380 protein-coding genes, 7 tRNA genes, 3 pseudogenes and 5 riboswitches are annotated in these 383376 nt (G+C 66.6%); of the genes and pseudogenes, 217 read left to right on the forward strand and 173 right to left on the reverse strand.

Annotated elements, in window-relative coordinates; translation table 11 throughout:
* Positions 1-353, reverse strand: a pseudogene (locus tag AC4OR5_RS04345) (transposase); the annotation flags it as partial.
* 713 nt (positions 354-1066) lie between these two features.
* On the opposite strand from AC4OR5_RS04345, the gene AC4OR5_RS04350 reads away from it, so the two are divergent.
* Positions 1067-1771 (forward strand): abortive infection family protein, encoded by a 705-nt coding sequence (locus AC4OR5_RS04350; RefSeq protein ID WP_158147691.1) that lies wholly within the window; start codon positions 1067-1069, stop codon positions 1769-1771.
* A 681-nt stretch (positions 1772-2452) separates the two neighbouring features.
* On the opposite strand, the gene AC4OR5_RS04355 is transcribed toward AC4OR5_RS04350, so the two are convergent.
* The 4 genes from AC4OR5_RS04355 to AC4OR5_RS04370 all read right to left on the reverse strand — a co-directional run bounded on the left by AC4OR5_RS04355 (position 2453) and on the right by AC4OR5_RS04370 (position 6755).
* On the reverse strand, positions 2453-3766 hold the full coding sequence (locus tag AC4OR5_RS04355) for a relaxase/mobilization nuclease domain-containing protein (RefSeq protein WP_058160241.1): 1314 nt from the start codon (positions 3764-3766) through the stop codon (positions 2453-2455).
* Positions 3763-4215 (reverse strand): hypothetical protein, encoded by a 453-nt coding sequence (locus AC4OR5_RS04360; RefSeq protein WP_196740514.1) that lies wholly within the window; start codon positions 4213-4215, stop codon positions 3763-3765. The genes AC4OR5_RS04355 and AC4OR5_RS04360 overlap by 4 nt, the downstream gene beginning before the upstream one ends.
* A 387-nt stretch (positions 4216-4602) precedes the next feature.
* Complete coding sequence (locus AC4OR5_RS04365; RefSeq protein ID WP_003130614.1) at positions 4603-5640, reverse strand: AraC family transcriptional regulator; 1038 nt, start codon at positions 5638-5640, stop codon at positions 4603-4605.
* Positions 5637-6755, reverse strand: coding sequence for a carbon-nitrogen hydrolase family protein (locus AC4OR5_RS04370; protein ID WP_003110069.1), 1119 nt, complete (start codon positions 6753-6755; stop codon positions 5637-5639). Before AC4OR5_RS04370 ends, AC4OR5_RS04365 begins: the two co-directional genes overlap by 4 nt.
* A gap of 214 nt (positions 6756-6969) precedes the next feature.
* Here AC4OR5_RS04370 and AC4OR5_RS04375 point away from each other — a divergent pair, with 214 nt between their 5' ends.
* The 3 genes from AC4OR5_RS04375 (at position 6970) to AC4OR5_RS04385 (ending at position 11722) form a co-directional block, all read left to right on the forward strand.
* Positions 6970-9009, forward strand: coding sequence for an NADPH-dependent 2,4-dienoyl-CoA reductase (locus tag AC4OR5_RS04375; protein ID WP_003091351.1), 2040 nt, complete (start codon positions 6970-6972; stop codon positions 9007-9009).
* Between the two features lie 336 nt (positions 9010-9345).
* Positions 9346-10785: a hypothetical protein gene (locus AC4OR5_RS04380; RefSeq protein WP_023657158.1), complete on the forward strand. Its 1440-nt coding sequence runs from the start codon at positions 9346-9348 to the stop codon at positions 10783-10785.
* Between the two features lie 37 nt (positions 10786-10822).
* Positions 10823-11722 carry a 1-aminocyclopropane-1-carboxylate deaminase/D-cysteine desulfhydrase gene (locus AC4OR5_RS04385; protein WP_023094586.1) on the forward strand — a complete coding sequence of 300 codons (900 nt, stop codon included), beginning with the start codon at positions 10823-10825 and terminating at the stop codon, positions 11720-11722.
* On the opposite strand, the gene AC4OR5_RS04390 is transcribed toward AC4OR5_RS04385, so the two are convergent.
* Positions 11723-12688, reverse strand: coding sequence for a DUF1853 family protein (locus AC4OR5_RS04390; RefSeq protein ID WP_003091344.1), 966 nt, complete (start codon positions 12686-12688; stop codon positions 11723-11725).
* A gap of 124 nt (positions 12689-12812) precedes the next feature.
* Here AC4OR5_RS04390 and AC4OR5_RS04395 point away from each other — a divergent pair, with 124 nt between their 5' ends.
* The 10 genes from AC4OR5_RS04395 to AC4OR5_RS04440 all read left to right on the forward strand — a co-directional run bounded on the left by AC4OR5_RS04395 (position 12813) and on the right by AC4OR5_RS04440 (position 26900).
* Positions 12813-13700 (forward strand): NAD(+) kinase, encoded by an 888-nt coding sequence (locus tag AC4OR5_RS04395; protein WP_003091343.1) that lies wholly within the window; start codon positions 12813-12815, stop codon positions 13698-13700.
* Complete coding sequence (locus tag AC4OR5_RS04400) at positions 13700-14680, forward strand: metallophosphoesterase (protein WP_003091336.1); 981 nt, start codon at positions 13700-13702, stop codon at positions 14678-14680. The genes AC4OR5_RS04395 and AC4OR5_RS04400 overlap by 1 nt, the downstream gene beginning before the upstream one ends.
* The gene (locus AC4OR5_RS04405) at positions 14677-15537 is read left to right on the forward strand and encodes a rhomboid family intramembrane serine protease (RefSeq protein ID WP_003104987.1); all 861 of its coding nucleotides are present in this window, start codon (positions 14677-14679) and stop codon (positions 15535-15537) included. The genes AC4OR5_RS04400 and AC4OR5_RS04405 overlap by 4 nt, the downstream gene beginning before the upstream one ends.
* Before the next feature lie 83 nt (positions 15538-15620).
* Positions 15621-15884, forward strand: a complete 264-nt coding sequence (locus AC4OR5_RS04410) for a YeaC family protein (protein WP_012613886.1) — start codon at positions 15621-15623, stop codon at positions 15882-15884.
* A complete protein-coding gene (locus AC4OR5_RS04415; protein ID WP_003091329.1) occupies positions 15884-16717 on the forward strand; it encodes a DUF2797 domain-containing protein in 834 nt (277 codons plus the stop codon). The genes AC4OR5_RS04410 and AC4OR5_RS04415 overlap by 1 nt, the downstream gene beginning before the upstream one ends.
* A gap of 18 nt (positions 16718-16735) precedes the next feature.
* Positions 16736-19393 (forward strand): aminopeptidase N, encoded by a 2658-nt coding sequence (gene pepN / locus AC4OR5_RS04420; RefSeq protein WP_058160240.1) that lies wholly within the window; start codon positions 16736-16738, stop codon positions 19391-19393.
* A 446-nt stretch (positions 19394-19839) separates the two neighbouring features.
* Positions 19840-21804 carry a DUF1302 domain-containing protein gene (locus tag AC4OR5_RS04425; protein ID WP_003110074.1) on the forward strand — a complete coding sequence of 655 codons (1965 nt, stop codon included), beginning with the start codon at positions 19840-19842 and terminating at the stop codon, positions 21802-21804.
* Positions 21805-21862: 58 nt separating this feature from the next.
* Positions 21863-23230, forward strand: coding sequence for a DUF1329 domain-containing protein (locus tag AC4OR5_RS04430; RefSeq protein WP_003091320.1), 1368 nt, complete (start codon positions 21863-21865; stop codon positions 23228-23230).
* A 179-nt stretch (positions 23231-23409) separates the two neighbouring features.
* Positions 23410-24507 carry a WD40/YVTN/BNR-like repeat-containing protein gene (locus tag AC4OR5_RS04435; protein ID WP_003110477.1) on the forward strand — a complete coding sequence of 366 codons (1098 nt, stop codon included), beginning with the start codon at positions 23410-23412 and terminating at the stop codon, positions 24505-24507.
* Between the two features lie 11 nt (positions 24508-24518).
* Complete coding sequence (locus AC4OR5_RS04440; protein ID WP_003138533.1) at positions 24519-26900, forward strand: efflux RND transporter permease subunit; 2382 nt, start codon at positions 24519-24521, stop codon at positions 26898-26900.
* Between the two features lie 71 nt (positions 26901-26971).
* Here the strand turns inward: AC4OR5_RS04440 and cprS are convergent, their stop codons facing one another.
* The 9 genes from cprS to AC4OR5_RS04485 all read right to left on the reverse strand — a co-directional run bounded on the left by cprS (position 26972) and on the right by AC4OR5_RS04485 (position 36950).
* Positions 26972-28267, reverse strand: coding sequence for a cationic peptide sensor histidine kinase CprS (cprS, locus tag AC4OR5_RS04445; protein ID WP_058160239.1), 1296 nt, complete (start codon positions 28265-28267; stop codon positions 26972-26974).
* Positions 28264-28935 (reverse strand): cationic peptide response regulator transcription factor CprR, encoded by a 672-nt coding sequence (cprR, locus tag AC4OR5_RS04450; RefSeq protein ID WP_034065065.1) that lies wholly within the window; start codon positions 28933-28935, stop codon positions 28264-28266. Before cprR ends, cprS begins: the two co-directional genes overlap by 4 nt.
* A 61-nt stretch (positions 28936-28996) precedes the next feature.
* Entirely contained in the window at positions 28997-30076 is a 1080-nt protein-coding gene (locus tag AC4OR5_RS04455) for an alpha/beta hydrolase fold domain-containing protein (RefSeq protein ID WP_058160238.1), read from the reverse strand.
* 53 nt (positions 30077-30129) lie between these two features.
* Complete coding sequence (locus tag AC4OR5_RS04460) at positions 30130-31761, reverse strand: BatD family protein (protein WP_003113945.1); 1632 nt, start codon at positions 31759-31761, stop codon at positions 30130-30132.
* On the reverse strand, positions 31758-33518 hold the full coding sequence (locus AC4OR5_RS04465; protein ID WP_003138538.1) for a VWA domain-containing protein: 1761 nt from the start codon (positions 33516-33518) through the stop codon (positions 31758-31760). Before AC4OR5_RS04465 ends, AC4OR5_RS04460 begins: the two co-directional genes overlap by 4 nt.
* Positions 33515-34537, reverse strand: coding sequence for a vWA domain-containing protein (locus tag AC4OR5_RS04470; protein WP_003091297.1), 1023 nt, complete (start codon positions 34535-34537; stop codon positions 33515-33517). The genes AC4OR5_RS04465 and AC4OR5_RS04470 overlap by 4 nt, the downstream gene beginning before the upstream one ends.
* Complete coding sequence (locus AC4OR5_RS04475; RefSeq protein ID WP_003091296.1) at positions 34530-35024, reverse strand: DUF4381 domain-containing protein; 495 nt, start codon at positions 35022-35024, stop codon at positions 34530-34532. Before AC4OR5_RS04475 ends, AC4OR5_RS04470 begins: the two co-directional genes overlap by 8 nt.
* Positions 35021-35959, reverse strand: coding sequence for a DUF58 domain-containing protein (locus AC4OR5_RS04480; RefSeq protein ID WP_003091295.1), 939 nt, complete (start codon positions 35957-35959; stop codon positions 35021-35023). The genes AC4OR5_RS04475 and AC4OR5_RS04480 overlap by 4 nt, the downstream gene beginning before the upstream one ends.
* Positions 35960-35969: 10 nt before the next feature.
* On the reverse strand, positions 35970-36950 hold the full coding sequence (locus tag AC4OR5_RS04485; protein ID WP_003091294.1) for an AAA family ATPase: 981 nt from the start codon (positions 36948-36950) through the stop codon (positions 35970-35972).
* Between the two features lie 339 nt (positions 36951-37289).
* Here AC4OR5_RS04485 and AC4OR5_RS04490 point away from each other — a divergent pair, with 339 nt between their 5' ends.
* The 9 genes from AC4OR5_RS04490 (at position 37290) to pelG (ending at position 55952) form a co-directional block, all read left to right on the forward strand.
* A complete protein-coding gene (locus tag AC4OR5_RS04490) occupies positions 37290-38060 on the forward strand; it encodes a hypothetical protein (RefSeq protein ID WP_003116459.1) in 771 nt (256 codons plus the stop codon).
* Between the two features lie 272 nt (positions 38061-38332).
* Positions 38333-43195: an NAD-glutamate dehydrogenase GdhB gene (gene gdhB, locus AC4OR5_RS04495; RefSeq protein ID WP_023099396.1), complete on the forward strand. Its 4863-nt coding sequence runs from the start codon at positions 38333-38335 to the stop codon at positions 43193-43195.
* A gap of 561 nt (positions 43196-43756) precedes the next feature.
* Positions 43757-46603, forward strand: coding sequence for a bifunctional glycoside hydrolase/polysaccharide deacetylase family protein (locus AC4OR5_RS04500; protein WP_058160237.1), 2847 nt, complete (start codon positions 43757-43759; stop codon positions 46601-46603).
* Complete coding sequence (locus AC4OR5_RS04505) at positions 46581-50162, forward strand: tetratricopeptide repeat protein (RefSeq protein WP_058160236.1); 3582 nt, start codon at positions 46581-46583, stop codon at positions 50160-50162. The genes AC4OR5_RS04500 and AC4OR5_RS04505 overlap by 23 nt, the downstream gene beginning before the upstream one ends.
* Before the next feature lie 39 nt (positions 50163-50201).
* A complete protein-coding gene (locus AC4OR5_RS04510; RefSeq protein ID WP_003091288.1) occupies positions 50202-50720 on the forward strand; it encodes a pellicle/biofilm biosynthesis outer membrane protein PelC in 519 nt (172 codons plus the stop codon).
* Between the two features lie 5 nt (positions 50721-50725).
* Complete coding sequence (gene pelD, locus AC4OR5_RS04515) at positions 50726-52093, forward strand: pellicle/biofilm biosynthesis GGDEF protein PelD (protein WP_058160235.1); 1368 nt, start codon at positions 50726-50728, stop codon at positions 52091-52093.
* The gene (locus AC4OR5_RS04520) at positions 52071-53060 is read left to right on the forward strand and encodes a tetratricopeptide repeat protein (RefSeq protein WP_023125603.1); all 990 of its coding nucleotides are present in this window, start codon (positions 52071-52073) and stop codon (positions 53058-53060) included. Before pelD ends, AC4OR5_RS04520 begins: the two co-directional genes overlap by 23 nt.
* Entirely contained in the window at positions 53057-54580 is a 1524-nt protein-coding gene (pelF, locus tag AC4OR5_RS04525; protein ID WP_023125604.1) for a GT4 family glycosyltransferase PelF, read from the forward strand. Before AC4OR5_RS04520 ends, pelF begins: the two co-directional genes overlap by 4 nt.
* Before the next feature lies 1 nt (position 54581).
* Positions 54582-55952 carry an exopolysaccharide Pel transporter PelG gene (gene pelG / locus AC4OR5_RS04530; protein ID WP_003091283.1) on the forward strand — a complete coding sequence of 457 codons (1371 nt, stop codon included), beginning with the start codon at positions 54582-54584 and terminating at the stop codon, positions 55950-55952.
* Between the two features lie 40 nt (positions 55953-55992).
* On the opposite strand, the gene AC4OR5_RS04535 is transcribed toward pelG, so the two are convergent.
* Positions 55993-56223 carry a hypothetical protein gene (locus AC4OR5_RS04535; protein WP_003091282.1) on the reverse strand — a complete coding sequence of 77 codons (231 nt, stop codon included), beginning with the start codon at positions 56221-56223 and terminating at the stop codon, positions 55993-55995.
* Between the two features lie 125 nt (positions 56224-56348).
* On the opposite strand from AC4OR5_RS04535, the gene AC4OR5_RS04540 reads away from it, so the two are divergent.
* Positions 56349-56825 carry a helix-turn-helix domain-containing protein gene (locus AC4OR5_RS04540; RefSeq protein ID WP_023435267.1) on the forward strand — a complete coding sequence of 159 codons (477 nt, stop codon included), beginning with the start codon at positions 56349-56351 and terminating at the stop codon, positions 56823-56825.
* A 37-nt stretch (positions 56826-56862) separates the two neighbouring features.
* Positions 56863-57339 carry a helix-turn-helix domain-containing protein gene (locus tag AC4OR5_RS04545; protein WP_003130642.1) on the forward strand — a complete coding sequence of 159 codons (477 nt, stop codon included), beginning with the start codon at positions 56863-56865 and terminating at the stop codon, positions 57337-57339.
* Positions 57340-57455: 116 nt separating this feature from the next.
* On the opposite strand, the gene AC4OR5_RS04550 is transcribed toward AC4OR5_RS04545, so the two are convergent.
* The 3 genes from AC4OR5_RS04550 to AC4OR5_RS04560 all read right to left on the reverse strand — a co-directional run bounded on the left by AC4OR5_RS04550 (position 57456) and on the right by AC4OR5_RS04560 (position 61482).
* Positions 57456-59360, reverse strand: coding sequence for a M14 family metallopeptidase (locus AC4OR5_RS04550; protein WP_058160234.1), 1905 nt, complete (start codon positions 59358-59360; stop codon positions 57456-57458).
* 167 nt (positions 59361-59527) lie between these two features.
* A complete protein-coding gene (locus AC4OR5_RS04555; protein WP_009876773.1) occupies positions 59528-60529 on the reverse strand; it encodes an alpha/beta fold hydrolase in 1002 nt (333 codons plus the stop codon).
* Positions 60530-60600: 71 nt separating this feature from the next.
* Positions 60601-61482 carry a DUF6685 family protein gene (locus AC4OR5_RS04560; RefSeq protein WP_003091277.1) on the reverse strand — a complete coding sequence of 294 codons (882 nt, stop codon included), beginning with the start codon at positions 61480-61482 and terminating at the stop codon, positions 60601-60603.
* A 152-nt stretch (positions 61483-61634) separates the two neighbouring features.
* Here AC4OR5_RS04560 and AC4OR5_RS04565 point away from each other — a divergent pair, with 152 nt between their 5' ends.
* Together AC4OR5_RS04565 and AC4OR5_RS04570 are read left to right on the forward strand one after the other, a co-directional pair.
* Positions 61635-61856, forward strand: a complete 222-nt coding sequence (locus AC4OR5_RS04565; RefSeq protein ID WP_003103227.1) for a DUF2835 domain-containing protein — start codon at positions 61635-61637, stop codon at positions 61854-61856.
* Positions 61857-61912: 56 nt separating this feature from the next.
* Positions 61913-62941, forward strand: coding sequence for a quinone-dependent dihydroorotate dehydrogenase (locus AC4OR5_RS04570; RefSeq protein ID WP_003138558.1), 1029 nt, complete (start codon positions 61913-61915; stop codon positions 62939-62941).
* A gap of 87 nt (positions 62942-63028) precedes the next feature.
* On the opposite strand, the gene rmf is transcribed toward AC4OR5_RS04570, so the two are convergent.
* The gene (gene rmf / locus AC4OR5_RS04575) at positions 63029-63241 is read right to left on the reverse strand and encodes a ribosome modulation factor (RefSeq protein ID WP_003103238.1); all 213 of its coding nucleotides are present in this window, start codon (positions 63239-63241) and stop codon (positions 63029-63031) included.
* 460 nt (positions 63242-63701) lie between these two features.
* Here rmf and rlmKL point away from each other — a divergent pair, with 460 nt between their 5' ends.
* Positions 63702-65879, forward strand: a complete 2178-nt coding sequence (gene rlmKL, locus AC4OR5_RS04580; RefSeq protein ID WP_023085401.1) for a bifunctional 23S rRNA (guanine(2069)-N(7))-methyltransferase RlmK/23S rRNA (guanine(2445)-N(2))-methyltransferase RlmL — start codon at positions 63702-63704, stop codon at positions 65877-65879.
* Between the two features lie 66 nt (positions 65880-65945).
* Here rlmKL and dacB read toward each other — a convergent pair whose 3' ends face one another.
* Positions 65946-67376: a D-alanyl-D-alanine carboxypeptidase/D-alanyl-D-alanine endopeptidase gene (gene dacB / locus AC4OR5_RS04585; protein ID WP_003091272.1), complete on the reverse strand. Its 1431-nt coding sequence runs from the start codon at positions 67374-67376 to the stop codon at positions 65946-65948.
* A gap of 310 nt (positions 67377-67686) precedes the next feature.
* Between dacB and AC4OR5_RS04590 the strand changes: the two genes are divergently transcribed.
* The 3 genes from AC4OR5_RS04590 to AC4OR5_RS04600 all read left to right on the forward strand — a co-directional run bounded on the left by AC4OR5_RS04590 (position 67687) and on the right by AC4OR5_RS04600 (position 71320).
* Complete coding sequence (locus AC4OR5_RS04590; RefSeq protein ID WP_003091271.1) at positions 67687-68031, forward strand: YggL 50S ribosome-binding family protein; 345 nt, start codon at positions 67687-67689, stop codon at positions 68029-68031.
* A gap of 426 nt (positions 68032-68457) precedes the next feature.
* Complete coding sequence (locus AC4OR5_RS04595) at positions 68458-69081, forward strand: response regulator transcription factor (RefSeq protein WP_003091268.1); 624 nt, start codon at positions 68458-68460, stop codon at positions 69079-69081.
* A 13-nt stretch (positions 69082-69094) separates the two neighbouring features.
* Positions 69095-71320: an ATP-binding protein gene (locus AC4OR5_RS04600; protein WP_058160233.1), complete on the forward strand. Its 2226-nt coding sequence runs from the start codon at positions 69095-69097 to the stop codon at positions 71318-71320.
* Positions 71321-71330: 10 nt separating this feature from the next.
* Here AC4OR5_RS04600 and AC4OR5_RS04605 read toward each other — a convergent pair whose 3' ends face one another.
* The 4 genes from AC4OR5_RS04605 to AC4OR5_RS04620 form a co-directional block, all read right to left on the reverse strand.
* Positions 71331-72662, reverse strand: coding sequence for a deoxyguanosinetriphosphate triphosphohydrolase (locus AC4OR5_RS04605; protein ID WP_003091265.1), 1332 nt, complete (start codon positions 72660-72662; stop codon positions 71331-71333).
* A 116-nt stretch (positions 72663-72778) separates the two neighbouring features.
* Complete coding sequence (locus tag AC4OR5_RS04610) at positions 72779-73102, reverse strand: hypothetical protein (protein WP_003103249.1); 324 nt, start codon at positions 73100-73102, stop codon at positions 72779-72781.
* Between the two features lie 13 nt (positions 73103-73115).
* Complete coding sequence (locus AC4OR5_RS04615) at positions 73116-73496, reverse strand: phage holin family protein (protein ID WP_003091263.1); 381 nt, start codon at positions 73494-73496, stop codon at positions 73116-73118.
* A gap of 3 nt (positions 73497-73499) precedes the next feature.
* Positions 73500-73829: an ElaB/YgaM/YqjD family protein gene (locus AC4OR5_RS04620; RefSeq protein ID WP_003091262.1), complete on the reverse strand. Its 330-nt coding sequence runs from the start codon at positions 73827-73829 to the stop codon at positions 73500-73502.
* 469 nt (positions 73830-74298) lie between these two features.
* Between AC4OR5_RS04620 and AC4OR5_RS04625 the strand changes: the two genes are divergently transcribed.
* Positions 74299-75507: an ammonium transporter gene (locus tag AC4OR5_RS04625; protein ID WP_003091258.1), complete on the forward strand. Its 1209-nt coding sequence runs from the start codon at positions 74299-74301 to the stop codon at positions 75505-75507.
* A gap of 184 nt (positions 75508-75691) precedes the next feature.
* Here the strand turns inward: AC4OR5_RS04625 and opdQ are convergent, their stop codons facing one another.
* The 4 genes from opdQ to AC4OR5_RS04645 form a co-directional block, all read right to left on the reverse strand.
* The gene (gene opdQ, locus AC4OR5_RS04630; RefSeq protein ID WP_003091257.1) at positions 75692-76957 is read right to left on the reverse strand and encodes a porin OpdQ; all 1266 of its coding nucleotides are present in this window, start codon (positions 76955-76957) and stop codon (positions 75692-75694) included.
* 168 nt (positions 76958-77125) lie between these two features.
* Positions 77126-77992 carry an MBL fold metallo-hydrolase gene (locus AC4OR5_RS04635; protein WP_003109616.1) on the reverse strand — a complete coding sequence of 289 codons (867 nt, stop codon included), beginning with the start codon at positions 77990-77992 and terminating at the stop codon, positions 77126-77128.
* A complete protein-coding gene (locus AC4OR5_RS04640) occupies positions 77992-78924 on the reverse strand; it encodes a pyridoxamine 5'-phosphate oxidase family protein (protein WP_116271252.1) in 933 nt (310 codons plus the stop codon). The genes AC4OR5_RS04635 and AC4OR5_RS04640 overlap by 1 nt, the downstream gene beginning before the upstream one ends.
* A 16-nt stretch (positions 78925-78940) precedes the next feature.
* A complete protein-coding gene (locus AC4OR5_RS04645) occupies positions 78941-79537 on the reverse strand; it encodes a glutathione S-transferase family protein (protein WP_058160232.1) in 597 nt (198 codons plus the stop codon).
* A 165-nt stretch (positions 79538-79702) separates the two neighbouring features.
* Here AC4OR5_RS04645 and AC4OR5_RS04650 point away from each other — a divergent pair, with 165 nt between their 5' ends.
* The 3 genes from AC4OR5_RS04650 (at position 79703) to AC4OR5_RS04660 (ending at position 82315) form a co-directional block, all read left to right on the forward strand.
* Positions 79703-80260 carry a TetR/AcrR family transcriptional regulator gene (locus AC4OR5_RS04650; protein WP_003109619.1) on the forward strand — a complete coding sequence of 186 codons (558 nt, stop codon included), beginning with the start codon at positions 79703-79705 and terminating at the stop codon, positions 80258-80260.
* Between the two features lie 45 nt (positions 80261-80305).
* Positions 80306-80545, forward strand: coding sequence for a glutaredoxin family protein (locus AC4OR5_RS04655; protein ID WP_003109620.1), 240 nt, complete (start codon positions 80306-80308; stop codon positions 80543-80545).
* A 366-nt stretch (positions 80546-80911) separates the two neighbouring features.
* Positions 80912-82315, forward strand: a complete 1404-nt coding sequence (locus AC4OR5_RS04660; protein WP_023099405.1) for a cytochrome c Snr1 — start codon at positions 80912-80914, stop codon at positions 82313-82315.
* A 57-nt stretch (positions 82316-82372) separates the two neighbouring features.
* On the opposite strand, the gene AC4OR5_RS04665 is transcribed toward AC4OR5_RS04660, so the two are convergent.
* The 3 genes from AC4OR5_RS04665 to mobA form a co-directional block, all read right to left on the reverse strand.
* A tRNA-Pro gene (locus AC4OR5_RS04665) sits at positions 82373-82449 on the reverse strand.
* Between the two features lie 153 nt (positions 82450-82602).
* Positions 82603-82824, reverse strand: coding sequence for a YgdI/YgdR family lipoprotein (locus AC4OR5_RS04670; protein ID WP_003091247.1), 222 nt, complete (start codon positions 82822-82824; stop codon positions 82603-82605).
* A 131-nt stretch (positions 82825-82955) separates the two neighbouring features.
* Positions 82956-83552: a molybdenum cofactor guanylyltransferase MobA gene (gene mobA, locus AC4OR5_RS04675; protein ID WP_003109495.1), complete on the reverse strand. Its 597-nt coding sequence runs from the start codon at positions 83550-83552 to the stop codon at positions 82956-82958.
* A 66-nt stretch (positions 83553-83618) separates the two neighbouring features.
* On the opposite strand from mobA, the gene moaB reads away from it, so the two are divergent.
* Together moaB and AC4OR5_RS04685 are read left to right on the forward strand one after the other, a co-directional pair.
* Positions 83619-84158, forward strand: coding sequence for a molybdenum cofactor biosynthesis protein B (moaB, locus tag AC4OR5_RS04680; protein WP_003091240.1), 540 nt, complete (start codon positions 83619-83621; stop codon positions 84156-84158).
* On the forward strand, positions 84155-85372 hold the full coding sequence (locus tag AC4OR5_RS04685; RefSeq protein ID WP_079992416.1) for a molybdopterin molybdotransferase MoeA: 1218 nt from the start codon (positions 84155-84157) through the stop codon (positions 85370-85372). Before moaB ends, AC4OR5_RS04685 begins: the two co-directional genes overlap by 4 nt.
* Positions 85373-85400: 28 nt before the next feature.
* Here the strand turns inward: AC4OR5_RS04685 and gliR are convergent, their stop codons facing one another.
* Positions 85401-86432, reverse strand: coding sequence for an AraC family transcriptional regulator GliR (gene gliR / locus AC4OR5_RS04690; RefSeq protein ID WP_003091237.1), 1032 nt, complete (start codon positions 86430-86432; stop codon positions 85401-85403).
* A 176-nt stretch (positions 86433-86608) separates the two neighbouring features.
* Between gliR and AC4OR5_RS04695 the strand changes: the two genes are divergently transcribed.
* The 5 genes from AC4OR5_RS04695 (at position 86609) to AC4OR5_RS04715 (ending at position 93262) form a co-directional block, all read left to right on the forward strand.
* Positions 86609-88204: an FAD-binding oxidoreductase gene (locus tag AC4OR5_RS04695; protein WP_003119788.1), complete on the forward strand. Its 1596-nt coding sequence runs from the start codon at positions 86609-86611 to the stop codon at positions 88202-88204.
* A gap of 5 nt (positions 88205-88209) precedes the next feature.
* A complete protein-coding gene (locus AC4OR5_RS04700) occupies positions 88210-89790 on the forward strand; it encodes a glycerol-3-phosphate dehydrogenase/oxidase (protein WP_023108500.1) in 1581 nt (526 codons plus the stop codon).
* Between the two features lie 20 nt (positions 89791-89810).
* Positions 89811-91370: an FGGY-family carbohydrate kinase gene (locus tag AC4OR5_RS04705; RefSeq protein ID WP_003109491.1), complete on the forward strand. Its 1560-nt coding sequence runs from the start codon at positions 89811-89813 to the stop codon at positions 91368-91370.
* Positions 91371-91444: 74 nt separating this feature from the next.
* The gene (gene yegS, locus AC4OR5_RS04710) at positions 91445-92353 is read left to right on the forward strand and encodes a lipid kinase YegS (protein ID WP_023435285.1); all 909 of its coding nucleotides are present in this window, start codon (positions 91445-91447) and stop codon (positions 92351-92353) included.
* A gap of 102 nt (positions 92354-92455) precedes the next feature.
* Entirely contained in the window at positions 92456-93262 is an 807-nt protein-coding gene (locus tag AC4OR5_RS04715; protein WP_003122468.1) for an MOSC domain-containing protein, read from the forward strand.
* 43 nt (positions 93263-93305) lie between these two features.
* Here the strand turns inward: AC4OR5_RS04715 and AC4OR5_RS04720 are convergent, their stop codons facing one another.
* Positions 93306-93692, reverse strand: coding sequence for a lysozyme inhibitor LprI family protein (locus AC4OR5_RS04720; protein ID WP_003091225.1), 387 nt, complete (start codon positions 93690-93692; stop codon positions 93306-93308).
* A gap of 56 nt (positions 93693-93748) precedes the next feature.
* A complete protein-coding gene (slt, locus tag AC4OR5_RS04725; RefSeq protein WP_015649145.1) occupies positions 93749-95677 on the reverse strand; it encodes a lytic transglycosylase Slt in 1929 nt (642 codons plus the stop codon).
* A gap of 225 nt (positions 95678-95902) precedes the next feature.
* On the opposite strand from slt, the gene AC4OR5_RS04730 reads away from it, so the two are divergent.
* Complete coding sequence (locus AC4OR5_RS04730; RefSeq protein WP_019485507.1) at positions 95903-97825, forward strand: ATP-binding cassette domain-containing protein; 1923 nt, start codon at positions 95903-95905, stop codon at positions 97823-97825.
* A gap of 149 nt (positions 97826-97974) precedes the next feature.
* The gene (locus tag AC4OR5_RS04735; protein ID WP_003130673.1) at positions 97975-98661 is read left to right on the forward strand and encodes a DUF6901 family protein; all 687 of its coding nucleotides are present in this window, start codon (positions 97975-97977) and stop codon (positions 98659-98661) included.
* A 29-nt stretch (positions 98662-98690) separates the two neighbouring features.
* Here the strand turns inward: AC4OR5_RS04735 and AC4OR5_RS04740 are convergent, their stop codons facing one another.
* Entirely contained in the window at positions 98691-99128 is a 438-nt protein-coding gene (locus AC4OR5_RS04740) for a universal stress protein (RefSeq protein ID WP_003091210.1), read from the reverse strand.
* Between the two features lie 207 nt (positions 99129-99335).
* Here AC4OR5_RS04740 and AC4OR5_RS04745 point away from each other — a divergent pair, with 207 nt between their 5' ends.
* A complete protein-coding gene (locus tag AC4OR5_RS04745; protein ID WP_003109487.1) occupies positions 99336-99770 on the forward strand; it encodes a hypothetical protein in 435 nt (144 codons plus the stop codon).
* A 16-nt stretch (positions 99771-99786) separates the two neighbouring features.
* On the opposite strand, the gene AC4OR5_RS04750 is transcribed toward AC4OR5_RS04745, so the two are convergent.
* Positions 99787-100605 carry a F0F1-type ATP synthase subunit beta gene (locus AC4OR5_RS04750; RefSeq protein ID WP_058160231.1) on the reverse strand — a complete coding sequence of 273 codons (819 nt, stop codon included), beginning with the start codon at positions 100603-100605 and terminating at the stop codon, positions 99787-99789.
* 427 nt (positions 100606-101032) lie between these two features.
* On the opposite strand from AC4OR5_RS04750, the gene fadB reads away from it, so the two are divergent.
* The 6 genes from fadB to AC4OR5_RS04780 all read left to right on the forward strand — a co-directional run bounded on the left by fadB (position 101033) and on the right by AC4OR5_RS04780 (position 108604).
* Positions 101033-103180, forward strand: a complete 2148-nt coding sequence (gene fadB, locus AC4OR5_RS04755) for a fatty acid oxidation complex subunit alpha FadB (RefSeq protein ID WP_003091204.1) — start codon at positions 101033-101035, stop codon at positions 103178-103180.
* Positions 103181-103210: 30 nt separating this feature from the next.
* Complete coding sequence (gene fadA, locus AC4OR5_RS04760) at positions 103211-104386, forward strand: acetyl-CoA C-acyltransferase FadA (RefSeq protein WP_003091203.1); 1176 nt, start codon at positions 103211-103213, stop codon at positions 104384-104386.
* A gap of 193 nt (positions 104387-104579) precedes the next feature.
* Positions 104580-104843 carry a DUF1653 domain-containing protein gene (locus AC4OR5_RS04765; protein WP_058160230.1) on the forward strand — a complete coding sequence of 88 codons (264 nt, stop codon included), beginning with the start codon at positions 104580-104582 and terminating at the stop codon, positions 104841-104843.
* A gap of 90 nt (positions 104844-104933) precedes the next feature.
* Complete coding sequence (gene topA / locus AC4OR5_RS04770) at positions 104934-107540, forward strand: type I DNA topoisomerase (RefSeq protein WP_003091201.1); 2607 nt, start codon at positions 104934-104936, stop codon at positions 107538-107540.
* A 106-nt stretch (positions 107541-107646) separates the two neighbouring features.
* Positions 107647-108165, forward strand: a complete 519-nt coding sequence (locus AC4OR5_RS04775) for a DUF6586 family protein (protein WP_003091199.1) — start codon at positions 107647-107649, stop codon at positions 108163-108165.
* Between the two features lie 205 nt (positions 108166-108370).
* Positions 108371-108604, forward strand: a complete 234-nt coding sequence (locus AC4OR5_RS04780) for a hypothetical protein (RefSeq protein WP_003109483.1) — start codon at positions 108371-108373, stop codon at positions 108602-108604.
* 21 nt (positions 108605-108625) lie between these two features.
* On the opposite strand, the gene sulA is transcribed toward AC4OR5_RS04780, so the two are convergent.
* Positions 108626-109111 carry an SOS-induced cell division inhibitor SulA gene (gene sulA, locus AC4OR5_RS04785; protein WP_003091197.1) on the reverse strand — a complete coding sequence of 162 codons (486 nt, stop codon included), beginning with the start codon at positions 109109-109111 and terminating at the stop codon, positions 108626-108628.
* A gap of 11 nt (positions 109112-109122) precedes the next feature.
* Complete coding sequence (gene lexA, locus AC4OR5_RS04790; protein ID WP_003091196.1) at positions 109123-109737, reverse strand: transcriptional repressor LexA; 615 nt, start codon at positions 109735-109737, stop codon at positions 109123-109125.
* A 231-nt stretch (positions 109738-109968) separates the two neighbouring features.
* Between lexA and psrA the strand changes: the two genes are divergently transcribed.
* The 3 genes from psrA (at position 109969) to AC4OR5_RS04805 (ending at position 112619) form a co-directional block, all read left to right on the forward strand.
* Positions 109969-110670 carry a transcriptional regulator PsrA gene (gene psrA, locus AC4OR5_RS04795; protein ID WP_003091195.1) on the forward strand — a complete coding sequence of 234 codons (702 nt, stop codon included), beginning with the start codon at positions 109969-109971 and terminating at the stop codon, positions 110668-110670.
* A 201-nt stretch (positions 110671-110871) separates the two neighbouring features.
* Complete coding sequence (gene nagZ, locus AC4OR5_RS04800; RefSeq protein WP_058133803.1) at positions 110872-111870, forward strand: beta-N-acetylhexosaminidase; 999 nt, start codon at positions 110872-110874, stop codon at positions 111868-111870.
* 11 nt (positions 111871-111881) lie between these two features.
* A complete protein-coding gene (locus AC4OR5_RS04805) occupies positions 111882-112619 on the forward strand; it encodes an S-methyl-5'-thioinosine phosphorylase (RefSeq protein WP_023106217.1) in 738 nt (245 codons plus the stop codon).
* Between the two features lie 45 nt (positions 112620-112664).
* Here AC4OR5_RS04805 and AC4OR5_RS04810 read toward each other — a convergent pair whose 3' ends face one another.
* On the reverse strand, positions 112665-113294 hold the full coding sequence (locus AC4OR5_RS04810; RefSeq protein WP_003091190.1) for a CsiV family protein: 630 nt from the start codon (positions 113292-113294) through the stop codon (positions 112665-112667).
* A gap of 10 nt (positions 113295-113304) precedes the next feature.
* On the reverse strand, positions 113305-116751 hold the full coding sequence (mfd, locus tag AC4OR5_RS04815; RefSeq protein ID WP_058160229.1) for a transcription-repair coupling factor: 3447 nt from the start codon (positions 116749-116751) through the stop codon (positions 113305-113307).
* Between the two features lie 139 nt (positions 116752-116890).
* On the opposite strand from mfd, the gene AC4OR5_RS04820 reads away from it, so the two are divergent.
* From AC4OR5_RS04820 to sthA, 11 genes are all read left to right on the forward strand, one after another.
* Complete coding sequence (locus AC4OR5_RS04820) at positions 116891-118357, forward strand: glyceraldehyde-3-phosphate dehydrogenase (RefSeq protein ID WP_009313820.1); 1467 nt, start codon at positions 116891-116893, stop codon at positions 118355-118357.
* A 101-nt stretch (positions 118358-118458) separates the two neighbouring features.
* Entirely contained in the window at positions 118459-119868 is a 1410-nt protein-coding gene (locus AC4OR5_RS04825) for an amino acid permease (RefSeq protein ID WP_003091187.1), read from the forward strand.
* A gap of 258 nt (positions 119869-120126) precedes the next feature.
* Entirely contained in the window at positions 120127-121464 is a 1338-nt protein-coding gene (locus tag AC4OR5_RS04830) for a Na(+)-translocating NADH-quinone reductase subunit A (RefSeq protein ID WP_003109479.1), read from the forward strand.
* Between the two features lie 3 nt (positions 121465-121467).
* Positions 121468-122679: an NADH:ubiquinone reductase (Na(+)-transporting) subunit B gene (locus tag AC4OR5_RS04835; RefSeq protein WP_003109478.1), complete on the forward strand. Its 1212-nt coding sequence runs from the start codon at positions 121468-121470 to the stop codon at positions 122677-122679.
* Entirely contained in the window at positions 122672-123457 is a 786-nt protein-coding gene (locus AC4OR5_RS04840) for a Na(+)-translocating NADH-quinone reductase subunit C (RefSeq protein ID WP_003105182.1), read from the forward strand. Before AC4OR5_RS04835 ends, AC4OR5_RS04840 begins: the two co-directional genes overlap by 8 nt.
* Positions 123454-124128 carry an NADH:ubiquinone reductase (Na(+)-transporting) subunit D gene (gene nqrD, locus AC4OR5_RS04845; protein ID WP_003119802.1) on the forward strand — a complete coding sequence of 225 codons (675 nt, stop codon included), beginning with the start codon at positions 123454-123456 and terminating at the stop codon, positions 124126-124128. The genes AC4OR5_RS04840 and nqrD overlap by 4 nt, the downstream gene beginning before the upstream one ends.
* The gene (gene nqrE, locus AC4OR5_RS04850) at positions 124128-124736 is read left to right on the forward strand and encodes an NADH:ubiquinone reductase (Na(+)-transporting) subunit E (protein WP_003091182.1); all 609 of its coding nucleotides are present in this window, start codon (positions 124128-124130) and stop codon (positions 124734-124736) included. Before nqrD ends, nqrE begins: the two co-directional genes overlap by 1 nt.
* A 10-nt stretch (positions 124737-124746) precedes the next feature.
* Positions 124747-125970, forward strand: a complete 1224-nt coding sequence (gene nqrF / locus AC4OR5_RS04855) for an NADH:ubiquinone reductase (Na(+)-transporting) subunit F (protein WP_003091181.1) — start codon at positions 124747-124749, stop codon at positions 125968-125970.
* Positions 125963-126991 carry an FAD:protein FMN transferase gene (locus AC4OR5_RS04860; RefSeq protein WP_003143661.1) on the forward strand — a complete coding sequence of 343 codons (1029 nt, stop codon included), beginning with the start codon at positions 125963-125965 and terminating at the stop codon, positions 126989-126991. Before nqrF ends, AC4OR5_RS04860 begins: the two co-directional genes overlap by 8 nt.
* A complete protein-coding gene (nqrM, locus tag AC4OR5_RS04865) occupies positions 126988-127215 on the forward strand; it encodes a (Na+)-NQR maturation NqrM (protein ID WP_003091178.1) in 228 nt (75 codons plus the stop codon). Before AC4OR5_RS04860 ends, nqrM begins: the two co-directional genes overlap by 4 nt.
* Before the next feature lie 178 nt (positions 127216-127393).
* Positions 127394-128788: a Si-specific NAD(P)(+) transhydrogenase gene (gene sthA / locus AC4OR5_RS04870; RefSeq protein ID WP_003130681.1), complete on the forward strand. Its 1395-nt coding sequence runs from the start codon at positions 127394-127396 to the stop codon at positions 128786-128788.
* Between the two features lie 42 nt (positions 128789-128830).
* On the opposite strand, the gene AC4OR5_RS04875 is transcribed toward sthA, so the two are convergent.
* Genes AC4OR5_RS04875 through AC4OR5_RS04885 form a run of 3 tightly spaced genes read right to left on the reverse strand, consistent with a single transcriptional unit; the run spans position 128831 to position 130467 of the window.
* Entirely contained in the window at positions 128831-129553 is a 723-nt protein-coding gene (locus AC4OR5_RS04875) for a glycerophosphodiester phosphodiesterase (RefSeq protein WP_003091176.1), read from the reverse strand.
* Positions 129550-129858, reverse strand: coding sequence for a hypothetical protein (locus AC4OR5_RS04880; protein WP_003091175.1), 309 nt, complete (start codon positions 129856-129858; stop codon positions 129550-129552). The genes AC4OR5_RS04875 and AC4OR5_RS04880 overlap by 4 nt, the downstream gene beginning before the upstream one ends.
* Positions 129859-129867: 9 nt before the next feature.
* On the reverse strand, positions 129868-130467 hold the full coding sequence (locus AC4OR5_RS04885) for a PilZ domain-containing protein (protein ID WP_003105196.1): 600 nt from the start codon (positions 130465-130467) through the stop codon (positions 129868-129870).
* A 102-nt stretch (positions 130468-130569) separates the two neighbouring features.
* Between AC4OR5_RS04885 and AC4OR5_RS04890 the strand changes: the two genes are divergently transcribed.
* From AC4OR5_RS04890 to AC4OR5_RS04900, 3 genes are all read left to right on the forward strand, one after another.
* Positions 130570-131820: a lipoprotein-releasing ABC transporter permease subunit gene (locus AC4OR5_RS04890; RefSeq protein WP_058160227.1), complete on the forward strand. Its 1251-nt coding sequence runs from the start codon at positions 130570-130572 to the stop codon at positions 131818-131820.
* Entirely contained in the window at positions 131813-132496 is a 684-nt protein-coding gene (gene lolD / locus AC4OR5_RS04895) for a lipoprotein-releasing ABC transporter ATP-binding protein LolD (RefSeq protein WP_003091168.1), read from the forward strand. The genes AC4OR5_RS04890 and lolD overlap by 8 nt, the downstream gene beginning before the upstream one ends.
* A 69-nt stretch (positions 132497-132565) precedes the next feature.
* Positions 132566-133810 (forward strand): lipoprotein-releasing ABC transporter permease subunit, encoded by a 1245-nt coding sequence (locus AC4OR5_RS04900; RefSeq protein ID WP_003105198.1) that lies wholly within the window; start codon positions 132566-132568, stop codon positions 133808-133810.
* Positions 133811-133885: 75 nt separating this feature from the next.
* Here AC4OR5_RS04900 and AC4OR5_RS04905 read toward each other — a convergent pair whose 3' ends face one another.
* Positions 133886-134419 (reverse strand): DUF2062 domain-containing protein, encoded by a 534-nt coding sequence (locus AC4OR5_RS04905; RefSeq protein ID WP_003091165.1) that lies wholly within the window; start codon positions 134417-134419, stop codon positions 133886-133888.
* A 130-nt stretch (positions 134420-134549) separates the two neighbouring features.
* Here AC4OR5_RS04905 and AC4OR5_RS04910 point away from each other — a divergent pair, with 130 nt between their 5' ends.
* The 8 genes from AC4OR5_RS04910 (at position 134550) to murB (ending at position 141391) form a co-directional block, all read left to right on the forward strand.
* Positions 134550-136775, forward strand: coding sequence for a DNA internalization-related competence protein ComEC/Rec2 (locus tag AC4OR5_RS04910; RefSeq protein ID WP_058160226.1), 2226 nt, complete (start codon positions 134550-134552; stop codon positions 136773-136775).
* Positions 136776-136847: 72 nt separating this feature from the next.
* Positions 136848-137483, forward strand: a complete 636-nt coding sequence (locus tag AC4OR5_RS04915) for a MotA/TolQ/ExbB proton channel family protein (RefSeq protein WP_003091163.1) — start codon at positions 136848-136850, stop codon at positions 137481-137483.
* Complete coding sequence (locus AC4OR5_RS04920; RefSeq protein ID WP_003091161.1) at positions 137480-137920, forward strand: ExbD/TolR family protein; 441 nt, start codon at positions 137480-137482, stop codon at positions 137918-137920. Before AC4OR5_RS04915 ends, AC4OR5_RS04920 begins: the two co-directional genes overlap by 4 nt.
* Complete coding sequence (gene lpxK / locus AC4OR5_RS04925; protein WP_003130692.1) at positions 137920-138918, forward strand: tetraacyldisaccharide 4'-kinase; 999 nt, start codon at positions 137920-137922, stop codon at positions 138916-138918. Before AC4OR5_RS04920 ends, lpxK begins: the two co-directional genes overlap by 1 nt.
* 37 nt (positions 138919-138955) lie before the next feature.
* Complete coding sequence (locus tag AC4OR5_RS04930) at positions 138956-139141, forward strand: Trm112 family protein (RefSeq protein ID WP_003091157.1); 186 nt, start codon at positions 138956-138958, stop codon at positions 139139-139141.
* Entirely contained in the window at positions 139141-139905 is a 765-nt protein-coding gene (gene kdsB, locus AC4OR5_RS04935) for a 3-deoxy-manno-octulosonate cytidylyltransferase (protein ID WP_003091155.1), read from the forward strand. The genes AC4OR5_RS04930 and kdsB overlap by 1 nt, the downstream gene beginning before the upstream one ends.
* Positions 139905-140369, forward strand: a complete 465-nt coding sequence (locus tag AC4OR5_RS04940; protein WP_003106924.1) for a low molecular weight protein-tyrosine-phosphatase — start codon at positions 139905-139907, stop codon at positions 140367-140369. Before kdsB ends, AC4OR5_RS04940 begins: the two co-directional genes overlap by 1 nt.
* The gene (gene murB / locus AC4OR5_RS04945) at positions 140366-141391 is read left to right on the forward strand and encodes a UDP-N-acetylmuramate dehydrogenase (protein WP_058160225.1); all 1026 of its coding nucleotides are present in this window, start codon (positions 140366-140368) and stop codon (positions 141389-141391) included. Before AC4OR5_RS04940 ends, murB begins: the two co-directional genes overlap by 4 nt.
* Before the next feature lie 158 nt (positions 141392-141549).
* Here murB and rne read toward each other — a convergent pair whose 3' ends face one another.
* A complete protein-coding gene (rne, locus tag AC4OR5_RS04950) occupies positions 141550-144696 on the reverse strand; it encodes a ribonuclease E (RefSeq protein ID WP_058160224.1) in 3147 nt (1048 codons plus the stop codon).
* Between the two features lie 576 nt (positions 144697-145272).
* On the opposite strand from rne, the gene rluC reads away from it, so the two are divergent.
* From rluC to sppA, 3 genes are read left to right on the forward strand one after another with little or no spacing between them, the layout of a single operon-like run.
* The gene (gene rluC, locus AC4OR5_RS04955) at positions 145273-146229 is read left to right on the forward strand and encodes a 23S rRNA pseudouridine(955/2504/2580) synthase RluC (protein WP_031692636.1); all 957 of its coding nucleotides are present in this window, start codon (positions 145273-145275) and stop codon (positions 146227-146229) included.
* Positions 146222-146914, forward strand: coding sequence for an HAD-IA family hydrolase (locus AC4OR5_RS04960; RefSeq protein ID WP_003091148.1), 693 nt, complete (start codon positions 146222-146224; stop codon positions 146912-146914). Before rluC ends, AC4OR5_RS04960 begins: the two co-directional genes overlap by 8 nt.
* Positions 146907-147887 carry a signal peptide peptidase SppA gene (gene sppA, locus AC4OR5_RS04965; RefSeq protein ID WP_003091146.1) on the forward strand — a complete coding sequence of 327 codons (981 nt, stop codon included), beginning with the start codon at positions 146907-146909 and terminating at the stop codon, positions 147885-147887. Before AC4OR5_RS04960 ends, sppA begins: the two co-directional genes overlap by 8 nt.
* An 82-nt stretch (positions 147888-147969) precedes the next feature.
* Here the strand turns inward: sppA and AC4OR5_RS04970 are convergent, their stop codons facing one another.
* On the reverse strand, positions 147970-148548 hold the full coding sequence (locus AC4OR5_RS04970) for a Maf family protein (RefSeq protein WP_003110197.1): 579 nt from the start codon (positions 148546-148548) through the stop codon (positions 147970-147972).
* 109 nt (positions 148549-148657) lie between these two features.
* Between AC4OR5_RS04970 and AC4OR5_RS04975 the strand changes: the two genes are divergently transcribed.
* From AC4OR5_RS04975 to AC4OR5_RS05035, 13 genes are all read left to right on the forward strand, one after another.
* A complete protein-coding gene (locus AC4OR5_RS04975) occupies positions 148658-149194 on the forward strand; it encodes a YceD family protein (protein ID WP_003091144.1) in 537 nt (178 codons plus the stop codon).
* Positions 149195-149207: 13 nt separating this feature from the next.
* Positions 149208-149390, forward strand: a complete 183-nt coding sequence (rpmF, locus tag AC4OR5_RS04980) for a 50S ribosomal protein L32 (RefSeq protein ID WP_003091143.1) — start codon at positions 149208-149210, stop codon at positions 149388-149390.
* A gap of 3 nt (positions 149391-149393) precedes the next feature.
* Entirely contained in the window at positions 149394-150404 is a 1011-nt protein-coding gene (plsX, locus tag AC4OR5_RS04985; protein ID WP_071533934.1) for a phosphate acyltransferase PlsX, read from the forward strand.
* Positions 150405-150509: 105 nt separating this feature from the next.
* Entirely contained in the window at positions 150510-151448 is a 939-nt protein-coding gene (gene fabD / locus AC4OR5_RS04990; RefSeq protein WP_003091139.1) for an ACP S-malonyltransferase, read from the forward strand.
* Positions 151449-151472: 24 nt separating this feature from the next.
* The gene (gene fabG / locus AC4OR5_RS04995) at positions 151473-152216 is read left to right on the forward strand and encodes a 3-oxoacyl-ACP reductase FabG (RefSeq protein WP_003091137.1); all 744 of its coding nucleotides are present in this window, start codon (positions 151473-151475) and stop codon (positions 152214-152216) included.
* 195 nt (positions 152217-152411) lie between these two features.
* Positions 152412-152648, forward strand: a complete 237-nt coding sequence (gene acpP / locus AC4OR5_RS05000; protein WP_003091135.1) for an acyl carrier protein — start codon at positions 152412-152414, stop codon at positions 152646-152648.
* Between the two features lie 128 nt (positions 152649-152776).
* Positions 152777-154021 carry a beta-ketoacyl-ACP synthase II gene (fabF, locus tag AC4OR5_RS05005; RefSeq protein ID WP_003104132.1) on the forward strand — a complete coding sequence of 415 codons (1245 nt, stop codon included), beginning with the start codon at positions 152777-152779 and terminating at the stop codon, positions 154019-154021.
* A complete protein-coding gene (gene pabC, locus AC4OR5_RS05010; RefSeq protein WP_031639022.1) occupies positions 154021-154836 on the forward strand; it encodes an aminodeoxychorismate lyase in 816 nt (271 codons plus the stop codon). Before fabF ends, pabC begins: the two co-directional genes overlap by 1 nt.
* Positions 154837-154841: 5 nt before the next feature.
* The gene (gene mltG, locus AC4OR5_RS05015; RefSeq protein ID WP_058160242.1) at positions 154842-155891 is read left to right on the forward strand and encodes an endolytic transglycosylase MltG; all 1050 of its coding nucleotides are present in this window, start codon (positions 154842-154844) and stop codon (positions 155889-155891) included.
* Between the two features lie 28 nt (positions 155892-155919).
* Positions 155920-156552, forward strand: coding sequence for a dTMP kinase (gene tmk, locus AC4OR5_RS05020; protein WP_003122486.1), 633 nt, complete (start codon positions 155920-155922; stop codon positions 156550-156552).
* Positions 156545-157531 carry a DNA polymerase III subunit delta' gene (locus tag AC4OR5_RS05025; protein WP_058160223.1) on the forward strand — a complete coding sequence of 329 codons (987 nt, stop codon included), beginning with the start codon at positions 156545-156547 and terminating at the stop codon, positions 157529-157531. The genes tmk and AC4OR5_RS05025 overlap by 8 nt, the downstream gene beginning before the upstream one ends.
* Positions 157532-157564: 33 nt before the next feature.
* The gene (locus AC4OR5_RS05030; RefSeq protein ID WP_003091119.1) at positions 157565-157921 is read left to right on the forward strand and encodes a PilZ domain-containing protein; all 357 of its coding nucleotides are present in this window, start codon (positions 157565-157567) and stop codon (positions 157919-157921) included.
* 14 nt (positions 157922-157935) lie between these two features.
* Positions 157936-158712, forward strand: coding sequence for a TatD family hydrolase (locus tag AC4OR5_RS05035; protein ID WP_003091117.1), 777 nt, complete (start codon positions 157936-157938; stop codon positions 158710-158712).
* A gap of 225 nt (positions 158713-158937) precedes the next feature.
* On the opposite strand, the gene AC4OR5_RS05040 is transcribed toward AC4OR5_RS05035, so the two are convergent.
* Positions 158938-160071, reverse strand: a complete 1134-nt coding sequence (locus tag AC4OR5_RS05040; protein WP_023106226.1) for an aminotransferase class V-fold PLP-dependent enzyme — start codon at positions 160069-160071, stop codon at positions 158938-158940.
* Positions 160072-160156: 85 nt separating this feature from the next.
* On the opposite strand from AC4OR5_RS05040, the gene AC4OR5_RS05045 reads away from it, so the two are divergent.
* The 4 genes from AC4OR5_RS05045 to AC4OR5_RS05060 all read left to right on the forward strand — a co-directional run bounded on the left by AC4OR5_RS05045 (position 160157) and on the right by AC4OR5_RS05060 (position 163117).
* Positions 160157-160795, forward strand: a complete 639-nt coding sequence (locus AC4OR5_RS05045; protein WP_003091114.1) for a TetR/AcrR family transcriptional regulator — start codon at positions 160157-160159, stop codon at positions 160793-160795.
* A 166-nt stretch (positions 160796-160961) separates the two neighbouring features.
* Positions 160962-161858, forward strand: coding sequence for a radical SAM protein (locus AC4OR5_RS05050; protein ID WP_058160222.1), 897 nt, complete (start codon positions 160962-160964; stop codon positions 161856-161858).
* A gap of 64 nt (positions 161859-161922) precedes the next feature.
* Positions 161923-162555 carry a DUF4823 domain-containing protein gene (locus AC4OR5_RS05055; protein WP_003091112.1) on the forward strand — a complete coding sequence of 211 codons (633 nt, stop codon included), beginning with the start codon at positions 161923-161925 and terminating at the stop codon, positions 162553-162555.
* Positions 162548-163117 carry a DUF1285 domain-containing protein gene (locus AC4OR5_RS05060; protein WP_003091111.1) on the forward strand — a complete coding sequence of 190 codons (570 nt, stop codon included), beginning with the start codon at positions 162548-162550 and terminating at the stop codon, positions 163115-163117. Before AC4OR5_RS05055 ends, AC4OR5_RS05060 begins: the two co-directional genes overlap by 8 nt.
* A 48-nt stretch (positions 163118-163165) precedes the next feature.
* On the opposite strand, the gene AC4OR5_RS05065 is transcribed toward AC4OR5_RS05060, so the two are convergent.
* Positions 163166-164821, reverse strand: a complete 1656-nt coding sequence (locus AC4OR5_RS05065; RefSeq protein WP_003091109.1) for an electron transfer flavoprotein-ubiquinone oxidoreductase — start codon at positions 164819-164821, stop codon at positions 163166-163168.
* A 320-nt stretch (positions 164822-165141) separates the two neighbouring features.
* Between AC4OR5_RS05065 and AC4OR5_RS05070 the strand changes: the two genes are divergently transcribed.
* The 3 genes from AC4OR5_RS05070 (at position 165142) to fabV (ending at position 168201) form a co-directional block, all read left to right on the forward strand.
* Positions 165142-165891, forward strand: a complete 750-nt coding sequence (locus tag AC4OR5_RS05070) for an electron transfer flavoprotein subunit beta/FixA family protein (RefSeq protein WP_003091107.1) — start codon at positions 165142-165144, stop codon at positions 165889-165891.
* Positions 165891-166820, forward strand: a complete 930-nt coding sequence (locus AC4OR5_RS05075) for an electron transfer flavoprotein subunit alpha/FixB family protein (RefSeq protein ID WP_003091099.1) — start codon at positions 165891-165893, stop codon at positions 166818-166820. The genes AC4OR5_RS05070 and AC4OR5_RS05075 overlap by 1 nt, the downstream gene beginning before the upstream one ends.
* 184 nt (positions 166821-167004) lie before the next feature.
* On the forward strand, positions 167005-168201 hold the full coding sequence (gene fabV / locus AC4OR5_RS05080) for an enoyl-ACP reductase FabV (protein WP_003102929.1): 1197 nt from the start codon (positions 167005-167007) through the stop codon (positions 168199-168201).
* A 72-nt stretch (positions 168202-168273) separates the two neighbouring features.
* Here the strand turns inward: fabV and AC4OR5_RS05085 are convergent, their stop codons facing one another.
* The 5 genes from AC4OR5_RS05085 to AC4OR5_RS05105 form a co-directional block, all read right to left on the reverse strand.
* Positions 168274-169221 carry an alpha/beta fold hydrolase gene (locus tag AC4OR5_RS05085; RefSeq protein WP_003091085.1) on the reverse strand — a complete coding sequence of 316 codons (948 nt, stop codon included), beginning with the start codon at positions 169219-169221 and terminating at the stop codon, positions 168274-168276.
* 128 nt (positions 169222-169349) lie between these two features.
* Positions 169350-170102: a precorrin-4 C(11)-methyltransferase gene (cobM, locus tag AC4OR5_RS05090; RefSeq protein ID WP_023125626.1), complete on the reverse strand. Its 753-nt coding sequence runs from the start codon at positions 170100-170102 to the stop codon at positions 169350-169352.
* Complete coding sequence (locus AC4OR5_RS05095; RefSeq protein WP_023125627.1) at positions 170099-170527, reverse strand: cobalamin biosynthesis protein; 429 nt, start codon at positions 170525-170527, stop codon at positions 170099-170101. The genes cobM and AC4OR5_RS05095 overlap by 4 nt, the downstream gene beginning before the upstream one ends.
* Before the next feature lie 72 nt (positions 170528-170599).
* Positions 170600-171301 (reverse strand): CbtA family protein, encoded by a 702-nt coding sequence (locus tag AC4OR5_RS05100; RefSeq protein WP_058160221.1) that lies wholly within the window; start codon positions 171299-171301, stop codon positions 170600-170602.
* 17 nt (positions 171302-171318) lie between these two features.
* Complete coding sequence (locus tag AC4OR5_RS05105) at positions 171319-171501, reverse strand: CbtB domain-containing protein (RefSeq protein ID WP_003091059.1); 183 nt, start codon at positions 171499-171501, stop codon at positions 171319-171321.
* A gap of 102 nt (positions 171502-171603) precedes the next feature.
* A riboswitch (cobalamin riboswitch) is annotated at positions 171604-171753 on the reverse strand.
* A 58-nt stretch (positions 171754-171811) separates the two neighbouring features.
* A riboswitch (cobalamin riboswitch) is annotated at positions 171812-172002 on the forward strand.
* Between the two features lie 121 nt (positions 172003-172123).
* Here AC4OR5_RS05105 and cobW point away from each other — a divergent pair.
* Positions 172124-173176 (forward strand): cobalamin biosynthesis protein CobW, encoded by a 1053-nt coding sequence (gene cobW / locus AC4OR5_RS05110; protein ID WP_058160220.1) that lies wholly within the window; start codon positions 172124-172126, stop codon positions 173174-173176.
* A gap of 75 nt (positions 173177-173251) precedes the next feature.
* Positions 173252-176998 (forward strand): cobaltochelatase subunit CobN, encoded by a 3747-nt coding sequence (gene cobN, locus AC4OR5_RS05115; protein WP_058160219.1) that lies wholly within the window; start codon positions 173252-173254, stop codon positions 176996-176998.
* A gap of 28 nt (positions 176999-177026) precedes the next feature.
* On the opposite strand, the gene AC4OR5_RS05120 is transcribed toward cobN, so the two are convergent.
* Complete coding sequence (locus tag AC4OR5_RS05120) at positions 177027-178121, reverse strand: 3-deoxy-7-phosphoheptulonate synthase (RefSeq protein ID WP_058160218.1); 1095 nt, start codon at positions 178119-178121, stop codon at positions 177027-177029.
* Positions 178122-178691: 570 nt separating this feature from the next.
* Here AC4OR5_RS05120 and AC4OR5_RS05125 point away from each other — a divergent pair.
* The 3 genes from AC4OR5_RS05125 to AC4OR5_RS05135 all read left to right on the forward strand — a co-directional run bounded on the left by AC4OR5_RS05125 (position 178692) and on the right by AC4OR5_RS05135 (position 181634).
* Positions 178692-179708, forward strand: a complete 1017-nt coding sequence (locus AC4OR5_RS05125; protein ID WP_034014969.1) for a magnesium chelatase ATPase subunit I — start codon at positions 178692-178694, stop codon at positions 179706-179708.
* Between the two features lie 20 nt (positions 179709-179728).
* Positions 179729-180373, forward strand: coding sequence for a vWA domain-containing protein (locus AC4OR5_RS05130; RefSeq protein ID WP_023119381.1), 645 nt, complete (start codon positions 179729-179731; stop codon positions 180371-180373).
* Positions 180374-180494: 121 nt separating this feature from the next.
* Positions 180495-181634: a thiolase family protein gene (locus AC4OR5_RS05135; protein ID WP_023106233.1), complete on the forward strand. Its 1140-nt coding sequence runs from the start codon at positions 180495-180497 to the stop codon at positions 181632-181634.
* Positions 181635-181720: 86 nt separating this feature from the next.
* Here the strand turns inward: AC4OR5_RS05135 and paaP are convergent, their stop codons facing one another.
* Positions 181721-183331: an aminopeptidase PaaP gene (gene paaP, locus AC4OR5_RS05140; RefSeq protein ID WP_003101464.1), complete on the reverse strand. Its 1611-nt coding sequence runs from the start codon at positions 183329-183331 to the stop codon at positions 181721-181723.
* Between the two features lie 428 nt (positions 183332-183759).
* Here paaP and AC4OR5_RS05145 point away from each other — a divergent pair, with 428 nt between their 5' ends.
* Positions 183760-185289 (forward strand): nucleobase:cation symporter-2 family protein, encoded by a 1530-nt coding sequence (locus AC4OR5_RS05145; protein ID WP_009313844.1) that lies wholly within the window; start codon positions 183760-183762, stop codon positions 185287-185289.
* A gap of 55 nt (positions 185290-185344) precedes the next feature.
* Here the strand turns inward: AC4OR5_RS05145 and AC4OR5_RS05150 are convergent, their stop codons facing one another.
* The 3 genes from AC4OR5_RS05150 to AC4OR5_RS05160 all read right to left on the reverse strand — a co-directional run bounded on the left by AC4OR5_RS05150 (position 185345) and on the right by AC4OR5_RS05160 (position 186768).
* Positions 185345-185593, reverse strand: a complete 249-nt coding sequence (locus tag AC4OR5_RS05150; protein WP_003091048.1) for a hypothetical protein — start codon at positions 185591-185593, stop codon at positions 185345-185347.
* Positions 185594-185748: 155 nt separating this feature from the next.
* Positions 185749-186330 carry a cytochrome b gene (locus tag AC4OR5_RS05155; RefSeq protein ID WP_058160217.1) on the reverse strand — a complete coding sequence of 194 codons (582 nt, stop codon included), beginning with the start codon at positions 186328-186330 and terminating at the stop codon, positions 185749-185751.
* Positions 186331-186396: 66 nt separating this feature from the next.
* Positions 186397-186768, reverse strand: a complete 372-nt coding sequence (locus AC4OR5_RS05160) for a hypothetical protein (protein ID WP_023125633.1) — start codon at positions 186766-186768, stop codon at positions 186397-186399.
* Positions 186769-186787: 19 nt separating this feature from the next.
* Here AC4OR5_RS05160 and AC4OR5_RS05165 point away from each other — a divergent pair, with 19 nt between their 5' ends.
* Positions 186788-186919, forward strand: a complete 132-nt coding sequence (locus AC4OR5_RS05165; protein WP_023125634.1) for a hypothetical protein — start codon at positions 186788-186790, stop codon at positions 186917-186919.
* Positions 186920-186938: 19 nt separating this feature from the next.
* Here AC4OR5_RS05165 and cif read toward each other — a convergent pair whose 3' ends face one another.
* The 3 genes from cif to AC4OR5_RS05180 all read right to left on the reverse strand — a co-directional run bounded on the left by cif (position 186939) and on the right by AC4OR5_RS05180 (position 190273).
* Positions 186939-187898 (reverse strand): CFTR inhibitory factor Cif, encoded by a 960-nt coding sequence (cif, locus tag AC4OR5_RS05170; protein ID WP_023125635.1) that lies wholly within the window; start codon positions 187896-187898, stop codon positions 186939-186941.
* A gap of 21 nt (positions 187899-187919) precedes the next feature.
* Complete coding sequence (locus tag AC4OR5_RS05175; protein WP_003091044.1) at positions 187920-189098, reverse strand: MFS transporter; 1179 nt, start codon at positions 189096-189098, stop codon at positions 187920-187922.
* Positions 189099-189163: 65 nt separating this feature from the next.
* A complete protein-coding gene (locus AC4OR5_RS05180; protein WP_058160216.1) occupies positions 189164-190273 on the reverse strand; it encodes an alkene reductase in 1110 nt (369 codons plus the stop codon).
* Between the two features lie 125 nt (positions 190274-190398).
* Here AC4OR5_RS05180 and AC4OR5_RS05185 point away from each other — a divergent pair, with 125 nt between their 5' ends.
* Positions 190399-190989, forward strand: coding sequence for a TetR/AcrR family transcriptional regulator (locus tag AC4OR5_RS05185; protein WP_003119828.1), 591 nt, complete (start codon positions 190399-190401; stop codon positions 190987-190989).
* A 10-nt stretch (positions 190990-190999) separates the two neighbouring features.
* Here the strand turns inward: AC4OR5_RS05185 and AC4OR5_RS05190 are convergent, their stop codons facing one another.
* Positions 191000-191926 (reverse strand): LysR family transcriptional regulator, encoded by a 927-nt coding sequence (locus tag AC4OR5_RS05190; protein WP_058160215.1) that lies wholly within the window; start codon positions 191924-191926, stop codon positions 191000-191002.
* Positions 191927-191991: 65 nt separating this feature from the next.
* Between AC4OR5_RS05190 and AC4OR5_RS05195 the strand changes: the two genes are divergently transcribed.
* Both AC4OR5_RS05195 and AC4OR5_RS05200 read left to right on the forward strand, forming a co-directional pair.
* On the forward strand, positions 191992-192606 hold the full coding sequence (locus AC4OR5_RS05195; RefSeq protein WP_058160214.1) for a LysE family transporter: 615 nt from the start codon (positions 191992-191994) through the stop codon (positions 192604-192606).
* Positions 192607-192728: 122 nt separating this feature from the next.
* The gene (locus AC4OR5_RS05200) at positions 192729-194237 is read left to right on the forward strand and encodes a PA2928 family protein (protein WP_058160213.1); all 1509 of its coding nucleotides are present in this window, start codon (positions 192729-192731) and stop codon (positions 194235-194237) included.
* 50 nt (positions 194238-194287) lie between these two features.
* Here the strand turns inward: AC4OR5_RS05200 and AC4OR5_RS05205 are convergent, their stop codons facing one another.
* Positions 194288-195619 carry an esterase/lipase family protein gene (locus tag AC4OR5_RS05205; protein WP_058160212.1) on the reverse strand — a complete coding sequence of 444 codons (1332 nt, stop codon included), beginning with the start codon at positions 195617-195619 and terminating at the stop codon, positions 194288-194290.
* A gap of 99 nt (positions 195620-195718) precedes the next feature.
* Here AC4OR5_RS05205 and AC4OR5_RS05210 point away from each other — a divergent pair.
* Positions 195719-195931, forward strand: a pseudogene (locus AC4OR5_RS05210) (GNAT family N-acetyltransferase); the annotation flags it as partial.
* 9 nt (positions 195932-195940) lie between these two features.
* Here AC4OR5_RS05210 and AC4OR5_RS05215 read toward each other — a convergent pair.
* From AC4OR5_RS05215 to AC4OR5_RS05235, 5 genes are read right to left on the reverse strand one after another with little or no spacing between them, the layout of a single operon-like run.
* Positions 195941-196708, reverse strand: coding sequence for an ABC transporter ATP-binding protein (locus AC4OR5_RS05215; RefSeq protein ID WP_023125641.1), 768 nt, complete (start codon positions 196706-196708; stop codon positions 195941-195943).
* Between the two features lie 20 nt (positions 196709-196728).
* A complete protein-coding gene (locus AC4OR5_RS05220; protein ID WP_034014979.1) occupies positions 196729-197442 on the reverse strand; it encodes an ABC transporter permease in 714 nt (237 codons plus the stop codon).
* Complete coding sequence (locus AC4OR5_RS05225) at positions 197439-198128, reverse strand: ABC transporter permease (protein ID WP_003110298.1); 690 nt, start codon at positions 198126-198128, stop codon at positions 197439-197441. The genes AC4OR5_RS05220 and AC4OR5_RS05225 overlap by 4 nt, the downstream gene beginning before the upstream one ends.
* 55 nt (positions 198129-198183) lie before the next feature.
* A complete protein-coding gene (locus AC4OR5_RS05230) occupies positions 198184-198969 on the reverse strand; it encodes an ABC transporter substrate-binding protein (protein WP_003110299.1) in 786 nt (261 codons plus the stop codon).
* Positions 198970-199028: 59 nt separating this feature from the next.
* Positions 199029-200198 carry a M20 aminoacylase family protein gene (locus AC4OR5_RS05235; protein ID WP_003114014.1) on the reverse strand — a complete coding sequence of 390 codons (1170 nt, stop codon included), beginning with the start codon at positions 200196-200198 and terminating at the stop codon, positions 199029-199031.
* 100 nt (positions 200199-200298) lie between these two features.
* On the opposite strand from AC4OR5_RS05235, the gene AC4OR5_RS05240 reads away from it, so the two are divergent.
* Together AC4OR5_RS05240 and AC4OR5_RS05245 are read left to right on the forward strand one after the other, a co-directional pair.
* A complete protein-coding gene (locus AC4OR5_RS05240) occupies positions 200299-201288 on the forward strand; it encodes a LysR substrate-binding domain-containing protein (RefSeq protein WP_058160210.1) in 990 nt (329 codons plus the stop codon).
* Positions 201289-201372: 84 nt separating this feature from the next.
* Complete coding sequence (locus AC4OR5_RS05245; protein WP_003138651.1) at positions 201373-203010, forward strand: methyl-accepting chemotaxis protein; 1638 nt, start codon at positions 201373-201375, stop codon at positions 203008-203010.
* Positions 203011-203021: 11 nt separating this feature from the next.
* Here the strand turns inward: AC4OR5_RS05245 and AC4OR5_RS05250 are convergent, their stop codons facing one another.
* The gene (locus tag AC4OR5_RS05250) at positions 203022-203279 is read right to left on the reverse strand and encodes a hypothetical protein (protein WP_003091028.1); all 258 of its coding nucleotides are present in this window, start codon (positions 203277-203279) and stop codon (positions 203022-203024) included.
* Positions 203280-203332: 53 nt separating this feature from the next.
* Positions 203333-204106, reverse strand: coding sequence for an SDR family oxidoreductase (locus AC4OR5_RS05255; protein ID WP_003091027.1), 774 nt, complete (start codon positions 204104-204106; stop codon positions 203333-203335).
* Positions 204107-204316: 210 nt separating this feature from the next.
* On the opposite strand from AC4OR5_RS05255, the gene AC4OR5_RS05260 reads away from it, so the two are divergent.
* The 3 genes from AC4OR5_RS05260 to AC4OR5_RS05270 all read left to right on the forward strand — a co-directional run bounded on the left by AC4OR5_RS05260 (position 204317) and on the right by AC4OR5_RS05270 (position 206783).
* Positions 204317-205153 (forward strand): AraC family transcriptional regulator, encoded by an 837-nt coding sequence (locus AC4OR5_RS05260; protein ID WP_003091026.1) that lies wholly within the window; start codon positions 204317-204319, stop codon positions 205151-205153.
* A gap of 50 nt (positions 205154-205203) precedes the next feature.
* On the forward strand, positions 205204-205797 hold the full coding sequence (locus tag AC4OR5_RS05265; protein WP_014603924.1) for a LysE family translocator: 594 nt from the start codon (positions 205204-205206) through the stop codon (positions 205795-205797).
* A 119-nt stretch (positions 205798-205916) separates the two neighbouring features.
* Positions 205917-206783 carry an MBL fold metallo-hydrolase gene (locus AC4OR5_RS05270; RefSeq protein ID WP_023097420.1) on the forward strand — a complete coding sequence of 289 codons (867 nt, stop codon included), beginning with the start codon at positions 205917-205919 and terminating at the stop codon, positions 206781-206783.
* On the opposite strand, the gene AC4OR5_RS05275 is transcribed toward AC4OR5_RS05270, so the two are convergent.
* Genes AC4OR5_RS05275 through AC4OR5_RS05290 form a run of 4 tightly spaced genes read right to left on the reverse strand, consistent with a single transcriptional unit; the run spans position 206784 to position 211762 of the window.
* A complete protein-coding gene (locus tag AC4OR5_RS05275) occupies positions 206784-207815 on the reverse strand; it encodes a FecCD family ABC transporter permease (RefSeq protein WP_033984806.1) in 1032 nt (343 codons plus the stop codon).
* Complete coding sequence (locus AC4OR5_RS05280; protein WP_003101423.1) at positions 207812-208783, reverse strand: ABC transporter substrate-binding protein; 972 nt, start codon at positions 208781-208783, stop codon at positions 207812-207814. Before AC4OR5_RS05280 ends, AC4OR5_RS05275 begins: the two co-directional genes overlap by 4 nt.
* Positions 208780-209553 (reverse strand): ABC transporter ATP-binding protein, encoded by a 774-nt coding sequence (locus AC4OR5_RS05285; protein ID WP_003091019.1) that lies wholly within the window; start codon positions 209551-209553, stop codon positions 208780-208782. Before AC4OR5_RS05285 ends, AC4OR5_RS05280 begins: the two co-directional genes overlap by 4 nt.
* A 52-nt stretch (positions 209554-209605) precedes the next feature.
* The gene (locus AC4OR5_RS05290) at positions 209606-211762 is read right to left on the reverse strand and encodes a TonB-dependent receptor (protein WP_004363311.1); all 2157 of its coding nucleotides are present in this window, start codon (positions 211760-211762) and stop codon (positions 209606-209608) included.
* 99 nt (positions 211763-211861) lie between these two features.
* Positions 211862-212066, reverse strand: a riboswitch (cobalamin riboswitch).
* 157 nt (positions 212067-212223) lie between these two features.
* A riboswitch (yybP-ykoY riboswitch) is annotated at positions 212224-212390 on the forward strand.
* An 8-nt stretch (positions 212391-212398) separates the two neighbouring features.
* Between AC4OR5_RS05290 and mntP the strand changes: the two genes are divergently transcribed.
* Entirely contained in the window at positions 212399-212968 is a 570-nt protein-coding gene (gene mntP, locus AC4OR5_RS05295) for a manganese efflux pump MntP (protein WP_003091017.1), read from the forward strand.
* 53 nt (positions 212969-213021) lie between these two features.
* Here mntP and AC4OR5_RS05300 read toward each other — a convergent pair whose 3' ends face one another.
* The 3 genes from AC4OR5_RS05300 to AC4OR5_RS05310 are packed head-to-tail and all read right to left on the reverse strand — an operon-like array spanning position 213022 to position 216087.
* Positions 213022-213750 (reverse strand): cobalt-precorrin-6A reductase, encoded by a 729-nt coding sequence (locus AC4OR5_RS05300; protein ID WP_058160209.1) that lies wholly within the window; start codon positions 213748-213750, stop codon positions 213022-213024.
* Positions 213750-214847 carry a cobalt-precorrin-5B (C(1))-methyltransferase gene (locus AC4OR5_RS05305; protein WP_058160208.1) on the reverse strand — a complete coding sequence of 366 codons (1098 nt, stop codon included), beginning with the start codon at positions 214845-214847 and terminating at the stop codon, positions 213750-213752. The genes AC4OR5_RS05300 and AC4OR5_RS05305 overlap by 1 nt, the downstream gene beginning before the upstream one ends.
* Positions 214840-216087: a bifunctional cobalt-precorrin-7 (C(5))-methyltransferase/cobalt-precorrin-6B (C(15))-methyltransferase gene (locus AC4OR5_RS05310; protein WP_015502696.1), complete on the reverse strand. Its 1248-nt coding sequence runs from the start codon at positions 216085-216087 to the stop codon at positions 214840-214842. The genes AC4OR5_RS05305 and AC4OR5_RS05310 overlap by 8 nt, the downstream gene beginning before the upstream one ends.
* 85 nt (positions 216088-216172) lie before the next feature.
* Positions 216173-216423: riboswitch (cobalamin riboswitch) on the forward strand.
* Positions 216424-216513: 90 nt separating this feature from the next.
* Here AC4OR5_RS05310 and cobG point away from each other — a divergent pair.
* The 13 genes from cobG to AC4OR5_RS05375 all read left to right on the forward strand — a co-directional run bounded on the left by cobG (position 216514) and on the right by AC4OR5_RS05375 (position 228398).
* Complete coding sequence (gene cobG / locus AC4OR5_RS05315; RefSeq protein ID WP_058160207.1) at positions 216514-217884, forward strand: precorrin-3B synthase; 1371 nt, start codon at positions 216514-216516, stop codon at positions 217882-217884.
* Positions 217881-218507, forward strand: coding sequence for a precorrin-8X methylmutase (locus AC4OR5_RS05320; RefSeq protein ID WP_023120406.1), 627 nt, complete (start codon positions 217881-217883; stop codon positions 218505-218507). Before cobG ends, AC4OR5_RS05320 begins: the two co-directional genes overlap by 4 nt.
* On the forward strand, positions 218504-219256 hold the full coding sequence (locus tag AC4OR5_RS05325; RefSeq protein ID WP_023106248.1) for a precorrin-2 C(20)-methyltransferase: 753 nt from the start codon (positions 218504-218506) through the stop codon (positions 219254-219256). The genes AC4OR5_RS05320 and AC4OR5_RS05325 overlap by 4 nt, the downstream gene beginning before the upstream one ends.
* Positions 219249-220928 carry a precorrin-3B C(17)-methyltransferase gene (cobJ, locus tag AC4OR5_RS05330; protein ID WP_058160206.1) on the forward strand — a complete coding sequence of 560 codons (1680 nt, stop codon included), beginning with the start codon at positions 219249-219251 and terminating at the stop codon, positions 220926-220928. The genes AC4OR5_RS05325 and cobJ overlap by 8 nt, the downstream gene beginning before the upstream one ends.
* A 69-nt stretch (positions 220929-220997) precedes the next feature.
* Positions 220998-221846 carry a substrate-binding periplasmic protein gene (locus tag AC4OR5_RS05335; protein ID WP_003111857.1) on the forward strand — a complete coding sequence of 283 codons (849 nt, stop codon included), beginning with the start codon at positions 220998-221000 and terminating at the stop codon, positions 221844-221846.
* Entirely contained in the window at positions 221843-222202 is a 360-nt protein-coding gene (locus AC4OR5_RS05340; RefSeq protein WP_003091008.1) for a DUF4398 domain-containing protein, read from the forward strand. The genes AC4OR5_RS05335 and AC4OR5_RS05340 overlap by 4 nt, the downstream gene beginning before the upstream one ends.
* Complete coding sequence (locus AC4OR5_RS05345) at positions 222202-223011, forward strand: OmpA family protein (protein ID WP_003091007.1); 810 nt, start codon at positions 222202-222204, stop codon at positions 223009-223011. The genes AC4OR5_RS05340 and AC4OR5_RS05345 overlap by 1 nt, the downstream gene beginning before the upstream one ends.
* Before the next feature lie 193 nt (positions 223012-223204).
* Positions 223205-223843, forward strand: a complete 639-nt coding sequence (locus AC4OR5_RS05350) for a LuxR C-terminal-related transcriptional regulator (protein ID WP_003091005.1) — start codon at positions 223205-223207, stop codon at positions 223841-223843.
* Between the two features lie 85 nt (positions 223844-223928).
* Entirely contained in the window at positions 223929-224297 is a 369-nt protein-coding gene (locus AC4OR5_RS05355) for a hypothetical protein (protein ID WP_003091004.1), read from the forward strand.
* A 221-nt stretch (positions 224298-224518) separates the two neighbouring features.
* On the forward strand, positions 224519-225958 hold the full coding sequence (locus AC4OR5_RS05360) for an aminotransferase-like domain-containing protein (protein ID WP_003091003.1): 1440 nt from the start codon (positions 224519-224521) through the stop codon (positions 225956-225958).
* A 326-nt stretch (positions 225959-226284) separates the two neighbouring features.
* Positions 226285-226869, forward strand: a complete 585-nt coding sequence (sbrI, locus tag AC4OR5_RS05365) for an ECF family RNA polymerase sigma factor SbrI (RefSeq protein ID WP_003119848.1) — start codon at positions 226285-226287, stop codon at positions 226867-226869.
* A complete protein-coding gene (gene sbrR / locus AC4OR5_RS05370) occupies positions 226866-227630 on the forward strand; it encodes an anti-sigma factor SbrR (RefSeq protein ID WP_058160205.1) in 765 nt (254 codons plus the stop codon). Before sbrI ends, sbrR begins: the two co-directional genes overlap by 4 nt.
* Positions 227631-227975: 345 nt before the next feature.
* Positions 227976-228398, forward strand: coding sequence for a hypothetical protein (locus AC4OR5_RS05375; RefSeq protein WP_058160204.1), 423 nt, complete (start codon positions 227976-227978; stop codon positions 228396-228398).
* Between the two features lie 13 nt (positions 228399-228411).
* Here AC4OR5_RS05375 and AC4OR5_RS05380 read toward each other — a convergent pair whose 3' ends face one another.
* The 8 genes from AC4OR5_RS05380 to AC4OR5_RS05415 form a co-directional block, all read right to left on the reverse strand.
* Positions 228412-230238, reverse strand: coding sequence for a long-chain-acyl-CoA synthetase (locus AC4OR5_RS05380; RefSeq protein ID WP_023106252.1), 1827 nt, complete (start codon positions 230236-230238; stop codon positions 228412-228414).
* Between the two features lie 162 nt (positions 230239-230400).
* Positions 230401-231225, reverse strand: coding sequence for an SDR family oxidoreductase (locus tag AC4OR5_RS05385; protein WP_003101741.1), 825 nt, complete (start codon positions 231223-231225; stop codon positions 230401-230403).
* A 51-nt stretch (positions 231226-231276) separates the two neighbouring features.
* Positions 231277-233262: a geranyl-CoA carboxylase subunit apha gene (gene atuF / locus AC4OR5_RS05390; RefSeq protein WP_058160203.1), complete on the reverse strand. Its 1986-nt coding sequence runs from the start codon at positions 233260-233262 to the stop codon at positions 231277-231279.
* Between the two features lie 45 nt (positions 233263-233307).
* Positions 233308-234102 carry an isohexenylglutaconyl-CoA hydratase gene (atuE, locus tag AC4OR5_RS05395; protein ID WP_003090995.1) on the reverse strand — a complete coding sequence of 265 codons (795 nt, stop codon included), beginning with the start codon at positions 234100-234102 and terminating at the stop codon, positions 233308-233310.
* Positions 234103-234122: 20 nt separating this feature from the next.
* Positions 234123-235283 carry a citronellyl-CoA dehydrogenase gene (gene atuD, locus AC4OR5_RS05400; RefSeq protein ID WP_003101733.1) on the reverse strand — a complete coding sequence of 387 codons (1161 nt, stop codon included), beginning with the start codon at positions 235281-235283 and terminating at the stop codon, positions 234123-234125.
* Between the two features lie 116 nt (positions 235284-235399).
* Positions 235400-237016, reverse strand: a complete 1617-nt coding sequence (gene atuC / locus AC4OR5_RS05405; RefSeq protein ID WP_003090993.1) for a geranyl-CoA carboxylase subunit beta — start codon at positions 237014-237016, stop codon at positions 235400-235402.
* A 1-nt stretch (position 237017) separates the two neighbouring features.
* Positions 237018-237896: an SDR family oxidoreductase gene (locus AC4OR5_RS05410; RefSeq protein ID WP_009313867.1), complete on the reverse strand. Its 879-nt coding sequence runs from the start codon at positions 237894-237896 to the stop codon at positions 237018-237020.
* Positions 237897-237968: 72 nt separating this feature from the next.
* Positions 237969-239771 carry an acyclic terpene utilization AtuA family protein gene (locus AC4OR5_RS05415; protein ID WP_003090990.1) on the reverse strand — a complete coding sequence of 601 codons (1803 nt, stop codon included), beginning with the start codon at positions 239769-239771 and terminating at the stop codon, positions 237969-237971.
* A 253-nt stretch (positions 239772-240024) separates the two neighbouring features.
* On the opposite strand from AC4OR5_RS05415, the gene atuR reads away from it, so the two are divergent.
* A complete protein-coding gene (atuR, locus tag AC4OR5_RS05420; protein WP_003114740.1) occupies positions 240025-240648 on the forward strand; it encodes an atu genes transcriptional repressor AtuR in 624 nt (207 codons plus the stop codon).
* Here atuR and AC4OR5_RS05425 read toward each other — a convergent pair whose 3' ends face one another.
* Both AC4OR5_RS05425 and AC4OR5_RS05430 read right to left on the reverse strand, forming a co-directional pair.
* Entirely contained in the window at positions 240649-241413 is a 765-nt protein-coding gene (locus AC4OR5_RS05425) for a CPBP family intramembrane glutamic endopeptidase (protein ID WP_003090986.1), read from the reverse strand. It abuts the gene before it with no gap.
* Between the two features lie 232 nt (positions 241414-241645).
* Positions 241646-241813, reverse strand: a complete 168-nt coding sequence (locus tag AC4OR5_RS05430) for a DUF2897 family protein (protein ID WP_003090984.1) — start codon at positions 241811-241813, stop codon at positions 241646-241648.
* Positions 241814-242049: 236 nt separating this feature from the next.
* Here AC4OR5_RS05430 and AC4OR5_RS05435 point away from each other — a divergent pair, with 236 nt between their 5' ends.
* Positions 242050-243351, forward strand: coding sequence for a sensor histidine kinase (locus tag AC4OR5_RS05435; protein ID WP_003160587.1), 1302 nt, complete (start codon positions 242050-242052; stop codon positions 243349-243351).
* 1 nt (position 243352) lies between these two features.
* Complete coding sequence (locus tag AC4OR5_RS05440; protein ID WP_034028078.1) at positions 243353-244264, forward strand: response regulator; 912 nt, start codon at positions 243353-243355, stop codon at positions 244262-244264.
* Positions 244265-244272: 8 nt separating this feature from the next.
* Here AC4OR5_RS05440 and AC4OR5_RS05445 read toward each other — a convergent pair whose 3' ends face one another.
* Complete coding sequence (locus tag AC4OR5_RS05445) at positions 244273-244743, reverse strand: multidrug/biocide efflux PACE transporter (RefSeq protein ID WP_003110276.1); 471 nt, start codon at positions 244741-244743, stop codon at positions 244273-244275.
* A gap of 91 nt (positions 244744-244834) precedes the next feature.
* Between AC4OR5_RS05445 and AC4OR5_RS05450 the strand changes: the two genes are divergently transcribed.
* Positions 244835-245725 (forward strand): LysR family transcriptional regulator, encoded by an 891-nt coding sequence (locus AC4OR5_RS05450; RefSeq protein ID WP_003090978.1) that lies wholly within the window; start codon positions 244835-244837, stop codon positions 245723-245725.
* Positions 245726-245748: 23 nt separating this feature from the next.
* On the opposite strand, the gene AC4OR5_RS05455 is transcribed toward AC4OR5_RS05450, so the two are convergent.
* Positions 245749-246390 carry a DUF924 family protein gene (locus AC4OR5_RS05455; RefSeq protein WP_078451911.1) on the reverse strand — a complete coding sequence of 214 codons (642 nt, stop codon included), beginning with the start codon at positions 246388-246390 and terminating at the stop codon, positions 245749-245751.
* A gap of 45 nt (positions 246391-246435) precedes the next feature.
* Here AC4OR5_RS05455 and AC4OR5_RS05460 point away from each other — a divergent pair, with 45 nt between their 5' ends.
* The 7 genes from AC4OR5_RS05460 (at position 246436) to AC4OR5_RS05490 (ending at position 253890) form a co-directional block, all read left to right on the forward strand.
* Complete coding sequence (locus AC4OR5_RS05460; RefSeq protein ID WP_021264975.1) at positions 246436-247329, forward strand: LysR family transcriptional regulator; 894 nt, start codon at positions 246436-246438, stop codon at positions 247327-247329.
* 96 nt (positions 247330-247425) lie between these two features.
* Positions 247426-248124: an orotidine-5'-phosphate decarboxylase gene (gene pyrF / locus AC4OR5_RS05465; protein WP_003090975.1), complete on the forward strand. Its 699-nt coding sequence runs from the start codon at positions 247426-247428 to the stop codon at positions 248122-248124.
* Between the two features lie 247 nt (positions 248125-248371).
* A complete protein-coding gene (locus tag AC4OR5_RS05470; protein WP_003090974.1) occupies positions 248372-249289 on the forward strand; it encodes an AAA family ATPase in 918 nt (305 codons plus the stop codon).
* Positions 249289-250242 (forward strand): DUF58 domain-containing protein, encoded by a 954-nt coding sequence (locus AC4OR5_RS05475; RefSeq protein WP_058160202.1) that lies wholly within the window; start codon positions 249289-249291, stop codon positions 250240-250242. The genes AC4OR5_RS05470 and AC4OR5_RS05475 overlap by 1 nt, the downstream gene beginning before the upstream one ends.
* Complete coding sequence (gene tgpA, locus AC4OR5_RS05480; RefSeq protein WP_033962498.1) at positions 250239-252245, forward strand: protein-glutamine gamma-glutamyltransferase TgpA; 2007 nt, start codon at positions 250239-250241, stop codon at positions 252243-252245. Before AC4OR5_RS05475 ends, tgpA begins: the two co-directional genes overlap by 4 nt.
* Positions 252242-253012 carry a CHAD domain-containing protein gene (locus AC4OR5_RS05485; RefSeq protein WP_003114744.1) on the forward strand — a complete coding sequence of 257 codons (771 nt, stop codon included), beginning with the start codon at positions 252242-252244 and terminating at the stop codon, positions 253010-253012. The genes tgpA and AC4OR5_RS05485 overlap by 4 nt, the downstream gene beginning before the upstream one ends.
* An 80-nt stretch (positions 253013-253092) precedes the next feature.
* Positions 253093-253890: an acyl-CoA thioesterase gene (locus AC4OR5_RS05490; protein WP_003090970.1), complete on the forward strand. Its 798-nt coding sequence runs from the start codon at positions 253093-253095 to the stop codon at positions 253888-253890.
* A gap of 8 nt (positions 253891-253898) precedes the next feature.
* Here AC4OR5_RS05490 and AC4OR5_RS05495 read toward each other — a convergent pair whose 3' ends face one another.
* From AC4OR5_RS05495 to AC4OR5_RS05515, 5 genes are all read right to left on the reverse strand, one after another.
* Positions 253899-255476 carry a GGDEF domain-containing protein gene (locus tag AC4OR5_RS05495; protein ID WP_058160201.1) on the reverse strand — a complete coding sequence of 526 codons (1578 nt, stop codon included), beginning with the start codon at positions 255474-255476 and terminating at the stop codon, positions 253899-253901.
* A gap of 9 nt (positions 255477-255485) precedes the next feature.
* On the reverse strand, positions 255486-255974 hold the full coding sequence (locus AC4OR5_RS05500; protein WP_003130791.1) for a putative pterin-binding protein: 489 nt from the start codon (positions 255972-255974) through the stop codon (positions 255486-255488).
* Between the two features lie 86 nt (positions 255975-256060).
* Entirely contained in the window at positions 256061-256420 is a 360-nt protein-coding gene (locus AC4OR5_RS05505; protein WP_009313874.1) for an Mpo1-like protein, read from the reverse strand.
* Positions 256421-256545: 125 nt separating this feature from the next.
* Positions 256546-258018 carry a methyl-accepting chemotaxis protein gene (locus tag AC4OR5_RS05510; protein ID WP_058160200.1) on the reverse strand — a complete coding sequence of 491 codons (1473 nt, stop codon included), beginning with the start codon at positions 258016-258018 and terminating at the stop codon, positions 256546-256548.
* Between the two features lie 138 nt (positions 258019-258156).
* Complete coding sequence (locus AC4OR5_RS05515) at positions 258157-258960, reverse strand: TatD family hydrolase (protein WP_023091609.1); 804 nt, start codon at positions 258958-258960, stop codon at positions 258157-258159.
* A gap of 246 nt (positions 258961-259206) precedes the next feature.
* On the opposite strand from AC4OR5_RS05515, the gene AC4OR5_RS05520 reads away from it, so the two are divergent.
* Both AC4OR5_RS05520 and AC4OR5_RS05525 read left to right on the forward strand, forming a co-directional pair.
* Positions 259207-260637 carry an MltF family protein gene (locus AC4OR5_RS05520; RefSeq protein WP_003090959.1) on the forward strand — a complete coding sequence of 477 codons (1431 nt, stop codon included), beginning with the start codon at positions 259207-259209 and terminating at the stop codon, positions 260635-260637.
* A 98-nt stretch (positions 260638-260735) separates the two neighbouring features.
* Positions 260736-261170, forward strand: a complete 435-nt coding sequence (locus AC4OR5_RS05525) for a DoxX family protein (RefSeq protein ID WP_003090958.1) — start codon at positions 260736-260738, stop codon at positions 261168-261170.
* Between the two features lie 167 nt (positions 261171-261337).
* Here AC4OR5_RS05525 and AC4OR5_RS05530 read toward each other — a convergent pair whose 3' ends face one another.
* The 3 genes from AC4OR5_RS05530 to thpR all read right to left on the reverse strand — a co-directional run bounded on the left by AC4OR5_RS05530 (position 261338) and on the right by thpR (position 264089).
* Complete coding sequence (locus tag AC4OR5_RS05530) at positions 261338-262360, reverse strand: lipase secretion chaperone (protein WP_003110995.1); 1023 nt, start codon at positions 262358-262360, stop codon at positions 261338-261340.
* 49 nt (positions 262361-262409) lie between these two features.
* A complete protein-coding gene (gene lipA / locus AC4OR5_RS05535; RefSeq protein WP_003090955.1) occupies positions 262410-263345 on the reverse strand; it encodes a triacylglycerol lipase in 936 nt (311 codons plus the stop codon).
* 195 nt (positions 263346-263540) lie between these two features.
* Positions 263541-264089: an RNA 2',3'-cyclic phosphodiesterase gene (gene thpR, locus AC4OR5_RS05540; RefSeq protein WP_033990839.1), complete on the reverse strand. Its 549-nt coding sequence runs from the start codon at positions 264087-264089 to the stop codon at positions 263541-263543.
* A gap of 176 nt (positions 264090-264265) precedes the next feature.
* Here thpR and AC4OR5_RS05545 point away from each other — a divergent pair, with 176 nt between their 5' ends.
* Entirely contained in the window at positions 264266-264583 is a 318-nt protein-coding gene (locus tag AC4OR5_RS05545; RefSeq protein WP_003090952.1) for a hypothetical protein, read from the forward strand.
* Between the two features lie 12 nt (positions 264584-264595).
* Here AC4OR5_RS05545 and greB read toward each other — a convergent pair whose 3' ends face one another.
* From greB to AC4OR5_RS05560, 3 genes are read right to left on the reverse strand one after another with little or no spacing between them, the layout of a single operon-like run.
* Entirely contained in the window at positions 264596-265102 is a 507-nt protein-coding gene (gene greB / locus AC4OR5_RS05550) for a transcription elongation factor GreB (protein WP_058160198.1), read from the reverse strand.
* Positions 265103-265153: 51 nt separating this feature from the next.
* Entirely contained in the window at positions 265154-267646 is a 2493-nt protein-coding gene (locus AC4OR5_RS05555; RefSeq protein WP_079992418.1) for an ABC transporter permease, read from the reverse strand.
* An 8-nt stretch (positions 267647-267654) separates the two neighbouring features.
* Positions 267655-268338, reverse strand: coding sequence for an ABC transporter ATP-binding protein (locus AC4OR5_RS05560; RefSeq protein WP_003090949.1), 684 nt, complete (start codon positions 268336-268338; stop codon positions 267655-267657).
* Positions 268339-268348: 10 nt separating this feature from the next.
* Between AC4OR5_RS05560 and tesA the strand changes: the two genes are divergently transcribed.
* The 3 genes from tesA to AC4OR5_RS05575 all read left to right on the forward strand — a co-directional run bounded on the left by tesA (position 268349) and on the right by AC4OR5_RS05575 (position 270337).
* Positions 268349-268954 carry an esterase TesA gene (gene tesA / locus AC4OR5_RS05565; protein WP_003119867.1) on the forward strand — a complete coding sequence of 202 codons (606 nt, stop codon included), beginning with the start codon at positions 268349-268351 and terminating at the stop codon, positions 268952-268954.
* A gap of 55 nt (positions 268955-269009) precedes the next feature.
* Complete coding sequence (locus AC4OR5_RS05570) at positions 269010-269288, forward strand: hypothetical protein (protein ID WP_003090947.1); 279 nt, start codon at positions 269010-269012, stop codon at positions 269286-269288.
* A gap of 77 nt (positions 269289-269365) precedes the next feature.
* Positions 269366-270337, forward strand: coding sequence for a L,D-transpeptidase family protein (locus AC4OR5_RS05575; protein WP_003090946.1), 972 nt, complete (start codon positions 269366-269368; stop codon positions 270335-270337).
* Between the two features lie 123 nt (positions 270338-270460).
* Here AC4OR5_RS05575 and oprI read toward each other — a convergent pair whose 3' ends face one another.
* Both oprI and AC4OR5_RS05585 read right to left on the reverse strand, forming a co-directional pair.
* Positions 270461-270712, reverse strand: a complete 252-nt coding sequence (gene oprI, locus AC4OR5_RS05580) for an outer membrane lipoprotei OprI (RefSeq protein WP_003090944.1) — start codon at positions 270710-270712, stop codon at positions 270461-270463.
* 417 nt (positions 270713-271129) lie between these two features.
* Positions 271130-271219 (reverse strand) — tRNA-Ser (locus AC4OR5_RS05585).
* Between the two features lie 155 nt (positions 271220-271374).
* On the opposite strand from AC4OR5_RS05585, the gene earP reads away from it, so the two are divergent.
* Positions 271375-272505: an elongation factor P maturation arginine rhamnosyltransferase EarP gene (gene earP / locus AC4OR5_RS05590; RefSeq protein ID WP_058160196.1), complete on the forward strand. Its 1131-nt coding sequence runs from the start codon at positions 271375-271377 to the stop codon at positions 272503-272505.
* Between the two features lie 42 nt (positions 272506-272547).
* On the forward strand, positions 272548-273114 hold the full coding sequence (efp, locus tag AC4OR5_RS05595) for an elongation factor P (protein WP_003090942.1): 567 nt from the start codon (positions 272548-272550) through the stop codon (positions 273112-273114).
* Between the two features lie 87 nt (positions 273115-273201).
* Here efp and ohrR (AC4OR5_RS05600) read toward each other — a convergent pair whose 3' ends face one another.
* The 3 genes from ohrR (AC4OR5_RS05600) to AC4OR5_RS05610 all read right to left on the reverse strand — a co-directional run bounded on the left by ohrR (AC4OR5_RS05600) (position 273202) and on the right by AC4OR5_RS05610 (position 275272).
* Positions 273202-273630 (reverse strand): organic hydroperoxide resistance protein OhrR, encoded by a 429-nt coding sequence (gene ohrR, locus AC4OR5_RS05600; protein ID WP_004350710.1) that lies wholly within the window; start codon positions 273628-273630, stop codon positions 273202-273204.
* Between the two features lie 144 nt (positions 273631-273774).
* Positions 273775-274230, reverse strand: a complete 456-nt coding sequence (ohrR, locus tag AC4OR5_RS05605; RefSeq protein WP_003090940.1) for a hydroperoxide stress response transcriptional regulator OhrR — start codon at positions 274228-274230, stop codon at positions 273775-273777.
* A gap of 85 nt (positions 274231-274315) precedes the next feature.
* Positions 274316-275272, reverse strand: coding sequence for a LysR family transcriptional regulator (locus AC4OR5_RS05610; protein WP_033984855.1), 957 nt, complete (start codon positions 275270-275272; stop codon positions 274316-274318).
* Positions 275273-275372: 100 nt separating this feature from the next.
* Here AC4OR5_RS05610 and AC4OR5_RS05615 point away from each other — a divergent pair, with 100 nt between their 5' ends.
* Positions 275373-276122, forward strand: a complete 750-nt coding sequence (locus AC4OR5_RS05615; protein WP_003114755.1) for a sulfite exporter TauE/SafE family protein — start codon at positions 275373-275375, stop codon at positions 276120-276122.
* A 1-nt stretch (position 276123) separates the two neighbouring features.
* Here AC4OR5_RS05615 and AC4OR5_RS05620 read toward each other — a convergent pair whose 3' ends face one another.
* Complete coding sequence (locus AC4OR5_RS05620) at positions 276124-276978, reverse strand: LysR substrate-binding domain-containing protein (RefSeq protein ID WP_003114756.1); 855 nt, start codon at positions 276976-276978, stop codon at positions 276124-276126.
* A gap of 96 nt (positions 276979-277074) precedes the next feature.
* On the opposite strand from AC4OR5_RS05620, the gene AC4OR5_RS05625 reads away from it, so the two are divergent.
* Together AC4OR5_RS05625 and AC4OR5_RS05630 are read left to right on the forward strand one after the other, a co-directional pair.
* Positions 277075-277308, forward strand: a complete 234-nt coding sequence (locus tag AC4OR5_RS05625) for a DUF1127 domain-containing protein (RefSeq protein ID WP_003110987.1) — start codon at positions 277075-277077, stop codon at positions 277306-277308.
* Between the two features lie 82 nt (positions 277309-277390).
* Complete coding sequence (locus tag AC4OR5_RS05630; protein WP_033937979.1) at positions 277391-278599, forward strand: winged helix-turn-helix domain-containing protein; 1209 nt, start codon at positions 277391-277393, stop codon at positions 278597-278599.
* Between the two features lie 40 nt (positions 278600-278639).
* Here AC4OR5_RS05630 and AC4OR5_RS05635 read toward each other — a convergent pair whose 3' ends face one another.
* The gene (locus tag AC4OR5_RS05635; RefSeq protein WP_019485734.1) at positions 278640-279986 is read right to left on the reverse strand and encodes a class II 3-deoxy-7-phosphoheptulonate synthase; all 1347 of its coding nucleotides are present in this window, start codon (positions 279984-279986) and stop codon (positions 278640-278642) included.
* A gap of 175 nt (positions 279987-280161) precedes the next feature.
* Between AC4OR5_RS05635 and AC4OR5_RS05640 the strand changes: the two genes are divergently transcribed.
* Positions 280162-280911: a spermidine synthase gene (locus AC4OR5_RS05640; RefSeq protein WP_003130813.1), complete on the forward strand. Its 750-nt coding sequence runs from the start codon at positions 280162-280164 to the stop codon at positions 280909-280911.
* Positions 280912-280937: 26 nt separating this feature from the next.
* Here AC4OR5_RS05640 and AC4OR5_RS05645 read toward each other — a convergent pair whose 3' ends face one another.
* Positions 280938-281729 carry a crotonase/enoyl-CoA hydratase family protein gene (locus AC4OR5_RS05645; RefSeq protein ID WP_003090929.1) on the reverse strand — a complete coding sequence of 264 codons (792 nt, stop codon included), beginning with the start codon at positions 281727-281729 and terminating at the stop codon, positions 280938-280940.
* A 343-nt stretch (positions 281730-282072) separates the two neighbouring features.
* On the opposite strand from AC4OR5_RS05645, the gene AC4OR5_RS05650 reads away from it, so the two are divergent.
* Positions 282073-283743, forward strand: coding sequence for a DEAD/DEAH box helicase (locus AC4OR5_RS05650; protein ID WP_003114758.1), 1671 nt, complete (start codon positions 282073-282075; stop codon positions 283741-283743).
* Positions 283744-284109: 366 nt separating this feature from the next.
* Here AC4OR5_RS05650 and AC4OR5_RS05655 read toward each other — a convergent pair whose 3' ends face one another.
* From AC4OR5_RS05655 to AC4OR5_RS05680, 6 genes are all read right to left on the reverse strand, one after another.
* Entirely contained in the window at positions 284110-284880 is a 771-nt protein-coding gene (locus AC4OR5_RS05655; RefSeq protein WP_003109673.1) for a DODA-type extradiol aromatic ring-opening family dioxygenase, read from the reverse strand.
* A 90-nt stretch (positions 284881-284970) separates the two neighbouring features.
* Positions 284971-285942 (reverse strand): LysR family transcriptional regulator, encoded by a 972-nt coding sequence (locus AC4OR5_RS05660; RefSeq protein ID WP_003130817.1) that lies wholly within the window; start codon positions 285940-285942, stop codon positions 284971-284973.
* 36 nt (positions 285943-285978) lie between these two features.
* Entirely contained in the window at positions 285979-287418 is a 1440-nt protein-coding gene (locus AC4OR5_RS05665) for an efflux transporter outer membrane subunit (protein WP_058160195.1), read from the reverse strand.
* Positions 287415-288479: an HlyD family secretion protein gene (locus tag AC4OR5_RS05670; RefSeq protein ID WP_023125672.1), complete on the reverse strand. Its 1065-nt coding sequence runs from the start codon at positions 288477-288479 to the stop codon at positions 287415-287417. Before AC4OR5_RS05670 ends, AC4OR5_RS05665 begins: the two co-directional genes overlap by 4 nt.
* Before the next feature lie 11 nt (positions 288480-288490).
* Positions 288491-290092, reverse strand: a complete 1602-nt coding sequence (locus tag AC4OR5_RS05675; RefSeq protein ID WP_023125673.1) for an MFS transporter — start codon at positions 290090-290092, stop codon at positions 288491-288493.
* A gap of 137 nt (positions 290093-290229) precedes the next feature.
* The gene (locus AC4OR5_RS05680) at positions 290230-291162 is read right to left on the reverse strand and encodes a LysR family transcriptional regulator (RefSeq protein WP_003090919.1); all 933 of its coding nucleotides are present in this window, start codon (positions 291160-291162) and stop codon (positions 290230-290232) included.
* 156 nt (positions 291163-291318) lie between these two features.
* On the opposite strand from AC4OR5_RS05680, the gene AC4OR5_RS05685 reads away from it, so the two are divergent.
* Together AC4OR5_RS05685 and AC4OR5_RS05690 are read left to right on the forward strand one after the other, a co-directional pair.
* Positions 291319-291765: a universal stress protein gene (locus AC4OR5_RS05685; protein WP_023097433.1), complete on the forward strand. Its 447-nt coding sequence runs from the start codon at positions 291319-291321 to the stop codon at positions 291763-291765.
* Between the two features lie 55 nt (positions 291766-291820).
* Positions 291821-292477 (forward strand): thiopurine S-methyltransferase, encoded by a 657-nt coding sequence (locus AC4OR5_RS05690; RefSeq protein WP_058160194.1) that lies wholly within the window; start codon positions 291821-291823, stop codon positions 292475-292477.
* Between the two features lie 31 nt (positions 292478-292508).
* Here AC4OR5_RS05690 and AC4OR5_RS05695 read toward each other — a convergent pair whose 3' ends face one another.
* The 4 genes from AC4OR5_RS05695 to AC4OR5_RS05710 form a co-directional block, all read right to left on the reverse strand.
* Positions 292509-293636: a M14 family metallopeptidase gene (locus AC4OR5_RS05695; protein WP_023106278.1), complete on the reverse strand. Its 1128-nt coding sequence runs from the start codon at positions 293634-293636 to the stop codon at positions 292509-292511.
* Between the two features lie 140 nt (positions 293637-293776).
* A complete protein-coding gene (gene htpX, locus AC4OR5_RS05700) occupies positions 293777-294652 on the reverse strand; it encodes a protease HtpX (protein WP_003090915.1) in 876 nt (291 codons plus the stop codon).
* Positions 294653-294785: 133 nt separating this feature from the next.
* Positions 294786-295238: a hypothetical protein gene (locus AC4OR5_RS05705; RefSeq protein WP_033942456.1), complete on the reverse strand. Its 453-nt coding sequence runs from the start codon at positions 295236-295238 to the stop codon at positions 294786-294788.
* A 51-nt stretch (positions 295239-295289) separates the two neighbouring features.
* Complete coding sequence (locus tag AC4OR5_RS05710) at positions 295290-296501, reverse strand: pyridoxal phosphate-dependent aminotransferase (RefSeq protein WP_003090913.1); 1212 nt, start codon at positions 296499-296501, stop codon at positions 295290-295292.
* A gap of 184 nt (positions 296502-296685) precedes the next feature.
* Between AC4OR5_RS05710 and msrB the strand changes: the two genes are divergently transcribed.
* The 3 genes from msrB (at position 296686) to ospR (ending at position 298169) form a co-directional block, all read left to right on the forward strand.
* Positions 296686-297084, forward strand: a complete 399-nt coding sequence (msrB, locus tag AC4OR5_RS05715; protein ID WP_003090911.1) for a peptide-methionine (R)-S-oxide reductase MsrB — start codon at positions 296686-296688, stop codon at positions 297082-297084.
* Positions 297085-297195: 111 nt separating this feature from the next.
* Positions 297196-297681, forward strand: a complete 486-nt coding sequence (locus AC4OR5_RS05720; protein ID WP_058160193.1) for a glutathione peroxidase — start codon at positions 297196-297198, stop codon at positions 297679-297681.
* Entirely contained in the window at positions 297678-298169 is a 492-nt protein-coding gene (gene ospR / locus AC4OR5_RS05725; protein ID WP_003090908.1) for a hydroperoxide stress response transcriptional regulator OspR, read from the forward strand. The genes AC4OR5_RS05720 and ospR overlap by 4 nt, the downstream gene beginning before the upstream one ends.
* Before the next feature lie 18 nt (positions 298170-298187).
* Here the strand turns inward: ospR and sagS are convergent, their stop codons facing one another.
* Positions 298188-300548 (reverse strand): two-component system sensor histidine kinase/response regulator SagS, encoded by a 2361-nt coding sequence (gene sagS, locus AC4OR5_RS05730; protein WP_058160192.1) that lies wholly within the window; start codon positions 300546-300548, stop codon positions 298188-298190.
* A gap of 82 nt (positions 300549-300630) precedes the next feature.
* Between sagS and AC4OR5_RS05735 the strand changes: the two genes are divergently transcribed.
* A complete protein-coding gene (locus AC4OR5_RS05735; protein WP_023095428.1) occupies positions 300631-301521 on the forward strand; it encodes an ATP-binding protein in 891 nt (296 codons plus the stop codon).
* Positions 301518-302000, forward strand: a complete 483-nt coding sequence (locus AC4OR5_RS05740) for a GAF domain-containing protein (RefSeq protein WP_003090905.1) — start codon at positions 301518-301520, stop codon at positions 301998-302000. The genes AC4OR5_RS05735 and AC4OR5_RS05740 overlap by 4 nt, the downstream gene beginning before the upstream one ends.
* A gap of 9 nt (positions 302001-302009) precedes the next feature.
* Here the strand turns inward: AC4OR5_RS05740 and AC4OR5_RS05745 are convergent, their stop codons facing one another.
* Positions 302010-302672: a glutathione S-transferase family protein gene (locus tag AC4OR5_RS05745; protein WP_003098798.1), complete on the reverse strand. Its 663-nt coding sequence runs from the start codon at positions 302670-302672 to the stop codon at positions 302010-302012.
* Positions 302673-302733: 61 nt separating this feature from the next.
* Positions 302734-303507 carry a hypothetical protein gene (locus AC4OR5_RS05750; protein ID WP_003090903.1) on the reverse strand — a complete coding sequence of 258 codons (774 nt, stop codon included), beginning with the start codon at positions 303505-303507 and terminating at the stop codon, positions 302734-302736.
* Between the two features lie 217 nt (positions 303508-303724).
* Here AC4OR5_RS05750 and AC4OR5_RS05755 point away from each other — a divergent pair.
* The 3 genes from AC4OR5_RS05755 (at position 303725) to AC4OR5_RS05765 (ending at position 304038) form a co-directional block, all read left to right on the forward strand.
* A tRNA-Glu gene (locus tag AC4OR5_RS05755) sits at positions 303725-303800 on the forward strand.
* Between the two features lie 2 nt (positions 303801-303802).
* Positions 303803-303878: transfer RNA gene (locus AC4OR5_RS05760), tRNA-Gly, on the forward strand.
* Positions 303879-303962: 84 nt separating this feature from the next.
* A tRNA-Gly gene (locus AC4OR5_RS05765) sits at positions 303963-304038 on the forward strand.
* Between the two features lie 209 nt (positions 304039-304247).
* Here the strand turns inward: AC4OR5_RS05765 and AC4OR5_RS05770 are convergent.
* From AC4OR5_RS05770 to AC4OR5_RS05830, 13 genes are all read right to left on the reverse strand, one after another.
* Positions 304248-304568 (reverse strand): RebB family R body protein, encoded by a 321-nt coding sequence (locus AC4OR5_RS05770; RefSeq protein WP_003108983.1) that lies wholly within the window; start codon positions 304566-304568, stop codon positions 304248-304250.
* A gap of 62 nt (positions 304569-304630) precedes the next feature.
* Positions 304631-304951: a RebB family R body protein gene (locus AC4OR5_RS05775; RefSeq protein WP_003108980.1), complete on the reverse strand. Its 321-nt coding sequence runs from the start codon at positions 304949-304951 to the stop codon at positions 304631-304633.
* A gap of 150 nt (positions 304952-305101) precedes the next feature.
* A complete protein-coding gene (locus AC4OR5_RS05780) occupies positions 305102-305647 on the reverse strand; it encodes a hypothetical protein (RefSeq protein WP_003090901.1) in 546 nt (181 codons plus the stop codon).
* Between the two features lie 53 nt (positions 305648-305700).
* A complete protein-coding gene (locus tag AC4OR5_RS05785; protein WP_003116567.1) occupies positions 305701-305940 on the reverse strand; it encodes a hypothetical protein in 240 nt (79 codons plus the stop codon).
* A 23-nt stretch (positions 305941-305963) separates the two neighbouring features.
* Positions 305964-306158 (reverse strand): hypothetical protein, encoded by a 195-nt coding sequence (locus tag AC4OR5_RS05790; RefSeq protein WP_015502724.1) that lies wholly within the window; start codon positions 306156-306158, stop codon positions 305964-305966.
* 10 nt (positions 306159-306168) lie between these two features.
* Positions 306169-308310, reverse strand: a complete 2142-nt coding sequence (locus AC4OR5_RS05795) for a hypothetical protein (protein WP_058160081.1) — start codon at positions 308308-308310, stop codon at positions 306169-306171.
* A gap of 50 nt (positions 308311-308360) precedes the next feature.
* Entirely contained in the window at positions 308361-308993 is a 633-nt protein-coding gene (locus tag AC4OR5_RS05800; protein ID WP_003108962.1) for a hypothetical protein, read from the reverse strand.
* A gap of 30 nt (positions 308994-309023) precedes the next feature.
* On the reverse strand, positions 309024-309266 hold the full coding sequence (locus AC4OR5_RS05805; RefSeq protein WP_003090893.1) for a RebB family R body protein: 243 nt from the start codon (positions 309264-309266) through the stop codon (positions 309024-309026).
* Positions 309267-309335: 69 nt separating this feature from the next.
* The gene (locus tag AC4OR5_RS05810; protein WP_058160080.1) at positions 309336-309929 is read right to left on the reverse strand and encodes an RNA polymerase sigma factor; all 594 of its coding nucleotides are present in this window, start codon (positions 309927-309929) and stop codon (positions 309336-309338) included.
* Positions 309930-309994: 65 nt separating this feature from the next.
* Positions 309995-310720 (reverse strand): Crp/Fnr family transcriptional regulator, encoded by a 726-nt coding sequence (locus tag AC4OR5_RS05815; RefSeq protein WP_003108957.1) that lies wholly within the window; start codon positions 310718-310720, stop codon positions 309995-309997.
* Between the two features lie 264 nt (positions 310721-310984).
* Positions 310985-311395, reverse strand: a complete 411-nt coding sequence (locus AC4OR5_RS05820) for a PA2817 family protein (RefSeq protein WP_003090890.1) — start codon at positions 311393-311395, stop codon at positions 310985-310987.
* A 58-nt stretch (positions 311396-311453) separates the two neighbouring features.
* Positions 311454-311834, reverse strand: a complete 381-nt coding sequence (locus AC4OR5_RS05825; RefSeq protein WP_003119883.1) for a PA2816 family glutamine-rich protein — start codon at positions 311832-311834, stop codon at positions 311454-311456.
* A 128-nt stretch (positions 311835-311962) separates the two neighbouring features.
* A complete protein-coding gene (locus AC4OR5_RS05830) occupies positions 311963-314410 on the reverse strand; it encodes an acyl-CoA dehydrogenase (protein ID WP_033984780.1) in 2448 nt (815 codons plus the stop codon).
* A 152-nt stretch (positions 314411-314562) separates the two neighbouring features.
* Between AC4OR5_RS05830 and AC4OR5_RS05835 the strand changes: the two genes are divergently transcribed.
* From AC4OR5_RS05835 to AC4OR5_RS05850, 4 genes are all read left to right on the forward strand, one after another.
* Complete coding sequence (locus AC4OR5_RS05835; protein ID WP_003119884.1) at positions 314563-315234, forward strand: transglutaminase-like domain-containing protein; 672 nt, start codon at positions 314563-314565, stop codon at positions 315232-315234.
* A 114-nt stretch (positions 315235-315348) separates the two neighbouring features.
* A complete protein-coding gene (locus AC4OR5_RS05840) occupies positions 315349-315969 on the forward strand; it encodes a glutathione S-transferase family protein (RefSeq protein WP_003090886.1) in 621 nt (206 codons plus the stop codon).
* Between the two features lie 75 nt (positions 315970-316044).
* Positions 316045-316977, forward strand: coding sequence for an ABC transporter ATP-binding protein (locus AC4OR5_RS05845; protein WP_003090885.1), 933 nt, complete (start codon positions 316045-316047; stop codon positions 316975-316977).
* Positions 316974-317753 (forward strand): ABC transporter permease, encoded by a 780-nt coding sequence (locus tag AC4OR5_RS05850; protein WP_003122535.1) that lies wholly within the window; start codon positions 316974-316976, stop codon positions 317751-317753. Before AC4OR5_RS05845 ends, AC4OR5_RS05850 begins: the two co-directional genes overlap by 4 nt.
* Before the next feature lie 50 nt (positions 317754-317803).
* Here AC4OR5_RS05850 and AC4OR5_RS05855 read toward each other — a convergent pair whose 3' ends face one another.
* Together AC4OR5_RS05855 and AC4OR5_RS05860 are read right to left on the reverse strand one after the other, a co-directional pair.
* Complete coding sequence (locus AC4OR5_RS05855) at positions 317804-319135, reverse strand: sensor histidine kinase (protein ID WP_023125682.1); 1332 nt, start codon at positions 319133-319135, stop codon at positions 317804-317806.
* Positions 319132-319812: a heavy metal response regulator transcription factor gene (locus AC4OR5_RS05860; protein WP_003098784.1), complete on the reverse strand. Its 681-nt coding sequence runs from the start codon at positions 319810-319812 to the stop codon at positions 319132-319134. The genes AC4OR5_RS05855 and AC4OR5_RS05860 overlap by 4 nt, the downstream gene beginning before the upstream one ends.
* Before the next feature lie 125 nt (positions 319813-319937).
* On the opposite strand from AC4OR5_RS05860, the gene ptrA reads away from it, so the two are divergent.
* From ptrA to queF, 3 genes and pseudogenes are all read left to right on the forward strand, one after another.
* The gene (ptrA, locus tag AC4OR5_RS05865; protein ID WP_003090881.1) at positions 319938-320129 is read left to right on the forward strand and encodes a T3SS anti-activator PtrA; all 192 of its coding nucleotides are present in this window, start codon (positions 319938-319940) and stop codon (positions 320127-320129) included.
* 212 nt (positions 320130-320341) lie between these two features.
* Positions 320342-320921, forward strand: a pseudogene (gene copI / locus AC4OR5_RS05870) (copper-resistant cuproprotein CopI).
* Between the two features lie 117 nt (positions 320922-321038).
* A complete protein-coding gene (gene queF, locus AC4OR5_RS05875; protein ID WP_023436210.1) occupies positions 321039-321869 on the forward strand; it encodes an NADPH-dependent 7-cyano-7-deazaguanine reductase QueF in 831 nt (276 codons plus the stop codon).
* A gap of 66 nt (positions 321870-321935) precedes the next feature.
* Here the strand turns inward: queF and AC4OR5_RS05880 are convergent, their stop codons facing one another.
* From AC4OR5_RS05880 to pcrP, 3 genes are all read right to left on the reverse strand, one after another.
* Entirely contained in the window at positions 321936-322199 is a 264-nt protein-coding gene (locus tag AC4OR5_RS05880; protein ID WP_003090878.1) for a DUF4404 family protein, read from the reverse strand.
* Positions 322200-322272: 73 nt separating this feature from the next.
* Positions 322273-322854: a phosphonate degradation HD-domain oxygenase gene (locus tag AC4OR5_RS05885; protein ID WP_003090877.1), complete on the reverse strand. Its 582-nt coding sequence runs from the start codon at positions 322852-322854 to the stop codon at positions 322273-322275.
* Positions 322851-323594 (reverse strand): HAD superfamily inactivated hydrolase PcrP, encoded by a 744-nt coding sequence (pcrP, locus tag AC4OR5_RS05890; RefSeq protein WP_023125684.1) that lies wholly within the window; start codon positions 323592-323594, stop codon positions 322851-322853. The genes AC4OR5_RS05885 and pcrP overlap by 4 nt, the downstream gene beginning before the upstream one ends.
* A 133-nt stretch (positions 323595-323727) precedes the next feature.
* On the opposite strand from pcrP, the gene AC4OR5_RS05895 reads away from it, so the two are divergent.
* Entirely contained in the window at positions 323728-324447 is a 720-nt protein-coding gene (locus AC4OR5_RS05895) for a UTRA domain-containing protein (RefSeq protein WP_003104061.1), read from the forward strand.
* Between the two features lies 1 nt (position 324448).
* Here AC4OR5_RS05895 and AC4OR5_RS05900 read toward each other — a convergent pair whose 3' ends face one another.
* Entirely contained in the window at positions 324449-324853 is a 405-nt protein-coding gene (locus AC4OR5_RS05900; protein WP_058160078.1) for an acyl-CoA thioesterase, read from the reverse strand.
* Positions 324854-324955: 102 nt separating this feature from the next.
* Here AC4OR5_RS05900 and AC4OR5_RS05905 point away from each other — a divergent pair, with 102 nt between their 5' ends.
* On the forward strand, positions 324956-325660 hold the full coding sequence (locus AC4OR5_RS05905) for an MlaA family lipoprotein (RefSeq protein WP_003090872.1): 705 nt from the start codon (positions 324956-324958) through the stop codon (positions 325658-325660).
* Between the two features lie 57 nt (positions 325661-325717).
* On the opposite strand, the gene pilZ is transcribed toward AC4OR5_RS05905, so the two are convergent.
* On the reverse strand, positions 325718-326017 hold the full coding sequence (gene pilZ, locus AC4OR5_RS05910) for a cyclic di-GMP-binding protein PilZ (protein ID WP_003104055.1): 300 nt from the start codon (positions 326015-326017) through the stop codon (positions 325718-325720).
* Between the two features lie 245 nt (positions 326018-326262).
* Here pilZ and rssB point away from each other — a divergent pair, with 245 nt between their 5' ends.
* Both rssB and rssC read left to right on the forward strand, forming a co-directional pair.
* Positions 326263-327447 carry a two-component system response regulator RssB gene (gene rssB, locus AC4OR5_RS05915; protein ID WP_009313899.1) on the forward strand — a complete coding sequence of 395 codons (1185 nt, stop codon included), beginning with the start codon at positions 326263-326265 and terminating at the stop codon, positions 327445-327447.
* Positions 327444-327926 (forward strand): anti-sigma factor antagonist RssC, encoded by a 483-nt coding sequence (gene rssC / locus AC4OR5_RS05920; protein WP_003104052.1) that lies wholly within the window; start codon positions 327444-327446, stop codon positions 327924-327926. Before rssB ends, rssC begins: the two co-directional genes overlap by 4 nt.
* 87 nt (positions 327927-328013) lie before the next feature.
* On the opposite strand, the gene tal is transcribed toward rssC, so the two are convergent.
* Entirely contained in the window at positions 328014-328937 is a 924-nt protein-coding gene (gene tal, locus AC4OR5_RS05925) for a transaldolase (protein ID WP_003090868.1), read from the reverse strand.
* Between the two features lie 79 nt (positions 328938-329016).
* Positions 329017-330015: a tRNA dihydrouridine(20/20a) synthase DusA gene (gene dusA, locus AC4OR5_RS05930; RefSeq protein ID WP_058160077.1), complete on the reverse strand. Its 999-nt coding sequence runs from the start codon at positions 330013-330015 to the stop codon at positions 329017-329019.
* Positions 330016-330316: 301 nt separating this feature from the next.
* Here dusA and AC4OR5_RS05935 point away from each other — a divergent pair, with 301 nt between their 5' ends.
* The 4 genes from AC4OR5_RS05935 to AC4OR5_RS05950 all read left to right on the forward strand — a co-directional run bounded on the left by AC4OR5_RS05935 (position 330317) and on the right by AC4OR5_RS05950 (position 334174).
* Positions 330317-331633: a sialidase family protein gene (locus tag AC4OR5_RS05935; protein ID WP_023125712.1), complete on the forward strand. Its 1317-nt coding sequence runs from the start codon at positions 330317-330319 to the stop codon at positions 331631-331633.
* A gap of 443 nt (positions 331634-332076) precedes the next feature.
* Positions 332077-333111 (forward strand): hypothetical protein, encoded by a 1035-nt coding sequence (locus AC4OR5_RS05940; RefSeq protein ID WP_033991165.1) that lies wholly within the window; start codon positions 332077-332079, stop codon positions 333109-333111.
* A 79-nt stretch (positions 333112-333190) separates the two neighbouring features.
* Positions 333191-333787 carry a hypothetical protein gene (locus AC4OR5_RS05945; protein WP_023106373.1) on the forward strand — a complete coding sequence of 199 codons (597 nt, stop codon included), beginning with the start codon at positions 333191-333193 and terminating at the stop codon, positions 333785-333787.
* A 96-nt stretch (positions 333788-333883) separates the two neighbouring features.
* Complete coding sequence (locus AC4OR5_RS05950; RefSeq protein ID WP_058160076.1) at positions 333884-334174, forward strand: hypothetical protein; 291 nt, start codon at positions 333884-333886, stop codon at positions 334172-334174.
* A gap of 100 nt (positions 334175-334274) precedes the next feature.
* Here AC4OR5_RS05950 and AC4OR5_RS05955 read toward each other — a convergent pair whose 3' ends face one another.
* Complete coding sequence (locus AC4OR5_RS05955) at positions 334275-334760, reverse strand: hypothetical protein (RefSeq protein WP_074222628.1); 486 nt, start codon at positions 334758-334760, stop codon at positions 334275-334277.
* A 435-nt stretch (positions 334761-335195) separates the two neighbouring features.
* The gene (locus tag AC4OR5_RS05960; protein WP_058160074.1) at positions 335196-336275 is read right to left on the reverse strand and encodes a hypothetical protein; all 1080 of its coding nucleotides are present in this window, start codon (positions 336273-336275) and stop codon (positions 335196-335198) included.
* A 243-nt stretch (positions 336276-336518) separates the two neighbouring features.
* Here AC4OR5_RS05960 and mcpN point away from each other — a divergent pair, with 243 nt between their 5' ends.
* Positions 336519-338114, forward strand: coding sequence for a nitrate chemoreceptor McpN (gene mcpN, locus AC4OR5_RS05965; RefSeq protein WP_003090853.1), 1596 nt, complete (start codon positions 336519-336521; stop codon positions 338112-338114).
* A 21-nt stretch (positions 338115-338135) separates the two neighbouring features.
* Here mcpN and AC4OR5_RS05970 read toward each other — a convergent pair whose 3' ends face one another.
* The 8 genes from AC4OR5_RS05970 to AC4OR5_RS06005 form a co-directional block, all read right to left on the reverse strand.
* Positions 338136-339374: a M20/M25/M40 family metallo-hydrolase gene (locus AC4OR5_RS05970; RefSeq protein ID WP_058160073.1), complete on the reverse strand. Its 1239-nt coding sequence runs from the start codon at positions 339372-339374 to the stop codon at positions 338136-338138.
* Positions 339375-339440: 66 nt separating this feature from the next.
* Positions 339441-339908: a GAF domain-containing protein gene (locus AC4OR5_RS05975; RefSeq protein ID WP_003090851.1), complete on the reverse strand. Its 468-nt coding sequence runs from the start codon at positions 339906-339908 to the stop codon at positions 339441-339443.
* A 114-nt stretch (positions 339909-340022) separates the two neighbouring features.
* Positions 340023-340241 (reverse strand): helix-turn-helix domain-containing protein, encoded by a 219-nt coding sequence (locus AC4OR5_RS05980; protein WP_058151887.1) that lies wholly within the window; start codon positions 340239-340241, stop codon positions 340023-340025.
* 8 nt (positions 340242-340249) lie between these two features.
* On the reverse strand, positions 340250-340807 hold the full coding sequence (locus tag AC4OR5_RS05985; RefSeq protein ID WP_058160072.1) for a DUF2975 domain-containing protein: 558 nt from the start codon (positions 340805-340807) through the stop codon (positions 340250-340252).
* A gap of 171 nt (positions 340808-340978) precedes the next feature.
* On the reverse strand, positions 340979-342778 hold the full coding sequence (mep72, locus tag AC4OR5_RS05990) for a metalloendopeptidase Mep72 (protein WP_023106381.1): 1800 nt from the start codon (positions 342776-342778) through the stop codon (positions 340979-340981).
* Positions 342779-342855: 77 nt separating this feature from the next.
* On the reverse strand, positions 342856-343515 hold the full coding sequence (bamI, locus tag AC4OR5_RS05995) for a biofilm-associated metzincin protease inhibitor BamI (RefSeq protein ID WP_023106382.1): 660 nt from the start codon (positions 343513-343515) through the stop codon (positions 342856-342858).
* 477 nt (positions 343516-343992) lie between these two features.
* The gene (locus tag AC4OR5_RS06000) at positions 343993-344334 is read right to left on the reverse strand and encodes a PA2781 family protein (protein WP_023081420.1); all 342 of its coding nucleotides are present in this window, start codon (positions 344332-344334) and stop codon (positions 343993-343995) included.
* Positions 344331-344675 (reverse strand): helix-turn-helix domain-containing protein, encoded by a 345-nt coding sequence (locus tag AC4OR5_RS06005; RefSeq protein WP_003115217.1) that lies wholly within the window; start codon positions 344673-344675, stop codon positions 344331-344333. Before AC4OR5_RS06005 ends, AC4OR5_RS06000 begins: the two co-directional genes overlap by 4 nt.
* A gap of 407 nt (positions 344676-345082) precedes the next feature.
* Here AC4OR5_RS06005 and AC4OR5_RS06010 point away from each other — a divergent pair, with 407 nt between their 5' ends.
* The 3 genes from AC4OR5_RS06010 to AC4OR5_RS06020 all read left to right on the forward strand — a co-directional run bounded on the left by AC4OR5_RS06010 (position 345083) and on the right by AC4OR5_RS06020 (position 347478).
* Positions 345083-345478: a PA2779 family protein gene (locus tag AC4OR5_RS06010; RefSeq protein ID WP_023081419.1), complete on the forward strand. Its 396-nt coding sequence runs from the start codon at positions 345083-345085 to the stop codon at positions 345476-345478.
* Positions 345463-346440, forward strand: coding sequence for a PA2778 family cysteine peptidase (locus tag AC4OR5_RS06015; RefSeq protein ID WP_058160071.1), 978 nt, complete (start codon positions 345463-345465; stop codon positions 346438-346440). The genes AC4OR5_RS06010 and AC4OR5_RS06015 overlap by 16 nt, the downstream gene beginning before the upstream one ends.
* Before the next feature lie 81 nt (positions 346441-346521).
* Positions 346522-347478, forward strand: a complete 957-nt coding sequence (locus tag AC4OR5_RS06020) for a formate/nitrite transporter family protein (RefSeq protein WP_003090842.1) — start codon at positions 346522-346524, stop codon at positions 347476-347478.
* Between the two features lie 52 nt (positions 347479-347530).
* On the opposite strand, the gene AC4OR5_RS06025 is transcribed toward AC4OR5_RS06020, so the two are convergent.
* On the reverse strand, positions 347531-348814 hold the full coding sequence (locus AC4OR5_RS06025) for an NAD(P)/FAD-dependent oxidoreductase (protein ID WP_003114430.1): 1284 nt from the start codon (positions 348812-348814) through the stop codon (positions 347531-347533).
* Between the two features lie 183 nt (positions 348815-348997).
* Here AC4OR5_RS06025 and AC4OR5_RS06030 point away from each other — a divergent pair.
* The 4 genes from AC4OR5_RS06030 to AC4OR5_RS06045 all read left to right on the forward strand — a co-directional run bounded on the left by AC4OR5_RS06030 (position 348998) and on the right by AC4OR5_RS06045 (position 351084).
* Positions 348998-349074 (forward strand) — tRNA-Val (locus tag AC4OR5_RS06030).
* Between the two features lie 191 nt (positions 349075-349265).
* A complete protein-coding gene (gene tsi4, locus AC4OR5_RS06035) occupies positions 349266-349703 on the forward strand; it encodes a type VI secretion system immunity protein Tsi4 (protein WP_003099162.1) in 438 nt (145 codons plus the stop codon).
* 4 nt (positions 349704-349707) lie between these two features.
* Positions 349708-350295, forward strand: a complete 588-nt coding sequence (gene tse4 / locus AC4OR5_RS06040; protein ID WP_058160070.1) for a type IV secretion system toxin Tse4 — start codon at positions 349708-349710, stop codon at positions 350293-350295.
* Positions 350296-350562: 267 nt separating this feature from the next.
* Positions 350563-351084 carry a hypothetical protein gene (locus AC4OR5_RS06045; protein WP_003119901.1) on the forward strand — a complete coding sequence of 174 codons (522 nt, stop codon included), beginning with the start codon at positions 350563-350565 and terminating at the stop codon, positions 351082-351084.
* A 19-nt stretch (positions 351085-351103) separates the two neighbouring features.
* Here AC4OR5_RS06045 and AC4OR5_RS06050 read toward each other — a convergent pair whose 3' ends face one another.
* Positions 351104-351274 carry a hypothetical protein gene (locus tag AC4OR5_RS06050; RefSeq protein WP_003090834.1) on the reverse strand — a complete coding sequence of 57 codons (171 nt, stop codon included), beginning with the start codon at positions 351272-351274 and terminating at the stop codon, positions 351104-351106.
* Positions 351275-351434: 160 nt separating this feature from the next.
* Between AC4OR5_RS06050 and AC4OR5_RS06055 the strand changes: the two genes are divergently transcribed.
* Complete coding sequence (locus tag AC4OR5_RS06055) at positions 351435-351659, forward strand: hypothetical protein (RefSeq protein ID WP_003090833.1); 225 nt, start codon at positions 351435-351437, stop codon at positions 351657-351659.
* A 33-nt stretch (positions 351660-351692) separates the two neighbouring features.
* Here AC4OR5_RS06055 and AC4OR5_RS06060 read toward each other — a convergent pair whose 3' ends face one another.
* Positions 351693-352526, reverse strand: a complete 834-nt coding sequence (locus tag AC4OR5_RS06060) for a 5'-nucleotidase, lipoprotein e(P4) family (protein WP_046602230.1) — start codon at positions 352524-352526, stop codon at positions 351693-351695.
* 369 nt (positions 352527-352895) lie between these two features.
* Between AC4OR5_RS06060 and AC4OR5_RS06065 the strand changes: the two genes are divergently transcribed.
* The 3 genes from AC4OR5_RS06065 to AC4OR5_RS06075 all read left to right on the forward strand — a co-directional run bounded on the left by AC4OR5_RS06065 (position 352896) and on the right by AC4OR5_RS06075 (position 354448).
* Positions 352896-353135, forward strand: a complete 240-nt coding sequence (locus tag AC4OR5_RS06065; RefSeq protein WP_003099145.1) for a hypothetical protein — start codon at positions 352896-352898, stop codon at positions 353133-353135.
* A 101-nt stretch (positions 353136-353236) separates the two neighbouring features.
* Positions 353237-354016 carry a PhzF family phenazine biosynthesis protein gene (locus AC4OR5_RS06070; protein WP_003108892.1) on the forward strand — a complete coding sequence of 260 codons (780 nt, stop codon included), beginning with the start codon at positions 353237-353239 and terminating at the stop codon, positions 354014-354016.
* Positions 354017-354037: 21 nt separating this feature from the next.
* A complete protein-coding gene (locus tag AC4OR5_RS06075; RefSeq protein ID WP_058160069.1) occupies positions 354038-354448 on the forward strand; it encodes a nucleotide triphosphate diphosphatase NUDT15 in 411 nt (136 codons plus the stop codon).
* Between the two features lie 150 nt (positions 354449-354598).
* Here the strand turns inward: AC4OR5_RS06075 and AC4OR5_RS06080 are convergent, their stop codons facing one another.
* Together AC4OR5_RS06080 and AC4OR5_RS06085 are read right to left on the reverse strand one after the other, a co-directional pair.
* Complete coding sequence (locus AC4OR5_RS06080) at positions 354599-355081, reverse strand: DUF6632 domain-containing protein (protein ID WP_023106389.1); 483 nt, start codon at positions 355079-355081, stop codon at positions 354599-354601.
* Positions 355082-355086: 5 nt separating this feature from the next.
* Positions 355087-356055 carry an enoyl-CoA hydratase/isomerase family protein gene (locus AC4OR5_RS06085; RefSeq protein ID WP_003108887.1) on the reverse strand — a complete coding sequence of 323 codons (969 nt, stop codon included), beginning with the start codon at positions 356053-356055 and terminating at the stop codon, positions 355087-355089.
* A gap of 87 nt (positions 356056-356142) precedes the next feature.
* Here AC4OR5_RS06085 and AC4OR5_RS06090 point away from each other — a divergent pair, with 87 nt between their 5' ends.
* Both AC4OR5_RS06090 and AC4OR5_RS06095 read left to right on the forward strand, forming a co-directional pair.
* Positions 356143-356724, forward strand: coding sequence for a TetR/AcrR family transcriptional regulator (locus AC4OR5_RS06090; protein WP_058160068.1), 582 nt, complete (start codon positions 356143-356145; stop codon positions 356722-356724).
* A gap of 341 nt (positions 356725-357065) precedes the next feature.
* Positions 357066-357965, forward strand: a complete 900-nt coding sequence (locus AC4OR5_RS06095) for a Dyp-type peroxidase (protein ID WP_079390125.1) — start codon at positions 357066-357068, stop codon at positions 357963-357965.
* A gap of 47 nt (positions 357966-358012) precedes the next feature.
* On the opposite strand, the gene AC4OR5_RS06100 is transcribed toward AC4OR5_RS06095, so the two are convergent.
* Entirely contained in the window at positions 358013-358708 is a 696-nt protein-coding gene (locus tag AC4OR5_RS06100) for an alpha/beta hydrolase (RefSeq protein WP_003090823.1), read from the reverse strand.
* Between the two features lie 348 nt (positions 358709-359056).
* Between AC4OR5_RS06100 and AC4OR5_RS06105 the strand changes: the two genes are divergently transcribed.
* Positions 359057-359248, forward strand: coding sequence for a hypothetical protein (locus AC4OR5_RS06105; protein WP_003099127.1), 192 nt, complete (start codon positions 359057-359059; stop codon positions 359246-359248).
* 14 nt (positions 359249-359262) lie between these two features.
* Here AC4OR5_RS06105 and AC4OR5_RS06110 read toward each other — a convergent pair whose 3' ends face one another.
* The gene (locus AC4OR5_RS06110; protein WP_003090821.1) at positions 359263-359451 is read right to left on the reverse strand and encodes a hypothetical protein; all 189 of its coding nucleotides are present in this window, start codon (positions 359449-359451) and stop codon (positions 359263-359265) included.
* Between the two features lie 270 nt (positions 359452-359721).
* On the opposite strand from AC4OR5_RS06110, the gene AC4OR5_RS06115 reads away from it, so the two are divergent.
* Both AC4OR5_RS06115 and AC4OR5_RS06120 read left to right on the forward strand, forming a co-directional pair.
* Complete coding sequence (locus tag AC4OR5_RS06115) at positions 359722-359931, forward strand: hypothetical protein (RefSeq protein WP_003090820.1); 210 nt, start codon at positions 359722-359724, stop codon at positions 359929-359931.
* 111 nt (positions 359932-360042) lie between these two features.
* On the forward strand, positions 360043-360387 hold the full coding sequence (locus AC4OR5_RS06120) for a cupin domain-containing protein (RefSeq protein WP_003090818.1): 345 nt from the start codon (positions 360043-360045) through the stop codon (positions 360385-360387).
* A 42-nt stretch (positions 360388-360429) separates the two neighbouring features.
* Here AC4OR5_RS06120 and AC4OR5_RS06125 read toward each other — a convergent pair whose 3' ends face one another.
* Both AC4OR5_RS06125 and AC4OR5_RS06130 read right to left on the reverse strand, forming a co-directional pair.
* Positions 360430-360801 (reverse strand): hypothetical protein, encoded by a 372-nt coding sequence (locus tag AC4OR5_RS06125; protein WP_003116594.1) that lies wholly within the window; start codon positions 360799-360801, stop codon positions 360430-360432.
* A gap of 156 nt (positions 360802-360957) precedes the next feature.
* On the reverse strand, positions 360958-362235 hold the full coding sequence (locus AC4OR5_RS06130; protein ID WP_003099122.1) for an OprD family porin: 1278 nt from the start codon (positions 362233-362235) through the stop codon (positions 360958-360960).
* 364 nt (positions 362236-362599) lie between these two features.
* Between AC4OR5_RS06130 and AC4OR5_RS06135 the strand changes: the two genes are divergently transcribed.
* Positions 362600-362914, forward strand: a complete 315-nt coding sequence (locus AC4OR5_RS06135; protein ID WP_003143770.1) for a hypothetical protein — start codon at positions 362600-362602, stop codon at positions 362912-362914.
* A gap of 210 nt (positions 362915-363124) precedes the next feature.
* On the opposite strand, the gene AC4OR5_RS06140 is transcribed toward AC4OR5_RS06135, so the two are convergent.
* Positions 363125-364012, reverse strand: a complete 888-nt coding sequence (locus AC4OR5_RS06140) for a LysR family transcriptional regulator (protein ID WP_003099119.1) — start codon at positions 364010-364012, stop codon at positions 363125-363127.
* Between the two features lie 102 nt (positions 364013-364114).
* On the opposite strand from AC4OR5_RS06140, the gene AC4OR5_RS06145 reads away from it, so the two are divergent.
* Both AC4OR5_RS06145 and AC4OR5_RS06150 read left to right on the forward strand, forming a co-directional pair.
* Positions 364115-364558: a PACE efflux transporter gene (locus AC4OR5_RS06145; RefSeq protein ID WP_003090812.1), complete on the forward strand. Its 444-nt coding sequence runs from the start codon at positions 364115-364117 to the stop codon at positions 364556-364558.
* Between the two features lie 186 nt (positions 364559-364744).
* Positions 364745-365131: a hypothetical protein gene (locus AC4OR5_RS06150; RefSeq protein WP_003114417.1), complete on the forward strand. Its 387-nt coding sequence runs from the start codon at positions 364745-364747 to the stop codon at positions 365129-365131.
* Between the two features lie 52 nt (positions 365132-365183).
* Here AC4OR5_RS06150 and eco read toward each other — a convergent pair whose 3' ends face one another.
* Complete coding sequence (eco, locus tag AC4OR5_RS06155) at positions 365184-365654, reverse strand: serine protease inhibitor ecotin (protein ID WP_003090808.1); 471 nt, start codon at positions 365652-365654, stop codon at positions 365184-365186.
* A 348-nt stretch (positions 365655-366002) separates the two neighbouring features.
* Complete coding sequence (locus AC4OR5_RS06160; RefSeq protein WP_003090806.1) at positions 366003-366233, reverse strand: DUF2789 domain-containing protein; 231 nt, start codon at positions 366231-366233, stop codon at positions 366003-366005.
* 178 nt (positions 366234-366411) lie between these two features.
* Here AC4OR5_RS06160 and AC4OR5_RS06165 point away from each other — a divergent pair, with 178 nt between their 5' ends.
* Positions 366412-366609, forward strand: a complete 198-nt coding sequence (locus AC4OR5_RS06165; protein WP_003090804.1) for a hypothetical protein — start codon at positions 366412-366414, stop codon at positions 366607-366609.
* A 65-nt stretch (positions 366610-366674) separates the two neighbouring features.
* Here the strand turns inward: AC4OR5_RS06165 and AC4OR5_RS06170 are convergent, their stop codons facing one another.
* Both AC4OR5_RS06170 and AC4OR5_RS06175 read right to left on the reverse strand, forming a co-directional pair.
* Positions 366675-367004, reverse strand: coding sequence for an ElaB/YgaM/YqjD family protein (locus tag AC4OR5_RS06170; protein ID WP_003090802.1), 330 nt, complete (start codon positions 367002-367004; stop codon positions 366675-366677).
* A 110-nt stretch (positions 367005-367114) separates the two neighbouring features.
* Complete coding sequence (locus tag AC4OR5_RS06175; RefSeq protein WP_003090800.1) at positions 367115-367489, reverse strand: DUF5064 family protein; 375 nt, start codon at positions 367487-367489, stop codon at positions 367115-367117.
* A 134-nt stretch (positions 367490-367623) separates the two neighbouring features.
* Between AC4OR5_RS06175 and AC4OR5_RS06180 the strand changes: the two genes are divergently transcribed.
* Together AC4OR5_RS06180 and AC4OR5_RS06185 are read left to right on the forward strand one after the other, a co-directional pair.
* Positions 367624-368067: a YqaA family protein gene (locus tag AC4OR5_RS06180; RefSeq protein WP_074222322.1), complete on the forward strand. Its 444-nt coding sequence runs from the start codon at positions 367624-367626 to the stop codon at positions 368065-368067.
* Positions 368068-368222: 155 nt separating this feature from the next.
* Positions 368223-368540, forward strand: a complete 318-nt coding sequence (locus AC4OR5_RS06185) for a hypothetical protein (protein ID WP_003108875.1) — start codon at positions 368223-368225, stop codon at positions 368538-368540.
* Here the strand turns inward: AC4OR5_RS06185 and AC4OR5_RS06190 are convergent.
* Positions 368530-369429, reverse strand: a complete 900-nt coding sequence (locus tag AC4OR5_RS06190) for a YihY/virulence factor BrkB family protein (protein ID WP_003108873.1) — start codon at positions 369427-369429, stop codon at positions 368530-368532. The two genes, AC4OR5_RS06185 and AC4OR5_RS06190, sit on opposite strands and share 11 nt — an antisense overlap.
* Before the next feature lie 222 nt (positions 369430-369651).
* Between AC4OR5_RS06190 and AC4OR5_RS06195 the strand changes: the two genes are divergently transcribed.
* Positions 369652-369885 (forward strand): DUF3509 domain-containing protein, encoded by a 234-nt coding sequence (locus AC4OR5_RS06195; protein WP_003090796.1) that lies wholly within the window; start codon positions 369652-369654, stop codon positions 369883-369885.
* A gap of 65 nt (positions 369886-369950) precedes the next feature.
* Positions 369951-370181 carry a hypothetical protein gene (locus AC4OR5_RS06200; RefSeq protein WP_003090795.1) on the forward strand — a complete coding sequence of 77 codons (231 nt, stop codon included), beginning with the start codon at positions 369951-369953 and terminating at the stop codon, positions 370179-370181.
* Here AC4OR5_RS06200 and AC4OR5_RS06205 read toward each other — a convergent pair.
* Together AC4OR5_RS06205 and AC4OR5_RS06210 are read right to left on the reverse strand one after the other, a co-directional pair.
* Positions 370156-370674, reverse strand: a complete 519-nt coding sequence (locus AC4OR5_RS06205; RefSeq protein WP_009313948.1) for a thermonuclease family protein — start codon at positions 370672-370674, stop codon at positions 370156-370158. The genes AC4OR5_RS06200 and AC4OR5_RS06205 overlap by 26 nt on opposite strands.
* An 18-nt stretch (positions 370675-370692) precedes the next feature.
* Positions 370693-371406, reverse strand: coding sequence for an endonuclease (locus AC4OR5_RS06210; RefSeq protein WP_003099106.1), 714 nt, complete (start codon positions 371404-371406; stop codon positions 370693-370695).
* 157 nt (positions 371407-371563) lie between these two features.
* On the opposite strand from AC4OR5_RS06210, the gene AC4OR5_RS06215 reads away from it, so the two are divergent.
* The 4 genes from AC4OR5_RS06215 (at position 371564) to AC4OR5_RS06230 (ending at position 373337) form a co-directional block, all read left to right on the forward strand.
* The gene (locus AC4OR5_RS06215; RefSeq protein WP_003090688.1) at positions 371564-371785 is read left to right on the forward strand and encodes a ParD-like family protein; all 222 of its coding nucleotides are present in this window, start codon (positions 371564-371566) and stop codon (positions 371783-371785) included.
* Positions 371782-372564 (forward strand): type I methionyl aminopeptidase, encoded by a 783-nt coding sequence (map, locus tag AC4OR5_RS06220; RefSeq protein ID WP_003090687.1) that lies wholly within the window; start codon positions 371782-371784, stop codon positions 372562-372564. Before AC4OR5_RS06215 ends, map begins: the two co-directional genes overlap by 4 nt.
* A gap of 53 nt (positions 372565-372617) precedes the next feature.
* Positions 372618-372851, forward strand: coding sequence for a hypothetical protein (locus AC4OR5_RS06225; protein WP_003090686.1), 234 nt, complete (start codon positions 372618-372620; stop codon positions 372849-372851).
* Positions 372852-373049: 198 nt separating this feature from the next.
* Positions 373050-373337: a DUF3509 domain-containing protein gene (locus AC4OR5_RS06230; protein WP_003090684.1), complete on the forward strand. Its 288-nt coding sequence runs from the start codon at positions 373050-373052 to the stop codon at positions 373335-373337.
* 325 nt (positions 373338-373662) lie between these two features.
* On the opposite strand, the gene AC4OR5_RS06235 is transcribed toward AC4OR5_RS06230, so the two are convergent.
* A complete protein-coding gene (locus tag AC4OR5_RS06235) occupies positions 373663-373839 on the reverse strand; it encodes a hypothetical protein (protein WP_003099098.1) in 177 nt (58 codons plus the stop codon).
* 84 nt (positions 373840-373923) lie between these two features.
* Positions 373924-374250, reverse strand: coding sequence for a hypothetical protein (locus AC4OR5_RS06240; RefSeq protein WP_003090681.1), 327 nt, complete (start codon positions 374248-374250; stop codon positions 373924-373926).
* A gap of 191 nt (positions 374251-374441) precedes the next feature.
* On the opposite strand from AC4OR5_RS06240, the gene AC4OR5_RS06245 reads away from it, so the two are divergent.
* The 10 genes from AC4OR5_RS06245 to AC4OR5_RS06290 all read left to right on the forward strand — a co-directional run bounded on the left by AC4OR5_RS06245 (position 374442) and on the right by AC4OR5_RS06290 (position 383000).
* The gene (locus tag AC4OR5_RS06245; RefSeq protein WP_003122565.1) at positions 374442-375305 is read left to right on the forward strand and encodes an alpha/beta fold hydrolase; all 864 of its coding nucleotides are present in this window, start codon (positions 374442-374444) and stop codon (positions 375303-375305) included.
* 249 nt (positions 375306-375554) lie between these two features.
* Positions 375555-377477, forward strand: coding sequence for a threonine--tRNA ligase (gene thrS, locus AC4OR5_RS06250; RefSeq protein ID WP_003090677.1), 1923 nt, complete (start codon positions 375555-375557; stop codon positions 377475-377477).
* The gene (gene infC / locus AC4OR5_RS06255; protein ID WP_003119938.1) at positions 377477-378028 is read left to right on the forward strand and encodes a translation initiation factor IF-3; all 552 of its coding nucleotides are present in this window, start codon (positions 377477-377479) and stop codon (positions 378026-378028) included. The genes thrS and infC overlap by 1 nt, the downstream gene beginning before the upstream one ends.
* Positions 378029-378089: 61 nt before the next feature.
* Positions 378090-378284 (forward strand): 50S ribosomal protein L35, encoded by a 195-nt coding sequence (gene rpmI / locus AC4OR5_RS06260; RefSeq protein WP_003090673.1) that lies wholly within the window; start codon positions 378090-378092, stop codon positions 378282-378284.
* Between the two features lie 23 nt (positions 378285-378307).
* Positions 378308-378664, forward strand: a complete 357-nt coding sequence (gene rplT, locus AC4OR5_RS06265; RefSeq protein ID WP_003099086.1) for a 50S ribosomal protein L20 — start codon at positions 378308-378310, stop codon at positions 378662-378664.
* Positions 378665-378761: 97 nt separating this feature from the next.
* Positions 378762-379778 (forward strand): phenylalanine--tRNA ligase subunit alpha, encoded by a 1017-nt coding sequence (pheS, locus tag AC4OR5_RS06270; protein ID WP_003090666.1) that lies wholly within the window; start codon positions 378762-378764, stop codon positions 379776-379778.
* A 34-nt stretch (positions 379779-379812) separates the two neighbouring features.
* Positions 379813-382191, forward strand: coding sequence for a phenylalanine--tRNA ligase subunit beta (pheT, locus tag AC4OR5_RS06275; RefSeq protein ID WP_116271267.1), 2379 nt, complete (start codon positions 379813-379815; stop codon positions 382189-382191).
* A 3-nt stretch (positions 382192-382194) separates the two neighbouring features.
* Entirely contained in the window at positions 382195-382497 is a 303-nt protein-coding gene (gene ihfA, locus AC4OR5_RS06280) for an integration host factor subunit alpha (RefSeq protein ID WP_003090661.1), read from the forward strand.
* On the forward strand, positions 382478-382834 hold the full coding sequence (locus tag AC4OR5_RS06285) for a MerR family transcriptional regulator (protein ID WP_003090655.1): 357 nt from the start codon (positions 382478-382480) through the stop codon (positions 382832-382834). Before ihfA ends, AC4OR5_RS06285 begins: the two co-directional genes overlap by 20 nt.
* Before the next feature lie 89 nt (positions 382835-382923).
* A tRNA-Pro gene (locus AC4OR5_RS06290) sits at positions 382924-383000 on the forward strand.
* Positions 383001-383376 lie beyond the last annotated feature (376 nt).

A 383376-nucleotide genomic window follows, 5' to 3' on the forward strand; every position in this document is an offset into this window, starting at 1 on the left:
TGAACAGACCACTTCCACCGACTCCTGCTCACTCAACTGGTCTATCAGCGCGTACGATCGAGTTCGTCCGACATCAAGAGAGCGGTAGCCTTTTTTAATATCGCTTTCTCCCGCTCCAACCGGTTGATCCGGGCTTCCAGCTCCTGGATCTTTTGCTGCTCAGGCGTCAACGCCTTGCTCTTCGGGGTCACACCCTGGCGCTCCGCCTCGAGCTGCTTCACCCAACGGCGCAAGGCCGAATCCACCACCCCCAGCGAACGGCAGGCGTCGATATGGCTGTAGCCTTGGTCCAACACCAGGGCCGCGGCCTCTCGTTTGAACTCGGCGGAAAACGTACGTCGTTGCTTGCTCATCAGACACCTCTCTCACGGCGAGGATTCTCGCCTAAATCGGTGTCCGGGATCAGTAGACCACTACACTGTAACCATGCTGTTCAGGTTTACTCAAAAGGGGCGCTGTTCTACAGATCGGAGCGCCCCAACCTCATTGAGGCGTTCACCAGCGGTACGCATCTGATCTACGAACACCCAGATAACCCAATGGACAACCTCATCAGAAGCATTCCCGGCATTCCACCAAGAGACCGCTCATTGGACTTCCTGCGAGACCTCAGACGGGGAAAAGCCTCCCAGTGAACCTCTGTTGTACTACAGCGCTTTCCAGCCTTAACCCGTAACCGCAAGATGTGTGTTGTAGTACAACACCCTATCTTGCCAAAGGGGGCGTGCCGCCCCCTGTTGGATACCCCCTGCATACGGACGCATTCAGGCATGAATGCCATCTGCGTCCGTGCAACGTCTGGCCGTTGCATCACCAGTCAGGGTGCTTTCAGGCTCCCCGACACCCCATGACCAAGGTGGAGATGTCCGCACTCCCCTTGGAACCCCATCGTCCAACCCTGCGCGGATTGGATGCGCGCCAACCTCATCGCGGTTGGATTGCGACCGGGGAGACTGCGCTCTCCCCGGAGCCCCATCGCTTTACAAGCCAAGTGCTATAGTGGGAGTGTCTTTTTCTGTATTCATGACGTTTAAGTTCAGAATTATCGATGAGGAAGAAATTGAGCATGGACATGTTGCTGCATGAGATTTTGCGAGAGGTTAAGCGCGGCGTTACATCATTTGACCCTAGTAGCAGTGCTGATGGTGACATTCAGAGATTTCAAGCCATAGCAAAAACAGTAGTTCATGCCCATAACAAGGGGTATATCTTTAGAATCATGCCTCATATGGAGTCTATGAGCGGGCAGCGTTTTTATAGCTGTATATTGGTTGATGGCGGACTGACATTCCCGGGTGAGCAAGCCCTAATTGAGCTTTCAGGCCAGCCAACACCAGCCGATGAAGCGCTTGCTGATATTCTTAACCGTATTCCAAGCTACAGTATTCGAGAGAGATGGGAAAAAGCCCTTCATCGTCGTATAACAGACCCCAGCGGGGCAATTACTGCTGCCAGAAGCCTGCTTGAGGCCACGTTGAAATGGATCGTTGAACAACGAGGCGGAAACCCCTCTGAAAACAACAAAGAATTGTTTAATCAGGCAATTAATTTTCTTGGGATCGAGATCAAAGGAAAGCCGATTGAGAAAACCATTAATGGTCTCAACACAATCATTTGGGGCATAGGTGAGATGCGAAACAATCATGGCGACGCGCATGGAGCTGCATCAAACAGTATGCCGCCGACTGTCAGTGAGGCAGGGTTCTGTGTGAACCTGGCTGGGGCAGCGGCTTTGTTTCTATTGGAGGAATTTGAGAACGGGGAGACTTAATCTCCCCGAGATTTATTTTTCGTGAAACCACTGCCTGAAAGCATGCGAAAAGTAAATTTTTGTTGCATCTATGGTGGACTCCGTAGAGCAACTACCGTGGTTGGTCTTGACCTCGAACTTATACTCATTTCGGTCGATAAGCCCAGGAAATAGAACGTATATGTCACGATGAGAGTCGACGTAAAGGCTACGGTATTCGTCTGCAAGATATTTTTGCTCTTTACAGTTGGGGTCGCTCACTGGCCACCATGTGGCCTCCCGAACTTGTCGCCATTCGGTAATTCCAAAGGCACGGAGCAAGAAGAATCTTGATTCACATTTCCTGTATAGCGTCAGTGACCGAATTACCGTAGCAACCGAGCCCGGACTGAACAAGACAAGTTTGAGAAGCACGTTCTCATCCAATTGCTCACTTGCCACATAGTCCAGGACAACAATACTACTTCTGTATGTCTCTCTGGATAAAAAATAAGCCCTGAGCTGGGTCTTCCTATTTTTCAGATGGATTAACAATAGCGCCAGAGATATTACGAGGCTTGCCGAGCTCATCACCACATTCAAAACTTGATTATCGCCCATACACTATCCTGATATGGTTTCGGCTCTTGAGATTACAGGCCTGTTTGACTGGCTGTCACCGCGCCAAAGTCAAAAGCCACCTCAACTGAGGTGGCTTTTGTTTTATCGGCCCAATTCCATGCCCCGGTCTGGACGCTCTCGGCCATTATCGTTTACCGGGCTATGCCCACGCCCAAAATGCCCCTTCAAGTCCAGGGAGTGAGAGGCGGGACGTTCAAGGTAATCCGCAATGTCCCGGTGAAGCTCGGCAACCTGCTGGGTGTGCTCCTGCTTCATCTGACGGATTTCCGCGTGCAGTAGCCGCCGATCCTCAATTTGCTTGAAGATCAGGCGTTCCCGTTCGGCCCGATCCCGTTGCCAGTTGAGCAGGGCTTCTTGCTCATTCTGGCGGCGGATACGGGCGTGCTTGCCCGTCATCCAATCCCACACGCCCCGAGCCCCGGTGGAGAAACGCCGGGTGCGTTGCTGGGTCTCTTGCGCCTGGCGTGCCTTGTGCGCTTTCTCCAGTTCCGCCCGTTGTTCGCGCTGGCGCTGGACAGTCTCTTTGCGGCGTTGCTGGAGCGTGCTGGCTTGCCGTTTGTGGAGGGCTTCAAGCATCTGGATATGCTCGCGGAGCATAGCCGTCATCCGCTCCGCATGCGCCTGCTTGGCCTGATCCACCGACATCAGGTCGGCGACATCACCAAGGCGGGCTTTCACCTCCTTGGCCCGAACACCGACATACTTGGCGATGGCGTAAACCTCGCCCCGGAAGTCCACAGCCACATGCCCACGGCGGTCGCCACGGGCCAGCGTATAACCGCGCTCTTTCAGAGCCTTGGCGAACGCCTGACGGGAATCGGCAATAGCCCAGCATTCCTGAAACATCCGTTTCAGAGCTTTGGGGTCATGACCGCCACGCTTGGCCTGTTGCCATTCGTTCAGGGTGAAGTTCGCCGGGTCGCGCTCCCGGCTGTCCATGAAACCCCGTGGCATCTGCCAGCCGTTTTCAAGATAAAGCTGTTTGGATATATCCCGGAGCTTCAGCTTGTAGTGCGGAAGGTTAATGGCCTTCATCTGTTCGGTGTCGATCCGCGACCAGACGACATGCGCATGGCGACGGCCTTCTTTCTCGTGGAAGACCACCGCGCGGGGCTGGCCATTCAGCCCCAGCTTTTGTTCCACGGCCTCGATAGCCATCTCAAAGGTATGCGTGGGAACATTTTCCTGTAGTGGTGGATTCATGCTCAGCGAGAACAGGAATTGCCGGGCACGGGTGCCACGGCTAATCGCGTAGGCCTCCTGAAAGGCCGCCTCCAGGTCATCGGCCATGAATCCCCGGATGTCATGCACATGGACATGCTCATTCTCTGCGGTATTGAGCAGGTGGCGGGCGAGCTGTTTGGCTCCCCCGCGCTGGCTTCCCTTGAGGATCATGGCGCATCCTCCCCACGCAGGCCGAGGGCGCTCATAAGGTCGTTGCGTATTGCCCGGACGGCCTCACAGGCCTCCAGCAATTCTGCCTCTATTTCCTTGGCGACAGGCAATGACCCGGTATGGGCGGCCTTGGCCAGTTGATTCAGGTTGCTGGAGAGCCGGGAGCGTCCCAGCTCGCCCAGCACCTTGGCCAATGCCTGTTGATCCTTCAGAGGCCTGTTTTTCCGCCGCCGAGGGGGCGGGGATGAGCCGTTAAACAACCGCTCCCGGATATAGGCCCCAAGGGGCATACATCCGGCTTCCTCTTCCAGTTGCGCCCGTTCCTCCCAGCTCAGACGCAGGGAGAACGGAGGCGGCGTTTTACGCTTGCTCAGGGCCGGATCAGGCCCGACCGCATCCTTGAAAAGCCCGGAAATCGTGGGGGCCGACACATCATCAAAATGATTCATGGCGGCACCTATGGAGCAGGGCTATTGCGCTTCAAAAGCGCGTTCCATTCCTCCAAGGTATCGAAAAGGCGGTTCGACGTTTCTTCGTCGAGGTGCGCCATACATCTTCACCACGCCAAGGCGGGGTGAGCCACGAAGAAAGCGGCCAATGGCCGCTTTTTTCGTTTCCGTCGTCCCCTGCGTCTTCCGTTTTCTCCTTGTTTGCCGGGTTTCCTGCTCCGTCGGTCCGCGCGCGGTAATCCCGCTGTCATCTTCCTCGTCTACAGCTGAAAGACACAGACGAACGAAAGGTGATCCGCGATGGACGACTACCAGGAAGAACTGCTGGAGCAGCACGCCGCCGAATGCGACCTGCCGGAGCCGGCGGACGACGCCACCGAGATGTGATCAGGCGCTCTGTCGCTGGGCGCGGCGGAATTCGCCGGGCGTCTGCCCGCTCCAGCGCTTGAAGGCGCGCTGGAAGGCTTCCGCCGAGGCGAAGCCGAGCAGGTAGGCGATTTCGCCGAAAGCCAGGTCGGTCTCGCGGATGTAGACCATCGCCAGGTCGCGGCGGGTGTCGTTGAGGATGCTGCGGAACTGCGTGCCTTCCTCGGCCAGCTTGCGCCGCAGGGTCCAGGTCGGCAACTTGAGGCGCGCGGCGACTTCCTCGAGGTCCGGCTCGCGGCCATTGAGCATCGGCCCCAGCAGGCGGCTGACGCGCTCGCGCCAACTGCGGGTGCGGGTCAACTGCTCCAGTTCGCGGTTGCAGAGTTCCAGCATCTGGTTCCAGGTGCTCGGACAGTGCTCGGCATTCGCCAGGGCCAGGCTGGCCTGGCTCAGGCGCAACTGGTTGGTCGGCGCGCCGAATTCCACCGGGCAGCCGAAGAATGCCTCGTAGCGCTCGGCCCAAGGCGGCGCTGGATATTCGATCTCCACTCGTTCTGCTTTCAACGGCTGCCTTGCCAGGGCGCCGAGATGGCTGATCCAGCCCGCCAGCACCGAATCGACGACGAAGCGGTTGTAGGCGTTGTAGGGGCTGATCGAATAGAAGCGCAGCCAGGCGCCGCCGGCGTCTTCCACCAGGCTCGACTGGCCCCGGTAGTTCTGCGCGTAAAGCGGTTCCAGGTGGATCATCGCCCGCGCGGCGGCGCGCAGGTTGGGCGCCTGGGCGACGCTGACGCCGGCCAGGCCCATCTGTCCGAGACGGCTCAGGCGGCCCATCTGCAGGCCGAGGGCGGGATCGCCGCTGAGCTGGATGGCAGCGTGGCCGAGACGCATGTAGCGGGGGATCGACAGGCGCGCCCCGGGTTCGGCCAGGCGCCGCTGGTCGAGCCCGTACTGCTCGAGCAGTGGCGCGGGCTCGACGCCGGCGGCGAGCAGGGCGTCGGCCAGCGCCTGGACGAAGCCGACCGAGAGGTCGCCGAGGCGAACCCGGGGCGCGCTCATAGCCAGAGATTGACCAGTTGCGCACCGCCGCCGGGATTGGCCTGGCGCATGCCCTGCGGCGAGCCGAGCAGGCTCTGGCCGTCTTCGGTGACGTTCCACAGGCGGCTATGGGCGAAGGCCACGGCGCCGCCGCGTGCACCGCTGGCCAGCAGGCGCTCGCCGACCGCCAGGCGCTGCCAGGCCTCGGCGTTGCTCAGGCTGTTCGGCGCCAGGCGCACGTCGCCGGGAACCAGCTCGGCATCGAAGCCGGGCCAGGGCTGCTGCCAGCGACCGCTCTGGTTCAGGGCGGCGGGGATCGCCAGCAGTTCGACGCGCTGTTCGACCAGGGTGGCGTAGGTGTCCGGGTACCAGCTGTCGGTGCCGATCAGCACGCCCAGGCGTCCTGCCGGCGTATCCAGCACCTGCAGGCGCTCGCCGCGACCGTTGTTGAGGTAGCTCAGTTCGTGGCGGGTCGGGAATACCTTGCGTTGCGGCTGGCCGAGCGGCCGGCCGTCGGGACCGAAGGTCAGGCTGACGTTGTACAACTGGCCGGTGCCGGGACGCAGCTCGCCGTCCTCGACCTCGGGGTCGGGCAGGACGATGGAGCCGGCGACCACCGTCACCTTGAAATCATGGGCGAGCCCGCCGAACAGGGTCTGGTAGTCGTGGGCCATGTCCACCGCCTTCATCCGGAACAGGGTGTCGGTGAGACGCTGTTCGCCGCGCGCGGTGATCCAGCCGCGCGCCACCTTCAGCGGGTTGCTCGCGGCCATCCAGTCCATCGCCGTGGGCCAGTCGGCGGCGGCATAGACCTCGGGCTTCTCGCCGCTGGCCACCAGCCAGGTGCCGACATGCTCGGGGAACACCACCACCGTGCGCTCGTTGAGCAGGCCCTGGCGGCGGGCATTTTCCAGGTAGGCGTGGAATTTCAGCTGCAACCGTTCGGCGCTCTGGTAGTCCGGCGTGAACAGTTCCGGCTGGACCGCCAGCAGGTTGCCGCGCTCGCCGGGCTGGCCCTGGACCACGCTGACCTGGCTGCGCAGGTCGGACAGGTAGTGGCCTACCGGGCGGCGTTCGGCCCAGCCGGCGTAGGCGGCGAAGAGGGTGATGAGGATCAGGAAGATCAGCTTGCGCATGCGGGTCTCCAAGGCAGCCCACAGGGTAGGGGAGTGGCGTCGGCTTGCCAAGCATCCCTGTGCATTCCGATCAGTAACTTGTCATTTAGGATCATTGAGCGCTCCGGTGGCGCTCCTTAGAGTCGTCGCCATACCGACCGCTGCCCGTCCCGCGCATTGCGCCCGAGGCCGCGGCATATCCGTGAACGCGTTTCGCCCGATGTGGAGACCCCCGATGACCGCCGCCGTTCCCTATCCGCACCTGCTCGCCCCGCTGGACCTCGGCTTCACCACCCTGCGCAACCGCACCCTGATGGGGTCCATGCACACTGGCCTGGAAGAGAAGCCGCAGGGCTTCGAGCGCATGGCGGCGTATTTCGCCGAACGCGCCCGTGGCGGCGTCGGCCTGATGGTCACCGGCGGCATCGGCCCGAACGAAGAGGGCGGCGTGTATTCCGGCGCGGCCAAGCTGAGCACGCCGGAAGAGGCGGAGAAGCACAGGATCGTGACCCAGGCGGTGCATGAGGCGGGCGGCAAGATCTGCATGCAGATCCTGCATGCCGGCCGCTACGCCTACAGCCCGAAGCAGGTAGCGCCGAGCGCGATCCAGGCGCCGATCAATCCGTTCAAGCCCAAGGAACTCGACGAGGAAGGCATCGAGAAGCAGATCGCCGACTTCGTCAATTGCGCCAGCCTGGCCCAGGTCGCCGGCTACGATGGCGTCGAGATCATGGGGTCGGAAGGCTACTTCATCAACCAGTTCCTCGTGCAGCACACCAACCAGCGCACCGACCGCTGGGGCGGCAGCTACGAGAACCGCATGCGCCTGCCGGTGGAGATCGTCCGCCGGGTGCGCGAGGCGGTGGGGCCGAACTTCATCATCATCTATCGCCTGTCGATGCTCGACCTGGTCGAGGGCGGCAGCAGTTGGGACGAGATCGTGCTGCTGGCCAAGGCCGTCGAGAAGGCCGGCGCGACCCTGATCAACACCGGTATCGGCTGGCACGAGGCGCGCATCCCGACCATCGCCACCAAGGTGCCGCGCGCGGCCTTCACCAAGGTCACCGCCAAGCTGCGTGGCGAGGTCGGCATCCCGCTGATCACCACCAACCGCATCAACACTCCCGAGGTGGCGGAGAAGGTCCTGGCCGAGGGCGATGCCGACATGGTCTCCATGGCCCGGCCGTTCCTCGCCGACCCGGACTTCGTCAACAAGGCCGCCGCCGGCCACGCTGAACGGATCAACACCTGCATCGGCTGCAACCAGGCCTGCCTCGACCACACCTTCGGCGGCAAGCTGACCAGTTGCCTGGTCAACCCGCGCGCCTGCCACGAAACCGAGCTGAACTACATTCCCACCGCCAGGCCGAAGAAGATCGCCGTGGTCGGCGCCGGTCCGGCCGGCCTGGCCGCCGCCACCGTGGCCGCCGAGCGTGGGCACCGGGTCAGCCTGTTCGACGCCGCCGGCGAGATCGGCGGGCAGTTCAACGTGGCCAAGCGGGTTCCCGGCAAGGAAGAGTTCCACGAGACCCTGCGCTACTTCCGCAACAAGCTGGAGAGCACCGGCGTCGAGCTGCACCTGAACCGCCGGGTCGGCGTGGACGACCTGGTTGCGGGCGGTTATGACGAGATCGTCCTCGCCACCGGCATCGTTCCGCGCACGCCGGCGATCCCTGGCATCGAGCATCCGAAGGTGATCAGCTACCTGGATGCGATCCTCGAGCGCAAGCCGGTGGGCGGCAAGGTGGCGGTGATCGGCGCCGGCGGCATCGGCTTCGACGTCTCCGAATTCATCACCCATGCCGGTCCGTCCACCAGCCTGGAGCGCGAAGCGTTCTGGAAGCAGTGGGGGATCGATACCCGCCTGGAGGCCCGCGGCGGCATCGCCGGGGTCAAGGCCGAGGTGCATCCGGCAGCGCGCCAGGTGTTCCTCCTGCAACGCAAGAAGAGCAAGGTCGGCGACGGCCTCGGCAAGACCACCGGCTGGATCCATCGCGCCGGCCTGAAGAACAAGCAGGTGCAGATGGTGAATGCCGTGGAGTATCTCGGGATCGACGACGCCGGCCTGCATATCCGCGTTGCCGAGGGCGAGCCGCAGGTGCTGCCGGTGGATACCGTGATCGTCTGCGCCGGCCAGGACCCACTGCGCGAGTTGCAGGACGGCCTGCTGGCGGCCGGCCGGAGCGTGCACCTGATCGGCGGCGCCGATGTCGCCGCCGAGCTGGATGCCAAGCGCGCCATCAACCAGGGTTCGCGCCTGGCTGCCGAACTCTGAGAACCTGTCCGCGATCTGTTGCGTAGCGGAGAAACTGCGTTGAAAACGGCTTTTCTCCAGCTCGCACAGGTTCTGCGTATCGTCCCTGTCCGCGCTCGTCGGCGCGGCGGGGCGCTGCGCACCGGTTTGGTGAACGGTGGCGCTCTGCCACGGTGATCTCCGTCCGCTCAAAACCCGACCGCTTCACAATTTCCCCTACCGCTCGGCGGGCCGTCCGGCATCGCCCGGGTGTCTGCCAACCCAGTCACATTGCCCGCGACATTTTTTCCCCTAGACTTGCCCGAACAACGAGATAGCGCCTGTTTTTCAGGTGACATGCCAGATGGGAACTGCCGGATGCGGGCCGCCTCGCCAGGCGTTCGAGGGTTAGCGATGAGCATGCAGAAAAAGCCACAGATGGCGGAGGCCGTGCTGTTCTTCAACGACAGCGGCGTCTGCAAGGAAATGCTGTATCCCGAATTCGAGGCGCTGCTCGATGGCCTGGTGCGCATGCCGGAATACGCCGACCGGCAGATGCACCTGGCTTATGTGTTGATCAATCCGCGCCTGCAGGCGCGGGCGGCGGTGTTCTTCTATCTCGATTTCGACGAGCAGGGCGGCGCCGACACCGGCTGGAACCTGCCTCTGCGCAACCTCGCCGAACGCGCCGGACGCGGCCCCGACATGGGCGGCGGGCCGATCCGCCTGGCCTGTCGCAGCCAGTGCCCGGTGTCCTGGCACCAGATGCACCTGTGGGACCCGGAGAGCAGCGCCGGACGCAACCATTTCGTACTCATCCGCGACGCGCTCAGGCGCAACCAGCTCGGCCTGCTGGTGGACGAGGAGCCTGCCGCGGTGGAGCCGCAGCGGCTGCAGATGGCCGCCGAAGAACAATGGTACGCCGCCGGTCCCGCCGCCCCGAAGGCAGCGCCCGCGGAGCCTCCGCGCAAGCAGGAGGACGAGCAGGCGGCGCGCCTGGCGCAACTGGTCAAGCAGCAGCGGCAACAGCTCGCCGCCCTGGCCCGGCAGCAGGAGCAGCGCCTGGCCGGGCTCGCCCGGCAGCACGAAGAGGAACTGGCCAGGCGCGAACAGGACGCCCGCGGGCAACTGGACATCCTGCGCAGCGAAGTGCTCAGCCTGCAACAGGCCCTGGAGCGGCAAGCGCGGGAGAACGCCGAATTGCAGCAGCGTCTGCTGGAGCAGGGCGAGCAGTTCCAGCGCAACCGCGAGGAACTGACCCGGCAACTGCGTTTCATCGAGAACCAGGGGCGCAACGAGACCGACCTGCTGCGCTCGGAGTTCGCCGACGAACTGGAGGCTCGGGTGGCGGTGGCGGTGGCCGGCTACAAGGAGCAGGTCTCGATCCGCGACGTCGAACTGGCCTACCGCAACGAGCTGGACCAGCAACTGGAGCAGGAACTGGCCGAGCTGCGCGCCGAGCGCGACCGTCTGGCCGCCCTGGGGCCGGAGCAACTGCTGGAGCGTCTATCCGGCCAGGGCGTGGTATTCGTCGCCTACCATCCCGGCGCCGGGCACCTGACCATCCCCTTGCAGGACATCCCGCGTTACCAGGACAATCCGCTGGCCTACGCGGCGGCCAAGTGCTTCGTCTCCGAGAGCCAGTACCGCCAGTGGCTGGACCACTTCCAGCAGCCGCGCTGCGAGGCGCTGCTGCCCGGCGGCGAACGCTGCAACCTGCCGCTCGACCGGGTCGACAACCCGGCGCGCTTCGTCGCCGGCGACACCAACTGCTGCGCCCGGCACAAGACCACGGGGCGCCTGCGCACCGTGAGCTGACTCCTTGCCGTTTCCCCACTGGTCACCGCATACACCCTTGCAGCGTCTCGAACTCGACTGGCTGCAACGGGCCGGGGTAGAACTGGCGCTGCTGCGCCTGGACCAGGCCGATCCGTTGATCTCCGGCAACAAGGGGTTCAAGCTCGCGCCACACCTGGCGCTGGCCCGCGAGCAGGGGCTGGACGGCCTGATCAGCCTCGGCGGCGCCCACTCCAACCACCTGCACGCGCTGGCCGGCGCCGGCGCGCGTTTCGGTTTCCGTTGCGTCGGCCTGTTGCGCGGACACGAAGTCGATACGCCGACGGTGCGCGACCTGCGCAGTCTCGGCATGGAACTGCACTGGCTCGGCTACGGTGGCTATCGCCAGCGGCATGCCGCCGGCTTCTGGCTTCCCTGGCGGGAACGTTACCCAGGTTTGCTGCCGGTCGCCGAGGGCGGTGGCGGGCTGCTGGGCGCGCGCGGTTGCATCGGACTGGTGGAGCGCATAGCGACCCAGTTGCCGACGCTCGGCTGGGACGATTACGACGCGATCTGGGTGGCCGCCGGTACCGGTACGACACTGGCCGGCCTGGTGCTCGGCGAGGCCGGGCGGCATCCCGTGGTGGGCGCGCTGGCGGTGCCGGAGGACCATGGCGTCGCCGCCCAGGTCGCGGCGACCCTTGCCGAGGCGGGCTGGGCCGATGCCGGCTATCGCCTGCTGGACGCCAGCCGTGGTGGTTTCGCCCGCCTCGATGGGCGATTGGCGCGGTTCATCGTCGAGTTCGAGACGGCCAGCGGCGTCGCCCTCGAACCGCTGTACACCGGCAAGCTGCTGCTCGCCCTGCGCGAGGCCGTGGAGAGCGGCGCGGTGGCTCGCGGCAGCCGTTTGGTGGCGCTGCACAGCGGAGGCCTGCAGGGCCGCCGGGCATTGCAGGAGCGTTTGCTGGCGTTGCTCTGATCAGGCATCCGCGGCCTGGCGCGCGCTACCCCACAGGCTGAGCCCCGGGGGCCAGTCGTCGCTGGCCAGGAACAGGCGCTCGGCCTCTACCCAGTAGCCGTCGCGCGGCACCACCCTTACCAGCATTTGCGGACGTGCCTCGTCGGCGAAGGCGATGTTCCAGCAGGCGCCGTCGCGCGGTGGGTCGAGCGGGTCCTGCCGCCGCATGGCCGGCGCCAGCCAGTGCTCGCGCGACAGATGCAGCCAATGCTGCCCGGCCTGCGGTCCGGCCAGGCTGGCCAGGTACGCCGGCCAGTCGCGCTGGCGGAGCCAGCGGCCACGCAGATGCCGTGGCTCGATGTCGGCGGGCAGGCTGCCCGGCCCGGGCCAGGGATGGAACAGGTAGCCGCTCAGCCACAATGCGGAAACGGCCGATTCGGCGCCATGGGCGGCCAGCACCTGGCGACCCTCGCGGGTCGCCGCCAGCGGCAACTGGTGTCGGCAGAGGTGTTCCAGCTTGCGTGACAGGCGGTCCTGGCCGCCGGGCCCGAGCCAGTCGCCGGGGCCGGACTGGGGCCCCAGGTAGAGTTTGATCGCCAGTTCCAGGTGGTGGATGCCGTCGTCGTCCCGCAGCAGCAGGTCGAGTTCGCCAAGGGTATGCCCGCCGTCGCGCACCGGCAGGTTGGCGGCGATCAGGCGCACGTCCGGGGCTTGTTCCAGGGCGAATTGCCAGAGATGTTCGTAGTACAGGCCGAGACGCTGCCGTGGCCACTGCGCGAGCCAGGCGGCGAGATGCTGCGGCTGTCGCTCCTGTTCGCGCAACCAGGCGGCCAGGCGCTCCGGCTCCTGGCGCCAGCGGCTGGCGGCGAGCGGATGGCGCTGCGGCTCCGGGGTCCGGCGCAGCAACGGCGGGGCGAGCAGGGTCCAGGCCAGGTCGCGGACGGCCGGGTGGCGCAATTCGTCGAGCAATTCGGTCAGCAGCGTCATACCCAGAGGTTAGCCGGGTTGCGCCACTCGCGGCGATTTCCCGTACATGCGCGGGTTTGCCGCTGTCCGCGGCTTTCGCCCATAATCCGCTCTATCCCGCCCGCCAGCTTTTCGCAGGAACCGCATGGAACCCTTTCGCAATATCGGCATCATCGGCCGCCTCGGCAGCACCCAGGTGCTGGACACCATCCGCCGGCTGAAGAAATTCCTGATCGATCGCCACCTGCATGTGATCCTCGAGGACACCATCGCCGAAGTCCTGCCCGGACACGGCCTGCAGACCTGCTCGCGGAAGATCATGGGTGAGATCTGCGACCTGGTGGTGGTGGTCGGCGGCGATGGCAGCATGCTCGGCGCGGCCCGCGCGCTGGCCCGGCACAAGGTGCCGGTGCTGGGGATCAACCGCGGTAGCCTGGGCTTCCTCACCGACATCCGCCCGGATGAACTGGAGGCCAAGGTCGGCGAGGTGCTGGACGGCCAGTACATCGTCGAGAGCCGCTTCCTCCTCGATGCCCAGGTGCGTCGCGGTATCGACTCGATGGGGCAGGGCGATGCGCTCAACGACGTGGTCCTGCACCCGGGCAAGTCGACCCGGATGATCGAGTTCGAGCTGTATATCGACGGCCAGTTCGTCTGCAGCCAGAAGGCCGACGGCCTGATCGTCGCCACGCCCACCGGTTCCACCGCCTACGCGCTGTCCGCCGGCGGTCCGATCATGCATCCGAAGCTGGATGCCATCGTCATCGTGCCGATGTACCCGCACATGCTTTCCAGCCGCCCGATCGTGGTGGACGGCAACAGCGAGCTGAAGATCGTCGTGTCGCCGAACATGCAGATCTACCCGCAGGTCTCCTGCGACGGGCAGAACCATTTCACCTGCGCCCCCGGCGATACCGTGACGATCAGCAAGAAGCCGCAGAAGCTGCGCCTGATCCACCCCATCGACCACAACTACTACGAGATCTGCCGGACCAAGCTCGGCTGGGGCAGCCGCCTGGGCGGAGGCGACTGATGCAACTCGACCCCGGACGTGGCTACGACCTGATCGGCGATGTCCACGGCTGCGCGCATACCCTGGACCGCCTCCTCGACCTGCTCGGCTACCGCCTGCAGGGCGGCGTCTGGCGCCATCCGCGGCGCCAGGCGCTGTTCCTCGGCGACATCGTCGACCGCGGCCCGCGCATCCGCGAGGCCCTGCACCGGGTGCACGCGATGGTCGACGCCGGCGAGGCGCTGTGCATCATGGGCAACCACGAATTCAACGCGCTCGGCTGGAGCACCCCGGCGGCGCCCGGCAGCGGCCGCCAGTACGTCCGCGAGCATACGCCGCGGCATGCCCGGCTGATCAAGGAGACCCTCGAGCAGTTCGAGGGCCACGACGCCGACTGGCGCGACTTCCTCGGCTGGTTCCAGCAACTGCCGCTGTTCCTCGATGCCGGGCGCTTCCGCATGGTCCATGCCTGCTGGGACGGCGAACTGATCGCGACCCTGCGCCGGCAGTTCCCCGACGGGCGGATCAGCGAAGCCTTCCTGCAGGAGTCGGCGGAGCCCGGCAGCTTCGCCGACCTGGCCTGCAACCGCCTGCTGCGCGGTACCGACATGCGCCTGCCGCACGGTGCCACGCTGACCAGCAGCGATGGCTATACGCGCGCCTTCTTCCGCACCAAGTTCTGGGTCGAGGACGAGGCGCCGCGCACCTACGGCGATATCGTCTTCCAGCCCGACGCGTTGCCCGAAGCGATCGCCCGCGAGCCGCTCAGCGAGGAGCAGAAGTCCAGCCTGCTGACCTACGGCGCCGACGAACCGCTGTTGTTCGTCGGCCACTACTGGCGACGCGGCACGCCGGCGCCGATCCGGCCGAACCTGGCCTGCCTGGACTACAGCGCGGTGATGTACGGCAAGCTGGCGGCCTACCGCCTGGATGAGGAAACCCGCCTGGACCGGCACAAGTTCGTCTGGGTCGAAGTGAAGCGGCCGGAGGCTGACGAGTGAGCGCGGTGCAGGTCCTGAAGTTTCCCCTGTCGGTCGACCTGGCCGGCTTCGTCGGCCTGCTGCGGCGTCTGAACGTGCCGCACCGGGTCAGCGAGGAATCCGGCCAGCAGGTCCTCTGGGTGCCCGACGAGCGGCTCGCCGAGCAGGTCCGCGAGTTGTACCGGCGTTATCCCGAAGGCGATCCGCAGGCGACCCTGGAGGCCGCGCCGCGACCGGCGGGGCAGGGTTTCGTCCGGCAACTGCGGATGAGCCCGATGACCGCCGCGGTGTTGCTGCTGACCTTCGTCGTCGCCGCCGTCACCTACCTTGGCGACAACTTCGCGACGATGCGCTGGCTGACCTTCCAGGACTTCCGTATCCAGGGCCAGTACGCGCTGTTCACGCCGTTGGCCGAGAGCCTGGCGGCGGGTCAATGGTGGCGGCTGTTCACGCCGATGCTGATCCACTTCGGCTGGCTGCACCTGGCGATGAACGCCATGTGGTTCTGGGAGCTGGGCCGGCGCATCGAATTCCGCCAGGGCCGCCCGATGCTGCTCGGCCTGACCCTGCTGTTCGGCCTGGTGTCCAACGTGGTGCAGTACGCGGTGAGCGGCGCCAGCCTGTTCGGCGGGTTGTCCGGGGTGCTCTATGGCCTGCTCGGGCACTGCTGGATCTTCCAGTACCTGGCGCCGAACCAGGCCTATCGCCTGCCCAGGGGCGTCGTGGCGATGATGCTGATCTGGCTGCTGGTGTGCCTGTCCGGGGTGATCGACCTGCTCGGCTTCGGCTCCATCGCCAACGGCGCGCACGTTGGCGGGCTGCTGGTCGGTTGCCTCAGCGGTTTGCTGGGCGGCCTGCTGGCGCGGCGTCGCCGTTGAGCGAGGGGCTGCGGCAGCTTCGATGTGCGCCGCCGGCCCCGGCCCGGTAGAATGGCCGGTACGCCTTTTCACCGGAGCCGGCCATGTCGTCCTTCAATCAAGCGATCGAGAACATCACTCCAGAGATCTACCAGAACCTCAAGCTGGCCATCGAGATCGGCAAGTGGCCGGACGGCCGCAAGCTGACCCAGGAGCAGAAGGAACTCTGCCTGCAGGCGGTGATCGCCTGGGAGCTGCAGAACCTCCCCGAGGAGGAGCGCACCGGCTACATGGGCCCGCAGCACTGCTCCTCGCATTCCGACGAGGCGATCCCGAACATCCTGTTCAAGTCGGACTCCGTGCACTGATGGAAGAAATCGCCCGCGGCGCGCTGAGCAAGATGACGGCGCGCCTGGAAAGCAATGCTCCCGTGCAATACGCCTTCCGCCTCGACGACCGCGAAGTCGCGGTGAACCCGCTGATCGGCCGGCCGCTGCGCCTGGAGTACCTCGGCAGCATCTTCTGCACCCATTGCGGCCGCAAGACGAAGAAGAGTTTCAGCCAGGGCTATTGCTATCCCTGCTTCACCCGGCTGGCGCAGTGCGACAGTTGCATCGTCAGCCCGGAGAAGTGCCACTACGAGCAGGGCACCTGCCGCGAACCGGAGTGGGGCGAGCGGTTCTGCATGACCGATCACGTGGTGTACCTGGCCAACTCCTCCGGGGTGAAGGTCGGCATCACCCGCGCCAGCCAGATTCCCACCCGCTGGATCGACCAGGGCGCGCGCCAGGCGCTGCCGATCCTGCGCGTGGCCACCCGCCAGCAGTCCGGCCTGGTGGAAGACCTGCTGCGCAGCCAGGTCGCCGACCGCACCAATTGGCGGGCCATGCTCAAGGGCGAAGCCGAGCCGGTCGATCTGGCGGCAGTCCGCGAGCAGTTGTTCGACCAGTGCGCCGACGGCCTGCGCGAATTGCAGCAACGTTTCGGCCTGCAGGCGATCCAACCGGTTATCGACCTCGATCCGCTCGAGATCGCCTACCCGGTCGAGGCCTACCCGAGCAAGGTCGCCAGCCTCGACCTGGAAAAAACGCCTATCGTCGAAGGCACGCTTCGCGGTATCAAGGGCCAGTACCTGATCCTCGACACCGGGGTGATCAACATTCGCAAATACACGGCCTACCAGATCGCCGTGCATCACTGAGCAGAAGGGCCACAAGCCATGCGCACCGAGCAACCGAAAGTCATCCACCTCAAGGACTATCAGGCGCCGGACTACCTGATCGACGAGACCCACCTGAAGTTCGAACTGTTCGAAGACCACAGCCTGGTGCACGCCGAGTTGAAGCTGCGGCGCAACCCCGAGCGCGGCGCCGGCCTGCCGCCGCTGTTGCTGCATGGTCAGCAACTGGAGCTGCTGGCGCTCGAACTGGACGGCCAGGCGCTCGGCGCGGACGACTACCAACTGGACGACGAGCAGCTCGGGGTGCAACCGCGGCAGGCCGAGTTCGTCCTCAGGAGCACGGTGCGTATCCATCCGGAGAGCAACACCGCGCTGGAAGGCCTGTACAAGTCCGGCAAGATGTTCTGCACCCAGTGCGAGGCCGAGGGTTTCCGCAAGATCACCTATTACCTCGACCGTCCCGACGTGATGAGTCGCTTCACCACCACCGTCAGCGCCGAACAGCAGCGCTACCCGGTGCTGCTCTCCAACGGCAACCCGGTGGCCAGCGGTTCCGAAGGCAACGGCCGGCACTGGGCGACCTGGGAAGACCCGTTCAAGAAGCCGGCCTACCTGTTCGCCCTGGTCGCCGGCGACCTCTGGTGCGTCGAGGACAGCTTCCGCACCATGAGCCAGCGCGACGTGGCGCTGCGCATCTACGTCGAGCCGGAGAACATCGACAAGGTCCAGCACGCCATGGACAGCCTGAAGAAGTCGATGCGCTGGGACGAGGAGGTCTACGGCCGCGAGTACGACCTGGACATCTTCATGATCGTCGCGGTCAACGACTTCAACATGGGCGCGATGGAGAACAAGGGCCTCAACATCTTCAACTCCAGTTGCGTCCTGGCCCGCGCCGAAACCGCCACCGACGCCGCCCACCAGCGGGTCGAGGGCGTGGTGGCGCATGAGTATTTCCACAACTGGTCGGGCAACCGGGTGACCTGCCGCGACTGGTTCCAGCTGTCGCTCAAGGAAGGCTTCACCGTATTCCGCGACTCGGAATTCTCCGCCGACATGAACTCGCGCACGGTCAAGCGCGTCGAGGACGTCGCCTTCCTGCGCACCAACCAGTTCGCCGAGGACGCCGGGCCGATGGCGCATCCGGTGCGCCCCGACTCGTTCATCGAGATTTCCAACTTCTACACCCTGACCGTCTACGAGAAGGGCTCGGAAGTGGTGCGGATGATCCACACCCTGCTCGGCGCCGAAGGCTTCCGCAAGGGCTCGGACCTGTACTTCCAGCGCCACGACGGCCAGGCGGTGACCTGCGACGATTTCGTCAAGGCCATGGAAGACGCCAATGGCGTCGACCTGACCCAGTTCAAGCGCTGGTACAGCCAGTCCGGCACTCCGCGCCTGGCGGTGGAAGGCGAGTACGACGCCGCCGCCCGCCGCTACACCCTGACGGTGCGCCAGAGCTGCCCGCCGACTCCCGGCCAGCCGAGCAAGGACCCCTTCGTCATCCCGCTGGAGCTGGGCCTGCTCGACGGCCAGGGCCACGAACTCCCGCTGCGCCTGGAAGGCGAGGCCGCGGCCCAGGGCGGCAACCGCGTGCTGGCGGTGACCGAGGCCGAGCAGCGCTTCGTCTTCGTCGAGGTGCCGGAGCAGCCGCTGCCATCGCTGCTGCGCGGCTTCTCCGCGCCGGTGAAACTGAGCTTCCCCTACAGCCGCGACCAGTTGCTGTTCCTCATGCAGCACGACAGCGACGGCTTCAACCGCTGGGAGGCCGGCCAACAGCTTTCGGTGCAGGTCCTGCAGGAGCTGATCGGCCAGCACCAGCGCGGCGCGCAACTGGTACTCGACCCGCGCCTGATCGAGGCCTACCGCACCCTTCTGGCGGACGAGGCGCTGGACCAGGCGATGGTCGCCGAGATGCTCTCGCTGCCCAGCGAGGCCTATCTCACCGAGATCAGCGAAGTCGCCGATGTCGACGCGATCCATGCCGCCCGCGAATTCGCCCGCCAGCGTATCGGCGAAGCGCTGTTCGAGCCGCTGTGGCAGCGTTACCAGGCCAACCGCAAGATTTCCCGCGACACCGCCTACCTCGCCGAGGCCTCGCACATCGCCCGGCGCAGCCTGCAGAATATCGCGCTGTCCTACCTGTCGCTGTCGGGCCGGGAGGAAATCCTCGCCGCCTGCCTGGAGCAGTACGAAGGCTGCGACAACATGACCGAGCGCCTGACCGCCCTGGCGGTGCTGGTCAATTCCGGCTTCGAGGCGGAGAAGGGCAAGGCCCTGGCCATGTTCGCCGACTACTTCAAGGACGACCCGCTGGTGATGGACCAGTGGTTCAGCGTGCAGGCCGGCTCGCCGCTGCCGGGCGGGCTGGAGCGGGTCCAGGCGCTGATGCAGCACCCGGCCTTCACCCTGAAGAACCCGAACAAGGTGCGCGCGCTGATCGGCGCGTTCGCCAACCAGAACCTGGTCAACTTCCATCGTCCTGACGGCGCCGGCTATCGCTTCCTCGCCGACCAGGTGATCGTGCTCAACGCACTCAACCCGCAGATCGCCTCGCGCCTGCTGGTGCCGCTGACCCGCTGGCGCAAGTACGACGAGGCGCGGCAGGCGCTGATGCGCGGCGAGCTGGAACGCATCCTGGCCTCCGGCGAGCTGTCCAGCGACGTCTACGAAGTGGTGAGCAAGAGCCTGGCCTGATCCGCCAGCTTCTCCCGGAAGAGGGTGTTACTGGCCACTGGCTGGTAACGCCCTTTGTTACTTCTGGGAATCGCTTCACTGTTTTCCATTGATGGAGCCCGCTTAATCGTGTTTCGCGAACCACCCTGCGCAGGCTCTGCGAAGGGACTTTTCGCGCCATTGGCGGAATTCGCCTGGCGCGTTTTGTCGGACACTTCCTGTTTTCTGGTCAGTGAATGAACAGTCATCTGGCAGGAAGTCCTGTTTTTGTCGCAATCCATTGAATTCCCTGGAGGATTCCGCTGAATTGGCATCCCGGTTGCACTGCCTCGTCGCGCGGTTCCCTTTCGTCGACGCGAGGCCGGTGACGCCGCGACCACCCATAACAAGGCCGCAGAGAAACGGCCGAACGGCGAACCGCCCGCAGTGGCGGCGCCCAACGCATGACCACATGGAGTGAGTTCCCGATGTACATCCCCAACCGCCAGCCCCGGCTGCGCTCCGCGCCGGCCCGGGCCGGCTTCGCCTTCGCCGGGCTGCTGCCGCTGCTGGGCGGCCAGGCCCAGGCCGTCGAATTCAGCTTCCTCGACAACGAGGTGTCCGGTTCGCTCGATACCACCCTGTCCTACGGCACCCTGTGGCGGGTGCAGGGGCAGGACAAGAGCAACAACGACATCAACACCAACGACGGCAACCGCAACTTCGATACCGGCCTGGTTTCCGAGGTCTACAAGATCACCTCGGACCTGGAGGCGACCTGGCGCAACTATGGCGTGTTCATTCGCGGCACGGCGTTCTATGACACCCAGATCATGGACAAACGCAACGACTACTACAGCCACAACGATCCATCGCAGCCGAGCCAGAGCTATCCCCACGACGACCGTTTCACCAGCCAGACCCGCGACATCGCCGGGCACAAGGCGGAAATCCTCGACGCCTACGTCTACGGCAGCTGGGACATCGGCAACATGCCGCTGAGCGCGCGCTTCGGCCGCCAGGTGTTCAACTGGGGCGAGGGCATCTTCTACCGTGGCGGGGTCAACACCACCAACCCGGTGGACGCCGCCAAGTACCGCCTGCCCGGTTCCGAGCTCAAGGAAGTGCTGATGCCGGTGGAGGCGCTGAGCTTCAACATCGGCCTGACCGACAACCTGTCGATGGAAACCTTCTACCAGTGGAACTGGAAGGAAACCCGCCTCGACCCGGTCGGTACCTTCTTCTCCGAGACCGACCTGTTCGCCGACGGCGGCAACACCGGCTACAGCGACTTCACCGGCACCGCGCTGGACACCCCGGTGCCCGGCTTCGGCAACGTCATCGGCCTGTACCAGGCGCTGGGCAACAATCCGCTGCTCAGCGGCGCGCTGAAGAACACCGGCCTCTATGCCAACGGCGTGACCCCGGCCTACGGCAACGTAATGAAGGTGTCGTCCATCGGCAAGGACATCAACGCGCGCAACGACGGCCAGTTCGGCGTGGCCTTCCGCTACATCGCCGAGGAACTGAACAGCACCGAGTTCGGCTTCTACTTCGTCAACTACCACTCCAAGGAGCCGACCCTGTACGCCGACATCGGCGACTATGCCGGGGCCGACCTGGCGGCGCTGGCCAACACCCTGCGGCCGATCGCCGGTAACCTCGCCGAAGCCCTGGCCAACGGCCTGGTGACCGCCGACGTGATGGGCAACATCAATGCCCGCCGCGAGTTCGCCGAAGACATCCGCATGTACGGCTTCAGCTTCAACACCACGGTGGGCGACGCCTCGGTGTTCGGCGAGCTGGCCTACCGGCCGAACCTGCCGATCGGCATCGCCGCCACCAACGACCTGATCGGCGACCTCGCCCACGGTGCGGCGGAAGCCGCCAACGGCGGGCAGATCAACGTCGGCGGGCAGATGGTCGGCCTCGGCGGGCAGATCCACAACTACGAGCGGGTCGAGGCGTTCAACACCTCCCTCGGGACCATCTACAACTTCGGCCCGTCGCTGAGCTTCGACTCGTTGACCGGCGTCGCCGAGCTGGCCTCGGAACACCTGCGCGGCAGCAGCCTGAAGTACACCGCCTACGACGGCAGCACCCGCTACTACGCCGGGCGCGGCAACAGCTCGTACGTTTCCGGCGGCGACCGTGGCGACCAGGTGAACCGCAACGCCTACGGCTACACCCTGCTGCTCAGCGGCACCTGGAACGACGTGTTCGCCGGGGTCAACGTGTCGCCCTACGTGGTCTACAAGGACGACTTCGAAGGCAACTCCTACCAGACCGGCAACTTCATCGAAGGTCGCAAGGCCTACACCCTGGGGGTCAAGGCCACCTACCTGAACAGCCTGGAAGGCGAACTGCAGTACACCGAGTTCTACGGCGGCGGACAGAACAACAACATCCGCGACCGCGACAACATCGGCCTGACCGTCAAGTATTCCTTCTGACCGAACCGATAACGACACGGGCGCCGCGAGCGCCCGGCACCTCACACGGAGAACCCTCATGTTGAACAAGCACCTGCTGATCGGCGCTTCCCTGGCGCTGGCACTGGGCAGCGGCGGCGCGCTGGCCGGCGTTTCCGCCGGCGAGGCGGCGCAACTGAAGTCGAGCCTCACCCCGCTGGGCGCGGAGAAGGCCGGCAACGCCGCCGGCAGCATTCCCGCCTGGACCGGCGGCATCACCCAGGCGCCGGCCGGCTACAAGCCGGGCCAGCACCACCCGGACCCGTTCGCCGCGGACAAGCCGCTGTTCACCATCGACAAGGCCAACCTGGAGCAGTACAGGGAACACCTGACCCCGGGTCAGCTGGCGCTGTTCAAGACCTACCCGGACAGCTTCCGGATGCCGGTCTACCCCAGTCGCCGTTCCGGCTCGGCGCCGCAGTGGCTGTACGACAACACCTTCGCCAATGCCACCAGCGCCAGGCTGCTGGACGGCGGCAACGGGTTCGCCGACGCCTATGGCGGGGTGCCGTTCCCGATTCCGAAGAGCGGCGTGGAGGCGCTGTGGAACCATGTCGCCCGCTACCGCGGCACCTATGTCGTGCGCCGCGCCTCGGAAGTCGCGGTACAGCGCAACGGTAGCTACTCGCTGGTGACCTCGCAGCAGGAAGCGCTGTTCAAGTACTACCTCAAGGGCGGCAGCTTCGCCGACCTGAACAACCTGATGTTCTACTACCTGTCGTTCACCAAGAGCCCGGCGCGCCTGGCCGGCGGCGCGGTGCTGGTGCACGAGACCCTCGACCAGGTCAAGGAGCCGCGCCAGGCCTGGGGCTACAACGCCGGCCAGCGCCGTGTGCGGCGTGCGCCGAACCTTGCCTACGACACGCCGATCGCCGCCGCCGACGGCCTGCGCACCGCCGACGACACCGACATGTTCAACGGCGCGCCGGACCGCTATGACTGGAAGCTGCTGGGCAAGAAGGAAATCTACATTCCCTACAACAACTACAAGGTCAGCAGCCCCGAGGTGAAGTACGAGGAACTGCTCAAGCCGGGCCATCTCGATCCGCAATACACCCGCTACGAACTGCACCGCGTGTGGGTGGTGGAAGGCACCCTGAAGCCGGGCGCGCGGCATATCTACTCCAAGCGCACCCTGTACCTCGACGAGGACAGCTGGAGCGCGGCGGTGGTCGACCAGTACGACGGTCGCGGCGAACTGTGGCGGGTGTCCATGGCCTACCTGAAGAACTTCTACGACCTGCCGTACACCTGGAGCGCGCTGGACGTGTTCCACGACCTGCAGGCGCGTCGCTACCACGTGCAGAACCTGGACAACGAGGAGCCGGGTACCATCGACTTCACCCAGGCGATACCGGACGACTCCTACTTCAAGCCCTCGGCCCTGCGCCGCCGCGGCACCCGCTGATCGCTCCGCTCGCCGGCGCCGACCGCTTCCCTCCGGGGAGGAGGGCGGCGCCGATCCCCCGTTACAGACGGCTTACACGCTTAACAAAAGATAACGTGGCTTCAATTGTCTCCGTCGCCAAACGCTGGCTATATAACGCTCACCACGAACCACTAATAACAACAACGGGGACGGTATCCATGCGTGAGCCCATGACGTGGCGCACTTCGCCCGGCCAATCCGCGGACGCTTCGCGGCATCCGGCCATTCCTTCCAGATCGCCCCTGGCCAGCAGGGCCCTGTCGTTTCTCGGGGCGCTTTCTCTTCTGACCTTCGCCGCGACCCCGGTCCTGGCCGAGTCGACGCCAACCGCCGCGCCGCCGCAATTCGCCGTGGAATCGCCGAAGGCCGCCAGCAGCCTGCTGCTCAGCGTCGCCCATGCCGGCAAGCGGCTGGTCGCGGTCGGCGACCGTGGGCATATCCTGCTCTCCGACGACGACGGCAAGACCTGGACCCAGGCCAAGGTGCCGACCCGCCAGTTGCTCACCTCGGTGTTCTTCGTCAACGAGCGCAAGGGCTGGGCGGTCGGGCACGATGCGCAGATCCTCGTCAGCGACGACGCCGGCAGCACCTGGACCAGGCAGTTCGAGGACCTCGGCCGCGAAGCGCCGTTGCTGGACATCTGGTTCGCCGACGAACAGCACGGCCTGGCCGTCGGTGCCTATGGCGCGCTGCTGGAGACCCGCGACGGCGGCCAGCACTGGGAAGACGTCAGCGAGCGCCTGGACAACGAGGACCAGTTCCACCTCAACGCCATCGCCGCGGTCAAGGACAACGGCCTGCTGGTGGTCGGCGAAGCCGGCAGTCTGTTCCGCTCGAAGGACTGGGGCGCCACCTGGGAAAAACTCGAAGGCCCCTACGAGGGCTCGCTGTTCGGCGCCATCGGTACCGCCGATGCGGGCGGCGTGCTGGTCTACGGCCTGCGCGGCCACCTGTTCCGCTCCGCCGATTTCGGCGACAGCTGGGAAGAGATACCGCTGAAGGCGGCGTCCGGCGACCTGGAATTCGGTCTCTCCGACGGCGCGCTGCTGGCGGACGGGCGTATCGTCGTGGTCGGCCACGGCGGCAGTGTCCTCGAAAGCTCCGACGGCGGGCGCAGCTTCAGCGTGTTCAACCGTCCCGACCGGCTGTCCCTGGCCGGCGTCAGCGCCACCGGCGACGGCCACCTGATCCTGGTCGGCCAGGGCGGCGTGCACCTCGCTGCGGCGAACGGTGCCGCGCTCGAACAACCACAATAAGGCGGGGTCGCATGAGTGCCATGAACCAGCATCAGCAAAACAAGGCGAGCCTGCTCGAACGCCTGATCTTCAACAACCGGCCGGTGGTGATCTTCCTCTGCCTGCTGGTCAGCGTCTTCCTGTTCTACCAGGCCACCCAGGTGCGGCCGTCCACCAGCTTCGAGAAGATGATCCCGCTGGAGCACCCGTTCATCCAGAAAATGCTCGAGCACCGCAACGACCTGGCCAACCTCGGCAACACCGTGCGCATCTCGGTGGAGGCGGTGAACGGCGACATCTTCACCAAGGAGTACATGGAAACGCTCCGGCAGATCCATGACGAGGTGTTCTACATCCCCGGCGTCGACCGTTCCGGCCTGAAGTCGTTGTGGAGCCCCAGCGTGCGCTGGACCGAAGTGACCGAGGAAGGCTTCGCCGGCGGCGAGGTGATCCCGCAGACCTACGACGGTTCGCCGCGGGCGCTGGAGGAACTGCGCAACAACGTGCTCAAGTCCGGGCAGATCGGCCGCCTGGTAGCGAACAACTTCAAGTCGAGCATCGTCGACGTGCCGCTGCTGGAGATGTACCCGAATCCGAAGAACCAGAGCGAACTGATCAAGCTCGACTACCGCCAGTTCTCCCATGAGCTGGAAGAGAAGATCCGCGACAAGTACCAGTTGCAGAACCCCAACGTGAAGGTGCACATCGTCGGCTTCGCGAAGAAGGTCGGCGATCTGATCGACGGGCTGGTGATGGTGGTCGGCTTCTTCGGTATCTGCCTGCTGATCACCCTGGTCCTGCTGTACTGGTTCACCAAGTGCATCCGCAGCACCATCGCCGTGCTGATCACCACCCTGGTGGCGGTGCTCTGGCAGCTCGGCCTGCTCAACCTGGTCGGTTTCGGCCTCGATCCCTATTCGATGCTGGTGCCGTTCCTGATCTTCGCCATCGGTATTTCCCACGGCGTGCAGAAGATCAATGGCATCGCCTTGCAGTCCAGCGGCGCCGACAATGCGCTGATGGCGGCGCGGCTGACCTTCCGCCAACTGTTCCTGCCGGGGATGATCGCGATCCTCGCCGACGCCGTCGGCTTCATCACCCTGCTGGTGATCGACATCGGGGTGATCCGCGAGCTGGCCATCGGCGCCTCGATCGGCGTGGCGGTGATCGTCTTCACCAACCTGATCCTGCTGCCCGTGGCGATCTCCTACATCGGCATCAGCAAGAAGGCGGTACAGCGCAGCAAGGACGACGCGGTGCGCGAGCACCCGTTCTGGCGCCTGCTGTCGAACTTCGCCAGCCCGAAGGTGGCCCCGGTGTCCATCGCCATCGCCTTGCTGATGCTCGGCGGCGGCCTCTGGTATGGCAAGCACCTGAAGATCGGCGACCTCGACCAGGGCGCGCCGGAACTGCGTCCCGACTCGCGCTACAACCTCGACAACGACTTCATCATCCGCAACTACTCGACCAGTTCGGACGTGCTGGTGGTGATGGTCAAGACCACCCCGGAAGGCTGCTCCACCCACCAGGCCCTGGCGGCCATGGACGAGCTGGCCTGGAAGCTGGAGAACACCGAGGGCGTGCAGTCGGCGATCTCGATGGTCACCGTGTCCAAGCAGGTGATCAAGGGGATGAACGAAGGCAACCTGAAATGGGAGACCCTGTCGCGCAACCAGGACGTGCTGAACAACTCCATCGCCCGTGCCGACGGTCTCTACAACACCGACTGCTCGCTGGCGCCGCTGCTGGTCTTCCTCAACGACCACAAGGCCGAGACCCTCGACCGCGCGGTGGCGGCGGTGCAGGCCTTCGCCGCGGAGAATGACAAGGACGACCTGCAGTTCCAGCTGGCCGCCGGCAACGCCGGGATCGAGGCCGCCACCAACGAGGTGATCAAGCAGTCCGAACTGATCATCCTGGTGCTGGTGTACATCTGCGTGGCGGCCATGTGCATGATCACCTTCCGTTCCTTCGCCGCGACCCTCTGCATCGTCCTGCCGCTGATCCTCACCTCGGTGCTGGGCAACGCGCTGATGGCGGCGCTGGGCATCGGCGTGAAGGTCGCGACCCTGCCGGTGATCGCCCTCGGCGTCGGCATCGGGGTGGACTACGGGATCTACATCTACACCCGCCTGGAGTCTTTCCTGCGCATGGGCCTGCCGTTGCAGGAGGCCTACTACGAGACCCTCCGCTCCACCGGCAAGGCGGTGCTGTTCACCGGCCTGTGCCTGGCGATCGGCGTGGCCACCTGGATCTTCTCGGCGATCAAGTTCCAGGCCGACATGGGCCTGATGCTGACCTTCATGCTGCTCTGGAACATGTTCGGCGCCCTCTGGCTGCTGCCGGCCCTGGCGCGTTTCCTGATCAACCCGGCCAAGCTGCAGGCCAGGAAGGCCTCGCTGTTCGCTCACTGAGTCGCACCGAGCCTCGCCAAGACCGCGGCCCCGGCCGCGGTTTTTTTCGCGCGGAGGAAGGCCGCCGCGCTTCAGTCCGGTGTGGCGGGGAATAGCAGCTCGCAGCGGAAGCGCTGCTCGTCGCTGCTGTAATGCAGGCGCCAGCCGCTCTTCTGGCACAGGCGCTGGACCAGGTCGAGGCCCAGGCCATAACCGAACGCCATCGACTCGTCCGTGCCCTGGGCCGCGCCGATGGGGTTGCTGATCAGCAGGCTGCGGTCGCGCACGACGATTTCCACCACGCCCTCGTCGCTGTACTGCAGGGCGTTGCGCAGCAGGTTGCCGATGATGATCCGCGCGCGGGTCTGCGGCAGGCTGTGTGGCTCCACGTCGAGGTGGAAGGTCAGGCCGCGGCGCTGGCTCAGCGCCTGCTGTTCCTCGAGCAGCTCCTCCAGCAGGCGACCGACCTCGATGTGTCCGTCGTCGCGCAGTTCGCCGCTCTCGCGGCTGAGCCAGAGCAGGGTTTCGGTCATCTGCTGCATGCCCAGCGCCGAGCGGCGGATGCGTTGCAAGGCATGCGGGGAGGGCGCGCGGCCGGGTTGGTCGAGCAGCTCCAGGTTCATGCCGATCACCGCCAGCGGGGTGCGCAGCTCATGGCTGGCGTAGCGCAGGAAGCGCTCCTCGCGCTGGCTGAAGTCCTTGATCCGGGTCACGCTGTTCCACAGGGTATCCGCCAGCACGTTGAGTTCGCGGTAGTTGAAGCGCGGCCGCTGGCTGTCCGGGGCGAGGTCGTCGAGGGTCATCGACCAGCGCGTCAGCTTGCGCAACGGCGCGACGATGAACCAGACCAGCAGGCCGACGGCGGCCAGCGAAGGCAGGGTGACCGATAGGGTGACGATCCAGGTCTGCCTGACGCGGGCGTCGATGATGGCGTCGGACAGCGGCGTGTCGATGCTGCCGGCGGCGTCGTTGTCGTAGAGGTAGAGCGTCTTGCCGTCGGCCAGTGGCTGGCGGACCACCACGTAGGCATCGTCGCTGGGCGCGTCGTCATCCTCCTCTTCGTCATCGTCGTCCCAGTTGCCGAGCAGTTGCATGGCGCCGATGCTCTTGTAGGGCGGGGTGTCGAGCATCTCCCTGAGTTTCGGCGGCAGCCCCACGGTGCCGACGCTGCCCTTGAAGTAGTAGCTGTCCGGCGCCGGCGTAGCCGGGTCTTCCTGGTAGCGCTGGGCGAAGTACAGCCCTTCCTCTTCCATCATCATGCTGAGCAGGTAGAGGGCGCCGGTCTCGCCGTAGTCGCCGAGCATGCGCGTGTAGACCAGCAGCACCCCGGCGAGGATCAGGCTGACGCCGCCGCCGACGATGGGGATCAGGCTCAGGCCGCGTTTCATTTGCGCTCCAGCTGGAAGCCGACGCTGTGCAGGGTATGGATCAGAGGGGGGGCGAACCCCTTGTCGACGGTGCTGCGCAGGTGGTGCATGTGCACGTTGAGGGTGTTGCTTTCCGGCGGCTCGTCGCCCCAGACGCTGCGCCCCAGCTGCTCGCGGGTGACCAGCGCGGGGCTGGCGCGCATCAGGCACTCGAGGATCTTCCAGGCGGTGGGGGACAGCGCCAGGGGCGTGCCGCCGCGGCTGGCCTGGCGGCTGTCGAGGTCCATCACCAGGTCGTCGACTTGCAGGCGCTGGGCCTGGCCGCTGCGGCGCCGGCTGAGGGCTTGCAGGCGGACCAGCAGCTCCGGCAGTTCGAAGGGCTTGAGCAGGTAGTCGTCGGCGCCGGCGTCGAAGCCGTCGAGCTTGTCCTGCAGGGTATCCAGGGCGGTGAGCATGAGTACCGGGGTCTGCAGGCCGGCTTCGCGCAGCTGGCGACAGACCTGCCGGCCGTTGATGCGCGGCAGCATGATGTCCAGCAGGATCACGTCGTAGCGGTTGGCGCGCGCCAGGTTGAGGCCGGCCTGGCCGTCGCGGGCGTGATCGCAGACCACCCCGGCGGCCTCGAGGTAGTCGATGACGGTGCCGGCGAGATCGAAGTTGTCTTCGACGACGAGTACGTGGATATGCATGGTATCTGTTCGCATGACGGATGGGACGCTGTGCCTGGTTCGCCGCGGGCGTTGCCCGCGCCTACTTGAGCACCTTGATCGGCTTCACCGGGGTGCCGTCGCTCCACTGGCCCATGCCGGTCTGCTCCAGCGTAGCGCCCAGGGCGTACTGGCGGTTGCGGTTGTAGAACGCCGCGTCGGTGAGGCCATCGAACAGCTTCCAGGTGCCGTACCAGTCGAGGGCGTCGATCACCAGCGGGTCGTGGCCGGTATAGCGGCCTTCGGCCTGCTGGACTTCGAGGCGCTTCTCGACGCGGTCGAGCAACCAGTCGCTGTCTTCTTCCTTCGGATACTGCGGGCCGAATACCGGCGCGGTGGGCGCCGCGTGGTTGGCCAGCAGCGGCGGAGCGCCGTGGCGATCGCTGCGCAGCAGCAGGAGGTTCTTGTCGCTGGGCGGAATGTGCCGGCTCTGGCGGTAGATGCGCTTGGCGTCGGTGCAGGCCACGTGGCTGTCCTCGTCGCCGCAGACCGCCAGCAGCAGGGTGCCCTTGGCCAGCCCCGACAGGCGTTCCTGGGCCACGCCGTCCCAGCGCTTGCCCTGGCTCTTGCCGGGCTCGACCACCATCAGCGCCTTCGCCGCCGGCAGCTTCAGGCGTTCGCTGGCGGCCGCCAGGTTGGCGGCGAGCAGTCCGCCGGCGGAGTGGCCGAGGTAGGCGACCTGGTTCAGCCGCGGGCGCACCCCCAGCTCGCCGGCCTGCAGGCGCCTGAGGGCGTCGCCGAGGGCGCCGGCGGCATTGTCGAGGAAGTCTGCGTTGGGCGTCTTCAGGTCCGGCTGGTAGCGCGGGTAGACCACCACCATGCCGCGGCGGACGATATGGTCGATCCAGGCGCGGTAGAGGTCCGGCTGCATCACGCTCCAGCCGTGCAGGAAGATCACCAGCGGAGCGTTGCCGGGGACCGGTTGCTCGGGGGTGAAGACCCAGTATTCGCGAGCGCCTTCGCCGAAGTGCCACTGATGCACGCTGGCATGGCGATAGGCCGCGCCGCCCGGCCCTTCGGCCGGCTGCGTCGGCGGCGTGGGCGCGGTCGGCGGTTCGGCGGCCGTCGCGGCGTGGCCCAGGAGCAGGCCGCACAGGACGAGGTACAGGGTACGGAAGCGCATGCGGGCCCTCTTGCGGAATCGGAATGTCGTGCCAGTCCTAACCATAGCGCCGTTCAGCGCGGATAGAGCGGTGGCAGGCCGCCATTGTCGACCGCTCCCGCCGGCGCTTGTTCCGTGGTGGGCAGGGCGCGGATCGCCCGCCACAGGTCCTCGCCCTGCCAGGAATGGCCGCTCTCGCTGTACAGCGCGCCGTTGAGGCCATCCAGGGCGTCGGACAGCGGTACGAAGCGGGCCGCCATGTCGGCCAGGGTATCGGGTTGCTGACGAGCCCAGGCGTCTAGGGCCTGGCGGGTCGCCTGGGGATCGTTGGCCAGGCAGGCGCGGCGCAGCTCGTCGAGCAGGCTGCGGCTGCTCGGGCCGTTGGCTGCGGCGCGGATCACCGCCGGCAGCTGGCGGGCGCGCCACCAGAGGCCGAAGCCGAGCAGGGTGGTCAGGGCCAGCACGGCGGTAGCCAGTTGCCAGGGCCAGAGCGTCGGCTCCAGGCGTTCGCCGAGCGGCAGCGCCGCCGCCGGCGGCTCCGCCTCGGCCTGCGGCGCGGCGGCCACTTCCAGGGTGCGCGGTGGCAGGCTGGTGCGCTCCAGGCGGTCTTCGCGGGTGTTCCACCAGACCACTTCGAGCGCCGGCAACTCGATGCGCCCGGCCTGCTCGGGCACCAGCGCCTCGCGTTCCTCGCGACTGCCGATGAGGCCCTGGTCGGTGCTCTGGTCGGCCAACTGCGGTTGGTCCGGGTAGCGCCGCAGGCCTTGCACGTCGGGCAGCGGCAACGGCGGAAGCTGGGTGCCGGAAAGCCCCTCGACCTTCAGCAGCACATTGCGCGTCAGCGATTCGCCGACCTGCGCCTGCTCCGGCTGCGGGCTCCAGCTTTCGCTGATGCTCAGCGCGCGGGCCGGCATCCAGGGCGCGTCGGCCGGATAGTCGGCAGGCTTGGGCCGGACCTGCAGCGGGATGCTCGGCGAAGTCACCCGCATCTGCCGGCCGGGGCGCGGGCCGAAGGGGTTGTAGTCGTCGCTGCCACGGTCGACCAGGGTCGCGCTGAAGGCTTGCGCAGGAATCTCCAGGGTGCCGCTCTTCTGTGGGAAGATCGCGTAGCGCACCTCGATCACGCCGTGGCGGATGCCGTTGATCTCCTTCTCGTAGGTACGCGCCTCGCCGAGCTGTTCGACCTTCGCGTCGTTCATCGCCAGCGGGGTCAGGCTGCTGTCGTCGTATAGCGACACCGAGTGGTAGATGCGCAGGGTGAGGATCGCCTGGGCCTGCACGTAGACCGTCTCCTGGTCGACGCTGGCATCGATGAAGACCGGCGCCAGCTTGCTGCTCTTGGCGCGGTCGCGCGCCTCCAGTACGTGCAGCCTGATCGGCTGGGTGCTGCTGGCGCCGAGGCTGATCGGCGGGATCGCCACGTAGCCGCTCTGCTTCGGCAGGAGGGTGACGATCCAGCGGGTGGTGGCCTGGGCCCGGCCGTTCTGCGTGGCGAGACGGTTGACCTGGCGCGTGCCGAGGACCTCGAAGAGGGCGTCCAGCGGGCTCAGGTCGGGCTTGCCGAAGAGGGTCGGGTCGTCCGATTCCAGCGTCAGTTCGACGCTTTCCCCTTCGGTCAGGCGGGCGCGGTCGACGCTGGCGCTGAAGCTGGCGTGGGCGGAGACGCAGAGGAGCGCGAGAAGCAGGCTGCAGAACAGGCGGATCATGGCGTGGCTTCCTGGCGTTGCTGCTGTTGGTACCAGAACTTGCGCCGCAGCAACTCGGCGGGATCGTCGGGAATCTGTCGCAGCCATTGCTCGAGGGCCTGGCGACGTTCGTCGTCGAGTCCGTCGTCGGCTTCCTCGTCGCCCGTCCGCTCGTCCTCGGCGTCGGGCTGCGGCTGCGCTTGGCCGGGTGCTCCGGCGGTCTTCTCGCCTTCGTCTTCCGGCAGGCTGGTCGAGGGCGCCGCGGCCTGGGCCTTCTGCGCATCGACGGTCGCCGCGTCGCGCGGCGGCCGCTGGCTGCTTCCGGATGGCGGACTCTGCTGGCTCGCTTCCTGGCGCTGTTCCTTGTTCTCGCCGGCCTGCTGCTGCGCCGCCTGTTCCTGGCGCTGGCGCAGCAGTTCCTCGACCAGGGCCTTGTTGCGTTGCGCGGCGACCAGTTGCGGCTGGCGCTCCAGGGCTTGTTCGTAGGCGTCGACGGCGGCTTCCAGTTCGCCCTGGCGGGCCAGGGCGTTGCCACGGTTGTAGTGATCGTCGGCCTGGTCGCCCTGGGCGAAGGCCTGGGCAGCGGCGGCGTAGTCGCGGGCCTGGTAGAGCGACAGGCCTTTCCAGCGGAAGTCCTCGAAGCGCTTCGCCGCCTCGTCCGCCTGGCCCCGTTGCAACAGGCGCTGGCCTTGCTGGTCCGGACGCAGCCAGAGGTCTTCGAACTGGAAGGCCATGGCCGGTTGCGGCAGGCTCAGCATCAACAGCGGCAGGCAGAACAGCCAGCCGCGCCGTCCGGCACAGGCGGCCAGCAGGAGCAGCGGCAGGAGCAGCCAGTAACCCTGGTCGGCCCAGCGCTGCAGGCGCAGCAGGGCGTTCTCGCGGTCTTCCTCCAGCGTGCCGCCGCGGGCCAGCAGGCCGAGGCTGTCGAGGTCGCGGTCGTTCGGCCGCAGGCGCTGGTAGCCGGCGCCGATCTCCGCGGCGAAGCGGCGCAGCCCGCTTTCGTCGAGCCTGGGCAGGAGGATGCCGCCCTGGTCGTCCTTGAGGAAGCTGCCATCCTCCTGTTGCACCGGAGCGCCCTTCGGCGTGCCGACGCCGAGCACGGCGAGGCGCGCCGCCCGGTGCTCGAGGGCGCTGCGGATGCCCTGGCGCTCGGGTTCGCTCAGCCCGCTGGTCAGCAGCAGCAGGCGGCCGCGGCCCTGGGCGCCCTGTTCCAGCAGGTCGAGGGCCTGGCGCACGGCGAGGTCGGCGCGCTGGCCGGGCTCGGGCATGATCGAAGGTTTCAGGGCGTCGAGCAGGTTGCGCGCGGTGAGCTGGTCGTCCGACAGCGGCACCAGGGTATGCGCGCTGCCGGCGTAGACGACGATCGCGGTCTGCGCGTCGTTGCGCGTGCGAAGCAGGTCGAGCAGCTTGCGCCGGGCCTGTTCCAGGCGGGTTGGCGACAGGTCGCCGGCAAGCATCCCGGGAGTCAGCTGGAGGATCGCCACCAGCGGGTCGCTACGCTTCATCGAGGGCTGTTCCAGTTGCTGCCAACTGGGCCCGAGCAAGGCCAGCAGGGCCAGCAGCCAGGCGATGCCGAGGCAGATCCAGGGCATGCGGTTCTGCCGCCCGGCGCCGCCGACCAGCAGCCAGGGCTGGAAGGCCGTCGGCAGCAGCAGTTGCCAGCGTCCGGCACGACGCTGGCGATGCAGCAGCTTCCACAGCAACCAGCCAAGCAGCGGCGCCAGCAGCAGCCAGTAGGGGCGCAGCCAGTGTGGCCAGGCGTCCAGCAACAGGTTCATGGTTGCCTCCCGGAACGGCGGCGCGGCCAGGTCCGGTTTTCCCGTGGCCAGAGTTCCAGCGCCACCAGCAGCACGCTCAGGCCGAGGGCGGCGGCCAGCGGCCAACTGTACAGCGCCAGGGCCGGGCGCGCCCGGGTAGTCTGCTGGGCGACCGGTTCGAGGCGGTCGAGGGTCGCGGAAATGCTTTCCAGCTCGGCGCTGGATCGCGCGCGGAAGTATTCGCCGCCAGTGATCTCGGCGATACCGCGCAGGGTCGGCTCGTCGAGATCGAGCCCCGGGTTGAAGCCGAACAGGCCGGGCACGCCGCCCTGCTGCGGGTCGGCGCCGACGCCGATGGTGTAGATCTTCACCTGTTGCTCGGCGGCCAGTTGCGCGGCGATCTGCGGGGCTATCTGTCCGCCGGTGTTGGCGCCGTCGGTGATCAGCACCAGCACCCGGCTTTCCGCGGGCCGCTGGCGCAGGCGCTTGACCGCCAGGCCGATGGCGTCGCCGATCGCGGTGTTCTTGCCGGCGATGCCGATCTGCGCCTCGTCCAGCCAGACCCGCACGGTGTGCCGGTCGAAGGTCAGCGGCGCCTGCAGGTAGGCCTGGCTGCCGAACAGGATCAGGCCGACGCGGTCGCCACGACGGTCTTCGATGAAGTCGCCGAAGAGTTTCTTGATCAGTTCCAGGCGGCTGATCTCGTCGTCCTGCCAGCGCATGTCGCGGTAGTCCATGGAGCCGGAGACATCCACAGCGAGCAGCAGGTCACGGCCGCTGGCGGGTAGCGGCAGGGGTTCGCCGACCCACTGCGGGCGGGCCGCGGCGAGCAGCAGGAGGAACCAGAGCAGGGCGAAGCGCACCTGCTGCCGCCAGGCCGGCAGGCGTGCGCGGGCACGGCGTCCGGCGAGGCTTTCGAGTTCGTCGAGGAAGCTCACCTTGAGCGCCGCCTCGCCGCTGTCGGCGGCCGGCAGCACCAGGCGCAGCAGCCAGGGCAACGGGGCGAGGGCGAAGACCCAGGGCCAGGCGAACTCAAACATGCTTGCGAATCCAGGTGGCGACGGCGGCGTCGAGGCCGTCCACGGCCTTGTCGTCGAGGGTGCAGTCGGCACGGTAGCCGCCTTCCACCAGGATCATCCAGCGGGTCAGGCCGGCGGCCGGGCAACGGTTGTCGAGGAACGCCAGCCAGGCGCGGCCGCTGAGGGCGTGGCTGCCGCTATCTGGCCAGCGCGCCCTGCAGACCCGCTTGAGCAGGCCGTTGATGGCCTGCAGCCAGGGCCCGGCGGAAGCCCTGCCGTAGGGCTTGGCAAGCGCGGCCAGTTCGGCCAGGGCCGCTTCGCGCAGCGGATCCAGCGGCGCTTCGCCGCGGGTGGCGATGGTGCGCCGCGGCAGGTGCCGACGCAGTCGCCAGAGCCCCCAACCGAGCAACGGCAGCAGGGCGGCCAGCAGCCACCAGCCGGGCGCCGGCGGCCACCAGCCGATGGGCGGGGGGGCGATCAGCGGTTCCAGCCGGTCGAGCGGATTCATGCGCGATACCCCGGCTGGTGTTGTTCCAGCAGGTCCCGCAACTGCTCCACCAGGTCTTCCTGGGTCGACAGCGGCAGCAGCGGCACGCCCAGTCGCTGGGCCAGCCGCTGCCAGCGCGCGCGGCGCGCCTCGGCCAGCTCGCGATAGGCCTGGCGCAGCTCGTCGGCGTGGGTGTCCAGCTCGAGGTCGGCGGCGCCTTCGCGGAAGCGCAGCAGTCCGGCGGCGGGGAGGGCATGGTCGAGCGGGTCGGACAGCGGCAGCAGCACCAGGTCGGTATGGCGTGCGATCAGGCTGAGTTGCTGCTCGGCGACGTCATTGAGGGTGCGCTCGTCGCACAGCACCAGGATCAGGCTGCCCGGGCGCAGCACTTCGCGGGCGCGGCGCAGGGCCAGGCCGAACAGTTCGCCAGGTCGCTCGGCCGGCGTCTCGCGCAGCTCGCGATTGGCCCGCAATAGCTGGTTGAACAGTTGCAGCAGGCTGTGCTTGCTGCGTCGCGGCTTGATTTCGTGGCAGTCGCGGTCGCTGAATACCAGGCCGCCGATACGGTCGTTGTGGGCCAGCGCCGACCAGCCGATGAAGGCCGCCGCGCGTGCCGCCAGCACCGCCTTGAAGCACAGGCCGGAGCCGAAGAACAGGCGCTGGCTCTGTTCGACCAGGACGAACACCGGTCGCTCGCGTTCCTCGTGGAACAGCTTGGTGTGCGGCTCGCGGGTGCGCGCGGTGACGCGCCAGTCGATGGTCCGTACGTCGTCGCCGGGCTGGTAGATGCGCACCTGGTCGAAGTCCACGCCGCGTCCGCGCAGGCGCGAGTGATGCAGGCCGACCAGCGGGCTGCGGCGGTTCTGCGAGGAGAACAGGCGCGCTTCGTGGAGCCGGTGGCGCATTTCCAGAAGCTCGTCGAGGCCCAGTTCGACGCCAGGGGCGGCGCTCAGCATGGCGGCGGCCTCAGGCCACGGCGACCACGTCGAGGATGCGCTGCACGACCCGGTCCTGGTCGATGCCGGCGGCTTCCGCCTCGAAGGTCAGGATCAGGCGATGGCGCAGCACGTCGAACAGCACCGCCTGGATGTCCTCGGGGCTGACGAAGTCGCGTCCGCCCAGCCAGGCGTGGGCGCGCGCGCAGCGGTCGAGGGCGATGGAGCCGCGCGGGCTGGCGCCGTAGGAGATCCATTCGGCGAGTTCCGCGTCGTGCTTGGCCGGGGTGCGGGTGGCCATGATCAGTTGCACCAGGTATTCCTCCACCGCGTCGGCCATGTACAGGCCGAGGATTTCCTGGCGCGCGGCGAAGATGGTTTCCTGGGTCACCCGGCGCTCCGGCCGGGCCTCGCCGTTCAGTGCCTCGCCACGCGCCTGCTGGAGGATGCGGCGTTCCACCGAGGCCTCCGGGTAGCCGATCTTGACGTGCATGAGGAAGCGGTCGAGCTGGGCTTCCGGCAACGGGTAGGTGCCTTCCTGCTCGATCGGGTTCTGTGTCGCCATCACCAGGAACAGCTGTGGCAGGTCGTAGGTGCTGCGGCCGACCGAAACCTGGCGCTCGGCCATGGCTTCGAGCAGCGCCGACTGCACCTTGGCCGGGGCGCGGTTGATCTCGTCGGCCAGCACCAGGTGATGGAAGATCGGGCCTTGCTGGAACACGAAGGTGCCGGTCTCCGGACGGTAGATCTCGGTGCCGGTGATGTCGGCGGGGAGCAGGTCGGGAGTGAACTGGATACGGTGGAACTCGGCTTCGAGGCCTTCGGCGAGGTCCTTGATGGCCTTGGTCTTGGCCAGTCCCGGCGCGCCTTCCACCAGCAGGTGGCCGTCGGCTAGCAGCGCGATCAGCAGGCGGTCGACGAGTTTTTCCTGGCCGAGGATCTGGCTCGACAGGTAACCCTTCAGTCCCTGCAGGGCGCTCTTGTGCTGCGTGCTTTCTGGCTCGTTGCTCATTGTCTGGACTACCGGTTCCAAGGCCTGCTGGGGTGTCGCTCGGTGGCGCACGGCGAGGCCGGCGCGCGCGGGCGGGGAGAAGGCTCCGCTCTGCGGCGGATGACGCCCCCCGATCCCGCACATGTTAGCGCACGGCGACTGCCTAGCGTACTCTCCGACGCTCGTGCCGCGCCTATTCGTGAACCCGCGCGGGTATGCCGGTGAAAAGCCTCCGCCTCTCGCCGTGACCTGCCTCGCGAAGCGTGGCGGATCGACGCGCCCGGGGAACTTCGCCGGCTCAGGCGGGTCGGTTTCCGCGATGCGAACAGCGAATGGACAGAGCGTTTGTCAGGAGCGACATTGCCGGGGCTTGCCCGGCGCAAGGGGGAGGGCCGCGCCCGGCGTGGGTGGCGGCGCTGGGTCGGCGGGCTGCTGTTGCTGCTCGGCGCGCTCGCCAGCGGATGTTCGAACGCGCCGCGCAACGCCGCCGGCGAGGACACCAGCCAGGGTTCGATGCGCGCCGGCGAATTCCTCCAGACCGATGCCGATCGCATGGCCACCCTGGCCATGCGCGACAACCTGCAAAGCCTCTACCAGTTGCTCTGGAAACTGTACAAGCGCAATCCCGCCGAATGGAAGAAGACCGGCCTGCCGAGCCAGGCCGACGCCGAGCTGGCGATCCGCCGGGCCATCGAGCAGAACCGCGAACTCAGCGACCTGGGCGGCCGCCGCGACATCGCCGCGCTGTCCTATTCCCTCGATCCGGCGTTCAGGGGCGACCGCGTCGGCGCCTTCATCTATTCCCTGGCCAGCATGCTGATCACCGCCCATGGCGGGCGTACCGAGTTCTACGTCTACCAGGGGATCGACGCGCAGTACGTCTACAACGCCGCGCGCAACGTCGAGGTCGCCACCTGGATGCTGGCTACCCGCAAGGACGACAAGGGTGCCCCGTTGCTGCTTTCCAACGCCCTCACCGACGACGCCAGCAACCTCAGCTACGCCCGCGAGTTCGCCAAGATCGTCGCGCGCCTGGACCTGCTCGCCGAGGTGCTCGGCGAACGCTACCGGCGGATCAGCGTGAACTACGCCCAGGGACTGCTGTTCATGCATTTCCTGCCGGTGCAGTGAGCCGATGCTCCCGGGGTGAACGAATATGTCGCAGCACGGTAAGTGTTTTGCCTTGCCGGCTCGTTAAGCTCTGTCGGATATGACCGGCGGGTCGCTCGCCGAAAAGGGCGGTTCCCGGTCAGCCTTTGCTGTGCGCCTGCCTGCCTGGATTAATGCTCAGCTTCTGCTGAACTTCATGGACGCAGCGAGGGTCGGTCCGAAGGTGCGTTGCTCGCGACCTTTCCCGCGAACCGCTCGCCTCCATGAAATAACAAGCCAAGCGGAGTACAACCATGGCGTTCTTCACCGCGGCCAGCAAAGCCGATTTCCAGCATCAACTGCAGACGGCACTGGCGCAGCACCTCGGCGACAAGGCGTTACCACAAGTCACGCTGTTCGCCGAACAGTTCTTCAGCCTGATCTCCCTCGATGAACTGACCCAGCGTCGGCTTTCCGACCTGGTCGGTTGCACCCTTTCCGCCTGGCGCCTGCTGGAGCGCTTCGACCGCGACCAGCCCGAAGTCCGCGTATACAACCCCGACTACGAGAAGCACGGCTGGCAGTCCACCCACACCGCGGTGGAGGTGCTGCACCCGGACCTGCCGTTCCTGGTCGACTCGGTGCGCATGGAACTGAACCGCCGCGGCTACAGCATCCATACCCTGCAGACCAACGTCCTCAGCGTGCGCCGCTCGGCCAAGGGCGAGCTGAAGGAAATCCTGCCCAAGGGCACCCAGGGCAAGGACGTCAGCCAGGAATCGCTGATGTACCTGGAGATCGACCGCTGTGCCCACGCCGGCGAACTGCGGGCGCTGGAGAAGGCCCTCCTGGAGGTGCTCGGCGAAGTGCGCGTGACCGTCGCCGACTTCGAGCCGATGAAGGCTAAGGCCCTCGAACTGCTGGCCTGGCTCGGCAAGGCCAAGCTGAAGGTGCTGGCGGAGGAGCTGAAGGAAGTGCGCAGCTATCTCGAATGGCTGCTGGACAACCACTTCACCTTCCTCGGCTACGAGGAATTCACCGTCGCCGACGAGGCCGACGGCGGGCGCATGGTCTACGACGAGAAATCCTTCCTCGGCCTGACCCGTCTGCTGCGCGCCGGCCTGAGCAAGGATGACCTGCACATCGAGGACTATGCCGTCGCCTACCTGCGCGAACCGGTCCTGCTGTCCTTCGCCAAGGCCGCCCATCCGAGCCGTGTGCACCGCCCGGCCTACCCGGACTACGTGTCGATCCGCGAGCTGGACGGCAAGGGCCGGGTGATCCGCGAGTGCCGCTTCATGGGCCTGTTCACCTCCTCGGTGTACAACGAGAGCGTCAACGACATTCCCTTCATCCGCGGCAAGGTCGCCGAAGTGATGCGGCGCTCCGGTTTCGACACCAAGGCACACCTCGGCAAGGAACTCGCCCAGGTGCTGGAAGTGCTGCCGCGCGACGACCTGTTCCAGACCCCGGTGGACGAGCTGTTCAGCACCGCCCTGGCGATCGTCCGCATCCAGGAGCGCAACAAGATCCGCGTGTTCCTGCGCAAGGACCCCTACGGCCGCTTCTGCTACTGCCTGGCCTACGTGCCGCGCGACGTGTATTCCACCGAGACGCGCCTGAAGATCCAGCAGGTCCTGATGGAGCGCCTGCAAGCCAGCGACTGCGAGTTCTGGACCTTCTTCTCCGAGTCGGTGCTGGCCCGCGTGCAGTTCATCCTCCGCGTCGACCCGAAGTCGCGCATCGACATCGACCCGGCGCGCCTGGAGGAAGAAGTGATCCAGGCCTGCCGTTCCTGGCAGGACGACTACAGCAGCCTGGTGGTGGAAAACCTCGGCGAGGCCAAGGGCACCAACGTCCTGGCCGACTTCCCGAAAGGCTTCCCGGCCGGCTATCGCGAGCGCTTCGCCCCGCACTTCGCGGTGGTCGACCTGCAGCACCTGCTCAGCCTGTCCGAGCAGCGCCCGCTGGTGATGAGCTTCTACCAGCCGCTGGCGCAGGGCGAGCAGCAACTGCACTGCAAGCTGTACCACGCCGACACCCCGCTGGCTCTGTCCGACGTCCTGCCGATCCTGGAGAACCTCGGCCTGCGCGTGCTCGGCGAATTCCCCTACCGCCTGCGCCACCAGAACGGCCGCGAATACTGGATCCACGACTTCGCCTTCACCTACGCCGAAGGGCTGGACGTGGACATCCAGCAGCTCAACGAGATCCTCCAGGACGCCTTCGTCCACATCGTCAGCGGTGACGCCGAGAACGACGCCTTCAACCGCCTGGTGCTGACCGCCAACCTGCCGTGGCGCGACGTCGCCCTGCTGCGTGCCTACGCGCGTTACCTGAAGCAGATCCGCCTGGGCTTCGACCTCGGCTACATCGCCAGCGCGCTGAATGCCCACACCGACATCGCCCGCGAGCTGGTGCGGCTGTTCAAGACCCGCTTCTACCTGGCGCGCAAACTCACCGCGGAAGACCTGGAAGACAAGCAACAGAAGCTGGAGCAGGCGATCCTCGGCGCCCTCGACGAAGTCCAGGTGCTCAACGAGGACCGCATCCTGCGGCGCTACCTCGACCTGATCAAGGCGACCCTGCGGACCAACTTCTACCAGCCCGACGGCAACGGCCAGAACAAGAGCTACTTCAGCTTCAAGTTCAACCCGAAGGCCATCCCGGAGCTGCCCAGGCCGGTGCCCAAGTACGAGATCTTCGTCTATTCGCCGCGCGTCGAGGGCGTGCACCTGCGCGGCGGCAAGGTGGCACGCGGCGGCTTGCGCTGGTCGGACCGCGAGGAGGACTTCCGCACCGAGGTGCTCGGCCTGGTCAAGGCCCAGCAGGTGAAGAACGCGGTGATCGTGCCGGTCGGCGCCAAGGGCGGCTTCGTCCCGCGCCGCCTGCCGCTTGGCGGTAGCCGCGACGAGATCCAGGCCGAGGCGATCGCCTGCTACCGGATCTTCATTTCCGGCCTGCTCGATATCACCGACAACCTCAAGGAAGGCGAAGTGGTGCCGCCGGCCAACGTGGTCCGCCACGACGAGGACGATCCCTACCTGGTGGTCGCCGCGGACAAGGGCACAGCGACCTTCTCCGACATCGCCAACGGCATCGCCGCCGAGTACGGTTTCTGGCTCGGCGACGCCTTCGCCTCGGGCGGCTCCGCCGGCTACGACCACAAGGGCATGGGGATTACCGCCAAGGGCGCCTGGGTCAGCGTGCAGCGGCATTTCCGCGAGCGCGGCATCGACGTGCAGAAGGACAACATCAGCGTCATCGGCATCGGCGACATGGCCGGCGACGTGTTCGGCAACGGCCTGCTGATGTCGGACAAGCTGCAACTGGTGGCCGCCTTCAACCACATGCATATCTTCATCGACCCGAACCCGGACGCCGCCAGCAGCTTCGTCGAGCGCCAGCGCCTGTTCAACCTGCCGCGTTCGAGCTGGGCCGACTACGACGCCAAGCTGATCTCCGCCGGCGGCGGGATCTTCCTGCGCAGCGCCAAGAGCATCGCCATCACCCCGGAAATGCAGGCGCGCTTCGACATCCAGGCCGACAGGCTGGCGCCCACCGAGCTGATCCACGCGCTGCTCAAGGCGCCGGTCGACCTGCTCTGGAACGGCGGTATCGGCACCTACGTGAAGTCGAGCAAGGAAACCCACGCCGATGTCGGCGACAAGGCCAACGACGGTCTGCGCGTCGACGGCCGCGAGCTGCGCGCGAAGGTGGTGGGCGAGGGCGGCAACCTGGGCATGACCCAACTGGCGCGGGTCGAGTTCGGCCTGCACGGCGGTGCCAACAACACCGACTTCATCGACAACGCCGGTGGCGTGGACTGCTCCGACCATGAGGTCAACATCAAGATCCTGCTCAACGAAGTGGTGCAGGCCGGCGACATGACCGAGAAGCAGCGCAACGCGCTGCTGGTGAAGATGACCGACGCGGTCGGCGCCCTGGTGCTGGGCAACAACTACAAGCAGACCCAGGCGCTGTCCCTGGCGCAACGCCGCGCCCGCGAGCGGATCGCCGAGTACAAGCGGCTGATGGGCGACCTCGAGGCGCGTGGCAAGCTCGATCGCGCCCTGGAGTTCCTGCCTTCCGACGAGGAGCTGGCGGAACGCATCAGTGCCGGCCAGGGGCTGACCCGCGCCGAGCTGTCGGTGCTGATCTCCTACAGCAAGATCGACCTCAAGGAATCGCTGCTGAAATCGCTGGTGCCGGACGACGACTACCTGACCCGCGACATGGAGACCGCCTTCCCGGCATTGCTGGCGGAGAAGTTCGGCGACGCCATGCGCCGTCATCGCCTGAAGCGCGAGATCGTCAGCACGCAGATCGCCAACGACCTGGTCAACCACATGGGCATCACCTTCGTGCAGCGCCTGAAGGAGTCCACCGGCATGAGCGCGGCCAACGTCGCCGGGGCCTACGTGATCGTTCGCGACGTGTTCCACCTGCCGCACTGGTTCCGCCAGATCGAGAACCTCGACTACCAGGTGCCCGCTGATATCCAGCTGACCCTGATGGACGAACTGATGCGTCTCGGTCGCCGCGCCACCCGCTGGTTCCTCCGCAGCCGCCGCAACGAGCTGGACGCGGCGCGCGACGTGGCCCACTTCGGCCCGCGCATTGCCGCCCTCGGCCTGAAGCTCAACGAGCTGCTCGAAGGGCCGACCCGCGAGCTGTGGCAGGCGCGCTACCAGACCTACGTCGACGCCGGCGTGCCGGAACTGCTGGCACGCATGGTGGCCGGCACCAGCCACCTGTATACGCTGCTGCCGATCATCGAGGCGTCCGACGTGACCGGCCAGGACACCGCGGAAGTGGCCAAGGCCTATTTCGCCGTGGGCAGTGCGCTGGACCTGACGTGGTACCTGCAGCAGATCACCAACCTGCCGGTGGAGAACAACTGGCAGGCGCTGGCCCGCGAGGCGTTCCGCGACGACCTCGACTGGCAGCAGCGGGCGATCACCGTCTCGGTGTTGCAGATGCAGGACGGACCGAAGGAGGTCGAGGCGCGCGTCGGCCTGTGGCTGGAACAGCACCTGCCGCTGGTCGAGCGCTGGCGGGCGATGCTGGTCGAACTGCGTGCCGCGTCGGGTACCGACTACGCCATGTACGCCGTGGCCAACCGCGAGCTGATGGACCTGGCGCAGAGCAGCCAGCACGGTGTCTGCATCCCCTGATGCGAGCGGCCTGACGGCAAGCAAGAGCCCCGCCTGAGTGCGGGGCTCTTTCATTCTGGCGCGGCGAAAACCTGCGGTGTTTGCGGTGGCTGAGGCGCTGCGCGGCGACAAATGTCCGGCGCCCGGCGTTAGCCTGGAAAGGACAACCTGACTCACAGATTTAATAAATATTTAGTTATTAGAAACTCTATTAATAGGTTCATATGGATCTATGACTTCTCCGCTTCGTATGCCTTGGCCGGGATCCTGTCGATCGCATAAACCCCCGGCAGCCCGTACTTCCTTCCCCGCCCGGTGAGTTTTCCGATGACGTCGCGGCGGTCACGCGGGAGGCAAGAGCAGGCAAAAGGACACTATGTCGCCATGGGTGTGTCTAAAAATTGACAGTTTCCGCTTAAAAAATTAGCAATTAGCATATTTAGTCATTAGATTGACGTTAATCGCCTGCGGCTGCTTTGGCCGTGCCCGCACTGTCAGGGATTCGACGTTGCCATCGGAAACCGCATCCATGCTCCCGACCTGCCGCTTCGGTCGGTATCGACCCTGCCGCGTAGGCTGGGCATGCGGTTCAGCAAGAAAGGAATCGCCGTGCTGCGTCTGCCGTCCCGCCGTAACACCCTTCGACCCATCGAACGCCCGCTCGCCTGGCTTGCCGGCCTGGCGCTGGCGCTTTGTGCCGGCGCTGCCGCAGGGGCTGCCGGCGGGCCGTCCAGCGTGGCGTTCTGGTACGCCGAGCGGCCGCCGCTGGCCGAGCTTTCCCAGTTCGACTGGGTGGTGCTCGAAGCGGCGCACCTCAAGCCGGCCGATGTCGGGTATTTGAAAGAGCAGGGCAGCACGCCCTTCGCCTATCTGTCGGTCGGCGAGTTCGACGGCGACGCCGCCGCCATCGCCGACAGCGGCCTGGCCCGGGGCAAGAGCGCGGTCCGCAACGAAGCCTGGAACAGCCAGGTAATGGACCTCGCCGCGCCGAGCTGGCGGGCGCACCTGCTCAAGCGCGCCGCGGAGCTGCGCAAACAGGGCTACGCCGGCCTGTTCCTCGATACCCTGGACAGCTTCCAGCTACAGGCCGAGGAGCGCCGCGAGGGCCAGCGCCGGGCGCTGGCCAGTTTCCTCGCCCAGCTGCATCGCCAGGAGCCGGGCCTCAAGCTGTTTTTCAATCGCGGTTTCGAAGTGCTGCCGGAGTTGCCCGGCGTCGCGTCGGCGGTGGCCGTGGAGTCGATCCATGCCGGTTGGGACGCCGCTGCCGGGCAATACCGCGAGGTGCCCCAGGACGATCGCGATTGGCTGAAGGGCCACCTGGATGCCCTGCGCGCCCAGGGCATGCCCATCGTCGCCATCGACTACCTGCCGCCGGAGCGGCGCGACGAGGCGCGCGCGCTCGCTGCGCGCCTGCGTAGCGAAGGCTACGTGCCGTTCGTCAGCACCCCGGCGCTGGACTACCTGGGGGTGAGCGACGTCGAGGTGCAACCGCGGCGCATCGCGCTGCTCTACGATCCGCGCGAGGGCGACCTGACCCTGAGCCCCGGCCACGTCTACCTCGGCGGCCTGCTCGAATACCTCGGTTATCGGGTCGACTACCTGCCCACCGACCAGCCGCTGCCCGAACGTCCGCTGAGCGGTCTCTACGCCGGGGTAGTCACCTGGATGACCAGTGGACCGCCGCTGGCCAGCGACGCCTTCGACAACTGGATCGCTGCGCGTCTCGACGAAAAGGTGCCGGTGGCGTTCCTCGCCGGCCTGCCCACCGAGAACGACGGCCTGTTGCAGCGCCTGGGGATTCGCCGGCTGTCGCAGAAGCTCAAGGTCAAGCCGAGCACCGAGACCCACGACCAGGCGCTGCTGGGCGCCTTCGAGGCGCCGCTGGTGATCCGGATCCGCGACCTGCCGGCGCTCACCGTACTCGACCCGGCGCGGGTGGCCCCGGCGCTCAAGCTCAAGGGCGACGGCAAGGAGTACGTGCCGGTGGCGACCGCCGACTGGGGCGGCTTCGCCCTGGCTCCCTATGTGCTGGAGGAGGGTAGCGAGCACCGGCGCTGGATCCTCGATCCGTTCGCTTTCCTGCGCAAGGCCTTGCGCCTTGCGCCGCTGCCGAGTCCCGACGCGACCACCGAGAATGGCCGGCGCATCGCCACCGTGCACATCGATGGCGACGGCTTCGTCTCCCGTGCCGAGGTGCCCGGCAGTCCCTATGCCGGCCAGCAGGTGCTGGAGGACTTCATCAAGCCCTATCCGTTCCTCACCTCGGTCTCGGTGATCGAAGGCGAGGTCGGGCCGAAGGGCATGTACCCGCACCTGGCCAGGGAGCTGGAGCCGATCGCCCGGCGCATCTTCGCCGACGACAAGGTCGAGGTCGCCAGCCATACCTTCAGCCATCCGTTCTTCTGGCAGCCGCAACTGGCCGAGCAGGGCGAGAACTTCGAGGCCCAGTATGGCTACAAGATGGCCATCCCGGGCTACGACAAGGTCGACTTCGTACGCGAGGTGATCGGGGCCCGCGACTACATCGAGCAGCGCCTGACCACCCCGCGGAAGCCGGTGAAGATGATCTTCTGGTCCGGCGACGCGCTGCCCGACGCCGCCACCATCAAGCTCGCCTACGACGCCGGGCTGATGAACGTCAACGGCGGCAATACCGCGCTGACCCGGGCCTTTCCCTCGCTGACCGGACTCTACCCGCTGATCCGGCCCACCCGCGGCGGCGTGCAGTACTACGCGCCGATCATCAACGAGAACGTCTACACCAATCTCTGGCAGGGGCCGTACTACGGCTTCCGCGGCGTCATCGATACCTTCGCCCTGACCGACAGCCCGCGCCGCCTGCGCGGCCTGCACCTGTACTACCACTTCTATTCGGGGACCAAGCAGGCCTCGATCCGCACCATGCACCAGATCTACGCGGCGATGCAGGCGGAGCATCCGTTGTCGCTGTGGATGAGCGACTACATCCCGCGCCTGGAAGGCCTGCATCGCGCCAGCCTGGCCAAGCGTGCCGATGGCAGTTGGCAACTGCGTGGCTTCGCCGCCCTGCGCACCCTGCGCCTGGACCCGGCGCTGGGTTGGCCGGACCTCGCTCGCTCCACGGGAGTCGCGGGCGTGCGCGACCTGCCCCAGGGGCGCTATGTACACCTGAGTGCGGCGAATGCGCGCCTGGTCCTGCGCGACAGCCGCGATCCGCGGCCGGCGCTGGAGGAGGCCAACCTGCCGCTGAAGCACTGGCGCTACCGCGACGATGGCCGCGTCGAGTTCGCCTTCGCCGGGCACCTGCCGTTGCGCCTGGTGGTGCGCGCGGCGGGCGATTGCCGGCTGAGCGCGGCCGGCAAGGCCTTCCCGGGAAAGGCCGGCAACGGCCTGTGGACGTTCGAGTTGCCGATGGAGCAGGTGCGCGATGGCCAACTCGCCTGCCGCTGACAAGCATCCCAAGGCGCGCCTGCTGAATCCCTGGGCCCTGCTGCCGGTCGCTCTCGGGGTGGCGCTGGTGCTGTGGCTGACCTTCAACAGCGAAGAAGTATTCATGCCCAGCGGCGATGGCGAGCCCGACGCGGTCTCGGTGAACTACGCCGAACTGCTGTTGCAGGCGCACCCGGAGAACGACGCGCTGCGCCTGACCCTGATCGACCTGCTGGTCAAGCTCGGCGACTTCGAGCAGGCGCGTCATCACCTCGCCCGTCTGCGCGGCAAGGACCGCCTGGCAACGCCGTTCTACGAGGTGGAACTGGACATCCTTGGCGCCCTGGCCAGGCCCGAGGGCATGGATGAGGAGCAGACGCGCCGATTGCTGGAGCGCCTGCGCAAGATCGAGCATGTTTCGTTGAACGACGCCATGCTCGAACGACTTGCCCGTCATGCCCTGGCCCTGGACGCGCCGGACCTGGCGGCGCGGACCTTTGCCGAACTGGCCGGCCGCGACCCGCAGGGCCGGCAGCGCTGGCTGGACGAGGCGGCGCGCTGGTACCTGGCTTCCGGCGAGCCGCTGCCGGCGGCGGACATCCAGCGGCAACTGGCCGAAGCGCAAACCGAGCCGGCGAAGCGCCTGGCCTATCTGCGCCAGGCCTTCGCCAGCCTGCTCGCTGGCGAGCGCGGCGAGCAGGCGGCGTTGTTGCTGGACGAGCGGCTGGACGCCTTGCCGGAGGATGAATCGACCCTGGCCTGGCTCGCCGAGGGCGTACGCGCCGCCGAAGGCAGCCAGCGCTACGACCTGGCCGAACGCTTCATCCGGCGCTGGCGCGAATTGCGCCCCGAGGACCATGAGGCGCTGGCCGCCGACCTGCGCCTGAACATGGCCGCCGGGCGGATCGAGCGGGCCTGGGAGGTCGGCCAGGAGCTGCTGGCCCTGCGCCCGCAGGACAGGACGCTGCTGGCCGATCTCGCGCGCCTTGGCGAATGGACCGGCAACGGCCCGCAGGCCCTGGGTTTGTGGAAGCAACTGCTGGCCGGCGCCGATGACCCGGCCCTGCGCGAGCATGCCTGGCGCCTGTCGCTGCAGATGTTCGATTTCGACAGCGCCATCGAGCTGCTGGCGCCCATCGGCGCGCAGCGACAGATGACCGACGAGGAACTCGATGCGCTGGTCTACAGCCATGAAACCCGCGGCACGCCGGAAGAGGGCGAGGCATGGCTGCGCGGCTACGTGCAGGGTTATCCGAAACAGCGCCTGGCCTGGCAGCGCTTGCAACAGATCCTCGAACACACCCAGCAGTTGCAGGAAGAGACCGGGGTCTGGGCGCGGATGGCCCGGCATTTCCCGCTGAGCGTCAAGGAACGCATGCAGTGGGCGGAAACCCACTGGAACCTGTTCGATCCGCGCCAGGCCTGGAAGGTCCTCGCCGGCGTGGATACCCGCGCGATCCGCGAGCCGGAGTTCTGGCGCCTGCGCGCGGCGCTGGCCTGGGCCCTGGAGCAGGACGACGATGCCCGCGCCGCCTACGAGCGCATGCTGGCCCTGGACATCCGCCTGAACAGCAGCGACGAGGACCAGTTGATCGCCCTGTACCGGGACAGCAATCCGCAGCAGGCCTTGCAGGTGCTTATCGGCAGTTGGCAGCGCAGCCGCGATCCGCGGCGCCTGGCCAGCGCCCTGCAACTGGCGGAGAACCTCCACGACTGGCCGGCCCTGAAGAGCCTGCTGGCCGAGGCCGAAGGCCTGCCGGAAGCGCAGGGCAGCCCCTATTACTGGGTGGCCAGGGCGCGGTTGGCGGAACAGGAAGGCCATGGCGACGTCGCCGAGCGCCTGTACCGGGAAGCCCTGGTGCGTTTCCCCGGCGAGAACCTGGTGCGCGAACGCCTGCTCTGGTTTTACATCGACCGTGGCCGTCGCGACAGCCTGGCGCCCCTGTTGGCGCAGTGGCATGGCCTGGCGCTGCGGGACAGCACGCTGTGGCTGCCGTTCGCCAGCGCCAGCCTGCTGCTCGAGCGTAACGATCAGGCGCTGGCCTGGTTCCGCCTGTACCTCAAGTCCAATCCCAACGACTGGCTGGTGCAGGCCGCCTACGCCGACGCGCTGGATGCCAGCGGCTACCAGGACAAGGCCCTGCGCCTGCGCCGGCAACTGCTCCGGCGGCTCGACCGCGAGGCGGTCAGGGCCACCCCGGACAGCTTCGCCGCCTACCTGCGCCTGCTCGCCGTGGCCCAGGGGCCGCTGCTCGCCCAGGGCGAGGCGCGGCGGGCCTGGAATGGCGAGCCGGCGATGCTGCAGCTGTGGTTCGAGCAGTTCCTCGACCAGCTCGCCGCCACCAACCAGGAGCCGCTGAAGGATGACTGGCTGGCCTGGGCGCGCGGCCGGGGCCTGAAGATCGGGCGCAACGAAGAGATCCAGGCCGCCCTGCGCAGCCAGAATCGCGCCGCCCAGCAACGCCTGCTGGAGCGCGGCGAGCTGGATCCGGCGCAGCGGGTCGAGGCGCTGGTGCGTCTCGGCCATGGCGGCGAAGCGCTGGGCGAGGCCCTGGGCGCACTGGGCGATGGCCACTCGCGCGACAACCGCGAGCAGTTGCGGCGGCAGGCGGCGGAAATCCTCGAACGCACGCCCCAGGGCCTGCAACTGGGTTGGAACAAGCGCGACTTCGGCGGTCTCGACTTCAAGGGACCGACGCTGCGCGCGGCGCGCCACCTCGGCGACGACTGGTACGCCGATCTCGAACTGGGCAGTGGCCGCTATCACGGTGATGCGCTGGATAGTTCGCTCCTCGGTAGCGAACGCAACGCCAGGCTGACGTTGCGGCGCGAACTGGCCGATGGCTTCGCCGCGGCGACGCTCGATGGCAGTTGGCGCGACGACGAGGACCGCCACGGCCTGGGCCTGCTGCGCAACTGGCGGCTGAGTGCGCGCGACGAACTGGAAGCGGGCCTCGACTGGCACCGCGAGACCGACGAGACCGGCCTGATGCGCGCCCTCGGCATGCGCGACAGCGTGAAACTCGGCGGCCGCCACACCCTCAGCGGGCGCGACCAGTTGAGCTGGTCGCTGGCGCACAACCGCTTCTCCACCCGCCAGGGCGACGACCTCGGCAACGGCGAGGCGCTGTCCTTGGAGTGGGCCCACACACTGTTCTTCGATGGCCCGGCCTGGCAACTGCGCGGCGGCATCGACTACCAGCGCAATCGCCTGGAGAACCGCGTGCCGGACGACCTGCTGGCGGCCCATGGCGGTGCGCTGGCGCTCGATGGCGCGCGCAGCCAGGACCTGCTGCAGGACCGCTATGGCCAGGTCTACCTCGGCAGCACCTGGCGCCGTGGCTTCCCTGGCGCGCTGAACCGCAGCCGTCCGCAATACACCTGGATCGTCGACACCCTGGCCGGCTGGCAGTGGACAGAGAAGGAGTTCAACTACGGCATCGATCTCGGCATCGGCATGGAGCTGCTGGGCGATGACGAACTGGCGTTCACCTTCGGCTACCAGTCGGCTCCCCAGGGCGGCGGCGGCGATGCCGGCGGCACGCTCGGGGTGACCTACAGCACGCGCTTCGGCCGCTGAACGCGGCCCGGATACGGAATTCAACAGGAGGAACACAACATGCAATCCATCCGCTGCCTGGCTCTCGCGGCCGTCGCCCTGTTCATGGCGGGCTGTTCCAGCTTCACCAGCGAAAGCGCTACGCCGCTGGCGCGCGGCGCGCAGTGGGGCCTGGTGCCGCTGCTCAATTATTCCCAGGCGCCGCAGGCCGGCGAGCGTGCCGAGCAGATCCTGCTCAGCGTGCTGGCCGAGGAGGGCGTGCGGCCGCGCCTGTACCCGGCGCAGCCGCAAGGCGACCTGCAACTGGTCGACGACCGCGAGCGCCAGCAGCGCGCGCTGGACTGGGCACGCCAGCAGAAGCTGGCCTACGTGGTCACCGGCAGCGTCGAGGAGTGGCAGTACAAGAACGGCCTGGACGGCGAGCCGGCGGTGGGCGTCAGCCTGCAGGTGCTGGAGCCGGCCTCCGGGCGGGTGCTCTGGAGCACCAGCGGGGCGCGCGCCGGCTGGTCCCGGGAAAGCCTGGCGGGCGCCGCGCAGAAAGTCCTGCGCGAGCTGGTCGGCGACCTGCGGCTCGAGTGACGGCGATGTCCGCGCACAAGGATTTCACCCTCGCACCGCGCGCCAGCGGCAGTGTCTCCTGGGTCGAGACGCTGGTCATCAGCGCGCTCGCGCTGGGCCTGGGCTGGTGGTTCAGCCCGGACGACCCGCTGCAGGTCAACGCCACCTTTCCCTGGGTGATCCTCGCGCCCCTGTTGCTGGGCATGCGCTACGGCTTCGTCCGCGGCCTGGCCAGCGCGGCGCTGCTGGTGGCGGCGCTATTCGCGTTCCGCGCCCAGGGCGTAGAGGCCTATGCCCAGGTACCGGCGGCCTTCATCGTCGGCATGCTGCTCTGCGCCATGTTGGTGGGCGAGTTCCGCGACATCTGGGAACGCCGCCTGGAGCGCCTGGAGCTGGCGAACGAGTACCGCCAGTTGCGCCTCGACGAATTCACCCGCGCCCATCACATCCTGCGCATCTCCCACGATCGCCTGGAACAGCGGGTCGCCGGCAACGACCAGAGCCTGCGCAGTTCGCTGCTCGGTCTGCGACAACTGCTGCGCGAGCTGCCGGGCGATGAGGCACCGCTCGAGGCGCTGGCGGAAACCGTGCTGGCGCTGCTGGCCCAGTACGGTTCGCTGCGCATCGCCGGACTCTACCGGGTGCGCCACGACCGCACCCCGGAGCCGCAATCCTTGGCGTCGCTCGGCGAGATGCCGGCGCTGGACGCCGACGACCTGCTGGTGCGCACCTGCCTGGAGCGCGGCGAACTGGTCAGCGTGCGCCAGGAACTGCTGGAGCGCGGCGAGCAGCGTGCGCACAGCGCGCTGCAGGTGTGCGTGCCGCTGGTCGACACCGATGGGCGGATCCTCGCCCTGCTGGCGGTGGAGCAGATGCCGTTCTTCGTCTTCAACGAACGCACCTTCAGCCTGCTGGCGATCCTCGCCGGGCACGTCGCCGACTTGTTGCAGAGCGACCGTCGCGCGCTGCAACTGGCCGACATCGACGCCCAGCGCTTCTCCCAGTACCTCAAGCGCTCCCTGCTGGACGCCCGCGACCATGGGTTGCCGGCCTGCCTGTATGCCTTCGAGCTGACCGATGCGCGCTACGGCGAAGAGGTCCAGCGTCTGCTGGAAGGCAGCCAGCGTGGCCTCGACGTGCAGTTGCGACTGCGCAACGACGAGGGCCGGCGGGTCCTGCTGGTGTTGTTGCCGCTGACTTCCGCCGAAGGCTCCCAGGGGTATCTGCAGCGCCTGAAGATTCTCTTCGCCGAACGCTTCGGCCAGGCCCGCGAGCTGGAGTCGCTGGGCGTGCGCATCCGCCAGTACGAACTGGACGCCGGCAACGATCGGCAGGCGCTGGGACATTTCCTTTTCAACGAGTGCGGCCTGAATGATCAGCAAGTGGCTGTTTAGCGGCGCCTTCCTGTTCGAGCTGAGCAGTTGGGCGAGCGTCTTCGCCGACCTGCCGATCGGCCAGGCGCTGGCGCTCTACCTGTTCGCCCACGGCCTGGGCAGCGCCCTGCTGTGCGTCGGCGTATGGCTGCTGCTGCCGCGGCGCTACAAGTTCCCGCTGCCGTGGAGCCCGCTGTTCCTCTTCAGCCTGGCCTTCTTCGTGCCGCTGATCGGGGCGGTCGGCGTCGCCGCGGCGGTATTCCCGGCGCTGTACCTGCCGCGCCAGCGTGGCGAGCAGGCCTGGCAGGCGATGGGCGTCCCCGAGCTGCCGTTCCGGCCGAAGGAAAAGCGCCTCGACATGATGTTCAGCGACGGCGGCCTGCAGGACGTCCTGCGCCATGCGCCGGACCCGAACCAGCGGCTCACGGCGATCTTCGCCACCCGGCGGATGCCCGGCAAGGAGGCGATCCCGATCCTCAAGCTGGCCCTGCGCGACCCTGCCGACGACGTCCGCCTGCTGGCCTACTCGATGCTCGACCAGAAGGAAAGCCGGATCAACCAGCGCATCGAGGCCGCCCTCGGCCGCCTCGCCGGCGCCACGCCGGCGCGACGCGGCGCGCTGCACGGGACCCTGGCGCGCTGGTATTGGGAACTGGCCTACCTGGGGTTGGCCCAGGGCAGCGTACTGGAGCACATCCTCGAACAGGCGCGCGAACATACCGAGCAGGCGCTGCGCGGCGGACCCTCGGCCGAGCTGCATCTGCTGGCCGGGCGCATCGCCCTCGAACAAGGCCGCCTGGAGGATGCCGGGCACGCCCTCCAGGCCGCCGAGGAGGCGGGAATCGATAGCGCCCAGCTGGCGCCGTTCCGCGCCGAGGTGGCGTTCTTCCAGCGGCGCTACCGGGACATCCCCCGGCTTCTCGCCGGAATGCCCGACGACATGCTGCAACGGCCGCCCTTCGCGGCCCTGGCGAGATACTGGACATGACTGAACACACCGCTCCGACAGCGCCCATCGCCGATGTCTGCCTGCTGCTGGAGGGCACCTGGCCCTATGTCCGCGGCGGCGTCTCCAGCTGGGTCAACCAGTTGATCCTCGGTCTCCCCGACCTGACCTTCTCGGTGTTCTTCATCGGCGGCCAGAAGGATGCCTACGGCAAGCGCCACTACCCGATCCCGGACAATGTGCTGCACATCGAGGAACACTTCCTGGAAACCGCCTGGAGTTCGCCGAACCCGCAGACGCGACAGGGCAGTAGCGAGACCGAAAAGGCGTTGCGCGACCTGCACCGTTTCTTCCACTACCCGGAGACGCCGGACGTGGAGGAGGGCGACGCGCTGCTCGACCTGCTCGCCGAGGGCCGCATCGGCCGCGAGGACTTTCTCCACAGCAAGGCCAGTTGGGAGGCGATCACCGCAGGCTACGAGCGCTATTGCACCGATCCGTCCTTCGTCAATTACTTCTGGACCCTACGCTCGATGCAGGCGCCGGTGTTCATGCTCGCCGAGGCGGCCCGGCGGATGCCGCGGGCGCGCATGCTGCACTCGATCTCCACCGGCTACGCCGGCCTGCTGGGCTGCATCCTGCAACGTCGCTGGGGCTGCCGCTACCTGCTCAGCGAGCACGGCATCTACACCAAGGAGCGCAAGATCGACCTGGCCCAGGCCAGTTGGATCGCGGAGAACCCCGACGAGCAGTTGAGTACCGGACTGGATGCCGAGGTCAGCTACATCCGTCGCTTGTGGATCCGCTTCTTCGAGCGTGTCGGCCTGCTCACCTATCGCGCCGCCAATCCGATCGTCGCCCTCTACGAAGGCAACCGCCAGCGCCAGGTACTCGATGGCGCCGAGCCACGGCGCACCCGGGTGATCCCCAACGGCATCGACCTCGATGCCTGGGCCGGCGCCCTCGAACGGCGGCCGCCGGGGATTCCGCCGGTGGTCGGGCTGGTCGGCCGGGTAGTGCCGATCAAGGACGTGAAGACCTTCATCCGCGCCATGCGCGGGGTGGTCAGCGCGATGCCGGAGGCGGAGGGCTGGATCGTCGGTCCGGAGGAGGAAGACCCGGACTATGCCAGCGAATGCCGCAGCCTGGTGGCCAGCCTCGGCCTGCAGGACAAGGTGAAGTTCCTCGGTTTTCGTCGGATCGGCGAGGTCCTGCCGCAACTCGGCCTGATGGTCCTCACCTCGATCAGCGAAGCGCAGCCGCTGGTGATCCTCGAGGCCTGGGCTGCCGGCGCCCCGGTGGTGAGCAGCGACGTCGGCTCCTGCCGCGAACTGATCGAAGGCGCCGACGCCGAAGATCGCGCCCTGGGCCGCGCCGGGGAGGTGGTGGCGATCGCCGACCCGCAGGCCACTTCGCGGGCGATCCTCGCCCTGCTGCGCAATCCGCAGCGCTGGCAGGCGGCCCAGGCGGTCGGCCTGCAACGGGTCGAACGCTACTACACCGAGGCGCTGATGCTCGGACGTTACCGCGGGCTGTACCGCGAAGCCACGGAGATTGCATGACATGGCCGGCATCGGCTTCGAACTGCGGAAGATCCTTTCCCGCGATTCCTATACGGCGACCCTGCGCGCCTATCTCTACGCCGGGCTGATCAGCTCCGGTCCCTGGGTGCTGTCGATCGTCAGCGTGATGCTGATCGGCGTGCTGAGCCTCGGCGTGGTGGTGCCGGACGTGCTGGTCCGGCAGTTCCTGATCACGGTGACCTACCTGATGGCGCTGTCGCTGATCTTCACCGGGGGACTGCAACTGTTCTTCACCCGCTTCATTTCCGATCGCCTGTTCGAGCGCAAGCACGAGGCGATCCTGCCCAACCTGGTGGGCGTGCTGTTGCTGGTGACGTTGGCGGCGGGCCTGCTCTCGGCGATATTGCTGGCGACCCTGTTCGATGAGCCGTTCGCCTACCGCCTGCTGGTGATGGCCAACTTCGTGGTGCTCTGCAACCTGTGGCTGGTGATCATCTTCCTGTCGGGAATGAAGGCCTACAAACGCATCCTGCTGGTGATGTTCATCGGCTACGCGCTGATGGTCGCCTGTGCCTACCTGCTGCGCTTCATGCAGATGGACGGCCTGCTGCTGGCATTGCTGATCGGCCACGCCAGCCTGCTGTTCGTCTTCCTCTACGACATCCTCCGCGAGTACCCGGCCAGGCGCATGGTGGCCTTCGACTTCCTCGACCGCCGGCAGGTCTTCGTCAGCCTGCTGCTGACCGGCCTCTGCTACAACCTGGGGATCTGGATCGACAAGTTCATCTTCTGGTTCAACCCATCCACCTCGGACCTGGTGATCGGCCCGCTGCGCGCCTCGATCCTCTACGACCTGCCGATCTTCCTCGCCTACCTGTCGATCATTCCCGGCATGGCGGTGTTCCTGGTGCGCATCGAGACCGACTTCGCCGAGTGGTACGAGCGGGTCTACGAGGCGATCCGCGGCGGCGAGACCCTGCAGCACATCGGCCTGCTCAAGGAGCAGATGATCCTCGCCATCCGCCAGGGCCTGCTGGAAATCTGCAAGGTGCAGGGGCTGGCGGTGGTCCTGCTGTTCCTGCTGGCGCCGCAACTGCTCGGCTGGCTGGGAATTTCCCGCTACTACCTGCCGCTGTTCTACATCGACCTGATCGGGGTGAGCATCCAGGTAGTGTTCATGGCCTTGCTCAACGTCTTCTTCTACCTGGACAAGCGCCGCATCGTCCTCGAACTCTGCGTGCTGTTCGTGATCGTCAACGGCGCCCTGACCTTCGTCAGCCTGCTGCTCGGGCCGAGCTTCTTCGGCTACGGCTTCACCCTGTCGCTGCTGGTCTGCGTGCTGGTCGGGCTGTACCGCCTGACCACCGCGCTGGACGACCTGGAGTACGAGACCTTCATGCTCAATCGCTGAGGGGTTTCGCCGGCGGCAGGGTCTTTCAGAAAGGGCCGATTCACCCAGTTGAATCGGCTCCTTTTTTTGCTTCCTCGATGCGTTTTTGCAGCTTCTGCATATCCACCAGGCGTTGCGTACCGAAGGTTCGCATCGGCAGGTCGCCGCTCTCTATCCAGGCGTAGAGCAGGTCCGGCCGGTCGCTGAGGCCGGTCAGGAAGGCGAAACGCATCAGGGTTATATAGCGGGGGCACTCGGCGAAACCCTCTTGGGGGAGTTCTTCCACTTTCATCAGGCGTCCTGCACCATGGTCCGATGTTGGAGGGGAACCCTCGGTCTAGAGGGCTTGGATTCATATTGATCTACTAACAGTTAGTGAATCAATATGCATAGGGAACCATCAGACGCGGACTACACATGGTAAAGAATCGACGTTTGTTCACTGCTGGCAAGCGCTTGCGCGCCCTGCGCGAGCTGATGGGCTTGAGCCGTCCGCAGTTCGCCGAGTTGGTGGGAATGACGGCCAAGCGCCTGGAGAACATCGAGAACGAACTGCAGCGCATGCACGACGAGGACTTCGAGAAGGTCTGCGGAACCTTCCCGGAGTTCAGCGACTGGATCGCCTATGAAGGCAGCATCGAGCCGCAGTCGATCGCCTGGAAGGTCGCCGACTCGGCACAGGCGGCCGCGGTCTACCTGGTGGAGCGCAACCCGGTGCTGCTGGAGCGGCACGGCATCGACATGCAGGCCTGGCGCGAACGCCACCGTGAGATACGCGAGGCGCTGCTGGCGGCGGAACAGGCGCCGGAGGCGGAGCCGGCGCCCCTGGAAGAGCCGCTGGAACCCAGGCGCCAGCGGAAGAGGAAAACGCCCGCGAGCGGCAAGGGCGACTGAGGCGCATCGCGCCAGAAACGAAGGGAAGTATCTGTACATGGTCTATGTAGTGAGGAAGCGCTGCCTGTTTCGCGCCGGCGAGCGCCTGTTCGGGTTGCGCGGGCTGACGGGGTTGAACCGACCGCAGTTTTCCGAGGTGGTCGGCATGGATCCCAAACGCCTTGAGAACATCGAGAGTGGCCGGCAGCGCATGCACGACGAGGATTTCGAGAAGGTCTGCGGGACCTTTCCGGAGTTCAGCGACTGGATCGCCTATGAAGGCAGCATCGAACCGCAGTCGATCGCCTGGAAGATCGCCGAGGCCGCCCAGGAAGCGGCGGTCTATCTGGTGGAGCGCAACCCCGAGCTGCTCGAACTCCACGGCCTCGACGTGCCGGCCTGGCGCGAGAAGCATCGGGAAATCCTCAAGAAGCTGCGCAAGCGGGAACTGTCGCCGCCACCCGAAAAACCACTGAAACCCAGGCGCAAGCGCAAGCCGAGAAGCAACCTGCCCACACCCACCGACGGTACCTGAGACCGGCTCCCTCTCCCCAGCCCTCTCCCGCAAGCGGGAGAGGGAACGGGGCTCCCGAAGCCCAGCGGTAGGGCGGATAACGCGCAGCGTTGTCCGCCGTCAGCCCCAGGTGGGCCTCAGAACACCACTCCTACCGGATAGACGAAGGCGTTCACGTCGTAGAACGGCGTGCGCTGGTAGAACCATTGCAGGCGCGCCTGCGGATCGGCGGCGAAGGCCTTGTCCTCGCGCAGGCGTTTATCGAAGGCGGCCTTCAGCGCCGGGTCTTCCGCCAGCATCTTGCGCGCCATCGGCTCCATCACGTATTCCTCCGGCTCCTCGGCGGCCACCAGGGTGGAATTGAAGAAGCCCCAGGACCAGAAGGAATCCGGACTCTGCGGTTGCAGCAGGTCGATGGCCAGGACGCCCAGCGGCTGGGCGGTGTCGATCAACAGCGAGCCGGCCGGGAAGGTCTGCAAGCGCTGGAACGGCTTCGGCGTGCCGCTGACCAGCAGGCGACCTTCGTAGCCCGGAATCCGGTTGCCTTGCACGCGATCCGGTTCGAAGCCATCGGCGAGCTTGATGTCGTCCATGCGGTACAGGGTCACGGCGATTTCGGTCGGACGCTCCAGGGTGGTGTAGCGGATGCCGTGGGCCTTGATCCGGGCGATCACCTCGTGCCACTGCGCCGGGACGATGAAACGCTGGGGACGCGGCACCACCAGGTCGGGTACGCCGTTGTCGGTCACCGGCAGTTTCAGCGTCTTCGGCCGGTTGCTCCAGACGATGGTGCGGGCCCCGGTGACCGGCGATTGCTCGTAGCGGTAGTCGCCGACCACGAACGGCGTCTCGGCGGCCTCGCCCGGCTTCCAGGTGAGGATCACCTCCTTCTGCCGCAGCAGGCGCTCGCGGTCGCTGGCGATGGCCTGGCGCAGGCTGGCGGCCTGCTCGCCGATCACCTCGAACATCGCCTTGAGCATCACGTAGTTGCCCAGCACCTGGGTCTTGTACGGATGCAGGGCGTGTTGCTCGATGAGGATCGACGGCACGTTGCGGATGTCGCCGTACTGGTTGGAGAAGCGCGCCAGGTCGGTGCGGTAGGGGTAGTAGCCCTGGGTCGGATCCTGATTGTCGTTCAGGCTGAGGCATTCATGGACCATGTGCCCGAGGCTTTCCAGCGCCTGGTACACCGGCTTGCGCATGACCTGGTCCATCCAGGCGCTGCTCGCCGGTGACCAGCCGTTGCCGTTGTGGCAGTAGGAGCTGTCGTAGGGATACATGGCGCCGTCGGTGGAGTGGGTGTCGGCGAAGAAGCTCAGTTCGTAGTGGTTGAACACCCAGGCGACGTTGCGGATCTCCGCGCTGTCGAGCTTGGTGAAGTCGCGGTTGAGATTGAGATTGCGGCCGTTCACCCGCCAGCCGGTCTCCCGCGGGCCGTTCTGGTTGATCCGCCCGTAGGCGCTGCGGCGCAGGTCGCCGTCGACGTTGACCACCGGGATGAACAGCAGGTTGATCTTCTCCAGCAGCCCGGCGAGCGGGCGGTCGGCAGCGCTCATGTCGCGCAGCAGCATGAACATGGCGTCCTTGCCGTTGGCCTCGCCGGGATGGATCTCGGCTTCCACCAGCAAGGTCGGCTTGGCGGAGCGCTTCAGGCCGGCGGCGGACTTGTCGGCCTCGGTGGAGGCGGTCACCAGCAGCATCGGGTGGCCCTCGGCGCTGCGCTCGGGCAACTCGCGCAGGGCGATGCGGCCGGAGGAGGCAGCTACCAGTTTCTCCAGGTAGGCGCGGGTCTCGCGGTAGTCGCTGGTGCGCTGGAAGTCGCTGCTCTCGGCCTGGGTGATCAAGGGGTCGCCGGGCTTGGCGAGGTAGCGCAGGCTGCCCAGCTTCTGCTCGAACATCGGTGGCAGGATGCGCTGGCGGGCCGCGGCCGGGTAGGCGCTGTCATCGATGTAGGCGGGCGCGTGGGGCAGCTCCGCGTGAGCGGGCAGGGCGCTCGCCAGCAGGACGCCGGCGAGTAGCGAACGGGGTTGGCAAGGGAACACGATGAACCTCCATGTGGATGGGAACGGCCGCGGCGTGGGTGGGCTTGCGCGACGCGAGCCACGCGTCGTCGCGCAGCCAGTGCAGTGAAACGCCGGCGGCAGGCATCGGTGTTGACGCCGGGCAAGGCGCGGCGAAGCCGATGGCGAGAGCGCCGCCGGTGGATGGTTCAGGGCTGGGTTTGCAGACCCTTCAGCAGTGCCTGGTGGAAGCGTTCCGGAGCCTGTATCTGCGGGGTATGGCCAAGGTCGGGGAATTCCACCAGGGTCGCCTGGGGAATCCGTCGGGCGGCGTCCTTGCCCAGTTGCGCGTAGTTGCCCAGCCTGGCTTTCAGTTCTGCCGGCGCGGCGTCCTTGCCGATGGCGGTGTTGTCTTTCTCGCCGATCAGCAGCAGGGTCGGCATCTGCAACCGGTCCAGTTCGTAGACCACCGGCTGGGTGAAGATCATGTCGTAGGTCAGCGCCGAGTTCCAGGCCACCGACTCGCGCCCCTTGCCGCGATACATGCCGGCCTGCATCTGTACCCAGCGATCGAACTCGGGGCGCCATTCGCCGGCGTAGTAGGTGGCTTGCTGGTATTGGCGAATGCCTTCGGCGCTGGTCTGCAAGTCGCGCCTGTACCAGTCGTCGATACTGCGCCAGGGCACGCCCAGGGCCTTCCAGTCCTCCAGACCGATGGGGTTGACCAGCACCAGTCGTTCGACCTGCCGCGGGTAGAGCAGGGCGTAGCGGGTAGCGAGCATGCCGCCCATGGAATGGCCGATCACGCTGGCCCGGGCGACGCCGAGCCGTTCCAGCAGGGCGTGGGTGTTGGCTGCCAGTTGCTGGAAGCTGTACTGGTAATGGGCCGGCTTGCTCGACTTGCAGAAGCCGACCTGGTCGACGGCGATCACCCGGTAGCCGGCGTCGGCGAGCACGTCGATGGTGCGCTCCCAGGTCCCGGCGCAGAAATTCTTGCCGTGCATGAGCAGGATGGTGCGGCCGTTGGCTTTCTTCGGCGCGACGTCGAGGTAGGCCATGCTCAGCGGCTGGCCCTGGGAGGTGAAGTCCAGATAATGCACCGGATAGGCGTAGTCGAAGCCTTCCAGGCGTTCGCCGTAGACCGGCTCCTGGCTGGCCAGCGCCGGCCCGCAGGCGAGGGCGAGACAGAGACTGAGGCGGGGTAGGGACATGCGATCGCTCCTGTGTGGGTCTGCTGGAGGATGCACGTCAGGGCGCGAGCTGGCCAGTCCTGGCCGGTTGCCTACAGTTGCTTCAGATACTTCACCACGTCTGCCGCGCCAGCCGCCCGCAGACCTTCGCCGAGGGCATCGGCGCGTTCGTCGTTGCGGGGCAGCAACAGGCACTCCGGGGTTTCCGGGGTGAACAGGGCGAGTCGCGCATAGGGCAGGCCGGTATCCAGCAGCAGGCTCATGAAGGTCGGCTCGGACCAGGCCTGGGTCGGAATCCGCAGCATGTGGTAGCGCTGTTCCAGTTCGTCCAGCGCGCCGGGCTCCAGTTCGTAGCGTTCCAGGTGTGCCGGCAGCTTCAGTTCCAGTTCGCGGCGGCGGGCGTAGACGATCGCCGCGGCGAAGGCGCAGGCCTGACGTTCGCCCGCCCAGAACAGGCGCTCGCCGTGCCAGGCGGCCTGGCGCAGGCGGATGCTGTCGCCGTTGGTGAAACGCGGCAGGGCCAGGCTCAGGGCCTTGACGAAATCCTTGTAGCTGATGATCCGTACGCCCCGGCAGACCTCGGCCGTGGCCAGGTCTTCCAGGCGTGGGCAAGGTGCCTGGACGAGGATCTCGCGGCTGCATACGCCTTCGATGGTCTTCAGGTCGACCGACTCCAGGGTGGAGTGACTGACCCGCACCAGGCGCTTGAGGACCGCGTGGGCTTCCGCCTTGTCTTCCTGGACCGGGCCGGACAGCGCGCCGCGCGGCAGATCGACCAGGGTGTGCAGGGGCGGTCCGGCCTGCCACCAGACGCTCGGCTCCGGCCGTCGCAATGGCTGGAACGGCAGCTCGAGGGCGGCCGCCCGTTCGCGCAGCTCCCGGCCATCGCTTCGCGCGGCACCCAGGCGCAGGCGGTTGGCGAGTGCGGAAAGGCGACCGGTGAAGGTGCTGTTGCTACGCGAGTTGGAACTCATGATCGACGGAGGGCTCCTCGGGCTCGGCGACCGACGCGGAAAGGGGCGGGAGGGGACGGCGACGGTCCGTCCATTGAAGCACAGGTTCGGGCGTGACATTCAACCGCGTGGTTTGTGGCAAGCTGTCGTGGTTCATTCAAGCGGGGGGCTCCATGCCCAGTCTCATCATGGATATCGCCCTGTCCGGCGAACGCCTGCAGGCCATCTACGGCGGCAGGGCCAATCGGGTCCTGCTGCGCAGCCGCGACGGTCGCCGGGTGAACCTGCCGGCCCATCACCTGCGTCCGTTCATCGGCCACGATGGCGTGCATGGCACGTTCCGCCTCGATTTCAGCGAGGATGGCCGCCTGCTGGCGCTGCAACGCCTCGCCTGAGCGGGTGCTCGACGGCTATAATCGGCACCCTTCATTCTGCCGACCGATACCCGACCATGTACACCCTGGCCCGCCAGCTGCTGTTCAAACTGTCCCCGGAAACCTCCCACGAACTGTCCATCGACCTGATCGGGGCCGGCGGTCGCCTGGGCCTGAACCGCCTGCTGACGCCCGAGCCGGCCAGCCTGCCGGTCTCTGTGCTAGGCCTGGAGTTTCCCAATCCGGTGGGGCTGGCCGCGGGCCTGGACAAGAACGGCGACGCCATCGACGGGTTCGGCCAGCTCGGTTTCGGCTTCATCGAGATCGGCACCGTCACTCCGCGACCGCAGCCGGGCAATCCCAAGCCGCGCCTGTTCCGCCTGCCGCAAGCCAACGCGATCATCAATCGCATGGGCTTCAACAACCACGGCGTCGACCACCTGCTGGCACGGGTGCGCGCGGCGAAGTATCGCGGCGTACTGGGGATCAACATCGGCAAGAACTTCGATACCCCGGTGGAGCGCGCGGTCGACGACTACCTGATCTGCCTGGACAAGGTCTACGCCGACGCCAGCTACGTCACCGTCAACGTCAGCTCGCCGAACACGCCCGGCCTACGCAGCCTGCAGTTCGGCGATTCGCTCAAGCAACTGCTGGAGGCACTGCGCCAGCGCCAGGAAGCGCTGGCGCTGCGGCATGGCCGGCGGGTACCGCTGGCGATCAAGATCGCCCCGGACATGACCGACGAAGAGACCGCGCTGGTCGCCGCGGCGCTGGTCGAGGCGGGGATGGACGCGGTGATCGCGACCAATACCACTCTCGGCCGCGAAGGCGTGGAAGGCCTGCCGCATGGCGACGAGGCGGGTGGCCTGTCCGGCGCGCCGGTGCGGGAGAAGAGCACGCACACGGTGAAGGTGCTGGCCGGCGAACTGGGCGGACGGCTGCCGATCATCGCCGCCGGCGGTATCACCGAGGGCGCGCACGCGGCGGAGAAGATCGCCGCCGGGGCGAGCCTGGTGCAGATCTATTCGGGTTTCATCTACAAGGGACCGGCGTTGATCCGCGAAGCGGTGGACGCCATCGCCGCATTGCCGCGGCGGAATTGAAAAGGGCTCCTTGCGGAGCCCTTGGGCTTGCGCCCGCCGCCCGGATGGGGCGTGCCTTGGGGAAATCGGTGCTATCCGTGTTGTCGCTTACACGTGCTGGAGTTGATTGAGACGTTGTAAGCCGGCCGTGCCAGTGAGGCCGTCCCAGTTGTCGCCACGGCCCTCGCGCCAGCCGTTGAGCCAGGACTGCCGCGTCGTAGGATGGGTGAACGGACAAAGATCACGAGATTTACCGGTTATGCCGTTCTGATAACCACGCAAGAAGGCTCTTTCCAACGGATCACGCTTAAGTCTTCTCATAGGGTGTTGCCCTCACTTGTTGACTGTTATGTCCCGTTGGCCCCCAGGGGAGGCCTGGCGAAGCTTTCGCCGAAAGGGGTCGTTGCCGGCGTGACGACCCTCGCCCGACACCGTTGCGGTGGCGGATTAACTGGAGTTCTAACCAAAGCGTTCAGGCGTGTGAATGACCGATTTGTCATAAAGACTTAACGCTTTCGTCGATAGGGCCATATGTTGCAGGCTCATGACGCCTGGTTTCCGGCGCTAACGCCGCAGGGTCGCGGGGTTGCGCCTTATAACGATTTGCACCCCCACCAATTGAGATTTCCTCGCATTCCGACGAAGGGTCGCCCAGACTGCGACTCGGGGTCGCAGCGAGCAACGCCGGGAGCGTTCCGGCAATCGAACCACGGCACCTGGTGCCAAAGAAGTGCCCATGAGGGTGCTTCCACTGACAAGGGCTACGGCCCGGGAAGGCGATATGGCTGATGTTTACGAATTGTTTCTGACCTGCCCGAAAGGCCTGGAAAGCCTGCTCCTCGAAGAGGCGCAGGGGCTCGGCCTGGACGAGGCGCGCGCCCAGGTGTCGGCGGTGCGCGGGCAGGGCAGCCTGGAGGTGGCCTATCGCCTCTGCCTGTGGTCGCGCCTGGCCAACCGGGTCTTGCTGGTGCTGGCGCGATTCCCGGTGGAGAACGCCGAGTCCATGTACATGGCGGTCCACGCGGTGAACTGGGAAGACCACCTGGACGCCGGCGGCACGCTGGCGGTGGAGTTCAGCGGCAAGGGCTCGGGCATCGACAACACCCATTTCGGGGCGCTGAAGGTCAAGGATGCGATCGTCGACAACCTGCGCGAGCGCTCCGGCCGACGCCCGTCGGTGGACAAGGTCAATCCGGACGTGCGCGTCCACCTGCACCTCGACCGCGGCCAGGCGACCCTTTCCCTGGACCTCTCCGGGCATAGCCTGCACCAGCGCGGCTATCGTCTGCAGCAGGGCGCCGCGCCGCTGAAGGAGAACCTGGCGGCGGCGGTGTTGATCCGTGCCGGCTGGCCGAAGATCGCCGCCGAGGGCGGTGCCCTGGCCGACCCGATGTGTGGCGTCGGCACCTTCCTGGTCGAGGCGGCGCTGATGGCTGCCGATATCGCGCCGAACCTCAAGCGCGAGCGCTGGGGCTTCAGCAATTGGCTGGGGCACGTGCCGGCGCTGTGGCGCAAGCTCCACGAGGAAGCCCAGCAGCGCGCGGCGGCCGGCCTGGCCAGGCCGCCGTTGTGGATTCGCGGCTACGAGGCCGATCCGCGCCTGATCCAGCCGGCGCGCAACAATATCGAGCGTGCCGGAGTGGCCGACTGGGTGAAGATCTACCAGGGCGAACTGGCGACTTTCGAGCCGCGCCCGGACAAGGGCCAGACCGGCCTGGTGATCTGCAACCCGCCCTATGGCGAGCGCCTCGGCGACGAGGCCAGCCTGCTGTATCTCTACCAGAACCTCGGCGAGCGCCTGCGCCAGAGCTGCATCGGCTGGAGCGCCGGGGTGTTCACCGGGGCGCCGGAACTGGGCAAGCGCATGGGTATCCGCAGCCATAAGCAATACGCGTTCTGGAACGGCGCGCTGGCCTGCAAGCTGCTGATGATCCAGGTCGAGCCGCGCCAGTTCGTCACCGGCGAGCGTGGCGAACGCAACGACGAAGGCCTGGCGCGGGCGCCGAGCGAGCCGGCACGGCTGAGCGAGGGCGGGCAGATGTTCGCCAATCGCCTGCAGAAGAACCTCCGGCAACTGGGCAAATGGGCGCGCCGCGACAAGATCGAGTGCTATCGCCTGTATGACGCCGACATGCCGGAGTATGCCCTGGCGGTGGATATCTACGGCGATTGGGTTCACGTCCAGGAGTACGCCGCGCCCAAGTCGATCGATCCGGCAAAAGCCCAGGCGCGCCTGTTCGACGCCCTGGCGGCGATTCCGCAGACCCTGGGCGTTGCCCAGGAGCGGGTGGTGGTCAAGCGCCGCGAGCGCCAGGCCGGCAAGAAGCAGTACGAACGGCAGAGCAGCGAGGGCAAGTTCCTCGAGGTGGGCGAGGGCGATGTGCGCCTGCTGGTGAACCTGACCGATTACTTGGATACCGGGTTGTTCCTCGATCACCGGCCGATGCGCCTGCGCATCCAGAAGGAGGCGGCCGGCAAGCGCTTCCTCAACCTGTTCTGCTATACCGCCACGGCCACCGTGCATGCGGCCAGGGGCGGCGCGCGCAGCACCACCAGCGTCGACCTGTCGAAGACCTACCTGGACTGGGCGCGGCGCAACCTGTCGCTCAACGGCTTTTCCGACAAGCAGCGCCTGGTGCACGGCGACGTGATGGAGTGGTTGCGGGAAGACGATGGCCAGTACGAACTGATCTTCATCGACCCGCCGACCTTCTCCAACTCCAAGCGCATGGAAGGCGTATTCGACGTGCAGCGCGACCACGTCGAACTGCTCGACCTGGCCATGGCGCGGCTGGCGCCGGGCGGAGTGCTGTATTTCTCCAACAACTTCCGCAAGTTCGAACTGGACGAGAGCGTGCAGGCCCGCTATGCGGTCGAAGAGATCACCGGCGAAACCCTCGATCCGGATTTCGCGCGTAATCCGAAGATCCATCGGGCCTGGAGAATCACCGTTCGCTGAGGCGAGCGGTATTCATGCAAAAGGCCGCCGGCGGGCAACCGCTGGCGGCCTTTTTCGTACCGCGCCTTATTTCCGCGCGTGCAGGCTCAGCAGTACCTGGTCGAGGATCGCCGAAGCGCCCCACGGCCGCGGGCTGTTGAGGATCGCCACCACCACCCAGTTGTGGCCGCTGGCGTCGCGGCTGAAGCCGGCGAGGGCGCGCACGGTGTTGAGGGTGCCGGTCTTCACGTGCGCCTCGCCGACCAGTGCGGTGCGCCGCAGGCGTTTGCGCATGGTGCCGTCGAGGCCCGCCAGCGGCAGCGAGGAGATGTACTCCGCTGCATAGGGGCTGTGCCAGGCGGCTTGCAGCATCGCCGCCATCTCACGGGCGCTGACCCGTTCCTGGCGCGACAGTCCCGAGCCGTTCTCCATCACCAGGCGCGGCGCGGTGATGCCCTTGCGCGCCAGCCACTGCCGCACCACCCGCTGCGCGGCCTGGGCGTCGTCGCCGTCGGCGCTGTTGCGGAACTGCGCGCCGATGGAGAGGAACAACTGCCGGGCCATGGTGTTGTTACTGTATTTGTTGATGTCGCGGATGATCTCGACCAGGTCTGGCGAGAAGGCCTTGGCGATCAGCGTGGCGTTGCGCGGTACGCTGCCCTGGCGGTCCTTGCCGAGGATGCTGCCGCCCAGTTCCTGCCAGATGCCGCGCACCGCGCCGGCGGTGTAGCCGGGGTGGTCGAGCAGCGACATGTAGGTCTGCGCGCTACAGCCCTGGGGAATCTGTCCGGTGGCCAGCAGGGTGGTGCCGTCGAACTGGGTCACCGGGCTGAAGCGCAGCTTCGGCCAGGCCGGGCAGGTGGCCGGCGCGGTCATCTTCACCTGGTTGTCGATGCGTACGTTGGCCAGCGGCGGGTCCATCTGCACGTTGACCTTGTTGCCGTCGGTGCGCACCACCATGCGCACGCTCTTCAGGTTGACCAGCAGCGAGTCCGGACCGACCAGGAACGGCTTGGTGTCGTCGCCGCCGTCGTCGTTGAATACCGGCAACTGCGGGATGTTGAAGTAGCTGCGGTCGAGTACCAGGTCACCTGTGACCTTGGTCACGCCATTGGCGCGCAGGTCGCGCATCAGCAGCCAGAGCTTCTCCATGTTCAGTTTCGGATCGCCGCCGCCCTTGAGGTAGAGGTTGCCGTTGAGCACTCCGTTCTTGAGCTGGCCGTCGGTGTAGAACTCGGTCTTCCACTGGTAGGTCGGGCCGAGCATTTCCAGGGCGGCATAGGTGGTGAACAGCTTCATGGTCGAGGCCGGGTTCACCGATACGTCGGCGTTGTAGTAGGTGGGGTTGCCCGGGCCGTCGAGCGGAATCAGCACCAGCGACAGATCGTTGCCGGTCAGCTTGTTAGTCTGCAGGGCTTTCTGCACGTTGGCCGGCAGGGTGGCGTTGACCTGGGCGAGGGTGGGAAGGGCGAAAGGCAGGAGCGTGGCGAAGGCAAGAGTACGCAGCGACTTGAACATTAATGAAGAACCCTTGAAGACGGAGGGTAGAAAATGAAATGAAGATGAAAAACGAAGCGAACCTGAAAAAAGAGACGGGCATCACGCGAAGAGGCCGTCTTGCTCATTATGCCGCAAGGCGGATAACGATGCGCTGGAGTTTCGCGGAGTTCGCCGTCATATCGCCGAATGGTCGGAACTGGTAGAGTGCGCCGGCAATCCGGCCGCGCCGCGCGGAGCTTGCCGGGGTTCGCCCGCGGCTCCAGCGGCGTCGGCTACTGTCTGTAATGCGAGGCTCCGCCAATGGAGCGTCAATCCAGGAGATGCCGCCATGGCTACTAATCGTTCCCGCCGCCTGCGCAAGAAATTGTGCGTCGATGAATTCCAGGAGCTGGGTTTCGAATTGAACTTCCACTACAAGGAAGGCGTGGATGCCGATGCGGTGAACGCTTTCATGTTGCGCTTCATCGATCAGGCGATCGAAGCCAACGAACTGACCTATGGCGGCTGCGACGAATTCGGTTTCGTCTGCCTGGCGCGCCGTGGCTCGGTCAATGAAGAGCAGCGGGCCCTGATCGAGGCCTGGTTGAAGCAGCAACCGGAACTGGCCAGCGTCGAGGTCGGCGCGTTGGTCGACGCCTGGTACCCGGAACAGCCTGTCCTGCCGAAGCTCTAAGCGATAGCGCCGCCATCCCGCCCGAGGATGGCGGTCGCGTCTTCCCTCCCTTTCAATCCTGCTCCGGCGCTATCTGGCCCGGCGCCCGTCGTGCTTCCCTTTGCCCTGCCGAAGGCATGTCGGCGGCTTGTGGCCGTACATGCGGATAGCATTACTCCGAAGCCCCTGACGAACTATTCAACTCGCTCTGGCAGATAACGAGCCGGGAGAGCGCGTATATATGCGGGTGTTTTTCATGCAGATAACCAGGCCAATTGCTTGGCAATATACGAGGTTTTGAATTCGCCGTAAGAAATAAATTAAGTTTCCGTGAGAATATTCCTTAAAGTATATGAGTTGCCATCGAATATCTCGACAATATGGCTCCCGTCTATATCTTGCTCAGGAGAATTTTTTCTGAATTTTTATTGGCAAGGAAATCAGACAATGAGCCGTATCCTGATAGTCGACGATCATCCCGTGATTCGCATGGCCATGAAGATGTTGCTGGAAGCCGAAGGGCACCAGATCGTCGGCGATACCGATAATGGCGTGGATGCCATCAGCCTCGGGCGGGAGCTGAAGCCGGACCTGGTCATCCTCGATATCGGCATTCCCAGGCTGGACGGCCTCGAGGTCATCAGCCGCCTGATGGTGCTGGCGTTGCCCCTGAAGATCCTCGTCCTGACCGGCCAGAGCGCCTCGCTCTTCGCCCTGCGCAGCATGCAGGCGGGCGCCGCCGGGTTCGTCTGCAAGCAGGGCGGACTGGCCGAACTGGTGACGGCGGTGAATGCGGTCGCCTCGGGATACAGTTACTTTCCCAGCTCGGCCATGCGTCCTGTGCAACAGGGCGCCTATTCCGACGATGTGGAATTGCTCGGACGCCTGTCCGATCGCGAAGTATCGGTATTGCAATACCTCAGCCAGGGTTATTCGAACAAGCAGATATCCGAGCAGATGTTTATCAGCAACAAGACCGTCAGCACTTACAAGGCGCGCTTGTTGTTGAAGTTGAACGCCGGCTCGCTGGTGGATCTCATCGAGTTCGCCAAACGCAATACGCTTATCTAAGGGCCGGAACCGAATGAAGTTCCAGAAACGCAGTACGTGCATGCTCGGCCTGCTTCTCATATTCGCCTGCATGGCGGGATATGCCGTTCCGGCGAGGGCGACGGCTGGCGAATATGCTTCCATGCTCCGGATTCCCGCTCCGGATCGTCCGGGGGACGCCGATGTGGTCGACGAAGCGCCGCTACGCCAGGCTGCCGACGGGCTGCGCTCGCCATCCCCTTCCAGCCTGGTGCTCGGCCTGCTGGTGGCCTGCCTGGTCTGCGTCGGATGCCTGGGCTGGAATACCGTCCTGCAGCTCAGGCTCAGGCGTTGGCAACGTACCGAAGCCGACCTGAGCGGCCGCCTGGCATTGAAGCAGGCGCTGGTCGACGGGATTCCCTACCCGGTGAGCATCCGCACGCTCGACGGTCGCCTGCTGGCCTGCAACCGCAATTACCTGGAAAGCCTGCGGATGACCCGTGAGCAGGCCCGCGGCACCCTGTTGACCGATTCCGACTGGGTCGAGGGCAGCAAGGCACGGCTCATGCACCAGCAGTGCCTGGCGGTGGCTCGGGGAGGAACGGCGAGCTTCACCGACATGGCGGTGCGCATCGGCGGGCAATTGCTGGAGATCCACCATTGGGTCACGCCCTACAGGGATCGCCAGGGCCGGGTGCTCGGCCTGATGAACGGCTGGATCGACATCACCGAACGGGAGCGCCTGGCCCGCCAGTTGCGCGAGGCGATGCGCCAGGCGGACGAGGCGAATCGGGCGAAGAGCGTCTTCCTGGCGACCATGAGCCACGAGATCCGTACGCCGATGAATGCGGTCATCGGCATCCTCGAACTGGTCCTGCAGCGCCTGGCGCCGGAGCAGCGCGAACGCGCCTCGCTGGAGGTCGCCTACGAGGCTGCGGGGTCGCTGCAACTGCTCATCGGCGACATCCTCGACGTCGCCAAGATCGAGTCCGGCCACCTGACCCTCACGCCCGAGCGGGTTCGCCTGCGCCATGTCGTGGAGTCGGTGCGCCGCATGTTCGAAGGCCAGGCCCGGCAGAAGGGCCTGAGGCTCGTTCTGGAACTGGACGATGCCCCGGGACGGGACGTGCTGATCGATCCCCTGCGCTTCAAGCAGGTGCTCTCCAACCTGGTGAGCAATGCGATCAAGTTCACCGAGCGGGGACAGGTGACGATCCGTCTCCAGGAAAGGAACCTGGACGAGGGGAGGGCGATCGTCCGGGTGGACGTGGAGGATTCCGGTATCGGTATCGCTCCGGCGGACCAGGCGCGCCTGTTCCAGCCTTTCATCCAGGTGGCCAAGGGACGCACGGTGCAGGGCGGGACCGGCCTTGGGCTGGCGATCTGTCGGAAGTTGGTGGACCTCATGGGCGGCGATGTCGAGATGCACAGCGAGCCGGGCAAAGGCACCCGGGTGTCGCTCGACCTGCTATTGCGCCAGTGCGGGCCGAAAATGCCTGAATCCGGCCAGGACCCGCTGGCAGCATCCATGGAGCCGTCTCGCCGCCTGCATATCCTCATCGCCGACGACTATCCGCCCAACCGGGTACTGCTGCGCCAGCAACTGGAATTTCTCGGCCACCGGGTGGCGGAAGCGGAGGATGGCCAGGTGGCGCTGGAACTCTGGGCCGACGAGCGCTTCGAGGTGCTGATCAGCGACTGCAACATGCCGCGCCTGAACGGCTATCAGCTGGCACGCAGGATACGCATCCAGGAACGGTGCGAGCGGCGCGCGCCGATCCTGATCCTCGGCTATACCGCCGACGCCGAGCCGGACGAGGTACAGCGCTGTCGCGACGCGGGCATGGATGATTGCCTGTTCAAGCCGCTCGGCCTGGAGACCCTGCGCAACTACCTCGCGACCTCTTTCGGTCGCGACGCCGCGCAGCCCCGGGGGCTCTATGACGCGGCCGCTCTCAGCAGCCTCGGCGGCGGCCGCCCGGAACGGCTGCGCGAACTGCTGGAGACCCTGCTAGGCAGCAACCGTCAGGACCTCCAGCGCCTTGCCATCCTCCTGCGCGAGGGCGACAGGACCCGGCTCGCCGAGCATGCCCACCGCATCAAGGGCGCCGCGCGGATGATCGGGGCGCGTACCCTGCTGGAGGCTTGCGAGGCCTTGGAGGACGCCTGCCGGCGAGGTGGCGACGGGGAGTGCCTGCAGGCGCCTGGCGAAAGACTCCGGCTGGCCCTGGAGGCGTTGCAGGAGGAGCTCCAGGAGCAGTTGGCGGCCGCTGCGGTATGAGCCCTTCCGTTCAGGAGGGGCTCGAGCGTCCGGTCATTTCCCGGGCCATTTCCGTGGCGTAGCTGTCGGTCATGCCGGCGATGAAATCGATCACCTGGAGAAAGGCGCGGTACAGCGGCCACTGCGGGTCGGGCGCGTTGCGTCCGAGCAGGTCGAGGATGCGCCGGTTCTTGAACGACGGCGTATGCCCGCCGTATTGCTCGAGCGCGGCGCCACAGAAGGCGTTGAGGAGGATCTCCAGAGTGGTGTAGGCGCCGATCTCGTGGAGGGTCTTGCGCTTGTCCTGAAAGATCTTTTCCCGCGCGATGGCCTTGGCCCGCTGCACGCAGAGCTTGGCCGGGCCGTGCATGTGTTCCACCAGGTCGCCGGCAAGCTGCCCGGCGAGCAGGGCCTGCTGCTGGTCGACGAAGGCACGGGCGGCGGCATTGGTCAGGTGCTCGATGGCCTTGCCGCGGAGGATCGCCAGTTTACGCCGGCGGGAGTCTCTGGGGCCGAGTTGGCGATAGGTGTCGGGCAGGTCGTCGCCGACCAGGCCGAGCAACAGCGCCTCGACCTCGCTGTATTCGAGCAGCTCCATTTCCAGGCCGTCTTCGAGGTCGATCAGGCCGTAGCAGATGTCGTCCGCCGCTTCCATCAGGTAGACCAGCGGATGGCGAGCCCAGCGCTCGTCGTCGAGTTGCGGCATGCCGAGCTTATGGGTGATCTGCTCGAGCAGCGGCAGTTCGCTCTGGTAGCAGCCGAACTTGTGCTTCTTGTAGCCCAGCGCTTCGGCGTGGCGCGAGGTCCAGGGGTACTTCAGGTAGGTGCCCAGGGTTGCGTAGGTCAACCGCGTGCCGCCGTCGAACTGGTGGTATTCCAGTTGGGTGAGGACCCGGAAGCCCTGGGCGTTGCCTTCGAAGTGGAGAAAGTCGGAACGCTCGGCGTCGCTCATTTCGTCCAGCCAGCCACGTCCGGCGGCTTGCTGGAACCAGTTGCGGATCGCGTCTTCGCCGGAGTGCCCGAACGGTGGGTTGCCGATGTCGTGGGCCAGGCAGGCCGACTGGACGATGACCCCGAGGTCGCTGGGGTCGCACCACTCGGGTAGTTCCTCGCGGAGGATCTCGCCGACCCGCATGCCCAGCGAGCGGCCGACGCAGGCGACTTCCAGGGAGTGGGTCAGGCGGGTGTGGATGTGATCGTTGCTGGAGACCGGATGGACCTGGGTCTTGCGTCCGAGGCGGCGAAACGCGCCGGAGAAGATGATCCGGTCATGGTCCTTGTGGAAGGCGCTGCGGCCCAGTTCATCGTTGCTGTGTACCGGCTTTCCGAGCCGTTCGCGGGTGAGCAGGGTCTGCCAGTCCATCGGGAATTCCAGGGATGCGCTGAGGCGATGCGGACACGCTAACGGTTTGCCTCGGCAAGCTCAATCGTCGCGTTGGGGAAACGGAGGGCGCCGACCGCTGCCGGTCGGCGCATCCTTCAACGGCCTTTCTGCTTGCGCAGGCCGAGCAACAGCGGGGCCAGGGCGACGCCCAGGCGCAGCAGACGCTGCCAGCGCCCGCCCTTGCCAAGCAGTACGCCCAGCAGTGCGGCTCCGCCGGCGCCCCAGAGCGCCGCATTGCCACCGCCGAACAGTTGCTGGCTGAGGTTGTGGCCCAGCCCCTGGGCCTGGCGGAAGGGTTGCACCAGCAGTTGGCTTTCGCGGCGCAATTGCTGGCGCTGCATTTCCAGGCGCAGGCGGATCACCGCCTTGCGCAATTCGCGACGCGACAGGCCGGTCGCGTTCACCGGTAGTTGGCTCATGCGCGTTTCCTTGTCATGGCAGCAGTCGCTCGCGGTCGTTGGCCAGTTCTTCCAGGGTGGCGCTGAACGGCGAGCTTTCGTCGTTGATCGACTGGTACAGGCGCCAGCCGCAGAACAGCGAGCCGATCACGTAGAACAGGCACAACCCGAGCGCCGCTGCGAGCCGGTTGGTGTCCCAGAACACGATCAGCACCAGCAGCGACAGGCCGACCAGCAGGAGCAGGGCGAATACCAGGGCCAGCCCGGCGAACAGCAGCAGGCGCAGGGTGTTGGCCTTCTGTTCCTGCAGCTCGATGCCGAACAGCTCGACGTGACCGTGCAACAGGCCGAGGAAGGCGGCGCCGAAGCGCCGCAGGGAGGGGCGGCCGTCCGCCGGGTCCTTTCCTTCGCTCATGGCTCAGCGCCGGCTGACCAACAGGCCAAGCAGGAAGCCGACGCCGGCGGCGATGCCGATGCTCTGCCAGGGGTGTTCGCCGACGTACACCTCGGTGGCGTCCACCGCGGCCTGGCTGCGTTCGCGGACGTTGTCCTTCAGCGAGTCCTTGGTGTCGCGCAAGGTATCGCGAGCGCGCTTGAGGCTGTCGTGGATCTTGCCGCGGATTTCTTCCGCCTGGTCGCCCGCCACGTCGGCGGTGCTTTGCAGGAGTTTCTCGGTATCGGCGACCAGTGCCTGGAATTCAGCCAACAGTTCATCCTTTGCAGCGTTTGCAGTGGTCTTGCGGGGCATGACGAGCTCCTCTGGTCATGGGGTGTGTTTTTTTCGAGCCGAGCGCGGGGCGGAAGGTTCAACCGATGGGTAATTTCCGCGCGTTGCCGGTCGCTCCCGGCGCTCCTTTCATTAAAGACTGCCACAGCGTGCCTGTCGGCGCGGCTGCGGCGAGATGACGCCCATCCGGCTGCCTCGTAACGGGGCGCGAACTGGTATGGCGCTTGCAATTCCCTGGTGCGCACGTCGGCCGGAATGCCCCTTGCGAGGGCGCCAGGCGCTCCCGGAGGGTACTTCGGGATGAACGTCCAACCCAATGAAAATCAAGGAAAGTCCGGGAGCTTTCCATGCTGCCTCAGGCACCTTGCGAAACGTCCGCCGAAGAAAAGCGGCGGTTCGCACGACGACTACTGCTTCGTCATGGTGCGTTGAAGGACGGGCGTGGGCGTTTCTGGTGCTTTCTCTCTACGCGCGAAGGCTGCCTCAATCCATGGATAACCTGAATAGTGCGGTGCAAGTCCTGATCCACGGCTCCAATACCCTGTTCATCCTGCTCGGAGCGGTGATGGTGCTGGCGATGCACGCCGGCTTCGCCTTCCTCGAGGTGGGCACCGTGCGCCTGAAGAACCAGGTCAACGCCTTGTCGAAGATCCTGTCCGACTTCGCCATCTCGGCGCTGGCCTATTTCTTCGTCGGCTACTGGATCGCCTACGGCGTGACCTTCTTCCACCCGGCAGCGGCGCTGACCGTGGACAGTGGCTATGCGCTGGTGAAGTTCTTCTTCCTGCTGACCTTCGCCGCGGCAATCCCGGCGATCATCTCCGGCGGCATCGCCGAGCGTGCCCGGTTCGGCCCGCAGTTGTGCGCCACGGCGCTGATCGTGGCCTTCGTGTACCCGTTCTTCGAAGGCTTGGTGTGGAACGGCAATTTCGGCTTGCAGGAATGGCTGAAGTTGGAGTTCGGCGCACCTTTCCACGATTTCGCCGGCTCCGTGGTGGTGCATGCGCTGGGCGGCTGGCTGGCATTGGCGGCGGTGCTATTGCTGGGCAGCCGCAACGGCCGCTATCGCGACGGCAAGCTGGTGGCGATGGCGCCGTCGAGCATCCCGTTCCTGGCACTGGGGTCGTGGATCCTGATCATCGGCTGGTTCGGCTTCAACGTGATGAGCGCCCAGACCCTCGCTGGGGTCAGCGGGCTGGTGGCGGTCAACTCCTTGCTGGCGATGGTTGGCGGCACCATGGCGTCGCTGCTGATCGGCCGCAACGACCCGGGTTTCCTGCACAACGGTCCGCTGGCCGGGTTGGTGGCGGTGTGCGCCGGTTCCGACCTGATGCATCCGATCGGCGCGCTGGCTACCGGCCTGGTGGCGGGGGCCCTGTTCGTCTGGGCGTTCACCGCGACCCAGGTGCGCTGGAAGATCGACGACGTCCTCGGTGTCTGGCCGTTGCACGGTCTTTGCGGGGTCTGGGGCGGGATTGCCTGCGGCATCTTTGGCCAGCAGGCATTGGGTGGGCTCGGCGGGGTGAGCCTGGCCAGCCAGGCGCTCGGCAGCCTGCTGGGGGTGACGGTGGCTTTCGCCGGCGGCCTGTTGGTCTATGGGCTGATGAAGGCGCTGCTGGGCATCCGCTTGAGCCAGGAGGAGGAGTACTACGGCGCGGACCTGTCGATCCACAAGATCGGCGCGATCAGCCACGAATGAGGGGGCGGACTTCCTTGGTCCGGCGGGGTATCGGCGGATAACGCCCCAGGCGCTATCCGTCCTGCACGTTGCGAGCGAGGCATCCCGCCATGAAAGAGGCCACCCAAGGGTGGCCTCTTCGTTCTGCCGCGGGGCTCTGGGGAGGGGCGGATGGCCGTAGCGCGGCTATCCGCGGGGCCTGCCGTTACCAGAGCGGCAGCGTGTAGCTGACGATCAGGCGATTTTCGTCGTAGTCGTTGGTGTAGTTGGTGCGCATGGTCGCGTTGCGCCACTTCACCCCGAGGTTCTTCAACGGGCCGCTCTGGAACACGTAGGCGATGTCCATGTCGCGTTCCCATTCCTTGCCTTCGCCCGAGGTGGTCAGCAGGTCGATGTTGTCGCCCTTGACGTAGCGGGTCATGAAGGTCAGGCCGGGAATGCCGACGCCGGCGAAGTTGTAGTCGTAGCGCGCCTGCCAGGATTTCTCGTCCTTGTTGGCGAAGTCGCCGATCTGGATGAAGTTCACCAGGTAGGGGTCGGCGCCGTTGATGTAGGCGAAGCCGGTGTCGCCGCTCATCTTCTGGTAGCCGACGCCGAAGGCGTGGTAGCCGAGGCTGTAGGTGAACATGGCGTTGAGCGCCTTGTTGTCGACGTTGCTGGAGCCGTCGTCGGTGGAGCGCGCCCAGCGGATGTCGGATTTCAGCGACTGCTTGTCGGCGATCGGCAGGGTGTGCACCAGGCCGAGGTAATGCTGCTTGTAGAAGTTGTCGAGCTTGCCGTAGTGGTAGCTGGTGCTGAGGTTGTCGGTCCACTTGTAGCTGCCGCCGGCGAAGTCGAACTTGTCCGAAGTCAGCCCGGAACGGACCACGATGTTGCGCTTGCCGCCACCGGTGATGGTCATGTCCTCGTTGTCCGAGGAGTCGCGCTGGTTGACCTTCTTCAGGCGCCCCGCGTCGAGGGTCAGGCCGTCGATCTCCATGGAGTTCAGCGCGCCGCCCTGGAAGGTCTGTGGCAGCAGGCGGCTGTCGTTGGGCATGATCACCGGCAGCTTGGGGGTCAGGGTGCCGATCTTCAGGGTGCTCTTCGACGCCCGCAGCTTGGCGGTGATCCCTGCCTCGCCATAGTCGTCCTGGGCGCGGCCGGTCTCGCGGTCGCGCTTGAGCAGGCCGGTGCCGCTGCGGTCGGGGCTGGAGTCGAGCTTCACCCCGAGCAGGCCGATGGCGTCGACGCCGAAACCGATGGTGCCCTCGGTGTAGCCGGACTCGTAGCGCAGGAGGAAGCCCTGGGCCCATTCCTCGGCCTTGGACTGGCTGGCGCCTTCCTGGCGGAAATCACGGTTGAAGTAGAAGTTGCGGAGTTCGATGCTGGCCTTGCTGTCCTTGATGAACTCGGCATGGGCCAGGGTTGGGACGGTAATGCTGGAACCCAGCGCGGCAAAAGCCACGGCACGGGCGATCGGGGTCATGCTCATTGTTATTGTCTCCTCGAGCGCTTGGGGCAGGCCGATGGCGGCGGCGTGACGCCACGTCGGCCTGTGACAGCCCGGTTACTTAAGCACTACAGGAAGACGGCCACTGTTAGACATTAGTCGAGGGTGGCCGCGAATTGGCACGAACCCTGTCTAGGACGGGCTTTCCCGCTATTCCAGCCAGTGCGGGAAGTAGCCCAGGGCGGCCTGGACCCGCGCATCGTGCGCCGGAATCACGCTCAGGCGCGGGTCGCTGCGGAGCAGCAGGCGGATCTTCGCCAGTTGCGCGAGGGTGCGCGCGGGATCGCGATCGACCAGGGCGCGGCCGGCGAAGAATTTCTGCCGTGGGCCTTCGACGCCTTCGAGTCGCCAACTGGTGTCGCCGCTGAAGAACAGCCGGCGCCCGCTGTCGAGGGTGACGAACAGACCGACTGAGCCGGGCGTATGGCCGGGCAGGGGGACCAGCACCAGGCGGCCGTCGCCAAACAGGTCGAGGCTTTCGTCGAAGCCCATGAACGGCTGCGGATCGAAGCTGTAAGGTCGCCAGCGCACGCCATGGCGGAATTGGCTGGGGAAGGCGGCCGGCGGGGTGGCGATGCGGCTGAAGGCGATCTCCTCGTAGGGTGCCCAGACCGGTACTTCGGGGAAGTCGACCAGGCCCGAGGCGTGATCCCAGTGTGCGTGGGACAGCAGGATGCGATCGACGCGGATACCGGCTGCGTCCAGTTGGTCGCGCGCCGGGACGACTTTCTGGTAAGCGAACAGCGGCGCCGCCCACCAGGGCATGTCGGCGCGGAACTGGGCGTCGATGTCGCGCCCCAGGCCAGTGTCGAAGAGCAGGGTGGCGGCATGGTGCTCGATCAGCACCGCGGTATGGCTGAGCGGCACCCGGCGCACCCAGGAGCCGCCGTCGACGGTGAGCGCATCGAGGGTTTCCACTCCCGAGGTGCGCAACAGGGCGACTCGCATTTCCGCCGCCTGCACCGGCAGGACGAGGAGGGCGATCAACAACGAGGCAAGGCGATACAGGAAAGGCATCAAGATTCACCGGCAGGAAGAAAAGGGGATGGCTGGGGCTCGCCGAATGCCAGCGGCAGGCGGCCGCGCCGCCAGCGCCAGCCTGCGGGGCGCAACGCCAGCAGGCGCTCGGCGCCGGCGGGCCAGGGGATGGATGGCTGCGAACCCGGCCAGAACAGCTCGGCCTCGGCGTGCAGGTGCAGCAGGTCGCCGTTGTCGAAATCGATGAACAGGAGGCCGCAGCGAGGCTCTTGGAGCAGGTTGCCGAGGGTATTGAACAGGCGGTTGCCGGCGTAGTCGGGCAACCACAGGCGGCCATCCGCGCCGAGCCGGAGAAAGCCCGGCGGCCCGCCCCGATGGGAGACGTCGACGCCGCCCCTGAGCGGGTCGGCATGCTGGCTGGCGATGAACAGCGTATCGCTGCGCGAGACCAGCGACAGCCAGCGCGGATCGAGTCCTTCGCCCTGCAACGCGGGACTTGCGATCCTGGAGACGGGCTGATGGCTGCGCGCCTGGATGTACTTGGGACAGTTGCCGAAGGACTGCTCGACGCCGACCGTGAAACCCTTTCCGTCCCGCGCCAGGACCCGTCCATTCATGCGGTTGCGGCGGCGGGTCGGCCATTCCAGGCCGAGGATGCCGAGGCGGGTGCCGGCCTCGAGATTGGCCGCCAGCGGATCGTCCGCTTGCGGCAGGCTGTCGATGCGCAGGCGGGTCGGTTCCGGCGAACGGGCGAAGCCGGGGGGGCCCCAGAGCACCGAGGCGCTGGGGTAGCCGTCGGCGTCGAGGCTGCCCACCAGCGACAGCGGTAGCAGGGCGAAGAACTCCCGATGCTGGTCCGGCATGAAGGTGCGGATCGCGCGGCTGCCGAAGCCGGCGACCTGTTCGCGAACGCCGGCGCGTTCCTGGATCGCCAGTTCGCCGGCGTGGAAGGGGCTCTGTTCCTGGCTCATGCTGCCTCCTGTCGAGCTACAGGCCGGGCATCGGGATGTAGCCGGGCAGCGCGCGGATGCGGGCGATCCAGGCGTTCAGCGCCGGGTAGTGGTCCAGCGCCAGGCCGCCCTCGGGGGCGAGGGCCAGGTAGGGGTAGATGGCCACGTCGGCGATGCTCGGCTGTTCGCCCTGGGCCAGCCAGCGATGCTCGGCCAGGTGCCGCTCGACCAGGCGCAGCACTTCCAGGCCTCGCTGGTGGGTCTGCTCGCGATCCAGCGGCAGGTCGAAGCGGGCGATCAGCCGGGCGCTGGCCGGACCGTTCTGCACCTCGTTGGCCGAATAGCTGAGCCAGTAGGCGATTCGGCCTTGGCTGACGGGGTCGAGCGGATACCACACGGGATCGGCATGGCGCCGCGCCAGATAGACGAGGATGGCATGGGAGTCGCCCAGTTGCAGGTCGCCGTCCTCCAGTACCGGGATCTGCCCGCGGGGATTCATGCGGAGGAAGGCCTGGGTCTTGTGCTCGCGGTTGAGGAGGTCGACCGTCCGCAGCGTCGCCTCGCGGCCGATGAGGGAGAGGAACAGGCGGACCTTGTAGGCGTTGCCGGAGAGATCCAGGTCATGGAGTTTCATCTGAGGGTTCCAGGCGGGTATTGGTGTCTGGATATTAGACAGACAGGTCTGTATATTTCAAGGCACGCGTTCGCCTTTTTCCGTCGGTATTCGTCCGGGGAGCGACGCAGAGCGGTTCAAGGGGGCGGCAGGGTCGCGCATAATGGGCCGCTCAGGAGGCTTTCCATGACATCCCGCAAACGCGAGCAACTGCTCAGCACCGCCGTCGACCTGTTCTATCGCGAGGGTTACCACGCCACCGGCATCGACCGCATCCTGGCCGAATCCGGCGTGGCGAAGATGACGCTGTACAAACACTTTCGCTCGAAGGACGAACTGATCATGGCCGCCCTGGAGGTGCGTCGGCAGCGTACCGCCGAACGCATGCTCGAAGCCGAGGCGCGGTTGCAGCCGCGCGCGGCGATCCTGGCGGTGTTCGATGGTCTGCAGGAGTTTCTCCAGGACGAGGCGTTCCGTGGCTGTGCCTTCATCCATGCCGCCGCCGAGTTCCATGAGCGCTCGCATCCGATCCACCGCCAGGCGGCCGAGCAAAAGGCCTTCGTCGAAGCCTACTTCCAGCGCCAGCTGGAGCGCCTGGGCGTGCGTTCGGCGGCACTGCTTGCGCGGCAGTTGCAATACCTGATGGAGGGCGCCCTGGTGATGGCGCACATCCACGGGCCGGCGGACCAGGCCCGCGAGGCCCGGCAGGCGGCCGAAAGTCTGTTGCAGGTCGCTGGCATCTGAGCGCGGGTGCTACCATCGCCGCGAAACACTGCACAGGTCCTTTCGATGCCCCCGGAATGCCAACTCTTCGGAACCCTCGGTTGCCACCTCTGCGAAGTCGCGGAGGCGGTGCTGATGCCCTTCGTCGAACATGGCCTGCTGGTCGAACTGGTGGACATCGCCGACGACGAAGCCTGGGTCGAGCGCTATGGCCTGCGGATCCCGGTGCTGCGCCGCTGCGACAATGGCGCCGAGCTGAACTGGCCGTTCGAGGCCGAGCAGGTCGCAGCCTTCCTCAGCCGCTGATGCCTATTCATTCGCGCTAAGCGCGGCACCGCTGGTAACCCCGCGCGCTATGCGCAAACCGGACTGCGTTCCGCTTCCTTCCCCCATGCCGCGCGGTGCCTGGCTTCGGCGATGCTGGCGAAGCGATGCATAGGCGTTTCTCAATGGTTTTCATAGCCTGAGCCTATTGGCTCGGCAGGCTGCGTTCGGCTAGGCCTAAGGGCGATGGATAAACCCTGAGTTCCCTTCAGGACTGACTGGAAACAGCCGGGAACCCGCGTGGCGCAGGACGCGTCGCAGGTCGTTCGGTCCGCTGTCGCGGACCGCCGGGGTGTGGGGTCGGGACGACGAGGCTCGGCGTTTCCTCATAACGAAAGAGGACGCCTGATGAAAACGCCCGCCTGGACGCGCCATGCCCTCTGGGTCATGCCGTTCGCCCTGGGGCTGCAATCCGCCGTGGTCGCGGGGGATGAGCAGCCAAGCAAGACTTCCAGCTATTCGCCGGTGGTGATCAACGAGGACTTCGCCACCATCATGAAGCGCATGACGGCGAACAAGCCGTCGATCGAGCAGGCCCACAAGACGCTTCTCGAGCAGCGTTACGATCTCAGCGACAGGCCGGCCAAGGGTGCCAGCATGACGCGCGGCAAGCCGCTGCAGGAAGGGGTCCGGGTGAAGCTGCCGGCCGGCACCAGCTGGGAGGAGCTGGCCAGGCTGAGCCCCGAGGAAATCCGCAAGCAGGGGCTGTTCCCCGGTGGCTTCCTGCCGCTGCCACACCCCAACCATGCCGAAGGCGGGATGGTCTTTCCCAAGTTCCTCATCGACGAGATCAAGCGCCAGGAAAGCCGCGACCTGACCCGTTTCGACCTCGACTACGACCTGCCGGACCACTTCCTGCCGGAATTCCCGGCACCGATGTTCCTTACCACCCGGCCTGACCTGGGCGATGTGTCCAAGGGCAAGCTGGTGACCATCGACAACTATTTCGAGCTGTTCAACGGGATTCTCAATCCCAAGCAGCTGGAAGGGCTGCGCCTGCTGCTAACGGCCTTTCCGCAGCAGCAGTTCAACCTCACCGACGATCGCCGTAGCGAGCATCCGAGCCGCGGCGTGGCCTGCTTCGACTGCCATGCGAACGGCCACACCAATGCCGCTACCCACCTGGCCGGCGACGTGCGCCCGCAACCGTTCCGCCACCGCATCGACACGCCGACGCTGCGCGGGGTGAACATCCAGCGGCTGTTCGGCTCGCAGAGGGCGCTGAAGACCGTCGAGGACTTCACCGAGTTCGAGCAGCGCGCCGCCTACTTCGACGGCGATCCGGTAATCGCCACCAAGAAGGGGGTGAACGTGCTCGAGCGTGGCAGTCAGGTGCATTTCATGGGTGAGTTCCAGGCGCTGCTGGACTTCCCCCCGGCACCGAAGCTGGATGTGGAGGGGCGGCTCGATCCGGGCAAGGCCAGCGAGCAGGAATTGCGTGGCGAAAAGCTGTTCTACGGCAAGGCGGCCTGCGCCGGGTGTCATGCGCCGCCTTACTTCACCGACAACCTGATGCACAACCTGAAGGTGGAGCGCTTCTACGATCCGAAACTGGTCAATGGCGTGATGGCGTCCGCCGACGGGCCGATCAAGACCTTCCCGTTGCGCGGGATCAAGGATTCGCCGCCGTACCTGCACGACGACCGCCTGCTGACCCTGGAGGACACGGTGGAGTTCTTCAACCTGGTGCTGGAGCGCAAGCTGTCCGCGGAAGAGAAGGGCGACCTGGTGGCCTACCTGCGTACCCTGTGAGAAAGACCGAATCGCAGGCAATAAAAAACCCGCCGTTGAGGCGGGTTTTTCGGGATATGGTCGGAGCGACTGGATTCGAACCAGCGACCTTCTCGTCCCGAACGAGACGCGCTACCAAGCTGCGCTACGCTCCGTTTTGTTGGGGCGCATTCTACAGAAAAAGTTTTGGTACACAAGGGGTTAGATGAACTTTTTTTCGAGCCCCGGTTTCCCCGGGCGGAAAAGCAAAGACCCCGTCGCTCGTTCGAGTCGACGGGGTCTTCAGGAAAACCTGTTACGCGACGGTATCAGAGTTCCTTGACGGTGCGGACCTGGTCCTTGTTCACGCGGGCGCGCTTGCCGTCGAGCTGTTCGAACTCGTAGAAGCCGGAATCCTCGTCATAGGAAGGGGTGTCTACGGCCTGGATTTCACGTCCGTCGTTGAGGGTGATCACGGTAGGGCTGGAACAACCCGCGAGGGCGCCGAGGCCTACGGCGAGGAGGAGGGCGGGTAGCATCCGCTTGATCATTGCGCAGTTCTCCTGTGCGGTCAGACTTTGAAGTTACGAGTTTCTGACAGACGAGTTCTAGGAAGAGTTCCCCCCTAAAAACGAGTGTTCCCCCCACCTTCGAGAAAATTCGACTCGACGTCCCTTCCGTTTTACTTCAGTTCGCGGTGATTAGCCAACAGCTCGGGGGTGTTCAGGTTGGCCAGCCGCGGATCGCCCGCGGCCAGCTCGATGGCCTCCGCGCCAAGCGGCAACAGGACGTGGCGTGGGCTACGGTCGCCCTGGCGCCAGGCGTGTTCTATCTCTTCGGCCAGGTGCGTCGGGATCAGGCTGAACAGCGGTTCCCACTGGCCGCCGCAGCGCAGCATCCAGGGGCGCGCCGGTGTGCGGCCGGCGGCCTGCAGCAGGGTTTCCAGCAAGGCGCGGTCGATGCGCGGCGCGTCGCAGGGCAGCACCAGCAGCCAGGGATGCCGGGCCACCGCCAGGCCGGCGCGGATGCCGGCGAGCGGGCCGGGGAAGTCTCGGCTGTCGTCGCTCACCAGGCGGTCGGCATAGGCCGCATAGCGTTCCTGGTTGCGGTTGCAGGAGACGATCAGGTCATCGGTGAGCGGGCGCACCAGGCGATGCAGGTGGGCGATCAGGGGCAGGCCCTGCCACTCGATCAGGCCCTTGTCGCGACCGCCCATGCGCTGGCCGCGGCCTCCCGCCAGGAGAAGGATGGAGCAGGGGGGCAGGGCGCTATCGGGCATCTGGGGTCTCCGTGTCGGGCCTGTGATATAACACCGCGATCACGTCCACAAGCAAGGGCCAACCCCATGAGCCACAAGGCCGAAACGGCATTCGTGCCGTTGAACATCGCCGTCCTGACCGTCAGCGATACCCGTACCCTGGAAACCGATACCTCAGGCCAGTTGTTCGTCGACCGCCTGACCGAGGCCGGGCACAACCTGGCCGCTCGCGTGCTGCTGAAGGATGACCTGTACCGGATCCGCGCACAGGTCGCGACCTGGATCGCCGAGGACAGCGTGCAGGTCGTGCTGATCACCGGCGGCACCGGTTTCACCGGCCGCGACAGCACCCCGGAAGCGGTGGCCTGCCTGCTGGACAAGCAGGTGGACGGCTTCGGCGAGCTGTTCCGGCAGATTTCGCTGGCCGACATCGGTACCTCCACCATTCAGTCGCGGGCCCTGGCCGGGCTTTCCAACGGTACCCTGGTCTGTTGCCTGCCGGGCTCCACCAATGCCTGCCGCACTGCCTGGGAAGGCATCCTCGTCGAGCAACTGGACGCCCGTCATCGCCCGTGCAACTTCGTCCCGCACCTGAAACAGGCGGCGCCCTGCGAGAGCCGCGGGTGAGCGGCTGCTGCGAACAGCCGGGGCTGATGCCGGTCGAGACGGCGCTGGAACGGCTCCTCGAACTGGCCGCGCAAACGCCTATCGATACGTGTGAGCAGGTGCCCCTGGAGCAGGCTGGCGGCCGCGTGCTGGCGGTCGACCTGCTGGCCGGCCTGGACCTGCCGCCGTGGCCAAACAGCGCCATGGACGGCTACGCCTTGCGCCTCGCCGACTGGAACGGCGAGCCACTGCCGGTCAGCCAGAAGATCTTTGCCGGACAGGCGCCGGAGCCGCTGCAAGCGGGTACCTGTGCGCGGATCTTCACCGGTGCGCCGCTGCCGGAAGGCGCCGATCTGGTAGAGATGCAGGAAAACGCCGAAGCGCTCGACGATGGCCGCGTGCGCTTCACCCAGCCGTTGCGCGCGGGCCAGCATGTGCGCCCGCGTGGTCAGGAAATCCGCCAGGGCGACCTGGTCCTGCCGGCAGGCACGCGCCTGCGCTCCATCGAACTGGGGCTGGCGGCTTCGCTCGGCTGCGCGGCCCTGGAGATGCGACGCAAGCCGCGGGTGGCGCTGCTGTCCACCGGCGACGAGCTGGTCGAGGCGGGCCAGCCGCTGCAGGCCGGGCAGATCTACAACAGCAACCGTCCGTTGCTCAAGGATTGGCTGCAACGCCTGGGCTGCGACGTGCTCGACGCCGGTATCCTTCCCGACGACCTGGCACGTACCCGCGAGCGCCTGGCCGGGTTGGCCGGGGTGGACCTTATCCTTTCCACTGGTGGCGTATCGGTGGGCGAGGCCGACTTCCTCGGCATGGCGCTGCGCGAAGCCGGCGAGCTGACCCTCTGGAAGCTGGCGATAAAACCCGGCAAGCCGCTGACCGTCGGCCAGTTCCAGGGCATCCCGGTGATCGGCCTGCCGGGCAATCCGGCTTCGACCCTGGTCACCTTCGCCCTGCTGGCGCGTCCCTACCTGCTGCGCCGGCTCGGCGTGGCGCAGGTCGCGCCGCTGCGGGTGGAGGTACCGGCCGGCTTCGCCTGGACCAAGGCGGGGCAGCGTCGCGAGTACCTGCGTGGTCGCCTGGAGCAGGGCCGCGCGGTGCTCTATCCGAACCAGAGTTCCGGGGTACTGCGCAGCGCTTCCTGGGCCGAGGGGCTGGTGGAGGTCCGCGAGGGACGTACCCTCGTGGAAGGCGAGGGCGTGGCGTTCATTCCGCTGAGCGAACTGCTCGACTGAGCCGACGGTGGCCGGATGGCCGCCGTTCTCATTGCGCCGCCGGCTCCTTCCGCCGTTGCCGGTACTCGCCGGGCGTCTGCCCGGTCCAGCCCTTGAAACTGCGATGGAACGAGCGGGACTCGGTGAAGCCCAGGTACTGGGCGATGTCCTGGATCGGCAGCTCGCTATGCAGCAGGTAGTGCTCGGCCAGTTCGCGGCGCAGTTCGTCGAGGGTCTGCTGGTAGCTGCTGCCGGCTTGCTGCAGGTGGCGTTGCAGGGTGCGTACGGTCATGCCGAACTTCTCCGCCACCCGTTCCTTGCGCGGCAGGCCGTCCTTGAGTAGCTGGCGCAGGGCGTTCTTCACCCGCAGCGGCAGCGGCTCGTCATCGTCCAGCTCGGCCATCAGCGCCAGGGCATGTTCTTCCAGGGTGCGCAGCAGCGTCGCGTCGGCCTGGCGCAGCGGCAGCGCCAGGTAGTCCAGTGGTACCAGCAGCGCCGAACAGGGTTGGGTGAAGCGCACCGGACAGCCGAAGAAGGTCTCGTAGTCTTCCACGCGGGTTCCGTCCGGCAGGTCGTGTTCCAGCCAGACCTCGTCCGGCGAACCTTCCAGGTCGGCGATCCAGCGCGCGTAGAGGACCCAGGAAGCCAGGACGTGCTCGACCATGTGGCGCCGTACCAGGGGTGTCTGGTGGCGGCAGTTCCAGATCAGCCGGACCTGCCCGCCGGCCGCCTCGATGCGGCTGGTGCCCATGTCGCCGACCAGCTTCTCGTAGGGCGTGATGCGGCTCATGGCCTCGCCCAGGGTGGCGCAGTTCATCGCGATGTAGCCGAGCACGCTCCAGGAGCCGGGCTGGACGAAGCGCGCCGAATGCAGGCCGAACAGGGGATCGCCGGAATGCTCGCAGAAATAGCCGAGCAGGCGCTCGTGGGCTTCGCCCGGCAGGCGCTGGCGATTGTCGTTGAGCTGGTCGGCCTGGAGGCCGGCGGCGGCCAGGGCAGGGGCGATGTCCAGGCCGAGCCGTTCGGCGTGGCGCAGGTACTTCAGCAGGGCCGGAACCGAGGTGGAGCCAAGGGTCTGCATGGTCGTTGTTCTTGTCGTGGCGGGTGGAACAGGCCGTCCGGCGTGCGTGCCGGCTGTCTTGATCGGTCACAGGGAGTGTCTCGATCCGACAGTGACAGGCGAGGGCGGCTGGCTAGTATAGGCAGCCAGAAAGGTTCCGATAAACAGGTTGCCGCGACAAGCGAGGGGAGAGGTTCATGCGTCGTTGGAATGGCTGGGGCGAAGAAAGCACCGTGGTCGAATTGCCGGACAGCGCCCGTGGGTTCCTGGCGGAACTGGTCGGGCAGGGCGCACGCTTGCCGGACGCCAGCCTGGAGGCGGCGCTGGCGAAGGTCCCGGCGTCGCGCCTGGAGGCCGATCCGCGCTACAGCATCGACCCCCGTGAGCGTCTGCTGCATGCCCGCGGGCAGAGCCTGCCGGACTGGCTGGCGATGCGCGAGGGCGACTTCGGCGTCTACCCGGACGCCGTGGCCTATCCGGAAACCGCCGAGCAGATCCGCGAGTTGCTGGCCCTGGCCGACTCCCGCGACCTGCAACTGATTCCCTATGGCGGCGGTACTTCCGTGGCCGGCCATATCAATCCGCAAGCCTCGCGGCGGCCGGTACTGACGGTCTCGCTGGAGCGCATGAACCGCCTGATCGATCTGGACCGCGAGAGCCTGGTCGCGACATTCGGCCCCGGCGCCGCCGGCCCGCAGGTGGAGAGCCAGTTGCGTGCGCTGGGCTACACGCTCGGGCATTTCCCGCAGTCCTGGGAGTTGTCGACCCTCGGTGGCTGGGTCGCCAGCCGCTCCAGTGGCCAGCAGTCGCTGCGCTATGGGCGGATCGAACAACTTTTCGCCGGCGGGACCCTGGAGACCTTCGCCGGGCCGCTTGAAATCGCTACCTTCCCGGCATCCGCGGCGGGACCGGACCTGCGCGAACTGGTGCTGGGCTCTGAGGGACGCTTCGGGATCATTTCCTCGGTGAAGGTGCGGGTCTCGCCGCTGGCCGAGGACGAGCGCTTCTACAGCGTCTTCCTGCCGAACTGGCAGCAGGCCCTGCAAGCCACCCGCGAGCTGGCCCAGGCGCGCGTGCCGCTGTCGATGCTGCGCCTGTCCAACGCCGTGGAAACCATGACCCAACTGGCCCTGGCCGGCCATCCCGGACAGATCGCCTGGCTGGAGAAATACCTGGCACTGCGCGGCGCGGGCGAGGGCAAGTGCATGCTGACCTTCGGCGTGACCGGCAACCGTCGGCAGAACGGATTGTCGCTGAGCCAGGCGAAGGCCTTGCTGAAACGCTTCGGCGGGGTCTTCACCGGCACCCTGCTGGGGCGCAAGTGGGCGCAGAACCGCTTCCGCTTCCCCTACCTGCGCGAGGCCCTGTGGCAGGCGGGCTACGCCGTGGACACCCTGGAGACCGCCACCGACTGGAGCAACGTCGACGGCCTGCTGCAGAAGATCGAGGCCAGCCTGCGCGACGGCCTGGCCGCCGAGGGCGAGAGGGTCCATGTGTTCACCCACCTCTCGCATGTCTATGGCGAGGGGTCGAGCATCTATACCACCTACGTGTTCCGTCCGGCCGCGAGCTATGCGGCGACGCTGGAGCGCTGGAAGCGTCTCAAGCATGCGGCCAGCCAGGCGATCGTCGACAATCGCGGCACCATCAGCCACCAGCATGGCGTCGGCAAGGACCACGCACCCTACCTGCCCCGCGAGAAGGGCGAACTGGGCGTCGCCGCGCTGCGTGCCATGGCCGGACACTTCGACCCGGCCGGGCGGCTCAACCGCGGCACCCTGCTGCAGGACTGAGCGGAATGACTTCAGCCTGGAACGAGGAGTGGCGTCGCCGCCGCCTGCCGGCGCTGGCGGGGCAGGAGTGGGACCTGATCGTGGTTGGCGGCGGCATCAGCGGTGCCGGCATCCTCCGCGAAGCCGCGCGGCGCGGCTGGCGCTGCCTGCTGCTGGAGCAGCGGGACTTCGCCTGGGGCACCTCGAGCCGCTCGTCGAAGATGGTCCATGGTGGCCTGCGCTACATCGCCAAAGGCCAGTGGCGGCTGACCCGCGACTCGGTGCGCGAGCGCCAGCGCCTGCTCGGCGAGGCGCCTGGGCTGGTGGAGCCGTTGAGCTTCGTGATGGCCCACTACCGCGGCGGCTTTCCCGGCCCGCGGGTATTCGGCGGCCTGCTGAGCGTCTACGACGCCCTTGCCGGGCGGCGCAACCACCGCTTCTACGACGCCGCCGCGTTGCGCTACCTGGCGCCGGGCCTGAAGGAACAACGGCTGCTCGGCGGCACGCGATTCTTCGATGCGGTGACCGACGATGCGCGCCTGGTGCTGCGGGTGCTGGCCGAGGCGCGTCACGACGGCGGCGAGGCATTCAACGGCATGCGTGTGCGCGAATTGCTGCGCGAGGGCGGCCAGGTGGTCGGCCTGCGCGCCGAGGACCGCGAGAGCGGCGAGCTTCTCGACTTTCGCTGCCGCGCCCTGGCGGTGGCCACCGGGGCCTGGGCCGATGAGTTGCGCCAGCCCGGCGGAAGCGAGCACATCCGCCCGCTGCGCGGCAGCCATCTATTGCTGCCGGCCTGGCGCCTGCCGGTGGCCCATGCCTTCAGCTTCATGCACGCCACGGACCGGCGACCGGTGTTCGTGTTCCCCTGGGAGGGTGCGACGGTGGTCGGCACCACCGATCTCGACCATCGCGACGGCCTTGGGGAGGACGCGCGGATCAGCCGCGCCGAACTCGACTACCTGCTGGCGGCCTGCGCCCAGCAGTTTCCCGCCGCCGCCATCGAGGCGCGCGACGTGCTGTCGACCTGGGCCGGCGTGCGACCGGTGGTCAGCAGCGGTGACGACAGCGGCAAGCCTTCCGACGAGAAACGCGAGCATGTGCTCTGGCGCGAGCCGGGCTGCGTGACCCTGGCCGGCGGCAAGCTGACCACCTTCCGGCCGCTGGCGGTGGAGGTGCTACAAGCCTGCGCGCCGCTGCTCGGGCGCACGGTCACGGACGATGGCGCGGCGGTGTTCGGCGCCTGCGAAGGCCCGCTCATCGACGGGCTCGGCAGCGGCCAGCGACGTCGCCTGGCCGGTCGCTACGGACGCGACCTGGTCCGCCTCAAGCGGCTGGTGGACACCCTCGGAACGGACTGCGTGGGTGCCAGCGAAACGCTCTGGGCCGAACTGGCGTTCGCCGCCGAGGCGGAAATGGTGCTGCATCTCGACGACCTGCTGTTGCGCCGCACCCGCCTCGGCCTGCTGTTGCCCGGAGGCGGCGCGGCATACCTGCCGCGTATCCGCGCGCTCTGCCAAGCGCGCCTGGGCTGGGACGACCCGCGCTGGGAACGTGAGCAACAGGCCTATCTGGACCTCTGGCGCCGGCACTACAGCCTGCCCGTCTGACCAGCCGAGACGAGAACGAGATGAACGACAAGAACTATCTGCTGGCGATCGACAATGGCACCCAGAGCGTGCGCGCCCTGCTGTTCGACCTACAGGGCAACCTGCTGGGCAAGGGCAAGGTGGAGCTGGAGGCCTACTACTCGAAGCATCCGGGCTGGGCCGAACAGGACCCCGAGTACTACTGGGCGATGCTCGGCGAGGCCTGTCGGCGGCTCTGGGACCAGGTGGACATCGATCGCGGGCTCATCCGCGGGGTGTCGCTGACCACCCAGCGCGGTACGGTGATCCACGTCGATGCCGAGGGCAGGCCGTTGCGTCCGGCGATCCTCTGGCTCGACCAGCGCCGGGCGGAGGTCCGCGAGCGCATCAGGGGGCCGTGGGGCTGGCTGTTCAAGCTGGTCGGCGCCGAGGGCGCGGTGGAGCATTTCCGCGCCCAGGCCGAGGTCAACTGGGTGGCCCAGGAGCAGCCGGAGATCGCCGCGAAGACCGACAAGGTGTTGCTGCTTTCCGGCTTTCTCAGCCACCGCCTGACCGGCCGTTTCGTCGATTCGGTGGGGTGCTGCGTAGCCTACCTGCCGTTCGACTACAAGCGCCTGCGCTGGGCCGCCCCGCGCGACTGGAAATGGCAGGCGCTGGCGGTACGCCGCGAGCAGTTGCCGGAGCTGTTCAAGCCGGGCGAGCGGCTCGGCGAGATCAGCGCCGAGGCCAGCCGGCACACCGGCATTCCGCAAGGCCTGCCGTTGATCGCCGCGGGGGCCGACAAGGCCTGCGAGGTGCTCGGCGCAGGTGCGCTGGAGCCCACCATCGCCTGCCTCTCCTACGGCACCACGGCGACCATCAACACCACCCGCGCCCGCTACCTGGAAACCGTGCCGCTGATTCCACCCTATCCGGCGGCGATTCCCGATCATTTCAATACCGAGGTGATGATCTATCGCGGCTACTGGATGGTCAGCTGGTTCAAGCGCGAGTTCGGCTTGCGCGAGATGCAGCAGGCGCGCGAGCAGGGGGTCGAGCCGGAGCAACTGTTCGACGAACTGGTCAACGGCGTGCCGCCCGGCTCGATGGGCCTGACCCTGCAACCCTACTGGTCGCCGGGAATCCGCGAACCGGGACTGGAGGCCAAGGGGGCGATGATCGGTTTCGGCGACGTGCATACCCGGGCGCACATCTACCGGGCCATCCTCGAGGGCCTGGCCTATGCCCTGCGCCAGGGCAAGGAGCGCATCGAGAAGCGTTCGGGCACGCCGATCGTGCGCCTGCGCGTGGCCGGCGGCGGCTCGCAGAGCGACGCGGCGATGCAGCTCACCGCCGACATCTTCGGCCTGCCGGCCGAGCGCCCGCATGTCTACGAGGCGTCCGGCCTGGGTGCGGCGATCGACTGCGCGGTGGGGCTCGGCCTCTATCCGGACGTCGCCAGCGCGGTGGCCGGGATGACCCGCGTCGGCCGGGTTTTCCTGCCCCAGGCGGAGGCCCGGCAGATCTACCAGCGGCTCTATGGCGAGGTCTACCTGCGCATGTATCGCCAGTTGCGCCCGCTCTACCGCAGCATTCGCGAGATTACCGGCTACCCTGCCTGAACCGGGCGCCGCACTTCCGTCCCGGATACGCGGTCAATAGGCAAAGACAAGGCCACGACGAGGGGTTCGGTTCGATGGACAAGGACAAGGTTCTGCTGGTCCTGCACGGCAAGCAGGCGGGCAACGAAGAGGTTCGTGCCGCGGTCGCGGCGCAGCGCGAGGCCGGGCGGAAGCTGGCGGTGCGGGTAACCTGGGAGGACGGCGACGCCCGGCGCATCGTCGAAGAGGCGCTGGCGGCCGGCTATGCGACGCTGGTCGCCGGAGGTGGCGACGGCACGCTGCGCGAGGTGGCCGAAGCGCTGGCGCGTGGGCGAGGCGAGGCGAGCCTGGCGATCCTGCCGCTGGGCACCGCCAACGATTTCGCCCGCGCCGCCGGGATTCCCCTGGAGCCGGCCGCGGCGCTGGCGCTGCTCGACCAGACGGCGCGGCCGATCGACCTGGGCGAGGTGAACGGCAAGCTGTTCCTCAACATGGCCACTGGCGGCTTCGGTTCGAAGGTCACGGCGAATACCTCGGAGGACCTGAAGAAGGTTCTCGGCGGTGCCGCCTACCTGTTGACCGGGTTGACCCGTTTTTCCGAAGTGCATGCCGCCCAGGGCCGTTTCAGCGCCCCGGACTTCCAGTGGGAAGGCGAGTTCCTCGCCCTGGGCATCGGTAACGGGCGCCAGGCCGGCGGCGGGCACGTACTGTGTCCGCAAGCGCGAGTGGACGACGGCCTGCTGGACGTGAGCATCCTGCCGACGCCGCAGGACATGGTCGGTACCCTGGGCACCCTGCTCGGCGGTGGCAACGGAGTGGAAAGCCTGTTCGTCCGCGCGCGGGTGCCATGGCTGGAAGTGGAGGCGGCGGAAGGTCTCGACGTCAATCTCGACGGCGAGCCGCTGGAAGGACGCAAGCTGCGTTTCTCGGTTTCCCCGGGCGCGCTGCGCGTGCACTTGCCGGCCGGTTCGCCGTTGTTGCGCGAGCCGCCGCGCGAGGACTGAGGGCGGGGCCGACTGATCCGCTGCCTGGAGTGGCGTCTGTGTCTTGTCGGCCTTTCCCGCGACACCGTATAACAGCATCTTTCCACCAAGGATGCTGGTTCCATGTTCCGTCTCTCCGCGCTGTACCGCTATCCGATCAAGTCTTCCGCCGCCGAGTCCCTGGAGCGCGTCGCGCTCGATGCGCTGGGCGTGGTCGGCGACCGACGCTGGATGGCGGTGGACACCGAAACCGGACGTTTCTTCACCCAGCGCCTGCTGCCGCAGCTGGGGCGTATCCAGGCGCGCTGGGCGGCGCCGGAGGTCCTGCGGCTGAATGCGCCGGGGATGTCCGAGCTGAGCCTCGAAGTACCGGCAGCCGACGCCAACCTGCGTGGCGTCACGGTCTGGCGCGATACCTTGCAGGCGCCGGATGCCGGCGACGCCGCAGCGGACTGGCTGACGCGCTTCCTCGGCCGCCCGACGCGCCTGGTGCACATTCCCGAGGCGCGCGCACGGCAGGTCGATACCGGCTACGCCGAGCCGGGGCAGAAGGTGCATTTCGCCGACGGCTTCCCGCTGCTGCTGATCGGCCAGGCTTCGCTCGACGACCTCAGCCAGCGGGTCGGCCGGCCGCTGGAGATGCTGCGCTTCCGTCCCAACCTGGTGGTGGAAGGCAGTGCCGCGTTCGCCGAGGACGGCTGGAAACGCATCCGCATCGGCTCGGTCGAGTTCGTCGTGGCCAAGCCCTGTTCCCGCTGCATCCTCACCACCCTGGATCCGGCGACCGGCGAGCGCAACGAGGACCGCGAGCCGCTGACGACCCTGAAGACCTACCGGGAAAAGGATGGCGCGGTGCTGTTCGGGCAGAACCTGATTGCGCTGGGACAGGGCGGCCTGGAGGTGGGGATGCCGGTGGAAATCCTCGACTGAGGAACGGTCGCCCGCCGTTGCGGCGGGCGGCCATTGCCGGCGATCAGAGCTTGGCGTCGACGCAACCGGTGCTCAGGCACTCGCGCTCGCGTTCGCGGAGGAAGTCGAGGCGCTGGCGGGTCTTCTCGGTGGCGCAGTCGAGGTTGACGAAATAACCGTTGTCCTTGCTTTCGCTGCAGGCCGCGTCGCGCTCCTTGATCCAGGCGATCTGGCTCTTCTTCAGCAGGGCTTTCTGGCCGTCGTTCAGGTGCTTGCGCAGGGTGCCGAACTGCTGGTTCAGCTCGCGGTCGGCCTGGGAAAACTCGCCGCTGCGGCAGTACACGCTGTCGAAGGCGTTGCGCGGCGTACCGCAGGCGTCGGCGGCCAGGGCGCCGTCGGCGAGCAGCAGGCTGGAGGCGGCGAGCAGGGCGGTAGCGAGGGGCTTGTTCATCTTGAGGTCCTTTTCAAGGTACTGGAAAGGCCCGGGCGTCCGGGCCGGGTTGGGGGTCAGAGATCGTCGAAGTAGCGTTCGTGCCAGTCGACGATGGGCTGCGGCGCATTGAGCTTCTGCCCGTAGATCACCGCATAGGACAGCACGTTCTGCACGTACTGGCGAGTCTCGTCGAACGGAATGGTCTCGATCCACACGTCGAAGGCCAGGTGGCGGGTATCTTTCAGCCACTGGCGGACGCGGCCCGGACCGGCGTTGTAGGCGGCCGAGGCGAGTACCCGGTTGCCGTTGAACTGGCCATGCACCTGGCTCAGGTAGGCGGCGCCGAGGCGGATGTTGACGTCGGGCACGATCAGTTGCTGGGTCGAGGCCAGCGGGATGCCGAACTTGCGCGAGGTCTCCTTGGCGGTGCCGGGCATCAGCTGCATCAGCCCGGTGGCGCCGACTCCGGAACGGGCATCGGACATGAACGCGCTTTCCTGCCGGGTGATGGCGAAGATCCAACTGGAGTGCAGGCCGCGGTTCTTCGCTTCGCGCACCAGGGTGGCGCGGTGCGCCATCGGGAAGCGGATGTCCAGGTCGTCCCAGTACTGCGCCTGGCTGATCGAGCGGATCGCCGGGAAATACCACTGCATGTCGTAGGCCAGCCTGGCCTGGGCGATCAGCTCGTCGCGATCGAACAGGCGCGCGGCGTGGTACCACTCACGGCGGGCGTTGATCACTTCGCCACGGTTGAAGAACTCCATGGCCCGGCGCGTACTGGCGGCGTTGCGTACGCGTTGCAGGACGCGCGGGTCGATGTGCGCAGGGCGGTTGCCGAGCTTGTACGGCACGCTCAGGCGGTCGGCGGCGAGGAAGCCGTAGAAGTCGCGCTCGCCGGCGAGCTTCTGGTACAGCGCGATCGGCTCCTTGCTGTTCGGCTGCGCCAGTTGCAGGCTGCGTGCCTGCCAATAGCGCCAGCGGCTGGTGGCGGCAAGATCCTGGGGCAGCTTGCGGGTCAGCGCGTAGGCTTCGTCCCAGCGGCCCAGGCGCAGCAGCAGGCGGGTGCGCCATTCGGTGACGGTGTTGTCGCGCAGGCCGGGATCGTACTGGGTCATCAGCGGCAGTGCGCGCGGATCGAAGCGCTTGGCCAGGCTGAGTCCGATCTCGCGGGCAATGGCGACCTTCTCGTCGCTGGAGAAGGGTAGCGCCGAGCTGTAGTAGTCGAGCAGGCTCAGGGCCTTTTCCGGGTCCTGCCGCGCCAGGCGGCGCAGGCCGAGACCGACCACGTCGGCGGTGGCATGGTCGCGCTGGCTGAAGCGGCCGGTCTGGCTCAGCTGGGCGGGGTTCTGCGCCACGCTGACCATCAGCGCGCCCTGGTTGCCGAGGGTCGGCAGGCGCTGCGCGAGGTGCGAGGCGAGGCTGTAGTTGCGCGCTTCGGCGGCCAGCTTGAGGCGTTTCCAGACCTTTTCCTCGGTGAGCTGGCCTTCGCCCTGCCAGAGGCCGAACAGGGTATCGCAGGCAGCCGGCTGCGACTTGCCGACCAGCCACAGGCGTTCGCTGGTGGCGTAACCTTCGGCCTTCTGGCCGTGGCCCAGCTGGTACTGGCCATACAGGCAGTCGAGTTCGGTGAAGTTCAGCTTCGGATCGTAGTAGTTGACGAAGGTCTTCCAGTCGCCGCGATCGGCCAGCAGGCGCAGCCAGCGCAGTTTCAGCCAGCCGATCTGCGGCAGGTCGCCGTGTTCGGTGAGGAAGCGCTCGACCTCCTCGTTGCTGGCGGTCTTCAGCCGGTGGGTCAGCTCGTCGTAGGCTAGGTAGGGTTCCAGCGGGTAATCGCGCAGGGCGCTGCGCGAGGCCATGTAGGGCGCGCTGTTGCCCTTGGCCAGGGCGGCCTTGGCCTGGTCGTAGAGACGGCGTTGTTCGGTCAGGGAAGCGGCGTGGACCGCGTCGACGGAGGAAATACTGAGCAAAAGGCAGGAAACGAGAGTGAACAGGCGACCGCGCATGACTTATCCGGGCAGGTGATGTCGGGTAACGTCGGCAGGTCCGCAACGGCTGCCTACGGGCGTTTCGACCGCTCGCGGGACCGGCGCGCGACCGCTGTCGCGGGGCGCGCCCGAAGCCGGGCGGATGGCTCGCCTAAGCTTAGCCGTTGCGGCATGGCGGTGAAAGCGCCGTGCCTTCCGATGCCTATCCGGCGTAAAATGCGCGCCCTGTTTCCGGAGGCGCCCATGACCCTGCTCAAGTTCACCGATGTATCCCTTGCCTTTGGCACCACTCCCTTGCTGGACAAGGTGTCGTGGCAGATCGGCCGTGGCGAGCGGGTCTGCGTGATCGGACGCAACGGTACCGGCAAGTCCAGCCTGTTCAAGGTGGTCAAGGGCGAACAGCAGGCCGACGACGGCGAAGTCTGGCGCGCACCGGCGCTGAAGATCGGCGAATTGCCCCAGGAACTGCCGCGTGCCGACGAACGGACAGTGTTCGACGTGGTGGCCGAAGGCCTGGCGGAAGTCGGCAAGCTGCTCGCCGAGTACCACCACCTGAGCCTGAACATCCATACCGACGACGACCTGGCGCGCCTCTCGCGGGTCCAGCAGGAACTCGAGGCGCGCGATGGCTGGCGCCTGCAGCAACTGGTGGACAGCACCCTCAGCCGCCTGCAGTTGCCGGCCGACAAGACCCTCGCCGAACTCTCCGGCGGCTGGCGTCGGCGCGTGCTGCTGGCCCAGGCGCTGGTCGCCGAGCCGGACCTGCTGCTGCTGGACGAACCGACCAACCACCTGGACATCGGCGCCATCGCCTGGCTCGAGGAAGCGCTGCTGGGCTTCAACGGCGCGGTGCTGTTCATTACCCACGACCGCGCCTTCCTGCAATCCCTGGCGACCCGCATCCTCGAGCTGGATCGTGGCCACCTGATCGACTGGAACGGCGACTACGCCAGTTTCCTGGTGCACAAGGAACAGCAATTGGCCGCCGAAGAAGCTGCCAACGCATTGTTCGACAAGCGCCTGGCCCAGGAAGAAGTGTGGATCCGCCAGGGCATCAAGGCCCGCCGCACGCGCAACGAAGGGCGGGTTCGGGCACTGAAGGAAATGCGTCGCGAACGCGCCGAGCGCCGCGAGCGCCAGGGCAAGGCCAGCTTCCAGCTGGAAAGCGCGGACAAGTCCGGCAAGCAGGTGATCGTGGTGGAGCACGTCAGCTTCGCCCATCCCGGCGGCCAGCCGCTGGTACGCGACTTCTCCATGGTCCTGCAGCGCGGCGACCGTATCGGCCTGCTCGGCGCCAACGGGACCGGCAAGACCACCTTGCTCAAGCTGCTGCTTGGCGACCTGCAGCCGACCTCGGGCAAGATCGAGGTGGGCACCAAGCTGGAAGTGGCCTACTTCGACCAGTTGCGCCATCAGCTCGAACCCGAGCAGACGGTGATCGACAATATCTCCGAAGGCCGCGAGTTCATCACCATCGACGGCCAGAACCGGCATGTGCTCAGCTATCTCGGCGACTTCCTGTTCAGTCCGCAGCGCGCCCGCACCCCGGTGAAGGCGTTGTCCGGCGGCGAGCGCGCGCGCCTGCTGCTGGCCAAGCTGTTCAGCAAGCCGGCCAACCTGCTGGTGCTCGACGAACCGACCAACGACCTCGACGTGGAAACCCTGGAACTGCTGGAGGAAGTCCTGCTCGGCTTCCAGGGCACCGTGCTGATGGTCAGCCACGATCGGGCCTTCCTCGACAACGTGGTGACCAGCACCCTGGTCTTCGAGGGCGAGGGCAAGGTTCGCGAATTCGTCGGCGGCTACCAGGACTGGCTGCGCCAAGGGGGCACGCCGCGCCTGCTCGGCGTGAGCGAGTCGAAGAGCGGCAAGGCCGAGCTGAATACCGCGTTGGCGCCCGCCGCCGAATCCGTTCCGGCTGCCGCGGCGCCGAGCGAGGCGCCGGCGAAGAAAAAGCTCAGCTACAAGTTGCAGCGCGAGCTGGAGGCCTTGCCCGGGCAGATCGACGCGGTCGAGGCGGAGCTGGCGGGTGTCCAGGAAACCATCGCGCAGCAGGATTTCTATCTGCGCCCGCAGGACGAGCAGCGCGAAACCCTGGCGCGGCTGGATGCGTTGCAGCAGGAACTCGATGCCTTGCTCGAGCGCTGGGCCGAACTGGAAGACTGATCCATTTCGAAAAAGTGAGCTGCATCAATGTGATAGCGGCTCATCTCGATGATCCTTGCGGGCCTTGCCGGCGGTGGGTGCAGTCCTCCGTCGGTCCCTCTGGCTGGCGTCATTGACGGGCCGGCCGTCTCCCGAGAAAGGATCAGTCCATGGCAATCGAGTACCGCATCACGCTGGACGACCAGCATCAGCTCAACTATCGCATCGAGCTGGAGCGGCACTACGACCCGCAGGCGGCCTCCGCGGCGCCGCGCTGGACGCGCCTGGAGCACAATCGCTGCAGCAACTGCCCGCTCGATCGCGAACGCTACAGCCATTGTCCGGCGGCGGTCGACCTGCATGGGGTGATCGAGGATTTCCGCAACCTGCCGGCGTTCCGCAAGGCCGGCATCTGCGTGCGCACGCCGGAGCGCGAGTACATCAAGCAGGCGGGCCTGGAGGAAGGACTGCGCGCGCTGATCGGCTTGATCATGGCCAGCAGCGCCTGTCCGCTGCTGGCGCCGCTGAGGCCGATGGCCATGCAGCACCTGCCGTTCGCCAGCAACCAGGAGTTCGTGCTGCGGGTGGTGCCGCTGTACCTGATGCGCCAGTACTTCAACTTCCGCGAGGGGCGGCATGCCGATTGGGAACTGAAAGGGTTGGTGCGGCTGTTCCAGCAGTTGCAACTGGTCAACCAGGCGTTCTGGCAGCGAATCCACGACACCTGTGTCAGCGATTCCAACCTGAAGGCGTTCCTGACCTTCTTCTCGCTGTCATCGAGCATCAGCTATTCGCTGGAAACCCAGTTGCAGAAGATCCGCCCGCTGGTGATGAGCGCCGAGGAAACGCTCGGCTGAGGCGCAGGCCCCGGCCGAGCGGGGAGAGATCAGGCTTTCTTCAGGTGCACCGCGAGCACGTCGCAGGGCGCGCCGTGCAGCACGTCGTTGGCAGTGGAACCGAGCAGCAGCGCCAGGCCGTGGCGACCGTGGCTGCCGACCACGATCAGGTCGCAGGCCTGCTCCGCGGCGAGGCGGTGGATTTCCTGGCGTGGTTGCCCGTAGACCAGGTGGCGCTGCTCGCTGCCGAGGTCCGGATAGCGCACGGCGAAGGCATCCAGGCGTTCACGGGCCTGGTCGAACTGCTGCTGCTGCAACATCGACAGGTCCATCGGCACGTCCCCGCCGAAAGCCATGGCCATGGGCTCGACCACATGCACCACCGAGAGGCGGGCCTGGTTGCTGGTGGCCAGGGCCGCCGCACGCTTCATCACCGGGTCGCATTCGTCGGTCAGGTCGACGGCGACCAGAATGTGTTGATAGGGCATGAACGTCTCCTCCCAGAAGGGGATAGTGTTTTCATTATGGACTTTCGCGCCGCGCGTGGAACCTGTTCCGTTGCGCTGGGCAAAAAGCTGCTCCGCCGTGGCCGCATTCGCCTGTAAACTGCGCCTCCCTTGGCGACTGCGACCGATCCTGCCTGTGCGCGCGGATCGAGGCAAATGCCTTAACCGTTTTTCGAGTGTCCGTTCCTTATGACCACTTGGCTGGTGATTCTGCTGCTGGCTGTCATGCTCAGTCCCCTGGCCTGGCTGATGCCGTCCAACAGGCAGCGCGGCAAGATGGCCCTGCGCCTCGAGGCGCGCCGTCTCGGCCTGGCCATGCAGCTCGCGCGCCAGGATTGGCCGCATTGGCTCGAGAGCGCTCCGCCGACGTCCTGCGCGCAGTTCCACTGCCCGCGCCGACGCGGCCGGGAGGCCTGGTGCTATTGGCAGAATACCCCGGGCCAGTGGCTGAACCAGTGGCGCGAGCCGTGCGCGGACGATGAGTTGCTGGACGCCCTGCGCAGCCTCCCCGGGGATGTCTACAAGGTGGAGGCGACCGCCCAGTTCCTTGCCCTGTATTGGGGCGAGCGCGGCGATAGCGCCGACCTCGGGCGCATCGCCGAGTTTCTCCGCCAGCGCGCCTGAGGCGGCGCGCCGAGGTTCATTGGTTGCGCGCGGCATACAGCGCGGCGACCTTCTCCAGGCCATCGATGATCCGGTCTGCATTCTTGTTGACCAGGAACGGCACGCTGTTCTGGTTGTAGTTGCGCAGGGACTTCTCGATGTAGTGCCACTTGATCGCCACGCTGCGCAGCGCCCTGGCGATCTCCTCGTCGTTCTGCGGCGCCTGCTGCAGCTTCAACAGGTTGACCGAAAAGCGGCTGGCCAGGTCGTCCAGTGGACGCTCCTCGCCGCCGCCGAAGAAGCTGGCGCCCACCGACGCGTTGCGCGAGGCATAGTCCAGGGCAATGTCCTGCATCAGCAGGCTCTGTTCGCGGCTCTGCTCGGTGAGCGTCGGCACCGTGGCGGCGTTTTCCCATTGCAGGCTGCGATACAACTGGCCGCCGAGGTCCATCAGTTGCTGGTTGCGCCGTGCCAGGTCGGCGACCGGTTGGAGGTCGCTGTAGCCCTTGTTGCGCACCGCGCCGGTCAGCTTGTCGAGGTCTTGCGCATAGTCCCGCCATTGCTCGCGAAGCTGGCCCAGCAGGCGCCGGGATTCGCTGCCGTTCACGCCGTCGAGTCGCTGCAGGCGGGCTTCCGCCGTCTGCGCCGAGCTTTCGATCAGGCTGGCGTAGCGTTGATCGCCTTCCTGGCCGACGTACATGAAGAAGGCGTTCAGGGATTTCTGCGTGGCGAGCCGCATCTGGTGCAGGGCGAGCAGGTCATCGGCGGTCCCTGCCGCGAAGACGGGCAGGCTGAGCAGGCCGAGCAGGGCCAGACAAAGAGTGAACGGACGGCAGATCATGGGTTCCATCTCCATGTGGCCCTGGAGGCCTTCTTGTTGTTCTTTTGTAACGGCCCGTGGCCGATCATGCATGGCGATCTGCGGCGACTCTAGCCTGCCTTTCCGCACCGGGACAAGCGCCCACGGCGCCGATCATCGAACATCTGAATGGTCCGACAGAGGCTGGCTGAATGGCCCTGCGCAGAGGGCCTGGAGGAGGGCAGGTGTTTTCCGGATGGCTGATTGACAATTCCCGGCTTTTGCCGGAATGTGTGCGCACCCAAGTCAAACGGGCGTATGAATCGAGCGTTTGCCTCGCGCAGGCCTCGACAATAGAGACCCGGTTATCGCGTCGGCGGGTGTGCCGAAGGGTTTGGGACTATGCTCGGCGGTTGCCGAAAGGGTCCCGACACGGCGTCCGATGTGTAAGTTCAAGCTTCCATAATAGCGTGGAGATCAGTTGATGATTTACCAAGGTAAAGCCATCACGGTTAAGCCTCTTGAGGGCGGCATCGTCGAGTTGAATTTCGATCTCAAGGGCGAGTCCGTCAACAAGTTCAACCGTCTCACCCTCAGTGAGTTGCGTGCGGCAGTCGATGCGATCAAGGCCGATGCATCGGTCAAGGGCGTGATCGTGACCAGCGGCAAGGACGTGTTCATCGTTGGTGCCGACATCACCGAGTTCGTTGACAACTTCCAGCTGCCCGACGAGGAACTGATGGCGGGCAACCTCGAAGCCAACAAGATCTTCAGCGACTTCGAAGACCTGGACGTACCCACCGTTGCCGCGATCAACGGCATCGCCCTCGGCGGCGGCCTGGAGATGTGCCTGGCCGCGGACTTCCGCGTGATGAGCGCGACCGCCAAGGTCGGCCTGCCGGAAGTCAAGCTGGGCATCTACCCGGGCTTCGGCGGCACCGTCCGCCTGCCGCGCCTGATCGGCTGCGATAACGCCGTCGAGTGGATCGCCTCGGGCAAGGAAAACAAGGCCGAGGACGCCCTGAAAGTCGGCGCCGTCGACGCCGTGGTCGCTCCCGAGCAACTGCAGGCCGCTGCCCTCGACCTGGCCAAGCGCGCCGTCGCCGGCGAGCTGGACCACAAGGCACGGCGCCAGCCGAAGCTGGAAAAGCTGAAGCTGAATGCAATCGAGCAGATGATGGCCTTCGAAACCGCCAAGGGCTTCGTCGCCGGCCAGGCCGGTCCGAACTACCCGGCGCCGGTGGAAGCCATCAAGAGCATCCAGAAGGCCGCCAACTTCGGCCGCGACAAGGCGCTGGAAGTCGAAGCCGCCGGCTTCGTCAAGCTGGCCAAGACCTCGGTCGCGCAGAGCCTGATCGGCCTGTTCCTGAATGACCAGGAACTGAAGAAGAAAGCCAAGAAATACGACGAAGTCGCCAAGGACGTGAAACTGGCCGCCGTGCTCGGCGCCGGCATCATGGGCGGCGGCATCGCCTATCAGTCGGCGCTCAAGGGCACCCCGATCCTGATGAAGGATATCCGCGAAGAGGGTATCCAGATGGGCCTGAACGAGGCCGCCAAGCTGCTCGGCAAGCGCGTCGAGAAGGGTCGCCTGACCCCGGCGAAGATGGCCGAGGCGCTCAATGGCATCCGTCCGACCATGTCCTATGGCGACTTCGGCAACGTCGACATCGTCGTCGAAGCCGTCGTCGAGAACCCCAAGGTCAAGCAAGCCGTGCTCGCCGAAGTGGAAGGCGCGGTGAAGGAAGACGCGATCATCGCCTCCAACACCTCGACCATCTCCATCAGCCTGCTGGCCCAGGCGCTGAAGCGTCCGGAAAACTTCTGCGGCATGCATTTCTTCAACCCGGTGCACATGATGCCGCTGGTGGAAGTGATCCGTGGCGAGAAGACCGGTGAAACCGCCATCGCCACCACCGTCGCCTACGCCAAGAAGATGGGCAAGAGCCCGATCGTGGTCAACGATTGCCCCGGCTTCCTGGTCAACCGCGTGCTGTTCCCGTACTTCGGCGGCTTCGCCAAGCTGCTGAGCTTCGGCGTCGACTTCGTGCGCATCGACAAGGTGATGGAGAAGTTCGGCTGGCCCATGGGCCCGGCCTACCTGTCCGACGTGGTCGGCATCGACACCGGCCACCATGGCCGCGACGTCATGGCCGAGGGCTTCCCGGACCGCATGGCGGTCGAGGGCAAGACCGCCGTCGACGTGATGTACGAGGCCAACCGCCTGGGCCAGAAGAACGGCAAGGGCTTCTACGCCTACGAGACCGACAAGCGCGGCAAGCCGAAGAAGGTCACCGATCCGCAGGCCTACGAAGTGCTCAAGCCGATCGTGGTCGAGCAGCGCGAAGTGACCGACGAGGACATCGTCAACTTCATGATGATCCCGCTGTGCCTGGAAACCGTGCGTTGCCTGGAAGACGGCATCGTCGAGACCGCTGCCGAGGCCGATATGGGCCTGATCTACGGCATCGGCTTCCCGCCCTTCCGTGGTGGTGCTCTGCGCTACATCGATTCGATCGGTGTCGCCGAGTTCGTGGCCCTGGCCGACAAGTACGCCGAGCTGGGCGCGCTGTACCACCCGACCGCGAAGCTGCGTGAAATGGCCAAGAACGGTCAGAAATTCTTCGGTTAATCGCGGAACGACTAGAGCGAGAGTGAATTTATGAGCCTGAATCCGAGAGACGTCGTCATTGTCGACTTCGGCCGCACCCCGATGGGTCGTTCCAAGGGTGGCATGCACCGCAACACCCGCGCCGAGACCATGTCGGCGCACCTGATCAGCAAGCTGCTGGAGCGTAACCCGAAGGTCGACCCGGCCGAAGTGGAAGACGTGATCTGGGGCTGCGTCAACCAGACCCTGGAACAGGGCTGGAACATCGCGCGCATGGCGTCGCTGATGACCCAGATCCCGCACACCAGCGCCGCGCAGACCGTCAGCCGCCTGTGCGGTTCGTCGATGAGCGCGCTGCACACCGCCGCCCAGGCGATCCAGACCGGCAATGGCGATGTATTCGTCATCGGCGGCGTGGAGCACATGGGCCACGTCGGCATGATGCATGGCGTCGACCCGAACCCGCACCTGTCCCTGTACGCCGCCAAGGCCTCGGGCATGATGGGCCTGACCGCGGAAATGCTCGGCAAGATGCACGGTATCAGCCGTGAGGCGCAGGACAAGTTCGGCGCGCGTTCGCACCAACTGGCCTGGAAGGCCACCCAGGAAGGCAAGTTCAAGGACGAGATCATCCCGATGGAAGGGTATGACGAGAACGGTTTCCTGAAAGTCTTCGACTTCGACGAGACCATTCGTCCGGAAACCACCGTCGAGACCCTGGCCGAGTTGAAGCCGGCGTTCAATCCGAAAGGCGGCACCGTGACCGCGGGGACCTCCTCGCAGATCACCGACGGTGCCTCCTGCATGATCGTGATGTCGGCCCAGCGCGCCCAGGACCTGGGCATCCAGCCGATGGCGGTGATCCGCTCCATGGCCGTGGCGGGTGTCGACCCGGCGATCATGGGCTACGGCCCGGTGCCGTCGACCAACAAGGCGCTCAAGCGCGCCGGCCTGACCATCGCCGACATCGATTTCGTCGAACTCAACGAAGCCTTCGCCGCCCAGGCCCTGCCGGTGCTGAAGGACCTCAAGCTGCTCGACAAGATGGACGAGAAGGTCAACCTCCACGGCGGCGCCATTGCCCTGGGTCACCCGTTCGGTTGCTCCGGTGCACGCATTTCCGGCACCCTGTTGAACGTGATGAAGCAGAACGGCGGTACCCTTGGCGTGTCCACCATGTGCGTGGGCCTGGGACAGGGTATCACCACCGTCTTCGAGCGCGTCTAAGCGTTCGTAGAAGGGGAAAGCCGGGGCCTCGTGCCCCGGCTTTCGTTTTTTAGTGTCAGTCGTTTCCGGCTGCATCGAGCGAATGACGCCCCGGGAGCGCGGGTTTGCCTATTGTGCGATCCGTGCCTATACCGGGCTGTTGTATGTCGGCATTGTGCCGTTGTTTTCCGATTTTCGAGACAAGGTAAGGAACATGGACCTGCAGGCTGGGCTCTATCGTCATTACAAGGGACAGAACTACCGGGTCCTGGGTGTCGCGCGGCATTCGGAGACGGAAGAGGCGCTGGTGATCTACCAGGCGCTGTACGGCGAATTCGGTCTCTGGGTGCGTCCGCTGGAGATGTTCACCGAGGCCGTGGAGGTCGATGGCGAGTGGGTGCCGCGCTTCGTCCTAGTGAGTCCCGATGCCGATCCCCTGGGCTTGCAGAAAGCTCCCGGCGGGGAAGACCGCGCTTGACCTTGGCTCGTTCGCCACTATATATAGCGGTGCCGCGCTAGTCGCTCCCTTCTTTATATTCATCTTTTCGACGCAGGAACCTTCCGATCCATGGGTAAATCGCTGGTCATCGTGGAATCCCCGGCCAAGGCCAAGACCATCAACAAGTACCTGGGTAGCCAGTACGTGGTGAAGTCGAGCATCGGCCACATCCGTGACCTGCCCACCAGTGGTTCGTCGAGTTCCAAGGAGCCGGCGGCCAAGGGCCGCAAGAGCGCCTCCGAGGCGCCGGCGCTGTCACCGAAGGAGAAGGCCAGGCGCCAACTGGTTTCGCGCATGGGGGTCGACCCCGAGCATGGCTGGAAGGCCAAGTACGAGATCCTGCCCGGCAAGGAAAAGGTCATCGACGAGCTGCGCCGCCTGGCCAAGGACGCCGACACCGTCTATCTCGCGACCGACTTGGACCGCGAAGGGGAGGCCATCGCCTGGCACCTGCGGGAAGCCATCGGCGGTGACGAAAGCCGCTACAAGCGCGTGGTATTCAACGAAATCACCAAGAAGGCCATCCAGGAGGCCTTCTCCCAGCCCGGCGAGCTCGATATCAACCGGGTGAACGCCCAGCAGGCGCGGCGTTTCCTCGATCGCGTGGTCGGCTACATGGTCTCGCCGCTGCTCTGGCAGAAGATTGCCCGCGGGTTGTCCGCCGGCCGCGTGCAGTCGGTGGCGGTGAAGCTGGTGGTGGAGCGCGAACGCGAGATCCGCGCCTTCGTCCCGGAAGAGTACTGGGAGGTGCATGCCGACCTCGGTACCGCCAAGGGCGCCAACGTGCGCTTCGAGGTTACCCGCGAGAAGGGCGAGGCCTTCAAGCCGCTCAACGAAGCCCAGGCCATGGCGGCCCTGGAAAAGCTCAAGGCGTCGGCCTATAGCGTCGCCAAGCGCGAGGACCGGCCGACCTCCAGCCGACCCTCGGCACCGTTCATCACTTCCACCCTGCAGCAGGCGGCGAGCAACCGCCTGGGCTTCGGGGTGAAGAAGACCATGATGATGGCCCAGCGTCTCTACGAGGCCGGCTACATCACCTACATGCGTACCGACTCGACCAACCTGTCGGCCGATGCCATTGGCATGGTCCGCGGTTTCATCGAAGACGAGTTCGGCCAGAAGTACCTGCCGGGCAAGGCCAACGTCTACTCGAGCAAGGAGGGCGCCCAGGAAGCGCACGAGGCGATCCGTCCTTCCGACGTCAACCTCAAGCCGACCCAGCTGTCCGGCATGGAGCGCGACGCCGAGCGCCTGTACGACCTGATCTGGCGTCAGTTCGTGGCGTGCCAGATGACCCCGGCCGAATACCTCTCGACCAGCGTGAGCGTCACCGCCGGCGATTTCGAACTGCGCGCCAAGGGCCGCATCCTCAAGTTCGACGGTTATACCCGGGTACTGCCGCAGCAGAGCAAGCCGGGCGAGGACGACGTCCTGCCGGAAATGAAGGAAGGCGAGAACCTCAAGCTGATCAAGCTCGATCCGAGCCAGCACTTCACCAAGCCGCCGGCGCGCTACTCCGAAGCGAGCCTGGTCAAGGAGCTGGAGAAGCGCGGTATCGGCCGCCCCTCGACCTACGCGGCGATCATCTCCACCATCCAGGAGCGCGGCTACGTAACCACCCACAACCGCCGCTTCTATGCGGAGAAGATGGGCGACATCGTCACCGATCGGCTCAACGAGAGCTTCGCCAACCTGATGGACTACGGTTTCACCGCCGGGATGGAGGAGCATCTCGACGACGTGGCCCAGGGCGAGCGCGACTGGAAGCACCTGCTCGACGAGTTCTACGGCGATTTCAAGAAGAAGCTCGAGGTGGCCGAAGTCAGCGAGAAGGGGATGCGCGCCAACCAGCCGACCCTGACCAACATTCCCTGCCGCGAGTGCGGCCGGCCGATGATGATTCGTACCGCCTCCACCGGCGTGTTCCTCGGCTGCTCGGGCTACAGCCTGCCGCCGAAGGAACGTTGCAAGGCGACCGTCAACCTGATTCCCGGCGACGAGATCGCCGCGGACGACGAGGGCGAGTCCGAGTCGCGGGTGTTGCGTGGCAAGCATCGCTGCCCGATCTGCAGTACCGCGATGGACGCCTACCTGCTGGACGAGAAACACAAGCTGCATATCTGCGGCAACAACCCCGACTGTCCGGGCTACGAGATCGAGGAAGGCCAGTACCGGATCAAGGGCTACGAAGGGCCGAGCCTGGAATGCGACAAGTGTGGCAGCGAGATGCAGTTGAAGACCGGCCGTTTCGGCAAGTTCTTCGGTTGCACCAATCCAACCTGCAAGAACACCCGCAAGCTGCTGAAGAATGGCGAGGCGGCGCCGCCGAAAATGGACGCCATCCGCATGCCTGAATTGAAGTGCGAGAAGGTGGACGATATCTACGTGCTGCGCGACGGCGCTTCGGGCATGTTCCTGGCCGCCAGCCAGTTCCCGAAGAACCGCGAGACCCGCGCGCCGTTGGTGAGCGAGATCATCCCGCACAAGGCCGAGCTGGATCCCAAGTACCATTACCTCTGCGACGCCCCGCAGAAAGACCCGGACGGCCGTCCCGCGGTGATCCGTTTCAGCCGCAAGACCAAGGAGCAATACGTGCAGTCCGAGGTCGATGGCAAGCCCACCGGCTGGCGCGCCTTCTACGATGGCGGCAAGTGGAAGGTCGAAGACAAGCGCTGATGGATGGCGCGCCCGCTTGCATGGGGCGCGCTTATACTGCGCGAAGGCCGGGCGCTGACCTGGCCTGCGCTCCGCATTCCTTGCAGTTTTAACCGGGAGTACCGGCATGGCCCAAGAGCTTTATACCCGCACCAACCAGAAGCTGTATTTCGCCGGGTTGGCTCTGGAGGCCTGGAAGCGAGCCGATGCCGAGCGGGCGATGAATGCCCAGGCGATCATCCAGGGGGAGCGCGAGTCGGCGCTGTTCCACCTTTATGGCGCAGTGCTCGGTGTATGCCATGAGATCGCCGGTTACTACCGTCTGCCGCAGGCTGCCGCTCCTCGCGTGGATGCATTGCTGAATGCCGAAGTGCTGGCGGCCGCGCCCAGCCCCGAGCTGGCTGAGCTGGTGGAGTTGGCGTCGCAGCCGGAAACCTGGCTGGGCCAGTTGCTGGGCGCCTACTCCGAGCTGTTCCTGCCGCCGCGACCGACCAAGGCAGCGAAGATCGACCCCAGCACACCGTTGATCGTTGCCGTGAGTATCGACGAAGACGCCCCCTTGCTTTCTCGCGAAACCCTCGAGGAATGGCGGCAGTCGCTGAAGCAATTGGTCCTGCGTTTTCGCGAGAGCCTGACGGAGCTGTAACGCCGTCGTCATTCGCCGATCAGCGGTAGGAAATTTTCCTACCGTTCCACTCGGTTGATTTGCCAGCAAAAAAATTTAGCGGATGCCGTCCGGGCGCTCTGGAACCGCCGTTACAGGCGCGAGAGCGGAACCGGAAGGCGGATGCGGGCTAGGGATGCACTGGATGGGCTGTTACAATGTCGCGTCTTCGTAGAGAGCGTCTGTCATGCCAACATCCTTCCTTGAAATCGTAGAAATGCCCGACGGGCGCATCGTGCTGCGTCGCGCCGATGACGAGGAGGCGTTGGTGACCCTGGAGTTCTCCGGGGACGCGAAGAATTTCCTGCAAGGCCAGCATGTCGAAGTGGCCAAGGCCATGTTCAATGTCGGCGTGCAAATGGCCGGTCGTCTTGCCGAGGGCGAGATGGAACACGACGAAGGCCCCCGCGTCCTGCACTGAACGCTGTCCCCCGCCGTTTTTTCAACCCAGACGAATATTCAGGCTCTGTGCTTGGCCCAGTTGGGCGGCGCGGGACAGTTGCTTGCGCGCCGCCCGGCTCAGCGGTTCCAGCCAACTGACCACGGTGTGGCTGCGGCCCAGGCGCAAGGCCTCGCAACTGAGCGCCAGGGCAGCGGCGTTGTCCTTTGCCTGCAGTAGCAGGATGCGCTCGCGGTTCAGGCCGGCGCGGCGCAGCCATTCATGGGTCAGGCTCGCCGGCGGAGCGATCAGGGTCAGCCAGCGGGCATCCTGTTCCTCGCTGAGCTCGCGGAGAATCGGTGCGAGCAGGGTCAGGCAGTGCCCCGGCAGGCCGCTGAGCGAAAGTTCGCTAAAGGCAGCGGGTTCCTCGATGGAGGCGCTGGAAGGGCTGTCGATGACATCGTCGAGCAAGGGAGCGCCGTTGCTGGCCCAGAACGCTTCCTGGAACAGTGGCAACTGGGCGCTGGGCAGCGAGTGGGAGGTCTGCATGGTATCTCCTGTCAGCGTCGGATCACGCCGACGCTCAAGCCTTCGATGATCAGTTCCTGCTCCTTCAGATCGACTTCGATCGGAGCGAACTCAGGGTTTTCCGCCAGCAGCCAGACCTTGCTGCCTTCGCGCTTGAAGCGTTTCACCGTGACCTCCTCGCCGATCCGCGCGACCACCACCTGGCCGTTGCGCGCTTCGCGGGTGACGTGGACGGCCAGCAGGTCGCCGTCGAGGATGCCGATGTCCTTCATGCTCATGCCGCGCACGCGCAACAGGTAGTCGGCGCGAGGATTGAAGAAGGCGGGATTGATCCGGCAGGATTCCTCGATGTTCTGTTCGGCGAGGATCGGTGCGCCGGCGGCGACCCGTCCGATCACCGGCAGGCCCTCATCGTCGTTGGCGGCATGCGGTTCGAAGCCGGGAATGCGGATGCCGCGAGAGGCGCCCGGAGTCATTTCGATGGCGCCCTTGCGTGCCAGCGCCTTGAGGTGCTCCTCGGCGGCGTTCGGCGACTTGAAGCCGAGTTCCTGGGCGATTTCCGCCCGGGTCGGCGGAAAGCCGTGGTCTTCCAGGCAGCGCTTGATGAAGGAGAGGATCTCGGCTTGGCGGGGCGTCAGCTTCTGCATGTCGTCGCTCTGTGTTTTTATCCAGTGACTGGGATTATATACAGTGAGTGAGGCGTGGCAATGATTTTCCGCATGACATTTCGTCCTGCGTCACGATGAAGTTGGCCAGTGTCTTGCTTCCGTTTTTCGGGACTTCTCTGTAATTTTCCTGACTGGTGCGTCATCTGCCGCTTGACAAGGGATGTGGCTGAAACGTATGTTTCAAACAAGTGTTTGTCAGGCGGAGAAACCATGGCCCAGTCGGAAACCGTCGAACGCATTCTCGATGCGGCGGAACAGTTGTTCGCGGAAAAAGGCTTCGCCGAAACCTCGTTGCGTCTGATCACCAGCAAGGCCGGGGTCAACCTGGCGGCGGTGAATTATCACTTCGGTTCGAAGAAGGCGCTGATCCAGGCGGTGTTCTCGCGCTTCCTCGGGCCATTCTGCGCCAGCCTGGAAAAGGAGCTGGATCGTCGCCAGGCCAAGCCCGAGGCCCAGCACGCCACCCTGGAGGACCTCCTGCACCTGCTGGTGTCCCAGGCGATGGCGGTGAAGCCGCGCAGCGGCAACGACCTGTCGATCTTCATGCGCTTGCTCGGCCTGGCCTTCAGCCAGAGCCAGGGGCACCTGCGCAAGTACCTGGAAGAGGTCTACGGCAAGGTCTTCCGGCGCTACATGCTGCTGGTCAACGAGGCGGCGCCGAAGCTGCCGCCCATCGAGCTGTTCTGGCGCGTGCACTTCATGCTCGGCGCGGCCGCCTTCAGCATGTCGGGGATCAAGGCCCTGCGGGCGATGGCGGAAACCGATTTCGGCGTGAACACTTCCACCGAGCAGGTGATGCACCTGATGGTGCCGTTCTTCGCCGCCGGCATGCGCGCCGAGAGCGGCATCGACGATCCGCTGCTGGCCGGGGCGCAACTGCGCCCGCGGAACAAGACGCCCGCCAAGGCCTGATCGCAGACGGCGCCCGAGGGCGCCGTTTTCCTTTCTCCTTTCTCTGTGCTCCGGGCGGAACTCCATGCGCCGGGCCGGCTCCATTGGCAGGCGCGCGGTACTGCCTCGGGGCTTAAGTCTTTCTGCCGGGTGCAGTACAGTGTGCGCTGTCTGAGGCCCGTGACGGCGGGCTTCGCTGATTTCCAGGCCATAGGACTCTTCATGCAAGGCTCTCTGATGCTCGACATCGGCGGCACCTGGCTGACCGCCGAGGACCGCCAAATCCTGCGCCACCCCGAGGTGGGCGGGCTGATCATCTTCGCTCGCAACATCGAGCATCCTGCCCAGGTTCGCGAACTGTGTGCGGCCATTCGCGCCATCCGTCCCGACCTGTTGCTGGCCGTCGACCAGGAAGGAGGGCGCGTGCAGCGCCTGCGCCAGGGATTCGTGCGCCTGCCGGCGATGCGCGCGATCGCCGACAACCCCAATGCCGAAGAGCTGGCCGAGCACTGTGGCTGGTTGATGGCGACCGAGGTGCAGGCGGTCGGCCTCGACCTGAGTTTCGCGCCGGTGCTGGATCTCGACCATCAGCGCAGCGCCGTGGTCGGTAGCCGCGCCTTCGAGGGCGACCCGGAGCGTGCCGTGCTGCTCGCCGGCGCCTTCATTCGCGGCATGCATGCCGCCGGGATGGCCGCCACCGGCAAGCATTTTCCCGGTCACGGCTGGGCCGAGGCCGATTCCCATGTGGCGATTCCCGAAGACGCGCGCAGTCTCGAGGAAATCCGGCGCAGCGACCTGGTTCCGTTCGCCCGCCTGGCCGGACAGCTCGACGCGCTGATGCCGGCCCATGTCATCTATCCGCAGGTCGACCCGCAGCCCGCCGGCTTTTCCCGGCGCTGGTTGCAGGAGATCCTGCGCGGCGAGCTGAAGTTCGACGGGGTGATCTTCAGCGACGACCTGTCGATGGCCGGCGCCCATGTGGTCGGCGACGCCGCCAGCCGCATCGAGGCCGCCCTGGCCGCGGGCTGCGACATGGGCCTGGTGTGCAACGACCGGGCTTCCGCCGAGCTGGCCCTGGCTGCCCTGCAACGCCTGAAGGTGACCCCGCCGTCGCGCCTGCAACGCATGCGCGGCAAGGGCTACGCGAATACCGACTATCGCCAGCAGCCGCGCTGGCTGGAAGCACTGTCCGCGTTGCGCGCCGCGCAACTGATTGATTGAGGGAGCTGTCGATGAGTGTCTACGCGATTATCGGAGGAACCGGCCTGACCCAGCTGGAAGGGCTGACGCTGAGCGAGTCCCTGCCGATCGAAACGCCGTATGGCGCGCCGTCCGCGCCGCTCCAGCGTGGCCGCTACGCCGGGCGCGAGGTGCTGTTCCTGGCGCGTCACGGTCATCCGCACCGCTTCCCGCCGCACCAGGTGAACTACCGCGCCAATCTCTGGGCGCTGAAGCAGGCGGGTGCCGAGGCGGTGATCGCGGTGAACGCGGTGGGTGGCATCCATGCGGCGATGGGAACGGGGCACCTGTGCGTGCCGCACCAGTTGATCGACTACACCTCGGGACGCGAGCACACCTATTTTGCCGGCGATATCGAGCATGTCACCCATATCGACTTCAGCCACCCCTATGACGAGCCGTTGCGCCAGCGCCTGATCGAGGCGTTGCGTGCGTTGGGGCTGGCGCACAGCAGCCATGGGGTCTACGCCTGCACCCAAGGGCCGCGCCTGGAAACGGTGGCGGAAATCGCCCGGTTGGAGCGGGACGGCAACGATATCGTCGGCATGACCGGCATGCCCGAGGCGGCACTGGCCCGCGAGCTGGACCTGCCCTACGCCTGCCTGGCGCTGGTGGTCAATCCCGCGGCGGGGAAGTCGGCGGGGATCATCACCATGGCCGAAATCGAACAGGCGTTGCACGATGGCATCGGCAAGGTGCGCGAGGTGTTGGCGTGGGTCCTGGCCGGCTAGGCGGCCATCGCAACGAAAAAAAGGCCGCTATTGCGGCCTTTTTCGCTATTGCGCAGGAGGTGCGGCGTCGAAACCGCCTTCGACGGGAGGCGCGTCCGCCGGTGCCTGCTGTTCTTCCATTTCCATGGGATTGGGGGCGGCGGGACGGGCGCCGACCGGCACCACCTTGATCAGGATGCCCAGGCTCGGATGATCGAGATAGGTCAGTTCGCCATTCTTCAGCCGCGTGCCCTGCCTGATGTGCTGGCTGCCGGCGAGGAAACCGTCGTCGCCGAAGCGATTGACCCAGAAATCGGCCTCCATGTCGACGAAGCGCACCTGGCTGAGGGTCAGCGTACCTTCCACCGGGAAATGATGATCCTGTTCCTGGCCTTCGCTGAGGGCGATCTTCACCGGGGTCTCGCCGATGTCCTGGCGCCAGGCCTTGTGCAGCAGCACGGTGTAGCCGTTGTCCTGGCTGAGCTTGGCGAGCTGGTTGTCGAGCGCGGTGGCGCGCAGGGCGTCGCTGGCCAGCGGCTGTGCGCCGGTGGCCCAGTCGTCCGGCGCCGGCTGGCTGGACGGCACGGCATCGCCGGCCTGGCGGAACACCACCAGTTCCACCTGGTAGGGACCGCCGGCGAATGCCGCGGGGGCGGCCAGTGAGAGCAGCAGGGCAAGGCAACGGAACAAGCGCATAGGCTAATCCTTAGGTGGTTTGCGGTGTCAGGCGCTCGAACAGCGCCTCCAGGGTATTGAAGCGTTCTTCCGGTCGTTCCATGGGCACCTGGAAGCGGAACAGGGTTGCGCCTTCGAACTTGTAGCGGTTCGGCTGGCCCTGGATCAGCTTGATCAGTACCAGCGGGTCGACCTGGGTATCGGCGGCGAATTCTATACGACCGCCCTGCGGTCCGGCATCGACCTTGAGGATTCCAAGTTTTTCCGCCTGCAGCTTCAGTAGGGTCAGGCGCATCAGGTTCTTCGCCGGATCGGGCAGGAGCCCGAAGCGGTCGATCATCTCCACCTGCAACTCGCGCAAACCTTCCTCGTCAGGGGCGTTGGCGATGCGCTTGTAGAGGATCAGCCGGGCATGCACGTCGGGCAGGTAATCCTCGGGGATCAGCGCAGGCACCCGCAGGTTGACCTCCGACCCACCGCCCAGCGGCTGCTCGAGGTTCGGCTGCTCGCCCTTGCGGATGGCCTTCACCGCCCGTTCGAGCATTTCCATGTAGAGGGTGAAGCCGACCGCCTGGATCTGCCCGCTCTGGCCGTCGCCGAGCAACTCGCCGGCGCCGCGGATCTCCAGGTCGTGGGTGGCGAGGACGAAGCCGGCGCCCAGGTCCTGGGCGTTGGCGATGGCTTCCAGGCGTTTCTCGGCGTCCGGGGTCATCTGTCGGCGCGGCGGTGTCAGCAGGTAGGCGTAGGCCTGGTGGTGGCTGCGACCGACGCGGCCGCGCAACTGGTGCAACTGGGCCAGGCCGAACTTGTCGGCGCGCTCGATGAGGATGGTGTTGGCGCTGGGCACGTCGATGCCGGTCTCGATGATGGTCGAGGCCACCAGCACGTTGAAGCGCTTGTGGTAGAAGTCGCTCATCACCTGTTCCAGCTCGCGCTCGTGCATCTGTCCGTGGCCGATGCCGATGCGCGCCTCCGGGACCAGTTCGGCGAGGTCGCGGGCGCACTTCTCGATGGTCTTCACTTCGTTGTGCAGGTAGTACACCTGGCCGCCGCGCAGCAGTTCGCGGAGCAGCGCTTCCTTGATCACCGCGTTCTGCTGCTCCATGACGAAGGTGCGCACCGACAGGCGGCGCGCCGGCGGCGTGGCGATGATGGACAGGTCGCGCATGCCGGAGACGGCCATGTTCAGGGTCCGCGGGATCGGCGTGGCGGTGAGGGTGAGGATATCCACTTCGCTGCGCAGGGCCTTGAGCTGCTCCTTCTGGCGCACCCCGAAGCGGTGTTCCTCGTCGATCACGACCAACCCCAGGTTGGCGAACTTCACGTCTTCCTGGAGCAGCTTATGGGTCCCGATGAGGATGTCGATCTTGCCTTCGGCCAGTAGCCGCGCGGCGTTCTCGACTTCCTTGGCGCTCTTGAAGCGGCTCATCACCTCGACGCTCACCGGCCAGTCGGCGAAGCGGTCGCGGAAGCTGTTGTAGTGCTGCTGGGCGAGCAGGGTGGTGGGCACCAGCACCGCCACCTGCTTGCCGCTATGCACGGCGACGAACGCCGCGCGCATCGCCACTTCGGTCTTGCCGAAGCCGACGTCGCCGCAGACCAGGCGGTCCATGGGCCTGGGCGCGAGCATGTCGGCGACCACCGCCTCGATGGCGCTTTGCTGGTCCGGCGTCTCCTCGAACGGGAAGCCGGCCGAGAAGGTCGCGTAGTCGGCCTGCGGATCCTTGAACGCGAAGCCTTCGCGGGCGGCGCGGCGGGCGTAGATGTCGAGCAGTTCGGCGGCGACGTCGCGAACCTGTTCGGCGGCCTTGCGCTTGGCCTTCTGCCAGGTTTCCGAGCCGAGCCGGTGCAGCGGCGCCAGGGCGTCGTCGGCGCCGGTGTAGCGGGCGATCAGGTGCAGGTTGGCGACCGGCACGTAGAGCTTGGCGTCCTCGGCGTATTGCAGCATGAGGAATTCCGCCTGCTGGTTGTCCACCTCGAGGGTGATCAGGCCCAGGTAGCGGCCGACGCCATGGTCGATGTGCACCACCGGCGCGCCTTCGCGCAGCTCGGTGAGGTTCTTGATCACCGCGTCGCCGCCGTCGCGGGTCTTTTCCCGGCGCCGGCGCTGCATGACGCGCTGGCCGAACAGCGGGCTTTCGGCGACCAGGGCGAGTGCCGGATGGTCCAGCAGCAGGCCCTCGTCCAGCGGCGCGATGCTGATCGCCAGGCGTGCCTGGCTGGCGAGGAAGGCCGGCCAGCCGTCGACTTCCTCGGGGCGCAGCTTCAGTCGGGCCAGCAGCTCCAGCAGGACTTCCCGGCGTCCGGGCGATTCGGCGCAGAACAGTACGCGGCCGGGGAACTCCTCGATGAACCGGCGCAGCGCGGCCAGCGGCTCGGCGGCCTTGGCTTCGATCGCCAGGTTCGGCAGCGGCAGGGCCGGGAAGCGCTCGCGCCCGACGCCCGGCTCGACGTCCTCCTGGCTGGCGACCACCCGTGGCCAGTTCTTCAGCCGGGCGAAGCAGTCTTCCACCGGAAGGAACACTTCCGCCGGCGGCAGCAATGGCCGTTCCGGATCGACCCGGCGGTCCTCGTAGCGGCTGCGTACGTCATTCCAGAACTGCTCGGCGGCCTGTTCGATGCCGGGCAGGGAGAACACCTGGGTGTCTTGCGGCAGGTAGTCGAAGAGGGTCGCGGTTTCCTCGAAGAACAGCGGCAGGTAGTACTCGATTCCCGAGGGTGTCAAACCGCTGGCGAGGTCCTGGTAGATCGGGCAGCGCCGGTAGTCGACGTCGAAGCGCTCGCGGAAGCGGCCGCGGAAGCCGGTGACTGCTTCCTTGTTCAGGGGGAATTCGCGTGCCGGCAGCAGGCGGATCGACTCGACCTTGTCGATGGAGCGCTGGGTCTCCGGGTCGAAGGTGCGCAGGGTCTCGATCTCGTCGTCGAACAGGTCGATACGGAAGGGCAACTCGCTGCCCATCGGGAACAGGTCGATCAGCGCGCCGCGGACGGCGAACTCGCCGTGCTCGTAGACCGTGTCGACGCAGCGGTAGCCGGCGCCTTCCAGGCGCAGGCGCATCCGCTCGACATCGAGTTTCTGGCCGACGTCGAGGACCAGGCTGCTGCCGAGCAGGAAGCGGGTCGGCGCCAGGCGGTGCAGGGCGGTGGAGATCGGCACCACCAGCACGCCGTGCTTGAGCTGCGGCAACTGGTAGAGGGCGGCGATGCGCTGGGAAATGATGTCCTGGTGCGGCGAAAAGACGTCGTAGGGCAGGGTTTCCCAATCGGGGAAATGCAGTACCGGCAGGTCGGGGGCGAAGAACCGCAGTTCCTGTTCCAGGCGTTCGGCATTCTGGCTGTCGGCGGTCAGCAGCAGGGTGAAGCGCTTGGCGGAACTGGCGGCCTCGGCGACAGCCAGGCTCAGCGCGGCACCGGGGAGGTTGCCCCAGTGTTGCTTGCCGGCGCTGGCCGGCAGGCTGGGAAGACGCAGTACGGACACGGGCAAGCTGGGCTCCGGTCGGGAATTTGACCCGCCGGATTGTAACTTTCCCGACTGCTGGATGTCAGTCTTCCGACTGCTGCAGATTGCCGAGCCTGGCCGGCGCGGTCATAATGTAGCCCCTTTTTTCATCCCCTACATGTGGAAGGTATTGCCCGTGACTCAGAAGCCCGACCAGTGTCTCGGTGAATGGATCGATCGTGAAGCCATCGCGGAAGCCATGATCCCGCTGATTGGCCAGCTCTACCGCAATAACAATGTGGTGACCTCGATCCATGGCCGTGGTCTGATCAACCGCTCGGTGATCGCGATCATGAAGGCGCATCGTTTCGCCCGTCATCGCATGGCTGATGACGCCGAGCTGTCGGTTCACGAGACGTTCCCGATCCTCAAGGCGATGAGCGAGCTCAAGCTGGGCGCCGCTTCCGTCGATCTGGGCAAGATGGTCGCCAAGTTCAAGGCAGAAGGTAACGGCCGCAGCATCGAGGACTTCGTCAAGGCCGAGCTGGCCGAAGTGGCCGGCAAGCAGAACGGCGATGCCCGCGAAGGCACCGACGTCGTGCTCTACGGCTTCGGCCGCATCGGTCGCCTGCTGGCGCGTATCCTGATCGAGAAGACCGGCGGCGGCGACGGCCTGCGCCTGCGCGCGATCGTCGTGCGCAAGGGCGCCGAGAACGACCTGGTCAAGCGGGCCAGCCTGCTGCGTCGGGACTCGGTGCATGGTCCGTTCGACGGCACCATCACCATCGACGAAGAAAACAACACGCTGACCGCCAACGGCAACCTGATCCAGGTGATCTACTCCAACGACCCGGCGTCGATCGACTACACCCAGTACGGCATCAAGAACGCCCTGCTGGTCGACAACACCGGCAAGTGGCGCGACGCCGAAGGCCTCGGCCAGCACCTGAAGTGCCCGGGCATCGATCGCGTGGTCCTTACCGCTCCGGGCAAGGGTGCGCTGAAGAACATCGTGCACGGTATCAACCACACCGACATCGGCGCCGACGACAAGATCATCTCGGCCGCCTCCTGCACCACCAACGCCATCGTGCCGGTGCTGAAGGCCGTCAACGACCAGTACGGCATCGTCAACGGTCACGTCGAGACCGTTCACTCGTACACCAACGACCAGAACCTGATCGACAACTTCCACAAGGGCAGTCGTCGTGGCCGCAGCGCGCCGCTGAACATGGTGATCACCGAGACTGGTGCCGCCACCGCCGCGGCCAAGGCCCTGCCGGTGCTGAAAGGCAAGCTGACCGGCAATGCGATCCGCGTGCCGACGCCGAACGTGTCCATGGCGATCCTCAACCTGAACCTGGAAAAGGCCACCACCCGCGAAGAGATCAACGAGTACCTGCGCCAGATGGCCATGCACTCGGACCTGCAGAAGCAGATCGACTTCGTCAGCTCCCAGGAAGTGGTTTCCACCGACTTCGTCGGTTCGCGCCATGCCGGCGTGGTGGACGCCGAGGCGACCATCTGCAACGACAACCGTGTCGTCCTGTACGTGTGGTACGACAACGAGTTCGGCTACAGCTGCCAGGTAGTGCGCGTGATGGAAGATATGGCTGGGGTCAACCCGCCGGCCTTCCCGCGTTGATGCGCGAGGCGTAGAGGAAAACGGGAGCTCTCGGGCTCCCGTTTTTCATTTCTGTGGATAACCAGAACAAGAAACTACTCACTTCGATTTAGGGTTTTTCAATGGATGGTCAACATCTGCACCAGGGCGAGCTGAAGCGTGGCCTGAAGAATCGCCACATCCAGTTGATCGCGCTGGGCGGGGCGATCGGCACCGGGCTGTTCCTCGGCTCGGCGGGCGTCATCAAGACGGCCGGCCCGTCGATGATCCTCGGTTACGCCATTGGCGGCTTCATCGCCTTCCTGATCATGCGCCAGCTCGGCGAGATGATCGTCGAGGAGCCGGTGGCCGGCTCCTTCAGCCACTTCGCACACAAGTACTGGGGCGGCTTCGCCGGTTTCCTCTCCGGCTGGAACTACTGGGTGCTGTACATCCTGGTGGGCATGTCGGAGCTGACCGCGGTGGGCAAGTACATCCAGTACTGGTGGCCTGACGTGCCGACCTGGGCCACGGCGGCGGCGTTCTTCGTGCTGATCAACGCGATCAACCTGGCCAACGTGAAAGCCTTCGGCGAGACCGAGTTCTGGTTCGCGATCATCAAGGTAGCGGCGATCATCGGCATGATCCTGCTCGGTATCTACCTGCTGGTCGGCGGCGGTGGCGGGCCGCAAGCCTCGGTGAGCAACCTGTGGGACCGCGGCGGCTTCTTCCCCAACGGCCTCAGCGGCCTGGTGATGACCCTGGCGATCATCATGTTCTCCTTCGGTGGCCTGGAGCTGGTGGGCATCACCGCCGCCGAGGCGTCCGAGCCGAGGAAGGTGATTCCCAAGGCGATCAACCAGGTGATCTACCGGATCCTCATCTTCTATATCGGCGCCCTGGCGGTGCTGCTCTCGCTGTATCCATGGGACCAGTTGGTGGAGACCATCAACGCTTCCGGCGACGACTACAGTGGCAGCCCGTTCGTGCAGATCTTCTCGTTGATCGGCAGCGGCACCGCGGCCAACATCCTCAACTTCGTAGTCCTCACCGCGGCATTGTCGGTCTACAACAGCGGCGTCTACTGCAACAGCCGGATGCTCTACGGCCTGGCCGCCCAGGGCGACGCGCCGAAGGTGCTGATGTCGGTGGACCGCCGGGGCGTGCCGGTGCTGTCGATCCTGGTCTCGGCGCTGATCACCTTCCTCTGCGTGATCGTCAACTACGTATTGCCGCACAAGGCGCTGGAACTGCTGATGTCGCTGGTGGTGGCGGCGCTGGTGATCAACTGGGCGATGATCAGCCTGTCGCACCTGAAGTTCCGCGCGGCGATGAAGCGGCAGGGCGTGGACACCTTCTTCAAGGCACTCTGGTCGCCGTTCAGCAACTACCTGTGCCTGGCCTTCGTGGTGTTCATCCTTGGCATCATGCTGATGATCCCCGGGATCAACATCTCGGTGTACGCCATCCCATTCTGGCTGCTGCTGATGTGGTTGTGCTACCGGGTCAAGCTGTCGCTGGCGGAAAGGCGCGGGCTCGGCCAGCAGGCCTGAGCCTGCGGGTGGCGCGGGACGGGAGCTTCGGCTCCCGTTTTTCATTTCGCACGGGCAAGTTTTTCTGTCGTTTTCTGTTACGCGTTTCAAGGCCCGGTGTGCGGCTTGGGTGGCTCCCGGGGAGGTGGCTCTTTATAATCCCGGAGTTACCTTGCGGGGCCATTCATCAATCGTGCCAATTCAGTACGTTGTGCGCGATGATGGTCATTTTCTGACTTGGGCCTCGTCTTTTCTGTCCACGACCACTAGGCACTAGACATGATCAAGATAAAACGTGGCCTGGACCTGCCCATCAGCGGCGCCCCCGAACAGCGCATCGAGGCAGCACGCCCGGTACGCAGCGTGGCGTTGATCGGTTTCGACTACCACGGCATGAAGCCGACCATGGCGGTGCAGGTAGGCGACCGGGTGAAGCTGGGGCAGGCGCTGTTCACCGACAAGAAGAATCCCTCCGTCAGCTATACCGCACCCGGCGCCGGTGTGGTCAGTGCCATCCATCGTGGCGAGAAGCGCGTCCTGCAATCGGTGGTCATCGATCTCGACGGCGACGAGCAACTGGAGTTCGCCCGTTATCCCGCGGACCAACTCGCCACGCTGAGCGCCGAGCAGGTCCGCGACAACCTGTTGCAGTCGGGCCTGTGGACCGCGCTGCGGACCCGGCCGTTCAGCAAGGTGCCCGATCCCGAGTCCAGCCCCAGTTCGATTTTCGTCACTGCCATCGATACCCAGCCGCTGGCCGCCGATCCGCAGGTGGTTATCGCGGAGCAGGGCGAGGCCTTCCAGGCCGGGCTGACGGTGCTCGGGCGCCTGGCCCGGGTGTTCCTGTGCAAGGCGGAAGGCGTTTCGCTACCCGGCGAGGCGCTCTCCGGCGTGACCGCGCAAGCCTTCGCCGGTCCGCATCCGGCGGGCCTGCCCGGCACCCATATCCACTTCCTCGACCCGGTAGGTGCCGGCAAGAGCGTGTGGAACCTGAACTACCAGGACGTGATCGCCATCGGCAAGCTGTTCACGACCGGGCAATTGTGGACCGAGCGGGTGATCGCCCTGGCCGGTCCGGTGGTGGAAAAGCCGCGTCTGGTGCGCACCCGGTTGGGCGCCAACCTCGACGAACTGGCCGCCGGCCAGCTGCAGCCGGGCAACAACCGGCTGATCTCCGGCTCCGTGCTGGGCGGTCGTACCGCCCATGGCGCCTACGCCTACCTGGGGCGCTACCACCTGCAGTTGTCCTGTCTCAAGGAGGGCGACCAGCGTGAGTTCCTCCACTACCTGCGCGCCGGGGTGGAAAAGCATTCGCTGCTCAACGTGTTCGTCTCCAGGCTGCTCGGCGGCAAGCGTTTCGCCTTCACCACCAGCACCAACGGCAGCCCGCGGGCGATGGTGCCGGTAGGCAATTACGAGGCGGTGATGCCGCTGGATATCCTGCCGACCCAACTGCTGCGCTACCTGATCGTCGGCGACACGGAAATGGCCCAGAAGCTCGGCGCCCTGGAACTCGACGAAGAGGACCTGGCGCTGTGCAGCTACGTCTGCGCCGGCAAGTACGAATACGGCCCGATTCTGCGGGACAACCTGGCACGCATCGAGCAGGAGGGCTGAGCCATGGGTTTGCGTAACCTGCTCGACAAGGTCGAGCATCATTTCGAGAAGGGCGGGCGCTACGAGAAGTGGTACCCGCTGTACGAGGCCGTGGACACCTTCCTCTATCGTCCCGGCAGCGTCACCCGCACCACTGCACACGTGCGCGACGGCATCGACCTGAAGCGCATGATGATCATCGTCTGGCTGTGCACCTTCCCGGCGATGTTCTTCGGCATGTACAACGTCGGCCACCAGGCCAACCTGATCTTCGCCCAGAGCCCCGACCTGTTGAGCGCCCAGGATGGCTGGCGCTTCGCCCTGATCGGCGCGCTGGCCGGGTTCGACCCGAACAGCCTGTGGGATTGCCTGGTCCAGGGCGCCGCGTACTTCCTGCCGGTGTACCTGACCACCTTCATCGTCGGCGGTTTCTGGGAGGTGCTGTTCGCCAGCATCCGCCGCCACGAGGTCAACGAAGGCTTCTTCGTCACCTCGGTGCTGTTCGCCCTGACCCTGCCGCCGTCCGTCCCGCTGTGGCAGGTAGCCCTGGGGATCAGCTTCGGCGTGGTGCTGGGCAAGGAAGTGTTCGGCGGCACCGGGAAGAACTTCCTCAATCCGGCACTGGTCGGCCGGGCCTTCCTGTTCTTCGCCTACCCGGCGCAGATGTCCGGCGACGCGGTATGGACCTCGGTGGACGGCTTCGCCGGCGCCACCTCGCTGAGCCTGGCCGCCGCCGGCGGGGTGGACAACATCCTCGGCCACGGCCTGACCTGGATGGATGCCTTCCTCGGCCACATGCAGGGTTCGATGGGCGAGACCAGCACCCTGGCGATCTTCATCGGCGGCGCCGTGCTGCTGCTGACCCGCATCGCCTCCTGGCGCATCGTCGCCGGGGTGATGCTGGGGATGGTCGCCATGAGCTACCTGTTCAACGCCATCGGCTCGGCCAGCAACCCGATGTTCGCCATGCCCTGGTATTGGCACCTGGTCACCGGCGGCTTCGCCTTCGGCATGATCTTCATGGCCACCGACCCGGTCTCGGCGTCCATGACCGATACCGGCAAGTGGCTGTTCGGCGCCCTGATCGGAGTGATGGTCATGCTGATCCGGGTGGTCAACCCGGCGTTCCCGGAAGGCATGATGCTGGCGATCCTGTTCGCCAACCTGTTCGCACCGCTGATCGACCATTTCGTCGTTCAGGCCAACATCAAGCGGAGGCTGGCGCGCAATGGCTAATCAAGAATCCACCACCCGCACACTGCTGGTAGCCCTGGTGGTGTGCCTGGTCAGCTCGGTGTTCGTCGCCGGCGCGGCGGTGGCGCTGAAGCCGACCCAGGCGGAAAACCGCCTGCTCGACAAGCAGCGCAGCATCCTCGCCATCGCCGGTCTCGGCGAGCCGGGCATGTCCGGCAAAGAGGTCAAGGCGCTGTTCGACAGTCGCATCACCGCCAAGGTGGTCGACCTGCAGAGCGGCACCTTCAGCGATGCCCAGGACCCGCTCGGCTACGACCCGCTGAAAGCGGCCAAGGACCCGGCGCTGTCGGATGCGCTGCCCGCCGCCGAGGACATCGCCTCGATCAAGCGCCGCGAGCGCTACACCACGGTCTACCTGGTGGAGACCGACGGCAAGCTCGACACCCTGATCCTGCCGGTGCGCGGCTACGGTCTGTGGTCGACCCTGTACGGCTTCCTGGCGCTCAAGGGCGACCTCAATACGGTCGCCGGCTTCGGCTTCTACCAGCATGGCGAGACCCCTGGTCTCGGCGGTGAGGTCGACAATCCGAAATGGAAGGCGCTGTGGGTCGGCAAGACCCTCTACGACGCCCAGGGCGATCTTGCCGTACAGATCATCAAGGGCTCGGTGGACCCGCAGTCGGCGAAGGCGACCCACCAGGTCGACGGCCTGGCCGGCGCCACCCTGACCAGCAAGGGTGTCGACAACCTGCTGCATTTCTGGCTCGGCAAGGACGGTTTCGACGCCTTCCTCGCCAATCTGCGCAAAGGGGAGGCGTGATGGCTGCTCAACCCACGATCCGCGAAGTCCTGTTCAACCCGGTCTTCCAGAACAATCCGATCGGCCTGCAGATCCTCGGGATCTGCTCGGCGCTGGCGGTAACCTCGAACCTGAAGACCGCCACCGTCATGGCCATTGCCCTGACCCTGGTGACCGGCTTCTCCAACCTGTTCATCTCGATGATCCGCCGGCAGATTCCCAGCTCGATCCGGATGATCGTGCAGATGGTGATCATCGCCTCGCTGGTGATCGTCGTCGACCAGGTGCTCAAGGCCTATGCCTATAGCCTGAGCAAGCAGCTCTCGGTGTTCGTCGGGCTGATCATCACCAACTGCATCGTGATGGGCCGCGCCGAAGCCTTCGCCATGGCCAACCCGCCGCTCGTGTCGTTCTTCGACGGCATCGGCAACGGTCTCGGCTACAGCGCCATGCTGCTGGTGCTGGGCTTCGTCCGCGAGCTGTTCGGCGCCGGCAAGCTCTACGGCATCAGCGTGTTGCCGACGGTCAACGATGGCGGCTGGTACCAGCCGAACGGCCTGCTCCTGCTGCCGCCTTCGGCGTTCTTCCTGATCGGCCTGATCATCTGGGCCCTGCGGACCTGGAAGAAAGACCAGGTCGAGGCCCCGACCTACAAGATGGCCCCGCAGGTATCCAGCAAGGAGGCTTACTGATGGAGCACTACATCAGCCTGTTCGTGAAGGCCGTGTTCGTCGAGAACATGGCGCTGGCGTTCTTCCTCGGCATGTGTACCTTCATCGCCATCTCGAAGAAGGTGGAGACCGCCATCGGCCTGGGTATCGCGGTGATCGTGGTGCAGACCATCACCGTGCCGGCCAACAACCTGATCTACACCTACCTGCTCAAGGACGGCGCGCTGGCCTGGGCCGGGCTGCCCGAGGTGGACCTGAGCTTCCTCGGCCTGCTCAGCTACATCGGGGTGATCGCCGCCATCGTGCAGATCCTCGAGATGCTCCTCGACAAGTACGTACCCAGTCTCTACAACGCGCTGGGCGTGTTCCTGCCCCTGATCACGGTGAACTGCGCGATCATGGCCGGCTCGCTGTTCATGGTCGAGCGCGACTACAACCTTGCCGAGAGCACGGTGTACGGCGTCGGCTCGGGCTTTTCCTGGGCGCTGGCGATCGCCGCGCTGGCGGGTATCCGCGAGAAGCTCAAGTACAGCGACGTCCCCGAGGGCCTGCAGGGCCTGGGGATCACCTTCATCACCATCGGCCTGATGTCGTTGGGCTTCATGTCGTTCTCCGGCGTGCAGTTGTAAGGAGAGGCCCGTGATCGGATTCGAGATTTTCCTGGCCATCGGCATGTTCACCGCCATCGTCCTGGGCCTGGTGGCGATCATCCTGGTCGCCCGCGCCAAGCTGGTGTCGAGTGGCGACGTGACCATCCAGATCAACGGCGAGCACAGCCTGACCGTGCCGGCCGGCGGCAAGCTGCTGCAAACCCTGGCGACGAACAACGTGTTCCTGTCTTCCGCCTGCGGCGGCGGCGGCACCTGCGCGCAGTGCAAGTGCGTGGTGGTCGAGGGCGGCGGCGAGATGCTGCCCACCGAGGAGTCGCACTTCACCCGGCGCCAGGCGAAGGAGGGCTGGCGCCTGTCGTGCCAGACCCCGGTCAAGCAGGACATGCAGATCCGCGTGCCTGAAGAGGTCTTCGGGGTGAAGAAGTGGGAATGCACGGTGGAGTCCAACCCCAACGTCGCCACCTTCATCAAGGAACTCACCCTGCGCCTGCCGGACGGCGAGAGCGTGGATTTCCGCGCCGGCGGCTACGTGCAGCTGGAATGCCCGCCGCACGTGGTCGAGTACAAGGACTTCGATATCCAGCCGGAATATCGCGGCGACTGGGACAAGTTCAACATGTGGCGCTACGTGTCGAAGGTCGACGAGACGGTGATCCGCGCCTACTCGATGGCCAACTACCCGGAAGAGCAGGGCGTGGTCAAGTTCAACATCCGCATCGCCTCGCCGCCGCCGGGCAGCGACCTGCCGCCGGGGCAGATGTCGTCCTGGGTGTTCAACCTCAAGCCGGGCGACAAGGTCACCGTGTACGGGCCGTTCGGCGAGTTCTTCGCCAAGGACACCGAGGCCGAGATGGTCTTCATCGGCGGCGGCGCCGGCATGGCGCCGATGCGTTCGCACATCTTCGACCAGTTGCGCCGGCTCAAGTCGAACCGCAAGATCAGCTTCTGGTACGGCGCGCGCTCGCTGCGCGAGGCCTTCTATACCGAGGAGTACGACCAGCTGCAGGCGGAGAACCCCAATTTCCAGTGGCACCTGGCGCTGTCCGACCCGCAGCCGGAGGACAACTGGACCGGCCTGACCGGCTTCATCCACAACGTGCTGTTCGAGAACTACCTGAAGGACCACCCGGCGCCCGAAGACTGCGAGTTCTACATGTGCGGCCCGCCGATGATGAATGCCGCGGTGATCAAGATGCTCACCGACCTGGGCGTGGAGCGCGAGAATATCCTGCTGGACGATTTCGGTGGCTGAGCGTTTCCGTCCGCTTGCCATGGCCGGACTGGCAGCGCTGGCGCTGGTCCTGGCCGGTTGCGGCGACACCCTGGAAAGCTTCGGCGGCCCGACCATGGGCAGCACCTATTCGATCAAGTACGTGCGCGGCGCCTCGGCGCCCGACGTCCAGACGGCGAAAGCCGCGGTGGAAGCGATCCTCGCCGAGGTCGACCGGCAGATGTCCACCTACCGCGACGACTCCCTGGTCTCGCGTTTCAATGCGTTGCCGGCGCAGTCCTGCATGGAGCTGCCGCCACCGATGCTGGAGTTGCTGCGCTACGGCGGCGAGTTGTCGGAACAGAGCCAGGGCGCCTTCGACATGACCGTCGAGCCGCTGATGAACCTCTGGGGCTTCGGTCCGCAGGCGCGGGTGGAGAAGGTTCCCAGCGCCGAGCAGATCGCCGCGGCGCGCCGTGACGTCGGCCATCGACACCTGCGCATCGACGGCCAGCGCCTGTGCAAGGACGCCGCCGTACAGCTGGACTTCGACAGCATCGCCGCTGGCTATACGGTGGACGCGGTAGGCGAACGCCTGAAGGAGCTTGGCGTGCGCAGCTACCTGGCGGAAATCACCGGCGAGTTGAAAGCCGAAGGGCGCAAGCCGGACGGCACGCCCTGGCGCATCGCTATCGAAGCGCCGCGCGAGGGCCAGCGGGTCGCCCAGCAGGTACTGGCGCTGGACGGCTACGGCGTCTCGACCTCGGGCGATTACCGCAACTATTTCGAAGAGAACGGCCAGCGCTATTCGCACACCTTCGACCCGCGCACCGGCGCGCCGATCGACCATCACTTGGCTTCGGTCACGGTGATCGATCCGTCGACGCGCAACGCCGACGGCCTGTCGACCCTGCTGATGGTGCTCGGTCCGGAAGAGGGCTACCGTTTCGCCGAGAAGCACCGACTGGCGGCGCTGTTCGTCAGTCGCCAGGGCAACGGTTTCGACAGCCGCACCACGCCACGCTACGAGCAACTGTTCGGCAACCAAGGAGAACGTCCATGACCTGGCTACTGGTCTTCGTCATCATGCTGCTGGTGGTCTTCGGCATGTCCATCGGGGTCATCATGGGCCGCAAGCCGATCGCCGGTTCCTGCGGCGGCATCGCCAACCTGGGGATCGAGAAGGAATGCTCGATCTGCGGCGGCGACCGGCAGAAATGCGAGGAAGCCAACCGCGACGAATCTGTAGTGCCCGGAAAACTCGCCTACGACGCGACCAAACGCTAATGTGCGACATTTCGCACGGGGCGTAACATATGCCCGCCTCGAGGTCGGACCGAGCCTTGCCCGGCGAATGCCGTCGTTCGCACCGACCCGATGATCGAATCGATCCGCCGCGCACATGTTGTGCCGCGGCTTTGCCGGAGGCGCCAGTGGGCGCCTCGGCCTGTTCTGAGGAGTACGCATGGCTGTCTACAACTACGACGTGGTGATTTTGGGCACGGGTCCGGCGGGCGAAGGGGCGGCGATGAACGCCTCCAAGTACGGACGCAAGCTGGCGGTAGTCGACAGCCGTCGCGTGGTCGGAGGCAACTGCACGCACCTCGGCACCATTCCTTCCAAGGCCCTGCGCCACTCGGTGAAGCAGATCATCGAGTTCAACACCAACCCGATGTTCCGCCAGATCGGCGAGCCGCGCTGGTTCTCCTTCCCCGACGTGCTGAAGAGCGCCGACCGGGTGATCTCCAAGCAGGTCGCCTCGCGTACCGGCTACTACGCGCGCAATCGCATCGACATGTTCACCGGCACCGCCAGCTTCGTCGACGAACGCACCGTCGAAGTGGTGACGCCGAGCGGCGCGGTGGAGCGCCTGGTCGCCGACCAGTTCGTGATCGCCACCGGCTCGCGCCCGTATCGTCCTTCGGACATCAATTTCAACCACCCGCGGGTCTACGACAGCGACACCATCCTGTCCCTGAGCCACACCCCGCGCCGGCTGATCATCTACGGAGCCGGGGTGATCGGCTGCGAATACGCGTCGATCTTCAGCGGCCTGGGCGTGCTGGTGGACCTGATCGATACGCGCGACCAGTTGCTCAGCTTCCTCGATGACGAGATTTCCGATGCGCTGAGCTACCACCTGCGCAACAACAACGTGCTGATCCGCCACAACGAGGAGTACGAGCGCGTCGAGGGGCTGGACAACGGTGTCATCCTGCACCTGAAGTCGGGCAAGAAGATCAAGGCGGACGCGCTGCTCTGGTGCAACGGCCGGACCGGCAACACCGACAAGCTCGGCCTGGAGAACATCGGCATCAAGGTCAACAGCCGTGGCCAGATCGAGGTGGACGAGAACTACCGCACTTCGGTGAGCAACATCTTCGCCGCCGGCGACGTGATCGGCTGGCCGAGCCTGGCCAGCGCTGCCTACGACCAGGGCCGCTCGGCCGCCGGCAACATCGTCGAGAGCGACAGCTGGCGCTTCGTCAACGATGTGCCGACCGGCATCTACACCATTCCGGAGATCAGCTCGATCGGCAAGAACGAAAGCGAACTGACCGCGGCGAAGATTCCCTACGAAGTGGGCAAGGCGTTCTTCAAGGGCATGGCCCGGGCGCAGATTTCCAACGAGCCGGTGGGCATGCTGAAGATCCTGTTCCATCGCGAGACCCTGGAGATCCTCGGCGTGCACTGCTTCGGCGACCAGGCTTCGGAAATCGTCCACATCGGCCAGGCGATCATGAACCAGCCGGGCGAGCTGAATACCCTGAAGTACTTCGTCAACACCACCTTCAACTACCCGACCATGGCGGAAGCCTATCGGGTAGCGGCGTTCGACGGCCTCAACCGGCTTTTTTGAAGGACTCCGGCCGGCGGCCTGAGCCGGCCGGAGGGGATGTGCTCAGCGATTCCCGAGGGTGGCGCTGGCCAAACCGGGAAAGTCTGTGATCAGGCTGTCCACGCCGAAGTCGGCGAGCCGGCGCATCAGCGCCGGTTCGTTGACCGTCCACACCGAGACGTGAAGCCCCTGGCGCTGGGCCTTGAGCAGGCGCTCCGGGGTGCATAGGGTCCAGTTCAGGGCGAGCAGGGCACAGCCATAGTGCTGGGCGACCTTCAGCGGGTCGAGCCAGGCGTATTCGGCGACCAGCCCGCGCGACAGCTCCGGGGTCAGTTCGTTGAGGGCCTTGAGCACGGTCCGCGAACCGCTGGTGACGGTGACCTTGTCGCGGTTGCCGAAGCGCTCGGTCAGCTCCCTGATCCGCGTTACCGTCCGCGCCGCGCGTTCGCGCGAGGCGCTCTTCACTTCCAGTTGCCAGTGCTCGAACGGGCACTTCTCGAACAACTCCTCCAGCCGCGGGATCGGCGTCGGCCGTACCCAGCCGGGGCCGCCTTCGCGCGCGTCGTAGGTGACCAGGGTGGCCGCGTCGTGTTCGGCGACCTTGCCGCGGCGGCCGGTGGTGCGCTTCAGGGTCGGGTCGTGGATCACCATCAGTTCGCCGTCGCGGGACAGGTGCAGGTCCAGTTCGCAACGGTTGACGCCATGCTCCAGGCAGCGCTGGAAGCTGGCCAGGGTGTTTTCCGGCGCTTCGCCCTTGGCGCCGCGATGTCCATAGATGAGAGTCACTGTGGCTCCTTGTTCGAGGGTTGCGCGGGATTCCGCGGCCGATGATGGCGAACGCTGTCGATCACCCGGCCGCTTTCGAAATATACCGAGAAGTCGCGGTAATCCCAGCGCACGATGGGCGGCTGGCCGACCGCGGGATGTTCCTCGTCGGCCAGGCCGAAGCGTTGCAGCACGGCTTCGCGGCTTTCGCCGCGCGCGGGCAGGGCGACCCGGGTATCGCCCTGGGCGCCCAGCGGAATGCTCAGGGTGTCGGCGAACAGCGGCGGGGCGAGGAGGAGGGAGCACAGCAGTAGCGAACGGAGCATCGGTACATCTCAGGTCGAAGAAGGTTGGCCTGGCTCGCCGAGCGGGCCTTGTCCGGCCCGTGCCAGGCGGCGCTGCTGGGCCTGCTTCTGGAGGATATGCCGGGCCAGCAACTGGCGCTGTGCGTCGCTCAACGCTTCGAACTCGGTGCCGATCTCGAATTCGTCGTCGTGTGGCTGGGCGTGGATTACCCGGGCCCGCAGTTCGAGGCCGAACCCCTGCGGCAACAGGACCATGCGCAGGACGAGCAATTGGCCGACCGGCAATGCGCGGTCGTGGCGGAAGCTGACGCCCCCCTCGGACAGGCTGACCTTGCGCGGTTCGCCGATCTCCTTGAGCAGGCTCTGCACCATGACCTGGCCAAGCAGGTCGATGCGCTTGTTCATCACCTTCAGGTAGTTGGCCAGCGTGCGGTCGCGTTCGCTGATGTGGCGCAGCAGGTGCTGCGACTCGTAATCCATCAGGTGGAGGTCGCTGAGCAGGCTGAACAGGGTGGCCCCCGGCTCGCTCTCCAGGCCGTCTTCGACGGCCCCGGCAGGGCGAAATTCCAGTGCGAGGGTATCTTCGATACGGTAGTATTCGCGGCGGTCATCCGCGTCACGAGTGGACATGGCGAACCCACGGCGGCAGTGATGGTCAGAGTGTAAGGCCGCCGGCGATGCCTCGCCACTTCGCCATCCCGACGCATCCATTTTCTGCCAGCTAAGGGCGACATGTTCAGACCCCTGTCCGTTTTCATCGGCACGCGCTATACGCGGGCCAAACGTCGCAGCCATTTCGTCTCCTTCATTTCGCTGACCTCGATGATCGGCCTGGCACTGGGCGTGCTGGTGATGATCGTGGTGCTCTCGGTGATGAACGGCTTCGATCGCGAAATGCGTACCCGCATCCTCGGCATGGTGCCGCAGGCCACCGTCGAGTCGTACCAGCCCATCGATGACTGGCGCGCCCTGGCCGAGAAGGTCAAGGCCCACGAGCATGTCACCGCGGTAGCGCCGTTCACCCAGATGCAGGGCATGCTCAGCGCCAATGGCGCGGTGCAGACGGTGATGGTCGATGCGGTCGATCCGCTGGAAGAGGCCAAGGTCTCGATCATTCCCGATTTCTTCAAGCAGGGCTCGCTGGCGGAACTCAAGGCCGGCGGCTTCGGCATCGTCATCGGCCAACTGGCGGCGCAGAAGCTTGGCGTCGGCATCGGCGACAAGGTCACCCTGATCCTCCCCGAGGTGGCGGTCACCCCGGCCGGGGTGTTCCCCCGTATGAAGCGTTTCACCGTGGTCGGCACCTTCCGCGTCGGCGCCGGTGAACTGGATGGCGGCCTGTCGCTGATCCACCTGGAAGACGCCGCGCGCCTGCAGCGCTGGAAGACCAACCAGGTACAGGGGCTGCGCCTGAAGCTCGACGACCTGTTCCAGGCGCCGCGGGTGGCCTGGGAGATCGCCCGGACCCTGACCGACAATGACTTCTACGCCCGCGACTGGACGCGCAGCCACGGCAACCTGTACCAGGCCATCCGCATGGAAAAGACCATGATCGGCCTGTTGCTGCTGCTGATCGTCGCGGTCGCCGCGTTCAACATCATTTCCACCCTGGTGATGGTGGTCACCGACAAGAAGTCGGACATCGCCATCCTTCGTACCCTCGGCGCCACGCCGGGGCAGATCATGGCTACCTTCATGGTCCAGGGTACGGTGATCGGGGTGATCGGCACGCTGGTCGGCGGGGGCCTCGGGGTGGTCGCGGCACTCAACGTCAGCGCCTGGATTTCCGCCCTGGAAAAGCTGCTGGGCCACCAGTTCCTCGCGTCCGACGTGTACTTCATCGATTACCTGCCGTCGCAACTGATGCTCGACGATGTCGTGCTGGTCTGCGGCGCGGCCCTGGTCCTCAGCTTCTTCGCCACTTTGTATCCAGCCTGGCGTGCGGCTCGCACCCAGCCTGCGGAGGCTTTGCGTTATGAATGACAAGTCGGTGCTGAGTTGCCGCAACCTGAGCAAGAGCTACGACGAGGGACCGCAATCGGTGCAGGTGCTGTCCGGCGTCGAGTTGAACCTGCTGCCTGGGGAGCGGGTGGCTATCGTCGGCAGCTCCGGTTCGGGCAAGAGCACCTTGCTGAACATGCTTGGCGGCCTGGACACGCCCTCCGCCGGCAGCGTCTGGCTCGCCGGCGAGGAACTCTCGGCGCTGAACGAGACGGCCCGCGGGCTGCTGCGCAACCGCGCGCTGGGCTTCGTCTACCAGTTCCACCACCTGTTGCCGGAGTTCACCGCCCTGGAGAACGTCTGCATGCCGCTGTTGATCGGCCGCACGCCGATCGCGGAAGCCCGCCAGCGGGCGGCCGAGCTGCTGGAGCGGGTCGGGCTGGGGCATCGCCTGTCGCACAAGCCGGCCGAGCTGTCCGGCGGCGAGCGCCAGCGGGTGGCGATCGCCCGCGCGCTGGTCAACCGTCCGCAGCTGGTACTGCTCGACGAGCCCACCGGCAACCTCGACCAGCATACCGCCCAGGGTATCCAGGAGCTGATGCTGGAACTGAGCCGTTCGTTGCAGACCTCGTTCCTGGTGGTAACCCACGATCTCCAGCTGGCCGGGCACATGGATCGCATCCTGCGCCTGGAAGAAGGCCGACTGATCGCCGCGTAGCGGGGCGACGGCGTGCCCGCCGTCCGCTCCCGTCCGGCGAATCCCCCATCGACTCGGTGCATCCGCGACATGTTCAGACCGTTACCGTTCTTCATAGGCCTGCGCTACACCCGCGCCAAACGCCGCAACCACTACATCTCGTTCATCTCGCTGACCTCGATGATCGGCCTGGCGCTGGGCGTGCTGGCGATGATCATCGTGCTCTCGGTGATGAACGGCTTCCAGAAGGAAATGCGCACGCGGATCCTCGGCATGGTGCCGCATGCCACCATCAGCGCGACGCAGCCGCTGGACGACTGGCAGACCGTCGCCAACGCGGCGCTGCGGCACCGCGAGGTGGTCGGCGCGGCGCCGTTCGCCGAACTGCAGGGCATGCTGTCGTACAAGGGCAACATGCTGCCGGTGCTGGTTAACGGCATCGACCCGCAGGAGGAGCGCAAGGTTTCCATCATCGGCGAGCACATCGTCCAGGGCAGCCTGGACGACCTCAAGCCTGGCGAGTTCGGCATCGTCCTCGGCGAGATCACCGCGCGGCGCTTCCATGTCAATGTCGGCGACAAGCTGACCCTGATCGTCCCGGAAGCCACCAGTGCGCCGGGCGGCATCACTCCGCGCATGCAGCGCTTCACCATCGTCGCCCTGTTCAAGGTCGGCGCCGAACTGGACAACTCGCTGGCGCTGATCGACATCGCCGATGCCGGCCAGTTGCTGCGCCTGCAACCGGGCCAGGTGCCGAGCGTGCGCCTGGAACTGAAGGATCTCTACCAGTCGCCGCAGGTCGCCGCCAAGGTGGTCAAGGAGTTGGGGCAGGGCTTCAGGTCCAGCGACTGGACCAGGACCCAGGGCAGCCTGTTCAACGCGATGAAGATGGAAAAGACCATGATCGGCCTGCTCCTGCTGCTGATCATCGCGGTCGCCGCCTTCAACATCATCGCCACCCTGATCATGGTGGTCGCCGACAAGCGCACCGACATCGCGATTCTTCGTACCCTCGGCGCCACGCCGCGGCAGATCATGGCGATCTTCATGGTCCAGGGCACCGTTATCGGCGTGATCGGGACGGTTATCGGCGGGGTGCTCGGGGTGTTCGCGGCGTTGAACATCACCGGGATGATCGACCGCATCGAGCGGCTGGTCGGGCACAAGGTCTTCAGCTCGGACGTGTACTTCATCAACTACCTGCCTTCCGACCTGCAGGTGCTGGACGTGGTGCTGATCTGCAGCGCTGCATTGCTGATGAGCTTCCTCGCCACCCTGTACCCATCCTGGCGCGCGGCGCGGACACAACCGGCCGAGTCGCTGCGCTACGAGTGAGCGCCAGTCCCTGCACGGGGCGGACAAGGCCCACGAAAAAGCCGCCTTCGAGGCGGCTTTTTCATGTCCGGCGGATCACTTCGCGGCGACCCGTTCGCGACGTTGCCGGCAGCGTCGGCTCCAACTGCGCTGCACCCACCAGCGCCAGTAGAGCATCGTCAGCGCGTAGCCGAGGATGGCGGCGATGATGCCGCACACCACCGAACCGAGCAGGAAGGGCTGCCAGAGGCTGGACAGCTCCTGGCTGATCCATTCCCAGGTGAGATGGTCCGGCAGGGTGCGCGGCGGCACCTGCATCAACCAGGCGCCCAGCTTGTAGGTGCAATAGAAGACCGGGGGCATCGTGATCGGATTGGTCAGCCAGACCAATCCGACGGAGATTGGCAGATTGCTCCGAATCCACACCGCCAGACCGGCCGCCAGCAGCATCTGCATCGGCATCGGGATGAAGGCGGCGAACAGCCCGGCGGCCATGGCGCGCGATACCGAGTGGCGATTGAGATGCCAAAGGTTGGGATCGTGCGTCAACTTGCCGAGAAAGCGCAGCGACTTCTGCGAGCGGATGCTTTCCGGATCGGGCATGTAGCGCTTGAACAGGCGACGCGGCATGTGGGCTCTCGGTGGATATAGGCTTGCGTATTATGCCAAGCAAGATGACAGGATTTCGTTGCCCATTGTATGACCCCATGTGACATGTCGGGGAGCGGAGGGCACGCCACGGGGATGGGAGGAACCGTTCATGCGCCTGGGATTGCCAGCCCTCGCCGCGGGGCTGCTGGCCCTGCGCTTCCTGGCGGAATTGCCGTCGGTCGGCTGGCTGCTGGGCATGGCCGCCGCCGGACTGTTGCTGCTGTTCGGCCGGCTGTACTGGCTGGGGTTGTTCCTGCTCGGGTTCGCCTGGGCCTGCGGCTCGGCGCAAGTCGCCCTGGACGGACGCCTGGCCGCCGAGCTGGATGGTCGCACCCTTTGGCTGGAGGGGCGTGTGGTCGATCTGCCGGCGAGCGGCGAGGGCGTCACGCGCTTCCGGCTGGAGGAGGTCAGCGCTGCGCGGGGCGTGCTTCTTCCCGAGCGTCTGCGCCTGAGCTGGCGCGGCGCGCCGCCGCTGATGGGCGGCGAACGCTGGCGCCTGGCGGTGACCCTGAAACGCCCCCGCGGCCTGGTGAACGCGGCGGGTTTCGACTACGAGGCCTGGTTGTTGGCGCAGCGGGTCGGTGCCGTGGGCACGGTGAAGGCGGGCCAACGCCTGCAGCCGGCCAGCGGCCTGGATGCCTGGCGCGACGCCTGGCGCCAACGCCTCCTGGCGGTCGACGCACAGGGGCGCGGCGCCGCCCTGGCGGCGCTGGTGCTGGGGGATGGCTCGGGATTGAGCGCAGCCGAGTGGCGCATGTTCCAGGACACCGGCACCGTGCATCTGATGGTCATCTCCGGTTCGCATATCTCGTTGCTGGCGGGGATGCTCTATGGCCTGGTGGCGGCCTTGCATCGCCTGGGCTGCTGGCCGCGGCGCCTGCCCTGGCTGCCCTGTGCCTGCGCCCTGGGTTTGCTTGGTGCCTGGAGCTACGGGTTGATGGCGGGTTTCGAGGTCCCGGTGCGGCGCGCCTGCCTGATGGTCAGCCTGGCGCTGGTCTGGCGCCTGCGTTTCCGCCACCTGGGCTTGCTGACCCCGCTGCTGGCAACGCTGGTGCTGGTCTTGCTGGTCGAGCCGCTGGCCAGCCTGCAGGCGGGGTTCTGGCTGTCGTTCCTGGCGGTTGCCCTGCTGCTCTGGCTGTTCGCCGGGCGCCTTGGGCGCTGGCGCTGGTGGGCGGCCTGGGGGCGGGCGCAGTGGGGGATGGCGCTGGGGCTGGCGATGCCGCTGCTGGCGCTGGGCCTGCCGTTGAGCCTGAGCGGAGCGCTGGCCAACCTGCTGGCGGTGCCTTGGATCGAACTGCTGGTAGTGCCCCCGGCCCTGGCGGGGAGCCTGCTGCTGTGGGTGCCCGGGCTGGGCGAGGGGCTGCTTCGCGCCGCTGGCGTTTCGCTGGACCTGCTGTTTCGTGCGCTTGGCCTGCTGGCAGGCCTGGCCGAGGCCTGGCAGCCACCCGCCGCAGCGGCCTGGAGCGTAGCGCTGGGCATGCTCGGCGCGCTCTGCTGGCTGGCGCCGGCTGGCTTGCCGTTGCGTGCCCTCGGTGCCGCGTTGCTACTGCCGGCATTGTTGCCGTCATCGCCGCCTGTCGAATGGGGGCGGGCGGAAGTGAGGGTGCTGGACGTCGGCCAGGGGCTGGCCGTGCTGGTGCGTACCCGGGAGCATGCCTTGCTCTATGACAGCGGTGCGCGGCAGGGGGCGTTCGACATGGGCGAGCGGGTGGTGGTGCCGGTGCTGCGTAGTCTGGACCTGCGGCGTCTGGACGGCCTGTTGCTGAGTCATGCCGACAACGACCATGCAGGCGGTGCTCCTACGGTCGCTTCCCGATTCCCGCCGGGTTGGCTGGTCAGCGGCGAACCCGCGCGCCTGCCTTCGCCGTTGTTCGCGGACAGCTGCGACGAGCGGCGCTGGTCCTGGGATGGCGTGGTTTTCGAACAGTGGGCATGGGCGCAGGCCGGCGACAGCAACGACCGCTCCTGCGTGCTGAGGGTCGAGGCCGATGGCGAAGTCCTGCTGCTGACCGGGGACATCTCGCGTGCGGCCGAGCATGCCTGGCTGGCGCGACAGGCCGATCCGCGGGTCGACTGGTTGCTGGCGCCGCATCACGGCAGCCGCAGCTCCTCCGGAGTCGCCTTCGTGTTGCGTACGCGGCCTCTCCATGTGCTGGTCTCGCGAGGTTGGCGCAACGCCTTCGGCCATCCCCATGGCGAAGTGATGGAGCGTTACGCGAGGGTCGCCGCGCAGGTCCACGACACGGCGCGCGACGGTGCCCTGACGTTTCTCCTCGGAAGCCGTGGCGGTGCACGCCGGGAGCGTGATTCGGCGCACTTCTGGCGGGAAAAATGAGAACCGTGGCGGTCGGCGGAAAAGGGTCGCTGTGCTAGAGTGGCGCCACTTTTTTTTCGGGGATATGCCACTGTGTGGGAACTGGTTCAAGCCGGCGGCTGGATGATGCTGCCGATCATTCTGAGTTCGATCGCCGCCACCGCCATCGTCGCGGAGCGCCTGTGGACGCTGCGCAAGAGCCGCGTCGCGCCGCCCGAGCTGCTCGGCCAGGTGTGGAAGCAGATCAAGGGCAAGCAACTGAGCGCCCAGAAGCTCAAGGACCTGCGCGCCAACTCGCCGCTGGGAGAGATCCTCGCCGCCGGCCTGGCCAACTCCAAGCACGGCCGCGAGATCATGAAGGAGTGCATCGAGGAGGCTGCTTCCGGTGTCATCCACGAGCTGGAGCGCTACCTCAACGCCCTCGGCACCATCGCCGCGATGGCGCCGCTGCTGGGCCTGCTGGGCACGGTGTTCGGCATGATCCAGATCTTCGGCGCCTTCATGGACAACGGCATGGCCAACTCGCCGATGCTCGCCGCGGGCATCTCCAAGGCATTGATCACCACCGCCGCCGGCCTGCTGGTGGCGATTCCGGCGGTGTTCTTCCATCGCTACCTGCTGCGGCGGGTCGACGAACTGGTGATCGCCATGGAGCAGGAGGCCATCAAGCTGGTGGAAGTGGTGCAGGGCGATCGTGAAGTCGACTACGTCGAGGAAGGCAAAGCGTGAAATTCCGCCGCAGACGGGCGGGTGCCGCCCGTGAAGACGTCTTCATCAACCTGGCGTCGCTGATCGACGTGATCTTCGTCCTGCTGCTGTTCTTCGTGGTCAGTACCACCTTCACTCGCCCCGAGCAGCTCAACATCGAGCTGCCATCGGCGGAGAGCGGCGAAACCGCCGGCACCGAGCAGAAGCAACTGGAACTCTCGGTGGATGCCGAAGGGCACTACGCCCTGAACGGGCAGGCGCTGGCCAAGAGCGACCTGGCCACCCTGATGGCGGCGATGCAGCGTGAATCGGCGGGCGACAACAACCTGCCGGTGGTGATCAGCGCCGATGCCAAGTCCACCCACCAGTCGGTGGTCACGGCGATGGACGCAGCGGGCAAGCTGGGCTTCGTCCACCTGCGCATCACCACGGTCGAGAACACGGCGGCCAAGCCCTGATGTCGTTCTCCGAGCGGCTGCTCGCCGCCTGGTACCAGGGGCATCCGGCGCTGGCGCTGCTGCGTCCGCTGGAGGCTCTCTATCGCCGGGTGGCGAACGGCCGCCGGGCGGACTTCCTGTCCGGGCGCAAGCCCGCCTATCGGGCGCCGCTGCCGGTGCTGGTGGTAGGCAACATCACCGTCGGCGGAACCGGCAAGACGCCGATGATCCTCTGGATGATCGAGCACTGCAGGGCTCGCGGCTTGCGGGTTGGCGTGATCAGCCGCGGCTATGGTGCCCGGCCGCCCACCACGCCGTGGCGGGTGCGGGCCGAGCAGGACGCCGCGGAGGCCGGCGACGAACCGCTGATGATCGTCCGGCGCAGCGGCGTGCCGCTGATGATCGACCCGGATCGTCCGCGCGCCCTGCAGGCGCTGCTCGCCGAAGAGCAGTTGGACCTGGTCCTCTGCGACGATGGCTTGCAGCACTATCGCCTGGCGCGCGATCTGGAGCTGGTGCTGATCGATGCCGCGCGCGGTCTCGGCAATGGTCGTTGCCTGCCGGCCGGTCCGTTGCGCGAACCGGCGGAGCGTCTGCAAAGCGTCGACGCGCTGCTTTACAACGGCGCCGACGAGGATCCTGACGGCGGTTACGCATTCCGCTTGCAGCCTACTGCGCTGATCAACCTGCAGAGCGGCGAGCGCCGACCGCTGGAGCATTTTCCCGCGGGCCAGGAAGTCCACGCCCTGGCCGGGATCGGCAATCCGCAGCGTTTCTTCAGGACGCTCGAGGCGCTACACTGGCGAGCGATTCCGCATGCCTTCCCGGATCACGCGACCTACACGGCGGCCGAACTGGCGTTCAGCCCGCCGCTGCCGCTGCTGATGACCGAGAAGGATGCCGTTAAATGCCGGGCTTTCGCAGCGGCCGACTGGTGGTACCTGGCGGTCGATGCGGTGCCTTCCCCTGCATTCGTCGCCTGGTTCGACGCCCGACTCGAGCATCTCCTGGCGCGCTGACCGGCGGCCGTGCCGCCATTGTATGAAGGACTCCGCCATGGACCCGAAACTCCTCGATATTCTTGCCTGCCCGTTGACCAAGGGCCCGCTGGTGCTCAGCGAAGACAAGACCGAACTGATCAGCAAGCAGGCCGGCCTGGCCTATCCGATCCGCGACGGCATCCCGGTGATGCTGGAGAGCGAGGCTCGCTCCCTGAACGTGGACGAGCGGCTGGACAAGTAATGACCCAGGCGTTCACTGTCGTCATTCCCGCCCGCTACGCCTCCACTCGTCTGCCCGGCAAGCCATTGCAGGATATCGCCGGCCAGCCAATGATCCAGCGTGTCTGGAACCAGGCCCGCAAGAGCGCCGCCAGCCGCGTGGTCGTCGCCACCGACGACGAACGCATCCTGGCGGCGTGCCAGGGGTTCGGCGCCGAGGCGCTGCTGACGCGTGCCGAGCACAACTCCGGCACCGATCGCCTGGAGGAAGTCGCTTCCCGGCTCGGCCTGGCCAGCGATGCCATCGTGGTCAACGTCCAGGGCGACGAGCCGCTGATCCCCCCGGCGCTCATCGACCAGGTGGCGGCCAACCTGGCGGCGCACCCGGAGGCCGCCATCGCTACCCTGGCCGAGCCGATCCATGAAGTCTCCGCGCTGTTCAATCCGAACGTGGTCAAGGTCGCCACCGACATCGACGGCCTGGCCTTGACTTTCAGTCGTGCGCCCTTGCCCTGGGCTCGCGACGCCTTCGCCCGCGATCGCGACAGCCTGCCGGAGGGCGTGCCCTATCGTCGCCACATCGGCATCTACGCCTATCGCGTGGGTTTCCTTGCCGATTTCGTCGCCTGGGGACCGTGCTGGCTGGAGAACGCCGAAAGCCTCGAGCAATTGCGCGCGCTCTGGCACGGGGTGCGAATCCATGTGGCCGATGCCCGCGAAACCATGCTTCCGGGCGTGGATACGCCGGAAGACCTCGAACGCGTTCGCCGCGTGCTGGGGGGCTGATGCGCGTCCTGTTCGTCTGCCTGGGCAACATCTGCCGGTCGCCCACCGCCGAAGGCGTGTTCCGGCGCAAGGTCGAGGAGGCCGGGCTGGCCTCCCGTATCCATGTCGATTCCGCCGGCACCGCCGGCTGGCATGTCGGCAAGGCACCTGACCAGCGCACCCGCCTGGCCGCGCAAAGGCGCGGCTACGATCTGTCGGCACTGCGTGGACGCCAGGTCGGCATCGAGGATTTCTCCCGCCATGACCTGATCCTGGCCATGGACCTGTCCAACCTGGCCGACCTCGAGACCCTGCGTGCCGGGCGCGGTGCCGCCGAGCTGGATCTGTTCCTGCGTCGCTACGGATCCGAGCGGGACGAAGTACCCGATCCCTACTATGGCGGCGAAGAAGGCTTCGAGCAGGTCCTCGACCTGATCGAACATGCCTGCGACCGTCTGTTGATCGAAGCCAAGGGGCGACTGTGAGCCTGGAACTGCAAGAGCATTGCTCGCTGAAGCCCTATAACACCTTCGGCATCGACGTGCGCGCCCGCCTGCTGGCCCACGCCCGGGACGAGGCTGATGTGCGCGAAGCCCTGGCCCTGGCTCGGGAGCGTGGATTGCCGCTGCTGGTGATCGGTGGTGGCAGCAACCTGCTGCTGACCCGTGACGTCGAGGCGCTGGTATTGCGCATGGCCAGCCAGGGGCGGCGAATTGTTTCCGATGCCGCGGATTCGGTGCTGGTCGAGGCGGAGGCGGGCGAGGCCTGGGACCCATTCGTGCAATGGAGCCTGGAACGGGGCCTGGCCGGTCTGGAAAATCTCAGCCTGATTCCCGGCACCGTGGGTGCGGCGCCGATGCAGAACATCGGCGCCTATGGCGTGGAGCTGAAGGACGTCTTCGACAGTCTGACGGCGCTGGATCGCCAGGATGGAACCCTACGTGAGTTCGATCGCCAGGCCTGCCATTTCGGCTACCGCGACAGCCTGTTCAAGCAGGAGCCGGATCGCTGGCTGATCCTCCGCGTGCGCCTGCGCCTGCGCCTGACGCGGCGGGAGAGGCTGCACCTGGACTACGGGCCGGTACGCCAGCGCCTGGAGGAGGAGGGCATCGCCAGTCCGACGGCCAGGGACGTAAGCCGGGTAATCTGCGCCATTCGCCGGGAGAAGCTGCCCGACCCCGCCGTATTGGGCAATGCCGGCAGCTTCTTCAAGAACCCGCTGGTGGATGCGGCGCAGGCCGAACGCTTGCGTCAGGCCTTCCCGGATCTGGTCGGCTATCCGCAGGCGGACGGTCGGTTGAAGCTGGCCGCAGGCTGGCTCATCGACAAGGGCGGCTGGAAGGGCTTTCGCGATGGCCCGGTGGGGGTACACGCGCAGCAGGCGCTGGTCCTGGTCAACCATGGCGGTGCCACCGGTGCCCAGGTCCGGGCATTGGCGGAGCGTATCCAGGAGGACGTCCGTCGGCGTTTCGGCGTCGAATTGGAGCCTGAACCCACTCTCTACTGAGGGTGCGGCTGGAGAATGAAAAAGGGATGCCGGCGGCATCCCTTTTTCATTGTGCGTGTTCGGCGGCTCTGGTCATGACGGGCGGTATGCCGGAGTGCCGCGGAATGACACGCAAAAAAAAGGGGATGCCATGGCATCCCCTTTTTTCAGTCTGTCACTCAGGCATGCGGGCGCGAGGTTTCGCTTTCCTCGGTCTTTTTCGCGTGCTCCGTGTCGGTGGCGTCTTCGCCGGAAGCTTCAGGCTCGGCCTGTACCGCTTCCTGGGCTTCGTCCGCCTGGGACGGAACGTCGGCCTGGGCGATTTCTTCAGCCTGGGGTGCAGCAGGTTCCTCCTGGGCCGACGCTTCCTCGCTCGCTACAGCCGGGACCTCCTCGACGGCGGGAGCGGCCTGAGCTGCCGCTTCGGCTGCTGCTGCGGCTTCGCGTGCCAGACGCTCGGCTTCGCGTTGCAGGCGACGTTTTTCCCGTGGGTCGTTGAGGGCACGGCCGGTCGCGTTGGCCGGCACCGCCGCGATGGCCGGGGTCGGCTCCTCGGTGGTTGCGGGCTCGCTAGGGGCTGCTGCTTCGACGGGCACCGGGGCGGCAACTTCTTCGGCCGCTTCCGTTGCCGGTTGCACGGCGCTCTCGGCGTCTTCGCGGCTTTCCACGCTTTCGCTGGCGAAGGGAGCTTCTTCAGTGGCTTGCGCGACCAGCAGGGTGCTCTGGTCGGCTTCGTCCCGGACCACGCTGACGGTCACCGGCGCTTCGATGTCGGCGGTTTCGCCGGTATTGGCCTCGCTGTCCGCGTCCTGGGTTTCGACGGCTTCGCTGGTCGGTGCGTCGGTCTCATCGCTTGCCGTGGTTTCGCCGGCAGCCTCGCTGGTAGTGGCCGGGGCTTGCTCCACGTTTGCTTCTACGGCTTCGCTGGCGACAGCGATACCGGCAGCGGCGGCGGCTGCGACGGTGTTCAGCGGCGCGGCGGCGTTATCGGTCGCCTCGCTGCCTTCCAGCTCGCCGCTGACCTCGCGCTGGCGTTCGCGGCGGTTGCTGCGACGACGCTGGCCGCGGGAGCGGCGGCGCGGGCGCTCGCCATCGGTATCGTCCTGCTCGTCCTGCTCCAGGCTCTCGTCGTTCGGCAATGCCTCGGCTTCCAGGGCCGCGGCGTCGCGAGCCTGGCGATCCTCGCGCGGCTGGCGCTCTTCGCGGGCCGGGCGCTCGGCGCGTTCTTCACGGCCTTCGCGGGGTTGGCGCTCTTCGCGGCGGCGTTCGCTGCGTTCCTCGCGACCTTCGCGGCCTTCGCGCGGCTGGCGTTCTTCGCGGGGCGTCCGCTCGGCGCGCTCTTCACGGCCTTCGCGCGGCTGGCGCTCCTCGCGAGCCGGGCGCTCGGCGCGCTCTTCGCGGCGGCGTTCGCTGCGCTCTTCGCGATTCGGGCGTTCGGCGCGCTCTTCGCGCGGTTGACGTTCTGCGCGTTCCTCGCGGGGCTTGCGCTCTTCGTCGCGGCGATTGCCATCGCGGCCATCGCGGCGGCGGTTCTGCTGGCGGCCGTTGCGACGCTCGTCCTGGCGGGTTTGGCGCTCGGCAGCCGGCTTGCTGGTTTCAGCAGGCTTGGCGACAGGTTGATCCTTGCCTGCGAACAGGCCGACCAGGGACTTCACCAGGCCCTGGAACAGGCTCGGCTCGGGCATCGGCTTGGCCGGCTCGACCGGTGCTTCGGTGTGTTGCGGTGCGGGCTGCTGGGGAGCGACGGTCTTGACTGCTGCTTCCTGGCGGACCAGGGTGCGGGTCGAGCTGACCGGCTGGGCTTCTTCGTGCTCGACGGTGGCCATTTCGTAGCTGGTCTGGCCGGCAACCAGTTCGGGGCTGTCATCGCGCAGACGCTGGACTTCGAAGTGCGGGGTTTCCAGATGATCGTCCGGCAGGATGAAGATGCGCGCGCGGGTACGCAGTTCGATCTTGGTGATGGCGTTGCGCTTCTCGTTGAGCAGGAAGGCGGCGACCTGGAAGGGCACGCGGGCGCGGACTTCCGCGGTGCGGTCCTTCAGGGCTTCTTCCTCGATCAGGCGCAGGATGGCCAGCGACAGCGACTCGACGTCGCGGATGATGCCCTGGCCGTTGCAGCGCGGGCAGACGATGCCGCTGGTCTCGCCGAGGGACGGACGCAGGCGCTGGCGGGACATTTCCAGCAGGCCGAAGCGCGAGATGCGACCGACCTGGACGCGCGCGCGGTCGGCCTCGAGGGCTTCGCGGACACGCTCTTCCACGGCGCGCTGGTTCTTCGCCGGGGTCATGTCGATGAAGTCGATGACGATCAGGCCGCCGATGTCACGCAGGCGCAGCTGGCGGGCGATTTCCTCGGCCGCTTCCAGGTTGGTCTGCAGGGCGGTTTCCTCGATGTCGCCGCCCTTGGTGGCGCGCGCCGAGTTGATGTCGATGGAAACCAGGGCCTCGGTCGGGTCGATGACGATGGAGCCGCCGGACGGCAGCTTCACTTCGCGCTGGAAGGCGGTCTCGATCTGGCTCTCGATCTGGAAGCGATTGAACAGCGGAACGCTGTCCTGGTACAGCTTCACCTTGCTGGCGTACTGCGGCATCACCTGGCGGATGAAGTTCAGGGCTTCTTCCTGGGCGTCGATGCTGTCGATCAGCACTTCGCCGATGTCCTGGCGCAGGTAGTCGCGGATGGCGCGGATGATGACGTTGCTTTCCTGGTAGATCAGGAAGGGCGCGCCACGTTCGCCGGACGCTTCCTTGATCGCGCTCCACAGTTGCAGCAGGTAGTCGAGGTCCCACTGCAGTTCCTCGGTGCTGCGGCCGAGGCCGGCGGTGCGCACGATCAGGCCCATGTCGGCCGGTGCGTTGAGGCCGTTCAGGGCCTCGCGCAGCTCGTTACGCTCTTCGCCTTCGATACGACGGGAGATGCCGCCGGCGCGCGGGTTGTTCGGCATCAGCACCAGGTAACGGCCGGCCAGGCTGATGAAGGTGGTCAGGGCGGCGCCCTTGTTGCCGCGCTCTTCCTTCTCGACCTGGACGATGACTTCCTGGCCTTCGCTCAGGACTTCCTTGATGTTGATCCGGCCTTCGGGGGATTTCTTGAAGTATTCGCGGGAGATTTCTTTGAGGGGGAGGAAGCCGTGGCGTTCGGCGCCGAAGTCGACGAAGGCGGCTTCGAGGCTGGGTTCGACGCGAGTGATGCGGCCTTTGTAGATGTTGGCCTTCTTCTGCTCGCGGGCGCCCGACTCGATGTCGAGGTCGAACAGGCGTTGGCCGTCGACCAGTGCAACACGCAACTCCTCGGGTTGAGTCGCGTTGATCAGCATTCTTTTCATGTAGTACCAATGGTTTCCGGGGCTACCGGAAACGGCGATCGGCACACACGACTCTCACGGTCGGTGCTCGGGCGCGTATTCAGGAATGGCGGGCCATTCCCGTGTCCAGCGGCGCTCGGCACTGGGTGCCGGTCCGCGACTACGTCTCCTGCTTCCTGTGTTTCAGAAGCACTTGAGTCAGGAGGAGGAATCGGCTGTCGGAGGCGGACGAAAAATGCGTCTGGATCAAGCTAGAAGCTACGCAGTCCAACAGCCGTACATCTCCACCCTACACATGTTCCTTAAGAATCGGGCGCCGCTCGCAGTATCCGGAGCGGGTTGGCATCTCGCGCTCACCGAAGTGGTCGCGGCTCATGTTTCAAGGCTTTGGTTTCGAGTCGTTAGCGGGTTGGAAATTTTCGTATTTCCGCTGAAACGCCTCTGTAGGACGGCCTGACGTCCGTTCAAAGTGTTTGCAGGCGAGGGGGAAATGCAGGTTGGCAATCATCCGCAGGCCAGGCCGCTTATGGCGGCTTCCCGACTATAGCAGCAATGATTAAGTGCTTCAATTGAATGAAAAATTGTTATGATGTACGGATGACTACTCCCGCCTCTCCGACCACCGGTGTCCAGCTGCTCGATGTGCCGCCGGAACTGGCTGGTCAACGTATCGACAATTTCCTTATCGCCCGTCTCAAGGGGGCGCCCAAGACCCTGATCTATCGCATCCTGCGTAAGGGCGAAGTGCGCGTGAACAAGGGGCGGATCAAGCCCGACTATCGGCTCCAGGCTGGAGACCAGGTGCGCGTGCCGCCGCTGCGCCTGGCCGAGCGTGATGAGCCGGCGCCGCTGGCGCAGGGGCTGCTGGAGCGGATGGAGGCGGCGATCGTCTACGAGGACAAGGCGCTGATCGTGATCAACAAGCCCGCCGGGATCGCCGTGCATGGCGGCAGCGGCGTGAGCGCCGGGGTCATCGAGGTGTTTCGCCAGTTGCGCCCCGATGCCAAGGATATCGAATTGGTGCATCGTCTCGATCGCGATACCTCCGGTCTGCTGATGATCGCCAAGAAGCGCAGCATGTTGCGTCACCTGCATGAGGCCCTGCGGGGCGAGAAGATCGTCGACAAGCGCTATCACGCCCTGGTCCGTGGTCACTGGCCGGCTGGCAAGAAGAACGTGCGCGCGCCGCTGCTGAAGAACAACCTGCGTTCGGGCGAGCGGATGGTCGAGGTGAACGTCGAGGGCAAGGACGCGCTGACCGAGTTCCGGGTGCTGCGCCGCTTCGGCGATTTCGCCACCCTGGTGGAAGCGCGCCCGATCACCGGGCGGACCCACCAGATCCGCGTGCATGCCAAGCACGCCGGGCATGCCATCGCCGGCGACCCGAAGTATGGCGACGAGGATTTCTCCCGCGAGATCCGCGAGCTGGGCGGCAAGCGCCTGTTCCTGCATGCCGCGCAGTTGCGCGTGCCGCTGCCTGACGGGCAGGTGCTGGAGCTGGAGGCGCCGGTGGACGAGATGTGGCAGCGTTCGCTGGAGCGTTTGAATGACTGATTACGCGTTGCTGGTATTCGATTGGGACGGCACCCTGGTCGACTCGATCGCGCGCATCGTCGATTCGATGAAGGCGGCGGCGCGGGAAACCGCTCTGCCGGAGCGGGACGATACCCGGATCAAGGGCATCATCGGCCTCGGCTTGCCCGAGGCGATCGCTTCGCTCTATCCGGAGGTTGGCGATCCTGCTCTGGTCGAGCGTTTCCGGCGTGCCTACAGCGAGCATTACCTGGCGCAGGAGGCGCAGCCGTCGCGGTTGTTCCCCGGCGTGGCCGAAGCCATGGTGCATTTTCGCGAGGCCGGGTTCCGCCTGGCGGTCGCCACCGGCAAGAGTCGGCGCGGCCTGGACCGGGTGCTGGCAGGGCATGGCTGGAGCGATTTCTTCGATATCACCCGCTGCGCCGACGAAACGGCGAGCAAGCCGGACCCGTTGATGCTCCACGAGATACTGGCGCACTGCCGGGTCGAGCCGGGGCGGGCGCTGATGATCGGTGATTCGCCGTTCGACCTGGAAATGGCGCGACGGGCGGGGATGGATTCGGTTGCGGTGGCCTATGGCGCCCAATCGCTGGAGCAGTTGCGGCCTTATGCGCCGCGGCTGGAAGTTGAGCATTTCACCGAGTTGCGCGCCTGGTTGGGCGGTGCTCGACGTGAGGCGGTTTCAGGAGTGGTTGAACATGTCTGACGAGTGGAAGTCGGAAACGCCGAAGGCGAATGACGACAAGAGCTGGAAGCTGCTGGAGAAGGCGGTTCTCGCCGGGGTCCAGGAGCAGCGGCGGGCGCGGCGCTGGGGGATATTCTTCAAGTCGCTGACCTTCATCTATCTCTTTGTCGTGCTGCTGGCCTTCAGTCCGTTCGGCAGCCTGGAGAAATCGGCCTCGCGCAGCGGTAGCCACACGGCACTGATCGAGGTGAAGGGCATGATCGCCGACGATGAACCGGCCAGCGCCGACAATATCGTCACGGCCCTGCGCGCGGCGTTCAAGGATGAGGGGACCAAGGGGATCGTCCTGCGGATCAACAGTCCGGGCGGCAGTCCGGTGCAGTCGGGCTATATCTATGACGAGATTCGTCGCCTGCGCGGCGAGCACCCGAACGTCAAGGTCTATGCGGTGATCAGCGACCTGGGTGCCTCCGGCGCCTACTACATCGCCAGCGCCGCCGACCAGATCTACGCCGACAAGGCCAGTTTGGTCGGTTCCATCGGCGTGACGGCGGCCAGCTTCGGTTTCGTCGGCACCATGGAGAAGCTCGGTGTCGAGCGACGCGTCTATACCTCCGGCGAGCACAAGTCGTTCCTCGATCCTTTCCAGCCGCAAAAGCCCGAGGAGACCCAGTTCTGGCAGCAGGTGCTGGATACTACCCACAAGCAGTTCATCGACAGCGTGAAAAAAGGGCGCGGCGACCGGCTCAAGGTCGAGGGGCATCCGGAGCTGTTCTCGGGTCTGGTCTGGTCCGGCGAACAGGCATTGCAGCTCGGTTTGATCGACGGTCTGGGCAATGCCAGCTATGTGGCGCGCGAAGTGGTGAAGGAGAAGAAGATCGAGGATTACACCGTGCAGGAGTCGCCGTTCGATCGCTTCGCCAAGAAGTTCGGTGCCAGTGTGGCGGAGCGCCTCGCGCTGTGGATGGGCTGGCAGGGCCCGGTATTGCGCTGAGAGCGTTTCCCTTCCTTATATAAAGAAGCCCGGCCGAAGCCGGGCTTCTTTATATGGGAATGCCGGATATGGGAATGCCGGCTCAGGGGATTTCGACGCCTTCCTCGAGGAGCATGTCGACCAGGCGGATCAGGGGCAGCCCCACCAGGCTGGTGGCGTCCTCTCCTTCGGTGGCGCGGAACAGGCTGACGCCCAGGCCTTCCGCCTTGAAGCTGCCGGCGCAGTCCAGCGGGCGTTCCGCTTCGACGTAGCGGCGGATGCGGCTCTCGTCGAGGTGGCGGAAGTGCACGGTGAACGGCACGCATGCCACCTGGATGCGCCGGCTGGCGCTGTTGAGGAGGGCCAGTCCGGTGAGGAAGGTCACGCTCTTGCCGCTGGCGTCCCGTAGCTGCTGGATGGCGCGTTCGGGGGTGTGCGGCTTGCCGAGGATGTCGCCGTCGAGTACGGCGACCTGGTCGGAGCCGATCACCAGGTGTTGCGGATAGCGTCCGGCCAGCGCTTCGGCCTTGCTGGCGGAAAGGCGGCGCACCAGTTCCTCGGCACTTTCCCCAGGGCGATGGCTTTCGTCGATATCGGGGCTGGCGCTTTCGAAGGGAAGGCGTAGGCGGGTCAGGAGTTCGCGTCGGTAGGGGGAGCTGGAGGCGAGGATCAGGTCGGGCATGAGGTTCTCCATGGCGAGCGGCCGATTTTAACGAAAAGACTCGTCCTTACAGCGGTTTATGGCTAATTTCCTTTGACAGGCGCGGGGGCGTCCCTATAATGGCGCGCTTATGTTGAATGGGCCGATTCCACCTCATATCGATCCGCGCAAGTTGGTCGACCGCGGCGCCACCCTCGAGGGTGTGTACGCGCTCGCCGATATGCCGCGTGTATGCGAGCAACTGACCAGCGATGCCGGTGAGGTGCGCGTGAAGGTTTCCTTCGAGCGCGACCACCAGAAGCTGGCGGTCATGCATATGCAGCTCGATACCGAGGTGAGCATGGTATGCCAACGCTGCCTGGATGCGGCGGCCATTCCCGTGCATGGCGAATATACCTACGCCATTCTTCGGGAAGGTCAGTCCGCCGACGGTCTGCCGAAGGGGTACGATGCGCTGGAAGTGGGGGAGGAACCCCTGGACCTGCTGGCGCTGGTCGAGGACGAGCTGTTGCTCGCCTTACCCATCGTTCCGGCCCATGACCCCGAAGTATGTCAGCACCCGGCTGGATTCGTCGTCGAAGACGAGCCGGAGTCGAGCGAAGTCGAGGACAAGCGTCCTAATCCGTTCAGCGTACTGGCACAGTTGAAGCGTGACCCAAACGTTTAGGAGTTAATCAATCATGGCTGTTCAGCAGAACAAAAAGTCTCGTTCCGCTCGTGACATGCGTCGTTCCCACGATGCGCTCGAGTCCAATGCTCTGTCCGTGGAAAAGAGCACCGGTGAAGTCCACCTGCGCCACCACGTATCCCCGGACGGCTTCTATCGCGGCCGTAAGGTAGTAGACAAGGGCTCCGACGAGTAATCCTTGTCCGCACCAATCATCGCGATTGATGCAATGGGTGGGGACTTCGGTCCCCACTGCGTTGTTCCGGCCTCTATTGCCTTCCTGGCCGAGAATTCCTCTTCGCAACTGATCCTCGTCGGTCAGCCTGCCCTCCTCGAAGAACTCCTTTCCCGCTATCCGTCGCTCGACCGGCAGCGCCTGCGCGTGCATGCGGCCAGCGAAGTGATAGGTTCAGACGAACGTCCCTCCCAGGCCTTGCGTGGCAAGCCGGACGCTTCCATGCGCGTGGCGCTGGAGCTGGTCCGCGACGGCCGGGCGCACGCGTGCGTCAGCGCCGGCAATACCGGGGCGTTGATGGCGCTGTCGCGGCACCTGCTGAAGACCCTGCCCGGTATCGACCGCCCTGCGATGGTGACGGCGGTTCCGACCGAGAAGGGGCATTGTCATCTGCTCGACCTCGGCGCCAACGTGGATTGCAGTGCCGAGCATCTCTACCAGTTCGCGGTGATGGGCGCGGTGGCGGCAGAGGCCTTGGGCTGCGTCTCGCCCCGGGTCGCCCTGCTCAACGTGGGGACCGAGGAGATCAAGGGCAACCAGCAGGTCAAGCTGGCGGCGAGCCTGTTGCAGAAGGCCCAGGGGTTGAATTTCAGCGGATATATAGAGGGCGATGGCCTGTATCGCGGCGAGGCCGACGTGGTGGTCTGCGACGGTTTCGTCGGCAACATCCTGCTGAAGGCCAGCGAAGGCCTGGCTGCCATGGTGTCGGCGCGGATCGAACAGCGCTTCCGCGATGGACTGGCGGCGAAGCTGGTCGGTGCGCTGGCGTTGCCGCTGCTGCGCCGGCTGCGCGGCGATATCGCTCCGGCACGCTATAACGGCGCCAGTTTCCTCGGATTGCAGGGGATAGTGGTGAAAAGCCATGGGTCTGCCGCCGAGGAGGGTTTCCAGAGCGCCTTGCGTCGCGCGGCACTGGAAGTCCGGGAAAACCTGCCGCAACGATTGCATGGCCGTCTCGAGCATCTGCTGCTCTAATGTGTGACCGGGCGGTCCAGGCAGCCATCCAACACTCAGTTTCCTGCGCCAGTCGCGGCTGGCGCGTTATCTCTGACGAGCAAAAGACCACAAGGGACCTATTCAATGTCTGCATCCCTCGCATTCGTCTTCCCCGGCCAGGGTTCGCAATCCCTCGGCATGCTGGCCGAGCTGGGCGCCCAGCAGGCGCTGGTGCGCGATACCTTCGCCGAGGCCTCCGAGGCGCTCGGTTACGACCTTTGGGCGCTGGTCCAGAATGGACCTGAAGAGCGCCTGAACCAGACCGACAAGACCCAGCCGGCCATCCTCACGGTTTCGATCGCGCTCTGGCGCCTCTGGCTGGCCGAGGGCGGCGCGCGCCCGGCGTTCGTCGCCGGGCACAGCCTGGGCGAATATTCCGCGCTGGTCGCGGCCGAAAGCCTGGCGTTCGCCGATGCGGTTAAGCTGGTCGAGCGTAGGGGCCAACTGATGCAGCAGGCGGTTCCGGCGGGGCAGGGCGGCATGGCCGCGATCCTTGGCCTGGAAGACGCCGATGTATTGGCGGCCTGTGCCGAGGCGGCCCAGGGCGAGGTGGTCAGCGCGGTCAACTTCAACGCGCCGGGGCAGGTAGTGATCGCCGGTGCCGCGGCTGCCGTGGAGCGCGCCATCGAGGCGTGCAAGGCGCGCGGCGCCAAGCGCGCGGTGGCGCTGCCGGTCAGCGTGCCGTCGCATTGCGAGCTGATGCGTCCGGCCGCCGAGCAGTTCGCCGCCTCGGTCGAAAGCCTGCAGTGGCAGGCGCCGAAGATTGCGCTGGTGCAGAACGTCAGCGCCGCCGTGCCGGCTGATCTCGATACGCTGCGCCGCGACCTGCTGGCACAGCTGTACAGCCCGGTTCGCTGGGTGGAGAGCATCCAGCTGCTGGCGGAAAAGGGCGTCACCGAGCTGGTCGAGTGCGGGCCGGGCAAGGTCCTGGCAGGCCTCAACAGGCGCTGTGCGAAGGGCATCAATACCCATGGCCTGGATGGTGTCGAGGCGTTCGCCGCCACGCGCGCCGCCCTGGCCTGAGAGAGAGTGAAAGGAGAGAATCCCATGAGTCTGCAAGGTAAGGTCGCATTGGTAACCGGCGCCAGCCGTGGCATCGGCCAGGCGATTGCGCTGGAACTGGGGCGCCTGGGTGCCGTGGTCATCGGCACCGCGACCAGCGCGTCCGGCGCCGAGAAGATCGCCGAAACCCTCAAGGCCAATGGCGTCGAGGGTGCGGGCCTGGTCCTGGACGTTTCCAGCGACGAATCCGTAGCCGCGACCCTGGAGCACATCCAGCAGCATCTCGGCCAACCGCTGATCGTGGTCAATAACGCCGGCATCACCCGCGATAATCTGCTGGTGCGCATGAAAGACGACGAGTGGTTCGATGTGGTCAACACCAACCTGAACAGTCTCTACCGTCTGTCGAAAGCCGTTCTGCGCGGTATGACCAAGGCCCGCTGGGGGCGCATCATCAACATCGGTTCCGTGGTCGGCGCCATGGGCAATGCCGGGCAAACCAACTATGCCGCGGCGAAGGCCGGCCTGGAGGGCTTCACCCGTGCGCTGGCCCGGGAAGTCGGTTCGCGTGCCATTACCGTGAATGCGGTGGCGCCGGGCTTCATCGACACCGACATGACCCGCGAGCTGCCGGAAGCCCAGCGCGAAGCGCTGCTGGGCCAGATTCCGCTGGGTCGCCTGGGGCAGGCGGAAGAGATCGCCAAGGTGGTCGGCTTCCTCGCTTCGGACGGCGCAGCCTATGTGACCGGGGCCACCGTGCCGGTCAATGGTGGGATGTACATGAGCTGAATGTGACGTTACCTTTCTCGGGTCTGTCATAAGCGCTGTCTAGAATTCGTTGCGGAATTGCAGCCGGGTTATTAGATAGAATTATCGAAGTGGCCGTGGGAAGGTGAGGCGTTCAGCTTGAAAAGCAGAAAACCCTTTCTATACACTTACCCGCAGCCCAGCTGCTCGGATTTTCCATAGGAGTGAAAACAAGGTATGAGCACCATCGAAGAACGCGTTAAGAAGATCGTCGCTGAACAACTCGGCGTGAAGGAAGAAGAAGTCACCAACAGCGCTTCCTTCGTCGAAGACCTGGGCGCCGACTCCCTTGACACCGTCGAGCTGGTGATGGCTCTGGAAGAGGAATTCGAGACCGAAATCCCTGACGAGAAAGCTGAAAAGATCACCACCGTTCAGGAAGCCATCGACTACATCGTTGCTCACCAGCAATAAGTAGTCGTCGGATTTTCCGACGTGGAAAAGCCGCACAGCCTGTAAGGGCGTGCGGCTTTTCTTTAGCGCCTTACCTACTCTGGTAATCTGTCGGCGCAACCCCGTGAAATGAGAAAGAGGAAGTCGTAGTGTCGCGTAGACGCGTCGTCATTACTGGCATGGGCATGCTGTCGCCGCTGGGCCTGGATGTCCCGAGCAGTTGGGAAGGTATTCTCGCCGGTCGCAGCGGGATCGCCCCGATCGAGCATATGGACCTGTCCGCCTATTCCACCCGCTTCGGTGGTTCGGTCAAGGGTTTCAATGTCGAGGAATACCTGTCCGCCAAGGAAGCCCGCAAGCTCGACCTGTTCATCCAGTACGGTCTCGCCGCCAGCTTCCAGGCCGTTCGCGATTCCGGCCTGGAGGTCACCGACGCCAATCGTGAGCGTATCGGCGTATCCATGGGTTCCGGTATCGGCGGCCTGACCAATATCGAGAACAACTGCCGATCCCTGTTCGAGCAGGGGCCGCGGCGCATCTCGCCGTTCTTCGTGCCCGGTTCGATCATCAACATGGTTTCCGGCTTCCTGTCGATCCACCTGGGTCTGCAGGGGCCCAACTACGCCCTCACCACCGCCTGCACCACCGGTACCCACAGCATCGGTATGGCTGCTCGCAACATCGCCTATGGCGAGGCCGACGTGATGGTCGCCGGCGGTTCCGAAATGGCTGCCTGCGGTCTCGGCCTGGGCGGTTTCGGCGCGGCTCGCGCGCTCTCCACTCGCAACGACGAGCCGACCCGTGCCAGCCGTCCCTGGGACCGGGATCGCGACGGCTTCGTCCTGTCCGACGGTTCCGGCGCCCTGGTGCTCGAAGAACTGGAGCACGCCCGTGCCCGCGGCGCGCGGATCTATGCCGAGCTGGTTGGCTTCGGCATGAGCGGCGACGCCTTCCACATGACCGCGCCGCCGGAAGACGGTGCCGGTGCCGCCCGTTGCATGAAGAACGCGCTGCGCGATGCCGGTCTGGATCCTCGCCAGGTCGATTACATCAACGCCCATGGCACCTCCACCCCGGCCGGCGACATCGCCGAGATCGCCGCGGTGAAGAGCGTGTTCGGTGAGCATGCCCATGCGCTGTCGATGAGTTCGACCAAGTCGATGACCGGCCACCTGTTGGGTGCCGCCGGTGCGGTGGAGGCGATCTTCAGCGTGCTGGCCCTGCGCGACCAGGTCGCCCCGCCGACCATCAACCTGGACAACCCGGACGAAGGTTGCGACCTCGACCTGGTGGCCCACGAAGCCAAGCCGCGCAAGATCGACGTGGCCCTGTCGAACTCGTTCGGTTTCGGCGGGACCAACGGCACCCTGGTGTTCCGCAGGTTCGCCGACTGATGCTGGACTGGGTCGACGGCCGGCCCGCCGCCGAGCTGTCCGTGCGCGATCGCGGACTGGCCTATGGCGACGGGCTGTTCGAGACCCTGGCGGTGCGCGCCGGCACGCCGCGTCTCCTGGAACGCCACCTGGCGCGCCTGGAAGAGGGGTGTCGACGCCTGGCGATCCCTCTCGACGCCGCAGCGTTGCGCCAGGAGTTGCTGGCGTTCTGCGGGGCGCTGGGCGACGGTGTCGCCAAGCTGATCGTCACCCGCGGCGAGGGTTTGCGTGGCTACGCGCCGCCTGCCGAGGCCTCGCCGCGGCGAATCCTCTCCGGATCGCCGCGTCCGGCCTATCCCGAGCGCCACTGGCAGCAAGGCGTGCGCCTGTTCGCCTGCCGTACGCGCCTGGCCGAGCAGCCCCTGCTGGCCGGCCTCAAGCACCTCAATCGCCTGGAGCAGGTCCTCGCCCGTGCCGAGTGGAGCGACGCCGGGCATGCCGAAGGGCTCATGCTGGACGTGCACGAGCGGGTGGTGGAGGGGGTGTTCAGCAACCTGCTGCTGGTTCTCGACGGCACCCTCGTGGCGCCTGACCTGCGGCGCTGCGGCGTCGCGGGAGTGATGCGCGCGGAATTGCTCGAGCGCGCCGAAGGAATCGGCGTCCCGCTGGCGATACGGGATGTTTCCATGGCTGAACTGGCGACGGCCGACGAGGTCTTTCTGTGCAACAGCCAGTTCGGCATCTGGCCGGTCCGGGCATTGGACGAGCACGTCTGGCCGGTCGGCGAGCTGACCCGTAAACTGCAAGACCAACTTCGCGACGACCTGGATTTCTGACTTTGATGCGCAAACTGCTGGTGCTGCTGGAGAGTGGCCTGTTGTTCGTTGGCCTCTGCGTCGGCCTGGCTGCATGGCAGCAGCAGCGGGCGCTGGAGCAGCCCCTGCAATTGACCGAGGAGCGCCTGCTGGACGTTTCCTCGGGCTCCACGCCGGGCGGCATGCTCGCGCGTCTGGAGCAGGAAGAGGTGCTCCATGGCGCGTTCTGGCTGCGCCTCTACTGGCGTTTCAACCTGCCGGGCCAGGCCCTGCACAGCGGCGAATACCGCCTCTTGCCGGGGATGAAGGGCGCCGACCTGCTGGAACTCTGGCGCGAAGGCGAGGTGGTGCAGTACAGCCTGACCCTGGTCGAGGGCTGGAGTTTCCGCCAGGTGCGCGAAGCGCTCGCCAGGCAGGGCAAGCTGGAGCAGACCCTGGCCGGCCTGAGCGACGGCGAGATCATGCAACGCCTCGGCAAGCCCGACGAAGTGGCCGAAGGGCGCTTCTTCCCCGATACCTACCGCTACACCCGTGGCATGCGCGACATCGACATACTGCGCAAGGCCTACCAGCGCATGCAGACCATCCTCGCCAAGGAATGGGATGGCCGCAGCCAGGACCTGCCTTATCGCGACGCCTACCAGGCGCTGATCATGGCCTCGCTGGTGGAAAAGGAAACCGGCGTGCCGGAAGAGCGTTCGCAGATCGCCGGCGTCTTCGTCCGCCGCCTGCAGCGCGGCATGCTGTTGCAGACCGATCCGACGGTGATCTATGGCATGGGTGAGCGCTACAACGGCAAGATCACCCGCGCCGACCTGCGCGAACCGACCCCTTACAATACCTATGTGGTGCCGGGCATGCCGCCGACCCCGATCGCCCTGGCCGGGCGCGAGGCGATTCGCGCCGCGCTGCATCCGGCCGAGGGTGAGACCCTGTATTTCGTGGCGCGCGGCGATGGCAGCCATGTGTTCTCCAGCAGCCTGGACGAACACAACAAGGCGGTCCGCAAGTATCAGTTGAAGCGTCGCTCGGACTATCGCTCCAGCCCCGCGCCCATCACCCCGCCGCCACAATGAGCGGCGCAGTCAAGATAAGGAGTGCCGTGTGACCGGCCTGTTCGTCACCCTGGAGGGCCCGGAAGGGGCCGGCAAGAGCACCAACCGCGACTACCTGGCCGAGCGTCTGCGCGAGCGCGGCATCGAGGTGCAGTTGACCCGCGAGCCTGGCGGCACGCCTCTCGCCGAGCGCATCCGTGAGCTGCTGCTGGCGCCCAGCGACGAGCCGATGGCCGCCGATACCGAGCTGTTGCTGATGTTCGCCGCGCGGGCCCAGCATATCGCCGGGGTCATCCGTCCGGCACTGGCGCGCGGGGCCGTGGTGCTCTGCGATCGCTTCACCGATGCCACCTATGCCTACCAGGGCGGCGGGCGCGGCTTGCCGGAGGCGCGCATCGCCGCGCTGGAAAGCTTCGTCCAGGGCGACCTGCGGCCCGACCTCACGCTGGTCTTCGACCTGCCGGTGGAAATCGGCCTGGCGCGGGCGGCGGCGCGTGGCCGGCTCGACCGTTTCGAGCAGGAGGACCGACGCTTCTTCGAGGCCGTGCGTCAGACCTACCTGCAGCGCGCTGCGCAGGCCCCGGAGCGTTACCAGGTGCTCGACGCCGGGTTGCCGCTGGCCGAGGTGCAGGCTGGCCTGGATCGGCTGCTGCCGAATCTGCTGGAGCGTCTGAATGGCTGATATCTATCCCTGGCAGCAGGCGCTCTGGAGCCAACTGGGCGGCCGCGCCCAGCACGCCCACGCCTATCTGCTCTACGGTCCCGCCGGGATCGGCAAGCGTGCCCTGGCCGAGCATTGGGCCGCCCAGCTGCTCTGCCAGCGGCCCGCCGCCGCTGGCGCATGCGGCGAGTGCAAGGCCTGCCAGTTGCTGGCCGCCGGTACCCATCCGGACTACTTCGTGCTGGAGCCGGAGGAAGCGGAGAAACCGATCCGGGTCGACCAGGTCCGCGACCTGGTTGGCTTCGTGGTGCAGACCGCGCAACTGGGCGGGCGCAAGGTCGTGTTGCTCGAGCCCGCCGAGGCGATGAACGTGAACGCCGCCAACGCCCTGTTGAAAAGCCTCGAAGAGCCCTCGGGCGATACCGTGCTGCTGCTGATCAGCCACCAGCCCAGCCGCCTGTTGCCGACCATCAAGAGCCGCTGCGTGCAGCAGGCCTGCCCTTTGCCGGGCGCGGCGGCGAGTCTGGAATGGCTGGCGCGGGCCCTGCCCGACGAGCCGGCCGAGGCCCTGGAGGAACTGTTGGCGCTTTCCGGCGGCTCGCCGCTCACCGCCCAGCGCCTGCACGGCCAGGGTGTGCGCGAGCAGCGCGCGCAGGTGGTCGAGGGGGTGAAGAAGCTGCTCAAGCAGCAGATCGCCGCCAGCCAACTGGCCGAAAGCTGGAACAGCGTGCCGCTGCCATTGCTGTTCGACTGGTTCTGCGACTGGACGCTGGGCATCCTGCGCTACCAGTTGACCCGCGACGAGGAGGGGCTGGGGCTGGCCGACATGCGCAAGGTGATCCAGTACCTGGGCGACAAGTCCGGGCAGGCCAAGGTGCTGGCCATGCAGGACTGGCTGCTGCAACAGCGGCAGAAAGTGTTGAACAAGGCCAACCTCAACCGTGTCCTGCTTCTCGAAGCCCTGCTGGTGCAGTGGGCAACCCTGCCCGGGCCGGGCTAGAATCCCGCTGATATTCGACTGGCAGGAACCTGCATGAGTTTGCCACCCAATCTGGGGCCGCGTAACGGCATCCTGTCCTTGACCATCAAGGACAAGTCCGTGCTGTACGCCGCCTACATGCCGTTCATCAGGAACGGCGGGCTGTTCATTCCCACCAACAAGAACTACAAGCTCGGCGACGAGGTCTTCATGCTGCTCAACCTGATGGAAGAGCCGGAGAAGATCCCGGTGGCCGGCAAGGTCGTCTGGATCACCCCGAAGGGCGCCCAGGGCAACCGTGCGGCGGGCATCGGCGTGCAGTTCAACGACGGTGACAACACCGCCCGCAACAAGATCGAAACCTACCTGGCCGGGGCGCTGAAGTCGGACCGGCCGACCCACACGATGTAACGCTAGACAGGATCATGCTGGTCGATTCCCACTGCCACCTCGATCGCCTCGACCTGGCCGCCCATGGCGGCTCGCTCGATGCGGCGCTGGATGCCGCGCGAGCGCGTGGCGTCGGTCAATTCCTCTGCATCGGCGTCAGCGCCGACAATGCCCAGGCGGTGAAGGCCCTGGCCGAGCGCTATGCCGACGTGCACTGTTCGGTCGGCGTGCACCCGCTGGACCTGGAGCCCGGAAGCGCGCCAGCGCTGGACTGGCTGCTGGGCGAACTGGCGCATCCGCGGGTGGTGGCGATCGGCGAGACCGGCCTCGACTACCACTACGAACCGGAAGCCGCCGAGTTGCAGCAGGAGGCGTTTCGCCTGCACCTGGAAGCCGCGCGGATCACCGCCAAACCAGTGATCGTGCACACCCGCGAGGCGCGCGCCGATACGCTGGCGCTGCTGCGCGAGGCGGCGTTGCCGCAGGCCGGCGTGCTGCATTGCTTCACCGAGGACTGGGAGATGGCGCGATCGGCGCTGGACCTGGGCTTCTACATTTCCCTGTCCGGCATCGTCACCTTCCGCAATGCCGATGCCCTGCGCGAGGTGGCTCGCCAGGTACCGGCCGACCGCCTGCTGGTGGAGACCGACTCGCCCTACCTGGCGCCGATTCCCCATCGCGGCAAGCCGAACCTGCCGGAATACGTGCGCGATGTCGCCGAATTCCTCGCGACGTTGCGTGGCGTCAGCCTGGAAACCCTGGCGGAGCAGACTACCGCCAATTTCCATCGGCTGTTTCCGTTGGCCCGCTAGGCCGGCAAACGGATAAAAAAAACCCGGGTTCTGGGGGATGAATCCGGGTCAAGACCATTAGGAGTGGAACAAAGGTACGCATTCCTCGGTACCTTCACTGGCTGGGTACTTGGGGGGAGATACCGCGCGCCAGTACCTTTCAGTATTGGTCATGTTCGTGGGGCGTCCAGACAGGGCTGGCGGTTTTTTAAACAGATTTGGAATACCCTCGCCGTCCTTGAGCACCTAGGTGCCTGCGACCTGGCGCAAGATCGCCAGGGTGTCGTCGATCACCGTCGAACTCGTGTAGAAGTGCGGGGAAAAACGGATACCTCCGCCACGCTGGGCGCAAATGACCCGCTCCTGGCGAAGCGTTTCGAAGAGTGTCCGGCTGTCCTGGCCGTCCAGGCTGAAGGTCAGGATGCCCGCGCGTCGGCTCGGGTTCCGCGGACTGTGCAGGCGTACCCCGGGAATTCCCGACAGACCGTCCTGTAGCCACTGGACGCGCTCGGCGATGTCTCTGCCGACCCGCTCCATGCCGACCTCCTCCAACAGCCCCAGGCTGGCCTCCAGGGCCATCGCGCCGAGCATGTTCGGGCTGCCGCATTCGAAGCGCCGGGCGCTGCGCGCCGGCCGCCAGTCGCGACGCTCGTAATCGAGGGCATGTTCCAGCATGTGCCAGCCATATTCGTGCAGCGCCAGGCGCTCGCGCTGCTCGGGATGGCAATAGAAGACGCCCAGCCCTTCGGGGCCGAGCATCCACTTGTGCCCATCGGCCATGGCGAAGGCACAATCGTAGGCCTGTACGTCGAAGGGCAGGGCGCCGAGCTGCTGGATCGCGTCGATGCAGAACAGCACGCCGCGGCGGCGACATCCCGCGCCGATGCGCTCCAGGTCAAGGCGCAGGCCGCTGGCGTACTGCACCGCGCTGATCGACAGCAGGCGGGTGCGTGGGCCGCAGGCGGCGAGCAGGGCGCCCTCGGGGTCGTCGCCGGCGAGACCGACCTCGACCACTTCGACGCCGCGCGGGCGCAAGGCTTCCCAGACCACTCTATTGGAGGGGAACTCCTCGTTGCCGATGACGACCTGGTCGCCCTCTCGCCAATCCAGGCCGAAGGCTACGAAGGAAAGCGCCTCGGAGGTGTTCTTGACCAGTGCGAGGTCGCTGCCGGCGCGCGCATTGAGCAGTCGGGCAAGGCGCTCACGCAGGCGATGTTCTATCTTCAGCCATTCCGGATAGTCGCTGGCGCCGTGGGCGACGTTCTCCCGGGCGAAGGCGCTCACCGCGTCGGCGGCGCGTCTAGGCCAGGGTGCGACCGCTGCGTGGTTGAGGTAGCGCAGACCGTTGGTCTGGTCGAATTCGTCCTGGTAACAATTCATCGTCGGATGTTCCGTGCATTTTCGTGCTGAATAGGCATAATACGCGGCTTCGATTTTTGACTCATTTTGACCTGACAGTCTTTTTATGCAGAAAGAGCCTCGCAAAGTTCGTGAATTTCGTCGCCGTGAACAGGAGATTCTCGATACCGCCCTCAAGCTGTTCCTCGAACAGGGGGAAGACAGCGTAACGGTCGAGATGATCGCGGATGCCGTCGGCATCGGCAAAGGCACGATCTACAAGCACTTCAAGTCCAAGGCGGAGATCTACCTGCGCCTGATGCTGGACTACGAGCGCGATCTCGCCGCCCTGTTCCATTCCGAAGACGTAGCCCGCGACAAGGAAGCCCTGTCGCGCGCCTACTTCGAGTTCCGCATGCGCGATCCGCAGCGCTACCGCCTGTTCGACCGCCTGGAAGAGAAGGTGGTGAAGACCAGCCAGGTGCCGGAGATGGTCGAGGAACTGCACAAGATCCGCGCCTCCAACTTCGAACGCCTGACCCAGCTGATCAAGGAGCGTATCGCCGACGGCAAGCTGGAGAACGTTCCGCCGTACTTCCATTATTGCGCTGCCTGGGCGTTGGTGCATGGCGCCGTGGCGCTGTACCACTCGCCGTTCTGGCGCGAGGTGCTGGAAGACCAGGAAGGTTTCTTCCACTTCCTGATGGATATCGGCGTGCGCATGGGCAACAAGCGCAAGCGCGAAGGCGACGCTCCCAGCGCCTGATGCCTGTGGTGCCGGGACGCAGTCACTGCGCCCCGCGCACTCTTTGCCGGCAGGGATATACTCGTCGCCCATCGATCCGCCGGCGGGACGTCGGCTGCCCATTTCCGGCGAATCCGCCGGCGGCACCGGCCCGCTGGCGGCTCCACGTTCGTTCAGGAGTTCTCCGATGAGTGTCCGTGAATTCCCTATCCACTACATCGAACCGGTGTTCCGGCCCCCGAGCGAGGCGCATTCGCTGATCCTCCCGGTGACCAATGGCTGTTCCTGGAACAAATGCGGCTTTTGCGAGATGTATACCCAGCCGCAAAAGAAATTTCGCGCCCGCGACGAGAACGAGGTACTGGAGGAGATCCGCCGCTGCGACGAGCGCCTGATCGTCAAGCGGGTGTTTCTCGCCGATGGTGACGCCCTGGTATTGCCGACCCGCCGGCTGCTCGCGGTGCTGCAGGCGATTCGCGAGCACTTGCCGGAGGTGGAGCGGGTATCCAGTTACTGCCTGCCGCGCAACCTGCGCAGGAAGTCGGTCGACGAGTTGCGCGAACTGGCCGACGCCGGGCTGCGAATGGCCTATGTCGGCGCCGAGTCCGGCGACGACGAAGTGCTGGCGCGGGTCAACAAGGGCGAGACCTATTCCTCTACCCTGGATGCGCTGGAAAAGCTTGGCGAGGCGGGGATCAGTCGTTCGGTGATGATCCTCAACGGTCTGGGCGGAATGACCCTGAGCGCGCAGCACGCGGACAACTCCGCGCGCCTGATGAACGCCGCCCAGCCGGAGTACCTGTCGACCCTGGTGGTGAGTTTCCCTACCGGCGAGCAGCGTTTCCGTGCTGGCTTCGCCGATTTCGAGGCGCTGGATCGGCGTGCCCTGTTCGTCGAGGTCGAACGCCTGTTGCAGGGATTGGAGCTCGAAGACACGGTATTTCGCAGCGACCACTCTTCCAACTATCTGGTGCTCAAGGGCGAGCTGGGTGCCGACAAGGCGCGCCTGCTGGCCGAGGTCCGCCAGGCCATCGAGCAGCCGCAGCACGCTGCCCTGCGCCAGGAGTGGCAGCGTGGCCTGTGATGGCGCGGAAGCTGCATCGGCTCGTCATTCGCCGGTTTTCCGACGCCGGCAGGGGAGATGACCGATGTTGCACCTGTTCCGTATCGCCCTGGCGATGCTCCTCCTGGGCAGCCTGTCCGCCTGCATGAAGCCCAGCGACCTGGCCGACGGCGCCGACTACTACCTGCGCGACGCCGGGGTGCTCGATCACAGCGCCAGCCAGCGCAGCAACAACCGGCGGATCCAGGCCGACTCCTTCATCTACATCGGCCAGGGCCCGTTCGTGCCGCCGGGCTACCGGTACGCGCGGCCGAACGTGGTGGCCGAGCAGGCCTTCGAAGGTTTCGTCGAGTATTTCCCGCTGGTGCGCCGCGCCAAGGCGCCGCTCGGCCTGGACGACGCGATGCGCGAGGCGCGTGCCGCCGGCGCCCACTACCTGCTGTACTGCCGTTTCGCCCGGGGCGACAACAGGATCGGCAACTGGGAGGAGTGGGAAGACGAAGAGGAACTCGGCCGGGTCGGGCGCGATCGCAGTGTCATCCAGGTCATGCTGATCGAGACCAGCACCCGTTTCCTGGTGGACAGCGCGACCATCCGCAGTCGCGGCGGTTTCCTGACGTTCTACGACGCCACCCCGGAAGACCTGCTGCGTCCGCCGCTGGAGCAATACGCCCAGGAATTGCTGGGCCTGAACAGTCGAGGAACAGGCTATGAGTGATACCGGCAAGGCCAACGACCTGCTGGCGCAGATCCCCAGGGGCGAAAAGAAGGGCCTGCCGCCCGTGCACCTGTGGAATCCGCCGTTCTGCGGCGACATCGACATGCGCATCGCCCGCGACGGTACCTGGTTCTACCTGGGCACGCCGATCGGACGCAAGCCGATGGTGAAGCTGTTCTCCAGCATCATTCGCCGCGACGGCGACGACTATTTCCTGGTGACTCCGGTGGAAAAGGTCGGTATCCGCGTCGACGATGCGCCCTTCGTCGCGGTGACCCTGCAGGTGCAGGGCGAGGGCGGGGCGCAGGTACTGCGCTTCGCCACCAACGTCGAGGACGAGGTCGAGGCGGACGCCGGGCATCCGCTGCGCGTCGAGATCGACCCCGGCACCCAGGAACCCACGCCCTACCTGCGGGTGCGCGACAACCTCGAGGCGCTGGTGCATCGCAACGTGTTCTACCAACTGGTCGAGCTGGCGGTGCCGCGCCGGATCGACGGCATCGAATGGCTCGGCGTCTGGAGCCACGGCGAGTTCTTTCCCATCGGCCCGCAGCCGGACTGACAGGCGCAGCATGAAAAAAGGCTCCCGAGGGAGCCTTTTTCGTTTGCCTTACATGTTGGGGTAGTTCGGCCCGCCGGTACCTTCCGGCGCCACCCAGGTGATGTTCTGCGCCGGGTCCTTGATGTCGCAGGTCTTGCAGTGCACGCAGTTCTGCGCGTTGATCTGGAAGCGCTTGCTGCCGTCGTCGTTGGCCACCACTTCGTACACGCCTGCCGGGCAGTAGCGCTGGGCCGGTTCGTCGTAGAGCGGCAGGTTCTTCTCGATCGGAATGCTCGCGTCGGCCAGCTTGAGGTGGATCGGCTGGTCTTCCTCGTGGTTGGTATTGGAGAGGAACACCGAGGACAGCTTGTCGAAGCTGAGCTTGCCGTCCGGCTTCGGGTAGTCGATCTTCGGCGCTTCGCTGGCCTTTTTCAGGCAGGCGTAGTCCGGCTTGTCGTCATGCAGGGTGACGGGGATCTTGCCGCCGAAGATGTTCTGGTCGATGAAGTTGAACGCGCCGCCGCCGATAGCGCCGAACTTGTGGATGGCCGCGCCGAAGTTGCGGCTGCGGAACAGTTCGTCGTACAACCAGCTGGCCTTGAACGCATCGACGTAGTTGGACAGCTCGTCGCCGCCTTCGCGGCCAGCGGCCAGGGCCTCGGCGATCGCGTCGGCGGCGAGCATGCCGGACTTCATCGCGGTGTGGCTGCCCTTGATCTTGGCGAAGTTCAGGGTGCCGAGGTCGCAACCGATCAGCGCGCCGCCGGGGAAGACCATCTTCGGCAGCGAATTCAGGCCGCCCTTGCAGATGGCCCGGGCGCCGTAGGCCACGCGCTTGCCGCCTTCCAGGTACTGCTTGACCACCGGGTGGTGCTTGTAGCGCTGGAACTCGTCGAACGGCGACAGGTGCGGGTTGCTGTAGGACAGGTCGATGATCAGGCCGACGAACACCTGGTTGTTCTCCAGGTGGTAGAGGAACGAGCCGCCGGTATTTTCGTCGTTCAGCGGCCAGCCGGCGGTATGGACCACCAGGCCGGGCTTGTGCTTGGACGGGTCGATGTCCCAGATTTCCTTGATGCCGATACCGTAGTGCTGGGCATCGGCCTCGCTGTCCAGGTTGTATTTCTTGATCAGTTGCTTGCCGATGTGCCCGCGGCAGCCTTCGGCGAACAGGGTGTACTTGGCCCGCAGCTCCATGCCGGGGGTGTAGTAGCCTTCTTTCGGGTTGCCTTCGCGGTCGACGCCGAGGTCGCCGGTGACGATGCCGCGGACCACGCCGTTTTCGTCGATCAGCGCTTCCTGGGCGGCGAAGCCCGGGTAGATCTCCACGCCCAGTCCTTCGGCCTGCTGGGCCAGCCAGCGGCAGAGGTTGCCCAGGGAGATGATATAGTTGCCCTCGTTGTGCATGGTCTTGGGCACGAAGAAGTTGGGCACCTTGGTAGCGCTCTCGGCGCTCTTCAGGACGTAGATGTCGTCGCCGGTCACCGGAGTATTGAGCGGCGCGCCGAGTTCCTTCCAGTCGGGGAACAGCTCGTTCAGCGCGCGCGGCTCGAACACCGCGCCGGAGAGGATGTGGGCGCCCACTTCGGAACCCTTCTCGACCACGCAGACGCTGATCTCTTGACCGGCTTCGGCGGCCTTCTGCTTCAGTCGGCATGCGGCGGACAGACCGGCGGGGCCGGCGCCGACGATGACGACGTCGAATTCCATGTATTCGCGTTCCACTATCGATCTCCTACTCAAGGCTCACGGTATCTGTTTATTGGTGGCTGAGATCTTTCCCTGATCAGAGCGGGCGCATTATATATAGCTGCATGGGCAGGTCCAATACAAACGTTTGTTTGAATTCTTTGGAAGCCTGATAGAATCGGCATTCGAGGGGGGGAAACCACCCTTTTGCCGTATTGACCGAAAAGGGTGATCCGGTCAAGATACGGGCGGTTTTGCGGTCGCTGTCTAGCAGAGTGTCGGTTTCCGGCCGGCGAGCATCACCGGCCAGGCCTGTCTGGCGACATCCTTATTCACCGGAGAATAACGAGGAATCCATGAAGGTTCTTGTAGCAGTCAAACGAGTGGTCGACTACAACGTCAAGGTCCGCGTCAAGGCGGACAACTCCGGCGTCGACCTCGCCAACGTCAAGATGTCCATGAACCCCTTCTGCGAAATCGCCGTGGAAGAAGCCGTACGCCTGAAAGAGAAGGGCGTGGCTACCGAGATCGTCGCTGTCTCCGTCGGCCCGACCGCCGCCCAGGAGCAACTGCGCACCGCGCTGGCGCTGGGCGCTGACCGTGCGATCCTGGTGGAGAGCAACGACGAGCTGAACTCCCTGGCCGTGGCCAAGCTGCTCAAGGCCGTGGTCGACAAGGAGCAGCCGCAGCTGGTGATCCTCGGCAAGCAGGCCATCGACAGCGACAACAACCAGACCGGCCAGATGCTCGCCGCGCTGACCGGCTACGCCCAGGGCACCTTCGCCTCCAAGGTCGAGGTCGCTGGCGACAAGGTCAACGTGACCCGCGAGATCGATGGCGGTCTGCAGACCGTCGCGCTGAACCTGCCGGCCATCGTCACCACCGACCTGCGCCTGAACGAGCCGCGCTACGCGTCGCTGCCGAACATCATGAAAGCCAAGAAGAAGCCGCTGGACGTGGTGACCCCGGACGCCCTGGGCGTTTCCACCGCTTCCACCGTGAAGACCCTGAAGGTCGAGGCGCCGGCTGCGCGCTCCGCTGGCATCAAGGTCAAGTCCGTGGCTGAACTGGTAGAGAAACTGAAGAACGAGGCGAAGGTAATCTAATGGCTATCCTGGTTATCGCTGAGCACAACAACGCGGCCCTGGCGGCTGCCACCCTGAACACCGTTGCCGCTGCCAAGGCCATTGGCGGCGACATCCACGTGCTGGTCGCCGGACAGAACGTTGCCGCCGTGGCCGAAGCCGCCGCCAAGGTCGAGGGCGTCTCCAAGGTGCTGGTCGCCGACAACGCCGCCTACGCCCACCAGCTGCCGGAAAACGTCGCGCCGCTGATCGCCGAGCTGGGCAAGAACTACAGCCACGTGCTGGCCCCGGCTACCACCAACGGCAAGAACTTCCTGCCGCGCGTCGCCGCGCTGCTGGACGTCGACCAGATCTCCGAGATCGTCGAAGTGGTCAGCCCCGACACCTTCAAGCGTCCGATCTACGCCGGCAACGCCATCGCTACCGTGCAGTCCTCGGCAGCGGTCAAGGTGATCACCGTGCGTACCACCGGCTTCGACGCCGTCGCCGCCGAAGGCGGTTCGGCTGCCGTCGAGCAGGTTTCCGGCCCGGCCGATGCCGGCAAGTCCGCCTTCGTTGGCGAAGAGCTGGCCAAGTCCGACCGTCCGGAACTGACCGCCGCCAAGATCGTGGTCTCCGGCGGCCGCGGCATGCAGAACGGCGACAACTTCAAGATCCTCTACGCCCTGGCCGACAAGCTGGGTGCCGCAGTCGGCGCTTCCCGCGCCGCGGTCGACGCCGGTTTCGTGCCGAACGACATGCAGGTCGGCCAGACCGGCAAGATCGTCGCCCCGCAGCTGTACATCGCGGTGGGCATCTCCGGTGCCATCCAGCACCTGGCGGGCATGAAGGACTCGAAGGTGATCGTCGCGATCAACAAGGACGAAGAGGCGCCGATCTTCCAGGTCGCCGACTACGGCCTGGTCGCCGACCTGTTCGACGCCGTACCGGAGCTGGAAAAGGCCGTCTGAGCCCGATTCCTAGCCGACAAGACCCGCTCCCCGGAGCGGGTTTTTTTATGTCCGGGCTGCGACGCGTGACCCTTTGGTCACGATTCCTGCCTTCGGTCCGCCCAAGCGGAGGTGTCTCATTTACAATGCGCGACGTCTCTAGCTCCTGAATGTGCTTTTCCGGCATCTAGCAACCGAGGTTTTCATGATCATCAAACCGCGCGTGCGTGGCTTCATCTGCGTCACTACCCATCCGGCAGGCTGCGAGGCCAACGTCAAGCAACAGATCGACTACGTCGAGGCCAAGGGCCCCGTCGTCAACGGACCGAAGAAGGTCCTGGTCATCGGTTCCTCCACCGGCTATGGCCTGGCTGCCCGCATCACCGCCGCGTTCGGTTCCGGCGCCGATACCCTCGGGGTGTTCTTCGAGCGTCCGGGCAGCGAGAGCAAGCCGGGCACCGCCGGCTGGTACAACTCGGCGGCCTTCGAGAAGTTCGCCCACGAGAAAGGCCTGTATGCCCGCAGCATCAATGGCGACGCTTTCTCCGACGAGGTGAAGCGGCTGACCATCGAGACCATCAAGCGCGATCTCGGCAAGGTCGACCTGGTGGTCTACAGCCTGGCCGCGCCGCGCCGTACCCATCCGAAGAGCGGCGAAGTGTTCTCCTCGACCCTCAAGCCGATCGGCAAGTCGGTCAGCTTCCGTGGCCTGGACACCGACAAGGAAGTGATCAAGGACGTGGTCCTGGAGGCGGCCAGCGACCAGGAAGTCGCCGATACCGTTGCGGTGATGGGCGGCGAGGACTGGCAGATGTGGATCGACGCGCTGCTGGAAGCCGACGTGCTGGCCGACGGCGCGAAGACCACCGCGTTCACCTACCTGGGCGAGAAGATCACCCACGACATCTACTGGAACGGTTCCATCGGCGCGGCCAAGAAGGATCTCGACCAGAAGGTCCTCGGTATCCGCGACAAGCTCGCCCCGCTGGGCGGCGACGCGCGTGTGTCGGTGCTCAAGGCGGTGGTGACCCAGGCCAGCTCGGCGATCCCGATGATGCCGCTGTACCTGTCGTTGCTGTTCAAGGTGATGAAGGAGCAGGGTACCCACGAAGGTTGCATCGAGCAGGTCGACGGCCTGTACCGGGAGAGCCTGTACGGCGCCGAGCCGCGCCTCGACGAGGAAGGCCGCCTGCGTGCCGACTACAAGGAACTGCAGCCGGAAGTGCAGTCCCGTGTCGAGGAGCTGTGGGACAAGGTAACCAACGAGAACCTTTACGAGTTGACCGACTTCGCCGGCTACAAGAGCGAGTTCCTCAACCTGTTCGGTTTCGAGGTCGCTGGGGTCGACTACGAGCAGGACGTCAACCCGGACGTGCAGATCGCCAACCTGATCCAGGCCTGAGGCCTGTATCCGAGCCGTCCTCGCGACGGCTCCCGCTCCCCCGAACCGGCGCCCAGGCGCCGGTTCGCGTTTTCAGCGACCGGCCACCTGGGCGTTCCGTACGCCGTCGAGGAAGGCCTGGTAGTGCTGCGCGGTTTCCTCCGGGCGTTCGACCATCGGCACGTGTCCGCAGTTTTCCATGATCACCACGCTGGGCCGCTTCAGCAGCGGACGCATCACCTCGATGCTGGAGACGTCCAGCACGCGGTCGCGGTCGCCCCATAGCAGCAGGGTCGGTGCCTCGATCTTCGGCAGTTCCGGCTCCAGCGGGATGTAGCGCTGGCGCAGTTGTTCGAATATCTGCGCGTTGAACGCCGACGCGGCTACCGCGCGTTCGCCGAGGTAGCGCTTGAGCGGCGCCGGCAGCGGCGGTTGCTGGACGAACACGAAGTCGAGCAGCTTCTGGAAGTCTTCCGGCTGGCGCACCACCAGGGGATTCTCGCCGCGCTCCAGGTCCTCGAACAGTTCGCTCTTGCGCGCCGGCATTACCCCGGCGTTGTCGATCAGCGCCAGCGATAGCACCTGTTCCGGATGGCGCGCCGCGTAGAGCGCGGCGATGTGCCCGCCCATGGAGTTGCCGGCCAGGTGCAGGCGGCGCACGCCGATAGCGGCGGCGAAATTGGCGACTCGCTCGGCCTGGGTGCCGACGTCGTAGCTGGCCTGTTGCGGCTTGCTGCTGTCGCCGAAGCCGGGCAGGTCGAGGGCGACCACATGGTAGCGCTCGGTCAGCGGCCGGGCGAAGCGCAGCCAGTTGTCCTTGTCGGCGCCGAAGCCGTGGATCAGCAACAGGGTCGGGTTCTTCTCCGAGCCACCTTCCAGGTAGGCGATCTCCAGGTTGTCGACCTGCACGCTGTGCTCGCTGAGACCGGCGAGACCGCGCTCGACGGTGCGTACGCTGGCGAGGAGGGTAGCCGGGACGAAGTAGAGGACGCCGGCGGCGACCGCCAGCAGCAGAACCAGACCGAGGAGGAATCGTTTCATGGGTGTCCGAAGGCTTCAGGAAAAAAGGGGCAAGCGCTGAACGCTAGCCGTGCCGGCCCGCTGTCGCAAGCCTTGCGACGAGTCTAGGCGTGCTGCCGGTGGTCGGCGCCGAACCTAAGGACGGCGGTTCAATCGCCGGGTCGATAGAGATGTCGATGCTCGGCGCGGTACAGCGAAGAGTCGGCGAAGCCTTCGGCGGCCAGCACCTCGCCGACCAGGATCAGCGCGGTGCGACGGAAATTCCTGGCGGCGACCTTGGGCAGGATGTCGCCGAGGCTGCCGCGAACCTGTTCCTGGTCGGGCCAACTGGCCCGGTGGATCACCGCGACCGGGCAGTCGGCGCCGTAGTGCGGCAGCAGTTCCTCGACGATCTTCGCCAGGTGGGCGACGCCCAGGTGGATCGCCAGGGTCGCCCGGTGCCGCGCCAGGTCGCCCAGGCTCTCGCCTTCCGGCATCTTCGTGCGTGCGGCGTAGCGGGTCAGGATCAGCGTCTGGGACACTTCGGGCAGGGTCAGCTCGCAGCCGAGCAGGGCGGCACAGGCGGCGGTGGCGGTGACTCCGGGGACGATCTCATAGGGGATGCCGAGTTCGCGCAGGTGGCGGATCTGCTCGCCGATGGCGCCGTACAGGGAGGGATCGCCGGAATGCACGCGGGCTACGTCGAGGCCGCGGCGATGGGCTTGCGCAAGTAGCTCGACGATCTGTTCGAGGTCCAGCTCGGCGGTGTTCACCACCTGGTCGGCCTGGTGCCCCTCGAGCAGCGCTTGCGGAACCAGCGAGCCGGCGTAGAGGATCACCGGGCACTGGCGGATCAGGCGCTGCCCCTTGACGGTGATCAGGTCGGGGTCGCCGGGACCGGCGCCGATGAAATAGACGGTCATGGGAGTTCTCGATCGGTGAGAAGACGTGCCAGGGCGATGCTCGCCCGGTCGTCGCTGCGTTTCGCCCCGAGCAGATCGGCGCGACCGCCGCCCAGGCGTTCGGCCAGGGCCAGGGCGGCGGCCTCGGCGACGCTGGAGCAGCCGGTTTCGCGCAGCGCGACGGCGGAGGGGCTGAGCAGGCGCGGCTCGTAGTCGTGCAGGACGGCGGGTGCGAGGAAATGCACGGGGCGTTCGAGCAGCGTGGCCAGTTGCCGCAGGCCGGGTTCGTCGCGTTTGCCGTCGATGCTGGCGAGGGCGTCCAGCTCGGCCAGGCTGCGCCCGTGTTCGCCCAGCGTTCGCTCCAGCAGCGCGCGCAGATGCTCGGCGCTACAGCCTCGGCGGCAGCCGATGCCGGCGATCAGCAGGCTGGGGATGGGCAGGGGCATGCGCGCACCGGAGGAGATGGAAGGAGAGACACTATGGACCCGCGACCGGCAAGGGTCGCGGGTGGCAGGCGGTCAGGCGTCGACGCCGCCCCGGTTGCGCCGGAACAGCCAGGCAGCGGCCAGGCCGAGGGCGGCCCATAACAGCGCATTGCTGACCAGCGAGGCGACCACGAAACGCTGGGCCAGGGCTTCCGGCGCCAGGCTGGCATGGACCTCGGGCTGCGGCGCGCCGAACAGGTGCGGCAGCGCCAGCAGGACGGCGCCGACCAGCTTCAGCGGCCAGTTGCCGCCGAACACCAGCAGGGCCAGGCCCACCGCGGTGGCGGCGGCAGTGGCGATCCACCAGTACTGGCGTTGCACCAGGTCGGCCGCGGCGGTACCCGGCAGCTCCGGCGGCAGGCCCAGCGACGGCGCAAGGCAGAACACCGCGTAGCCGGCCAGGCCCCAGAGCAGGCCCTGCCAGGTCTGGCCCGGCGCGCGCAGGGTGAAGAGGCCGGCGAGCATCAGGGCGAAGCCGACCGCCACCACCAGGTTGCCGCCGGTGGTGGAGAGGGTACGCTGCCAGCCGTCTTCCGGCTCCCAGGCCTCCTCGTCGTGGACATGGGCGGCGACGCCGGGGGCGTGTTCGTGGGGCTGGGCCGCGACCGGCTCGCTCTTCTCGTAGGTCTCCGCCTCGAGGATCAGCGGGGTGACCCAGAGAATCTGCAGCAGGGTCAGCAGCAGGGCGGCGAGCAGGCCGGCGAAGCCGGCGGTCTGGGCGATACGCTTGATCATCCTGGTTCCCTCGCGACTCAGTGGCAGGGGAAGCCGGAGCTGTGCCGGGTATCGTGGGCGGCGTTGTGTACCGCGTCGATGTGCGAGAAACCGGCGAAATAGACCAGCAGCGCACCGAGCAGGCCGGCGCCGATGGCCAGGCTCAGTCGCTTCGACAGGGAGGTGGTGGAGCTGGCGTGCGCCAGGGTGCTGCTGGACATGGTGCGTTCCCTCTGGATTGGCATGGGCGTGGCAGAGGAGTACGCACGAGGAACGGGCCCGGACGGCCCGCTTCACGCTTGCGCCCGCCCACCGCGGGTGAATCAAACGAAAGGTTCCAGGCCGGTCTCCGGGCTCGCGCGCGATGCGCTTACCGTTGCGGGGGCAGCGCCGGACTGGCTCGGAGAGCGTCACCGGCTTCCCGTTTCACCTCGTGCGCGCCGGCACGAGACACCTGGGACAACCCGCCTAGGACAGCATGAAGGACCGCCGGGCGTCAACCGGCCCGATTGACCCTGGCCCGCGCACTGCGTAGCCTTGCCGGTTCGAGGTTCCTCGCCGGCGACGGCGGGGCTAAGAGGGAACGCGGTCGATGCCGCGGCTGCCCCCGCAACTGTGAACGGCGATCGTTCCCCAATGCCACTGCGTGACGCGGGAAGGCGGGGAACCGGCGGAGACGCCAGACCGTGAGCCAGGAGACCTGCCTCGTCGATCCCGTGGCGCGATGCCCGGGGACAAGACTTCCATACAACCGGGCGGGGTGATCCGGTGGCGAATCCGTTGCGCGGCCCCTGCGTCCGCGCCACTCGTCCGCATGCCCGCCGAGCTGAACAAGGGCTGCCCATGAAAACCCTGGCGAAACTCCCCGTCACCATCGTCACCGGCTTCCTCGGCGCCGGCAAGACCACCTTGCTCCGGCACATGCTGGACAACGCCGAAGGCCGGCGCATCGCGGTGATCGTCAACGAGTTCGGCGAACTCGGCATCGACGGCGAGATCCTCAAGCAATGTTCCATCGGTTGCAGCGAAGAAGAGGCGCAGGGCCGCGTTTTCGAGCTGGCCAACGGTTGCCTGTGCTGCACCGTGCAGGAAGAGTTCTTCCCGGTGATGCGCGAGCTGGTGGCGCGCCGCGGCGACCTTGACCAGATCCTCATCGAGACCAGCGGCCTGGCCCTGCCCAAGCCGCTGGTGCAGGCTTTCCAGTGGCCGGAAATCCGCAACGCCTGCACGGTCGACGCGGTGATCACCGTGGTCGACAGCCCGGCGGTGGCGGCCGGCACCTTCGCCGCCCATCCCGAGCAGGTGGACCAGCAACGCCGCCAGGACCCCAACCTCGACCATGAATCACCGTTGCACGAACTGTTCGAGGACCAGTTGGCCAGCGCCGACCTGGTGATCCTGAACAAGGCCGACCAGCTCGACGCCGAGGCCCTGGTGCGGGTCCGCGCGGAGATCGCCAGGGAGCTGCCGGCGGCGGTGAAGATCGTCGAGGCGAGCCGGGGCGAGCTGCCGCTCCCGGTCTTGCTGGGACTCAACGCCGAGGCCGAGCTGCACATCGACGGCCGGCCGACCCACCACGACCACGAAGGCCACGAGGACCACGACCACGACGAGTTCGACTCCTTCCACGTCGATCTCCCCGAGGTGGAGGAATCTGCGCTGCTCGAGGCCCTCGGCGAACTGGTGGAGCGTCACGACATACTTCGCATCAAGGGGTTCGCCGCCATTCCGGGCAAGCCCATGCGCCTGTTGGTGCAGGGCGTCGGCAAGCGCTTCGACAGGCATTTCGACCGCAAGTGGCTGGCCGACGAAGCCCGCAGCACCCGGCTGGTGGTGATCGGCCAGGAGCTGGACCAGGCCGCCATCGCCAACCAGCTGCGCACAGCGCTTGCCTGATCCGTGATCCCCGGCCGGGGCCGGCGATGGCGATTCGCCGGCCCCAGCTTCTTGCGTCCTACCGGTAGAACGTCCATGCACCTGTTGCGCACCCAACCTGGCGGCTTCGTTCCCGACGACGGCATCGCCCACCTGGCCCAGACTCCCGCCGAGCTGGTGATCCTCTGCAGCGGCGATTCGCACCTGGCATTGCTGGCCGAGGCCGCCCGTGCGCTGCCGGACGACTACCCGAGCCTGCGCCTGGCCAACCCCATGCAGTTGCAGAACCACGCCTCGGTGGACCTCTACGTCGACGAAGTGCTGCGGCACGCGCGGGTGATCCTGCTTTCGCTGCACGGCGGCATCGGCTACTGGCGCTACGGCGTGGAGCAACTGGTGGCGCTGGCCGAGCGCGGCGCGCTGCTGATCCCGGTGCCCGGCGACGACCGCCCCGACCCGGAGCTGAGCGCCCTCGGCAACCTGCCGGCGGAGCAGGCCGAGCGCTTCTGGCAATACTTGCGCCAGGGTGGCCTGGAGAACGCCGTGCAGTTCTACCGCTGCCTGGCCAGCCAGTGCCTCGGCCGCGACTACGCCTGGCGCGAACCGCAGGCGCTGCCGCGGGTGGCGCTGTTCCATCCACGGCATGCCGAGGCGACCCTGGAACACTGGCGTGCCGACTGGCAGGCCGGGCGTCCGGTGGTCGCGTTGCTGTTCTATCGCACCCACCTGCAGGCAGCCAACACCGCCTTCATCGCACGCTTCTGCGAACGCCTCGCGGCGCAGGGGCTCAACCCGTTGCCGATCGCGCTGGCCAGCCTCAAGGAAAGCACCTGCCTGGCGCAGGTGGAAGACTGGCTGGAGCGCAGCGACGCCGCGATGATCGTCAATACCACCGGTTTCGCCCAGTCCAATCCGGAGGCGCCCGAGTTGCGTCCGTTCCGTCGCGACGTGCCGGTGTTGCAGGCGATCTGCTCGCTGGACAACCGCCCGCTCTGGCTGGACAACCCGCAAGGCCTGGGGCCGCGCGACCTGGCCATGCACGTGGCGCTGCCGGAGCTGGACGGACGCATCGTCACCCGGCCGATCAGTTTCAAGGGCCTGGCCTGGCGCAGCGAACGCAGCGAGAGCGACGTGGTCTGCTACCTCGCCGACGACGAGCGCATGGATTTCGTCGCCGAACTGGCGCGGCGCTGGGCCGAGCTGGCGCGCAAGCCAAACGCGGAAAAACGGGTGGCGCTGGTGCTGGCCAACTACCCGACCCGCGATGGCCGGATCGGCAACGGCGTTGGCCTGGACACCCCGGCGGCGGCGCTGAACATCCTTCGTGCCCTGCGCCAGCAGGGCTACCCGGTCGACGGACTGCCCGCCAGCGGAACCGAGCTGATCCGCCAGTTGCTCGGCGGCGTCAGCAACGACCTGGAGCATCTCGACCTGCGGCCCTGCGCCCAGAGCCTGGCGCTGGACGACTACCTGGCCTGCTTCGCACGCCTGCCGGAGCGCAATCGCCAGGCGGTGCTGGCGCGCTGGGGCGAACCGCAACAGGACCCGATGTTCCGCGACGGGCGGATGATGGTCGCCGGCCTGCGCTATGGCCTGACCTTCGTCGGCATCCAGCCGGCGCGCGGCTATCAGCTCGATCCGGCGGCGGTCTACCACGATCCCGACCTGGTGCCGCCGCACGGCTACCTGGCGTTCTACTTCTGGCTGCGCCACGCCTACCGCGCCGATGCCCTGCTGCACGTCGGCAAGCACGGCAACCTGGAATGGCTGCCGGGCAAGGGAGTCGGCCTGTCCGCCGAATGCTGGCCGGACGCGTTGCTCGGTCCGCTGCCGAACATCTATCCGTTCATCGTCAACGATCCGGGGGAGGGCGCCCAGGCCAAGCGCCGCACCCAGGCGGTGATCATCGACCACCTGATGCCGCCGCTGACCCGCGCCGAGAGCTACGGCCCGTTGCGCGACCTGGAGCGCCTGGCCGACGAGTTCTACGATGCCTCGCTGCTCGACCCGCGCCGCGCCGAACAGTTGCGCGGCGAGATTCTCGTCCTCCTGCGCGACAACCGTCTCGACCGCGAGATCGGCTTGCAGCTCAGCGACGATCCGGACAGCTGGCTGCCGCAGCTGGACGCCTATCTCTGCGACCTGAAGGAGTCGCAGATCCGCGACGGCCTGCATGTGTTCGGCGAATCGCCGAGCGGGCGATTGCGCCTGGATACCCTGCTGGCGCTGCTGCGGGTTCCGCGCGGCGATGGCAAGGGCGCCAACGCCGGATTGCTGAAGAGCCTGGCGGACGACCTTGGCCTGGGCTTCGATCCGCTGGCCTGCGACATGGGCGAGGCCTGGCAGGGCGCGCGGCCGGCCTGCCTGGAAGAGCGGGGCGGGGAGCCCTGGCGTACTCTCGGGGATACCCGCGAACGCCTGGAATTGCTGGCGTTGCACTGGATAGAACGCTGCCTGGGCGGCGAATCGCCGCCTGCCACCTGGCGTGCCAGCGGCGAGGTGTTGCGCGGCTTGTGCGAACAGGTGGCACCGACCCTGGACGCCTGTGGCGCGGCCGAGATCGACGGGCTGCTGGCAGCCCTCGAAGGGCGCTTCGTACCGGCCGGTCCGAGCGGCGCGCCGAGTCGCGGGCGACTCGACGTGCTGCCCACCGGACGCAACTTCTTCTCGGTGGACGTGCGCAACCTGCCGACCCCGACCGCCTGGCGCATCGGCTTCCAGTCGGCCAACCTGCTGCTCGAGCGCCACCTGCAGGAACATGGCGATCACCTGCGCCAGCTCGGCCTCTCGGTGTGGGGCACGGCGACCATGCGCACCGGCGGCGACGACATCGCCCAGGCCCTGGCCCTGCTCGGCGTGCGACCGGTCTGGCAGGCCGGCAGCCAGCGCGTCGCCGATTTCGAGATCCTCCCGCTCTCCCTGCTGGACCGCCCACGGGTCGACGTGACGCTGCGGGTCTCCGGGTTCTTCCGCGACGCCTTCGCCAACCTGATCCGCCTGTTCGATGCGGCGGTGCAGGCGGTCGCCGAGCTGGACGAGGCGGAGGAGTTGAACCCGCTGGCCGCTCGCGTACGCCTGGAACGCCAGCGCCTCGAGGCGCAGGGTACGGCGCCGGCGGAGGCGCGCCGGCAGGCCGGCTGGCGGATCTTCGGCGCCAAGCCGGGTGCCTACGGCGCCGGCGTGCAGGGCGCAATCGAAGAGCGGCTGTGGGAGACCCGCGCCGACCTTGCCGAGGTCTACCTGAACTGGGGCGGCTACGCCTACGGTGCCGCCGACGACGGCACGCCGGCGCGGGAACGCTTCGCCCAGCGCCTGGAACGCCTGCAGGCGGTGCTGCACAACCAGGACAACCGCGAGCACGACCTGCTCGATTCCAACGACTACTACCAGTTCCAGGGCGGCATGCTGGCGGCGGTGGAAACCCTGCGCGGCGCGCCGGTGGCCAGTTACCATGGCGACCACAGCCAGCCGGACAACCCGCGCATCCGCACGCTCAAGGAAGAACTCAACCGGGTGGTGCGGGCGCGGGCGGTGAATCCGAAGTGGATCGCCGGGATGAAGCGCCACGGCTACAAGGGTGCCTTCGAACTGGCGGCGACGGTGGACTACCTGTGCGCCTTCGATGCCACCAGCGAGCTGATCGACGACCACCAGTACGCGCTGCTGGCCGACGCCTACCTGCTCGACGCGGAGACCCGCGAGTTCGTCCGCCAGCACAATCCGCAAGCCTTGCGCGACATGGCCGAGCGCCTGGTGGAGGCGCAGCGGCGCGGGCTCTGGCAGGAGCCGGGGGCCTATCGCGAGGCCTTGGAGAACCTGCTGCTGGACGTCGAAGAGGAATAGCGGAGCGGCATGGCCGCTCGCGCCGCTTTCAGCGCCCCTCGGCGAGCCGCCGGGCGGCGTCGCGGAGAATCCGCTCGGTGCCTTCCCAGCCGAGGCAGCCGTCGGTGATCGAGACGCCGTAGCGCAGTTCGCCGCCGAGCGCCTGGCAACCGTCGAACAGGTGGCTTTCCAGCATTACCCCGACCAGGTCGCTGGCGCCGACCAGGCGCTGGTCCAGCACGCTGGCGAGGACGCCGGGCTGGTTCAGCGGGTTCTTGCCGCTGTTGGCGTGACTGCAATCGACCATCATCCGCGTGGCGATGCCCTGGCTTTTCAGGGCCTGGCGTACGGCCTGCACCTGCTCGGGACCGTAGTTCGAACCGTGGCGGCCGCCGCGCAGCACCACATGGGTGTCCGGATTGCCGCGGGTCTCGATCAGCGCCGGGTGACCGTGCGGGTCGAGGCCGAAATGGCGGTGGCCGTGGGCCGCCGAACGGATCGCGTCGCAGGCGATGCCGACGCCGCCGTCGGTGCCGTTCTTGAAGCCCACCGGCAGGCCGAGGCCGCTGACCAGCTCGCGGTGGATCTGCGATTCGCTGGTGCGCGCGCCGATCGCCGCCCAGCTCAGCAGGTCGTCGAAGTAGCCGGCGGCCAGCGGTTGCAGGAGTTCGGTGGCCAGCGGCAGGCCGAGGCGCAGCATGTCCAGCATCAGTTGCCGGGACAGCGCCAGGCCGGCGGCCATGTCGTCGCTGCCATCCAGGTGCGGGTCGTAGGCGAGGCCCTTCCAGCCCACCGTGGTGCGTGGCTTTTCCACGTAGGCGCGCATCACCAGGAGCAACTGGCCGTCGAGTTCGTCGCTCAGCGCGGCGAGGCGTTCGGCGTATTCGAGGGCGGAGCGGGGATCGTGGATCGAACAGGGACCGACTACCACCAGCAGGCGTGGGTCGTCGCCGTCGAGGATGGCGCGGATGGCGTCGCGGCTGGCGGCGACCTGGCTGGCCAGCTCCAGCGGCAACGGCTGGCGGGCCTTGAGTTCGAGCGGGCTGGGCAGGCGTGCCAGGGCGGTACGGGCGGTGGCGCTGGGCAGGGCGACGGCCTGGACGTTCGGCGAAAGGGTGGTCAGTGCGGATACGGATGAGTTCATGGTCTGGCTTCCTGGGCTGGCGGCGGGCGTCCCGCGCGCGTCGTGCCCTATCGAGGTGTTCGGCAATGTCGTGGGTTGGCGAGCGGCTGGCGGCCGTCGCTAAATCGCCAGGTGTTGAGCGGGTAGCCAGTGCGGTAGCGGTATGCGGTCATGATCGATGTCCTGTGCGTTGGTCTGTGGTTGTGGCCTTGTGGGCCGGAAAATCGGGCTGGAAAAACAAAACCCCCGGTCGGGGAGCCGACCGGGGGTTTGCGTGTGCAGGGTAGGCGTCCCGTATACCGTGGGCGCCGTTGGGGTATCAGGCGCCGGAGTGGCTAAACCAATACCCGAAGAAATACGCGGCACGGGGTGCCTGCGGCGCACGCGCGCGCAACGACAGGCCAGGGCGCGAGGCGCTGGAGTGCAGGTGCGGATGGCGGGTGTGCGGCATGGGTTTCTCCCGTGAACGAGTCCCGAGCTTACTGCAAGCGAGGCGGCCGGTTCAACGACTGTTTCACGGTTCGATACCGGCGCCGCCGGCCTGATAGACTTGGCGGTCCGTATTTCCGTCCGTCCGCCGCAGGAACCCCCATGAGCGCTACCGTGCATTACCCCCTGTCCGCCGTGGTCGCCGCCGACGAACTGAAGCTGGCGCTGTGCCTGGCGGCGGTCGATCCGGCGATCGGCGGGGTACTGATCGAGGGGCCGCGCGGAATGGCCAAGTCGACCCTGGCGCGGGGCGTCGCCGAACTGCTGCCGGCGGGCGAGTTCGTTACCCTGCCGCTGGGCGCCAGCGAGGAGCGCATCGTCGGCAGCCTCGACCTGGACGCCGCCCTCGGCGAAGGTCGCGCGCGGTTTTCCCCGGGCGTGCTGGCCAAGGCCGACGGCGGCGTGCTCTACGTCGACGAGGTGAACCTGCTGCCGGACCACCTGGTGGATTTGTTGCTCGACGTCGCCGCCAGCGGCGTCAACCTGGTCGAGCGCGATGGCATTTCCCACCGGCATCCGGCGCGTTTCGTGCTGATCGGCACGATGAACCCGGAAGAGGGCGAACTGCGCCCGCAACTGCTCGACCGTTTCGGCCTCAACGTGCGCCTCGACACCCAGCCGCCGCCGGCCGAGCGGGCAGAGATCATCCGTCGCCGGCTGGCCTTCGATGCCGACCCGCAGGCCTTCGTCGAACGTTGGGAAGGCCAGCAGGACACCCTGCGCCGCCGTTGCGCCGAGGCACGCCGGCAACTGGCGCGGATTCCCCTGGACGATGCGGCGCTGGACAGCATCGCCCGACGCTGCTTCGAGGCGGCTGTCGATGGCCTGCGCGCCGACCTGGTCTGGCTGCGCGCGGCGCGCGCCCATGCGGCCTGGCGCGGCGGCGAGCGGATCGAGGCGGAGGACATCGATGCGGTGGAACATTTCGCCCTGCTGCATCGCCGTCGCCAGTCGAGCCCGCCACCATCGGCGGCCAATCCACCGCCACCGCCCGCGGCGGCCCCTGCCGCGCTCCCGGAGCGCATCGGCGACGGCGAAGGGCAGTGGGGCGAATTGCCGGCTCGGCCGGTGGCCATGGGGACCGCCCGCGAGCTGCCGCACTGGCCAAAAAAGGCCTGAGCATCCGCCCGCGCTCGGTCATGGGTGCGGATGCCAGGAGCAGACCCGGAGCCCTACGCGGCGGTCTTGGCGGCGCCCTGAGCCAGGGTGCGGAGGGCGCCATCCAATGGTTGCCGACCCTGCTGCGTGGACGTCCCCGACAGCGCCGCGACCTGCTTCGCCAGCCGCGCAGCCGGCGCCCGGGCGAACTCTGGCTGGTGATCGTCGATGCCTCCGCCAGCACCCGCCGGTACGGCGCCCTGGCCCAGGCCAAGGGGTTGTTGGCGACGCTGTTCGAGGAGGCCTATCGGCAGCGCGTCCGCCTGGCCGTGCTGCACGCCACCGGGCAGCAGGCGCAATGGCTCTGGCAGGGGCAGAAGGCTTCGCGGGAGTTGCAGGACTGGCTGCGCCAGCTGGGCGCCGGCGGCGGTACGCCGCTGCTCGACGCCCTGCACCAGGCCGCTGGCTGGCTGGCGCGCCGACAGCGGCAGAAACCCGCCGAGCATCAGCGTCTGCTGGTGCTTACCGACGGCCGCCTGCGCGACTGGCCAGCGCTGCCGGAGGCTGCCTGCCCGAGTCTGCTGGTCGACCTCGAAAGCGGCCCGTTGCGCCTGGGCAAGGCCGAGCGCCTGGCCCGGGAGCTGGGGGCCGAGTATCGGCATATCAGTGAATTGAACGAAGTCTGAGGGCGTTTCGGCGAGCCCTGCGGCTTTTTCGGTCAAATTGTATTTCGACTGTCATTCAATGAATATTATGCGCGTAATATCTTCCTGCGATCCAGCCAATCCATCTCACGGAGATATCCTCATGTCGCCGATTTCAGTCGTTATCGCCGGTTACGCCCGTTCGCCGTTCCACTTCGCCAGGAAAGGCGCGCTGGTCGATATCCGCCCGGATGACCTGGCCGCCGCGGTGCTCAAGGGCCTGGTGGAGAAACTCGATCTCGACCCTGTTCTGCTGGAGGACGTGGTCATGGGCTGCGCCTATCCGGAGGCGGAACAGGGCATGAACATCGCGCGCATCGCCAGTTTCCGCGCCGGCTTCCCGCAGAGCCTCGGCGGCGCGACCCTCAACCGTTTCTGCGGTTCGTCCATGAGCGCTGTCCACTACGCCGCCGGGCAAGTCCTGCTGGGCGCCGGAGAAGCCTTCATCGCCGCCGGGGTGGAGTCGATGACCCGGGTGCCGATGGGCGGCTTCAACCTGTCGCCCAATCCCGCGTTGCTGCAGGACTATCCGGCGGTATACATGAGCATGGGGCAGACCGCCGAGAATGTCGCCGAGCGCTACGCTGTCAGCCGCGTCGAGCAGGAAGAGATGGCCGTACGCTCCCACGCCAAGGCAGTCGCCGCGCGCGAGGCCGGCTTGCTGCGCGAGGAGATCGTCGCCATCGACACCCCCGCCGGCCGGGTCGCCGAGGATGGCTGCATCCGCCCGGGTACCAACCTGGAGAGCCTGGCCCAGTTGAAGCCGGCGTTCGGCGGCAGCGTCACCGCCGCCACCTCGTCGCCGCTCACCGATGGCAGCGCCGCGCTGCTGGTCTGTAGCGAGGAATTCGCGCGCCGCCACGGGCTGGCGATCCTGGCGCGGATCAAGGCGGTGGCGGTGGCCGGTTGTGCGCCGGAGATCATGGGCATGGGTCCGGTGCAGGCGACGCGCAAGGTCCTGCAACGGGCCGGGCTGGGCATCGCCGACATCGACCTGGTGGAGATCAACGAGGCCTTCGCCAGCCAATCCATCGCCTGCATCCGCGAACTGGGGCTGGACATGGACAGGATCAACCTGGATGGCGGCGCCCTGGCCCTCGGCCATCCGCTGGGCGCCACCGGCGCGCGGATCACCGGCAAGGCCGCCGCGTTGCTGCGGCGCACCGGCGGGCGCTATGCCATCGCCACCCAGTGCATCGCCGGCGGCCAGGGCGTGGCGACCCTGCTGGAAGCGGTGGAGTGATCGCGCGCCAATGAAAAAAGGCCCGGTGGATGAGCCGGGCCTGGATGGGGAACCTGCGCCGGCGGCCCGGCGCAGGGTAGTCGCGGTTACTTGATGAAGTCGTGACCCCAGCGTTCGATCTGGCTGGCGCTCTTCTGCATCTGCAGCGACCGCGATTGTGCTTTCTGCCCGGCGGCGGCGATCTCGTCGTCGACCACCTTGGTCGACAGCGACAGCCAGCTGGTCACGAAGGCCATGGCGTCGCTGTGGATCTCCAGGGCGTCCTGGTTGATGTTGGCGATGCCGTCGCACTTGCTGTGGTAGCACTCGTCGTAGGCCTTGCCGGCGGTGCCGCCGTACTTCTGCGCCTGCTCTTCGGTCTTCAGGCCCTCGGCGCCGGTGAACAGGCCGCCGAAAGCGATGCCGCTGTTGAAGAACTCGGCGTAGTCGGAGCGGAAGTCGATCTCGGTGCCTTCCGATTGCTGGCCGCGCAGGCGGAAGTAGGCTTCGAACAGGCGCTCGATGGCGGCCGAGCCGGGCGGACCCTGGAGGCCGAAGTCGGAACCGTCGCCGTCATAGATGAAGTTGCCGAAGTTCGGCGAGCCGATCATGTCGAAGTTCAGGTAGGCCTTGATCTTCTTCTTCTCTTCCGGGGCGAGGTTCTGCACGTAGTGGGTCGAGCCCACCAGGCCGGCTTCCTCGGCGCCCCACCAGGCGAAGCGCACCTTGTTGACCGGCAGCGCCTTGGCCAGCAGCACGGCCATCTCCAGTTGGGCGGCGCTGCCCGAACCGTTGTCGTTGATACCGGGGCCTTCGAACACCGAGTCGAGGTGCGCGCCGACCATCACCACGTTGTTCGGGTTGCCGCGACGGGTCTCGGCGACCACGTTGTAGGTCTCGGTCTTCTTGCGTACCACGTCGACCACCAGGTGCAACTGCAGGTCCGGGGTCTGCGACCAGGCCACGCCGTTGTCGTAGGTGGCGAAGATCACTGGGATGCCGCCCTCGTAGGACTCGCCCACGGTGACGTTCTCCAGGCCCTTGCGGTCGTCGGTGTTGCCCTGGTTGAAGATGATCACCCCGGCGGCGCCGGCGGCCGCGGCGTTCTCGGCCTTCTGCTCGAAGTTGCAGGTGCCGCGCTGGATCAGCGCGATCGAGCCGGCCGGGAAGTTGGCGAAGTCTTCCGCTTCGCAACCGCTGGTGGAGGTGTTGCCGGCGCCGAGGGACAGGTCCACCGGGACCACCTTGGCGGTGACGTCGCCTGCCTCGGTCTGCGACAGGTAGGTGAAATCCTTCTCCCATTCGTAGGTGACCGGCTGCGGCACGGTGGCGCTCAGGCTACCCGGGCCTTTCGGGTAGTAGGCGGTGAACGGGAAGGGCTGCACGCTGACCTTGTAGCCGGCTTTCTGCAGGGTCTGCTTCACGTAGTCGACGGAGGCCTGGTAGCCCGGCGTGGCGGCGGCGCGGTTGCCGTCGTTGAGGCTGGCGATGTCTTCCAGCTTCTGCAGGCGCTTGACCACGTTGCTGGCTTGCAGGCAGCGCGGCAGGCCAAGCGGGGTGCTGACCAGCAACGGCGATTTGCAGATCGACGGGTTGGGTTTGCCGGGGGTCCAGAACTCGGTGAACTGTTGCGCTTCCGAAGGCGCCGCCAGGGATGCGGCGGAAACCGAGAGGGCGAGGGCGCCGAGTGCGTATCTGAGATTGTTCTTGTTGCTCATGAGACTCCGTTCCTTGTGAGGCGATGATCGATAAGCCGTTGATGGCATGGCGCTATTGCCCGAAATGTCGCCTCGGGCACGGCCTGACTGCCAGACTAGGAGCGCTTTCCGGGCTGTCCTGGCGTAATTCCTGAAATGTGAATTTCATCAACTTTTCGTGGAAGAATTGCTGATAGCTCGCTGGCGGGATGGAGGGCGGCTTTCTATCGTTAATGCCCTTCGGCGCGGGCCCATGGCCGTTGGTCGGGGCTGGGAGGATGGCGCAGCAGGAAGGAAACCGTCTGGCGCGCGGATAAGCGCGCGAGCGGAGGTGACCGGCGGCAGCGCTGTCACAGATTTGTTGGAATTTTTGTATACATTCTTCTGGATATTTTCGGATCGAATTGTCTACAGTGTGCGCACAACAATAAAAGCGAGAACAGCGCACCATGAAAACGACGTCCTCCGGAACTCCATCCGTTCCACGGCCTGAAGACGAGAACCTCGGTGTCGGCGCCAACATGGCCTACGGCCTGCAACATGTGCTGACCATGTATGGCGGTATCGTCGCGGTCCCCCTGATCCTCGGCCAGGCCGCTGGCCTCGCGCCCGGCGACATCGGCCTGCTGATCGCCGCTTCGCTGTTCGCCGGCGGCCTGGCGACCCTGCTGCAAACCCTCGGCGTGCCGTTCTTCGGCTGTCAGTTGCCGCTGGTCCAGGGGGTGTCCTTCGCTGGCGTGGCGACCATGGTGGCGATCATCGGCAGCGGTGGCAGCGGCGGCATTCCCGCAGTGCTCGGCGCGGTGATGGCGGCCTCGCTGATCGGGTTGCTGATCACGCCGATCTTCTCGCGCATCACCAAATTCTTCCCGCCGCTGGTGACCGGCATCGTCATCACCACCATCGGCCTGACCCTGATGCCGGTCGCCGCGCGCTGGGCGATGGGCGGCAACAGCCACGCGCCGGACTTCGGCAGCATGGCCAACATCGGCCTGGCGGCGATCACCCTGGTCATCGTGCTGCTGCTGAGCAAGCTCGGCAGCGCCTCGATCTCGCGCCTGTCGATCCTCCTGGCGATGGTCATCGGCACCGTCATCGCGGTGTTCCTCGGCATGGCCGACTTCTCCAAGGTCACCGAAGGCCCGCTGGTGGCGTTTCCCACGCCGTTCCACTTCGGCATGCCGACCTTCCAGGTCGCCGCGATCATCTCGATGTGCATCGTGATCATGGTGACCCTGGTGGAAACCTCGGCGGACATCCTCGCGGTAGGCGAGATCATCGACACCAAGGTCGACTCACGGCGCCTGGGCAACGGCCTGCGCGCGGACATGTTCTCTAGCATGCTGGCGCCGATCTTCGGCTCCTTCACCCAGAGCGCCTTCGCCCAGAACGTCGGCCTGGTGGCGGTGACCGGGATCAAGAGCCGCTACGTGGTCGCCACCGGCGGATTGTTCCTGGTAATCCTCGGCCTGCTGCCGGTGATGGGCCGGGTGATCGCCGCGGTGCCCACCGCCGTGCTCGGCGGCGCCGGCATCGTGTTGTTCGGCACGGTCGCCGCCAGCGGCATCCGCACCCTGTCGAAGGTGGACTACCGCAACAACATGAACCTGATCATCGTCGCCACTTCGATCGGCTTCGGCATGATCCCGATCGCCGCGCCGACCTTCTACGATCACTTCCCCAGCTGGTTCGCCACCATCTTCCATTCCGGCATCAGTTCCTCGGCGATCATGGCGATCCTGCTCAACCTGGCGTTCAACCACTTCACCGCCGGCAACTCCGACCAGCAGTCGGTGTTCGTCGCCGCCAGCGAGCGGACCCTGCGCTACCAGGACATCGCCGCCCTGCACGAAGGCGACTATTTCCTCGACGGCAAGCTGTACGACGCCCAGGGCAACGAAGTGCCGCTGGCCGGCGACGACAGCCATGGCGCGCCGCCGCGACGGCGCAGCGAAACCGCTGAAGCTGGCAGCGCCTGAGCGGCGCCGCGATGAACGACGGCCCTCCTTGCGAGGGCCGTTTTCGTTGTGGGCTTCAGAACAGCGCCTTGCCGCGGTCCAGGCGCTGGTCCACCAGCCATTTGCCGTGGGCGATGGAGGCGCGCTGGGCGTTTTCCAGGTCGGCGAGGAAGGCGAAGCGCACGGGCAGGGCGATGCGCTTGCTGGTGTGGCCTTCGGGATCGGTGATGTGGCAGCCGCCGGCCCAGGGCGTGGGAATGCCCGGATGCTCGACGACATCGGCGGTGATGGTGTAGCTGCGGTGCTGGCAGTGCAGGCTGGCCATGGCATGCTCCTCTCTGTCGGAGGCCGACCCGGCTACCTGCGCGACGCCTGTGGTTGCCACGGAGGAGCCTCGGGGCGGCGAGGTTTTCCCTGCGTGTCCCTACCTCTATAGCAGATCGTCGCCGATCCGCCGCGAGAGCCGACGAAGGGCCCCGCTCAGCGGCGCTGGCGACGGCCGAGCATGCGCTCCAGGGTGCCGTCGCGGCGGACCCACTGGTGGTAGCCGGCGGCGAGCGCATGGAGCAGCACCACCGAGGTGCTCAGCCACAGGCCGACCACGCGGTGAACGGCGTCGAAGGGCTTCTCGAACGCCTCCCAGCTCAGGTTCCAGGTTTGCGAAATCCAGGCGAACAGCGCGGTGTCCTTGAAGCTGGGTACCACGAACAGGCCGAAGTCGGTGGGCAGGCGGGTGCCGACGTAGCCGGTGAGCGGCATCACCAGCATCAAGGCATACAGCGACAGGTGCGCGTAGTGCGCCAGGCGGTGCTCCAGCGGCGTCCCGGGAACCGCTGGCAGGCGCGGCCCGCGCAGCCGCGAGACGATCCGTGGGATCAGCAGCAGGCCGACCAGCAGGCCCAGCACCCAGTGCAGGTTGAGTACCGGCAGGCGCTGCGGGTGGTCATGGCCGAGCACCCAGATGACGAAATAGGCCAGCACGATCGCGCCGATGAAACAGAACGCCATGCTCCAGTGCAGCAGGCGGATGGACAGGCTGTAGACGGTCGCTGGATGCGTCACGGGAATGCCTCGCAGAGAGTGAAGGCGTGCAATCTATGAAACGTCCGGGAGAGCGATCAAACGTATTTATGGATGATCGATAACGGAAAACTTAATCGAAACTTTCACATGTGACGTTATTGCACCGAAACAGTGCTGCGAGTCGCTTTTTTCCGAAACGGAGGCCACTTGGCGGAATAATTCCGGGTCGGGATCATTGTAAGTTGGTTTTTCCTTCGCCGCAGCGCTCGCGCCACGCCGGAAGAGGCTGGGGCGGCGCGCGGCAGACCCCGCAAGCATTATCGGGAAATATATTCCGTTGTCTTTCCGCTGACGTTTTGCCGACAGCAAGCTGACACAGATGTAATTGAACTCGATCGCTTCGTTTCTATAGTCTTCGAACACTTCGCCGTGCACTTTCAAGGACGGCAAGTGCATATCCTGCGTCTTTTCCGCCATGACGATTCTCGAGGTGAGCATGAGTAGTGAGCACGATGGCAAGGACCAGGACGACCTGTTCTCCCCGTTGCCTTACCTGCTGGTTTCCGGCGCTGTCGTGTTCATGACCCTGCTGCTGCGCTGCCTGTTCTGCCCGGGCGAGCAGTTCTGATCGCCCGGACCGGGACGACTCAGCGACCGCGGCTGAGGAAGTCGATCACCAGGCGATTCATCGGCGCGGCGCACTCTTCCGGCAGCCAGTGGCCGCAGCCGGGCAGGACATGGCCTTCGACGTCGTCCGCATAGGCTTTCATCTGCTCCAGCTGGAACGCGCCCATGCCGCCGTGGCCGCCGCCGGCGAGGGTCATGGTCGGCATCTGCAGGCGGGTTTTCGCCAGTTCGGCGTTCTGCCGCACGCTCTCGTTCAACGCGCGGTAGTACTCGAACGAGGCGTTCAGGCTGTGCGGCTTGGCGTACGACCTGGCGTACAGGTCCAGCAGGCGCTCGCTGAACACCTCGGTGTTGCTGGCATGGGACTTGATGAAGTGCTCGAGGAAGAAGCGCTCCTTGCCGGCGATCAGGGTTTCCGCCAGGCGGTCGTCGGCGGCGAAGAAACTGAAGTGCCAGACCAGCGACTCGCCCTGGGCGGTGAAGGCCGGGAAGCGGTAGATCCGCGCGTCCGGGATCGGCGCTTCCATGTACACCAGGCGGGCGATGTCGGCCTGGTTCTTCACCACCATCGGGTAGGTGTTCCAGATACCGATGTCGTGGGCCACCAGGTCGAACGGGCGATCCGGGCTGAATTGCCGGGCCAGCTTGTGCAGGTAGACGGCGACCTGTTCGCCGCTGTAGCCGGTCTTCGGCGGCTCGGACTGGCCGAGGCCGGGCAGGTCCGGCGCGATCACGGTGAAGCGCTTGGCCAGTTCCGGCATCAGTTGGTGCCATTCGTACCAGGTCTGGCCGAAGCCGTGCACCAGCATCACCAGCGGCCCCTGGCCGCCTTTCACGTAGTGCAGCTTCACGCCGTCGACTTCCCGGTAGGCGCTTTCGAAGCCATTCGGGACGGGGAATTCCTCGGCGGCGAAGCCGCCCAGGGAGAAGGTCAGGGCGATGCCGGCCAGGAGGCCGCGGCAGAGTCTATCGAGGATCATGGTTGTGCTTCCTTGGTGGGGTCAGTGAGGGATGTGGCCGCCGAGGGACGGCTCGGTGGCAGCTTGGCGTGGCGCCAGCATCAGCAGCAGGGCCACGGCCATCGCCGCCAGGCAGACCAGCGCGCCGACCTCGCCGAGCGGCGCCAGGCCGCTGCCGTCGATCACCCGGCTGCCGGCGAGGGCGCCGATGCCGATCCCGGCGTTGCAGGCGGAGATGTTCAGCGAGGCGGCGAACGCCGGGGCCCGCGGCGCGGACTTCATCACCCGCACCTGGCCGACGATGAACAGTGCTGCCTGGGCCACGCCCCAGGTCGCCAGGGTGGCGGCGAGCAGCCAGGCGTTGCCGAGGGTCGGCACCAGGGCGAGCATGCCCAGCGCCATCAGCAGGACGAACAGCAGGGTTGCGCCCAGCGGGCTGCGATCCACCAGGCGCCCGCCGAGCCAGTTGCCGAGCAGGCCTACCGCGCCGAAGCCCATCAGCGTCCAGCCGACCAGCGAGCCGCTGAAGCCGGCCAGGCGCTGGAGGATGTCGGCCAGGTAGGTGTAGGGGGTGAACATGCCGGTGAAGACCAGCAGCGACAGCAACAGGTGGCCGAGCACCAGCGGTTGGCGCAACACGCTCGCCTGGCTGCGCAGCGAGACGCCCGGCCGTCCGGGAATGCGCGGCAGCCAGGCGGCCAGCAGCAGCGCCTTGGCCAGGGCCAGCGCGGCGAGTGCGGCGAATGCCAGGCGCCAACCCCAGGCGTCGGCGATCAGCGTGCCGATGGGAATGCCGAGCACGGTGGCGGCGACGATGCCGAAGAACACCAGCGCCACGGCGCGTCCTTCGCGCGAGGGGCCGGCCAGGTGCGCGGCGGTTTCGCTGGCCATGGCCCAGAACACCGGGAGCGCCAGGGCCGGGACGAAGCGCGCCACGGCCATCGTCCAGATATCGCCGGCCACGGCGGCCAGCGCATTGGCCGCGGCGAACAGCAGCAGGCAGGCGACGAACAGCCGCTTGCGTTCGACGCCCGCCAGCGCGGCGGTGAGGAACGGACCGAAGGCGGCGACGCTGAAGGCGAACAGGCTGACCAGCAGGCCGGCCTGGGCGACGCTGACCTGGAGGTCTGCGGCAAGCGCCGGGAGCAGGCCGACGATGACGAACTCGGTGGTCAGGATGGTGAAGCCGGCGGCGGCCAGCAGGAGGATGGGCAATAGCACGGCAAGACTCCTCCGCGAGCGCAGCCGTGGCCGCGCCCGGGAACGATGCATGGGAGGGAAGGGAATCAGGCCGTAGCGGACTGGCCGAGGGTCGGGTAATCGGTGTAGCCGGCAGCGTCGCCACCGTAGAACCGCGCCTGGTTGGCCTCGGCCAGCGGCGCGCCGAGACGGATCCGCTCGACCAGGTCGGGGTTGGCGATGAACGGCCGGCCGATCGCCACCGCGTCGGCCAGTCCGGACTCGAGTATCGCTTCGGCGCGCTCGGCGTCGTAGTTGCCGCAGACGATCAGCGGCGCGCGGAAGCGTTCGCGCAGGCGCTCGCGGAAGCCTTGCGGGTAGGCCGGGCCGCCGCTCCATTCCCACTCGGCCAGGTGCAGGTAGGCGATGCCGCGTCGCTGCAGGGCTTCGGCAAGGTAAAGGGTCATCGCTTCCGGCTCGTCGTCGTGCATGTCGTTGATCGTGCCCCAGGGCGACAGGCGCAGGCCGACGCGCTCGGCACCGACCGCGGCGACCAGCGCGTCGACGATCTCCAGCAGGAACCGCGCGCGGTTCTCCAGGCTACCGCCGTAGGCATCGCTGCGCCGGTTGCTGGCGCTGGCGAGGAACTGGTCGATCAGGTAGCCATTGGCGCCATGCAGCTCGACCAGGTCGAAGCCGGCGTCGAGCGCGTTGCGCGCGGCGCGGACGAATTCGTCGCGGACCCGGCGGATGTCTTCCAGGGTCATTTCCCGCGGCGCGTCGGCCGGCGCCATGGATCCGCCGCCCTGGCCATCGGCGATGAACACCTGGGCCTTGGCCTGGATCGGCGAGGGCGCGATCGGCGCCTCGCCGCCGGCCTGCAGCGAGCGATGTGACATGCGCCCGACATGCCAGAGCTGCGCGGCGATCAGTCCGCCGGCGGCGTGCACCGCCTCGGTGACCTGGCGCCAGCCGGCCAGTTGCGCCTCGCTGTAGATACCGGGGGTGTAGGCGTAGCCCTGGCCGAGGCGGGAAATCTGCGTGCCCTCGCTGACGATCAGCCCGGCGCCGGCGCGCTGCGCATAGTAGAGAGCGTTCAGGGCGGTCGGCACGTCGCCCGGCTGTTGCGCCCGGGAGCGGGTCATCGGCGCCATGACGATGCGGTTGCGCAAGGCCAGGTTGCCTACGGCGAGCGGGGAGAGGAGCGATTTGGACATGGTCTTTTCCTTTCGAAGGCGGCAGGGAGATGGCTTGAATATCTGTATCGGTCGCTAAATAATATGGCGACGGCAACGCTCGTCAAGTAAATTTATAGTGATCGATACAAATAATGGAGGTCAGGATGGCAACGCGAGGCAGGCCACGGGCATTCGACAGGGACACCGCCCTGCAGCGAGCCATGGACGTGTTCTGGGTACGTGGCTACGAAGGCGCTTCGCTGGCGGCCCTGACCGAGGCGATGGAAATCAGGCCGCCCAGCCTGTACGCCGCCTTCGGCAGCAAGGAAGGGCTGTTCCGCGAAGCCCTGGCCCACTATCTCGGCCAGCACGGCCGCTATCGCCGGGATGTCCTCGATGGCGCGCCGAGCGCCCGCGAGGGCGTGGCCGAGCTGCTCCGCGAGACCGTCGCGCGCTTCTGTTCCGACGAGTTCCCGCGCGGTTGCCTGGTGGTGCTCGCGGCGCTGACCGGAACCCCGGAAAGCGAGGCGGTGCGGGACGCGTTGAGCGCCGAGCGCGGCGAGTCGATCCGCCTGTTCCGTGAGCGCATGCGGCGCGGCATCGCTGACGGCGACCTGGCGGCGGACACCGACGTGGAGGAGTTGGCGACCTTCTATGCCACCGTGCTGTTCGGCCTCAGCGTGCAGGCCAAGGACCGGGTGCCTTGCGAGCGCCTGCTGGCGGTGGTCGAACGGGCGCTGCGCGCCTGGCCCTGAGCGGGCCGCATCAGGCCGCCGCGCTGCGGCGCAGCCATTCCAGCAGCAGGGTGGCGGGCTCTCCGGCCTGCAACGGTCGCGGGGTCAGCAGGTGATAGCTGCTGCCGTCGGCGAGGAATCCCAGCGGCGCCGCCAGCAGGCCGGCGGCGAGGTCGTCGCGCACCAGTTGCCAGGGGCCGATGGCCACGCCGAGTCCGGCGCCGGCCGCCTGCAGGCTCAGGTAGAAGTGTTCGAAGCGCTGCCCTTCGGTCGCCGCCGGCGCCTGTCCGGCGAGACGGGTCCAGGTGTTCCAGGCTTGCGGGCGGGTCGCCGTGTGCAGGCGCGGTGCGACGGCGCGAAGCCCGGGCAGGTCTGCATCGAGGTGGAAATGCCGTTCGACGTCGCTCGCCCGGCAGACCGGCCCGACCTGCTCGTCGAACAGCCAGTGGGCATGGCTGCCGGGCGGCCAGGGGAAGTCGTTGCGGCGGATCGCCAGGTCGATGCCGCGGCCGAAGGCGAACGGCCCGCCGCCGGCGACCAGCTGGATCGACAGTCGTGGCTGTTCCTGCATGAATCCGGCGATCCGCGGGATCAGCCAGCGCATCAGCAAGGTCGGTTCGCAGGACAGCACCAGCGCGGTGGGTCCGGCCTCCGTGCGCAGGGCCTCGCCGGTGCGCTCGATCAGGTCGAGGGCCGGGCCGGTGCCGGCGAGCAGGCGCCTGCCGGCCTCGCTGAGGAAAACCCGCTGGCCGCGGCGTTCGAAGAGCGCACAACCGAGTTCCTCCTCCAGGGTCCGCACGGCGCGGCTGATGGCGCCGTGGGTCAGGCACAGGGCCTCGGCGGCACGGGAAAAGTTCTCCAGGCGGGCGGCGGCCTCGAAGCAGCGCAGGGCGTTCAGCGAGGGCAGGCGACGGCGCCTGAATGGTGAGTTTTCCTCACCATGATTGTCAGTATTCATCGTTCTCGCTCGGCGCTGGAGACCGGTAGATTGTGCCATCCATTCTACCTTGGAGCCTTCCAGGCATGACAGAGTTGCTAGCTTTCCTGACCATCACCCTGCTCGCGGTGATCAGCCCCGGCGCCGATTTCGCCATGGTCTCGCGCAACAGCCTGCTGTATTCCCGCCGCGCCGGCCTGCTCACCGCGCTGGGCATCGGCGCGGGGGTGACGGTACATGTCGGCTACAGCATCCTCGGCGTCGGCGTGCTGGTGCGCGAGTCGCTGGCGCTGTTCACCGCGCTGAAGCTGGCGGGCGCCGCCTACCTGGTGTTCCTCGGCCTGCGCATGCTGCTGGCGCGAGAGGACTCGGTGGCGGAGGAGGCGGCGGGCGGCGCCGGGGTTTCGTCCTGGGCGATGTTGCGCAGCGGCTTCCTGACCAATGCGCTCAATCCGAAGACCTGCCTGTTCGTGGTCAGCCTGTTCATGCAGGTGATCGATCCGCATACCGCGTTGCCGGCGCAACTGGGCTACGGGGCCTTCATCGCGCTCGCCCACGTGACCTGGTTCGGCCTGGTCGCCTGCTTTCTCTCGAGCCCGGCGGTGCGCGGCCGGCTCCTGCGTTTCCGCCGGCGCATCGACCAGTTCTTCGGCGCCCTGCTGGTCGGTTTCGGCGTCCTGCTGGGGGCGAAAAGCCCGTGAGCATGGGCTACTGATGGCCGCTTGCCGCCTTTGAAGCGAGGCCGGCGGCTCCCTAGAATGCGCCGTTCATGCCGTCGCCAGTTGAGGGACGGTCCCAGGATCGCGGGACGCATGGGAGTTGCATGAAGAAGGGAGCGACGCTTTTCGCCGTCCTCTGGGCGGTACTCGGCCTGGGCCTGCTGGTCGGTTTGCCGGTGGCCATCCATTTCATTCTCGGCCAGTACGACGAGGCCGGGTTCAGCGGGCCGCAACTGGTCTTCGAGGAACAGGGCCATTCCTACCTGGCGTTCACCCTCGACGACTATCGCGCCAACGAAGTGGACAACGGCGTGGTACACGGCAGCAGCCGCAGCTATGCCCAGGTGGTCGACCTGGAGGACGGCAGCCTGCGCTGGAGCATGCGCCTGGATGCCGACAACGAGCGCGGTGACGACTGGGGCTCCGGGGAACTGCTGGGCCAGTCGTCGCGCTACCTGTTCTTCCTGCGCAACGAACTCTACGTACTCGACCGGCGCGACGCCGCCCCTGCGCTGGCGTTCGACGAGCTGGAGCGGCGCACTGGCGGCCTGCCGTTGAAGTCGGCGCCCTGGGGGAAGGACGCCTATCGCTACGACGAAGGCCGGGGCGGATTGCTGATGCTCGCCCTGGACGGCCGCGTCTGGTTCCTCGACGGCGACAGCCTGGCCCTGCGCGAAGCCCCGGAAGTCGATGCCGCGCGGTATTTCCAGGGCGACCCGCCGCCGCCGGCGAGTGCCGGGATCGCCTGGCAGGCGCCGGGCCTGACGCGCCTGCCCGATGGACGCCTGCTGATCCTCGCCAGCGATCACGAGGCCCGCGCGCTGGAGCGTGGCGAGGCGCTGCCGGCAGCGAACCAACGGGCGCGACGCCAGCGCCTGTCACTGGGCACCCTGGATTGGCGGTCGCCGGCAGAGAACCGACTGCGTCCGCTGCTCGACGCGGCCTTTCTGCAGGCTGGCCTGCTGCCCGATCCAGCCGCTGCCGAAGAGCCGCAGCGGCTGCTCGAGCGACCGTCCGAGCGGCAGCGCCAGCGTCCGTCGCTGCCGCCCGAACCGCAGCCGCCGGAAGAGTTCGACGAGCGCGTGGAGCGTTTTCCCAGTACCCGTGCGTTCCTTGCGGCGCGCGACGCCTACCGCCAGGAACGGCGACGCTGGATTGCTGCGCACGATGCCTGGCGGGAACGGGTCGCCGACCTGGAGGCGGCGGCGGATGCCGAGTACCGTCGCCGGCGCGACGAGCAGACGCGCGAGGAGGCGTTGTACCGTCGCTATGCCTCGGCGCTGCCGGGCGGCGATTCCAGGTTGGCGCGCCGTCCCTGGCGAGTCGACGGCAACTGGCTGGTGCTGCACCGGCGCAGCCTGGCCGAGCGTAGCGAGCTGCTGCTCAGCTCGGTTTCCACCGATGGCAGCTTGCTCTGGACCCTGGAGCTGCCCATCGAGCGTCCCGAACGGCTGTTCCGCCTGGATGCCCGCAACCTGCTTCTCAGCGGCTGTGGAGAGGAAGGCGGGCGGTTGGTGCGGGTCGATCTGCGCCGGGGCAGCGGCATCGTCCATCGCCTCGGGCGCGGCGGCGCGCCATTGCAGCGGGTCGAGTGGCCCGAAGGCCAACCGTGATCGCCTGCGCCCGGCCTGGGTGGCTGCCCAGCGGGGGGCCGGGCGCCGATTCAGGGGTTCCTGAAGACGAATACGCCGCTGTCCACCAGGCGCGTCAGGCGGATGCGCAGCAGCAGGGTGCGATGGGCGGCGAGGAAGCGCGGCACCTGCGCCAGCGGAATCGCCAGGCCTTCGCTGTCGCCGGGGCCCACCGCGGTATAGCCGACCGGCTGGCGCGGCGGATCGAACGGCAGCTGGGCCGACACGCTGAGCGACAGGGTGTCCACGGCGAAGCCGGCGAGCAGGTCGTCGAGGGACTCGATCGACAGGTACAGCGAGCGGTAGGCGGGGTTGTCCTCGTAGGGATGGACGTCGGCGATGACCTGCTCGTAGAAGCGCTGCTCGAAACGCCGGTCGCTGTTCAGCTTGCGGAAGAACTGGATGAAGTAGTCGCGCACCTCCTGGTCGAGGTCGTCGCAGACGTGGCTGACCAGGTTCAGGTAGCGCGGCGAGCGGCGCTCGATGCCGGGGTCGAGCTGATCGATGCGGCGCTGCCAGGGGAAGCTTGCGCCGCTGCTCCGGTAATCGGCGTCCTCGACCTCCAGTGCGGCGCGGATCAGCTCCAGGGTATGCGGGTTCTTCGGCCCGCGGTCCTTCAGCGCCACGCTGGCGTGGTTCTCGCCGTCGACGATGGCGAAGGCGATCTCGCCGCGCGATTCTTCCAGGCGCCAGCCGGGCCTGGCGCGCTGGCGGACATCCAGTTCGAGGCTCAGGCGGCAGGCGTTGAGGTTCGCCGTGGCGATCCGCACCGTGCCGTCGCCGCCGGCTTCGTTGGCGATGGCTTCGACGCCGCTGTAGCCGACATTGCCCACCAGTACCGTGGCGAGCAGGCGGCCGGCGCCGTACCAGGCCTCGGCGCCGAACAGGTCGCGCTCGGCGAGTTGCCAGGAGTACGGCGAGCCCAGCTCCAGTCCCTTCAGCACCTGGGTGCCGGTCTGCCCGACGAAGCGGTTCCAGCCTTTCAGCACGCGACCGATGAAGGAGCGTCCCTTGTGCGCCAGCGGCGAGCCGAAGTTGGCCGGGGCGAGCATCAGGAAGCGCCTGACCGGCGCGCTGGCGGGGTCGAAGTGGCGGGTCAGCCAGTCGCGCAGCACCAGGGCGCCGGTGCTGTGCACCACCACGTCCACCGTGCGCGGCGCCCGCGACAGTCCCTGGGCGGTCCAGGCGCGATCCAGGGCGGCGGCGAGGTCGGCGTAGGTGACGTCGTCCTGCAGGGAGATCCAGTCGGCGAGGCGGATCTGCGTCGGCGCGCTGCCGAACCAGGCTTCCAGCTGCTCGGCGAGGCGGCGGAACGACTTCGAATCGTCGCTCCAGCCGTGGACGATGACGATCGAACGGGGCATGTCCGGCATCCTCTGGGGCTGATCCGGGCGACTATAGATCATGCGCCGCGGCGATGTGCCCTGACCTGTGAAAACGTCTAGGATGCGGCGGTCGCCCCCGACTGTCGCCGGCGCGGCATCGCCAGCGCGTTGCTGCGGCAGGCGCGGGACGACTGTTGTGACGACCGCCTGTTCACTTCCTGCAACCGCTCCAACCTGCCGATGCGGCGCCTGCTGGAGCGCGAGGGATTCCAGCTGAGCGGGGTGATCGACAACCTCGACGAAGGTGATCCGGAGCTGGTCTTCGTGCGTTTCCTCGCGCCGTCGCGCTGAGCCCCGGGCTCATTTCAGGTTGCCGGCGAGGAACTGGCGCAGGCGCTCGCTGCGCGGCGCGCCGAACACCTGGTCCGGCGTCCCTTCCTCTTCGATCACGCCCTGGTGGAGGAAGATCACATGGCTGGAAACCTGGCGGGCGAAGGCCATCTCGTGGGTGACCAGGACCATGGTGCGACCTTCCTCGGCCAACTGCTGCATGACTTTCAGCACTTCGCCGACCAGTTCCGGATCGAGCGCCGAGGTCGGTTCGTCGAACAGCATCACCTGCGGCTCCATGGCCAGGGCGCGGGCGATCGCCACGCGCTGTTGCTGGCCGCCGGAGAGTTCGCAGGGATACTGCCGCTCGACCTTCTCCGCCAGGCCGACCTTGGCCAGGTAGCGGCGCGCGCGGGCCACGGCGTCGTCGCGGTCCAGGCGCAGGACGTTGACCGGGCACTCGACCACGTTCTCCAGCACCGTCAGGTGGCTCCACAGGTTGAAATGCTGGAAGACCATCGCCAGCCGGCTGCGGATCCTCTGCAACTGCCGGGGATCGGCGGCGCGCAGCTCGCCCAGGGCGCCGGGACGGGTGCGCAGTTCCTCGTCGCCGACGCGGATGCGCCCGGCACAGGGCTTTTCCAGGAAGTTGACGCAGCGCAGGAAGGTGCTCTTGCCCGAGCCGGAGGAGCCGATAATGCTGATCACGTCTCCCTTGCCGGCCCTGAGCGAAACGCCCCTGAGCACCTCATGGCTGCCGTAGCGCTTGTGGATGTCTTCGACCTGCAGGCTGTACATGCGCGTGTCTCCGGGAGAGGTCAGTGGGTTTGCGGTCTGAGGTAGGCCAGCCAGCGCAGCTCGCCGCGGCGGAACAGCCAGATCAGCAGGAAGGCGGTGCCGGCGTAGAGCGCGCCGGCGATGCCGAAGGACAGGAACGGCGCATAGGTGGCGGAATTGACGTCGCGGGCCACCTTGAGCAGGTCCGGCACGGTGGCGGTGAACGCCACCGAGGTGGAATGCAGCATCAGGATCACTTCGTTGCTGAAGTACGGCAGTGCCCGGCGCAGCGCCGAGGGCAGGACGATGCGCCGGTAGAGGGTGAAGCCGCCCATGCCGTAAGCGTGCGCCGCTTCCACTTCGCCGTGGGGCGTGTTCCTGATCGCGCCGGCGAAGATTTCCGTCATGTAGGCGCAGGTGTTGAGGACGAAGGCCAGCACCGTGCAGTTGAAGCCGTCGCGGAAGAACGCGTTGAGGAAGTCCTGGGCGCGTATGGCATTCAGGCTGTAGACGCCGGTGTAGAAGAACAGCAACTGGATGTACAGCGGGGTGCCGCGGAACACGTAGGTGTAGAGCCAGACCGGGTAGCGCAGCAGCGGGTTGCCGCAGGTCCGCGCCACCGCCAGCGGGATGGCCAGCAGGAAGCCCAGCGCCACGGCGAGGATCAGCAGCCACAGGGTCATCGCCAGTCCGGTCAGTTGCAGGCCGTCGGTCCACAGGTAGGCCTGCCAGTATTCGTCGAGTACCGCGTTCATGGCAGCGGCCTCCTGACGCCCAGCGAGCTGCGCCGCTCCAGCCACAGCAGCGCGGCGTTGGAGATTGCGGTGATGGCCAGGTAGATCAGCCCGCAGACCAGGGTGAAGTGGAAGAACTGAAGGGTGCCCTTGCCGGCGTCCTGGGTGGCCTTGACCAGGTCGCCGAGGCCGATGATCGAGACCAGCGCGGTGGACTTGACCAGCACCTGCCAGTTGTTGCCGATGCCCGGCAGGGCGTAGCGCAGCATCTGCGGCAGGAGTACCCGGCGGAACACTCGCCAGCGCCCCATGCCGTAGGCTTGCGCGGCTTCGACCTGGCCGGCCGGTACCGCCTGGAAGGCGCCGCGGAAGGTTTCCGTGAAGTAGGCGCCATAGATGAACGCCAGGGTGACGCAGCCGGCGGCGAACGGGTCGATGTCGACCTGGGCGATGCCGAGGGCGTCGGTGACGCGGTTGAGGAGGATCTGCAGGCTGAAGAACAGCAACAGCATGATGACCAGGTCGGGGACGCTGCGGATCAGCGTCGTATAGCCGCTGGCCAGGGCGCGCAGCGGGCGGTTGGCGGCGAGCTTGGCGCTGGCGCCGAGGAGGCCGATGAGCACGGCGCCGAGCAGGGAGCCCAGCGCCAGTTTCAGGGTCACCAGGGTGCCGGCGAGTATCTGCGGGCCGAAGCCGTCGAGGAACATTTCACTCTCCATTGCTTGTTGTTGTCGGTCGAGGTGAAAAGCGGCCGGACGCCGTTCAGGGCGCGCCGTAGAGGTCGAAATCGAAGTAGCGGGCGTTGATTCGCGCGTAGGTCCCGTTGGCGCGGATCGTCGCCAGCGCCTTGTTCAGGTCCTCGCGCAGCGCCACGTCTTCCTTGCGCAGGCCGATGCCGTCGCCGACCCCGAAGTAGCGAGGGTCGTCCAGCACCGCTCCGGCCAGTTCGAAATCCTTGCCGACCGGCTTGTCGAGGAAGCCGTAGCTGGCCTGCACCGCGCCTTGCAGCGAGGCGTCGAGGCGGCCCATGACGAGGTCGGCGTAGACCTGGTCCTGGTTCTGGTAGGAGACGACCCGCACCCCCTTGGCGGCCCATTCGGCCTTGGCGTAGGCCTCCTGGTTGGAGCCCTGGCCGACCCCCACGCGCTTGCCGCGCAGGCTCTCGGCGTCGGGCAGGAGCGCCGAGCCGCGGCGTACCACCAGGCGGCTCGGCGCGTTGGAGACGCGGTCGGTGAAGGCGATGTGCTGTGCGCGTTTCGGCGTGATGGTCATCGACGAGACGATGGCGTCGATCTTGCGCGACAGCAGCGCCGGGATGATGCCGTCCCAGTTGCTTTCGACCCATTCGCAGCGGGCTTGCAGCTCCGCGCAGAGGGCTTCGCCGATCTCGATGCCGAAGCCTGCCAGGCGGCCGTCCGGCTGCTTGTATTCGAGCGGCGGGTAGGTCGGGTCGACGCCCAGGCGCAGGACCTTGCCGGTCCAGTCGGCGGCGCCGGCCGGCGCGGCGAGGAGGAGGGAGAGGGCGATGCTGCCGAGGGTTCTTGTCATTGTGGTTGTCCTCTGTCGATCCGCGCGCGCCAGGCCGCGCGCCCGTTGAAAACCCTGACTCAGGCCAGGAAGCGCTCGGCCAGTCGCACCCAGTAGCTGGCGCCGACGGCCAGGCAGTCGTCGTTGAAGTCGTAGCCGGGGTTGTGCAACTGGCAGCCGCTCTCGCCCTGGCCGTTGCCGATCACCAGGTAGCTGCCGGGACAGCGTTCGAGGATGAAGGCGAAATCCTCGCTGGCGGTGAACGGCCGCAGTCCGTCGATCAGGCATTCCTCGCCCAGCCAGTCGCGGGCCACCTCGCGGGCGAACGCGGTCTGCCCGGGATGGTTGACCAGCACCGGATGGCAATGCCGGTAGTCGACCTCCGCCCGCGCGCCGAAGCTGGCGGCCTGGCCGCGGGCCAGTTCGCCGATGCGGCGCTCCAGCAGGGCACGGGTTTCCGCGGTCAGGGCGCGGACGCTGAGGATCATTTCGGCGCTGGCCGGGATCACGTTGGAGACCGTCCCGGCATGGATTGCGCCGACGCTGACGATCGCGGTGTCCTGCGGGTCGACGTTGCGCGAGACGATGCTCTGCAAGGCCAGCACGATGGCGGAGCAGACCACCACCGGGTCGACGGTGCGCTGCGGCACCGCGCCGTGGCCGCCGCTGCCGATCACGCGGATGACCACGGTGTCGGCCGAGGCCATGAAGGGGCCTGGATGGAAGCCGAGGTGGCCGACGGGGTATCCCGGGACGTTGTGCATGGCGAAGATGGCGTCGCAGGGGAAGCGCTCCAGCAGCCCGTCGTCGAGCATCGCGCGGGCACCGCCGAGGCCCTCTTCGGCAGGCTGGAAGATCAGTTGCAGGGTGCCGCGCCAGTGCGGCGACTCGACCAGGTGCCTGGCCGCGGCGAGGAGCATCGCGGTGTGGCCGTCGTGGCCGCAGGCGTGCATCACGCCGTCCACCTGGCTGGCGTAGGGCAGGCCGGTGGCTTCCTGGATCGGCAGCGCGTCCATGTCGGCGCGCAGGCCCAGCGCGGGGCCCTCGCCGCGGCACAGGGTGCCGACCACGCCGGTGCGACCCACCCCACGGCTGACCTGGTAGCCCCAGGCCTCCAGGCATTCGGCGACCAGCGCGGCGGTTCGCCGTTCCTCGAAACCCAGCTCCGGGTGGGCATGGATGTGGCGGCGCAAGGTAACCATCTCTTCCCGCAGCGCCGCAATGGCGGGCAGGACGGCAGGCTCGGTCATTCTTCTTGTTCTCCTCAAGGGCTCCGACCGGTGGGCGGCAGGGCGTTGTCGAAGCCGATGGTAGGCAAGCGGGGGACTGGCGGGGAGGCTCGCTTTGGCTATGATGACAACCTTTCGTTGTCACCTCGGTAAGCCCGTGAAACTCCACCAGTTGCAAGCCCTGGTCGCCAGTGCCGACGCCGGCGGCATCCGCGCCGCCGCCCGCGCCCTGGGGATTTCCCAGGCGGCCGTGACCCGCGCGCTGCGCGAACTGGAAACCGAACAGCATCTGCCGCTGTTCGTCCGCACGCCCAGCGGCCTGACCTTCACCGAATACGGCAAGGCGCTGCTGATCCACGCCCGGCTGGTGCTCAAGCAACTGGAGCACGCGCAGGTCGAACTCGACCACCTGCGTGGCCAGGCCAGCGGCCGGCTGTGCATCGGGGTGACGCCTTGGGTGGCGCTGACCTTCCTCTCGGAGGCGGTGCAGGCGTTCCGCGAGCGCATGCCGGAGGTGCGCCTGGAGCTTTTCGAAAGCCTGATGGCGGTGGCCCAGCCATTGCTTCGCGACGGCAGCATGGATTTCGCCATCGGCCCGCTGCACGGCGCCCAGGCGGCCCAGGAATTCGCCTGCGAGAAGCTGCTCGACTACGACACCGCGGTGCTGGTCCGCCAGGGGCATCCGCTGGCGGGTTGCGGCTCGATCCACGAACTGCTGGAACAGGACTGGGCGTTGAACTACACCGGCGACGGCCACGACTCCCTGATGCGCGAGCTGTTCTGGCGCCACGGCGCCTTGATCGACGAGCGGCGCATCGTTCGCGCGCACTCCGTGGCGATCCTGCAGACCCTGGTGGAGCAGGCCGACATGTGTACCTGGGTGCCGGCGATCATCGGCGCCGCCCCGCCGTTGCTCGGCCGGGTGGTGCCGCTGGCGCTGCGGGAAACCTTCGAGCCACGGCGGCTGGGCATCATCACCCGGCGCGGCGGCGCCCTCAGCAATCCGGCGCAATGCTTCGTCGAGTGCCTGCTGCAGGTGATCCGCCGCCACGCCCGCTCGGCGAAGAAGGATGACCGGCGCCTGTTCGAAACCCTGCGCCTGCTAGTCTGATTCCTACTGGCACGGACGTACGGTCGCTCAAGATCGGTCGTGCTGCGACCGATAGCCTGGAAAGCCACGAGCGAGGATGCCGGCATGCTGCAATGGTTCGCTAACCTGTCGTTCCGCAGGAAAATCGCCCTGCCGATCCTCCTGCTCGCGGTGCTTCTGCTGCTGGTGGGCGCGCTCGGCGTGCATGGCATCGCCCAGCAGAACGAATCCAACCAGCGCCTGGGCAAGCGTTTTCTCCCCGGCATCGCCCTGCTGCTCAACGCCGACCGCGATCTCTACCAGGCCTTCGTCGCCGAGCGCAGCCTGCTCGATAGCCTCCTGAACGCCGAGCAGATCGCCGGCCTGAGGAACGATCACGCGGAAAACCTGCAGCAGGCCCTGGATCGGGTGCGCCAGTACGCGGCGATGCAGCCGGGCGAGGCGGAACTGGCCAAGGTCGCCGAGTTCGAGCGCGGCTATGCCCTCTGGAGCGCGACCTCGGCGCGGGTGCTGAGCCTGGCGGCCAGCGATCCGAGCGCCGCGGCGCAGCTCAGCTACGGTGACAGCGATCGCCAGTTCGGGGCGATGCGCGAGGTGATCAACCAGCTCGACGAGATGGAAGAGGCGGCCGCGGCCGCCGACGGCGAGGCGTCCTCCGCGCTGGGCGAGCGCCACCGCTGGCAGCAGGTGGCGCTGGTGGCGTTCGGCCTGCTGGTCTGCCTGTCGCTGGTGCTGGTGTTCCCCGGCCTGGTGACCCGTCCGTTGCAGCGCCTGCTGCAACGCCTGGAAGAGATCGCCAACGGCGATGGCGACTTGCGCGTGCGCCTGGAAGTCACTTCGCGTGACGAGCCCGGCCGCCTCGGCAGCGCCTTCAACGCCTTCCTCGACAAGTTGCAGCCGCTGATCCGCGAGGTCGGCCGGGTCACCGGCGAGGTCGCCGATTCAGCCGGTTCGCTGGCCGGCATGACCGCCGCCAACGATCGTCTGATCAACAGCGAGCATGCGTCGGTGGACCAGGTCAGCACCGCCGCGACGCAGATGAGCAGCGCCGTCCACGAGGTGGCGCGCAACGCCCAGAGCGCCGCGCAGGTGGCCCATGACGCCCGCCGGCAGGCGCGCGAGGGCGCCAACGTGGTGGAGGCGACCATCGAGGTGATCCGCCAGTTGGCGCGAGAAGTGGAGAGCAGTTCCGAGAGCATCCAGCAACTGGCCCAGGAAACCGCCAGCATCGACGCGGTGCTGACGGTGATCAAGGGCATCGCCGAACAGACCAACCTGCTCGCCCTCAACGCCGCCATCGAAGCCGCGCGGGCCGGCGAGCAGGGTCGCGGTTTCGCCGTGGTGGCCGACGAGGTGCGGGCGCTGGCGGCGCGCACCCAGGAGTCGACCAAGGACATCCAGGCGCGCATCGAGCGTCTCCAGGCCGGGGTGCAGAACGCCGTGCGGGCCATGCAGTCGGGCAGCCTCAAGGCGCGCGACAGCGTCGAGCGCGCCGCCGGGGTCGACGGCGTGCTGGCCGCCACCGGCGACGCGGTGGGGCGGATCAACGACCTCGCCGCGCAGATCGCCTCGGCCTGCGAGGAGCAGAGCCGGGTGATCGACGAAATCGCCCGCAACATCAGCGAGGTGCGCGAGCTTTCCGCCCAGGCGGCGGAACATTCGGAGCAGGGCACCGGGGCCAGCCGCCGGCTGTCCGAGCTGTCCTCGGAACTGGCGCGGCTGGTCGGGCGTTTCCGCGTCTGAAGCGCCGCCGCCTAGCGCGGCGCCAGCCAGATCGCTACGCCGGCCAGGGCCGCCGGGACCAGGAAGACCAGCAGCAGGATCGGCAGTTCTTCGCGCAAGCCGTAGCCGGCGTGCTGGACGCCGACCCACAGGTTGACCAGCGCGACGGCCAGCCAGGTCGGCAGGAACAGGCCGGCAGCGGGCGCCGGCCCGGCCTCCCAGAGTTCGCCGAAGAGCAGGAACAGGCCGAGCAGGATGATCCCGCCGGCGATTACCAGGGTCACGTGCATGGGGTCTTTCCCGGACAGGTGCCGGTCGCCGTGGCGGCGACCGGGACGCTGGGTCACTTGGTGGTGTAGCCGCCGTTGATGAGGATGGTCTGGCCGGTGATCCACCAGCCTTCGCTGACCAGGTGGCGGATGAACGGCACCACGTCCTCGATGTCGGTCAGGCCGGTCCTGGAGAAGGGCGACAGCGCCGCTGCGGTCTTGTGGTAGGCCACCGCGTCGGCGCCCTCGGCGGGATAGAAGAAGGGCGTGTCCATCGGACCCGGGCCGACCGCGGTGACCGAGATGCCGCGCGCGCCGAATTCCTTGGAGGCGGCGCGGGTGAAGTGCTCCACCGGCGCCTTGGTGCCGGCATAGGCGGCGTAGTACGGGGTATAGGCGCCAAGCAGGGAGGTCACCAGGGTGCAGATCTTGCCGTTGTCGTTGACGTGCTTGCCGGCTTCGCGCAGGAAGAAGAACGCAGACTTGGCATTGACCGCGCTCATCTCGTCGTATTCGGCCTCGCTGATCTCGGTGAAAGGCTTCTTCAACACCTTGCCGACGGTGTTGATGGCGATGTCCGGCTTGCCCACCGCGGCGATGGCGTCGGCGAACAGCTTTTCCATGGCCGCGGCGCTGGTGAGATCGCCCTGCAGCGCTACCGCCTTGGCCCCGGCTGCCTGCAGCGCGGCGACGGTGGCGTCGGCGTCGGCCTTGCTCGCGGCGCTGTTGTAGTGGATGGCGATGGCCTTCGCGCCGTGGGCGGCGAGATCGCGGGCGATCAGCCCACCCAGGTTCTTGGCGCCGCCGGTGACGAGGACGGTCTTGCCTTTGATGGAGTGGTCGACCATGGGGTGTTTCTCCTGCGGTGAGTGGAGAACCCAGTCTAGGGAGGGCGGCCTTGCGGAGTAATCGCGGCGGCCTGGATAGATTGTCCAGAAACGCCGATCAATTCCCGCCTCCGGAGGAGCGCAGCCGGCTGCACGAATCTTCTAGAACCCCGGGACGGGCGCGTTATAGTCGCGACGACGAAACCAACGAGTGGGAAGACCTGACGCACGATGGGCAGCCGAGACTGGATCGACCTGGCCCGCGACGCCGAGACCGGGATCGAGACCCTGCGCGCCCATTTCGAGGGCCACGCCTACGATCCGCATTGGCACGACAGCTACCTGATCGGCTACACCGAGATCGGCGTGCAGCAATTCAACTGCCGCCGACGCCGACACGACAGCACCGCCGGCCAGGTATTCCTGGTCGAGCCGGGGGAGATCCACGACGGCCGCGCGCCGATCGCCGGCGGCTTCACCTACTCGATGCTGTACCTGCAGCCGGACTGGTTGCGGCGCGAACTGCGGGCGACCTTCGACGACGCGCCCAGCGACCGCGATCCCGGCTTCCACGCCAACCTCACCGAAGACCCGCGCCTGACCCTGGCCATCGCCCAGGCCTTCCGCGTCCTGCATGGCCGCGAGCTGCGACTGCTGCGGCAGACCGCCCTGGAGCTGGTGCTGGAGCGGCTGCGCGTGCACCTCGGCTGGCGCGAGGCGAAGCCGTTCGATCCGCGCCTGCCGCTGGTGGCGCAGAAAGCCCGCGACTACCTGCATGCGCACTTCTACCAGGACATCGGCCTGGACGAGCTGGCCAGCGCCTGCGGTACCGACCGCTTCCGCCTGAACCGTGCATTCAAGGCCGCCTACGGCTTGCCACCCTACGCCTACCTGGTCCAGTTGCGCCTGGCCAAGGCGCGGCAGATGCTCGCTGTCGGCGGGCAACCGGCGGACCTCGCCAGCGCCCTCGGCTTCGCCGACCAGAGCCATCTCGGCCGCTGGTTCCGGCGCGCCTACGGGATGACTCCGGCGGCCTACCGCAGGCAGTGCACCCAGCTTCCAGACTGAGGCCCGGTGCGCCGCCAGGATGAAGGCTCCCCCGCCACAGGAGCCCGTCCATGCAATCCCTCGCGCCCTTCCTGCTGTTCGCCGTCGTCGCCTCGATCACCCCCGGACCGACCAACATCCTGGTCCTGAGCAACAGCCAGCGCCACGGCCTGGCCGCCGCCTGGCCGATCGTGCTCGGCGCCTGCGCGGCGGTGGCGGCGCTGATCCTGCTGCTCGGGCTCGGCCTGGGCGAGCTGCTGCGGCGCCACCCGTTGCTCCAGCAGGGGCTCGCCTGGCTTGGCGTCGGCTGGCTCAGCTACCTGGCCTGGAGCCTGTTCCGCAGCGCGGGCGGCATCGACGGCGCGGAGCCGCCGCGGCGCCTCGGCGTGCTCGGCGGCGCGGCGTTGCAACTGGTCAATCCCAAGGCCTGGATGATGGCCCTCGCCGCGCTGGCGCTGTTCGCCGGGGAAGGCGCCGGACAGGCCGGGCGGATCGGCCTGCTGGCGTTGCTGTTCTTCCTGGTTTCGCTGCCGTGCCTGGCCAGCTGGGCCTTGCTCGGCGTCGGCAGCGCGCGGCTGCTGCGCTCGCCGTCGCTGATGAAGCGCTTCAACCAGGGCATGGCGCTGTTGCTGCTGGCCTCGGCCTGGGCCGCCCTGCTGCTCTGAGGCGGTCCGGTAGCTTCCTGACAAACCTGTGGGTTGGTACGCGGGGCCTGGGTTGGCTATGGTGGGACGATCCGTAGCCATGGCGCGGTCGCCGTTAGCACGCCGCGCAAGGAACCTCCATGTTGAAACCCGACATCACTGCCTTCTTCGACCCGGCCACCTCCACCTACAGCTATGTGGTGCGCGACCCGTCCAGCCGCGCCTGCGCCATCGTCGACCCGGTGCTCGACTACGACCCGGCCGCCGGGCGTACCAGCCATGCCAGCGCCGAACGCCTGATCGGCCACGTTCGCCAGCACGACCTGCAGGTGGAATGGCTGCTGGAGACCCACGTGCACGCCGACCACCTGTCGGCGGCCATCTTCCTGCAGCGCGAACTGGGCGGGCGCCTGGCCATCGGCGCGCGAATCACCCAGGTGCAGGCGAAATTCTCCGGCCTGTTCAACCTGGGCGAGGCGTTCCCGGTGGATGGCCGCCAGTTCGAGCACCTGTTCGAGGACGGCGAGTCGTTCCGCATCGGCGCCCTGGAATGCCGCGCGCTGCATACCCCGGGGCATACCCCGGCGTGCATGACCTACCTGGTCGGCGACAGCGCCTTCGTCGGCGATACCCTGTTCATGCCCGACTACGGCACCGCCCGCTGCGATTTCCCCGGCGGCGACGCGCGCCAGCTGTATCGCTCGATCCAGCGCCTGTTCGCGCTACCCGACGCGACCCGCCTGTTCATGTGCCACGACTACACGGCTCCAGGCCGCGACGAGCACCGCTGCGAAACCAGCGTCGGCGAGCAGCGCCGGCACAACGTGCACGTCCGCGAAGGCGTCGACGAGGAGGCGTTCGTCGCCATGCGCCAGCAGCGCGATGCCACCCTCGGCATGCCGACCCTGATGCTGCCGGCGATCCAGGTCAACATGCGCGGCGGCAACCTGCCGCCGGTGGAAGGCAACGGGGTGCGTTACCTGAAGATCCCGCTGGATCTGTTCTGATCAGCTGCGGCGACGCAGCAGGAGAATGAAGAACAGCCCGCCGATGGCCGCGGTGGCGATGCCGATGGGCAGGTCCTGGGGGGCGATCAGGGTGCGCGCGGCGACATCCATCCAGACCAGGAACAGCGCGCCGAGCAGGGCGCACACCGGCAGCAGTCGGCGGTGCTCGGCACCCACCAGCAGGCGCGCGGCGTGCGGCAGCATGAGACCGACGAAGCCGATGGCGCCGCTCACCGAGACCAGCACGCCGGTCAGCAGCGAGCAGCAGACGAAGACCCACAGGCGTACGCGGCGGGCGTCCAGGCCGAGGGTCACGGCGGTCTGTTCGCCGGCCATCAGCGCGTTCAGCGCACGGCCCAGCCCGAGCAGTACCAGCAGGCCGCCGGCCACGCACAGCGCCGGCAGCCAGATCAGCGACCAGCGCGCCAGGCCGAGGCCGCCGAGCATCCAGAACAGCACCGAGGAGGCGGCGCGGTGGTCGCCGAGGAACAGCAGCAGGTTGGCCAGCGCCAGGAGCACGAAGGACACCGCGACCCCCGCCAGCAACAGCCGGTCGCTGCCCAGGCGGCCGCCGCGGCTGGCCACGCCGAGCACCAGCAGCATGCTGCCGAGGGCGCCGAGGAAGGCCGCCAGCGGCAGGGTCAGCAGGCCGATCACCTCGCCGATGTAGAGCACCACCAGCACCGCGCCGAGGGTCGCGCCGGAGGTGGCGCCGAGCAGGTGCGGATCGGCCAGCGGATTGCGCGTGACCGCCTGCAGCGCCGCTCCCACCAGCGCCAGGCCGGCGCCGACGCAGGCACCGAGCAGTACCCGTGGGGCGCGGATCAGCCAGACGATGTGCTCCTGGCCGGCGCTCCAGGCACCGGACTCCGCCGCCACGCCGAACAGGCGCTGGAGGACGATGCGGCCGACCAGGCCGCTGTCCAGTCGCGCCGGACCGAAGCCGAGGGCGACCACGCAGGACAGGCCGAGCAACATGACCAGGCTGCCCAGCAACAGGCAATAGGCGCGAGGGCTGCGGAACAGGGTCATGGACGTGGCGCCCGAGGGTGGAGGCCGGCGACCAGGGTTTCTATCGCCGCGGCGTTGCCGATGCCTGGCGTGGCCTGGTTATAGGGCAGGACGATGAAGCGTCGCTCGCGGATCGCGGTCAGGCTGCGCAGCGCCGGGTTCTCTTCGAGGAAACGCTGCTTCTGCGCGGCGCTGGTCTCGCCGTAGTCGACGATGACGATGACCTGCGGATCGCGGGCGACCACGCTTTCCCAGTTGACCTGGGTCCAGCTGGCCGCCACGTCGTCGGTCACGCTGCGACCGCCGGCGGCCTCGATCAGCGCCTGCGGCATGCCCAGGCGGCCAGAGGTGAAGGGGCGGTCCTCGCCGCTGTCGTAGAGGAACACCCGCGGCGCCTCGGCGTTCGCCGGGATGCCGGCGCGGGCGCGCTCGATGCGTGCCTGGAGGCTGGCGACCAGGCGCTCGGCGCGCGGTTCGACGTCGAAGATCCGTCCCAGGTTGCGCAGGTCGCGGTACAGCTCGTCGAGGCTGGCGCGGCGCGGCTCGCCGATCTGCGCGCAGGATTCGCTCAGCTCGTAGACCTTCACCCCCAGCGGCTCCAGGCTGGCCGGAGTGAGGTCGCCGCCGACGCGCATGCCGTAGCCCCAACCGGCGAAGAAGAAGTCGGCGTCGACATCGAGCAGGGTTTCCGCCGTGGGGTAGCGCGCCACCAGCTCGGGCAGCGGCTTGAGCGCGGCGATCAATCCGGGATCGGCATTCTTCCACCAGCCGCTGATGCCGGTATAGCCGACCATGCGCGTCTGCAGACCGAGGGCGACCATCATCTCGGTGAGGTTGATGTCGTGGCTGACCGCGCGCGACGGCGCGCGCTCGAACGTCACTTCGCGCTCGCAACTGCGCACGCTGAGCGGGTAGCGCTCGGCCAGCGCGGCATCGGCGCAGGCGAGCAGGGCGCCGAGCAGCAGGTGGTGCAGGATCGGGTGCTTCATGCTTGGGTAATCCAGGTCAGGCGCGGGTGGTCGGCGAGGGGGTGGCGGTCGACCAGGGCGCGGACGCCGAACACCCGCCACAGCAGGTCGGCGTCGAGCACCTCGGTCGGCGTGCCCTGGGCGACGATGCGCCCGCCGTCGAGCACGTAGAGGCGGTCGCAGAAGGCCGCCGCCAGGTTGAGGTCGTGGAAGCTCGCCAGGGTGCTCAGGCCGAGGCCGCGCAGCAGGCGCAGAAGCTCCAGCTGGTAGCGCGGGTCGAGGTGGTTGGTCGGTTCGTCGAGGATCAGCAGGCGCGGTTCCTGGACCAGCGCGCGAGCCAGCAGGGCGCGCTGCTTCTCGCCACCGGAGAGGCTGGCGAAGGGGCTCGCGGCACGCCCTTCGAGACCGACCTGGAGCAGCGCCTGGCGGACCCGCTGGCGGTCGTCCGCGCCGTGGCCGTCGAACAGGCCCTTGTGCGGCGTGCGGCCCATGGCGACCACGTCCTCGACGGCGAGGCCGAAGTCCTCGGGGAATTCCTGCAACACCACCGCGATGCGCCGGGCGGCCCAGCGCGGCGGCTGGCGCCAGAGGTCGTCGCCGTCGAGCACCACCCGGCCGCGCTGCGGTCGCGCATAGCGGAAGGCGCAGCGCAGCAGGCTGGTCTTGCCGCTGCCGTTGGGGCCGATCAGGCCGACGAAGCTGCCGGCCGGGACTTCCAGGTGCACGCCGCGCAGCAACTCGGTGGAGGCGTCGGGCGACCAGTGCAGGGCATCGAGGTGAAGGGACGACATGGCTACTCGCAGGTCCGGTGGTTCAGCAGAGACGATTGCCGCGGTGCCGGCTTCAGAAACTGAAGTCGGCGGTGACGTTGAACGAGCGCGGCTGGCCCATGATCCATTGCTGGCCGTTGTTGTTGTCAGCCAGGGCGTACTGGCGGTCGAACAGGTTGTACAGCTCAAGGCCGAGGGTCAGGTCCGGCCGTACCCGCCAGCCCAGGTTGGCGTCGACCACCGTGTAGCCGGGCAGGCTGGCCTGGTTGGCGGCGTCGGCGTAGCGCCGGTCGACGTAGCGCAGCCCGGCGCCGACGCGCAGGGTCTCGGCGAAGGACTTGTCCAGCCAGAGGTTGGCGGTGCGCCGTGGCACGTTCCTGGGGCGGTTGCCGTTGCGCGAGTAGGTCTGCTTGTCGATCGTTTCGTCGAAGTCGTCGTATTCGGCACGCACCAGCGCGGCGTTCGCTGACAGCCGCCAGTCCTGGGCCAGGTTCAGTTCCAGGCTGGCCTCCAGGCCGTCCGAACTCTGCTGGCCGACCTGCTGCGCGTCGTGCGGCGGCAGCGGGTTGGCGCTGAGCAGCTTCTTCTTGACGATATGGTAGGCGGCCAGGGTCCATTCGCCGCGACCGTCCGGGAACAGTTGCTTGAGGCCGACCTCGGTCTGCTTCGAGTGGGTCAGGTCCATTTGCTGCTGGGCCGCGTTGAGGGTGATCAGGTTGCTCACGCCGTCCTCGCTGGTGGAGTACTGGCCGTACAGCGACAGTTCCGGGGTCAGCGCGAAGACCAGCCCGGCGCGCCAGTTGCCGCCCTGCAGGCTGCGGTCGCTGCGGGTGCCGGCGCGCAGGTCGTCGCGGTCGATATGGTTCTGGTCGCGGCGCACCCCGGTCACCAGCGACAGGCGCTCGTTGAGCTGCAGGCGGTTCTCGGCGAACAGGGCGAAGGTGCGGGTCTGGCTGCGCGAGTGCGGCCGGTAGGGCGAGCGGCTTTCGAAGTAGCCAGGCGCGGGGTGCCAGGGGTCGATGTAGTCGCCGCCGACATCGGTATAGGGCGAGTTGTTGGTCAGGCGGAAGCGGATGCGGTTGTACTCGGCGCCGACCAGGGTGCGGCTGTCGAGGCCGAACAGGGCGTGCTGGAAGGCGAAGGTCTGGCGGTCGCCGATCTGCTCCTGCTCGTGGCTGATGCGCAGGTAGTCCCTGCGCAACAGCTCTTCGCGCGGGACGTCCCATTCGTAGGTTTCGGCGTTGCGCCAGTGACGGCGGGCCTTGATGTAGTACAGCTGGTTGCTCGCGGTGACGCTGTCGGAAAGGCTCCAGTCGCTGGTCAGGCGGGTCCACTGGTCGTTGTAGCGCTGCACGTCGTTGCGCACGTTGTAGTTCTTCTCGCGCAGGCGCTTGTGGTACTTGCCGCCGACCAGCGGGGTGCCGAAGTCGTTCATCGGCTCCTGGTCGCCATAGTCGTGGGCGAGGGTGAAGGCCAGATCGTCGCTGGCCTGCCAGCGCAGCGCCGCGCTGATGCCCAGGTTGCGCGAGTCGCCACGGTCGATCCAGCCGTGGCTCTGCTGCTGGTTCAGGTTGAGCCGGTAGCTGAGGCTGTCGGTCAGCGAGCCGCCGCTGTCCAGGGCCAACTGGCGGTTGTCGTAGGAGCCGTAGCCGAGGCGCAGGTGGTTGCGGATCTCGCCGGCGAAAGGCTTCTTCGGCACCACGTTGATCACCGCGCCGGTGGCGCCTTCGCCGTACAGCACCGAGGCCGGGCCGCGGATCACGTCGATGCGCTCGACCATCCACGGATCGCTGGGGAAGTTCACCGTGCCCATGCCGGTGTACAGGCGCGTACCGTCGAACAGTTGCATCACCGATGCGTGGCCGCTGAAGCCGCGCGCCGAGAGGCCGGTACCGCCATCTCCGGGGGTGCCGATGAAGCTGATGCCGGGGCTGCGGGTAACGGCGGCCTGGACGCTGGGGTTGTTGCGCCGGCGAACTTCCTCGCCGCTGATGCTGCTGGTGCTCGCCGGGGTGTCCAGGGCGCTGAGGCCCAGGCGCGAACCGGCACTGACCGGCGTGGCGAGATCGATGTGGTCGAGTTCGGCGGGGTCCTGGCGAACGCTGACCAACTGGCTGGGCAGGGCGAGGGCGGCTTCCTCGGTTTCGGCGAGGGCGGGCGGTACCAGCAGCAGGCTGGTGGATAGGCCGAGGGCGAAAGGCTCGGTGCGCAAACGGCTGAAGCGGGGCATGGGCGTTCCATCTCATGACCGGGCAGGACGGAACGCGCAGGAAATCGCAGGCGCGACAGCGCCTCGAACAACCGGCTCGCTCCCGCCCACCGCGGGTGTGCCAACAGGGCGTTGCAGGCCGGTCTCCGGGCTTGCGAGGGTCGTGAAATCCTCGCCTTCCCATGCCGGAGCACAGTGGCCTGAAGAGGATTTCGCTCGCTTACCGTTGCGGGGGCAGCGCCGGACTGATCACCGAAGTGACGCACCGGCTTCCCGTTTCACCTCCTGCGCGGCGGCAGGAGGCACCTGGAACGGCCCGGATGGGAACATCCGCACCGTTTCCAGTCAAGCCTTGAACGATCTGGATTGAATAAAATGTTATACTATAACAGTTCTCCCGTGCAGTCTTTCTTCGCCGGACCCCACGCCCTGGCGCAGCTTCCCGGGTCATCACATTTTCTTCACGCCGGCCTGCTATGCTGCCGGCCTTCCTTGGGGAGTAGCCTGCCGTCACCCGTTGACGGCGCGCTGGTCAACATTCTTGGCAACCCGCCATGGCCAGCGCATCCATCCGGATTGGTGAGACCAACGACATTCCTGCGCCGAAGCCGGGCCGCGGGGTCATGTCGTTGACTCATGCCCGGCTGGAGTATCCGCGTGAATCCCGTTTCCCTGATCTTCCTCGCCTTCGCCATGTCCACCGATGCCTTCGCCGCGGCCATCGGCAAGGGCTCCAGCCTGGATCGGCCGCGCCTGTCGGAGGCGCTGCGCACCGGGATAATCTTCGGCGTGATCGAGGCGATCACCCCTCTGGTCGGCTGGCTGCTTGGCCAGGCCGCCAGCCAGTTCGTCGCCGACTGGGACCACTGGATCGCCTTCGTCCTGCTGGTGCTGCTCGGCCTGCACATGATCCACAACGGCCTGCGCGCGGATCATGCGACGGAACAGGAAAAGCCCGGCCAGCATTCGTTCTGGATTCTCGCGGTGACGGCGCTGGCCACCAGCATCGACGCGCTGGCGGTGGGCGTCGGCCTGGCCTTCGTCGACGTCAACATCTTCCTCGCCGCCGGTGCCATCGGCCTGGCCACCATGACCATGGTCACCCTCGGCACCATGCTCGGCCGGGCGCTCGGCGCAGTGACCGGCAAGCGCGCGGAGATGGTCGGCGGGGTGGTGCTGATCCTGGTCGGTGCGACCATTCTCTACGAGCATCTCAGCGCGGCGTGAGCGGCATCGGAGACGGGGCGGGACAGGTCGCGGCGAGTGGGTGGGCGTTCGCTTCAGGCGCTTTCCCAATCGCGGATTGCCGCCAGCAGCGCCTCGCCGTCGGCGAACTCGCGGTCCGCCGGCGGCAGCGCCGGACGTGCCAGGACCAGCACCGGCAGGCCCATTTCCCGCGCCACCTGGAGCTTCGGCTCGGTGGCCTGGCTACCGCTGTTCTTGCTCACCAGCACGTCGCAGGCGAGGCGCTCGAACAACGCCCGTTCGCCATCCAGGCTGAACGGCCCGCGCGCGCCGATCACCTCGGCGCGCGGCGCGGCCGGCTGGCCTTGCAGGCAGCGCACGGTCCAGTGCTGGTGCGGCGGGACCTGGCCGAGATGCTCCAGCGGTTCGCGGCCGAGGGTGAACAGCGGACGGCGGAAGGGTGCGAGGGCAGTGATCAGCTCGCGCCAGTCGGCTACCTCGCGCCAGTCGTCGCCGGGCCCGGCCTGCCAGCCGGGCCGGCGCAGCGCCCAGCAGGGCACTCCGGCCAGTCGCGCGGCGCGCACGGCGTTCTGGCTGATCCGTGCGGCGTAGGGGTGGGTGGCGTCCACCAGCAGGTCGAAGCCCTGCTCGTCGATGAACGCCGCCAGCCCTTCGGCGCCGCCGTAGCCGCCGACCCGGACCCGGCAGGCCAGGTCGCCGGGCACCTTGCCCAGCCCGGCGAGGCTGTAGAGATGCGCCGGGCCGAGCCGGCGGGCGAGGGCCAGGGCCTCGCCGATCCCGCCGAGCAGCAACAGGCGTTTCATCAGCGCTCCTCGCAGGCCTGGCCGACCAGGTTGCCCTGGCGGTCGATGGCGAAGACTTCCAGCGCGACCTCGGCGGGCACGATGCCGCGAGCGAAGCGCAGGGCGTGGGTGCAGACCGCATCGCCCAGGGCCACGCCCTCGGCGTGTGCCTGGGCCAGCGCCTGCTGGCTGGTGTTGGCGGCGCGCATGCAGTCCTGTAGCGCGGCGCTGGCGCCGAGCGCGGCAGCCCAGCCGGCCAGTTGCGGCAGGTCGATGCTGGAGTGGCGGCTGTGCAGGTCGAGGTGGCCGCCGGCGAGCTTGCTGATCTTGCCGAAGCCGCCGCACAGGCTGAGCTTTTCCACCGGTGCCTTGCGCAGGTGCTTGAGCACCGCGCCGGCGAAGTCGCCCATCTCGATCAGGGCGATCTCCGGCAGCCCATAGCGCCGGCGCATGGCGTCCTCGCTGGCGTTGCCGGTACAGGCGGCGATGTGGCGGACGCCGTTGGCGCGAGCGACATCGATGCCCTGATGGATCGAGGCGATATAGGCCGAGCAGGAGAACGGCCGGACGATGCCGCTGGTGCCGAGGATCGACAGCCCGCCGAGGATGCCCAGGCGCGGGTTCATGGTCTTCAGCGCCAGCTCGGCGCCGCCCTCCACGCCGATGGCGACCTCGAAGCCGCCGGCGTAGCCCCGTTCGGCGGCGAGCTGGGCGAGGTGACGTTCGATCATCTGGCGCGGCACCGGATTGATCGCCGGCTCGCCGACCGCCAGGGTCAGCCCCGGGCGGGTCACCGTACCGACCCCGGGGCCGGCATGGAAGCGCACGCCAGGCTCGGCGCCCAGGCGCACCCGGGCGAACACCAGGGCGCCGTGGGTGACGTCGGGATCGTCGCCGGCATCCTTGAGGGTGCCGGCTTCCGCGCCGTTTTCCCAGGCGCGGCAGAATTCCAGGCGCATCAGCACCTGCTGGCCCTTGGGCAGGACGATCTGCACCGCGTCGCTGATCGTGCCGCCCAGCAGCAGGCGCGCCGCCGCCAGGCTGGTGGCGGTGGCGCAACTGCCGGTGGTGTAGCCGCTGCGCAACGGCGCGGGCTGCTCGGGGGTTTCCTCACGCATCGCGGGGAGGCTTCCTGGCGGCGGGTTTGCGCAATTCCAGCAGGGTGATCGGCAAGGCCTGGCGCCAGGTGTCGAAACCGCCCAGCGGTCGCGCGTGGGCGACGCCGAGGCGGGTGAGGTCGCCACCCAGGCGTTGCTGCCAGTCGAGCAGCACCCGTTCGCTCTGCAGGGTGACCGCGTTGGCGAGCAGGCGGCCGCCGGGCCGCAGGCGCTCCCAGCAGGTTTCCAGCACGCCCTCGGCGGTGACCCCGCCGCCGATGAAGATGGCGTCCGGCTCGGGCAGTTCCAGCAGCGCCTCCGGGGCGCTGCCGGCGACCAGGTGCAGGGACGGTACGCCGAGGGCGTCGCGGTTGTGGCGGATATGTTCCTGGCGCTCGTCGTTGGCTTCGATGGCGATCGCCCGGCAACTGGGGTGCGCGCGCATCCATTCGATGCCGATGGAGCCGCAGCCGGCGCCGACGTCCCAGAGCAGCTCGCCGGGGCAGGGCGCCAGGCGCGCCAGGGTCACGGCGCGGACGTCGCGCTTGGTCAGCTGGCCGTCGTGGCGATAGGCCTCGTCGGCCAGGCCCGGGGTCAGCGGCAGGCGCACGGCGCCGGTGCCGGCGCGGCATTCCACCGCCACCAGGTTGAGATCGGCGGCGCGCGGCAGCGACCAGTCGCCGGCGAGGCCGTCGAGACGGCGCTCGAGCGGCCCGCCGAGGTGTTCCAGCACGCTCAGGCGACTGGCGCCGAAGCCACGGGCGCTCAACAGGCGGGCGATGGCGGCCGGGCTGTCGCCGTCGTTGCTGAGGACCAGCAGGCGCCGGCCGTCGTGGACCTGTGCCTGCAGCGCCGCCAGCGGACGCGCCACCAGCGACAGGCAGGCGACCTCCTGCAGGGCCCAGCCGAGGCGGGCGGCGGCCAGCGAGAGGGAGGAGGGCGCCGGCAGGACCCGCAGTTCGGTCGCCGGCAGTTGCCGGGCGAGACTGGCGCCGACGCCGAACAGCATCGGGTCGCCGCTGGCCAGCACGCAGGTCGGCTGGCCGCGCCGGGCCAGCAATGGTTCCAGGGAGAACGGCGTCGGCCAGGTTTCGCGGGCGGCGCCGATGCACGGCGGCAGCAGTTCCAGCTGGCGCGCCGCGCCGACGATCCGGCTGGCTTGCAGCAGGGCACGCCGGGCCTGCTTGCCGAGGCCGGGATAACCGTCCTCGCCGATGCCCACCAGGGTCAGCCAGGGAGGCGTCGAGTCTGCCGATGACACGGTTCCGATACTCCTGAAATGCGTCTGTGAAGGGCCCGCGACGGCTTCCGGACGGAATGGGTTTTCCCGGCCCCGGGCTGGGCGGCATAATAGCGCGTTCGTCGGTGCCCGGCCCTTTCGCGTTAGCGCGGGGCCAACGAGGGCCGAAGAGGGAACACGGAGCCCCGGTCTTTTCGAAGCCCGGGCCTAGCCGTGGCTGCCCCCGCAACTGTATGCAGCCTGTATTCGCGCCATTCGCCACTGGATTACCGGGAAGGCGGCGTGAAGCGGAGGTTCCTCCCCCGGGTGGAACGCCGGGCTGCGAGCCAGGAGACCTGCCGCCGAAACCAGTCGCGAGTGCCAACATCGGGCGGGGTGTACCGATGCCGTGGTCTGTCCCTGGGGGACAGCGGTGCGGTCGCCGCGACGCCGATTCGAGTAGCGTTTTTGAACGACGACCAGACCCCGGCGCCCCTGCCCGTACCACGTCCGTCACCCTGTCCCGGCCTGCTGCGTATCGTCCAGGCGCTGGACGGCGGCATCTGCCGCATCAAGCTCGATGCCGGTCGCCTGGACGCCGCCCAGGCACGCGCCGTGGCGGCCGCGGCGCGGGATTGCGCCAGCGGCGTGATCGAGGCGACCAACCGTTCCAACCTGCAATTGCGCGGCGTCCGTCGCGGCGAGGAAGAGCGGCTCGTCCGCCGCCTGCTGGACGCCGGCCTCGGTCCCCGGCATGGGTCCCTGGCCGGCGCCGACGACGTGCGCAACCTGATGCTCAGCCCGGCCGCCGGGCTCGATCCGCACCTGTCGCTGGACGTGCGCCCGCTGGCCGCTCGGCTGTTGCTGCGGCTCCAGGCGGACAGCCGCTACCACGCGCTGTCGGCCAAGTTCGCCATCCAGCTGGACGGCGGCGAAGACCTGGCGATGCTCGAACATCCCCATGACATCTGGCTCTCGCCGATGCCCGCGGCGCCGACCGCGACGCTGGTCTTCGGACTCGCCGGCTGCCCGGCCCGCGACCGCCCCCTGGCGGCGTTGCCGGCGGAGCGGGGCGAGTCCCTGGTGCTGGCGCTGCTCGACCTGTTCCTCGAACGCGCCCAGCCGCAACAGACGCGGATGCGCCACCTGTTGCAGGAGCTGGCCGGAGAACCCTTGCTGGAGGCCTTGCAGGCGCGCCTGGATTTCCCTCTGCGGCGTGACGAGCGGGTGGCGGCCTGGCGGCGTTCGCCGGGGCGTGCGTGGAGTCATCTCGGCGTCCAGCCGCAACGCCAGCCGGGCCTGGCGATGGTCGGCGCGGCGGCGCCGCTCGGCCGGCTCGACAGCGCTTGCCTGGACGGCCTGGCCGAGCTGGTCGAACGCCATGGCGACGGCAGCCTGCGCCTGACTCCCTGGCAAGGTGTGCTCCTGCCGAACCTGGCGCAGGCCGAGGCCGACCAGGCGCTGCTTGGCCTGCGCGGACTCGGCCTGCTGACCGAGCCCGAGGCGCCGTTGGCGCGGCTGATCGCCTGCAGCGGTTCCAGCGCCTGCGCCAGGGGCCTGGCCGACACCAAGGGCGACGCCTTGCGCCTGGCCGAACGCCTCGGCCCGCGCAGCGACCTGCCGCAACTGCACCTGTGCGGCTGCGAACGGTCCTGCGCCGCTGCCCACCGCGCGCCGCTCACCCTGCTGGCGCGCAGCGGCGGGTTCTACGACCTGTACCGGCACGACCCATGCCACCCCGGATTCGGCCAGTTGCTGGCCAGCCGCCTGACTTTCGCCACGGCCGCCGACTACCTGGCGGCGCTGCCTTCCCAGCCCACTTCCGGAAAAACCGCATGATTGACTACATCCGCGATGGCCAGGCGATCTATCGCCAGTCGTTCGCCACCATCCGCGCCGAAGCGAACCTCGCCGGCATCCCGGCAGACCTGGAAAAGCTCGCGGTCAGGGTGATCCACGCCTGCGGCATGGTCGACGTGGTCGACGACCTGCGCTTCTCGCCGGGCGCCGGCGCCGCCGGCCGCGCCGCGCTGGCCGCCGGCGCGGCGATCCTCTGCGACGCGCGGATGGTCGCCGAAGGCGTGACCCGCTCGCGGCTGCCCGCCGCCAACCGGGTGATCTGCACCCTCAACGAAGCGGACGTGCCGGCGCTCGCCATGGAACTCGGCAATACCCGCTCGGCGGTGGCCCTGGAGCACTGGCGCGAGCACCTGGAGGGCAGCGTGGTGGTGATCGGCAACGCGCCGACCGCGCTGTTCTACCTACTGGAAATGCTCGACGCCGGCGCGCCGAAGCCGGCGCTGATCCTGGGCTTCCCGGTCGGCTTCGTCGGCGCCGCGGAATCCAAGGAGATGCTCGCCGCCGATAGCCGCGGGGTGCCCTACGTGATCGTCCGCGGTCGCCGTGGCGGCAGCGCCATGGCCGCCGCGGCGGTGAACGCCCTGGCCACGGAGCGCGAATGATGAGTGTCGCGAAGGGCCGCCTGCTGGGCCTGGGCGTCGGGCCCGGCGATCCCGAACTGATCACCCTCAAGGCCCTGCGCCTGCTGCGCGCGGCGCCGGTGGTCGGCTATTTCGTGGCCAAGGGCAAGAAGGGCAACGCCTTCGGCATCATCGAGGCGCACCTGGACGAGGCCCAGCTGCGCCTGCCGCTGGTCTATCCGGTGACCACCGAGAAGCTGGAACCGCCGCTGTGCTACGAGACCATCATCAGCGATTTCTACGACACCGCCGCCGCACAACTGGCCGCGCACCTGGACGCCGGCCGCGACGTGGCGGTGATCTGCGAGGGCGACCCATTCTTCTACGGTTCCTACATGTACCTCCACGACCGCCTGGCGACGCGCTACGAAAGCGAGGTGGTGCCTGGCGTCTGCTCGATGCTCGGCGGCGCGGCGGTGCTCGGTGCGCCGCTGGTGTACCGCAACCAGAGCCTCTCGGTGCTCTCCGGAGTGCTGCCCGAGGAGGAGTTGCGCCGGCGCCTGGCGGATGCCGACGCGGCGGTGGTGATGAAGCTCGGCCGCAATTTCGACAAGGTCCGCCGCGTGCTGGTCGAGCTTGGCCTCGAGCGCCGCGCGCTGTACGTCGAGCGGGCGACCATGGCCAACCAGCGGATCGTGCCGTTGGAACGGGTGGAGCCGATGGCCTCGCCGTACTTCTCGCTGATCGTCGTTCCCGGCGACAAGTGGCAGGGAGGGGCCGGCGGTGAGTGACGCCCAGCAGGTTCCGGCCATCGTCATCCTCGGCCAGGGCGCGCTGGATACCGCGCGGCGGGTCCAGGCGCGCTATCCCGGAGCGCTGGTCCATGGGCTCGCCGGGCGGGTCGAGGCCGACCGTTCCTATACGGATTTCGGCGACACCCTGCGCGAACTGTATTGCGCCGACCGCCCGATCGTCGCCCTGTGCGCCGCCGGCATCGTCATTCGCAGCCTGGCGCCGTTGTTGCAACGCAAGGGCGCGGAGCCGCCGGTGCTGGCCCTGGCCGAGGACGGCAGCGCGGTGGTGCCGCTGCTCGGCGGGCTGGCCGGGGTCAACCGGCTGGCGCGGGAAATCGGCGAGGTGCTGGCCGTGGCGCCGGCGATCACCACCAGCGGCGAGCTGCGCTTCGGCACCTGCGTGCTCAACCCGCCCGCCGGTTATGTCCTGGCCGACCTGGAGCAGGGCAAGCGCTTCGTTGCCGATTTGCTCGGTGGCCAGCCGGTGCGCGTCGAGGGTACCGCCGGCTGGCTCGACGCGGCCCGTTTGCCGCGCGACCCGGCGGCGGCGCTGGCGATTCACGTGACGCCCTCGGCGCGTGCGCCGCGGGCCGAGGAACTGCTGATCCATCCGCGCTGCGTGCTGGCGGCGCTCGAACCTGCCGACGCGGCTGCGGACGTGGTGCGCCAGGCGCTGGTCGATGCCGGCCTGGCCGCGGCGGCGCTCGGCGGCTTGCTGGCCGACAGCGCGCGGATGGCCGATCCGCGCCTGCAGGCCGCCGCCGATGCGCTCGGCGTACCGCTGCGCTTCCTGCCGCAGGCCGATCCCGCTGCGCGCCTGCGCCAGGCCTTGCCTGCCGCCGAGCAGGTCGGCGACCAGCTGGCGGTGGCCGCCGCGCCCCTGGCGATGGACCGCATCGGCCAGCGTCGCGGCCGACTCACGGTGATCGGCCTGGGGCCCGGCTGCGCCGAGCTGATGGTGCCTGCGGCGCGGCGGGCGCTGGACGAGGCCGAGGACATCCTCGGCTACCAGACCTACGTCGACATGGCCGGACCCTTCCGCGCCGGACAGGTGCTGCATGGCAGCGACAACCGCGAGGAATTGCAGCGCGCCCGGCATGCCTTCGAACTGGCGGCGACGGGCAGGGCGGTGGTGCTGGTATCGTCCGGCGACCCCGGCGTGTTCGCCATGGCCGCCGCGGTGCTGGAAGCCCTGCATGGCGCTGGCGAGCCGGCCTGGGACGCGGTCGAGCTGCGGATCTTCCCTGGCGTCTCGGCGGCCCTGGCCACCGCGGCCAGGGCGGGGGCGCCTCTGGGCCACGATTTCTGCCTGCTGTCGCTGTCCGACAACCTCAAGCCCTGGGAGGTGATCGAGCGGCGCCTCGACCTGGCCGGCGCCGCCGACCTGGCGATGGCTTTCTACAATCCGATCTCGCGGGCGCGGCCCTGGCAACTGGGACGGGCGCTGGAGATCGTCGCCCGCCATCGTTCGCCGCAGACCCTGGTAGTGCTCGGTCGCGACATCGGGCGGCCCGGCGAGCGCCTGCTGCGCACCACACTGGGCGAGCTGCGGGCGGAGCAGGTGGACATGCGCACCCTGGTGATCATCGGCTCGTCCACCACCTGCAGCTTCCCGCGTGCCGACGGCGAAGCCTGGGTCTACACGCCGCGCTGGTACCCATCGGAATAGCGGGGCGGGAGCGCGCGCGGAAATGTGGCAGACTGCTGCGCGCATCCCTGTACCGCGGAGCCTGAATCCATGTCCTTTCGCTGTTCCCCGCGCCGCCTGGCCGGCATCCTGCTGGCGGCGCTGTTCGTTCCGGGGCTGGCCGCGGCGGCCGGCTCCTGCGAGCGCCTGGTGGCCACCGGCAACCCGGAGTACCCACCCTACCTGTGGCGCGACCCGCAGGATCCGAAGCGCCTGATCGGAGCCAATGCCGACCTGTTGCAGCGCCTGGGCAAGGAACTCGGCGTGCGCATCGACGTGCTCTACAGCGGCTCCTGGGAGAAGGCCCAGGAAGAGGTGACCAGCGGTCGCGCCGACCTGCTCGCCGGAGCCTACCTGACCCTGGCACGGCTCGGCAGCATGGACTATGTGCATCCGCCGTTCCTGATGACCAGCGGGGTGGTCTGGGTGAACAAGGACGCCGCGTTCCCGTTCATCGGCCGCGACGACCTGATCGGGCACAAGGGCAGCGTGCTGGCCGGCAGCAGCCTGGGCGAGGAGTTCGACCGCTTCGCCAAGGCCAGTCTCGACCTGAAGCCGGTGCCGAGCCTGACCCAGGGCTTGCAGGACCTGATGCTCAAACGCAGCGAGTTCCTCCTCTACCAGGCGCTGCCCGGGCAGGCCCAGGTCGAGGCGCTGGGCATGGCCGACGACCTGGAGGCGCTGGAACCGGTGCTGAGCAGCGAGGGGCTGTACCTGACGCTGTCGCACAACTCCGCTTGCAACGATCCGTGGCTGCGCGGACAACTGGCGAAAAAGATGACAGAATTGTCGGCTGCCGGCGTTCCCGTAACGCTCTTGCAGGACAATCTCGAACGCTGGAAAGCCCAGCAATTGCCGGCTTCCGGCGCCAGTTCGACTACGCAGGAAAGTGACTTGTGAGCATTCGATGGATGATGGCCGCAGGCCTCGCCGCGCTGACCCTGAGCGGTTGTGCGAGCAACGACCCGGCTCCGCTGGAGCAGATGCGCCTGACCGAACAGGCGCTGGAGCAGGCCAAGGCGGTGGGTGCCACCGACGACGTGGCCGAGCTGAAACTGGCCCAGGACAAGTACGCCGCGGCGCAGATCGCGATGACCGCGGAGTCCTACAAGAAGGCGCGCCTGTTGGCCGAGCAGGCCGAGCTGGACGCACGCCTCGCCGAGTCCAAGGTGCTGACGCAGAAGAGCAAGGACCAGCTCGGCGAGCTGGACAAGAGCCTGAAACGTCTGCGCAAGCAACTGGGGGAGACCGACTGATGCCGGGCAAAGCGACTCTCTTCGCCACCCTGCTGGCCTGCGCCGCGCTGGCTGGCTGCGCCGACCACAAGCTCAGCGAACAGTCGCTGGCCAAGGCGCAGAGCGAGTTCGACCAGGTCAAGGAAGATTCCGACGTGCTCCGCGCGGCGCCCAAGGATGTGATCCGCGCCGGCGAATCGCTGGCCCGCGCCGAACGCCTGTCCAGCTACTGGGGCAGCAGCAGCGACGTGATCCAGTATGCCTACCTGAGCCAGCGCTACAGCGAGATCGCTCGCCAGCACGCCTTGCTCAACCTCAACCAGGAGCGCCTGACCCGCCTGCAACTGGAGCGCGAGCGCCTGCAACTGGCCCTGCGCGAAGCCAAGCTGCTCAGCGTGCAGGAGCAGGGCCAGCGCCTGAGCGAGGAGATCGCCAGTCTCAGCACCGAGGAAACCGAGCGTGGCCTGGTGCTCACCCTTGGCGACGTGCTGTTCGACTTCAACCGCGCCGAACTCAAGCCGGCGGCCAACCGCACCGCGCTGAAGCTGGTGCAGTTCCTCCAGCTCAATCCGCGGCGGGTGATCCGCATCGAAGGCTATACCGACAGCGTCGGCGACAGGCAGGCCAACCTCGACCTGTCGCGCGAGCGCGCCCAGGCGGTGGCCGACGTGCTCGCCGATCTCGGCGTGGATCCCGCGCGCATGCAGGTGGTCGGCTACGGCGAAGCCTTCCCGGTCACCGACAACGCCTCCAACCGGGGACGGGCGCAGAACCGCCGGGTGGAGATCGTCTTCTCCAACGACAAGGGCCAGCTCAGCGCGCCGCGCTGAGAACCGCGCCGCCGCAGGAAGCCCCGGTACCCCAAAGGGTCCGGGGCTTTTTTCGTCTGGCGAACCGGGTGGCGCTGGATTTCTCTGTCAGAACTTGCGCAAGAGCGGGCTATCATCGGGATCGAACTAGTTCGAGCGGCAATCCGTGCAGCATAAGCACCTTGTATTTCGTTATAACGAGTAGAGAGGCGCCATGAGTTCGAACGAAACCCTGCCGGGGTTGGTGATCGCCGATTCCTTCCCGGTCATGCAGTGGGCGCTGCAGCGCTACCTCAGCGAGGAGTGCGGACGCCAGGTGCTGGCGGTGGTCGGCGATAGCGACAGCCTGGTGGAGCGCCTGGCCGACCTGCCGCCGGAAAGCATCCTGATCACCGAGCTGGGCTTGCCTGGCCAGCGCAGCCGCGACGGTATCCACCTGGTGGAATGGCTGACCCGGCACTGCCCGCAAATGAAGGTGATGGTCTACTCGGTGTTCAGCGCGCCGTTGCTGGCCAAGGCGGTCCTGCGCAGCGGCGCCTCGGCCTACATCAGCAAGCGCAGCCCGCTGGAGACGCTGAAGGCGGCGCTGGAGTGCATGGCGCTCGGACAGACCTTCCTCGACCCCGGCCTGCACCCGCAGCGGCATACCGGCAAGCCGCTGAGCCCCACCGAGGTGGACATCCTCCGGCGCCTGGCGCGTGGCGACACGGTCAGCGAGATCGCCCAGCGGACCATGCGCAGCGTGTCGACCATCAGCACCCACAAGAAGAACGCGATGGTCAAGATAGGCCTCAACAGCGACGCCGAACTGATCGCCCTGGGCGTGATGAACTGGCTCCACGAACTCGCCTGACCGGGTTCGAAACATCTCGACCGCCAGTTGCGGAACAATCCTCGCCAGCCCCCGGGAGCCATCCCGCCGCAGCCGAGGAATCCGCATGATCCGCCAGCCCCGCTTTGCCCGTTTCGTCCTGCCGTTGTTGCTGAGCCTGTGCCAGCCGTCCTTCGCCGCCGAACTCCGCGCGGTTGCCGAAGCACGCCGCCAGGAACTCCTGCTGGAGGACTCGCCGGTGGCGTGCGGCGAGGCGGGCTGCACGGCGCGGGAAAGCCTCAGCCTGGTGGCATTGCAGGTGCAGGCCCGGGTTCTGGTCACCCGCCTCAGCCGCGATGACTTTTCCCCGACCTCCCGCCAGCCCGCCGCCGTCCCGGACTACCGCCTGTTCGGCGATCTCGGCCTGGCGCCAAGCCCCTTCGCCTGGCAAGCGTCGACCGGCGAGAGCGCGGCGGCGGACGCGTTGCGTTTCTGACTTTCCCTATGGCCGCTCCCCAGGCGGCTCTTGGCGGACTATTTCCCGCCCGCACCCGGCCGGTGGCGACCGACCGGGTTTTCTTTTTCTCGCGAACGCGCCGTCTCTGCGACCGACCCGTACAGTTTTGCGACTGTATGCCTGGTTGTCGGCCGAACTGTTCTGGAGCAGTTTCACGAATTGAGCTACTGTTTCGGTTCAATCGCCGAGGAAAACCCGCCATGACCAATCTGCTGCTTTACCAACGCATCGCCCAGCAGTTGGCCGAGGACATTCGCCGTGGCGTCTACCAGCCGGGCGAGCGGGTACCGTCGGTGCGCAAGCTCAGCACCCAGTTGAACGTCAGCCACGCCACCGTGCTGCAGGCCTACGCCACCCTTGAGGACCAGGGACTGATCCGCGCCCGTCCGCAATCCGGCTTCTACGTCCACCGCACCCCGGCACTGACCGCGCCGACCCCGGATATCGCGCGGGTCGAGCGTCCCGGCCTGGTCACCCGCAGCAGCATCATCAACCAGGTGCTCGCCGAGTCCCGCCGCGAAGGAGTGTTCCCGCTCGGCGCGGCGGTGCCGCACGTGGACTACCTGCCGGTGCGCGCCTTGCACCAGCAACTGGCCAAGGTCACCCGCTTCCAGAGCCCACGGGCGTTCAGCTACATGTTCAGCCCCGGTTTCGAGCCGCTGCGGCGGCAGGTGGCGATCCGCATGCGCGACGCCGGCGTGGTGGTCGACCCGTCGCAGGTGACCATCACCCACGGCTGCGTGGATGCGATCCACATGGCCCTGCGGGTGCTGACCCGTCCCGGCGACCTGATCGCCACCGAGTCGCCGAGCTACTACGGCCTGCTGCAACTGGCCGACGTGCTGGGCCTGAAGGTGATCGAGATCCCCAGCGACCCGCGCACCGGGATCAGCCTGGAGGCGCTGCAACTGGCGGCCAACCAGTGGTCGATCAAGGCCTTGGTGCTGACCGCGCGGCTGAGCAATCCCTTCGGCGGGACGATTCCCGAGGATCGCCAGAAGCAACTGCTGAAACTGACCGCCGAACACAACATCGGGGTGGTCGAGGACGACATCTACGGCGAACTGATGTTCGACCAGGGCCAGGCGCGCTCGCTCAAATCCCACGACCGCGACGGCCGGGTGATCTACTGCTCGAGTTTCTCCAAGACCATCTCGCCCGGCGTACGCATCGGCTGGATCATCGCCGAGCGCTACCAGGAGGAGATCCGTCGCTTGCAGACCTTCACCACCCATTCGGCCTGCACCGTGACCCAGATGGGTGTCGCCGCCTACCTGGAGAACGGCGGCTACGACCGCCACCTGCGCTACATCCGCCAGGAGTACCGGAAGAACATGACCGCCTACCAGCTGGCGGTGCAGCAGTACTTCCCCGAAGGTACGCAGATGACCCGGCCCAAGGGCGGCTTCATCCTCTGGGTCAGCCTGCCGGCCAAGGTCAACACCAAGGAACTCCACGTGCGGGCCCTGGAGCAGGGCATCAGCATCGCCCCGGGGCTGATCTTCAGCAACACCGAGCAGTTCAACAACTGCCTGCGGCTGACCTGCGGGATTCCCTGGAACCGCGAGGCGGAGCGGGCGATCATGACCCTCGGCATGCTTGCCGGGCAGCTTTGCCAGGAAGGCCTGATCGCCGCCTGAGCGCGAGGCGCTCCCTTGGCTGAGGGGCGCCCGTGGCAGTCCGCGAAGAATTTTTCCGGGGATTAACCCGAATCCACCGACAGCTTCGTCTCAGCGGGTATTCCGCTGCACGACGAGGTCGTCTCGATGTTTTTCCCGGCTTCCATCCGGACCGGCGCTTTCGCCGAACTGTCCGACGCTGGAAAATGTCTACCGATAGCCGCTCCGGCCGCGCTTCTGGCGACGGCCCGGGCGTTTCGTGGCGACGCCGATGCGTGCCGCGAAGGATGTGGCCGATGAGCCTGCTCTCGGTCGCCTTTGACACAGGACAGGAGTCGACCAGCGGCATGCATGCCTCCACCAGCGCCACGACGGCCGCCGGCAGCGACGAAACGCTGCTGGCGCGTTACCGCAAGGGCGACAGCGCGGCCTTCGAGGTGCTCTACCAGCGCCACCGGCAAGGTCTCTACCGTTTTCTCTGCGGCCTGGCCGGACAGACCGAACTGGCCGACGAGATCTACCAGGAAACCTGGCTCAGCCTGATCCGCAGCGAAAGCCAGCCGCAGGGCCGGGCGAGCTTCCGCACCTGGCTCTACCAGATCGCCCGCAACCGCCTGATCGATCATTGGCGCAAGCATGGCCAGCGCCAGCCGTTGCAGGACAGCTACGACGAACAGTTGCACGCGCAACCCGACCAGGGCGCCGGCCCCGAGCAGCAGCTCAGCCTGAGCCGCGACGGCGAGCGCTTGCAGAGCGCGCTGGAGACCCTGCCCGAGGAACAGCGCGAGGTATTCCTGATGCGCGCCCACGGCGAACTGGAACTGGCCGAGATCGCCACGCTCACCCAGTCGCCGCTGGAGACGGTGAAGAGCCGTTTCCGCTACGCGGTGCAGAAGCTGCGCCGGCTGCTGGCCGAGGAGGTGGCGGTATGAACCCACAGAAGCATTCCGCGAGCGTCGCCGAAGAGCAGATGCTGGCGCATTTCCGCGCCCACGCGCCGCAGCAGCCGGCGCCGGCGCTGGACCAGGCGATCCTCGCCGCCGCGCGGCGCCAGGCGGCGCATGTCGAACCCGCCCGGTCCTGGTGGCGGCGCTGGCTGGAAGCCTCCCGCAGGCCGCGTTGGCAGGCGGCCTTCGCCAGCCTGCTGGGCGTGGCGCTGGTGCTGGGGCTGGTCAGCCACAACGTGCTGGACGACGCCGAGCGCCAGGCCCGGCCCGAAGTGGCGTTCAGCGATGTGCCCCTGCGCGACGGAGTCGCCGGGGCCGCTGCGGCGAAGCGGGCCATGCGCGCGCCGGCGGCGCCGGCTCCGCTGTCCGGCGAGATGTCGGAGTCCCCGGCCTTGCTGGCCAGCTACGCATCGTCCGGGGAGGCGCCGCAACTGATGGCCGAGGCCGCGCCGCCGGCTCCGGCTGCCCTGGCCGACCGACCGCCGGCCCAGGCCGCGCAGCAGGCGAAGGTCCAGGCGGAGCTGGCTGGCGACTTCGTCGCCCAGGCCAGGGGCAAGGCGGTTGCGGTGAAGCCGGAGGTGCTCGACGAGGCGCTCGGGGCGGTCCTTGCACTGCGTGAGCAGGGCAAGACGGAGCAGGCCGCGACCCAGTTGGCCGAGCTGCAGAAACGTTTCCCCGGAGAGAACCTGGTGGAACGACTGGAACGCCTCGCGACGATAGCCGCGAGCGCCAAGAAACGGCCGTGACGACCATGGCCCGCGACGCCGTGATGGCGTCGCGGGCTGACATCAAGCGGTTATCCGTGCATGACAGGTTAGACATGGGGCGAACAACCGAGAGAGTGCCAGGATGACGATAGTGACCCCTTGCCTTGGTTGCAGTCTGCCGTCAGCATTGCCGCAATTGGCCATACCTGCGTGACTATGAAACGTCTTTGCCGAATTTGCGTCGTTGTTCTTTTCGGTTGCTTCCTGGCGGCCTGCGATGACGGCTCCAAGGCACCGGAAAAGAAAGCCCCGGAAGCACCGCCGCAGGAGCAGCGCGCCCCTGCCAGGCCAGTGAAGCCTGCACGCGCGGAGCCAGCGCCTGCCGTGCCTGCCGCGCCGAAAACAGCTTCGAAGAAGGTCGCGCCAGCCGCGGAGCAGGTTGCCAAACCCAAGCCGCCGGCCAAGCCGAAGCCTGCGGCTGCGCCGCCGAAGCCGGCCAGCAGGCCGGTCGCCAAGGACAAGCCGGCGCCGGCGAAGCGCGCTTCCACCGCTCGTCTCGACCCCGAGGTGCGCAAGCCGCTGCCGAGCGCCAAGCTGGACCTGCGCCTGCCGAAGGAACTGGTGCAGAAGATGGCGCCGCCCGGCACGGAAGAGACCCATAAGCCCAAGCCGCTGTTGCCGCCGATGTTCGAGGAAAAGGACGACAGCGACTTCCGCCTCAACGGCCAGTTGCTCTATCGCGACCGCGAACTGGGCGTGTCGCGGCCCCTGGAAGGGGCCGAGTTGCAGTTCGAATTCCGCCAGTAGGCCGCCCCGGCGCTCAGAAGCGGTAGCGCTGCTCTTGCAACGCCTGGTACAGCTCCGCGTCCAACGGCTGGTAGCCGGCGCTGCCGGGCAACCTGACGAAGAGTTTGTCGCTCACCCGCGCGGGATCGTAGGCGTCGCGCTTGAGGTCGGTCTTCTTGTACTTGAAGGTGCCGGTGGTCTCGACTTCGCGCAGCAGGCGCAGGAACACCGGCGTGGCATAGGCCGGCAACTCGCGGTCGAGGTGCGCGGCGAGGGCGTCGCGGTCCAGTTTGACGCCATCGGCCAGGCGCAGCGCGGCCATCCCGCAGCGGCCGTTGGTGCCGGGAATCTCCACGCCGTAGACCACCGCATCCTCGACCCCGTCGAAGGCGCCGAGAGCGTTTTCCACCTCGGTGGTGGAAACGTTCTCGCCCTTCCAGCGGAAGGTGTCGCCGAGACGGTCGACGAACTGGGTGTGCTTGAAACCGATGTCGCGCATCAGGTCACCGGTGTTGAACCAGGCGTCGCCCTTCTTGAACACGTCGCGGAGGATCACCGCTTCGCTCTTGGCCGGATCGGTGTAGCCGTCGAACGGCCACTTCGCGCTGATCTCGCTGATCAGCAGGCCGACCTCGCCCTTGCCGACCTTCTCCATGAAGCCCTTGGCGTCGCGCACCGGGCGGTCGTTCTCCAGGTCGTAGCGGACGATGGCGTAGGTGGCTGGGGAGAAGCCCACCGTATTGTCGAAATTGAATACGTTGGTGAAGCCGATGTTGCCTTCGCTGGAAGCGTAGAACTCGGTGATCCGCTGGATCTCGAAGCGTTGCTTGAACTCGGCCCAGATCGACGGGCGCAGGCCGTTGCCGATCATGCAGGTCAGGCTATTGCCGCGTTCCTCGGCGCACGGTGGCTGGTTCAGCAGGTAGCGGCAGAGCTCGCCGATGTAGCCGAAGCAGGTCGCCCGGTAGTGCTGCACGTCCTTCCAGAAACCGCTGGCGGAGAACTTGCGGCGCAGGGCCATGGCCGCGCCGCCGGCGAGCGCCGCGCTCCAGCAGACGGTCACGGCGTTGTTGTGGTAGCAGGGCAGGGTCAGGTAGAGCACGTCGTCGCGGCCCAGGCCCAGGCCGGAATGGCCGAAGCCGCCGTAGGCCTTGATCCACTTGCCGTGGCTCATGATCGAGGCTTTCGGCAGGCCGGTGGTGCCGGAGGTGTAGATGTAGAAGCAGGAGTCCTTGAGCCGCACCCTGCCGGTGTCCTCGAGGTTCTCCGAGGTCTGCCCCTGGGCCAGGCGCATCAGGTTGCGCCAGCCCATCGGCGGCGAGCCGGGATCGCCGAGGGTGTCGCCGTCGTCGACCCAGTAGCAATGGCCGGCGTTGCCGAGCACCTCCTGGCGGACTTCCTCGAACACCTCGCGCAACTCTTCGCCGACCACGAAGTGGCCGGGTTTCACCAGGTTCAGGCTGTGCACCAGGACCTTGCCGCGCTGGGTGGTGTTGACCAGTGCGCCGATGGCGCCGAGCTTGGCCAGGGCGGCGAGGATCGCCAGCAGCTCGACGCGGTTCTCCAGCATCACCGCGACCACGCTGCCGTGGCCTACGCCCTCGGCCTTGAAGGCGCGCGCCAGGCGATTGGCCCAGCCGTTGAACAGGGCGTAGCTGATCCGCCGCTGGCCGTCGAGCACCGCCGGGTTGTCCGGGTACAGGCGTGCCGCGCGCTCCAGCGCCCAGCCCAGGGACAGGCTCTTCTCGCGGTTACGGATCGCGGTGTAGTACAGGCCGCGCAGCATGCGCGGCACGCGGCCGAAGGTGGCAGGCAGGCGGGCAACGAAACGGTTGAAAGTGATCAGGTCGGCGTGGGTCATGGCTCTCGCGCTTTGTCGTTGTTGTGCGGGGCGTAGGACGCTCCCGCGACTCTAGACCGCAGCCGCCGCCTCGGCTATGACCGTTGCGCGGTCGCCCCGGGGCACTTCGGCAAATAGCCCGGAAGCCCGCCGCAGAGCGCCGCGCGCCTTTCGTCGGAGACCTCAGTCGAGGAACAGGTCGGGCACCAGCGCGCCACCCTCCGGGTCGTAGCGGTACTGCTCGAAATCGCTCTGGCCGCGCTCGCGCAGCAATTCCTCGTCGACCAGCAGGCGCCCGCTGAGGCTGCGCCCCTCGCTGGTGAGAATGGCGTGCGCGGCGTCGGCCATGATCGCCGGGGTGCGCGCGCGGCGGAAGGCGTCACGGCTGCCCAGCTCGAACTCGATGGCGGCGGTGGCGATCATGGTCTTCGGCCACAGCGCGTTGACGCTGATGGCGTATTTCCCGAACTCCTCGTGCATCCCCAGGGTAAGCATGCTCATGCCGTACTTGGTGACCGTGTAGGGGCCGTGCTGGGCGAACCACCTGCCGGCCAGGTTGATCGGCGGCGACAGGCTGAGGATGTGGCCGTTGGCGCTCCTGCGCAGGTAGGGCAGGGCGGCCTGGCTGCAGACCAGCACCGCGCGGGTGTTGATCTGGTACATCAGGTCGAAGCGCTTGGGCTCCAGCTTTTCCACCCCGACCAGGCGGATCGCCCCGGCGTTGTTGACCAGCGCGTCGATCCCGCCGAAGCGTTCGGCGGCGCGGGCCATGGCCGCCGCCACGGCCTGCTCGTCGCGCACGTCGAGTTGCAGCGGCAGGGCCTGGCCGCCGGCGGCCTCGACCTCGGCGGCGACGCTGAAGATGGTGCCTTCCAGCTTCGGATGCGGCTCGGCGCTCTTCGCCGCGATCACCAGGTTGGCGCCATCGCGCGCGGCGCGCAGGGCTATCTCCCGGCCGATGCCGCGGCTGGCGCCGGTGATGAACAGGGTCTTGCCGTGCAGTGACATGGGCATCTCCGTTTTCTTGTCGTTGTCGTTGCGGATGAGCGGCGGGTTGTCTCAGGCGTCGGCTTCCACCTCGACCAGCACCTGCCGGTTGCGCACCTGCTCGCCACGGCCGACCTGGACGCGGCGGACCACGCCGTCGACTCCGGCCTTCAGCGGGTGTTCCATCTTCATTGCCTCCAGTACCAGAAGCAGTTGGCCCTTGCCGACCCGTTCGCCCTCGCCGACCAGCACCTCGACGATGGCGCCGTCCATCGGCGCCTTGAGCGTGCCGGAACTGGCGCCGACCTGGGCGCTGGCGCCGGCGTGGGTGACGTCGAGCAGTTCGAGGTTGCCGCCGTGGCCGTATAGCCAGAGGCGCCCGCCGTCCAGGTGGTAGGCGTGGCGACGGCGAATGCCGTCGAGTTCGGCGCTGGCCCAGCGTCCGTCGCAGTCGAGCAGGCGCACGGCGATCTCGCGTCGCTCCAGGCGCGCCAGCAGTCGCGGCCGACGACCGCTTTCGAGGACCTCCAGGCCGATCTCCAGGCGCTGTTCGGCGTGCTTCAGGACGATCTTCCACGGTGCCCCGGCGGCGCTGCGCCAGCCGGCCAGGCCGGGCTGGTGCGCACTGGCCTCGGCGCCGGCCTGGTAGAGCAGGGCGGCGGCCAGGGCCAGTTCCTCGGCGCCCGGCTGGCGCGGTTGCAGGCTGGGGTCTTCGGCGAAGCGTTCACCGATGAAGGCGGTGGTCGCCTCGCTGGCGGCGAAGTCCGGATGCGCCAGGAGGTTGGCGAGGAACCGCTGGTTGCCGTCGACCCCCAGCAGCACGCAGCGCTCCAGCGCGCGGATCAGCTTGCGCCGGGCTTCGTCGCGGGTCGCCCCGTAGGCGATCAGCTTGGCCAGCATCGGGTCGTAGAAGGGCGTCACCGCCTGCCCCTCGACCAGGCCATGGTCGATGCGTACGCCGGGCAGCAGTTCCGGGTCCCAGCGCAGCACCGTGCCGGTCTGCGGCAGGAAGCCGCGACCGGCGTCCTCGGCGTAGAGGCGGACCTCGATGGCGTGCCCGCGCAGTTCCACCTGTTCCTGCCGCAGCGGCAGCGGATGGCCCTCGGCGACGCGGATCTGCCAGGCCACCAGGTCCTGGCCGGTGACCAGTTCGGTGACCGGGTGTTCGACCTGCAGGCGGGTATTCATCTCCAGGAAGTAGAAGCGACCATCCTCGCCGAGAAGAAACTCGACGGTGCCGGCGCCCACGTAGTTGACCGAGGCCGCGGCCTTCACCGCCGCCTCGCCCATGGCGCGACGCAGGTCGGCATCGAGCACCGGGCAGGGGGCTTCCTCGATGACCTTCTGGTGGCGGCGCTGCACCGAGCAGTCGCGTTCGCCGAGGTAGAGCAGGTTGCCGTGGCGGTCGCCGAACACCTGGATCTCCACGTGGCGCGGGCGCGGCACGGCCCTCTCCAGGATCAGCTCGGCGCTGCCGAAGGCGCCCAGCGCTTCCGAGCGCGCAGTGCGCAACTGTTCCAGCAGTTGGCCGGGTTCCTCCACCAGGCGCATGCCGCGGCCGCCACCGCCGGCGCTGGCCTTGATCATCAGCGGGTAGCCGATGCGTTCGGCCTCGCGCCGCAGGGTCGCGTCGTCCTGTTCGGCGCCTTCGTAGCCGGGGATGCACGGCACCCCGGCGGCGAGCATGGCGATCTTCGACAGGCGCTTGCTGCCCATCAGGTGGATGGCTTCCGCATCCGGGCCGATGAAGACTATCCCGGCGGCTTCGCAGGCACGGGCGAATTCGGCGTTCTCGGAGAGGAAGCCGTAGCCGGGGTGGATCGCCTCGGCGCCGCTGCGACGGGCGGCGTCGAGGATCGCCTCGAGGTTCAGGTAGGACTGCGCCACCGCTGCCGGGCCGATGCACACGGCCTCGTCGGCCAGTTGCACATGGCGGGCGTCGGCGTCCGCCTCGCTGTACACGGCGACGCTGCGGTAGCCCAGTTCATGGGCGGTGCGCAGCACCCGGCAGGCGATTTCACCGCGGTTGGCGACGAGGATCTTGTTGAAGCTGGGCATGTCGTTCGGCTCCTGGAGGCTGTTGCCCTGTTTCGCGGTCGTGGCTCACTGGGCCCAGACCGGCTTGCGTTTCTGTACGAAGGCCAGGGTGCCTTCGCTGCCTTCGGCGCCGCCCACCGCTTCGGCGAACTGGCGCGCCGCATCGTCCAGCAGGGCGCCGAGTTCGCCGCTTTCGCTGGCCAGCAGCAGGGCCTTGGTGGCGGCGTTGGCGTTCGGCGCGCAGCGGCGCAGTTGCTCGAGGGTTTCCTCCAGGCGCTGTTCGAGGGCATCGGCGTCGGCCTCGCAGAAATGCACCAGGCCCAGGCGCAGTGCCTCGCGGCCGTCGAAGCGGGCGGCGGTGAGGGCCAGGCGGCGGGCCTGGGTCAGGCCGATGCGGCGGACCACGAAAGGCGCGATCTGCGCCGGGAGAATGCCGAGGCTGGTTTCCGGCAGGCCGAACTGCGCATCGGCGGCGGCGATCGCTACGTCCGACACGCAGGCCAGGCCGAAACCGCCGCCGAGCACCGCGCCTTCCACCAGCGCCACCAGCAGTTGCGGGGCGGCCTGGGCTTCCTCCAGCAGGCTGCCGAAGGCGCGGTTCAGCGTGCGGTAGGCTTCCGCCCCGGCGGCGCGGGCACCGGCCATGTCCTTGATGTCGCCGCCGGCGCAGAAGTGCCCGTCGGCGCCGCGCAGCACCAGCGCCCGCACGCTACGGTCGTCGCGCACGGCGGCGAGCACCGCGCGCAGTTCGCCGACCATCGCCAGGCTCATGGCGTTGCGGCTTTGCGGGCGGTTCAGGGTGATCCGCAGGACGCCCTCGACGGGTTCCAGCAGCAGGGTCTCGCAATGCGGCAGGCTCATGCCGGTTTCCTCCTGGAACGTCAGCCTTTCTTCTTGCCCGGCAGGATGCCCATCAGCTTGCAGATGATGCCGAGCATGATCTCGTCGGCACCGCCGCCGATGGATACCAGGCGGGTGTCGCGGTAGGCGCGGGAGACCGGGTTGTCCCACATGAAGCCCATGCCGCCCCAGTACTGCAGGCAGGCGTCGCTGACCTCGCGGCCGAGGCGGCCGGCCTTGAGCTTGGCCATGGAAGCCAGGCGCGTCACGTCCCTGCCTTTCACGTACAGCTCGGTGGCCTGGTAGACCAGGGCGCGCAGCGCCTCGACCTCGGTCATCATCTCGGCCATGCGGAAGTGGATGACCTGGTTGTCGATCAGCGGCTGGCCGAAGGTCCTGCGCTCCTTGCAATACTCGATGGTGACGTCGATGCAGTGCTCCAGGCCCTTGATCATGTTGGCCGCGCCGAACAGCCGTTCTTCCTGGAACTGCAGCATCTGCATCATGAAGCCGGCACCTTCCGCGCCGATGCGGTTGCGCTGCGGTACGCGGACGTTATCGAAGAACACCTGGGCGGTCTCCGAACTGCGCATGCCGAGCTTGTCCAGGTGCGGACTGAGGGTAATGCCCGGGGTCTTCATCGGGACCACGATCAACGACTTGTTGACGTGCGGCTTGTCGTCGGAGGTATTGGCGAGCAGGCACATGAAGTCGGCCGACGGCGAGTTGGTGATCCACATCTTGCTGCCGTTGATCACATAGTCGTCGCCGTCCTTGCGCGCGGTGGTCTTCAGGCCGGCGACGTCGGAGCCGGCGCCGACCTCGGAGACGCCGATGCAGCCGACCATCTCGCCGGCGATGGCCGGGCGGAGGAACTCCTCGCGCAACTCGTCGGAACCGAAGCGGGCCAGGGCCGGGGTGCACATGTCGGTCTGCACGCCGATGGCCATCGGGATGCCGCCGCAGGTGATGCTGCCGAATTCCTCGGCGGCGACGATCGAGTAGCTGTAGTCCAGGCCCATGCCGCCGAACTTCTCCGGCTTGGAGATGCCCAGCAGGCCGAGTTCGCCGGCCTTGCGGAAGATCTCGTGGATCGGGAAGCGGCCGTCCTTTTCCCACTGGTCGACGTTGGGGTTGATTTCCCGCTCGACGAAGCTGCGAACGGTGCGGCGGAGTTCCTCGTGTTCCTGGGTGAAGATCATGGGTTGTCTTTCCTCCTGGGCATCATTGTTTTCCGGCAGGATCCGCTTGCTCTTTCCCAACCCTCTTCCTTCAGGGAGAGCGGGGAGAGGGGCTGTCGCCGGCTCGCCTGTTGCAGTCAGAACCTCGCGACCCCGAAGCTGTTGCCCTTCAGCGGCCGCGCCTCGGCTTCCGCGCAGATATCCAGCAGGTAGCCGAGCAGCCTGCGGCTGTCGCGCGGGTCGACCAGGCCGTCGTCCCACAGGCTGGCGGTGCCGTAAAGCGCGGTGGACTGGCTGTCGAGCTTCTGCGCGGTGACGGTTTCCAGCATGTCGAGCATCTTCGGGTCGGCTTCCTTGCCTTCCTTGGCGTGTTTCTCCTCGGTGACGATGCGCAGCACCTTGCCGGCCTGGGCGCCGCCCATCACCGCGGTGCGACTGTTCGGCCAGGCGAAGATGAAGCGCGGGTCGAGGCCGCGTCCGCACATCGCGTAGTTGCCGGCGCCGTAGGAGCCGCCGACCACCAGGGTCAGCTTGGGCACGCGGGCGTTGGCCACCGCCTGGATCATCTTCGAGCCGTGCTTGATCACGCCCTGGCGCTCCGACTCGGTGCCGACCATGAAGCCGGTGGTGTTGTGCAGGAACAGCAGCGGCGTGTTGCTCTGTTCGCAGAGTTGGATGAACTGCGCCGCCTTGGCCGCGCCCTGCGGGGTGATCGGTCCGTTGTTGCCGATCAGGCCGCAGGCGTGGCCCTCGATGCGCAGGTGGCCGCAGACGGTCTGGCCGTCGAACTCGTTCTTGAAGTCGAGGAACTCGGAGCCGTCGGCGATGCGCGCGACGATCTCGCGGACGTCGTAGGGCTTCTTCGGGTCGGCCGGAACCACCCCGAGCAGCTCCTCCACCGGGTACAGCGGTTCGCGCCAGGAACGCGCCGGGCGCGCCGGCAGTTGTGCGTTCCACGGCAACATGCCGACGATCTCGCGGGCCAGGCGCACGCCGTCGGCGTCGTTTTCCGCCAGGTATTCCGCGGTGCCGGCGACCTGCGCGTGCAGTTCGGCTCCGCCGAGTTCCTCGTCGCTGGCGATCTCGCCGGTGGCGGCCTTGAGCAACGGCGGCCCGGCGAGGAACATCTTGGCCTTGCCGCGCACCACCACCACGTAGTCCGACAGCCCCGGCTGGTAGGCACCGCCGGCGGTGCTGGAACCATGCACCACGGTGACCTGGGGAATGCCCATGGCGGAGATCCGCGCCTGGTTGGCGAAGCCGCGCGCACCTTCGACGAAGATCTCCGCCGCATAGTTGAGGTTGGCGCCGCCGCTTTCGGTGAGGGTCACCACCGGCAGCTTGTTCTCCATGGCGATCTGCTGCAGGCGCAGGGTCTTCTTCAGCCCGGTCGGGGAGATGGTGCCGCCCTTGATCGCGCTGTTGCTGGCACTGACCAGGCAGCGCACCCCGGCGATGTAGCCGATCCCGGCGATGATCCCGCCGCCGGCCTGGGTGCCGTCCTTGTCGTCGTGCAGCTTGTAGCCGGCCAGCGAGGACAGTTCGAGGAACGGCGCGCCCGGATCGAGCAGCAACGCCAGGCGTTCGCGCGGCAGCAGTTGTCCGCGTTTCTCGAACTTCGGCCTGGCCTCGGCGGCCTTGTCCAGGACCTTCTGCTCCAATTCGCGGAAGCCGGCCACGGCGGCGAGCATGGCCTCGCGGTTACGGGCGAAGTCCTCGCCGTTGACGTCGAGTTCCGACTGGATCGCGGGCATGTCAGTCCTCCTGGTCCTTCAGCACGTCGGGCAGGTAGGCGCGGTGGAAGCCGTTGTACGCGCGGCTCTGTCCCGGCTTGCCCTTGAGCAGCGGGAAGGCGCGGCTGCCCTGGCTGGCGGCGCCGTCGATGCGGATCGTGTTGCCGCTGACGAAGGCGGCGCCGGGGGAGAGCAGGAAGACGATGGCGGCGGCGACTTCCGACTCGCTGCCGATGCGCTTGAGCGGCACGTGCTCGCGCAGGGTCGGGATCACCGCCTTGAACGCGCCTTCGTAGGTATCCATGCCGCTGGACGCGATCCAGCCCGGCGCCACCGCGTTGACCCGCACGCCGGCATGGCCCCACTCGACGGCGGCGGTCCTGGTGAAATTCTCCATGCCGGAGCGTGCGGCGCCGGAGTGACCCATGCCGGGCATGCCGCCCCACATGTCGGCGAGCATGTTGACGATGCTGCCGCCGGTCTTGCTCATCGACTGGTTGAACACTTCGCGGGCGACCAGGAAGCCGCCGACCAGGTTGGTGCGGAGCACGGTCTCGAAGCCCTTCTGGCTGATCGAGGCGAGGGGCGAGGGATACTGGCCGCCGGCGTTGTTGACCAGGTGATGGATGGTCCCGCGTTCGGCCAGGATATTCGCCACCAGCGTCTTCACCGCTTCCTCCTCGCGGATGTCGCAGGCGTGCCAGCTGACGCTGCCGCCGTCCTCGACGATCTCGCCGGCGGTCTTCTCCAGCTTTTCCGCCTTGCGTCCGACCAGCACCACGTGGGCGCCGAGGGCCGCCAGCTCATGGGCGGTGCAGCGGCCGATGCCACTGCCGCCGCCGGTGACGATGATGGTCTGGCCGTCGAACAGGCCAGGTCGGAAGATCGAGTCGTAGCTCATTGTTCTGGTGACTCCGATGAATCCCGTGGGGTGGTTGCAGCGGAACGCCGCATTCGTCGTTCCTGGTCGTGGTTATCTGCCCTGCGTTTCCAGCGCGTCGGCGAGCGCCTGCGGCACCGCCACCGGGAACTCCAGCAACTGCTGGGCGAAGGCCTTGCCCTGCGGGTCGATGCGCAGGCTGGCGACGCCGCCGCCGCCGAGGGCGTTCTCCAGCAGGAAGTTCAGGCTGTGGCTGCCCGGCAGGTACCAGCGGCCGACCCGGCCGGTCTGCGGGTCGAGCACATGCTGCATCCAGTCCACCACCGCGCCTTCCTCCAGCGCCTCGGCGATCCACGGCAGGTACTCCGGACGCCGCGCCATGACCCCGATGTTGCTGTGGTTGCCCTTGTCGCCGGAGCGCGCCACCGCCAGCTTCACCAGCGGCACGCTGGCGCTGGCGGGCTGCTCCGGGCGTGGCGGCTGGCGCGCCTCGGCCAATCGTGCCGGGTCGAAGGCTTCGAGGACCGGCAGTTCCAGCGGATGGCGCTGGCCGTCGATCTCCACGCTCAACGCGCATTGCGCCTTGTCGATCAGGAAAGAGAACAGGCGGATCACCGGATACACCGTCGGTCGGCCGCCGACGATGCCGGTCAGGCCGGGCGCCATCCCGGTGGCGGCCTGGGCGATCTCGCGGGAGAACAGCACCAGGGCTTCCTTGCGCGGATGCCGGACGGCCAGCTTGACCACCACTTCGCGGCTGTCCTGCCGTCGCCCATGGGGACCATAGGTGGCTTCGCTGCCGAGCAGTTCGACATTGACCTCGCGGTAGGGCTCCCAGCCGCGCTCGGCGAAGATTTCCTCGGTCCTGGCGATGATCGCCTGGCTGACCCGCTCGGCCTTCTTCAGCGCATCGATGCCGGCGATCAGGCAACTGGCGGTGCAGCGGAAACCGTCCGGATAGGTGGCGCTGACCTTGTACCGGTCGGTGGGCGGCAGGCCGCGCGCGCCTTCCACCGCGACCCGGTCGGGACCGGCCTGGCGCAGGCGCACCTCGGTGAAGTCGCAGACCACGTCGGGCAGCAGGTAGGCGCGTGGGTCGCCGATCTCGTAGAGCATCTGTTCGCCGACGCTCAGTTCGCTGACCAGGCCACCGGTGCCGGGCGCCTTGGTCACTACGAAGCGCCCGTCGGCCTCGACCTCGACGATGGGGAAGCCGATGTGCTCGTAGTCCGGCACCTGCTCCCAGTCGGTGAAATTGCCGCCGGTGCATTGCGCGCCGCATTCGACGATGTGCCCGGCGAGGGCGGCCTGGGCCAGTCGGTCGTAGTCGTCCCAGGCCCAGCCGAACTCGTGCACCAGGGCGGCGCTGACCACCGCGCTGTCGACCACCCGGCCGGTGATCACGATGTCCGCGCCCAGGCGCAGGGCCTCGACGATGCCCGGCGCGCCGAGGTAGGCGTTGAGCGAGACGCACATCGGCGGGAAAGGCGCGTCGCTGAACATCTCGCGGATGCCGGACTTGGCCAGTTCGGCCTGGCGCGCTTGCAGGTTGTCGCCATGGAGCACGGCGATCTTCAACTGCACCCCGGCCTTCTCGCAGGCCGCGGCGAGGGTGGCGGCACAGGCCTGCGGATTGATCCCGCCAGCGTTGCTGATGACGCGGATCTTCTTCTCGGCGATCTCGCCCAGCAGTGGTGCGAGGACCTCGACGAAGTCGGTGGCGTAGCCGGCGTCCGGCTGTTTCAGGCGGGCGCCGGCCATGATCGACATGGTGATCTCGGCCAGGTAGTCGAACACCAGGTAGTCCAGCGGCGCGCCGCGCACCAGCTGCGCGGCCGCGGTGCAGGTGTCGCCCCAGAAGGCCGAGGCGCAGCCGATGCGTACGGTCTTTTGCATTGTTCTTGACCCGTGACGGCGGAAGTGTGGGGCGACATTACCAAGCAAGCGCTTGGTTGAGAAGAGGGCGGAAACAAATCCGTTCTCGGCTGTTACCCAAGCGCTTGCTCGGTCGTCTTCGCAGGCATACATTTCATGAATGCCGACAAGCACTTGCGGGGCAATCCCGAGGCCGGTCGGCAAATACGGAGCGGCCGGGCGCGCGGATGAGCGGCACCGAGCCGCCGACGATCCGGAAAAGGGGTACTCAGCGTTGGACGATCAGAAAGCCCGGGAAGTGATGCTGGAGCTGGTGGCTACCGGACAGCTCACCGATCCGGAAAGCGCCCGCGGCAAGCTGCTGCAGACCGCCGCCCACCTGTTCCGCAGCAAAGGCTACGAACGCACCACGGTGCGCGACCTGGCCAGCGCGGTGGGCATCCAGTCGGGCAGCATCTTCCATCACTTCAAGAGCAAGGACGAGATCCTGCGCTCGGTGATGGAAGAGACCATCCTCTACAACACCGCCCTGATGCGCGCCGCCCTGGCCGATGCCGAGGACCTGCGCGAGCGGGTGCTGGGACTGATCCGTTGCGAGCTGCAATCGATCATGGGCGGCACCGGCGAGGCGATGGCGGTGCTGGTCTACGAGTGGCGCTCGCTGTCCGCCGAAGGCCAGGCGTACATCCTCGGCCTGCGCGACATCTACGAGCAGATGTGGCTCGACGTGCTGGGGGAGGCGCGGCTGGCCGGCTACTGCCAGGGCGATCCGTTCATCCTGCGGCGCTTCCTCACTGGCGCGCTGTCCTGGACCACCACCTGGTTCCGTCCGGAAGGACCGATGAGTCTCGACCAGCTCGCCGAGGAGGCCCTGGCGCTGGTGATCAAGAACGCCTGATCACTCGGAGATCAGGCGGAACGGGTAGCTCAGCAGGAGGAAGTGCAGGGTGTTGATCGAAGCGTGCAGCAGCACCGCCAGGGACAGCCGCCCGCTGAAGTGCAGGACCATGCCGTAGCCCAGCCCGGCGATCCCGGCCAGCAGCGCGTACACCGGGTTCACCAGCAGGTGCAGCGCGGCGTAGGCGAGGGTCGCGACGATGATTCCCGGCCAGGCGCCGAACCAGCGGATCAACTGGCTTTGCAGCAGGCCGCGGAAGAACGCCTCCTCGGCCAGGGAGACCACCCCGACGTTCAGTACCAGCCACCACCAGAAGGCATCCGGCCACTTCGGCTGCCAGCTCGCGGCATTGGTCATGATCGACAGCAGCGGCACCACGAAGAAGGTCAGGCAGAAGGCCAGCGCGGTGATATCCAGCGACACCAGCGGCTGCTTCGGCCGGCGTAGCCACCAGGCGAGCAGGGTAAGGGCGACCAGGGCCTTGTCCCAGGGCAGCCAGATCATCTGGATCGGCGGGCTGGCGCTGGCCAGGTCCCAGGGGAACAGGCGCAGGGGAATGAAGCCGGGCAGGTAGTGGATGGCGATCAGGGCGCTGGCGGCGAGGCTCACCGGCCACCAGAGCAGGGTCGGCAGCCAGCGTTCGGCGTAGGTCACCCAGATGATGTAGAGCAGGACGATGACCGCCGTCAGCAGCGCGATGTGCCCGGTGAAGAAGCCCCCGAGCAGGAACAGAATGGGTAGAAGCGGTATCAGACGCCCGAGCATGCAGCCTCCCGTTTAAAGGAGGGATTCTAAAGGCATTTCGACCCGCGGATGGGAAAAGCGCAAGGAACGGACCTTCTGCCAGAGGGAAACACACGGGGAACGAACCCCAGGTTGCGCAGGAAAAACCATGCGCGGCCCGCATGACTCCGCCACGCGAGTCTTCGCCTCGCCGGTTTTTCGCCCGCCGGGGTTTTCCTACGAGACCTAGTGACCCGCCGGCAGGCCAATAGGTTCAGCGGTCCTTCGCCTCCTGCGCGTCCAGCTCGGCGTTGCGTTCATGGATGCGTTTGAGCTGTTCCTCGCTCAACGGCAGCTTCTTCGCCGAGTCGCGCAGCAGCAGGAGTCCGCCGACGATGGAGCCCAGGGCGAGGACGATGATCAACCAGGCGTACCAGGGCATGTTGTTCTCCCTCATCGATATGAATGTTCACCATACGCCGGGTTTGCCTTTCTGTCAGGCAACGTTCCGGCGCGAGGTCCTGTGGTTGAGACTCCCGGCGGCGCTCGGAAGTTGCGGGCCGAGAAAGCGCTGAGCCTGGTCGGCGTGATGCCTGTCACATGTTGGCAATCTGACATTGCTTAACTGGCGGGTATCCCTTCATTGCCCCGTCCGGGCCTGCCAGCGAGAGGTTGCCGATGTCTCCGAGCGCGTTGTCCCGTCTGTTGCGCCCGGTGGAACCCCTGACTCCGGCGATGAGCATCAGCGACGTCGCCGACCGCCTGCTGATGCCGGAGCACCGTGCCTTCCTCTCGCTGCCGGTGGTTGACGACGAGCGCCGGGTCCTCGGCCTGGTCAGCCGCTACACCCTCCAGGACATCTTCATGCAGCGTTTCGGCCGCGACCTCTGGGGCCGCCATCCGGTGCGCGACGTCATGAACCGGGCGCCCCTCAGCGTCTCCCTCGGCGCCAGCCTGGAAGAGGCGGCGCAGCAGGTCACCGGTCGCCTGCAGTATCCGATCACCGAGGACTTCGCCCTGGTCGACGAAGAGGGCCGCTACCGTGGCCTGGGCACCGTGCTCGACCTGCTGAAGGCCATGGAGGCGCGCATCGCCCAGCGCAACCGGGTGCTGCGCAAGGCGCTGGTGGACCTCAAGGAGTCCCAGGCGCAACTGGTGCAGTCGGAAAAGATGGCTTCGCTCGGGCAGATGGTGGCCGGGGTCGCACACGAGCTGAACACGCCGCTCGGCTACGTCGGCAACAACCTGGCGCTGCTGGAGGAGCTGAGCGATCCCTTGTTGCGCCTGGCCGATGCCCAGGCGGCGCTGGTCGACTGCCTGGGCGACCCGCAGTGCGACGAAGCGCGCCTGGCGCAGGCGCTGCAGGCGGCCGACGCGGTGCGCCGCGAAGCCGCCGTCGAACAGTTGCGCGAGGACCTGCGGCAGTTGTTCGTCGATACCCGCTACGGCCTCGGCCAGATCGGCGAGCTGGTTTCCGGGCTCAAGGACTTCGCCCGCCTGGACCGCGCCTTCAGCGAGGAGGTCGACCTCAACGACTGCGTGCGCAACGCCGTGCTGATCGCCCGCACCGCCATCAAGGACAAGGCCGAGATCAGCAGCCAGCTTGGCGAGCTGCCGCTTATAGCCTGCGCGCCGTCGCAGATCAACCAGGTGCTGCTGAACCTGCTGACCAACGCCGCGCAGGCCATGGAGCGTTTCGGCCGCATCCTGCTGAAGAGCTGGGCCGACGAGCGCCAGGTGTTCCTCTCCGTGCAGGACAACGGCAAGGGCATGCCCGCCGAGGTCCTCGGGCGGATCTTCGACCCGTTCTTCACCACCAAGCCGGTGGGGCAGGGCACCGGGCTCGGCCTGTCGATCAGCTACAAGATCATCCAGCAACATGGCGGGACCATCCGCGTGGCCTCCGAACCGGGCCGCGGAACCCGCTTCCTCATCAGCCTGCCGCGAGAGCAGGCCCGCGAACTGAAACGGAGCGCCTGACATGAGCCCATCTCCCGTCCGCATCCTCTTCGTCGATGACGAGGAGCGCATCCTGCGCAGCCTGGCCATGCAGTTCCGCCGCCATTACGAGGTGCTCACCGAGAGCGACCCGCGGCGCGCCCTGGAGCGCCTGAAGACGGAACGGATACAGGTGCTGGTCAGCGACCAGCGCATGCCGCAGATGAGCGGCGCCGAACTGCTGGCGCAGGCTCGCGAGCGCTATCCGGAGACCCTGCGGATTCTCCTCACCGGCTATTCCGACCTCGACGCCGCCGTCGACGCGCTCAACGACGGCGGCATCTTCCGCTACCTGACCAAGCCCTGGAATCCCCAGGAAATGGCCTTCACCCTGCGCCAGGCGGCGGAGATCGCCAGCCGCCAGGGCCTGCCGGCACCGCCCGCGGCCACGCTGGCGGCGCCGCTGAGCGTGCTGCTGCTCGACGACGACCCGGAAACCCTGGACTGCGTCGGGGCCTTCTGCCATGCCGGCGGGCATCGCCTGCTGCGCGCGCGCAACCTGGCCGAGGCGCTGGTGTGGCTGAACACCGAACCGGTGGAGGTGCTGGTCAGCGACCTGAAGCTGGCCGGGGAGCATACCGCGCCGCTGCTGAAATCCCTGGCCCAGGCCCATCCGCGCCTGCTCAGCCTGGTGGTTACGCCGTTCCGCGACACCCAGGCCCTGCTCGAGCTGATCAACCAGGCGCAGATATTCCGCTACCTGCCCAAGCCGATTCGCAAGGGATTGTTCGAGAAAGGCCTGAAGGCGGCCGCCGAGCAGGCCTTGCTGTGGCGCGGGCGAAGCCTGCCGGAGGTCGACCGGCTGGCCGAGGTGCCGCGCGACGAGCGCGAGAAGGAACGGGTCGGCAGCCTGCTCGGCATGCTCGGCCGCCTGCGCGAGCGGCTGACGGCCTGAACGCCGGCCTAGCCGGCGTCGCAACCGGCGGCCTTGGTCTGGCGGCTTTCCACCAGGCGTGCGCGGAGTACGTCGTAGCTCCAGTTGAAGGCCATGGTGTAGGGCAGGAAGAACAGGATCAGGCCCATGTCGAGGAGGAACGCCTCGACCAGTCCGATCGACAGCCACCAGGCGGCCAGCGGTACCAGCACCACGATCAGCCCCAGCTCGAAGAGCATCGCATGCAGCACCCGGACCTGCAGGGTGCGCTGGAAGCCCATGCGCCGCTGGGCGCGGTCGAAGAGGCTGTTGAAAAGCATGTTCCAGAGCATCGCCACGGTGGAGAACATCAGCGTCAGCGCACCCATGTGCGCCAGGGGCTTGTTCATCACCAGCGACAGCACCGGCGCGGTGAGGAGGACGGCCAGGCCCTCGAAGGCCAGGGCGTGGAAGATCCGCTCCTTGAGAGTCTTGTCGAGGGCGGTGTGGGTGTGGGTCATGGCGAACGCTCCCGGTTCGTCGTTGAAGTCGGGCTGTATTGTCATCGGTCTTTGGGATAGGGTTAAGTTGGATACCATCGGAAAAACCGATATGCATTTGTCGCCCGAATCCCTCGAGGCCTTCGTCCAGGCCGTTTCCCTCGGCTCCTTCAGCGCCGCCGCGCGCAAGCTGGGCAAGAGCCAGTCGACCGTCAGCGAGGCCATTGCCCGGCTGGAGATCGACCTCGGCCTGGAACTCTTCGATCGCAGTGGCCGCCAGCCGCAACTGACCGAGGCCGGACGCACCCTGCTGGGACGGGTCGAGGAGGTCCTCGGCGCATCCGACCGCCTGCGCCGGGTCGCCGCGCTGCTCGCCGGCGGCTCGGAGCCACGGGTGACCCTGGCGCTATCCGACACCTACCATTCGGCGCGCTACGAGGCGCGCCTGGCCGAACTGGACGAGCGTTACCCTGAGCTGGAGTTCGAATGCCTGATCGCCGAGGACCAGGACGTGATCGCCCAGGTCAGCCGCGGCCGCGCCACCCTCGGCCTGCTCGCCGCGCAGCCGCACTACCCGCCGGAGCTGGGCGTGGCGGCGGTCGCCGAGCGTGCCGAGTTCGGCCTGTTCGCCGCCGTCGACCATCCGCTGGCGGGCCTGGAGCGGGTCAGCGAGCGTGACCTTTCCGAATGGCGTTTGCTGCGCCTGAACACCTATAGCGAGACCGGCGCGGCGATCAACGACGGCCTGCCGTCCAGCGGCGGGCGCTGCTGGTCGGCGCCCAACTACCTGTTGCTGCTGGAAATGGCCACCCACGGCTTCGGTTGGGCCGAGCTGCCGCGCTGGCTGGTCAGCGGCTACGCCAACGGGCGGCTGAAGGAGTTGCCGGTGTCCGGCTGGCCGCGCAGCCAGGCGGTGGATGTGGTCTGGTCGCGGCAGCGGCCGTTGGGACCGGCGGCCAACTGGTTGCTGGACCGCTTGCTGGATCGCGACCTGCCTATCTAGGGAGGGGCCGGCTGAGCCCCGGTTCAGCCGGCGAAGCCGCCGGCGGCGAGGAAGGCGAGTTCCTCGGCGCTGGACGGGCGACCGAGGATCGGATTGCGATGGGGAAAGCGCCCGAAGCGGCGGATGATCTCGCGATGCTCATGAGCGTGGGCGAGGAAGGGCTGGCCGAGTCCGTGGTTCAGCGCTACCGAGCGATCCTGGTCGGCAAGGTTCTCGGCATGGGCGAACGGCAGGTAGAAGAACAGCCGCAGCGCGTCCCCGACCTGGCGGTCGAGGCCTTGTCCCAGAGCCCGCTCCGCCCAGCGCCGCGCTTGGGCGTCGCTGGCGTACATGCGCGGGGTTCCACGGAAGGCGTTGCGCGGGTACTGGTCGAGCAGCAACAGCAGGCCGAGATGGTCCTCGGCTTCACCGGCAGCCGGGCGCAGCGCGTTGGCGCAGGCAAGCTCGTAGAGGTGGGCGAAGCGCTCGCGGAAGCGCCGGTCGAAATCGGCGTTCCTGGCGAACCAGAGGGTAGGGCCGGCATCGCGCCAGAAACCGACCACTTCCGGCAGCGGGGACGCGCTGGGAGAAGGCAAAAGCGCTGCATGGGGCATCTGCGGATCCAGGAAGTAGAGTAGGGACTCCAGGCTATTGGTCCGGGTTCTTTGGATAAACGTGGGTGGCATGGATAGACTGTCCAGCCATCCCGAATAGAGAGAAGGGGCCTGCCCATGGATCGTCTGGACAGCATGCGCGTGTTCCTGCGCGTTGCCGAAACCGGCAGCTTCACCAAGGCCGCGGATCTGCTGGACATGCCGCGGGCGACGGTCTCGGCGGCGGTCCAGCAGCTCGAAGCGCAACTCGGCAGCCGGCTGTTGCATCGCACCACCCGGCAGGTCCAGCTGACCCACGACGGTAGCGTGGTGCTGGAGCGTTGCCGTCACCTGCTGGAAGACATGGAAGAGCTGGAGAGCCTGTTCCACGACGGCAGCCGCGCCAGCGGCCGGCTCAAGGTCGACGTGCCGAGCCGGGTGGCGCGACTGCTGATCGCCCCGGCGCTGCCGGAATTCTTCCGCCAGCATCCGGACATCGAACTGGAACTGGGCTCCAGCGACCGTTCGGTGGACCTGGTGCAGGAGGGCGTCGACTGCGTCCTGCGGGTCGGCCAGTTGGGCAACAGCAGCCTGGTGGCGCGACGCCTTGGCGAGATGCAACTGATCAATTGCGCCAGTCCCGCCTACCTGGAAGAGCATGGCGAGCCACGGACGCCGGCCGACCTCGACCGGCACTGGGCGGTCAACTATGCCTCGCCCAGCAGCGGCCGGGTGTTGCCCTGGGAGTACCGCGAGGATGGGCGCACCCTGACCCGCGCGCTGCGCAGCCGGGTCACGGTGAACAACGCGGAAAGCTACATCGCCTGCTGCCTGTCCGGACTGGGCCTGATCCAGATCCCTGCCTACGACGTGCGCGAGCACCTCCAACGCGGCGAGCTGTGCGAGGTGCTGCCGCAGTGGCGGGCCGAAGCGATGCCGGCGTACGCCCTGTATCCGCACCGGCGGCATCTGTCGCGGCGGGTCAGGGCATTCGTCGACTGGCTGGAGCAACTGCTCCGCGCCCGCCTCTAGTCCACGACGTTCATCTCCCCGGCGCGTTCCGGGCTACGGCAAACGGCCGGATTCTGCGACAATGCGCGCCGTTTTCGATTCGCCGCGAGAGAGCCCATGTCCGCCTGCCAGTCCCCCATCATCGTCGCCCTGGATTTCCCCACCCGTGAGGCCGCCCTGGCGCTGGCCGATCAGCTGGACCCGAAACTGTGCCGGGTGAAGGTCGGCAAGGAACTCTTCACCAGTTGTGCCGCGGGTATAGTCGAGACCTTGCGCGGCAAGGGCTTCGAGGTGTTCCTCGACCTGAAATTCCACGACATCCCGAACACCACGGCGATGGCGGTGAAGGCCGCTGCCGAGATGGGCGTGTGGATGGTCAACGTGCACTGCTCCGGCGGCCTGCGCATGATGGCCGCCTGCCGCGAGACGCTGGAGGCCTTCAGCGGGCCCAGGCCGTTGCTCATCGGCGTGACCGTGCTGACCAGCATGGAGCGCGAGGACCTGGCGGGCATCGGCCTCGACATCGAGCCCCAGGAGCAGGTGTTGCGCCTCGCCGCCCTGGCGCAGAAGGCCGGCATGGACGGCCTGGTCTGCTCGGCCCAGGAAGCGCCGGCGCTGAAGGCTGCCCATCCGGGCCTGCAACTGGTCACGCCGGGCATCCGCCCGGCCGGCAGCGCCCAGGACGACCAGCGGCGCATCCTCACCCCGCGCCAGGCCCTGGATGCCGGCTCCGATTACCTGGTGATCGGCCGGCCGATCAGCCAGGCCGCCGACCCGGCCAAGGCGCTGGCGGCGATCGTCGCCGAACTGGGCTGAGGCGGCTTCCCCCACGCCTGCCGTCGGCGACCGTCGCGCGTCGTGTCGAGCCGGACATGGCGCAGGCATCATCCGCGCCGGCGCCCAGGGGGCGCCTGTCCCTCCCCAGCGTCTAGGCTTGTAGCGGGCACTCCGGCAAGTACCGGTGGCAACGGTTTCACAGTTTCGTGAGGAAAAATTGCAAGTGCCTTGCCGGCTGGCCCCAGGCCAGTAGGATCGCTGTTTTCCCCGGAAACGCGAGGTCGGGATGCTGAACACCCTGGAAGCCTGCCTGAAGGCGGTCGATGAGATTCTCCTGGGCAAGGACCGCCAGGTGCGCCTGGCCCTGGCCTGCCTGCTGGCCCGTGGGCACCTGTTGATCGAAGACCTGCCGGGGATGGGCAAGACCACCCTCAGCCATGCCCTGGCGCGGGTGCTCGGGCTCAGTTTCCAGCGCATCCAGTTCACCTCGGACCTGCTGCCGGGCGATATCCTCGGTACCTCGGTGTTCGACAAGGACAGCGGTCAATTCGTCTTCCATCCCGGGCCGATCTTCGCCGAGCTGGTGCTCGCCGACGAGATCAACCGCGCCACGCCGAAAAGCCAGAGCGCCTTGCTCGAGGCGATGGAAGAAGGCCAGGTGACCATCGAGGGCGCCACCCGGCCCTTGCCGGAACCGTTCTTCGTCATCGCCACGCAGAACCCGGCCAGCCAGGGCGGCACCTTCTCCCTGCCGGAATCGCAGCTGGATCGCTTCCTGATGCGCCTGTCGCTGGGCTACCCCGGACGCGCGGCGGAACGTTCGCTGCTGCTCGGCGAAGCCCGGCGCGATCTGCTGCCGCGCCTGGAACCCTTGCTCGACCACGCGGCGCTGGCCGCTTTCCAGGCCGAAGTGCCGAAGGTCCGCGCCAGCGATGCGCTGGTGGACTACGTGCTGCGCCTGGTCGAAGCGACCCGCACGCAGCCGGCCTTCGCCCTCGGCCTGTCGCCGCGCGGTAGCCTGGCGTTGCTCGCCGCAGCGCGTGCCTGGGCGCTGCTGGCGGGACGCGACTATGTGATTCCGGAAGACGTCCAGGCGGTGTTGCCGGCGGTCGCCGGGCATCGCCTGCGCGACCAGGCGGACCCCACCGGGCACGGTGGCGGCGCGCTGGTGCAATGGCTGCTGCGCGAAGTCCCGGCGCTCTGATGCGCCTGCGCAACTGGCCGCGCTGGCAGCGCTGGCTGAACCGGCGGATACCGCCGGCGAGCAGCGTCGAGCTGAGCCAGCGCCGCGTATTCATCCTGCCGACCCGCCAGGGCGGCGCTTTCGGCCTGGCGCTGCTGGTGATGCTGCTGGCGGCGATCAACTACCAGAACAGCCTGGCCTACGGGTTGACCTTCCTGCTGCTGTCCCTGGGCGTGGTGACCATCCTCCATACCTATCGCAACCTTGCCGGCCTGCGCCTCACCGCGTTGGGAGCGGACCCGGTGTTCGCCGGCGAGCGCGCCGGTTTCCGGGTGCGCCTGGAAAGCCCGCGGCGGGCGCGCCAGGCCATCGCCGTCGGCTGGCCGGAGCGGCCGCTGGAATACGCCGACCTGGCAGGCGACGCGGCTGCCGAGGTGCTGCTGTTCCACCCGACCGAGCGACGCGGCTGGCTGCGGCCGGGGCGCCTGCGGGTGGAGAGTAGCTTTCCCCTCGGCCTGCTGGTGGCCTGGAGCTGGGTCGACCTGCGCCAGCAGGCGCTGGTCTACCCTCGGCCGCTGGCCGGCGAGTCGTTCCTCGCGCCGGGCGCGGAGGATGCCGAGGACCAGGGGCGCGCGCTGGCGAGCGCGGGCGTCGACGACTACCAGGGGCTGCGCGCCTACCAGCCGGGCGACTCGCGGCGGCGCCTGCACTGGAAGGCATTTTCCCGTGGCCAGGGGCTGCTGGTGAAGGACTTCGCCGCGCTCGGCGGGGAAGACCTGTGGCTGGAATTCGAGCGCCTCGGCGGGGACCTCGAAAGTCGCCTGGGCCGCTTGTGCCATGCAGTCCTGGAACTCTCCGCGCGGCAGCAGCCCTATGGCCTGGCGCTGCCCGGCACGCGCCTGCAACCGGCCAGCGGCGAGGCCCAGCGCGAGGCCTGCCTGCGCGCGCTGGCGTTGTTCGGAGCGGCGCGATGAACGCGATTCCGCGGGTCGCGCTGGTCTGGCTGCTGGTGGCGCAGGTACTGGTGATCCTGCCGCACCTGGCCTACATGCCGCTGTGGATCGCGGCCATGTGGCTCGGTTGCGCGGCCTGGCGGGTGCAGGTCTTCCGCATGCGTGCCGGCTATCCGCGCGCCTGGGTCAAGCTGGCCCTGGCGTTGCTCGCCGGGGCCGGGGTCTGGTTGTCGCGCGGCAGCCTGGTGGGCCTGGACGCGGGGGCGGTGCTGCTGATCGCCGCGTTCATCCTCAAACTGGTGGAAATGAAGACCCGCCGCGATGCGCTGGTACTGGTGTTCCTCGGTTTCTTCGCAGTGGTGGTGGGCTACCTGTTCGACGACGGTTTCCTCGCCGCGCTGTACAGCCTGCTGCCGGTGACCGCGTTGCTGGCGGCGCTGATCGGCTTGCAGCAGAGCGCTTTCGCCAGCCGGCCCTGGCCGACCCTGCGGCTGGCCGGCGGGCTGTTGCTGCAGGCGCTGCCGCTGATGCTCCTGCTGTTCCTGTTCTTCCCCCGCCTGGGGCCGCTATGGTCGTTGCCGATGCCCGGCAACAAGGGGGTCACCGGACTCTCGGAGAGCATGGCGCCAGGGGATATCGCCGAGCTTGGGCGCTCCGCCGAACTGGCGTTCCGGGTCCGCTTCGAGGGCGCACCGCCGCCGCGCGAGCAGCTCTACTGGCGCGCCTTGACCATGGAGCGTTTCGATGGACGACGTTGGGCTCAGGCGCCGCAATGGTCGGGCGAGGATGCTCTGCACTGGCAGAAGCGTGGCCCTGAGCTGCGCTACGACGTGATCATGCAGCCCAGTTCGCAGCCCTGGCTGTTCGCCCTCGACGTGGCGCAGACCGACCAGACCGACACGCGCCTGATGAGCGATTTCCACCTGCAGCGGCGGCAGCCGGTCGAGCAACGTCTGTTCTACCGAGTCAGTTCCTGGCCACAGGCGCTGCGCGAGTCCAGCATCGATCCGCGCACGCGCTGGCGCAACCTGCAGTTGCCGATGCACGGCAATCCGCGCGCGCGCGCGCTGGCCGACGAGTTGCGCCAGGCCCATGCGCAACCGCAGGCGCTGGTCGCGGCCCTGTTGCAGCGCTTCAACCACGAGCCCTTCGCCTACACCCTGAAACCGCCAGCGACCGGCGCCGACGGGGTGGACGATTTCCTGTTCGACACGCGCAGCGGCTTCTGCGCGCATTACGCCGGGGCGATGGCTTTCGTCTTGCGCGCCGCGGGCATTCCTGCGCGAGTGGTGGCCGGTTACCAGGGCGGCGAGCTGAATCCGGCGGGCAACTACCTGCTGGTGCATCAGTTCGACGCCCACGCCTGGGTCGAGTATTGGCAGCCGGAGCAGGGCTGGCTGAGCGTCGACCCGACCTACCAGGTGGCGCCCGAACGGATCGAACAGGGGCTGGAGCAGGCTCTGGCCGGAGACAGCGAGTACCTCGCCGACGCGCCGCTGTCGCCGTTGCGCTACCGTGGCCTGCCCTGGCTCAACGACATGCGTCTGGCCTGGGACAGCCTGAACTACGGCTGGCAACGCTGGGTCCTGGCCTACCAGGGTGAGCAGCAGGGCGCCTTCCTGCAGCGCTGGTTCGGCGGGCTCGATCCGACCCGACTGGGCCTGTTGCTCGGTGCCGCGGCGATATTGTCGGTCGGTCTGCTCGCGCTGTTCCTGCTCAAGCCCTGGCAAGGCCGTGGCGATCTGCGCAGCCGCCAACTGCGCCGCTTCGAACGCCTGCTGGAGATGCATGGCCTGCGCCGTTCCCCCGGCGAAGGGCTACGCTCCTACGGCGAGCGCGCCGCCCGCGTCCTGCCGGCGCAGGCGCCAGCCATCGCGGCCTTCGTCGGCGCGTTCGAAGCGCAACGCTATGGACACGGCGGTGCCGATGATCCAGGGTTGCGTCTGCGCGCATTGCGCCGGGCGCTGCCCTGGCGCCTGGTGCGCGCGCCCACGCGGGATGGCCGGGGAGAGGAGCAGGCATGACGGGGTTCATCGATGAACTGCTGGCCGAGGTGATCGGCCAGCAGGTGGCGTTGATGTCGGCGGTCGCCCGCCTGGAGGCGCGCACGGATGGCGAGGCACTGCACGACCTGCGCATCGCCCTGCGCCGTCTGCGCAGCCTGCTGCGGCCGATCCGCGGAGTCCCCGGCGTCGAGGAGCTGGAGCATGCCGCCGCCGAGGTCGGGCGGCTCAGCGGGCCGATCCGCGACCTGGAGGTGCTGCTGCCGGCGCTCGCCGCCGAAGGGCTGCGGGATGCGCTGGCGGTGCGCCGGCCGGTGCTGGAGTCCGGCTACGTGGCGGTTCTCGCCAGCCAGCCGCTGCACCGCCTGCAGCTTTGCCTGGACGTCTGGCCGGCCCTGTTGCGTACGGCCCAGCGGCATGCCGTGCTGGATGGCCTGCACGGCCGGGTGCGCAAGCGCCTGCGCCGGCAATGGAAGACCCTGCGCGCCGAGCTGGCGGACACCACCTACGAGCACTGGCACCCGCTACGGCTGCGGATCAAGCGCGTGCGCTACGGGCTGGAGGCCTATCCGCACGATTGCAGCATTCCCGGCTCGCTGCTGGCGCCGCTCAAGGCGGCCCAGTCGGCGCTGGGCGATTGGCACGACCTCGAACAGTGGCTGTTGCGATGCCAGCGCGAGCCGGACCTGGCGCCTGTGCGAGAGGTCTGGACGGCACGCTTCGAACTGGCCCGGGAGCGTGCCGGACGGGCCCTGTCGACATTGCAGCAGGCGCTTGCCGGGCACTGAGGCCGCCGGTATTCCGATCGGCTTTTTCCCAAGGATCGCCTCGCCTAAGATGGGCCCTCGAATCCCCTCGCGAGGCACACATGAATTTTTCCGAATTGATCCAGGCGGTCCGCCGCGACCCTTCCTCGGTGGTAGTACCGGCCAGTTGGGGCCAGGGCCGCGCCACCTTCGGTGGCCTGGTGGTGGCACTGGCCTACGAGGCCATGCTTGCGGTGGTCGAGGCGGGGCGTCCGTTGCGCTCCATCGGCGTCAGCTTCGTCGGACCGCTGGCCCCCGAGCAGCCGGCTAGCTTCAGCGCCCGGTTGTTGCGCGAGGGCAAGGCGGTGAGCCAGGTACAGGTCGAGGTCCGTCAGGGCGAGCAGGTGGTGACGCTGGTCCAGGCCAGTTTCGGCGTCGCCCGCGCGTCGGCGGTGGCGGTGGAAGCGTTGCCGGCGGCCGGGATGAAGGGCCCCGAAGAGAGCCAGGAGCTGCCCTATATCCGTAACGTGACCCCGGAGTTCACTCGCTACATCGCCATGCGCTGGGCAGTGGGCGGCCTGCCGTTCTCTTCGAACAAGTCGCGCCAGATGGGCGGCTGGATGCGTTTCCGCGACGAACCCGAGGGAGAGCCCATGGAGGTTTCCCACCTGCTGGCGCTGCTCGACTCCTGGCCGCCGGCGCTGTTGCCGCACCTGGGCACCCCGGCGATGGCCAGCTCGCTGACCTGGACCGCCGAGTTCCTCCAGCCGCTGCCGCAGCAAGGCAGCGGCGACTGGTGCCGTTACCTGGCGGAGATCGAGGAGGCGCGCGACGGCTACGGCCACGTGGCGGCGCGGATGTGGAGCGCCGACGGCCAGTTGCTGGCGATCAGCCGGCAGATGGTCACGGTGTTCGGCTGAGGCGCATGTCAGGCGGGCGCGTACTCGGTGCGGTTGCGCCCGCCGCTCTTGGCCTGGTAGAGCGCGCTGTCGGCGCGCACCAGCAGGCTTTCCAGGTCGTCCCCGGCGTCCCTGCGCAGGGCGACGCCGATGCTCACGGTCATTCGCAACGGTTCGCCGTCGGGATTGCTCACCCGCAGCGCCTCGACGCCGGCGCGCAGCCGTTCGGCGACGTCCAGCGCCTGGTCCAGGCCGATTTCCGGTAGCAGCGCGGCGAATTCCTCGCCGCCCAGGCGGCCGAGCAGGTCCACTTCGCGCAGGCCCTGGCGCAGGGTCTCGGCGACACGTTGCAGGGCGCGGTCGCCGGTCAGGTGGCCGTGGCTGTCGTTGATGTTCTTGAAGTGGTCGATGTCCAGCATCAGCGCCACGCAGGGGTGGTGGAAGCGTTCGGCGGCCTTGAGCATGAGTTCCGCCTGGTGCAGGAACGAGTGGCGGTTGTGCAGGCCGGTCAGGGTATCGGTGCTGGCCAGCAGGCGCAGTTCCTGCTCCATGGCCTTGCGCCGGCTGATGTCGTAGCACCAGATCAGGGTCGCCGGCTCGCCGTCGATTTCCAGGTGGCGCGCGCAGATCACCGCCCAGCAAGGCGTTTCCCCGCATAGCTGGGCTTCCCAGCCATCCACCTGGCCGCGCGCCTCCAAGGCGTTCTGCAGGCGGCTGTATTCGCTGGCGCTGGCGAACAGCCGGGGCAGGTTGAAGTCGTCCTGGGCCTGGCAACCCAGGCGCTTGAGCAGGCGCGGGCTGACGTAATGGATGCTGGCGCCGCAGGCGCTGAGCAGGACCACGTCGCTCGGGCTGGCCTCGAGGATGAAATGCAGCAGCGCCTTGCCTTCGCTGAGCTGGCGGGTGCGCTCGCCGACGCGTTTCTCCAGGGTGGCGTTAAGCTCGATCAGATGCCCGGCCAGTTGCTGTGCGCGTTTGAAGTCGGTGACCAGGCGCAGCACCAGCAGGGCACCGCCGGCACCGATCCCGAGCAGCGCCCAGAACAACGCGTAGAACGCCCGGTGCAGGCGCTTGCGGTCGACGTCCAACTGGTTGGTCAGGGCGATGTTGCTGGCGACGACGATCTGGTGGGTCGGTTCGAGCAAGGGCGGAACCTGCTGGACGATCTCCGCGGCCAGGCGGCGCGCGGCGACGGGATCGCCCCAGGGGGCCTGGTCCGACCAGCGATCGCTGAGCTCGATCAGGCGTTGCAGGGTGGCCTGTACCTCCGGACGCGGTTCGGCGAGATGCCTGAACAACGACTGGCGGCGCAGCGGCGCGATCAGGCTGGCGAGGACTTCGAGACGGATCGCCAGGTCGTCGGCTTGGCCTTCGCCGCTCTCGGTGTGCCGCGCGGCGTCCAGCGTGCGATCCAGTTCGGCGCGCAGCGAGTAGGTCTGCCACAGCTCGTTGTGCAGGTTCGGCTGGGCCAGTTGCTGGGCCTGGCGCACCGCCAGCCACAGCGCAGCCCCGGCGATCAGCGCCATGAGCAGCACCAGGCCGAGCAACAGCCCCATGATCTGGCGTTGCCGGCGCAGCTTTGTCGGATCGAGCAGCGGCACAGTCATGTCCGTTACTTACTCAAGAGTGATGGAGCTGACCTGCCAGACGGTACGGTTGTAGTAGACCTGGTTTCTCAACTCAGGATAGCGGGCCATCGGGTAGATGATGAAAAGCGGTCCGCGTTCGCGGATCGCCATGTAGGCGCCGTTGCGGCGATAGGCGAGGATGGGCTGGTAGCTGTCGAGGTCGCTGTACGGGATGATCGCCGAGTAATCGTTCAGCGCCAGCACGCGCAGGCGCTTGGGCGGCGCCAGGTCCAGGTGGCGCAGCAACAGGCTGAGGCGCACGCCTTGCCAGCGGGCGTTGGCCTCGCCGGGGAGCTGGGCTTCCAGGGTCTCGCTGGGCAGGGCTTCGAGGTCGGACAGGGTCAGCCGCACGGGAGCGCCGCCGGACCGCTGCAGGGTGACGATCGGGCGTCCGCCCAGCGGCACGGGTTCCGCGGCCTGGGCAAGAGGCAGCCCCAGGCAGCAGGAAAAGACGATTAATTGACGCATTGACGGCATGTTGTCGGTCCACGACAGGATTCCGTCGATTATATCGGCAGCGTCGCGCTAAAACTGAAGGGCTGTGCAAAATCCCGGACGAACTGTCACTTATGCCGTTCGCGCCAGGCCCGCCACCAGGCGCCGCTGAGGACGAAGCGGGGGAAGGTGACGAACTGCTCGACGAGCAGGCGACTGACAGCGTCGCGCCGATCGCTGAATGGCTCGGGTGCCTGTTCCTCCAGCGCGTGTCCCTTGGCCTGGATCGCCAGGCCGGCGCCGATGCCGATGACACCGAGCACCACCTGCAGCAGGTCCAGGCCGAACAGGCCGCCGAGCAGCAGGATCGCAGCGACGACGAACAGCGGCACGGCGATCAGGTGCAGGACCAGGTTGGTCGGGTTGCGGTGGTTGGCGGCATAGCCGCGCCATTGCCAGGCGAGCAGGTTGGGATGACGTTTGCCCATGTTCTCGGTACTCCGTGACGGCGACCCGCGAGGCGGGTCGTTGCATGTCGTCGAGTCTAGGCGGGGTGCGGCAGCGCGGCGAATGATTCCTGCCTATCCGGGCGATAGGCAGGTGCGCCTGCGGATCAGAGGCGTAGCTGGCCGATGGCGCGGGTCAGATCGCCCGCCAGGTCGACCAGTTGCTGGCTGGTGGCCGCCGACTCGACGGTCTGCTGCACGGTGAGTTCGGTGACGTCGCGGATGCCCACCACCGAACGGGTCATCTCTTCCGCGACCTGGCTCTGCTGTTCCGCGGCGACGGCGATCTGCGTGTTGCTTTCACGCATCTGCGCCACCGCGTTGGCGATCGCCGCCAGCGCCTCGCCGGCGTCGCCGGCCTGGCTGACGCAACCGTCTGCCTTGAGCGAGCTTTCCTGCATGAACTCCACGGCGTCGCGGGTACCCGACTGCAGGGCGAGGATCATCTGGGTGATCTCGTCGGTGGAGTCCTGCACGCGACGGGCGAGGTTGCGCACCTCATCGGCCACCACGGCGAAGCCGCGGCCCATTTCCCCGGCCCGCGCGGCCTCGATGGCGGCGTTGAGGGCAAGCAGGTTGGTCTGTTCGGCGATGCCGTGGATCACGTTGACCACGCCGCTGATCTTCTGGCTGTCTTCGGCCAGCTTCTGGATCATCTCGGCGGTGTCCTGGACGCCCTGGGACAACCCGGCGATCGACGCGCTGACCCGGCTCACCGCCTGCTGGCCGGCGCCGGCCAGGCGGTCGGCTTCCTGCGACTGGTCACGGGTATCGGCGGCGTGCTGGGCGATATGGAAGACCGTGGTGGACATTTCGTTGATCGCGGTGGCGGTCTGGTCGGTCTCGCTCTGCTGGCCGAGCATGCCCTGGCGTACCTGGCCCATGCTGCGGGCCAGCGCCTGGGCGCCTTCGTCGAGCTTGGTAGCGGCCGCGGCGACGGTGCCGACGATGCGCTGGTAGCCGGCCTGCATGGCGTTGAAGGCGCTGGCCATCTGGCCGACTTCGTCGCGTCCCTGCAGCGGTACGCGAGCGGACAGGTCGCCGCTCTTCTCGACGTGCAGCATCACGTCCTTGAGGGTATGCAGGTGGGTGAGGATGAAGCGGATCAGCAGTTGCGAGGCCGCCAGCAGCGCCAGCATCAGCACCAGCACGGCGACGGCGTAAGCGCCGGCCCGGTCGGCGAAGACCTGCCACAGGTCGCTGGCCGGGGCAAGCACGGCGAAGCGCTGGCCGGAGCCGGTCTGGCCGACCCAGGCGCCGAGCAGCGGGGGATCGCCCTGGCGCGCGCCGGACAACTCGATCCAACCCTGCCCCTTGCCCAGCGCCTGGGCAGCGGTGCCGCCCAGGCTCGCGGCCTGTTCCAGCGGCAGCAGGTTGCTGCGGGCGGGCAGGGCGCTGCCGGCCGGCCAGCTCTGAACCAGCTCGCCCTCGGCGGCGGCGGCGCGCTGGGCGGAAGCGTTGCGCCCGGCGGCTTCCTGCTGCATGGCGAACAACACCAGCAGCAGGGTGGTGAAGAAGGCCACCGCGTTGACGGCCCAGAACTTGTATTTCAGTGGAATGTCGCTGATCCAGGTGCCCATAGGGGGATTTCTTCTTATCGGCAAGCTAATGGCAAGGCGCCATTATCTTGAAAGCTGAGTAAGGGGCAATCGTTGATGCGGGTCAACGAGACCGTTCGTCAGCTTAGCGGCCGATCCGCCGGGAGCTTGAGGGCGATCTCAGTCGATCGTCGGCAGGCCGAAGAACGCCCGCGCCGCGGCGCTGGTGTGAGCGGCCAGGCGCTCCGCGCTCTCGCCGCGATGGCGGGCCACGCAGTCGAGCACCTCGACCAGGTAGGCCGGCTCGTTGCGCCCGTTCTTCGGCTTCGGCCGCAGGCTGCGCGGCAGCAGGTAGGGCGCGTCGCTTTCCAGCATGAGACGGCCGACCGGGATCTCGCCTACCAGATCATGCAGGTGGGTGCCGCGGCGCTCGTCGTTGATCCAGCCGGTGATGCCGATGTGCAGGTCGAGGTCGAGGTAGCCATACAGCGCCCGGCGCTCGCCGGTGAAACAGTGTACGACGGCGGCCGGCAGGCGATCGCGGAAGTCGCGCAGGATCGCCAGCAGGCGCTCGCTGGCGTCGCGTTCGTGGAGGAACACCGGACGCTGTAGCTCGACGGCCAGTGCCAGTTGTTCCTCCAGGGCCTTTTCCTGGGCCGGACGGGGAGAGAAGTCGCGATTGAAGTCGAGACCGCATTCGCCCACCGCGCGTACCCGTTGGTCGTCGAACAGGGCGCGCAGGCCGCGAGCGGTGTCGCCGTTCCAGTGGCTGGCCTCGTGGGGGTGGACGCCGGCGGTGGTAAACAGCCGGCCGCCCTCGTCGAGTTCGCCGCAAAGCTGCAGCGCCTGTTCGCTGTCGGCCAGGCTGGTGCCGGTGATCACCATCTGCACCACCCCGGCGGCGCGCGCGCGGGCGAGCAGTGCTTCACGTTCCGGGGCGAAGCTGGCGTGGGTCAGATTGACGCCGATATCGATGAGTTGCATGGTGCCTTCCTGGAATTCGCAGCGAGGCGGCGCCCCCTCGATCGCGCCGGACCCGCCGGGGGATGGGTGGCAAACCGCTTGTAGAACAATCCGTTATAATCGCAGATCGGGTTCTTCGGCGCCCGGATTATCTACCCAATGCCTCCGTTTGCAGCCGCTGTCGGAGAGGAACTTGCCAAGACTGCCATGCTCTGATTGATCCGGTCCCCCGGAGAGGGACATCGAGCCTGGCCTCTGGAGACCTGGATGACGCGTCTGTTGCTGCTTTCGCTTTGCCTGCTGGTGCTCGCACCCTTGCCGGCGGCTGCGCGCATCACCGGCCAGCCGGACAACTGGCACAAGGAACAGCCGGAGACCCGCGACCTGGCGAGCATCCGCCGCGCTGGCGTGCTCAAGGTGCTGGTCAACCAGAGCCGCAACAGCTCGGGCGAGGTGAAGGGCGAGCCAATCGGCGTCGAGTACCGTCGCCTGCGCGCCTTCGAGCAATACCTCAACAGCCGCTCGCCGTCCGCGCGGAACCTCACCCTCAAGCTCATACCCAAGCCCAAGGACCAGTTGCTTGCCGCCCTGCAGCGTGGCGAAGGCGACCTGGTCGCCCCCGGCGAACTGCTGCCGGCGCACGACGGCCTGCAGGTCAGCCCGAGCGCGCCGGTGCGCGCCGATGTACCGCTGGTGCTGGTGGCGCGCAAGGGCAACCGGCGCTACACGCGCCTGGAGCAGTTGTCCGGGCGGACCATCCCGCTGCCGGCCGGCAGCGCCGCCGAGGGCGCCATCGAACTGGTCAACCAGCGCCTGGCGCAACGCCGCATGGCACCGATCCGTATCGAAAAGCTGGACGCTTCCCTGGCCGTCGAGGATGTGATGGAAATGGTCCAGGCAGGCATCCTCGGCTTCACCGTGGTCGAGCAGCCCATCGCCGAACGCTGGGCCAAGGTGCTGCCGAAGCTGCGCGTCGACCGCCACCTGGTGCTGGACAATCGCGCCGACATGGCCTGGTACGTGCGCCGCGATGCCAGCACCCTGCGCGCGACCATCGACCGCTTCCTCGCCGACTACCGCGCGCCGGCCGACCAGGACGTGGCTTTCCAGCGCGTCTACCGGCGCGCCTACAAGGTCCGCAACCCCCTCGGCGCGGCGGACCGCAAGCGCCTGGAAGCGGTCCGTCCACTGCTGCAGCGCTACGCGCGGCAGAGCAGCATGGACTGGCTGGCGCTGGCGGCGGTGGCCTACAAGGAGTCGCACCTGAACCCGAAGGCGCGCGGTTCCGGCGGCGCCAGCGGGCTGATGCAGATCACCCCGGCGGCGGCGCGCAGCGTCGGGGTCGGCAATGTGCACGACAAGGACAGCAACGTGCTGGCCGCCAGTCGCTACCTGACCAAGATCCGCAAGCAGTTCTTCTCCAGCAAGCACCTCGACGAACGCGAGCGCCTGGCGTTCACCCTGGCGGCCTACAACATGGGCCCGGAGCGGGTGCAGAACCTGCGCACCCAGGCGCGTCGCCGGGGGCTCGATCCGAATCGCTGGTTCTTCCAGGTCGAGCGGGTGGCTGCGGAAGAGATAGGCATGGGTGTGGTGAGTTATGTCAGCAGCGTCAACAAGTACTACCTTGCATATGAACGCGAACGGGTTCGCCTGGAGCCCGGGGTGCGTGCGAAGACGGCGACGGCTCAAAAATAATCTATAAATTCGATATTGATAACGCGTTTTTTGCGGTTTTAATATCGAATTATCTTGCCTATAGTGTGCCCATCTTATCCCACACCTGAGGACGCACCATGAATCCACTGATCAAGACCATCCTGTCGACCAACGCCGGTGCCGGCCTGGCCATCCTGCGTATCGTCACCGGTCTTACCCTGATGTCCCACGGTTCGCAAAAGCTCTTCGGCATGTTCGGCGGCGCCGGCCTGAACGGCATGGCGCAGTGGTTCGAATCCATCGGCCTGACCCCTGGCTACCTGCTGGCGACCCTGGCCGGCAGCGCCGAGTTCTTCGGCGGCCTGGCGCTGGTGATCGGCCTGCTGGTGCGTCCGGCGTCGGTGGTGGTGGGCTTCACCATGATCGTGGCGATCTTCAGCGTGCACATCGGCAATGGCTTCTTCATCACCGACAACGGCTATGAATATGCCCTGACCCTGCTGATGATCAGCGTGGCGCTGCTGATCGATGGCGCCGGCAAGTTCTCGCTGGACGGCAAGCTGTCCCGCTGAACCGGGCTGGCGACGAAAAAGGGCGGACACCTTCGGGTGGCCGCCCTTTTTCGTTGCGGCGCGCAGCACAAGGTTTCCGCCTCGCCGGCCACGCCAGGGCTGCACCCCTGAGGGTAGCGTTATCCGCCGAAGCGCCCTTCGCCGCGTTCTTGGCGTTTCCGTGTCGGTCAGCGCTGCTCGGCCTGGCGCATCTGTTCCAGCGCGCCCAGGCGCAAGCGTTCCTGTTCGCTGAAGCGCTCCTCGGCCAGGCGTTCGACCGCCGCGCGGCGGTCGGCTTCGCTCAGCCCGGTATTGCCTTCGATCCGGCTCTTCTCGGCGAAATAGTCGTCCAGCCGGCCCTTCCAGGCCGAGCGTTGCCGATCGAGTTGCTCCAGGCGGGTGGTGGCTTCGGCGCCCACCAGTTGCTGACGCATCTGGCGGATGGCTTCCGGGCCGGCGCCAGCGGCCTGAAGGGCGGCGGTCTGCTGCTGCAGTTCGCTTTGCAGTTGCGGCAGCACGCTTTCCTGCTGGTCTTCCGGCAGGCTGGCGCGCAGGCGGTCGATGGCGGCGGCCTTTTCCTCGGCGCTGAGCTTGCCGTCCTGGCGGATCGCCAGGCGCTCCAGGGTGAACTGGTTGTAGGTTTCCTCGTCGGCGAAGAACGCCACGTGCGCTTCGTTGCTGAAGATCCGCGCGCGCAGGGCTTTCACCGCGGCTTCCCGCTGGCGCAAGGCGTCGAGGTCGGCCAGGCGCGGCAGGTCGCGTTCGAGCAGCACCAGTTCCTTCTTGTAGTCGATGTATTGCTGCATCAGCGCCAACGCCTGGCCGCGCGCCGGCTCCTGGAGTTCGGCGGCGATGTAGGCGCGCAGGCGGTCCAGGCTTTGCTGCAGGGGCTCTTCGCCGACGGCGCTGAGGAAGTAGTCGAACAGGTTGCGGATGTCGCGGGTGATCAGCAGGTTGCCGCTGGCGTCGACGCTGAAACTGCCATCGACGCTGGTGCCCCTGAAGGAGGTTGGCAGCGGCGCGACCTTGGCCGGCATGACCTGGGGGGCCGGCACCGCTTCTCCCGCGGAGGCTGCTGGCGGGGCGTGGTCTGCGCCCGCCTGCGCGCTGGCCGGGGGCGCCGTCTCGGGTGCGGGGGAAGGTTCCAGCCAGACGAACCAGGCCAGGCTGGCGGCGAACGCCAGTGGAATCAGCAGGAGGATTTTCTTCACGCGAGGGGGCTTCCGGGAAAGGGCCGGGGCCGAGGCCCCGGCCGGGGTCCTACAGGCTGGCGTTCTTCAGGCGGTTGGCGTGCTGGCGGTAGACGCTGACCGGGCTGGTCTCGAACAGGCTGGTGAGGCCGAAGACCTGGTTCACCTCGTCCAGGTGGTTCATCCGGTAGTTGTCGCGGATCACCATGCCCAGGTGCGAACTGCAGGTGCCGACCAGGCCGTCGTTGGCGGTGCCGTTCTTGAAGGTCAGCGACGAGGCGCCGAGGAAGGCGTCGCTCGGATCGAGGAAGTTGGTCAGCGGCGAGGAACCGCTCCAGGAGTAATAGCTCACGCCGTTGACCTTGTAGGCGCCTTCGCCGCAGGCCGAGGTGGGGATGCCCTGCGGGTACTTGGCGTTGAAGCGCGCGGCACCCTCGCTGTTCAGCGACTCCAGCGAGCCCAGTGAATTCTGCGTACCGGTGCTGCCGCTGGAAAGGAAGCTGATCAGCGCGCCGAGGCTGTTGACCAGCCCGGAGAGGACTGCCTCGCCGGCCGAACCCGGAGGGATCTGGCGCAGGAAGTCGGCGGTGTCCGAACCCTTGTGCGGGGCGCCGACGCTGGTGGCGGAAGCGATCAGGTCGGGACGTACGGCGGCGACGTAGCGGATGGTCGGCCCGCCGTGGCTGTGGCCGATCAGGTTGACCTTGGGCTGGCCGCTGAGGGCGACGATTTCCTCCACCTGTTGCAGCAACTGCTCGCCGCGGACTTCCGAGGTGTCCAACTGGCTGACTTCGGTGACGTAGACCTGGGCACCGTCACGGCGCAAGGCGCTGGGAATGCCGAACCAGTAGTCGACCCCGAGGATGTTGTCGAAGCCGAGCATGCCGTGGGCCAGCACGATGGGGTATTTGGTCTGGGTGTAGGTGCTGGCCTGGATCAGAGGGCTGGCAGCGAGAGAGGCGAGGCCGATGGCCAGGCCGAGGGGGAGCAGAGACTTCTTCTTCATGTTGTTCTCATCTCAGGTTGATGGGGCCGAGGGGCGCGTCCTGCCAGCCATCGCCCGAATCCTTCCGGGAGAACCGCTTCGCTGTCCCTTGCGCAGGAACCGTGCCAGCTTCGGCTTTTTTCCTCCAGGCCAGGAAATCCGCGGCTTCCTGGCGGCCGGTCATAACCTGCGTGGCAGAGCGGAAGAGGCGGGTTGTTACGGCGCGAAACGCTCGTTTGAATCTTCCCCGCACAACGCCCAGCGACCGAGTGTGCGGTAGCGCACGCCCGCGGCGTCGTTTTGCGAGCAAAACAGGCTGAAATGGTCGACCTGCCATACGAAGGTTGGGGGTAGCGGGACGTCCTCCAGCGGCGCGGCATCGCGAGCCAGGGTCAGATGGGCGCTGAATGGGCGGGTTTCCACAGGCAGCTCCAGTTCGGCAAGGCCTGAGCGCAGGGCGCGGCGCAGGCGCAGGAGGGCGCCGGGCGGTTGGCTGGGGGCCAGCAGCAGGATGCCGTTCCTCCAGCGCAGCAGACGGTCGAGACACAGGTCGAAGGGCGCGGCCTCGATGGCCGCGGCCATGTCCAGCAGGGCCTCGAGCCGAGCGGACGGGACCTGCCCGAGGAAGGCCAGGGTCAGGTGCAGGTTCGCCGTCGCCACCTGGCGTCCGGGCAGTGGCTGGTCATCGCGCCACCGGCCGATCCGCTCGGCGAGGGGAGGTGGACAGGGCAGGGCGAAGAACAGGCGAAGAGAGCGATCGGGCATGGGCGCCTCCGCGTGTTTCTTGACAGTCTCCATGCGGCTTTTCTAGGATGCGCGTGCGCCGATTTAAACAGCAACTTGCGGGGCGCCCGGCAGCAGCCGAAATACCGCTAAAGCGCTGGCTCGGTGTTGCCTCTCACCGCTGTCCAGCGGGACCGAAGAGGCGGAGACATGACGTCATGACCTGTCCCAGCACGCAATTGCGCCTGGCACCCATCACCACCGGCCTGGTCCGGCGGAACCCGAGGATTCTCCTCAGCGGGCCGCACCAGCCGACCCTCGTCCGTTACCTCGAAGGCTGGCCGAAGCGCTGGAACGGTTCGCGTACCTTCCTTATCCAGTTCGCCCAGGACGGCAAGGACCTGGCGCGCTTCCCCAGCGACGCGTTCGACTTCGCCGTGGTCCAGGCCCCCGGGGCGGAAGACCTGGACCTGGTGGTCCGGCAACTGATCCGGGTCGCCCGCCAGGGCCTGATCACCCGCCGTATCCTGCGCTGAGCGCGTGGCCCCTCAGGGCGCCGGCGGATATTCGATCTCGACGACGAACCAGAGCTTTTCCCCGGCCGGGGTGCGCACCAGCACCTCGGCGTCCAGCTCCTTGCCGACCAGTGCGCGGGCGAGCGGCGAGTCGATGCTGATCTGGTTGTTGCGCAGGTCCAGTTCGTCGGGGCCGACGATGCGATAGCGGGCCTGCTCGCCGTCTTCGTCTTCCAGGGTCACCCAGGCGCCGAAGTACACCCGGTTCGGATCCGCCGGCCGCTCGCCGACCACTTTCAGGTTCTCCAGGCGCTTGCGCAGGAAGCGCATGCGGCTGTCGATCTCGCGCAGCATCTTCTTGCCGTAGATGTATTCGGCGTTTTCCGAGCGATCGCCGAGGGCGGCGGCTTCGCTGACCGCCTGGGTCACCTGGGGACGGCGCACGTGCCAGAGTTCATGCAGCTCTGCGCGTAACCGCGCGGCGCCCTCCGGAGTGATCAGCGGGGTGCCGGCGGTGCGCGGTGGACGATAGCGACTCATGGTTCGGGTGGTTCCACAAATGAACGGATGAAAGCCTGCCAGTGTATCCGATCAGCCCTCGCGCAGGACCCGCAGCGGGCTGCTGTTGAGGGCGCGACGGGTACCCAGCAGGCCGGCGCCGCCTACCAGCGCGGCGCCTACCAGAGGCAGCGCGAGCAACCAGGGGTGCGCTTGCCACGGCAGGTCGAAGACCAGTCGGTAGAGCAGCAGGCTGACCGCCTCGCAGCCGAGCGCCGCGAGCAGGCCGCTGACTGCGCCGAGCAGGGCGAACTCGACCCGCCGGGTACGTTGCAGCAACTCGCGCTCGGCACCCAGCGCGCGCAGCAGGGCACCCTGGCGCACGCGCTCGTCGAGGGTCGCCTGGAGACCGGCGAAGAGCACCACGAAGCCCGCCGCGAGAACGAACACCAGCACGTACTCCACGGCCAGGGTGACCTGGTCGAGGATGCTCCGCAGCTGGCTCAGCAGGGCGTCTACCGGCAGCAGGGTGACGGTGGGGAAGGCGCGGGCCAGTTCGATCAGGTCGCGTTCCTGGCTGGCCGGCAGGTAGAAGCTGGTCAGGTAGGTCACCGGCAGGTCGGTCAGGGTGCCGGGCTGGAAGACCATGAAGAAGTTCGGCTGGAAATTGTCCCACTTCACCTTGCGCAGGCTCTGGACCTGGACCTCGCGATTCTGCCCGGCGACGCTGAAGGTGAGCCGGTCGCCGACCTGGATACGCAGGTTGGCGGCCAGCTTCTCTTCCACCGACACGCCCGGCAGGGCCCCCGGCTGCGGCGCGCTCCACCAGCGTCCGGCGGTGAGCTGGTTGCCGGAGGGCAGTCGCTCCGACCAGGTCAGGCCGAGGTCGCGCTGCAGGGCACGCTCGCTGCGCACGTCTTCGTCGAGCGCCTGGACCGGCTTGCCGTTCACCGCTACCAGGCGCCCGGGAACCATGGGGAACAGCGGCTCGGCGCCGGGGGAGAGCTTTTGCACGCGACGTTCGAAGGCGTCCTTTTCCGTCGGCAGGATGTTCAGGGCGAAATGGTTGGGGGCGTCCGGCGGCAACTGGGCCTGCCAGGTATCCAGCAGTTCGCCGCGAAGCAGGGCGATCAGGGCCATGGCCAGCAGGATCAGGCCGAAGGCCAGGCTCTGTCCGGCGGCGGCCAGCGGGTGCCGCAACAACTGGCCGAGTCCCAGCCGCCATGACAGGCTGGCACGCGCCAGTGCCCGGCGCAGGCCGTTCAGGCCGAGCAGCAGGAGGGCGCCGAGCACCAGCGTGGCGACCAGGCCGCCGCCGAGCAGGGCGAGGGTCAGCTTCAGGTCGAGACTCAACCGCCACATGATCAGGCCCAGGGCGAGCAGGGCGCAGGCGTAGGCCATCCAGGTGCGCATCGGCACCGGCAGCAGGTCGCTGCGCAGGACCCGCAACGGCGGTACCCGGCCCAGGGCTGCCAGCGGCGGCAGGGCGAAGCCGGCCAGCGCTACCAGGCCGGTGGCGATCCCGGCGAAGGCGGGGAACAGGCCGCCGGCTGGTACGTCCGGCGGCAGCAGCGTGGCGAGCAGGCGGAACAGGCCGAGCTGCGCCAACCAGCCGAGCAGGGCGCCGATGGCGCTGGCGAGCAGGCCCAGCAGCAACAGTTGCAGCGCGTAGAGGAGCAGGGTTTCGCTGCGCGACAGACCGAGGCAGCGCAGCAGCGCGCTGGCGTCGTAGCGCCGTGCAGCGAAACGGGCGGCGGACAGCGCCACGGCGACGCCGGCGAGCAGCACCGCGGCCAGGCTGGCCAGGTTCAGGTAGCGCTCGGCGCGGCCGAGGGCATCGCCCACCTGGCGGTTGCCGTCGCGGGCATCCTGCAGGCGCTGGTTGGCGGCGAGGCTGCCCCTGACCTGCTGGCGATAGGCCTGGAGGGCTTCCGGCGGGCCTTCCCACAGATCGCGGTAGCGCACCCGGCTGCCCGGCTGGACCACCCCGGTGGCATCGAGGTCGGCCAGGCTCATCATGGCGCGGGGCGTCAGGCTGTAGAAGTCGCCGGCGCGGTCCGGCTCGTAGGTGAGGATGCGCGCGATGCGCAGCGGCTTGCGGCCGATCTCGATGCTGTCGCCGACCTTCAGGTCGAGGCTGACCAGCAGGCGCGATTCGACCCATACCTCGCCCGCCTGCGGACGACCGCCGGCCTGCTCGGCGGCGAACGGCGCGGCAGCGCTCTTGAGCTGGCCGCGCAGGGGGTAGCGGTCGCCGACCGCCTTGATGCTGCTGAGCTGGATGCCCTGGTCGGTGGCGATCACGCTGGAAAACTCGACGCTGTCGGCGTGGCGCAGTCCCAGACGGGTGCCGCGTTCGATCTGTTCGGCGCTTGCCGGCTGGGTACCGTTGAGCACCAGGTCGGCGCCGAGGAACTCGGCGGCGCGGGCGAGCATGGCGCCGTTCAGGCGGGCGCTGAAATAGCCGATGGCGGTGCTCGAGGCGACCGCGATCAGCAGGGCGAAGAACAGCACGCGCAGCTCGCCGCTGCGCGACTCGCGGAACAATTGGCGACCGGCGAGGCTCAGCAGGCGGGAGAGGGGCACCGGCTTCATCAGGGTTCGACCCGGTCGATCAGGCGTCCGCTTTCCAGACGGATCAGGCGCCGGCAGCGATGCGCCAGACGCTCGTCGTGGGTAACCAGGACCAGGGTGGTACCGCGTTCGCGGTTGAGTTCGAAGAGCAGGTCGCTGATCCGCTCGCCGGTGGCGCTGTCGAGGTTGCCGGTGGGTTCGTCGGCGAACAGCACGTCCGGCTCCGCCGCGAAGGCACGGGCAATGGCGACCCGCTGCTGCTCGCCGCCGGAGAGCTGGCGCGGATAGTGGCCCAGGCGTTGGCCGAGGCCGACTCGCTCGAGCAGTTCTCTGGCGCGCTGGCGAGCGTCGGCGCGGCCTTCCAGCTCCAGGGGCAGCATCACGTTCTCCAGCGCATCGAGGCTGTCGAGCAACTGGAACGACTGGAACACGAAGCCTACATGGGCCGCGCGGACGCGCGCCCGCTGGTCCTCGTCGAGGTCGCCGAGGGCGTGCCCGGCGAGACGGACCTCGCCGCCGCTGGGCTGGTCGAGCCCGGCGAGCAGGCCGAGCAGGGTCGACTTGCCGGAGCCGGAACTGCCGACGATCGCCAGGCTGTCGCCGCGGGCGAGGTCGAGGGAGAGGTCGTGGAGGATGGTCAACTTGCCTTCCGCGCTACCGACAACCTTGCTAAGGTTCTGCGCGTTGAGAATGCTGGCGCTCATGGAGGTTCCGATGCGTGCATTGCTGTTGAGCGGCTGCCTGGCCCTGGTCCTGCTGACCCAGCAGGCCGCGGCGCAGACGCTGTTGGTCGTGGGCGATAGTATCAGCGCCGCTTTGGGACTGGATACCAGCCAGGGCTGGGTCGCCTTGTTGCAGAAGCGCCTCGCCGACGAAGGTTACGACTACCGGGTGGTGAACGCCTCGATCAGCGGCGACACCTCCGCGGGCGGCCTGGCGCGCCTGCCGGCGCTGCTTGCCGAGGAGAAGCCGGCGCTGGTGGTGATCGAGCTGGGAGGCAACGACGGGCTGCGCGGAATGGCGCCGGCGCAATTGCAACAGAATCTTGCCAGCATGGCGCAAAAGGCCCGGGCGGAAGGGGCGAAGGTGCTGCTGCTGGGTATCCAGTTGCCGCCGAACTACGGCCCGCGCTACATCGAGGCCTTTTCCAAGGTCTACGGCGCGGTCGCGGCGCAGGAAAAGACCGCCCTGGTGCCGTTTTTCCTCGAAGGGGTCGGCGGGGTCCAGGGGATGATGCAGGCGGATGGCATCCATCCGGCGCTCGCCGCCCAGCCGAGGCTCCTGGAAAATGTCTGGCCGACGCTGAAACCGCTGCTTTGAGACTTCCCCGGGAAACCGCTTTCGGCTAAGGTTGCGCACCCCTCAGGAGCCCCCCATGCCGCGTCCCGCCTGGACCCTCTACGCCTATCAACTGATCGAGCCCGACGATCAGCTGGACCTGTTCGCCTGTCGCGAGGTCCGGGTGCATGTGGTGGCGCGTCAGCTGGAGCTGGATACCCCGGCGGACCGCACGCTTTGCGGCAAGCTGCTGCCGGCCCAGCCGCGCTGGCAGCCGCTGGAACGGGCGCGTCTGCGCGACCGGCTGCTGTGTCCCGATTGCCGGAAACAACTGGAGGCGGAAAAGCGCGGGGAGCGCCTGTCCTGGTTGGTCTGAGCCCTCCCGGTGAAACCTGGCGGGGTGTTACACTGTCTTTCCTACTCCTTCATCGCACTCGCCAAGGATTCTCCGGAATGTTGTCGCGCGTACCCGTTGTCTCACTGTCTTTCGCCGCGCTGCTTTCGGCCGGCTCCGCATCGGCCCTGGAACTGCAGCTCCCGCCTCCGGGCGAGGACGTCGTCGGCCAGGTCCAGGTGATCAAGGCCAAGTACGAGGACACTTTCGCCGACCTCGGCGAGCAGTACAACCTGGGCTACAGCGAAATGGTCGCCGCCAACCCCGGCGTCGATCCCTGGCTGCCGGGCGTCGGCACCGAGGTGATCATCCCGACCCGCTTCGTGCTGCCGCCTGGCCCGCGCGAAGGCGTGGTGATCAACCTGGCCGAGTACCGCCTGTACTATTACCCGAAAGGGCAGAACGTGGTGCACACCTATCCGCTGGGCATCGGCCGCGAGGGCTGGGGTTCGCCGATCGCGAACACCCGCATCACCGCCAAGACCAAGGACCCGGCCTGGTATCCGCCGGCCTCGATCCGCGCCGAGCACGCCGCCGATGGCGATCCGCTGCCGACCGTGGTACCGCCGGGCCCGGACAATCCGCTGGGGCCGTACAAGCTGACCCTGGGTGTGCCGGGCTACCTGATCCATGGTTCGAACAAGAAGTTCGGCATCGGCACCCGCACCAGCCATGGTTGCTTCCGCATGTACAACGCCGACGTGACCCACCTGTTCTCGATGATCAGCGTCGGCACCAGCGTGCGTATCATCAACGAGCCCTACAAGTTCGGCGTGAGCAACGGCAAGGTCTACCTGGAGGCGCATACGCCGCTGAACGACCATGGTGACCCGTCGGTGGTGGACAAGCACACCGCGGTGATCAACACCCTGCTCAAGCGCGACGACCTGGCCAAGCGTATCCAGTTGAACTGGGACGTGGTCCGCGAAGTGGTGGCCTCGGAGGATGGCGTGCCGGTGGAAATCGCCCAGGAGTCGGCGCCGGCGATGACCGCGACGGTGGATAGCGATCCCACCCAGCTTACGCCCTGACGGAGAGCGTCGAGGCAGAGGCCCGCGTACCCGCAAGGGACGCGGGTTTTTTCATGCCCGGCGAAACGCAGGCATAAAAAAACCGGCCCCGAGGGACCGGTTTTCAACAGGTCGTGAGACCTATTACTTGCGGCTGGCTTTTTCCAGCATGCGCAGGGCACGCTCGTTAGCCTCGTCAGCGGTCTGCTGAGCTTTCTGAGCAGCGCCCAGAGCTTCGTCAGCCTTGCGATAGGCTTCGTCAGCGCGAGCCTGAGCACGAGCAGCTGCGTCTTCGGTAGCGGTCAGACGAGCTTCGGTTTCTTTGGAGTGGCTGCTGCAACCGGTGGCCAGAACAGCAGCCAGAGCCAGAGCAGAGAATTTCAGAACGTTGTTCATCGTGTTCCCCTTAAGGTGGACATTTCCATAACAGCAATCTCCCCAGCCGGGGAAATTAGCCGGCTACATACTACCCATTACTTGTAGTAAGTAAACTGACCAAGCGCAAGCCGAGCAACTTTTTTTTTAGTCCCCCCGACTTTAGCAGTAGTTGGAGTGTCGTTTGTTCAAAAAATATCCAGCGTGCGGCGCAAGTAAGCAATTTCCCGGACCTTGGGTAGAGTTGCTGCAAGAGGCGGGGGATGAGGGCTGCCGGGTTGTCGAGAATGTTCCGCCGGAGTGGCTGGCGCTTATCGACTTGGCGGGGGAGTGGCAAGTAACAACTAAGTTGCCAGCATGTTGCCGGAAATGCCGTAAGTATTGGTGCGGAAATGAAAAAGGCCCGGCTAACTTGATTAGCCGGGCCTTCTTGCGATCTGGCGGTGAGGGAGGGATTCGAACCCTCGATACGGTTTCCCGTATACACACTTTCCAGGCGTGCTCCTTCAACCACTCGGACACCTCACCAGGTTCTCGACAGCGCCGTGTCTGTCGAGGCGCGCAATTTACTCGAACATTTCCCGCTTGGCAAATATTTTTTTAACTTTTTCATCGGCTTAGGTCGTCGGAGGAAAGTCCGCGGGGTGCCTTGGTAGACTGCCGGGCACGAAGAGGAGAGGCGGATGGCGAGCTGGGACATTTTCTGTAGCGTGGTCGACAACTATGGCGACATCGGCGTCACCTGGCGCCTGGCTCGCCAACTGGCCGCCGAGCACGGTCAGGCCGTGCGCCTGTGGGTGGACGAGCCGCAGGCCTTCGCCCGGATCTGTCCGCGGGCGGACCCGGCGGCGCACGTGCAGTGCCTGGATGGGGTCGAAGTGCGTGCCTGGGGCCGGCCGTGGGCACCGGTGGTGGCGGCCGACGTGGTGATCGAGGCCTTCGCCTGCGAACTGCCGGAGGCGCACCGGCAGGCCATGCGCGAGCGCGAGCGGCCGTCCCTGTGGCTGAACCTGGAGTACCTGAGTGCCGAGGAATGGATCGGCAGTTGCCACGCATTGCCGTCGCTGCAGGCGTGCGGGCTTTCCAAGTACTTCTTCTTTCCCGGGTTCCGCGAGCCCAGTGGCGGCCTGTTGCGCGAGGCCGGCCTGCTGGAACGTCGGCGCCGTTTCCAGGCCTCTGCCTCGGCGCAGGATGAGTTTCTCGCCTCCCTCGACGTGCGGCGGAAGGTTGGCGAGCGACTGATTTCGCTGTTTGCCTACGAAAACCCGGCGCTGCCTGGCTGGCTGGAACAACTGCGCGACGCCCGCCAGCCGAGCCTGCTGCTGGTGTCGGAGGGGCGGGTGCTGGCGGATGTCGCCGATTGGCTGCGGGTGGCTACCCTGGCCGTCGGGGACGTCCACGTGCGTGACGCGTTGCGGGTCCAGGTACTGCCGTTCATGGCGCAGGACGACTACGATCGCCTGTTGTGGTGCTGCGACCTGAACGCGGTGCGCGGCGAGGACTCCTTCGTTCGCGCGCAGTGGGCGGGACGGCCGCTGCTCTGGCACATCTATAGACAGGAAGAGGAGGCGCACCTGGCGAAGCTCGAGGCATTCCTCGAACTCTATTGCGCCGGCCTGCCCGCCGACCTGGCGGAAAACCTGCGCACCTTCTGGCTGGCGTGGAACGCCGGCGGTGGACTTGCCGGGGCCTGGGAGGGGCTGGAGAGGCAACTGCCCGAGTGGCGTCGGGAAGCGCAGCGCTGGGCCGACGAACAGGGCATGCGTCCGGATCTTGCGGCAAGGCTGGTGCAATTTTACGCAGATTGGCTATGATACGCGGCCTGATTTTTTGTCTTTCATCCATCGGATATTCGTATGAAAACCGCTCAAGAGTTCCGCGCCGGCCAGGTTGCCAACATCAATGGCGCTCCCTGGGTCATCCAGAAGGCCGAGTTCAACAAGTCCGGCCGTAACGCTGCCGTCGTCAAGATGAAGCTGAAGAACCTGCTGACCGGCGCCGGTACCGAGACCGTGTTCAAGGCCGACGACAAGCTGGAGCCGATCATCCTCGATCGCAAGGAAGTGACCTACTCCTACTTCGCCGACCCGCTGTACGTCTTCATGGACAGCGAGTTCAACCAGTACGAGATCGAGAAAGACGATCTGGAAGGCGTGCTGACCTTCATCGAAGACGGCATGACCGACATCTGCGAAGCCGTGTTCTACAACGACAAGGTGATCTCGGTAGAGCTGCCGACCACCATCGTTCGCCAGATCGCCTACACCGAGCCGGCCGTCCGCGGCGACACCTCGGGCAAGGTGATGAAGACCGCGCGCCTGAACAACGGCGCCGAGCTGCAGGTTTCCGCGTTCTGCGAAATCGGCGACTCGATCGAGATCGATACCCGCACCGGCGAGTACAAGTCCCGCGTCAAGGCCTGATCCTTTCGCGCGACGAGAAAAAGCCCGGCATTCGCCGGGCTTTTTCGTTTCCGCTGTCCGCCGCCGCGGCGCGGAGAGTCAGAAGCTTCAGACCGACACGTTCAGGCGTACGTCGATATTGCCGCGGGTAGCGTTGGAGTAGGGGCAGACCTGGTGGGCGGCGGCTACCAGCGCTTCGGCGGCTTCGCGCTCCAGGCCCGGCAGGCTGATGTGCAGTTCGACCTCCAGGCCGAAGCCGCCGGGAATCTGGCCGATGCCGACCTTGCCGGTTATCGAGGCGTCGGCGGGAAGGGTCTGCTTGCGCTGGCCGGCAACGAACTTCAGGGCCCCGATGAAGCAGGCGGAGTAGCCGGCGGCGAACAGTTGTTCCGGGTTGGTGGCCGCGCCGCCCTGGCCGCCCAGTTCGCGCGGAGTGCTGAGTTTCACGTCGAGCACGCCGTCCGAGGATACCGCACGGCCGTCACGGCCTCCGGTGGCGGTTGCGGTTGCGGTGTAGAGAGCCTTGATGGTTTGCATGAGGGTCACCTGTCTAGGTTGTGCGTTAATTTCTTGCGCGCTAAGTAAGTGCGTGAAATGAAATTTATCGCCACGCTATTTTGCGCGCAAGATAAATCGTTGGAAGATTTGGCGATAAAAACCAGACAGGTAGGTATAAGCCCCTCAGTCCGGTGCTTGCAGGTTGCCGCGCAGGGCCAGCAGCTCATCCTTGAGGGCGACCAGCTGTGGCAAGTCGAGGCCGGTACTCTCCAGGATGCAGGCGGGAATGCTCTCGGCCTGTCGCTGCAGGGCGCGGCCCTTGTCGGTCAGGCGCAGCAGGACTACGCGCTCGTCTTCGCTGCTGCGAGTGCGGGTAATCAGACCTTCGCCCTCCAGGCGCTTGAGCAGAGGCGTGAGCGATCCCGGGTCGGTAAGCATGCGTGCGCTGATTTCGCCCACGGTCAGGCCGTCGCGTTCCCATAGCACCAGCATGGCGATGTACTGCGGATAGGTGAGGCCGAGCGCTTGCAGCAGGGGCTTGTAGACCTTGGTCATCTGCAGCGAGGTGGAATACAGGGCGAAGCACAACTGGTTGTCCAGCTTGAGCTGCTCGCAAGGGGTGGTGGGCAGTCGGGACATGGCTGTCTTCCAAGTAAGTAGGGCGCTGTGCATGAATTTAGCGTAGTGGCTATTGGCTTTCCAGGTTTCCCGCCGGGTGGTGTCTTCAGCGCTCGCCGAGACGCTGCTGCAGGGCCTGGTCCCAGGGTGGCGGAAAACCGAAGCGCTCGCGGAGGAAAGCCAGCAGCAGGCGGGTTCGCGAACTGGCTTCGCGTTCCAGGCGCAGAGCATAGATGCAGGTGGGCTCGGCGGCGGGCAAGCCGTCGTCGCAGAACAGCGCCTGCAGTTCGCCGCGCAGCAGGTACTCGCTGCACAACCAGGTCGGCAGATGGGCGATGCCGAGGCCGGCCAGCGCCGCGTCGACCATCGCTTCGGCGTTATTGGTGGCCAGCCGCGTCCGTTTCGGCCGCAGGTGCTGGAGCTTGCCGTCGTGCTGGAAGCGCCAGGCATAGGGTGGCGACAGGTTGTCCCAATCGATGCCGGCATGCTCCGGCAGTTCGCCGGGGGATGCGGGAACGCCATGTTCGCGCAGGTACTCCGGGCTGGCGCAGACCACCCGCACCATCGGTGCCAGCGAAGTGGCCACCAGGCGGCTGTCGGGCAGCGGGCCGGCGCGCAACACCAGGTCGACCTCGCCGAGATGTTCGCCCTGCAGGTCGATGAAGCTGCCGATCAGGCGCAATTGCACGTCCAGCCCGGGGTTGGCCTTGAGGAAGTCGGCGATCGCCGGGGCCAGGTGGCGGCGGCCGAAGGGCACCGGCGCATCGATACGGATCAGGCCCTGCGGCGCGGTGCTCAGGGACACCGCTTCGGCGCGGGCCAGGCGCAGTTCGGTGACGATCCGCCGGGCGCGGTCGGCGAAGGCCAGGCCGGCCGGCGTGGCGCGTACCGCATGGGTGGTGCGCACCAGCAGGGTGCTGCCGACGGCGCGCTCCAGGGCGTCCATCCGGCGCGCCACGGCGGACGGGGTGAGCGGGTGCTTGCGCGCAGCGGCGGAGAAGCTGCCGCCATCGAGGACATCGAGGTAGAGAACGAACTGTTCGCTGAGGGTATCGGGCAACATGCTCATGCCTTTGCGTGATTGGCATAGCCATTGTGCTTTCTTGTGCGTTTCCCATCCAGCCACGCTTGCCTAGCATGGAGGCGTCGAAAGAGGGGCTGACATGCTGGATGTATTTCTCGATTTCCTGCTGGGGATGGTGCTCGGTTGCCTGGGCGGTCTGTTCGGGATAGGCGGCGGCCTGCTGGCGATCCCGGCGCTGGGGGTGATCTTCGGCCTCGACCAGCAATTGGCGCAGGGTACCGCGCTGGTGATGGTGGTACCGAACGTGGTGCTGGCGTTGTGGCGCTACCACCAGCGCAACCGCATCGATCCGCGCCAGGCCGGAGTCCTTGCCCTGACCGGCCTGCTTTGCGCGTTCCTGGCGTCCAGCGTGGCCGCGCGGATCGATGCGGCGCGGATGCGCGAAGCGTTCGTGATCTTCCTCCTGGCGCTGGCCGGCTACATGTTCTGGCGCCTGTTCCGGCGCCCGCCGCAGGGCGGCGCGACGCCGCGCTACGGTTTGCCCTGGATGGGCGTGCTGGGCCTTGGCGCAGGTTCGCTCGGCGGGCTTTTCGGGGTGGGCGGCGGGGTGCTGGCGACACCGGTGCTGACTTCGGTGTTCGGCCTCGCCCAGGTCGTCGCCCAGGGCCTCGCGCTGGCCCTGGCCGCGCCGAGCACGGCGGTGGCGCTGGGGACCTACGCCATGCACGGTCATGTCGACTGGCGGATGGGGATCCCCCTGGCGCTGGGCGGCCTGCTGAGCATTTCCTGGGGCGTGAGGCTGGCCCACGCCTTGCCCGAGCGCAGCCTGCGCATGGCCTTCTGTGCCTTCCTCGCGTTGTGCGCGGTGCTCCTGCTGGTGCGCGGTTGAGTCAGAGACGGAAGCCCTCGCCGATGTATTCGGCGAGCTTCTCGGTGACCGGCGACTGGCTGTGCGGGTTGCGCATCAGCATGATGCTGGCCGAGGGCAGGGCGGGCAGGCCCTCGCTCTCGTCGAGGATGCGCAGGTTACCGGTGAGCAGGCTGCGCAGTTGCACGGTCACGGCGAGGCCGGCGCTGACCACCGCGAACAGCGCCGACAGGCTGGGGCTGCTGTAGGCGATGCGGTAGTCCAGTTCCGCCGCCTCCAGGGCGTTGCAGGCCCAGGCCCGGCAAAAGCAGGTGGTGTTGAACATGGCCAGCGGGATCGGCCGCTGGTCGTGGGGGCAGAAGCCCTCGGCGGCCATCCAGACGAAAGGCTCCTGGCGCAGCAACTGGCCGATCTCGGTGCCCGGCTCGCGGGTGACGATGGACAGGTCGAGGTCGTTGCGCGCCAGCAGGTTGAGCGAGGTGTCGCAATGCACCTCGACCTGCACCAGCGGATAGGCTTCGGCGAAGCGCGACAGGATCGCCGGGAGGAAACGCATCACGTAGTCGTCCGGGGTGCCGATGCGCACCGAGCCGACCATGTGCGGGCGGCGCAGGGTGTTGAACACCTCGCCGTGCAACTTGAGGATCCGCCGGGCATAGCCGAGCAGCACCTGGCCTTCGGCGGTGAGGCGGGTCTGCCTTCCGTCGCGCTCGAACAGCGAGCGCTGCAGGACGTCCTCCTCTAGCCGCTTCATCTGCATGCTGACCGCCGACTGGGTGCGATTCAGCGCCTCCGCGGCGCGGGTGAAACCACCGTGCTCGGCGATGGCGACGAAGGTGCGGAGCAATTCCGTATCGATGCCGGGCTGGTAGCTCATTCATCAATCTCCAAGATGTATTGCATAAGAATGATTCGTTGGATTGATCCTATGCCTGGCGGGAGACTGTGCCTATCCCGAACGGAGGGCAAGACGATGAAAGGTCAACAGGATTATTTCGGCAATCACTGCCACGCTGTGCCCCATCCCGCCTCGACCGCTGCGCCGTCGTTGTGGCGTCGCTGGCGGCGCTGGTTGCAGTTGGCCCGCGAGCGCCGGGAACTGCTGAGGATGAGCGACGAAGCGCTGAAGGACCTCGGCCTGAGTCGGGCGGATATCTTCCAGGAGGGCGAGCGGCATTTCTGGGACGACCCGCTGCGTCGGCATTGAGCGAACCGCAGCGGCGCGCCGGGCTGGCGCGGCGGCGGGGGCACGATAGACTCGCAGTCTCCTTCATCGACTGGGGCGCTCCATGAGTCTTTCGCTTTCCCTCGCCGAAGCCCGCCGCCTGGCCCTGGCCGCGCAGGGCTTCGACGGCCGGCGGACGCGCCGCAGCGTGCAGCGGCGGCATCTGCGCGAAATGCTCGCGCGCCTCGGCCTGCTACAGATCGATTCGGTGAATGCGCTGGTGCGCTCGCACTACCTGCCGCTGTTTTCCCGCCTCGGTCCCTACTCCATGACGCTGCTCGACGAGGCAGCCTGGAGTGTCGGCCGTCACCGCCAGTTGTTCGAATACTGGGGGCACGAGGCCTCGCTGCTGCCGCTGGAACACTACCCGCTGATGCGCTGGCGGATGCGCCAGGCCGCCGACGGCCAGGGCATCTACCAGCAACTGGCACGTTTCGGCCGGGAACAGCAGCCACTGATCCGCCAGGTGTTGCAGGCGGTGCGCGAGCAAGGCGCGCTGGGTGCCGGCAGCCTGAGCACGCGGCAGGAGCGGGCCGGTCCCTGGTGGGACTGGAGCGCGGAAAAGCATGCGCTGGAATGGCTGTTCGCCGCCGGCGAGCTGACGGTGGCCGGACGGCGCGGCTTCGAGCGGCTCTATGACCTGCCGGAGCGAGTGTTTCCCGCGGAATTGCTGGCGCGTCCCGAGCTTTCGGAGGCACAGGCCCAGCGCGAGCTGTTGCGGATGGCGGCGAGCGCCCTGGGCGTGGCCACCGAAAAGGACCTGCGCGACTACTATCGGCTGAGCCCGGCGCAGAGCCGCGCGCGCCTCGCCGAACTGGTGGAGGCTGGCGAGCTGCTGCCGGTCCGGGTCGAGGGCTGGAGCCAGCCGGCCTACTGCTCCGGCGAACCGCAGGTGCCGAGGCGGCTGGGCGCCAGTGCCTTGCTCTCGCCCTTCGACTCGTTGGTCTGGGAGCGGGCGCGGGCCGAGCGCCTGTTCGATTTCCGCTATCGCCTGGAGATCTACACGCCGAAGGAAAAACGCGTGTACGGCTACTACGTGCTGCCATTCCTGTACAACGGCCGTCTGGTCGGCCGCGTCGACCTCCGCGCCGAGCGGGCGCGGGAGCGCCTGGCGGTGCATGCGCTGCATGCCGAGGCGAACGGCATGGACGATGCCGCCCTGCACGAGCTGGCCGAGCAGCTGCGCAGTATGGCCGCCTGGCTGGGCCTGGCGACGGTGGCGATCGAGGGGCGCGGGGAGTTGGCGGTGCGCTTGCGCGGGGTGCTGCTCTAGCGAACGCTCCCGCCGGGCGGCGGGAGCGGCCGCGGCGCGCTCAGCGGCGTACCTGCTTCAGGGTCTCGGCGATCAGGAAGGCCAGCTCCAGCGACTGGTCGGCGTTCAGCCGCGGGTCGCAGTGGGTGTGGTAGCGGTCGCTGAGGCCGTCTTCGGTGATCGGTCGCGAACCGCCGATGCATTCGGTGACGTTCTGCCCGGTCATCTCGATGTGGATGCCGCCGGCGTAGCTGCCTTCGGCCTGGTGCACCTCGAAGAACTGGCGGACTTCGGCGAGCACGCGGGCGAAGTCGCGGGTCTTGTAGCCGCTGGAGGCCTTGATGGTATTGCCGTGCATCGGATCGGAACTCCACAGCACCTGGCGGCCCTCGCGCTGGATGGCCTGGATCAGGCGCGGCAGGTGGTCGCCGACCTTGTCGGCACCCATCCGTACGATCAGGTTGAGGCGGCCCGGATCGTTGTCCGGGTTGAGAATATCGATCAGGCGGATCAGCTCCTCGCTGGCCATGCTCGGCCCGACCTTGACCCCGATCGGATTGCCCACGCCGCGCAGCATCTCGACATGAGCGCCGTCGAGCTGGCGGGTGCGGTCGCCGATCCAGAGCATGTGCGCCGAGCAGTCGTACCACTCGCCGGTCAGGCTGTCGCGGCGGGTCAGGGCTTCCTCGTAGTTCAGCAGGAGCGCTTCGTGGGCGGTGAAGAAGCTGGTTTCGCGGAGCTGCGGCGCGCTGTCCAGGCCGCAGGCGCGCATGAAGGCGAGGGTCTCGTCGATGCGGTCGGCGAGTTGCTGGTAGCGCTCGGCCAGCGCCGAGTTGGCGATGAAATCGAGGTTCCAGCGGTGCACCTGGTGCAGGTCGGCGAAGCCGCCCTGGGCGAAGGCGCGCAACAGGTTGAGGCTGGCGGTGGACTGGTGGTAGGCCTGCAACAGGCGCTCCGGGTCCGGCACGCGGCTCTTCTCGTCGAAGCCGATGCCGTTGACGATGTCGCCGCGATAGGCGGGCAGGGTCACGCCGTTCTGCGTTTCGTCGCCGGAGGAGCGCGGCTTGGCGAACTGGCCGGCCATGCGCCCAACCTTCACTACCGGGCAGCCGGCGGCGAAGGTCATTACCACCGCCATCTGCAACAGTACCTTGAAGGTATCGCGGATCTTCGCCGCGGAAAATTCGGCGAAGCTTTCCGCGCAATCCCCGCCCTGGAGCAAGAAGGCGCGTCCGGCGGTGACTTCGGCGAACTGCCGGCGCAGCTCGCGAGCCTCGCCGGCGAAGACCAGCGGCGGGTATCCGGCGAGGGTCTGCTCGACCCTGGCCAGGTGCGCGGCATCGGGGTACTCGGGTTGTTGCTGGATCGGCTTGGCCCTCCAGCTCTCGGGGCTCCAGGACTGGCTCATCTACGACTCTTGGCAATGCTCGGGAAAGCGGATTGCGGCATGGTAGAGCAGCTCGCCGCAGCGCCGCCAGCGATCGTTGCAATAGCGGAAATCCATCGTCGGGCCGGCTTTGCTATGCTGCGGTGCTTTTGCCGGAGCGCCTGGCGATAGCCGGCGAAGCGGCGGGGGGAGGTGAGTGGTGAGCGAAGAACGTCTGCTGGTCGAGGAGCGCGACGAATACGGGGTCATCCGGGTCATCGAGTCCGGCGACTATCGCTTCCTCGAGTTCGGCGACGGTGTCGAGCAGAGCTGCGTGTTCATGCCCGATCCGGCCTGGCTGGAATACGACTACACCCGCGCCATGCTGCTCGGCGGGCTCTGCCATTCGCAACCGCGTCGCGCGTTGTTCCTCGGTTTCGGCGCCGGCAGCCTGACCCAGGCCTGCCTGAGCCACCTGCCGCTGGAGGAGGCCGAGGCCATCGAGCTGCGCCCGGCGATTCCGCGCCTGGCCCGCGAGCATCTGGGGCTGCGCGACGACCCGCGCCTGCGATTGCGCATCGGCGACGCACTGGAGAGCCTGGGCGAATGCGCGGAGGCCGACCTGATCTTCCTCGACCTCTATACCGATACCGGCCCGTCGGCCGCGCACCTGGCCTGGAATTTCCTCGGCGCCTGCCAGGAGCGCCTCGCCGAGGATGGCTGGCTGGTGATCAACCAGTGGAGCGGCACCGATGGCAAGCCGCTGGGCGCGCCGCTGCTGCGCGGGCGCTATCACCATCATTACTGGGAGTGTCCGGTGGCCGAGGGCAACGTGGTGATGCTGGTGCCGGCGAACCTGGCCCTCGAACTCGACCAGGAAGCCCTGCGGACGCGTGCCGCGGCGCTGGAGCCGCAACTCGGCTATTCGTTGCAGGGCTATATCGACAGCCTGCGCCCGGCCCAGTAGCCAGGGCGCGCGGACAAGGGCCCGGCCTAGCGTCCTTCGAAGCGTCCCGGGCGGCGTTCCTGAAGCGCGCGCAGGCCTTCCTTGGCGTCCTCGCTGTCGAGCAGGCGCCTGGCGGCTTCCGGCAACGCAGCGGCGGCGACCGCTTCGCCTTCCAGCAGGGCCTGGCGCGCCGAGCCGAGGGTGGCGCGCACGCCGAGCGGCGCCTGGGCCGCGACCCGTTCGGCGAGAGCGACGGCGTGGTCGAGGAGGTCTTCCGGGGCGGTGACTTCCTGCACCAGGCCGAGACGATAGGCTTCGTGGGCGTCGAATTCGTCGCCGGTGAGCAGCCAGCGCATGGCGTTGCCCCAGCCGGCGACCTGGTGCATGCGCAGTGTCGCGCCACCGAACGGGAGGATTCCGCGCTGCACTTCGAGCTGGGCGAAGCGCGCGTTGCTGGCGCAAAGGTTGATGTCGGCCGCCAGCATCAGTTCGATGCCGATGGTGTAGCAGTAGCCTTGCACGGCCACCACCAGCGGCTTGCTTGGACGCCGGCCGCCGAAGGTGCCCCAGGGATCGACGGCGCCTTCGGGGAGTTTCCAGCCCTGGCGGAAGGTCTCGCCGACATTGGCCAGGTCCAGCCCGGCGGTGAAATGCTCGCCGTGGGCGAAGAGCAGGGCACAGCGCAACTTGTCGTCGGCCTCGTATTCACCGAGCGCGGCGACCAGATCGTCGAGCATCGGCAGGTCGAAGGCGTTGCGCTTGGCCACGCGGTCGAGGCCGAGCAGCAGCAGGTGGCCGCGCCGTTCGCGGCTGATGCGTCCTGGGAGGGTGTCGTTCATGCGGCGGTTTCCTGGCGGGGGGCGGGCAACGTCGGTATAGACGTCTGGAATCGGGATGTCCATTGTCAGTCTCTCCGATGACGCATGTCGGAAAAAACGCACACAAACGTCAAAATTCCGGTATGATGCGCGCCGGTCAAAACTGACCCCGTTCAGGACCTGCATTTTTCGGAGCGCTGTGCTCTGGCTGTGTATCCGCTCTGCGGATTTCCTTTACGTAATCTTCTAATTCAAAAGCAATCTCGCAAATCCCCGCCCCAGCTGCCTGGGTGGCCGTTTCGGCCGTACAGGGCATGAGCAGCCATGGGTCATGGGTCTTTGCGGATGTATACGAGGCAAACCCATGACTCAGGAAACCGTCGGCTTCGCCGCGCTCGGTATTCACCCCAATGTGCTCGCGGCAATCGTCGCCGTAGGCTACGAAGAGCCTTCGCCTATCCAGGCTCAATCGATTCCGCTGATCCTCGAAGGCCACGACATGATCGGCCAGGCGCAGACCGGTACCGGCAAGACCGCCGCGTTCGCCCTGCCGCTGCTGTCGCGCATCGACCCGAGCCGTCGCGAGCCGCAGATGCTGGTGCTGGTGCCGACCCGCGAGCTGGCCCTGCAGGTCGCCACCGCCTGCGAAACCTATTCCAAGCAATTGCCGGGCGTCGGCGTGGTCGCCGTCTACGGCGGCGCGCCCATGGGGCCGCAGCTGAAGGCCCTGCGCCAGGGCGCACAGATCCTCGTCGCTACCCCCGGCCGCCTGTGCGACCACCTGCGCCGCGACGAGAAGCTGCTGGCCACCGTCCAGCGCCTGGTGCTCGACGAAGCCGACGAGATGCTCAAGCTCGGCTTCATGGACGACCTGGAAGTGATCTTCGAGGCGCTTCCCGAATCGCGCCAGACCGTGCTCTTCTCGGCGACCCTGCCGGCGTCCATCCGTGGCATCGCCGAGCGCCACCTGAAGCAGCCCAAGCACGTCAAGATCGCCGCCAAGACCCAGACCGTGGCGCGCATCGAGCAGGTCCACCTGATGGTCCATGCCGACCAGAAGGCCGGTTCGATCCAGCGCCTGCTGGAAGTCGAGCAGTTCGACGCGCTGATCGCCTTCGTCCGCACCAAGCAGGCCACCCTCGACTACGCCGAATTGCTCGAGCGCCAGGGCTACCGCGCCGCCGCGCTCAACGGCGACATGCCGCAGGCCCAGCGCGAGCGGGTCATCGAGTCGCTGAAGGACGGTTCGCTGGACATCGTCATCGCCACCGACGTTGCTGCCCGGGGCCTGGACGTACCGCGCATCACCCACGTGCTGAACATCGATATGCCCTACGACCCCGAGTCCTACGTGCACCGCATCGGCCGTACCGGCCGTGCCGGTCGGGAAGGGCGCGCGCTGTTGCTGGTGACTCCGCGCGAGCGGCGCATGCTGCAGGTGATCGAGCGGGTCACCGGGCAGAAGGTCGGCGAAGTCCGCCTGCCGGATGCCGAGACCGTACTGGAGGCCCGCCTGGCGCGCCTGGCCGCGAGCCTGACGCCCTTGCTCGACAGCGCCGTCGAGCAGCGCGGCGCGGTGCGCGACGAGCTGTGCCGTCGCCTCGGCTGCGATGCCGAGACCCTGGCCGCCGCACTGCTGGCGCGCCTGACCGCCGGCAAGGCGCTGGACCTGGAGTCGGTGCGCCGCGAACAGCCGCTGACCCCATCGGCACCGCGCGAGCGTGCCGACCGTGGCGAACGCGGCGAGCGTCCGGAGCGCAGCGGCGAGCGTCGTCCGATGGCGCCGCCGAGCGAAGGCCGTGCCCGCTGCCGCACCGCCCTCGGCGCGCGCGACGGGGTCGCAGCGAAGAACCTGCTGGGCGCGATCCTCAACGAGGGCGGCCTGTCCCGCGAGGACATCGGTCGCATCCAGATTCGCGATACCTTCAGCCTGATCGAACTGCCCGAGGCCAACCTCGAGCGCCTGCTGACCAAGCTCAAGGACACCCGCGTCGCCGGCAAGGCCCTGCGCCTGCGCCGCTATCGCGAGGACTGAGGTCCAGCGCGATGAACAAAAGCCCCGCTTCGGCGGGGCTTTTTCATGGGCTTGATGTTTGCTGGCCGGGCTGTTTTTCGCGCCTGCCCCGGCTTCTCGTTTCGTCACCCCGGGCGAGTCCCTCTGGCAAGCGTCTAAAGGAAACAAAAGACTTGCCCAGCTGCCAGGGCAGGCACCACGTCGTGCATGCCAGACCTGCACATACCGAAGCCCTGATCTGCCGCCTATCCATGACATCGCGGATAACGCCTATGGCGTTATCCGCGCTACAGGACTATATCGCTCGCGATTTCCTGGCTGCCAGCCGAGTCCACCCAGCTTGCGGCGGGAAGCCAATGCTCTCCGCCAGTCCCACGAGAAGCTCTGTCAATCGAAGCGATAGATATCCATCCCCAACGAGCCCAGGGTAAAGCCGCTGTGCTCGACGCGCATCCCGCCGCCGCCCGCGCCGCGGGCGAAGAACAGCGGCAGCAGGTGCTCGTCGCTGGGGTGGTTGCGCGCCGCCCAGGGCGCCTGCCGGCGGTAGTCGTGAAGCGCGGCCTCGTCGTCGGCCTGGAGCTTTTCCACCATCCAGTCACGGAACTCCCGCGCCCAGGGCGCGATGGCTTCCGGTCCGGCGTGCCAGTCCAGTTCGCCCAGGTTGTGGGTGATGCTGCCGGAACCGATCAGCAGCACGCCTTCCCCGCGCAGTTGGCGCAGGGCCTGGCCGACGCGGCTCTGCAGGGCCGGACCGAGGCGGCTCGGCAGGGACAGCTGGAGCACCGGGATGTCCGCCTGCGGGTACATCAGGCTCAGCGGCACCCAGGTGCCGTGGTCGAATGGTCGCTGGGGGTCAGCCTGGGCCGGCAGGCCGGCGGCCTGGAGCAGTTCGATCGTCCGCTGCGCCAGCGCCGGCGCGCCCTTGGCCGGGTAGCGCACGGCGTAGAGGGGCGGCGGAAAGCCGTAGAAGTCGTGCCAGATATCCGGCGCCGCGGCGCCGGTTACTCGCAGGTCGTCGCTTTCCCAGTGCGCGGAAACCACCAGGATCGCCTTCGGCCGCGGCAGCTCTGTAGCCAGGCGGCGCAGTTGTACGCCGCTGGCGCCCGGTTCGAGGGCGAGCATCGGTGAGCCGTGGGAAATATAGAGAGTCGGTAGCATGATTCACCTCATGACTCGGATGAGCCATGTTCCTCCCTCGATCAATCGAAAACCAGTATATGTTTTTGAGGATACCTATCGATCCAGACGTTAGGTCGCGGTCTCGCGCGCTACGCCGGTTGGGCTTTCCGCCCAGTAGCGCCGATCGTCGAGGATCGCCCGGTCACGCTCGAACGCCAGGGGCAGGCGTTCCCTGAGGAAGTCCACCCAGGTGCGGATCTTGGCGTCCAGGTAGCGCCGCGAGGAGTACAGCACGAACACCTCGCGGACATGCAGTCGATGGCCCGGCAGTAGCCGCAACAGGCTGCCTTCCTGCAGCGCGCGGGCGGCGACGAAGCCGGGCAGCAGGCAGACGCCGAGCCCGGCCGCGGCGGCGGCGCAGGCGGCCTCGGGGAGGTTGACCTTGAGCGCCTCATCGAGATCGAGCAGCGTTTCGCCGCGTTCGCCGACGAAGGCCCAGCCCTGCGGGCAGGACGGCGCGGCCACGTTCAGGCAGCGATGCCGCAGCAGGTCCTCCGGCGTGCGCGGCACGCCATGCCGTGCCAGGTATTCCGGCGCGGCACAGACCACGCTGAACACCTGGCCGAGATCGCGGGCGACCAGGGTCGAGTCCGGCAAGGTTCGGCCGAGGGTGATCAGCACGTCCAGGCCTTCCTCGAGCAGGGCCGGGGTGCCCTGGGCCAGCGTGAGGTCGACGGAGACGTCCGGGTGGCCGTCCAGGTAGTCCACCAGTAGCGGCATCAGGTGCTCGAGGCCCAGTTCGGTCACCGCGTGGAGGCGCAGGCGACCACTGGCGTGGGACTGGCTGTCTTCGACGTCCGCCGCGGCGGCGGCGACCGTACGCAGGATCTGCTTGCAATGCTCGTAGTAGCGCAGACCGCTTTCCGTCACCACGACGCTGCGCGTATTGCGTTGCAGCAGGCGCGCCGAGAGCGCCTGTTCGAGCCCGGCGACCTGGCGCGAAACGGTCGCCGGAGAGGTGCCCAGCGCCTGGGCGGCCTGGGTGAAGCTGCCGTGCTCCACCACGCGGACGAAGGTCCGGATACCGTGCAGCAGGTCCATTTCCAACTCCTTCGCCGGTCCGCGCCCGGCGCCGTCTCAGCCCGACGCCGGGTCGGACGTTGGGCTCCAGCCGCCGCCCAGCGCCTTGTAGAGGTTGACCAGGGTCAGAGACACCGCTTCGTCGCTGGCGACCTGCTGTTCCTGGTTGTCCAGCAGTTGCCGCTGGCTGTCGAGCACGCTGAGGAAGTCCACCGCGCCGGCGCGGTATTGCTCGCGGGCGCTCTGCAGGGCGCGGCGGTTCTGCGCCACGGCTTCGCCGAGACGTTCCTGGCGGCGCTGGTTGGCGGCGTAGTCGTGCATCGCGTCGTCGACTTCCTGCCAGGCACGCAGCACGGTGCGCTGGTAGTCGATGGCGGCTTCCTGCTGCTGTGCCTCGCGTAGCTCCAGGCGTCCGCGCAGGCGTCCGCCTTCGAAGATCGGCAGGCTGAACGCCGGGCCGATGGCGAACTGGCGATGGTCCCAGTCGCCCAGGCTGGACAGTTGCAGGGATTCGAAACCGAAGTTGCCGTTGAGCGTGATGCGCGGATAGAAGTCCGCCTTGGCCACGCCGATGCTGGCGGTAGCGGCGTGCAGGCGCGCTTCGGCACGACGGATGTCGGGGCGGCGCTGGGCCAGTTCGGACGGCAGGCCGACCGGCACGCTGCCCGGCGGACGCGGAATCGCCCGCGCCGGGCCGAGTTCGGCGAGCAGGCTGCCGGGGCTGGCTCCGACCAGGTAGCCAAGGGCGTTGACCAGGTGCGCCTGGTTCTTTTCCACCTCGGGCAGGCGTGCCTCCATGCTGGCCACCTGGGCCAGCGCCTGGGCTACCTCGAGGTCGGTGGCGACGCCGTTGGCCAGGCGCGTGCGGGTGAGTTCCAGGCTGCGCCGTGCGGTCTCGAGGTTGTCGCGGATGATCGCCGCACGGCTCTGTTCGCCGCGCAACTGGATATAGTCGCGCGCGGCTTCCGCCAGCACCGAGACCTGCACGTCGCGCAGTTCGTTCTCGCTGGCTTCCACCGTCGCGTCGGCGGCTTCCAGCTCGCGTCGCACGCGGCCCCAGAAGTCCAGCTCCCAGGAGGCGTCGAAGCCGGCCAGGGCGTGGTTGTAGTTGCCTTTGCCGGCCTTGCCGGAAGGATCGAACAGGCCGGCGCTGGTGGTCCGCTGGCGCTGGTAGTTGCCGCTGGCGTCCACCGAGGGCAGGGCGTCACCGCCGAGGCTGCGACGGATCGCGCGGCTCTGCTGCAGGCGCGCCGCGGCGCTGCGCAGGTCGAGGTTGGCACGCTGGACCCGTTGCAGCAGGGCGTTCAATTGCGCGTCGTCGAACAGCGTCCACCATTGTGCCGCGAGTGGCGCGGCGGCGAGGTGGCTGGGGTTGCCGGCGGCGGCCTGGAGCGACCAGTCGCCGGGCGCAGGGCGGTCCGGGCGGGTGAAGTCGGGGCCGAGGCTGCAGGCGCCGAGCGTAAGGCTGGCAATAAGCAGGAGCGGAGTGCCTTTCATTGCTGGGCGACCTCGGCGGAGTGGGTGCCGGTCGCGGTGTCGATCCGCGCTTCCACCGACATGCCTACGCGCAACTTGCCCGCCATGGCCTGGCGCGGCTCGAGAACGATCTTCACCGGGATCCGCTGGACCACCTTGGTGAAGTTGCCGGTGGCGTTGTCCGGGGCGATCGGCGCGAAGCTCAGGCCGGTGGCCGGGGCGATGCTGTCGACGTGGCCGCGCAGAACCTCGCCGGGGAAGGTATCGACGCGGATCTCCACGGCCTGTCCGGGAGAGACGTGGGTCAGTTGGGTTTCCTGGAAATTGCCGACCACGTAGGCCTGCTGCAGGGGCACCACCGCCAGCAGCGCGCTGCCCGGCGTGACATAGGCGCCGACGCGCAGTTGGCGGCGGCCGACCTGGCCGTCGAAGGGCGCGCGGAGTTCGCAGTAGGAGAGGTCCAGGCGGGCCTGGTCGCGTCGCGCCTGCATGCGTTGCAGGTCGCCACGGGCCTGGCCGACGCGGGCTTCGAGGACGCTCACCTGCTTGCGCGTGGCATCCACCGCGGCCTGGCCCTCGGCCAGCCGGGCGCTGGCGGTATCGATCCGCGATTGCGCCTGCTGGGCGTTCTGCAGGCTGCCGGCGCCCTTGCTGGCGAGGGTCTGGTAGCGGCTTTGCTCGTGACGGGCGAAGACCAGCTCGGCCTGCTCGGCGCGGACCTTGGCCCGCGCCTGTTCGATCATTGCCTGCTGGCGTTGCAGGTTGGCCTCGGCATTGGCCAGGTTGGCCTCGGCACCGAGCACGTCGGCCTCGGCGGCGGCCAGGGCGGTGCGGAAGTCGCGGTCGTCGAGGCGGGCGAGCAACTGGCCGGCCTTGACCGGCTGGTTGTCCTCGACCAGGACGTCCTGGACGAAGCCGGCGACTTTCGGCGCGACCAGGGTGAAATCGGCGTGCACATAGGCGTCGTCGGTGCTCTGCACGACCCGTGGGGCGAGCAGGTGGAACAGCAGGTAGACCAGCAGGACCAGGACCAGCAGGGCGGCGAGCAGCAGGCTGCCCTTGCGCGAAGTGATGAACGACATACAGCGACCTTTCAGTGTGTGGGAGCGACCGGGCGGGGCGGGTAGGCCCGTTGCGGCAGGATCGGAATCAGGATCAGCAGGGCGCAGGCCAGGCCGGCCATCGCCAGCAGCACATCGGCGTTGCCCAGCACCTGGGCCTGTTGGCGGGCCTGTTCGGCCAGGTGCTGCCAGTGCGCGCCGGAGTCGGCGTCCGGTTGCAGGCCGGCGATCTGTTGCAGGCGCAGTTCGACGGCCTGGGACGCATTGCCCAGGTGATCCACCAGGCGGTTGGAGTGGTAGTGCTCGCGGGCGGTGCCGAGGGCGCCGATCACCGCGGTGGCGACTACCCCGGAGAAGCCACGGACGGTGTTGAACCAGGCCGAGGCGAAGGGTCCCTCGATGGGCGCGATGACGCTGGTGGAGAGCATCAGCAGCGGAATCACCGCCATCGGCTGGCCGACCACCAGTAACAGCATCGGCAGGTAGAAGTCCTCGCGCACCCAGTCCGCCGTCAGTTGGCTGAAGCTCAGGCAGGCACCGGCGCACAGGCACAGGCCGCAGGCCAGCACCCAGCGGCAGTCGACCCGCGGGATGTTGCAGAGGGCCGCCACCAGCGGCAGCGCGACGAGCTGCGGAAGAGCCACCAGCAACACCATGGGTACGCTCTGCAGGGGGCGGTAGCCGCGGATTTCGGCGAGGAATTCGGTCGGCACGCCCATGCTCGCGCCGAGCACCACCAGCACGCCGGCCAGGGTGATCAGGGCGAAGGTCAGGTTGCGCCGCTTCAGCAACTGCAGGCGGAAGAACGGCAGCGGGTGGCTCCATTCGTTGACCAGGAACAGCCCCAGCAGGAGGCTGCCGCTGCCCAGCAGCAGGCAGATCAGCGGCGACTCGAACCAGTCCAGGCGTTCGCCTTGCAGCAGACCGATCACCAGGGCGCAGATCGCCGGGAAACCGGTGAGCAGGCCGATGCCGTCGAACTGGCGGAAGCGTTCCAGGCGCACCGGGTCCTGGGGCAGACCATGGGACACCGCGGCCATCGCCACCAGGCACAGCGGAATGACCTGCCAGAACACCCACTGCCAGCCGACGTATTCGAACCAGAACGCCGCCAGCGGCAGGCCCAGGTTGGGCCCGAAGGTCGCGGTGAGGGCATAGGCGCCCAGGCCGTAGAGCTTTATCCCCGGCGGCAGGAAGCGTAGCGCCACGGTCATCAGCATCGGCGGCAGGCAGCCGGCCATCAACCCTTGCAGGGTGCGCAGGACCAGCAGGCTCTCGAGGTTCGGCGCGAACGGACAGAGCAGGGCCAGCAGGGCGAAGCCGCCGATGGCGAAGAGCGTGAAGCGGCGCAGGGAAAAGGTCACCGAACACCAGGGCGCGAATGCCATGGCGGCGACCTGGGTGGCTTCGTAGAGCACGGTCAGCCAGGTGCCTTCGTCATGGCCGATGGCGAGTGCGCCGCGCACATCGGTCATGGCGATCTCGGTGACATGACCATTGAGACCGGCGGTGAGCGAGGCGAGCAGCACGCCGAGCAGGCCGACCACGATGCGCGCGCCGAAAGGCTGGGCGGCGGGGGCGGCGGGGGCTGCGGTTGGCGTCGGCTGGCCGAGCGGGGTGGCGAGCGAAGTCATCGCGACCTCGCTACGGCGAGGGTGGGGAAGCAAGACATGGGCGGAAACTCTTCTGATTTCCGCCGCAGTCTAGGAGCGTCCCGGTAGTGTGAAAATTGAAATGATCGAAATGAATCAGTGCATTCCACGCATCTATATCAGTTGGAGCCCAGCAGCGGATGGGGATCGTTCTGCACTTCCTCGCAAAGCCGCTTGACCGTTTGCCGGAACCAGCGGTGCGCGGGATCGTTGTCGAAGCGTGGATGCCAGGCCTGGACCACCATCACGGTCTTCAATGGCACCGGGATGTCGAACTGGCGCAGGCCCAGGCCCAGTCGGTTGGCCCGCCACAGGGAGTGCTCGGCGATCGGCAACAGCAGGTCGGAACCGGGCAGGGCGAAGATCGCCGAGTGGAAGGTTGCGCAGACCAGCTTGACCTGGCGGGTCACCCCCAGCTCTCCCAGGGCTTGGTCCAGCGGGCCGTGGTGGAGTCCGCGGCGCGAGACGCTGATGTGGGGGAAGGCGGCGAAGCGCTGCGGGGTGATGTCGCCGTCGAAGATCGGATGCCCCTGGCGGGCCAGGCCGACGAAGCGGGTGGTGAGCAGTTGCTGGGTCTTGACCTCGGGCTCCATCCAGGACGAGGCGCCGATGTAGAGGTCGATGCGGTTCTGCCGCAGGGCTTCGTCGTCTATGTCCGATTCCGGGGCGAAGCGCAGGGTACAGCGTGGCGCTTCCTTGCTGAAGATTTCCAGTATGCGGGTGGCCAGACCGCCGACCAGGGTGTTGTTGGAACGCAGGGTGAAGCAGCGCTCCAGCTTGTCCAGTTGGATGGTCTCGCGGGTGTTGAACAGGTCGCGGGCCTGGTCCACCAGCTGCCGGACCTGCTCCTGCAGTTCCAGGGCGCGGGGCGTGGGCACCAGCTTGCGGCCGGCGCGGACCATGATCGGGTCGCCTACCGCCTCGCGGATCCGCGACAGGGTACGGCTCATCGCCGGTGGGCTGAGGTGCATGCGGCGCGCGGCTCCGACCACGCTGCCCTCTTCGAGAAGAACGTTGAGGGCGACCAGGAGATTCATATCGGGAAGATGCATGGAGTGGAAGTATAAGCACCCTTGAGTGCGCAAGGTGCAGTCTTTCGTTCTCCCAGACGTGCGTTCGCTGCATTGCTGGATTGCGTCCGCGATGCCTTTACGCGCGCCGGTGGCTACCGAAGAATGCCGGTGTACGCCCTGTCCGAGGATTTGCCGATGTTCCATACACTCCTGGTCGCCATCGACGGCGGCCCGCAGACCCGTCGCATTGCCGAGCTGGCGCGGCAGGCCGCCGCGCCGGGCGCGAGGGTCCACCTGCTGTGCGCGGTGGACGCCGGCTATGCGTTGCCGGGCCGGCCGACGCTGCTCGACTATCCGCCCGCCGCGCACGAGTGCGAAGAGGCCCGGCAGGTGCTCGATGAGGCCCGTGCGCTGCTAGCCGGGTGCGAGCTGGAGGTACAGGCCGAGCTACGCGCCGGCGACCCGGTGCAGGTGATCCTGGGCGAGGCGCGGCGCCTGGGCTGTGAGCTGATCGTCATCGGCCATCGGCACTTGGGACGGCTGGAGCGCCTGCTCGATCCTTCGGTCGGCGACCGGGTGATCCGCGAGGCGCCGTGTCCGGTGCTGGTGGAAGTGCGTGAGGAAGATGCGCAGGGGAGTTGACCTGCCGGCCGATTGTCGCCACCTTGCGGGTTTTTCCACGAATGCGGAGGGCAGGATGCAGGCGGATTTTTGGCACGCCCGCTGGGCGAACAACCAGATCGGCTTCCACCTGGACGAGATCAATCCCTACCTGATGCGCCACCTGTCGCGGCTGCGACTGCAAGCGGGCGAACAGATCCTGGTGCCGTTGTGCGGCAAGACCCTGGACCTGGCCTGGCTGGCCGCCCAGGGGCTGGAGGTGCTGGGGGTGGAGCTTTCGGAAAAGGCCGTGAGCGACTTCTTCGAGGAGCACGACCTGCGCCCCGAGATCGATCAACTGGGTGGTTTCCGCCGCTACCGGGTCGCCGGCATCACCCTGCTGCAGGGTGATTTCTTCGCCTTGCAGGCAGAGCACCTGGCGCAGTGCAGGGCGTTCTACGACCGCGCCGCGCTGATCGCCCTGCCGCCGGAGATGCGCGAGCGCTATGCCGGGCATCTCCAGTCGGTCCTGCCGACGCGCAGCCTCGGCTTGCTGGTCACCATCGACTACCCGCAGGCGGAGATGGCCGGTCCGCCGTTCGCCGTGCCCGACGAGGAGGTGCGTGGCTACTACGCTGGCGGTTGGCGGATCGAGGAACTGGAGCGCGGCGACGTGCTCGGCGTCAACTGGAAATTCCTCGAGCGCGGGGTGTCCTGGCTGGACGAGGCCGTCTACCTGCTGGAGAGAGGCTGAAACGGGGCGCCGCGCGGCGCCCCGTCCATTTTCAGCGGAGTTCGTCGACCAGCACCGCAAGGGTGCTCAGGACGTCCTGGCCGAGCCGCTTGGAGCGGGCGCCGGACCAGCCGGTCCCGGGCTCCGGGTTGTCGTCGTGGTCCTTGAACGGCATCTCGATGGTGAACGCCAGGCAGTCGTAGGTCTGCCCGACGAAGTTGCAGGCCAGCGCCAGGTTGGCCTGGCCCGGCGCACTGCGTGGGTAGCCATGGCGGATCTGGAATTCGCCGCGCGCCATCAGTTCCTCGCGGAAGCGTTGCTCGAGCCGTTCCAGGCGGGGCGTATAGCCCGGGTTGCCCTCGCAGCCGGCGGCGAATACGTGGGGGATTTCCTCGTCGCCGTGGATGTCGAGGAACAGGTCGACGCCATGGCGCTTCATCTCCTGCTGGACGAACCAGACTTCCGGGCTGCGCTCGGCGCTCGGCTCCAGCCAGGCCCGGTTGAGATCCTGGCCGGCGGCGTTGGTGCGCAGGTTGCCGTGGAACGCGCCGTCCGGGTTCATGTTCGGCACCAGGTACAGGTCGGCCTTTTCCAGCAGGCGCTGCATTTCCGTGTCGTCCGGCCGCTGCAGGCGCTCGATCAGGCCTTCCATGAACCATTCGGCCATGTGCTCGCCGGGATGCTGCTGGGCGATGACCCACAGCTTCAGGTGGCTGTCGGGATGGCGCCTGACCCGCAGCAATTCGATGTCGCGGCCTTGCACGCTGGTGCCGACGGCGAGCTGTTCGACGCCCTCGATGCCGAGCGCACGTTCGACCAGGCGGGTATGCCGTTCGCGGCTGTAGGGCTCGAAGTAGGCGAAGCGGACTTCGCTTTCCTCCGGTTCCAGCTGGAAATGCAGGCCGTCGGCGTCGTATTGCGACGGTACGCGGAACCAGCGTTCGCCATCGTACGAGGCGACTGCCTGGTAGCCGCTCCAGGCATGGCTGTAGGCCGACTGGCCGGCGTTGACCAGGGTGAAGCGGTGCTCGGTGGCGGCAGCCATGCCCTCGACCTTGAAGTGGAACCACTGGAAATGCTGGCTGGCCAGGTCGGGACGGATCGCCAGGCGGATCCGGCGGGGATCGCTGGCATCGATGACCTGGATGTTGCCGCTGTCGAAATCGGCGCGGATCTGCATGGGAACCTCATCGGGCGAAATCACGGACCCGCATGTTCCGGGGCTGGCCCGCGGCTGTCAAAGCGACCATGGATAGGTGGCTTTCCCGGGCATAAAAAAAGGGCGACCGATGGTCGCCCTGTCCCAAGTGTGAAAGCGGATCAGCGTGCGCTGGCGCGCAGCGCTTCGATACGATCTTCCAGCGGCGGGTGGCTCATCAGCAGGCCGGCCAGGCCGTGCTTGAGGCCGCCATTGATGCCGAAGGCGTTCAGGGTGTCGGGCATCTGCACTGGCACGCCCTGTTCCGAACGCAGGCGTTGCAGCGCGGCGATCATCGCGCCGGTGCCGGCCAGGTGGGCGCCGGCGGCGTCGGCGCGGAACTCGCGGCGGCGCGAGAACCACATGACGATGATGCTGGCGAGGATGCCGAGCACCAGTTCGGCGAAGATGGTCGCGACGAAGTAGCCGATGCCCGGGCCGTCCTCGTTCTTCAGGATCGCCTTGTCGACGAAGTTGCCGAAGATTCGCGCGAAGAACATCACGAAGGTGTTCACCACGCCCTGGATCAACGCCAGGGTGACCATGTCGCCGTTGGCGACGTGGCCGATCTCGTGGGCGAGGACGGCTTTCACCTCATCGGGCGAGAAACGTTCGAGCAAGCCCTGGCTGACCGCGACCAGCGCGTCGTTCTTGTTCCAGCCGGTGGCGAAGGCGTTGGCCTCGTAGGCGGGGAAGATGCCGACCTCCGGCATCTTGATGCCGGCCTCGCGGGACAGCTCTTCGACGGTCTGCAGCAGCCACTGTTCGTGACGGGTGCGCGGCTGGCTGATGACTTCGGTACCGGTGCTCATCTTCGCCATCCACTTGGAGATGAACAGCGAGACCAGCGAACCGGCGAAACCGAACACGGCGCAGAAGACCAGCAGGCTGCCGTAATTCTGGCCGGTGAAGCGGTCCACCCCGAGCAGTTTCAGGGTGATGCTGGCAATCACCAGGACTGCCAGGTTGGTGGCCAGGAACAACAGGATGCGCATCATGGTGTAAAGCTTCTCCTCACGGCTGAAGGCACGGAGCGCGGTTCGCAGGCCGCCGGGGCGGGCGAACGGGCTCCTGATAATCATGCGGGGTTATATAAGGGGCGGTCCATGGCGATTCAATCGAGGGACTATTTCAAACTGTGTCGCCTTGCGCGCCCAGGTTGCCCTCGAACAGCAGGCGGGTTAGCCCGGCCAGGCGTTCGCCGTCGCCCTGCGCCAGCGCCTGGCGCAACTGGTTGGCCAGGCTGGCCTGTTCGCGGCGCACGCTGGCCGGCGCCTCGGCCAGCGCCGCCGCGGCCCGGGGGACGATACGGGTAAGTCTTAGGAAAGCCTTTTCGCTGAGCACCGCCTGGTCGAGAGCCTCGTAATGAATGGTGCTGGCGAAGCGCAGGTAGCCTTCCTCGGCGAGCCAGAGCAGCGCGCCCAGACAACTTTGGTGACGTTTGCTCGGCAGGCCGAACTCGTCCGGCGCCTCGCGGCCGATCAGGTCTTCGACGTAGAGCGCGGTCTTGCGCGGAAACGCCTGGTAGAGAAGCAGGAGGCCGCCAGCGGCGTCCTTGTGGAAGTCGTCGATCTGCAGGTCCATGGATGGGTCGCCGGGCAGGGCGGCGCCAGTGGCGCCGCGGGAGCGGGGGGGTTACTGCTGGTAGCCCTTGAGGAAGCTGCCGATGCGCAGGATCGCCTGCTCCAGGTCGTCGACGCGGGGCAGGGTGACCACCCGGAAGTGGTCGGGCCACGGCCAGTTGAAGGCGGTGCCCTGGACGATCAGCAGTTTTTCCGAGAGCAGCAGGTCGAGGACGAACTTCTCGTCGTTGTGGATCGGGCAGACCTTCGGGTCGATCCGCGGGAAGGCGTACAGCGCGCCCATCGGCTTCACGCAGCTGACCCCGGGGATGTCGTTGAGCAGTTCCCAGGCGCGGTTGCGCTGCTCCAGCAGGCGTCCCGGCGGCAGGACCAGATCGTTGATGCTCTGGTAGCCGCCCAGGGCGGTCTGGATCGCGTGCTGCGCCGGGACGTTGGCGCACAGGCGCATGTTGGCGAGGATGTCGAGACCTTCGATATAGCTCTGTGCCCGCTGCTTGGGCCCGGAGATCGCCACCCAGCCGGAGCGGAAGCCGGCCACCCGGTAGGATTTGGACAGGCCGTTGAAGGTCAGGCAGAGCACGTCCGGCGCCAGCGAGGCGGTGGAGACGTGGACGGCGCCGTCGTAGAGGATCTTGTCGTAGATCTCGTCGGAGAACAGCACCAGGTTGTGCTGGCGGGCCAGCTCGACCATGCCTTCCAGCACTTCCCTGGAATACACCGCGCCGGTGGGGTTGTTCGGGTTGATGATCACCATCGCCCTGGTGTTCGGCGTGATTTTAGCCTTGATGTCTTCCAGGTCCGGCCACCAGTTGGCCTGCTCGTCGCACAGGTAGTGCACCGGCTTGCCGCCGGCGAGGCTGACCGCGGCGGTCCACAGCGGGTAGTCGGGAGCGGGGATCAGCACCTCGTCGCCGTTGTTCAGCAGCGCCTGCATGGACATCACGATCAGTTCCGACACGCCGTTGCCGAGGTAGATGTCCTCGATGCCGACGCCTTCCACCTGCTTCTGCTGGTAATACTGCATCACTGCCTTGCGCGCGCTGAACAGGCCCTTGGAGTCGCTGTAGCCCTGGGCGGTCGGCAGGTTGCGGATGACGTCCTGGAGGATTTCCTCGGGAGCTTCGAAACCGAACGGCGCCGGGTTGCCGATATTCAGCTTGAGGATGCGGTGACCCTCTTCCTCTAGGCGTTTGGCGTGCTTGAGCACCGGCCCGCGAATGTCATAGCAGACGTTGGCGAGCTTGTTCGATTTGCTGACCTGCATGATGTGTCGAGTCCCGAAGTGAGCGAACACCGTGGAACAGGCTGCGAAAAGCCCGCTGGATCGCGGCTTGGCAGGCTGTAACGCGGATGACAGACTGGCGTCTATAAGGAGCACGCATGATACGTGCGGCCCGTCCCCCGGAAAAGGGAGCGCCGGGCATTTTTCAGATCGCGAGGTAGAGCCGATGAGCAAGATCGACAAACCCCTGGACTCCTGGCGCGAGGAGTTGACCGAAGAGCAGTTCCACATCTGTCGCCTGGGCGGTACCGAACGCGCCTTCAGTGGCGAATACCACGCCACCAAGACCCCCGGGATCTATCATTGCACCTGCTGCGGCACGGCGTTGTTCGACTCCGACGCCAAGTACGACTCCGGCAGCGGTTGGCCGAGCTATTTCCAGCCGGTGGACGCCGAGGCGGTCCGCGAACTGGACGACTTCAGCCATGGCATGCACCGCATCGAAGTCCGCTGCGGCCGCTGCGATGCCCACCTGGGGCACGTCTTCCCGGATGGCCCCCGGCCCACCGGGTTGCGTTACTGCATCAACTCGGCCTCGCTGAAGCTGGTGCCGCGGGAGAGCTAGAGAGCGACGACCCGTCTTTGGTTCGGGTCGTTTTTCATTCAATCAAGTTGTGTGCAATTGAATTGCGAGCTACTTTGTTTCGAGACCCACCCTCAACAAGGAAGACAAGCCATGAGCGATTCGCTGCTGAGCATTCCCTGCACCACCATCAAGGGCGAACAGAAGACCCTGGCCGATTTCGGCGGCAAGGCGTTGCTGGTGGTGAACACCGCCAGCAAGTGTGGCTTCACCCCGCAGTACCAGGGGCTGGAGGCCTTGTGGGAAAAATACCGTGAGCGCGGACTGGTGGTGCTCGGCTTCCCCTGCAATCAGTTCGGCAAGCAGGAACCGGGCGACGAGGGCGAGATTTCGCAGTTCTGCGAGCTGAACTACGGGGTGAGCTTCCCGCTGTTCAGGAAGATCGAGGTCAACGGCGCCGACGCCCACCCGTTGTTCGTCAGCCTGAAGAAGCGCGCACCGGGCCTGCTCGGTAGCCAGGGCATCAAGTGGAACTTCACCAAGTTCCTGATCGGCCGCGATGGCCAGGTGGTGAAGCGCTACGCGCCGACCACCAAGCCGGAGGAGCTGAGTTCGGCGATCGAGGCGCTGCTTGAATGAGCACCCGGGGAAAAGTCGCCAGACCGGATGGCGTCGAAGAATCGCTGCTGCTCGACAACCAGCTGTGTTTCAAGCTGTACGCCGCCTCGCGCGCAGTGATCCGCGGCTATCGGCCGCTGCTCGAACAGATCGGCCTGACCTATCCGCAGTACCTGGTCATGCTGGTGCTCTGGGAGTGGCATGCGAGCCCGCCGGAGCAGCCGACGGTGAAGGCCCTGGGCGACCGCCTGCTGCTCGACTCGGGAACCCTGACGCCGTTGCTCAAGCGCCTCGAACAGCTCGGCCTGGTGGATCGCCGTCGCGCCAGCCACGATGAGCGGGAGGTGCACCTGGCGCTGACGGTGCCAGGGATCACCTTGCGCGAACGGGTCATTCCGCTGCGCCAGCAACTGATCTGCAGCACTGGTTTCGACCTCAACGAGATGTTCGACCTGCACCAGCGCCTGGGCGGGTTGCTGTCGCGTTTTCGCCTGGTGGTGGGAGGCTAGCCGTCGTCGCGAGACCGGCTAGTCGCCCGCGGTGAGCGGGCACCAGCGGTCGAGGATGGCCTTCAGTTCGTCGCGGTGGAAGGGCTTGGCCAGGTAGTCGTCCATGCCGGCGGCACGACAACGTTCGCGCTCGTCCGGCAGGGCGTTGGCGGTCAGCGCGATGATCGGCAGGCCGCCCCAGCGTCCGCTGTCGCGGATCTGCCGGGTCGCTTCGTAGCCGTCCATCACCGGCATGTTGCAGTCCATCAGGACCAGGTCGATGGGATGCTCCTCCAGCATCTTCAGGGCATTCAGCCCGTGTTCGGCGATCCATACCTGGCAGCCGAGCTTGTGCAGCAGGCCCTTGGCGACCAACTGGTTGACCGGGTTGTCCTCTACCAGCAGGACCCGGGTGTTGCGCTGTTCTCCCGCGGTGTCCGAGGCGCTCGACGGGGCTATGGCGGTGTGTTCGAGCACGTGTTTCAGGGCCTGGTACAACTGGTTGCGACTCAGCGGCCTGGCCAGTTGGCGCAACGGCGACAGGCGGCGGGCCAGCTCCGGTTCGAGGAAACTGCCGTAGGCGGTGACCAGCAGGATCGGCGTACCGATGCTCGGACGCAGTCCCATCAGGCAGTCCGGGCAATCCGATATCAGTACGTCGAGCGAGTGGCCGAGCAGGCTGTCGTCGGTCTCCAGACGCTTGTACTCCAGGCTCCAGCGCGGCAGCCAGGTTTGCAGCAGCTGCGCCAGCCCGCTGTTGGCCGAGCATTGCGCGATCACCCGGCCGCGCAGCGGCAGCGCCTGTAGCGGAGGGCTGACCGGCGCCAGCGGCAGGCCGACGCTGAACAGGCTGCCCAGGCCGACCGTCGACTCCACCGTCAGTTCGCCCTGCATGGCCTCGCACAGCTTGCGCGTGAGGGCCAGGCCGAGGCCGGTGCCGCCGTATTGGCGGGTGATACCCGCGTCGGCCTGGGTGAACGGTTGGAAGATGCGATCCAGCGCCTCCTGGGCGATGCCGATGCCGGTGTCGCGCACACTGATGCGCACACCCTCGGCGGTGGCTTCCACGCGAACGTCGACCCGCCCCAGGCGGGTGAACTTCAGCGCGTTGGACAGCAGGTTGCTGACGACCTGGCGAATCCGCGTCGGGTCGCCGGAAACCTGGGCGGGCAGGGTGGGGTCGACCAGGCAGGTCAACTCCACGCCGGCCGCGGCGTTCTGCGAGAGGAGGCTGGCGGTGTCTTCCACCAGGACGCCCAGGTCGAACGGGATCTGTTCCAGGACCAGTTGCCCGGCCTCGAACTTGGAGAGGTCGAGCACGTCGTTGAGCAATTCCACCAGTACCTTGCCGGAGTCGTGGGCGATCGACAGCTGTTGGCGCTGTTCCGGGGTGAGCGGGCCGTCGAGGCTCAGCGAGAGCATGCCGAGCAGGCCGTTCAGCGGGGTGCGGATCTCGTGGCTCATGTTGGCCAGGAAGCTGGCGCGGGCCTGGGCCATGTCGAGAGCGGTCTGGCGGGCTTCTTCGAGTTCCTGGTTGGACAGCGTCAGGCGCGCGTTGGCGGCCTTCAGCTCGGCGGTACGGGCGGCGACGATGCTTTCCAGCTCCTCCAGGTACTGGGTCAGGCGGTTCTCCGCCTCCCGGCGCTGTTCGATCTCTACCGAGATGCGCCCGAGCTGGCGGTTGATGACTTCCACCAGCACGCCGATCTCGTCGCGTTCGTGGCCCTTGGGGCAGGGCAGGCGCATGCGTGCCGGCGAGCGTGGATCGTGTCCGCTGAGGGCCTGGATCAGGCTGACCAGGGGCTTGGTCAGCAGGGTGTAGAAGAGCACCAGCAGGATCAGCGACAGCAGCAGGCTGCGCACGAAGCCGGAGAGCAGGGTGATGCCGGCGCGACGGAGGAAGTCGTTGCCGAACACGAAGGTGTCGATTTCCAGCTGCAGTACGCCGAGGGCCTCGCCCGGCGCATGGTCGACATGCAACGGGTCCTCGTAGACCCGCTTGTGGCCGAAGAGGAAGTCGCTGAGCGGCCGCAGGCGGCTTTCGGCGGGTTCGCGCGAGGCGCTGGCCAGCGGCAGGCCGGAGGTGTCGATGATTTCCGCGCGGACCACGGCGGGCGAACGCAGCAGGCCGAGGACCAGCTCCTGGGCCAGCTCCGCATCGATGTTGTAGGCGATTCGCGCGGCGGGGTTGTGGCTGACGTCCAGCAGCGCGCGCACTTCGCGATTGATGGATGCGTCCTGGCTGGCATAATCGACGCCAACCTGAATCAGGCTGAGCAGGGTTCCCAGGATAAAGGCCACCAGCACGGTGAGGCTGGCCTGTTTGAACGACAGGCGATGGGTCAGCGCTATATCCATGGGGGCGGGGATCAGCCTTGGCGAGGTTCTGCCGCCTAGCATAGCCCATCCCGACCGTCTGTCGGGGTTCCTGGGCGCAACCGATGATCGATCCGTGACGTCAGTCCGATCCGAGGAGAACAGAGTGGATTCCCGATTGAGCGATTTTCTTGCCCGCGCCGAAAGCGTGCTCGCGCGCCTGGAGCCGCTGCTGCCGGCCGTACGCGAAGCCGTCGACTGGGAGCGCAGCCTGGCGGCGCGCTGGCACCGCGACGGCCGCAGTGGCTACCTGCAGCCGCTGGAGGTCAGCCTCGACCTGCGCCTGGCCGACCTGCTGGGCGTAGAGCGGCAGCGCGAGCAACTGGAACGCAACACCCGCCAGTTCGTCGCCGGCCAGCCGGCCAACCACGCGTTGCTCTGGGGGGCCCGCGGGACCGGCAAGTCCTCTCTGGTTCGTGCGCTGCTGGCCGAGCTGGCCGGCGCCGGGCTGCGCCTGATCGAGATCGAGCGCGACCACCTGGCCGACCTGCCGCGCGTGGTCGAGCAACTGCAAGGCCTGCCGCAGCGCTTCGTGCTGTTCTGCGACGACCTCTCGTTCGATGCCGGGGAAGGCGACTACCGGGTACTCAAGAGCGTGCTCGACGGCTCGCTGGAGCAGGCGCCGGACAATGTGCTGCTCTACGCCACCTCCAACCGCCGGCACCTGGTTTCGGAGAAGCAGAGCGACAACGAGAACTGGAAGATGGTGGACGGCGAGCTGCATCCCAACGAAGCGGTGGAGGACAAGATCGCCTTGTCCGACCGTTTCGGCCTGTGGCTGTCGTTCTATCCCTTCACCCAGGAGCATTTCCTCAGCGTGGTTCGCCACTGGGTGGACGTGCTCGCGGAGAAGGCCGGGCTGGCCTGGAGCTGGAGCGAGGAGCTGGAGAAGGAAGCGATCCGCTGGGCGCTTGGCCGCGGCAACCGCAACGGCCGTTGCGCCTATCAGTTCTCCCGCTACTGGGTGGGCAAGCAACTGCTGGAGCGCCAGGTATGATCGATCTGCAGCAATCTGGCGCCGGGCTGGCCGGCTACGCCCTGCTGGCGGCGCAGGCCGAGGCGCTATTCGCCGACGAGCGTGATTTCATCGCCAACGCCGCGCAGTTCTCCGCCTTTCTCTTCCATGAGCTGGGCGACCTGAACTGGGCCGGCTTCTATCTGAACCGCAACGAGGAACTGGTCCTGGGACCGTTCCAGGGCAAGGTCGCCTGCGTCCGCATTCCCTTCTCCAAGGGCGTCTGCGGCGCCGCGGCGCGTACCCGGCTGACCCAGCGGGTCGACGACGTCCACGCGTTTCCCGGCCACATCGCCTGCGACAGCGCTTCCAGCAGCGAACTGGTGGTGCCCCTGCTCAAGGACGGCCGCCTGGTCGCTGTGCTCGATCTGGACAGCCCGAGCGTGGGACGCTTCAGCGCCGAGGACCAGGCCGGGATCGAAGGCCTGGTGGAGATATTCCTGCGCCTGACGGACTGCTGAGCGACGCGTTCAGGCTTTCGCTGCGAGCTTGTCGAGGGTCCGTCGTTCCCCCGGCAGCAGCGCTTGCATCGCCGGGCGTTCGAGCATCCGCGCGAAATGCGCGGCGAGGGCCGGCCAGCGTTGCTCGTCCAGGTTTTCGCCGGCGTGACGCAGGTTGACCAACTGGCTGGCGATCGCCAGGTCGGCGAGGGTCAGTCGCTCGCCGACGAAGAAGGCCCGGCCGTCGAGATGGTTTTCCAGGTAATCGAAGTGCGCTGGCAGCTTTTCCTCCAGCGCGCGACGCACGTCGTTCTCCTCGCAGGCCTGGCCCATCGCCGGCTTGAGTATCCGGTTGCGGAAGATCGTCAGCGTGGCCAGGGGAGCGATCTCGTAGTCGGCGTATTTTTCCAGCCAGCGCACCGCTGCGCGGCCGGCGGGGGCGTCGCCCTGGAGATTCGGCGGTTCGGGATAGCGTTCTTCCAGGTACTGGCAGATCACGCTGGAGTCGGCGAGGGCCAGGTCGCCGTCGCGTAACGCCGGGATGCGGCCCAGCGGACTGATCTCGCGGTACCAGGCCGGCTGGCCGAACGGGGCGATCGCTTCCAACTGGTAGTCGAGGCCCTTTTCGGCCAGGAGCAGGCGGACCTTGCGGACGAACGGAGACAGCGGGGCTCCGTAGAGTGTCAGGCTCATAACGATTTCCTCGGTCGATATGAACCTGGGTTATAGCACGGCTGCCGTGGGCAGGCCGGAATCAGTCGTAGACGTTCTTCTTCTTCCACAGGTCGTCTGCATCGAGGGCCTTCAATCCCTCGTTGAGTTCGCTGGGCTCCTCGCTCGCCGGCTGGCTGTTGTTCAGCACCATCGCGTTGGCGCGGGCCAGCTGCGCTTCCATCTGCTGCAGCTCCGCCTGGTAGCGCGCCAGCTCGGGCTGCTTGCGCAGGTACTGGGCGCCGCGCTCGAAGGCCAGGCGCGCCTGGCGCGGTTCGTTCTGCTGCAGGGCCTGCTGGCCGAGATTGCCGAAGAACTCGATATGCAGGCGCACCAGGAGGTGGCGAATCTCCTTGACCCAGATCTGCGCCTCGCTGCGCGGCAGGTGGCCGTCCTGGGTGAAACGGGTGAGCTGGGCATGCAGGGCTTCGAAGAGGAAGCGGACTTCCTTGGCCTTGTCCTCGGTCAGGATCGCCTGGGGCGGATTGCGCACCGGGATCGACTCGCCCTTGGCGACCAGCGCGCGCAACTCTTCTATGCGAGCCTTGAGCCCGGCATCGGCTTTCTTCTCCAGCGCCAGTTGCTGCTCGCTGAGGCTGAGCTCGATCTGGCTCATCAACAGCTTCAGAGACGGGCTGACGAACTGGCCGGGAAGGCTCTCGGAAATCTGCGCGCAGCGCCGGACCCGGTCGTTGAGTTCGGCTTTCAGGCGCGCTTTCTCCAGCTTGCTGTTTTCCACCACGTGGTTGATATAGCCAATGGCGATTAGGAGGGCGATCCCGCCGATGATGAGGGCGGTAATGAGGAGTGGCGACACCTTGGGACTCCGCTGTAAGAATTTTCTCAGTCTAATGTCTTGGTGCTACCACTGATAGCAGCAGCTCATTATTTGCACAGAAGTCTTTGATTTAAAAAAATTTTCTCAGAAGGGTTGACGCCTCCCCGGACGCTCCATAAAATGCGCGCCACTTCCAGCGTGAAGCCAAACGCGAAACACTGGAAGCCGGAAAGATCTGTTGTAAGTTCCGGGCCGCGTCCCCTTCGTCTAGTGGCCTAGGACACCGCCCTTTCACGGCGGTAACAGGGGTTCGAGTCCCCTAGGGGACGCCATTGCGGGAATAGCTCAGTTGGTAGAGCACGACCTTGCCAAGGTCGGGGTCGCGAGTTCGAGTCTCGTTTCCCGCTCCAAATTCTAAAACCTGGCTTCGGCGGGGTTGGTGAAAGTTAGGCGTCAAAGGTTCGGTTTCGGCCGAACGGGCAACAAGTTGTAACGCGGGAATAGCTCAGTTGGTAGAGCACGACCTTGCCAAGGTCGGGGTCGCGAGTTCGAGTCTCGTTTCCCGCTCCAAACATGATCCAGGTTTCGGCCTGGGTCGAAGAGAAAAGGGCCTTCGGGCCCTTTTTTCGTTTCTGCGATCCGCACCGCCCTGGTGCTTTTCCCGATTCCCCCCATGTTCCCCTCGGCAGGCCGCTGTCCCGCCGCATCTGCTCGCTCGATCGTCGAGACGAAAAAGGCCACTCGTGGAGTGGCCTTCTCTGGTGTAGCGACGGCGGCGATCAGGGCAGCGCTTTGAGCACCGTCAGCAGGCTGGTGAGGTTGTCGGCCACGCCCAGCTGGCCGATCTTCTCGGTGGCGCCGCCGGCGGCGCTGGTATCCAGACTGTAGATCTGCATCACGCCCATGTTGGAAGCGGCCAGGGCCAGGGCGTTCTGCTGTTGCTGGGCAGCTACCGAATTCTCGAACAGGATGCCGGTGGAGTGGGCCATGGTCTGGAAGATCGAACCCAGCGCCATGGCCGGGGCTTCACCGATCACCTTGACGTTGGACTGGGTGACGGCATCGGTGATCTGGTTGTTTACTGCGGTCGGGAAGCTCATGGTGATTCTCCTGAATCATTGCGAAGGATGTACGGCGATTGCTTGGACCCGGCGGGTCAGGCTCAGGTGAAGGATTTCAGTACGGTCAGCAGGCTGGTGAGGTTGTCGGCCACGCCCAACTGGCCGACTTTCTCGGTGGCTCCGGCATCGGCGGCGGTGTCGAGGCTGTAGATCTGCATCACGCCCATGTTGGAGGCGGCCAGGGCCAGGGCGTTCTGCTGTTGCTGGGCGCTCACCGCGTTCTCGAAGAGAATCCCGGTGGAGTGGGCCATGGTCTGGTAGATGGTGCCCAGCGCCATGGCTGGCGCCTCACCGACGACCTTGACGTTGGACTGGGTGACGGCATCGGTGATCTGGTCGTTGACTGCGGTCGGAAAACTCATGATGTGACTCCCTGTGAGTGAACGGCACGGCTCATGTCGTGCTGTCTTGATGAACGCTCCAGCCAGGGAGTTGTGAATCCGTCGGCGCCAGGCCTGGCGGGCGGCGAAAATGCAAGCGCCCCGCGAGGCGGGGCGCTTGTCGGTGCGGTCTCATGCGGCGGGCGGGTCGGGCTTGTCCGGCGGCGGTGCGGACGTGTTGTGGTTGCTCTGGTTGAAGATGGCGATAGCGTTCTCCAGTTGCTGCTTGAGCGAGCCGAAGTTCTGCTCGAAGCACAGGCGTACCTCGCTCTTCACTAGGTTGGCCAGGCGGTCGGCAATCTGCGACATCACCAACTGGTTGGCGCTTGCCTGGCCGCTCTGCAGGTGGCCGGGACGCAGTTCGGCCAGGCTGCCGGCGGCATTGACCGCCTCGAGAATCGCCTGCTCGCCGCTGTCCTGGGCGCGGAGGGCCTGGGTCGAGGCCTGCTGGACGTTTTGCAGGATCTGGCGGATGGAGCCTTCGGAACGCTGCCGGCCGTTCTCGATCACCTGTTCGGCCTGCTGTCGCGCGTGCACGGCCGGATCGCTGCTGGCGTCGTTGCCGAGGCCGAGCTGGAACTGTCTCAACTGCTCGTGTTCTTCGCTGGTGAGGGGGCGTTTCAGCCAGCGTTGCGCCAGCTGGACCAGATTCCTTCCCAATTCTTCCGAGATCGACATGCGCGGACTCCTCTGCGATGGACGCGCGGTGCGCGGGGTGTCGTGGCGAGGCTTCAGTACTGCTGCGTGCCGTCCGCCGAGGGGGCCTGCGCGCTGCCGCCGGTATCGCCGGGGTAGGCGGCGGCAGCGGCCTGCAGGGTGCTGTAGGCGGTGCTCAACTGCACCGCCAACTGTCCGAGGCTGGCCGGGTCGTCCACGCTGTCTCCCTGGGACAGGGCCTGGAGCCAGCCTTGCAGGCATTCGGTGAGGAGTGCCTTGACCTGGGTGACGAGGGTTTCGAGTTCTTCCTTCATGACGCTTCTCCTGGGGTAGGTGCTCATCCGAGCAGTTTCAGCACGGCCAAGAGCTTGGCCGCATCGCTGTCCGATATTTCCAGCAGACGCTTTCCGCTCGCCGGTCCGCTGGGGTGCGGTTGGTCCCGTGCCTCCTCGCTGGCGTCCGGCGAGCGCTGCGCCGGGCGGTCCGCGGCGGCGAGCGCGCGGCGTCTGATGTAGCGTGCGTAGGCGCTCATCGGTCGCTCCTCAGCTGCTGCGGGTGGAGATGCGCACGACCGAGGCGGGGGCGGCGAATCCTTCGAAGCGCTGCAGCTCTCGGTCCCGATGGGGCGCGCCGGCCAGGTCGACGGCGCCGATGGTTTCCTCCCAGTAGGCGCTGCCCAGTTGCACCAGCAGGCGTTGGGCATTCTCCAGCGAAGCGGCCGGAACCCGGCCGTGGCGGTCCGCGGCGGCATAGTTGAGCAGGAGCGCCATGCGGATCGCTTCGTCCTGTACGTTGGAGTGCTCGACACCCTGGCCGTCGGCGCCCAGCAGATAGGAGCGCCAGTTGAGGACCTGGGCGAAGAGGCGCCGGTAGGCTTCGAACTGGAAGTAGCGATCCTCCTCGGAGCGGTAGAGCGCGCACTGACTTGCGAAGAACTGTTCCAGCGCGGGTTTCGCCCAGCCGGGTGTACCCGGGAGGTGTTCGCCCAGTTCGTCGAAGCCGCTCTGGCTTTCCGCCAGGGCATGGACGTACTGCATCTGTTGTGGGTCCAGGTGCTGTTCGCCCTGGTAGGCGATGGCCAGGCTGAGTTCCTTGAGCTGGTCGGTGCCGACGTATCCATCGAGATGGCGCAGGCCACGGTTCAGGCGGTATTCCTGCAGCGAGTCGAAGAGGCCGGAGGCGCCGGTAATGAAATTGCTTCCCAGGTTGGTGTCGAAGCACAGCTCGGGGAACTTGCTGGCCAGATAGTTGCGGTAGTAGTAGGCATGGCCGATGCGCAGGCTGAACAGATCGCTCTCCAGCAGGCGGCGGTAGTAGCTGTTGCCGTCGGCGTCGCGGCTGGCCAGCGCCTGGCAGAGGTTCACGACGTTGGTGCGGGCGTAGTAGGCGACCAGGGCCTGGGTAGTCCCGCTGGTGATGTCGAAGCGGCGTAGCCGCAGGCCGGAGGCGGTCAGGCTGTTGCCGAAAAACAGTTCGTCGAAAAGGCCGGCGAGGGCGCTGGGCGCCTTGTCACGGTCCTGCAGGTTCTCCCGTTCGCGTAGCCGCGCCTTGCCCTGGCGGATGGTGTTGCCATAGCACTTCCAGGCATAGGCGGAGAGCGCTGCGTAGAAATCGTCCAGCGCGTTGGCGTTGCGCAGGAAGTAACCGCACAGCGACCGGTTGTCGTCGGAGACCCCGGTCCCCTCTCCACAATGGATGTGCAGGACCACCTTGCGGGTTTCCGGCTTGCCGTCCAGGTAGCGGCGAAACACCGCGGCCTGTCCGAGGAGGAAGTCGAAGAACTGTCGGTACAGGCCGGTAGCGGTCTCCATGCCGAGCAGGTCGATGCCGACCAGCCGGGCCTGCGGTGGCTGCCCCTGCTGTATTTCGAAATGACGGAGGATCCTGTGCAGCTCGGCATCGAAGGCGGCTTCGCTGGCATAGCCATGCGCGGTGTGGGCGAGCAGGCGGTAGGCGGTCTTCTCGGAGGCGTTGAATTGTTCGAACAGGGAATCGAGAACGGCCACCTCGTCTTCCCCCGTCGCCGTCTGGGTATGGCTGATTCCTTCGTGGAGGAGGAACCCCAGCGTCAGGCAGGCGAATTCGCCCGGATGGCGATCGCGGATGGCGCCGCGGGCCCAGTAGGCGTCGTCGAACGGTGTGTACTTGTTGCCGCTCCAGATCTTGCGGTTGAAGTAGCGGACGAACTGGTCCGTCTCGCTGTCGCGAACCGCGCTCGCACCGAGCAGTTCCAGGGTGCCGAGGTAGATCGCTGGCTGGTCGATGGCCGCTGGCGGCGAGGTCCGGCCAAAACGTTGCGCCAGGATGAGGCAGGCGAGATAGATGTTCTCCGCCGCGCATTCGCCGCGCAGGTAGCCCTGACGGTCGGTCGCGGCGAACGGATTGCGCCTGACCATCCGCTGCAGAGCCAGTTCGAACAGCTCATAGTGCGCGGCCTGGCGAGCCTCCTCCAGCGCCTTGCCGTCGACGTCCGGGGCGACGCCGCGGGCACTCATCAGCAGCCCGATCAGGGAAAGCTCCTGGCCTTTCTCCAGGCTCACCTGCCGCTCGCCGACGCGGAAGACCCGGCGGTCGCGCGTCCAGCGGCTGTTGCTTTCCACCGGCAGGATGCCGGCGAAGTGACTATGGAAGTCGAAGGGATAGCGATGGAACCTGACCGGTTCTTCCAGCTTGAAATAGGCCATGACGGCTCTCCTGTGCCAGGGCCGGACGCCGCCGGCCCCGCCGGTGGTGGCTACGATTGGGTGTCCTTGCCGCCGCGACTGGCGAGGGTCTCGCTGTACTTGGCGATGCTCTGGTCGATCTTGTCGATGGCGAAGCTGGCCGATTCCGCCTCGATCGCCCCGGCCGCCGCGGCTACCGCGGCGGCGGCGCCCATCAGCAGGTCGGTGGCGAGGGCGCCGAGCGCGTCCTCGGCAGCCTGGGCCAGCTTGTTTTCGGCGATGTTCTGGGTCATCTGCCGGAGCAGGATCGCCTGGCTGGCCAGGGCGATCTTGCTGACTCCGTCGAAGTAGCTGGCGGCGGATTGCGCCACCAGCCCGGAGGCCTGGCTGATCATCATGTTCGGCGCGATGGCGATCTGCGACGGCGCATAGCCGGCGGTTTCGCTGTTGCTCATCTGCACCGCCTGCACGACTTGACTGTTCAGGGCGCTGGTGTCCGGCGGCGGCGCCTCGGTCTGCTTGAGCAGGCGCTCGCTCATGCCGGCCAGCGGCGAAGGGCGCGACGGCAGCTTCACGTCGCCGTTGGCGGACGCCCTGCCGCCGCTGGCTGGCGTCTGCCGGCCGGCCTCGCCGGGGGCGGCGGCTTGCTCGCTGTCGCCGGATGGCGCGGGCGCGGGCGCGGATTTCTTGCCGAAGCCGAACATGTCTGGGCACTCCTGGGATCAAGGGGCGGGTCAGATACCTTTCTTGTCTTCTATCGCCATGATCATCGACACCGCCTTGGAAACCACCGCGGTGGAGATCTGGTTCAGGGCCTGCTGGCTGTAGACTGCGTTCTGCAGGGACAGGCCGGCGGAATGGCTGGCGATCTGGTAGAGCGCGGCGATGGCCTGGGCCGGGGCTTCGGCGACCACCTTGACGTTGGTCTGGGTGACGGCATCGGTGATCTGGGCATTCACAGCCGTGGGGTCAGCCATGGGACTCTCCTTGAATGGGCAGGTGCTCGTCGGGCAGGGGGGCCGGTCGCACGGGCCTCGACTCGCTTGTCAGGAATGAACGCGGCTGCGTCTGTCTTGTGAAACGTCGCCGGCGAAAAAGTCGGCGCTCAGCCGCGAGCGCAGCAACTGCACGCGCTTGCGCACCAGCGGCGGGGCGATGCCGAGTTGGCTGGCGATGTCGGCATAGGGCAGTTCTTCGATGAAGCGCAGCTCGAAGAGCTGCTGCTGTTGGCGCGACAGCGAGGCCAGGGCCTTGTCCACCTGGTCGAGACGTTCCAGCTGCTCCAGGCGTTCCAGCGGCGAGCCGACGGCGGCGAAGCGCTCCAACTGACCATCGTGCAGGTCGATGCCGCGGTCGATGAGGCGGTCCTCGCGGATCTGGTGGCGCGCGCTGTCCAGGTAGACGTGTTCCAGGACCAGGAACAGGAAGCCCTGGGGGTCGCGTACCCGCTCCGGTGACTGGCGCAGGAACAGCAGCGCCTTGACCGCGGTGCTCGACAGCCATTCTTCGGCCCGATGGCTGTTGCCGCGCGCAAGGCGTTGCGCGCGTTTGCGCAGGCCAGCCTGCGCGGCACGCCAGCTTTCCTCGAACAGGCGATCGGAACAGGTTTCGTTGCCGCCTGGCTGATTCGGACGATCCATAACCGCTACCTCCCTGGTTGCTCGTGTCGGCGAGCAGTCTGTGAGGCGGGCGGTGGGCGAGGCTGTTACCTGGGTGACAGGGGCGCGGCTGGTAGTTCGGCCTTGCGTCGCAGGCGACCGAGGTCGTTGATCAGGATCCGGTCGTTGCGGCAGCTGATCAGCCCTTCGCGTTTCCATATTTGCAGTTGCGCGTTGAGCTTCGGGCGGCTGGCGTTGAGCATCGCTGCTAGGATGCTCTGGTTGGTCGGTAGCGTCGCGCAGGCTCCCTCGGGTTGTTCGCTCGCCAGGCTGGCCAGGAGATGGCGCGCCAGGCGCGACTCCAGGCGATGCAGGCAGACCCTCTCGACGAAACCGGAGGCTTCGCGCAGGCGCGAACAGAGGAGGGCCAGCGCGCGGTTGAGGAATTCCGTGTCGGCGATCAACGGGGCGAAGTGACGTCGGTGGAGGATCAGCACCGACGCCGCGCCGGAGGCGTAGGCAGAGGTCTCGCGGCGGTTCGGCTGGATCAGCGCGGTTTCCCCGATCACTTCGCCAGGACGGATATCATTGACGATCAGCTCCCGCCCGTCCGGCCCGTAGAGCACGGTATAGAGGTGTCCGCCGAGGACCAGGCCGATGAAGTCTTCAGGATCGTGCTTGAGGAACAGGACGTCCTTGTCGCGCAACCGGCGCTCCGACGCATGGGTCGCCACGTGCCGCAGCAGATCGGGCAGCCCGTGCAGCAGCGGGCACCGTTGCAGCAGGGTGTAGTGGCGTGAACAGCGGTCTTCCGTTGACTCGTTCGAGTGCATGCCTGCGCCTTCGCCAGATTGATCGGCAGCTCCGGCGAGGTACGACATGCTCGCTGCAGAGCAATCAGTGGGGACGTGTGCGGCGAAGGGGTGTGAAGCTCCGGCTACCCGGCAGAACTGCTAGGTACGGACTCGGCGCGCTCCGGCAATCGGGCGGGCGGTCCGTTTTTTATTCGGAAAGGGTAGCGAGGTTTGGGCTGGCGGGAGGCGGCCCCGAGCGCACGGATGGCGGTCGGGGCGGGACGGCCGGTGGCCGTGACGGGCTCAGTGCCGCGGGCTGTCCTCGGGCAGCGCGAGCAACTGCTTTTCGCGGTTCCAGTCGAACGTTTCGCCGCGCTCTTCGGCTTCGTAGCGGCGCTCGTCGAGGCGCTGGAACAGGTCGATCTCTTCGTCCGGCATGAAGTGCAGGCAATCGCCGCCGAAGAACCACAGCAGGTCGCGCGGTACCAGGTGGGCGATCTGCGGATAGCGGTGGAAGACCTGGGAAATCAGGTCCTGGCCGAGGTATTGGGCGCCTTCCGGGTCGCGCGGCAGTTCGTCCATCAGTTCGTCGAAACGCTCGAGGAACAGCCCGTGGTTTTCTTCCGGCACCTGCTCGGCCTCGCCCAGGGCGCCGAGGATGTTGCGCAGGTGCTGGAGCAGGGCGAGGTGGTGCTCGAGGTAGGAGTTGGCCATGACGGGTCCTCTGGAAAAAAGCTGGGCAGTATAAAGGGTTTCGCGGCGCCGGCCAGTTTCAGCGGATCGCCGGGGACTGGCTCTGGCGCCGGCGGTTTTCCAGTTGCCGGCGTTCGCTATCGAGGCGCCGCTGGTCCTGCTCCAGGCGCCAGCGCTGCTGGTCCAGTTGCTGCTGGCGGATCAGGTTGTCCTGCATCTGTCGCTGCTGCCGTTGCCGCTGCAAATTCTGCTGCTGGCGTTGCAGTTGATCCTGCTGCAATTGCAGGCGTTGTTCGTCGAAGCGCTGGCGCTGTTCCTGGAGCTGGCGTTGGCGCTGTTCGCCGGCGCGCTGCACCGCCTGCTGGTGCGGCTGCACGCCATAGGGCGCAGGCGGTGCGGCCTGCGCCGGGGGCAGGAGGAGAAACGAGGCTGCCAGGCCGGTGGCAAGTAGCTTGAGCATGATGGCCTCCCGTACGTCAGGGATGTGCCCGTCGATTCTAGCCAATCGCCCGGGTTTGGGTGGGTGAAGACGACAAAGGCGCCGGAAGGCGCCTTTGTCGGTTGCGACCGTCGCTTTGCCGCGGAGTGTCAGCGGATCCTGCCGTCGGCCAGTTGCAGTTCCTCCTTGGCGAAGTCGTCGACGTCGATCACCTTGCGCCGTGCCGCTTCGGCCTGGTGCAGGGCTTGCGCCTGCTCGGCGCTCAGCACGCCGGCGGCGGCGCCGGCATCGATCGGGTTCTGCCCCGCTTGCGGCTGGACCCTGCCTTCCTTGATCGCCTTGTGCAGGGTTTTCTCCAGCGCGGCGCTTTCGCGTACCGCGTCGAAGGCGTGGGCGAGGGCACCGACCGGGTCCTGCGGGTCCTTCGGCAGGAACGCGCCAGCGAGGATCGCCTGCAACGCCGGGTCGTCGTCCGGACGGCCGAGGATTTCCGCGATCTCGGCGTCCAGTTCGTCGCTCGGCCCTTTGTGCCGGCGGCCGAACGGCAGTACCAGGACCTTCAGCGCGCAGCCGAAGAAGCGGCTGGGGAAGTTGTTCAGCAGGTCCTCCAGCGCCGCCTCGGCCTTGCCGAGGTTTTCCTCCATGGCCCAGCGCAGCAGCGGATGCAGGTAGTCCGGGTTGCCCAGGTCGTGGTAGCGCTTGAGCGCCGCCGAGCCCAGGTAGAGATAGCTGAGGACATCGCCGAGACGCGCGGAGAGGCGTTCCTTGCGCTTCAGTTCGCCGCCCAGCAGCATCATGCTGAAGTCGGCGAGCAGGGCGAAGGACGCCGCCAGGCGGTTCAGCGCGCGGAAGTAGGGACGGCTGATGCGGTCGCCGGGGGCGTTGCCGAGGTAGCCGCAGCTGAGACTGAGGAGGAAGCTGCTGGCGGCGTTGCCGACGGCGAAGCCGATGTGCTTCACCAGCAGCGCGTCGAACTCGCGGGCGGCCTGGTCCTTGTCCTCGCGCTGGGCCAGTTCCATTTCCTTGAGTACGTACGGATGGCAGCGGATCGCGCCCTGGCCGAAGATCATCAGGTTGCGCGAGAGGATGTTCGCGCCTTCCACCGTGATGAAGATCGGCGCGCCCTGCCAGGAACGACCCAGGTAGTTGTTCGGGCCCATGATGATGCCCTTGCCGCCATGGATGTCCATGGCATGGGCGATGCACTCGCGGCCGCGCTCGGTGAGGTGGTACTTGAGGATCGCCGAAAGCACCGAGGGCTTCTCGCCGAGGTCCACCGCGTTGGCGGTGAGGATTCGCGCGCTGTCCATCAGCCAGGCGTTGCCGCCGATGCGGGCGAGCGCCTCCTGGATGCCTTCGAAGGCGGCGATCGGCACGTTGAACTGCTCGCGGACCTGAGCGTAGCGACCGCTGACGTAGCTGCTGGCCTTGCCGGCGCTGGTGCCCACCGCCGGCAGCGAGATGGAGCGTCCGACCGACAGGCAGTTCATCAGCATCATCCAGCCTTTGCCGATCATTTCCTGCCCGCCGATGATGTACTCCAGCGGCACGAACACGTCCTTGCCGGAGTTCGGACCGTTCATGAAGGCGGCGCCCAGCGGCACGTGGCGGCGGCCGATCTCGACCCCGGGGGTGTCGGTGGGGATCAGCGCCAGGGTGATGCCCAGGTCCTCCTCGTCGCCCAGCAGATGGTCCGGGTCGTGGCACTTGAAGGCCAGGCCGAGGAGGGTGGCCACCGGGCCTAGGGTGATGTAGCGCTTTTCCCAGGTCAGGCGCAGGCCGAGCACCTCGCGACCTTCCCATTCGCCCTTGCAGACGATGCCGACGTCGGTCATGCCGCCGGCATCGGAGCCCGCGTAGGGGCCGGTGAGGGCGAAGCAGGGGATGTCGTCGCCCTTGGCCAGGCTCGGCAGGTAGCGCTGGCGCTGCTCGTCGGTGCCGTAGTGGAGCAGCAGCTCGGCCGGGCCGAGGGAGTTCGGCACCATCACCGTCGAGGCCAGGTCGCCGCTACGGGTGGCGAGCTTCATCACCACCTGTGAGTGGGCGAAGGCGGAGAAGCCCTTGCCGCCGTACTCCTTGGGAATGATCAGGCCGAAGAAGCCGTGCTGCTTGATGAAGGCCCACGCTTCTTCCGGCAGGTCCATGCGCTGGCCGATGTCCCAGTCGCTGACCATGGCGCAGAGTTCTTCGGTCGGGCCGTCGACGAAGGCCTGCTCTTCTTCGGTGAGTTGCGCCTTGGGGTAGTCGAGCAGTTTCTGCCAGTCCGGGCGGCCGCTGAACAATTCGCCATCCCACCACACGGTGCCCGCCTCGATGGCCTCGCGCTCGGTGTCGGACATCGGCGGCAGGACTTTCTGGAACCAGGCGAACAGCGGACCGCTGAGCACGCGCCGGCGCAGGTCGGGCAGGGCGAGGGGAAGCGCCACCGCCAGCCAGAGCAGCCAGAAGACCAGCAGCAGCCAGCCGGGCGCGTGGCTGAACACGCCCATCAGGATCAGGTAGGCGGCGCTGATGCCGAGCGCGGGAGCGGGTGGGGTACGCCGATGGGCGAGGTAAGCGACACCGAGTACCAGTACGACTAACCAGAGCAACAACATGCGGAATCCTCCATGAAGACGCCAGGCGGCGTCTCGAGCTTAGCCCGTTTGCCGCCGTTTGGCGGCAGGGCCGGTCAGCTTGGCCGGTTTGTCACGTTATAGGCGAAAACTTCCCGTTTAGACTGGGACAAATTGCCCGCCGGGAGCCCGCCATGCAGTCCTACCTACAATCCGGCCGCTTCGTGGATAGTGACCACCCCGTGGTGGTGGAGTTCGCGGAAAAATCCCGGGGGAACTCGGCGAAACCGCGTGACCAGGCGGTCGCGCTGTACTACGCGGTACGCGACGGGGTGCGCTACAACCCCTACGTGTTCAGCCGCGATCCGCAGACCCTGAAGGCCAGCCACGCCCTGCAGCAGGGCGAGTCCTATTGCGTGCCCAAGGCCATCCTGCTCGCCGCCTGCGCCCGGCATTGCCGGATTCCGGCGCGGATCGGCCTGGCCGACGTGCGCAACCACCTGGCCACGCCGCGCCTGCTGGAAGCGCTGCGCAGCGAGGTGTTCGCCATGCACGGCTATACCGAGCTGTACCTCGAGGGCCGCTGGGTGAAGGCCACCCCGGCGTTCAACCGTGCCTTGTGCCGCGCCTTCGACGTCGCTCCGCTGGAGTTCGACGGCGTCGCCGACAGCGTCTTCCATCCATTCAACCGCCAGGGCGAGCGCTACATGGAGTACCTGGCCGATCACGGCCAGTTCGCCGACCTGCCGGAGGAACTGTTCTTCTCCCACTTGCAGCAGCACTATCCGCACCTGTTCTCCGGCCGCCCGCTGGCCCTGGGCGGCGATTTCCAGGCCGAGGCCGGACAAGATGAAGGGCGTCGATAGTCACCATCAGCCGGCGCGTCTTCCTTCTTCGGTCCATCCTCGGTAGGGTGCGGCATGTCGTCCGGGCGCTCCGGCGACCCATCCGCCGCATCAACCGAAGAGGGAACGCAGAGTATGTTGACCATCTGGGGCCGGAAGAACTCGAGCAATGTGCGCAAGGCGCTGTGGTGCGCCGAGGAGGCTGGCCTGGAGTACCGGACGGTGGATGCCGGCGGGGCGTTCGGCCTGGTGGATGAGCCGGCGTTCCGCGCGATGAACCCGAACGGTCGGGTGCCGGTGATCGAGGACGACGGCTTCGTCCTCTGGGAGTCCAACGCCATCGTCCGCTACCTGGCCGCCCGCTATGCGCCGGGCGACCTCTATCCGCAGGACCCGGTGCGCCGCGCCGACGCCGACAAGTGGATGGACTGGACCACCTCGACTCTCGCCGGGCCGTTCCGCGACCTGTTCTGGGGAACGCTGCGTACGCCGCCGGAGCAACGCGACGAGGCCCTGATCGCAAAGGCGTTGCAGACCTGCGGCGAGTTGCTGCGGGTGCCGGACCAGACCCTGGCCGGCCAACCCTGGCTGTCCGGCGAACGCTTCGGCATGGGTGACATTCCCCTGGGCTGTTTCATCTACGCCTGGTTCGAGATGCCCATCGAGCGCCCGCCGCTGCCCCACCTCGATGCCTGGTACCTGCGCTTGCGCGAGCGCCCGGCGTTCCGCACCGCGGTAATGACCGAACTGACCTGAGCCGGCTACTGTTGCATTTTGTTACCCGTAGCCTTATCTAGCTCTTCCTCTTCACCTTCCGACACGGGAAGCCTAATGAGTTCCGCCCTGTCCATCCGTCAATTGACGAAAACCTACGGCAACGGTTTCCAGGCCCTCAAGGGCATCGACCTGGACGTCGCCGAAGGTGATTTCTTCGCCTTGCTCGGCCCCAACGGCGCGGGCAAGTCCACCACCATCGGGATTCTCTCGACCCTGGTGAACAAGACCAGCGGTTCGGTCTCGGTGTTCGGCCACGACCTCGACAAGGACCCGGCCGGCCTCAAGCGTTGCCTTGGCGTGGTGCCGCAGGAGTTCAACTTCAACCAGTTCGAGAAGGTCTTCGACATCGTCGTGACCCAGGCCGGCTACTACGGCATCCCGGCGAAGATCGCCAAGGAGCGCGCCGAGCGCTACCTGACCCAACTGGGCCTGTGGGACAAGCGCAACGAAGCCTCGCGGATGCTCTCCGGCGGCATGAAGCGGCGCCTGATGATCGCCCGCGCACTGGTCCACCAGCCGCGCCTGCTGATCCTCGACGAGCCCACCGCCGGGGTCGACATCGAGCTGCGTCGTTCGATGTGGAGCTTCCTCACAGAACTCAACCAGGAAGGCATCAGCATCATCCTCACCACCCACTACCTGGAAGAGGCGGAGCAGCTCTGCCGCAACATTGCCATCATCGACCACGGCGAGATCGTGCAGAACACCAGCATGCGCGACCTGCTGATGACCCTGCATTCGGAAACCTTCCTGCTCGACCTGAAGAACGTCCAGGCCCTGCCGCCGACTCTCGACGGCTACCCGACGCGGCTGGTGGACGATCACACCCTCGAAGTGCAGGTGGAGAAAAGCCAGGGCATCAACGATCTGTTCGCCCAGTTGGGCGCACAAGGCATCGAGGTACTGAGCCTGCGCAACAAGACCAATCGCCTGGAGGAGCTGTTCGTGTCGCTGGTGGAGAAGAACCTGACGAGGATCGCCCGATGAGCAGCGAGCTGAGCGCCAACCTGGTCGCCCTGAACACCATCGTCTACCGCGAGGTGCGCCGCTTCACCCGGATCTGGCCGCAGACCCTGCTGCCGCCGGCGATCACCATGGTCCTGTACTTCGTGATCTTCGGCAATTTGATCGGCCGCCAGATCGGCGATATGGGCGGCTTCACCTACATGGAATACATCGTGCCCGGCCTGATCATGATGTCGGTGATCACCAACGCCTACGGCAACGTGGTGTCGAGCTTCTTCGGCAGCAAGTTCCAGCGCTCGGTGGAGGAGCTGCTGGTGTCGCCGGTATCGCCGCACACCATCCTCCTCGGCTACACCATCGGCGGTGTGCTGCGCGGCCTGGCGGTGGGGGTGATCGTGACCCTGCTGTCGCTGTTCTTCACCAAGCTGCAGGTGCACCACCTGGGCATCACGGTACTGGTAGTGGTACTGACCGCGACCATCTTCTCCCTGGGCGGTTTCATCAACGCGGTGTTCGCGCGCAACTTCGACGACATCTCGATCATCCCGACCTTCGTGCTGACGCCGCTGACCTACCTGGGTGGGGTGTTCTACTCGATCAACCTGCTGCCGCCGTTCTGGCAGACGGTGTCGCTGGCCAACCCGATCCTGCACATGGTCAACGCCTTCCGCTACGGCATCCTCGGTGTCTCTGACATCCGCATCGGCGTGGCCATCGGCTTCATGTTGCTGGCCACCGCGGTGCTGTATTTCGGCTGTGTACGGCTGCTGGTGAGCGGGCGCGGCATGCGCCAGTGAAGCGCTCGACGGCATGAAGCACGAAGCCCCCGTCATGGGGGCTTCGCGTTTCACGGGCGCGGGCGGGCGAAATCGATGACGAAACGGGTCCAGCCGTCGGCTGACTCGCAGCGAATCTCGCCGCCGTGGGCCTGGACGATGGAGCGGCAGATCGCCAGGCCGAGCCCGGCGTGTTCGCCCTGGCCTTCGCGGCGCGCCGGATCGGCACGATAGAACCGGTCGAACAGGCGCGGCAAGCGCTCGGGAGGAATCGCCGGACCCTGGTTCTCCACGCTCAGGCGCCGGTCGCCGAGACGGATGCGGATCTCGCCGCCATCGGCGGTGAAGCGCAGGGCATTGTCCAGTAGATTGGCCAGCACCCGCCGCAGCATGCCGCGGTCGCCCGGCAGGCTCAGGCTGCCTTCGCGCAGCAGGCGGATATCGTGGTCTTCCGCCAGCGGCTGGTAGAACTCCAGCAGCGAGTCGACTTCCGCGCCCAGGTCCAGGGCCTGCCGGCTGGGCGCCAGCAGGCCGTGGTCGGCCTTGGCCAGCAACAGCATGTCGTTGACCATCGCGGTGAGCCGCTCCAGCTCCTCGAGGTTGCCGTGCAGGGCCTCGCGATAGTCCTCCAGCGAGCGCGGGCGGGACAGTACCACCTGGGTCTGGGTCAGCAGGCTGGTGAGCGGGGTGCGCAACTCGTGGGCGATATCGGCGGAGAACGCCGAGAGGCGCTGGAAGGCTTCTTCCAGGCGCGCCAGCATGGCGTTCAGCTCGCCGGCCAGGCCGCGCAGCTCCTCTGGCATCCGGCTGGCGTCGAGGCGGGTGGTGAGGGAGTTGGCGGAAACCCGCGCGGCGACTTCGCGCATCCGTCGCAGCGGCGCCAGGCTGGCGCCGGTGGCCCAGGCGCCGAGCAGCGCGGTGGCCAGCGCCGACAGGCTCATGGTCAGCCAGATCAACTGGCGCATGCGTTGCAGGAAGTGCTGGTGATGACTGATGTCGAGGATCACGGTGAGTCGCGGCGAAGCGTCGTTGCCGGGCTCCAGCGGGGCGCCGAGTTCGCGGTTGGCGGGCAGGCCGGGATGCGCAGGCTGCGGCAGGCGCTCGAACCAGAGGTTGCCATCCGGGCCGTTCAGGCGCAGGCCGAGGTCGGGGTGGCGTGCCAGTTCGCGCAGCAGTTCCGCTTCGCGGCGGCGCATCTGCTGTTCCGAGCCGAGGCCGCGCAGTTCGTCGCGAAACACCGCGAGCTTGGCGGACATCGCCAGGTGGTCGAGTTCGACGAAATGCTCGTCGATGGCCCTGCTGAAGATCAACCCGGCGATCAGCGAGACCGCCGCCGTGCAGGCGGCGAACAGCAGGCTCAGGCGGACGCCGAGGGACATCCGCGAGCCGAACCCGGCGCTCATTCGTCGCGCTCTTCGAGAACGTAGCCCATGCCGCGCACGGTATGGATCAGGCGCTGCGGGTAGTCGTCGTCGACCTTGGCGCGCAGGCGGCGGATGGCCACCTCGATGACGTTGGTGTCGCTGTCGAAGTTCATGTCCCAGACCTGCGAGGCGATCAGCGACTTGGGCAGCACCTCGCCGCTGCGCCGCAGCAGCAGTTCGAGCAGGGCGAACTCCTTGGCGGTGAGGTCGATCCGCTTGCCCTGGCGTTGCACCCGGCGGCGCAGCAAATCGAGTTCGAGGTCGGCCAGTTGCAGGGTGGTCTCCTGCAATTGCTGGCTGCCTCGGCGTAGCAGGGTGCGCACCCGGGCGAGCAGTTCGACGAAGGCGAAGGGCTTCACCAGGTAATCGTCGGCGCCTTGTTCGAGGCCGCGCACGCGGTCCTCGACGGCATCGCGAGCGGTCAGGAACAGCACCGGTACGGTCATCCCGGCGTCGCGCACGCTGCGCAGGATCTGCCAGCCGTCACGGCCGGGCAGCATGACGTCGAGGATCAGCAGGTCGTAGTCGCCGCCCAGGGCCAGTTGCTCGCCCTCGTTGCCATCGTCGCTCAGGTCGACGGCGAAGCCTGCCTCGGCGAGCCCCTGGCGCAGATACTGGCCGATGCGCGGTTCGTCTTCGACGATCAGCAGTTTCATGTTCATCCCTCGTTACATTTGCCGGCCATGCCGACCTGTTTCTGACAGCATCGTAATCAGTAGGTAACGGGGGCGACAGTGGCCCCCGCGCAGACTACAGGGGAACTCATTCGAGGAGACTTCCCATGCGTACCTTCACTGCCTCCACCCTCGCTTTCCTGCTGGTCCTCGCCCCGACCGTTCCGGCCATGGCCGACAGCGGCGGCGACATCGTCTTCGAGCGCATGCAGGCCCAGGCCGCCAAGGCTCGTGCCGCGCACCAGGAGAAACTGGCGAAGCAGGCCGAAGCGACGAAGAAGGACAAGGAAAACTGCTGATCGCCAGTTCTTCCATCCCCCCGGCTCCACACGGGATGACGGAGGGCTCCGATCCCGTCTTCACCCGCCACCGGTTTCCTGGTTTCCGGTCGGCGGGTTTTTTATGCCCGTCGGTGGCGCTGGGCGATCTTAGCCTTCGCGGTCCGCAACGGCGGCAAGCTGACAAAGATGTAATGCTCCCGACAGCCAGCCGGCAGGCGTAGCGGCACAGGATAGGCGACATCAACCCCGATGGAGATTCCCCGTATGTTTCCGCGTCGCCTGCTTCCCGCTTCCCTGATCGTCCTCGGCGTGCTTTTCGGCGCCAGCGCCCAGGCTTCTCCGGCCCATGGCCAGGCCTTCGGCAAGCCGGCCCAGGCCGCGCAGGCCAGCCGCAGCATCGAGGTGGTGCTCGGCGACATGTACTTCAAGCCGCGGGCGATCGAGGTCAAGGCCGGCGAGACGGTCCGCTTCGTGCTGAAGAACGAAGGCAAGCTGTTGCACGAGTTCAACCTGGGCGACGCGGCGATGCATGCCGAGCACCAGAAGGAAATGCTGGAGATGCAGCAGTCCGGGATGCTCACCCCGACCGGCATGGCGTCGATGGACCATAGCCAGATGGGCCCGGGCATGGCCGGCATGGACCATGGCCGGATGATGAAGCACGACGACCCCAACAGCGTACTGGTCGAGCCGGGCAAGAGCGCCGAGCTGACCTGGACCTTCGCCAAGGCCACCCGGCTGGAGTTCGCCTGCAACATCCCCGGCCACTACCAGGCCGGGATGGTCGGTCAACTGACCGTGCAGCCCTGAGCCGGCGGACGGCCGGCGTGAAGATGCCGGCCGATCCGTATACACTTGCCGCCGCCCGCCAGTGCGGCGCGGCGCGCGGGGAAGGGCCCTGCGCGATTCATCCAGCAGGTTTCCCTCATGCAGCATCCCGCCGAACATTCGCCGCTGGGCAAGACCAGCGAATACGTCTCCAGCTATACGCCGTCGCTGCTGTTCCCCATTTCACGCACGGCGAAATGGGCCGAGCTTGGCCTGAGCGCCGAGACCCTGCCTTATCGCGGCGTGGATATCTGGAACTGCTACGAGCTGTCCTGGCTGACCCCGGCCGGCAAGCCGGTGGTGGCGATCGGTGAGTTCTCGATCCCGGCGGACTCGCCGAACATCATCGAGTCGAAGTCGTTCAAGCTCTACCTCAATTCTCTCAACCAGTCCGCCTTCGACAGTCGCGAGGCGCTCCGTACGGTGTTGGAGAAAGATCTCTCGGCCGCTGCCGGTGCGCCCGTGGGCGTGCGCCTGCGCAGCCTCGACGAGGTGGCCGAGGAGGGCATCGGGCGCCTGCCGGGGCGCTGCATCGACGAGCTGGACATCGCCGTCGACGGCTACGAGCAGCCGCGCCCGGAACTGCTGCGCTGCGACGCTGGGCGGATCGTCGAGGAGCAGCTCTACAGCCACCTGCTCAAGTCCAACTGCCCGGTCACCGGCCAGCCCGACTGGGGCACCCTGGTGGTCGACTACCGGGGCCCGGCGCTGGACCCGGCCAGCCTGCTGGCCTACCTGGTTTCCTTCCGCCAGCACCAGGACTTCCACGAACAGTGCGTCGAACGCATCTTCCTCGACCTGCAGCGCCTGCTGCAGCCGCAGGCGCTCAGCGTCTACGCGCGCTACGTACGCCGTGGCGGCCTGGATATCAATCCCTACCGCAGCCTGGCGGAGGTCGCGCCGGACAACCGTCGCCTGGTGCGCCAGTAACGCCTCGCAACACGCGGATACGAAAAAGCCCCGGCCATGCCGGGGCTTTTCATTTCGGCAAGTCGTTCAGATACCCATGTTGGCCAGGCTCTGCACGATGGAGCGGAGCGTGCCGGCGAGGGTCGGGTGGCTGACCTCGAAACGCTCGACGGCGAGGTTGACCCCATCGACCAGGCTGCCTTCGTTGAGGGCGTCCTCGTTGGCCAGTTTCAGTTCGATGTCCCTGATCAGGAGTTCCAGTTCGGCGCGCTGCTCTTCGTTCAGCGGCGGTTGTTGCTCCAGTTGCTCGCGCAGGGCGGACAGTTCGCGCAGCAGACTCTCTTTCGGCATGGTATTTCCCTCGACGTACAAGTCTTCGGTGGACCTCCGGCGGGCGCCGAAAGGTCCGTCCATGCCGAACAGATTAACCTGTCGGGCGCAGATGTGCGCGATCCGGATCAATCCGCAGCAGGCGTTCCAGCAGCGGGAAGAAGTGCGTCAGTTCGGGAGTGCGCATGGCCGGGTCCTTGGCCAGGTCGTCGAGGCGGCGCAGGGTCAGGCCGTCCTGGGCATAGGGCGCCTTGATGTAGGCCGCGGCGGCACGCTCGTCGAACGGCCCGCCTTGCAGCACCAGGCTGTGCCGGGAGGCCGGCGACAGGCTGGCGTGGTAGCTCGGGTCCACCGCGCAGAGGAAGCGCTTGGCCGATACGTGCAGGCGCACCGGCTGCCAGACCGACTCGGGGAACAGCTCGCGTAGCAGGCGTGCGCCGAATTCCTCGTGGCGCAGGTCCTCCTCGTCGATCTGCGCCGGGTCTTCGTAGAGGTGGCCGATATCGTGCAGCAGGGCGGCGACTACAAGGCTGTCCGAGCAGCCGGCGCGCTCGGCCAGGGTCGCACACTGCAGCGCGTGCTCGGCCTGGCTGACTGCCTCGCCATAGGGCTCGGCGCCATGGCTGGCGAAGCGTTCGGCCAGTTCGTCGAGAAAGCGGTGACGGGCGCGGCTCATGGTTTTTCTCCTTTCAGGCGGCGGACGGCGAGGTCGTGCAGGCAGGGTTGCAACTCGCCCAGGTGATCGATCACGGAATGCACGCCCAGGCGGTACAGTTCCAGGGTGGCGTCGGCGCGCAAGCGGTCGCGCTCGGTGTGTCCGAGAGCGTCCCAGTCGGCCGGCGAGAGGCCGCACGACGGCCCGCTGGCGGCCAGGCCGATGGTCCATAGCCCGGCATTGAGTCCGGCCTGGAGTTGACGCGGTTGGGCGCTGACCAGCACGCAGCCGTCGAGGCGCTCGATGCCCAGCCGGGCGAGGGCCTGCCAGCAGCCATCGGGGGCCGGCCAGGGGCGCGCGCCGGCGAGGGGGATCAGGGCGTTCGCTCGGCCGAGCGGCGCGGCAAGGCGCTGGCAGACCGATTCCGGTAGCTCGTCCTGCCAGGCGTAGGGAATCCGTTGTTCGTCCAGGCTCTCCAACAGGGCCACGGCACCGGCGATGGCCTCGGCCTGTTCCCCGGCGGCTTCGTCGAGGGCCTGCTCCAGGCGCTGGCGCTCGCTCTTGTTCGGCTTGCGCTGCAACAGGAAGCTTTGTGCCTCGGCGAAGGGCAGCAGACTGGCGTCGCGGAGGTGTTCGGCAGGGCTATGCGGATGGCTGCGCAGCAGCGCCAGGGACAGGGTCCGGGCGCCGAAATCCACCAGTCCGCCGGAGAGTCCGAAGAGCAGGGCGGTGAAGCGCGGGAGTTGGTCGGAGCTGGGCATGCGAAAGGCGTCTGGCAAATGGTCTAGGCCAGCCTAGAGGGGTTTTGTGACGCCGCCGTGACGTTTTCGTGGCAGTGGCGATAGGCCGACGGGCTGCCGTTATAATCGGCCGGTCTGAATCAGCGAGGCCGTCATGCCGGTCGATCAATCTCGTCAGTACCTGCGCATCCGCGACCAGCTCGCCGCGGATATCGCCCAGGGCGTGCTGCAGGTGAAACTTCCCTCCGAGCGGGAGTTGGCCGAGCGCTTCCTGTGTACCCGCATCACCCTTCGCGAAGCCCTGCAGCAACTGGAAACCGAAGGCCTGGTCTATCGCGAGAACCGCCGCGGCTGGTTCGTCGCGCCGCCGCGGATCCGCTACAACCCGACCCGTACCACCGGCTTCATGGAATACGTCAGCGCCCAGGGACGCCAGCCGCGTACCGAGACGTTGCACGCCGAGCGGCGAGCAGCCGGCGCCTGGCTGGCCAAGCGGATGGGGCTGGAGGACAGCGCGCCGGTGTATTTCCTGCAACGGCGCCGCTGGGTGGACGAGCGTCCGGTGCTGATCGAACTGATCGCCCTGGATGCCGGGTGGTGCCCGGGCCTGCTGGATCACGACCTCGATACTTCGCTGATGAGCCTGCTGCGCGAGCGTTTCGGCCTGCAGCCGACGCGCTGCCAACTGGCGATGCACCCGACCGCGCTGAACGCGGCCCAGGCCGAGCCGCTGCAACTGGCGCCGGGTTCGCCGGCGCTGTACCTGGAGCGACTGAGTTACGCGGAGGGGCAGAGGGTGGTCGAGTTCGACCAGGAGTTCTGGCGCCCGGACGCCCTGGAGATCGTGCTCGACGCGGCCTATCCGGGCGCCTGAGTCAGGTGATCGCGGCGCGTATGCTGTCCGGCACGGGCGTCGAACGGTTTTCCGCGTGGCGCACCCAGACCAGCTTGCAGTGGCCTTCGCCATAGGTGCCTTGCGGATCTTCCAGGGTGCTCAGGCGATGTTCCAGTACCAGGCTGCTGGTGCCCAGCTTGCCGGCGTACAGTTCCACCACCACGGTGGCCGGATGCACCACCGGCTTCAGGTAGGTGTGCAGGCTTTGCAGCACCACCGGCCCCTCGGCAGCGCCTTCCAGGTCGATGCCGAGGGTTTCGAACCAGGCCACCCGTGCTTCTTCCAGGTACTGGAAATAGAGGGTGTTGTTGACGTGCCCGTAGCTGTCCATGTCGCCCCAGCGCACCGGGATATGGGCCGTGTGTAGCAATTGTCTGTCAGCCATCTCGTAACTCTTCTAGTCTCAAAATCGATGCGAGCCTATATACTGCGCGCACGCTGAAGCCGCGCTGGCGGCCAAGACTAGTCATGCAAAGGAGATACAGCAATGCGCGCCCGCGGCGTGAACTGGATCGAACGTAGTGCCCGAATCCTGGCTTGCGCCAGCCTCGCATTGGCACCCACGCTGTCCCTGGCGGCCAGTGAAGAAGACCCTTGGGAAAGCATCAACCGTCCCATCTTCACCTTCAACGACACCCTGGACACCTATGCGCTGAAACCGCTGGCCCAGGGTTACCAGAAGGTCACCCCGAACTTCGTTCAGGACGGCGTGCACAACTTCTTCAACAACCTCGGCGACGTGAAGAACCTGGCCAACAACCTGTTGCAGGCCAAGTTCCACAATGCCGGTGTGGACACCAGCCGCCTGCTGTTCAACAGCACCTTCGGTCTGGCCGGCTTGATCGACGTGGCGACCCCGATGGGCCTGCAGCGCAACGACGAGGACTTCGGCCAGACCCTGGGCTATTGGGGCGTCGGCAGCGGCCCGTACGTGATGCTGCCGTTCCTCGGCCCGAGCACGCTGCGCGATGCCCCGGCGAAGATCCCGGACATCTATGTCGGTCCCTACCACTACATGGACGACGTACGCGCGCGCAACGTGATGTTCGGCATCAACACCGTCGACACCCGTGCCAACCTGCTGAAGTCGGAAAAACTGATCAGCGGCGACAAGTACATCTTCATCCGCAACGCCTACCTGCAGAACCGCGAATTCAAGGTCAAGGACGGCGAGGTGGAGGACGACTTCTAAGTCGACCCGCTTCGTGCGACACCTGGAAAGGCGGCCCTTGGGTCGCCTTTCGTCGTTTCAGTGGATCGCGACGATGCTCAGCCCCAGGCTATGCCGCCCCGGGCCGAGCCGTTCGCAGCGCACCACGCGGGCTTCCAGTTCCAGGCCGGTGAGGGTCTCGTGGGTGGACGGGATGCTCACCCGCAGGTGGTCGCCCGGAGCCAGCTCGCTTTGCGCTTCCAGCAGCAGCCCGCTGGCGGACAGGTCCCGGCACAGGGCCACCGACTCGCGGCCTTCGCAGCGGATGGTGACCGGGGTGTCGAGCTTCATGCGGATGAAGTCGCGCTTCTCGCTGTAGTTGTGCTCGATGGGCTGCATGGGCTGATCCTCATGGTCGGGGCGATGGGGGGCGACTGGCAATCCTGGCGATTATCGTCAAAGTTTATACCGTGCGGACGGGATCGGACGGACAAAGGCGGATTTTCCGGCAAAGGTCAACGGCTTGAACTGCTCAACGGATGGGAGTACCGTCTGCGCCTTGTCGAACCCCGTAGCCGCGCTGTTGTCACTTACAATAAGCGCCTAGGACCCACTGTTTCCGGCGCCGTTTGCCTGGATGACCCATGCATAAAGTCAGTGCCACGCTGCTGATCATCGATGACGACGAGGTGGTGCGCGAAAGCCTCGCCGCCTACTTGGAAGACAGCAACTTCAAGGTGTTGCAGGCCCTCAACGGTCTGCAGGGCCTGCAGATCTTCGAAAGCGAACAGCCGGACCTGGTCATTTGCGATTTGCGCATGCCGCAGATCGACGGCCTCGAACTGATCCGCCGCATCCGCCAGACCGCTTCGGAAACGCCGATCATCGTGCTTTCCGGAGCCGGCGTGATGAGCGATGCGGTGGAAGCCTTGCGCCTGGGCGCCGCCGACTACCTGATCAAGCCCCTGGAAGACCTCGCGGTGCTCGAGCATTCGGTGCGCCGGGCCCTGGATCGCGCCTACCTGCGGGTCGAGAACCAGCGCTACCGCGACAAGCTGGAAGCCGCCAACCGCGAATTGCAGGCCAGCCTGAACCTGCTCCAGGAAGACCAGAACGCCGGACGCCAGGTGCAGATGAACATGCTTCCGGTGACGCCGTGGAGCATCGAGGGGCTGGAGTTTTCCCACCGGATCATTCCGTCGCTGTATCTCTCTGGCGACTTCGTCGACTACTTCCGGGTCGACGAGCGACGCGTGGCGTTCTACCTGGCCGACGTTTCCGGCCATGGCGCTTCCTCGGCCTTCGTCACGGTGCTGCTGAAGTTCATGACCACGCGTCTGCTCTACGAGTCACGGCGCAACGGCACGCTCCCGGAGTTCAAGCCGTCCGAGGTGCTGGCGCACATCAACCGCGGCCTGATCAATACCAAGCTGGGCAAGCACGTGACCATGCTCGGCGGGGTCATCGACCTGGAGAAGAACAGCCTGACCTACAGCATCGGCGGCCACCTGCCGCTCCCGGTACTGTTCGTCGACGGGCAGGCGAGCTACCTGGAAGGCCGTGGCCTGCCGGTGGGCCTGTTCGACGATGCGAGCTATGACGACCGGGTCATGGAGTTGCCCCCTTCCTTCAGCCTGTCGCTGTTTTCCGATGGCATCCTCGATGTGCTGCCAGGAGCTACGCTGAAGGAGAAAGAGGCTTCGCTACCGGAGCAGGTGGCAGCCGCCGGAGGCACCCTCGACGGGCTGCGCCAGGTCTTCGGGCTGGCCAACCTGGCGGAGATGCCGGATGATATCGCCTTGCTGGTGTTGAGCAGGAACCTTGCATGAGTACCGGTAAAATCCAGTTTGCCGAACAGAACGGCTCCTTCGTTCTGAAATTCGTCGGTGAGGTCCGCCTCACCCTGTGCTCGGCCCTGGATTCCACCATCGAAAAGATCTTCGCTGCGCTGAATTTCTCGGCGATCATCATCGATCTTACGGAAACCCAGAGCATCGATAGCACCACGCTCGGCCTGCTGGCCAAGCTGTCCATCCTGTCGCGGCAGAAAATCGGCCTGTTGCCCACGCTGGTGACCACCAATCCGGACATTACCCGTCTGTTGCAGTCGATGGGTTTCGATCAGGTGTTCAATATCGTCGATCGTCCGATTCCGTGTCCGGAGTGCCTGTCCGACCTGCCGCCGCAGGACCAGTCGGAAGATGTGGTGCGCGACAAGGTCCTGGAGGCGCACCGCATCCTGATGGGCCTCAACGAATCCAACCGCGAAGCCTTCCACGACCTGGTCAGCGCCCTGGAGCGCCATTAACCGGTCGATCCCTTCCCGAATTCCTGCTGAATCCTCCGCTGCGCCGGAACGGGACGCCCTGCATGCGCGTCCCGCCGGCAGCGGCGATCAGTGGCGGGTCGCCAACTGGTATTCGAGCTTTTCCTGGTCGCGTGCGAACAGGCGGATGCCTTCGGCCAGCTTTTCGGTGGCCATGGCGTCCTCGTTCATCTGCCAACGGAAAGCGCTCTCGTCGAGCACCTGGCGCGGCTCGCCTTCGCCCGGCAGCAGCAGGCGCGGCAGCTCGCCCTGGGCGTCAGCCAGTTGTTGCAGCAGGTCGGGACTGATGGTCAGGCGGTCGCAGCCGGCCAGTTGCTCGATCTGGCCGAGATTGCGGAAGCTGGCGCCCATCACCACCGTCTTGTAGCCGTTGGCCTTGTAGTAGCGATAGATGCGCGAGACCGACTGCACGCCGGGATCCTCGGCGCCGGCGTAGTCGCGGTTCTCGCTCTTCTTGTACCAGTCGTAGATGCGCCCGACGAACGGCGAGATGAGGAACACCCCGGCGTCGGCGCAGGCCACCGCCTGGGCGAAGGAGAACAGCAGGGTCAGGTTGGTCTGGATGCCCTCGCGTTCCAGAATCTCGGCGGCGCGGATTCCTTCCCAGGTGGAGGCGATCTTGATCAGCACCCGCTCGCGGTCGATGCCCTGTTCGTCGTACAGCTCGATCAGGCGGTGGGCGCGGGCGAGGGTGGCCTCGCTGTCGAACGACAGGCGCGCGTCGACTTCGGTGGAAATACGTCCGGGAATGACTCCGAGGATGTCCTTGCCGACTGCCACGGCGAAGCGGTCGCAAGCCAGTCCGGCGTCGCCGCCGCTACCCGCGGTAGCCTGTCGAAGGTGCTCGGCGTAGCGCGGCAGGGCAGCGGCCTTGAGCAGCAGCGACGGGTTGGTGGTGGCGTCCACCGGCTTCAGGCGGGCAATGGCATCGAAGTCGCCGGTGTCGGCGACCACCGTGGTGTATTGCTTGAGTTGTTCCAGCTTCGAAGTCATGGCGAGGTCTTGTCAGGTGGGTTCTTGGGAAGAAGAATCCCCCGACCTTACCCGAGCCGCAGGCGCGGCTCAATGGGAGCTATCGCCCCGCCAGAAGTTCCAGCGCCTGGTCGAAAACCCGTAGCGGATCGGCGGCCTTGTGCACGTCCACCGAGAGCAACTGGCGGAATCGCCGGGAGCCGGGGAAGCCCTGGGCCAGGCCGAGGATATGGCGGGTCACGTGATGCATCGCGCCGCCTTCGGCCTGGTGTCGCTCGATGTACGGACGCAGACGGAGCAAGGCCTCGCTGCGACTGAGCGGCGGCGCTTCGCTGCCGAACAACTGGCTGTCCACCGCGGCCAGTAGGTAGGGGTTGTGGTAGGCCTCGCGACCGAGCATCACGCCGTCGAAGGTCTGCAGGTGCTCGCGGCAGGCCTCGAGGGTCTTGATGCCGCCGTTGAGGACGATCTCCAGGTCCGGGAAGTCCTTCTTCAATTGCGCCGCGACCTCGTAGCGCAGCGGCGGCACCTCGCGGTTTTCCTTGGGCGAGAGCCCTTCGAGGATGGCGATCCGCGCATGCACGGTGAAGCTCCGGCAGCCGGCCTCGCGCACCTGGCCGACGAAATCGCAGAGTTCGGCATAGCTGTCGCGCCCGTTGATACCGATGCGGTGCTTCACCGTCACCGCTATCTCCACCGCATCCAGCATCGCCTTCACGCAGTCCGCCACCAGCGCCGGATGCCCCATCAGGCAGGCGCCGATCATGTTGTGCTGGACCCGGTCGCTGGGGCAACCGACGTTGAGGTTGACCTCGTCGTAGCCGGCCTCTTCCGCCAGCCGCGCGCAGGCCGCCAATTCCGCCGGCACGCTGCCGCCCAGTTGCAGCGCCAGCGGGTGCTCGCACTCGTCGTAGCGGAGGAAGCGCTGGCGATCGCCGTGCAGCAACGCGCCGGTAGTGACCATCTCGGTGTAGAGCAAGGTGTGACGGGACAACTGGCGCAGGAAGAAGCGGCAGTGGCGATCGGTCCAGTCCATCATTGGCGCAACGGAGAAGCGGCGGGAGAGGGCGGCGGGGATGGTAGTCGGTTCTGGGCGCATCGGGACTTCGGCAGGGAGAGCGGAGCAGGGCGAGGGATTTTATCAGGTATGGAGGTGGAGGAGGGGCGCGATGAGCGTGCTAGTGTGAATGCGTGCAAGAGCCGAGGCTGGTGGGATGCCGAGATGATTATAAGTCTGCCGTCGGTCCGGCACCTGTATTCATTCAAGAGTTTTTCATCAGGAATTTTTTCAATATTTATTTTTGAAGAATTTTATAGTTGGCCGGGTAGTCAAGGTTTGTAGGGTAGAGCTGTTGAGTGGTGGCGAGTGTGTTGGCCTAATTTGACCGAAGGAGTGAGGGATGAATACTTATTTTGATATTCCGCATCGGCTAGTGGGAAAGGCTCTGTATGAATCATATTATGATCATTTTGGCCAAATGGATATATTGTCAGATGGAAGTTTGTACCTAATATATAGGCGGGCAACAGAGCATGTAGGTGGTAGTGATGGGCGTGTTGTTTTCAGTAAACTGGAGGGTGGTATTTGGAGTGCGCCTACAATAGTTGCCCAGGCGGGAGGACAGGATTTTCGAGATGTAGCTGGTGGGACGATGCCTAGCGGAAGGATCGTCGCGGCCTCGACGGTTTATGAAACAGGAGAGGTGAAGGTCTATGTATCTGATGATTCAGGTGTGACATGGGTACATAAATTCACATTGGCTAGAGGTGGGGCGGATTATAATTTTGCTCATGGAAAAAGTTTTCAAGTAGGGGCGCGCTATGTGATTCCTCTTTACGCGGCGACGGGAGTCAATTATGAACTGAAATGGCTAGAGTCTTCTGATGGCGGAGAAACGTGGGGCGAAGGAAGCACGATCTACAGCGGGAACACACCATACAATGAGACTTCTTACCTTCCTGTGGGAGATGGCGTAATTCTGGCTGTAGCCAGAGTAGGATCTGGTGCCGGAGGAGCGTTACGTCAGTTTATAAGTCTGGATGACGGCGGCACATGGACTGATCAGGGTAATGTGACTGCACAAAATGGTGACTCTACCGATATTCTCGTAGCCCCTTCTCTCTCCTATGTTTATTCTGAGGGAGGTACACCACATGTAGTTCTCTTATACACGAACAGAACGACTCATTTTTGTTATTACAGAACAATCCTGCTGGCGAAAGCCGTAGCAGGCTCCTCCGGCTGGACGGAGCGTGTTCCTGTGTATAGTGCGCCAGCCGCCTCCGGTTATACTAGTCAAGTCGTTTTGGGAGGTCGAAGAATACTGGGTAATCTATTCAGGGAGACGTCTTCTACGACGTCGGGAGCTTATCAGTTTGAAGTGTATCTGGGAGGAGTCCCGGATTTTGAGTCAGACTGGTTTTCTGTTTCTTCAAATAGTTTGTATACCCTGAGTCATGGACTCCAGAGGTCGCCGCGTCGGGTGGTCGTTGAGTTTGCAAGGTCATCGAGTCCATCAACATGGAACATTGTCATGCCCAGTTATTTCAATGATGGAGGGCATAAAGGCAGTGGGGCTCAGGTTGAAGTGGGTAGCTTGAGTATTCGGCTTGGAACTGGAGCGGCAGTATGGGGTACGGGATATTTCGGAGGAATCGACAATAGTGCCACGACTCGATTCGCTACCGGGTATTATCGGGTCAGAGCATGGATTTAGCTGCCCACTGACTAGAAATCAAGCGGAGCGATTGCTGAATCGCATCTACCGGAAGGGCAGGAGGTCCAGCTTGCTCGGCCCATTAAAAACTGCAGCGGTAAGGGTAGGCTGCCACCGTTTTTCAGTCACTGACAAAACCTCCGTAATATAGTGCTTACACCTGGTACATCTGGAAACTCTCCGAAGAGACTGGCGTGGCCTCAATGCGCGCGGGATTACCACTCTTCCGGATGTGCACGTTTCCCGAGCCTGGCCTGCCAGACAACGCCGCTCCCAACGCCTGGAGGTCTGCGGAGGCGTAGAACCAACGAGGGCCGTGGCAGCTCCTGGCCCTGCCGGTGTGCCCCTGCCGACCTAGTTCATTTGAAATATTGCGATCCAGGCTGGGGCCAGTAAGATGGGCCGTCCGACGACCCGCACCAGCCTCTATCAAGGATCGATGCATGAGACTGCCCCGCCCGCGTTTTGCCCTTTCCGCCGCCTTGCTGCTTTGCCTTTCCGGTTGCGTGTCGGAACTCGATTCGGGCGCCTATGGCAGCATGGACGATCCGCGCAACGCGCAGATGCTGGACCTGGTGGACCAGGCGCTGAAGGGGAACATGGCCGTGGTACTGGTGGCCGACGTGATGCCGCACAAGTCCCTGAGCGATGCCCTGACCATGACCCAGTGGACGCCAACGGCGATCTGGGAGTACGAGAAGGACCCGAAGGTGACCTTCGGCCGCAAGTTCCAGACCAACGCGCTGCAGCGGAAGCCCGACGAGACCTATCTGTTCAAGGCCTTCGAGGTGCATATCCTGCCGCCCGGCAAGTACCTGCTGACCGGCGGCGACGACTACCAGATCCATGGCTTGCTCGACCAGATCGGCGCCCGCAGCGGTCCGCCCGGTTCGGGCCATGGCGCCAACGGCACCGCGTACCTGTCCCCCGAGCTGTATCGCGAGTACTACCGGGAAGAAGTCTGGAAAGATGCCACCTATGGCAGCGAGATCAAGACCGAGAAGGTCTGCACCGCCGTGCATGTGGCCTCGGGCGCCTGCGTGAGCTGGGGCGAGCAGCAATACACGCAGACGACCCAGGGCTCCCAGGCCGGCTATTACCAGCAGACCGATTCCCGCGACGTGCCCTCGATCAAGGTCCAGGCGCGCCTGCCGGTCGACAAGGCGCTGGCCAGCTTCAGCGTGCAGGGCGGGCAATTGCTGCTGGCCCCGCGCATGCACCTGAAGACCCCCGGCTACAAGTACCAGCAGTCGAAGTGCCGGGCGATCGATCCGAAGAAGATCGAATGCCCATTGGAAAACCTGACCGTCTACACCTGGCCGGCGCCGATGGACTTCAGCCAGTCCCTGATCGCCCAGCGGGCCCTGAGCGACAAGCACCGGCAACTGCTGTCCAGGCTCCAGCCCCTGCAGATCACTCCGCTGCGCAAGCAGGGCATGGAAGACCCGGTCTGGGGCGTGCCGCTGTCATTGAAATAGCGGGTGTTCGCTCAGGGGCGCCGGGTGCCGCCCCTATCCACGATCGGCAGGGAAGCGTTTCCCCACAAAGGAAGGTGACATGAACGTATATCGCAAGGTTTCCCGCAGTGCCGCGACTTGGCTGTGCGCCGTGCTGCTGGCCGCATCCGGCCATGCCTGGGCCGAAGACTGGTGGGTGGTACACAAGGGCGACGACCCTGCCGAGCTTGACGTGTTCCTGGCCGATGCCGATTCGCTGGCACCGGTGCCAGGTATCGAAAACGCCTGGCAGGTGCAGATCGCCATGCTGTTCGACTCCTTCCATCTGCTCAGCGCGCATCAGTACCGCTGCGATACGCGAGAGGTGAAGGTGGTCAATGCCAAGACCTTCTCCAACAACGGGCAACCCACGAACCTCCAGTTCACCTTCGCCAAGGGCTGGACCCCGCTGCCCAACGAAAGCCATGAGGCTGTCCTCCAGTTCATCTGCGCGCCGCAGCAACGCGAACGCAACGGCATGCGCTCCACCGGCAGGGGCGTGCCATTGCAGGCGGTGATCACCGCCGTCGGCATGGTCGAGATGGAGCGCGCCCAGGCCAATCTCGCCGAGGCCCGGCGCAAGCTCGAAGAGGCCAAGAGCGATCGCGTCATGGGCGAACTCGATCGTCTGCTCGGCAACGAGCCCCGGAAGCCCTGAGCCGCTCTGACTGAAGCAGGGTGGTGAGGCGAGGCGGTTCGGGCCGTTTTCCGGAACGATCGGCGTAGGTCCGGAAGGCGCGTCGGGAGGGTATCGATGAAGTGGTATAGCCGCATCAGCCTGGGGCTCAGCCTCGCGGTCGCGAGCGCTTTCCTGGTGGCGTACTGGCGATCGCTCGACAGCCATAGCTATCCCAATATGAATGCGCCTGGGCTGTTCGCCTACCTGCTGGTCTTTCCTGCCTGCGCCCTGTTGCTGCATTCCCCTGCGTTGGCATTCGTGCTCCAGCAGCGAAAGCTGGGGAGCGCTCGCGAAAGAGCGCTGCAATGGATGATCAACCTGGCGCTGTGGATGGCGCCGCTTTGTTTCATCTTTTCCAGTCTTTAATCAGGCACTCGCGGCTCCCGCGAGTGTGGAACTCGAGTAAGCGGACTGCTTTGACATCTCCCTTGCTAGCGGCGGAATACAGGTGCGTCCTTTGAATCGCTCAGCGCTTCGGCGCAAAGACCATCTTCACCGGCGCATCGCCCTTCAGGCGCGAGCCGTCCGCTTGGTTGCCGGGCTCGAAGCCAGGGTGCCAGGCCCTGAGTTCCGTATCGGACAGCCACTCCAATTGCAATTCGTCCGCGGATGCGCGCAGGTCGAATTGCGCCAGCGACTGCACGACTGAATGGCACTTTTCCGATTTCCCGGTTTCGAGGAGGGAGACCTGTATTTCTTCGCCCCAGGTGATCGAACCTTTCTCCGGGCATTTCCGAACCTCGACGTGGTATTGCCCGTTCGGCGACGGCAGGTCGGAAATCAGCTTGTCGGGGCCGCAGGCGGCGAGGAGTACGCTCAGTATCAGCAGGGAGCTTTTTTTCATCCATGACCTCTGTGGAAATCTCGGAAAGGAATTCCTCTCTTTTCCTGGCGGAAAATGGGCAGGAAGCGTGCCTGCCCATCCTACGCGCGGACTGCTGGATCTGCCCATGGGCATCCACAGCTTCGTAGATGAGCGATATCAGATGGCACTGAGCGATTTCAGGATCAGATAGGTGCAGATGAGCACCCCTGCCATGGACAACAGGCCCAGGGCGACAATGCTGAGTTTCATCGGGTTTCCTCGTTGAACTGCGATGGGCTGCTGTATCAAGGAGGGGAGAGGCAGCAGGTGAGAGGGAAAGCCCCGGGGGGATGAGCGGCCCCCGGGGCTTTGGTGACCACCATAGGAGAAAGTCACCTTGATAAGGCTAGCCCTGTTTCGCTGTGCGGCAAGCGAAGCGGTATCGCTTTTCCCGCAGGATCGGGGGAAATGCCTAGCCATACCGCAGTGATGGCCACGGAGGGTCCATGCGCCTCGTCCATTTCCTGATTGCCCTTCCCGCCGCGCTGCCGGCTGAGCCTCAGATAACCGCGCGGCGCGGGTTCAGCGGTCGTCGCCGATCTCCAGTTCGATGAAGTCGATGACTCCTGCCGCGCGGTTGTCGAGGCGCTCGAGTTCCTCGCCGTCCAGCGTCTGCAACAGCGAGGTGCCGTGTTCCAGGCGTTCGCCGGAGGCATGCGAAGCGGCTTCGCGGGTAGGACTGAACAGCCAGGCGTGCGGATGTTGCGCGCGCCAGGCGGCACGGGGCGAAAGGCTAACCTCGGTGCCCGCCGGGTAGTGCCAGGCGCCCAGTTGCAAGGCCTCGGCGAGTACCGTACCGCCGAGGCCGTACAGGCGGCGGTCGCGGTCGAAGGCCAGGGCGCCGCCGCTCAGCGCGATGCCGCGCACCGACACCCGTTGCCCGGTTTCCGGCATTACCCGCCAGCGCTCGGCGTCGCGGTAGCCGTCGGTGTAGACCATGCCATCGCTGGCGAACAATCGCGCACCGGCGGGGAAGTCGATGTCGTCGGCGCGGTTGCCGGTCGCCAGGCTACAGCCTTCGAAGGCGGCGGGACGCCCGTCGCGCTCGCTGGAGAAGGCGATTTCCTGGCTGGCGTCGCAACGCCAACCTTCGATCTCGGCGACGCCCTCGCCACGCAGGCGCAGCGAAGTGGGATGGACGCCGGTGGTTTTCCATGGGGCCTGCGGGTCGTCCTGCTCGCTCTGCAGCCAGCGTTGCAGGTGGCGGGTGGCGACGCCGCGGATCGTCACCGGGGTGGGGAATTCGGCTTCGCGGAAGCTTTCTGGCTGGTGCTTGAGTTCCAGCTTCAGCCGGGTGCCGGCAGGCATCTCGATGCCTCCGAGGCGCGAGGGGCGCTCGAGCACGGCGCTGTGCGCGGCTTCCTCGCGCGCGCGTTCGCGCTCGTACTGCCAGAGACCGATCTCCAGCCAGGCGCGCAGTCCCAACGGGATCAGCAGGAGCAGCATCAGCAGGCTGCGGCTCGGCCAGCGGCGGCGCAAGCGCTGGCGCGCGCGCGGGCTGAAGGCCAGGAGCGATAGCCAGACCAGCAGCCAGATGCCGGCGACGAACGACGACAGGTAGATGAGCGGGACGATCAGGGGAAGAGGGGCGACGGGGATCACGCGGGCGTCCTTGCGGGTTGGGTTCCATGACGTCTCCGGCGCGGCGTGCCGGGTACCTGTCAGAGTTTACAGGGCGCGTCCCGATGCCGCAGCGGCAAACTGTCTTCAGGCCTTGCCCGCCGGGGGCCACGCCCTGGAGAGGGAGGCGCTCGGGGACGGAATCGGCGAAGTGACGATTCAAGCCCAGGCGCGACGGGCCGATGGCGTGGTTATCGGTTTCTGCAGTCCAGTGGGGAAAAGCCAATGAACGAAAGCGTCGCCAGGGTGTTCGATCGGATTCTGCGGGGGCTCGGGTTGAAGACCCTGAACGCCCAGTTCCTACTGTCCTATGCACTGATGTTCGGCCTGGCCGCCTGCGCCTCGGTGGCGTTGTACCTGAGCATGTCGATCTCGCCGGAAACCATCAACGTGGCCGGTGCGCAGCGCATGCTCAGCCAGAAGATGGCCCGCGAGGCGCTGCAATTGCGGCTCGGCGCCGGCGACCCAAAGGCCCTGGCCGCGACCATCGCCCAGTACGAGCGCTCGGCCGCCGACCTGGATGCGGGCAATGCCGAGCGCAACGTGAGCCGGATGGGCGCGCCGGAGATCGCCGCCCAGCGGCAGAAGGTGGCGCAGATCTGGGGCCGCTATCGGGCCATGCTCGACCAGGTGGCACAGCCTGCCAGCCAGGTCGACCTGCGCGGCTTCTCGCAGTATTCCACCGAGCTGTTGGGCGAGCTGAACAAACTGGTCTCGCTGATGAGCGCGCGCGCCGACAGTGTCCAGCACACCCAGATGTGGATCGCCTTCGGTTGCCTGTTGGCGATCCTGGTGCTGGTGGTGCTCGGCCGGCAGTTCGGCCTGGCGCCGCTGATGCGGCAGTTGCGCGGGTTGGAGGTGGCGCTGACCGAGGTCGGTGCGGCTAACTTCACCCATGCCCTGGCGGCGGGCCATGCGGACAACGAGATCGGCCGCATCGTCGCCGGCTATGAGCGGATGCGCCAGGACGTCAGCGGTCTGCTGGCGAACGTCAAGCGCAGCGCGGCAGAGACCGACAAGGACGTGGCCGAGGCCCTGGAGCAGGCGCTCGGCGCCGGCGACCAGGTGGCGCGCCAGCACCAGGACCTGGACCAGGTGGCCACCGCGATGAACGAGATGAGCGCCACCGTGGCCGAGGTCGCCCGCCACGCCAACCATGCGGCGCATTCCACCCGCGACGCCGCGGCCCTGGCCCACGAGGGACGCCGTCTGGTGGAGCACGCCAGCAGCCAGACCGGTGCCTTGGCGGAGGAACTGGAACAGACCGCCCTGGCGCTGAACACCCTGCACCAGCACGCCGGCAGCGTCGGCCAGGTGCTTACGGTGATCAGCAGCATCGCCGAGCAGACCAACCTGCTGGCGCTCAATGCCGCCATCGAGGCGGCGCGGGCCGGGGAGGCCGGGCGCGGCTTCGCCGTGGTGGCGGATGAGGTGCGTTCGCTGGCCAACCGTACCCAGCAGTCGACCCAGGAGATCCAGGGGCTGATCGAGCAGTTGCAGGACGGCGCCAACGATGCGGTAGCCGCCATGCGCGGTAGCGCCAGCCATGCCCAGAGCAACCTCGCCGAGGCCGACAGCGCGGCCCAGGCGCTGGGGCGCATCGTCGCCACGGTGGAAGAGCTGGACGGCCTCAACCAGCAGATCGCGACCGCCGCCGAGGAACAGAGCCAGGTGGCCCAGGACATCGACCGCAACATCACCAACGTCTCCGGACTCTCCGAGCAGGCCCACGAAGGGACCGCCGCAGTGCTTTCGGCCAACCAGAGGGTCAAGGAGCACATGGCTGGCTTGCGTGTGGTGCTCGGTCGCTTCCGTACCTGAGGTTGGCTGCGGGCGTCGGCGCTAGTCGGCGGACAGCTCGCGGATCAGCGCCACCGTCAGGTACAGGCGCGGGGCGATGCTGGATAGTTCGAGGTATTCCGCCTCGCTGTGCAGGCCGGCGCCGACCACGCCGAGGGTTTCCAGCACCGCCGGTTTATCGCTGCCGGGCACGTAGGCGTAGCCGGCGTCCGTGCCGAAGCGCATGGCGATCGGCTCGATGCGCTTGCCGATTCGACCGTAGAGCGTCTGCGCGGTTTCCGCCAGGCGCTGCGAGGCGGGGTTCTTCACCAGAGGCGGACGACCCTTGTCGAGACGCAGACTGACTTCGGTATCGGCGATCAGGCGTTCGCCGGTCAGCTTCCGGGCGTCGGCCAGTACCCGCTCGCTCTCGGCCGGGTCCGAGTAGCGCATGTCGGCTTCCGCCGAAGCCTCGGCGGGAATGATGTTGCGCTTCTCGCCGCCCCTGGCGAGGGTCCAGTTCAGCGTGGTGCCTTTCGCCGGATCGCCGAGGTCCTTGAGACGCAGCAACTGGTGCGACAGTTCGAGAATGGCGTTGCGGCCTTGCTCGGGTGCCGAGCCGGCATGGGACGAGCGACCCTTCACCTCGAGCAGCAGGCCGTCGATGCCATTGGTGGCTACCGTCACTGCGTCCCGGTCCGGCGGCTCGTAGGAGAAGACGTAGTCCTGCTGCCGGGCCAGCTCGGCGATCAGTTGCTTCGAGCCGGCGGAGCCGGTTTCCTCGTCGGGATTGAACAGCACGGTGATCCGTCCGTAGTCCCTGAAGCCTTGCTGCCTGAGCAGCGCCAGGGCATGCAGCACCATCGCCACGCCGCCCTTGGCGTCGGCCACGCCGGGTCCGTAGGCGCGCTCCGCGCCCTCGCGGAACGGACGCTTCGCCGCGCTGCCGGCGGCGAACACGGTGTCGTAGTGAATCATCAGCAGGAAGCGCTTGCTGCCGGTGCCATCGAGGGTGGCCACCAGGTTGTCGCCGGCCGAGGGCGTCGCCAGTGCGCTGCGGACTTGCGCGCCGAGCGCCTGCAGGCGTTCGGCGAGCAGCGCGGACAACTGGCCGAGGCCTTCGGCCTGGCCGGTACCGCTGTCCACCGCGACCAGTTGTCGGAGCGTGTCGAGGTAGGCCGGGCGTTCGGCTTCGGCCTGGCGCAGCAGCTCGGTGGCTGGCGTGTCGGCAGCGAAGGCGGCGGGCGAAAGCAGGAAGGCGAGGGCGAGCGGCAAGAGGTGGGGCAGGCGGCGGGCGTGCACGGAAGGTCCTCGTCTGGTGGGCGGAGGCGGCGCGGTTGTGCGCCGCGGTATCCGATTGACCTTAGGTCATGAGACGGTTTCCGCCAGCAGCGCCTCGACCTTGCGCCGCAATTCTTCCAGCAGGGCCCGTTCCTCGGCCGAATAGTCGCGCGGTCGGCTGTCGAGTACGCAGACGGTGCCGTACGGGGTGCCGTCGGGCGCATGAACCGGATAGCCAAGGTAGTTGCTCAGGCCGAACTCGACTTCATCCTCGTTGCCGGCCCATTCCGTCTCCTGGCGCGAGTCGCGCACGTGCAACGGGGCGTCGCGGTCGACCACGCGTTCGCAGTAGAGGGGTTGGGCGCCGTCTTCATGGACGCTCTTGCGGCCTTCGGCGCCGATCGGGTAGGTGTCCTCCAGGCGTCCGGCGGAGGCCTCGACGCGCATGTGCCGGGGCAGGGAACGCATGATCAGCACCGACGGCACGTCGAGCCGGCGGGCCAGTGCGTCGATATCCCGGCGCAGGGATTCGAATCGTTCGGAGGATTTCGCCATGCCCGGCCTCGCCCATGTCTGGTGGATGAACCGCGACTGTAGCGGCGAAAGGGGGCTTGGCCTAAATACCCTTTGTTGCGCTCCCCCTCGCTCGAGCGCATAAGCGCCCGGCTGTCACTCCTCGGTCGAGCCGGGCAGGTACTCCAGCAGGTCTCCCGGCTGGCACGCCAGGTAGGCGCAGATGGCCTCCAGGGTAGCGAGGCGAATGCCCTTTACCTTGCCCTGCTTGAGCAGCGACAGGTTCTGTTCGGTGATGCCGATGGCCTGGGCCAGGTCCTTGGACCTGGCCTTGCGCAGGGCGAGCATGACGTCCAGCCTGATTTCTATGGGCATGGCGGACCTCAGACGAACTGGCGGTTTTCCTCGGCGAGCAGGGCGGCCTTGCGCTGGATGCGCGCGATCACCATCACCGAGGCGGCGGCGAACAGGCTGACCAGTTCCGCCGAACCGAAGCTGAGACTGACGATGCGTTGCCCCTGGGGTTGGAGGAAGGTGACCCAGACCGTCAGCAGCGGTTCCAGCAGGAAGTTCGCCAGCACCCAGCAAGCCAGGCACAGGCCGACCTTGCCGAGCAGCGCCGCGGCCTCTTCGCAGAAATACTCGCCGCACCCGTAGTGCTGGAACAGCCTTCGCAGCGCCTGCAGTCCACTGGCCAGGACCAGCAGCGGCAGGCTCAACAGGAGGATGCCGCCGAGGGCCTGCCAGAGCGGCATGTCCCGCGCCACAACGCCGAGGTCGCCGGCGACACCGGTGGCGGTGAGGGCGAAGCCGAGGCCGTGCTCGCTGGCGAGGTTGGGGAAGATCCAGCACGCGGCGTTGAGCAGCAGCATGCCGGCGATCAACAGCAGGGTCAGGGTAGCCATCAGGCGGCTGTAGCCGGCCAGGCGGTCGCTTGTCATCGGGGGTACTCCTGGGAAGGTGGGCAGGCCCCTCGGAAACGAGGGAAACCGGAGTGATCATAGTTTAATAATAAATTATCGTAAAACGATAATTTCATGATCGCTGCATCCGGCCTGGAGCGCTCCGCAAAATCCCCTCCGTGCCCGCCGGGGGCACGGAGGGGAAGCGTCCTACTTCTGCAGCAACTGGACGTTGTCGATGAACATCGACTCCTGCTGGTTGCCGCTGAGGATCATCAGTTCAGCGCGCTTGATCGGCCCCTTCGGCAATTGCACTTGGCCGCGCAGGCTGGCCCAGCGGCCATTCTCGACCACCTTGTAGCCCAGGGGCAGGTACTCGCCGGGCCGGCCCTGGCTTTCCAGGTAGAGGTAGGCATAGGTCATGGCCTGCGGGCCGCGACCATCGCCGACCCGTACGTCCGCGCTGAACGCGTAGGCCCGGCCTGCTTCCAGGTTGCCCAGCAGGCTGGTGCTGGCGCCGGTGCCGGCGTAGCGCCGCTGGTAGGCTTCCAGGGCCAACCGCCCGGCGCTGGCGACGCGCGTGGCGCGGGCGCTGGCATGCACACCGCTCCAGCCGCCGATGCCGCTCTCGAAGTCGTAGGCGATGCGCTTCGGCGCCGGCGGTACGCTCGGCGGCGCGGCCTGGGCTTCCTGCAGGTTCATCTCGTCGACCAGCAGGCTGGCGCCGCTGTCACTCCAGACCGCCACGTAGAGGTTGCGCTGGTCGGCGGCGGGTCGGTAGTCGAAGGTCTTCTCCAGGCGACTGAACTCGTTGCCGCTGACCGACAGTTCGACGCTCTGCGCCGGGTTGTAGGCCAGGGCGCCATCGGCGCGTTCGCTGAGCAGCGCCATGCGCACGGTTTCACGGGTATTGGCGGCCTTGAGCATGACCTTGCCGCTCAGCCGGTAGCCGCTGCCGGCGCGCAGGGGGGCAATGGGGCGGACCAGCAGGTCGAAGCCACGCACGTCGACCAGCAAGGCATTGTCGCGGCAGCCCTTGGCGACGTTCACCAGGCTCAGTTGGGCGTTGCCGGACCATGCGCGCCAGCCTTCCATGCTGGCGAACTCGCCATCGCCGAGCAGGCCGCCGAGCTTGGCTTTCGCGCACCATGGCAGGTCCGGCGGGGTCGGCGTGTCGCCGCCGGAGCCCGGGTTGAGCGTGCCGGGTACCTTGGTCGGGCGAAAGTCGGCGATCTGCGTGGCCATGCTGTTCAGCGCGCGTACGGCGTCGGCGTGTTCTTCGCGGCCGCAGGGCTGGTTGGCGCATTCGGCGTTGACCAGGCGTGGGTTGGCGAAGAACGGTGCCTGCTTGTTGGTGCCGAAGGCGTGCGGGTAGGCCATCACGGTGGCGAAGCGCCCCTGCACGCCGTAGCCGCGGCTCCATTCGTAGGTGCCGCTGTGGGCGTAGCGCGGATCGTAGTAGCTGGACTCCAGGTCCTGCTCGTAGGAGTGGCGCAGGCCCATGTTGTGGCCCGCCTCATGGGCGAAGGTGTTGAGCCCGCAGTCGACCCCGGTGAGGTTGTAGGCGATGTCCTTGGCGTTGCCGTGGAAGAGCCCGCTGTTCTTTTCGCCCGAGCCCATGTAGCCGATGCCGCAGGTGATGTAGCCATTGCCGCTGTTCTGCGAGCGGTTGACCAGGCTGACCAGATCGGCGCCGTACTGCTCGCGCAGGCGCTGCACCTGCGGGTCGCGCATGAAGCGATCGAGGTTGGTGCCGGTCACCGTCGGGTAGTCGGCCCAGTCCAGGCGTTGCTTGTGCACCAGGCGCAGGCGCAGGTCGACGCCGCTCTTCTCGTAGGCGGTGTTGGCGAACTCGATGTAGCTGGCGATCCGCGCATCGATGTCGCGGCCATTTGCGGTCTGGGTCGCCGCGGGGGTGTAGAGCACCATGATGTCGACGGTCTTCGGCGCGGCCTGGGCGGCAGAGGCTACCGCCAGGGCGAGGGTGGAGCAGAGCAGGGATTTCTTCATGGGTTGCCTGTGTTCGGACAATAGGAAGCCATGGCGCCCCGAGGGCACCGCTGGGAAAACATGCTGGGAAGGTGGGCTCAGCCCTGGGCGGGCGGCGGCATCGGTGGCAGCTCGGCGAGCGGCGCGTCGACATGATCGCCGTGCGGGTCGCTACGTGCAGCGATGTCGTTCTCGTCGATCACGCGGGTCTTGCCGCTGCGGTTGTCGACGATGATCGAGTAGCTGCCGTCGAGGGTGGCGACATTGATGTGGGTCTCCAGGCTGCCGCGCACCACGGTCAGGCTTTCCGCCTCGTCGCCGTCCACCAGGCCGCCGCGCCAGACCGGCAGGCCGGCGCTGTTATGGGTGCTGGCGAGGCGCGCCTGCAAGGGCCGCTCGCGACCCGGCAGGCTCATTTCCAGCACCTGGCCGAGCGCCAGCGTGTCGAGCAGGGTGGGTTCGACCTGCGCCAGGTATTCGGGAATGCCCTGGGCGCCTTCGCGGCTGCTCAGTTCGCCTTGCCAGAGCGTCACCCGCTCGCGTGGCGCGGGCGCTGCGACGGGGGCCGGGGCGAGCATGTGGGTAGCGTCCGCCGTCGACGCCGCGAGCGCCGCTGCCGGGGCGGTGACTGCCTGGGCGGCGGGGGACTGGCGGGCCTGCGGCGGTGTCTCGGGCGGAGCCGGGTCGAGCAACCAGCCGCCGATCAGCGCACCGCCGATGGCGGCGGCCGAGGCTGCGTAGATCCATGTCTTGGCCACGTTGTTTCTCCTTTGAGTGAACGTGGCGCGGAGTCTAGGAAGAAGCCTCTCCCGGCGTGGCGGCAACCGTTCACATTTGCGCCAGGCCGCGCGCCGGCGTGACGAAACTGCGAATCAGGCCGGAGCGCTGCGGGCGCCAGGTCACGTGCGCTCTGTGCGCTGCGGCAAGGCTGGCGTTCGGCTGCCACGCTGTTCGCGGCGGAAGGCCCCGGGCACCTGGCCGACCTCGCGCTTGAAGAACTGGACGAAGTTGTTCGGCTCGTCGAAGCCGATGCCATCGTCTACGGCAGCCCCACCTATATGGGCGGACCGGCCTGGCAGTTCAAAAAATTCGCCGATGCCACCTCAAAGCCCTGGTTCGTCCAGCTGGCTTCGCTGATGCCTCGCGCTGGCTATGGGGTGTCAACATTCCGGCCGACGCTGGCATGTTCGCCCATCTCCAGGCGACCCGACACGGCCTCTAGCCGCGCCGGGGCATCAGCCTCGCGCCAGTTGCAGGAGGCGGGCGCGCTCCTGCATCAGCGGCCGGCAACTGCGGATGCCTTCGACGATGCTGTAGAGGCTTTCGATCTGCTGCTGGCTGAGGCTGTTGTTCTGGGCCCAACCGAGCAACTGCAGCCAGGTCCAGCGGGCGATGGTCTCGCTCTGCGTCTCGGTCTTCCTGCGGTCGTCCCCGTCGCTCTGTCCGACCAGGGTTTCCACCAGCCCCGAGGCGCACAACGGCAGCAGCTCCCGGTACTGCTCCGGGTGCGTGTCGCGCAGGCGACGCAGGGCCATTATGGCGGTGGTTATCGAGTCTGAATCCAAGCTTTTGTTCACAGTTCACTCCTTGTGCGTACAGGCTGGCGGCTGGTGGATCCCTGGGCCGCGAGCAACTGTTCGATGAAACGCGTCAGCTCTTTCTTGAACTCGGGTGTCAGGCTGGACACCTTGAGGATGAGCTCGGCCAGCTCGTCCTCGGGGCAATAGAGGTAGGCCATGGGGACCTGGAGGACCATGGCCAGCTGTTCGGAAGTCCGCATGTTGGGGGAGTGCCGTTCGCGTTCGTATTGGTTCATCCGTGCGCTGGCGGAAAACTCGTCCATTCCCACCAACATGCCCAACTGCTTCTGCGAGTATCCCGCTCTGATTCTTGCGGCTTTTAGCCGGGTACCTAGCATCCATACAACTCCCGTCCCGTTGGCCCGCTCGCTCAAGGTTGGGCAAATCTGGACAAGATGGAAGCTCAGGAATCCTTAGTTTTCGCCGTGCCGGAGGCTCTGTCGTCCGGGGCGGCGCGCGGTTTCGACGCCGTGTACGAGGCTGCGGCGGGGATATGCGTCGATGTCGCCGAGATCGCGCATGCTCCGGTTTTCTCGCGGCGAGCCGGAGTATATGCGAATTGCATAAAAACGAATGCCGCTTCGTCGCCTGGGGGCGGCGGGTCGTCGTCTCGCCAGAGGGGCGGGCATCGGCGCCGAGGCGGCGGAAAACGGTGATCGGGACGATACTCAGGGGAGGTCGGCGACGCGGAACCAAGCTTCGCCTCCCAGGGCTGATAGTCGGGTTTCACGCAGAGGTCATTCCCATGAGAACAACAAGCATCCGCCGTGTCGCTGCCGTCCTGGCAGCGCTGCACCTGCTCACCTTCGCCGAGGTTCCGCTCGCCCAGGCGGCGATGATCGGCACCGCCGAGGTCATGCAGCAACAGCAGCACAACCTCGATCGCCAGCAACTGCTGAAGATGCTCGACGACCAGGGCGTACAGAAGAAACTGGAGGCCATGGGCGTGCCCCGCGACCAGGTGGCGAGTCGCATCAACAGCCTGACCAACGCCGAGCTGGCACAGTTCAACCAGCAACTGGACCAGGCACCGGCGGGCGGCATCATCGGCATCATCGTGCTGTTCCTGGTGATCTTCATCATCACCGACATGCTTTGCGCCACGGACATCTTCAGCTTCATCAAATGCATCAATCGGTGAGGCGGCTGGCAGGGGCGCTGCTGCTCGCCGCATTGCTCGGCGGCTGCGCGCAGCCGCCGAGGCTGCCGCCGGAAAGCGCGGCGCTGCCCGCACGGGTGGAGCTGCGCGACGTGCCGTTCTTCCCCCAGGAAGCCTACCAGTGCGGTCCCGCCGCGCTGGCCACGATGCTCGGCCAGCGCGGCCTGGCGTTGACGCCGGGACAATTGAAGGACGAGGTGTTCATTCCCGGTCGCGAGGGCAGCCTGCAATTGGAGATGGTCGCCGCGGCGCGCCGCCACGGCATGCTGGTCTATCCGCTGCAAGACGGACTGGAGAGCGTGCTCGAGGAGGTCGCGGCGGGCAACCCGGTGCTGGTGCTACAGAACCAGGCTTTCTCCTGGTGGCCGCGGTGGCACTTCGCGGTGGTGGTCGGCTTCGATCGGGAGCGCCGCGAACTGGTGCTGCGCTCGGGCATCACCCGGCGCTGGGTCACCGACTTCACCAGCTTCGAATCGACCTGGAAGCGTTCGGGGCGCTGGGCGGTGCTGACCCTGCCGGGTGACCGCCTGCCGGCCACGGCAGCGACGGTTCCGTGGCTCAAGGCCGCCAGCGACAGCGAGGAAACCGTCCACCCCAAGGTTGCCCGGCGCGCCTACGAAGAAGCCGTGCGACGCTGGCCTGAGGACGCCTTCGCCTGGTTCGCCCTGGGCAACAGTCGCTACGCCGCAGGCGATTCCGCCGCTGCCGAACAGGCCATGCTCACCAGCGTCGAGCGTCGCGCGGATTTCGCCGCGGGTTGGTTCAACCTGTCCCAGTTGCTGGCGGAACGCGGTTGCGCGGCGCCGGCGCGCCAGGCGCAGGCCTGCGCGCGGGCATTGCAGCCTGGGGAAGCCCGTTTCGCCGCGGCCTTGCCGCAGGCCGTCGCACCCGCGGCTCGGTGCGCCGAGCTGCCGGCCTGTCCCGTTGGCGCACCGCCCCGCTGAGGCGGCCCAGCCGAAGGTTGTCGGAACCCCGTTCCAGCGAGACGGCTCTATACCTGGGTGGACCCCACTCAGGTGCAGAGCATGGCCAACGACAAGCAGACTTCGACTCCCGGCCCCCGACAACCGGCCAAGGGCGGCGCGGCGGGCAAGCGCCAGGGGCGTGCAGCGGAGGGCGCGCGCAAGCCGCGTGCGCGCGGCGAGGAGCGGAAAGAGAAACCGGCCGACGGACGTTCCGCCACGGCGCTGACCGCCAACGAGCGGCGGGAAATCGACGACAAGCAGCCACCGCGCGCCGCTGTCCTGCACGAGGTGATTCGCGTCCAGGGCGAACACGAGCTGCAGCGCACGCTGGCGGCGCTCTGGTGGTCGGCGGTGGCGGCGGGACTGACCATCGGCCTCTCGTTGATGGGCATGGGCCTGTTCCGCGCGGCCCTGCCCGAGCAGGAATGGGCGATCATCGTCAGCAGCTTCGGCTACCCCATGGGCTTCCTGGCAGTGATCCTCGCCCGCCAGCAACTGTTCACCGAAAACACCCTGACCGCCGTGTTGCCGGTGATGACCGAGCCGACCCTGGAAAAGGCCTGGCAACTGTTGCGTCTCTGGAGTGTGGTGCTGTTCGGCAATATCGTCGGTACGCTGCTGTTCGCCTGGGCGGTGCTGCATCTGCCGATCTTCAATGAAGCGGCCGACGCGGCGTTCCTCGAGATCGGCCGCGAGGTGATGCACAACGACCTGGCGCAGATGTTCGCCAAGGGCATCGTTTCCGGCTGGATGATCGCCACCATGGTCTGGCTGATCCCGGCGGCGGAGGGCGCGAAGATCTGGATCATCGCGATGGTCACCTACCTGATGGCGCTGGGCAGCTTCACCCACATCGTGGTGGGCTCGGCGGAGGTAGGCTACCTGGCGTTCGCCGGGGAAATCGACTGGTCCGAGTTTCTGCTGAAGTTCGCCCTGCCTACCCTGGGCGGCAACATAGTCGGCGGTAGCCTGATCTTCGCCCTGATCAGTCATGCGCAGATCCGTAGCGAAGGTTGAGGCGCGGACAGAAAAAAAACGGCACCCCGGGGTGCCGTTCTACCGACGCGGACTAGACCCCGAGCTTGTCGCGCAGGCTGTAGTACCAGGCGCCGATGGCGGTGAACGGTACGCGGAACAGCTTGCCGCCGGGGAAGGGGTAGTGCGGCAGGCCGGCGAACGCGTCGAAGCGCTCGGCCTGGCCGCGCAGGGCTTCGGCCAGGACCTTGCCGGCGACGTGGGTGTAGGTCACGCCGTGGCCGCTGCAACCCTGGGAATAGTAGATGTTGTCGCCGATGCGGCCGACCTGGGGCAGGCGCGAGAGGGTCAGCAGGAAGTTGCCGGTCCAGGCGAAGTCGATCTTCACGTCCTTCAGTTGCGGGAAGGTCTTGAGCATCTTCGGCCGGATGATCGCCTCGATGTCCGCCGGATCGCGAGCGCCATAGATCACGCCGCCACCGTAGATCAGGCGCTTGTCGCCGGAGAGGCGATAGTAGTCGAGCAGGTAATTGCAGTCTTCCACGCAGTAGTCCTGCGGCAGCAGGCTGTGGGCCAGTTCCTCGTTCAGCGGCTCGGTAGTGATCACCTGGGTGCCGCAGGGCATCGACTTGGCCGCCAGTTCCGGGACCAGGCCGTTGAGGTAGGCGTTACCGGCGACCACGATGAACTTCGCCTTCACTTTGCCTTGCGGGGTATGCACCACCGGGCTGGCGCCGCGCTCGATGCGGGTCGCCGGGCTCTGCTCGTAGATTCTGCCGCCGAGTGACTCCACTGCCGCCGCTTCGCCGAGGGCGAGGTTCAGCGGATGGATGTGGCCGCCGCTCATGTCGAGCATGCCGCCTATATAGTTGTCGGTCGCCACCACCTCGCGGATGCGCTTGGCGTCCATGATCTCCAATTGGTTGTGGCCGTAGCGTTCCCACAACTGTTTCTGTGCGCGCAGGTGATCCATCTGCTTCTCGGTGAAGGCGGCGAACACCCCGCCGTCCTTCAGGTCGCACTGGATACCGTAGCGGGCCACACGCTCGCGGATGATGCGCCCGCCTTCGAAGGCCATCTCGCCGAGCAACTGCGCTTCGCGCTTGCCGACGGTGCGCTCGATCACGTCGATGTCGCGGCTGTAGCTGTTGACGATCTGGCCGCCGTTGCGCCCGGAAGCGCCGAAGCCGACCTTGGCGGCTTCCAGTACGGTGACCTTGAAACCATTCTCCAGCAGGAACAGGGCGGTGGAGAGGCCGGTATAGCCGGCACCGATCACGCAGACGTCGGTTTCGACCTCGCCCTGGAGTTCCGGGCGGGGCGGCGCGGGATTGGCCGACGCGGCGTAATAGGAGGAGGGGTAGGGGGTGTGCGGCATCTTGCACCTCTGTTTTTTATTTTTTACGGATGCCCGGATGCTACCCGAGTCGAAATCGGCCGGCTAGCCTCCGTGCAAAATTTTCAACGGACCCCATGAAAATAAAAATTCCACTTTTTCAGAGAGTTAGCGAAAAAAAAGCTTGACGGTGTTTTTGGGGTCTGTAGAATGCGCGCCATCAGCAGGCACGTAGCTCAGTTGGTTAGAGCACCACCTTGACATGGTGGGGGTCGTTGGTTCGAATCCAATCGTGCCTACCAAACAAATCCCGCACTGCTGGCGGGACAAGAAAGGCGATCCGAAAGGGTCGCCTTTTTTCGTTTGCGCCCCGAAAAAGGCCGCTCGGCCCGTGCTCGCCTGGGCTCGCGCTTCATCGCATAGCCGCTATTGACAGCAGGGGCGGTCTTTTCCGACCCTAGCGCCTTCACGGATGATTCAGGCGACAAGGCTCATGACGACCTCTTCCGGTTCGCGTATCGGCGGACTTCTTCACGCTTCCCTTTTTTCCCTGCTCGGACTCGGCCTCCTGCTCGCCGGCGGTTTCAAGACCGTCGAGCGGTACCATTTCCTGCGTACTGCGCAGGAAGCCCAGGGGACGGTCAGCGCCTTGAATGCCGGCGGTTCGCATCCGCAGATCGATTTCACCAGCGTTTCCGGCGAGCGGATTTCCTATCCCCAGGGCGGCTTCATCTTCGGCTACCAGGTGGGCGAGCCGGTTCGCGTCCTCTACGAGGCTGGGCGGCCGGCGGCCAGCGCGATAGTCGACGATGCCGGCGCGCTCTGGGGAACCAGCGCTTTCCTCTGCGGCTTCGGCGCACTCTTCGGTATTGTCGGGTTCAGGGGATTGCTGGGCCTGCGTTCTTCCCAACCGACCTCAAAAGGACATTGAAGTCATGTCGCAACTTCCCATTCCCTTGCCCCTCAACGAGAGTCGCTGGCGCTATGTGACGGCCAGCGGCGGAGGTGTGACCGTGGCCTTCCTGGCGGGTAGCGGCGGCTCCATCACGTTGCTCTCGCCGGAGGGTGAGAACGTGTCCTTCCGCTATGGCGGGGTGGGCGGCGGGATCGGACTGGGCATGCGCCTGCCGCGCTTCGGCAAGGTCAACCTCAATGTCAAGGGCAAGAGCGTTGGCGGGGCCGGTGCGCTGGAGGCGTTGCCGAGCACCGGAACCGTCTTGGTCGCGGACGGCCTGGTGGGGCGCGACCTGTCCCGCGGCGACTTCACCGGGCCCTGCATGTATGTCGAACTCGGCGCGGGAGTCATCGCCGGCGGTTCGGGCACGGCGATCCTCTTCGGCCTCGATCCCAAGCTGCTGGCGGCGGTGGCGCTGGCGAGCGCCTCGCCATTGACCGCCGCGCTGGGCGCCAGCATGTCGCGGCAATTGCTGCAATCGTCCCGTGGCGCCCTGTTGATGGCCGGGGCCAACGTCGGTGCACAGTTCGGCGGCGGCGCGGCGGCTTACCTGGGGGCGTTGTTCTGATGCAGGAGGGCGATCCGGGAGGATCGCCCTTTTTACTTTGCGCAGGCGTGCGGCGGCCAGAGCTTCGTTGAGTTCCATGGCCAGCGGGGCGGTGGCGGAAATCGTTACCGGCGTGGTGATCGTCAGTGTGCCGATCACGGGCATGCTGCGTTCCTCGCTTCGGTGCGCTCGGACGTCCGGCGCGGGGAACGGTCGTCGGAGATTCCGAACCGGCGTGGATCGATTCTTTCCAAACAAGCCCATCCACTCGTTCGAGGTGTCGTGCTTGTGTCCAGGTTGATCATGCCCGGAGGGCCGTTGTCGCAAGAATCCGATGTCCGGATCTTCTGTTCAGCCAAGGAGCGGCTGGACTTCTACCGGCGGGAAATCCACTACGAGACGGGCCAGCTATCCAGTCGGACCAACGCCTACCTGACGGCACAGTCGTTCCTGGTCATCGCCTACGCCTCGTCGATGGCCAACCTGAACCCGGCCTGGGGCGAGCTGTTCACCCTGGTGGTGCCGGCGCTCCTGGCACTGCTCGGGATCGTCAATTCCCTGCATGCCTGGCCGGGCATCCAGGCATCCTCGGAGATCATCTGCCACTGGCAGTTCAAGCAGTCCTGCCTGCTGCACAGCGATCCGGAAATCGGCCTGGCCTACGATGATTCGCCATTGTTCAGCGAACGCGAGGTCAACCGCGGCAGCTTCGAGAAAACCTTGCTGTTCTCGCGACGCGTGCCGTTTCTGTTCGCCGGCTTCTGGTGTGCGCTGGGCGTGTTTTCGCTCTGGTTGCAACTGGCCGGCTAGCGGCGCCGCGCTGCCGGTCTCAGTGGCTGGGCGGCAGGCACAGGTCGATGCCCAGCAGGCGGGCGCCCAGGCCGCGCAACAGATAGGTCTCGATGTGACTGCCGTCCGCACAGTCGAGCTGGTAGCCGAGGGCCAGACCGGCGGAAAGGAGGACGAAGAAGAACAGGCCGATGTGCTGGAGTTTGCTCATGATGCTTTGGGTCGGTGGCAGGAGGCAGGGGCGATTCTAGTGCAATTCGACGAGCGCCCGGAGTGGGTGCGTCCTTTTGCCGGCCCGCTGCGAACGGACGTTGACGTGACGGGCGGGCGCATTTATAAGTCCGCCACCTCCAGCGAGACGACGGTCGAACATGCGCGACGAAGACGACATCCACGAGCCCGAGCACGACCACCTGCTGGACAACGAATACCTGGAGGACGAGTTCGACGCGGCGTCCGCCGAAGACTACGCCGATGGCGGCGAGGAGAGCGAAGCCGGGCCGGCCTGGCAACCCTGCGCTTGCTGCGAGGACGTGCTGGTAGCGAGGGACGCGGACGGGCACTACGTTTGCGCGGAGTGCGCGGCGCTCGACTGACGACGGACCTTCCCTGGTGCGCCGTGTAGGGTTTCAGTCGCCGCCCTTCCAGGCGCCCTGGCTCGCCGCAGCGCGGAAGCGGGCGCGGTTGGTCGGCGTGTCGGCGGGTTCCGATTCACCGAAGATGGCTTTCATCCAATGGCCGTCGGTGGGATTGGGGAAGATCACGTACTTCTCGCCGAATGCCTTGCGGTCCTCGTCGAGCAGCCGGTTGCGCTGCATCACGTCGTCGACGTAGTAGCGGCGCTGGAAGTCGTTCAGGTTGTCGCCGAGCATCAGCAACACGTCGTACTGCGCGGCGATGGCCTTCTGCGCCGGCTCTTTATTCGAGCTGTCGCGCAGGATGGTCACATGCTCTGCGTCGGCGAACGGCATGCGCAGGGCGCGCATGTTGCCCAGGGCATACTCCAGGGTCTTTTCGCCCTGGTCGCGGCTGGACACGTAGAAGATTTCCACGCCTCGGGACCTGGCGTATTCGAGGAACTCCAGGGCGCCGGGGGTCAGGCTCGGGCCGTTGGCTGCGACCCAACGGTCCCAGACGGCGTCGTCGAAGAACTCCTTGTCCTGGCTGAGCAGGAAGCTCCAGTAGCTGTTGCTGCCGAGCAGTGTATCGTCGAGGTCGCTGACGATCGCCGGTTTCCTCGCCCCGGGCTGGCGCGCGGCCAGCGCCCGGTCCAGTCGATCGCGGGCAACGTTGAAGCCCTGGTAGTAGAGGGCGCGGTATTCGGCGGCGGTCTGCCGCCAGGCGACTGCGGCGGTGAGCAGGTTCGAGGCTGGCGTTGCGGCGGGCATCTGCTCCTGGGCGTGGAGCAGGGAGCTGGCCAGCAGCAGGGTGGCGGCGATTATTGTTGTTCTGGTTCGTGGCATGGATGGGTCCTGGGCAGTATGTCCGCGCGGGAATGGCGGTGTGTTTTCATACTTCAAGGCGTGCGGTACCACAATCGCGATGGCGCAATGACGTAACCGATTGACGCGTTGTCCGGGAAACGGCTGCGGCGGGCAAAAAAATCCCGGCCGCGTGGAGCAGGCCGGGAAAGGATCCAGGGATGTACAGCGCCCACAGCTTATGTCGGCGGCGGTTTCGATGAAGCTGCCGGATCTGGTAGGCGCGATTTTCGCGTCGATGTGTGACCCGCTTCGCCGACTATCCTGGCAAGTGGGGTCGCGAACCAATAGGATTTGCGGGTTTTATTCAATCTGGGTGAATGCGTGCAGGAAATCTACTCTGAAGAACAGATGCGCAAGGCGCTGGGCCTTGCCGAAACACGACCGAAAAAGGCCCGGACCGAGGCTAGCCAGCCGGTCCGCTACACCATCGTCGAACTGAGCGTGCGCAAGGACGGGGCGGGATTGCCGCTGCGTTTCGAACATCGCTCGCGCTCCATCAGCAAGGTCACCGCGCAACTGGAGGCGGAGAAGGAAGCCAAGCGCCAGGGTTACCAGGTCTGGGCGCTGCTGGATATCCGGCAGATCTGAGCGAGGCGCCTGCGCTGGCGCAACCGCGCGGGGGCGCGGCATTGTCCTGGTCGAGGTCCGGCTGCTAAGGTGCGCAGCCCATCGACACAGGAGTCCGGAACATGGAGCTGACGATCTTCCAGGTCGACGCATTCGCCGACAGTCCCTTCCAGGGCAATCCGGCGGCGGTCTGCCCCCTCGATGCCTGGCTGGACGACGAGCGCCTGCAGGCCATCGCGGAAGAGAACAATCTTTCGGAAACCGCCTTTGTCGTCGGCCGCGACGGCGACTATCGATTGCGCTGGTTCACGCCGCAGGTCGAGGTAGATCTGTGCGGCCATGCGACCCTGGCGACGGCCTGGGTGCTGATCCACAAGCTCGACGACGCTTCCCCGGTACTGCGTTTCGCCACTCGCAGCGGCGAGCTGAGCGTACGGCGCGAGGGCGACTCGCTGGCGATGGACTTCCCGGCCAAGCGTCCGGAACCTTGCGCGACACCGGACGGACTGCTGGAGGCGCTGGGCATTGTCGAGGCGGAAGTGCTGAAGACCGACGATTACCTCGTGGTGGTCGACGACGAAAAGACGATCGCTGCCCTGGCGCCTGACTTCGCCCGGCTGAAGGGCTTGCCGTGCCGCGGGGTGGCGGTGACCGCGCGCAGCCAGCGCTTCGATTTCGTCTCGCGCTGGTTCGGGCCCAACGTCGGCGTCAACGAAGACCCGGTGACCGGTTCCGCGCATACCTCCCTGGCGCCGTACTGGGCGCAGCGCCTGGGCAAGACCCGGCTGAGCGCCGAGCAGGGCGGGGCGCGCAAGGGGCGCCTGGAATGCGACGTGCGCGGCGAGCGGGTGGTCATCTCCGGCAAGGCGGCGTTGTACATGAGCGGTACGCTCCATCTCTGATCCCGAAGCAGGAGTGCGACGATGCCGGTACCGCAGGTAGGCGTGGGCGTCCTGATCTTGCGGGGCGGCAAGGTATTGCTGGGGCGCCGCAAGGGCAGCCACGGCGCTGGCTGCTGGTCGGCGCCCGGCGGCCATCTCGAGTTCGGCGAGGCGGTGGAGGACTGCGCCCTGCGCGAAGCCCTGGAAGAGACCGGCCTGGCGCTGAGCGAACTGCGCCACGGCCCGTTCAGCAATGACGTCTTCGAGGGGCGCCACTACCTCACCGCGTTCATCCTGGCCGGTTGCGCGGAGGATGCCGAGGCGCGCCTCATGGAGCCGGACAAGTGCGACGGCTGGGCCTGGTTCGATTGGGCCGATCTGCCGGCGCCGCTGTTCGCGCCCCTGGCGAGCCTGCGCCGGCGGGGCTATTCGCCCTTCGATCCGGAGCGCTGAGCGACAGGCAAAAAAAATCCCGACCGCGGGGGAGCTGGTCGGGAAATACCCTTGGGGTTCGCACACACCGTGAGCATAGGCCAGTCCGCAACGGCATCAAGAGGAGCCTGTTCGAACTGCTAGGCCCCTTTGGGGGCCGTTCCGCCGTCGTCACCTCCGCTCGACGGCGAGCGAAGGGACTGCCCGCTTGCGTTGCGGTATCCAGAACAGCATCAGCGGCAGCAGCGAGGCCCAGCCCAGCAGGACATCGCCGGCCAGGTGGATGTGTTCGCCGGGCATCAACAGTCCCTGCAGGAACATCAGGCCGAAGTGCGCGGCATTGGCCGCCACGGTGAAGTCGATGAACAGCCGGTGGCGGAAGGGCTGGCTGGCGGCGCGCCAGAGGAATGCGCCCCAGACCAGGTAGATCGTCGAGATCATCAGCTCATAGTGCTGTCCGCCGCCTTGCTGGTCGCCCCAGCGAACCAGGCGGAGCAGCAGGCGCCCGGCGTCGGAGTCGAGCAGCGACTGGTCGAGCCGCAGGAGCAGCGTGGCGAGGGCCAGGCCGAAGAACAGCAGGAAGCCGCCGGCCATCAGGCGAATGCTCAGGGTCAGCCAGGGCGTGGCGGAAACCGGGGAAGAGGAGGCAGTCATGCAGATCACCTGTAGGCCATGTCGATGGCGTTGCCTTCGGTCAGGTCGTCGAAATCCGCACGGCGGAAAGGACGCTCTTCCCGGGTGATGGTGCGCACCCGTTCGATGTATTCGCGCATGGCGCGGCGGGTATTGCCTTGGGAGGCGGCGGAGAGGAAGCCGGCCTTTTCGCTGGCCATGCCCTCCGTCCAGTCGCGGGAAGCCGCCTGGTAGATCGAACGCTTGATCAGGTGCACCGCCTGCGGCGAGCGCCGGGACAGGCGTTGCGCCAGCGCGTCGGCGGCTTCCAGTAGCTCCTCCGCTGGCGCCAGCCCGTTGACCAGGCCCAGCGCAAGGGCCTGGCGCGGCTCCAGCAGTTGTCCTTCCAGGCACAACTCCAGGGCTTTGGCCACGCCCAGGCTGCGCGCCAGCATCTGGGTGCCGCCGCCTCCCGGTATCAGGCCGATGAGTACTTCCGGTTGGCCGAGGAAGCGTTCCACCTGGTCGTCCTCGGCCATCAGGCGCAGGTCGCAGGCCAGCGCCAGCTCGCAGCCGCCGCCCAGGGCCAGGCCGTTGATCGCGGCGATGAACACCTTGTCCATGCGGCGCATGTGCGCGGTGACCTCATGGAACAGGTTCATGTCGGCGACGCCGGCCAGCAGGGTGTGACGCAGCAGCTTCCTCGCTCCAGGCAGGTGGCGCAGGAGGCTTTCGCTTTCCAGCAGCAGGCGTGTCAGCCAGGCCGGCATGGAGAAGGTGATGGGGGCGACGGCGCGCTCGATCTCGTCGACGTCGAAGTGGGTCAGGAAGACCCCATCCGCCGCTCCGGAAAGGATGACGGCACCGATGTCCTGGCGCTGCTCCAGGTCGTCCAGCAGGTCGGCCAGTTCCTGCATCACCGCCGTGGTGAGGAAGTTCGCCGGGGGATTGTCGAGCAGGACCTGCAGGACGCGTCCTCGTTGTTCTATGCGCAGGTGTCGCGGTGCTAGAGTCATTGCGACTTCCTCATTGGATAACGAGCGTTATATAACGATCATTATCCAATGTGACGACATCGTCTCCCCAACCAACGGATAGTCTGCATGCGCTACAAACCGGAACAGAAACAGGCCACCCGCGCCCTGTTGTTGAGCAAGGCCGCTCCGCTGGTGAAGCGCCAGGGCTTCGCCAGCACCGGCCTGGACACCTTGATGAAGGCGGCTGGTCTTACTACCGGGGCGTTCTACTCGCAATTCTCCAGCAAGGCGGAGTTGCTCGAAGCGATCCTGCAGCGCGAGCTGAGCGCCCAGCACGATGCCTTTCCGCTGGACAGCCTGGAGCAACTGGCCGGCGCCACCCGTCTCTACCTCAGTCGCGGTCATGCGCAGCATGCCGACATGGGCTGCCCGATTCCGGCGCTGGCCGCCGAGGTGGGCCGGGCAGGGCCCGAGGTGCGGGAAACCTTCGAACGCGCCCTGGAACAACGGCAACGGCGGCTGGCCGAACTGATGGGCGACGAGAACCGGGCCTGGGTGCTCACCTGCCTGTCGGTCGGCGCGGTGCTTCTCGCGCGTGCCCAGGCGAGCGAGGTGGCGCGCGACAAGGTCCTGGATGCGGCGCTGGAGCATGCGCTGGGCCTGCTTTCGGTGAGCGGAGCGGTTTCGCCGCAAGCGGACCGGGACTGATTGCACAACTGCAATGTTCGGCGTCTAGCGTCAGGCTTTCCCTCCGACAGGTAAGCCCATGAACGCCCATCATCTCGAACTCGCCAAGGCCCTGCTGGTGTTTGCCCTTGCCGTCGCCGGCCTGGTGGTCGGTCTCATGCCGATGGAGTTCTGAGCGACGCAGGTCCGACTTCGCGCTTTTCCCTCGTCTTCGAGTGGTCTCTGGCGTTGCACCGGTTTAGGATGCGCGGGTATTTCGGAGCCGCTTCGCTTGGCGTCGCCTGCCGCTGCGCTCCGAAACCGAGCATTGCTCGAACCAGAACGAGATCGAAGGTGCATCGCCACGAGCGGCGCACGGCCTGATGATAGATGGAGGCAACATGAGCGCGGCTCAGCCAGGCATTCTCACCCCGATTCCGGTGGTGGGTCGCTACCTGTTTTTCAGCATTTCCCAACCCGAGCAGGTGGCCGCGACCTTGGCCAGCCTGGCCGCGGCCACCGATGGTTACCAGCTGGTGGTGGGTATCGGCCATTCGCTGATGCTCAGCCTCGGCAAGACCGTCGAGGGCATGAAGGACTATCCGGTGCTCGCCGCGCCCGGCATCGACCTGCCGTCCACGCCCTCCGCGCTGTGGTGCTGGCTGCGCGGCGAGGATCGCGGCGAGGTGACGCTGCGCTCGCACGCGCTGGAACGGTCGCTGGTGCCGGCCTTCCAGCGGACCGGCGCGGTGGATGCGTTCCTCTACGGCGAGGACCGCGACCTGTCCGGCTACAAGGACGGCACCGAGAACCCCAAGGGCGATGCGGCGCTCGAAGCCGCGCTGGTCTCCGGGCGCGGTGCGGGCCTGGATGGCGGCAGTTTCGTTGCTGTCCAGCAGTGGCTGCATGACTTCGACCGGATGCAGGCGATCCCCGGCGAGGAGATGGACAACATCATCGGCCGCCGCAAGTCCGACGATGAAGAACTGGAAGACGCGCCGGCCTACGCCCACGTCAAGCGCACCGAGCAGGAAAGCTTCGAGCCCGCCGCGTTCCTCCTGCGGCGCGGCGCGCCCTGGTCCGACGAGCACCGCGCGGGGCTGTTGTTCGCCGCCTTCGGCCGCTCGTTCGAGGCCTTCGAGGTCCAGTGGCTACGGATGATCGGCGTGGAAGACGGGGTGCTCGATGGCCTGTTCCGTTTCACCCGGCCGATCAGCGGCAGCTACTTCTGGTGTCCGCCCATGGCCGACGGCCGCCTCGACCTGTCCGCCCTCGGCCTCTGAGCCCGACGCGGCAGCAGGCCAGGCCTGCTGCCGCGTCCTGCGCGGCGCTAGTGGGCGGTGGCCACGGCGGCCTCGTCGATCAGCGCCGCTACTTCCTTCGCTCGCGAGGCCAGTGACGCGTGGCTGGCATCGAGGGTGACGATCTTCCTCGGTGCGATCCGCGCGGCCATCCGCTCCTGGTTCTCCGGCGCAATCATGCGATCGGCGCTGGAAATCTGGTACCAGGAGGGCTTGCTCTTCCAGGCCGGGCTGCCGATGGCATCGCCAAAAGTGCTGGCCAGCGGAGCCTTCTGGGTGATGCCCATGACCAGCCCTTCGTCCGCAGCGAGATCCTGGCAGAAGCTTTCGTGGAACCTGTCCGCCTTCACCCAGAGATAGCCATCGCTGTCCGGCGCCAGGTTCGCTGCGGCCAGGGGCAAGTGCTCCTGGGTGATGCCACCGGGACTTTCGCCGCTGTCGGGGGCGAAGGCGGCGATATAGACCAGCCCGACCACATTCGGCTGGTTGCCGGCCTCGGTGATCACCGCGCCGCCATAGGAGTGTCCGACCAGCAGGACCGGCCCCTGTTGCTGCGCGATCATCTTGCGCGTCCGCTCGGCATCGTCCGCCAGCGAGGTCAACGGTAGTTCGACGGCATGCAGGTTGTCGTGGCCGAGGCGTTTCAGTTCGAGAATGACCTTGCTCCAGTGGGCGGCGCCGCCCCAGAAGCCGTGGACCAGGATGATCGCAGGCAGGTTGCTCATCGTGTTGCTCCCTTGTGGGTGAGGGTTGCTGGCATGAGGCATCGCCCGGCGAGCATACGAGGTCGCGATGGGCGGGCGATAGCGGGAGGCGAGGACGTTCGTCGAAAAGAACAACTCCTTGTTCCGGTAGGCGACGTGATATCGGCACGGCGGTATGTTGCAAGTCCGGACCCGACCGATCGGGTTGTCGCGACGGGCATGGAGGGGTGATCGGTCGGTCGGGTTCGCGTCTTTTCGGGGCACCCGAATCTGAAAAAATCTTGCTTCTCGCCATACCGGGGGAGCGGGGCGGGTAGATTTTCTTCCGAATCCTTCACTTTCTACCCGGTCATGGAAAAAGCTCTGAAATTGGCGTCATGCCTCTACGGCCTGCTGATCCTGCTCAGCCTGGCGATGGTCGCCTTCCTCAGCCAGTTTCCGTTTCTCCTCAGCTCGGGAGCGGAAAACCTCTCGATGTCGATCCTGCCGCTGCTGATCCCGCTGATGGTCGGGCTGGTCGTCTGCGAGGCGGTGCGGGCGGTGGTGCCGAAGAAGCGCTAGGCGCGGGGCCGGGATCAGCGGCCGAGAATGCGCTGGCGGCGCAGCCGGTACTGCTCGTAGGGAAGGCCCTGGCGGTTCAGCTCTTCCAGCTGGCGTTCGCTGGCGCTGCGGGAAAACGATTCCTCGACTATCGAGTCCGGCGTGACAGGCTGTGCGCAGGCGCTGACCAGCAGCACACCCAGGACCAGGGCAATGCGTGGCATGCGATCTCCATGGACTACGGCAGAAGGGAAAAAAAAGGCCATTACCAAGCGGGGGGAGGGTTGGTAATGGCCTGTACAAGGGACATTTGCCAGGCCTTGGGGATCTGGCGAAAAAGACGATATCAAGGGGGAATTTGATTAGCCAGCTAACAAAGTGGAATGAAGTTTTGCGGCAGGCGTAACAATTCTGTCCGAATCGTCATTCGTGCGTCACCGCCGGGACAGAGCGGTTTCGGCAGACTGCGGGGGAGTCGCCGAAGGAGATTCGTCGTGGACGATACGCTCAGATTCGCCTCGCGCTTGTGCAAGTTCATCGTCGCCGCCAGCTTCCTGCTCGTGGCGGTCGCCAGCCTTTGCCTGTGGTGGACGGGCCAGGCCTACGAATACGCGGCGCTGGCATTCTTTCCGTTCGCCGTACCCATGCTGCTGCTGATCATGGTCTGCGACCTGCTGGCAGCGCTGAATGGCAGGCGTCGCTGAGCGCACGGGCTGCCTAGCGCTTTCAGCTAGGCCGATGTCGAACCCAGACAACCGGCGCCCCGCGCGTGGCCCTATGGTGAGGCATTCATCCACTGCCTTCCTGGAGCGACCATGTCAGATTTCATCACCGTACTGCGCGATACCTGTCCCGTACCCGTGCTGGACGCCACCAAGTGGAAGCGGATCGACGGCGATCCGCATACCGTCAACCTCAACGCATACGCCTCGGCGGACGGCAGCAAGCTGATGGGCACCTGGATCTGCACGCCGGGCAAGTGGGAGGTGAACTACGAACGCTGGGAGTTCTGCCACTTCCTCGACGGCTACTGCATCATCACCCCGGAAGGCGAGCAACCGGTGCACCTGAGGGCGGGCGACGTGTTCGTCATCGAACCGGGCCTGCGTGGTACCTGGGAGGTAGTGGAGACGGTGCGCAAGTACTTCGTCTTCGCCTGACGGTATTGCCGCACGTCCGGGATGCCTGCCGGACGTCGCGCCTCAGTCCTGGTGGACGATGCGGCGGATGGTGCCGCCGCAGGACTGGTAGCAACTGCGGTACTCGTCCTGGCAGTCGTCGCCGAAATCGAAGTTGCGCTGCGGGTAGGGGCAGGACTTGCGCTTCTTCTTGTCGCTGTTCTGCATGCAGTAGTTGTAGGCCGTGCTCTGCGCCTGGTAGAGCGCCTCGTCCTGGCGCTGCTGCAGCTTGGTGAGGGTCTTGCACTGGCGCTTCTCGGCATTGCACTGGCTCACGCAGTGCAGGCCGGCATCGCTGGTCGGCGGAATGTAGGAGTAGCTGACGCTAGGGCCGCAACCGCCGAGCAGCAGGGCAAGACCGAGGAGGGGGAGCAGAAGGTGTTTCCGGAACGGCATTGTCGATATCGATAAGCAATGGCAAGCGAGAGCGAATGCTATCACTGGCTTTCCGAAGCTGTACGGCTCTACCCGATAAGGTTGAACTGGCGCACGAAACGCAAAAAAGAAAACCCCGGGACTGGCCCGGGGTTCTCGTCGCGCTCGCAGGTTCGATCAGAACACGCTGAACGGGTACTCGACGAAGGCACGGATTTCGTTGCCGTCGTCGTTGTACGAGCGGGCGTCGTTGGAGACACGCAGGAACGAGCTGCGCAGACGCAGGGTGAGGTCCTTGGCCGGACCGCTCTGCACCACGTACTGGACCTGGTTGAAGATCTCGCGCTCCTTGCCGTTGCTGGTCTCGGCGGTCTTGATGTTGTCGCCGCGCACGTAGGCTACGCGGTAGGTCAGGCCGGGCACGCCGTACTTGGCGAAGTCCAGGGCGTAGCTGACCTGCCAGGAACGCTCGTCCTCGGCGTTGAAGTCCGACCAGTAGGAGTTGGCCAGCCAGATGGTGGTGCCGCCGTCGCCGATGCCGCCGGCATTCTGGTACCAGCCGTAGTTGTAGCCGGTGTCGCCGGTGTTGCGCTGGTGGGCGATCATGAAGGTGTGGGCGTCGATGGTGTAGGACGCCGCCAGGCTCCAGATCTTGTTGTCGCGGTTACCGTTGAAGTTCTGGTCGGCGAAGTCGCTGTCCAGCTTGGTGCGATAGCCGTTGAAGTCGAAGTTCAGCGACTGGTCGGCCTGCAGCGGGATGGTGTAGTTCAGGTTGATGTACTGCTTCTTCAGTACGTCCTCGACGTCGGAAGCGTACAGCGAGGCGTTGAAGTGATCGGTGAAGGCGTACTTGCCGCCGAACACGTTGATGCTCTTCAGGCCGCCGCTGTCGCGCCCTTCGGCGCTCTTGCGGGATTCCGCGGTGAAGCGACCGGCGTTCAGCTCCAGGCCCTCGATCTCCTTGGAGGTGATCAGGGTGCCGCTGTAGCTTTCCGGGAGCAGGCGCGAGTTGTCGTAGCTGAGCACCGGCAGGCTGGGCATCTGGTCGCCGTACTTGAGCACGGTGTTGGAGATGCGGAACTTCACCGCCGCGCCGCCCTTGGACAGATCGTCCGCCGCGGAGCCGCTGTCGCCCTGCTTGAAGAAATCGATACCGGCGGCGCCGCTACGACCCTTGCCGCCGTCCAGGCGTACCGCGTACAGGCCGAACGCGTCGACACCGACGCCCACCGTCCCCTGGGTGAAGCCGGAGGTGAAGGTGGCAGTGGCGGCCTGGCCCCATTCGGCCTTGTCCTGCCGGCCATGTTTGTAGTCACGGCTGATGTAGCCATTGCGGAAGAACAGATCGAGGTGGCTGTCCTCGACAAACCCCTTTGCTGCTTCTTGGTCATTGGCCATCGCCTGGCTTGCAGTCGCGATGCCCAGTGCCAGCAGGCAAATCCTTTTCTTCAACATCTTATTGTTCCTGGTTGTTGGCTTGATGTGCGCTGAAATTGAAGGAAGCGCAAGGTTCGAAGTGCACGGGAGTCATTTGTCCCATTTACCGTGCGTGGCGGTTCTGGTTTCTTGTTTCTCCCGTTGGCGGCGCAACAATACCAGAACATTGTTCGATCCAAGAAAGCTTCGAGTCATTTGCTAATAACCAAAGTGCAAGGAAAGCCCCTTCCATAGGCTCTGAATCGGGCGTTGCCGGATCGCTTCGTCATGCGCCTGCAATATCAACCTTATCGATAAGTACCATGCCGCGAAGTCGCTGCAGTTCTCGCTTTGGGCGGTGATACCGTCGAATCGTGAACGGATCGACAAAGAGGGACGTGACATGAAGATTCTTATCGCTGTATTCGCCGCCCTGGCCCTGTCCGCCTGTGCCTCGCCTCCCGCTTCGAACGCCCCGGCGCTGGCCGCCAGCACTAGCAAGGCTCCCTACGATTACGCGATGTGCGTCTTGCCCAAGTGGCAACGCCAGGCGCCGGGCGTGGCGCTGGTGGAGGAAGGCCGCGGCTATCGCCTGGCGGACGCCGGTCAATGGCTGGAGGTGCAGCCGGCGGGGGGTGGCAGCCTGGTGCGAATCCATGATCAGCAGCCCTGGGTCACCCGCGGGGCCTTCATCGATGCGGCCAGGACCTGTTCCTGAGCCGCGAGGAAGAGGGAAGAGCTCCGGCCCCCCTAGCATGAAGTGTTCGGAGCTCTACGGCCGCAAACGGAGGATGGCCGCAGAACGATCATCTGCCTATGGCCGGCGCTGCGCTTGATCGAGATCAAGTACTGGAGGCCGGGGAGCCGGCGTGTGCGGCGATTCGCGTGACGGGTCTCGTTTTTTCTGTGAAGTGCATTGCATAACGCTTCAATCGGGACGGGTGGCCAGCATGCCAACCAGTTCCTGGGCGGCCTTGCGCAATGGCTGGTTTTTCAGCCAGATAGCGTGGACAGGCAGTTTCAGCTCGTTCTTGGTATTCCTGAAGTCCAGGCGTACCAGCCTTCCCGTTGCCAGCAGCGGCGCGACCCGGGACAACGGGAAATTGCCCCAGCCGATCCCCGCCTCGACCATTTCCAGCGCCGTGCCCAGGCTGTCGGTGCGCCAGCAGGCGCCGGCAATCAGCGGACGGGTGTCGGCCAACGGCAGGTCGCAACTGGCCACCAGGATCTGCCGCACGTTCACCAGCTCTTCCAGGTACAGCGCCTGCCCCGGCTTCTGCAGGGCGGGATGGCGCGGCGAGATGGTCGCGACCAGCGATTCCGCGCCGACATACTGGAAGCGCTCCTGCGGGTTCACGCTGATGCCGGCGAATCCGAAGCACAGGCTGATGCGGCCGCCATGGAGCAGGGCGAGGGCATCGTCCTGCGCCGCGCTGAGCACCTCGACATCGAGCAGCGGGTAGCGCTCGGAAAGGGTGCGGAGGGCGCCGAACAGCCGCCCGCTGTCGATGTCCGCAACCACGCCGAGCGACAGGCGGCTTTCCAATCCCTGGGAGAGTTCCAGCGCATGCACCTGCAACTGGGCGAGCTGCTCGGCGATCATCCGCGCTTGCGGTGCCAGGGCCCTGGCCAGCGCCGTAGGACGGGCTTCGCGGTGGGTTCGCTCGAAAAGGGCGAAACCCAGCTCCGCCTCCAGGTTGGCGATGCCCATGCTCACCGCCGAAGGCACTCGACCCAAGGCACGGGCGGCGCCGGAAAAGGAGCCGCGGTCGAGGACGGCGAGGAACAGCTCGATGGTATCGCTGGAAAAGTTCATGGCAATTCTCCTATCAGAAGATCTGAAAGCTGCTGACTTTTTCTGTCAAGAAAATTGATCCAACCTTGCCCGCCTTTCCGCTATCACGCCCGAGAGGTCCACGTGCAAGGCATCAAGCGCAAATTGGTCTACGTGACCGCCTACGAATTGATCGGGATGAGTATCTCGACCCTGGGGCTGGCCCTGCTCGCCGGTTCCACGCCCACTACCACCGGCCCCCTGGCGGTGGTGATCACCACCGTCGCGGTGACCTGGAACTTCATCTACAACTGCCTGTTCGAGTTCTGGGAGCGGCGCCAGGCCGTGCGCGGACGCAGCATTGCGCGGCGGGTGGCGCACGCCATCGGCTTCCAGTTGACCCTGGTGGTCTACCTGATCCCGCTGATCGCCTGGTGGATGGGGATTTCCCTGCTGGAGGCGTTCTGGCTGGACCTGGCGCTGATCGTCCTGATCCCGTGCTACACCTTCCTCTTCAACTGGGCCTTCGATCGCCTGTTCGGCCTCCCGACTTCCGCGTTGCCGGCCGGCGAGGCGGCCTCCGTCTGAGGATTTTTTTTCTTCAGCGCCATTCGCGCTCGCCTTGGCCGGGGCAAATCGCCTACCTTAGACGGACGTGCGCTGTGGTGCCGGTTCAGGGAGGAAGTACGACCGCAAGCCATGAAGGTCTGCCCCGGCGAGGATGGGGTGCGGCATTTCGATGAACGGATTGGGGTCACTATGCGGATTTTGGGGATGCTACTGGGGACCGTCTTGCTGGCGGGTTGTTCGACATCGACGCCCTCGCTCGACGAGACGGACCAGGTACCGAAGGAGCGTTTGTACAACTACCAGTTCCGTGACGACGGCGACGCCTTCCTGGTGGTTTCCCGGGACCGCGAGTTCCTCGGCAGCGTCTGCAATACCCGCTTGATCATCGATAGCCGCCTGGCCGCCGAGATCCAGGCCGGCGAGAGCGCGCGTTTCCGTCTTCCGGCGGGGCTGCGGGTGGTATCCGTGCAGGGCGATGGGATCTGCCGCGGCGAGGCGCCCAAGCAGGTGGTGCATGTGCAGAACGGGCAGACCACGCATTACCGGATCACCGTGGACTCCGGCCTGAACATCGGCCTGGTGCCGGGCTGACGCCGGCGCAACGAAAAAAGCCGCCCGTGGGCGGCTTTTTCATGCGCGGCGTTTATTCGCTGACCGCTTTCTCGACCTTTTCGGACGCCGACCAGATCCGATAGCGGACCTCCACGTCCTTCGGCGCATAGACCACGATCGGCAGCTTGCTGTTGTAGCGCAGCAGGAAGCCTTCGCCGACCACCGGGATGAAACGCTGCTCCTTCTTCTGGCCGGGGCAGGCCATCATCGTGCTCATCGGCCCGCTGACCTTGTCCAGGCGGTAGTAGGAGTAGCCCCAGCCTTCCAGGGTGTGTTCTTCCAGCTCGCCGCCCAGGCGCTGCTGGTTGCAGTCGGCCTCGAGGGTCTTGCCGGCGATGATCTCGACCTTGAATGCGTCTTCCGCGTCCTGTTTCGGCAGGTGGATGACCTGGCGGGTGAAGCCGGCATCTGCCTTCGGGTAGGGAACCTTTTCATCCAGTTTGGCGGCCATGGCGGTGCTGGAAAGAGCGGCAACGCCGGCGGCGATCAGTAGTGCTTTCATGTCCTTGAGGTTCTCCTTACGTGGTAACGCGAGCAGGGTAAGACACCGAGGCACGGGTGAAAAGTTCAGTGGGGGACGTAACGGAATGTTCCATGTCCTGGGCCAGCCGGTCGGGGCACGGCCGAATCGCGGGCAAAAAAAAGACCATCTGCGGGGGGAGGGCGATGGTCTTCAAAGGAGCGTCGGGGACTTGGGGTTCTCCCGACGCCGCTACGATCTCACGCCGCTCCGCTGGGGAAAAATGCTTTGGGCTGATAGTGGCTATCGATGCCGGTGACTTGAAATTCCCCGCCAACTCATAGCAAGTTCCGCACGATAGAGCCGTCAGCGCATCAGTTTGCGTTTTTTTCAGCGGGTCAGTTGCAAGGCCAGTTCATCGACCTGTTCGGCCCAGTCGGAGTCCTCGGCCAGGGCCTCGCGCAGGAAGCTGGCCTGGGCAGGGTTCCAGAATGGCGCATCGGGCAGCGCCGTGCCCTCCTCGAGGTGGTGCCGGGCGAGAAAGGCGACGATGTCGTCCCGCCCAGCGGGGAGCCCCAACTGGCGGAACAGGTTGGAAAAGGTGTGCGGGCTGGTGTCCATGACGGTTCCTCCTGGACTCGCTGTTTTTCCACTATAGCCGGCGGGACGGCAGGGCCGCCGTGGGAGCCGGGGGTGGGTAATTTTGTCGCAGATGAAAAAGACTGTTGTGCGCGGCGCGCTTCATGGCGAAGGGGCGGGCGCTTATTATTAGCAAGCTAATGATAACCGGAGTCAGCCTATGTCCAGAATCGAAGTCGCCGTGCTGGTGGGGACGTCCGTTCCCGAATCGCTGCGCAGCAAGGGATTGCTGGCCTGTTGGATCCTGATGGTGGACGGCGCCATGTGGGCCGGCCCCTTCACCAGCCGTGACGAGGCGGAAGCCTTGAAGGGAACCTGGGAACTGAGTTGGCCGCTGGAGGCGGCGATCTCCGCCTGAGCCAAGGCCCTTGCCTTGCCGAAAAGCCCGCCGAGCGCGGGCTTTCTGTTGCCTGCGGAAACGCCCTAGCGGCGGCCCACCAGCAGGCCGAGGAGGAAGCCGGCGCCGGCCGAGACGGCGATGGTCTGCCAGGGATGGTCCTCGACGTATTCCTCGGTCGCTTCGGCGGCCGCCTGGCTGCGTTGCACCACGCCGCGGCGGGTGCGCTCGATGGCGTCGCGACCACGATGCAGCACGGAATTGATCTGTTCACGCAGGTTCGCGCCCTCCTTGCCGGCCAGGCTGCCGGTGCCGCTCATCAACTGGTCCACCTCGGCGATCAGGTCCTGCAGTTCGGCCATGGCCTGGTCCTGGATAGCCTGCTTGGCGCGAGCGGAGCGGGTTTTCAGAGTCATGTCGGTCTCCTTGACGAGGATGGTTACCTAGGTATGGAGTCGCCCGCTTCGCTGAAAGTTGCACGGCATGGCCTGAGTCGGGGGCTTCCGTAGCATGCGGGAGAGCCGTTTCAGGATGCCCCGGCCTCGCCGCGCAGGTAGCGGTCGAGGTCGATCGCTTCGCCGCTCTTGAGTTTCAGGCGTCGGCGCAGGTCGTCGAACATAGCGTCGTACTCGCGGCGCTGGCGCACGATCGGTCCCTGCCGCAAGCGCAGGCCGTGGCGCCGGGCCAGGCGACTGGCACGGCTGGCGAAATGCACGGCGGCGTCGCGTGGCAGTTCGAAGCTTTCGCTGAAAGGCTGGCCGTCGATCCGGCCCTCCATGTCGAAGTGTACGGCCACCGGGCGGGCCTCGGCCTCCAGGACCCGGTAGCGCAGGTGGATATCGAATGCCTGGCGGTCGACTTCGCTGGCCGAGGCGAGATGCAGATGGCCGGGAATGAACATGGCCTGCCTCCTTTTCGGATAACCGGGGAAATGCCCTTGCCTGCCAGGGTATGCTTCGCCGGCCTCGGGACGGCTGTCCCAGGTCAGTTTTTTTCGGATTGGAGTGGGGATGCGAATGGCGCTGGGAGCGTTCGGTGTTGACTGACTGGGCCGCGTACGCCGGGCTGTTCCTCTCGGCGTTCGGTTCGGCGACCCTGCTGCCGTTGCAGTCGGAAACCGTGCTGGCCGCCTTGCTGCTGCGCGGCGGCCAGTCGGTCGCGTGGCTGCTGGCGTTGGCCATCGTCGGCAATGTACTGGGTTCCTGGGTCAACTGGTGGCTGGGTCGCTACCTCGAGCATTTCCGCGGTCGCCGCTGGTTTCCCGCGGGCGAGGCGCAGTTGCTCAGGGCGCAGCGACACTATCGCCGCTACGGCCGCTGGACCCTGCTGCTCAGTTGGGTGCCGGTCATCGGCGATCCGCTGACGCTGGTGGCCGGCATCATGCGTGAGCCCTGCTGGAGTTTCCTGCTGATCGTCGGTCTGGCCAAGACGCTCCGCTACCTGGTCCTGGCTGCGCTGGTGCTGGGCTGGGCCGGCTGAGCGCTTCGTCGGCGAGCGTAGAACTATTTTTCGCGGGGCAATGTCCATTGCTGCGAGGTGTAACTGCCGCCTCATCGCCCCCGGGGCCTTTAGTTGCCGCTGTGGTCCCGGGGGCTTCTCTTTTCCTGCCTGTTTCCGGCGATGCGAGGTGCGCAATGTCGAGGGTGGTTGCGGGATCGCTGGTCTGCCTGCTGCTCGGTTCGGCGCCGGCCTGGGCTTCCACGGCCGAGGCATGGCAGGCGCACGACGCCATGGTGCGTGCCGCCTGCCTGAAAGCCAGCGGCTTGCGCCAGGTACGCGCGGTGGGGCAGGTACTGCCCTTCGACGATGAGGTGGGCTATTCGGCGCTGCTCCTGCAGGGCCGCTATCCGCAGCCGCACATGCAGGGCCGCCAGGGCCGCGAGCTGTGTCTGTACCGGCGCGCCACCGGCAAGGCCAGCGTCAGCGAGGCCGACGCCCTGCTCAAGCCTTGAGTTCGGGGTCGTCGTTGTCCGGAAGTTCGCGTTCGCCAGGATCCTTGCCGTCTTCCGAATGGTGTTCGATCACCGCGTTCAGCTCGGCGCCGAACAGCACCACTGCCGCCGACAGGTAGAAGTACAGCAGGAGGATGATGATCGCCCCGATGCTGCCGTACATGGCGTTGTAGTTGGCGAAGTTCTTCACGTAGAAGCCGTAGGCGAGGGACGCGGCGATCCAGGCGATCACCGAGAGCACCGAGCCGGGAGTGATGAAGCGGAAACGCTGCTCGACATCCGGCACCAGGTAGTAGAACAGCGCCACCGCGAGCATCAGCAGGAACACCGCAAGAGGCCAGCGCAGCCAGGTCCAGAGCGTCACCAGGTACTGTTCCAGGCCGACCAGGCTGGCGATCCAGGCGATCACCTGCGGCCCGGTGACCATCAGGCCGGCCGCCACCAGCAACAACAGGGCGATGCCGAGGGTGTAGAGGATCGACAGGGAGAAGCGCTTCCATACCGGGCGGCTCTCCTTCACGTCGTAGGCCGCGTTGAGCGCGATCATCATCGAGCGGATGCCCGCCGAGGAGGTCCACAGCGCCACCGCGATACCGATCGACAGCAGGCCGCCTTTCTGCTGCTGCAACTGGTCGATCACCGGATTGACCTGGTCCATCGCCTCCGGCGGCAGCAACAACGCCGCCTGCTCGCGCAGCCAGGCGAAGAACTCCGGCAGGTGCAGGTAGCCTACGAGGGTGATCAGCACCAGCAGGAACGGAAACAGCGAGAACAGCATCTGGTAGGCGAGGGCCGAGGCGTAGGTCGGCATGTCGTCCTCGAGGAACTCGTTCACGGTGCGCTTGACCAGGCCGAACAGGCCTATTTCCCGATAAGCCGTACGGAACATTCCATCTCCTTGCTGTGTGCGTGCCGATGACGATCGACCACCGATGGCCGCTTGCCGCCAGGCGTTTTCCGTTGGGTGAAATTCGTCGCGTCCTTTCTGGGACGCCACGGCGGGCGAATTGGTTCGTCGCCGGCGTCATCATTCGGTCGCATCCGTTAGCCAGACTGCGCCTGCCCGCCGCGCGGCGGGCCTCCGTCCAACTTCTCAGAAATGGAGCGCACCATGTCTGTCGACCTGAAGAAAATCGCCGCTGCCTTTCCCGAGTTCCAGTTGTCCAGCAAGAGCCGCCACGACGGCGCGCTGTTGTTGCAGTTGCAGGCCGCCGACGGCCGCTACGTGGCTCGCACCATACCCTCGCCGCAGCTCAGCGCGCCGCCGGAGACCGAGTGGCTGATCCGCAGCATCCGCCGGGAACTGGCCGTGCCGGGCATGGAAATGGCGATGGCGGCACGCTGAGTTTTTTCGCCGCGGGAACCGATGATGCGATAATTCCGCCTTTCCACACAGCTAACGGGAAGGCAATGAAGCGCGAGAAGGTTCGGGACAGGCAGGCGGCAGGGAAGATCTCGGCGACCCACATCATCGCCAATCCCACCCTGGCCAGGGAATGGATCGTGTTCTTCAAGAAGGACGGCGGGCGCAGCTATTTCCTGGTCGACGAGAGCGACGAGGTGATGTCGTTCCGACGGCTCGACGACGCGGTCAAGGAACTGCGCGGGCTGGGCATCAAGTTCGCGGAGATCCATCTGTAGGAGCGGCGTCGCGCGGTCCCCACTGGCCAGCCTTGCGCGCCCGCGCTTCTTCCTCGGCGAACCGGTACTGGCCGCGCGCCTCGGCCGTCTGGCCGCTGTCCGGCGCGTCGCGCCAACTGGCCAGGCCAATGGTCAGCAGGGCCAGCCCGGCATCCAGGGTATGTCCGCAGGTGGGGCAGTCGGCCGGGGTCACCCAGGCCGCGCCGAGGATGCGGAAGCGCGCGTCGCGGCCTTGCTCGCGGATGGTCGCCGATTTGCCGAGCAGCATGTCTTCCAGGGCTTCCCGGGCGCGCCGACGCCAGGGCTCGGCGGCCGGTAGCTCGACGGCGTCGAGCTGGATGCGCAGTGCCTTGTTCGCGCCGGGCAGGCGGCAGCCCAGGCTGGCGTCGTCGTGGATCGCCACCACCGTGCAGTCGAAGCGGCGCTCCCCGGCGTCGGCGGCGAACGCCAGGGTGGCGCAGAGCGGCAGCAGGGCGAGGGTGCGGAAGATCATGGGCTACTCCGGCGGAGGTCAGCGTCGACGCGAGGATAGGTTGCTGCAGGTCGCCAGGTCCACCGGGCCGACATAGGGATTGCCCCAGCCCATCACGCAACCGACCATGTGGTTGCGCTGGCGCTCCCAGGTCTGTGGCGGGTACTGCTTGTGCCAGGCGTTGTAGAGCTGGCGATCCTGCTTCGACAGGCGCAGGCCGTAGCGGTCGCTCATGTAGAAGTAGGTGCGGGCGATCATCCCGCGGATCTGCGGGCGTGGCATCGCCTTGCGCGCCTTGAAGTCCACCACCATCGGGCAGGCGCCGTATTGCTGGGGTTTCTGCGGCAGCCAGCCGAAGCCGAAGTTGCTGCGGTCGCCGTTGACCTCGCCGATGCTCGGCACCAGGTTGTGCAGGTCGGCCTCGGCGCGCTGGTAGGTGCTGTCGTGCCTCGCGCAGTTGCTCCGCCCTCCGTTCTGCCAGCAGCGCCGCTGGTGACCGATCACCCAGGCCGGAACGATGTGTTCCCACTCGATGCGCCGCGCACGGTTGGCGTTCTTCCTCGGCTTGTAGCCGCAACTGGCGAGGTCGACACGATTTCCCGAGTAGCGACAGCCGCAGTAGAACTCCACGGATTGCCGGGCGTAGAGCTTCCAGCCGATTTTCTTCGCTTCGGAGAACGTGCGCGGGGCGTTGGCCTGGCCGGCGCTGGCGAGGAGGAGGGCGAAAAGGCCTACAAACAAACGGGAAAGCATGCGGCAACTTCCAAAAAAATCCGCATGTTACTGATTTTGCAGGAGATGCCAATCGTGGCCAGTCCATGGCCAGGCGAGGGGCGGACCTTCCCGTTTGCGCCGCGTCCATGCGATGGTTAGTATGCGTTCCGTATATGTTTTGTAGTCGAGGTGTAGTGTGGGCCTGGTGAAGATTTCCGAGCAATTGCACGAAGAGGCGCGCATCGCCTGCAAGGCCATGTCGCGCTCGATCAATGCCCAGGCCGAGCACTGGATGCGCATCGGCATGCTGATCGAAGCCAATCCCGGCCTGACCTATGCGCAGGTGCTACGTCAATTGATGGACGAAGCGCGCGAAAGCGACCGCCGCGAGCAGGACGCGGCGAGGATCTCGGGATGATCAAGAGCGCGGAGGAAATCCAGCGCATGAGCGTGGCCGGCGCGCTCACCGCGAAAGTCCTCGAAGCCCTAGACGAGGTGGTGCGGCCGGGCATCAGCACGGCAGAGATCGACCGCTTCTGCGAGCGCTACATCGTCGACACCCTCGCGGCGATTCCCGGCAGCAAGGGGCAGTACGGCTATCCGTTCACGGTGAACACCTCGGTCAACGAGGTGGTCTGCCATGGCTGGCCGTCGGCGCAGCAGATCCTCCGCGACGGCGATATCGTCAACGTCGACGTCACGGTGATCAAGGACGGCTATTTCGGCGACAGCAGCAAGATGTACCGGGTCGGCGCCATCGACCGCCAGGCGCAGAAGCTGCTCGACGTCACCCGCGAATGCCTGTACCGGGCGATCCGCGTGGTGCGCCCGGACGCCACCCTCGGCGATATCGGGCATGCCATCCAGAGTCACGCCGAAGCCAACGGTTATTCGGTGGTCCGCGAATACTGCGGGCATGGCATCGGCCGCAAGATGCACGAGGCGCCGCAGGTCCTGCACTTCGGTCGCGCTGGCGCGGGTGCGCGGCTGAAGGCCGGGATGACCTTCACCATCGAACCGATGATCAACCAGGGCGGCCACGCGGTGAAGCTGCACAAGGACGGCTGGACCGTGACCACCCGCGACCGCCGCCTGTCGGCCCAGTACGAGCACACCGTGCTGGTCACCGAGCGGGGTTGCCGAGTCCTGACCCTGCGCGAAGAGGAGCGCGAGGCGCTGGCCGACCTGGCTGGCTGATCGACGCCCGGCCTGGTTACACTGCGACGACTTTTCCGAAGGGAGGCTGGCGGGTGTCCGGCAGGCGTTTTGGCGAGTTCGAACTGCGCGCCACCTGGTTGCGCGAGGACAGCGGCTATCTGGCCGAGATCGAGATAACCAGCATCGACGACGGACGCACCGAATGGCTGGTGCTGCCGGGCCAGCCGCCGTGCGAGAGTCCGGCGGCCGCGCTGTCGCTGGCGGAAGCGGCGCTGTACCGGGTGCGCGGCTTCGATGCGCGGGGCCGGCCGCTGTTTTCCGACTGAGCCTGCTGGCAAATCGCATGATGCATTTCGCACGATCTTGCAGTTTGCACGGACCGCTTCGCTGAGTCTTTTCGTAAGTTATTGATTTTGAATGTTTTTAATTTTCCATGTGGCTGGCATGAAAGCTGCCACCTTTCCCCGTGTTGCGGCTGCGCTGAAGTTCGCGGTCGGTTTTCATGCAAGAGGGGATAAACGATCATGGAAAAGTCCATCAAGATGCTGTTCGATGCCTTCCAGGCCACCTTTGCCGTATCCACCCAGATGCGTCCGGACGGCGGCGCCCTGCTGACCCTGCGCAACGGCGAAGAGATCGTGACCCGTCGCGTGGTGTCCGCCGCCCAGTTGGCCGACGAGAAGCGCATGTACTGGTTCATCAACGCCGTGCGCCGTGACCTGGCCCTGGAGGCGGGGAGCCTGCCGGTGGATGTGGTCGGCACCCTGCGTCGTCTGCAGGAGCGCGGTCTGCCGAGCTACATGGCGGGCTGAACGGTTCGTCCGGAATCCTGGCGGAGACCTCCGGCAGGGCGGGCGAGAGTGCTAGAGTGAAGCTTCGAGGGGGCTGGGCGAGGATCGACCGGCCCCGCTCGTGTCGGAAGGGAAGGCCAGGGCTGGCCTGCCCGTTCGGCGCTTCGGCAGGCTGGCGCAGAACGATGCAAGGTCGTTCGGGTCAGCATCAGGGATGAAATGACTGACAGGAGTCGGGATGCTGCGTTACGTCGTGGGTTTTCTCGCGTTCACCGTGCTGGCGGCCTATCTGTTGCTGGGGGTTTCCCAGCACGCCTTCCTGCCGTGACCGGTCGGCATGGCGGCTTCAGCTGCGTTGCGGAAGAGGCTGTGGCGGCCGTGCGGGATGCCGGTTTTCGGCTTGCCGTGCCTTGCGTTGCAGGCGTGCGCGCCGACGCGGCACGCGCAGGAAGGCCCACAGGGTGACGCCGGCGAGGCCCAGCCAGGCGACGATCAGCAATGTGACGAAGGATTCGGGAGTCATGGTTCGTCCTCCTCTTACCCAAGGATAGACCCTGCGGGAAGGGGAATTACTGCAATCGGTCTTCGACCATGGTCTGAAACGCGGTCACTCGGGGCCGGCGCCGACCAGGGCCAGGCAGCCGGTGAGGCTGGTCAGCAGGGGCAGGGCGAGCAGGAAAGCCAGCCAGATGGCCTCCATGCGCAACAGCGTGGCGCCGAGGAACAGCGCGACCAGGAGGATGGTCATGAGCAGGGCGGTCCAGCCGAAGTACATGGCGAAGTTGTCGATGCCCAGGCCGATGCCCCAGCCCAGCAGCAGGGCCCATACCCCGGCCAGAGCCAGGCCGAGGGCCAGCATGCTCGCCAGGGTCCGGGCGGACGGGGCATGCAGCGGGTGGTTGCGGAATAGCTCGTAGAAGATCGGCGTATTCATCGGCGTCACCTCCGCAGGGGAACTTCCAGCCTAGTCCAGCGGGCGAGACGGCCCTAGACCTATTTGTCATTACGGGGCGTGACCTCAGGCCGTTAACATCCATCTTTTCCAGGCGATGCCGTGCATCGGGCTGCGGGCCCGCTCACCGTTCGTCGCGCTGAGTCGAAAAAGAAACCGAAAGGGTTGCGTGCATGAGTGGCGAACTCGCCTCGTTCGAGGTGGATGGGTATCAACTGGTCTATCAGGACCTGGGTGAAGGCACGCCGGTGCTACTGGTCCACGGTTCGCTCTGCGACTACCGCTACTGGCAATGGCAGTTGCGCAGCCTCGGCGAGCACCACCGGCTGATCGTGCCGAGCCTGCGTCACTACTACCCCGAGCGCTGGGACGGGCAGGGTGCGGACTTCACCAGCGCCCGCCACGTCGCCGACCTGCTGGCGCTGGTCGAGCGGCTCGGCGAGCCGGTACACCTGCTCGGCCATTCCCGTGGCGGCAACCTGGCGTTGCGCCTGGCGCTGGCCGCTCCGGACGCCCTGCGTTCGCTGAGTCTGGCCGATCCCGGCGGCGACTATGCCGCCGAGGTCTACGCCCACGCCGGCCTGCCTGCGCCCGAGGAGCCATTGGAACGCAACCAGTTCCGGCGCCAGGCGCTCGAATTGATCCGTGGCGGCGAGGCGGAACGGGGACTGGAACTGTTCGTCGATACGGTGAGCGGCGCCGGGGTATGGAAACGCTCGTCGGCGACGTTCCGCCGAATGACCCTGGACAACGCCATGACCCTGGTCGGGCAGGTGGCCGACCAGCCGCCGGCGCTGGCGCTGTCGGAACTGCGCTCGATCGACCTGCCGAGCCTGATCCTCAATGGCGAACGCAGCCCGCTGCCATTCCCGGCCACCGCCGAGGCGCTGGCGGCGGCCCTGCCGCGCGCCGAGCTGCAACGCATCCAGGGCGCGTCCCATGGCCTCAATGCCACCCGTCCGGCGGCTTTCAACCGGTCGGTACTGGAGTTCCTGGCGCGCGTCGATGGCGTTGCGCCGGACGTGGAAACGTCCTGAAGCGAGGCCGGGCGAACTGACCGCTCGTCAGCTCGCCGCGGATGCTTTACCATGGGCGCTTCGCGCCGGATCAGCTCCGGCGTTTTTCGTCAGTATCCATTCCCAGTGATCTCCGTCCGCGCGCTTCGGCGCAGGGGTGCCGCAAGGCGCCTGCCACTGTGAGGCAGGCCGGCCCGGCGGGCGACGCTTACTGGCACATCCCAACCCACGTGGCCTTTGGTAGGGGTCACCACTAGGAGAGGAGGCGCCATGCCCATCATTACTCTTCCCGACGGCAGTCAACGTTCCTTCGATCACCCGGTCTCCGTGGCCGAGGTGGCCCAATCCATCGGCGCGGGCCTGGCCAAGGCGACCCTCGCCGGCAAGGTCGACGGCCGCCTGGTCGACGCCTGCGACACCATCGATCGCGACGCGACCCTGCAGATCATCACGCCCAAGGACGAGGAAGGACTGGAGATCATCCGCCACTCCTGCGCCCACCTGGTCGGCCATGCGGTCAAGCAGCTCTATCCGACCGCGAAGATGGTCATCGGCCCGGTGATCGAGGAAGGCTTCTACTACGACATCTTCTTCGAGCGCCCCTTCACCCCCGAGGACATGGCGGCGATCCAGCAGCGCATGCGCGAGCTGATCGACAAGGACTACGACGTGATCAAGAAGATGACCCCGCGCGCCGAGGTCATCGAGCTGTTCAAGTCCCGTGGCGAAGACTACAAGCTGCGCCTGATCGACGACATGCCGGACGAGAAGGCCATGGGCCTGTACTTCCATGAGGAGTACGTGGACATGTGCCGCGGCCCGCACGTGCCGAACACCCGCTTCCTCAAGGCGTTCCAACTGACCAAGATTTCCGGCGCCTACTGGCGCGGCGACTCGAAGAACGAGCAACTGCAACGTATCTACGGCACCGCCTGGGCCGACAAGAAGCAACTGGCGGCCTACATCCAGCGCATCGAAGAGGCCGAGAAGCGCGACCATCGCCGCATCGGCAAGCAGCTCGACCTGTTCCACCTGCAGGAAGAGGCGCCGGGCATGGTGTTCTGGCACCCGAACGGCTGGAGCGTCTACCAGGTGCTCGAGCAGTACATGCGCAAGGTCCAGCGCGACCATGGCTACGTCGAAGTGCGTACCCCGCAGGTGGTCGACCGCATCCTCTGGGAGCGTTCGGGCCACTGGTCGAACTACGCCGAGAACATGTTCACCACCTCCTCGGAAAGCCGCGACTACGCGGTCAAGCCGATGAACTGCCCGTGCCACGTGCAGATCTTCAACCAGGGCCTGAAGTCCTATCGCGATCTGCCGCTGCGCCTCGCCGAGTTCGGCGCCTGCCACCGCAACGAGCCCTCCGGCGCGCTGCACGGGATCATGCGCGTGCGCGGCTTCACCCAGGACGACGCGCATATCTTCTGCACCGAAGAACAGGTGAAGAAGGAAGCGGCCGATTTCATCAAGCTGACCCTGCAGGTCTACCGCGACTTCGGTTTCACCGACATCGCCATGAAACTGTCGACCCGTCCGGCCAAGCGCGTCGGTTCCGACGAGCTGTGGGATCGCGCCGAAGGCGCGCTGGCCGATGCGCTGAACGAATCCGGCCTGGCCTGGGAGTACCAGCCGGGCGAGGGCGCGTTCTACGGGCCGAAGATCGAGTTCACCCTGAAGGACTGCCTCGGCCGTAACTGGCAGTGCGGCACCCTGCAGTACGACCCGAACCTGCCGGAGCGCCTGGACGCCAGCTACATCGCCGAGGACAACAACCGCAAGCGCCCGGTGATGCTGCACCGCGCGATCCTCGGGTCCTTCGAGCGCTTCATCGGCATGCTCATCGAGCACTACGCCGGAGCCTTCCCGGCCTGGCTGGCGCCGACCCAGGCGGTGGTGATGAATATCACCGACAAGCAGGCCGATTTCGCCGCCGAGGTGGTGCGGATCCTCGGGGAAAGCGGATTCCGTGCCAAGTCCGACTTGAGAAACGAGAAGATCGGCTTTAAAATCCGCGAGCATACTTTGCTCAAGGTTCCCTATCTCTTGGTTATTGGAGATCGGGAAGTTGAATCGAAGGCCGTCGCGGTGCGTACGCGCGAAGGGGAAGACCTGGGCTCCATGCCCGTCACCCAGTTCGCTGAGCTGTTGGCACAGGCGGTTTCCCGGCGTGGTCGCCAAGACTCGGAGTAATCATTATTAAGCGTGAAATGAGACAGGATAAGCGAGCTCAACCGAAACCCCCGATCAACGAGAACATCTCGGCTCGTGAGGTACGGTTGATTGGAGCTGATGGCCAGCAGGTTGGTGTTGTTTCGATCGATGAGGCGATCCGCCTAGCCGAAGAGGCGAAGCTGGACCTGGTTGAGATTTCGGCCGACGCGGTGCCTCCTGTCTGCCGCATCATGGACTACGGCAAGCACCTGTTCGAGAAGAAGAAGCAGGCTGCGGTCGCCAAGAAGAACCAGAAGCAGGCGCAGGTCAAAGAAATCAAGTTTCGTCCAGGGACGGAAGAAGGGGATTACCAGGTAAAACTACGCAACCTGGTACGTTTCCTTAGTGAAGGGGACAAGGCCAAGGTATCCCTGCGATTCCGCGGCCGTGAGATGGCTCACCAGGAGCTGGGGATGGAGCTGTTGAAGCGGGTCGAAGCCGACCTCGTGGAGTACGGCACCGTCGAGCAGCATCCTAAGCTGGAAGGACGCCAGCTGATGATGGTCATCGCTCCCAAGAAGAAAAAGTAACCACCAGGGCACTGGCAGGCCTTGCGGTTATGCGTAATCACTCAATGCGGAGTATCCGAACATGCCAAAGATGAAGACCAAAAGTGGCGCGGCCAAGCGCTTCAAGAAGACTGCTGGTGGCCTCAAGCACAAGCACGCCTTCAAGAGCCACATCCTGACCAAGATGACCACCAAGCGTAAGCGTCAACTGCGCGGCACCTCGATGCTGAACAAGTCTGACGTTGCGCGCGTAGAACGCTCCCTGCGTCTGCGCTGATTATTAAGGTAGAGGATTAATTCATGGCTCGTGTTAAGCGTGGCGTTATCGCCCGTCGTCGTCACAAGAAAATTCTGAAGCTCGCCAAGGGCTACTACGGTGCACGCTCGCGCGTGTTCCGCGTTGCCAAGCAGGCGGTGATCAAGGCTGGCCAATACGCCTACCGTGACCGTCGTCAGCGCAAGCGTCAGTTCCGCGCACTGTGGATCGCCCGTATCAACGCTGGTGCTCGTCAGAACGGTCTGTCCTACAGCCGCCTGATCGCCGGCCTGAAAAAGGCGGCCATCGAGATCGACCGTAAGGTCCTGGCCGATCTGGCAGTGAACGAAAAAGCGGCGTTTACCGCGATTGTCGAGAAAGCGAAGGCAAGCTTGGCTTAAGCCCTACGACAATCACCGGACCTCGGTCCGGACGTAACGTCACCGATAGGGGAAGAGCCTTACCGCTCTTCCCCTATTTTGTATCTGGAGTCCATACATGGAAAACCTGGATGCGCTGGTCTCTCAAGCATTGGAGGCTGTGCGACACACCGAAGACGTCAATGCCCTGGAGCAGATCCGGGTTCACTACCTCGGCAAGAAAGGCGAACTGACCCAGGTGATGAAGACCCTGGGCGACCTGCCGGCCGAAGAGCGGCCGAAGGTCGGCGCGCTGATCAACGTGGCCAAGGAAAAGGTCCAGGATGCGCTGAACGCGCGTAAGACCGAGCTGGAAGGGGCCGCGCTGGCCGCCCGGCTGGCCGCGGAGCGCATCGACGTCACCCTGCCTGGCCGTGGCCAGCTGAGCGGCGGCCTGCATCCGGTCACCCGCACGCTGGAGCGCATCGAGCAGTGCTTCAGCCGCATCGGCTACGAAGTCGCCGAAGGCCCGGAAGTCGAAGACGACTACCACAACTTCGAAGCGCTCAACATTCCGGGCCACCACCCGGCGCGTGCCATGCACGATACTTTCTATTTCAATGCGAACATGCTGCTGCGCACCCACACCTCGCCGGTACAGGTGCGGACCATGGAGTCCCAGCAGCCACCGATCCGCATTGTCTGCCCGGGGCGCGTCTACCGCTGCGACTCCGACCTGACCCACTCGCCGATGTTCCACCAGGTGGAAGGCCTGCTGGTGGACGAGGGCGTCAGCTTCGCCGACCTCAAGGGCACCATCGAGGAATTCCTCCGCGCCTTCTTCGAGAAGCAGCTCGAAGTGCGCTTCCGTCCGTCCTTCTTCCCCTTCACCGAGCCCTCGGCTGAAGTGGACATCCAGTGCGTGATCTGCAGCGGCAACGGCTGCCGCGTGTGCAAGCAGACCGGCTGGCTGGAAGTCATGGGTTGCGGCATGGTGCACCCGAACGTGCTGCGCATGTCCAACATCGATCCCGAGAAATTCCAGGGCTTCGCCTTCGGCATGGGCGCCGAGCGCCTGGCCATGCTGCGCTACGGGGTGAACGACCTGCGTCTGTTCTTCGATAACGATCTGCGCTTCCTCGGACAATTCCGCTAGGCCAGAACGCAACCGGATTCCTTAGGAGAACAGGATGAAATTCAGTGAAAAGTGGCTGTGGAGCTGGGCAAATCCGCAGGTTTCCCATGACGAGCTGGTCGCTCGCCTGTCCATGGTCGGCCTCGAGGTCGACGCCGACCTGCCGGTCGCCGGCGCCTTCAGCGGCGTGGTGGTCGGCGAGGTGCTCTCGACCGAACAGCATCCGGACGCCGACAAGCTGCGCGTCTGCCAGGTCAGCAACGGCAGCGAGACCTTCCAGGTCGTCTGCGGCGCGCCCAACGTGCGCGCGGGCCTGAAGATTCCCTTCGCCATGATCGGCGCCGAACTGCCGGGCGACTTCAAGATCAAGAAAGCCAAGCTGCGTGGCGTCGAGTCCTTCGGCATGCTCTGCTCGGCCAAGGAATTGCAGATCAGCGAAGAGAACGCCGGTCTGCTCGAGCTGCCGGCCGACGCGCCGGTCGGCCAGGACGTCCGCACCTACCTGGAGCTGGACGACTACACCATCGAGGTCGGCCTGACCCCGAACCGCGGTGACTGCCTGTCGCTCGCCGGCCTGGCCCGCGAAGTCAGCGCCATCTACGACGTCCCGCTGGCGCCGGTGGCGGTGGACGCGGTCGCCGCGCAGCACGACGAGACCCGTCCGGTCGAACTCGCCGCGCCGGCCGCCTGCCCGCGTTATCTCGGCCGGGTGATCCGCAACGTCGACCTGAGCCGGCCGACCCCGTTGTGGATGGTCGAGCGCCTGCGCCGTTCCGACATCCGCAGCATCGACCCGGTGGTCGACGTCACCAACTACGTGATGATCGAACTGGGCCAGCCGATGCATGCCTTCGACCTTGCCGAGATCAACGGCGGCGTGCGCGTGCGCATGGCCGAGGACGGCGAGAAGCTGGTCCTGCTCGACGGCCAGGAAATCACCCTGCGCGCCGACACCCTGGTGATCGCCGACCACCAGCGCGCCCTGGCCATCGCCGGGGTGATGGGCGGCGAGCACAGCGGCGTCAGCGACAGCACCCGCGACCTGTTCCTCGAAGCCGCGTTCTTCGACACCATCGCCCTGGCCGGCAAGGCCCGCTCCTATGGCCTGCACACCGACTCCTCGCACCGCTTCGAGCGCGGCGTCGACAGCCAGTTGGCGCGCAAGGCCATGGAGCGTGCGACGCGCCTAATCCTCGACATCGTCGGCGGCGAGCCGGGGCCGATCGTCGAGCAGGTCAGCGAAGCGCACCTGCCGAAGGTCGCGCCGATCACCCTGCGCGCCGAGCGCGTGACCCAGATGCTCGGCATGCCGCTGGACGCCGCCGAGATCGTGCGCCTGCTGCAAGCCCTGGAGCTGACGGTGGTAGCCGACGGGGAAGGGCAGTGGTCAGTCGGCGTACCGAGCCATCGCTTCGACATTTCCCTGGAAGTCGACCTGATCGAGGAACTGGCCCGTCTCTACGGCTACAACCGCCTGCCGGTGCGCTACCCGCAGGCGCGCCTGGCGCCGAACAACAAGCCGGAAGCGCGCGCCGCGCTGCCGCTGCTGCGGCGCCTGCTGGTCGCCCGCGGCTATCAGGAAGCGATCACCTTCAGCTTCATCGATCCGGCCCTGTTCGAACTGTTCGATCCGGGCACCCAGCCGCTGACCCTGGCCAACCCGATCTCCGCCGACATGGCGGCGATGCGTTCCAGCCTCTGGCCGGGCCTGGTCAAGGCGCTGCAGCACAACCTCAACCGCCAGCAGTCGCGGGTCCGCCTGTTCGAAAGCGGCCTGCGCTTCGTCGGTCAACTGGAAGGCCTGAAGCAGGAAGCCATGCTCGCCGGCGCCATCTGCGGCAGGCGCCTGCCGGAAGGCTGGGCCAACGGCCGTGACGGCGTGGACTTCTTCGACGCCAAGGCCGATGTCGAGGCAGTGCTGGCCAGTGCCGGTGCCCTCGGCGACTTCAGCTTCGTGCCCGGCGAGCACCCGGCGCTGCACCCGGGGCAGACCGCGCGCATCGAGCGGGAAGGGCGGCTGGTCGGCTACCTGGGTGCGCTGCATCCGGAACTGGCGAAGAAACTCGACCTCGAGCAGCCGGTGTTCCTCTTCGAGCTGCTGTTGGCCGAAGTGGTCGACGGTCACCTGCCGAAGTTCCGCGAGCTGTCGCGCTTCCCCGAAGTGCGCCGCGACCTGGCGCTGCTGGTGGATCAGGACGTGCCGGCACAAGACATCCTGACACAAATCCGTGCGGCGGCCGGCGAATGGCTGACGGACCTCAGGCTGTTTGATGTGTATCACGGTAAAGGCATTGATCCGCATAGAAAAAGCCTTGCCGTCGGCTTGACCTGGCAGCATCCATCGCGCACTCTTAATGACGATGAAGTCAATAGCACGACGCAGAACATCGTCACGTCGTTGGAAGAAAGGTTCAATGCCACGTTAAGGAAATAGCGTATGGGGGCTCTGACGAAAGCTGAAATTGCGGAACGTCTGTACGAAGAGCTGGGCCTGAACAAACGGGAAGCCAAGGAGTTGGTGGAGCTGTTCTTCGAAGAGATCCGCCAGGCGCTGGAGCACAACGAGCAGGTCAAGCTGTCCGGTTTCGGCAACTTCGACCTGCGCGACAAGCGCCAGCGCCCCGGACGCAACCCGAAGACCGGCGAAGAAATCCCGATCACGGCCCGCCGCGTTGTCACCTTTCGTCCAGGGCAGAAACTGAAGGCCAGGGTTGAGGCATATGCTGGAACCAAGTCATAACGACGAGCTGCCACCGATTCCCGGCAAGCGCTACTTCACCATCGGCGAAGTCAGCGACTTGTGCGCGGTCAAGCCCCACGTGCTGCGCTACTGGGAGCAGGAGTTCCCGCAGCTCAACCCGGTGAAGCGCCGCGGAAACCGCCGCTATTATCAGCGCCAGGACGTGCTGATGATCCGCCAGATCCGCGCGCTCCTCTACGACCAGGGCTTCACCATCGGCGGGGCGCGCCAGCGCCTCTCCGGCGACGAGGCCAAGGACGACGTCACCCAGTACAAGCAGCTCATCCGCCAGATGATCGCCGAGCTGGAGGAAGTCCTGCTGGTCCTGAAGAAGTGACGGAAGCAAAAAAAACTTCCACTTATCAGAAGCTTAGTATATAGTGCGGCTCACTTCGGAAGCACAGTCACTGAGCTTGGAAGTACAGTCGGGGCGTAGCGCAGCCTGGTAGCGCACTTGCATGGGGTGCAAGGGGTCGAGTGTTCGAATCACTCCGTCCCGACCAAAAAACCCTAGAAAATCCAGTCACTTAGCGGTGACTGGATTTTTTTATGGGCGATGAATTTTTCTGAATCGATTTTTTGTGCCACTTTTTGTGCCACCGAGGTTCTTTGCTGCGATTGAGCCGGGGTTAGCTAGCAGTCAGCTGACTCTGTTGAATTGACGGAGGCTCTGACTCCGCTGTGCTGTCATGACGAGTCCTGAGCATGCCTATCTCTGCAGCATTCCGATTCGATTTTGACCTGCCCCCGATTTCAGTACCACGTCAAACTTAGTAGAGTCCGTTTTCCGAGCAGGAGACGGCAGTGAAAAAGCGTTTTACCGAAGAGCAGATTCTCGACTTCCTCAAGCAGGCGGAGGCCGGTGTGCCGGTGAAGGAA

It is taken from the genome of Pseudomonas sp. YA1 (genome assembly GCF_058680555.1).

Excerpts from the sequence above, each read along its gene's own strand:
- AC4OR5_RS04350 (WP_158147691.1), top strand. The coding sequence starts at position 1,067 with ATGGACATGTTGCTGCATGAGATTTTGCGAGAGGTTAAGCGCGGCGTT.
- AC4OR5_RS04355 (WP_058160241.1), bottom strand. The coding sequence starts at position 3,766 with ATGATCCTCAAGGGAAGCCAGCGCGGGGGAGCCAAACAGCTCGCCCGC.
- AC4OR5_RS04360 (WP_196740514.1), bottom strand. The coding sequence starts at position 4,215 with ATGAATCATTTTGATGATGTGTCGGCCCCCACGATTTCCGGGCTTTTC.
- AC4OR5_RS04365 (WP_003130614.1), bottom strand. The coding sequence starts at position 5,640 with ATGAGCGCGCCCCGGGTTCGCCTCGGCGACCTCTCGGTCGGCTTCGTC.
- AC4OR5_RS04370 (WP_003110069.1), bottom strand. The coding sequence starts at position 6,755 with ATGCGCAAGCTGATCTTCCTGATCCTCATCACCCTCTTCGCCGCCTAC.
- AC4OR5_RS04375 (WP_003091351.1), top strand. The coding sequence starts at position 6,970 with ATGACCGCCGCCGTTCCCTATCCGCACCTGCTCGCCCCGCTGGACCTC.
- AC4OR5_RS04380 (WP_023657158.1), top strand. The coding sequence starts at position 9,346 with ATGCGGGCCGCCTCGCCAGGCGTTCGAGGGTTAGCGATGAGCATGCAG.
- AC4OR5_RS04390 (WP_003091344.1), bottom strand. The coding sequence starts at position 12,688 with ATGACGCTGCTGACCGAATTGCTCGACGAATTGCGCCACCCGGCCGTC.
- AC4OR5_RS04395 (WP_003091343.1), top strand. The coding sequence starts at position 12,813 with ATGGAACCCTTTCGCAATATCGGCATCATCGGCCGCCTCGGCAGCACC.
- AC4OR5_RS04400 (WP_003091336.1), top strand. The coding sequence starts at position 13,700 with ATGCAACTCGACCCCGGACGTGGCTACGACCTGATCGGCGATGTCCAC.
- AC4OR5_RS04410 (WP_012613886.1), top strand. The coding sequence starts at position 15,621 with ATGTCGTCCTTCAATCAAGCGATCGAGAACATCACTCCAGAGATCTAC.
- AC4OR5_RS04415 (WP_003091329.1), top strand. The coding sequence starts at position 15,884 with ATGGAAGAAATCGCCCGCGGCGCGCTGAGCAAGATGACGGCGCGCCTG.
- pepN (WP_058160240.1), top strand. The coding sequence starts at position 16,736 with ATGCGCACCGAGCAACCGAAAGTCATCCACCTCAAGGACTATCAGGCG.
- AC4OR5_RS04425 (WP_003110074.1), top strand. The coding sequence starts at position 19,840 with ATGTACATCCCCAACCGCCAGCCCCGGCTGCGCTCCGCGCCGGCCCGG.
- AC4OR5_RS04430 (WP_003091320.1), top strand. The coding sequence starts at position 21,863 with ATGTTGAACAAGCACCTGCTGATCGGCGCTTCCCTGGCGCTGGCACTG.
- AC4OR5_RS04435 (WP_003110477.1), top strand. The coding sequence starts at position 23,410 with ATGCGTGAGCCCATGACGTGGCGCACTTCGCCCGGCCAATCCGCGGAC.
- AC4OR5_RS04440 (WP_003138533.1), top strand. The coding sequence starts at position 24,519 with ATGAGTGCCATGAACCAGCATCAGCAAAACAAGGCGAGCCTGCTCGAA.
- cprS (WP_058160239.1), bottom strand. The coding sequence starts at position 28,267 with ATGAAACGCGGCCTGAGCCTGATCCCCATCGTCGGCGGCGGCGTCAGC.
- cprR (WP_034065065.1), bottom strand. The coding sequence starts at position 28,935 with ATGCATATCCACGTACTCGTCGTCGAAGACAACTTCGATCTCGCCGGC.
- AC4OR5_RS04455 (WP_058160238.1), bottom strand. The coding sequence starts at position 30,076 with ATGCGCTTCCGTACCCTGTACCTCGTCCTGTGCGGCCTGCTCCTGGGC.
- AC4OR5_RS04460 (WP_003113945.1), bottom strand. The coding sequence starts at position 31,761 with ATGATCCGCCTGTTCTGCAGCCTGCTTCTCGCGCTCCTCTGCGTCTCC.
- AC4OR5_RS04465 (WP_003138538.1), bottom strand. The coding sequence starts at position 33,518 with ATGAACCTGTTGCTGGACGCCTGGCCACACTGGCTGCGCCCCTACTGG.
- AC4OR5_RS04470 (WP_003091297.1), bottom strand. The coding sequence starts at position 34,537 with ATGTTTGAGTTCGCCTGGCCCTGGGTCTTCGCCCTCGCCCCGTTGCCC.
- AC4OR5_RS04475 (WP_003091296.1), bottom strand. The coding sequence starts at position 35,024 with ATGAATCCGCTCGACCGGCTGGAACCGCTGATCGCCCCCCCGCCCATC.
- AC4OR5_RS04480 (WP_003091295.1), bottom strand. The coding sequence starts at position 35,959 with ATGCTGAGCGCCGCCCCTGGCGTCGAACTGGGCCTCGACGAGCTTCTG.
- AC4OR5_RS04485 (WP_003091294.1), bottom strand. The coding sequence starts at position 36,950 with ATGAGCAACGAGCCAGAAAGCACGCAGCACAAGAGCGCCCTGCAGGGA.
- gdhB (WP_023099396.1), top strand. The coding sequence starts at position 38,333 with ATGGCGTTCTTCACCGCGGCCAGCAAAGCCGATTTCCAGCATCAACTG.
- AC4OR5_RS04500 (WP_058160237.1), top strand. The coding sequence starts at position 43,757 with ATGCGGTTCAGCAAGAAAGGAATCGCCGTGCTGCGTCTGCCGTCCCGC.
- AC4OR5_RS04505 (WP_058160236.1), top strand. The coding sequence starts at position 46,581 with ATGGCCAACTCGCCTGCCGCTGACAAGCATCCCAAGGCGCGCCTGCTG.
- AC4OR5_RS04510 (WP_003091288.1), top strand. The coding sequence starts at position 50,202 with ATGCAATCCATCCGCTGCCTGGCTCTCGCGGCCGTCGCCCTGTTCATG.
- pelD (WP_058160235.1), top strand. The coding sequence starts at position 50,726 with ATGTCCGCGCACAAGGATTTCACCCTCGCACCGCGCGCCAGCGGCAGT.
- AC4OR5_RS04520 (WP_023125603.1), top strand. The coding sequence starts at position 52,071 with ATGATCAGCAAGTGGCTGTTTAGCGGCGCCTTCCTGTTCGAGCTGAGC.
- pelF (WP_023125604.1), top strand. The coding sequence starts at position 53,057 with ATGACTGAACACACCGCTCCGACAGCGCCCATCGCCGATGTCTGCCTG.
- pelG (WP_003091283.1), top strand. The coding sequence starts at position 54,582 with ATGGCCGGCATCGGCTTCGAACTGCGGAAGATCCTTTCCCGCGATTCC.
- AC4OR5_RS04535 (WP_003091282.1), bottom strand. The coding sequence starts at position 56,223 with ATGAAAGTGGAAGAACTCCCCCAAGAGGGTTTCGCCGAGTGCCCCCGC.
- AC4OR5_RS04540 (WP_023435267.1), top strand. The coding sequence starts at position 56,349 with ATGGTAAAGAATCGACGTTTGTTCACTGCTGGCAAGCGCTTGCGCGCC.
- AC4OR5_RS04545 (WP_003130642.1), top strand. The coding sequence starts at position 56,863 with ATGGTCTATGTAGTGAGGAAGCGCTGCCTGTTTCGCGCCGGCGAGCGC.
- AC4OR5_RS04555 (WP_009876773.1), bottom strand. The coding sequence starts at position 60,529 with ATGTCCCTACCCCGCCTCAGTCTCTGTCTCGCCCTCGCCTGCGGGCCG.
- AC4OR5_RS04560 (WP_003091277.1), bottom strand. The coding sequence starts at position 61,482 with ATGAGTTCCAACTCGCGTAGCAACAGCACCTTCACCGGTCGCCTTTCC.
- AC4OR5_RS04565 (WP_003103227.1), top strand. The coding sequence starts at position 61,635 with ATGCCCAGTCTCATCATGGATATCGCCCTGTCCGGCGAACGCCTGCAG.
- AC4OR5_RS04570 (WP_003138558.1), top strand. The coding sequence starts at position 61,913 with ATGTACACCCTGGCCCGCCAGCTGCTGTTCAAACTGTCCCCGGAAACC.
- rmf (WP_003103238.1), bottom strand. The coding sequence starts at position 63,241 with ATGAGAAGACTTAAGCGTGATCCGTTGGAAAGAGCCTTCTTGCGTGGT.
- rlmKL (WP_023085401.1), top strand. The coding sequence starts at position 63,702 with ATGGCTGATGTTTACGAATTGTTTCTGACCTGCCCGAAAGGCCTGGAA.
- dacB (WP_003091272.1), bottom strand. The coding sequence starts at position 67,376 with ATGTTCAAGTCGCTGCGTACTCTTGCCTTCGCCACGCTCCTGCCTTTC.
- AC4OR5_RS04590 (WP_003091271.1), top strand. The coding sequence starts at position 67,687 with ATGGCTACTAATCGTTCCCGCCGCCTGCGCAAGAAATTGTGCGTCGAT.
- AC4OR5_RS04595 (WP_003091268.1), top strand. The coding sequence starts at position 68,458 with ATGAGCCGTATCCTGATAGTCGACGATCATCCCGTGATTCGCATGGCC.
- AC4OR5_RS04600 (WP_058160233.1), top strand. The coding sequence starts at position 69,095 with ATGAAGTTCCAGAAACGCAGTACGTGCATGCTCGGCCTGCTTCTCATA.
- AC4OR5_RS04605 (WP_003091265.1), bottom strand. The coding sequence starts at position 72,662 with ATGGACTGGCAGACCCTGCTCACCCGCGAACGGCTCGGAAAGCCGGTA.
- AC4OR5_RS04610 (WP_003103249.1), bottom strand. The coding sequence starts at position 73,102 with ATGAGCCAACTACCGGTGAACGCGACCGGCCTGTCGCGTCGCGAATTG.
- AC4OR5_RS04615 (WP_003091263.1), bottom strand. The coding sequence starts at position 73,496 with ATGAGCGAAGGAAAGGACCCGGCGGACGGCCGCCCCTCCCTGCGGCGC.
- AC4OR5_RS04620 (WP_003091262.1), bottom strand. The coding sequence starts at position 73,829 with ATGCCCCGCAAGACCACTGCAAACGCTGCAAAGGATGAACTGTTGGCT.
- AC4OR5_RS04625 (WP_003091258.1), top strand. The coding sequence starts at position 74,299 with ATGGATAACCTGAATAGTGCGGTGCAAGTCCTGATCCACGGCTCCAAT.
- opdQ (WP_003091257.1), bottom strand. The coding sequence starts at position 76,957 with ATGAGCATGACCCCGATCGCCCGTGCCGTGGCTTTTGCCGCGCTGGGT.
- AC4OR5_RS04635 (WP_003109616.1), bottom strand. The coding sequence starts at position 77,992 with ATGCCTTTCCTGTATCGCCTTGCCTCGTTGTTGATCGCCCTCCTCGTC.
- AC4OR5_RS04640 (WP_116271252.1), bottom strand. The coding sequence starts at position 78,924 with ATGAGCCAGGAACAGAGCCCCTTCCACGCCGGCGAACTGGCGATCCAG.
- AC4OR5_RS04645 (WP_058160232.1), bottom strand. The coding sequence starts at position 79,537 with ATGAAACTCCATGACCTGGATCTCTCCGGCAACGCCTACAAGGTCCGC.
- AC4OR5_RS04650 (WP_003109619.1), top strand. The coding sequence starts at position 79,703 with ATGACATCCCGCAAACGCGAGCAACTGCTCAGCACCGCCGTCGACCTG.
- AC4OR5_RS04655 (WP_003109620.1), top strand. The coding sequence starts at position 80,306 with ATGCCCCCGGAATGCCAACTCTTCGGAACCCTCGGTTGCCACCTCTGC.
- AC4OR5_RS04660 (WP_023099405.1), top strand. The coding sequence starts at position 80,912 with ATGAAAACGCCCGCCTGGACGCGCCATGCCCTCTGGGTCATGCCGTTC.
- AC4OR5_RS04670 (WP_003091247.1), bottom strand. The coding sequence starts at position 82,824 with ATGATCAAGCGGATGCTACCCGCCCTCCTCCTCGCCGTAGGCCTCGGC.
- mobA (WP_003109495.1), bottom strand. The coding sequence starts at position 83,552 with ATGCCCGATAGCGCCCTGCCCCCCTGCTCCATCCTTCTCCTGGCGGGA.
- moaB (WP_003091240.1), top strand. The coding sequence starts at position 83,619 with ATGAGCCACAAGGCCGAAACGGCATTCGTGCCGTTGAACATCGCCGTC.
- gliR (WP_003091237.1), bottom strand. The coding sequence starts at position 86,432 with ATGCAGACCCTTGGCTCCACCTCGGTTCCGGCCCTGCTGAAGTACCTG.
- AC4OR5_RS04695 (WP_003119788.1), top strand. The coding sequence starts at position 86,609 with ATGCGTCGTTGGAATGGCTGGGGCGAAGAAAGCACCGTGGTCGAATTG.
- AC4OR5_RS04700 (WP_023108500.1), top strand. The coding sequence starts at position 88,210 with ATGACTTCAGCCTGGAACGAGGAGTGGCGTCGCCGCCGCCTGCCGGCG.
- AC4OR5_RS04705 (WP_003109491.1), top strand. The coding sequence starts at position 89,811 with ATGAACGACAAGAACTATCTGCTGGCGATCGACAATGGCACCCAGAGC.
- yegS (WP_023435285.1), top strand. The coding sequence starts at position 91,445 with ATGGACAAGGACAAGGTTCTGCTGGTCCTGCACGGCAAGCAGGCGGGC.
- AC4OR5_RS04715 (WP_003122468.1), top strand. The coding sequence starts at position 92,456 with ATGTTCCGTCTCTCCGCGCTGTACCGCTATCCGATCAAGTCTTCCGCC.
- AC4OR5_RS04720 (WP_003091225.1), bottom strand. The coding sequence starts at position 93,692 with ATGAACAAGCCCCTCGCTACCGCCCTGCTCGCCGCCTCCAGCCTGCTG.
- slt (WP_015649145.1), bottom strand. The coding sequence starts at position 95,677 with ATGCGCGGTCGCCTGTTCACTCTCGTTTCCTGCCTTTTGCTCAGTATT.
- AC4OR5_RS04730 (WP_019485507.1), top strand. The coding sequence starts at position 95,903 with ATGACCCTGCTCAAGTTCACCGATGTATCCCTTGCCTTTGGCACCACT.
- AC4OR5_RS04735 (WP_003130673.1), top strand. The coding sequence starts at position 97,975 with ATGGCAATCGAGTACCGCATCACGCTGGACGACCAGCATCAGCTCAAC.
- AC4OR5_RS04740 (WP_003091210.1), bottom strand. The coding sequence starts at position 99,128 with ATGCCCTATCAACACATTCTGGTCGCCGTCGACCTGACCGACGAATGC.
- AC4OR5_RS04745 (WP_003109487.1), top strand. The coding sequence starts at position 99,336 with ATGACCACTTGGCTGGTGATTCTGCTGCTGGCTGTCATGCTCAGTCCC.
- AC4OR5_RS04750 (WP_058160231.1), bottom strand. The coding sequence starts at position 100,605 with ATGGAGATGGAACCCATGATCTGCCGTCCGTTCACTCTTTGTCTGGCC.
- fadB (WP_003091204.1), top strand. The coding sequence starts at position 101,033 with ATGATTTACCAAGGTAAAGCCATCACGGTTAAGCCTCTTGAGGGCGGC.
- fadA (WP_003091203.1), top strand. The coding sequence starts at position 103,211 with ATGAGCCTGAATCCGAGAGACGTCGTCATTGTCGACTTCGGCCGCACC.
- AC4OR5_RS04765 (WP_058160230.1), top strand. The coding sequence starts at position 104,580 with ATGGACCTGCAGGCTGGGCTCTATCGTCATTACAAGGGACAGAACTAC.
- topA (WP_003091201.1), top strand. The coding sequence starts at position 104,934 with ATGGGTAAATCGCTGGTCATCGTGGAATCCCCGGCCAAGGCCAAGACC.
- AC4OR5_RS04775 (WP_003091199.1), top strand. The coding sequence starts at position 107,647 with ATGGCCCAAGAGCTTTATACCCGCACCAACCAGAAGCTGTATTTCGCC.
- AC4OR5_RS04780 (WP_003109483.1), top strand. The coding sequence starts at position 108,371 with ATGCCAACATCCTTCCTTGAAATCGTAGAAATGCCCGACGGGCGCATC.
- sulA (WP_003091197.1), bottom strand. The coding sequence starts at position 109,111 with ATGCAGACCTCCCACTCGCTGCCCAGCGCCCAGTTGCCACTGTTCCAG.
- lexA (WP_003091196.1), bottom strand. The coding sequence starts at position 109,737 with ATGCAGAAGCTGACGCCCCGCCAAGCCGAGATCCTCTCCTTCATCAAG.
- psrA (WP_003091195.1), top strand. The coding sequence starts at position 109,969 with ATGGCCCAGTCGGAAACCGTCGAACGCATTCTCGATGCGGCGGAACAG.
- nagZ (WP_058133803.1), top strand. The coding sequence starts at position 110,872 with ATGCAAGGCTCTCTGATGCTCGACATCGGCGGCACCTGGCTGACCGCC.
- AC4OR5_RS04805 (WP_023106217.1), top strand. The coding sequence starts at position 111,882 with ATGAGTGTCTACGCGATTATCGGAGGAACCGGCCTGACCCAGCTGGAA.
- AC4OR5_RS04810 (WP_003091190.1), bottom strand. The coding sequence starts at position 113,294 with ATGCGCTTGTTCCGTTGCCTTGCCCTGCTGCTCTCACTGGCCGCCCCC.
- AC4OR5_RS04820 (WP_009313820.1), top strand. The coding sequence starts at position 116,891 with ATGTGGAAGGTATTGCCCGTGACTCAGAAGCCCGACCAGTGTCTCGGT.
- AC4OR5_RS04825 (WP_003091187.1), top strand. The coding sequence starts at position 118,459 with ATGGATGGTCAACATCTGCACCAGGGCGAGCTGAAGCGTGGCCTGAAG.
- AC4OR5_RS04830 (WP_003109479.1), top strand. The coding sequence starts at position 120,127 with ATGATCAAGATAAAACGTGGCCTGGACCTGCCCATCAGCGGCGCCCCC.
- AC4OR5_RS04835 (WP_003109478.1), top strand. The coding sequence starts at position 121,468 with ATGGGTTTGCGTAACCTGCTCGACAAGGTCGAGCATCATTTCGAGAAG.
- AC4OR5_RS04840 (WP_003105182.1), top strand. The coding sequence starts at position 122,672 with ATGGCTAATCAAGAATCCACCACCCGCACACTGCTGGTAGCCCTGGTG.
- nqrE (WP_003091182.1), top strand. The coding sequence starts at position 124,128 with ATGGAGCACTACATCAGCCTGTTCGTGAAGGCCGTGTTCGTCGAGAAC.
- nqrM (WP_003091178.1), top strand. The coding sequence starts at position 126,988 with ATGACCTGGCTACTGGTCTTCGTCATCATGCTGCTGGTGGTCTTCGGC.
- sthA (WP_003130681.1), top strand. The coding sequence starts at position 127,394 with ATGGCTGTCTACAACTACGACGTGGTGATTTTGGGCACGGGTCCGGCG.
- AC4OR5_RS04880 (WP_003091175.1), bottom strand. The coding sequence starts at position 129,858 with ATGCTCCGTTCGCTACTGCTGTGCTCCCTCCTCCTCGCCCCGCCGCTG.
- AC4OR5_RS04885 (WP_003105196.1), bottom strand. The coding sequence starts at position 130,467 with ATGTCCACTCGTGACGCGGATGACCGCCGCGAATACTACCGTATCGAA.
- AC4OR5_RS04890 (WP_058160227.1), top strand. The coding sequence starts at position 130,570 with ATGTTCAGACCCCTGTCCGTTTTCATCGGCACGCGCTATACGCGGGCC.
- lolD (WP_003091168.1), top strand. The coding sequence starts at position 131,813 with ATGAATGACAAGTCGGTGCTGAGTTGCCGCAACCTGAGCAAGAGCTAC.
- AC4OR5_RS04900 (WP_003105198.1), top strand. The coding sequence starts at position 132,566 with ATGTTCAGACCGTTACCGTTCTTCATAGGCCTGCGCTACACCCGCGCC.
- AC4OR5_RS04905 (WP_003091165.1), bottom strand. The coding sequence starts at position 134,419 with ATGCCGCGTCGCCTGTTCAAGCGCTACATGCCCGATCCGGAAAGCATC.
- AC4OR5_RS04910 (WP_058160226.1), top strand. The coding sequence starts at position 134,550 with ATGCGCCTGGGATTGCCAGCCCTCGCCGCGGGGCTGCTGGCCCTGCGC.
- lpxK (WP_003130692.1), top strand. The coding sequence starts at position 137,920 with ATGTCGTTCTCCGAGCGGCTGCTCGCCGCCTGGTACCAGGGGCATCCG.
- AC4OR5_RS04930 (WP_003091157.1), top strand. The coding sequence starts at position 138,956 with ATGGACCCGAAACTCCTCGATATTCTTGCCTGCCCGTTGACCAAGGGC.
- kdsB (WP_003091155.1), top strand. The coding sequence starts at position 139,141 with ATGACCCAGGCGTTCACTGTCGTCATTCCCGCCCGCTACGCCTCCACT.
- AC4OR5_RS04940 (WP_003106924.1), top strand. The coding sequence starts at position 139,905 with ATGCGCGTCCTGTTCGTCTGCCTGGGCAACATCTGCCGGTCGCCCACC.
- rne (WP_058160224.1), bottom strand. The coding sequence starts at position 144,696 with ATGAAAAGAATGCTGATCAACGCGACTCAACCCGAGGAGTTGCGTGTT.
- rluC (WP_031692636.1), top strand. The coding sequence starts at position 145,273 with ATGACTACTCCCGCCTCTCCGACCACCGGTGTCCAGCTGCTCGATGTG.
- AC4OR5_RS04960 (WP_003091148.1), top strand. The coding sequence starts at position 146,222 with ATGACTGATTACGCGTTGCTGGTATTCGATTGGGACGGCACCCTGGTC.
- sppA (WP_003091146.1), top strand. The coding sequence starts at position 146,907 with ATGTCTGACGAGTGGAAGTCGGAAACGCCGAAGGCGAATGACGACAAG.
- AC4OR5_RS04970 (WP_003110197.1), bottom strand. The coding sequence starts at position 148,548 with ATGCCCGACCTGATCCTCGCCTCCAGCTCCCCCTACCGACGCGAACTC.
- AC4OR5_RS04975 (WP_003091144.1), top strand. The coding sequence starts at position 148,658 with ATGTTGAATGGGCCGATTCCACCTCATATCGATCCGCGCAAGTTGGTC.
- rpmF (WP_003091143.1), top strand. The coding sequence starts at position 149,208 with ATGGCTGTTCAGCAGAACAAAAAGTCTCGTTCCGCTCGTGACATGCGT.
- fabD (WP_003091139.1), top strand. The coding sequence starts at position 150,510 with ATGTCTGCATCCCTCGCATTCGTCTTCCCCGGCCAGGGTTCGCAATCC.
- fabG (WP_003091137.1), top strand. The coding sequence starts at position 151,473 with ATGAGTCTGCAAGGTAAGGTCGCATTGGTAACCGGCGCCAGCCGTGGC.
- acpP (WP_003091135.1), top strand. The coding sequence starts at position 152,412 with ATGAGCACCATCGAAGAACGCGTTAAGAAGATCGTCGCTGAACAACTC.
- pabC (WP_031639022.1), top strand. The coding sequence starts at position 154,021 with ATGCTGGACTGGGTCGACGGCCGGCCCGCCGCCGAGCTGTCCGTGCGC.
- mltG (WP_058160242.1), top strand. The coding sequence starts at position 154,842 with ATGCGCAAACTGCTGGTGCTGCTGGAGAGTGGCCTGTTGTTCGTTGGC.
- AC4OR5_RS05025 (WP_058160223.1), top strand. The coding sequence starts at position 156,545 with ATGGCTGATATCTATCCCTGGCAGCAGGCGCTCTGGAGCCAACTGGGC.
- AC4OR5_RS05030 (WP_003091119.1), top strand. The coding sequence starts at position 157,565 with ATGAGTTTGCCACCCAATCTGGGGCCGCGTAACGGCATCCTGTCCTTG.
- AC4OR5_RS05035 (WP_003091117.1), top strand. The coding sequence starts at position 157,936 with ATGCTGGTCGATTCCCACTGCCACCTCGATCGCCTCGACCTGGCCGCC.
- AC4OR5_RS05040 (WP_023106226.1), bottom strand. The coding sequence starts at position 160,071 with ATGAATTGTTACCAGGACGAATTCGACCAGACCAACGGTCTGCGCTAC.
- AC4OR5_RS05045 (WP_003091114.1), top strand. The coding sequence starts at position 160,157 with ATGCAGAAAGAGCCTCGCAAAGTTCGTGAATTTCGTCGCCGTGAACAG.
- AC4OR5_RS05050 (WP_058160222.1), top strand. The coding sequence starts at position 160,962 with ATGAGTGTCCGTGAATTCCCTATCCACTACATCGAACCGGTGTTCCGG.
- AC4OR5_RS05055 (WP_003091112.1), top strand. The coding sequence starts at position 161,923 with ATGTTGCACCTGTTCCGTATCGCCCTGGCGATGCTCCTCCTGGGCAGC.
- AC4OR5_RS05060 (WP_003091111.1), top strand. The coding sequence starts at position 162,548 with ATGAGTGATACCGGCAAGGCCAACGACCTGCTGGCGCAGATCCCCAGG.
- AC4OR5_RS05070 (WP_003091107.1), top strand. The coding sequence starts at position 165,142 with ATGAAGGTTCTTGTAGCAGTCAAACGAGTGGTCGACTACAACGTCAAG.
- AC4OR5_RS05075 (WP_003091099.1), top strand. The coding sequence starts at position 165,891 with ATGGCTATCCTGGTTATCGCTGAGCACAACAACGCGGCCCTGGCGGCT.
- fabV (WP_003102929.1), top strand. The coding sequence starts at position 167,005 with ATGATCATCAAACCGCGCGTGCGTGGCTTCATCTGCGTCACTACCCAT.
- AC4OR5_RS05085 (WP_003091085.1), bottom strand. The coding sequence starts at position 169,221 with ATGAAACGATTCCTCCTCGGTCTGGTTCTGCTGCTGGCGGTCGCCGCC.
- cobM (WP_023125626.1), bottom strand. The coding sequence starts at position 170,102 with ATGACCGTCTATTTCATCGGCGCCGGTCCCGGCGACCCCGACCTGATC.
- AC4OR5_RS05095 (WP_023125627.1), bottom strand. The coding sequence starts at position 170,527 with ATGCCCCTGCCCATCCCCAGCCTGCTGATCGCCGGCATCGGCTGCCGC.
- AC4OR5_RS05100 (WP_058160221.1), bottom strand. The coding sequence starts at position 171,301 with ATGATCAAGCGTATCGCCCAGACCGCCGGCTTCGCCGGCCTGCTCGCC.
- AC4OR5_RS05105 (WP_003091059.1), bottom strand. The coding sequence starts at position 171,501 with ATGTCCAGCAGCACCCTGGCGCACGCCAGCTCCACCACCTCCCTGTCG.
- cobW (WP_058160220.1), top strand. The coding sequence starts at position 172,124 with ATGAAAACCCTGGCGAAACTCCCCGTCACCATCGTCACCGGCTTCCTC.
- cobN (WP_058160219.1), top strand. The coding sequence starts at position 173,252 with ATGCACCTGTTGCGCACCCAACCTGGCGGCTTCGTTCCCGACGACGGC.
- AC4OR5_RS05120 (WP_058160218.1), bottom strand. The coding sequence starts at position 178,121 with ATGAACTCATCCGTATCCGCACTGACCACCCTTTCGCCGAACGTCCAG.
- AC4OR5_RS05125 (WP_034014969.1), top strand. The coding sequence starts at position 178,692 with ATGAGCGCTACCGTGCATTACCCCCTGTCCGCCGTGGTCGCCGCCGAC.
- AC4OR5_RS05130 (WP_023119381.1), top strand. The coding sequence starts at position 179,729 with ATGGGTGCGGATGCCAGGAGCAGACCCGGAGCCCTACGCGGCGGTCTT.
- AC4OR5_RS05135 (WP_023106233.1), top strand. The coding sequence starts at position 180,495 with ATGTCGCCGATTTCAGTCGTTATCGCCGGTTACGCCCGTTCGCCGTTC.
- paaP (WP_003101464.1), bottom strand. The coding sequence starts at position 183,331 with ATGAGCAACAAGAACAATCTCAGATACGCACTCGGCGCCCTCGCCCTC.
- AC4OR5_RS05145 (WP_009313844.1), top strand. The coding sequence starts at position 183,760 with ATGAAAACGACGTCCTCCGGAACTCCATCCGTTCCACGGCCTGAAGAC.
- AC4OR5_RS05150 (WP_003091048.1), bottom strand. The coding sequence starts at position 185,593 with ATGGCCAGCCTGCACTGCCAGCACCGCAGCTACACCATCACCGCCGAT.
- AC4OR5_RS05160 (WP_023125633.1), bottom strand. The coding sequence starts at position 186,768 with ATGGCGGAAAAGACGCAGGATATGCACTTGCCGTCCTTGAAAGTGCAC.
- AC4OR5_RS05165 (WP_023125634.1), top strand. The coding sequence starts at position 186,788 with ATGAGTAGTGAGCACGATGGCAAGGACCAGGACGACCTGTTCTCCCCG.
- cif (WP_023125635.1), bottom strand. The coding sequence starts at position 187,898 with ATGATCCTCGATAGACTCTGCCGCGGCCTCCTGGCCGGCATCGCCCTG.
- AC4OR5_RS05180 (WP_058160216.1), bottom strand. The coding sequence starts at position 190,273 with ATGTCCAAATCGCTCCTCTCCCCGCTCGCCGTAGGCAACCTGGCCTTG.
- AC4OR5_RS05185 (WP_003119828.1), top strand. The coding sequence starts at position 190,399 with ATGGCAACGCGAGGCAGGCCACGGGCATTCGACAGGGACACCGCCCTG.
- AC4OR5_RS05190 (WP_058160215.1), bottom strand. The coding sequence starts at position 191,926 with ATGAATACTGACAATCATGGTGAGGAAAACTCACCATTCAGGCGCCGT.
- AC4OR5_RS05195 (WP_058160214.1), top strand. The coding sequence starts at position 191,992 with ATGACAGAGTTGCTAGCTTTCCTGACCATCACCCTGCTCGCGGTGATC.
- AC4OR5_RS05200 (WP_058160213.1), top strand. The coding sequence starts at position 192,729 with ATGAAGAAGGGAGCGACGCTTTTCGCCGTCCTCTGGGCGGTACTCGGC.
- AC4OR5_RS05205 (WP_058160212.1), bottom strand. The coding sequence starts at position 195,619 with ATGCCCCGTTCGATCGTCATCGTCCACGGCTGGAGCGACGATTCGAAG.
- AC4OR5_RS05215 (WP_023125641.1), bottom strand. The coding sequence starts at position 196,708 with ATGTACAGCCTGCAGGTCGAAGACATCCACAAGCGCTACGGCAGCCAT.
- AC4OR5_RS05220 (WP_034014979.1), bottom strand. The coding sequence starts at position 197,442 with ATGAACGCGGTACTCGACGAATACTGGCAGGCCTACCTGTGGACCGAC.
- AC4OR5_RS05225 (WP_003110298.1), bottom strand. The coding sequence starts at position 198,128 with ATGTTCCTCGACGGCTTCGGCCCGCAGATACTCGCCGGCACCCTGGTG.
- AC4OR5_RS05230 (WP_003110299.1), bottom strand. The coding sequence starts at position 198,969 with ATGACAAGAACCCTCGGCAGCATCGCCCTCTCCCTCCTCCTCGCCGCG.
- AC4OR5_RS05235 (WP_003114014.1), bottom strand. The coding sequence starts at position 200,198 with ATGACCGAGCCTGCCGTCCTGCCCGCCATTGCGGCGCTGCGGGAAGAG.
- AC4OR5_RS05240 (WP_058160210.1), top strand. The coding sequence starts at position 200,299 with ATGATGACAACCTTTCGTTGTCACCTCGGTAAGCCCGTGAAACTCCAC.
- AC4OR5_RS05245 (WP_003138651.1), top strand. The coding sequence starts at position 201,373 with ATGCTGCAATGGTTCGCTAACCTGTCGTTCCGCAGGAAAATCGCCCTG.
- AC4OR5_RS05250 (WP_003091028.1), bottom strand. The coding sequence starts at position 203,279 with ATGCACGTGACCCTGGTAATCGCCGGCGGGATCATCCTGCTCGGCCTG.
- AC4OR5_RS05255 (WP_003091027.1), bottom strand. The coding sequence starts at position 204,106 with ATGGTCGACCACTCCATCAAAGGCAAGACCGTCCTCGTCACCGGCGGC.
- AC4OR5_RS05260 (WP_003091026.1), top strand. The coding sequence starts at position 204,317 with ATGGGCAGCCGAGACTGGATCGACCTGGCCCGCGACGCCGAGACCGGG.
- AC4OR5_RS05265 (WP_014603924.1), top strand. The coding sequence starts at position 205,204 with ATGCAATCCCTCGCGCCCTTCCTGCTGTTCGCCGTCGTCGCCTCGATC.
- AC4OR5_RS05270 (WP_023097420.1), top strand. The coding sequence starts at position 205,917 with ATGTTGAAACCCGACATCACTGCCTTCTTCGACCCGGCCACCTCCACC.
- AC4OR5_RS05275 (WP_033984806.1), bottom strand. The coding sequence starts at position 207,815 with ATGACCCTGTTCCGCAGCCCTCGCGCCTATTGCCTGTTGCTGGGCAGC.
- AC4OR5_RS05280 (WP_003101423.1), bottom strand. The coding sequence starts at position 208,783 with ATGAAGCACCCGATCCTGCACCACCTGCTGCTCGGCGCCCTGCTCGCC.
- AC4OR5_RS05285 (WP_003091019.1), bottom strand. The coding sequence starts at position 209,553 with ATGTCGTCCCTTCACCTCGATGCCCTGCACTGGTCGCCCGACGCCTCC.
- AC4OR5_RS05290 (WP_004363311.1), bottom strand. The coding sequence starts at position 211,762 with ATGCCCCGCTTCAGCCGTTTGCGCACCGAGCCTTTCGCCCTCGGCCTA.
- AC4OR5_RS05300 (WP_058160209.1), bottom strand. The coding sequence starts at position 213,750 with ATGAAACGCCTGTTGCTGCTCGGCGGGATCGGCGAGGCCCTGGCCCTC.
- AC4OR5_RS05305 (WP_058160208.1), bottom strand. The coding sequence starts at position 214,847 with ATGCGTGAGGAAACCCCCGAGCAGCCCGCGCCGTTGCGCAGCGGCTAC.
- AC4OR5_RS05320 (WP_023120406.1), top strand. The coding sequence starts at position 217,881 with ATGATTGACTACATCCGCGATGGCCAGGCGATCTATCGCCAGTCGTTC.
- AC4OR5_RS05325 (WP_023106248.1), top strand. The coding sequence starts at position 218,504 with ATGATGAGTGTCGCGAAGGGCCGCCTGCTGGGCCTGGGCGTCGGGCCC.
- AC4OR5_RS05335 (WP_003111857.1), top strand. The coding sequence starts at position 220,998 with ATGTCCTTTCGCTGTTCCCCGCGCCGCCTGGCCGGCATCCTGCTGGCG.
- AC4OR5_RS05345 (WP_003091007.1), top strand. The coding sequence starts at position 222,202 with ATGCCGGGCAAAGCGACTCTCTTCGCCACCCTGCTGGCCTGCGCCGCG.
- AC4OR5_RS05350 (WP_003091005.1), top strand. The coding sequence starts at position 223,205 with ATGAGTTCGAACGAAACCCTGCCGGGGTTGGTGATCGCCGATTCCTTC.
- AC4OR5_RS05355 (WP_003091004.1), top strand. The coding sequence starts at position 223,929 with ATGATCCGCCAGCCCCGCTTTGCCCGTTTCGTCCTGCCGTTGTTGCTG.
- AC4OR5_RS05360 (WP_003091003.1), top strand. The coding sequence starts at position 224,519 with ATGACCAATCTGCTGCTTTACCAACGCATCGCCCAGCAGTTGGCCGAG.
- sbrI (WP_003119848.1), top strand. The coding sequence starts at position 226,285 with ATGCATGCCTCCACCAGCGCCACGACGGCCGCCGGCAGCGACGAAACG.
- sbrR (WP_058160205.1), top strand. The coding sequence starts at position 226,866 with ATGAACCCACAGAAGCATTCCGCGAGCGTCGCCGAAGAGCAGATGCTG.
- AC4OR5_RS05380 (WP_023106252.1), bottom strand. The coding sequence starts at position 230,238 with ATGACCCACGCCGACCTGATCACTTTCAACCGTTTCGTTGCCCGCCTG.
- AC4OR5_RS05385 (WP_003101741.1), bottom strand. The coding sequence starts at position 231,225 with ATGTCACTGCACGGCAAGACCCTGTTCATCACCGGCGCCAGCCGCGGC.
- atuF (WP_058160203.1), bottom strand. The coding sequence starts at position 233,262 with ATGCCCAGCTTCAACAAGATCCTCGTCGCCAACCGCGGTGAAATCGCC.
- atuE (WP_003090995.1), bottom strand. The coding sequence starts at position 234,102 with ATGAGCCTGCCGCATTGCGAGACCCTGCTGCTGGAACCCGTCGAGGGC.
- atuD (WP_003101733.1), bottom strand. The coding sequence starts at position 235,283 with ATGATCTTCACCCAGGAACACGAGGAACTCCGCCGCACCGTTCGCAGC.
- atuC (WP_003090993.1), bottom strand. The coding sequence starts at position 237,016 with ATGCCCGCGATCCAGTCGGAACTCGACGTCAACGGCGAGGACTTCGCC.
- AC4OR5_RS05410 (WP_009313867.1), bottom strand. The coding sequence starts at position 237,896 with ATGAGCTACGACTCGATCTTCCGACCTGGCCTGTTCGACGGCCAGACC.
- AC4OR5_RS05415 (WP_003090990.1), bottom strand. The coding sequence starts at position 239,771 with ATGCAAAAGACCGTACGCATCGGCTGCGCCTCGGCCTTCTGGGGCGAC.
- AC4OR5_RS05425 (WP_003090986.1), bottom strand. The coding sequence starts at position 241,413 with ATGCTCGGGCGTCTGATACCGCTTCTACCCATTCTGTTCCTGCTCGGG.
- AC4OR5_RS05430 (WP_003090984.1), bottom strand. The coding sequence starts at position 241,813 with ATGCCCTGGTACGCCTGGTTGATCATCGTCCTCGCCCTGGGCTCCATC.
- AC4OR5_RS05435 (WP_003160587.1), top strand. The coding sequence starts at position 242,050 with ATGTCTCCGAGCGCGTTGTCCCGTCTGTTGCGCCCGGTGGAACCCCTG.
- AC4OR5_RS05440 (WP_034028078.1), top strand. The coding sequence starts at position 243,353 with ATGAGCCCATCTCCCGTCCGCATCCTCTTCGTCGATGACGAGGAGCGC.
- AC4OR5_RS05445 (WP_003110276.1), bottom strand. The coding sequence starts at position 244,743 with ATGACCCACACCCACACCGCCCTCGACAAGACTCTCAAGGAGCGGATC.
- AC4OR5_RS05450 (WP_003090978.1), top strand. The coding sequence starts at position 244,835 with ATGCATTTGTCGCCCGAATCCCTCGAGGCCTTCGTCCAGGCCGTTTCC.
- AC4OR5_RS05455 (WP_078451911.1), bottom strand. The coding sequence starts at position 246,390 with ATGCCACCCACGTTTATCCAAAGAACCCGGACCAATAGCCTGGAGTCC.
- AC4OR5_RS05460 (WP_021264975.1), top strand. The coding sequence starts at position 246,436 with ATGGATCGTCTGGACAGCATGCGCGTGTTCCTGCGCGTTGCCGAAACC.
- pyrF (WP_003090975.1), top strand. The coding sequence starts at position 247,426 with ATGTCCGCCTGCCAGTCCCCCATCATCGTCGCCCTGGATTTCCCCACC.
- AC4OR5_RS05470 (WP_003090974.1), top strand. The coding sequence starts at position 248,372 with ATGCTGAACACCCTGGAAGCCTGCCTGAAGGCGGTCGATGAGATTCTC.
- AC4OR5_RS05475 (WP_058160202.1), top strand. The coding sequence starts at position 249,289 with ATGCGCCTGCGCAACTGGCCGCGCTGGCAGCGCTGGCTGAACCGGCGG.
- tgpA (WP_033962498.1), top strand. The coding sequence starts at position 250,239 with ATGAACGCGATTCCGCGGGTCGCGCTGGTCTGGCTGCTGGTGGCGCAG.
- AC4OR5_RS05485 (WP_003114744.1), top strand. The coding sequence starts at position 252,242 with ATGACGGGGTTCATCGATGAACTGCTGGCCGAGGTGATCGGCCAGCAG.
- AC4OR5_RS05490 (WP_003090970.1), top strand. The coding sequence starts at position 253,093 with ATGAATTTTTCCGAATTGATCCAGGCGGTCCGCCGCGACCCTTCCTCG.
- AC4OR5_RS05495 (WP_058160201.1), bottom strand. The coding sequence starts at position 255,476 with ATGACTGTGCCGCTGCTCGATCCGACAAAGCTGCGCCGGCAACGCCAG.
- AC4OR5_RS05500 (WP_003130791.1), bottom strand. The coding sequence starts at position 255,974 with ATGCCGTCAATGCGTCAATTAATCGTCTTTTCCTGCTGCCTGGGGCTG.
- AC4OR5_RS05505 (WP_009313874.1), bottom strand. The coding sequence starts at position 256,420 with ATGGGCAAACGTCATCCCAACCTGCTCGCCTGGCAATGGCGCGGCTAT.
- AC4OR5_RS05510 (WP_058160200.1), bottom strand. The coding sequence starts at position 258,018 with ATGGGCACCTGGATCAGCGACATTCCACTGAAATACAAGTTCTGGGCC.
- AC4OR5_RS05515 (WP_023091609.1), bottom strand. The coding sequence starts at position 258,960 with ATGCAACTCATCGATATCGGCGTCAATCTGACCCACGCCAGCTTCGCC.
- AC4OR5_RS05520 (WP_003090959.1), top strand. The coding sequence starts at position 259,207 with ATGACGCGTCTGTTGCTGCTTTCGCTTTGCCTGCTGGTGCTCGCACCC.
- AC4OR5_RS05525 (WP_003090958.1), top strand. The coding sequence starts at position 260,736 with ATGAATCCACTGATCAAGACCATCCTGTCGACCAACGCCGGTGCCGGC.
- lipA (WP_003090955.1), bottom strand. The coding sequence starts at position 263,345 with ATGAAGAAGAAGTCTCTGCTCCCCCTCGGCCTGGCCATCGGCCTCGCC.
- thpR (WP_033990839.1), bottom strand. The coding sequence starts at position 264,089 with ATGCCCGATCGCTCTCTTCGCCTGTTCTTCGCCCTGCCCTGTCCACCT.
- AC4OR5_RS05545 (WP_003090952.1), top strand. The coding sequence starts at position 264,266 with ATGACCTGTCCCAGCACGCAATTGCGCCTGGCACCCATCACCACCGGC.
- greB (WP_058160198.1), bottom strand. The coding sequence starts at position 265,102 with ATGAGTCGCTATCGTCCACCGCGCACCGCCGGCACCCCGCTGATCACT.
- AC4OR5_RS05560 (WP_003090949.1), bottom strand. The coding sequence starts at position 268,338 with ATGAGCGCCAGCATTCTCAACGCGCAGAACCTTAGCAAGGTTGTCGGT.
- tesA (WP_003119867.1), top strand. The coding sequence starts at position 268,349 with ATGCGTGCATTGCTGTTGAGCGGCTGCCTGGCCCTGGTCCTGCTGACC.
- AC4OR5_RS05570 (WP_003090947.1), top strand. The coding sequence starts at position 269,010 with ATGCCGCGTCCCGCCTGGACCCTCTACGCCTATCAACTGATCGAGCCC.
- AC4OR5_RS05575 (WP_003090946.1), top strand. The coding sequence starts at position 269,366 with ATGTTGTCGCGCGTACCCGTTGTCTCACTGTCTTTCGCCGCGCTGCTT.
- oprI (WP_003090944.1), bottom strand. The coding sequence starts at position 270,712 with ATGAACAACGTTCTGAAATTCTCTGCTCTGGCTCTGGCTGCTGTTCTG.
- earP (WP_058160196.1), top strand. The coding sequence starts at position 271,375 with ATGGCGAGCTGGGACATTTTCTGTAGCGTGGTCGACAACTATGGCGAC.
- efp (WP_003090942.1), top strand. The coding sequence starts at position 272,548 with ATGAAAACCGCTCAAGAGTTCCGCGCCGGCCAGGTTGCCAACATCAAT.
- ohrR (WP_004350710.1), bottom strand. The coding sequence starts at position 273,630 with ATGCAAACCATCAAGGCTCTCTACACCGCAACCGCAACCGCCACCGGA.
- ohrR (WP_003090940.1), bottom strand. The coding sequence starts at position 274,230 with ATGTCCCGACTGCCCACCACCCCTTGCGAGCAGCTCAAGCTGGACAAC.
- AC4OR5_RS05610 (WP_033984855.1), bottom strand. The coding sequence starts at position 275,272 with ATGTTGCCCGATACCCTCAGCGAACAGTTCGTTCTCTACCTCGATGTC.
- AC4OR5_RS05615 (WP_003114755.1), top strand. The coding sequence starts at position 275,373 with ATGCTGGATGTATTTCTCGATTTCCTGCTGGGGATGGTGCTCGGTTGC.
- AC4OR5_RS05620 (WP_003114756.1), bottom strand. The coding sequence starts at position 276,978 with ATGAGCTACCAGCCCGGCATCGATACGGAATTGCTCCGCACCTTCGTC.
- AC4OR5_RS05625 (WP_003110987.1), top strand. The coding sequence starts at position 277,075 with ATGAAAGGTCAACAGGATTATTTCGGCAATCACTGCCACGCTGTGCCC.
- AC4OR5_RS05630 (WP_033937979.1), top strand. The coding sequence starts at position 277,391 with ATGAGTCTTTCGCTTTCCCTCGCCGAAGCCCGCCGCCTGGCCCTGGCC.
- AC4OR5_RS05635 (WP_019485734.1), bottom strand. The coding sequence starts at position 279,986 with ATGAGCCAGTCCTGGAGCCCCGAGAGCTGGAGGGCCAAGCCGATCCAG.
- AC4OR5_RS05645 (WP_003090929.1), bottom strand. The coding sequence starts at position 281,729 with ATGAACGACACCCTCCCAGGACGCATCAGCCGCGAACGGCGCGGCCAC.
- AC4OR5_RS05650 (WP_003114758.1), top strand. The coding sequence starts at position 282,073 with ATGACTCAGGAAACCGTCGGCTTCGCCGCGCTCGGTATTCACCCCAAT.
- AC4OR5_RS05655 (WP_003109673.1), bottom strand. The coding sequence starts at position 284,880 with ATGCTACCGACTCTCTATATTTCCCACGGCTCACCGATGCTCGCCCTC.
- AC4OR5_RS05660 (WP_003130817.1), bottom strand. The coding sequence starts at position 285,942 with ATGGACCTGCTGCACGGTATCCGGACCTTCGTCCGCGTGGTGGAGCAC.
- AC4OR5_RS05665 (WP_058160195.1), bottom strand. The coding sequence starts at position 287,418 with ATGAAAGGCACTCCGCTCCTGCTTATTGCCAGCCTTACGCTCGGCGCC.
- AC4OR5_RS05670 (WP_023125672.1), bottom strand. The coding sequence starts at position 288,479 with ATGTCGTTCATCACTTCGCGCAAGGGCAGCCTGCTGCTCGCCGCCCTG.
- AC4OR5_RS05675 (WP_023125673.1), bottom strand. The coding sequence starts at position 290,092 with ATGACTTCGCTCGCCACCCCGCTCGGCCAGCCGACGCCAACCGCAGCC.
- AC4OR5_RS05680 (WP_003090919.1), bottom strand. The coding sequence starts at position 291,162 with ATGCATCTTCCCGATATGAATCTCCTGGTCGCCCTCAACGTTCTTCTC.
- AC4OR5_RS05685 (WP_023097433.1), top strand. The coding sequence starts at position 291,319 with ATGTTCCATACACTCCTGGTCGCCATCGACGGCGGCCCGCAGACCCGT.
- AC4OR5_RS05690 (WP_058160194.1), top strand. The coding sequence starts at position 291,821 with ATGCAGGCGGATTTTTGGCACGCCCGCTGGGCGAACAACCAGATCGGC.
- AC4OR5_RS05695 (WP_023106278.1), bottom strand. The coding sequence starts at position 293,636 with ATGCAGATCCGCGCCGATTTCGACAGCGGCAACATCCAGGTCATCGAT.
- htpX (WP_003090915.1), bottom strand. The coding sequence starts at position 294,652 with ATGATGCGCATCCTGTTGTTCCTGGCCACCAACCTGGCAGTCCTGGTG.
- AC4OR5_RS05705 (WP_033942456.1), bottom strand. The coding sequence starts at position 295,238 with ATGGACCTGCAGATCGACGACTTCCACAAGGACGCCGCTGGCGGCCTC.
- AC4OR5_RS05710 (WP_003090913.1), bottom strand. The coding sequence starts at position 296,501 with ATGCAGGTCAGCAAATCGAACAAGCTCGCCAACGTCTGCTATGACATT.
- msrB (WP_003090911.1), top strand. The coding sequence starts at position 296,686 with ATGAGCAAGATCGACAAACCCCTGGACTCCTGGCGCGAGGAGTTGACC.
- AC4OR5_RS05720 (WP_058160193.1), top strand. The coding sequence starts at position 297,196 with ATGAGCGATTCGCTGCTGAGCATTCCCTGCACCACCATCAAGGGCGAA.
- ospR (WP_003090908.1), top strand. The coding sequence starts at position 297,678 with ATGAGCACCCGGGGAAAAGTCGCCAGACCGGATGGCGTCGAAGAATCG.
- sagS (WP_058160192.1), bottom strand. The coding sequence starts at position 300,548 with ATGCTAGGCGGCAGAACCTCGCCAAGGCTGATCCCCGCCCCCATGGAT.
- AC4OR5_RS05740 (WP_003090905.1), top strand. The coding sequence starts at position 301,518 with ATGATCGATCTGCAGCAATCTGGCGCCGGGCTGGCCGGCTACGCCCTG.
- AC4OR5_RS05745 (WP_003098798.1), bottom strand. The coding sequence starts at position 302,672 with ATGAGCCTGACACTCTACGGAGCCCCGCTGTCTCCGTTCGTCCGCAAG.
- AC4OR5_RS05770 (WP_003108983.1), bottom strand. The coding sequence starts at position 304,568 with ATGAGCTTCCCGACCGCAGTAAACAACCAGATCACCGATGCCGTCACC.
- AC4OR5_RS05775 (WP_003108980.1), bottom strand. The coding sequence starts at position 304,951 with ATGAGTTTTCCGACCGCAGTCAACGACCAGATCACCGATGCCGTCACC.
- AC4OR5_RS05780 (WP_003090901.1), bottom strand. The coding sequence starts at position 305,647 with ATGTCGATCTCGGAAGAATTGGGAAGGAATCTGGTCCAGCTGGCGCAA.
- AC4OR5_RS05785 (WP_003116567.1), bottom strand. The coding sequence starts at position 305,940 with ATGAAGGAAGAACTCGAAACCCTCGTCACCCAGGTCAAGGCACTCCTC.
- AC4OR5_RS05790 (WP_015502724.1), bottom strand. The coding sequence starts at position 306,158 with ATGAGCGCCTACGCACGCTACATCAGACGCCGCGCGCTCGCCGCCGCG.
- AC4OR5_RS05795 (WP_058160081.1), bottom strand. The coding sequence starts at position 308,310 with ATGGCCTATTTCAAGCTGGAAGAACCGGTCAGGTTCCATCGCTATCCC.
- AC4OR5_RS05800 (WP_003108962.1), bottom strand. The coding sequence starts at position 308,993 with ATGTTCGGCTTCGGCAAGAAATCCGCGCCCGCGCCCGCGCCATCCGGC.
- AC4OR5_RS05805 (WP_003090893.1), bottom strand. The coding sequence starts at position 309,266 with ATGGCTGACCCCACGGCTGTGAATGCCCAGATCACCGATGCCGTCACC.
- AC4OR5_RS05810 (WP_058160080.1), bottom strand. The coding sequence starts at position 309,929 with ATGGATCGTCCGAATCAGCCAGGCGGCAACGAAACCTGTTCCGATCGC.
- AC4OR5_RS05815 (WP_003108957.1), bottom strand. The coding sequence starts at position 310,720 with ATGCACTCGAACGAGTCAACGGAAGACCGCTGTTCACGCCACTACACC.
- AC4OR5_RS05820 (WP_003090890.1), bottom strand. The coding sequence starts at position 311,395 with ATGGCCAACTCCTACCTCGAGCACCACCTCGCCCTGCTCCAGCACCTG.
- AC4OR5_RS05825 (WP_003119883.1), bottom strand. The coding sequence starts at position 311,834 with ATGCTCAAGCTACTTGCCACCGGCCTGGCAGCCTCGTTTCTCCTCCTG.
- AC4OR5_RS05830 (WP_033984780.1), bottom strand. The coding sequence starts at position 314,410 with ATGTTGTTGCTCTGGTTAGTCGTACTGGTACTCGGTGTCGCTTACCTC.
- AC4OR5_RS05835 (WP_003119884.1), top strand. The coding sequence starts at position 314,563 with ATGCAGTCCTACCTACAATCCGGCCGCTTCGTGGATAGTGACCACCCC.
- AC4OR5_RS05840 (WP_003090886.1), top strand. The coding sequence starts at position 315,349 with ATGTTGACCATCTGGGGCCGGAAGAACTCGAGCAATGTGCGCAAGGCG.
- AC4OR5_RS05845 (WP_003090885.1), top strand. The coding sequence starts at position 316,045 with ATGAGTTCCGCCCTGTCCATCCGTCAATTGACGAAAACCTACGGCAAC.
- AC4OR5_RS05850 (WP_003122535.1), top strand. The coding sequence starts at position 316,974 with ATGAGCAGCGAGCTGAGCGCCAACCTGGTCGCCCTGAACACCATCGTC.
- AC4OR5_RS05855 (WP_023125682.1), bottom strand. The coding sequence starts at position 319,135 with ATGAGCGCCGGGTTCGGCTCGCGGATGTCCCTCGGCGTCCGCCTGAGC.
- AC4OR5_RS05860 (WP_003098784.1), bottom strand. The coding sequence starts at position 319,812 with ATGAAACTGCTGATCGTCGAAGACGAACCGCGCATCGGCCAGTATCTG.
- ptrA (WP_003090881.1), top strand. The coding sequence starts at position 319,938 with ATGCGTACCTTCACTGCCTCCACCCTCGCTTTCCTGCTGGTCCTCGCC.
- queF (WP_023436210.1), top strand. The coding sequence starts at position 321,039 with ATGCAGCATCCCGCCGAACATTCGCCGCTGGGCAAGACCAGCGAATAC.
- AC4OR5_RS05880 (WP_003090878.1), bottom strand. The coding sequence starts at position 322,199 with ATGCCGAAAGAGAGTCTGCTGCGCGAACTGTCCGCCCTGCGCGAGCAA.
- AC4OR5_RS05885 (WP_003090877.1), bottom strand. The coding sequence starts at position 322,854 with ATGAGCCGCGCCCGTCACCGCTTTCTCGACGAACTGGCCGAACGCTTC.
- pcrP (WP_023125684.1), bottom strand. The coding sequence starts at position 323,594 with ATGCCCAGCTCCGACCAACTCCCGCGCTTCACCGCCCTGCTCTTCGGA.
- AC4OR5_RS05895 (WP_003104061.1), top strand. The coding sequence starts at position 323,728 with ATGCCGGTCGATCAATCTCGTCAGTACCTGCGCATCCGCGACCAGCTC.
- AC4OR5_RS05900 (WP_058160078.1), bottom strand. The coding sequence starts at position 324,853 with ATGGCTGACAGACAATTGCTACACACGGCCCATATCCCGGTGCGCTGG.
- AC4OR5_RS05905 (WP_003090872.1), top strand. The coding sequence starts at position 324,956 with ATGCGCGCCCGCGGCGTGAACTGGATCGAACGTAGTGCCCGAATCCTG.
- pilZ (WP_003104055.1), bottom strand. The coding sequence starts at position 326,017 with ATGCAGCCCATCGAGCACAACTACAGCGAGAAGCGCGACTTCATCCGC.
- rssB (WP_009313899.1), top strand. The coding sequence starts at position 326,263 with ATGCATAAAGTCAGTGCCACGCTGCTGATCATCGATGACGACGAGGTG.
- rssC (WP_003104052.1), top strand. The coding sequence starts at position 327,444 with ATGAGTACCGGTAAAATCCAGTTTGCCGAACAGAACGGCTCCTTCGTT.
- tal (WP_003090868.1), bottom strand. The coding sequence starts at position 328,937 with ATGACTTCGAAGCTGGAACAACTCAAGCAATACACCACGGTGGTCGCC.
- dusA (WP_058160077.1), bottom strand. The coding sequence starts at position 330,015 with ATGCGCCCAGAACCGACTACCATCCCCGCCGCCCTCTCCCGCCGCTTC.
- AC4OR5_RS05935 (WP_023125712.1), top strand. The coding sequence starts at position 330,317 with ATGAATACTTATTTTGATATTCCGCATCGGCTAGTGGGAAAGGCTCTG.
- AC4OR5_RS05940 (WP_033991165.1), top strand. The coding sequence starts at position 332,077 with ATGAGACTGCCCCGCCCGCGTTTTGCCCTTTCCGCCGCCTTGCTGCTT.
- AC4OR5_RS05945 (WP_023106373.1), top strand. The coding sequence starts at position 333,191 with ATGAACGTATATCGCAAGGTTTCCCGCAGTGCCGCGACTTGGCTGTGC.
- AC4OR5_RS05950 (WP_058160076.1), top strand. The coding sequence starts at position 333,884 with ATGAAGTGGTATAGCCGCATCAGCCTGGGGCTCAGCCTCGCGGTCGCG.
- AC4OR5_RS05955 (WP_074222628.1), bottom strand. The coding sequence starts at position 334,760 with ATGGGCAGATCCAGCAGTCCGCGCGTAGGATGGGCAGGCACGCTTCCT.
- mcpN (WP_003090853.1), top strand. The coding sequence starts at position 336,519 with ATGAACGAAAGCGTCGCCAGGGTGTTCGATCGGATTCTGCGGGGGCTC.
- AC4OR5_RS05975 (WP_003090851.1), bottom strand. The coding sequence starts at position 339,908 with ATGGCGAAATCCTCCGAACGATTCGAATCCCTGCGCCGGGATATCGAC.
- AC4OR5_RS05980 (WP_058151887.1), bottom strand. The coding sequence starts at position 340,241 with ATGCCCATAGAAATCAGGCTGGACGTCATGCTCGCCCTGCGCAAGGCC.
- AC4OR5_RS05985 (WP_058160072.1), bottom strand. The coding sequence starts at position 340,807 with ATGACAAGCGACCGCCTGGCCGGCTACAGCCGCCTGATGGCTACCCTG.
- mep72 (WP_023106381.1), bottom strand. The coding sequence starts at position 342,778 with ATGAAGAAATCCCTGCTCTGCTCCACCCTCGCCCTGGCGGTAGCCTCT.
- AC4OR5_RS06005 (WP_003115217.1), bottom strand. The coding sequence starts at position 344,675 with ATGCTAGGTACCCGGCTAAAAGCCGCAAGAATCAGAGCGGGATACTCG.
- AC4OR5_RS06010 (WP_023081419.1), top strand. The coding sequence starts at position 345,083 with ATGAGAACAACAAGCATCCGCCGTGTCGCTGCCGTCCTGGCAGCGCTG.
- AC4OR5_RS06015 (WP_058160071.1), top strand. The coding sequence starts at position 345,463 with ATGCATCAATCGGTGAGGCGGCTGGCAGGGGCGCTGCTGCTCGCCGCA.
- AC4OR5_RS06020 (WP_003090842.1), top strand. The coding sequence starts at position 346,522 with ATGGCCAACGACAAGCAGACTTCGACTCCCGGCCCCCGACAACCGGCC.
- AC4OR5_RS06025 (WP_003114430.1), bottom strand. The coding sequence starts at position 348,814 with ATGCCGCACACCCCCTACCCCTCCTCCTATTACGCCGCGTCGGCCAAT.
- tsi4 (WP_003099162.1), top strand. The coding sequence starts at position 349,266 with ATGACGACCTCTTCCGGTTCGCGTATCGGCGGACTTCTTCACGCTTCC.
- tse4 (WP_058160070.1), top strand. The coding sequence starts at position 349,708 with ATGTCGCAACTTCCCATTCCCTTGCCCCTCAACGAGAGTCGCTGGCGC.
- AC4OR5_RS06050 (WP_003090834.1), bottom strand. The coding sequence starts at position 351,274 with ATGAGCAAACTCCAGCACATCGGCCTGTTCTTCTTCGTCCTCCTTTCC.
- AC4OR5_RS06055 (WP_003090833.1), top strand. The coding sequence starts at position 351,435 with ATGCGCGACGAAGACGACATCCACGAGCCCGAGCACGACCACCTGCTG.
- AC4OR5_RS06060 (WP_046602230.1), bottom strand. The coding sequence starts at position 352,526 with ATGCCACGAACCAGAACAACAATAATCGCCGCCACCCTGCTGCTGGCC.
- AC4OR5_RS06065 (WP_003099145.1), top strand. The coding sequence starts at position 352,896 with ATGCGCAAGGCGCTGGGCCTTGCCGAAACACGACCGAAAAAGGCCCGG.
- AC4OR5_RS06070 (WP_003108892.1), top strand. The coding sequence starts at position 353,237 with ATGGAGCTGACGATCTTCCAGGTCGACGCATTCGCCGACAGTCCCTTC.
- AC4OR5_RS06075 (WP_058160069.1), top strand. The coding sequence starts at position 354,038 with ATGCCGGTACCGCAGGTAGGCGTGGGCGTCCTGATCTTGCGGGGCGGC.
- AC4OR5_RS06080 (WP_023106389.1), bottom strand. The coding sequence starts at position 355,081 with ATGACTGCCTCCTCTTCCCCGGTTTCCGCCACGCCCTGGCTGACCCTG.
- AC4OR5_RS06085 (WP_003108887.1), bottom strand. The coding sequence starts at position 356,055 with ATGACTCTAGCACCGCGACACCTGCGCATAGAACAACGAGGACGCGTC.
- AC4OR5_RS06090 (WP_058160068.1), top strand. The coding sequence starts at position 356,143 with ATGCGCTACAAACCGGAACAGAAACAGGCCACCCGCGCCCTGTTGTTG.
- AC4OR5_RS06095 (WP_079390125.1), top strand. The coding sequence starts at position 357,066 with ATGATAGATGGAGGCAACATGAGCGCGGCTCAGCCAGGCATTCTCACC.
- AC4OR5_RS06100 (WP_003090823.1), bottom strand. The coding sequence starts at position 358,708 with ATGAGCAACCTGCCTGCGATCATCCTGGTCCACGGCTTCTGGGGCGGC.
- AC4OR5_RS06110 (WP_003090821.1), bottom strand. The coding sequence starts at position 359,451 with ATGCCACGCATTGCCCTGGTCCTGGGTGTGCTGCTGGTCAGCGCCTGC.
- AC4OR5_RS06120 (WP_003090818.1), top strand. The coding sequence starts at position 360,043 with ATGTCAGATTTCATCACCGTACTGCGCGATACCTGTCCCGTACCCGTG.
- AC4OR5_RS06125 (WP_003116594.1), bottom strand. The coding sequence starts at position 360,801 with ATGCCGTTCCGGAAACACCTTCTGCTCCCCCTCCTCGGTCTTGCCCTG.
- AC4OR5_RS06130 (WP_003099122.1), bottom strand. The coding sequence starts at position 362,235 with ATGTTGAAGAAAAGGATTTGCCTGCTGGCACTGGGCATCGCGACTGCA.
- AC4OR5_RS06135 (WP_003143770.1), top strand. The coding sequence starts at position 362,600 with ATGAAGATTCTTATCGCTGTATTCGCCGCCCTGGCCCTGTCCGCCTGT.
- AC4OR5_RS06140 (WP_003099119.1), bottom strand. The coding sequence starts at position 364,012 with ATGAACTTTTCCAGCGATACCATCGAGCTGTTCCTCGCCGTCCTCGAC.
- AC4OR5_RS06150 (WP_003114417.1), top strand. The coding sequence starts at position 364,745 with ATGCTACTGGGGACCGTCTTGCTGGCGGGTTGTTCGACATCGACGCCC.
- eco (WP_003090808.1), bottom strand. The coding sequence starts at position 365,654 with ATGAAAGCACTACTGATCGCCGCCGGCGTTGCCGCTCTTTCCAGCACC.
- AC4OR5_RS06160 (WP_003090806.1), bottom strand. The coding sequence starts at position 366,233 with ATGGACACCAGCCCGCACACCTTTTCCAACCTGTTCCGCCAGTTGGGG.
- AC4OR5_RS06165 (WP_003090804.1), top strand. The coding sequence starts at position 366,412 with ATGTCCAGAATCGAAGTCGCCGTGCTGGTGGGGACGTCCGTTCCCGAA.
- AC4OR5_RS06170 (WP_003090802.1), bottom strand. The coding sequence starts at position 367,004 with ATGACTCTGAAAACCCGCTCCGCTCGCGCCAAGCAGGCTATCCAGGAC.
- AC4OR5_RS06175 (WP_003090800.1), bottom strand. The coding sequence starts at position 367,489 with ATGTTCATTCCCGGCCATCTGCATCTCGCCTCGGCCAGCGAAGTCGAC.
- AC4OR5_RS06185 (WP_003108875.1), top strand. The coding sequence starts at position 368,223 with ATGTCGAGGGTGGTTGCGGGATCGCTGGTCTGCCTGCTGCTCGGTTCG.
- AC4OR5_RS06190 (WP_003108873.1), bottom strand. The coding sequence starts at position 369,429 with ATGTTCCGTACGGCTTATCGGGAAATAGGCCTGTTCGGCCTGGTCAAG.
- AC4OR5_RS06195 (WP_003090796.1), top strand. The coding sequence starts at position 369,652 with ATGTCTGTCGACCTGAAGAAAATCGCCGCTGCCTTTCCCGAGTTCCAG.
- AC4OR5_RS06200 (WP_003090795.1), top strand. The coding sequence starts at position 369,951 with ATGAAGCGCGAGAAGGTTCGGGACAGGCAGGCGGCAGGGAAGATCTCG.
- AC4OR5_RS06205 (WP_009313948.1), bottom strand. The coding sequence starts at position 370,674 with ATGATCTTCCGCACCCTCGCCCTGCTGCCGCTCTGCGCCACCCTGGCG.
- AC4OR5_RS06210 (WP_003099106.1), bottom strand. The coding sequence starts at position 371,406 with ATGCTTTCCCGTTTGTTTGTAGGCCTTTTCGCCCTCCTCCTCGCCAGC.
- map (WP_003090687.1), top strand. The coding sequence starts at position 371,782 with ATGATCAAGAGCGCGGAGGAAATCCAGCGCATGAGCGTGGCCGGCGCG.
- AC4OR5_RS06230 (WP_003090684.1), top strand. The coding sequence starts at position 373,050 with ATGGAAAAGTCCATCAAGATGCTGTTCGATGCCTTCCAGGCCACCTTT.
- AC4OR5_RS06235 (WP_003099098.1), bottom strand. The coding sequence starts at position 373,839 with ATGACTCCCGAATCCTTCGTCACATTGCTGATCGTCGCCTGGCTGGGC.
- AC4OR5_RS06240 (WP_003090681.1), bottom strand. The coding sequence starts at position 374,250 with ATGAATACGCCGATCTTCTACGAGCTATTCCGCAACCACCCGCTGCAT.
- AC4OR5_RS06245 (WP_003122565.1), top strand. The coding sequence starts at position 374,442 with ATGAGTGGCGAACTCGCCTCGTTCGAGGTGGATGGGTATCAACTGGTC.
- thrS (WP_003090677.1), top strand. The coding sequence starts at position 375,555 with ATGCCCATCATTACTCTTCCCGACGGCAGTCAACGTTCCTTCGATCAC.
- rpmI (WP_003090673.1), top strand. The coding sequence starts at position 378,090 with ATGCCAAAGATGAAGACCAAAAGTGGCGCGGCCAAGCGCTTCAAGAAG.
- rplT (WP_003099086.1), top strand. The coding sequence starts at position 378,308 with ATGGCTCGTGTTAAGCGTGGCGTTATCGCCCGTCGTCGTCACAAGAAA.
- pheS (WP_003090666.1), top strand. The coding sequence starts at position 378,762 with ATGGAAAACCTGGATGCGCTGGTCTCTCAAGCATTGGAGGCTGTGCGA.
- pheT (WP_116271267.1), top strand. The coding sequence starts at position 379,813 with ATGAAATTCAGTGAAAAGTGGCTGTGGAGCTGGGCAAATCCGCAGGTT.
- ihfA (WP_003090661.1), top strand. The coding sequence starts at position 382,195 with ATGGGGGCTCTGACGAAAGCTGAAATTGCGGAACGTCTGTACGAAGAG.
- AC4OR5_RS06285 (WP_003090655.1), top strand. The coding sequence starts at position 382,478 with ATGCTGGAACCAAGTCATAACGACGAGCTGCCACCGATTCCCGGCAAG.